The organism is Bosea sp. F3-2 (genome assembly GCF_008253865.1).
Taxonomy (GTDB): Bacteria; Pseudomonadota; Alphaproteobacteria; order Rhizobiales; family Beijerinckiaceae; genus Allobosea.
The window spans coordinates 3719465-4180837 of sequence record NZ_CP042331.1; the positions used below are offsets into that span (position 1 = coordinate 3719465).

The window sequence follows — 461373 nt, forward strand, 5'->3', positions numbered from 1 at the left end:
GACGCACTTGCGCGGACAATGCGAGAGTAGGGCGTCGTCCTACCGGTTTTCTTATATGTTCGCCCGGCTCTCGAAGGATTGCAGGCTTGCTTCCAGTGCCTTGCGGCTCTCTGGGCGCAGCGGTGCAAGCGGTGCACGCAGTTCCGGGCCGATGAGGCCGGCTCGCGCGAGCGCCGTCTTCACCGGCACCGGATTGCTCTCGATGAAGAGGTGGCCGACGAGGTCGAACAGGACCTCGTGGATGCGGCGCGCCTCGCGCGGGTCTCCGGCGTACCAGGCCCGGCACAAAGCGACGACCTCCGCGGGCAGCAGGTTCGAGGCGACGCTCGTCACGCCATCGGCGCCGAGCGCGAGGAAGGGCAAGGTCAGGCCGTCATCGCCGGAATGGATGACGAAGTCTGCGCCGAGCGCCAGCCGCAGCTCCGTGATGCGCTCGGCCTTGCCGCCGGCCTCCTTGATGCCGACGATGTTGGAATGAGCCGCCGCAAGCCGCGCGGCCGTCGCCGGCGCGATCTCGACGCCGGTGCGTCCCGGCACGCTGTAGAGCATGATCGGCAGGTTCACGGCGCTGGCGATGGCGGAGAAGTGGTCGAACAGCCCGTCCTGCGAGGGCTTATTGTAATAGGGCGTCACGAGCAGGAGGCCATCGGCGCCCGCCGCCTCGGCGCGCTCTGCCTTGCCGACGGCGAGCCGCGTCGCGTTCGAGCCGGCGCCGGCCATGACGAAGGCCCGTCCGGCCGCGGCCTTCACCGTGGTTCGGATGACCGCATCGGCCTCATCCTCGCTCAGCGTCGCCGCCTCGCCCGTCGTGCCGACCGGGACGAGCCCGGCGACGCCCGCCGCGATCTGCGCGGCGATCAGCTTCTCGAGGGCAGGCCCGTCGACCGCCCCGTCGCGGAACGGCGTGACCAGGGCTGTGAAGACGCCGGTCAGGCGCCGGCGCAGTTCGGGATCGATCATCAGATTGGCTCCTTGCATCGTCAGTCGATGACGACCTTGATTTCGCTCATTTCGCGCAGGGTCATGTGGATGCCTTCGCGGCCGAGCCCGCTCGACTTGATGCCGCCGAAAGGCACGTTCTCGGCGCGGAAGTCCGGCCCCTCGTTGACCATGACGCCGCCGACCCGGAGCCGGCGCGCGACCCGCTTCACGAGCGCATGGTCGTTGGTGAAGAGCCCGGCCTGCAGCCCGTAGGCGCCGCTATTGATCTCGGAGATCACCGCGTCGGGATCGTCGAAGCGGCGCACTGCGAGCACCGGCCCGAAGGTCTCGGAACGAACGAGTTCCGTCTGCGCCGGAACGGCGTCGAGCAAGGTGGGCGCGAACAGCGTGCCGCGGCGGCTGCCGCCGGCGACGATCCGGGCACCGTCGGCTACGGCGAGTTTCACGCGCCGCTCGACCTCGGCTGCGGCCGGCTCGTCGATGACGGTGCCCATGACGGTCGCGGCATCGGCCGGATTGCCGGTCGTGACCTCTGCGACCCGCGCCGCGATGCGCTCGATCATCGTCTTGCGAATGGCGTCGTGCAGATAGAGGCGCTTCACGGCGGCGCAGCTCTGGCCGGCGATCTCGAAGCGGTGCGCTATCGCGACTTCGGCGGCGCGGTCGAGATCCGCGTCGGGCATGACGATCAGCGGGTCATTGCCGCCGAGCTCCATCAGGCAGCGGACGAGGCCGGAGGCGTTCTTCAGCGCCAATCCCGCCGCGGGCCCGCCGGTGAAGCTGAGCAGGTCGATATCGCCGCTCGCGATCATCGCCGCGACATCGGCACCGCCATGGACGATGCCGAACAGGCCGGCGGGGAAACCGACTTCCTCGGCCAGCTCCGCCAGGCGTTGCGCAGCAAGCGGCGCCTTCGGCGACGGTTTCGCCACGACGGCGTTGCCGGCCGCGATCGCGGGGCCGAGCTTGTGGCAGAGCAGGTTGAGCGGATAGTTGAACGGCGTGATCGCGCCGAGGACCCCGGCAGGCTCGTGAGTGATCACCGCCTGCTTGTCCGGTGCGGCCGGCACGATGGCGGTGGGCAGAACCTCGCCATGCAGCACGGTGACGGCGTCGCCGCTGAGCCGTAGCGTATTGCGGGCGCGACGGACCTCGTTGCGGGCCTCGGCAATCGTCTTGCCAACCTCGGCGCAGATCGTCCGAGCGATCGCTTCGGCCTCGTCCCCGAGACGGTCGGAGAGACGATGAAGCAGCTCCTTGCGCTCGGCGGGCGTGGTGAAGCGGAAGGCGGACCAGGCCTTGCGCGCCCGGCGCAGCGCCTCGGCCACCGTGACCTCGTCGGCCTGGCGGACCTTGCCGACGAGAGATCCGTCGAACGGATTGGTGACCTCGACCATTGAGGCGGCGGCAGCCCGGGCGGGCTTGGCGAGGGACATGGTCACGGTACGATCACTCCGTTTCATCGGTGGTCAGGCGGGCGAGCGCTGCGACCGAAACCGGTCGCAAGGGCCAGCGCGGGGGAGTTGCGGCCGGCAATGGCCGGCCTCGCAGGGCGGCGATCATCGGGCCGCAGAAGCGCCCCTGGCAGGCGCCGAGGCCGAAGCGGCCCATCAGCCGGATCTCGCGGGACGAAGCGTCGTCGGCCAGCGCCGCCAGATCGGCATAGCTGCGCCCTTCGCAGCGGCAGATCAGCGTTTCGGGCGCCGGCAGGATCGGCTCGCTATGGAGAGCCCGTGCGAGAGTGGCTTGGAAGTCGCGGGCCCGCTGCAGGCCGCGCTCATCCGACGACGCGCCTGTGCCTGCAAGCCCAAGCCGGGCGAGCAGTTGCATCGCGGCGCGTCGACCGTCGAGCAACGCGGCATCGGCGCCGAGGGCCTCCCGCCCGTCTCCCGCGAGCAGGATCGGCACGGCCGCATCGGGGTCCGGCAGCGGAATTCCCGTCCGGTTCGGCTCGATACCCTCGTGGATCAGCAGATGCCGCACGCGTAGGACTCGACTCGCCTCGCCGATGCGGATGCCGACCTTGAGCCCGGCGCCATCCGGCTCGGCCTGTGTCACGAAGGCTCCGCAGCAGTAAGGCACGCGGCTCGAGACAAGCGCCGCCGCATAGGCTGCGGCCTCAGCCATCGGCGCCCATGACAGGGCGAGACGAGCCAGCGCCTCCGGGGCTCGCCACGGCCGGCCACGCTCCAGCAGGGCGACCGGCGGATTGCCGGCCTTGGCGAGCTGGGCCGACAAGGCCGGCAGCAACGGCCCGCTGCCGGCCACCAGGATCGGGCCTTCCGGAGGGCGGCCGGTTTCCTTGAGCAGCACCTGCGCGCCACCGGCCGTCATGACGCCGGGCAGCTCCCAGCCCGGGAAGGGGCGGATCGTCTCGACGGCGCCGACCGCGATGATCGCGGCCCGGGGCCGGCGCGCGAAGACGCGGCCGGCGCAACGATCGTCGAACAGGAAGCGGCCTTCGCCATCGACGCCGAGGAAGACGGTCTGCGTCCGGGTCTCGATCCGGTCGGCAGAGGCCTGGAGCCGCGCCGTCAGCTCAGTCCAGTTGCGGCGGTGCCGCGCGGGCTGCCAGACATGGCTTTCGTTGCCGGCTACCGGCTGGCGATGGATGGCGCCGCCGAGCCGGTCGCGCTGCTCGATCAGGAGGACCGGCAGACCCGCTTCCGCGATGCTCGCGGCTGCGCTCGCGCCGGCCGGGCCGCCGCCCACGACGATGACAGGGGTCTCACGCATGGTCGGTTCCGATCGCGGGCAGCGGGCCGAGCCGGAGACCTTCGCTCGCCGGCGTCAGGCAGGCTTCGACCGGTGCTGCCCCCGCGACAGCGACGACGCAGCCCTGGCAGGCGCCGATCCCGCAGAACACGCGCCCGCTCGGCGCATCGCTGGGCCGGCCGAGACCGGCAATGCCGGCCCTGAGCAGCGCTGCGGCGATCGTCTCGCCCGGCTGAAAAGCCACCGGTTCGCCGTTCCAGAAGAAATGGCGGGTCATGCGTGGGCCTCGACGCGAGCGAAGCGTTGCGGCGACAGCGCGGACAAGTCGGTTTCCGGCTTCTCACCGAGCAGCAGGCGGGCAGCACTGGCGCCCATGAACGGGCCGAGGCAGATGCCGTCACCTTCGAAGCCCGTCGCGATGACGACGCCCTCGCGATGTGGGTGCAGGCCAACGATCGGCAGGCCGTCGCGGGAAGCGGTCCTCACCCCGGCGAAGCTGCGCAGGACGCGGCGGCCGGAGAGCGGCGGGTAGAGATCAAGCGCATCACGCAGAATCGCCGCAACGGTCGCGGCATCGGTGGCGTGGTCGCTGCGATGGTCTTCGCGGCTGCCGCCGATCAGGAACTGGCCCGTCATCAGCGGGTCGACCACCAGGCCGATATGGGCGTTGTCGCGAACGATGCCGCGCTTCGCGGCGAGATAGGAAGCCGCCATCAGATGGCCGTCGATCGCAGGGCCTGCGGCGCTGGAACGGTCGGTGACGACCATCTGCCCCTTGCGCGGGATCAGGATCTCGCCGAGGCCGAGCAGCGCGGCCGAGCCGATGCCCGCGGCGACGAGCACCGCGTCGGCCGCGAGCAGCTCGTCCCGGATCGCGACCCCCGCGAGGCGCCCGGCCCGCATGACGATCTCGGACACGGGCGCATTGCGGCGGATGCCGACGCGGCTCGTCCGCAGGAGGCGCTCGGTGATCTCGTAGCCCAGCGCATGCCCGTCGTCGGGAATTTCGAGCGCTGCGCAGACACTGGCACCCAGGCCCGGAATGCGATCCAGCAACGCCGTGCGGCTGATCTCGACGACGCGCTCGCCCGCCGCCGCAAGGTCGGCGCCGTGCTGGGCGACGAGCTCGGCCTCGATCGCAGTGCGTGCGACGAGGAAGGTCGAGCGGCGGTGGAACAGGCCACGAAACAGACCGTCCCGCTCGCAGCGGGCGTAGAAGGCACGGGCGTGGCGAGCGAGATCCATCATCGGGCCGGGACGCTTGCTGGCGACCGAAACCGCCCCGTCCGAGGCGCCGGTCGCGCCTGCCGCCGGCCCGGAAGCATCGAGCAGCGTCACCCGTGCGCCCGCGGCAGCCAGGAAATGGGCGGCGGCTGCGCCCACGATCCCGGTGCCGACCACGGCGACGTGAATGGATGAAGAGGAGGCCATGCCGAAGCGGTTCGTCCCGTATAGCGATGGCGAGAACCTCGTTGGCTTCACCCGTCGGGTCGATGCAAATGATCCGCTTCGACTTGCCTCATTGTTTGCAAGTGGCGGAAGGCGAGCTGTTGTAGGAAGGGAAGACGGGCCGGCCGGCGGAAGGGACCATGCGCGAAGCCAATCTGACGCTCATCCAGACATTCTTCATCGTCGCACGCGACGGCTCCTACTCCGCCGCGGCGCGCAAGCTCGGCATGAGCTACCAATCGGCCGCCAACCATGTGCGGCGGCTTGAGCAATTGCTGGCCGAGCGGCTGGTCGTCTCCGAGCAGGGCGCCAAGACAGTGACCCTGACGCCACGCGGACGCAGCCTCTACAAGCTATTGCTGCCGGAGCTCGATACCGTGCTGACCCGGCTCGACCGCACGCTCCAGAAAGAGCGGCCGGTGCTGCGCATCGGGCTGCCGCAGGCGATCTTCTTCTATCTGATGCCGCCGATCCTGGCGCAGTTCCGCGCGCTTTTCCCGCAGGTCGAGATCATCGCCTTCGAACGCGATACCGCCCTGCCGGAGATGATCCGGGACGGCAGCCTCGACCTGTGCATCACCGAGCGCTATTTCGGCGACCCCAATGTGCCGCAGCACCTCGTCTGCACCTATCGGCCGGCGCTTGTTCTGCCGCGCGAATGGGGGCTGCCGCCGCGCGGGGAGATCAGGCAATGGGTCCAGGGGCGCCCCTTCGTGACCTATGAGCCCGGCCAGCTTCTGCGTAACCTCGCCATCGATTATCTGCAGCCGGACGACACCGAGATGGAGATGGAGATCGCGATCTCGACATCGGGCAGCTCGAGCGTGAAGCGCTGCGTCGAAGCCGGCCTCGGCTACGCGATCATTCCCGCCTGGTGCATGGACGGCACGGAAACCACGATCACCGCGATCGATTTGCCGGAGCTGCCTGAAATTCCGATTTATTTTGGCGAAGCCAGCTTCCTGGCGCGCAACCCGTACGTTGTCGCACTCCGGCAACTTTGTGTGGGTTTCACCTCCGCGATGGGGCAAAGGCCGCATCAGGCCGAGCCTCACGACGTGTTGCCATCCGTCTCACCGAATAGGCATTCCGACTCTCGGTGATCGAAGTGCCGCCTCGCGAGAGGGCTGCCTGCTCCCTTCGATACCGAATTCCGAATACGAAGGACTCGTCGGGGTTCTAAGCCGCACCGCCTATGAGCGGCTATTCCTCTTGACGCCATGAATTTGTGTCGACTGCTCAACAAACGACAGCAGAGGCACATAATCTTTTACGTCGTAATCGTTGCGCACGTCAGATTTGATATTGTCGAGCACGAGCTGTCCGGCCGTTGTGTTGACCACCAAGATCGCGTGATCCTGACCAGTCGCCGGGATTTTGACGAGCTGAAGCCGGATCTGGGAAGGATCGAAGCCAGCGGCGAGCAGCATCCACATTTTCAGAATGGCGTAGCCTTTGCAGTCGCCGGTACCGCGCTGCAGAATTTCCGACGCTGCTGCCCAGTAGTCCGGGACACCATAGGTATCCAGGTCGGTGCGATACTTCAGCCGGGCGTTGACCGCCGAATTGATCGATCGGACGGCTTCCTGCTCATCCTGCCGCTGAGCAATCGCGACGGCATCGAACAACTGACCGCGCAGCTTGGATGCGCAGACCACCCGTTCAGCGTTGCAGCTGCTGCCAAAATACGAATCCGCCCGCTCTGCCACAGCCGTCCGCCAGCGCTGCGTCAGGGGAGCACTCGAAATCGCGAGAGTAACGGAGCCCAAAACCTCGCCCCGCACAGGAGGCATGCTTCGAGGCTGCACGGCCGGGGAACTGGCGAGGCGCTTCCAGTATTCGGTTGCCGTGATCGGCGCTTCTTTCGCGTCCGCCGCAGACGGAAGAAAGACCGGTCGGAACGCAGAAACGGCGAGCTGAGAACTGGAAACGACCGCGTTCGTCGCCCGCGACATCGAAGCGGGTAGCTCAATCGCGATTTCGCCGAAACGCGATGTGGCGACGAAGAACGGAAGATTGGCCTGGAGCTGAAGATCTTGCTTCCGCTGCTCTGGCAGAATGTTGGCGAAGGCGACGGTGGACAGGAACGCTGTCGCGACAGGCGTAATCGCCAGACAGCTTCTGATCAGGTTCTTCAGCACTTTGGCCAACCGGCTCATCATTTCACCTCTGTATGAGGTCGATGATGCGCAGGCGGGTCGTTGGATCGGCTGAATTAATCAGCTAAAATCTTACGGTACTTCGATAAACTGAAATACAGATATCGACGATCAAAGCTATCCGATCGAATTCGATTAAAATTTTCGGGGAAATTATCGTTTTGTTTTCTATCCCGAGAGGGCTTCTCTGAATGACTTGCGGCCGCGATGTGGCGCGGCCGCAAATAGTCTTCGATGCGCTGTCAGTCTCTCGCCGATGGAGGCGTCAGCCGATGTCGGCCTTCAGGTGTTCTGGTGATCCGAAACTTCGGCGCTTCGGGCGCGCGTCAGCAGCTCATCGAAATTTGTTTCGTCGGCTTTCCGCTCCACGGCCACGACCGGGATATCCGGCATGCTCTGTCCGAGCAGGAGCGGTGGCCGCGCGAGGACCGCATTCCTGAGACGATGGGCGATGCTGGTCGCGGTCGGCGCAGGGGCGCCAAGCAAGAGCACGCCGAACTCCGAGGGAGAGACGCGTGCCACGACATCGTAAGGCCGAACGAAGCTCTTCAGAGTGTCGGCAACGTGCAATTCCAGAGCCTCAGCGGTATTCCCGTCATCGCGGGTCGCGAGTTCGTTGTAGCCCTCGATCTTCAACAGGATGAGGGAGAGCGCGCTGCCCTCGCGCTGGGCCCGGCTGAATTCCTGCATCGCCCTGATTTGCAGCCATCTCCGGTTTCCAAGGCCAGTAACCGGATCGACGTCCTGCAGGCGCTCGACCTCGAGGCGATATTTGCCGATCTCTTCCCGCGCCTTCCGGGCGTCATCGAGCAGGTCGCCGTCTCGGTCGCCCTCTCCGAGCATCCGGCTCGCAGTCTCGATCTGGCGCAGCAACTGACCGATGGTCCTGGCCGTACCAGCCAGAGCGACAGCCGCGGCTGCGCCCAATCCGAGCGGCACCCACGCCGGCAGCGCGGTGCCCATGCCCATAGCCAGGCCCGACGACACGACGATGGCCGCGATGCTGCCTGCGAGCGCGGAGCCCCAGGCCTTCAGACCGCCCGCTCCATGGCGTGCATAGCCTTTGGCAGGCTCTTGAGGAGAGGTCGTCATTCGTGTCCCTCGAAGCGGGTTCCGTTCACGCCCTTTAACAACAGGACACCTAGCTAATTCCCTTCAATATCCCATAAATTTATCGAACGAGAAGCTGTTTACGTTAAATTTTCATGTCATCGACCCAGTTGCTCGTCTTGCCGTCGTCTTTATGATAGTTGCGGCAAGGCAGGATGCTTGAGGCGGCTATCGCGCGGGAGCGCTACCCTGGTGACGTCGATCATTGGCCGGGAGCGGCTGCGTTCCATTTCCTGGTTTCGCGGCAAACCCGAAAAGCAGGCCTTTCGCAGGGGCGACCGACCGCCGCGGCTGGCCTCGCAGGCAATCAGGCTGATCGGCGCTTTTTTGATTGCGGGGCTCGTCTGGGCCAATTTTTCCCGCGTCGAGGAAATCACGCGCGGTTCCGGACGCGTAATCCCGTCAGCACGCACCCAGGTCGTTCAAAGCGCCGAGGCCGGGGTCGTGCGCGATATCTTCGTGCGGCAGGGCCAGCGGGTCACGCAAGGCGAACTCATCATTCGGCTGGATGACACGCCAAATGCCGCCAAGGCCGGCGAGGCAGAGGCACAGGGCCGCGCGCTGCGCGCCCAGATTGCGCGTCTGGAAATGGAGATCGCAGGTCCGGATACGCCTTTTGATTGCCCGAAGGACATCCAAGAGGTCGCGCCTGCCATCTGCCAGAATGAACAGAAGCTGCTCGCTGCGCGGCAGGAAAATGTCAAAGCGCGTATCGAAAGCTTCAGGGAGAGGCTCGAGCAACGCAAACGAGAGCTGGGAGAGGTCACCGCGCAGACCCAGCGGTTCACTGAATCACTCGTTCTTGCCGAAAAGGAGCTCTCGATCATCGCCCCAATGGCGAGCAGAAATCTCGTTTCTCAGCTCGAACTCATTCGTACGCAGCGGCAGGTGGTCGAGCTGAAAGGGCAATTGAGCACAGCCAAGGAAACGACCGCGAAGCTCGAGGCCGCGTTGCGCGAAGCGAATCTGCTGCTCACCGAGCAGATCTCCCAATTCCGGCGCGAGGCCCTGGCCGAACTGACGGCCCGCCGGGCGGAATGGTCGGTTGTTCAGGAAACGCTGCGGGGCGCCGAGGAGCGTGTCCGCCGCACCGATGTCCGCTCGCCGGTCGATGGCGTCGTGAATTCTCTCGCGGTGAATACGGTCGGCGCTTACGTGAACCCCGGAGAGCGGCTGCTCGACATCGTGCCCTCCGATGGAAAGCTGTTGATCGAGGCGAGGGTCAAGCCCTCCGACATCGCTTTCATCGCCGCTGGGCAAAAGGCGCTGATCAAAATCTCCGCCTATGATTTCTATCAGTATGGCGGCTTGAACGGCGTGGTCGAACAGGTGTCGGCCGACAGCATCTACGATTCCAACTCCAAGGAGACCTTCTACGTGGTTCTCGTCCGGGGTGACGAGACCACGTTGAAAATGGGGAAGGGAGTCCACTCGATCATCCCGGGCATGACGGCCGATGTGGACATCATTACTGGCGACAAGTCGATTCTGGCCTACCTGCTCAAGCCGATCAATCGCGCCAGGCATGAAGCGCTGACCGAGCGCTGATGGAACAGGTCGAGGACGAAGCCGACCTGCGCTCCGTCAAGGAACCGCGTCTACGGCTGTTGACGATCTCCGGGCGTCGGCGAGCATTCAAGCTCGAACCGTCGTTCTGGCGGGCGCTGGAACATATGGCGGACCAGCAGCGCGAGCGGCTGTCGACGCTGGTCGCCCGGCTCATCGCGAAAGACGGCGGCAATGCCACCGCGCGGCTGCGGGTGGCTGCGATCGAATGGTACATGCGGGAAGCGCAAGCCGGCCAGCCGAGAAATCTGAAGGGACGCTGGCAACGGATCATCGATCTGATGATCGAGCCGGCCTTCATCATCAATCAGCACAAGCAGATCCTGCTCTTCAACGGACCGATGCATACGCTCGTCGCCAGCACGGGCGTCCAGTCCCAGCTCCGGCTCGGGCTCGCGGCAGAAATTGGCCGGGTGCTCGCACTCTTCGAGGAAAACGAACAGCGGATCCTGTCGATTCCCGGTTCGCTGGATGCAGAACACCATTCGCTCAAGGCAACGGTCAGAGTAACGCTGCTGGAGCGGACGCGTGGGCAGGCTCTTCTTCTTTGCGCGTTGCGGCCAACTCCACCCGCGCCATAGGCGGGCTGCTCTTGAGCGGCTTCGCTTCTGGCTCCTATACGGCTCGACGCCTCGATCACCCGATAATGCCGTAAAGTCAGAGGATCTATTACGTCGCCTGTTAAGCATTCAGCAATTATTTGAAGTCCTGATATACGCCAATATAACGCCACTCTTGTCCGAGAACCAAAACTCGCCAAAGCATCCGATCAGACATCAGCGTGATCGGGTTACGTCATGGTTGAAGGTAGCGGCAACCTCGGCTTCGAAACGAAGATCGAAGCGGGGCAAGTTTCGGCAGAACAGGGCGCCTCGGATCGCGCCGGCCACATTCAGCTGGCCCAGGCCAAGACGGAGGCGCCGGCGTCGGCGCCTGCACCGGTAACCCCCACGCCCCCATCCGCAGGGTCCGCGACCGATGTGACGCCGCCGGCGGTTCATTTCGACGCTGCAGCGTCCAAGGTCGTTCGCCTGCCGCAAGGGACGTCGCTCGACAATATCGAGATCACCGGCAAGGACATCGTCCTGAAGCAGGCTGATGGTCGTACGATCGTCATCGACAACGGTGCCTCCAACGTCCCGACCCTGATGGTGGGGGACGTCGAAGTGCCGGCCGAGACGTTGGCTGCCGTCTTCGACCGCCAGGGGATCATCGCGGCGGCTGGTCCGGCCGGCGCTCAGGCTTCCAGTATTGGCAGCTCCGGCGGCAACTTCAGCGTGCCGAACGGCAGCGTCGGTAGCTTCTTCGGGCTCACGGATCTGCTTCCGCCGACGGATCTGCAGTTTCCGACTCTCGAACAGCGCGAGCTCGGCGCCGTCAGGGGGCAGAGCGTCGGCCCGAGCTCCCTGTCGTCGACGGCGAGCCTGGTGCTTGCGGAAGCGGCCCTGTCGAGCGGGTCCGCCAGCGCCCGGACAGACGAAATTGGGCGTGCCACCCTGTCCTTCGATACCGGTACGCTGCCGGTTACCGGCGTCCGCTTTGCGGCCGATCTGGGTTCGCTGCAGACCGAAACCAATGGCCTTCCCGGCGCGGATATCATTTGGGTTCGGCTGTCCGATACGACGGTTGTCGGGCGCGTGGGAGGCGTCGACACCGTTCTTCTCCAGATCGAACCAGCGACCGGTCAGGAGATCGGCACGATCGGCGTCGTCGTCATGACCACGCTGTTGGGGCCCGTGCCTCATGTTCCGGGCGCCGGGCTTCAGGCGGTCGATCTCGGCTCGATCGGTGTCGTCGTCGAGACGGGCGCGGGCGCCGCGCAGGGCAGCGTCCAGATCTCGGTCAGCGACGACGTGCCGACGGTGACGGCGGCGGCGGCTGCGGCGACGGTGGTGGAAGGCCAGACCCTGGCCGGGACCTGGTCGCAGGTGCCGGGCGCGGATGCGGCGGGCGCGGTGACGAAGGTCGTGGTCGGCGGGAGCGAGTACGACCTGGGCACGGCGATCACGGTCGCCGGGCTGGGCACGCTGACGGTGGCGGCGAACGGGAGCTGGAGCTTCGCGGCGCTGAACAACCTGAACAACCCGGCCGGGCTGCCGGTCGCCTTCGCGGTGAAGGTGACCGATGGCGACGGCGACGTCGCGATGAGCCCGGTGAGCTTCACGATCACGGACGGGTCGGGCCCGACGCTGAGCGGGCCTGAGGGCGGCGTGGTGGCGCTGACGGTGGCGGAGAGCGCGCTGGCGAGCGGCTCGGTGCCGGGCAACAGCAATGAGGTCGACAGCGGCACGCTGAGCTTCACCTCGGGCTCGGACGCGATCGCCGCGGTGGTGTTCGCCGACCCGAACGCGGCGGGCAATGCGATCGCGGCGGATCTCGGGCTGAACGAGGGCGTGACGCTGAGCTGGGCGCTGTCGAACGGCGACCGGACGCTGACCGGCTCGATCGGCGGGCAGGCGGCGATCGTGCTGACGCTGGGCGGCGGCCAGACGGCGGCGGCCGGCGGGGCGACGGTGAGCCCGACGGTGACGGCGACGCTGACCGAGCACTTCCCGCATCAGGACAACGCCAATGCCGGCGAGCTGACGCTGTCGGGGATCAAGGTGATCGCGACCGACACCGACGGCGACCCGGCGGTCGGCGCGGTCACGGTCAAGGTCAGCGACGACGTGCCGACGGTGACGGCTGCGGCGGCTGCGGCGACGGTGGTGGAAGGCCAGACCCTGGCCGGGACCTGGTCGCAGGTGCCGGGCGCGGATGCGGCGGGCGCGGTGACGAAGGTCGTGGTCGGCGGGAGCGAGTACGACCTGGGCACGGCGATCACGGTCGCCGGGCTGGGCACGCTGACGGTGGCGGCGAACGGGAGCTGGAGCTTCGCGGCGCTGAACAACCTGAACAATCCGGCCGGGCTGCCGGTCGCCTTCGCGGTGAAGGTGACCGATGGCGACGGCGACGTCGCGATGAGCGCGGTGAGCTTCACGATCACGGACGGGTCGGGCCCGACGCTGAGCGGGCCTGAGGGCGGCGTGGTGGCGCTGACGGTGGCGGAGAGCGCGCTGGCGAGCGGCTCGGTGCCGGGCAACAGCAATGAGGTCGACAGCGGCACGCTGAGCTTCACCTCGGGCTCGGATGCGATCGCCGCGGTGGTGTTCGCCGACCCGAACGCGGCGGGCAATGCGATCGCGGCGGATCTCGGGCTGAACGAGGGCGTGACGCTGAGCTGGGCGCTGTCGAACGGCGACCGGACGCTGACCGGCTCGATCGGCGGGCAGGCGGCGATCGTGCTGACGCTGGGCGGCGGCCAGACGGCGGCGGCCGGCGGGGCGACGGTGAGCCCGACGGTGACGGCGACGCTGACCGAGCACTTCCCGCATCAGGACAACGCCAATGCCGGCGAGCTGACGCTGTCGGGGATCAAGGTGATCGCGACCGACACCGACGGCGACCCGGCGGTCGGCGCGGTCACGGTCAAGGTCAGCGACGACGTGCCGACGGTGACGGCTGCGGCGGCTGCGGCGACGGTGGTGGAAGGCCAGACCCTGGCCGGGACCTGGTCGCAGGTGCCGGGCGCGGATGCGGCGGGCGCGGTGACGAAGGTCGTGGTCGGCGGGAGCGAGTACGACCTGGGCACGGCGATCACGGTCGCCGGGCTGGGCACGCTGACGGTGGCGGCGAACGGGAGCTGGAGCTTCGCGGCGCTGAACAACCTGAACAATCCGGCCGGGCTGCCGGTCGCCTTCGCGGTGAAGGTGACCGATGGCGACGGCGACGTCGCGATGAGCGCGGTGAGCTTCACGATCACGGACGGGTCGGGCCCGACGCTGAGCGGGCCTGAGGGCGGCGTGGTGGCGCTGACGGTGGCGGAGAGCGCGCTGGCGAGCGGCTCGGTGCCGGGCAACAGCAATGAGGTCGACAGCGGCACGCTGAGCTTCACCTCGGGCTCGGATGCGATCGCCGCGGTGGTGTTCGCCGACCCGAACGCGGCGGGCAATGCGATCGCGGCGGATCTCGGGCTGAACGAGGGCGTGACGCTGAGCTGGGCGCTGTCGAACGGCGACCGGACGCTGACCGGCTCGATCGGCGGGCAGGCGGCGATCGTGCTGACGCTGGGCGGCGGCCAGACGGCGGCGGCCGGCGGGGCGACGGTGAGCCCGACGGTGACGGCGACGCTGACCGAGCACTTCCCGCATCAGGACAACGCCAATGCCGGCGAGCTGACGCTGTCGGGGATCAAGGTGATCGCGACCGACACCGACGGCGACCCGGCGGTCGGCGCGGTCACGGTCAAGGTCAGCGACGACGTGCCGACGGTGACGGCTGCGGCGGCTGCGGCGACGGTGGTGGAAGGCCAGACCCTGGCCGGGACCTGGTCGCAGGTGCCGGGCGCGGATGCGGCGGGCGCGGTGACGAAGGTCGTGGTCGGCGGGAGCGAGTACGACCTGGGCACGGCGATCACGGTCGCCGGGCTGGGCACGCTGACGGTGGCGGCGAACGGGAGCTGGAGCTTCGCGGCGCTGAACAACCTGAACAATCCGGCCGGGCTGCCGGTCGCCTTCGCGGTGAAGGTGACCGATGGCGACGGCGACGTCGCGATGAGCGCGGTGAGCTTCACGATCACGGACGGGTCGGGCCCGACGCTGAGCGGGCCTGAGGGCGGCGTGGTGGCGCTGACGGTGGCGGAGAGCGCGCTGGCGAGCGGCTCGGTGCCGGGCAACAGCAATGAGGTCGACAGCGGCACGCTGAGCTTCACCTCGGGCTCGGATGCGATCGCCGCGGTGGTGTTCGCCGACCCGAACGCGGCGGGCAATGCGATCGCGGCGGATCTCGGGCTGAACGAGGGCGTGACGCTGAGCTGGGCGCTGTCGAACGGCGACCGGACGCTGACCGGCTCGATCGGCGGGCAGGCGGCGATCGTGCTGACGCTGGGCGGCGGCCAGACGGCGGCGGCCGGCGGGGCGACGGTGAGCCCGACGGTGACGGCGACGCTGACCGAGCACTTCCCGCATCAGGACAACGCCAATGCCGGCGAGCTGACGCTGTCGGGGATCAAGGTGATCGCGACCGACACCGACGGCGACCCGGCGGTCGGCGCGGTCACGGTCAAGGTCAGCGACGACGTGCCGACGGTGACGGCTGCGGCGGCTGCGGCGACGGTGGTGGAAGGCCAGACCCTGGCCGGGACCTGGTCGCAGGTGCCGGGCGCGGATGCGGCGGGCGCGGTGACGAAGGTCGTGGTCGGCGGGAGCGAGTACGACCTGGGCACGGCGATCACGGTCGCCGGGCTGGGCACGCTGACGGTGGCGGCGAACGGGAGCTGGAGCTTCGCGGCGCTGAACAACCTGAACAATCCGGCCGGGCTGCCGGTCGCCTTCGCGGTGAAGGTGACCGATGGCGACGGCGACGTCGCGATGAGCGCGGTGAGCTTCACGATCACGGACGGGTCGGGCCCGACGCTGAGCGGGCCTGAGGGCGGCGTGGTGGCGCTGACGGTGGCGGAGAGCGCGCTGGCGAGCGGCTCGGTGCCGGGCAACAGCAATGAGGTCGACAGCGGCACGCTGAGCTTCACCTCGGGCTCGGATGCGATCGCCGCGGTGGTGTTCGCCGACCCGAACGCGGCGGGCAATGCGATCGCGGCGGATCTCGGGCTGAACGAGGGCGTGACGCTGAGCTGGGCGCTGTCGAACGGCGACCGGACGCTGACCGGCTCGATCGGCGGGCAGGCGGCGATCGTGCTGACGCTGGGCGGCGGCCAGACGGCGGCGGCCGGCGGGGCGACGGTGAGCCCGACGGTGACGGCGACGCTGACCGAGCACTTCCCGCATCAGGACAACGCCAATGCCGGCGAGCTGACGCTGTCGGGGATCAAGGTGATCGCGACCGACACCGACGGCGACCCGGCGGTCGGCGCGGTCACGGTCAAGGTCAGCGACGACGTGCCGACGGTGACGGCTGCGGCGGCTGCGGCGACGGTGGTGGAAGGCCAGACCCTGGCCGGGACCTGGTCGCAGGTGCCGGGCGCGGATGCGGCGGGCGCGGTGACGAAGGTCGTGGTCGGCGGGAGCGAGTACGACCTGGGCACGGCGATCACGGTCGCCGGGCTGGGCACGCTGACGGTGGCGGCGAACGGGAGCTGGAGCTTCGCGGCGCTGAACAACCTGAACAATCCGGCCGGGCTGCCGGTCGCCTTCGCGGTGAAGGTGACCGATGGCGACGGCGACGTCGCGATGAGCGCGGTGAGCTTCACGATCACGGACGGGTCGGGCCCGACGCTGAGCGGGCCTGAGGGCGGCGTGGTGGCGCTGACGGTGGCGGAGAGCGCGCTGGCGAGCGGCTCGGTGCCGGGCAACAGCAATGAGGTCGACAGCGGCACGCTGAGCTTCACCTCGGGCTCGGATGCGATCGCCGCGGTGGTGTTCGCCGACCCGAACGCGGCGGGCAATGCGATCGCGGCGGATCTCGGGCTGAACGAGGGCGTGACGCTGAGCTGGGCGCTGTCGAACGGCGACCGGACGCTGACCGGCTCGATCGGCGGGCAGGCGGCGATCGTGCTGACGCTGGGCGGCGGCCAGACGGCGGCGGCCGGCGGGGCGACGGTGAGCCCGACGGTGACGGCGACGCTGACCGAGCACTTCCCGCATCAGGACAACGCCAATGCCGGCGAGCTGACGCTGTCGGGGATCAAGGTGATCGCGACCGACACCGACGGCGACCCGGCGGTCGGCGCGGTCACGGTCAAGGTCAGCGACGACGTGCCGACGGTGACGGCTGCGGCGGCTGCGGCGACGGTGGTGGAAGGCCAGACCCTGGCCGGGACCTGGTCGCAGGTGCCGGGCGCGGATGCGGCGGGCGCGGTGACGAAGGTCGTGGTCGGCGGGAGCGAGTACGACCTGGGCACGGCGATCACGGTCGCCGGGCTGGGCACGCTGACGGTGGCGGCGAACGGGAGCTGGAGCTTCGCGGCGCTGAACAACCTGAACAATCCGGCCGGGCTGCCGGTCGCCTTCGCGGTGAAGGTGACCGATGGCGACGGCGACGTCGCGATGAGCGCGGTGAGCTTCACGATCACGGACGGGTCGGGCCCGACGCTGAGCGGGCCTGAGGGCGGCGTGGTGGCGCTGACGGTGGCGGAGAGCGCGCTGGCGAGCGGCTCGGTGCCGGGCAACAGCAATGAGGTCGACAGCGGCACGCTGAGCTTCACCTCGGGCTCGGATGCGATCGCCGCGGTGGTGTTCGCCGACCCGAACGCGGCGGGCAATGCGATCGCGGCGGATCTCGGGCTGAACGAGGGCGTGACGCTGAGCTGGGCGCTGTCGAACGGCGACCGGACGCTGACCGGCTCGATCGGCGGGCAGGCGGCGATCGTGCTGACGCTGGGCGGCGGCCAGACGGCGGCGGCCGGCGGGGCGACGGTGAGCCCGACGGTGACGGCGACGCTGACCGAGCACTTCCCGCATCAGGACAACGCCAATGCCGGCGAGCTGACGCTGTCGGGGATCAAGGTGATCGCGACCGACACCGACGGCGACCCGGCGGTCGGCGCGGTCACGGTCAAGGTCAGCGACGACGTGCCGACGGTGACGGCTGCGGCGGCTGCGGCGACGGTGGTGGAAGGCCAGACCCTGGCCGGGACCTGGTCGCAGGTGCCGGGCGCGGATGCGGCGGGCGCGGTGACGAAGGTCGTGGTCGGCGGGAGCGAGTACGACCTGGGCACGGCGATCACGGTCGCCGGGCTGGGCACGCTGACGGTGGCGGCGAACGGGAGCTGGAGCTTCGCGGCGCTGAACAACCTGAACAATCCGGCCGGGCTGCCGGTCGCCTTCGCGGTGAAGGTGACCGATGGCGACGGCGACGTCGCGATGAGCCCGGTGAGCTTCACGATCACGGACGGGTCGGGCCCGACGCTGAGCGGGCCTGAGGGCGGCGTGGTGGCGCTGACGGTGGACGACCAGAACCTGGCGGGCGGCAGCACGCCCGGCGGGGCAGACTTCGACCAGGGGACGATCACCTTCGCGCCGGGCGCGGACGCGATCGCCTCGATCAAGTTCGACACGGATCTCAGTGGGCTGGCGACGGCGAATCTGAGCTGGAGCCGGGTGTCGGACACGCAGATCCTGGGCAAGGACACGGTGAGCGGCGCGACGGTTGTGACGCTCGACCTCGCGGTCTCGGGCGATGCGGCGACGGTGACGGCGACGCTTAACAGCAACTACGACGCGCATCCGGGGCTCAACCTGGACGACCTAGTCGATCTCGGCGTGGTCAAGGTGATCGCGACGGACACCGACGGCGACAAGGCCGAGGGCACAGTAAAGGTGACGGTGTCGGACGACGTTCCGTTGGCGGTGGCCGGTGCGCCTCTCACGGTGTCGGAGACGGATGGTCCGACGTCCGGCACCAATCTCCTGGCCAATGATGTGCGCGGCGCCGATGGGGCCAAGCTGACTGCCGTGGATTTCGGTCTCGGCAACGGTTTCGAGACCATCGCAGTGGGTGGGGCCACCACGATCACCAATGCGAACGGAACCTATACGTTCCAGGCGGACGGAACCTGGACCTTCGATCCGGTCGTCAATTCCAGCACGTCGAACACGACAGGCAGTTTCACCTATCGGATCACGGACGGGGACGGCGACACGTCGACCGCCACGCAGGTCGTCACCATCGCCAATGTCAACAACGTTCCGACCGGTGGAACAGTGGCGGCCACGGTGGACGACGAGGGGCTGGCGCATGGGATCGCCGGCGGCGCCGGGGACGCAGCCACTCATTCGGCGTCGTTCTCGGGCACGCTGACGGGGTCGGGCGGCGATGGCGCGCTCTCCTTCAGCTTCACCAATCTCAATGGCACCACGGCCACGATCGGCCAGGAGACGGTGACGTATGGCTGGAACAGCGCAAGCAATGTGCTGACGGCGACGATCACGATCAGCACCGATTCGACGCGCGAGAACAGCGCCCTGTTCACCGTCGCGGTGACGCCAGCGACCGGCGCCTACACGCTGACGCTGCTCGACAATGTGCTCCACGCGCCCGGCAACAATGCCGAAAATGGCGACATAACGCTGGCCCTGCATTACAGCGTCGGCGACAGCGATGGCGACACGAGTGCCGGCGATACCGGTACCGGAACGCTCAACGTTACCTTCAATGACGACTCGCCCGTCGATTTCACGGCGCAGTCGATGACCATCGAGAATGGCGCCAACGCGGTGGGCAGCGGTGCGCTGAACTTCTACGAGAGCATCGGCGCCGATGGTGGCAACGTCGTCTTCAGTGGCGGCACGGATGGTGCGACGACGCTGATGAGCGGTGGGACGGCCGTGACCTCCGGCGGCAAGGCCATCTATCTGTATGGCTACGGCACGGACACGCTGACCGGCAAGATCGACCTTGACGGCAATGGGATCAAGGAGACCACCGTCTTCAGCGTCAAGCTGTCGCCGAATGCGACCAGCGAAGCGAACGATGTCTATACGACCCAGTTCTTCCGGGCGATCGATGACGGGTCGGGAGCAAGCATCACACCTACCAATTTCGGCAAGACGTCTGCTGAGAACTTCAAGGTGATCGAAGGGACTGGCGATCTCGATGTCCTGATTTCCGGGCAGAATACCGTTACCGGCGCTCTTGCCGTCGTAAAAGGAAATAATTCCAATTCGACGATCAGCATAAGTTCCGGAAACGGCTCGATGATTGCGGATACGGACCTTCTGCGGTTTGATTTCGCTAACAATGTAACGCTTTCCGGAAGCGGAAATAATCTAGCCATCAATTCACCTATTGCTCACCACGACGTCAATGGATTCACAACCACCATTGAGAACGGTGGTGGTGCGTCAACAATCAGGGTTGTGGCGTTCAACGCAGACAACGATACCGTCTTGTGGGGGGATGCCGGGGATGCGCCGGACACCATAACGCAGATCTACAAAAACGGCGTGCTGCTGACGGGCTTAACTCCATCCGGGTCAGGCTACGCGGTGCAGGTCACGAATGGAGATCAAATTTCAGTATTCACCGCCGATGGCTATAACAGGATCGAATTTTCTAAGGATTCTGGTGCAGATTTCACCGTATCTGGCGTCGGTTATTTGAACCTGAACACGGGGCACGACGTCCCGATGTCGTTCAACGTAACTGCAACGGATGCGGATGGCGACACTTCGTTAGGCACGATTTCTGTTACCACGACACCACTGAAAGCAACGATCAATGGCGATGCCTCGGACAATCTGCTGGTTGCTGGAATTGGCGGAGAAACCTTGAATGGCCACGACGGCAACGACACGCTCATCGGCGGCGTCGGGGCCGACACCTTCGATGGCGGCGCGCACACTTCCGTCGGCGATACCGTCAGCTATCAGAATTCGTCCGCTGGCGTGACGGTCGATCTCAATCTAGTTGCGCAGAGCTCGGCCGGCGATGCCAGCGGCGACAAGCTGACCGGCATCGAGAACCTGATCGGTTCGTATTTCGGCGACACCCTGACGGGTGACGGCAACGCGAACACGCTCAGCGGTCTCGATGGCAATGACACGCTCAGCGGCGGAGGTGGAAACGACACGCTCATCGGCGGGGCCGGAAATGACACGCTCATCGGTGGAGCTGGGGACGACACGCTCATCGGCGGGGCGGGCCAGGATGCGTTGAATGGCGGCAGCGGGAACGACGTATTCGTTCTCGACAGCAGCAATCTCTCCGTCTCCGACCTGATCCAGGACTACAACTACAATGGCGGCGCCGGCGACATCGTCGACCTCAGCGCGATCCTGGAGCCTCTGGGCGTCACCGCCGCAAACGTGGATGGTTACGTCAATCTCGCGAATGGAGGGACCGCGCTTCAGATCGACAGCAACGGCGCGGCAGCTGGCGGCACCGTGACGACCGTCGCGACCTTCAGCACGCCGCAGGTGCAGGTGTCGGTCCTTTACGATGACCATCAGCCACCCGCGACGGTGACCTGATCACTTATATGGCGACAGCGGGTGAGATGTTCTAAGCGAAGCTCACCCGCGATCGCTGCGGATCGTGGGGTGACGTGAAGCTGGACGGGGAAGCCGCGAAAGGGCGACGATGGATTCTGATCCGACCCCATCGACTTTGGATGAGATCGTCCTCGCCCTAACCCCGAGCGGCGACGAAACGCCGATGCCGTCGGTGCTGGAACTGACCGTTGCCGATCTCGTCTCGGACAGCGCAACCGAGTTTGTCGATCTGGCGAATGTTCTGGGAGCCGGGGCGCAGGGCCAGGGCTTCTCCGCCGCAGGCATAGAAGTCGTTTCCATGCAGAGCGGCGAAATCATTATAACCCAGCCGGCAAACGAAGCCGGATCCGGCGATCACGTGGCCGATGCCTCTGTTCTCTATGGAATTCTGCAGCTTGCAGGCGGTGAAGCTTTGTAAATCCGATGTATCGACTTTCGCATCATCGTTGAAATCAAGGCAAGAGTTCTGCACTTATTGAGTTTAGGATGTCGGCACGCCGAGGATATGACCTGCTTTTTTGAGCGGACGGCAGATTTTCGGACCGCTTTTCAGCGGATATCATCTGGTACGCTGTCGCATTTTGGTAACGATCGATTCAAAAGCGTGTTTGTTTCTCTGAACGCTACGGAAACGGCTTGAGCGCGGCAATGCGCCCCTTTAGGCTTGTTTGATTGGAACAATTCTCGACGAGGAAGCAAATGCGGGCCTTGCCTCTGGTGTGCGCCGCGGTCTTTCCGCTCCTTCTTTCTGCCGCGGCTCACGCTGCGGATTTGGCTGGGCTCCCCCGGACACGCGGCGGTCCGGCTGTCTGCCAGGCCTGGGGGCATTCCTCCCTGGCGCAGGAGCAGAATCTCTCGGTCATTCAGGAAGAGGTGCGGGCGCGTTATGTCGACGCGCAATCCGTTTCGACGCAGATCTCGACCGAGGCGAGCCGGTCGGAGCGGATTACCTGGGCATATGCGTCCCGGACCGCCTGTGGCATCGCGCTGGGCATGCTATCCTACCGCGAGGTCGACTCGGATCGCCTGTGGAACTGCGAGTGCTATCACGCCCGCATGCGTGCGACGATGGTCAGGTAGTTCCAGGATGGCGTGTTCCGAGGTTAAGGCTTGGTTTTCCATGTCCGAATCTTCTTCTTAATTAAGCTAAAATTATCTAATTATTTCAGCACGATAGAAATGTTGCACTGCGGTTATTGTTACGGTTCGGTTATGCTTTTCCACTGAATATTGCCGAGAGGCGGGCGCGACGAAATACAGGTTCCGTCGCGGCCGTGGTTTAAAGAGCATAGATTGCTCGTCTGGGGATGGTTTGGGGGCGGCTGTGAGTTTTGGCAAGCGAAGCGCATGGTTGCGGGCAAGGCTCCTGAGCGGGGTCGTTGCCTGCACTCTGCCGGTACTGGCGACGAGCCCGTCGACGGCACTTACCTTGCGTGAGGCTATCGCGACGACGATCGATTCGAATCCGCAGATCGGTGCGGCAATCGAGAACCGCGAGGCGATCGAATTCGAGCTGCGCCAGGCCCGCGGCCTCTACATGCCGCGAATCGATGCAGAGGCGTCGGCTGGCAGCCGAGACCTGGACAGGAAGCGCAACGCCGTCGACCGGCTGAACGGCGGCGGGCGCGACGCGACCGGCTATTCTCCGGTCGAAGTCGGCGTGGTCGGAACATGGCGGCTGTTCGACGGCTTCACGACGGATGCCGAGGTCGAGCGGCAGGCGTCGCGCGTGGACGGTGCCTCGCTTCGCGTTCTGGAGCGGTCGGAGTTTCTGGCGCTCGAGGTTGCGCGCGAATATTACGACATTCTTCTGCAGGAGCGGCTGGTCGGGCTGGCTGCGGAGAATATCGGCTATCTGCAGGATACCGTGCAGCGCATCCGCGGCAATGTGAGCAGCGGCTCGCTCACCGATGCCGATCTGAAACAGGGTGAAGAGCGCGTGTTCGCGGCCCGTGCACGCGCCGTCGAGGCGAGGCAGAATCTCGACGAAGCCAAGATACGCCTGCAGCGCCTGGTCGGAAAACCCTATGTCAAGGGAGGGATGCCGCCCTCGATGGCAAGCCGGTTGCCGAAGTCGATCGAGAGCGGGCTCGTGCTCGCGGTTCGCAACAACCCCCGCATCCATATCGCCAATGCTGATATCGATGCTGCGAACGCCCTGGTGAAGAAGGCGCGGGGCAAGATGCTTCCCGAGATCTTCCTGGAAGGGCGTGCGCGCGCGGGCCGGGATATCGACGGCGTGGAAGGGCGCACCAACGATCTGCAGGCCCGCGCGGTGATGCGGATGAACCTCTACAATGGCGGCATCGACCAGGCCGCGATCCAGGAGCAGACGCGGCGCGTTGCCGAGGCTCAGTTCAATCGCGACCAGATTCTGCGCGAGGTTCGCGAAGCCGTGAAGCTCTCGTTCGAGCGGCGGCTACGGCAGAGTGAACTGTCCGGCGTGCTTGGCCAGCAGGCCAGCATCGGCGACCGGATCGTGTCGGCCTATTCCGATCAATTCCAGGTCGGGCGCCGCTCGCTTCTCGACCTTCTGGACGCGCAGAACACGCGCTACAACGCCAAGGTTCTGCACGAGACCTCGCTGATGGCCGCCCGCTTTGCCGAGTACCGAATCCTGGCATCGACCGGGCAACTGGTCGAGTCCTTCGGCCTGCGCCCGCCGAAGCAGGCGGAGGTCTATGCGCGTACGGAAGCCGGTGTCCCACCGAGGGCCGATGCCGAAACCCTGCCGCGCTATTCGCCCAATAAGGGGCGCCTGGGCGTGCCACCGCCGGCGCTGTAAAGCTTGGCCGAAAGTCAAAATACGATGCACGGCACCCCAGTGCCACATGAGGGAGAGGCGCAGGCGTCTCCCTCGTTGCGTCCCTTGGCAGGTGGCAATGACGATCCGTTGCTGCTCTGCCTCGTTCAATTGAGCACCCATTTCGAGCGCCCGACCGCCGCGACCGTTCTGACGGCCGGCTTGCCCGTCGGAGACGGAGGAGAGGGACTCACGCCGGAACATTTGATCCGGGCCGCCGAGCGCATTGGCCTGCGTGCCGACTGGGTGCGTTTCGATGTCGGCGCACCAGTCGAGACCGACTTTCCGGCCATCGTCTGGCTGCAGCAAGCCATGCCCGTTCTCGTCCTCTCGCTCGACGAGGACAAGGCGCGGATCCAGATCTATTCGCCCGGAATGCGTTCGGTGGCGACGGTTCCATTGGAGGCGCTCAGAAGTGCCGACGGCGGCGATATCCTGCGCTTCTCGCCGCAGTTGACGGCAACCGACCCGGCTGGCGAGGGCTCCCCTGATGTCGACCGCAACTGGTTGCTGGCCGCGGTACGGCCGCATTGGCGCAGCTACTTCGAGGCCTTCTTCGCCTCCGCCTTCGTGAATTTGCTGGCGCTCGTCAGCCCGCTTTTCACCATGAATGTCTATGACCGCGTCCTGCCCAACAAGGCGATTTCGACCTTGTGGGTTCTGGCCATCGGCACGGCCATAGCGATGCTGTTCGATGTGCTGCTGCGATCCGCGCGAGCGTTCCTGGTCGACCATATGGCGCGACAGCTCGATATCCGGATTTCGAGTCTCCTGATCGAAAGGATCATGAACACGACGCTGCAGGCCAACACACCGACCACCGGGGTCACCGTTCAGCGGATTTCCGAATACGAGTTCCTGCGCGAGTTCATCGGCTCGAACACCGTCATCTACTTCGTCGATTTCATCTTCGCCTTCGTCTTCCTGATCGTGATCATCGCGATCAGCCCCTATCTGGCACTGTTTCCACTGATCGCGATCGCGGCGCTCATCCTGCTCGGCTTTGTCGTGCAACGCCTGATCGCGGCGGAAATCAGCCGCGCCGACAAATCCAGCTCCCATCGGCAATCACTGATGGTCGAGATCGTTTCCGGCCTCGAGACGATCAAGGCCGTGCGCGCGGAAGGCATCTTCCTGAGGCGCTGGCGCGACATCACCACGGTTGCGACCAACACGACCCATCGGATCAAGAACTACGCCGCCTTCGCGGCGAACCTGTCCTATCTGCTCCAGAACATGGTCACGGTGGTCACCATCGTCGTGGGCGCCTATCTCTTCGATCTCGGCATGATCACGACCGGTGGCATCATCGCCTCGGCCATGCTCGGCAGCCGCGCCGTCGCTCCCCTCGGCCAGATCGCGCTGATGCTGTCGCGTGTCCGCCAGGCGGTCAGCGCCTACCACAGCCTCGATGCGATCATGAAACTGCCGGATGAGCGCAGTGAGGGCCGGATGCTGGTGTCCCGCTCGGTCGAGCACGGCGAGGTCGAGTTCCGCGGCGCGGGCTTCACCTATGCCGGGCAGGCCCGCCCGGTCCTGAGCAATTTCAGCGTCAAGATCCATCCGGGCGAACGGGTGGCCATTCTCGGCCGCATCGGCGCCGGCAAGACCACCGTCGGCCGGCTTCTGGCACGTCTCTACCAACTTGACGCCGGAGAGCTGCTGATCGACGGCGTCGACATCCGCCAGTATCATCCGCAGGAAATCCGGACCGCGATCAATGTGGTGACGCACGACACCCAAGTCTTCAATGGCAGCGTGCGGCAGAATCTTCGCTTGTCGAAGCCCGACGCCTCGGATGCGGAACTGCTCACGGTCGCCAGGCTATCGGGCTTGGCGGACTTCGTTCAATCACACCCTGCCGGCTTCGAGCGTCAGGTCGGGGAGCGCGGCCAGCAGCTGTCGAGCGGGCAGCGGCAGATTCTTGGTCTGGCCCGGGCCCTGCTATCTTCCGGGCGCATCATTTTCCTGGACGATCCGACCAGTTCGATGGACACCGCCACCGAACGGCAGTTCGTCACGAGGTTCAAGGAGGCGCTGGCGCCTGATCAGACCCTGATCGTGACAACGCATCGCAACGCGGTCCTGGCCCTGGTGTCGCGCGTTGTCGTCGTCGACGGCGGAAGGGTTGTCGCTGATGGGCCGGCGGAGAAAGTCTTGCGCCTCCTCAATGAAAAGGCTGGCGGAGTCTAGCCGATAGACGCGGCAGAGCCGGCAGGACGGATTTTCATTGAGGTCGATGCTACAAGGATCGTCTGGGGTGTGAGACAAAGAGCGATGGCCCGGCAATCTCCATGACGAAGCTTGGGTGGATATCGACCAGCCTGTGTCGCCAGGCGACTTTCGCTGCATGTCTCGGGCTGGCATTCGCTGCGGCTGCGCCGGCCGCGGCCGAGGACACGAGAGTCCATTCGAGCCAATTGCGCTGCCACATTCTCAGCATGATGGAGAAGGACCTCTCCGAGGCTTTGAAGAAATGCGGGGTTTCGACGATCTTTTTTCGCCCCGAACTGTTTCAGTCGCAGCCGGTCAATGGCCTGGTCGCCCCCGGCGGGCGCGACAGCGAGCTCTACACGCGGTTCGGCCAGGCGCGCTTCGTCCAGCGCTTCCCGCTCTACCTGAACGGCCTCTACGCCTCTCCGGAGAAGGAAGAGACCGAAAGGGACTCCGCCACCGTCAAGCAGGCCGCGCTGGGCAGCACGGTTCGCGGCGGGCTGATCGAGGATAACAGCGACGATCTCGGGCAGCCTACGGTGAAGAGCGGTTTGGTCACCTGGGCGGCGGTGCCTCCCGTGTTCGAGCCGGGCGCGCGCATCTCCCGCGTCCGCGCCGATCTCATCCTCAAGGACAGCAAGGTCGCCTTGAATCTGGTGCTGATTCCCGAAGAGGCTGGCAAGGGCCTGATGATCCTCGTCAAGCTTACCGGCGAACGCGGCGCGGAGTTCGGCGTTCCTCGCATGCGGAGAACCGGCGACCGCTCGGGCGAGCCGATGGACATGGTCAGCCGCAGGCAGGGCGACGGAGAAACCGCATTCGTTCCGGCAGCCGAGCCTCAGGCTCTTCAAAACATCGCTTCGGCCCTGCTTCGGGGGCAGTGGATCGACGTCCCGGTCAGGCTGCGAGGCGAGCCTTCTTATATTTTGACGATGGAACTGGCGCGCCCCGGAAAGGCGCTCCTCACTCGCGCCCTGAGCGATTGGGGCTTGTCCGTCGAAGGGCGATAACCACCCGAGTTACAAGATCAATCGTCAGCATCAGCATACGCTCACTTTGACACAAATCACCGCATCGACCTGACCGATAACAAAAATATCATTCCAAATTTTAATACTTAATTATAAATCTATAATACACATTACCACAATAAATCAAGTATAGTTAAACTATTAAATACATTAAATTGTTTAAAGCATTGAATATTACTTTCAAGAATCGCGCAATCTACTCGATAGAATCAACGATATCATTGACGCCGCAATATCATACTATTAAAATGAGCGATTGCTAGAGCCTGCTGATTTTACGCAGAAACACGCCGTCATCCCGGGCTTGACCCGGGATCCATCGTAGACTGCCGAGCCCTATGATGGATTCCGGATCGGCGCCGCTTCGCGGCTTGTCCGGAATGACGGGGCCGTTTCCGCTAAAAGTCAGCGTGTTCTAGCGGACAAGGCCAAGCGTCACACCAAGCTCGACCGCAAAATTGGCAACGACGACCCAGAGGTGTGAGCCTTCAAACACGCAACCAGTTGCGCATTTGCCCGTTCGGTTCCCCTCGATTGTCTCTTGTCAGAGGAGGTGCTCCATGTCGTCACCAGCCGCCGCAGCATCCGCCCGCCCACCTGGAAGGCCGAGACTATCGTGCTTTGCCGAATGAAGCCGAAGTGCCGGTCGATCGCGATATGGATTTGTAGCAAGGGATCTGCGACGGGGTCGTTCCGCCCGACAGATGCCGGATCTTGCCACCGATCATCAAGATCCAGCGCGCATCGACACCCTCCTGCACCGCCTTGTTCAGCTCGTCCTGACAGATCTCCCTGGCCGTCGCGGCGGCAGCCTTGAACGCCACCTTCGCTCTCGCAGAATGAATGCGCCCAAACAAACCGCGCAGCCCGGGAATGATCGAACTCGTCGTCACGCGTCGAGTTAACAAAAAGGGACTAAAGGGGCCATCGGTTCATAATGGAAAACCTTCGGGGAAAATCTGTCCATGCCGGGCTCGCAAATGTAAGCGGTCAAGTTGGGCGCGTTCTTATTAAAATATTATCGACAATGATTTTGGCGCGCCTGCTGGCACCAAGCGATTATGGCTTGATCGCGATGGCAACGACCTTTACTGGCTTTCTAGGTCTTTTCAGCAGCTTAGGGCTCTATCACGCCACAATCCAATGCGATTCGATCTCCCTCGACCAATCTTCGACGCTTTTCTGGATCGTTCTTCTTATTGGATTCGTTCTTTTTATTTTATGCATAGCGCTCTCACCCGCAATTGCACTCTTCTATGGCGATCCAAATCTTATCTCTGTAACGATTATTATCGGAACCGGATTCATATTTTCGGGGGCCGGCATACAACATGGAGCACTCTTGTCCCGACAGATGCGCTACGGGACGTCAGCGCTCATTGATATTAGCTCCGAGTTTATCAGTACTGCCGCGGCGATCTATCTCGCCTTGATCGGGTACGGATATTACGCTTTGGCGTTCATGATCGTCCTGCAGCCGCTCGTCGCGACGATCGGGTTGTGGTGCAGTACAAGATGGTTTCCAACGCGCCCGCGTTTCAGCACCCAGATCGCGCCGATGCTACGCTTCGGGAGAGCCATGACGCTCACCAGCGCGGTCACTTACATCGCAAACAACCTGCAGAAGGTCCTGATTGGCAAATTCTGGGGCGAGGAAGCAATTGGATTGTACGGACGCGGCAGCTATTTGATATCGTTTCCGATCGATACATTGAACAATGCCATAGGCGAAGTAGCTTTCAACGCCCTATCGAAGGTTAAACGAGATGCGGCTCGGCTCCGGCGCTCGTTTTTGCAGATCTATACGTGTGTCGTCGCACTGACTCTACCGATCACGACAGCTTGTGCGCTATTCGCCGATGATGTGATCGCAATACTCCTCGGTCCAAACTGGAGTGCGGTCGTCCCGATATTCCGGCTTCTGACTCCAGCCGTCTTGGTGTTCGCAATCAATAGCCCAATCGGATGGCTGTTGAGCGCACTTGGAATGGCCGACAGAGGCCTGAAGATCGCACTGATTTCGGCTCCCTTGTTGTTGTTGGCAGTGATGGCCGGGTTGCCTTATGGGCCGAACGGCGTCGCTTTGTCTTACTCTGCCATCATGCTGCTGAAGGCTGCGCCCGTGACAGCGTGGGCCCTTCGCGGGACAGGAATCCATTTTAGGGACGTTTTCACCGGCCTGCGCGGAGCCCTTACTGCAAGCGTCATCGCAGGGATCATATCCTATACCGTAAAGGTCGAATTATTGGCTGCGGCGCCTCCCTTTGTTCGCCTTGCTCTGGTGGTCGCACTGTTCTCGGTAACCTATGTCGTGGTGCTGTTGCGCTCGACCACGCACAAGGCCGTCATTTCTGACGTGCTGCAGACGGCAAAGAGCCTTGGAATCGACCCGAGAAAATTAGGTTTCAAGAGCGCCGCTTGAGCGGATGAAGCGCCGCTCGGCCAGCTCGAAGAAGCCGTTGTTCAGCGGCTCGGCTACTCCGGCTCAACTTTACCCTTCCTGGCCAAGTAACGGGGCAGAGTGGTCTCCGAGGCGGGGGGCATCAAGCTCTGCGGCACTCGCGCTCCAGCATCGCAAGGGGCATCGCCAACAGCACGCACATGAAGCCGCAGGGCTCGGCTGATCGGCAGACCGCTCTCGCACGCCCCCTCGCCTTGCTGCCGCACCGAGCATGGACGCGCCGCACGGGGACACGGATGGAGCAGTTGATCGGTACGGTCAGGCTCGTCGAGCGACGAAGAAGATCGGGCTGGCGAACTTCGTCTCCGACATCAAGCAACGCATCGTTTTGGGCCGCCTTGGCGACCGGAATTCCGCGGAATCGCCTTGCCCGGTCTCCCGCTCTGGAAGTTTAACCGATGACGCTCTTCTGGCCACCAGAGCAATCGAACAGCAGTCGGTGGCCTCAAGACAAGGCCGCCCACCGTAGACAGCCTGTCTCCGATACCGTGCAACCAACCATGAATTCCATCCAGCGGCCAACAACTTAACGGCACCCTCCCCTTGCCTCCTCCTCGGTTTGCTTGGGAACAGTGGCGATCCCCTGCCGTTGATTATTTAGAATTCCCGGGGGCTGGCAGCATGCGTGACGTGATATCGGGCCGCGCGCATCATGCGATCTCAAATCCGGAGATGATGAAAGCACCGTGGCCGAGCGCAGTGCCAGTTGGCTCGAAGCTGCGGCGACCAAGGATCGAGCGCCCCGGACATTGCGGGACAGGAAATGTCGGCGACGACGCTGCGGTCTCAATCGTCCCGAGCGAGATCAAAGAACGGTGCCCCAAGCATCGCTTGTCGCGCTATCCCTTGCGCCGACAGCCTCGCACCATCGGCACGGGCCTCGCCAGATATCCGCAAATACCCGGGCATATTTTTCCGGCGAGAACGGCAGCGGAATCACTGCGCAGTTTGAGAGCTTTCGAAAACGCCGTTCGGGTGAATCCATCCGATCGGCCTTCTGATCAAAATACATGATCAGACCGCATTGACTGCCGAAATCGACCGGCTTTTCGAGGGAGAGGAATTAACAGACGCCAAACAGCCGGTGATGAGAGGTTCGATATCTGCTTAATCTCGATGGGAATGGCGATGAAAGCGAACGAAGGCCCTTTGGTTAGCGTATTGACGCCGGTCTATAATGGAGCCGCCTATCTGAGGGACTGCATCGAGAGCGTTCTGTCGCAATCTTATGAGAATTTCGAGTACATCATCATAAACAATGCCAGCACGGATCGTACCCTGGAATTGGCGAACGAGTACGCCAAGAGAGACGAGCGGATACGTATATGCAGCAATGATACTTTGCTGCCGATCATCGCGAACCACAACAGGGCATTCCGGGAGATAGACCCGCGGAGCAAGTACTGCAAGGTCGTTTCCGCTGACGATTTGATCTTTCCGGAATGCCTGGCACAAATGGTGGCGCTCGCAGAGGCGAACCAACGAGTCGGCTTGGTAGGCTCCTACCAATTGTGCGGCCAGATGAATTGCAACTTCGAAGACCAGACGGTGCGGAATGTCGGGCTCGATCCTTTCAGATCTATCTTTCCGGGCACCGAAGTCTGCCGGAAGCAACTCCTTGGAGAGCTGAGTGTTTTCGGCAATCCGACATCGACGATGTACCGGTCGGATCTGGTTCGCCGGACTCAAGAATTCTATCCGAACGCTTCCACCGAAGCCGATACAAGCGCTTGCTTCAGCGCGCTGTCCGATGCCGACTATGGCTTCGTTCACCAGATCCTTTCATACGAGCGCGTTCACAACGTCCGGCAAACGACCATAGCCCAGAATCTCAATACCTATCTCCCGTCAGCGATAAGCGACTGCTTGACGTATGGTCGAAATTTCATGACCGAGGCGGAGCTCGCCGAAAGACTTCACCACCTTGTCGTTGAATATTATGAATTTCTGGGATCAAGCGCACTCAGGCCGAGCAACAACGCTTTTTGGACTTACCATAAATCTGCGCTGCAAGCGTTGGGGATTCCGCTGGACAGAAGACGAGTCGTCCTGGAAGCAGCAAAGAAATGCATGAGGACGATGAAAACGCCAACCCGATTCTTCGGAGTGGCGATGGAACGGGCGCGGCGCATTCTAAATTGAATCTGTCGAGATCTTTTCGACAAAAGCATCCATGCGCTCAAAGGCGGGCAGATATTCGGGGTAATGAGATGGGCTCGCCGAAATTCAGCGTTCTGATAGCAAATTACAACAACGCTCACCTGATTCAGCAGGCGCTGGATAGCATCAAAAGGCAAACGGTTCAGGACTTTGAAGTGATTGTCGTGGACGATGGATCGACGGATAGCAGTCGCTTCGTGATCGAGGCGGCCGCAGCATCGTTCGATGGAAAGCTTCGATATATTTACCAACCGAACGGCGGCGTAGCGAGTGCCAGGAATACCGCAATCACGGCGTCTTCCGGAGACTACATCACGTTTCTGGATCCGGATGATTATTGGCACGATGAGAGATTGCAGGCTCACGCGGAAATATTGGATGAACATGAGGCGGTCGGATTTTGCTGCAGCGACTTTGACCGTCTCCATGAAGATGGGCATGTTGAGCGACATTTCAGCAAATGGGTGGCGTTTCCGCATTTTCCATTTGAGCAGCCGATTTCGCGCGAAGATTCACTGAGGTGGCTTCTCGCTGTAAATTTCGTCGGCACCAATGGAGTGACAATCCGAAGGAGTTGCGTAGAAGCCGTTGGGTTGTTCAACGAAAACTACAAACAAGCTGAGGACTATGATTATTGGCTTCGGTGCTCTGCGAATACGGAATTTTATGTCATCCCACGAGTCCTGCATACATACAGGATTCATCAGGGCGGCCTGACAAAAAACTTTCTCGAAAATTGCGAATACAGCCAGCGAGTGATCCAAGAATACACAAGAACCTATGATGGATTCATCAAATCTCGCGGGCTGGAAGGCGCGGTTAGAACTGCGGTCTCGCGAAAGTGGTATGAAATCGGAAATTTGAATTTTGAAGGCGGACACACAAAAAGAGCGTTTTACTCGTATGTAATGGGCCTGGAATCGGAGATCTCGTTTCCGAACTTGTTGCGCTTCATCTCAGTGGCAGCGCGCAAGACAATCAGGCTCGGTACATTTGGATTTCTTTCGAGAGAGCGCCTTGGACCGGTGGGCATCTCCGCACCGACGAGGCCGCGACGATCCTGACAGTCCCGCTTTCCCATCAAGATCCATCTGAAGACCGATTTCGACGCCACCCATCGCCTTCGACCTGACCGGCGGGGAAAGGTGGAAGGTTCGGAAAACCTCGGCATCGGGCTGGTCGTCGTGATCCCGCTCTCTCGGCAGCGTTCTCCGGGCGCCCGTTTCAGCACCCTGCTAGAGCATTTTCGAGCGAAGCGGATACCGGCTTGCGTGAAGAAAATACGCCAAAACAATGACTTGGAGCATTTCCGCGATCCGGAGAAACGCGGAAATGCTCCAAGCACGATTGCGGATGGGGACGACGACGAATAAGATCCCCCGTTCCGAGAAGCTCGAGATCATCCAGTTTGTAGAGCTGTCGCATCTTGTAGAGCCGTCGCATCTGCCGGCACGCCGAACGCTCGCTTGTATTGGTCGTCGAGCTCGCCACGAAACTCGAGCACCTTTTGCGCGATTCGGGCTTTGACCTCCCTGGCATCGGCCGTCAAAAGTTCAAACGTTTGGATGAGCGTGTCTGAATCCAGCCCGTGTATGTCCAAACAATATGCCGACATGCCCATTGCGGCCATCAACGATGCGCATTTGTGATGGAATGAAATCGCAATGACCGGCTTGCCGCCGAGCAACGCCAACAGGACGTTATGAAAGCGAGTCGCCACGACAAAGTCTGATACAAGAAGTGCCGAAAATAGGCTTTCCACTGAAGTAACAGGCTCATCAATAATCGCGTTTCCACCTCGTGCTTGCGTGTCTTCGCCCAACGACTGGACAAAATGGTCCCTGGCCGATACGTCCACTGTGTCGCCTATAAGCGGCCTCACGTTGTAACCCTGCGAAATCAGCCACCTGGTGAACCGAGTCAACTTCTCCCAATAGTCCTGGTCTGTCGATGCGCTGGGATTGGGCACGCTGTAATTTCCAGCGTAGGTCATGACTCCTAGACCGATTTCCTGGGCCTTATTTTTGTCCGGCCGCGAGGCCGGGACCGGGAGGCTAAATGCGAGATCAGGGTAGACAGGATCGTGGCTAGCCTTGAACCCAATACTCGCGAGGTATTGGCGGCTCGAAATCTCTCGGTACGAGCGGAAATCGGCCAAGGACAGAGCGGCCTTCACAAAGAACCGGCCAAGTCGGCTATAGAGCGGCCCGGCGCCCACACTCAGAAACAGCAGCCGGCATCCACATAACTTCGCGATCACCGCCCATCTGAAAAGGCCGTAGGGCCCGCACCCCCCCAACCCGAAGACATCCGTGAGTAATCCCGTTCCCGGGATGATCAACATTTCCGCGCGTCTCAGCACCATAATTCCGGAAATGCATCGATGCAGTTCGGTAGGAAACCCGAGGACGACCCTGCGTACGATTCGTCCTAGCGACGTCTTAGGTGTCCAGAACTTGAATAACTCCTGGTTGACCGGAATTGCCTCAACGTCGTCAGCTTTCGTAGCGTTCTCGTGATCATCGGTTATACAAATAAAATTTGCACCAGGGTATAACCGACGAAGATTGTATAAGGCGGCCTGAAGGCTACATTCGTTTCCAAAATTAGTCGAGTTGAAATGACCGAAGAAAGCGATGGTCCCAGGCCCATTCCTGCGCATGGTCTTGCCTTCCAAATATAAACGCCGCTTGACACCAAAACCCCGCAACCGCAGAGTATCGTATCTTCATGTATTTCTCAATCTGATAACTCCTTGAGCGAATATTTGATCCGGTAGGCGTCAGCCGTTTCGAAAGGGCATGCGTTATAAGGGGGGCAGGCTATTGATCGGCAACCGCGATCCCCGGGCGCAGACAGCCATCAACGAGCGCGTGCTTTCCCCCCACCATCTGAGAGACGCTCTCGGGAAACGCACGATCGTCGGGGGAGCCATCGCGGTAGGCGCCCAGCTTGTTCGTTTCGCGCTACAGGTCGCCGGCTCGGCCATGCTTGCACGCCTGCTCGAGCCGAGCCAGTTCGGCCTTGTCGCGATGGGCAGCACCGTGACGGCGTTCATCATCGTTCTGACCGAACTCAATGTCGCGACGGCGGCGGTGCAGCAGGAGAACCTCGACCAGAACACAGCCAGCGCTTTGATGTGGATCGCCTTCGGCATGGGGTTTTTGGCGTTCCTGCTCTCGGCGGCCGCTGCGCCAGCATCACTTTGGTTTTTCGACGACCGACGCCTGCCGCTCGTGGTACTGGGCCTCAGCCTGAACGCCCCGATCTATGCGGTCGGTGCGCTGCACACCGCGCTGCTAACCCGCAATATGCGTTGGCTCGATCTTCAGATCGCCTCGCTCAGCGGCCTTGCGATCAGCCTCGTGGTTGCTGTTATCGCGGCTAAGCTGTTCGCCGCCGGCTATTGGGCGCTCGTCATTCAATCGTGGGTGACGGCGTTTACAACGACAGCGGCAGTCTGGATCCTTTGCCCGTGGCGACCAAGCATTGTGAAAGATTGGTCGGCCGCGAAATCATCACTCAAGTTCGGCTTTCACCTGACTGGCGCGATGATCCTGAACTACTTCCATCAGCAGCTTGACAATATCCTGATCGGCGCACGCTGGGGCTCGGTCGAACTCGGTTTCTATTCGCGCGCGTACAATCTACTCATGATGCCGCTCAACTTTCTGAGCGGGCCGCTAGGCTCTGCCATGATCCCGGCGTTGAGCCGGCTACATCGCGAGCCTGCAAGGTGGCGCGAAGCCTATCTCGACGCATTAGGCGTCATCACCTTCGTAGGCGCCGGGATGGCTGGCATGCTTTATGGAGGCGCGTCGCCCATCGTTGACATCGTGCTCGGCCCGCAATGGCAACCTGTGAAGCTGATCTTCAGCTGTTTGGTGCTCGGCATGCTGGCCTCTGTTCCGATGAGCGCGACCGGCTGGCTCTATATCTCGACCGGTCGAACCGACCGAATGTTCTATTGGAGCCTGATCGGTGTCCCGATCTATGTCACATCGTTCTTGATAGGGCTTCCATACGGCGCCGTGGGCGTAGCGCTGTGTTACAGCATTTCGCGTTACGTCGCGTTCTTTCCTTCGATGTTCATGGCCATCTATCAGACGAACATCACCATTTTCGATATCCTCGCTGTGATCGCCGTGCCGACGCTGACCGGAGCCGCAATCGGCTTCGCGCTCTCGCTGGTGGTCGCCGTTCTCTCGACCGCGCCGGCGCTGGCAGCTATTGCGGCGGCCGGGCTGCTTTACGCAGGGGTTTGTGCCCTCGCAGTGTCGCACCTTCCGGTGTATCGACGCCTGCGAAGCCGCGGCCTTCACACGCTCAACAGCGCCTATGCGCGCCTTTTACGACGCGGGCCGGCCGGCTGAGATCACGCAGCGACCTTGAGCAGATCTTCGAGCCAGGTCTCGCCGCGGAAATGGCGGTATTGCTCGGCGCGAAGCGTGTCGGCGAGTCGCCCGGGCGGCAGGATGACGTCGCCATATGTCAGAACCTCGTCCTTCGCGACGTCGCGAGTGAGGCGGCAACCCGCAACCAAACCTTCGGGCAGATAGCGCTTGGCGCTCATTTCCTCGACATTCACCGCTTCGCCGTAGGTCATGTACATGCCGTAGTCGTCGAGCGTCTCGCCAGCGCTGAGGTCGCGCTTGGCGACCGCGCAAACCTCGACCACCGGACCTCCGAGCGGCGGCGCCAATTCATCTCGGAACAGCACCACGCGCGCAATCGATAGCGGTGTCTCGAAATGCACGAGGTGGTAAGGCGTGAAGAATGAATAGAGCGGCCCTTCACCCATCTTGTAGAGATTGAGGTAGTGCTGCTGCTTTGGATCAGGGTGCTCCGCCAGCACGAAGACTTTGGTGAGGGGGGTACCGACGACATAGTCGACGGCGCCGCCCATCTCTCGCAACTGGTCGATGTCGTAGAGCTTGCCGATGGCCATGACATCGTCGCGGTACTCGCGCCCGCGCGACATGCCCCGTTGAAGCACCTTGAAGCCGGTCGCGTTGGCGACGATGGACTGCTCAAAGCTGATCTTGGAGCCGTCGGCGAAGCTCGTCACCATCGCCGCATTCTGTCCCCAGCGCTCCGCCCAGCCTTTTTGGGTGGTCGGGGTGCGATAGGGATCCTGCAGGCCCTTGATGTTGCCGACGAGGCGGGGCGTCAGACCCAAGCCCCGCACCCAGCGAACCAGGTTCATCTGCACGCCCGGTTCGTCGCCGTCGCAAGCAGAAAGGATGCGTCCATATCTGTGCGCGTGAATCCGCAGGATCGGCCCGATGGTGGCGTCGATCTCGGCGTTCATCAGCACCACGTCTTTACCGTGCCTGAAGGCTTCCAGCACGAGGTGCGCGCCGAACTCGACCGAGCCTGTCGTATCGACCAGCACATCGATCTCCGGAGAGCGCGCCAACAGCATGGCATCTTCCGTTGCCGCCGGCTTACCGGAGCGGATGGTCTCGTCCAACTCCGTTTGGCTGCCGGATAGCTTGATGTCCTCGAACCCGGCATAGGCAAGAACGTTCAGAGCCCGCTCCGGGCGGCGATTGGAGATCGCCGCCACGCGCATGCCCGGCACGGAATGCGCGATCTGGTTCGTGAGCCCCTGGCACATGAATCCCGCGCCGAGAATGCCGACACGGATCGGGTTGTTCTCTTCCGCGCGCTTCTTCAGGGCCGTATCGACAATCAGCATGGCGCTCTACCCCTGTTTCGTCAGCCGGCCACCGACACTGGCTTGGAGCTCATCCTGGCTTTCAGCTCCGCTTCGACCACATCGAACGGCGCAAAAGCTTGATCTTTGGGCGAGATGACCGTCACGGGCAGAGGCCATGTCAGACCCAGGCGCGGATCGTTGTACATGAGCCCGCCTTCAGCGCTCGGCGCATAGAATTCGCCGACCTGATAGCTCGTGTCCGTCTCATCTTCGAGCGCCTGATAACCATGCGCGAAGCGTTCCGGCACGTAGAGCGCGCGGCCGTTCTTCTGGCTCAGTTCAACTTCAATATGTTCCAGGAATGTGGGGCTCTCCGGGCGCAAGTCGACGATAATGTCAAGGATTGACCCGCGCGTGCATCGCACGAGCTTGGTCTCTGCCGCCGGAGGATACTGGAAATGCATGCCCCGCAACGTGCCCTTGCGGATGTTCGAGGCGAGATTGGCCTGCGCGATCGTCGGCTTGAGGCCATGAGCTTGGAATTCGTTCTGGCAGAAGGTCCGTGCGAAGAAGCCTCGTTCATCCTCCCTGCGTTCGAGATCAAGGATGAACGCGCCCACAAGCTTGGTAGCGACAAATTTCAAGGCAGCCCCCCAAGATTCAGTCAAATAACATTGGCGAGCGATCCGTGCGGATCAGACGGAAGACTATAGCAAGCTCCGAAGCTTTGGCCCATAAAAATGATCCGTCGCGACCTAAAAATTGTATGTCGATCTGGCAGCGGGACAAGCTTCCCTTAGGTAAGAAAATCTGCTAGCAAATAGGCTGCGGTTTAGCGGCATGATGATCTGGTTGAGCAGTGCGTCGTGAGGCAGAGGCATACGTGCTTGAGCGGCCAGGGTCTGCGGCTTTGAGGTGCCAGATCGTGCCGATGCGTGAACCTGGCGCCGACCTCTTTTATCTCAGCAACGAAATCCACGATGTGCCGACGCGAATGGGGCGAGCCATTGGCCAACCCGATCGCTGAGGACGAGAGGGCGTGCCGTCATGTGAAAGCGCTTGCGCGCTGATGGCATTGGGAACAGGTTAACTGGTTATGGTGGTTGGGGGCTGGCCATGCGGGTGCTGTTTACTGGAGCGGATGGGTATATCGGCGCGCTTCTTGGTCCTTATCTGATTGAGCAGGGTATCGAAGCCGTTGGACTCGATACCGGCTTTTACCGCCAGGGCTGGCTCTATCCGATGAGAGGGCCGCGTCCGGCAGTCATCACGAAAGATCTGCGCGAAGTCACGGCCGAAGATCTGGAAGGCTTCGACGCGGTCGCGCATCTGGCCGAACTGTCGAACGATCCGTTGGGGCAGCAGGATCCCCAGCTGACGCACGAGATCAATCACGGCGGATCGCTACGGTTGGCGCAACTCGCGCGCAAGGCGGGGATCAAGCGCTTCGTCTACATGTCCTCGTGCTCTGTTTATGGGATCGGCGCCCCGGATCAGATCCTCGATGAAGAGAGCCCGGTTAACCCGCAGACGGCGTACGCGGAATGCAAGGCCAAGGTCGAGCGCGATGTCTCCGCCATGGCCGGCGACGATTTCGAACCTTGCTTCCTGCGCAACGCGACTGCTTATGGCGCTTCGCCGCGCCAGCGTTTCGACATCGTGCTGAACGATCTTTGCGGGCTTGCCTGGACCACGAAGCAGATCAAGCTTCTCTCCGACGGCTCGCCCTGGCGTCCGCTCGTCCATGCGCTCGATATGTGCCAGGCCGTGCATCTATCGCTGACCGCGCCACCTGATCGCATTCGCGGCCAGATCTTCAATGTCGGTTCGAACCAGCAGAATTACCGCGTCATCGAAATCGCCCGTATCGTCGCGAACGAGTTTTCAGGCTGCGAATTGATCGTCGGCGAGCCGAGCGCAGACAATCGCTCCTATCGTGTGAATTTCGATAAGATCGGCCGCGTCTTGCCAACGTTCGAAACGCGCTGGACTGCGGAATCCGGCGCCCGCCAAATGCATGACATATTTGAGCGTATCGCCATGACTGAGGAAGACTTCCGTGCTCCCCCCTATACTCGGCTCAAAATGCTGATGAAGCATCGCCAAAGTGGCCTGCTCGACGACAAGCTGTTCTGGGCTTATCCGTAACATGGCTATTCGGCGACCGCCGGATGTCGCTGCCGTGCTTCTTCGAATCTGAAGCGCAGATCATTCGCGAGTATCCGTCGTCAGGGATTCTGGGCCAAGGGGCGATTGAGCGAACGGAGGCTCTGCCTCCGGTTTCCTGGACCGGTTTTTGCTGGAAGATTCCAATTTAGCAGCACGGGCTGCGAACGGAGTTTTCGGCGTGAAGAAGTCGAAGTTCGCGAGACGCGGATCGCCTTCATCTAGAGCCCTTTGTTTTGTCGCATTTTCTTCACGCGAACCGGTATCCACTTCGCTCGAAAATGCTCTAGCTTTCTGAAGCTATGCCGGCTTCATACCCGTGCGTTGGCGATTTCGCGAACCGAGAGGGCGCCGGCGCTGTATTCCCGCTCGATGGCTTCCCAGGCGGTGGGCTTCCGCTCACTCAACGTCTAAACTCCTGGGGATGAGTGGGGTCGCGAACGATGCTTGACGAACGAACCGAGGCAGGCCCCGAGCTCCAATCAGAGATCACCTGCCCGTCCTGCGGGCATCGTCAGCTGGAGCAGATGCCTTTGGATGCCTGCCAGTTCTTCTATGAGTGCGAAGGCTGTCACACGGTGCTTCGCCCCAAGGCGGGAGACTGCTGCGTGTTCTGCTCCTATGGGACGGTGCCATGCCCACCGGTGCAGATGGGTGGCCCGAACAGTGCCTGTGGTTGCTGCGCCGGTTGAATAGCCGGGCAGCCGGATCACCCAAGGCTGGCGCCCGGCGCCGCTTGGCCGAGGCCGGATGGTACACCCGGGACGCTGATCAGCAACGCCTTGCGCGAGCCGCCGTTACCCAGCTGGAGCACGCAGCGGGAACAAACATTCCCAAACCCAACCTGAGAGGTTTGGGGAGGAAGCCCAAAAACGATGGAGGATCAATGCGCCAGCAAGAAGAATGGCGCTCCCTAGCGAAGCCAAAGAGCCAAGTGATAACAAGCAGTTAGCGAAAAGTGGGACGAAAAATCTTCCCATGAAATCGTTACGTATTCTTTCGTCACTGTCCCACTGATTTTTGCCCCCTACCCCGCCCGCGATCCGCCGGCGGGTTCGCGCCCTTATGGGCATAACGTCCGTGGAGGACACATTTGATCATCACCGCATTTTGGCCAGCCCCACCGGGCGGGCCGACCCTTGGCCATTTCGACGTTCAGATAAGCGACGGGTTCGCGCGGCTTGTCCGTCATGTGCTCTCAACGGAAGGAAGGGATCAACAGCCAACGATACCGCGTCGTATGCGAGCGACGGAGCTACCCCGCTGATCCGTCCACAGCGACTTCACCCCCACGGGGGGCGCCTCGCGGTTGGCCACCGCCGGCCCCGTGACCGGCCGGGTAATCGAGTGCGACTGCTAACACAGGAATCCGCCTCGCGCGCGCGATTCGCGTAGCGCGCGAGAGCTATTCGCTCGCAGATGTAGCTTTGCGGCGGAATTTCACGACATTCGTGTGAGGCGCAGCATTTTCCACGCCTTTGACCGCATCCAGCACGAGTTCAATAGCCTTTCGAAGGCGCTCGTCGTCTGATTGCGTGCCCGTAAGGCAAAGGAAGGCACTCGTGAGAAGAGCACGACACTTCTTGTAGTCCGAGGCGATAATGTACTGCGTCATGTTCATAGGCTGGACCTGGCGGCGTTGTATATTCGTGACCTACGAGGCCGAGTTGAGCGGCTTCGGTTGAGATGCATCGGGGCGCTGTGTTGACTTCTTGTCTTCTGCGGCGAGCTTCTCTTGCCGGAGCTTCTTCTTGGCCTGCGCCAGGCTCGAAATGAAACGCAGATGGTTTCGCTTTGACTTCATCAATGCCCTGCGCGGTTCAAATTGGGCCAGCTTGCCCGCAGTAGTGGAGAACACCGCAAGGTCGGGGCCAATGAGGGCGGGATCAGCCTGCGAGCATGCGCGCGAGAGCCTAGTGGTCGGTGCGCATATCTCTTCGGCAGAATTTGACGATGTTCGAAGGAGCCGCAGCGATCTCCGCTTTGGATATGTTGACCAGCACTGCTTCGATAGCCTTCCGCAGGCGTTCGTCTTCCGCGGTCTGTCCAGTTAGACAGAAAAACGCGCTTAGCAGATGGACGGTAGCCTCGTCATAGTTCGAGTTGGAACGCCCTCGGCTGTACTTCGACGGCATGGTGGCCCCACGTGGTGCATTGATGTTTCAGAACGGGCCGGCACAGTCATAGCGGGCAGGAAAGCGCAAAACGCAGGCCGGGGTTCTGTCAAAAGACATGATGGCAACCCGGGGCTGGGCGGATCGCTGCGGCGCCTGTTTACGACCGCGCCCGCGGCGATCTCACGCCCAACTGAATCGGGATCTTTGATTTTTTTGATTTCCTAAGGGCTGCGGAGCGCGCTCACGGCTTGCGCAAGGCCATCGCCGCGAGGCTCGCGGAGAGCCAAGCCACGGCCCACGAACCAATGTCGGTCACAGGACACAAAACACTTGAGGAGGTCGAACGCTACACCCGTGCAGCATGCAAGCCGCGGATGGCAGATTCAGCGATGATGAAGCTTCAGGCCGGCTCAATCATTGTCCCGCCGGATTCTGAGTTGGGACAAGACGCGGAAAAAAGCCTTATAAAACAGGCTCATTTGGCGGGAATGGCGCTCCCTAGGGGACTCGAACCCCTGTTTTCGCCGTGAGAGGGCGACGTCCTAGACCGCTAGACGAAGGGAGCAGCGCCGGTCGTGGGCGTCTCTGTAGTCGGAGCATCGCGCCGCCGCAACTGCTTTTTTGTCGCCGTCCCGACAAAAATCCTTGAACCAGCCCGATGCATTTCGATCGCCCGGCAGGCAGCCCGGCCCTTCCAGGCGGATCATGCCCCGGGCGGAGACGATCGGATCACCCCGCCCGATTGCCGGCGCGATCGATGTGCTGCCCTCGCGGCAAGACGGCGTGAGCCGCGCAGGCAACGACCAAACAGATCTTGCAAGCCTCCCGACGAGGTTGAAAACTGTCGGAGTGGCCTGGGGGGAGCGTTTGGTGGGCGGAGGCGAGCAGCGACGAGACCTGCCCTTCGCCGTCTTGCAGCGCGGCCGCCTTGCTTTCCGGGCCGGTCTCCGCGGCCTCATCTCGATCGTGTACCCTCCGGTCTGCATCGCCTGCCAGGCCGCGACCGGCGAGGCGCAGGCGCTCTGCCCAGCCTGCTGGGGCGGCATCGGCTTCATCGAGCGGCCTTATTGCGAGCGGCTCGGCACGCCCTTTGCGGTCGATCTCGGTCCCGGCCTGCTCTCGCCGGCCGCGATCGCCGACCCACCGGTCTTCACGCGGGCCCGTGCCGTCTGCCGCTTCGACGGCACGGCACGCGAACTGGTGCATCGCCTGAAATATGGCGACCGCATCGAACTGTCCCTGACGCTCGGGCGCATGATGGCGCAGGCAGGTCGCGAGTTGCTCGGCGAGGCGGAGATCGTCGCGCCCATCCCGCTCCACCGCACGAGGCTCTGGAGCCGGCGCTTCAACCAGGCCGCCGCGCTCGCCGGCGTCGTCGCGCGCCAAGCGAAGCTTCCGCTGGCGCCAAACCTGCTCGCCCGCGTCAAGCGGACGCGCCAGCAGGTCGGACTCACCCGCTCGCAGCGCGCCGACAATCTGCAGGGCGCGTTCCGGGTGCCGGACGCGATGCGTCCGCAGGTCGAGGGCCGGCGCGTCCTCCTGGTCGACGACGTGCTGACGACCGGCGCGACCGCCAATGCCGCCGCCCGGGCGCTGTTGCGGGCCGGCGCCCGCGATGTCGACATCCTGACCTTCGCACGGGTCGTGACGGATGGCCGGGAAGGCACTACATGAAGGCTAAGCGTCTTATCGAGAGTTCTCAGCCCATGCCGCCGGTCACGATCTACACCACCTCCTGGTGCCCCTATTGCAAGGCCGCCAAGGCCCTGCTGACCCGGAAGGGCGTCGCCTTCTCGGAGATCGATGTCGACGGCGAGCCGGAACTGCGGCAGGCCATGACGGCACGGGCAGGCGGGCGTACTTCGGTGCCACAGATCTTCATCGGCGAGCGCCATGTCGGCGGCTCCGACGATATCCACGCCCTCGATGCCCGCGGCGAACTCGACGGGCTGCTGGCGGCCTGAAGCAACACAGGGTTCTTGCCTGCCCTGTTAGGCCCAGCCTGCAGCGCTCCTTGCGTGCCGATTTGCCTTGGTGGCACGGCGCCACCATCTAAGATGACATGATCCGCTACACACTCATCTGCGACAACGGCCACGAATTCGACAGCTGGTTCTCGTCCTCAACCGGCTTCGAGGATCAGGTGAAGCGCGGCTTGGTGAGCTGTCCGATCTGCAACAGCGCCAAGGTCGAGCGCGCGATCATGGCGCCCAATGTCGCGCGCACCGATCTCGCTCCCCGGGCGGCCGAGCCCTCACCGGACGCTTCTGCCTCCGCTGCCGCACCAGCCCCGGTCGCGCTGATGAGCGACAAGGAGAAGGCTTTCCGCGAGATGCTGAGCGCGCTGCACCAGCACGTTCACGAGAATGCCGAGCATGTCGGAGAGCGCTTCGCCGACGAGGCGCTGAAGATCCATCATGGCGAGGCGGAATCCCGCGCCATCTATGGCGAGGCAACGGCCGACGACGCCCGCATGCTGCATGAGGAAGGCGTCGACTTCCTGCCGCTGCCGCGCTTGCCTAGCACGCGGAACTGAAGTCTCCGGCCGGACCGATACGCGCCTCCTTCGGGCTACAGCGGCAATGCAGATAAAAATTCGGAACCGGGGACGCCCGGTTTTGCGTTCTATGGCAAGGCGTTAAATCAAGGGCCGGCGGAGAGAGACATCCGCCGGGGAAAGCTTTGCGCGCCTCGGCCCTTCCTTCCCGGATTAACTTTCTGTTAAGGGTTTCGGGTTTCTTTGCCGGTGATCCCGGTGCGCCCCCCGGCTGCCCATGATCCCGATACTGAGGAGGTTGCCGCATGAAGCGGGCCGCGATCGCTGCGCATGGTCTCCGTTCTGGCGGAGTTTTCCGGTACGGCGGACGCGGATCGATCCCGATTCTGATGGCTCTCCTCGCGCCGGCCCTGGGCGCCTGCAGCATGTCGCCGGTCGAGACGGCCGCGGTCTCCGCGCCGACGACGAAGGAACCGACTGCTGCGCGCAAGCGCGCCGTCGCGCTGGCCAAGGCCGATCCGCGCGAAAAGGAATGCCTCGTCCGCGCGATGTATTTCGAATCGAATCGGTCGAGCGAAGCCGGCCTGCTCGGCGTCGGCACGGTCGTGATGAACCGGGTCGAATCGGCGCGCTACCCCGAGACGATCTGCGGCGTGGTCGGGGCTCCCCGTCAGTTCGCCTCCGGCGTGCTGACGCGCCCGATGCCGGAAAAGACCCTGCCGAAGATCGAGGCTATCGCCGAGGACATCCTCAATGGCCGCCGGAACGAATCGGTCGGATCGGCCAAGCACTTCCATATGGCTGGCATGCGCTTCGGCTACGCCAACATGCACTACGTGACCGTGGCCGGCGGCAACGCCTTCTATCTCAAGGGCGAGCGCCCCGAGCGCAGGCGGATCGAGGAGCCGACGATCCAGCTCGCATCGGCGTCCACCTCCGCGCCTCTTGCGACCACCGTCTCGACCGCCTCCACCTCCTTCGCCTCGGCGCCGCTTGCCTTCGCTCCCGAGACGGCGGCACCCAAGCTCGTTACGCTCCAGACGCCAGCGGTCATGCTCGTCAAGAACGCGCCGCTGCCGCCGGGCCGGCCGCTCGATCTCGATCTGCCGAAGGCCTCCGCCCGCGCGTTCGTCACGCCTCCGAAGGCCGACAACCGCCTGGCGCTTCTGCCGGCTTCCGAGATCAGGGGCAGCCTTTCCTCGCGATAGGCGCCCGGGGCCAGCGCAGCCCTGTGCGAACTCCTACCGACGTCCGAATTGCGTCCGTCTAACGTCGTAGGCGACATCGTCGAAGCTCTGGCGTTATCTTCGCCGCAGTGCAACATTGAGATTGCTCTGCAATACGGGGAGACGCCATGACCGCGACGAAGCTTGGCGGCCTGCAGACGGGCCCGCGCGACAAGCCCTGGATCTTCCGCACCTATGCGGGCCATTCGGACGCGGCTGAGTCCAACCGGCTCTACCGGACCAATCTCGCCAAGGGCCAGACGGGCCTGTCCGTCGCCTTCGACCTGCCGACGCAGACCGGCTACGATCCGGACCATGTGCTGGCGCGCGGCGAGGTCGGCAAGGTCGGCGTGCCCGTGAGCCATCTCGGCGACATGCGGGCGCTGTTCGACCAGATCCCGCTGGCGCAGATGAACACCTCGATGACGATCAACGCGACGGCGGCCTGGCTGCTCTCGCTCTACATCGCCGTCGCCGATGAGCAGGGGGCCGACCGCAAGCTGCTGCAAGGCACGACGCAGAACGACCTCGTCAAGGAATACCTCTCGCGCGGCACCTATGTCTTCCCGCCGCGTCCCTCGATGCAGCTCACCACCGACATCGTCGTCTTCACGGCCAGCGAGCTGCCGAAGTGGAACCCGACGAATGTCTGCTCCTACCATCTGCAGGAGGCCGGGGCCTCGCCGGTGCAGGAATTGTCCTTCGCGCTGGCGACGGGCATCGCCCTGCTGGATTCGATTCGCGCCCGGCCTGAGGTCAGCGCGGAAGAATTCCCCGGCACCGTCGGGCGCATCTCCTTCTTCGTGAATGCCGGGATGCGCTTCGTCACCGAACTCTGCAAGATGCGGGCTTTCGTCGAGCTCTGGGACGAGATCACATTAGGTCGGTATGGCGTTACCGATGAGGCGATGCGGCGGTTCCGCTATGGCGTGCAGGTCAATTCGCTGGGGCTGACCGAGCCGCAGCCGGAGAACAACGTCTACCGCATCCTGATCGAGATGCTCGCCGTGACGCTGTCGAAGAAGGCGCGCGCGCGAGCGGTGCAGCTGCCGGCCTGGAACGAGGCGCTCGGCCTGCCCCGCCCCTTCGACCAGCAATGGTCGCTGCGCATGCAGCAGGTGCTGGCCTATGAGACCGACCTGCTCGAGTTCGGCGATATCTTCGACGGCTCGACCGCGATCGATGCCAAGGTCCGCGAGCTCAAGGAAGCGGCGCTGGAGGAACTCGCCAAGATCGACGACATGGGCGGCGCTCTCGCCGCCGTCGAGACCGGCTACATGAAGCAGGCACTGGTCGAGAACGGGGCGCGGCGCATCGAGGCGATCGAGCGCGGCGAGCAGGTCGTCGTCGGCGTCAACAAATTCACCAACAGCGAGCCCTCCCCGCTGTCCGCAGGCGACGGCGCCGTCGTCACCGTGCCCGATTCGGTCGAGACCGAAGCGATCGCCCGCCTCAAGGCCTGGCGCTCGGCGCGCGACGCCAGGGCGGCTGAGGCGGCGCTCGCCGAGCTCGCGGCAAGCGCCCGCGAGGGCCGCAATGTCATGCCGGCCTCGATCGCCTGCGCCAAGGCCGGCGTCACCACCGGCGAATGGGCGCAGACCCTGCGCGAGATCTTCGGCGAGTACCGCGCCCCCACCGGCGTGGACACCACGAAGCTTGGCGACGCCACCGGCCTCGCCACCGCCAAGGCAGCCGTGGAGAAGGCGACCGAGCGCCTCGGCCGTCCGCCGCGCTTCCTCGTCGGCAAGCCCGGCCTCGACGGGCATTCGAACGGCGCCGAGCAGATCGCCGTGCGCGCCCGCGATGCCGGGATGAATGTCAGCTATGGCGGCATCCGTCAGACGCCGGAGGAGATCGTGACCCAGGCCCGGGAGAGCGAAGCCGACATCATCGGGCTCTCGATCCTCTCCGGCTCGCATCTGCCGCTGGTGCGCGACGTCACAGCGCGCCTGCGCGTCGCCGGCATGAACGTCCCGGTCGTGGTCGGCGGCATCATCCCGCCCGACGACGAGAACGCCTTGCGCAACATGGGCGTGGCAGCGGTCTATACGCCGAAGGATTTCGCGCTGGACGGCATCATCGCCGATGTCGCGGGGCTGACGGCGAAGAAGGGGTAGCCGTCATCCCGTGCGCGCTGCGGCGTGTAACGCCGCTGCGCAGATGCGGGACCGCGCGAGGAGAAGGCGCCTCACTCTGCCGACGGTCCCGTGTCTGCGCAGCAGCACTGCGTGCCGCAGCGCGCACGGGATGACCCCGCCCTAAACCATCCCCACGCTCTTCAACTGCTGATAGGCCTTCAGGATCTCCTGAAGCGTGCCTTCGCGCGAGCGGTCGCCGCCATTGGCGTCCGGGTGGAAGCGCTTCACCAGCTCCTTGTAGCGCGCCTTGATCGCGGCGGAGTCGGCGGTGTCGTCGAGGCCGAGCGTATCGAGCGCCTTGCGCGCGACGACGCCGACGCGCGCTTCCGGCTGCGCCGCCTGCTGCTTGGAGCGCGCACCGAACAGGTTGAAGGCGTCGTGCATGTCGGGGCCGGCCTCGCCGTTGCGAAGACGCCCGCGCTGCGACATGCGCGCAGCCTGCGAGTTGACGCCGAGCTTCCAGGTCGGCCGGTGGCCGATCTCCTCCTGCTTCTGGTAGGCGGCGAGCGCGTCGTCGTCCATGCCGGCGAAGTAGTTGTAGGTCGCGTTGTAGGCCTTCACATGCTCCTTGCAGAACAGGAAGAACTGGCCCTCGCGGCCGCGCCCCTTCGGCGCGCGGAATTCACCGGCGCGCGCGCAGCCCGGATGGTCGCAACGCGGCGCATCGCTGTCCACGACCGCTTCCGCCTCGGAAGAGCCGATCCTGATGCTGTCGAAAAGGCGCGAGTTGATGTTCATCGTCGACGGTTTATGAGACGCAGGGCTCGGGCCGGCAAGTGCGATGCAACACACCGCCGAACCGATAGGACAATCATCGCAACGGTGGCACGATCATGACCGCAATCGCTGAAAGAATCACGCGAAAGCTGACCGAAGCCTTTGCGCCACAGGAATTGAAGGTGATCGACGAGTCGCACCAGCATCAGGGCCATGGCGGCTGGCGCGAGGGCGGCGAGACTCACTTCCGCGTCAATATCGTGTCGGAAGCTTTCGCCGGCAAGAGCCGGCTCGAGCGCCACCGCCTCGTCAATGCGGCGCTGGCGCAGGAGCTGGCCGACCGGGTCCACGCGCTGGCGATCGCGGCAAAGGCACCCGGCGAGGCCTGAGCGCGCTCACCACTTCACCGGCTTGGGCGGCGCGAGCGCGTAGATCGCGACCGAGACCAGCAGCAGCGCGGCGAAGGCCCAGTGCAGATTGGCGAAGGTCCTGGCGGCGTCGAGCCCGGCCGCGCGCTGCTCGGCGATGAACCAGCCGGAGGCCGACTGCACCGCCGCGGCGCCGGCGATGAAGAGGAAGTTCACGAAGGTCATGCCGCGCCCGATCAGGTGCTCGGGGAAGAACTGCCGCGCATGCGCCATCAGGATCGCGTAGGTGAAGCCTGCCGCCCCGATCAGCGAGAACAGCGCGACCGCCGTCAGATGCGAGTTCTGCCCGCTCAGCGCCAGCAGCACGAAGCCGAGCGCGGTCAGCAGCGTTCCCCAGGTCACGATCGCCTTGGCCCGCCCGGTGCGGCTTTCCAGCCAGCCATAGATGAAGGCGCCAACGATCATGGCGGCCGCCATCGTCGTTGCCGCATGACCGGCCGCGACGGCGTCGAAGCCATGGACCTGCGTCATGAACGGGCCAATCCACAGGCCGCGCGCCGTGGCAACGATGGCGTAGCCCGTGATGGTCAGTGGCGCGAGCAGCCAGAGCGGCTTGAGCGCCAGAATGCTGGCGAGCCCCTGGAGCAGCCCTTCGTCCGGCGCGGCGGAGGCCGGGCGCGGCGGCGGATCGCGCACGAGCATCACGGCCAGGACGGTCGCGGCCAGGAAGGCGGCGGCCATGGCGGTCATGGCCCCGCGCCAGCCGAAATGCGCCGCAACAATGGCGAGCGGCGCAGCGCCAGCGATGTTGCCGAGCGAGCCCAGCGCAATGAACAGCGAGGTCAAGAGCCCGAAGCGCACGGGCGCCGCCGTGCGGGCGAAGAGGAAGAGCGAGGACATGAAGACCGGCGAGCAGCCGATGCCGATCAACGCCATGGCGATGCCGGCCGATAGCGGGCCGCTCGCCTGCGCAAACAGGAAGGCGCCGGCCGAACCGATCGCCATCGCGACCGCCACCGTCCGGCGCGGCCCGACCCGGTCGAGCGCCCAGCCAACCGGGAACTGCGCCAGCGCGAAGGCGATGAACCAGGCGGCACCGAGCAGGCCAAAGGCAGCCGGGCCGATGCCGAGATCGGCCATCACCGGCCCGGCGATCACGCTCAGGAAGGAGCGGTAGAAGATCGAGAGGATGTAGGCCGGCAGAAGCGCGATAAAGACGGTCACGTCGAAAAATCCGCTTCTGCCCGAGGCTTACAGGATCACTTGATCCGTTCGAGCACGGAGACGTAGTTCGCGACTGCCGCCCCGCCCATGTTGAAGATGCCACCGAGGCGCGGCTCGCTGAGCTGCATGCCTTCCGGCGCTTCGCCGGTGAGCTGCATCGCCGACAGCACATGCATCGAGACGCCAGTGGCGCCGATCGGATGGCCCTTGGCCTTGAGGCCGCCGGAGACGTTGACCGGCAGCTTGCCGTCCTTCTGCGTCCAGCCTTCCTTGATGGCGCGGGCGCCGTCGCCTTCCTTGGTCAGGCCCATCGCCTCGTATTCGATCAGCTCGGCGATGGTGAAGCAGTCATGCGTCTCGACGAAGGAGAGGTCGTCGAGGGTCACCCCGGCCTGGGCCAGCGCCTTCTGCCAGGCGAGCGCCCCGCCCTCGAACTTCAGGATGTCGCGCTTCGACATCGGCAGGAAGTCCTGGACATGGGCCATGCCGCGGAAGCCGACGGCGCGGCGCATCTGCAGCGCGGTCTCCTCGTCGGCCAGCACGAGCGCGGCGGCGCCGTCCGAGACCAGCGAGCAGTCGGTGCGCTTCAGCGGCCCGGCGACAAAGGGGTTCTTCTCGCTCTCCTCGCGGCAGAAGGCGTAGCCGAGATCCTTGCGCATCTGCGCATAGGGGTTCTCGACGCCGTTCTTGTGGTTCTTGGCCGCGATCATCGCGAGCGCATCGGACTGGTCGCCGTGCCGCTGGAAATAGCCGGCGGCGATCTTGCCGAAGACGCCGGCGAAGCCGGCTGGCGTGTCGCCGTCCTCCGGCAGATAGGAGGCTTTCAGCAGGTTCTTGCCGATCTCCGGCCCCGGCGTCTTGGTCATCTGCTCGACGCCGACGACGAGCACGATCTTGGCCGCCCCCGCCTTGATCGCCCGCGCACCCTGATGGACCGCGGCCGAACCGGTGGCGCAGGCATTCTCGACACGCGTGGTCGGCTTGAAGCGCAGCGCCGGATCGGCCTGGAGGACCAGCGAAGCGGTGAAGTCCTGGGCCGAGAAGCCGGCGTTGTAATGGCCGAGCACGATCTCATCGACCTGATCGGCGGTGATGCCGGCATCGACCAGCGCATCGGTCGCGACCCGCACGATGAGACTTTCGACGGTTTCGGCATCCTGCTTGCCGAATGGCGTATGTGCCCAGCCGACGATTGCAGCGCTCATGACGGTTCTCCCTCTAATGTGCAGCTACACGTTATCTTGGCAGCCTTGCGCCGTCCGGCAAGCCGGTATCCGTGCATGATCGCCGTGCGCGGATCGGCTGGCTAGCCCTGCTTCCAGCACTAGAGCACGCGCCGATCAGATTGTAGTGCAATCTGATCGGGTCACGCGTTCTCTATCAATATGTTAGAGACGGATTCACCGATCAGGTTGATTCAACCTGATCGGATCCGGCTCTAGCCGGCCCCAGCATTCACTGCAATGCCACCGAGAGCAGCAGCCCGACCCCGCCAACGATCATCGCCATGCCAAGTATTTCGCGCCGGCTGGTGCCTTCGGCGAAGAGGCGGCGCGAGGCGATCTGCGCCAGCGGCACCTCGATCAGCGCCAGCGTGCGGACATTGGCGGCGGTGGTCAGCGAGAAGCCGATGAACCAGAACTGCGAGGCGGCGGCACCCAGAAAGCCGGCCGAGAGCGAGCGGCGCCAGTTCTTCAGGCTCTGGAACAGGGCATCGCGATTGGCGGCGAGCAGGTAGAAGGTGAGGAGCAGCGTCTGCAGGCCGAGGCCAAGCACGAGAATGGTCGAGGCACGGATCAGGAAGCTGCCTTCCGGCAGTGCCTGGATGCCACCCCGGAAGCCGATCGCCGAGAGGGCGAAGAAGGCGCCGGAGACGATGCCGAGCACGGCCGGGCGCAGGTCAGCGCGGGTCAGTTTCTCGCCAGGCTTCCAGGAGACGACGATCACGCCTGCCGTCGCGATCGCGATGGCGAGGAATTTCAGCGGCGTCAGCGCGTCGCCGAGGAGTGTCGCCCCGAACAACGCCACCTGAACCGGCTCGGTCTTGGTGTAGGCGGTCGTCACCGCGAAGGAGCGCTCGCGCATCGCCGCCAGCATCAGCGCGGTCGCCGCGATCTGTGCGAGCGCGCCCCAGAGCGTATAGCCGAGGGAAGCCATGCCGATGGCGGGCGGCAGGCGTTCGAGGCCGATGCAGGCCAGGATGAGGAAGAGCGCGGCGAAGGGCAGGCCGAAAAGGAAGCGCACCTGCGTGGCGCCGACGACGCCGATGATGTCGGTGAGGGAGCGCTGTGCCAGATTGCGGGCAGTCTGCAGCAGCGAGGCGAAAATCGTCGCCGGAATCCAGAGAAGGCCGAACGCCACGGTAAGCCTCGGGAAAGAAAAAGGGCGTAGCGTTTTGGACTGACGCCCCCTGTCTAGGCAAATCGCTCCGCAAGGGGTAGGTATGCATTTGCCGGCTGGCAAATGCGCTGGCTGTCTCGAAATTGCCGCATGCGTTGCGTTGAAAGCTGCGCGTCCCGCTTCTCCAGAACTGCACCCACCTCGACTACCGTTCCCCTGCGTCTCGTCAGTTCCCGTCAAGACAGGTTCAAAGACCCGCCGATGACCCTCTCTCGCTTTGCCGCCGCCCTCGCCCTCAGCTTCGTCGCAACGGGCCCCGCCCTCGCCGGAGCGAGTCTGGTCGTCGATGCATCGAGCGGTGCGGTGCTCTCCAGCGAGAACGCGACGCAGGCCTGGCGCCCGGCCTCCACCACCAAGATGATGACGATCTATCTCGCGCTGAAGGCGGTGCGGGACGGGCGCCTCGGGCTGGAGACCGCCATCCCGGTTTCGAAGCTCGCCGCCAGCCAGCCGCGCGTGAAGGTCTATGCCCGGCCCGGGCAGGAGATCACGCTCGACAACGCGCTGCGCATCATGATGGTGAAATCGGCCAACGACATCGCCTATGTCGTGGCCGAGGGCGTCGGCGGCGATGTCCCGACCTTCGTCGGCATGATGAACGCCGAAGCCCAGCGCCTCGGCATGCGCGACAGCAATTTCGTCAATCCCAATGGCTGGGACCATCCCGACCAGCAGAGCAGCGCGCGTGACCTCGCCGTGCTCGCCATGGCGCTGCTACACGACTTCCCGCAATATTCGGACTACTGGAACACTTCGGCCGTCCAGCTCGGCAAGCAGGTGATGCAAAACACCAATGGCCTGGTGGGCCGCTACGCCGGCATCGAAGGCATGAAGACCGGCTTCACCTGCGCCTCCGGCTTCAACGTCGTCGCGACGGCCAGCCGCGGCGGCAAGACCCTGATCGCCGTGGTGCTCGGCTCGGTTTCCGGCGTCGAGCGCACCGTCAAGGCCGCACAGCTCCTCGACGACGGCTTCAGCCGTTGGGGGGGAGGAGGCTACACTCTCGCTTCCATGTCACCCAGCGGCACGCGCGCCCCCAACATCTGCGACGACGTTCGCCATCGTGGCGGCGGCGTGGCGCTGGCCGATGATGCCGATATCTCCGGCCCGATCGCCGCTTCCGCAGCCGCCGGCGGCAATGATTCCGATGGCGGCCGGTTCGCGACCTTCACGACACAGTCGGCCGGACCGGTCGCGACACGCTCGCCGCGCGGGCGCGTCGTTCTCGGCCAGCGCGCGCAGGTCGCGCCCGTTCAGGTCTCCTTCGGTCGCACCGCCGGCTCGGCCAGCGCTCCGCTCGCCGCCAATGTCACGGCCCAGCCGGAAACGCGCGTCGCGCGCGGCACGGCCCCGACGATCGAGCCGGGCGCGCCCGTCGCCGCCGGGCTGGTTGGCGCGCCGGGCCGCCGCACGGCGTCGAACAATGGTGCGATCCCGCGCGGCACCACCGCTTTCGCCCCGGCCGATACCCCGGTCCAGCCGTCCTCCGATGCGTTCGAGGCCGGCCCGCTGCGGCTTCAGGGCGCGGTCCAGCGCGGCGCCGCGAATGCTGCGAGCCTGCGCCTGGGCGCTGCCGCCGGCATCAAGGCCGCTCCCCGCAACGCCAAGACACAACCGGCCAAGGCGCAGGCGGCCAAGACCCAGCCCGCAAAGACCCCGGCAGCCAAGCCACAGCCGGGCAAGGCGCCCGCCAGCACGAGCGCACTGCCCAAGCCCCGGCCGTCGCAGGCCGCCGTGAAGCCGCAGGCCGACAAGCCCGCGGCCAAGGCGAAGGCCAAGCCCGCCAGCGACGCCTGAGGCCTGATTGGACGCGGGGCAGGCGAACGCACGTCACGGGCTGCTGCTGGCCTTCGCCTCGGCGGCCGCCTTCGGCACCAATATCGTCAGCGCGCAGATCGCCGGGCAGGTCGGCCTCAGCGGCCCGTTGCTCGTCTTCTACCGCGTCCTGCTGATGCTGATCCTGGTCGGCGGCGCGGCGCTGGCCTGGCGCTGCTCCCTCAATCTCGCCCGCGACGAACGGCAGCCCGTCCTGCTCTTCGGCCTCGCGACCGCGCTCGTCGGCACGGCCTATCTCTCCTCGGTCAGCTTCGTGCCCGTCTCGGTCGCGGCCGTGGTGTTCTACACCTTTCCGATCCTGATCGTGCTGACCGAGCCGCTATTCACGCCAGCGCCCTTCCGGGCCGACCGGTTCACTGTCGCGCTCCTGGCCTTCCTCGGTGTCGCGCTGGTCGTCGGCCCCGACCTGCATGGGCTCGATCCGCGCGGGCTTGCCCTCGCCTTCCTCGCCAGCCTCAGCGCCACCGCGCAATTCTTCGCCGCCGCACGCTGCGCCCAGGTCGCGACGCTGCCGAAGCTGTTCTGGTCGCATATCGTCATCCTGCCGGTCACGCTGGCGATCCTCCTGATCACCGGCGGCCTGCTGCCGCCGCAGACCTTCCTGCTCGCGCCGATCGCGGTTGCCATCACCTATGGCGGCTACGTCATCGGCTTCCTCTTGCAGATCCTGGCGCTCGCGCGCATCGCGCCCGGGCCGGCCGGCCTTGCCTTCTGCGCCGAGCCGGTTTTCGCCGTGGCGATCGCGGCCATCGTGCTCGCCGAGCGGCTGGGGCCACTGCAATATGCCGGCGGCGCCCTTGTCATCGTCGCGCTGGTCATTAATGTAATAGTAGAACATTCAAGGCGGAGCGTCGTGCCCGCTTGAAGGCGGATTGCCGTGCGTCGCGAGGCGCATGGAGTGACGATCCGGCCCTTTGACGAAGCATCGGATTTTCCCGAAAGGTGGATTCCACTTTTCGGTCTGATGCCCTGAGACCGGACGACAGATCATGACCGGCGCCCACGCCAGCCCCGCCCCCATACCGCTGACGCTGCTCACCGGCTTCCTCGGCGCCGGCAAGACGACGCTGCTCAACCGGCTGCTGAAGGACCCCGCGCTGGCGGACAGCGTGGTGCTCGTGAACGAGTTCGGCGAGGTCGGGCTCGACCACCTGATGGTCGAAGGCGTCGAGGAGAACATGATCCTCCTCGAATCCGGCTGCCTGTGCTGCACGATCCGGGACGATCTCATCGTGACGCTCGAGGATCTGCTGCGCCGGCGGGACAATGGCCGGATCGGCGCCTTTTCCCGCCTCGTCATCGAGACGACCGGCCTCGCGGACCCGGCGCCCATCCTGAACGTGCTGATCAACCACCCCTATCTCGCCATGCGCTTCCGGCTCGACGGCGTCGTCACGCTCGTCGACGCGGTCAACGGCATGGCGACGCTCGACGCCCATGAGGAGGCGCGCCGGCAGGTCGTCGCCGCCGACCGGCTCGTCCTGACCAAGACAGACCTCGCAGGTCCGGCCGATGCGCTGCGCGCACGCCTCGCCGCGCTGAATCCCGGTGTCGAGATCCTTCTTCCGGATGCGGCGGCGAGCGCGCTGATCGGCGCAGGCCTCTATGATCTGGTGCGGCGCCCGGCCGCTCTGCGCCGCTGGCTGGCGGAAACAGAGATTCCCGGCCACAGCCATCACCATCACGGCCATGGTCACCAGCATCATCACGGTCATGATCATCACGGGCAGTATCCGCATGACGTGAACCGCCACGACGAGGCGATCCGCGCCTTTGCCCTGACGGCTGAGCAGCCCGTCGCCCGAAGCACCTTCGATCTGTTCTGGACCCTGCTGCGCTCGATCCATGGGCCGCGCCTGCTGCGGCTGAAGGGTCTGGTCGATGTGGCCGAGCAGCCGGGGCATCCGCTGCTCGTGCACGCCGTGCAGCAGATCCTGCATCCGCCCATCACGCTCGACGCCTGGCCTGATGCCGACCGGCGCTCACGCCTCGTCCTGATCGTCAAGGACATCGAGGAGGAGACCGTCCAGCGCCTGTGGTCGGCCTTCCTCGGCCAGCAGGCCGAGCGTGCCGAGACCGCACGCTCCTAGCAGGCTGCTGATTTCCCACGGAACCACGTCGTCATCCCGGGCTTGACCCGAGATCCATGCCAGAGCTCTTACGATGAAGGTTCCGGCATGGATCCCGGCTCTGCGCTTCGCTTCGGCCGGGATGACGCGCGCTTCCATCAAAACGGAGCATGTCCTAGTGCGCCCGCAGCGGCCCACTTCTTGAAGCGTCTCTCCCGCATGGCGAGGTACAGGCCTGTATCTCGCCATTCCGGCACAGCCTTGCGCCGGAAAGACGCATCGGGAGCGGGAGCGGATGAGCGAGATCATAGCCCTGGCGAGCCTGGGCGGCACGGCGTCGATGATGCCGACCGTGCTGCGATCGCTCCCCGGCATGGCGATCCACTGCGAAATCCGTCCGCTCGCCTCCTGTGACGGGATCGTCAGGGAATGGGCTGATCTCGCGGCGCAGGCCATCGAGCCCAATCCCTTTCTCGATCCAGGCTTCGCGCTCGCCGCGGCTCAACATCTCGTCTCGTTCCGCGACGTTGCGCTGATGCTGCTCTGGCAGGGCGAGGCCGGACGGCAATCGCGCCGATTGATCGGCCTCGTGCCATTCCGCCGACGCCAGCGCCTGCTTGCAGCCGAGGCTCTGGACGAATTCGCCGATCCCCGCCTGCTCAACGGCACGCCCCTGATCGACGACACCTTCGCAGCGCCGGCCCTGTCGGCGCTGTTCCGCGTCCGGCGCAGGGAGGCTGGGCCAACCGCCGGCTTGACCTTCCCGGCCATCGACCCAGCCGGCCCGTTCGCAACGGCATTGATATGGATCGCCGGCAAACAGGGCTTCGTGGCGGACTGGCAAGCCCTCGGCATGCCCAGCCCACGGCTCGCGGGCCAGGCCAGCCTCGCAGAAGCGCGGGCCAAGCTGGAGGCGCGGGGCAAGCTGCGTCTGGAAGAGCCCTCGACCCTCGCCGGCCGGCGCGACGCCGTCGAGATCCTGCTTGCCCTCGAAGCCTCGGGCCGGCGGGGGCAGACAGGCCGGGCAACCCTTCAGGATATCCGCGAGGCCGCCTTCCTGCGCAGCATGAGCCGCAGCCTCAGCCGGCAGAAACTGTGCCGGATCGCGCTGCTGATGCTCGATGACAGACCGATCGCGGCAGCGCTGACGCTCGGCCGTTCTCCGATGAGCTGGCTCTATCTCGCGGCCGACGACGACGGCCTGGCCCCGGCCAAGCCGCTAGCGCTGCTCCTGGCGATGATGCGCAAGGCGGCGCCCGCGCGACAGATCAGGCTGGCTGGCGGCCTGCCGATCTTCGGAGCCGAGAGCGACGGCTTCGGCACGCTTCGCCTCAGCCATCGACGGGCCGGCACCCCGGCCGATCTCGCAGCCCGCATCCGGCGGCGGATCGGCCAGTCGCTGTTCAGAGCCCGTTCCGATCAGGTTGATTCAATCTGATCGGAACGGGCTCTGGGCGGTGTGGACAGTTGCCGAGATGGATCCGCCGGAACCGCCGCCGTCATTCCGGGGCGGACCGGAGGTCCGAGCCCGGAACCCATGAACACGACGCTCCAGATAGGGCCGGACTAGTTCGAAGCGCTGCTCTTCCTGCTGGGACGGTGTTCATGGGTTCCGGGCTCAGGCCTTCGGCCTGCCCCGGAATGACGGCGGTGCCACAACAAGGCCAGCTTGGCCAAGTGTCCACGGGCTCTAAGCCTCGGCCCGCAGCACACGACGGATGATCTTGCCCGTTGTCGTCAATGGCAATTCGCCGCGAAACGCGATCTCGCGGGGGTATTCATGCGCCGAGAGTCGCGCGCGCACGAAGTTCTGAAGCTCGGAGACCATCGACGGCGAGCCGGGCTGCCCCGGCTTCAGCACGATGAAGGCCTTGACGATCTCGGTGCGCAGCGTGTCGGGCTTGCCGACCACCGCGGCAAGCGCCACCGCCGGGTGCTTCAGCAGGCAATCCTCGATCTCGCCCGGGCCGATGCGATAGCCGGAGGAGGTGATGACATCGTCGTCCCGGCCGATGAAGCGGACATAGCCGTCGGCATCCTGCACGCCCTCGTCGCCGGTGATCATCCAGTCGCCGACGAACTTCGCCGCGGTCGCCTCGGGGTTGCGCCAGTATTCGAGGAACATCACCGGGTCCGGCCGGCGCACGGCGATCTGCCCTTCCTCGCCGGCTGAGCAGACCGAGCCGTCCGGCCGAATGATCGCCACGTCATGACCGGGAACCGCCCTGCCGATCGAGCCGGGCCGGCTCACGCCGATGGCGGCGCTGGAGGCGAGCACAAGATTGCACTCGGTCTGGCCATAGGCCTCGTTGATCGTCAGCCCCAGCGCCTCGCGCCCCCAGGCCAGTGTTTCGGCGCCGAGCGCCTCGCCGGCCGCCGCGACCGTGCGCAGGTTGAGCTCGTAGCGTCCGCGCGGATTGCCGGCGCCGCGCAGCATCCGCAGCGCCGTCGGCGGCACGAAGGCGTTGCGGATGCCAAGGTCCTGGATCAGGCTGTAGGCCTCGTCCGGCTCGAAGCGCGTCACCGGCCGGGCGACCACCGCCACGCCGAAATGCAGTGCCGGCAGCAGCATGTTGAGCAGCCCGCCGGCCCAGGCCCAGTCGGCCGGTGTCCAGGCGAGATCGCCCGGCCGCGGCATGAACTCATGCGGCATCTGCACGCCCGGCAGATGGCCGGGCAGGACGCGGTGGCCATGCAGCGCGCCCTTCGGATTGCCCGTCGTGCCGGAGGTGTAGATCATCAGCGCCGGATCGTCCGGCGTGGTCTCGACCGGCGTGAAATCGGGGCTGCCTTCGGCGAGGAGATCGTCCCAGCCCTCCGCGCCGCGATCCGGCCCCTCGGTCGAAACCAGCAAGGCGAGTTCCGGCAGGGGATGCGTGATCTGGCCGAGCTTGGCGAGGCCGGCTTCGTTGGTCACCACCACCTTCGCGCCGGAATCCTCCAGCCGGTAGGCGAGCGCGTCGACGCCGAACAGCGCCGCCAGCGGCACCGCGATGGCGCCGAGCTTGTAGGCGGCGAGATGGGCGGTCAGCACCGCCCGACCCTGCGGCAGCAGGATGGCGACACGGTCGCCACGGCCGACGCCGCGCGCGCGCAGGGCGTTGGCGAGACGGTTGGAATGCTCGCGGAACCAGCCGAAGCTGACCGGCGTCACGCGCCAGTCCTGCGAAACCTCGATGATCGCCGGCCGCTCCGGCGCGCTCGCCGCCCAGCGGTCGCAGACGTCGACGGCGATGTTGTAGCGATCCGGAATGCGCCAGCGGAAAGCGTCACGCAATGCGGCGTAGTCGGTCAGGTCTGGCAATATCAAGATGGAAGTCCGGTGGGAGGCGCGGCACGATAGGCAGGCGCCCAGCCGCTGTCACCCACCCCCAGCGCGGGCTTTCCGTGCGTCATGATGCGCTCAGAACATGCGTTCGCCGGCCGGCGGCAGGAATGCGTCGGAAAATGCATCGCCCGCGCGCGCCTTGTCCCGGAAGCTCCCCGCCAGGGTGAGCTGATCCAGCACCCGCGACCAGCGCTCGGAATCGATCCCGCCCAGACCGTGCGCCCGGACATAGGGCGTCAGCACGTTCCGCTCGATGACCATGCCGAGCTTCTCCCGCTCGATCTCCAGCTGGGCGTCCTCGTTGCGGCGCACGACCAGCTGCGCACTGGCGCCGGGGTTCGCGACCGCATCACGGATCCCGCGCATGACGGCGCGCACGAGGCCACGCACCGCATCCGGCTTGCTGGCGGCGAACTTGCCCGCCACGATCACCGCGCTGCCATAGAGCACGAGGCCGTGATCGGCCATTTCCATCAGCACGATGTCTTCGGCCGGTACACCACGCCCCTTGAGGGAAACATAAGTCGACGTGCCGAAGCCAAAGGCAGCATCGAGTTCCCCGGAAGCCAGCATCGGCTCCCGCACCGGAAGCCCCACGATCTCCAGCTTGATCTTGCTGTCGTCGATCTTGTTCAGGCTCTTGAAGATCGGCCACTGTGCAAAGCTGGCATCGGTGCTCGCCGTGCCCAGCTTGCGGCCCTCCAGGCTCGCCGGCTCGGCCGTGATGCCCCGGCTCTTGCGGCCGATGAGCGCGAAGCCCGGACGGTCGTGGATGATCATCACCGCCTTCAGATCGGTGCTCGGGTTCTCGTCGCGGAAGCGGATGAGCGCGTTGACGTCACCGAAGCCAGCATCCTGCGCGCCGGTCGCCAGACGCTGCAGCATGGCACGCGAGCCGTTGCCCGGCTCTATGGTAACATCGAGCCCTTCGGCACCGAAATAGCCTTTGTCCTGCGCAGCCAGAAAGGGTGCCGTCAGCCCGTCGAAACGTCGATCCAGGGCGAAGCGGATCGCCGTGTTGCCCTGCGCACGGGCAGCGCCGCCGGCCACACAGGCCGCCGCAGCCACTACCGCCAGCTGCCCGAACCCGCGCCGGCACAGGACTGGGGGACGAGGGGACGGAACGATGGGCATGGCAGGCCTCCGGGCGCCTTGCTGGTCGCGACACGGCATCTCCGCATCGCCCACGCTTCTTGACACCATAAGATGTTGAAATGGCGTCAACGCGGCAGCATTTCCGTCACAAGGGCAGGGCGCCGTCAGTCTTGACCTCCTCCATCACCGCATAGGTCCGCGTCTCGCGCACCGCCGGCAGCGCCAGCAGCACCTCGCCGAGGAAGCGGCGATAGGCGTTCATGTCAGCGACGCGCGTCTTGACCAGATAATCGAAGCCACCCGCGACCATGTGGCATTCCAGAACCTCCGGCGCCCGCTTCACCGCCGCGGCGAAGCGCTCGAAGGCATCGGGCGTCGTCTTGTCGAGATAGACCTCGACGAAGACGAGCAGGTTCAGGCCGAGCTTCATCGGATCGAGCGTGGCGCGGTAGCCGGTGATGTAGCCGTCGCGCGTCAGCCGCTTCAAACGCTCGCCCGTGGCGGTGGGAGACAACCCGACCTTTTCGGCGAGTTCAACACCCGCGATGCGGCCATCGCCTTGCAGCAGCGAAAGGATACGGCGATCGGTTCGGTCCAGCATTATGTTTCTCTATAGAATTGCATTTTGATAGAGATTGATACGGGAAAGAACCACCAAATGCCAATTGATATGCGGCCTATGATCCATCATCCTTCAGATAATCCTGCTTGACAGATCCGGAGCCCTTCATGGTCGCCCCCGCCCCGCGTACCGCCATGCCGCCTTTCCGCGCCTCCTTCGCCGAGGATGACGGCGCCATCGCCGGCCGGCTGCTCGCCGCCGCGCGCCGCGATCCCGCGGCCAAGGCCCGGATCGACGCGCGCGCCACCGGGCTGATCGAGGCGATCCGCACCCGCAAGGTCGGCCTCGGCGGCATTGAGGAATTGCTGCGCGAGTATTCGCTCTCGACCAAGGAGGGCCTTGCGTTGATGGTGCTGGCGGAAGCGCTGCTGCGCGTGCCGGATGCCGCGACCGCCGACCGGCTGATCGAGGACAAGCTCGGCCAGGGCGATTTCGCCCATCATGAATCGAAGTCCGACGCCTTCCTGGTCTCGGCCTCGGCCTGGGCGCTCGGCATCACCGCCCGCGTCATCCAGCCCGGCGAGACGCCGACGGGCATCGTCAGCAGCCTCGCCAAGCGCTTGGGCGTGCCGACCGTGCGCACGGCGACGCGCCAGGCGATGCGCGTGATGGGCAACCATTTCGTGCTCGGCCAGACGATCGAGGAGGCGCTGAAGCGCGCCCGCTCCGGCACCGGCAAGCTCTACCGCTACTCCTTCGACATGCTTGGCGAGGGCGCACGCACGCAGGCCGATGCCGATCGCTATTTCGCCTCCTACGCCGCCGCCATTGACGCCATCGGCCGCTCAGCCGGCAATGACAGGCTGCCGAACCGGCCGGGCATTTCCGTCAAGCTCTCGGCGCTGCATCCGCGCTACGAGGCGACGAACCATGAGCGCGTGCTCTCCGAGCTCGTGCCGAAGGTGATCGCGCTCGCCCGCCAGGCCAAGGGCTACGACCTCAACTTCACCGTCGATGCCGAGGAGGCCGACCGGCTCGAGCTTTCGCTCGACGTGATCGACGCCGTCTTCGCCGATCCCTCGCTCGACGGCTGGGACGGCTTCGGCCTCGCCATCCAGGCCTATCAGAAGCGCGCCTCCGCCGTGATCGACCATATCGGCCGGCTGGCGGAGACCTATAACCGGCGCATGATGGTGCGGCTGGTCAAGGGCGCCTATTGGGACACCGAGCTCAAGCGCGCCCAGGAGCGCGGCCTCGCCGACTACCCGGTCTTCACCCGCAAGGCGATGACGGACCTGAACTACGAGGCCTGCGCCGCCCAGCTCCTGAAGCTCAGGCCCCGCATCATCCCGCAATTCGCCACGCATAACGCACTCACCGTCGCGACCGTGGCCGAGATGGCTGGAGACGCCGAGGGCTTCGAGTTCCAGCGCCTGCACGGCATGGGCGAGGCGCTCTACGAGAAGCTGCTGCGCGAGAACGAAGGCTATGCCTGCCGCACCTATGCGCCGGTCGGCGGCCATCAGGATCTGCTCGCCTATCTCGTCCGCCGCCTGCTCGAGAACGGGGCCAACTCCTCCTTCGTCAGCGCCTCGGGCGACCCCGACGTGCCGGTCTCGCAGCTCCTTACGCCGCCGGCCGACATCATCGGTAGCGCCAGCGCGGCGCGCCATCGCCGCATCCCGCTGCCGGCTGATCTCTACGGCCCGTCCCGCAAGAACTCGGCCGGCACCGAGCTCGGCCATGAGGCGAGCCTGGACGCACTGGTGAAGGAGATCGCGGCGACGAAGAGCTTCCCCGACGCGGCGCCGATCATCGACGGCAAGGCGCAGCCCGGTGCCACGCGCGACGTGCGCTCGCCCATCGACAACAAGCCGATCGGCAAGGTCACCGAAGCCGACGCCGCCACGGCCGAGCGCGCCCTGCTGGCGGCCAAGGCCGGCTTCCGCGCCTGGAGCGAGACGCCCGCCCGCATCCGCGCCGCCGCGCTACGCAAGGCCGCCGACATCATGGAGACCCGCCGCAGCCTGCTGATCGCGCTGCTGCAGAGCGAGGCCGGCAAGACCATCGACGACGCCATCTCCGAGGTGCGCGAGACCGTCGATTTCTGCCGTTATTACGCCACGCAGGCCGAGGAGCAGTTCGCGACCCCGACGGCACTGCCCGGCCCGACGGGTGAAGAGAACCGGCTGATCCTGCGCGGGCGCGGCGCCTTCGTCTGCATCGCACCCTGGAACTTCCCGCTCGCGATCTTCACCGGCCAGGTCGTCGCCGCGCTCGTCACCGGCAACAGTGTCGTCGCCAAGCCGGCACCGCAGACGCCGATCATCGCGACCGTCGCCGTGAAGATCCTGCATGAGGCCGGGGTGCCCGTCAGCGCGCTGCATCTCGTACCGGGTGGCACCGAGGCCGGCGCGGCGCTGGTCGCGCATAAGGATGTTGCCGGCGTCGCCTTCACCGGCTCGACCGCGACCGCGCGTGGCATAAACCGGGCGCTCGCCGCCAAGGACGGGCCGATCGTGCCGCTGATCGCCGAGACCGGCGGCCTCAACGCCATGATCGTCGACGCCACCGCCCTGCCCGAGCAGGTCGCGGACGATGTCGTGATGTCGGCCTTCCGCTCGGCCGGCCAGCGCTGCTCGGCGCTCAGGCTGCTCGTGGTGCAGGACGATGTCGCCGACAAGATGATCGAGATGATCGAGGGTGCCACCAAGGAGCTCAAGCTCGGCGATCCGCGTCGGCTCGACATCCATATCGGCCCGGTGATCGACGCCGCCGCCAAGCAGCGCCTCGACACCCATGTCGCCGCCATGCGCCAGCAGGGCCGCGTCGCCTGGGCCGGGCAGGCGCCCGATCTCGGCGGCACCTTCGTTGCGCCGCATGTCGTCAGGCTCGACCGCGTGACCGACCTCACCGCCGAGCATTTCGGGCCGATCCTGCATGTCGTACGCTGGAAGGCGGGCGAGCTCGACAAGGTGATCGACGAGATCGACGCCTCGGGCTACGGGCTGACGCTCGGCGTCCACTCGCGCATCGAGACGACGGTCGAGCGCGTGGCGGAACGCCTCTCGACCGGCAACATTTATGTCAATCGCAACATCATCGGCGCGGTGGTCGGCGTGCAGCCCTTCGGCGGCCACGGCCTGTCGGGCACCGGCCCGAAGGCCGGCGGCCCACACTACCTCGCCCGCTTCGCCACCGAGCAGACGGTGACGATCAACACCGCTGCCGCCGGCGGCAATGCCAGCCTGATCGCGATGGGCGAATGAAGCGAGGGGCCTCGCGGCCCCTCCCTCAAGCATTTTCGAGCGAAGTGGACACCGGTTCGCGTGAAGAAAATGCGATAAAACAAAGAGCCAGAGGATTTCTACGTTTCGAAGAAACGCGGAAATCCTCTGCTCACGCCGCGCGGTAGCGCGCGAGCCAGTGGGCGTAAGGCGCCGGCAGGGTCTTCCAGGCCGGGTTCTCGACGCCGAGCGCCTGCGCCGCGGCATAGGGCCAGTGCGGATCGGCCAGCAGCGGACGGCCCAACGTGACGAGATCGACCTTGCCCTCGCGCACCAGCGCGTCGGCCTGCTCGGGCTTGCTGATGTACCAGCTCGTCGAGGCCGGCAGGCCGGCCTCGCGGCGCACCCGTTCGGCGACCGGCGCCAGGAAGGCCGGTCCCCACGGAATCTTGGCCTCGTTGGTCGAGAAGCCGACGCTGACGTCGATGAAATCCAGCCCCTCGGCCTTGAAGCGCTTCACCAGCTCGATCGCCTCGGCGAGCGTCTCCTCGTCCTGACCGTCATACTCGATCACGCCGAGGCGTGCGGACAACGGGCGGTCCTCCGGCCAGACCTTGCGCACGGCGGCCAGCGTCTCGATCAGGAAGCGGCTACGGTTCTCGAAGCTGCCGCCATAGACGTCGTCGCGCTTGTTGGCGTGGCGCGACAGGAAGCTCTGCGCCAGATAGCCATGGGCGAAATGCAGCTTCAGCCATTCGATGCCGATGTCGCGGGCGCGCTCGGCAGCCGCAACGAAATCGGCACGGACACGCGCGATATCGGCCTGCGTCATCGCCCGCGGCACGCGCGAGAGGCCGCCGCCCTGGGCGATCGCTGACGGCGCGATCGTCTCCCAGCCACGCGGATCATTTGGCGGGATATGATCGTCGCCTTCCCAGGGACGGTTGGCGCTAGCCTTGCGCCCGGCGTGGCCGATCTGGATGCCGGTGACGGCACCGGCCCTGCGCATCTCCGCGACGATCGGCGCCAGCGCCTCGGCCTGCCCGTCATTCCACAGGCCAAGGCAGGCGGGCGTGATCCGCCCTTCCGGTGAGACGCCGGTCGCCTCGATGACGACGAGGCCGGCGCCACCGCGCGCCAGCCCGGCAAAGTGGGCGCGATGCCATTCGTTCGCGACACCGTCCTGCGCCGAGTACTGGCACATCGGCGATGCGACGATGCGGTTTCGAAGGGTAACGTTCTTCAGGCTGAAAGGGTCGAACAGGCCGGGCATGCTTGGCTCCGCAGGTGAGGTTCTGATGATTCGATAGTTCGATATTTTTCGAACTTTGGCAATATCAAAACCCTGTGATAGGCTTCGCCGATGCGACATGCCCGCCTGCCCACTTCGGATGAGATTGCACTCGAAGACGTCTTCCATGCCCTGAGCGACCCGTTCCGGCTGGAAGTTGTCCGCCGACTCGCGGTGGAGGGCGAGGCGAGCTGCCAGGCCCTCGAGGGCGATCGGCCGAAATCCAGCGTCTCGCATCACTTCCGCGTCCTGCGCGAAGCCGGCCTTATCCGTACCCGCAATGAGGGCGCGACACGAATGAACGCGCTACGCCGCGAGGATATCGAGCAGCGCTTTCCCGGCCTGCTGTCCTGCGTTCTCTCGAAACGGGACGAGTGAGATTTCTTTGCCGGCTGCCATTTGCCGAGATGAGCGGCCTGCACAACGCAGTTTACGGCCAGCACGCGGTTTCGCGGCATGAGACGGCGTCCTATGCTCTGCCGATGAGCCTCCCCTATCGCGCCAATGTCGGTATCGCCTTGTTCAACGCCGAAGGACTGGTCTTCGCCGGCCACTCGCATAGCGCCGGCCCGGAGGTCATCCTGCCCGGCTTCGACTGGCAGATGCCGCAGGGCGGCATCGACCCGGACGAGGACATCGTCGCCGCCGCCCGCCGCGAGCTCGAAGAGGAGACCGGCGTCACCAGCGCAGACTTCCTTGCCGTGACCGAGGAGTGGTGGAGCTACGATTTCCCACCCTATGACGGGCCGCCGCACAGGCTCACGGCCTTTCGCGGCCAGCGCCAGCGCTGGGTTGCCTTCCGCTTCACCGGCAACGACGACGAGATCGATATCGGCAAGCCGAACGGCGACGAGCCGCCGGAATTCAGTGAATGGTGCTGGCGCCCGTTGAACCAGATGCCGGGGCTCGTCGTTCCCTTCAAGAAAACTGTCTACGAGCGGGTCGCCGCCGCCTTTGCGGCCTTCGCCTCGCCCGCCACGGCTGAGGGAATGGACCGATGAGCATCGTCGAACTCGACCACTGCGTGATCCATGTCTCCGACTGGGAACGCTCGAACGCCTTCTATCACGACGTGATCGGCGCGGAGATCATCCCGAACAAGGACGGTTTCGTCTATCGCATCGGACGCGCGCAATTGAACTGCCATGGGCCGGGGCTCGATCCGACGCCGGTGGCCCGCCTGCCCGTTCCGCCGGGCGGCAGCGATCTCTGCTTCGTCTGGCCAGGGCCGATCGCAGAAGCGATCAGCCATCTCGAACGGCAGAAAGTTGCGATCGAACTCGGCCCGGTCCAGCGCTTTGGCCGCGGCGGCCATGGCACGAGCGTCTATTTCCGCGATCCCGACGGTTCGCTGCTGGAGTTCATCAGCTACGCATGAAAAAGGGCCGCTTACGCGGCCCCTTGCATTCTCGGCTTCCAGGTGACCCTCAGGCCGCCTTGCGCTGCTCGAAGACGTGCTTGAACTCGTGCAGTTGCACCAGCATGTCGCGCAAGCGGCGCTCCTCGACCTCGCTCGGCGCCGCGGCGAGACGGGTCTCGGCCGAGAGGATCGCCGCGTCGAGGACCTCGTTGTTGACGTCCTCGATGAAGTTCGCACGTTCGGCCAAGATCGTGACAGAGGTCTGGTTGACCTCGACGAGGCCGCCGCCGACGAAGAATTCCTTGCCGTTGTCGGCGCCGGTCTGGGCCAGCACGATGCCCGGCTTCAGCCCGGCAACGGTCGGAACGTGACCGGCGAGCACAGTCATCTCGCCCTCAACCGACGGGATGATGACGCTGATGACCTCGCCCGAGAACAGGATGCGCTCCGGCGAGACGAGTTCGAAATTGAAGGTGGCCATCGTTTCATTCTCCCCGGCTCGTCATGGCCGGGTTTGATCCGGCCATCTCGGAAACCAGCGGTTTCTGGTCATGAGATCCCCGGGACGAGCCCGGGGATGACGCGTTCGGAAGTTTACGCCGCTTCGGCGGCCAGACGCTGCGCCTTCTCGACGGCCTCCTCGATGGAGCCGACCATGTAGAAGGCCGCTTCCGGCAGGTGGTCGTATTTGCCCTCGACCAGGCCCTTGAAGCCCTTGATCGTGTCCTCGAGCGAGACGAGCTTGCCGGGCGAGCCGGTGAAGACTTCCGCGACGTGGAAGGGCTGCGACAGGAAGCGCTCGATCTTGCGGGCGCGCGCCACCGTCATCTTGTCGTCTTCCGAGAGCTCGTCCATGCCCAGGATCGCGATGATGTCCTGCAGCGCCTTGTAGCGCTGGAGCACCTGCTGGACCTGACGGGCGACGCCGTAGTGCTCCTCGCCGACGATATCGGCCGAGAGCATGCGCGAGGTCGAGTCGAGCGGGTCGACCGCCGGGTAGATGCCCTTTTCCGCGATCGAGCGCGAGAGCACGGTCGTGGCGTCCAAGTGGGCGAAGGAGGTCGCCGGCGCCGGGTCGGTCAGGTCGTCCGCGGGCACGTAGATCGCCTGCACCGAGGTGATCGAGCCCTTGGTCGTGGTGGTGATGCGCTCCTGCAGGTTGCCCATGTCGGTGGCGAGCGTCGGCTGATAGCCCACCGCCGAGGGAATGCGGCCGAGCAGCGCCGACACTTCCGAGCCCGCCTGGGTGAAGCGGAAGATGTTGTCGACGAAGAACAGCACGTCCTGGCCCTTGTCGCGGAAGTCCTCGGCGACGGTCAGGCCGGCCAGCGCAACGCGCATGCGGGCGCCCGGCGGCTCGTTCATCTGGCCGTACACAAGGGCGCACTTGGAACCGGCGGTCGAACCATTGTTCTCCTTCGGGTCCTTGTTGACGTTCGACTCGATCATCTCGTGATAGAGGTCGTTGCCCTCGCGGGTGCGCTCGCCGACACCGGCGAACACCGAGTAGCCACCGTGGGCCTTCGCAACGTTGTTGATCAGCTCCATGATCAGCACGGTCTTGCCGACGCCGGCGCCGCCGAACAGGCCGATCTTGCCGCCCTTGGCGTAGGGAGCCAGCAGGTCGACGACCTTGATGCCGGTGACGAGGATCTGCGCCTCGGTCGCCTGCTCGGCATAGGACGGAGCGGGCTGGTGGATGCCGCGAGTGGCGGTCGTCAGGATCGGGCCTGCCTCGTCGACCGGCTCGCCGATGACGTTCATGATGCGGCCGAGGCACTCGTCGCCGACCGGAACCGCGATCGGGGCGCCGGTGTCGGTGACGGACTGGCCGCGCACCAGGCCTTCAGTGGCGTCCATCGCGATGGTGCGGACCGTGTTCTCGCCCAGATGCTGGGCGACCTCGAGGACGAGGCGGTTGCCGAGGTTTTCGGTTTCGAGCGCGTTCAGGATCTCCGGCAGGGCGCCGTCGAACTGCACGTCGACAACCGCGCCGATGACCTGGGCAACACGGCCGGTGCCGGTGTTGGCGGGCTTCTCGTCGGCGGTCTTCTTGGTGGTCTTGGTAGCGGCTTTGGCCATGGCGGAACCTCGGGACTAGCGCATTCGGATGTTTCGGCAGCCGGCGGAGAGCACCGCCGGCGAGAGTCTAGGCGGTTAGAGCGCTTCCGCGCCGGAGATGATCTCGATCAGTTCCTTCGTGATCATCGCCTGACGCGAGCGGTTATAGAGCGTGGTCTGCTTCTTGATCATCTCGCCGGCATTGCGCGTGGCGGAATCCATCGCGGACATGCGCGCGCCCTGTTCGGAGGCGGCATTCTCGAGCAGCGCGCGCAGGATCTGAACCACCAGGTTGCGCGGCAGCAGCGCCTCGAGGATCTCGCTCTCGTCCGGCTCGTAGTCGTAGACGGCGTCGGTCTGCTTCGTCCCTTCCGGAATCTCGGCCGGGATGATGCGCTGCGCCGTCGGGATCTGGGCGATCACCGAGCGGAATTTCGAGAAGAACAGCGTCGCGACGTCGAACTCGCCCTCGTTGAAGCGGGCGAGCAGCTTCTGCGCGATCGCCTCGGCGTTGACGAAGCCGACCTGCTTGAACTCGCGCAGATCGATGAACTCGATGATCTCGCTGGCGAACTGCCGACGCAGGATATCGTAGCCCTTCTTGCCGACGCAGATGATCTTGATCGTCTTGCCATCGGCCTTGAGCGCATTCGCCTTGTCGCGGGCGAGGCGCGCGATCGAGGAGTTGAAGGCGCCGCACAAGCCGCGCTCGGCGGTGCAGACCAGCAGCAGATGCACCTTGTCCGAGCCCGTGCCGGCGATCAGGCGCGGCGCGCTCGATCCGGTCACGCCGGAAGCGAGGTTCGCCAGCACCGTCTCCATGCGCTCGGCATAGGGGCGCGCGGCCTCGGCGGCCGTCTGCGCGCGGCGCAGCTTGGCAGCCGCGACCATCTGCATGGCCTTGGTGATCTTCTGCGTCGCCTTCACCGAGGCGATGCGGTTACGTAGGTCCTTCAAAGAAGGCATGTGGCGCTCTCACCCCGTCATGGTCGACCTTGTGTCGACCATCCACGTCTTGAACCTCGGTCTCATCTACCACGTTCGCCGCATTCACGACGAAGACGTGGATGGTCGGGACAAGCCCGACCATGACGCCTGCGGATCAGGCGAAGGACTTCGCGAAGCCCGCGACGATGTCCTTGAGCTTGGCGGCGTTGGCGTCCGACAGATCCTTCGACGAGCCGATCTCGCCCAGGAGGCCGGCATGCTTCGAGCGGACCAGCGACAGCAGGCCGTCCTCGAAGGAACGGACCTTGTTGACCGGCAGCGCGTCGAGATAGCCGTTCACGCCGGCGTAGATCACGACGACCTGCTCTTCCATCTTCAGCGGCGAGAACTGCGGCTGCTTCAGCAGCTCGGTCAGGCGGGCGCCGCGGTTGAGCAGGCGCTGCGTGACCGCGTCGAGGTCCGAGCCGAACTGGGCGAAGGCGGCCATCTCGCGATACTGGGCGAGCTCGCCCTTGATCTTGCCGGCGACCTTCTTCGTCGCCTTGGTCTGCGCCGAGGAGCCGACGCGCGACACCGAGAGGCCGACGTTCACGGCCGGGCGGATGCCCTGGTAGAACAGGTCCGTCTCCAGGAAGATCTGGCCGTCGGTGATCGAGATCACGTTGGTCGGGATGTAGGCCGAGACGTCGTTCGCCTGCGTCTCGATCACCGGCAGCGCCGTCAGCGAGCCGAGACCGGCAGCCTCGCCCATCTTCGCCGCGCGCTCGAGCAGGCGGGAGTGGAGGTAGAACACGTCGCCGGGATAGGCTTCACGGCCCGGCGGGCGGCGCAGCAGCAGCGACATCTGGCGATAGGCGACGGCCTGCTTGGACAGGTCGTCATAGATGATGACGGCATGCATGCCATTGTCGCGGAAATACTCGCCCATGGCGCAGCCGGCGAAGGGCGCCAGGAACTGCATCGGGGCGGCGTCGGAGGCGGTCGCCGCGACGATGATCGAATATTCCAGCGCGCCGCGCTCTTCGAGCACCTTGACGAACTGGGCGACGGTCGAACGCTTCTGGCCGATGGCGACATAGACGCAGTAGAGCTTCTGGCTCTCGTCATCACCCTCGTTCAGCGCCTTCTGGTTCAGGATCGTGTCGAGCGCCACGGCGGTCTTGCCGGTCTGGCGATCACCGATGATCAGCTCGCGCTGGCCGCGGCCGATCGGGATCAGGGCGTCGATCGCCTTGAGGCCGGTCGCCATCGGCTCGTGCACCGACTTGCGCGGAATGATGCCGGGCGCCTTGACGTCGACGCGGGCGCGGGTCTTGGCCTTGATCGGGCCCTTGCCGTCGATCGGGTTGCCGAGCGCGTCGACGACTCGGCCGAGCAGCTCCTTGCCGACGGGAACGTCGACGATGGCGCCGGTGCGCTTGACGGTCTGGCCTTCCTTGATCTCGCGGTCGGAACCGAAGATCACGACGCCGACATTATCGCTCTCGAGGTTGAGCGCCATGCCGCGCACGCCGGACTCGAACTCGACCATCTCACCGGCCTGGACCTTGTCGAGGCCGTAGACGCGGGCGATGCCGTCACCGACGGAGAGAACCTGGCCGACTTCGGTGACCGAAGCTTCCGAGCCGAAATTCGAGATCTGAGCCTTCAGGATGGCGGAGATTTCAGCGGGGCGGATGTCCATCAGCCGACCTCTTTCATGGCAAGACGAATTGAATTGAGCTTGGTTTTCAGCGAGGCGTCGACCATCCGCGAGGCCATCTTGACGATGAGCCCGCCGATCAGCGTCGGATCGACCTTGATCGAGACGTCGACATCCTTGCCGGCGACGCCCTTCAGCACCGCGCGGATCTCGTCGACGCGCTTGGCCGTCGGCTCTTCGGCGACCGTCACCTCGGCGGAGACGATGCCCTTGGCCTCGGCGACCAGGCGCTTGTAGCCGGTGATCATGCCGGGCAGCGCGAAGAGACGGCGCTTGCTGGCGACCAGGCCGATGAAATTGGCGGCGATGCCGGTGATGCCGGCCTTCTCGAGCACGGCCTTGATCGCGGCGACCTGCTCCTCGGCGGTGAAGGCCGGGCTCTCGATCAGGCGGGCGAGGTCGGCGCTCTCGGCGAGCAGGCCGTTGAAGGCGTCCAGAGCGGCGGCGACGGCGTCGATCGCACCGTTCTCCTCAGCCAGCTCGAACAGAGCGGTGGCATAGCGCTGAGCTACGCCCGACACCAATGTCCCCTGCGATCCGCCTTCAGCCACGCTTCCCGTCTCTCGTTTCAAGGGACTGCACCGGCGACCTTCCGGAGAAGGTGGAGTGCATCGTCCCGACGCTGCGAGTATCATAGGCCCAAAGTCGGCAAGACGACTTCGCGACCGAAATGTGGCGGTGCACTAGCATGTGGTTCCGGGCCGCGCAATCGCTGATTGGCCCATGGAAGTGGCGATTTCGCCACGGCTTTCAGCAATTCAAAGGAATCCGGAGTGACGACGCGTTTTCATGAAAGCGCGGGTCATCCCGGACGGCGCGAAGCGGAGATCCGGGATCCATGCCTGAACCTTGATCGGAAGCGCTCCGGCATGGATCCCGGGTCAAGCCCGGGATGACGGCATGTTTCTTAGCGAAATCAGCGGTCTCTAGAGAAAGCTCTGCGGATCGACGTCGACCGCGACCCTGACCGAGCCCTTTGGCTTGGGTGCCCGTTTCAGCCAGCCACGCAGGTAATCCTGCAGGTTGATCTCGCGTGCCGTCTTGACGATCAGACGCATGCGATGGCGCCCGCGCAGCACCGCGAGTGGCGCTTCCGCCGGCCCCAGCACCATGATTCCGTCGCCGGCCTCCGCGCAGCGCGCCAGAGCGCGGGCATGGCTTTCGGCCTCGCCTTGCGTGTTCGCGGAGACGATCAGCGCCGCCAGACGGCCGAAGGGAGGCAGCCCCGCCGCCTCCCGCGAAGCCTCCTCTGCGGCATAAAACCGCTCCGGGTCGCCCGAGATCAGGGCCTTGAGCACGGGATGCTCCGGGTCATGCGTCTGAAGCAGGGCACGACCCGGTTTTTCGCCTCGCCCTGCGCGCCCCGTGACCTGCCGCAGCGCCTGGAAGGTGCGCTCGGCTGCCCGGGGATCGCCTGAAGTCAGGCCGAGATCGGCGTCGATCACCCCGACCAGCGTCATGCCGGGGAAATTATGGCCCTTGGCGACCAGTTGCGTGCCGATGACGATGTCGAACTCGCCCTCCGCCACCGCCATCAGCTCCTGCTTCAGCCGCTCGGTTCCGCCCGGAAAATCGCTGGAGAGGACGATGGAACGCGCCTGTGGAAAAAGCGTCGCGACCTCCTCGGCCAGCCGCTCGACGCCCGGCCCGCAGGCGATCAGGCTCTCCGGCTGGTGGCAGGCGGGGCATTCATGCGGCCGGCGCTCGACATGGCCGCAATGATGGCAGACCAGCGCGCGCCGGAAACGGTGGTCGACCAGCCAGGCCGTGCAGTTCGGGCATTGGAAGCGGTGGCCGCAATCGCGGCAGAGCGTCAACGGCGCATAGCCGCGCCGGTTGAGGAAGAGCAGCGACTGCTCACCAGCCTCCAGATTGGCTTCGACCGCCTTGATCAGCGCGCCCGAGAGCCAGCGCCCCCGCTCCGGCTTGTCGCGTCGCAGATCGACGAGGCCGAGCTGCGGCAATTCGCGCCCGCCGAAGCGCTCGGGCAGCTTGAGATGGGCGTAGCGGCCGCGCTCGGCATTGACGCGCGTTTCGAGCGAGGGCGTCGCGGAAGCCAGCACGACAGGTGCGTTCTCGATCCTACCCCGCACCACCGCCATGTCGCGGGCGTGGTAGGAGACGCCGTCCTCCTGCTTGTAGGCGCTCTCGTGCTCCTCATCGACGACGATGAGGCCGAGATCGCTATAGGGCAGGAACAGGGCCGAGCGGGCGCCGGCCACCACCTTGGCCTCGCCCCCCGCAATCGCCGCCTGCAGCCGCTCGCGCCGCCGCCCGCTCACGGCCGAGTGCCAAAGCCCCGGCTTGACGCCGAAACGGGCCTCGAAGCGGTCGATGAACTGCGCGGTGAGCGCGATCTCCGGCATCAGGATCAGGCTCTGGCGGCCCTGCCGGATCGCCTCGGCCACCGCCTCGAAATAGACCTCCGTCTTGCCGGAGCCGGTGACGCCTTCGAGCAGTGAGACGCCGAAGGTCCTGGCCTGCACCGCCGCAATCAGCGCCTGCGCCACCGCTCCCTGCCCTTCGGACAGCTCCGGCACGGCATGCTCGGGGTCGGGCCGCGCCGCGATGGCCTCCCGCGGCAGCGGCTCGACCACGAAGGTGCCGGCATCGACAAGGGAATCGATCACCGCCGCGCTGACCGAGGCCGCCTCGGCCAACGCCGATTTCGCGATGAGCAGTCCGCCTTCGGCCGCCGCGATGGCGCGCGCTCGCGCGGGGGTCATCCGCCCCGGCGGTGGCCCGACGAGCCTGACGCCGAGCTTCGGTCGCTCGGGCGTGTCGTCCGGCTGCCGGCGCAGTGTGAGCGCCAGCACGGAGCCCTTCGGCGCGAGCGTATACCAGGCCACCCAGTCGACGAGCTTGCGCAGCGCCGGATCGAGCGGCGGCATGTCGTATTTGCCGGTGACCTTCTTGAGATTGCCGCCGCGCCCGCTGCCGACGTCCCAGACCACGCCGACCGTCTCGCGCGGCCCGAGCGGCACCTGCACGACATCGCCGGGCTTGAGCGAGAGCCCGGCCGGCACGGCATAGCTATAGGCCTGGTCGAGCCCGAGCGGGATCAGCACGTCGACCGTGCCGCCTTCGATCATGTCCGCCGTCTCGTCCATGACCCGTGTCTAGCATCGATTCGGGGAGTGTTAAGGCAGGAGCGTCATGCTCGGCCAACGATCAGCCCGTCATGCTCGCCCTTGTGGCGAGCATCCATGTCTTGAACACCGACCTCGATCAGCCAAGGCGTGGATGGTCGGGACAAGCCCGACCATGACGGGGAACGCTCGCGCATGACCGATTTCGACAGCTTCCGGCGCGACTGGCTCTCCCACCTCTCGGCCGAGCGGCGCCTCTCGCCGAAGACGCTGGAGGCCTATGGCCGCGATCTCGGCCAATTCACCGCCTTCCTGACCGAGCATCTCGGCGGGGCTCCGGCGCTCGCCGACATCGCCGGGCTCAAGCCCGCCGATCTGCGCGCCTTCCTCGGCCAGCGCCGCCGCGACGGCGTCGGCAACCGCACGCTGATGCGCCAGCTCGCGGCACTGCGCTCCTTCGCCCGCTTCGGCGAGCGCAGCGGCAAGCTCAGCGCCGCCCCCTTCGCCGCGACACGCGGGCCGCGGCTCGGCAAATCTCTGCCACGCCCGCTCGAGCCCTCTGCCGCCAAAGCCGTCACACAGGCCGACACCCGCGCCGGCGAAGAGCGCGAGCAATGGGTTCTCGCCCGCGACGCCGCCGTGCTCGGCCTGCTCTATGGCAGCGGCCTGCGCATCTCGGAGGCCCTCTCGCTTTCCCGCGCGCAGGCGCCGCAGCAGGCCGGCGACACACTCACCGTGATCGGCAAGGGAGCCAAGACACGGATGGTGCCGGTGCTGCCCGTCGTGGTCACGGCGATCGCGGAATATCTCAAGCTCTGCCCCTGGCGGCTGCCGCCGGAAGGCCCGCTCTTCGTCGGCGCCAAGGGCGGGCCGCTCTCGCCGCGGATCATCCAGCTCGCAGTCGAGGGCCTGCGCGGCGCGCTGGGCCTGCCCTCCTCCGCCACGCCTCACAGCCTGCGCCATTCCTTCGCGACGCATCTGCTCGGCCGCGGCGGCGATCTGCGCGCCATCCAGGAGTTGCTCGGCCACGCCTCGCTCTCGACGACGCAGATCTACACCCGCATCGATTCGGCGCGGCTGATGGCGGCCTATGACGCCGCCCATCCGCGCGCCAGCCGCTAGAGGCTACCGCAGTTTCATGGAAAGCGTCGTCATTCCGGACGAGCGGCCCTCGGGTCCGATCTTCGATCGGCCCAAGAATAAACTCCGCCGCCCGATCCGGAATCTCGAAGGGCTCCGGCGCTCTACGATGGATCCCGGGTCAAGCCCGGGGTGACGGCATGGTTCCGGGCAAAATCGGAAATGGGGCGGGCCGCTGTCATCTTGCTGCCTTAGCGGAAAGCCTTAAACAGCGCCGCCAGATTGGCCCTGCGAGGTGATTCGTGTCCGGTTCCATCGAAACGCCCGAGGGCGGCAACAAGCGCATCGCCCTGCTGATCGCGCTGCTTGCGCTCGCGCTCGCCTTCTCCGAGATCGGCGGCAAGAACGCCGAGCAGGAGGCCGTCGCCAAGAATATCGAGGCTTCCAATCTCTGGGCCTTCTTCCAGGCCAAGACGATCCGCGGCACCACGCTGCGCACCGCCGCCGAGGCGATGGAGGTCGAGCTTGCCGGCGTCACCGACGAGGCCGCCCGGCAGCGCATGGGCAAGCGCGTCGAAAGCTGGAAGCAGACCGTCGCGCGCTATGATTCCGAGCCGGAGACCAATGAGGGCCGTAAGGAGCTCGCCGCCCGGGCCAAGGCGGCCGAGGCGCAGCGCGATATCGCCGCCGCCCGCGACGACAAGTTCGACATCGCCTCGGGCCTGATTCAGATCGCGATCGTGATCTCGTCGGCCGCCATCATCACCGGCGTCGGCCTGCTCGCCTTTACCGGCGGCCTGCTCGGCATCGCCGGCCTCGCGCTGATGGCGCTGGCGCAGTTCGCCCCGACCGCTCTTTTCTAGGGCGGACTACCCTCAGTAGTGGATGGCGCCGCGGATGCCGCCACCGCAGGCGATGGCATCGCCATTGATCGCGACGCTGCGCGGCGAGGCCAGAAAGGCGACGATGTCGGCGATTTCAGTCGCATCGACCAACCGCCCGATGGTGTTGTTTGAGGCCATGTCGGCCTCGACCTGCGCCTCGCTCTTGCCGCGGGCAGCGGCCCGCGCCGCGACGATGGAAGCGGTGCGCTCCGTCCGCGTCGTGCCGGGATGGACGACGGTGACGTTGATGCCCTGCGGGCCGAGCTCGTCGGCGAGGTTCTTGGTCAGCGCCGCCACCGCGACATTGCGCATCGAGCCGACGGTCGAGCCGGTCAGGCGGGTAGCCAGCCCGCTGATGTTGATGATGCGGCCCCAGCCATTGGCCGTCATGTGCGGCGCGGCTTCCCGCGCCATGCGCAGATAGCCCATCACCTTCACGTTCACATCGTCCCAGAACAGCGCGTCGGTGATCTCCGCGAGCTTCGGCGGCGGCGCCTGCCCGCCCGGCTTGGCCGCCGCGTTGACGAGAATGTCGAGCCCGCCCAGCGCCGCAACCGTGTGGGCCACCACGGCCTTGACCGACTCGTCGTACTGGGTGTCGACGACATGGCCGATCACCTTGCGCCCTGTCTCGGCGGCGAGCGCCGAAGCAGCCTCCGCCAGTTCGGCCTGATTGCGCGCGGCGATGACGACATCGACGCCTTCGAGCGCGAGCTGCCGCGCGATGGCGCGGCCGATGCCCTTGTTGCCGCCGGTCACCAGCGCGCGCTTGCCCGTGAGCTGCAGGTCCATAAACGTTTCCTCCGATTCTCGTTCACGCGGAAACACCTCGTCATCCCGGACAAGCCGCGCAGCGGCGCCGATCCGGGATCCATCGCAGGGCGCCGAGCCCGACGATGGATCCCGGGTCAAGCCCGGGATGACGAGCGGTTCATTCAAAAGCCTTCATGCGGGAAGAGCCGGCCACACGATCGACCCGCGCATCGCCTCCCAGGCACGCGCCATCCTGAGCACGCCGAGATCGTCGAAGCGCCTGCCGGTAATCTGCAGGCCGATCGGCAGACCGGCTTTCGTCAGCCCGGCATGCACGGAGATCGCCGGCTGGTCCGACATATTCGCCGACACCGTGAAGCAGATATGCTCGAAGGGCTGCGCCGGGTCATTGACGGGCGAGGCCCATTCGGCCGGGAAGCTCGGCACGGGCGAAACCGGCGAGAGGATGAAGTCATAGGGTTGGATGGCCCTGAGCGCCGCGTCGCGCATCGCCATCATCTGGCTCATGCCGCGATAGACCCGTTCGCCCGGCAGCCCCTTGCCGCTCTCCGCCCAGGCGAAGATATAGGGCAGCACCTTCGCCCGCTTCTCCTGCGGCAGCGCGCCGATATCGACCCAGGCGCGCTGGCGCCAGAAATCATCGAGCCCGTCGAGCATCTCGCGGGTCAGATAGGGCGCGACCTGCTCGACGATGGCACCCGCCGCGACGAAGGCCTTTGCAGCCGCCTCGATCGCGGCCTTCGTCTCCGGCTCCACGGGCAGGCCGATGCCGGCATCGAGCTGCAGGCCGATGCGCAGCCCCTTCGGATCGATGTCGAGCGCCAGCCAGTCGATCGCCTGCGGCGGCAGGCTCATCCCGTCGCGCGCATCGGGCTTCGACAATTCCCGCATCATCAGGGCGGCGTCCTCGACCGTGCGCGTCATCGGCCCGGCGACGCGGCCGTAATAGGTCGGGTCGATCGGCACGCGCCCGAAGCTCGGCTTCAGCCCGACGAGCCCGCACCAGCCGGCCGGCAGCCGGATCGAGCCGCCGATATCGGTGCCGACATGCAGCGGACCATAGCCCGCGGCCCCCGCCGAGCCGGCCCCGGCCGAGGAACCGCCGGGGTTCTTGCTGACGTCCCATGGATTGCGCGCCAGCCGGTGGAAGCTCGACAGCCCAGAGGAGAGCATGCCGTAATCCGGCATCGTCGTCTTGCCGAGCATGACGAGGCCGGCTTCGCGCAGCCGTGCCGCAGGAGGTGCGTCATCGGCAGCGGGAGAGAGATCGCTCGCGGCCGTGCCGAGGGGCACCGGAACGCCCTTCGTCCTGATGTTTTCCTTGATCGTGCCGGGCACGCCGTCGAGCGGCAGGGCCTGCCCGTTCAGCCAGCGCGCTTCGGAGGCCTTCGCCTGCGCCAGCGCGCCCTCCGGATCATAGGCATAGAGCGCATCGAGCTTCGGCTCCCAAGCCGCGATCCGCGCGATCACCGCCTCCGTCACCTCGACGGGCGAGAGCGTACGCTTCCCGTAGGCGGCGAGAAGCTCGGCTGCGCTCAGATCGGCAAGATCGGTCATTCCTGTATCCTCGAAAACTACCGGCTGCGGCGCAGGCGCGGATCGACGGCGTCGCGCAGGCCATCGCCCAGCAGGTTGAACCCCAGCACGGTCAGCGCGATCGCGGCACCCGGAAAGATCGCAAGCCAGGGCTGCATCGCCATGAAGGTCTGCGCCTCGTTGAGCATCCGCCCCCAGGATGGGTTCGGCGGCTGCGTTCCCAACCCGAGATATGAGAGCCCTGCCTCGGCCAGCACCGCAAGCGCGAACTGGATCGTCGCCTGCACGACCAGGATGCCGGCGATATTGGGCAGGACATGGCGCAGCGTGATCTGCCGGTTGTCGAGCCCGGCCGCCCGCGCCGCCTGGATAAAGTCCTGCGCCCAGACCTGCAGCGCCGCCCCGCGCGAAAGCCGCGCGAAATAGGGCAGATTCAGCACGCCGATGGCAATGACGGCGTTGAGCATGCCCGGCCCGGCGATGGCGGTCATCATGATCGCGGTCAGCACGGCCGGGAAGGCGTGGGTGAAATCGGCCGTGCGCATGATGACATGGTCGAGGATGCCGTCGCGCCGGACCGAGGCGGCGAGCCCCAGCGCCGTCCCCAGCACCATGCCGATGCCGACGGCGCCCAGCCCCACCGCGAGCGAATTGCGCGCCCCGACCATGATCATCGAGAAGACGTCGCGGCCGAACTGGTCGGTGCCGAACCAGTTGGTGGCCGACGGCCCCTTGAGCCGGTTCAGGATCGCCATCTGCGTCGGCGGATAGGGCGTCCAGATGTATGAGATCAGCGCGGCCGCGATGACGAGCACGGCGAGCATCGCCCCGATCACGAAGGAGGGCGCGAGCCACCAATGCCGGCGGCCTGCCGGCGCCTTGTCCCCGACCGCACTCATGACTGCCTCAAGCGCGGATCGATCAGCCCGTAGAGCAGCTCGACCGCGAAATTGATCAGGATCGCCAGCCCGGCAAACAGCATGACGAGGTCCTTGACCACGATGAGATCGTGCTGCGCGATCGCCTGGAAGACGAGCCGTCCCAGCCCCGGCAGGGCGAAGACGTTCTCGATGATGATCGCGCCGGCGATCAGCACCGAGAACTGCAGCCCCAGGATGGTGACGACGGGGATCAGCGCATTGCGCAGCGCGTGCCGGCGCATCGTCACGCCTTCACTGAGGCCTTTGGCGCGGGCGGTGCGGACGAAATCCTCCTGCAGCGTGTCGAGCACGGCGGAGCGCGTCAGGCGCGCAATGATCGCCGCCTGCGGCAACGCCAATGCCAGCGCCGGCATCAGAAGCGCCTTCAGCGCCGTACCGAAGCCGGCCTGCCAACCCGGAAAGCCACCGGCCGGCAGCCAGCCGAGCCCGACCGCAAAGACGAGCACGAGCAGCAGGCCGAACCAGAAGTTGGGGATGGCGAGCCCGGCCTGAGCGAAGGCCATCACTCCGGCATCGGCCAGCCGGCCATGGCGGGAGGCGGCGAGCATGCCGAGCGGGATGCCGATCACCATCGCCAGCCCGATCGCCATCAGCGCGAGCGGCAGCGTCACCGCCATGCGCTCGGCGATGAGCTGCGCCACCGGCACGCGATAGGTGTAGCTCAGGCCGAGATCGCCGGTAGCGAGCCCACCGAGCCAGATGAGGAAGCGCAGCACCGCCGGCTTGTCCAGGCCCATCTCGGCGTGCAGCGCGGCAAGAGCCTCCGGCGAGGCATTGAGGCCGAGCGTCACCGCCGCCGGATCGCCCGGCAGGATCTCGAGCACGATGAAGATAACCAGCGCCGCCGCGAGCAGGGTCAGGGCCAGCGCGACGAGCCGGCGCAGGATGTAGCCGATCACGGGTCCCGATTCTCCGCGCCGTCATTCCGGGCGACCGCAGGGCGACCCGGAATCCATCGTAGAGTGCATCCGCCCTTCGATGGATTCCGGATCAGCGCGGCTACGCCGCTTGTCCGGAATGACGTGGAAGTGAGGTGTATGAAACTCACCGCCAGCGCAGCTCCGCCAGCGGCGTCACCGGCAGCGGCCAGTCGGTCCACATGCCGTCGAGCGCGGCGTTCGCGACCGTGATCTTCGGCAGGATGAAGAGGAAGCCGTTGACCGCGTCGCGCGCCAGCATCTCCTGCGCCTGCTTGTAGAGGGCGTTGCGCTCCGCTTCCGGCAAGGTCACGGCGATCTTGGCCATCAGCGCCTTGAACTCGGGATTGCGGTACTGGAAGTAGTAGTCGTCACGCGCGTAGATATCGATGTCGAGCGGCTCGGTATGGGCGATGATGCTGAGGTCGTAGTCCTTGTTGCGGAAGACGCGCTCCAGCCATTGCGGGAACTCGAGCGGCTCGATCGAGGCGTTGATGCCGATCTGCGCCAGGAGCGCCGCGACGATCTCGCCCGAGCGGCGGGCATAGGACGGCGGCGGCAATTTCAGCGTGCAGGAGAAGCCGTTCGGGAAGCCCGCCTCCGCCAGCAATGCCTTGGCCTTGGCGGGGTCATAAGGGTAGGTACCGGTCAGATCGACATAGGCCGGATGCAGCGGCGAGAAATGGCTGCCGATCAGGCTGACGTCGAAGCCGTAGACGCCGAGCGCGATGGTCTTGCGGTCGAGCGCATGCGCGATGGCCTGGCGCACCTTGAGCTTGTCGAAGGGCGGCTTGGCGTTGTTGGTGGCGAGGATGGTCTCGCCCTCGGTGCGGCCGATCGTGACCTTGAGCTTGGGATCGGCCTTGAGCTGCGGCACCGCCTCGGGCGCCGAGAGATTGGTGTGCGCGTCGACATCGCCGGCCCGAAGTGCGGCGACCTGCGCCTGCGGATCGGACATGAAGCGGAAGATCGCCTTGGCCAGCGCCGGTTTCTCGCCCCAGTAGCCGTCGAAGCGGGCCAATTCGAGACGGTCGCCGCGGTTCCAGCGCACGAACTTGAACGGACCGGTGCCGACCGGATTGGTCTTGTTGTTGGCAGCGCTCGCCGGCGCGACGATCACGGCATCGCCCCAGCTCAGACCGTAGAGGAAATTCGCCGTCGGCTGCTTGAGCTTGATCACCACCGTCGCCGGATCCGGCGTCGCGATCTCGACGATCGGCGCGAAGAGCTGGCGCTGGGCGTTGGTGGAATCCGGCGCGACCGCGCGCTCGAAGGAGAACTTCACCTGCTCGGCGGTGAAGGGCGTGCCGTCATGGAAGGTCGCGCCCTGCCGCAACTTGAAGCGATAGGTGACGTTGTCGGCGGCGATCTCCCAGCTCTCGGCGAGGCAGGGCTGCAGCTTGCCGGCCCGGTCCATCTTCACCAGACCCTCGAAGATGTTCTGCAGCGTCACCTCGCGGATTGCCTGGGCGGCACCCGAGGTCGGATCGAGGGTCGGCGGCTCCAGCGTCTGGGCGATGGTGACGCTATCCTTCGCCTGCGCCAGCGCGACGACGGGAAGCTGCGCCGCCAGCGCTGCCAGCCCCGCCCCAGCCAGGAGTTCACGCCGCGTCGTCATATCCATTGCTCCGATGCCGTTGCGGCGCGAGGATGGCGCGGGAGGCGCGGCGAGCGCAAGCCTGTCCGGTCCGCTTCGGTATGTGCAGAAATCATCGTCATTGCGAGCGCAAGCGAAGCAATCCAGGAGGACTGGGCTGAACGTCTCACCCAGTCCTCCTGGATTGCTTCGTCGCTGACGCTCCTCGCAATGACGGCTTGGTTCGCGAAGCCGTCTGGCTGGCGCACTAGTATACCAGGCGATTGACCCTCATCGCAGCCGGCTCTAGAGATCACGCGACCGATGGAGATGCCCATGCTGCTGCACGACGATCGCCTCTTCCCCGCCGATCCGGTGACGCGCGGCATTGCGCGCCGGCTCTTCGCCACCATCCGCGACCTGCCGATCATCTCGCCGCACGGCCATACCGATCCGCGTTGGTATGCCGAGGACAACGCCTTTCCCGATCCGGCCACGCTCTTCGTCAAGCCGGACCACTACATCTTCCGCATGCTCTATTCGCAGGGCGTCCGGCTCGAAGAGCTCGGCATCGCGCGCAAGGACGGCGGTGAGGTCGAGACCGACCCGCGCAAGATCTGGCGGCTCTTCGCCGATCACTGGCATCTCTTCCGCGGCACGCCGACCCGGCTCTGGTTCGAGCATGCGACCTCGACCGTCTTCGGCGTCAACGAGCGCCTGACGCCCGAGAGCGCCGACCGGATTTACGACAAGATCGCCGCGAAGCTGGACGAGCCGGAGCTTCGGCCCCGCGCCCTGTTCGAACGCTTCAAGATCGAGGCGATCAGCACCACCGAGGGCGCGCTCGACGACCTGAAATGGCACGACATGATCCGCTCGTCCGGCTGGGGCGGTAAGGTCGTGACCGCCTACCGGCCCGACAGCGTCGTCGATCCGGAGTTCGAGGGTTTCGCCGCCAATCTCGAAACATTCGGCGAGCTGACGGGCGAGGATATCGGCAGCTGGGCCGGCTATCTCGCCGCCCATCGCAAGCGGCGCGCCTATTTCAAGGAGCGCGGCGCCACCTCTTCCGACCATGGCCATGCCACGGCGCGCACCGCCAACCTCTCGGATGCCGATGCGGAGAAGCTCTACGCCAAGATCCTCAAGGGCAAGGTCTCCGCGAAGGACGCCGATCTCTTCCGCGGCCAGATGCTGACCGAGATGGCGAAGATGAGCCTCGACGACGGGCTCGTCCTGCAGATCCACCCTGGCTCCTGGCGCAACCACAACGCTGCGCTCTTCGAGCATTTCGGCCGCGACATGGGCTGCGATATCCCGACCGCGACAAACTATGTCGAAGCGCTGAAGCCGCTGCTCGACGCCGTCGGCAACGAGCGGAACCTGACCGTTATCGCCTTCACCCTCGACGAAACGGTCTATTCGCGCGAGCTTGCGCCGCTCGCCGGCCATTACCCGGCGCTGAAGCTCGGGCCGGGCTGGTGGTTCCTCGACGCGCCGGAAGCGATGCTGCGCTTCCGCGAGCTGACGACCGAGACAGCCGGCTTCTACAACACCGTCGGCTTCAACGACGACACCCGCGCCTATCTCTCGATCCCCGCCCGGCACGATGTCGCCCGCCGCGTCGACTGCGCCTATCTCGCCAAGCTCGTCGCCGAGCACCGGCTGGAGGAGGACGAAGCCGCCGAGGTCGCCTACGATCTCGCCTACCGCCTCGCCAAGGAGGCCTACAAGCTGTGACCCGTCTCTCCGCTTCCAGCCTCGCCGGCCTGCCGGCCTCGGTCCGCCGCCCGGCCTATGACCGCGCGCGGCTCACGCCCGGCATCGTCCATCTCGGGCTCGGCGCCTTCGCCCGCGCCCATCTCGCCGAGTACACCGAGGACGCGCTGGAGAAGCGCTTCGGGGCCTGGGGCATCGTCGGCGCCAGCCTGCAGCGCCCCGACCAGCGCGACCGCCTGAAGCCGCAGGACGGGCTCTACACCCTGCTGAAGCGCGCGCCGGCCGGGCCGGAGCTGCGCATCATCGGCTCGGTGCTCGACGTGCTCGTCGCTCCCGAGAGTCCCTCCGCGCTCGTCGTACGGCTGGCCGCGCCCGAAACCCGCATCGTCTCGCTGACGGTGACGGAGAAGGGCTATTGCCACGACCCGGCGACAGGCCGCCTCAAGGCCGATCATCCCGATATCGTCCACGACCTCGCCAATCCCCACGCACCGCGCTCGGCCGTCGGCATCCTCGTCGCCGGCCTGAAGGCGCGCCGCGATGCGGGGCTGGGACCCTTCACCGCGCTCTGCTGCGACAACCTCCCCTCCAACGGCCATGTGCTGCGTGGCCTCGTCCGTGACTTCGCAGCGCTGCTCGATGACGGGCTCGCCGCCTGGATCGAAGCGAACGGCGCCTTCCCCGCGACCATGGTCGACCGCATCGTGCCGGCCACGACCGACGCGGATATCGCCGAGGTTGCCGGGCTGATCGGCGTCGAGGATGCCGCCCCGGTGATCGGCGAGCCCTTCCGGCAATGGGCGATCGAAGATGTCTTCGCTGCCGGCAGGCCGGATTGGCATGAAGTCGGCGCCCAGATGGTCTCCGAGGTCGCTCCCTTCGAGTTCATGAAGCTCAGGATGCTCAACGGCGCGCATTCCTCGCTCGCCTATCTCGGCTATCTCGCCGGCCACGAGACCGTCGCCGAGGCCAGCGGTGATCCGGTCCTCGCGCGCTTCCTCGAAGGTCTCTGGGCCGAGATCATACCGACCGTGCCGGCACCGCAGGGCGTCGTGCTGGCGGATTACGCCAAGGCGCTGCTCGCCCGTTTCCAGAATCCGGCGATCCGCCACCGCACCTGGCAGATTGCCATGGATGGCTCGCAGAAGCTGCCACAGCGCCTGCTCGGCACCATCCGCGAGCGTCTGAAGGCCGGCGCGCCGATCGACCATCTCGCCTTGGGCGTCGCGGCCTGGATGCGCTACGTCACCGGCACCGACGAGAAAGGCGGCGCCATCGACGTCCGCGACCCGCTGGCGGCCGAACTCAAGCGCCGCACCGAGGCGCCCGGGCGTGACGCCAAGGCGCTGGTCGAGGCGCTCGTCGGCATCGAGGCGATCTTCGGCAGCGACCTGCCGGGCGACCAGCGGTTCACGAAGCCGGTTGGCGCGCATCTCGCCGCGCTGTTCGACAAGGGCGCGAAGGCGACGGCGGCGAACCTCGGCTGACACAGCTCCGTCATTCTCGGGCGAAGCAAAGCTTCGACCCGAGAATCTCCTGCCACAAAAAGGAGCTGGTCGAGGAGATGCTCGGGTCAAGCCCGAGCATGACGGCGGATTTCCACCCTTGATCCCGCCCCCCATCCAGCGCCAGATGCGCGCGATGCTTCGCGCGCTCACCCTTGCCGTCTCGATCCTGCTGGCCGCGACCGCCGTGGCGCAGGAGCTGCCGCGCATCGCCATCCCCAATCTCTGGGACCCGCGCATCCGGCTCGACCGCCCGGAGCCCGGCCCGCCACGCGTCGTGCGCTTCCTCACCGATGACGATTATCCGCCGTTCCATTTCGCCGGGCCGGACGGGGCGCTAACCGGCTTCTCGGTCGAGCTTGCGCGTGCCGTCTGCGACAGGCTGGGCTGGACCTGCACGATCCAGCCACGCCGCTTCGACACCTTGCCCGACTCGCTCGCCGAAGGCCGCGGCGACGTGCTCGCCGCGGCGATGAACCTGACGCCGGCGCTGCGGCAGCGCTTCGCCGCGAGCCATCTCTATTTCCGCGCTCCGGCCCGTTTCGCCACGACGCGCGGCAATGCCCGCCCGACGCTCGACAGCGCCGCCCTGCAGGGCCGCCGCGTCGCCGTGGTCGCCAACTCCGCGCATCAGGCTTTTCTTGAGCGGCTGATGCCCTTCGTGCAGCGGCGCGAGAGCAGCGATCTCGGCTCGGCCATCGCCGCGCTACGCAGCGGCGAGGCCGAATATGTCTTCGCCGACGGCGTGGCGCTGTCGCTGTCGCTCGCCGGCAGCGGCGGCGAATTCGCCTTCTCCGGCGGGCCTTATCTGGAAAGCCGCTATTTCGGCGAGGGCGTCGCCTTCCTGCTGCGCAAGGACGATCCCACCCTGAAGCGCGCCATCGACTACGCGCTGCAGGGCCTGTGGGACGACGGGACCTATGCCCGCCTCTATCTGCGCTTCTTCCCGGTCAGCCCGTATTGAGCCCGGCACCTCACCGTCATTCCGGGGCATTGCGAAGCAATGAGCCCGGAATCCATAACCACGCCATTCCAGAATCGTCATGGTCGGGCTTGTCCCGACCATCCACGTTTTCCTTCACAAAATGCGGAGTTCAAGACGTGGATGCTCGCCACAAGGGCGAGCATGACGGGGAAGATCGTGTTCATGGATTCCGGGCTCGGGCCGTTGGCCCGCCCCGGAATGACGGCGTGGTTCCGCCTCAAGGCGCGTTGCTGGCCAGCGCCTGTTTCGCCACCGCGGCGAGCCAGCCCGAAGTCGCCGGCAGGATCGCGTCGTTGAAGTCGTAGCGGTCGTTGTGGAGCTCGCCGCCATCCACGGCCGGGCCGTTGCCGATCCAGACATAGGCGCCGGGCCTGTCTTGCAGGAAATAGCAGAAGTCCTCGGAGGTCGTGCTGGCGGGGATGTCGCGACGCACCTCCAGCCCGGCAGCCTTGCCCGCATTCGCCGCCATGTCCTCCTCGGCCGGCGTGTTGACCGTCGCCAGTCCACCCAGCGAGAAATCGACATCCGCCGTCATCTCGAAGGTCGCGGCGATGTTGTTGGCGATGTCGCGGATACGCTGCACGACACGCTGGCGCACCGGCACCGTGAAGACGCGGTAGGTGCCCTCGATCCAGACGCTGGTCGGGATCTGGTTCGAGGCGAGACCGCCATGGATCTGGCCGATCGTGACGACGGCGTTCTCCATCGGACTGACATTGCGCGAGACGATCGTCTGCAGCGCCACGATCAGATGGCCCATCGCGGTGATCGGGTCATGCGTCAGCTCGGGCTTGGCGGCGTGCCCGGCGGTGCCGGACAGGGTGATCTTGAACTTGCCGGGCTCGGCCATCACCGGGCCGCGATGCACGGCGACGGTGCCGGCCTCGAGCCCCGGCCAGTTGTGCAGGCCGAAGACGCGTTCCATCGGGAAGCGCTCGAACACACCGTCCTGGATCATCGCCTTGGCGCCGCCGAAACCTTCCTCGGCCGGCTGGAACAGGAACTGCACCGTGCCGCTCCAGCTCTCGTCGCTTTTCAGAAGCGCCGCCGCGCCGAGCAGCGAGACGGTGTGGCCGTCATGGCCGCAGGCATGCATGACGTTGGTCTTGCCGGATTTATACGGCAGGTCGTTGACCTCCTGTATGGGTAGCGCATCCATGTCGGCGCGCAGGCCCACCGAACGCTCCGAGGAGCCGCGCGTCAGCGTCGCGACGACGCCGTGGCCGCCGACATCGGCGGTGAAGGGAATGCCGAGCTCCTTCAGCTTCTCCTGCACGAAGGCGCTGGTCTCAGCCTCCTGCAACGACAATTCGGGATTGGCGTGGAGATGTCGTCGCCACGCTGTCAGCTTGTCGAGCAGATCGCGGTCCAAGGCGGCATCCTTTCAAGGCATGGTCAAACTGGAAAAAGACAAGGGAGAGCCTATACCGTCGGGGCAAGCCGGCAAGGCGCTTTGGACGAAGGCCCCACCCTCGCCTGCCGCATTTCAACCGCGCTCGCGCATTGACGGCGCCCTTCGCAATCTGCGAAAGCCCCTTCTTCGCATAAGCGATATCTCTTATCCGATCAGGAGAGGACACCGCCCCTCATGTCCGCTTTCGACGCAGCCCTCGTTGACGCCGCCCAGCGTTCGGCCTCCTGGCCGTTCGAGGAGGCGCGCAAGCTCGTGGCCCGCATCGAGAAATCCGGCAAGAAATCGGTGATCTTCGAAACCGGCTACGGCCCCTCGGGCCTGCCGCATATCGGCACCTTCGGCGAGGTCGCGCGCACCTCGATGGTGCGCCACGCCTTCCGCGTGCTGACCGGCAACACCATCCCGACGCGCCTCATCGCCTTCTCGGACGACATGGACGGCCTGCGCAAGGTGCCGGACAACGTGCCGAACAAGGAGCTGCTCGCCGCCAATCTCGGCAAGCCGCTGACCGAGGTGCCGGACCCCTTCGGCACGCATGACTCGTTCGGCCGCCACAACAACGCCCGGCTGCGCGCCTTCCTCGACGGCTTCGGCTTCGACTACGAGTTCAAGTCTTCGACCGACTCCTATCGCGCCGGCGAGTTCGACGCGACGCTGCTGAAGATGCTCGCCCGCTACGATGCGGTGATGAAGATCATGCTGCCGACGCTGCGCGAGGAGCGGGCCGCGACCTATTCGCCCTTCCTGCCGATCCATCCGAAGACGCGCGTCGTCATGCAGGTGCCGATCGACGAGGTCGACGTCGAGGCCGGCACCATCGCCTGGGCCGATCCGGCAACGGGCGAGCGCTTCGTCACGCCGGTCACCGGGGGCCAGGTCAAGCTGCAGTGGAAGCCGGACTGGGCGATGCGCTGGGTCGCGCTCGGCGTCGACTACGAGATGGCCGGCAAGGACCTGATCGACTCGGTCAAGGTTTCCTCGCAGATCGCCCGCGCGCTCGACGCCACGCCGCCGGAAGGCTTCAACTACGAGCTCTTCCTCGACGAGCAGGGCCAGAAGATCTCGAAGTCGAAGGGCAACGGCCTGACGATCGAGGAATGGCTGACCTACGGCCCACCGGAAAGCCTGGCGCTCTACATGTTCCAGCGCCCGCGTGAGGCCAAGAAGCTCCATTTCGACGTGATCCCGCGTGCCATCGACGAGTACCTCCAGTTCCTCAACGGCTATGAGAAGCTGGACTGGAAGAACCGTCTCGGCAACCCGGTCTGGCACATCCATTCCGGCAACCCGCCAGCGCCGGAGGTCATCGCCTCGGGCGAAGGCGACAACGCGGTCAGGACGCAGATCACCTTCGGCCTGCTGATGAACCTCGTCGCCGTCGCGAATTCCGAGGACAAAGCCGTGCTCTGGGGCTTCCTCCAGCGTTATGCACCGGCGATCTCGCCGCAGACGCATCCGCGCCTTGACGCGCTGGTTGGCTACGCGATCGCCTATTTCCGCGATTTCGTGAAGCCGGCGAAGAGCTACCGCCCGGCCGACGCGGTCGAGCGCGAGGCCTTCGCCAAGCTCGATGCCGCGATCGCCGCGCTGCCGGCCGACGCTATGCCCGAGATGGTGCAGGATGCGGCGCTCGACGTCGCCCGCGCCATCCCGCGCTACCAGAACCTCGCCGCCAAGAACGCGACGCCGGAGCGCCCGGGCGTCTCCGGCGATTGGTGGAAAGCGATCTACCAGGTCTTCTTCGGCGAAGATCAGGGCCCGCGCTTCGGCTCCTTCGCGGCGATCTACGGCCTGCCCAACACCCGCGCCCTGATCGCCAAGGCGCTGGACGGCGATCTCGTGAAGGAACACGCGGCCTTCCTCGACGCGCGCAAGGCGGGGTAGCCTGCGATGACCGGGACCGAGGCCGTCGAACGCGCAATCCGCTCGCGCCGCGCGGTTCGTGCCTTTCGGCCCGACCCGGTCGAACCCGAACTGCTGCGCCGCCTGATCGAGCTGGCGGCGCAGGCCCCTTCAGGCACCAACATGCAGCCCTGGAAGCTCAGGGTGATCGGCCCGCAAACGCGAGCGCGGCTGGAGGCTGCGCTGCTTGCGGCGCTCGAAGCCGGCGAGCGGCCGGGCGTCGAGGAATACCGCTACTATCCCGAGCGCTTCCGCGAGCCCTATCTCTCACGCCGTCGGAAAGTCGGCTGGGATCTCTATGGCCTGCTCGGCGTGGCGAAGGGCGACATCGAGGGCATGAAGCGGCAGAGCGCGGCCAATCTGCGCTTCTTCGATGCGCCGGTCGCGCTGATGCTGACGGTCGATCGCGACCTCGAGATCGGCTCCTGGCTCGATCTCGGCATGTTCATCCAGAACCTGCTGATCGCCGCGCAAGGCCACGGCCTCGATTCCTGCCCGCAGGCGATCTTCGCGCAGTTCCATCCGATCGTGCGGCGCGAGCTCGCCATCCCCGGGGACGAGGTCGTGGTCTGCGGCATCGCCATCGGCAAGGCCGACCCGGATGCGCCGGCCAACCGCCTCGTGCCCGAGCGCGAACCGGTCGAGACCTTCACCACCTGGCTGGACTGAGAGGTCGTCCTCGGCGGCGTGGACAGTTGTCGAGATGGACTTCCCCGGAACCACCGCCGTCATTCCGGGCTTGACCCGGAATCCATCATAGAGCGCAACGCCCTTCGATGGATTCCGGATCGGTGCCGCTGACGCGGCTTGTCCGGAATGACGGCGTGATTCCTTCAAAGTACGGCACGCGCTATGCGCCGGGCTTCTCACCTACCGGCTGCGTTACCGGATCCTTCCGAAATAGCCTCAGCAGCGGTTCGACCAGCCAATGCATCGCCACGATCACGATGCCGCCGACGACCAATCCGAAGACGGCCGCCAGCGCCGCACCGGCCAGCCATTCGCCGACTCCTGCGATTGCAGACGGCGAGGCGCGGCCCAGTGCGACGGCGAGATCATGGACGCCATGCCCGAGCGCGGCGAGGCCGTAGCCTTCGAGACCATGGATGATGATGCCACCGCCGACCCAGAGCATCGCCGCCGTGCCGACCGCCCCGAGCAGGCTGAGGAAGCTGGGCATGCCAAGCACGAGGCCGCGCCCGAGCGGCTGCGTCAGCCAGCGCAATGCGCGGTCGAGCCTGCCCGCCTCGCCCGGCTCCAGCCGCCTCAGCCCCAGCAGACTCGCGGCGGGGCGTGGGTTGGCGGCGAGCGCCACGCCGACATCGTCGGCCTTCACGATCAGGGCGACGACGCCGTAGACGGCGACGGTGATGCCGATGCCGACGATGGCGAGCACGGCAGCCTTCATCCAGAACGACTGGTCGGAGACCCCGGCCAGCGTGATCGCCATGATCTCGGCCGAGAGGATGAAGTCGGTCTTGATCGCACCAGCGATCTTCTGCTGTTCGAGCGCCGCAGGGTCTCCCGCCGCCTCGCCCGCCTTCGCGGCACCGGGCGTGCCATGCGGCAGCACCAGCTCAAGCACCTTCTCGGCACCCTCGAAGCAGAGATAGGCGCCGCCAGCCATCAGCAGCGGCGTGATCGCCCAGGGCGCTACCAGCGCGAGCAGGAGCGCGCCCGGCAGCAGGAAGATGAGCTTGTTGCGCAGCGAGCCGAGCGCGATGCGCCAGATGATCGGCAATTCGCGCGAGGCCGCAAAGCCCACGGCATAGCGCGGCGTCACCGCCGCATCGTCGATGACGACGCCGGCCGCCTTGGCCCCGGCCTTGCCGGCCTGCGCCACGACATCGTCGACAGACGCAGCCGCGACCTTGGCGAGGCCGGCGACGTCGTCGAGCAGCGCGAACAGACCCGAAGCCAAGCGCTTCTCCTGTTTGACGGCGACCCAACCGGTCGCTCCGTTTCGGATAAAGCCGCCCGTCATCCCGGACAAGCTGCGAAGTAGCGCAGATCCGGGATCCATCATAAGGCTCGCCGCTCTATGATGGATCCCGGCGCTCCGCTCCGCTGCGGTCGGGATGACAACGCGGGTTGTGGGTAGGCTAACTTCAGCCCTTCAGGCTCGCAAATCCCTTGCCCTCGGCGGCGAGTCGCTTCAGCAACGGCGCCGGCTCCAGCGCCTTGTCGCCAATCTCCGCCGCCTGCGCCTCCAGCCGCTTCGCGATGACGTCGAGCCCCACCGTATCGGCCCAGAACATCGGCCCGCCCCGCCAGGCCGGCCAGTTGTAACCGTTGATCCAGACGATATCGATGTCGCCCGGCCGCGCCGCGATGCCCTCTTCCAGGATGCGCGCGCCCTCGTTGACCATCGGGTCGAGCAGCCGCGCCAGGATTTCCTCCTGGGTGAAGCTGCGCCGCGTCACGCCCTGTTCGGCCGAGATGCGGGCGATCAGCGCCTCGACCTCCGGGCAGCGCTGCCCGGCGCGCGCGCCCTGCGGGTAGAGGTAATAGCCGCGGCCGGTCTTCTGGCCGAACCAGCCGGCCTCGCAGATCGCATCCGCCACCGGTGCCTTCAGGCCTCGCGCCTTGCGTGAGCGCCAGCCGATATCGTTGCCGGCGAGGTCGGCCATGGCGAAGGGGCCCATCTTGAAGCCGAAGCCGACGAGCGCGGCATCGACCTCATGCGGCAGGGCACCGGCGATCAGCAGCCGCTCGGCGGCGCGGGTGCGCTGCTCCAGCATGCGATTGCCGACGAAGCCGAAGCCGTTGCCGACCACGACAGGCACCTTGCCGAGCTTGCGTCCAAGCGCGACGGCGGTCGCGACCGCATCATCCGCCACGCCCTTCGGCCGCACCACTTCGAGCAGCTTCATGACGTTGGCCGGGCTGAAGAAATGCATGCCGAGCACGTCCTGCGGACGCTTCGTCGCCGCCGCGATGGTGGGCACGTCGAGATAGGAGGTGTTGCTGGCAAGGATGGCGCCGGGCTTCGCGATCTTGTCGAGCTCGCCGAAGATCTGCTGCTTGACGCCCATCTCCTCGAAGGCGGCCTCGACGACGATATCGGCGCCGGCCGCAGCCGCGAGGCCGACGGCCGGCCTGATCAGCGCCATGCGCCGGGCCTTCGCCTCCGGCGTCAGCGAGCCGCGCGAGACCGAGATGTCGTAGATCGCGCTGATCCGATTGATGCCGTTGTCGAGCGCCGCCTGCGCGGTCTCGATCAGCGTCACCGGGATGCCGGCATTGGCGAAGCACATGGCGATGCCACCGCCCATCGTGCCGGCGCCGATCACCGCGGCACTGGCGATCTCGCGCGGCTTCACCTCCGGGCCGATGCCCGGCACCTTCGCGACCTCTCGCTCGGCGAAGAAAACATGGCGCAGCGCCTTCGAGCGCTCATCGGCGATCAACGAGAGGAAGAGCTGGCGCTCAACGCCCAAGCCTTCCGCGAAGGGCAGGGCGAAGGCACTACGGACCGCCTCGACCAGCGCCGGCACGTTCGGCATGCCGTCGGCCTTCTTCAGCGCATCCCTGGCCTGCGCTTCGAAGGCTTCGCGGTCTGCCTCCGTCAGGCGGTCGTCATCGGCGCTCGTGACCGGACGGCGCCCTTCGGCAGCCAGCCCTTCGGCCAGCCTGATCGCCGCGGTGACGACATCGCTGGAGACAACCTCGTCGAGCAGCCCGTAGTCGAGCCCCTGCCCTGCCGAGATCGGCTCGCCGGACAGCATCATTGGGAAAGCCTTCGCCGCCCCGATCAGCCGCGGCAGGCGCTGCGTGCCGCCGGCGCCGGGGATGAGGCCGAGCTTGATCTCGGGCACGCCGAGCTTCGCGGCCGGCAGCGCGACGCGGCCATGGCAGGCGAGCGCGACCTCCAGCCCGCCGCCGAGCGCCACGCCCTGGATCGCCGCAACGACCGGCTTGACCGAGGCCTCGATGGCATCGAGCAGATCGGGCAGCAGTGGCGGCGCCGGCGGCTTGCCGAACTCGCTGATGTCGGCGCCGGCGATGAAGGCCTTGCCGGCAGAGGCGATCACGATCGCCTTGACGGCGGCATCGGCATTGGCGCGCTCGATCGCCGCCGCGAGCCCCTCACGCACCGCTGCACCGAGCGCATTGACCGGCGGATTATCGATGGTGGCAACCGCGACCCGGCCGTGAACCTCCAGTTGAACCTTCGTCATCGACGGCCTCCGCAATCCCGTTCCACGCGCCCCGACTCGCTAGCCAAGGCAGCGAAGGCGTCCATATGGTTAGGGAGAACCCGGCCGGCGCGATGTCAAGCGCAGGGCGGCGACGAAAGGCTCATCCCGGCTTGCTTGACCCTGCGCGAAGGCCCATGCCATCCCGGCAGGGCAATCAGGAGCGGACCGATGAGCGAAGTGCTGAGCGAAAACGTCGCGGCTGGCGTCGTGCAGATCACCATGAACCGGCCGGACCGCAAGAACGCGCTCGACCGGGCGAGCTATGCCGGGCTGATCGCGGCGATCGCCGCCGCCGAGACGGATGCCTCGGTCCGCGCCATCCTGTTGACGGGTGCTGGCGGCTGCTTCACCAGCGGCAACGATATCAAGGATTTCGCCATCGCCGCCGCTGCCGGCGAAGGCCCGCGCGTCGCCATCGACTTCCTCGAGGTGATCTCGACCGCCAGGAAGCCGATCGTCGCGGCCGTCGAAGGCTTCGCCGTCGGCATCGGCACGACGATGCTGCTGCATTGCGACCTCGCCTTCGCCGCCCGCTCCGCGACCTTCCGCCTGCCCTTCGTCACGCTCGGCCTCTCGCCCGAGGGCGGGTCGAGCCACCTGCTGCCGCTGGCCGCGGGCTCCAAGAAGGCGGCGGAGCTGCTCATGCTGGGCGAGGCCTTCAATGCCGAGGCGGCCGCGGCCGCCGGCCTCATCAACGCCGTGGTCGAGGACGGCACGGCGCTGGAAGCTGGCCTCGCCAAGGCCAAGGCGCTGGCGGCTCTCCCACCGGAATCGCTCGCGCTCACCAAGATGCTGTTGAAGCGCGGCTCGGCCGAAGCGGTCGCGGAAACCATCGCGACCGAAGCGCGCCACTTCGGCGAGCGCCTGCGCTCGCCGGAGGCCATGGCCGCCTTCGCGGCGTTTTTGAAGAAATAGACCCCTTCGTCATTCCGGGGCGCCGCACAGCGGCGAGCCTGGAACCCATGAACACGACACTTCCGTCATGGTCGGGCTTGTCCCGACCATCCACGTCTTCGCTGGTGGAAGTCCGTGTTCAAGACGTGGATGCTCGCCACAAGGGCGAGCATGACGACATCTGGATCAGCGTCTAGTTCATGGGTTCCGGGCTCATGCCTGCGGCATGACCCGGAATGACACCCTGTCAGGCCGCCACCGCCCGGCCTCGGCCTCTCAGCCAGTCGCGCGTCCAGGAGAACACCGGCCAGAGCAGCGCCGCGAAGGTCATCGCCGCCAGCACCGAGGAGACCGGCCGGTCGAAGAAGGGCAGCACCGAGCCGTCCGATTTGATCAGCGAGGTGACGAAGCTCTGCTCGACCATCGTGCCCATGACGATGCCGAGCACCATCGCCGCGACCGGATAGCCGTTCTTCTCCATCACGAAGCCGAACACGCCGAAGAAGGCGACGCACCAGACCGCGAACAGGTTGTTGCCCGCCGTAGCGAAGGCACCCACGGCGCAGAAGATCATGATCACCGGCATCACGGCCGAGCGCGGCGCCCCGACGATGCGGCTCGCCAGCCGGATCATGATGATGCCGAAAGGAATCATGATGATGTTGCCGAGGATGAAGATGATGTAGAGCGCGTACATGCTCTCGGCCTGCTGGGTGAACAGCGTCGGCCCGGGATTCAGCCCCTTCATGTAGAGCACGCCGATGGCGATGGCGGTGATGGTGTCGCCGGGAATGCCGAAGAGCAGCGCCGGCACCCAGCCCGAGGCGAGCGAGGCGTTGTTGGAGGCGCCGGCCTCGATCAGCCCTTCCGGATGGCCGGTGCCGAATTTCTCCGGCGTCTTCGAGAAGCGCTTGGCCATGGCGTAGCTGACCCAGGCCGCCATGTCGGCGCCGGCGCCGGGCAACACGCCGATGATGATGCCGACGATGTTCCCGCGCGTCTGCTGCTTGGGATATTCCTTGGTGAGCTGCCACTGGCCCTTGAGGATCGAGCCGAGCCTGCGGCTCTCGATCTTCGGCGGCTCGCGCTCGGTCATTGCCCGCATCACTTCAGCCAAAGCGAAGACGCCGACCAGCGCCGGAATCGGCTCGATGCCGCCGAGCAGGTCGGTGGAGCCGAAGGTGAAGCGCGCGACGCCGCCGGGGTTGTCGATGCCGATGCAGGTGATCAGCAGGCCAAGCAGCATCGCCGCGATCGCCTTGATCGGCGATGACCGCGCCACCAGCGTCGAGCACATCAGGCCGAGCATGGCGAGCCAGAAGTTCTCATAGGTCGAGAAGGACAGCGCCATCTCCGCCAAGAGCGGCGCGATCAGCATCAGCGAGAGCGTGCCGGCGATGCCGCCGAGCGCCGAGAACCAGAGACAGATGCCGAGCGCCGTTTCCGCCTGGCCCTTGCGCGTCATCGCATAGGCTTCATCGGTATAGGCGGCGGAAGCCGGCGTGCCAGGGATGCGCAGGAGGCAGCCGGGAATATCGCCGGAGAAGATCGCCATCGCCGAGGCCGTGATGATCGTCGCCACCGCCGCGATCGGCGAGAGATAGAAGGTGACGGGCACGAGCAGCGCCGTCGCCATCGTGGCGGAGAGGCCGGGCAGCGCACCGACGGTCAGCCCGTAGAAGGCCGAAGCGACGATCGCGACCATGACGTCGAACTGCAAGACGAGCCCGAAGGCCTTGATGACGGTGTCCATCGTCAGGCCTCGCTCACCAGGGGAAGGGCAGGATGCCGCCGGGCAACGGCACGCGCAGCAGCTTCAGGAAGATCAGGTTGATCGCGAAGGGCGCGATGATCGCGAGCGGCACCGCGAGCTTCGGCTTCGCGCCGAAGGCAAGGCTGGCGACGAGCACCATGATCGCCGCGGTCGGCAGGAAGCCGAGCGTCTCCGAGACCAGCGCGTAGAAGGCGAGCAGTGCCGGCGGCAACAGGGCCAGCCAGTTGCGCCAGGCCGGCAGCGGCGCGAGTTCCTCGGGCGCCGCATGGCTGACGACATCAGCCTCGGCGACTTCCTCGAAATGGCGGCCGATGCCGAAGACGATCAGCCCGCCGCAGATGACGAGCCCGGTGCCGACCACCATGGGAAAGGCGGAAGGACCGATCTGCTGGCCGGGAACCGGCGGCAGCCTGGAACCGTAGAAGTAGGCGACGGCCCCCAACGCGGCGAGAGCGGAGCCGGAAATGCGGTCGGACAGTTGCAAGGGGCAACCTCCTCGGATGATCGAAGGTGATGAGACGAAAACGCCGGGAGCTGTTTGCTCCCGGCGCTAGAAGTTCCGTGCCGTTTAGCCCTTGGCGAGCCCTGCCGCCTTCATGGCGGAGGCCATCGACTTGTCGCTCTCGGCCATGAAGGACGCGAAGCCCGGCCCGTCCGCGAACTTCATGCCGAAGCCGCGGGAGTTCATGAAGTCCTGGTATTCCTTCGACTCGAAGGCCTTCTTCAGCGAGGCCGTCAGCTTGGCCTGCAGCTCGGCTGGCAAGCCCTTCGGCGCACCGATGCCACGCCAGGCGCCGATCGAATAGTTGATGCCGAGCGTCTCGTTCAGCGTCGGCACGTCCTTGAACTGCGGGTTGCGCGCGCTCGCCATGATCGCCAGCGATTTCGCCTTGCCAGCATCGATCATCGCCCGGCCTTCAGGCACCGAGCAGGTGACGATGTCGAGGCCGCCGGCGGCGAGATCCTGCATCGCAGGTGCCGCGCCATTCGACGGCACCCAGGCGACATGATCAGGCTTCAGCCCCATGGAAACGAGCCAGCCAATCAAGGCGAGATGCCAGATGCCGCCCTGGCCGGTGCCGGAAGCCTTGAGCTTGCCGCGAGGCGCCGCCTTGATCGCATCGGCCAGCGCCTTGATGTCCTTGTAGGGGCCGGAGGCCGAGACCTGCACGCCCGGCGGGTCCTCGTTCATCAGCGCGAGCGGCACATAGCTCGACGGCGTCAGCTCGGTCAGGCCCTGATGGTGCATCATCGCGATCTCGACCGTCAGCATGCCGATATTGTAGCCGTCCGGCGCCGCCGTCGCGATTGCCGAATGGCCGACCACGCCCGAACCGCCCGTGCGGTTGACGACGTTGACCGGTTGGCCGAGATCCTTCTCCAGAAGCTGCGCGACGATGCGCGCGGTGGCGTCCGTGCCGCCGCCCGCGCCCCAGGGGCAGATCATGGTGATCGGCCGCGAGGGATAATTCGCCTGCGCGATGGCGGGCGCCGCGATCAGGCTCGCAGCGCCGGCCGCGGCCGCGCCCTTGAGCACACGACGCCTGTTGATGAAATCACTCATTCCCAATCTCCTCCGCTAAATCGATTTAGTGTCCGGGCGCTCCTCGTCCATGACGGGGCTCCCTTGGTCCGACGGGTCATCTGAGCCGATCGCGCGGCGGGTGACAACCTCCGATTTTGTCGGGTGCTACAGACCGCAGATGATGGGCAACACACTGCCCGATACCTGCTCGACCACCGCGCCGGTGCTGAGATCGGACCCGGCCGCAGCCGGTGGCAGCGAAGCCCCCGCCTTGCCGAGCATCGCCTGGATGGCGGCGGCGGCGGCGAGCGCGTAGCTGCGCTGCGGCGCGACGCCGGCGATCAGGACCTTGTCCGAGGGGTTGTCGGTGACGATCCCGACCAGACGCCCCTGCCGGTCGAAAGCGGGTGCGCCCGCCTGCCCCGGCTGCAAGGGCGCCCGCAGCGCCGGCTTGCCGCCAGCCTGCACACTCTGCCCCGGCAGCGCCACGGCAACCCTTTTGCCGGCATCGTTGCCATATGCGACCAGCACCAGCGCCTCATCGGCGCGCGGCGCCTCGGCGCGCAGGCCGATCGGCTTCGCGGCGCCCGTGCCGTCGAGATCGAGCAGGACGAGCCCGCTCGCATCGTCCTTCAGGCGCAGCTTGGCACCGCGATTGCCGGCGCGCAGGCTGCGACAGGCGTCGACGGCAGACGCAGCGCTCAGGGCCGTCCGCTCGTTGAGCGCGAGCGCGACGCCGTAGCGCTCGTTGCTGCGCGCCGCAGGCGCGAGCGGCGGCGACAGTCCGGGTTGCGGGCTGGCCGCACCGGCGACGGCCGAGGGCGCTGTGGGGACCGGCCCGGTCGGGAAGGGATCGAAGCTCGCGGCGATGGCGATGACCAGCTTGTCGACCGTCGGCGCCAGAGCCTTGTCGTAGCCGATCGAGAAGCCTCTCAGCCCCTGCGGCCCGGCCGATAGCCGGCGATAGAAGCGCCCGGTCGGCGTCTCGCCGGTGACGACAAAGAAATCCGGCCGGAGCAGCTTGTAGGTGATCTTGCGGCCGGGATTGTTCGGGTTGACGGCGGTCGCCTTCTCGAAGATCGCGGCGAGATCCTCGCCCGGCGGCGAGGCGGAGGTATCGAGCGTGACCTTCTCGTCGGCGCTCTGCCAGCGGCTGCCGCCGGCAGGCGTCGCATCGCGCCGCGGCAGGAGCTTCGTCGGGATGCCGATCTGCACGCCGGTCTTCTCGTCGGCGAGGACGCGGAAGCCGGCGGCATCACGCGCCGCCTGCGCCGCCCTGGCCAGCGCCGTCCGCTCGGCCGGCGGCAATAGCCCGTCGGCCGGCCCGCGTGCGCCCTTGAAGGCATTGATCGCCCGGAAGGTCAGAGGGCCATAGGCGCCGCTGACCGCGCCGTTGAACTGGCCGGCCCAGATCAGGTCGCTCTGGATCGCCTTGCGCTCGGCCTCGGGCAGTGCCTCGAAGCTCGCCTGCGCCGCCGCCATCTGCGGGCTCGGGCCAGCCGTGGGAGCCTGTGCCTGCGCGGCCGCCACTGGCGCCGCCAGCAGTGCCAACACCAGTGCGGCAGTACGGACTTGCCGGATTTGCGGTCGGTGGAAACGGGCGCGCAGCATAGGTCTCGTCCTCGAAGGCGGGCGAAGCGGCTGCATTGAGCGTCAGAACGCGCCGCGCCGCAACCGGGAGATGACATTCAGGCGCAGGTCATCCCGGGCGACCGAAGGGAGACCCGGGATCCATGCCGGAGCGTTTCCGATCAAGGTTCAGGCATGGATCCCGGATCTCCGCTTCGCTTCGTCCGGGATGACCCGCGTTGCAGACCGATCCGATCTCAAGGGTGGTGGCTCGCGCGCCCTGCATTTGGATGACTTGAATGCCCGCGGCGCGGTGATAGCCTGCCGGCTCCGTCCCGCATGTCATCGGCTCGTGGCTGCGCTGCGCAACGCTGACGGGACCGGCTGCCTGCCAAGAGGATCGACGATGACCCTGCTTTCCCGTCTCGCGCTCACCCTCTGCCTCGCCCTCACCGCCGTGCCCGCCTTCGCCCAGAAGGCCTATGTCCGCAACGACCTGCTCGCCGACGGGCAGCGGCTGGAGGAGCGGCTGAAGCGCGAGGTCGCCGCCGGGAATCGCTCCGCCCCTGACGCAGTCCGCGCCGGCGAGATCGCGCTCGGCCGCGGCGATGCCCGCGCCGCCCTGCCCCAGGCCAATGCGGCGATCGTCGCGGATTCCAGCAATGCCGCCGGCTGGCGCCTGATGGCGCGCGCCGCCAACGCCATCGAGCCGCGCGACTATCGCGAGCGCTGGGAGCTGCGCGAGCGGGCCATCGCCGCCGCCTATCTCGCCTATCAGCGCGCCACCACCCGGAATGACGAGGCAGCCTCGCTCGGCGTGCTCGCCCAGACCTTCGAAAAGAACGAGCTCTGGCGCCCGGCGCTGACCACCTATCGCCTCAGCCTCGACCTTGCCGCCAATGCCTCGCTGCAAAGCGCCTATGAGAGCCTGCGCGAGAAGCGCGGTTTCCGGCTGATCTCGAACAAGACCGACTCCGACGCGGCCTCACCGCGCGCCTGCTTCGAATTCTCGGAAGCCCTGGCGCGCGGCCGCGTCGATTTCGCGCCCTATGTCGCGATCTCCGGCGGCAAGGGTGATTTCGCCGTCAGCGCCGAGGACCGCCAGATCTGCGTCGACGGCCTCAAGCATGGCGAGCGCTACGCCGTCGTCATCCGCCAGGGCGTGCCGTCCGCCATCCCCGACGAGACGCTGCTGAAATCGGCCGATTACGAGATCTATGTCCGCGACCGCACGCCCTCCGTGCGCTTCACCGGCAAGAACTACGTGCTGCCGCGCATCGGCCAGCAGGGCATCCCGGTCGTCTCGGTCAACACCGGCAAGCTCGACCTCGAGGTCATGCGCATCGGCGACCGCAACCTGATCAACTCCGTCCATTCCGAGGATTTCCTCGGCCAGCTCGGCTCCTATTCCGCCAAGCAGATTTCGAGCGACAAGGGCCAGACAGTCTGGACCGGCACGATGGACGTGAAGACCGAACTCAACCAGGACGTCGTCACCGCCTTCCCGGTCGGTGAGGCCGTGGGCGCGCTCAAGCCCGGCGTCTATGTGATGTTCGCCAAGCCCGCGGGTGGCCCCGCCGCCGCCCAGCCCTCCGGCGACGACAGCGATTCCTATGACGACGGCTCGACGCGAGCGACGCAATGGTTTGTCGTCTCCGATCTCGGGCTGACCTCGTTCACCGGCGCCGACGGCGTGCATGTGCTCGCCCGCTCGCTCGCCGACGCCAAGCCCGTCGCCAATGCGGAGCTGCGCCTGATCGCCCGCAACAACGAGGTGCTGGGCACGGCCAAGACCGACGGCAACGGCTATGCCCGCTTTGATGCCGGGCTCGCCAAGGGCCAGGGCGGCAACGCGCCCGGTCTCGTCACCGCCGCGCTCGCCGAGGATTACGGCTTCCTCGACCTGAAGCAGACCGCCTTCGATCTCTCCGACCGCGGCGTGAAGGGCCGCGTCGCCCCCAGCGGGCTCGACGCCTTCCTCTACACCGAGCGCGGCGTCTACCGCTCGGGCGAGACGGTCTATCTCACCAGCTTGCTGCGCGACGCCAAGGGCGCGGCCATCACCGGTCTGCCGCTCACCATCGTCGTCAAGCGGCCTGACGGCGTCGAATATCGCCGCCGCCAGGTCGAGGATCAGGGTGCGGGCGGACGCGCCCATTCTATCCCGCTGATCTCGGGCGCCGCGACGGGCACCTGGCGCGTGCTTGCCTATTCCGACCCGAAGGGGCAGGCGATCGGCGAGACCTCCTTCCTCGTCGAGGACTATGTGCCCGAGCGGCTGGAGCTGACGCTTTCGCCCAAGACACCGCTGCTGCAGGCCGGCGAGCCGGCGGAGCTCAATGTCGCCGCCCGCTATCTCTATGGCGCGCCGGGCTCGGAGCTCGACGTCACCGGCTCGATGACGATCCGCGCCGCGGGCGCCAGCGCCATCCCCGGCTTCAAGGACTATCAGGTCGGCCTCACCGACGAGGCCTTCGAGCCGGTCCAGAGCGAGTTCGAGGAGAGCGCCACCACCGACGCCGCCGGCAAGGCGGTGATCTCCAACCCCGTGCAGCAGCCCGACACCAACCGCCCGCTCGAAGTCGAGATGACCGTGCGCGTCGGCGAGCCCGGCGGGCGCGCCATCGCCCGCTCGGTCACCCTGCCGATCGTGCCCAAGGGCGCCGCCATCGGCGTGAAGAAGCTGTTCAGGGAGGGCGATCTCGGCAACGGCCAGACCGCCAATTTCGAAGTCATCATGGCGACCGGCGACGGCAAGCGCATCAGCCGTCCCGGCGTGAAATGGGTGCTGTCCAAGGTGCGCCGCAACTACCAGTGGTTCTTCCAGGACGGCCGCTGGAACTATGAGGGCGTGAAGACCACCCGCCGCGTCGCCGATGGCGAGATCGCGGTGGTGGAAGCCGCCGGCGCGAAAATCGCCGCACCCGTCGAATGGGGCAATTACCGGCTCGACGTGACCTCCGACGGCGTTGAGGCGGCCGAGACCTCGGTCTCCTTCAGTGTCGGCTATGAGAGCGACAAGACCGCCGATACGCCGGACGTCCTCGACGTCGCGCTCGACAAGGCCAGCTATGCCGATGGCGAGAGCCTGCAGGTCCGCCTATCCCCTCGCTTCGCCGGCAAGGCGACGCTCGCCGTCGTCACCGACAAGGTGGCGGATATCCGCACCATCGACATCGCCGATGGGGGCACCACCGCCTCAATCCCGGTGAAGGCGGAATGGGGCGCCAGCGCCTATCTCGTCGTCCTCGCCCATCGCCCGATGGACGCCGCCGCCAAGCGCCTGCCCGGCCGCGCCATCGGCCTCTCCTGGTTCCAGATCGGCAAGGAACAGCGCACGCTGGCGCTTGATCTCGGCGCGCCGCAGCTGGTGCGCCCGCTCTCGACGCTCACGCTGCCGGTCAAAGTCACCGGCATGAAGCCGGGCGAGGACGCCTTCGTCACGCTAGCCGCCGTCGATGTCGGCATCCTCAACCTGACCCGCTACGAGAGCCCGGACCCGAGCCGATTCTACTTCGGCCAGCGCCAGCTCGGCCATGAATTGCGTGACCTCTACGGCTATCTGATCGACGGCATGCAGGGCACGCGCGGCGCGATCCGCACCGGCGGCGACGGCGCGCCCCAGATGGAGGGCGAAAAGCCGACGCAGGAGCCGCTCGCCCGCTATTCCGGCGTGGTCAAGGTCGGGCCGGACGGTACCGCCAAGGTCGCGTTCGAGCTGCCAGCCTTCAACGGCTCCGTGCGCGTGATGGGCGTCGCCTGGTCGGCCGGACGCACCGGCCAGGCCAGCGCCGATGTGATCGTGCGCGACCAGATCGTCGCACAGGCGACCTTGCCGCGCTTCCTCGCCATCGGCGACCAGTCGCGCTTCCATCTCCAGCTCGACAATGTCGAGGGGCCCGCCGGCGCCTACACCGTCGATCTCGACGTGAGGGGCCCGGTGCTCGTCGCCGCCGACGCCACGCGCCGCACCATGCAGCTTGGCGCCGGTGCCAAGTCTCAGATGACGATCCCGGTCACCGCCGCCGGCCTCGGCCGCGCCGAATTCGACGTGCGCGTTTCGGGACCGAACGGCATCGGCACGGTGCAGAACCTCGCCGTGCGCGTTCAGCCCTCGGCTGCGACGATCGCGCGCCGCATCGTCCGCGCCATCCCCGGCAATGGCGGGGCGATCACCGTCTCCTCCGACCTGCTCGCCGATCTCGTGCCGAATTCAGGGCAGGTCTCGGTCACCGTCTCGCCCTTCGCCTCGCTCGACGTGCCCGCTCTGCTCAAGGCGCTCGACCGCTACCCCTATGGCTGCACCGAGCAGACGGTCTCGCGCGCACTGCCGCTGCTCGCGGTCAACCAGCTCGCCTCGCTGGAGCAGCTTGCCCTCGACGACAAGGCCGATGAGCGCGTTCAGAACGCGATCGAGCGGGTGCTCGCCCGCCAGGGCGGCAACGGCTCCTTCGGGCTCTGGGGCGTCGGCGGCGAGGATCTCTGGCTCGACGCCTTCGTCACCGACTTCCTGACGCGAGCCCGCGAGAAGCAGGTCGCGGTGCCGCAGATCGCCTTCAACCTCGCGCTCGACCGCCTGCGCAACCAGGTCGTCAACACCAGCGAGATCAACAGGGAGGAGGCGGCCGGCATCGCCTATGCGCTCTATGTGCTCGCCCGCAACGGCCGGCCGGTGATGGGCGATCTGCGCTATCTCGCCGACAACAAGCTCGGCGATTTCGCGACGCCGCTCGCCCGCGCCCAGATCGGCGCGGCGCTTGCGGCGCTGGGCGATCGCGGCCGCGGCCGCGCCGCCTTCACCAGCGCGCTCGGGCTCTTGCAGCAGGCGAGCGATGACGGGCTGTCGCGGCCGGATTACGGCTCGCGCCTGCGCGACGGCGCCGGCGTGCTCGCGCTGATCGCCGAGGCGAATGGCGAGCGGGCCGACATCACCCGCGCCGTCTCGGTCCTCGACGCCACGCGCAACAGCGCCCGCTACAGCTACACCTCGACGCAGGAGCAGATGTGGATGGTGCTGGCAGCCCAGGCCATGGCCAAGGACGCCGAGGGCATGACGCTGACGGTCGATGGCGCCGCCCGCAAGGGCGCCCTCTACCGCACGCTCTCCGCCGAGGCGCTGGAGGCGAAGCCGCTGACCATCGCCAATCCAAGCGCGGCGAGCGCGCAGGCGGTCATCACCGTCGCGGGCATCCCGACCGCACCGGAGCCGGCGCTGAACCAGGGTTTTGGGCTGGAGCGCGTCATCTACACGATGAGCGGCGAGAAGGCCGATCCCGCCCGTCTGCGCCAGAACGAGCGCTATGTCGTGGCGCTGACCGTGACCGAAGGCGCGCCGCGCTACGGCCGGCTGCTGCTGGTCGATCCCGTTCCGGCCGGGCTCGAGATCGAGAACGCCAAGCTGACCGAGGGCGCCTCGGTCGCCGGGCTCGACTGGCTGAAGCAGGAGGTTTCGCCTGTGCATACCGAGTCGCGCGACGACCGCTTCGTCGCCGCCTTCGAGCGCTCGGGCTCGAAGAGCGACAAGCTCTCCTACACCGTCGCCTATATCGCGCGAGCGGTCTCGCCCGGCCGCTATGTCTCCCCCGCCGCCGTGATCGAGGACATGTACCGGCCCGACCGGTTCGGCCGGACGGGCTTCGGCGCGGTGGAGATTACGTCGACGCGGTGATGTCGTGAGTGCGCAATCGGAAAGGACGGGCGCGGCGGCCTCCCCTCCCCCTCGTGGGGAGGGGTTGGGGGTGGGGGGCGCGACGCCGTGCGAGCGATCAACGGAGAAGATGCGGGATCAACCAAGCGCCGAAACGGCAAACGACGAGCCCGCCTTTGCGCCCCCCACCCCTGCCCCTCCCCACAAGGGGGAGGGGTGGCGCAAACTCAGACACGTCGCTGCGGTGGCCGGCACAGTCGTGCTGGCGGCAACCGCCGCCCTCACCCTCTACGCGCGTGCCCTTCCCCCGCTCGACCTCTCCGCCGCCGCCGACCGCTCGACCGTCGTGCTCGACCGCGAGGGTCGGCTGCTGCGCCCCTTCCTGACCGCCGATGGCCGCTGGAAGCTGCCGGTCACCAGCGAGGACGTCGACCCGCGCTACCTCGCCATGCTCAAGGCCTTCGAGGACAAGCGCTTCGACGACCATCGCGGCATCGACCCGCTCGGGCTGCTGCGTGCCGCCGGCCAGATGCTCGCCAATGGCCGCATCGTCTCCGGCGGCTCGACGCTGACCATGCAAGTCGCTCGCCTGCTCGAACCGCGCGAGGAACGCACGCTTTCCGCCAAGCTGCGGCAGGCCGTGCGTGCCATCGAGCTGGAGCGACGCTTCGACAAGGCTGGCATCCTCGACCTCTATCTGACGCTGGCCCCCTTCGGCGGCAATCTCGAAGGCGTCCGCGCCGCGAGCTTCGCCTATTTCGGCAAGGAGCCGAAGCGGCTCTCGACGGCCGAGGCGGCGCTGCTCGTCGCCCTGCCGCAATCGCCCGAGACGCGCCGGCCTGACCGCTTCACGGATGCCGCCCGCAAGGCGCGCGCGCGTGTGCTGGAGCGGGTCGAGCAGGCCGGCCTCGCCACAAGCGACGAGGTCGCCGCCGCCCGCGCCGAGCCGATCCCGACCGCACGGCGTCCGTTCCCAAACTTAAGCCCACATGTCGCCGAACAGGCCGTGGCGGAGGCGCCGGCCCAACGCGTCCAGAAGCTCTCGCTCGACGCGCGGCTGCAAGCTCCCCTCGAAGGGCTCGCGCGCGAACGCAGCCTGGGGCTAGCGCCGCAGGTCTCGATCGCCATCCTCGCCGTCGACAATGAGACAGGCGAGGTCCGCGCCTCGGTCGGCGGCGTCGACTATTTCGCGGCCGAGCGGGCGGGTTCGCTCGACCTGACGCGGGCGCTGCGCTCGCCCGGCTCTGCCCTGAAGCCCTTCATCTACGCCCTCGCCTTCGACAATGGCATCGCCCATCCCGAGACGATGCTGGAGGATCGGCCGGCGCGCTACGGCATCTACATCCCCGAGAATTTCGACATGACCTTCCAGGGCATGGTCAGCGCCCGCAAGGCCTTGCAGCTCTCGCTCAACGTACCGGCGGTGGAGCTGCTTTCGGCGCTCGGCCCGCAGCGCTTCATCTCGCGATTGCGCGATGCCGGCGTCGCCATCGCCATGCCGAAGGAGAGCGGTGCGCCCGGCCTCGCTGTCGGGCTGGGCGGACTCGGCATCACCTTGCAGGACCTGACGCGCGCCTATGTCGGGCTGGCCCGCGGCGGCGAGCTCGTCCCGCTGCGCTTCCGGCAGCAGGTGGCGCGGGCCGGCCCGGCCCCGCGCCTCGTCGATCCGGTCGCGGCCTGGTACGTCGCCGACACCCTGCTCGGCGCACCGCCGCCGCTCAACGCGGTGCCCGGCCGGATCGCCTACAAGACCGGCACGTCCTATGGCTATCGCGACGCCTGGGCCGTCGGTTTCGACCGCAAGCATACGATCGGCGTCTGGGTCGGCCGGGCCGATAATGGCGCCGTGCCCGGCCTCGTCGGGCGCACCGTCGCGGCGCCGATCCTGTTCGACGCTTTCGCCCGGCTCGGCATCGACCCGCGCCCCTTCACGCAGCCGGCGGATGCGATCGTCGCCAGCACCGGCCATCTGCCGCCGCCGCTCAGGCATCTCAGGCAGGACGTGCCCAAGACCGTGACCGCGATGACGACGCCGACGCTGAAGCTCGCCTTCCCGCCGGACGGCGCGCGCATCGACCTCTCCGCCGCCGCCCTCGACGGCAGGGGTCAGCTCAACCTCAAGGCCGCCGGCGGCTCGCCACCCTATACCTGGCTGGTCGACGGAACGCCGGTGACCGCGCCGCAGCGCCGGCGCGAGACGCAATGGCAACCGCCGGGCAAGGGCTTCCTGCGGATTTCCGTGATCGACGGCACCGGAGCGAGCGAGAGCGTGTCCGTCAGGCTGCAGTAGCAGCCGTCAACAGACACTCCGCGCGCGCCAGAGGCGCGAGCCCAGGAATCCATGAACACCACGCAATTCCAGACAGCGCGGGGAACCCTCTCCCGGAGGGAGAGGGCAGGGTGAGGGGTAGGCCGCTAACCGAATTTGCCGTGAGGTGGTCGCTGCAGTGGCACCGTGACGCCCTGCTGGTTGAATAGCCTACACCTCACCCCTGCCCCTCTCCTTACAGGAGAGGGGTTCCCCGCGCTCTTCATGATGAGCGCACCGAAAGCCCCGTCCAGGCCTGGCCTGCGGGGTTTTCGGGCTTTAGGCGTCCGAGGGATGCGCGGAGCCTTGCGGCGTTCGCAGTCGACGGCTGCGTGCGCCGATGTCGAGTCGATGTCGAGATGTCGAACAGCGACGACGCGCGCTTTCCGCCCAGCCGATCTCGGCTGGGCGTCAAGAATTCGCGCTAAGCTTTTGAGCATGTTCTGATCGCAAAAGTGGTTTCCACTTTTGCGGAACATGCTCGCGCCGTTCGGCTCCGCGCACGGGTATCTGGGGGTTCCGCTTCGTTCTGGGTTCCGGCGAAGGAGCGGGCCTGCCTGTTGGGCCCGGACGAAGTCGGCACCTCCGCGCCTGACGGACCCGCAACGGTCCGGGACGCGAAGCCCGCAATCCCATCCCCCCACGATGCCTCGCGAAGCCCCTCGGTCGGATGGGACGCGCGCAGCATAGGCATGGGGAGCAGGGGCGGGGATAAGTTTGGGCTCGGCCGGCCGCTTCCCTTCTCCCACCCATCTCGGGCTTGCCCGAGATGGGCAATCTTAAGGTGTCAAAGTCGGCAACAGCCGACTTTGATGCGGGAGAAGGTGCCCCGCAGGGGCGGATGAGGGGTCGCACTGTCCTGAATCGTCATTGCGAGCGCAGCGAAGCAATCCAGGGGGACTGGGCAAAGCGTTCGACCTAGTCCCCCTGGATTGCTTCGTCGCTTCGCTCCTCGCAATGACGAGAAGTGTCGCGCGACCCCTCATCCGTCAGCGCTTCGCGCTGCCACCTTTTCCCGCAAGGGGAGAAGGAGAAGCGCACGGCTCACCAACTACTCCGCCGGATGCGGGTGCGCCCCATGCGCCTCTTCATGCGCGCCATGACGGGAGCCATGGATCTTGCGGGCCAGGTAGCTGTAGGCGACCGGCACCACATAGAGCGTCAGCAGCGTGCCGAAGGTCATGCCGCCGACGATGACCCAGCCGATCTGCGAACGGCTTTCCGCGCCCGCACCATGGGCGATGGCGAGCGGCACGGCGCCGAGCACCATCGCGCCGGTGGTCATCAGGATCGGGCGCAGGCGCAGCTCCGCCGCCTCGACGAGGGCATCGATCATCTCCTTGCCCTCCTCGCGCAGTTGGTTGGTGAACTCCAGGATCAGGATGCCGTGCTTGGTGATGAGGCCGACCAGCGTGATCAGGCCGATCTGGCTGTACACGTTCATCGTCCCGCCGGTGTAGTAGAGCGCGGCGAGCGCGCCGGTGAGCGAAAGCGGCACCGAGACCATGATCACGATCGGATCGACGAAGCTCTCGAACTGCGCCGCCAGCACCAGATAGATGAAGCCGAGCGCCAGCAGGAAGACGAGGAAGATGCTCGCGCCCGATTGCTTGAACTCGCGGCTCTGACCGGAATAGTCGATCTGGACCGAGGATGGCAGCACGCGGGCAGTCGCGTCCTCCAGCACCTTGAGCGCATCGCCGAGCGAATAGCCGGGCGCGGGCAGCGCCGTGATCGTGGCCGAGCGCAGCTGGTTGAAGCGGACCAGTTCCTTGGGCGCGACGGTCTCCTCGATCCTGACCAGGCTCGACAGCTGCACCACCGCGCCGCTGCGGCCCATCAGATAGATCGATTGCAACGCCTGCGGCGTGCTGCGCTCCGAACCGGCGACCTGCAGCATCACGTCATACTGCTTGCTGTTCATGTTGAAGCGCGTGACCTGGCGCCCGCCGAGCAGCGTCTCCATGGTGCGACCGATGACATCGACGCCGACGCCGAGGTCGGCCGCGCGCTGCCGATCGATCGTGACCCGGATCTGCGGTTTGTCGAGAATGAGGTTCGTCTCGACGTTCGAGAGCGCCGGAGAGTCGGCGACGTCCCGCATCAGCTGGTCGACATAGCTCTTGAGCTGCGCATAGCTCTCCGAGGAGCGCAGGACGAACTCCACCGGCTTGCTGTTGGCGTTGCCCTGGCCGAGCGAGGGCGGGTTGTTGGCGAAGAGGCGGATGCCGGGGATCTGCGCGAGCTCGCGGGTAATCTCGGCGACGAGATCCTGCTGCTTGCGCTCACGCTCCTCCCACGGCTTGAGCCGGGCAATGGCGATCGCTCGCGTCACGTCGGGGAAGCCGACGATAACGAGATAGGTCTCCACTTCCTGGATCTTGCTGAAATATTCCTCGACCCGCCGGGCGTAGCTCGCCGTGAAGGACATGGTCGCCCCTTCCGGCGCAACGCCGATCACGTTGATCGTGCCGCGATCCTCGACCGGCGCCAGCTCCGAGCGCAGATGCGTGAAGAAGTAATAGCCGCCGCCGGCGACGCCAACCGCGAGCAGGACGATGAGCGGGCGCACGGTGAGCGCCGCACGCAGCGAAGCCTTGTAGCCTCGCGACAGCCCCTCGAAGCCACGCTCCAGCACGTTGTACAGCCAGCTATGCTTGTCATGGTGGCGCAGGAGCTTGGCGCACATCATCGGCGTCAGCGTCAGCGCGACGAAACCGGAGACCAAGACCGCGCCGGCGAGCGTGAGCGCGAACTCGATGAAGAGCTTGCCGGTGCGGCCGGTCGAGAACGCCATCGGCGCATAGACCGCGACCAGCGTCAGCGTCATCGCCACCACCGCGAAGGCGATCTCGTTGATGCCACGGATCGCCGCCTTGTTCGGCTCCATGCCGTCCTCGATATGGCGGTGAACGTTCTCCAGCACCACGATGGCGTCGTCGACGACGAGGCCGATGGCGAGCACCATCGAGAGCAGCGTCAGCGTGTTGACGGTGAAGCCGAACGCATACATCAGCGCGAAGGAGCCGATCAGCGAGACGGGGATCGTCACCAGCGGAATCAGCGTCGCCCTGAGCGAGCGCAGGAAGACGAAGATGATCAGCACGACGAGGACGATCGCCTCGAGGATCGTCTGGAACACCGCCTTGATCGAACGGTCGATGAAGATCGAGCTGTCATAGGAGATCGCGATCGACATGCCGTCGGGCAGATCCTCGATGATGCCCGGCAGGGCCGCACGCACGCCGGACGAGACGTCGAGCGGGTTCGCAGTCGCCTGCTTGACGATACCGACCGTCACGGAGGGCGAGCCCTTGAACCAGGCCGCGTTGCGCTCCTCGAGCGCGCCGAGCTCGACGCGCGCCAGGTCCTTCAGCTTGATGGGGAAGCCGGCGGCATCCTTCACCACGATCTCGCGGAACTGGTCCGGCGTGACCAGACCGGTCTGCGACAGCACGGTGAACTCGCGGTCGCTGCTCTCGATCCGGCCCGATGGAATCTCGATGTTCTGGGCGCGAACCGCCGCCTCGATCTCCTGGACCGTGACGTTGTAGGCGGACAGGCGCGAGCGATCGAGCCAGATGCGCATCGCATATTGGCGCTGGCCGAGGATGCGAACCTCGGCGACGCCGGTGATGTTCTGGACGCGCTCGGCGATGAAGCGGTCGGCGAAGTCGGTCAATTCGAGCGGGCTATGCCGCGTGCTGGTCAGCGACAGGTAGAGGATCGGCTGTGAATCCGCCTCGACCTTGGCGATGATCGGCTCGTCGATCTCTTCCGGCATGCGCCCGCGCACGCGGCTGACGCGGTCGCGCACATCCGAGGCTGCGACATCGGGATCGACGTCGGGCCGGAAGCGCACCGAAATCTGGCTGCGCTCCTGGCGGCTGGCCGAGGAGATGATCTCGATACCCTCGATGCCGGCGATCGAATTCTCCAGGATCTGCGTGACCTGGGTCTCGATAATCTCGGCCGAGGCGCCGCGATAGATCGTCTGCACCGAGACGATCGGCTCGTCGATGTTCGGGTATTCGCGGACCGTGAGGCGGCCATAGCTGACGATGCCGATCAGCATCACCAGCAGGCTCAGCACCGTCGAGAGGACGGGCCTGCGGACGAAGAGTTCGAAGAGACTCATCAGAGCTGGCTCGTCTGGACGGGCTTTTCCTTGACGGAGATGGTGCTGCCGTCGCGCAGCCGCATCTGACCAGCGGTGATGATCTGCATGCCGGGCTTCAGCCCGCCGACCACCTCGACCTTGCCGGGCAGCCGCTTGCCAAGCTCGACCGCGACCCGGCGCGCCTTGCCGTTCTCGGCCACGTAGATGATCTTGCCGATACCATCAGGCACCACCGCCATCTCGGGGACGACGATAGCGTTCTCGCGCCGGTCGATCGTGATCGACAGCCGGGCGAACAGGCCGGGCTTCAGGGCAAGATCGGCGTTCGGGACGTTGGCGCGCAGGCGGATCGCGCGGCCGTTGACGTCGACGACCGGGTCGATTGCGAAGATCTGACCGGTGAAGGTCCGGTCCGGAACGGCGTCGACGCGCACCTGGACGGGTTGACCGACCTTGACGCGGCTCAGATAGATTTCGGGCACCCGGAAATCGACCTTGATCGGATCGATGCTGGTCAGCACGATCAGCGGCTTTCCGACCGAGACGTAATCGCCGACGCCGACCGAGCGCAGGCCGACGACGCCGTTGAACGGCGCGACGATGGTCGATTGCGCGAGCTTGGCCTTGGCGAGCTGCACGCGGGCCTCGCTGGACGCGAGTTTCGCCGTCGACTCTTCGACCGCGACCTGCGTGCCCGAGCCGCGCTGCACCAGCGACTTCAGCCGCTCATTGGTGTCGCGCGCCAGGCCGAGATCGGCCAGCGCCTGCTTGAGCTCGGCGTCGAGGATGGCGGTGTCGAGCTTGACCAGATCCTGCCCGGCCTTGACGCGCTCACCCTCCTTGAAGCCGAGAGCGACGACGCGGCCGGCGATCTCGGGAGCGATGACCACGGATTCATCGGCGGCGAGCGTGCCGAGCGCCTCGACCTCCTCATTGACGGTCATCAACTCGACGGCAGCGACTTCCACCGGTACGGCACGCGGCCCCGAAACGGCGCTGGCCTGGGCCTGCTGCGAGCCGGCGCGCTGGTTGCGGTAGGCGTAATAGCCGCCGCCGGCGAGAGCCGCGACCACGACGAGGAGAACAAACCGCTTCATAAGACTGGACGCTCCGATACCGCGTGACTATCTTAGACTGGACAGTCCAGTTTGATAAGAGGCCCAGTGGTCGGAAGCATGGCTGACACCCCCCTCCGTCGACACCGGGCAACCCCTCTCACCGAACCGGCAGGCGCCGAGGCAAGACCCGTGCCGAAACCCCTCCGGCGAAACGGCGCCAAGCCCCGCCTGCTCGACTCCAACCAGACCGAAACAAGCCCGGCCAAATCCCCATCGGCCGAACGTGCGCGCCCCGACAAGCACGACGCCATCACCCGCGCGGCCGCCGAGACCTTCCTCGCGGAGGGCTTCGAGCGCGCGAGCCTCGACCAGATCGCTCATCGGGCCGGTGTTTCGAAACAGACGATCTACAGCCATTTCGCCGATAAGGAAGCGCTCTTCAAGGCGATTTGCGCCCAGCTCACGGAAACGTTGACTGCGCCTTTGCAGCAAGCTTCGCCTGCCGCTGATCTGCGCAGCGCCCTGACGCGCCTGGGCGAAGACATGCTCAAGCTCATGCTGCGCCCCGCCTCCCTCGATCTGCACCGGCTGGTGGTGAGCGCCTCGCCGCGCTTTCCCGAACTCGGCCGTGGCGCCTACGAGGCAGGCGCCAAGCGAATGAGCGATGCCATCGTGACGCTGCTGATCGAACGCTCGCGTGTCGGCGACGGCGTCGCCCGTCCGGTCGGCCTCGACGAGGCCGAGCGGCTCGCCGAGCAATTCGTCGGCATGCTGCGCGGCCTGCATCAATTGCGCGGGCTTCTCGGGATCAAGCCGATGCCGGTCACCCAGCGGAAAGCCTATGTCCGCGCCTGCGTCGATGCGCTGCTGAACGCGCTCTGACCGGGCTTCCCGACAGCTCCGGCTTCGCCCCGGCCTGCTGTCACGCCGCTGTCATCCGCGGCCGCTAGCTCTCGTCGCATGGAGACGCGCTGCCCCTCGGCTTTCGCCGGACGGGGCTGCGCTCATGCCCGCATCGTGCGCGAGAACCCATCACATGCTGCGTATCGAAGGTCTGACCAAGCGCTTTGGCGACAGGAATGCTGTCGACAATGTCTCGCTGTCGATCCCGAAGGGAGAGATGGTTGGCGTGATCGGCAGGTCCGGAGCCGGCAAATCAACCCTGCTGCGCATGCTCAACCGGCTGGCGGAGCCGACCTCGGGCCGGATCGTCTGCGAGGAGCAGGAGATCACCGCGCTGAAGGGGGCGTCGCTCAGGCGCTGGCGCCGTGATACGGCGATGATCTTCCAGCAGTTCAACCTCGTCGGCCGCCTCGACGTGCTGACCAACGTGCTGCTCGGGCGCCTGAACCACCGTTCCGCCGCCCTGACCCTGGTCAAGAGCTTCTCCGAGGACGACAAGATCCGCGCCATCGCGGCACTCGAGCGTCTCGATATGGGACATCTGCTCGCACAGCGCGCCGAGACCCTGTCCGGCGGCCAGCAGCAGCGCGTCGCCATCGCCCGCGCGCTCGTCCAGGAGCCGCGCATCATCCTCGCCGACGAGCCGATCGCCTCGCTTGACCCGCGCAATACACAGGTCGTCATGGACGCGCTGTTCCGCATCAACCGCGAGGACGGCATCACCGTGATGTGCAACCTGCACGACCTCGACATCGCCGCGAAGTATTGCGACCGGCTGATCGGCATGGCGGCCGGTAAGGTCGTGTTCGACGACGTGCCGCAGGCGCTGACCCGCGAGGTCGCCGCCGAGCTCTACGGCATCGAGGCCAAGGATGCCGGCGCCGAAGCTCTGGACGCGCTCGACGCCATCGCCGCCTCCGAAGCCAAGCGCGCCCGCCAGAAGATCGCCTGACACGCGAAGGATCGCCGGTGCGGCCGGAGGCCGTCGCCGCGGGAAGACCATTACGACAGCAACCAGGAGCAAGCCCAATGCTGACCCGTCGCCATACCCTCAAGCTCGCCGCCGCCGGCCTCGCCGCCGCTGCCGCCCCGGCTTTCGCCCAGGACTGGAAGGCGAAGTATCCGGAGCTGGTCTTCGCGATCATCCCGGCCGAAAACGCTTCGGGCGTCGTCGAGCGCTACACCCCCTTCGTGAACTATCTCGCGAAGGAGCTCGGCACCAAGGTGACGCTGCGCATCGCCAATGACTACGCCGCGATCATCGAGGGCCAGCGCGCCGGTAACATCCACATCGGCATGTACGGCCCGGCGTCCTTCGCCCGCGCCCGCATGACCGGCGCCAAGGTCGACGCCTTCGCGATCGAGACCAACCTCGACGGCACCAAGGGCTATCACTCGGTCTTCTACGTGAAGAAGGACTCGCCCTATCAGAAGGTCGAGGACCTCAAGGGCAAGAATCTCGGCCTCGTCGACCCGAACTCGACCTCGGGCAACAACGTGCCGCGCTTCGTCCTCAACCAGATGAAGATCGAGCCGGAAACCTTCTTCTCGAAGGTCGTCTACACCGGCAGCCACGAGAACGCGGTCATCGCGCTGCAGCAGGGCACCGTCGACATCGCCGCCAACTGGTGGAACGACGAGCAGGAGTCGAATCTGCAGCGCATGGCCCGCAAGAACATGGTCAAGGCCGACGACTTCCGCATCATCTACAAGTCCGAGCAGATCGTGAACTCGCCGATGGCCTATCTCTCCGACATGCCGGAAGAGCTCAAGGCCAAGATCCGCGACGCGGTGCTGAACCTCGCCGCCAAGGACAAGGCCGCCTTCGACAAGATCTATGAAGGCAAGCAGGGCCCGCTCGTCGCGGTCGACAACAAGTCCTACGACCCGATCGTCGAGCTGAACAAGTTCGTCGACGAGTTGCGCAAGAAGAAGTCGTCGTAAGCAGCACGCTCGCTCTTGCCGTCATGGTCGGGCTTGTCCCGACCATCCACGTCTTCGCTGACCAAGTTCCGCGTTCAAGACGTGGATGCTCGCCACAAGGGCGAGCATGACGGGCTGCGGCGCAACCTGGCGCGATCCCCGGTAACGGACGCTCATGACCCTCGCGATCGACCGCAACGACCCGGCCATCCGGGCCCATGCCGAGGCTTATCGGCAGGCGGCCACGGCCAAGCGTCGCCAGGCCCTCATCGGCATCGCCGTCTTCATCGTCTGCGTCCTGCTCGCAGCGAGGGGCTCGGAAGTCGATCTCGCCAAGTTCGCCGAGAACATCCACCGCTTCCCGAAATACATCTACGAGACGCTGCCGACACTGCGGCTCGGCAGCCTCGGCTCCGACTTCGCGGAATGGTACTGGGGCTGGAAGGGTTGGCTGAAGCTGCTCTGGCAGACCATCCTGATCGCCTATGTCGGCACGGTGCTCGGCGCCATCGGCGCCTTCCTGTTCTGCTTCGCCGCCGCCGCCAATCTCGGCCGCGCACCCTGGCTGCGCTTCGCGGTGCGCCGCTTCCTCGAATTCTGCCGCACCGTTCCGGAGATCGTGTTTGCACTGATCTTCGTCATCGCCTTCGGCCTCGGCCCGCTGCCCGGCGTGCTCGCCATCGCCATCCACACCATGGGTGCGCTCGGCAAGCTCTTCTCCGAGGTGGTCGAGAATATCGACCTGAAGCCGGTCGACGGCATCACCGCTTCCGGCGGCAGCTGGTGGCAGATCGTGCGCTTCGCCGTGTTGCCGCAGGTGCTCTCCAATTTCGCGAGCTATGCGCTGCTGCGCTTCGAGATCAATGTCCGCGGCGCCTCGATCATGGGCTTCGTCGGCGCCGGCGGCATCGGCCAGGATCTGATCGAGGCGATCCGCAAATTCTACTTCACCGATATCAGCGCCATCCTGCTGCTGATCATCGTCACGGTGATGCTGATCGACTACGGCACCGAGCGGCTGCGCCACGCCCTCCTCAGCCTGGAGCACGGCCGATGAGCCTCGCCCTCACCACGGCCGAGCGCGCCGACATCGTCAGCCGCCACCAGGCGGCGATCCGCGGCTCGCTCAAGACGAAGCTCGCCACCATCGGCACCATCGCCGTCCTGCTCGGTCTCTTCGTCTACGGGCTGTCGACGCTCGAAACCTCGATCTGGAAGATCCTCTCCGGCCTCGGCAATCTCGGCTCCTTTGTCGTGCTGATGCTGCCGCCCAACCCCGGCTCCTGGGCCCGCGCCCTGATCTTCGTGCAGGCGCTGTTCGAGACGATCGCCATCGCCTTCCTCGGCACCGTCCTGGCGGCGACGCTCGCCCTTCCCTTCGGTTTCCTCGCCGCCCGCAACGTCGTCGCCAACCGCGTCGCGCACTTCCTCGCACGCCGCTCGCTCGACACCGTGCGCGGCGTCGACGCGCTGATCTGGGCGCTGATCTGGGTCAATGTCGTCGGTCTCGGCCCCTTTGCCGGCATGCTCGCGATCATGACCAGCGATCTCGGCGCCTTCGGCAAGCTCTACTCGGAAGCGATCGAGGCGGCCGACCGCAAGGCGGTCGAGGGCGTCGCCTCCGTCGGCGGCGGCAAGGCGCATGAGATCCGCTTCGGCCTGCTGCCGCAGGTGCTGCCGGTGATCGCGAGCCAGGTGCTCTATTATATCGAGTCGAACACCCGCTCCTCGACGATCATCGGCATCGTCGGCGCCGGCGGCATCGGCCTCTATCTCGCCGAGACCATCCGCACGCTCGAATGGCAGCAGGTCTCCTTCCTGATCCTGCTGATCCTCGCCGCGGTCTCGGCGATCGACTTCCTCTCCGGCAAGCTCCGCTTCGCCATCATCGGCAAGCGGGCGGGGTGAAGGCTTCCCTTCTCCCCTTGCGGGAGAAGGTGGCAGCGCGAAGCGCTGACGGATGAGGGGTCGCACTGCCCTCACCAGCTTCAGCTTTTCACAGGCGTCACTCGGCAGTCGTCGCGCGACCCCTCATCCGGCGCTACGCGCCACCTTCTCCCGCAAGGGGAGAAGGAAGTTCCCGGAACGGCTCGACCACCATCTCGACACGCTCGCCGGCGAAGACGCTGCTGACGAGGTGAATCGGCGTCAGGTCCGGCAGCGCGTCGACGGCTGTCGAGACCATCACCGCGGCCTCCGGCGCGATCTCCAGCAGCCCGGCCTCCCGCTCGTCCGCGAGGCGCGCCGTGAGCCGCGTCGACAGGCGGACATAGTCCTCGATGCCATAAGCTTTGAAGGCTGCGGTGATCGAGGCGCCCGCCTCATGGAAGACCCGGTCGAAATCCGGAAAGCGCTCGACCGAGAGCCAATGCGTGCCGGTGCCCATCGGCACGCCGTCGGCGAGGCTCAAGCCCTCGACGCGCCAGAGCCGCGTCCCCGTCTTCAGACCGAGCGCCGCGCAGGCTTCAACGTCGCTTTCCACCGCGATGGCCGAAAGCACCCGGCTGGAAGCGGCGATGCCGAGCTTGCCGAAATTGGCGCGCATGCTGACGCGCCGACCGATCGGGTAGGGCACGCGCGGCGCCGTGACCTGCGTGCCGCGGCCGCGCGAGACCCTGACCAGCCCCTGCTCGGCGAGATGGCGAAAGGCCTGCCGCACCGTATGGCGATGCACACCATAGCGCTCCGCCAACGCGACCGAGGCCGGCAGCGTGTCGCCGGGATGATACTCGCCGCGCGCGATCGCCTCGGCCAGCGCATCGGCGATGCGCCGCCAGGCCGTGCCGCCATCCCGTTCCGCGACTGCTGCATCCGTCATCAAAATTTCATCCGAAAAGTATAGACCTTTGTCATCAACTCCCCTAGCATAGTCTAGACATTCAGAACTGACCAGCGAGCCTTCGCCGATGAGCCAGAAGACCCCGAGACAAAGCTGGATGGCGACGCTGGCGCGCGCCTCCCGCGCCGAGATCGAAACCCTTCTCGGCGATCCACCCCACCATGAAGTGCTGAAGGCGCCCGAGACCGGAACGGTGATGGTCGAAGGCCGCGCCGGCGGCGCCGGCCGTCGCTTCAACCTGGGCGAGGCCACCGTGACGCGCTGCGTCGTGCGCCTTTCGACCGGGCGGATGGGCTTCTCCTATGCGCTCGGCCGCGACGGCCGGAAGGCGCGGCTCGCTGCCCTCCTCGACGCCCGGCTTCAGGACGAGGCCGAAGGCGGCCTGCATGAAGGCGTCGCCGCTCTGGCCGCACAGCAGGCCGCAGCCCGTGATCTCGCCTCGCGCAAGGCGGCCGCGACCAAGGTCGACTTCTTCACGATGGTGAGGGGCGAGTGATGGCTGCGCAGGATATGATCGCCCCCGGTTTCTCCGATCCGGTCTTCCAGTCGCAGGCCGCCTTCCGCGCTCTGCTCGCCGCCCTCTCCGAGCCCGGCACGCTGCAGCGCGTCGCCGCCGACATCACGCCGCCGGCAGGCCTCACCACTGCGACGGCAACCGCGCTGCTGGCGCTGGCCGATTACGAGACGCCGGTCTGGCTGCCGCAGACGCTGCGCGATGGCGCCGCCGCTGCGTGGCTGCGCTTCCACTGCGGCGTGGCGCTGGTCGACGAGCCGGCCAAGGCCGCCTTCGCCGTGCTCGACGGTGCGGCCGGCGAGCCCAAGCTCTCCGCCTTCAACCTCGGCAGCGACCAGTTCCCGGATCGCTCCACCACCGTGATCGTGCAGTGTGCTGCTCTGGATGACGGCGCAGGCTTCACCCTCTCCGGCCCCGGCATTCTCGGCTCGCGCAGCATCGCGCCGCAGGGCCTGCGCCCCGGCCTCACCGAGGAGTTGCGCGATAATAGCGCGCTCTACCCGCTCGGCGTCGATGTCGTGCTCACTCATGGTGATGGCCTGATCGGCCTGCCGCGCTCGACCCAGATCGGGGACGCTCGCTGATGCCCCACCGGGAGTCTTACTAATGTATGTCGCAGTCAAAGGCGGCGAGGTTGCCATCCTCGCCACGCATGATCTCGTCGCCGAAGCGCGCCGTGGCGACCCGGCCGTGCCGGAAATCAGCGTGGCCCAGATCCGCGAGCAGCAAGCGCTGGCCTGCGCCCGGGTGATGAATGAGGGCTCGCTCTACGACCAGGACCTCGCCGCGCTGGCGCTGAAGCAGTCGCAGGGCGACGTGATCGAGGCCGCCTTCCTGATGCGCGCCTATCGCACGACGCTGCCGCGCTTCGGCTCCTCTGTGCCGCTCGACACCGCCGCGATGGCGATACGCCGCCGCGTCTCGGCCACATACAAGGATCTGCCCGGCGGGCAGGTGCTCGGGCCCACCTATGATTATACGCACCGGCTGTTCGATTTTGGGTTGATGGAACCACAACCTACCCCCTCTCCCCTTGCGGGAGAGGGTTGGGGTGAGGGGTCGCGCGACGCTGCCAGCAAGCAAGAGACATCCGCCAACGATTCAGACCTGCGCGACCCCTCATCCGCCCCTTCGGGGCACCTTCTCCCGCAGGGGGAGAAGGAAAGAGCGCCGCTCGACGCCACCATGCCGCGCGTGCCCGACATCCTCGGTGCCGAAGGCCTGATGGAAGCGGAAGAGCCGCCGGAGGGCGATCCACCCCCCTTCGACCTGACGCGTGATCCGGTCTCATTCCCGGCCGAGCGCGACGTGCGCCTGCAGTCGATGGCGCGCGGCGACGAGGGCTTCCTGCTCGGCCTTGGCTATTCCGTGCAGCGCGGCTTCGGCGGCACGCATCCCTTCGTCGGCGAGGTCCGCGTCGGCGAGGTCGCGGTGGAGTTCGTGCCGGAGGAGCTCGGCTTCGCGGTCGATCTCGGCGACATCACCCTGACCGAATGCCAGATGGTCAACCAGTTCCAGGGCTCGAAGGAGGTCCCGCCGCAGTTCACCCGCGGCTACGGCCTCGTCTTCGGCCATAGCGAGCGCAAGGCGATGTCGATGTCGCTGGTCGACCGGGCGCTGAAGGCGCGCGATTTCGGCGAGGCGACCGACTACCCCGCCCAGCAGGACGAGTTCGTCCTCTACCACGCTGATAATGTCGAGGCGGCCGGCTTCGTCGAGCATCTCAAGCTGCCGCATTATGTCGATTTCCAGGGCGAGCTCGAACTGATCCGCCGCATCCGCCGGGAGCGCGAGGAGCGGCTGGCTCGTGAGCAGGACACCATGCCGGAGGCTGCGGAATGACCATTGCCACCCTCAGCTCTCATCCTGAGGAGGCCCGCAGGGCCGTCTCGAAGGATGCTCCAGCGCCCTCCGAAACATCCTTCGAGACGCGGACTGCGTCCGCTCCTCAGGATGAGGGCTCGCGAGATCGCAGCGGCGATACGAAGCCGGCTTACAACTACGCCTATCTCGACGAACAGACCAAGCGGATGATCCGTCGCGCTTTGCTCAAGTCCGTCGCGGTGCCCGGCTACCAGGTGCCGTTCGGCTCCCGCGAAATGCCGCTGGCGCGCGGCTGGGGCACGGGCGGCATCCAGATCACCGCCGCGATCATCGGCCCCGCCGACACGCTGAAGGTGATCGACCAGGGCGCCGACGACACCACCAACGCCGTCTCGATCCGCAAGTTCTTCGAACGCACGGCCGACGCCCGCACGAGCGAGGCGACGGAAGAGGCGACGATCATCCAGACCCGCCACCGCATCCCGGAAGCCCCGCTCAAGGCCGGGCAGGTCATGGTCTATCAGGTGCCGATGCCGGAGCCGCTGCGCCGTCTGGAGCCGCGCGAGGCCGAGACCCGCAAGATGCACGCCTGGGCCGAATATGGGCTGATGCAGGTCAAGCTCTACGAGGACATCGCCCGCTATGGCGAGATCACCAAGACCTATGACTACCCGGTCATGGTCAACCATCGCTACGTGATGGCGCCCTCGCCCATCCCGAAATTCGACAACCCGAAGATGCACATGTCGCCCGCGCTCCAGTTGTTCGGCGCCGGCCGCGAGAAGCGCATCTACGCGTTGCCACCCTACACCAGCGTGCGCAGCCTCGATTTCGAGGATCATCCCTTCCGCATCCAGAGCTGGTCGCAGCCCTGCGGGCTCTGCGGCGCGGCCGACAGCTATCTCGACGAGGTGGTGATCGACGACCGGGGCGGACGCATGTTCGTCTGCTCCGACAGCCATTATTGCGAGACGCGCCGGGCCGAAGGGCATCGCGGCACCATGCTGGGTGACGCTGCCGCGAGCGGCCTGGTCGAGGAGACGACGCCATGACGCATCGCCTCGCCGCTAACGCCTCCCGTCATGGTCGGGCTTGTCCCGACCATCCACGTCTTCGCCGGCCGAGCGTCGTGTTCAAGACGTGGATGCTCGCCACAAGGGCGAGCATGACGACAGAGCCCTCCAAGCCGGAGATGCGCCCATGACCCTTCACGTCGCACCGGCCGAACTCGACCTCGAGCCGGCTCCTCTGCTCTCCGTCGCCGGCGTCAGCCGCTTCTATGGCGAGCGCATCGGCTGCGCCGATGTCTCCTTCGATCTCTGGCCAGGCGAGGTGCTCGGCATCGTCGGCGAATCCGGCTCCGGCAAGTCGACCCTGCTGCGCTGCCTCGCCGGCATCGACAAGCCCGATGAGGGCGAGGTGCTGTTCAGGGGCGGGACTGAGCCGCTCGACATCTACTCGGTCTCCGAGCAGGAGCGCCGCCGCCTGATGCGCACGGCCTGGGGCATCGTCCACCAGAACCCGCGCGACGGTTTGCGCATGGACGTGACCGCCGGCGGCAATGTCGGCGAACGTCTGATGGATCGCGGCGACCGGCATTACGGCCAGATCCGCGAGCGCGCGCTGGACTGGCTGAGCCGAGTCGAGATCGCCGGCGCCCGCATCGACGACCGGCCGCGGCAGTTCTCCGGCGGCATGCAGCAGCGCCTGCAGATCGCCCGCGTGCTGGTCTCCGAGCCGCGCCTCGTCTTCATGGACGAGCCGACCGGCGGCCTCGACGTCTCGGTGCAGGCGCGCCTGCTCGACCTGCTGCGCGTGCTGGTGCGCGATCTCGGGCTGGCCGCGATCATCGTCACCCACGACCTCGCCGTCGCCCGGCTCCTGACCGACCGGCTGATGGTGATGAAGGACGGCCACGTCGTCGAGCAGGGCCTGACCGACCAGGTCCTCGACGATCCGCACCATGCTTACACGCAACTCCTGACCTCGGCGGTGCTGAGTGTGTGAGGGACGGCATGATCGGGCGCAGGCGCTTCCCTTCTCCCCTTGCGGGAGAAGGTGGCAGCGCGAAGCGCTGACGGATGAGGGTCGCGCGACCCTACATCGTCATTGTGAGCGTCAGCGAAGCAATCCAGGGGGACGTGGAGCGCGACGGCCCCTGGATTGCTTCGTCGCTCCGCTCCTCGCAATGACGGAAAGCGCAGCGCGACCCCTCATCCGGCGCTGCGCGCCACCTTCTCCCGCAAGGGGAGAAGGAAATATCTCGTCACACCCTCGTCACCGCGAATCGGCAAGGCACTGACACCATGACCACGATGATTCAGGTCGAGAACGTCGCCAAGACCTTCACCCTGCACAACCAGGGCGGAGCGCGTCTGCCCGTCTTCGACAACGTCAATTTCCATGTCGAGGCCGGCGAGGCGCTGGTGCTCGCCGGCGCGTCGGGCGCCGGCAAATCGAGCCTGCTGCGCATCCTCTACGGCAACTACAAGCCGAGCCAGGGCTCGATCCGCATCACCCATGCCGGCCGCCCCGTCGACATCGTCGCGGCCGTGCCGCGCACCGTGCTCGACATCCGCCGCCGCACCCTCGGCTTCGTCTCGCAGTTCCTGCGCGTCATCCCGCGCGTCTCGGCGCTCGATATCGTGCGCGATCCGCTGCTTGCCCGCGGGGCTTCGGCCGATGAGGCAAGCGAGCGCGCCAAGGCCATGCTCGCCCGCCTCAACCTGCCTGAGCGGCTGTGGAACCTCGCGCCCGCCACCTTCTCCGGTGGCGAGCAGCAGCGCGTCAACATCGCCCGCTCCTTCGTCGATCCCTCGCCTATCATGCTGATCGACGAGCCGACCGCCTCGCTCGACGCCGCCAATCGCGACGTCGTCGTCGAACTCATCTCGGAGGCGCGTACCGCCGGTTCCGCCATCGTCGGCATCTTCCACGACGAGGCGGTTCGCGAACGGGTCGCGACGCGCTATCTCGACATTACCGCTTTCCGGAAGGCCGCATGATGCAGACCGTACTCACCAACGCCAGGCTGATCCTCGAGAACGAGGTCGTCACCGGCACCATCGCCTTCGACGAGACCGGCATCGTATCTGTCGATCAGGGCGGGTCATCCCTACCTAACGCGATCGACGTGGGCGGCGACTATGTCGCGCCCGGCCTCGTCGAGATGCACACCGACAATATGGAAAAGCATTTCATGCCGCGCCCGAAGGTTTTCTGGCCGAACGGGCTGGCGGCGGCGCTCGTCCATGACGCGCAGATGGCTGCGGCCGGTGTCACCACCGTCTACGACGCCGTCTGCGCCGGCACGCCCTTCTCGGCCAAGGACTACCGCAAGGACATCTTCGCCGACGTGATGAAGGCGCTGGCCGAGGGCAAGCGCGAGAACGTCTTCCGCATCGACCACCGCATCCACATGCGCTGCGAATTGACGAGCCCCGACCTGATCAAGGACATCGAGCCCTATCAGAACGACGAGCTCGTCCAGCTGGTCTCGCTGATGGACCACACGCCGGGCCAGCGCCAGTGGCGCAACATCGAGCATCTGCGCACCTATGCGATGGGCAACGGCAAGACCGAGGCCGAGTTCGAAGAGGACGTGGTGATGCGCCAGCAGGAAGGCGCCACCAACGTCGCGAAGAACTGGTCGGCGGTCGTCGACGTCTTCCGTTCGCGCGGCATTCCGCTCGCGACCCATGACGACACCACGCCCGAGCATGTCGCCGACGGCATCGCCTCAGGCGCGGTGATCTCCGAATTCCCGACCACGATCGAGGCGGCCGAAGCCGCCAAGAAGCATGGCCTCGCAACCGTCGCGGGCGCGCCCAACGTCGTGCGCGGCGGCTCGCATTCCGGCGGCGTCTCGGTCTCCGAGCTGGCCGAGAAGGGCCTGCTCGACGGGCTCTCCTCGGACTATGTGCCGGCGAGCCTGCTGCAGGCTGTCGTCAAGCTCAACGCCAGCCACGGCGTCGCTCTGCCGGAGGCGATGGGCATGGTGACCTGGAAAGTCGCCGACATCCTCGGCCTCAAGGATCGCGGCCATCTCAAATCCGGCCTGCGTGCCGACCTTCTGCGCTTCAAGGTGCTCGGCGCCACGCCGGTCATCGGCGCTGTCTGGTCGAAAGGCGAGCGCGCATTTTGAGCAAGCCGCGCTACGCCGTCTATTACACTCCCGCTGCCGAAAGCCCCCTCTGGCGTTTCGGCAGCACGACGCTCGGCTATGATGCGCTCACCGGCGAGGATCTGACCTTCGCCGTTCCGCCCGGCTGCGATCCGGCGCGGTGGCCGGCCTTCACCGAGGAGCCGCGCCGCTACGGCTTCCACGCCACGCTGAAGGCGCCCTTCGAACTCGCCGTTGGCCGCAGCGAAGAGCAGCTGCGCTCCTTCGCCCGCAACTACGCAGCCGGCCGGGAGGGCGTGACGCTGACTGGCCTGAGCGTGACGGCGCTCGGCTCCTTCGTGGCGCTGACGCCATCCGAGCCGAGCGACGACCTGCAGCGCTTCGCCTTCACGCTGGTGCAGGCCTTCGAGCCTTTCCGCGCGCCGCTCGAGGAAGCGGATCGGGCGCGGCGCCTCAAGAGCCCGCTCACTCCCGCGCAGCACGCCTATCTCGAAGCCTATGGCTATCCTTATGTCGGTGACGCCTTCCGCTTCCACATGACGCTGACCGGTTCCCTGCCGGGCGAGCACGCGGCACCGGTGAAGCAGGCGCTGGAAACCGCCTATGCGGAGGCCCTTCCGGCCGGACCGGTCAAGCTCGACCGTTTCGCCCTGTTCAAGCAGGACGGCCGCGCCGGCCGCTTCCGCCTGATCGATTCCTATTCGCTCGGCTGAGGCATCCGTTCGACCATGTCGTCCCGCCATGCCGCTCCGCCGTCATTGCGAGGAGCGGCAGCGACGAAGCAATCCAGGGGGACTGGGCTGAACGTCTCACCCCGTCCCCCTGGATTGCTTCGCTACGCTCGCAATGACGGCTTCGATCGCCCGCTAAACCGGCTGCCGCCCGAGCCCCCTCAGCACGGCAAGCAGCTCTTCGGCGGCCTCCGCCACGCTGCGATCATTCATGATCGTAACGATCTCGGCGCGTTCCGCCGTCAGCGGCGCCTCGCGCTTGAGGCGCGCCGCGATATCCGCCTCGCTCTCCCGCCCGCGCGCCGCGAGCCGCTGCGCCAAGACCGGCACCGGGGCGGTGATGTTGAGCACCACGACGCGCTCCGCCAGCCGCTCGGCCGCCGCGATGACCGCGCGGGAAATGTTGACGATCACGACGTCGCCCTTGGCAACGCCCGAGAGCTCGGCCGCCGGGATGCCGTAGCTCAGCCCATGCGCCCGCCAGCTCAGGGCAAGCTCGCCCCTGGCCTCGGCCTGCCGGAAGGCGGCCTCGTCGCAGGAATCGTGATCCTCGGCACCGGCCAAGGCCTGGCGGGTGATCAGCCGGCGCGCGAAGCGGAAGCGCGGATCGCTGGCAAGCCCGGCCCGGCCCGCATCCATCAACGTGTCCTTCCCCGCCCCGGAAGGCCCGACCACGAGGACGAGCGCGCCCGCTGCTGAAACGAGTGCCGGAAGATCAGGAGATTGCAAGGACATGGCTGCGAAGAAGCTGGGACTCGAAGCGGTGATCGACCCGACCGCGCAGGTGAGGCAGGCGACGCTCGGGCGCTACACCGAGATCGGCGCGCGCACCGTCTTCGTCGAGTCGACGCTAGGTGACTACTCCTATGTCGTGAACGACGCGAATGTCATTTACACGACGATCGGAAAATTCTGCTCGATCGCGGCGATGACGCGGATCAATCCGGGCAACCATCCGATGCACCGGGCGAGCCAGTCGCATTTCACCTATCGCGCCGCCGCCTATTTCGACGATGCCGAGGACGATGCCGCCTTCTTCGACTGGCGCCGCGCGCATGCGGTGACGATCGGCCCCGACGTCTGGATCGGCCATGGCGCAATCGTGCTGGCCGGCCGCAATATCGGCACCGGCGCGGTGATCGCGGGCGGCGCCGTCGTCACCAAGGACGTAGCTCCCTACACCATCGTCGCCGGCAATCCGGCCCGGCCGGTCCGGCGGCGCTTTTCCGAGGATGTCGCCGAACGGCTGCAGGCCCTGGCCTGGTGGAACTGGGACCATGCTGAGCTGCGCGGCGCGCTCGACGATTTCCGTCATCTGCCGGTGGAGGCATTCCTCGACAAATACGAGACGCTGAAGCGCGGAGCCTGAGGCACTCGGCCGCAGCGGGTTGATCCAGATCAGCCCGCCTCCTCACCAGCCGTTAACCAGCCGGCGGCGAGAGAGGGGTGGGCTCGGACCATCGCGAGCTCCAGCTGGGATTCCCGTTTCATGTCCGCACCGGATCATCTCGCCAGGCGCCTGGCATTCATCGGCCTCGACAGCACAGCACAAGGCCATATCCGCAATGTTCGCGAGACTTTGGCCACGGCGATTCCGGGTGCGCTCGATGCCTTCTACGATCAGGTGCGGGCCTTTCCGGAAACCCGGAGCTTCTTCAGCAGCGAAGAGCATATCGAGGCTGCCAAGCAGCGGCAGGTCCAGCATTGGGGCGGGATCGCCAGCGGACGTTTCGACGAGAACTACGTCAACGCCGTCACCCGCGTCGGCAAGGTCCATGCCCGGATCGGGCTCGAGCCACGCTGGTACATCGGCGGCTACGCGCTGATCCTCGAGAAGATGATCGCCAGCCTCCTGGAAGCGCGCTGGCCGAAGAACGCGCTCGGCCGGCGGATGCCCGGCGCCGACGAACGCGCCGCCGAGATCGGGGCTGTCGTCAAGGCGGCACTGCTCGACATGGACTATGCCATCACCGTTTATCACGAGGCTTCGGAAGCGGCTCGCCTCAAGGCCGAGGCCGAGGCGCACGCCGCCGAGCAGGCCAAGGCGGCCGAGCGCGACCAGGCGATCGCCTGTGTCAGCAAGAGCATGGCCGCACTGGCCGAGGGCGATCTGACCCATCGCATGAGCACGGAGATCCCGGCCGAGTACGGCCAGATCCGCGAGCACTTCAACGCGGCGATGGAGCGGCTCCAGGAGATGGCCTCGACGATCAAGGCGACCTCGGTCGCGATCGCCGCCTCCTCGCAGGAAATCAACAGCGGCGCCCAGGACCTGTCGATGCGCACCGAGCAGCAGGCATCCGCACTGGAAGAGAGCGCGGCGACGACCGAGCAGCTGGCGGCTTCAGTCAAGACTTCCTCGCAGGCCTCGCGCGAATCCGTCGCGCTCGCCGACGAGGCCGCCAACGTCGCCCGGACCGGCGGCGACATCGTCAGGGATGCTGTCGACGCGATGGCCCGGATCGAGGGCGCCTCGAAGCGGATCTCCGAGATCACCGACGTGATCGACGGCATCGCCTTCCAGACCAACCTGCTCGCGCTCAATGCCGCCGTCGAGGCCGCACGCGCCGGCGAGGCCGGCCGCGGCTTCGCCGTGGTCGCTGCCGAGGTGCGGGCGCTGGCCCAGCGCTCGGCCGATGCCGCCAAGGACATCACCGGTCTGATCGCCTCCTCCGACGTGGAAGTCGCCGAAGGAGTCAAGCTGGTGCGGCAGGCCGGCGAGACGCTCGACCGGATCGTCGCCGCCTCCGCCAAGGTGTCGAGCACGGTCGAGGAAATCGCCTGCGCGGCCGGCGAGCAGGCCAACGGCATCGACGAGATGAGCCAGACCGTCAGCCATATGGACGAGATCACGCAGCAGAACGCGGCGCTCGCCGAACAGAGCGCCGCCTCCGCGCGCACGCTGCTCGATCAGATCGACCAGCTCAACCGCCTCGTCGCCGCCTTCCGGACGGAGCCACAGCCTCAAACTGGGCGGCGCAGCGCGGCCTGAGCACCGCGCCGTTTCAGCCGGCGAGGCGCCAGACGGAGCTGCGCTTGATCTCGGCGTCCTCCAGCGCGCGCGTCACCGGCACTTCGTAGGTGGCGACCGTCTCCAGCCGCCCCTTCGGCAGATAGCTGCGGCCGGGATCACCGATCAGCACCGTCGCGCCACGGGCGGACAGGGCCGAGAGCCAAGCGATGACGCGCTCGGCCATGTCGCGCTCGTAGCAGACGTCACCGGCACAGACGACCTCCCAGCCCTCGTCACGGCCAATGAGGTCGTCGGCCCTTGCCGTCACCGTGACGCCATTGGCCTCAGCATTGATGCCGATCGCAGCGACGGCGAAGGCATCGATATCGCAAGCCTCGACCCGTGCTGCGCCCGACTTTGCCGCGGCTATCGCCACCAGCCCGGAGCCGGAGGCGAAATCGAGAACATGCCGGCCCGCGACGATCTGTGGATGGTCGAGCAGATAGCGCGCCAGCGCCTGTCCCCCGGCCCAGGCAAAAGCCCAGAACGGCGGCGGCAGGCCGATCACGGCAAGCTCCTCCTCGGTCTTCTGCCAGAGCTCGGTCGCCTCCTCGGCGACATGCAGGGCGATCTCGGCCGCATGCGGCACCGGCAAAAGCCGCGTATGCGCGCGGATGAAGCCCTCGCGGTCGAGCGCCGAACCGGCCTCGCTCATGCGACCTTCTCCGTCGCAGGCGTGGCGAGAAGCCCTTGATAGAGCCCCTTCACGGCGTTCATCACGTCGCGCTCGGTATGCCCGTCAAGCAGGCGGGCACGGGCGTTCGCCCCCATCCGCTCCGCGAGACCCGGCGCACGAGCGAAGACGGTCAACGCCTTGGCCAGCGCCACGGCATCGTCGGCCGGCACGACCATGCCGTCCTGCCCGTCGCGGACGAAGCTGCGGCAGCCAGGAACATCGGTCGTCAGGATCGGCCGGCCGCAAGCGGCCGCCTCCAGGATCGTACGCGGCAGGCCCTCGCCGCCGCGCGAGGGCATGATGCAGAGGTGATGCCCCTTCCACACGCCTTCGATATCCCGCGTCGGCCCGGCCCAGTTGATACCCGGCCGCGCCGCCCATTCCTTCAATGTCGCCTCGGGGATCGCCTTCGGATTGGACGGATCAGGCGCGCCGTGGATGGTGAGTTCGACCTTCGCGCCCTCGGCGCGGGCGAGCCCGACCGCCTCGACCGCGAGATCGACGCCCTTGGACCAGAGCATGCGCGCGACGAGCGCGATCTTGAGCGGCGGCGCAGGCGGCATCGGCGACGGCATCAGGATCAGCGGATCGACCCCGGCCCCGCCGACGAGCGCGACCTTGCCGACATCCTGCGGATCCAGGCCCAGCGTGACCGGATCATCCGGATTCTCAAAGAGGAAGCGCACCTGCCGGCCGTCGATCGCCCCGCGCAGCCAGGCGATCGCGGCGAAGCGGGCCGTGGCGGCCAGCATCCCCTGCCGGGCGCCGAGAAAGCCGAGGCCGGTCAAGGCATAGACCCGCCGGTCGATGCCGGCGAGCTTGCCGGCGAGACCGGCGAGCGCGATCGGCTTCAGCGCGATGCAATGCAGGATATCGGGCTTCTCCGCCGCGATCAGCCTTCTCAACGCCCCGATCTGCCTGACCAGCGCGCGCGGATCGAGGCTGCGCCGCTCCGCCTCCAGCGCGATCAGTCGCGCACCGGTCGCCTCGATGGCGCGCCGATGGGTGCGTTCGCGCGCGATGACGGCAACGTCGAGGCCAAGCTCACGCGCCGCCCGCGCCATCGGCAGGAAATGCGAGGCGAAGAACCAGTCCTCGGTGGCGACGAAGAGGAGTTTCGGGCGTGGCATCGCGCCATCAGGCCGATGCGGCGCCCGAGGTCAAGCCCGTCGGCGATCAGGGCCGTGCCGTCGCGACCGGCAGGACGCGCGCCAGAGCTGCCGCGGGATCGATCCGCCCGGCCCCGAAGACGGGATCGCGCCCCTTGGAGCCGAGGTCGGTCGCACTCTCCCCGAGGATGCGGCGGGCGCTGTCGGGATCGAGCTCAGGCTGCTTCTCCAGCAGCAGCGCGATGAGCCCGGAGACATGGGCGGCCGCGATCGAGGTGCCCGAGGTGAAGGCGTAGCGCCCCCCCGGCTCCGCCGTCAGTACATCGACGCCCGGCGCGGCGATGGCGACGTAGCTGCCGCGATTGGCATCAATGAAGACCTTGTCGTCGGCATCGGTCGCCGTCACGGCGATGACGCTCGGGTCGGCGCCGGGATAGAGCGGTGCCGAGCGGATGCCGCCATTGCCGGCGGCTGCCACCGCGATGACGCCGCGCTCCTTCGCCCCGGCAAGCGCCTTGGACAGCAGGCGATCCTGCGGCCCGGCGAAGCTGAGATTGACCACTTTCGCCCGCTGCTGAACCACCCATTCCAGCGCCGTCAGGATCTGGAAGGACTTGCCGTTGGCCGAGGTCGCCTGCGTGCCGCCGAAGGCGCGGGCGACGATCAGCCGGGCGGCCGGCGCGATGCCCTGCAATTCGCCATGCGCGACGATCGCCGTCGCCATGGAGGTGCCGTGCGCGTGCGGGGTCGCCAGCCCGTCGACGGCATCGAGATAGGCGAGGACCGAGCCACTGATCTCGGGATGCTCCATGTCCACGCCGGAATCGATCATGCCCACGCGGATGCCGCGCCCGAGCGCGAGCTTGCGCGCCTCGCCGAGGCGCAGCTTGTCGACGACATATTGCGGCGGCAACACGCGCCGGACCGCGGCACTACCGCGCGCCGCCGTCGCCGGTTCACCGAGTCGCAGGCCTGGAGCCGGCGGCACGCTCGCATCGGAAGACGCCGTCGCCGGCGCGGTCGAAGCGTTGGTGGCGCCCGGCCCGGTCGACATGCCCTGCTGCAAATCGAAGAGGAAGTTCGGCTGGGCGCCGGCGATGCTGCTGTCGTCGCCCATCTGGGTCAGCACCGCCCGCAGGTCGCGACCGGCTTCGAGCTTGGCGCGGATGATGGTGACGCCGGCCAATTCGAAGCGCTGGCGGGCGATCAGGGTCGCGCCGTAGCGACGCAGCACGACGTCGGCTTCGGCGTTGGGCGCGAGCTCGAACAGCACCTCGTCCGGGACGAAACGGGTTTCCTCTGGGGCCGGCACGATGGCACGCTGCTGGCGCACCTGCATCCAGGACCCCGGCGGCACGCGCATGGAACGGTCGGCCCCATTGGCGGCGGGCTGCTGGGGCGCGGCCGCGGGAGTCTGGGCGAGGGCGACGGCGGGCGCCAAGGCGGTCGCCCATGCGAGCAATGCGGCACCTGCCAGGCACCGCATCAGCACCGTCCTGCTTGCGAAACCGGATTGCAGCATGGCCTGATCCTCCTGCCGCAGATTATCATGCCACGGCGCCCGCGAGAGGCGCCAGAGCATCGGATCGAAAAGTGGAATCCGCTTTTCGGAAAAATCCGATGCTTAAACAAAAGGAGCGATCACGGCGCCGGCGCGACGAAGCTGACGATCGTGCTCTCGCTCTTCATCCGCGTCGCGATCGCATCGACCTGGGCTGATGACAGCGAGGCGTCGCCGACGCGCACCTTGAAGAAGCCGTTGGCGCGCGGCCCATCGACCACCGAGGCATCGAAGCGCTTGAAGAAGGCGGCGATCTCGCCAGCCTTCGCCTCGGGCGAGAAGCTCAGCAGGACATAGCGCTCGGAAGCCCGCGAGCCCGGGGCCGAAGCCGTCTGGTAGCCAGCGCCCCCGTCACGCAGCGCAAGCCCGGTGATGGCAATGCCCTGCAACGCGATCAGGGCGATGGCGGCTGCACTGGCATAAGCAAGCCGGCGCGGCGGCTGCGCCGCCAGCAAGCCGCCGAGCCAGCCCAGAAAACCGCGGCTCATGCTGTCCGTTGCCCGCGTCAGCAGCGGCGCCTGCCGAGGGGCGGTGTCGATCTCGGCCATCAGCTTTTCGAGGGCCCGCGGCGACGGGGCGCCGAGGCTCTCGTTGAGCAGAACCGTCTCGGCCATGTCGTCGCGGATGATGTCGAGCCGGGCGGCGAGCTCGGCGTCGCCAGCGAGCGCGGCTTCGACGCGGAGCTTGTCGGCGTCCGAGATGCGGCCGGTGGCATAGAAAGGCAGCAGCTCCTCGAGCTCGCGGCGCTTCGGATCGCTTGCGATGCTGTCGGTCATCACGCCACTCCTTCGGCGGCCTGGCCGCACTTCATGGAATTCAACGCCTCAAGGCCAGCCACGGTCGATGCCGGCAGCCTTGAGCATCTCGCCCAGCTTCTTGCGGGCGTGGAAAAGCCGGGTTTTGACGGTGTTCTCGGGAATGCCGACGATCCGCGCGACCTCCTCGACGGAAGTCTCGTGGTAATAGACGAGATCGATGACCTCGCGGTGCTCGGCGGAGAGGCGTTCGAGGCAGGCGCGAATCGCGAGCCCCTTGTCCTGCTTCTGCAGCACGATCTCGGGACCGTCGGATTCATCCTCGATGCTGCTGGCGTAATCCTCGTCGAGCTCGGCATCGCGGCGCTTGCGCAGGAGCGACCACGCCTTGTTCCGGGCGATGGCGAGCAGCCAGGTCGAGACCGAGGCGCGCGCCTCGAAGCGATCCGCCTGTCGCCAGAGATCCATGAACACGTCACTGATCACATCCTCGGCAAGCGTCTCGTCGCGGACGAGCCGCAGCACGAAACGGTAGACCCGCACTTGATGCCGTGAAAACAGCACCTTCATCGCGAGCCGGTCGCCCGAGGCGATCCGCTTGACGAGATCCTCGTCCGATTCCGTATGCATTGCCCCTCGAAGGCCAGGCATCCCGGCTCGCACCCATTCGTCGCGGCGAGCGGGGAAAAGGTTCAACCCGGGCGCACATTAATCTGCACGAACGGATTTGCCGATAGGTCATCAGGAGGAAGCACGAGCTTTTTTGCCCGCAAACCAGCCTACTTTAGGCTGCCAAACCGCCGCGCAGTTAAGCGGATATGAAAAGGGGCGCCCGCGGCGCCCCAAATCGCATCGATGATTGTGCGGGAATCCTTGGCGTTCGGCCGGTTCAGCCGAACGGTAAGCGCATCAGCGGCGTTTGCCGGCCGTGCGCAGCTGCATGTACTGCACGGCTTCCAGCAGCACCTTGCGCGGGCGCTCGGCATCGCGCTTGGCCTGCTCCGCCTTGCGGGCGGCCTCGCGGGCAAGCTCTTCCTGGCGCTTCTCTTCCTCAATACGCGCACGCTCGAGCGCCTCGAGGCGCTCCTTCTCGGCCCGGATCTTCGCCTTCTCGGCTTCGCGCTCGGCGCGAGCCTGGGCGATGGCTTCCCGCTCCTCGCGTCGCTGCACCATGACCGGGTCATCGGCCTTGGGCCGTGCCTTGAAACGCTCGAGCAGCGCCTGCTTGGCTTTGGCGGAGTTGGCCTGACGGTCGGTGAAGCTGCGGTCGTTCGGGTTCTTCAAGGGTGATCTTCTCTCGGGTTGTTACGGGTTGTCTTTAGCCCGCGCGGGCGGCCATAATCCAGATCGAGCCGAATTGGTATCAAAATCAACGCGCGGCAGCCCCGCTCCCAGCGCGGAGCGGGCGGCTTTTCGGCCGCGGCTCGGCGATCAGCCCTTCGCGGCGGGCCTGCTTGAGGGCCGCCTTTCGGGCGCGGCGCACGGCGGTAGCCTTCTCGCGGATGCGGCGCTCGGAGGGTTTCTCATAGGCCGCGTGCCGTTTCACCTCACGCATGACGCCTTCGCGCTGAAGTTTCCGTTTCAGGACGCGCAAGGCCTGGTCGACGTTGTTGTCGCGAACGAGAACCTGCATCGAAGCTCCTTTCTCTGGATGATAGATCGCCGCCCGCCCATACGAACGCGAAGTGGCGATCTATCCCATGGGTGAAGCATCGGATTCGTCCGAAAAGTGGATTCCACTTTTCGGTCCGATGCTCCGGCCCGCGCCCCCGGCGAGCCGCGGGAACGGACTGTCCTGTCGTGACGAAGGAACCGCGCGTGCTTCCGAAGGCTCGCAGGAAAGCAAGGGTTCGGAGCAGGAAAGCGCGGTCGGCAGACCCTGGATATGGGTGTGAAGCGCCTGCTTTTCAACGGGATCGGCCGCGACTGCAGGCGGAGCGCGCCGGCCTCCGACAGTCCCGCCGCTTTACAATCGCCCCGTTTTCGCCAACAGGCAGGGGGCCGCTGCAACAGATCGTGTGTCCCGTGAAGACGCCTTCGCTTTCCGATTTCCGCCGTATCGTCGTCAAGGTCGGCTCCAGCCTGCTGGTCGACCGGGCTCGCGGCCGGCTGCGCCATGCCTGGCTCGCCGCCCTCGCCGAGGACCTCGCCGAGCTGCATCACCGCGGCGCCGACGTCCTTGTCGTCTCCTCCGGCGCGATCGCGCTGGGGCGCACCGTGCTCAATCTGCCTTCGGGCCCGCTGCGGCTGGAAGAGAGCCAGGCCGCCGCCGCCGTCGGCCAGATCGCGCTCGCCCGCAACTGGGCCGAGGCGCTGGCCGCTCACGGCCTCACCGCCGGGCAGATCCTGCTGACGCTGGCCGATACCGAGCAGCGCCGCCGTTATCTCAACGCGCGCGCGACGCTCGGGCGCCTGCTCGACCTGCGCGCCATCCCCGTCATCAACGAAAACGACACCGTCGCCACCACCGAGATCCGCTATGGCGACAACGACCGGCTCGCCGCCCGCGTCGCGACCATGGCCGGGGCCGATCTGCTGGTGCTGTTCTCGGATATCGACGGGCTCTATACCGCCCCGCCCGCCAAGGACCCTTCGGCGCGGCACATCCCCGTCGTCGAGAAGATCACGCCCGAGATCGACGCCATGGCGGGCGGCGCGGCGTCCGAGCTGTCACGCGGCGGCATGCGCACCAAGATCGAGGCCGGCAAGATCGCCGCCGCCGGCGGCACCCACATGCTGATCGCCGACGGACGCAGCAAGAACCCGCTGGCGAGCGTGGCCGCCGGCGGGCGCTGCACCTGGTTCCTCTCCGGCTCGACACCCGCGACCGCGCGCAAGACCTGGATCGCCGGCACGCTCGAGCCGCGCGGCACGCTGCATGTCGATGCCGGCGCGGCCCGCGCCCTGCGCGGCGGCGCGAGCCTCCTGCCGGTCGGCGTCAGCCGCATCGAGGGCGAGTTCGCGCGCGGCGATGCCGTGCTGATCCGCGACCCCGACGGGCAGCTGCTCGGGCGTGGGCTCGTCGCCTATGATGCGGGCGAGGCCGCGCTCGTGCTCGGCAAGGCCTCGCGCGATATCGAATCGGTGCTCGGTTATCCGGGACGCGCCGAGATGATCCACCGGGACGACATGGCGCTCGGGCTGGGCTAAGCTTTCTTCCGGACTGGCTTTTGCCGGTGGGTTTCTGGGCTGGGTGAAATGACGGGCGACAGCGCATTGCGCATCATCGCGACGAAAGAGACCGGCGATGTCCGGCTCGTGATGCAGGAGGTAGGCCGGCGCGCCCGCGTCGCCGCGCGCAAGGTCGCGCTTAGCCCGACCGAGCAGCGCAACGCCGCCCTCCTCGCCATGGCCGATGCGCTGCGAGCCCGGAGCGCCCGCATCCTCGCCGCCAATGCGCAGGACCTCACTGAGGGCAAGGCGGCGGGCCTCAGCGGCTCCTTCATGGATCGCCTCGCTCTCGACGAGAAGCGCCTCGCCGGCATCGCCCACGCCGTCGCCGAGGTCGCGACGCTGCCCGATCCGCTCGGCCGCGTGCTGGCGGAATGGACCCGGCCGAACGGGCTGCGCTTCGAGCGCGTCGCCACGCCGCTCGGCGTCATCGCCGTGATCTTCGAGAGCCGCCCCAACGTCACCGCCGATGCCGGCGCGCTCTGCCTGAAGAGCGGCAACGCCGCGATCCTGCGCGCGGGTTCCGATTCCTTCCGCTCCTCGACCGAGATCGCCGCCGCCATGCGCGAGGGCCTCGAAGCCGCCGGCCTGCCCGGCGACGCGATCCAGCTCGTGCCGACGCGCGACCGCGCCGCGGTCGGAGAAATCCTCGCCGGCCTCAACGGCACTGTCGACGTGGTCGTACCGCGCGGTGGAAAGAGCCTCGTCGCCCGCGTCCAGAGCGAGGCGCGCGTGCCGGTCTTCGCCCATCTCGACGGCAACTGCCATGTCTATGTCGATGGCAGGGCCGACCTCGCCATGGCGCGCGAGATCCTGCTCAACGCCAAGCTGCGCCGCACCGGCGTCTGCGGCGCAGCCGAGACGCTGCTCGTCGACGAGGCCTGCGCCGCGACCCATCTCGCCCCGCTCGTCACCGCCCTGCTCGATGCCGGCTGCGCCGTGCGTGGCGATGCGGCGGTGCAGGCCGTCGACGCGCGCGCGACGCCCGCGAGCGAAGAAGACTGGTCGACCGAATATCTCGACACGATCATCGCGGCGAAGGTCGTGCCGGGGCTCGATGCCGCCATCGAACATATCGAGCGCTACGGCTCGCATCACACCGATGCGATCGTCACCGCCGACGAGGCCGCCGCCGCCCGCTTCCTGGCGGAGGTCGATTCCGCGATCGTCGTCCACAACGCCTCGACCCAGTTCGCCGATGGCGGCGAGTTCGGCTTCGGTGCCGAGATCGGCATCGCCACCGGCCGCATGCATGCCCGCGGCCCCGTCGGCGTCGAGCAGCTCTGCTCGTTCAAGTACCGCGTCCATGGCGCGGGCCAGACGCGCCCCTAAGCCGTGCAGCACGGATGACGAACGAGCATCTGCGCCTGCCGCCCCATGCGCCGGGCCTGTGCATCGGCCTGTTCGGCGGCAGCTTCAATCCCGCCCATGACGGCCACCGGCTCGCGAGCCTCACGGCGCTCCGCCGCCTTCAGCTCGATCGCATCTGGTGGCTGGTCACCCCCGGCAATCCGCTGAAGGACAATGCGAAGCTGCCGCCGCTCGGCGAGCGCCTGCGGCAAGCGCGTGATATCGCCAACCATGCCCGCATCAATGTCACCGGCATCGAGGCGCGGCTTCGCACCCGCTACACCGCCGACACGCTGCGCGCGCTGAAGCGGCGCTGCCCGGGCGTCAACTTCGTCTGGATCATGGGCTCCGACAACCTCGCCGGCTTCCACCGCTGGGCCGAGTGGCGGACGATCGCCCGAATGATGCCGATTGCGGTGATCGACCGGCCGGGCTCGACCCACAGCGCCATGGCCTCGCCCGCCGCTAACTGGCTGTCGCGCTGGCGCGTCCCGGAAAATCAGGCCGCGATTCTGCCGCGGACCCGGCCTCCGGCCTGGGTTTTCCTGCACGGCAAACGCTCGACGTTATCCTCTACGATGCTGCGCCGTCAGGCCGGTCGCGATTGAATTCCGGGGCTTCCCAGCTTATTTTGGCTGCGTCGCGCCGAGAGCGCGTCTGCATCGAGAGGATACGTCACTGAACCCTCAAATCCTTGGTGAAGCCGAGCCAAAGCCGCTTCCCCAGGCCGCTATCGCGGACAATCCCTCTGCCGATAGCATCGCCCTCGCGCTGCGTGTCCTCGAAGACATGAAGGCCGAGGACATCACGGTGATCGACCTCGTGGGCAAGACGTCGCTGGCCGACGCGATGATCATCGCGTCCGGTAACGTCAATCGCCACGTTGCCGCCATCAGCGAGGCCCTGGTCGAAGCCATCAAGAACACCGGGAAGCCCGCGCCGCAGGTCGAAGGCATGCCCGCCTGCGACTGGGTGCTGCTCGACACGGGCGACATCATCGTCCACGTCTTCCGGCCCGAAGTGCGCCAGTTCTACAATCTCGAGAAGATGTGGGGCACGGACCGGCCGAACGAACGCCTCGCGAACTGACGACGCTCTAGAGCATTGCGCGAAAAAGTGGGTACCGGTTTTTCGCTTAAAGCAATGCTCTAACTTTTAGAATCGGTCACGTTCTTCGCATTTTGACGGTTCCGTCAAAATGCGACGTGATCTAGTACGAGGCCTGCAGATGCGGCTCGCGGTCATCGCCGTCGGCCGGCTCAAGGATGGGCCGGAACGCGAACTCTGCGAGCGCTATCGTGAACGCGGGCTCGCGCTCGGCCGCGGCATCGGGCTGAGCGGCCCCGACATCGTCGAGATCGCCGAAAGCCGGGGCCGGCGCCCCGAGGAGCGCAAGCGCGAGGAAGCGCAGGCGATCCTCGCTAAGGCACAGCCGGGCCTTTTGATCGCGCTCGACGAGCGCGGCCGCCAGCTCGGCAGCGAAGCCTTCGCCAATCGGCTCGCCGCCGCCCGCGACGCCGGAACCGGCCATGCCAGCCTGATCATCGGCGGTGCAGACGGCCTGAGCGAGGAGATACGCGACAAGGCCGACGTCACGCTCGCTTTCGGCGCACTGACGATCCCGCACCAGATCGTGCGAGCGCTGGTGCTGGAACAGCTCTATCGGGCGATGACGATCATCGCAGGACATCCGTATCATCGCGCATGAGCCTCTTCCGGTCTTTGATTCGCGCTGCCTTCGCGGGCTCGGCCTCGCCGCTCCCGTCATTGCGAGCGCAGCGAAGCAATCCAGGGGTACGTAGAGCACGACGGCCCCTGGATTGCTTCGTCGCTCCGCTCCTCGCAATGACGGTCTGCCTGCCCGCCCTGGCCCAGACGAGCACGCCCGATCCCGAGGCCCTGGCCCGTGAGGCGATGCAGAAGCTTGTCGAGAAGCAAGCCCGAGAAGCCGAGCTCAAGGCGATCGAGCAACGCCTCGCCGGAAACGCAGACGCCCGCGCCAACCTTGAAAAGGAGATTGCCGGCATCCGCGCCGATCGCGCCGCCCTCAACAAGGCCCTGCTCGACACCACCGCGAAGACGCAGGCCGGCGAGGAGCGACTCGGCGCGCTGGAGAAGCGCCTCGCACTGCTGCAATCGAGCGAGACCGCGATCCGGCGCTCCCTTGAAGGCCGGCGCGGCCTGATCGCCGAGGTGCTGGCCGCCCTACAGCGCATCGGCCGACGCCCGCCTCCGGCGGTGCTCGTGCGCCCGGAAGACATCCTCGAAGCCGTCCGCGCCTCGATGCTGCTCGGCGCCGTCGTGCCGGATTTGCGCCAGGAGATCGAGATCCTCGCCACCGATCTCGGCGAGCTGGTGCGGCTGCGCGACAACATCGCCGCCGAAAAACTCAAGATCGGCGCGGAGATGGAGCAGCTCGCCGGCGAGCGCCAGCGCTTGGCATCGCTGATCGAAGCCCGCCGCGAGCGCGAGGCCAGCGCCGCCAAGGATGTCGAAGCCCAGCGCGCACTCGGCAACGAGCTCGCCGGCCAGGCCCGCTCGATGCGCGACTTCGTCGAGAAGATCGAGAAGGAGATCTCCGTCGCCAACAGGGCGGCGGAGGCGGCGCGCCAGGCCATCGAGCAGGAAACGCGCGAGCAGCGCGAGCGCATGACGGCGCTGGCCTTCAAGGACCCGGCGCGGCTTGCTCCGAAGATCGCCTTTGCCGATGCCAAGGGCCTGCTCTCGCTGCCTGTCGCGGGATCACGATTACGTGGTTTTGGCGATCCTGACGGCGCAGGCGGCACAATCCGCGGAATTTCACTGGAAACCCGCCCCAACGCCCTAGTTTCGGCACCTTCTGACGGTTGGGTGGTTTATGCGGGACCGTTCCGTTCGTTCGGGCAACTCTTGATCCTGAACGCAGGGGGTGGATACTACATCTTGCTTGCGGGCATGCAGCGGATCGATGTCGCGCTCAATCAGTTCGTTCTGGCGGGGGAGCCGGTTGCGACGATGGGTGAAACATCGGAAGCTGCCGCGACGACAATAGGGGTGGGAACCGGGCAGCCGGTTCTCTATATCGAATTCAGGAAAGACGGCGTCTCCATCGACCCGACGTCGTGGTGGACGAAATCGCAAGGCGAAAAGGTTCGCGGATGATGCGCAAGGTTTCCCTCGTTCTCGCCGGCGCCATCATGGGCGCGGGCCTGACCGGACTGGCCACTCAGACCAGGCTGCTCTCCTCGACCAGCGCCGTCGCCGCTTCGGCCGAGGTCTATCGCAGCCTGAACCTCTTCGGTGACATCTTCGAGAAGATCCGCACCGATTATGTCGACAAGCCCGACGAGCAGAAGCTGATCGAGGCCGCCATCAACGGCATGGTCTCCTCGCTCGACCCGCACTCCTCCTATCTCGACTCCAAAGCCTTCCGCGACATGGACACCGACATGCGCGGCCAGTTCGGCGGGCTCGGCATCGAGGTGACGATGGAGGACGGCGTCCTCAAGGTCGCCAAGCCGATCAAGGACACGCCCGCCTCCAAGGCCGGCATCCTCGCCAACGACATCATCCGCCAGATCGACGGCACCGAGGTGAAGGGCCTTTCCCTCACCCAGGCGGTCGAGAAGATGCGCGGGCTGATCAACACCCAGGTCACGCTCAAGATCGAGCGCCCGGGCAAGACCGAGCCGCTGGAATTCACCCTGACCCGCTCGACCATCGTCGTGCCGGCGGTCGAGGAGCGGGTCGAGGGCGATATCGGCTATATCCGCATCGGCACCTTCTCCGAACAGACCTATGACGGCCTGCGCAAGGCGATCGACAAGCTCTCGAACGAGATCGGTCAGGACAAGCTCAAGGGCTATGTCGTCGACCTCCGCAACAATCGCGGCGGGCGCCTCGACCAGTCCGTTCTGGTCTCCGACGCCTTCCTCGAGCGCGGCAAGATCGTCTCGACCCGCGGCCGCAACGCCGAGGAGACCCAGGTCTTCAACGCCAAGTCGGGCGATCTGACCAAGGGCAAGCCGGTCGTCGTGCTGATCAACGGCTCCTCCGCCTCCGCTGCCGAGATCGTCGCCGGCGCGCTGCAGGACCACAAGCGCGCGGTCGTGATGGGCACGCGCTCCTTCGGCAAGGGCTCGGTGCAGACCGTGATCCCGCTCGGCTCGAATGGCGGCCTGCGCCTGACCACGGCGCGCTACTACACGCCGTCGGGCAACTCGATCCAGGCCAAGGGCATCACGCCGGACATCGAGGTCCAGCAGGACATCCCGCAGGAGATCAAGGACAAGCTCGTCGAGAACAAGGGCGAAGCCGCGCTGAAGGGCCATCTCAAGGCCGGCGAGGGCGAGGAGCAGTCCGGCTCCGCTTCCTATGTCCCGAACGACCCGGCGAAGGACACCCAGCTGATCGCCGCCTTCAACCAGCTGCGCGGCATCAAGAAGGACACCGCCCAGATCGTCGAGAAGCCGGCCGAGAAGCCCGCGGCCGAGCCGGCCCCTGCCCCGGCGGCGCCTGCTACTCCGGAAGCGCCGAAGAACTGAGCCTTTAGGGGAGCCTTCGGGCTCGACGCCGGGCTCCTTAGGCGACAAGACTAGCGTGCGGGCCACTGATTCGGGCCCGCGACGCAACCTTGAGGACGGCTGACCTTGGCCGGAACGCCGCTGACGGAGCTCAATCGGCCGCTCGGCCAGGATCGGCCCGCGCCTGCCGGCAAGCCGTGGGGCCGTTGGCTTGCGAGTGGTGCTGCCGGCTGCGTCGGCACCGTCATCCTCGGTCTTGTGCTCGTCGCCGCGCTACGCCGCGACCCCGATGGCGGCGAGCCGATCGCCTATGCGGCCATCGAGAAGCGTGCCGCCCCCGCTTCCTCCGTCCCGTCCAGCGCCGATACGGCTCCGTCTGCCGCGCGCGGCCCGGCGAGCGCCGCCCAGCTTGAGAACAGCGCCGGCGTGACTGTCGTGCGCGCGGGCGAGGACGCGCCGGGCGCGATCATCATCACCGTCCCGGACGAAGCGGGTGCGATCAAGCTCGCACCGGCACCCGACAATCGGCTGATGGAGCGTAGCCGCTACGGCCTGCTGCCGAAGCTCGGCCCGGATGGCGCGACTCCGGCCAAGATCTATGCCCGCCCGCTCGGCCCGGAGCCCTCGGTCAAGCCGGCCGGACGCATCGCGCTGCTCGTCGGCGGCCTCGGCATCAGCCAGACCGGCACGGCCGATGCCATCGCCAGATTGCCCGGCCCGGTCTCGCTGGCCTTCGCGCCCTACGGCACCGAGCTCGAACGCACCGTCCAGCGCGCCCGCAGCGAAGGGCATGAGGTGTTCCTGCAGCTGCCGATGGAGCCCTTCGACTATCCCGACAATGATCCCGGCCCGCATACGCTGCTGACTGGCCCGAAGGCACCGGACAATATCGACAAGCTGCACTGGTCGCTGGGGCGCTTCACCGGCTATGTCGGCATCGTCAACTTCCTCGGCGGACGCCTGACTTCCGACGAGAGCGCGCTGTCGCCGATCCTGCGCGAGCTTGCCGGCCGCGGCCTCATGGTGATCGACGACGGCTCCTCGCCGCGCAGCCTCCTCGCCAGTTCCGCCACGCGTGCGCAGATCCCCGCGCTCAAGATCGACCGGGTCATCGACGCCGTCACCCGCTCTGAGGCCATCGACAAGGAACTCGCAACGCTGGAGACGCTGGCCCGTGATCAGGGTGTCGTCGTCGCCGCCGCCAGCGCCCTGCCGGTCTCGATCGAGCGGATCAATCGCTGGGCTCAATCGTTGGAAGCCAAGAAGATCGCGCTCGTGCCGGTCAGCGCCGCCCGCGGCTTCCGCAGCCCCAAGACCACCGGAACAGTTACCACCGGATCAGTTTCCGCCGGATCGCTGCGATGACCGAGACCGCTCCCGAAGGCTACCGCCCCTGTGTGGGGCTTGCCCTGTTCAATGCCGAAGGGCGGGTCTTCCTCGGCCGGCGCGCCGACGAGACGAAGCGCGAGCATGTCGCGCCGGGCTATGCTTGGCAGATGCCGCAGGGCGGCATCGACAAGGGCGAGACGCCGCTAGAGGCTGCCCGCCGCGAGCTCATGGAGGAGACCAACGTCACCTCGGTCGAGCTGTTGGCCGAGGCGCCGGGCTGGCTCGCTTACGACCTGCCGGTCGATATCGGCAAGGAAGCCTGGAAGGGCCGCTGGCGCGGCCAGGCGCAGAAATGGTTCGCCTTCCGCTTCGTCGGCTCCGAGGCGGAGATCAACATCCTGACGCCGGCGGGCGGCCACAAGGCCGAGTTCGACGCCTGGCGCTGGGCGCGGCTCGACGAGACGCCAGACCTGATCATCCCCTTCAAACAGGGCGTCTACCGGCAGGTCGTCAAGCATTTCGCGCCCTTCGCGGGCGGCTGAGCCTGCCTGGGCCCTGTCAGCCCATCGTGTAGACGACGCGCCCGATCCAATAGACCTGATAGGTGAGATGCACGAGCGCCAGCGCGATCTGGACGGAGCGCCGCGCTGAAACGAAGGCCACGAGGCAGAGCGTGAGCCCGATCGGCACCTGCACCAGATAATCGCCGCTCAGCTGGCTCCAGCGCTCGGAGCCCTTGATCAGCGTGTCGACGACATCGAGCAGGAAGGTGACGGCCAGCAGGCCGAAGAACCAGCGCCGGCGCCTGATGAAGAAATCCTCGTAACCCGCATATTCCGAGATGTTGTCCGGAAAGAGCAGCGCCGCGAGCAGATAGAGCACGACGGCATAGGCGATCAGGAAGAGATAGATCCCGAAGCTCCAGGCGGGGATGCGCGCGAGGCCGAACTCCCACCACCAGAACAGCACCAGCTCCAGCAGGATCGAGCCGACCCAGAGCATGTGGAGCAGCGACAGGCGATAGCGGCCGGGATGCTGGATGAAGCTGGCAATGCCCGTCAGCATCCGGGTGATGCCGAGACCGATGACCATGCCCATGACGATGCGGACATGGGGGAAGAGCTCATGCGGCGAAATCGTCTCCATGAGACCTGCTTAGAGCGTGTTGGGTTTTCACGGAAGCGCGGGTCATCCCGGCCGTAGCGAAGCGGAGAGCCGGGATCCATGCCTGAACCTTGATCGGATACGCTCTGGCATGGATCCCGGGTCAAGCCCGGGATGACGTCGTGGTTCCGTGCAAACCCGGCACGCGCTAGTCGCAGATTCCGTGTGCGGAAGAGCCTCGACGCTCGAGCGCGACGAGGAAATGGCGTCCCGGAAGGGATTCGAACCCCTGACCTACGGTTTAGGAAACCGTTGCTCTATCCTGCTGAGCTACCGGGACGCATAAAAACCCGTGTAGCATAATCGCGATGCGGGTGAAGTCCCTTCTTGCAACTGTCATCATCGCGGCCCTGCCCGGCATGCCGGCCGTGGCCGTATCGCATTGCACCGCCGCACAGCAGCTGGAGACCGCGGCCGTTCGGCTCGTCGGCCTCAACGCCGCCGGCGACCCGGTCCTCAGCGATGGCCGGACGCTGCGCCTGGTCGGTCTGGCGCCGCGTCAGGACGGCGAGGAGGCTGCCCGCTTTCGTGCCGGTCTGGAGCCCTTCCGCGATCGCGCGCTCGATCTCGCCATCCTCGGCGAGCCGGACCGCTGGGGGCGTTGGCCGTCGAAGCTCTTCATCCCCGCCGATCGCCCAAGCGGCGAGCGGCAGGAGCTGGCTCTTCTTCTCCAGCGCAATGGCGCGGCCCTTCCCCTGCCCGAGCCGTTGGCGTCGCCCTGCTCGGCCGCCCCCGTTCAGGCAACGTTAAGTTCCACCCCCTCACCTTCCCGGCCAGTGGCCATCGACGGCCATGATCTCGCCGCTGTAAGGGCGCAGGAAGGACGCTACGTCATGCTGGAAGGCCGGATCGCCTCGGTCGGCGAACGCTCCCAGCGGACCTATCTGAACTTCTCTCGCCGGCCTGGGGAGGCTGCTTCGATCGTCGTCTCGCGGGCTCTGTGGCGGGAATTGAAGGGCGCCGGCTGGACCACAGGCAGCCTGGGCGGTAAACGCGTGCGCGCCTATGGCGTCCTGTCCGGACGCGACGGCCTCCTGCTGGAGGCGACATCCCGTGCGGCGCTGGAACTGATCGACTGAGGATATGCTGAAGCTCTGGCGGACATCGCTCTCGCAGCATTCGAAGCGGCTGGCGGCCATCGTGCTGCCCGGCCTGCTGCTCGTCGGCTGCCTCGGCGACCAGAGCCCGTTCGTGCCGGCGAGCACGAATTCGAGCGACGAGATCGCCCCGCGCATCAGCACCGTCCAGCGGGCTTCGGACCAGGAGCATCAGCGCCTGCTCGCGGCCTTCGGCGGCGAATACCGCGCGCCCAAGGCCCGCGCGGCGCTGGACGAGGTCGTCCAGAGGCTCGCCAAGGCCGGCGAGGGCCAGATCGGCCATTACGAGATCACCATCCTCAATTCGCCGGTGGTCAACGCCTTCGCCCTGCCCAATGGCCGGCTCTATGTCACGCGCGGCCTGCTCGTGCTGGCCAACGACACCTCCGAAATCGCTTCGGTGCTGGCGCATGAAATCGCCCATGTCACTGCCCAGCACGCCGTCGAGCGCGCCGAAAAGGAGGCGGAATCGGCGCTGGTGAGCCAGGTCGTCTCGCAGGTCCTCAAGGACCCCTCGCAGGGCGCCGCCGTCAAGGCCGGCTCGAAGCTCTCGCTCGCCCGGTTCTCGCGCCAGCAGGAGCTCACCGCCGACCAGATCAGCGTGCGCAATATCGCGCGCGCCGGTTACGATCCCTATGGCGCCGGCCGCTTCCTGGCGACGCTCGGCCGCAACACCGCCTTCCGCAACAGCAGCCAGAACCAGAGCGCCGACGACAAGCGGCTCGACATCCTCTCCAGCCACCCGCAGACGCCCGAGCGCATCGCCGCTGTGACCAATGCGGCCCGCCAGATTGCCGCCCCCGGCATCGGCGAGCGCGACACCAACCGCTGGCTCAACGCGATCGAGGGCCTGGCCTATGGCGACGACCCGCGCGACGGCGTGGTGCGCGGCCGGCGCTATCTCAACAGCACCTTGCGTATCGGCTTCACCGCGCCCGAAGGCTTCAGCCTGGAGGCCGCGCAGGACATGGTGATCGGCGTCAGCGCCAGCGGCTCCCAGGCGCTGCGCTTCGATTCGGTGACGCTGAAAAGCGGCCAGACACTGGAAGCCTATGTCGCCGCCGGCTGGATCGAGGGTGTCGTGACGACCGGCATCGAGAAGATCGAGATCGCCGGACAGCCGGCCGTGATCGCCCACGGCAAGGGCACGGACTGGATGTTCCGCCTCGCCGCCGTGCAGGTCGGCGAGCGCGTCTACCGCTTCATCCTCGCCGCGCGCGGCGCGAGCGATCCCGAGCGGGCGATGCGCGCCATCGCCGACAGCTTCCGCATCCTGAGCCCGGCCGAGGCTCAGGCTGTCCGGCCGATGGTGATCCGGCTGGTCGCTGCCGAGGCCGGCGACAGCATCGCCAGCATGGCCGAGCGCATGCCGGAGCAGGACCGCCCCGGCGAGCTCTTCCAGCTCCTGAACGGGCTTGACCGCAACGCCGCGCTGACGCCGGGCCAACGCTACAAGATCGTTGCCGAATAACGTTCCTTCACAAGGCCGAGAGCCGCCCTGCACACGGCAAATCCGCCGCTATGATCGCCGCCATAACGCAAAAGGGAGCGGATATGGCACTCGATCGCAGGATCGTCGAACTCTACGACGAATACACCCACAAGCCGCTCGACCGACGCATCTTCATGCACCGGCTGCTCGCCATCGCCGGCTCCACCGCCGCGGCGGAAGCGGCTCTCGCCTTGCTCGAGCCGAACTACGCGCGAGCACAGCAGATCGCGCCGGACGATGCCCGGATCACGACATCGCGCCTCGACACCACTGTCGATGGCGTCGCCATCAAAGGCTATCTCGCCACGCCGAAGGCCCAGGCCAAGCGGGGCGGGGTGCTCGTCATCCATGAGAACCGCGGGCTCAACCCGCATATCGAAGACATCACCCGGCGCATGGCGCTGGAAGGCTTCACCGCACTCGGCCTCGACTTCCTCACCCCAGTCGGCGGCACGCCGGGCGACGCAGACGCCGCCCGCGCGCTTTTCCCGCAACTGTCCACAGAGGCCGTCGTCAGACAGGGCCGCGCGGCCCTGAAATACCTCGCCTCCCGCCCGGACGCGAACGGCAAGGTCGGGGCCGTCGGCTTCTGCTGGGGCGGCGGCGCGGTCAACGACCTCGCCGTCTCCGCGCCGGAGCTTGCAGCAGGTGTCGTCTTCTACGGACGCTCGCCCGATCTCGCCAAGGTGCCGCTGATCAAGTCCCGCCTCCTGATCCAGCAGGCCGCACGCGATACGCGCCTCGTCCAGATGCTGCCCGATTACGAGAAGGCGCTGAAAGCCGCCGGCATCCACTACGATGCGATCGTCTATCCGGATGTCGACCACGCTTTCATGAACGACACCAGCGCCGAGCGCTACGATGCCGCAACCGCCAAGCAGGCCTGGCAGCGCACGGTCACCTTCCTCAAGGCGGGAACGGGCACGGCCTGAGCCCGCCGGGAGCCGGCAACAAAAAACCCGGCGGTCGCCCGCCGGGTTTCGCATCCTGGAAGGAAAGACGCCGCTCAGGCAGCCTCTTCCTGCAGGTCCTCGTTGTCGTTCTCGAGATCCGCATCGGCATCGGCCGCCTCGGTCTTGCTGGCGCGGCGCGGCGACTTGGCGAGCTGCCCTTCGATCTTCTTGAGCGCCTCGGTCTCGGTGACGTCGTCGACCACCGCGATCTCGCGGGTCATGCGGTCGAGGGCGGCCTCATAGAGCTGGCGCTCGGAGTAGGACTGCTCGGGCTGCGCCTCGGAGCGGTAGAGATCGCGCACCACCTCGGCGATGGCGACGAGATCGCCCGAATTGATCTTCGCTTCGTATTCCTGTGCGCGGCGCGACCACATGGTGCGCTTGATGCGGGCGCGGCCGGTGAGCGTGGTCAGCGCCTTGGCGACGGATTCGGCGTCGGCGAGCTTGCGCAGGCCGACGCTGGCGGCCTTCGCGGTGGGAACGCGCAACGTCATCTTGTCCTTGGAGAAGCTGACCACGAAGAGTTCGAGTTTGAAACCTGCGACTTCCTGTTCCTCGATCGCCGTAATCTGGCCGACGCCATGGGACGGATAGACGACGTATTCGCCCGTCTTGAAACCCTGGCGCACAACAGCTTTCTTCGCAGTGGACATGCCGTTACGACTCCTGACCGGCCCGCTCGACGCGAGCACGCGATGATCCGTCTCCGTCCGGCTGGCCGGAGACTTTCCGCCTGACGCGACCCTAGAAAGGCACCGCTTCACGCTCCCTTAGTCGACTGCTTCATTCGCCCTGGATGAGACCGACAATTAAAATCCGGCACAGAGGCCGGTCATCATGTCGTTCCGATCTTTTGGGGGCACCCCATTTCTGGGAATCTCGCAGGGGCATGCGGAACCAATTCGACTGGGGCTAGCTTGTAGCACAAAAAACACGCCGAATCAAAGGTAAACGCCGGCAAGCGTTCTCCTGCGGGGGCATGGCAAAGCTGTGGTTAACGCAGCGCGGGGAGCGCAAGAGGGTCTAAATCAGTCGCCTTCGCCTGGCTCCGCGGAGAACATCTCGAGCTTTCCAGCCACGCCATCGAACGCCTTCGCGTCCGCCGGCGGCTCCTTCTTCTGGGTGATGTTGGGCCAGCTCGAGGCGTATTTCCCATTGAGCTGCAGCCAGCTTTCGAGGCCGGGCTCGGTGTCGGGCTTGATCGCCTCGGCCGGGCATTCCGGCTCGCAGACGCCGCAGTCGATGCACTCGTCCGGGTGGATGACGAGCATGTTCTCGCCTTCATAGAAGCAGTCGACCGGGCAGACCTCGACGCAATCCATGTACTTGCACTTGATGCAGTTCTCGGTGACCACATAGGTCATGGGTCGGCCCTTCCAATGCTTCTAAACAAGCCCATAAACCCTTGCCCGGCGCAGGTTCAAGGCTGTTTTCGTGATCTTCGGCAGAACGATTTTTCATTTCGGGGGCGCCGTGGAGACGATTTCCATCTCCAGCCCGATTTCGGCGCCCACCGATCGCCGGGCGCGAATTTAGAGCCCTTGTTTATCGCATTTTCTTCACGCGAACCGGTATCCACTTCGCTCGAAAATGCTCTAGTCCTCGCCTTCCGCCTTCGCAAGCGGCGCATCGCCGCTGCCGCCGTCGAGCCGCTCATAGAGCTGCCGCGCCGTCTCGAAAGGGCCGCGCCGCTCGGCAAAGCCCAGGACCCTGACGACCATGGTGGCGTGCGGCAGAGCGAGCGTCAGCACCGCTCCGACCCGGATGCCCTGCGCCGGATTCTCGGCACGCCGCCCCTCGATTCGGACATGCCCGTCCTCCACCAAACGCACGGCGGAGGGCCGCGTCCGCGCGAAGCGCGCGAACCACAACCATTTGTCGAGGCGTTGGCGATGCTCCTGCAAGCGGTCAGCGCCTCCCGGATGCGCTTAGGGTCCGTACTCGTTGTGGACCCTAGTTCTTGCTGCCCTCGAGCTGCGCCTTGAGCGCCGCCAGCTTGGCGAAGGGCGAATCCGGATCCGGCTCGCGATTGGCCTGGCGCGGACGCGGCGCCTGCTGGAAGCGCTCATTGCCGCGCTCCTCGCGCCGCGGACCGCCGGGGCGGCCGTCGCGCTTGAAATCGGGCCGCGGGCCGCGGCCGCCTTCGGGGCGGCCCTGCCGTGGCTGCTGATCGTCGCGGCGCGGACGCTCGTCATGGCGCGGCCGCTCATCATGGCGTGGCCGCTCCTGGCGCTGGGCCTGCGCGCCCTCGCCCTCGGCACCTGCGGCAGCCGGGCGCTGCTGGCCGGGACGCTGATCCCGACGCTGACCTTCCGGGCGACCTTCGCGCTGCGGCCGTTCGCCGCGGCGCTGGTCGCCGTCCCGACGCCCGCGCTGGCCATGCTCGGGCCGGCGCCCGCCCTGATGGCGATGCGGCCGCCAGACCTCGATGAGCTCGGGCTCGGCCGGCGCGGCTTCGGCGACGGGAACCTCGGCGGCTGCCGCCTCGACAGCTTCTGCCGCCACCGGCAGGGCCACCAGCGCATCCGCCGGAACCGGTTCGCGCACCTGATCCAGTTCGGCCTCGGTCAGGATCGGCGTATCGGCCGTCTCCACGGCAGGCGCTTCGACGGCAGGAGCCTCGCCCTCCGCCAGCGCATCTTCGTTCAGCGCCGCAACCGGCTCGCTCGGCCCTTCAGCCTCCGCAGGAACCTCTGCGGTCTCGCTCGCGGCGGACGCGGTTTCGGCAGCAGCTTCATCAGCGGCGACGGGCTGAGCCGGCTCGGTCGCGGCCGGCGGCGGCGCCAGCGGCACGGTGATCGCCGGACCCGGGCGCTTCACCGAGACATAGCCGAGCGAGCGCAGGATCGAGGCGAAATCCTCGCCCGCGCAGCCAACGAGCGAGGTCATCGCGCCGGTGGCGACGAAGCCGTCCTGATCGGCGGCGCCGGCCGGCGGCGTGCCCTGCGTGACGCCGGGGCGATAGGCGATCGCCGGGCGGATCAGGTCGGCGAGGCGCTCGAGGATATCGACGCGCACGGCCCGCTCGCCACAGACCCGATAGCCCGCCGCGCGATAGAGCCCCTTCGGCACGGCCTTGTCGACCGGGAAGGAGGTCCGGCCCGACGCCGCCAGATGGGCGATGTCGTCGAGCCCGGCCGTCTCCGGCCCGCCATGCTTCAGCGCCCATAGCTGGGCGGCGAGCGCACGCGGCGCCGGCTTCAGCAGCGCCGGCATATAGATGTGGAAAGCGCCGAAGCGGATGCCGAGCTGGCGCAGCGCGGCGCGGCCCTCCTGATCGAGCGCCTTCATCTCCTCGCCGACCTTGGAGCGCTCGAGCACGCCGAGCGCCTCGGCCGCCTGATAGGCAATGCCGCGCGCGATGCCGATGACGCTCTCGGCCGCTTCGAGGATCTGGATCGCGCCGAGCAGGCGGGTGATGTGATTCTTCAGCCAGAGATTGAGGCGCGCCTCGACCTGCTCGCGCGCTGCTCCGGTGAGGTGTTCTTCCACAAGAAGGCGCAGCCGCGGCTCCAGCACCTTCTCGCCGGCGACAAGGCGCGCCACCGGCTCGCCGGTCCAGCGCACCAGCCCATCATGCGAGAGCACGAAGGCATCATCGCCCGCCAGCACGACGCGCGCCGCCCGCGACTCGATCTCGGCGCCGAGCGCCTTCGTCGCCGCCAGGTTCAGGGCCTTGACCTCAGCCCCACCGGCCTTCGGGTCCGCCGTAAAGCGGAAGCCCTGCAGCATTCCCACGTGCTGGCCCTCGACGAGCACGTCGCCCGTCGCGGTGACCTCAGCCTCCAACATCGCATTCTCCCGCAAGCGGCGCATCAGCACGCTGGTGCGCCGATCGACAAATCGGTGGGCCAGACGCTCGTGCAGAGCGTCCGACAGCTTGTCCTCTACAAGACGAGCCATCCCCTGCCAATGCTCAGGATCAGGCAACCAGTCCGGACGATTGGCGACATAGGTCCAGGTCCTGACCTGCGCGATCCTGGCGGAGAGCGTGTCAATCTCGCCATCGGTGCGGTCGAGCGAGGCGAGTTGCGTCGCATACCAGTCGGCATCGAGCCTGCCGTGGCGCATCAGCCTGAGATACAGCGTCGTCGCGAGATCGGCGTGCTGCATCGGCGAGATCTTGCGGTAGTCGGGCAAGCCGCAGACCTCCCAGAGCCGCTCGACCGCTGCGCGCCCATGCGCCAGCGCCGCGACATCGGGGTCCCTTGCCAGAATCTCCAAGGTCGTCATGTCCTCGGCGATCAGCGCTCGCGTCAGCCCGAGTTCAGATGGCTGGATATTGAGCGTGTCGATGAGGCCGGCGATCGAGCGCAGATCGAGGTCGGAATTGCGCCACTGCATCTGGCGCACCGGCTCGAAGCGATGATTCTCGATCGCCTCGACCAGTTCCGCGTCGAAGGGCGGGCAGCGCCCGCTGGTGCCGAAGGTGCCGTCGCGCAGATGCCGCCCGGCGCGGCCGGCGATCTGGCCGAATTCGGCCGGGTTGAGCTTGCGGTAGTGATGCCCGTCGAACTTCCGCTCCCCGGCAAAGGCGATGTGATTGACGTCGAGATTGAGCCCCATGCCGATCGCATCGGTGGCGACGAGGTAATCGACATCGCCGGACTGGTAGATCTCGACCTGGGCATTGCGGGTGCGCGGGCTGAGCGCACCGAGCACGACGGCCGCCCCGCCCTTCTGCCGGCGGATCAGCTCGGCGATGGCATAGACCTCCTCGACCGAGAAGGCGACGACGGCCGAGCGCGGCGGGAGCCGGGTGATCTTGCGGTCACCGGCGAAGGTCAGGTTGGAGAGGCGCGGGCGCGTGACGACATTGACGCCGGGGATGAGCTGCTCGATCAGCGGCTTCATCGTCCCGGCGCCGATCAGCATCGTCTCGGCCCGGCCGCGGCGGTTGAGCAGCCGATCGGTGAAGACATGGCCGCGGTCGAGGTCGGAAGCGAGCTGGATTTCGTCTATCGCGACGAAATCGACCGCGAGGTCGCGCGGCATCGCCTCGACGGTGCAGACCCAGAAGCGCGGCCGCTCCGGCTTGATCTTCTCCTCGCCGGTGACGAGGGCGACGGCCTTGAGGCCGACCTTGTCGACCACGCGCTGGTAGACCTCGCGCGCCAGCAATCTGAGCGGCAGGCCGATCATCCCCGTGGGGTGAGCGACCATGCGCTCGATGGCAAGGTGGGTCTTGCCGGTATTGGTGGGCCCCAGCACCGCCGTCACGCCATGAGCGCGGGCGGCAGGTGGCAGCGAACGAAACGGAAGCAAGGCGAAGGAGCCGATCATCTCGCCCGCCCATGCGGGCGGGAGCGTGGACGGGAATCAGGAACGAGTCTGGAACGAAGCGAGGCCGAATCGCGGACTCCGGCAGAATCGGGATTTGTTCCCTTTTCGGAGCTGTCCTCCCTTCGGCATGGGCCATCCCGGCATAGCGCGCCCTCCCGTGAAACCCTCGTGGCGGCGGCAGCAGGCCGCGCGGCACCTTTCCTATTTAAGCCCTTCCGCCCCGGAAACGAGAGGCAATTGACGCGAAGGCTTTCCAACCGAACAGGCGCGCGGTCATCCCGGACAAGCCGCGTCAGCGGCGCCGATCCGGGATCCATGCCTGAACCTCCATCGGAAGCGCTCCGGCATGGATCCCGGGTCAAGCCCGGGATGACCGCGCGTTTCGGCCGTTCAAATGGCAAGTCGGCCAGACCGCCTCAATGATGGGCGTGAGCGCACTGTCCGTGATCGGCCAGCGCCTCGATGATCGCGCAGTCGCAGGCGGCGACACCGCCAGAACAGGTGGTGGCGATCCGTTCCAGCTCCTTCTCCAGCGAGCGCAGCTTCGCGATCTTGTCCCGAACCTCTTCGAGATGCGAGACGGAGATCGCATGCGCCTCGTCGCAAGCGATGCCGGGCGTATCGGAGAGCCTGAGCAGCGTGCGGATATTGTCGACGGCGAAGCCGAGATCGCGCGCATGCTTGATGAAGGCGAGCCGCTCGGCATGGCGCCGGCCGTAGCGGCGCTGGTTGCCCTCGGAGCGTTCCGGCGGCGGCAGGAGCCCGACCTGCTCGTAATAACGGATCGTCTCGACCTTGACTCCGGTGCGCTCCGCCAGCGCGCCGATCGGCATCACGCGTTCGAGCCTGTCCAGTGCAGCCATGGCCTCACCTCAAAAGCTATAGTCTCTACAGCTTTAGATAGACCGCGCCGCCCACATGGCAAGAGCCTATCCGCACGGCCGCGCCGTCATTCTCGGGCGGAGCGAAGCGCAGACCCGAGAATCTCTGGCAAGCAGAGGCTCCGGAGCCTCCGCGTCACGAGATGCTCGGGTCAAGCCCGAGCGTGACGGGCTGGGATCAGGCGACGCCCATCGCCAGCAGGTCGTGGACATGCACCAGCCCGACCGGCCTCTCCTGCTCGTCCACGACGACCAGCGCGGTGATCCGCATGCGGTTGACCAGCTCCAGCGCCTCGACGGCGAGCGTATCGAGCCCGATGCGCCGTGGATTCGCCGTCATGATGTCGCGTGCCCTGAGCGAGCCGCCGCCGCCCATCGTCGCCTTGCGGCGCAGATCGCCATCGGTGACGACGCCGGCGAGCTTGCCGTCCAGATCCATCACGACGGCGCAGCCGAAGCTCTTCTCCGAGATCATCGCAATGACGTCAGGCAGCAGCGTGTCGAGGCCGACCAGCGGCAATTCGGCGCCGCGATGCATGATGCTCTCGACGGTCTTGAGCTGCGCACCGAGCTTGCCGCCGGGGTGGTAGACGAAGAAATCCTGCCGCGAGAAGCCGCGCGCTTCCAGCAGCGCCACCGCCAGCGCGTCGCCGAGCGCGATCTGCATCGTCGTCGAGGTGGTCGGCGCGAGCCCGTTCGGGCAGGCTTCCGTCGCCTTGGGCAGGATCAGCGCAACGTCGGCTTCCTTGCCGAGCGTGCTCTCGGGATTCGCCGTGAAGGCGATCAGGCCGACCCGAAACCGCCGGGTATAGCCGACGAGCGCGGCAAGCTCCGCGGTTTCGCCCGACCATGACAGCGCAATCACCACGTCCTCGGGCTGCACCATGCCGAGATCGCCATGGCTCGCCTCGGCCGGATGGACGAAATGGGCGGGCGTGCCGGTGGAGGCCAGCGTCGCAGCCAGCTTGCGCCCGACATGGCCGGACTTGCCCATCCCCGAGACGATCACACGCCCGCTCGCAGCCCGGATCAGCGCGACGGCATCGGCGAAGGGTTGGCCGAGCCCGTCGGCGAGCGCGTCATGGAGCGTGTCGAGTCCGGCACGCTCGGTGGCGACGGTGCGAAGGGCGGAGGCGCGGATATCGGCGATCATGGCCGGCGCTGTAGCACGAGGAGACGCGCGATTGCCACCGCCGAGGCTAAGCAGACATTCCTTGGCAAGCCAACGAATGGTCTGCCTGGGCCTCTTGTTTTGTCGCAGATTCTTGTCGGAAAACCGTGAGACACTTTTCCGGAAGCTGATCAGCGCGACCGCTTCGTTGACGGCTCCTTAACCCTGTTCGTTCTAACTCCGTTAACCATGCGCGCCCTCCAGGGCGCGTGAGCTGTTGCCTGGAGCCTGGCGAACCCCGTGTCCGGTCGCACGACCATCCTGCTTCTGTCCGGCACCACCCTGGCCGGGCTCGCGCTCGGCTGGACGACGGCCGCGGCGCAGCAGGCGAACGCGCTGAGGACGGGCACCCCGACCTATATCGCGCAGCAGCCGGCCCCGCCCGAGACGCCGCTCGCACCGGGCACTGCCGAGCCCGATGCCCTACGCAATCCGGCCGCCCCGGTCAGGAATCAGGGCTCGGCCGTCTCGACGCGCCAGCCCGCCCGCGCCAGCCAGCCTGTCCAGGCGCCGGCCCTGCGCGGCGTCACGCAGCGCCAGTTCCGGCCGGCCCTGCCCGCCGTGGCGACGCTGCCGCAGCCCGCACCGCCTCCGCCGCCGCCCCCCCGGCGCCGCACCGCGGCGGAAGAGGACCCCTATGCCGCGCTGGGGTTGCGTCTCGGCTCGGTGACCCTGCGGCCGGGTTTCACCAACTCGATCGGCTACGACACCAACCCGCAGCGCAGTTCCACGCCCGGCGTGAAGGGCTCGCCCTTCGCCCGCTACGAAGGCGATCTCGACATCCAGTCCGACTGGAACGTGCATCAGCTCAGCGGCCGGCTGCGCGGCGGCTATTTCCAGTATTTCAGGGACAGCCAGGCCTCGCGGCCGGACGGTGAAGGCAATCTCGACCTGCGCCTGGACGCCACGCGTGACACCCGCATCCTGCTCGAATCGCGTATGCGGCTCGATACGCAACGCCCAGGCTCGCCCGACCTGACCGCCGCCGTCGTGGGCCGGCCGCTGGTCTGGCAATATGGCGGCTCGGCCGGCGTCAGCCATGACTTCAACCGGTTGCAGTTGACCCTGCGCGGCTCGGTCGATCGCAGCGACTATCAGAACGCGCAGCTCTCCAACGGCGCGACCCTTTCGCAGCAGGACCGCAACCAGACCGATTACGGCCTGCGCCTGCGTGCCGCTTATGAGGTCACGCCGGGCTTCAGGCCCTTCATCCAGGGCGACATCGACCAGCGCAAATTCGACGACAAGATCGATTCGGGCGGCTATATGCGTTCGTCGAACGGCGTGAGCGGCCGCATCGGCTCGACCTTCGAGATCAGCCGCCAGCTCGCCGGCGAGATCTCGGGCGGCTACCAGAACCGCAGCTACGAGGACCCCCGCCTGAAGAACCTGCGCGGCTTCGTCGGTGATGCGGCGGTGCTGTGGTCGCCGACGCCGCTGACGACGGTGACGCTGCGCGGCTCGGCCACGCTCGGCGACACCACTATCGCCGGCTCCTCGGGCACGAGGGTGCGGGGGGCAATTCTGGAAATCGCCCATGCGCTGCGCCGCAACCTCACGGTCACCGGCTTCACCGGTTTCAGCCGCACCGACTATGAGGGGCAGAATCTGCGCGAGAACCAGATGAATATCGGCGCGCGGATCGAATACAAGCTGACCCGCACCTTCGCGATCCGCGCCAGCTTTACCCATGAGCGCCTGAACTCGACGTCGCCGGGCAACGATTACACCGCGAACGTCTCGATGGTCGGGCTCAGGGTGCAGTTCTGAGGAAGGGCATGAGACCCAGAACGCCCTATCCCTTCTCCCCTTGCGGGAGAAGGTGCCCCGGCAGGGGTGGATGAGGGGCCGCGCTGCCCTGAATCGTTTGCGCCCCGACGAAGCACTTCTTTGGAGAGGTCGCGCCACCCCTCATCCGTCAGCGCTCCGCGCTGCCACCTTCTCCCGCAAGGGGAGAAGGGAAGACTGCGCCTCACTCCATCCCTTCGAGCTCGATGATCATGCCCTCGATCATCCTGAGCCCGATCTGCCAGAAGCCGGGGTCCTTCGCATCGAGGCCAAAGGGCTTCAGCAGCTCGGAATAGGGCTTGCTGCCGCCGGCCGAGAGCAGCGCGAAATAGCGCTCCTGGAAGCCTTCCGCAGCGTTCTGGTAGACGCCGTAGAGCGAGTTCACCAGGCAGTCGCCGAAGGCGTAGGCGTAAACGTAGAACGGCGAATGGATGAAGTGCGGGATATAGCACCAGTACGGCTCGTAGCCCGCCGTCAGCCGGATCGCCGGGCCGAGGCTCTCCGCCTGCACGCTCATCCAGATCTCGCACAGCGCTTCCGGCGTCAGCTCGCCCTCGCGGCGGGCCTGATGGACCTTCCGCTCGAAGGAGTAGAAGGCGATCTGGCGCACGACCGTGTTGATCATGTCCTCGACCTTGGCGGCCAGCATCGCCTTGCGCTGCTTGCGGTCGGTGGTCGCGTCGAGCAGCCGGCGGAAGGTCAGCATCTCGCCGAAGACGCTCGCCGTCTCGGCCAGCGTCAGCGGCGTCGGCGCCATCAGCGCCCCGTTCGGCGCCGCCAGCACCTGATGCACGCCGTGGCCCAGCTCATGCGCCAGCGTCATCACGTCGCGCGGCTTGCCCTGGTAGTTGAGCAGCACATAGGGATGTGCTGACGGCACGGTGGGGTGCGCGAAGGCGCCGGGCGCCTTGCCGGGACGCGGCGGGGCATCGATCCAGCGCTCGTCGAAGAAGCGCTGTGCGATCGCCGCCATCTTCGGCGAGAAGGCACCATAGGCCGACAGCACGGTTTCGCGCGCCTCGGTCCAGGGAATGGTGCGCTGCTCGACCTGCGGCAGAGGCGCGTTGCGATCCCAGAAATCCAGCGCATCACGGCCGAACCATTTGGCCTTGAGGCGATAATAGCGATGCGACAGGCGCGGATAGGCTTCGCGCACCGCCGCGACCAGAGCGTCGACCACCTCGCGCTCGACCCGGTTGGCGAGATGGCGGGAATCCGCGACATCCTCGAATTTGCGCCAGCGGTCCGAGATTTCCTTGTCCTTCGCCAGCGTATTGGTGATCAGCGCGAAGGTGCGCAGCTCCTTGCGGAACACCGCGCTCAGCGCCTCCGCCGCCTTGCGGCGCACCTCGCCATCGCTGTCCTGCAGCTTGTTCAGCGTCAGTTCGAGCGTCAGCTCCTCGTCGTCGACGGTGAAGCGCAGCGAGGCGATCGTCTCGTCGAAGAGCCGGTTCCAGGCGGCGGCGCCCGTCATCGACTTCTCGTGGAACAGCGCCTCGATCTGATCGTCGAGCTGGTGCGGCTTGTCCTTGGCGAGATCGTCGATCCAGGGCTTCCAATGCGAAAGGGGAGCCGCACCCGCGACCTTGGCCATCACCTCGGGGGCGATGCGGTTGAGCTCGAGTTCGAAGAACAGCAGCTCGGTGATCGCGGCATTTACCTTGTCCTGCGTATCGCCATAGAACTTGGCGCGCTGCGGGTCGGTGGTGTCGCCGGAATAGACGAGGCCGGCATAGGCGCCGATCCGTCCGAGCAGATCGCTCAGGCCCTCATAGCGCTTGACCGCTTCCGCGAGCGTCTCGCTGCCGTCCGGCTGGGCTGCGAGATCGGCGAGCTTGCCGCGATAGTGCTCTGCGAGCGCCTGCGCCTCAGAGAGCGCCCGCCCGAGATCGCTCTTCAGCTCCGGCGAATCGACACCCGGATAGAGATGGCTCAGATCCCATTCCGGCAGTTCGCCGAGCGTCCTGGCCGGTTTGGCCACCCCCGCCTTGGCGCCGGAGCGCCGGATCATCTGCCAGATCGTCTCTTGGAAGCTCATTCGCTCGACACCTCGGCGCACTGACTTAGGCTCCCTCCATAGGCCGGGCTCCGCCCGCGGATCAACGCCGGTGCGACCGCCGGTGTGCGCCGGGGTTTAAATCCCGCTTAACCCTTCTGGCCGAGGATGCCCCAGAACGGAACAGGTGATTCCGTCGGCACAAAGCATTTCTTTGATATTGCATCATCTTTCGAGGTGTCATGACCGCCACCGTCCTCGTCGTCGACGACGATCCCGTCCAACGCCGCCTGCTCGACGCGATGCTGAAGCGCTTCGGCTACGAGGTGATCGTGGCCGAGGACGGCAAGGCAGCGGTCGCCCTCTTCGGCGGGCCGGATGGCGAACGGATCGACGCCGTCGTGCTCGACCTGCAGATGCCGGGCCTCGACGGCATGGGCGTGCTGGCCAATCTGCGCGAGCGCGGCATCGAGACCCCGATCATCGTCCAGACCGCGAACGGCTCGATCGAGACCGTCGTCGCGGCGATGCGTGCCGGCGCGGCCGATTTCGTGGTGAAGCCGGTCGGCGCCGAGCGCTTGCAGGTCTCGCTCAAGAACGCGCTGAAGCTCGGCGCGCTCGAACATGAGCTGCGCTACATCAAGCACCGCGCCTCGAACACGCTGGGTTTCCGCGACCTCGCAACCAAGAGCCCCGACATGGGGCGCGTCGTCCGCCTCGCCGAGCGCGCGGCGAAGTCCAACATCCCGGTCCTGATCGAAGGCGAATCCGGCGTCGGCAAGGAAGTTCTGGCCCGCGCCATCCAGGGCTCCAGCGACCGCCGGGGCAAGCCCTTCGTCACGGTCAATTGCGGCGCGATTCCGCATAATCTCGTCGAGTCGATCCTGTTCGGCCATGAGAAGGGCGCCTTCACCGGCGCAACCGAGCGCCATCTCGGCAAGTTCGTCGAAGCCAATGGCGGCACGCTCTTCCTCGACGAGGTCGGCGAATTGCCGCTCGACGCCCAGGTCAAACTGCTGCGCGCCATCCAGGAAGGCGAGGTCGATCCGGTCGGCGGCAAGAAATCCGTGCGCGTCGACATCAGGCTGATTTCCGCCACCAACAAGAGTCTGCTGGATCAGGTGAAGCGCGGCGAGTTCCGCGAGGACCTCTACTACCGCCTCAACGTCTTCCCGATCACGCTGCCGCCGCTGCGCCAGCGCCGCGAGGACATCGCCGATCTGGCGCGCGGCTTTCTCGCCCGCTTCGCCGCCGAAGAGGGGCGCAAGCTCAGCGGCATCACCCGGGAAGCCATCGCGCTGATCAGCAGCTACGACTGGCCGGGCAATGTACGCCAGCTCGAAAACGCGGTGTTCCGGGCCGTGGTCCTCGCCGATGGCGACGAGCTCGATATCAGCGAATTCCCCCAGATCGCCGCGCAGATGGAGGGCTACGATGTCAGCATTCCGCCGGCACCGGCCCCGATCGCCCGCGGCGAGGCGCAGGGCGAGCCGCCGCCGCGCATCATCCAGATGCCGGTGCGCGACCCCAACGCGCTCGAACTCGTCGCCGGCTCCGACATGCGCAAGCTCGACGAGCTGGAGCGCGAGATCATCACCTTCGCGCTGGCGCATTACCGCGGACACATGTCCGAGGTCTCGCGCAAGCTCGGCATCGGCCGCTCGACGCTCTATCGCAAGCTCAAGGAATACGGGCTGATCGACAGCGAGAACGGCCCCGATGAAACCGACGCGGCCTGAGCCACGTCTAATGAATGCAGTGGCCTGTTGCGCCGCCGCATCTTGTTTCAACCAACCGAGTCACGCAGGAAGAGCGCGACTTCGGCAGCTATCGGGAAAGCGACCATGCCTCCTCGCCATTGGGCGAAACTGACCTCGGCATCCGCCCTGGCCATCATGATGGGATGCCTCCCGCTCCGTGCCGAAACGCCGGTTCAGATCGACGCCACGCTCGGCGTTCCGCTGCCCGAGCAGCCGGAGCTGAAGCTGCTCGATTCGGAGCGCACCGCCTCCCCGCCAGCCCCGATCGCGCATTCCGGCGCCGCCTCCGAGCCGGAGATCGTCACCGGCACGGTTTCGGCCGGCGGCCCGCGCGATCCGGCCAAGCTCGACGCCACCGCGCCGGTGGAGGCCGAGGAGGAGCCGGTCACGCTCGACATCCCGGCGATCGAGATGCCGGCAACCGACCCCGCGCTGGTGCCGGCCTCCAAGGCCGTCGAGCCAGTGGCGCCTGCACCGCAGACCGGGCCGCTGCAAAGCGTCGAGCCGCTGGTGCCGCCGCCCGAAATCCCGAAGGTCGTCGTCACGTTGCCGCCGGGCCTCGAATTCGCCGCGGCCGTGGCCGAACACCTTCAGGATGCGGTTGCGGTGCACCGGCTATCCGAGCGCGAGCGCAACGAGATCATCGCCGCCTATCAGGCCAACGAGAACAAGCCGTTCTGGATCGACGGCAAGGGCTGGAACGAGGCGGGCAAGCGCATCGTCGCGCAGCTCGGCCGCGCCGGCGAGGATGGCCTGCGTCCGGGCGACTACCCCCTCCCCGCTTTCGAGGCGAGCGACAAGGCCAAGCTGGCCGAGGCCGATATCCGCCTCTCGGCGCTCGCCGTGCTCTATGCCCGCGATGCCCGCGGCGGCCGCATCGACCCGCGCCGGCTCTCGAAGCTGATCACGCCGACCCTCTATCTGCCCTCGGCCACCGAAGTGCTCTCCGAGCTCGCCGGCGCGGCGGATGCCGGCGCCGTGCTCGCAGCCTACAACCCGCCGCATGAGGGCTACCAGCGCCTCAAGGCCAAGCTCGCGGAGATGCGCGAGCATCTCGACGACACGCCGCTGGTGCGCATTCCCGCCGGCCCGGCGCTCAAGCTCGGCATGCGCGACGAGCGCGTCCCGCTGGTGCGCGCACGCCTCGGCCTCGGCCCGAGCGAGGAGCCGGTCTTCGACCGCTCGACCTCGCTGGCGCTGGCCGATTTCCAGAAGAAGGCCGGGCTGCCGGCCAATGGCATCCTGAGCGAGCGCACGCTCGCGGCGCTCGGCAAGCCAGCGAGCGCACGCGGCGAGGAGGACATCGTCGCCCAGATGGAGCGCTGGCGCTGGCTGCCGCCCGATCTCGGCACCGACCACATCATGGTCAATGTGCCGGAGATGCGCGTGCGCGTGATCCGCTCCGGCAAGGTGGTGCATGAAGCCCGCACGATCATCGGCAAGCCGGAATCGGCGACGCCCATCTTCTCGCACAAGATGGACCACGTCATCGTCAACCCGTCCTGGTACGTGCCGCCTTCGATCCTGAAGAAGGAGTTCCTGCCGGGGCTCGCTGCCGATCCGGACTATGCCGCCAAGCGCGGCTATGTCGTCACCCGCACCAGGGGCGGCGGCGTCTCGGTGCGCCAGCCGCCCGGCGAGCGCAATGCGCTCGGCTGGATCAAGTTCATGTTCCCGAACGAGCACGCGGTCTATCTGCACGACACGCCGAATCGCCGGCTCTTCGCCGGCGAGCGGCGGGCGCTCAGCCATGGCTGCGTGCGCGTCGAGAACCCGTTCGCGCTGGCGGATCAGGTCCTCGGCCCGGAATGGACGCATGAGCGGCTGAAGCGCCTGATCGGTTCGGGCGAGCGGCGAATCAATCTGCCGCAGCCGCTGCCGATCCATCTCGTCTACAACACGATCGTCGTCGGCGCGGACGGCCATGTCACCCGCTTCGACGATGTCTACGGCTTCCACCGCCTCGTCCGGCAGGCGCTCGAACAACGTGGCTAAAATGGGCCCGCCACAAGGCGGGCGCCTTTTTGCCATGATCCGTCTTTAGCCACCTCGTCCCAGTATTTTCTGGCGCAGCGATTGTCGGCTCGCTAACGAGCCGTTAACGCTTCTCCGCAACTGTTCGTTCACGTTCATCGTACCGCTTCGGCGGGGGCACCGAGACGGGTCAGACAGATTGGGCAGGATCACCGCCAAGCTTGCAGGATGGTTGCCGTCCGGCTCAAGGCCAGCCATGCGGCGCGTCCTGACCCTCGGCATGGCCTGCGCCGCCTCGTTCCTGGCCGTTCGCAGCACGCAGGATGCCATCGCCAACGGCGATACCCGCACGATCACCATCCGGCACATGCACACCAAGGAGGAGACGACCATCACCTTCAAGCGTGATGGCCGCTACGACTCTTCGGCGCTGGAGAAGCTGAACTGGGCCTTGCGCGACTGGCGCAGCGACGAGCCGATCCGCATGGATCCGCGCCTGTTCGACGTCGTCTGGGAGGTGCAGCGCCAGCTCGGCTCCGACCAGCCCTTCCACGTCGTCTCCGCCTATCGCTCGCCTAATACTAACGCCATGCTGCGCCGGCGCTCGCGCGCGGTCGCCAAGCACAGCCAGCACATGCTCGGCAAGGCGATGGACTTCTACCTGCCCGACGTTCCCACGGCGCGCATCCGCGAGATCGGCATGCGGCTCCAGCGCGGCGGCGTCGGCTTCTACCCCAACGCCCACACCCCCTTCGTCCATCTCGATGTCGGCTCGGTCCGCTCCTGGCCGCGCATGACCCGCGACCAGCTCGTGCGCCTCTTCCCGGACGAGAAGACCGTCCATATTCCGGCCGACGGCCAGCCCCTTGCCGGCTACGAGCTCGCCAGGGCCGAAATCCTCTCGGGCGGCGGCTCGGTCGGCGGCTATGCGGTCGCCGATGCCGACGAGGGCGCTGTCGCGGCCTCCGGCGGCAAGAGCCTGTGGGCCTCGCTCTTCGGCGGCGACGACGAGGAGGCCGATGCCCGGCCGACCCGCGGCCGCCGCAGCGCGCCACGCCAACAGCCGGCCGTCATGGCCTATGCCAGCCCCGGCTATGCCGACAGCAACGCCGGCGATGGTGGCCGCTTCGCCGTCGCCATGGCACCGGAGCCGACGACGCGGGCGCTCACGCGCGAACGCTCCGAGCGGCTCGCTCCGCAGACCGCCGCAGCGCCGCCTCCTGCGGCGGCCGCCGCAGCCCCGGCTCCGGAGCCAACCGCCCTGCCCACGCCGCCGCAGCAGCGTGCGCCTGAGAACAGGCCGCAGCTTATGGATGCGCCGCTGCCGCTGGCCCGGCCGCGCGGCCTCTCCCTGCCGGGCGACGACCCGGTCCAGATCGCGGCCCTGCCCGCGACCGGCGGCGCGCTCGCCTTCGCGCCGCAATCGGGCGCTGCGGCCGACCCGCGTCTCATCCTCGCCTCGCTGCCGCCACGGCGGCCTGACGAGATGGTCGCGGCAACCACCCTCGCCCTTGCCGCCAGCCCCGCCGGCAGCCCGACCAATGCACCGTTGCCGCCAATCCGGCCGACGGCGCTCGCCGACGCCGCCATCGCCGCTCTGCGCGGCACCGGCGTCCCGGATCAGACGCCCGCTACGGCGCCGGAGGGCCGCCTTGTTACAGCCGCGCTACCCCCTGTCCGGCCGCGCGAAGGCGGCGTCACCTTCGTTCCGGCCAGCCAGCGCTCTGTCGCTGTCACAGTTGAGCCCGAAGAACCTGAGGACATGGATCGCTCCGGCCTGAAATCGCTGTTCGCGACGGTCGCGCGCACCAGCGTATCGCCGGGCAAGCCGGTCAATGTCGCGACGGCGCGCGCCAGGACCACCGGCCCCTCGGCCACCCCGATCGCCGGCCCGAGCCCGGCCGCCGCGCTCGGCTTCAGCCATGCCGATTCCGGCGCCCCCAAGCCGGGCGCCTTCAGCGGCCCAGCCGTGCGCCCGCTGCCGACGAGCTTCGTGCAGAACTGAGCGGTCAGGCGCCCGTCATGCCCAGGCTTGACCTACGGCTATCCGGTTCGTTTTGAGTACCGTCTTGGAAAGCACGATGGATCGAAGGCTCTCCAGAGAACAACGACGGAGATGACGGGTGGGGGAACCCCTCCCCCACCCATCTCGGGCTTGCCCGAGATGGGCAGAGATGTGTGCCAAAGTCGGCAACAGCCGACTTTGGTGGGGAGGGGCAGGGGTGGGGGGCGAACGACTGGGTTCAACGCTCACCAAGCGGAACCGCCCCCATCCCCATACCCTTCCCCACATCGAAGTCGGCTGTTGCCGACTTCGGCATCAGGAAATGCCCATCTCGGGCAAGCCCGAGATGGGTGGGGAAGGGAGGAGCCCGCACCGGCACCCGCTAGCGCGATGCGAACCGGACAGCTGTGGGCTTGCCCCGAGCATCTCGTGCCATAACCCCGAAGCCTCTTTCGGCCCGAGATTCTCGGGTCTCCCTGCGGTCGCCCGAGAATGACCCCTTAGGTGGTTCGGCTACTCCCGGTCGATCGGCCAGGCCTTGAAGACATCGAGCGCCTCGCAGGCGCGCGCCTGCTCCGCCAGCGCCGGCCAGCGCTCCTCCGGCACGAATTCCGGGATCACGAAGCGGCAGAAGCCCCAGGCGATCGCCGCGGCGATGTCGCTCGGCAGCAGTTCCGGCCCCGCCGTCAGCTCACCCTCCTTCGCCGCCGTGTCGAGCAGGTCGAGCGCGGTGTGCAGCTGGCTCACGATCCGTTCCTGCCACGGCGCATAGCGCTGCGCCTCCGGCCGCTTGCGCTCGTACTCGACAGAGACCGCCTTGTCGGCCGCGACGATGCCGATGCCAGTGAGCGCAAGGTCACGCCGGCGCGCCACGCCCTCGATCGGGCGCAGCGAGCGGCCGGCGACATCCTCGAAATGCTGGATGATCAGCAGGGATTCGCTGATGACGATGCCATCGTCGGTGACGAGCGTCGGCGCCTTGATCAGCGGGTTGATCGCCCGGAAGGCGTCCATATGGCGGAACACCGAGACCGAGCGATGCTCGAACGGCACCTCCAGCAAGGTGCCGGTGATCGCCGCGCGGCGGACATAGGGGCTATCGAGCATTCCGACCAGCAGCATCGCTTCCTCCTGACGATAACCGCGCGACAGTGCCGAAACCGGCGGCGGAAGCCACGCGAATTCGCGTGATGCGCCGGATCACGCCGCTTGATGTTCGCGCTTCACGGCGGGCGTCAGCTGGGCGCTCAGCGGCTCGTCCAGCCTGATGCCGCGCTGATGCGCCTCCATCTGGCAGGGATCCCAGTAAGGCGTGCCGCCGAAGCGCTCGACAAGCAGGTCGATCAGCACCCGGACCTTGCCGGGGACATAGGCTCCCGGCGGACGGACCACATAGAGCGCCCGCGTCGGCATGGGATAGTCGAGCAGGATCGGCTCGACCGCGCCGGAGCGGATCGCGTCGGAGGCGATGAAGGTCGGCAGCACGGCGAGCCCCAGCCCCGCCACCGCCCAGGACAGCAGCGTATCGCCATTGTCGGAGTGCATGCGCCCCGGCGGCCGCACCGTGATCCAGCGCTTGCCGGTACGGAACACCCAATCCTGATCATTCGTGCCGGTATAGAGCAGGCAGTCATGGTCGTTGAGATCGGCGGGAATGGCCGGGCGCCCGCGCCGCGTGAGATAGGCCGGGCTGCCGATCACCGTTGCATGGACTGGCGCGATGCGGCGGGCGATCAGGCTGGAATCCTTCAGCGAACCGATGCGGATCGCGACGTCGAAGCGTTCGCCGATCAGGTCGACATAGCGGTCGCTTGCCTGCACGTCGATCTCGAGCCGCGGATACATCTGGGCCAGCTCGCCCAGAAGTGGCGCGACATGCTTGGTGCCGAAGGTCAGCGGCATCGAGAGCCGCAATCGCCCGGCGACCCCGCCCGCCTGCTGCGCCACGGCCTCGCGCGCCTCGTCGAGCTCGGCCAGGATGCGCTCGCTGCGCGCCTTGAACTCCAGCCCGGCTTCTGTCGCGCTCACGCCGCGCGTCGTGCGGCTGAGCAGGCGCGTACCGAGCTCTTCCTCCAGCCGGCTCACGCGACGGCTGACGATCGATTTCGCCAGGCCGAGACTCTGCGCCGCCCGGCCGAAACCACCGGCCTCGACCACGGCGATGAAGCTGCGGATGTCATCGAGTTCGGACATGAGTGTTCCTCAGGGTGCAACAGCTTGGTGCCGATTATGCGAATTCTGGTGCGATCCGTGAACCACTATCTTGCCGGGCATCGAAATCACTCCCGCCGAATAGGAAATTTCACCATGGCTACCGCTCTTGTCCTCAACAGCAGCGCTTCAGGCACCGATTCGGTCTCCAGGCAGCTGGTCCAGTCCACGGTCTCCCGGCTGCGCGCCCAGAACCCCGGCGTGCATGTCGTCGAGCGCGACCTCGACGCCAACCCCATTCCGCATCTCAACGCCGAGACGACGGCCGCCGTGCGCGCCGGCATCAACGAGACTGCGGCGCAGCGCGAAGCGCTCGCCCTCTCCAACGCGCTGGTCGAGGAGCTGAAGGCTGCCGATACCATCGTCATCGGCGCGCCGATGTATAATTTCGGCATTCCTTCGACGCTGAAGAGCTGGTTCGACTACGTGCTGCGTGCCGGCATCACCTTCAGCTACAGCGAAGCCGGCCCGGAAGGTCTGCTCAAGGGCAAGCGCGCCATCGTCGTCGAGAGCCGCGGCGGCCTCTACAGCAGCGGCCCGGCCCAGTCGCTGGACTCCCAGGAGCCGCATCTGCGCACCATGCTCGGCTTCGCCGGCATCACCGACGTGACCTTCATCCGCGCCGAGAAGCTGGGCTATGGCCCTGAGGCGCGCGAGGAGGCGATCCGCAACGCCAACGCCGAGCTGGCCCTCGTCGCCTGAAGACGGCACAAGCTGAAGAGCCCCGCATCGGACAGCCGATGCGGGGCTTTTTGCTGTCTGCATCCCGTGAATATCCCCACGCCTCCCTCGGGTCGGTCCTAAGAGACCATTTGGGAGCTCCAGCCCTCATCCTGAGGAGCGCCGTAAGGCGCGTCTCGAAGGATGCTCCAGAAGGTTCGGGAGCCTCCTGGACCACCCTTCGAGACGCCATTCCTGCCAGAATGGCTCCTCAGGATGAGGGCTCAGCGAATTTTCAAACGGTCTCTTAGTCGGCGTGGAAATCTCATCGATAAATCATGCACGATCGATGATTGACGGCCGATCCCTCCCGGGGAATGATGACCCGAAGGGACCACCGACGATCACCCCGTCAGCAGAATAGGGCACGGCCAGAACGCCCCCGCACGGACGTCGGAGAAACGCCGCAAGCTCATGCTGGAGGGAAGCCGGGAATGGCCAGGATCGTATCCGTCGAGGTGTTGCAGGCTGACCTGAAACCGAAGGTGAAGCGCACCGATGCCGTGCAGAGTTTCGAGCTGCAGGAGACGCCGATGGTCCGCATCACCGATGCGGATGGTGCGACCGGCACCGGCTACAGCTACACCATCGGCACCGGCGGCTCATCGGTCTGCAAGCTGATCGACGACCATCTCGCGCCGGTGCTGATCGGCCGCGAGGCAGAAGAGATCGAAGGAATCTGGCGGGCGCTGTTCTTCCGTGTCCACGCCACGACCGTCGGCGCCATCACCTCGATCGCGCTCGCCGCCATCGACACCGCGCTCTGGGACCTGCGCGCCCGCAGGACCGGACTGCCGCTGCATCGGCTCGCCGGCGGGGCCAAGAATGCGATCGACCTCTACTACACCGAGGGCGGCTGGCTCCACATGGCGGAGTCGGAGCTGGTCGAGGAGGCGCTCAAGGCCAAGGAGCGCGGTTTCGGCGGGACCAAGGTCAAGGTCGGCCGCCCGCATGTGGCGGAGGATGTGAAGCGCCTTTCTGCCGTGCGCGACAAGGTCGGCGGGGGTTGGGAGATCATGACCGACGCCAATCAGGGCCTCTCGCTCGACGAAGCCATTCGCCGCGCCCGCCACTACGAGAAGCTCGATGTCGCCTGGTTCGAGGAGCCGATCCATGCCGACGATGTCGGGGCGCATCGACGGCTCTCGCAATCGACGACCGTGCCGATCGCGGTCGGCGAATCGCTATATTCGCTGTCGCAGTTCAAGGATTATCTCGAGGCCGGCGCCTGTTCGATCGTGCAGGTCGATGTCTGCCGCGTCGGCGGCATCACGCCCTGGCTCAAGGTCGCGCATATGGCCGAGGCCTTCAACGTGCCGGTCTGCCCGCATTTCCTGATGGAGATCCATCTCGGGCTGTGCTGCGCGGTGCCGAACAGCCGCTGGCTCGAATACATCCCGCAGCTCGACCTCGTCACCTCCTCGCCGATCCGCATCGAGAACGGCAAGGCGTTTCCCTCTGACAAGCCCGGCCTCGGCATCGACTGGGATTGGGGGGCGCTGGAGAAGACCATCGTCCACCGCAGGAGCCACGGCGCCGCGCCGCCGAAGATGGCCTGAGGGAAACGAGTTGGCGGGAGTAGCGACGACGCGATCAGTCGCCGCGGCGGGCGGCGCGCGCCACCGCTGCGGCGACCCGCTCATGCCCTTGCGCCAGAACCGCCGTGGCCAGCCGGACATGCTCGGTCGGCCGTAGCGAGCACTTGCTGCCGGGCAGAACCGCGATGCCGTGGGCGGCGAGCGTCACCAGCGCATATTGCTCGGACTCGACCGGTATCCAGATGCAGAGCCCATCCGTCTCGGGCATCGCGATACCGTGTTCCGCCAAATGACTCAGGAAGCTCCGTCGGCGCTCCGCATAGATCCGGCGCGCGTCGGCGACGCTCTGCGTCGTCGCCGCATCCTCCAGCAGCCAGGCGGTGGCGGCCTGCAGCAGCCGGCTCGTCCAGCCGGAGGAGAAGCTGCGGTAGGATTGAATCTGCCGGATGACCTTGTCCGGCGCCGAGAGCACGGCGATCCGCAGATCCGGCCCGAGCGATTTCGAGAAGGAGCGGATGTGCACGACCCGCTCCGGTATGGTCGTGCCCAGGCTGATCGGCGGGTGGATGGAGACGTCGCCGACGCCGTCGTCCTCGATCACCAGGGTCTCGCTGCCGGCCAGTACCGCCGCCAATTCCTGCAGGCGTCGCGCGCTGACGTGCCGCCCGGTGACAGAGTGCGTGCGCGGCTGGAAGATCAAGGCGGCGGGGCGCCGCGCCAGCGAGGCTGCGAGCTGATCCGGCAGGGGCCCCTCCGCATCACAGCCGATCGGCAGAAGCTCGGCACCGAGATCCTCGATGATGTCGAGGAGCCGCATCGCCGTGGGGTCCTCGATCGCGACACAGGAACCCGGCAGCACCGTCGCATGCAGCACGGAATAAACCGCGTTGTAGCCGCCATTGGTGGCGAGGAAGGCATCCGGCGCATAGGGCCAGTGCGGCAGCACCGCCTGCCTTAGTGCCGGCAGGATCGGCGTGCGCTCATAGCTGTTGAGCTTCTCAGCGTCGGCCGCATGCGCCAGCGCCGCCCGTAGCGGTGGCAGCAGGCCGGCGTCGGGGATGGCGAGCGAAAGGTCGAGAACATCAGCGCCGAAATGGGCGACGCTGCCCATGCGGGCCGGGCGGGGCGTGGCACTGTCGCCGCTGACCCAGGCGCCACCCCGCCCGCGCCCTGAGACGATCTTCTGCCGCTTCAGCTCGCTCCAGGCTTCCGAAATCGTGCCGGGGCTGACGCCGAGCGTGAAGGCAAGGTCGCGCACGGTCGGCATCCGCGTGCCCACGGCCAGTGTACCCGAGCGGATCAGCGCGCTGACCTCCAGCGCGATCCCGCGTGCAGTGTGTTGCGTCAGGCGGCTCGCCAACCAGGTCGCGTCGGGCTCGGTGCTCATCGATTCGGAAATTAATGTTCAGGAACGTAATATAGATTGATCAGGTAAAGTGAACATTTAATCTGCCTGATATTCAAGGCTTCGAACGAGGGATGCGTTGAAACCTGTCATCCGGCTGGCCCTGCGCGACTGGGACTTCATCACGCCACTGTTGCTCGGCGACGTCGCTTCCGACCAATTCGAGCTGAAGATCGAGCGGCTCGCGGCCCTGCCGGACGATTTCGCCAGCGATGCCCGCTTCGACGCCTCGGAGATCTCGTTCAGCCGCTACACGACCGGCAAGGCGCGTGGCGAGACCGGCGTCTTCGGCATTCCGAACTTCATCATGCGTGGCTTCCGGCATCGCTGCGTCGTCACGGCAGCGGAAAGCCCGCTGAAGCGCTTCGAGGATCTGCGCGGCAAGCGCATCGGCATCGCCGGCTGGCAGGATTCCGGCAACACCTGGACGCGCGCCGCCCTGGCCGAGGCCGGAATCGGCATCGAGGATGCGTTCTGGGCCGTCAGCCGCCTCGCGGCGGACCACCCGGTCACCGATCGCGTCGGTCGCTACGCCCGGCCGGGCCGGATCGAAGCGCTGCCCGGCCAGCCGCCGCTGCTCGATCTGCTCGCCGCCGGCGAGATCGACGCCGTGCTGATGCCGTTCATGCCGAAGGGCTTCTTCGCGCCGGGCTCGCGGTTCCGCGCCCTGCTGCCGGATGTCCGCGCGGCGGAGGTCGAGTATTTCCGCAAGGTCGGCTTCGTGCCCGGCATGCACATCATCGGGCTCAAGCCGGAGCTTGTGGCGCGCGAGCCCTGGCTGCCGCAGGCGCTCAGCGATCTGCTCGACGAGAGCCAGCGCGTCTGGCTGGAGAAGCGCCGCCGCTATGCCGACACCAGCCCCTGGCTGATCGACGAGCTCGTGCGCAGCGGGCATGATCTCCCGGCCGAGTGGAATGCGAGCGGCCTCGAACCGAACCGGGCGATGATCGCGGCGTTCCTGGAGCAGCTGCGGATCCAGGAACTGGCCGAGACCGAGCTGACGCCGGAGACGCTGTTCCCGGCCGCCCGCGCCGGGGCCGCACGGGCCGCCTGAGCGCGCGGACAATTTGAGACATAACGACACAGGGGAATGTCGCCATGAAGATGATCGTGAAGCTGGCCGGTGCCGTCGCGTTTTCCGTTGCGCTCTTGCAGGGCGCGGCGCAGGCGCAGGATCAGTCGATCCAGATCCCGAAGCAGAAGGTCGACGAGGCCCTGCGCGCCAAGCTACCTGAGACGGTCCGCAGCGCCGGCAAGATGATCTCGGTCAATAACGGCTCCTTCCCGCCCTACGAGATCGTCACCGACGCCAACAAGATGATCGGCGCCAGCGCCGATCTCGCCGAGGCGCTCGGCGAGCTGCTCGGCGTCAAGATCGAGCATGCCACGGTCAACGGCCTCGCCTCGTCACTGAGCGGCATCGCCGCCGGCCGCTTCCAGTTCGCGATGGGCCCGATCGGCGACTTCAAGTCGCGCCAGGAGTCCAACGACTTCGTCGACTATGTCCGCGAATACGTGGTCTTCGCCGTGCAGAAGGGCAATCCGAAGGCCATCAACAGCCTGGAGGACAGCTGCGGCAAGAAGATCGCCGTGATGTCCGCCGGCTCGGCCGAGAAGGTCATCAAGGCGCAGGCCGAGAAATGCGCCGCCGATGGCAAGCCGGCGCTGGAAGTGATGTCCTTCACCGATCAGCCGACCTCGATCCTGTCGGTGCGCTCGCGCCGGGCCGATGCGTTCTTCTCGTCGCAGGCGCCGCTCAGCTACTTCGTCCAGCAGGCAAAGGGTGACCTCGAACTCGCCGCCGTCGGCAAGGCGAACGGCTTCCAGGATTTGTTCCAGGGCGCCGTCGTGCCGAAGGGCTCACCGCTCGGCGCGGTGCTGGTCGGCGGCATCAAGGCGCTGAAGGCCAATGGCACCTATGCCGCGATCTTCAAGAAATGGGGGATCGAGAACAACATGATCGACGAGCCCGGCATCAACCGGTCGACCAACTGAGCCCGGGCACAGAATGAACACCGCAACGCAGGCGGCGGGCGAGCGCGAATTGGCGCTGCGCGACGTCGCCAAGGCGCATCGCCCGTTCGAATGGGGACGCTGGCTGCTTTGGGCCTTCGTGCTCATCGTCGCCGCCAACTTCGCCTGGATCGTCGCCTGGAATCCGAATTTCGGCTGGCCGGTGGTGGCGCAATGGTTCACCGCGGAGTCGATCCTGCGCGGGCTTTCGGTGACGCTCGGGCTGACGGTCGTCGCCATGGTGATCGGTGTCGCCATCGGGCTGGTGCTCGCCATCGCCCGGCTGTCGGACGACCGGTTGTTCAGCGGCCTCGCCGGCCTCTACATCTGGTTCTTCCGTGGCACGCCGCTGCTGGTGCAGCTGATCTTCTGGTACAACCTTTCGACGCTGTTCCCCGAGATCTCGATCGCCATCCCCTTCGGGCCGACCCTGGCAAGCTGGCACACCAACGACCTGATCACCCCAATGACGGCGGCGATCGCGGGCTTATCGCTGAACGAGGCCGCCTATATGGCCGAGATCATCCGCGGCGGCCTGATCTCGGTCGACAAGGGGCAGGTCGAGGCGACCGACGCCTTCGGCATGACACGGGCACGGGCGCTGCGCCGGGTCATCATCCCGCAGGCGATGCGCTCGATCGTGCCGCCGACCGGCAACCAGCTCATCAGCATGATCAAGGCGACCTCGCTGGTCAGCGTCATCGCCATGGCCGATCTGCTCTATTCGGTGCAGGCGGTCTACAACCGCACCTTCGAGGTCATCCCCATGCTGATGGTGGCGGTGATCTGGTATCTCTTGATCACCTCGGTCCTGAATGTCGGCCAAGGCTTCATCGAGCGCTACTACGCGCGCGGTGAGCGGGGCGCGACGCAGGCCAAGCCCGTCATCGCGGAGGCGACGCCATGAGCCGCGACGCCATCAAGGCCGGGGCCGCGCCGCTGGTCAGCGCCCGCAACGTCCACAAATCCTTCGGCGACAACGAGGTGCTGAAGGGCATCGACCTCGATGTCGCGCCGGGAGAAGTCGTGGTGATCCTCGGGCCTTCCGGCTCGGGCAAATCGACCTTCCTGCGCTGTATCAACCATCTGGAGGCGATCGACCGCGGCTCGATCATGGTCGCTGGCGAGCAGATCGGCTACCGGCTCTCCGGCGGGCGCCTGGTCAGGCTGTCGAACCGGGCGATCGCGGGGCAGCGCCGCCAGATCGGCATGGTCTTCCAGCAGTTCAACCTCTACCCGCATATGACGGCGCTGGAGAACATCATCGAGGCGCCCGTCGGCGTGCACGGCCACAGCCGCAAGGAAGCGACCGACTACGCCATGGAACTGCTCGGACGCATCGGCCTGACCGAGAAGGCGCATGCCTATCCGCGCCAGCTCTCGGGCGGCCAGCAGCAGCGCGTCGCCATTGCGCGGGCGCTCGCCATCCGGCCGAAGCTGATGCTGTTCGACGAGCCGACCTCGGCGCTCGATCCCGAGCTCGTCGGCGAAGTGCTGGCGACGATGCGTGATCTCGCCGGACAGGGGCTGACGATGATCGTCGTCACCCATGAGATCGGCTTCGCGCGCGAAGCGGCCGACCGTGTCGTCTTCATGGACGGCGGAGTCGTGGTCGAGCAGGGGCCGCCCGGCAAGGTGCTGGCCTCTCCCCAGCATAGCCGCACGCGCTTGTTCCTGAGCCGCTTCATTCGCGAGGCGGTCTGAGGCGTGACGCCGCGAGAGCGTTGGCGCTTGCGCGCCACGCTAGAGCCTTTTTCGATCGGTCTGCACCGTCATTGCGAGCGCAGCGAAGCAATCCAGGGGGACGTAGAGCTTTGCCGCCCCTGGATTGCTTCGTCGCTGCGCTCCTCGCAATGACGGCTGCTGCCATCCAACCTAATCGAAAAACGCTCTAAAAAGGCCATTTGGAACCTCCAGCCCTCATCCTGAGGAGCGCCTTCAGGCGCGTCTCGAAGGATGCTCCAGCTGCCTCAGGAGCCTCCTGGAGCATCCTTCGAGACGCCATTCCTGACGGAATGGCTCCTCAGGATGAGGGCTGGAGTTCCCAAACAGGCGCTCAGGCGATTTGGAGCGATCAAGTATTGGCAGTATAAACGTATTGCAATAAACGGCGCGGTCGCCGGTCTGAGAGAAGGATCACCTCTGCATCTTGGAGGAGGGAGTCCGATGGCATGTAGGGCCGTGATAGCTTTGTTGATTCTGGCGGTATCGCCTCATCCAGCCACGGCGGCTGGTGATGCTGCCGCAGGCGAAAAAGTCTTCCTGAAGTGTCGGGCCTGCCACCAGATCGGCGAGACCGCGAAGAACGCTGTCGGACCGAGGCTGAATGGCCTGTTCGGGCGACCGGCGGGCTCGATCGAAGGCTACAGCTATTCGCCCGCCAACAAGAACTCCGGCATCGTGTGGGATGAGCCGACGTTCCGGGATTATATCAAGGCGCCTCAGGCCAAGATCCCAGGCACCAAGATGACATTTGTGGGCCTCAAGGCCGACCAGGAAATCGACGATGTCGTCGCCTTCCTTAAACAATTTGATGCTGACGGAAAGAAAAAGTAGCCGGTTCGTCTCCCGATATCGGCTGCACTAAAGCCGTTATGCGACGCGGATGCGATTGACAACTCCCGCACGCAGGACGACAACATGACGATGACTTTGGGCTGGAGACTTGGATGCCCCACGGCCCGGTCGGAAGTTTATGCACGCGATGGTGCGTGATCGTCCAGGCGAGCCGAGGATTCGGCGATGACGAGCAGGATGCAAAAGGCGAGGCCTTCCACCGCGCTTGGCGGAGTTCCCGTTCGGCTGCTGTCTTGCCCCACCTCCGATCCCATCGGTCTCGTTCGCTTTAAGCAGAGGGTTCGTTCGGCTTCGAGCTACAATGTGGTTCTGATGTCGAAGATGCGTTTGTTTGCCTAGCGCCGCGACGTATTGCCTGCGCCGCGGCGCTGCCTTGCTCCTGTTCATCGCCACCCCTGGCAAGGATGAAAAGGGATGGGTATCGCGATCGTCCTGGCTCTGGTCGTCATCGGCTCGGTGGTTTTCCACTTCCTGAGTCCGTGGTGGTGGACACCGATCGCCTCCAACTGGGGCTATATCGACGACACCATCATCATCACGTTCTGGATCACCGGCTTCGTCTTCACGGCGGTCGTGCTGTTCATGGCCTATTGCGTCTTCCGGTTCCGCCACCGCGAGGGCAGCCGCGCCGCCTATGAGCCGGAAAACAAGCGGCTGGAATGGTGGCTCGCAATCGGCACGGGGATCGGCGTCGCGGCCATGCTCGCACCCGGGCTCGTCGTCTGGCACCGCTTCGTCACGGTGCCGAAGGACGCGACCGTCGTCGAGGTCATCGGCCAGCAATGGCAATGGGCCTATCGGCTGCCCGGCGCGGACGGCAAGCTCGGCGCCGCCGATGTCGCCCAGATCACCCCGGAGAACCCGCTGGGTGTCGACCCGAAAGACCCGCACGGGCAGGACGACCTCGTGATTCAGGGGGACAACCTCCATCTCCAGCTCGGCAAGCCGGTGAAGATGCTGCTGCGCGCGGTCGATGTCGTGCACGATTTCTACGTGCCGGAGTTCCGCGCCAAGATGGACATGATCCCCGGCAGCGTCACCTATTACTGGTTCACGCCGACGCGGGCCGGCACCTTCGACGTGCTCTGCGCCGAGCTCTGCGGCACCGGCCACACCTTCATGCGCGGCAATGTCGTGGTCGAGCCGGAGAGCCAGTACCAGGCCTGGCTGCAGCAGCAGAAAACCTTCGCCCAACTCCAAGGGCCAACGAGGACGCAGGCGAAGAACTAGGGATGGAATAGCGGGGCGAGCCTCCGAACGGGGATTTCGTCCTGCGAAGCGTGGGAGACGACCCGATGGTCGATGTCATGCACGGCGTCCCCGAACCGCTGCCGGCGGCAGAGATCGACGATGTCGAGCTCTATCACCCGCGGAGCTGGGTCACGAAATACGTCTTCTCTCAGGACGCCAAGATCATCGCCATTCAGTATTCGACCGTGGCGCTGGCGATCGGGCTGGTCGCGCTGGTCCTGTCATGGCTGATGCGGCTGCAGCTCGGCTTCCCCGGCGCGCTCCCCTTCATCGACCCGGATCGCTACTACCAGTTCATCACCATGCACGGGATGATTATGGTGGTCTATCTGCTGACCGCCTTGTTCCTTGGCGGCTTCGGCAACTACCTCATCCCGCTGATGCTCGGCGCGCGGGACATGGTGTTCCCCTATGTGAACATGCTGAGCTTCTGGATCTATTTCCTCGCCGTACTGGTGCTCCTCATCGGCTTCTTCCTGCCGGGCGGACCGACGGGGGCGGGGTGGACCCTCTACCCGCCGCAGGCGATCCTCGCCAACACGCCCGGCCAGCAATGGGGCATCATCGTGATGCTCGTCTCGCTGATCCTCTTCATCATCGGCTTCACCATGGGCGGGCTGAACTATGTCGTGACTGTGCTGCAAGGGCGCGCCAGGGGCATGACGATGATGCGCATGCCCTTGACGATCTGGGGCATCTTCACGGCGACCGTCATGGCACTGCTCGCCTTTCCCGCGCTCTTCGTCGGCGCCGTGATGATGCTGCTCGACCGGCTGATCGGCACGAGCTTCTTCATGCCGGCCATCGTCGCGATGGGCGAGCAGCTCGCCTACAAGGGCGGCAGCCCGATCCTGTTCCAGCACCTGTTCTGGTTCTTCGGGCACCCCGAGGTCTACATCGTGGCGCTGCCGGCCTTCGGCATCGTCTCCGATCTGATCAGCACCCATGCGCGCAAGAACATCTTCGGTTACCGCATGATGGTGTGGGCGCTCATCGCGATCGGCGCGCTCAGCTTCGTCGTCTGGGCGCACCACATGTATGTCAGCGGCATGCACCCCGCCTTCGGGTTCTTCTTCGCCACCACGACGCTGATCATCGCCATCCCCACCGCGATCAAGGTCTATAACTGGGTGCTGACGCTCTGGCGGGGAGACATCCACTTCACCGTGCCGATGCTGTTCGCGCTCGGCTTCATCGTCACCTTCGTGAATGGCGGGCTCACCGGCCTGTTCCTCGGCAATGTCGTCGTCGACGTGCCGCTCTCCGACACGATGTTCGTGGTGGCGCATTTCCACATGGTGATGGGCGTCGCGCCGATCCTCGTGATCTTCGGCGCGATCTACCATTGGTATCCGAAGGTCACCGGGCGCATGCTCGACGATCGGCTCGGGAAGCTCCATTTCTGGATCACCTTCCTCGGGGCCTATCTGATCTTCTTCCCGATGCACTACATCGGATTGATGGGTGTGCCGCGCCGCTATCACGAGATCGGCGCGATGACCTTCGTTCCGCCGTCGGCGGCGACGCTGAACGAATTCATCACCGTCGTCGCGCTGATTGTCGGCGCCACCCAGCTCGTCTTCGTGTTCAATCTGATCTGGAGCCTCAGCCGAGGCCGGCCGGCCGGCGGCAATCCCTGGCGCGCGACCACGCTGGAATGGCAGACGCCGCAGACGCCGCCCGCCCATGGCAACTGGGGCAAGACCCTGCCCGTGGTCTATCGCTGGGCCTATGACTACAGCGTGCCCGGTGCGGCCGAGGATTTCCTGCCGCAGAACCAGCCGCCGGATCCGCGGACCACCTGAGGAGATGCCGCCATGGCCGTGGTCCTCAGCTTCATCGTCATCGTGGCAGCCTTCGCCGGCTGGTGGCTCTCGCGCCAACGCCTGACCGCAAAGCCCTGGCTCGAAGTCGGCGTGATCGGCGACGTCGCCGAGCCGACCTCGCCCACAACGGCGAAGCTCGGCCTCGGCACCTTCCTCGTCGTCGCCAGCTCGCTCTTCGCGCTTCTGATCAGCGCCTATTCGATGCGCATGAGCATGGCGGATTGGCGGGTGCTGCCGATGCCGGCCGTGCTCTGGTTCAGCACCGGGCTGCTGATCCTGGCGAGCATTGCCCTGCATATGGCGGTGATCGCCGCGCGTTGCGACGAAAGCGGCGCGCTGCGCTCCAGCCTTCTCGCCGCCGGCGTCTGCTCGCTCGCCTTCCTCTCCGCTCAGGCGCTGGCATGGCGCGAGCTTGCCGTCTCCGGCTATTTCACCGCGGCCAATCCCGCCAGCGCCTTCTTCTACCTGGTCACGGCCATTCACGGCGCCCATCTGCTCGGCGGGCTCGTCGCGCTTGGCCGAACCTCTGCCAGAGCGTTCGCTGCACCGAGGGACCTCGCTCCGAAGGTCCCGCGCGAGCTCACCCTCAGCGTCGAGCTCTGCGCCATCTACTGGCATTTCCTGCTGCTGGTCTGGCTGGTCCTGTTCAGCCTGCTGATGCGCTGGACGGACGACCTGATCGAGATCTGCCGGGGATTGCTGAGCTAGCACTCCCGACGAGGAGGGGCCTATGAATGAGATTGCGCCGACTGCCGTGACTGCAGACATCGCCCGCCCCGCCGGCTGGCGCGGGATCGTGGCCGATTGGTCGTCCGATCAGCAGGCCTTCAAGAATGTCTCCTGGGGGAAGGCCATGATGTGGATCTTCCTCCTCAGCGACACCTTCATCTTCGGCACCTTCCTGATTTCCTACATGACGGTCAGGGCGTCGACGGTGGTGCCCTGGCCCAATCCGAGCGAGGTCTTCGCGCTCGAGATTGGCGGCCACCACCTCCCGTTGATCCTGATCGCGATCATGACCTTCGTCCTAATCAGCAGCAGCGGCACGATGGCGATGGCGGTCAATTTCGGCTATCGGCGCGACCGCAGGAAAACGGCGCTCCTGATGCTCGCGACCGCCGTGCTCGGCGCGACCTTCGTCGGCATGCAGGCCTTCGAATGGTCGAAGCTGATCGCGGAGGGCGTCCGCCCATGGGGGAACCCCTGGGGTGCAGAGCAGTTCGGCTCCAGCTTCTTCATGATCACCGGCTTCCACGGCACGCATGTCACGATCGGCGTGATCTTCCTGATCATCATCGCTCGCAAGGTCTGGCGCGGTGATTTCGACCAGGGGCGGCGCGGCTTCTTCACGAGCCGAAAGGGGCGCTACGAGATCGTCGAGATCACCGGCCTCTACTGGCACTTCGTCGATCTCGTCTGGGTTTTCATCTTCGCGCTGTTCTATCTCTGGTGAGGTGACGACATGGCACAGCCAGCCGCTCATAACGATGCGCAACAGCACCCGATCAAGCTCTACCTCGTGGTCTGGGTCTGGCTGTTCATCCTCAGCACCTGCTCCTATCTGGTCGATTATTTCGGCCTGGTCGGCTACCTGCGCTGGTCGCTGATCCTGCTCTTCATGATGTTGAAAGCGGGCTTGATCGTCGCAGTCTTCATGCATATGGCCTGGGAGCGGCTGGCGTTGACCTATGCGATCCTCACCCCGCCGCTGGCGCTCATCGTCTTCGTCGGGATCATGGTCTTCGAGTCGCACTACACGCTCTTCAGCCGGCTGACGTTCTTCGCGGCTGGCTCATGAGGCGACAATTTCCGCATCCGGCTTGAGGAAATCTAGATTTACCCGCAATAACTTGCGCGCCCCCGTCGCCCTCGAATTGCGACCGCAATTCCTATCGGCACGCCCGCGCCACTCCGGTCAGCACGATCGCAATCCGCGCGAAGCAACGGCTTGGTAGCCTCCGAAGCACCGGTCATGAGGGTGCAGAAACCGCTGGAGAGCTTGCGCGGAGTCGCCCGCAACAATGGGACCTTCTACGGCGAGCGTGCGCGCCCTCGTTCAGTAAGTCGCTCGGGCACCCGACAGGTCGAAGATGCCGCCGGTCGAAAAGGAGCATTCGTCCGAGGCGAGCCAGAGCACCATCCGCGCGACCTCCTCCACCTCGACGAAGCGGCCCATCGGGATACGGGAGAGGATGTCGGCACGGCGCTCCGCCGAGATCTCCCGAGCCATCGCTGTCTCGGCCGCGGCCGGGGTGACGGCGGTGACGATCACGCCGTCTCGCGCCGTCTCCTTGGCCGCGCTCTTGGTCAGGGCGATGACGCCTGCCTTGGAGGCCGAATAGGCGGCGGCCAGCGCCATGCCTTCCTTCCCCTGAATCGAGGCGATGTTGACGACATGGCCACGCAGCGGATGGCCACCGATGCCGGCACGCGGGTCTTGCGTCCGCATACGGCCAATGAGCGCGCGACTGACGAGATAGGTGCCGAACAGATTGACCCGGAGCACCGCTTCGAAATTCTGCGGGTCCGTCTCCCAGATCGGCTTCACCTCGCCGAGGATGCCGGCATTATTGACGAGAATGTCGATGCGACCATGCGCGACGAGGGCGGCTGAAGCGGCGGCATCGACCATGGTGGCATCAGTGATGTCGACCTGCCTTGCTCCAACGCCGAGTTCGGCAGCCACCGCCTGCAGCCTCTTCGGATCGGCGTCCCAGAGCTCAACGGCTGCGCCGGCATTCCGCAGCGCCTCTGCGATGCCGCGGCCGAGCCCGCCCCCGCCGCCGGTGACGATGGCCGTGCGGCCGGCGAGATTGTAGCGGGCATCCATCAGCCCGCGCTCCAGGCGGTCTTGGTTCGGGTGATCTGATGGCGATAAAGGCCGAGCGAATAAGGCCCCTCACCGCCGATCGCGTCGAGCGCACCGCGCGACAATTCCTGCTTCGCCAGCGCGACGAAATCAGCCTCATCACCCCAACTTTCGAGCAGCAGCACCCAGCGCGGCACGGCATTGGCGACGCCACGCGCCTTCTGCTCGGCGGTGGCGACGCCGCTCGCCTCGGCATCGGCGACGAGGAGATGAACGCCGGCGACACCGGGCTTGTCCAGCAGACCCGGAATGAATAGGCGTGTGAGAGCGGCGCGATGAGCCTGCTCCTGCCCTTCCGGCACGTTGTAGCGCAACGTCGCGATCAGCCCTCCCTGGGCGGGGCCGACGCTGTGGCTGACTCGGCAGATCGAGCGCGCGACAGAACGGAAATGCTTCACCGCCTGTAGCGTCCAGGGCGTCGGCGCATTGACGCGCGCCGCATAGTCCTGCCCCTTCAGCGTCTCGACGCTGAGCGCCTCATAGAGGTTGAAGAACTCCAGGTCGGCCTCAATCGCGACATAGCGGCGCCCGCGCATGAAGCCGGGAATCCCGACTCGTTCCGGCATATGCTCCTCGCCGTGCCAGGCGTAGAACTCCGCGCGCCCTTCCGGCGCGATGTCGTGCCAGATCGCAACCGCCCCCTCACCCGCCAGACTCATGCACCCTCCCGGCCTCGCTCGCGAGGTGCGTTGACTCGGCCTCGCTCCGCCCTTATACGGAAACGAATTCCGAATTGGAAATCATTTCCAAAAATATTTCAAAGGGAGGACAGGTGACGATCGCAGCCGTCGAGCGCGCGTTGAAGCTGATGGAGGCGCTGGCCGGAGAGCCGGACGGCGTCGATCTCAGCCTGCTCGCCGAGCGGCTCGACCTGCCATTCAGCGCGACGCACCGCCTGCTGGCGACGCTGGCCGAACGGGGTTTCGTCACGCAGGATCCTCATTCCGGCGCCTACGGCCTGACGCTCAAGCTCTCCCAGCTCGCCTTCCGCGACCTCGACAGCCGCGGCCTGCCAGATGCGGGGCAGATCGTGCTCGACAGGCTCGCGGCGGCAACGCGAGAATATTGCAGGCTCGCGGTGGTCGAGGGCGACGATCTCGTCTGGATCGCCCGCGCGCAGGGCGCGACGGCCGGGCTGCGCTACGAGCCGCCCATGGGCGCCGGCCCCGTCCTGCATGCGACCGCAACCGGCAAGGCCTGGCTCGCCTCGCTGCCGGAGACGGAAGCGCTGCGCATCGTCTTCGCTCGCGGCTTCGAGGCCGAGAACCGCGTCGGACCGAACGCGCTCACGGATGTCGACACCCTTCGCGCCCATCTCGGCGAAACCCGCCGGCGCGGCTTCGCCGAGGCCGTGGAGGAAGGCGAGATCGGTATCGTCGCCATGGCGACGACCTTCCGCGCCGGTCTGGACCCTGCCGCGCCCGTCGCCGGAACATTGAGCGTCGCCGGCCCGCTGCCCCGCATGCTCGCGGAGCGCCGCCCGGCCATTGCGGAGGCGCTGCGGCGCGCCGCCATCGAGATGGCCGAGATCTGGCCGCTGCGCCGGCGGCAGATCCAGCCGTCGAAAGCCGCGCCGCCGACGCCAGCCGGCGAAATCCAGGAAGCAGGAGCATCGGCATGAGCGACGGTGCCACCACGCCGATTCTGCCGGCAGCCGCGACGGAACAGGGCAGGTTGCGCGACTGGGGCTCCGCCATCGCCTGGCCGCTGATGAGCTTCACCGTGCTGCTCGCGGCCTGGGAGTGGCTGGTGCCACTCGCGCACATTCCCGAATACATTCTGCCGGTGCCGAGCGCCTTCTTCGAGCGGCTCTGGACCGACCGCGCGCTCATCGCCCAGCACACGCTGGTCACCGCCAACGAGATCGTGCTCGGCTTCCTGATGGCGGCGGCGATCTCGATCCCGCTCGGCTACATCATCGTCTCGGTGAAGATCCTGGAGAAGGCGATCTATCCGGTCATCGTCTTCTTCCAGCTCGTGCCGAAGATCGCGATCGCGCCGCTCTTCGTCGTCTGGTTCGGTTTCGGCCTGTTCCCGAAGGTGCTGCTCACCTTCCTGCTCTGCTTCTTTCCGACGCTGGTCGCGAGCATGACCGGCTTCCGCGCACTCGACGAGCGCGTGCTCTATCTCACCCGCTCGATGGGGGCCTCGGCCTGGCAGACCTTCCGCTATGTGCGGGTGCCGGCCGCGCTGACCTACATCTTCTCGGGGCTGAAGGTCTCCGCTGTCTTCGCCGCGACGGGCGCCATCGTCGGCGAGTTCGTCGGCGCCAATGCGGGGCTCGGCTATCTGCTGCTGCGCGGCACGAGCTTTCTCGACATGCCTCTAATTTTCGCCTGCCTCGTCGCGCTGAGCGTCGTCGGCATCCTGTTCAGCTACATCGTCGACGGCCTCGAGGTTCTGCTGATGCCGTGGCAACGCAAAGGCTAACCGATCACTGCACAAAAAGCCGGATGAACCGGTTCAAGGGAGGATTTCAGATGAACAGACGCATGCTGATCACCGCCGCCGCGGCCCTTGCCCTCAGCGCCTCCGGCGCACTGGCGCAGGGCGCCGGCAAACCGATGAAGATCACGCTCAACTTCCTCGCCGCCGCCCCCAATGCCGGCTTCATGCTGGCCAAGCAGATGGGGCTCTACGAGAAGGCGGGGATCAACCTGACCATCGAGGAAGGCAAGGGCTCCGGCACCACCGCCCAGATGGTCGCGACCGGCCAGACCGATATCGGCTTCGCCGATGCTCCGGCCGCCATGCAACTGCGCACCAAGGGCGCGCCGGTGAAGATCATCGCGCCGGTGCTACAGACCAACGGCTTCGCCATCATCGCGCTTGAAGAATCGGGCATCGCCTCGCCGAAGGACCTCGTCGGCAAGAAGGTCGCGGTGCAGCCCGGCACGGCGCAGACCACCCTGCTCGATGCCATCCTCTCCAGCAACCAGATCGACAAGAGCAAGGTCGACATCATCAACATCGATCCCGGTGCCTTCGTCGGCGCGCTGCTTGAGAAGAAGGTCGACGCCATCCTCGGCGGCGCCGACTTCCACTCGATCCAGATCCGCGAGCGCGGCTTCAAGGTGCGCGACCTGCTCTATCGCGATGTCGGCGTGCCGACGGTGGGGCTCTCGATCATCGCCCGCGACGACCGGATCAAGGCCGACGCCGAGCTTTACAGGAAGTTCGTCGAGGCGAGCCTGCAAGGCTGGGATGCGGCCCGCAAGAATCCCGATGCGGCAGCCGACGCGGTCGTCGCGCAATTCCCGTCGGTGAAGAAGGCGCAGGTGCTGTCGCAGTTCGAGGTGGTCAACAAGCTACTCTGCGCTCCAGGGGCGACTGCCCTCGGCAAGGTTCCGGAAGCGAACTGGGCCAAGAGCTTCGAATTGCTGACGCAGTATCTCGGCCTGCCCAAGGACAAGCCGATCAGCGACTACTACACGACGGAACTGCTGCCCGCCTCGGCGCCGGCCTGCCCATAAGTCTCGGGGAGGCGGTCATCCCGGGCGACCGAAGGGAGACCCGGGATCCATGCCTGAGCGTTTCCGGCAATTGTTCCGGCATGGATCCCGGATCTCCGCTTCGCTCCGTCCGGGATGACTCCAATTTGGATGAGAACACGATGACCGCCGCAGCCGCCCACGCCGCCGCCTCGATCGAGGGGCGCGGCATCATCAAGACCTTCGGCAGCTTCACCGCCGTCGACGGGCTGACGCTGAACATCCGCAGCGGCGAGTTCGTCAGCCTGATCGGCCCGTCCGGCTGCGGCAAGAGCACCTTCATGCTGATGGCGGCGGGGCTGATCCCGATCAGCCGGGGCGAACTCCTGGTCAACGGCAAGGTCCTGACCTCCCCGCTCACCGAGATCGGCATCGTCTTCCAGGACCATCTGCTGCTCGAATTCCGCACGGCGATGGAAAACGTGCTGCTGCAGGCGGAAATCCGCGGCCTGCCGCTGGAACCGGCGCGCGAGCGGGCGCTCGACCTCTTCACCAAGCTCGGCATCTCGCATGCGGCCGACCGCTATCCCAAGCAGCTTTCGGGCGGCATGCGCCAGCGCGTTTCGATCGCCCGCGCGTTGATCCATAATCCGGCGGTGCTGATGATGGACGAGCCTTTCGGCGCGCTCGATGCCATCACCCGCACCCAGATCCGGCACGATCTTGAAATGCTCTGGATGGAGCAGGCCAAGACCGTCGTCTTCATCACCCATTCGATCGAGGAAGCGATCGGGCTTTCCGACCGCGTGCTGGTGATGTCGCCGACACCGGGCCGGATCGTCGACGAGATTTCGATTGAATTGCCTCGTCCGCGCCCGGCCCATCTCGGCGACTATCCGAGCTTCAACCACTACGCCGACCGCATTCACGATGCATTCCGGCGCTTCGGTGTAATCAAGTATTGAGGGACCGGCAGTGCCGCCGCCGAACCTAGATCGCCGCGCGTCCTATCGGACGCGATAACGGTGATCTATCTATTTGTTATCGCATCGGATTTTTCCGAAAAGTGGATTCCACTTTTCGGTTCGATGCTATAGCCCTGGAATGTTTCCGGGTAGGCGAAGAGACCAGGCGCGCCACCGGTATGCCAGAAGACGACCGTTTCGTCCGGAGAGATCGCGCCGCTTCTGACGAGCGACACAAGCCCGGCCATCGCCTTTCCGGTATAGACCGGATCGAGGAGGATCCCCTCCATCCGAGCGACCAGTTCGACGGCCTCGATCATTGCAGAAGTAGGTTGGCCGTATCCGGGCCCAACCTGAGCATCGTCGACGTCCAGACCGGCGATCACGCCTCTCTGTCGGCCCTCCAGACCAAAGATGTCATTCACCAGTCCGGACACGACCGCCTGCGCCTGCTCGGATGAGCGCGATACGCTAAAGCCGTGCACACGCCAGGGCAGCCCGGCCTGCTCCACACCGGCAAGGATGCCGGCGTGCGTGCCGCCACTTCCCGTCGGAAGGACGATGCGGTCGATGCGGCAGCCTTCATCCTTTGCTTGGGCCGCCAACTCCAAAAGCGCGTCGCGGTAGGCCAAGCTTCCGAGCGCGTTCGAACCTCCAACCGGGATGAAGTAGGGTTTCCGCCCTTGTGCCGTCAGGCCGGCCATCGTCTCCATAGCGATCATGGAACTATCCTCGCTCGCGGCGAGGAGGCGAATCTCCGCACCGAAGACTCTGTCGAGCAGCCAGTTTCCATTGGTCCGATAGACCTCGCCGCGGTTTGCCACAGAGTCGGTCAACAGCAGCAGGCAGTCGAGACCGTTCCGGGCGGCGGCCGCCGCGGTCTGGCGCGCGTGATTCGATTGAATCGCGCCCATGGTCACCAGCATGTCGGCACCGTGTTTCAGAGCATCGGCCAGCAAATATTCGAGCTTGCGGGCCTTGTTTCCGCCTCCGGCGAAACCGGTGCAGTCGTCGCGCTTGACCCAGATCGACGGAGCCTGGTCATTGCCGCCGAGCGCGTTCGCAAGGCGCGGCAACCGCTCGAAGGGCGTCGGCAGCATCGCAAGCCGGATGGTGTCGTGGCGGTTCATACGAGCAAGCTCCCGGCATCTGGACGGCATCAGCGATACCATACGGCCGGAATCGAGATTGGCGGGGTCCGCCGCCGCATGCCGGATGTGCGTCTTCGACGCAGCGGCGTGCCTTTAGCACCCCATTCCCAAAACGCGACGCTCTGCTCGTGTCTCCCTTGTGCGCCGCCTGGGCCGCGAGCGCTCGCGCACAACATGATGGCATCATCGATCAGCGATGGCGATCGAGGTGAGGTATTCATCGCGACGGTTGTGCAGGAATGGCCCCGTCTTCAAAGCCGGATCTTCCTGAGAGTCTTGCCCAACAAAGGCGGCTGGACGAGGGAGCGTGTCCCGGCACCAGCCACCCTCCCGGCGCGCCCGACACGATTCGACCGTGTGACCTTTGCCTTTTCGGGCATTTGCTCCTTCGCAAAATCCCGCATTGCCGAAGCAGCGGGGATCGGCTATCCAGCCTTCACGGTTAGCGCCCGTAGCTCAGCTGGATAGAGCGTTGCCCTCCGAAGGCAAAGGTCACACGTTCGAATCGTGTCGGGCGCGCCATTCTCGAACAAAAGAGAGAGAGAAGCCGGTGGGGTGGTTTTGAGGCCATCCGCTGCGGTTCTTGCCAGCAGAGCCTTTGAGCCGCTGATCCTGATCTCGCCATTTTTGACGGACGCCTCGCGCAGCACAAGGCGGGCAAAGGCTTGCCGGAATTCGGCCGGACCGTGATTGAGCTTGTCCCGTAGCAGAGCCCCCCGGGCGCTCGACTTTTCTCGGGCGTGATCGCGGGATCGTCCGACGCCAGATGGCGGGAGTGATCGGCGATGTCCTTGGCCAGCTCATCGCGCTGAAGTTTGAGCGCGACGAGGCGTTCGCGCAGGCCCTGTTCCTCCACCGCCATCAAGCCCTTCCGACCAGTTCGAGCAGGCGACTGATGCCTGCTTCCGCCTGCGGTGGAGTGTGTCGGCATGAATAAATATGTCACACGCGTGGCTGCTGTCGGGGCGACCGCAAATTCGCGATTGATCGCGCGTTGCCTCCAGCAGATGCTGCAAGAAGAGCGCGGACGCGAGGTTGGGGGACCGTAATGACGTTCATTAGGACGAGGCTCTGCTTTCTCAGCCTGATGATGCTGTTCGGTGGCGGTGTGGCTGGCGCCGCCGATCTGCCGCCCCCGGCTCCGCTCTCGCAGCCCGTTCCGAGCTCGGCATGGACCTTCCGGTTCACGCCCTATGGCTGGCTCACTGCGCTCAACGGAAACCAGACCGTGAAGGGTCGAACCGTGAAGGTCGATGCGAGCTTCATCGATATTGTCGATGCCACGCTCGGAGAGGGCGGAACACTGATCGCGCTGATGGGCGATCTGGAGGCGCGCAACGGCCGATTTGCGCTCTTCGCCGATGTCGTCTGGTCCAAGATCGGCGTCGATCACAGCGGCGCCAGGACGCGCAGCGCCGCGCCCGGGATCGTGGGCGCAGTCGGCGCGGCCGCCGACGTCAAGGTCTCGATGGGAATCATCGAAGCGGGGGCGGCCTATGAGGTGGCGCGCTTCGGATCGGTCAGCTTCGATGTCCTGGCGGGCGCGCGCTACTGGTATCAGCGCGCCAACCTGTCGTTCGATCTCGCCACGACGGTCGACATCGGCGATCTCAGCTTCGGGCGCAATGTGGCGATCGCCCGCTCCGGCACCGTGGACTGGCTCGACGGCTTCGCCGGGGCGCGCCTGCGGGTCGCCGTCGCGCCCGGTCAGGAACTCTTCCTGCGCGGCGACATCGGCGGTGGCGGCAGCAAATTCTCGTGGCAGGGCATCGCAGCCTATGGCTTCGACTTCGCCGAGAAGAACGGCGTCACCTATTCGGGCGTCATCGGCTACCGGGCGCTCTATGTCGACTACTCGCAAGGAGAGGGACGGCGGCGCTATGCCTTCGACATGCTCCAGCACGGACCGGTCGTCGGGCTGAGCCTGCGGTTCTAGAGTCCTCCGGATTCGACCTAGGCCGCCGGGACATCGTCTTCTACATCGACAGGGAAGATTGCGCCGGGCTCTGTGCGCCCTGGGAGCTCAGAAGCGCGCGACGCGCCGTCACCGAATAGCGGGCATGGTTGATCACGAGGCCACCGTGGAATCGGCGCCCGGGCAGCCGGCGGCCCCGACAGCCTCGTCGATCAGGCGATGAAGCGAGCGGTCAAGCGCCTCCAGCGTCTCGGCATCGGCGCCCTGGGCCTGGTCGCCATTCGGATCACACTGCGGTCAGGCCTCCACCAGCTTGTTGCGAATCGCGTAACGGATCAGGGCCGCGGTCGTATCGACATTGAGCTTGCGCATCGCTGTCGCCCGATGAGTTTCGACGGTCTTGAGGCTGACGCTGAGCACTTCGGCGATTTTCTTGTTCGTTTGGCCCTCGGCGATGAGTTGCACGACAGATTTCTCGCGTGCGGTCAGGAGGGTGTCTGATGATTTCCCTGATGACAGATAGGTGGCGAGGAGAGCTTCGGAGACTTTGCCCGTGAAGAAAGGCTTGTGAGCGGCCAGGCTCTCAACCGCCGCGATCAGAAATTTCTTGGCGTCCGACTTCAGCAGGAACCCTTTGGCGCCGGCTTCCAGCACCTCGCGCACAAGAGTGGCCGTGTCGTGCATCGTGAAGATCAGCACCTCCGCGCCGGGCACCCGGGTCCGGATCTGACGCGTAACCTCGATGCCATTCAGCACTGGCAAACTGTAGTCGAGCACGACGACATCGGGATGAGTAGCCAGTGCCTGATCAATCGCCGCCTTACCGTCCTCGGCCTCCCCAACCACTTCCCATCCGGCCTGGCCTTCCAGGATGGCTCGCACGCCGGAGCGGACGACGTCGTGGTCATCGGCGATCAGGATCCGCATCAGCAGTAGATCCCCTCATTGCAGCGCACGGGAAAGGGCTGTTACTGGCCAACGGTGAGCGTGCGCCGGTCCTCCCGCCGACACAAGCGCCTCAGCTGTCGTAGAACCCTGAAACTTCGCGCGTGAGACCCTGAAAAGCACGGCGCTCGCAGAGCGTCACGCGGCCGATCGGTTTTGGGGTATGGCATGAGCAGACATCGGGACAAACGCGATCAGCGCCGTCCCATGAGCACCCGTTTTAATCTTCAGGTCGCCGCCGAACTGCTGCAACCGCGCCCGCATGCCTGAAATGCCAACGCCCAGTCGAGGGCGCGACCCAGAACTGTCTGCGACCTTCATGCCCCGTCCGTTGTCGCGCACCCGGATGACCAGCCTGCCGGACGCCAACTTGATCCCGACGATGACCTGCGTGGCCCCAGCATGCCGGTGCACGTTGGAGAGCGCCTCCTGCACGACACGCAAAATGGACCGTTGGATTTCAGGAGAGATCGCGTTCACCGTAGGTGAGATTCCGACTGAAGCGCTCAGCCCGGTCCTCTCGGCAAACCCTTCGATGAAGTCCTGTAGCGTGAGCTTGAGGCCATCGCTTGCCAGATTGGGAGGATGAAGGAGGTATGTGAAAACCCGGAGCTCGAGGAGGGCGCGTTCGAGAAGATTCTCGACCTGGGCGAAGACCTTTCGAGCTGAAGGGCTTTGCTGGATCTCGGTCTCCAAGTGCATCAGGCCGATATTTGCGGCGACGATATGCTGCGCCGTCGAGTCGTGGAGTTCACGCGCGATACGCTGGCGTTCGTCCTCCTGCACCGCGAGCAGTTGATCCGAGAGTTGTGTGACCCGCCCCTCCGCTACACTGATGAGATTGGAGAGGAACTTCAGCGGCTGCTCGACCCTTCGGGTCGTGAATAGTGCGGCGGCACCGCCCGCAAGCAATAGGAGAGTCACCGGCAGCGCCATCTGCCAGAGCACCGCGGTCAACGGAGCGTTGACGACGGCACGCGGTACCGCGACGGCCGTTGTCCAATTGGTTGCTCCGGACCGGCGATATGCGACAATGACCGGTACACCTCTTTCATCGACACCCTCGGTCAGTCCGACCGTTGTGGTTGTCGGATCGGCATTGGCCAGGCGCGGGATCAAATCCGCCAATGCGGGCAGTTCCGCTACCGCTTGTCCCCCTCGCTCCGCGATGATGATTTTAAGGTTGCGATCGTAAAGCGCTTTCGTCCACGAGGGGTCACCCGCTTGATCGTGCAGGATCGCGTTCAGCCTCACATCGGAGAGGATGGTTGTGAGCCAGTGGCTCATCTTGCCGTCAGGTCCGTCGATCCTGAGACTGAGCGCAATGACGACGGCTCGCTTGACCACTCCGAACCGACGTCCGGAAACGGACCAACCCCGATCGCGAATCCGTGCAATCGCCTCCTGGGAGGTCGGGAAGGCCGTGTGGGCTGGAAGCGACGGATCGCCATAGGGCAGCAACGTATTGATGAGTTGCCGTTCGAGATCGTTGAGGATCAGCCAGGACCCGTCCGGAACCGGTGTCGCCTTGAGCTGCTCGTAAAAGGTCTTCATGTCGCCGGAGCGAAGTGCGGGCGATGTCGACAATCCCTTGAGCAGGTATTGAACGGCAGCAACCTCCTGATCGAAGGCGAGAGACAGTGCGGAGGCAACACTGTCGGCGCTGTAGAGGATCGCCTGTCGCTCGCTGAGCGCACGCGAGAAAAGGATAGAGACGAGAATGGCGCAAGCCGCCACGACCACGACGGCGAAGGTTACGGCGACGCTCCGCCGGAGGCGCCGGGTCAAACCCTTGGGCGCCACCTCAAGCTCGTGCGCGACGAGGTCGTCCATCGCGGTCACCTTTGGTTGAACATGAAGGGAAGACCGTTCCGGAGCAGATTAGATAAAGTAAAAATCCACGTTAAACCCTGAGCTGTTACGCTGTCGAGATACGCCATTCCGTTGCGCTCACTGATGCCGACAAGGTGATCGGGGTTCATGGCCTGCACCGTGCGCCGTGCGGCGGCGGGAGAGCCGCCTGATTGGATGCAACTTGTCGTGGCAGAGCCCCTGCGTATCGCCGTGGGTCTCCTACCGTTGCGTCAAATCAGGGTCGCGCTCCCGTTGTTTCCGGGCAAACCCCGATAGCCGTCACACCGCAGCTAGCCGAACATCCAGGCCGGAATGTCGGAGGCCGCCGCGATGGCGCAGGTCCAATTGCAGGCGACGCCAACGCTTGCTGCAAGAGACAGGGAACCTGGCTTCCCGGCGCTCATGATCTTTATTCCGGGCGGCACGTTCCGCATGGGGTCTGACGCTCACTACCCCGAAGAGGCGCCGGTCCACCGCGTCACCGTCGACGCCTTCTGGATGGACCGCACACCGGTGACAAACCGCCAGTTCAAGGAGTTCGTCCGCGCGACAGGCCACGTTACCTTCGCCGAGATCCCGCCCGATCCCAAGGACTACCCCGGCGCCCTGCCGCACATGCTCCATGCGGGCTCGCTCGTCTTCACGCCGCCCGACCATCCCGCTGACCTGCGCTTCTGGGGCGAGTGGTGGGCTTACTTGAAGGGAGCCGACTGGCGGCATCCCTACGGCCCGAAGAGCAGCATCCACGGCCTCGACAACCATCCCGTCGTTCACGTCGCCTTTTCAGATGCGCTCGCCTATGCGCGTTGGGCCGGCAAGGACCTGCCGACCGAGGCCGAATGGGAGTTCGCGGCCCGCGGCGGCCTCGACGGCGCGGAGTTCGCCTGGGGCGCCGAGTTCACGCCCGGCGGCAGGCACATGGCGAACACCTGGCAGGGCGACTTCCCGCGGCAGAACCTCGCGCAGGACGGGTTCACGCGCACCTCGCCGGTCACCGCCTTCCCGCCCAATGGCTACGGCCTTCACGACATGATCGGCAATGTCTGGGAATGGACGAATGATTTTTATGCGCCAAGACACACCGCCGATGCGCCGAAAGCCTGCTGCATCCCGGAAAACCCGCGCGGCGGGCGCGAGGACCAGAGCTACGACCCGTGCCATCCGGAACTCAGGATCCCGCGCAGGGTCCTGAAGGGCGGCTCGCATCTGTGCGCACCCAACTACTGCCGCCGCTACCGCCCGGCGGCTCGCCACCCCCAACTCGTCGACACCTCGGCAAGCCATATCGGCTTCCGATGCGTCCGGCGAGGAGGTCCAGAGAGCTGAAAGAGGAGGAGATGTCGTGCAACATGGAATTCTCGCTGAAACGAGCAACACCGGCTCCACGGACAGTCGATCCAGGCTGAAGTGCCTGCTTGCCGGCGCGCGCGACGCGTCGCGAACGGCTCTGCTGGGCGCCTCCGCGCTCATCTGTGCGGCGGCGTTGACGCCGGCCGTCGCGCAGGCCCCGGCACAAGCGCCAGCGCCGGCTCAGGCGCCTGCGCGACCGAACATCCTGTTCATCATGGGCGATGACATCGGCATCATGCAGCCGAGCATCTACCATCGCGGCCTGATGGTCGGGGAGACCCCCAATATCGACCGGATCGGGCAGGAAGGCGCGCTCTTCACGCACTACTACGCCGAGCAGAGCTGCACGGCCGGCCGCAACGCCTTCTTCACCGGCATGCACCCCTTGCGGACGGGGATGATCCCGCCCCAACTGCCGGGCAGCCCGTCCTATCTGCGGCCTGGAACCCCGGCACTGGCCAAGTTCCTGCTCGACCTCGGCTACAACACCGGCGAGTTCGGCAAGAACCATCTCGGCGACCACACCGACGCATTGCCGACCGCGCACGGTTTCCAGGAATTCTGGGGCTATCTGTATCACCTCGATGCGATGCAGGGCGTGAGCTTCCCCGACATCAACAAGAGCCCGACCCAGCAGAGTGTGGCTCCGCCATGCATCAACACGACGATCCCGGGTCTTCCCCCGGTTCCCGGCGCGGTGGATCCGCGAACCTCGGTTTGCCTGACGCCGCCACGTCCCGTGATGTTCTGCACATCCTCCAACGGCACGGCGGCCAATCAGACCTGCCGGGACGAAGGTCCGCTGACGTTGGAACGCTCGAAGACCGTGGACGAGGAAATCTCCGCCAAGGTCGTCGACTTCCTGGAGCGCAACGACCCCCGACGGACCAACAAGCCGTTCTTCGCCTGGTACAACCCGGCGCGCATGCACATCACCACCGTTCTGTCGCCGAAATACGAGGCCATGATCGGCGAGCCCGGCGGCAAGGACTGGGGCCTCAACGAAGCCGGCATGAAGCAGATGGATGACAACATCGGTGTCGTGCTGAAGAAGCTCGAGGACATGGGCCAGCTCAATAATACGATCGTGGTCTTCACCACCGATAATGGCGCTGAGACGATCACCTTCCCGGACGGCGGCACCACGCCCTTCAAGGGCGGCAAGCTGAGCACCTGGGAAGGCGGCATGCGCGCACCGCTCCTCGTCCGCTGGCCAGCCGGTGGCATCCGGCCAGGCACGATCAAGAATGACATCTTCGCAGCGCTCGATTGGCTGCCCACGCTCGTCAACCTCGCCGGCGGAGACAAGGGCGACGCGCTGAACCAGCGGATTATGGCTGGCAACTATCCCGGCATCGTCAAGACCAAGCTCGATGGCTTCGACCAGACCGAATATCTTCTCGGACGGTCGGACAAATCGGCGCGCGACACGTTCTTCTACTATTCGGGGAAGGACCCGTCGGCGGTGCGCTACAAGAACTGGAAGATCTACTTCGCGATGGTGTCGGACTCACCGGCCGGCTTCATCTCGGGCGTGCAGCCCTTCCACTGGGCCCAGGTCGTCAATATCAAGCGTGATCCCTTCGAGACCTCGATCGGGTCGCAATACAAGACGCTCATGGGCATGGGCGGTACGATCGGCTCACCTTCGACTGCCTATGTCTACGATTGGAACATGCTGCCAATCGGCCAGGCGCTGTGGATGAAGGAACTGTTGTCCTACAAGGACTTCCCGCCGATGCAGGACCCGGCGAGCTACAATCTCGATCAGGTCATGGACCAGATCAAGAACTCGAAAGGCCGGTCCGACTGACCGCTCACAAAACGACAACGCGGCTGTCCCGAATGGGGCGGCCGCTTCCCTCGCTCTTCGTGCGTACGACTGTCTGCCATTGGCACTCTTGAGGCAGTTTGGAAAATTTCGGGAAGGGCGGATGCCTGGGTCATCGCAGCCGAGCGCAGATGAGACAGAAATCCGGTCGGAGACCGTTTCGCCGGCACCCAGGCGATCGTTGGTGGCTCGGCAATCATACCCACCAGACCTGGTTTCAAAAGGGAGGCACGACAATGACCGTCATTCGATTGATATGCCTGCCGCTCCTCGCTGGCATTGCCCTGTCAGCCTGCCAGACACCGCAGGCCAGGCAGACCGAGCTCGCCCGGATTTGTGCCGATCCCGTCAATCGGCAGCCCAAAAGCGCTTACTGGGCAGAGTGCCAGTCGCTCCGTCCTTCGACGAGTCGGCAACTGCAAAAGGACTACCTACTCGGGGCCCCTACGGGTGATTGAGTTCGATGCCGAGCCGGACCGCAACAGACTGACGCGGCCCGGCTCAGCATGAGGGCCGAACGACGCAAGTGAATGCCTGCTCGCTCTGTGCCCGAGCCTGGCAGGAAAGAAGACCGGGAGGCTGCAATGCAAGCGTTCAGGTCGAGTTGGCGCGTGCAGACCGTAATCATGGGAGGACGTCGTGACGAAATATGCCGTAGCCGGATTTGCGATCGCGTTCGGGCTGGCCCTGGCAGGCTGCCAGTCCACACAACAGGTGGTGCAGCAGAAGGAAGACCTGCTATCGGCGGCCGGCTTCACACCACAGCCCGCGAACACGCCGCAGCGCATCGCGGCGATGAAGAAGCTGCCGCCCAACAAGTTCGTTCAGCAAACCAAGAACTCACAGATTGTCTACGTCTACGCCGATCCGATCGTCTGCCAATGTGTCTATTTCGGCAACCAGGCAGCCTACGCCCAGTATCGTAGCATGGTGTTCCAGCAGAGGTTGGCCGACGAGCGGCAGATGACCGCCGCGATGATGCAGACCAGCTTCGACTTCGGCCCCTGGGACGCGCCTTTCATGTATTGAGGCGGATTTCTCACGCGTTGACGGGAGACCAACATGAAGCCCACCAACTCCCGGGTCCATCTCAGCCGCCGCGTGCTGCTTGGCACGCTGGCTGCTCTGCCAACTCTCATCCCGCCCCTATGCCTTCTGTCATCGCCGGCGAACGCACAGACGGAGCAGCTTCCGTCCTGGAACGACGGTCCGACCAAGGCATCGATCACCGATTTCGTCAGGCGCGTCACGACCCAGGGCGGGCCCGACTTCGTCGCGCCCGCCGAACGCATCGCGGTGTTCGACAACGACGGGACCCTGTGGGTCGAGCAACCGATGTATGTTCAGCTTGCGTTCGTGCTCGATCGCGTCAAGGCGCTCGCCCCGCAGAACCCTGGCTGGAAGACCAAACAGCCCTTCAAGGCGGTCCTCGACGGCGACTTGAGGGCGCTGGCGGCATCGGGTGAGCAGGGCTTGATGCAGCTTGTTGGCACCACCCACGCCGGCATGACCTCGGAAGAGTTTGCGAAAGTCGCTTCGGATTGGCTTGCCACGGCGCGCCATCCACGTTTCAAGCGCCCCTATACCGAGCTGGTCTACCAGCCAATGCTGGAGTTGCTCGCCTATCTGAGGGCCAATGGCTTCAAGACCTACATCGCGTCTGGCGGTGGTGTGGAGTTCATGCGTCCGTGGACCGACAGGGTCTATGGAATCCCACCCGAGCAGGTCATCGGCTCCTCCATCAAGACGCAGTTCGAGATGCGCGATGGCAGGCCCGTCATCTTCCGTCTGCCGCAGATCAATTTCATCGATGACAAGGTCGGAAAGCCCATCGGCATCAATCAGCATATTGGCCGCCGGCCGATTGCTGCGTTCGGCAATTCAGATGGTGATCTCGAAATGCTGCAATGGACGACCATGTCCGGCGGGGTGCGCTTCGGCCTGATCGTTCACCACACCGACGCTGAACGCGAGTACGCCTACGACCGCGATTCCCACTTTGGAAAACTCGACAAGGCGCTCGACGCCGCGGCCGTGAACAAATGGACCGTGGTCGACATGAAGAAGGATTGGAAAAAGGTCTTTGCCTTCCAGGAATGAAGGCGGCGTTTCGCACACTTCGCGCGTTCTTAAGCCATCCTCGGCTTAGCCTGACCGGAGTTGGAACCATGCGAGAATTACCGCAATCGTCGCGACGCGTCATCGGCGCGCTGGCGACCGGCCTGTCTTTCTTTGCGCAGCCGCAAACTGTGTCCGACTTGGGCGATTCCGGCCGCGGCGCGGGCGCTCTGCGTAGGTCGGCTTTCAGGCGGCGAGGCAGAGTCGCAGCCCAGACGCGGCCGTGAAAACAATGAGCTTGGCTCTGGGTTGAATGACGGAACCTCAGAGCCCGAACAGCCTCTCGAAGAAGTTCTTCTGGCGCTTGGCGCGCTGTCGGGGTTGGCCCCGGCCGCTTTCGCCTGCATTGGCATAGCGCGGATCCTGTCCGGCGCCAGCCACGCCCGGCAGGCCGACTGGCTTTTGATCCTTAAGGGCGATCTTCATGAAGTTGTACCAGATGTCGGTCGGCAGGTTGCCGCCAGATGCGCCCTTGGTGGGCGTGCTGTCGTCGTTGCCGAGCCAGACGCCTGCAACCAGATTGCCGGTGAAGCCCACGAACCAAGCGTCCTTGTAGTCGTTGGTGGTGCCGGTCTTGCCAGCCATGGGCCAGCCGGGCACCCGCGCCCTTTGGGCCGTGCCGATGACGAAGATGTTGTGCATCATCTCGTTCATCATGGCATCGGTGCTTGGATCGATGATTTGGTCCAGATCGCCCGACGCCGGGCGGTTGAAGATGAGCTTGCCATCCGCAGTCTTCACCTCGGTGATCACGTAAGGCACAACCGCGAAACCCCCATTGGCGAAGGTCGCATAGGCGCCGACGAGCTCAAGTGGCGTGACTTCGGAGGTGCCGAGCGCGATCGAGGGGTCGGCCTGGAGCGGAGAGGTGATGCCGAGGCGCTGTGCCGTTTGCACGACGGCCTTAGGCCCGACCTCCATGTTGAGCTTCACCGCCACTGTATTGAGGGAGAGCGCAAGAGCCTTGCGTAAGGTGATCGGCCCTCGATAGCCGCGGTCATAATTCTCCGGCTTCCAGCCGTTGATGTTGACCGGCGAATCCGTGCGCACGGTGTCGGGGCGAAGCCCCCGTTCAAGGGCCGCCAGATACACAAAGGGCTTGAAGGACGAGCCCGGCTGGCGGCGGGCGGAGGTCGCCCGGTTGAACTGGCTCGTCTCGTAGTCGCGGCCACCCACGAGAGCTGTCACAGCCCCGTCCGGCCGCATCGCCACGAAGGCGCCCTGGCTCACATTGAACTTCTGACCCTTGGCGTTGAGCTCGTCGACGAGCACCCGCTCGGCCGCCGCCTGCATGGATGGCTCGAGGGTTGTCGAGACCACGATGTCGGTGTCGATGGTGCCGACGACGTCGTCGAGCACTTCCATCACATAGTCAGCGGCATAATTGGCGGAACCGGCTCCCTTTGGGCGCACGAGCTCGGCCGGTGTGCCAAGAGCCGCCTTTGCCATGTCGAGCGTGATGAAGCCGAGCTGCTTCATGTTCGCGATCACGAGTTCGGCGCGGGCCCGCGCGGCCTCGCGGTTGCGGTTGGGTGCCAGGCGCGACGGGGACTGGACGAGGCCAGCCAGCACGGCGGCTTCCGACAGCGACACGTTGCGGGCCGACTTGCCGTAGTAGCGCTGAGCCGCCGCCTCGACACCATAGGCACCGGCGCCGAAATAGACGCGGTTGAGATAGAGTTCGAGGATCTGGTCCTTGTTGTAGTTGCGTTCCAGCCAGAGCGACAGGATCGCTTCCTGGATCTTGCGCGAAGCCGTGCGCTCCTGGGTCAGGAACAGGTTCTTCGCGAGCTGCTGGGTCAAGGTCGAGCCGCCCTGGAGGCCGCCGTCATGGGTCAGATTGCGGTAGGCTGCGCGGATGAGGCCCATCAGGTCGATGCCCCAATGGTCGTAGAAGCGCCGGTCCTCAATGGCTACGAAAGCCTTGGGCAGGCAGGGCGGTAGCTCCTCCAGGGAGACCTTGCGGCCGCCCGTCTCGCCGCGATTGGCAATAAACGAGCCGCCGCTCGCCAGGATGGCGATGTTCGGGGGCCTTTTCGGCACCGTGAGCTGATTGATCGGAGGTAGCTGCGAGGCGTAGTAGGCGACGCCGCCGCCCAAGACGATGACGCCACACAGGCAGAGCGCGAGCCCGGCATAAACCGCCGTTCTCAGGAACGAGCCGCCGCCGGCGCGTGGGGCCTTCTTGGGCTGGCGAGACCCGTCATCGCTGGTTTGAGAGGCCGGCCCGCGCGCCGTGGCCTCGCCCTCTCGATCCTCGGACGCGGGGCGAGAATTCAGCTCCTGCGCTTCCGTCGCCAGCGCGTCGACAGCCGGCTCGCGCCGGTCACATCCATTCGCCACCTGTGGTCGGCCCCCATTCATGCTGCCGATGCAATCGGGCGCTTCTGACATGGGGTCTTGGCACAACTAAGACCCGTAGCGGACATCATTTCACCGCTAGAGATCCTACGCGTGAGGGCGCTTCATCGTCGAAAGGGTGCCGCGCACGGGTTCTGGCAGAATGAGATGAGAGCTAGCTGGCCATCGAGGGGGATCGCCCCGTGGCCGCGGCGCAGATTGGAGACCGGCACACGGGCCTGCCGAAAACTCCCGATGGCCAACCCGACCCAAACGCTCACGGAAGCTGAGGCGGTGCTGGTGCGCGAGCATGTGGCCTGACTGTAGAATAACAATCGTCACTGCGGCTTAGTGGCCGGTGGGGTCTCGGTTCATGTCCTCCAAAAGCTCGCGCATTGCATCGAACTGCGTGCCGAAGCCTTTCCAATCTCCGGACTTCAATCGCTCCACGGCCTGATTGTAGCGATCGAGCGCCTCCCGTGCTTGCCTTGCCGGGGGGCTTTTCACGGGCATCCCCTCTGTCGTGCGTGAAGCTGGCGGCGCGGCACCGGATCCTATGAACAGCGCCGACAAGGCCTCGGCGAGTGTCTCCTTCATCACCACATGCTCACCATAGGCTGCGATCACACGTTTCAGCTCCGGCAGATGGCCCTGCTCGGCTCGCAAATAGAGCGGCGATACATAAAGGATCGAGTTCTCGATCGGGATCACAAGCAAGTTCGCACCGCGGATCACCCGCGAGCCCATCTGGTTCCACAGCGTGATCTGTTGGGAGATCTCGGTACTCTGATTGATCCGCGCTTCGATCTGGAACGGCCCGTAGACAAGCTTTTCCTTGGGAAATTCGTAAACGATCAGCTTGCCGTAATCGGGCCCGTCGCAGCGCGCGGCGAGCCACGCGATCATGTTGTCGCGGCGGCTGGGCACCATCGGGAGCATCAGGAAGAACTCGGCCTGAGACTCCCCGGGCAACCGCATGATGATGTAATAGGGCGCCATCATTGCGGTGCCGCCGCCACCCGGTTGGCGGGGGAATTGCCAAAGATCTTCACGGTTATAGAAAACGTCGGCCGCCTCCATATGGTAGGTTTGATACAGCCGCGCCTGAATCAGGAACAACTCCTCCGGATAGCGAATGTGCTTCTGCAAGTCTGAAGGCATGGCCGCGAACGGCTTGAACAGGCTCGGAAAGATGCGCTGGTAGGTCGCGGCAATCGGATCGCCGGGATCCATCAGGTAGAAGTCGACGGTCCCGTTATAGGCATCGACGACAACCTTCACCGAATTGCGGATGTAGTTGAGATCGATATCTTGCGCTGGCTGCGCATAAGGGAAATAGGAGCTCGTCGTGTAGGCGTCCTGCATCCAGAACATCCGCCCATTGCTGATGACCAGATAAGGATCGTGATCGAGCCTGAGAAACGGAGCGATGGTTCGGACCCGTTCCTGGATATTGCGGCGGATCATGATCCGGCTGTCGGCAGTGATGTAGCTTGAGAGAAGCAGGTTCGGGTCGTTGAAGTAGTAGGCGAATAGCATTCTGCTTGCCATCGCTCCGATCGGAATGCCGCCGGTACCGTCATAGGCGGCATAGACGTTGTCTTTCCCCTTCGGATAATCGAACTCCGGCGTGCTTCCCTTGACGATGACGTAGCTATCGCTCCCTTCTCCGTAGTAGATGCGCGGTTCGTGGATTTCGGGACCCCCGTCTGCAACGGGAGGAATATCCCGCAAATAGAGGAGCGGCAGTCCTTCAGTGCTCTTTCGGGTGACCGGGCTCATCACCGCGCCGTTGCCGTGCGTAAACAGCACGTGGCGGTTGACCCATGTCTGGGCATTCGGCGGCAGCAGAGAGGGCCGTAATTCGCGAGCCGAAAGCATCACGCTTTGGTAGGAACCGTCGAGCCAGTAGCGATCGACGTCAAGATCATGGAATTTATAGTAGGTGCGAATTTCCTGCAGCTGCGCGTAGGTATCCGACAAGGGCAGCCAGTCCCACAGCCTGATATTGTCGATTGTCGCCTTGTTGGCCTCCAGCGTGTCGCGCGACAGCTTCTGCTCGGCGGCAAACGGCTTGGCGGCGATCTGATCGAGATTATAGGCCTGCCGGGTGAGCGCGATGTTGCGTTCGATATACGGCTTCTCCAGTTGCAACTCGCTTGGTCTGACGAAAAACCGCTGGAACAGCACAGGGGCTGCGCCGGACAGCACGAAAGAGCCGAGCACGACGAGCAGGAACGCGGCGGCAGGAAGCCGGTAAGTGCGCACCCAGAGGTTTGCCCACGCCACGAACGCCGCGACGATCGAAAACCCGATCAAGAGCCACAGGCCCGGCAGGCCCAGATGGACATCCGTGTAGCTGGCGCCGACGACCACACCGTTGTCGCCATAGAGCAGCAGATAGCGGTCGAGACCATAGGACCAGGCCTTCACCGCGAAGAGAAGACCGAGCAAGGCCGAGCCGTGCGCGATCACCGTCGGCGACATCGATCGGCGCTGCACCTCGTATTCGATGTCGCCGTGCACCCAGTAGATCGTCGCGGCGAACAGCGCGCTCAAAACCAGCGTGAGCAGCATCCAGTTCTTGATGAGGATATAGGCGGGTAGCGAGAAGAGATAGAAGCCGATGTCCTTGCCGTAGAGCGGATCGTCCACGCCATAGGGCACCTGATAGTGAAACCGCAGGAAGATCCCCCAATTGCCGACCTCTGCCGCGGCGACGAGCAGCGCGAGCAAGCCCACACCGGCCGCGATAACCCAGGACCAGCGCAGTCGATCGCGCACGAGCGCGAGCAGATCGGGCGGCGGCATACTGCCGCTCGCTTGTGCCGTGAAGCCGGCGACAGATTGTATCGGCTGGCGCCGGGCAAAGCGCACTGCGAGCCATCCGTTCAGCCAAAGAATGACGGCCGTCGCGGTCCAGACAGCCAGAAAGACGACAGCTTCAGCGCCGATTGTCGTCCAAAAGACCTGCAGATAACCGATCGAGGAAAACCACAGCCAATCGACCAGCAAGTCACTCGCAAGCCCGAGCAGGATCAGGCAAACCCCAAGGGCGACGGCCGCAATGATGAGGCTGACCACGACGTTTTGCCGTGGCGCCTTTCGTCCGGATCCGGCGATCCCGATCGTCATGCTCCCATTATAGCGGAAATGCGGGCGCCTGCCGCTTGCTTCGTGATCGGGATTGGGCGTCAAGGCGGGGCGACACAAGTGCTAGAAGCTCCGTCGCCAGGGCGCGGAACGAGTGAAGCTGTTTCGCGGACTGCGAAGACAGCGCTCAGCGGCCGTCCTTGTGAGGTAGTTCGCCTCACAGATTGAGTGGAGTTGCAAAATTTGGAGCGAGACTGGGTTCCCTGAAAGTGCGCTCCGGCAGTCGTGGGCTCACGAGCGCGCGACCTCCGGGTCGCCGCCGACCGAGACGTTCATGGAGCGCGCATAGCCATGCGGGACGAAGCGCAGGGCTAAAACCGTGACCAGCGCGGCGCAGCCGAGATGCATGAGCCAGCCTGTGGCAAAGCTGCCGCTATGGTCCCGCAGGACCGCCACGATCCAGGGGGACAAACCCGCCAGCAGGAAGCCGCCGCCCTGCATCAGCGCCGAGAGCGCCCCGGCATCCGCCGGATTCTCCAGATGATCGAGCGCGACCACCATGGACAGGGCGAAGGCGCCGCCGAGCCCGGCACCGACCAGAACACTCCAGCCTATGGGTGCCAGGTTCGGCGAGAATGCGATTCCCGCAAAGCCAACGATCTGAAGACCGAGCGCGAGGATGATCCACGGGCGCCGGTCCTGGCGTCGTGCCGCCAGAGCCGGCATGGCGAGCGCCGCAGCGGCCTGACTCGTGGCCATAGCGGCTAGGAGAGTTCCGCTCGCGGCGCTGGTCCAACCAAGGGTCTGATAATACGGCGCAAGCCATGCGACGATGGACGAGTAGCCCCCGTTGACCAAGCCGAAGCACGCCATCAGGAGCCAGGTTCGCGGCCGGCGCAGTAACAAGCCCGTCCGCAAGGCGCCCGCTCGCACCGATCGCCCGCGCGGCAAGGTGAAGGCCGAGAGCAGGGCGGCGAGGAAAGCCGGCGCGGCGATCCAGGCGAGACCGGCATGCCAGCTTCCGGTCAGATCGGCGACAAGCGGCGAGGCCTGCGCCCCCAGGGCGCCTCCGCCCATCAGCATGGCCGAGTAGAGCCCCATCATGACGGCGACCTGGCGCGGGAAATGCGCCTTGATGATGCCGGGGAAGACGGCCTGCACGATCGCAACGCCGATGCCGCAGAAGGCCGCCGTCACAATCAGCGCATAGCCGTTCTCGACGACGAGACGCAGGGCCGAGGCCAGGCAGAGGACAAGAAGCGCGGCGATGATGGCCGCCCGCGCCCCCGCGACCCGCTCGACCCAGCGGCCGGCCAGGACGCAGACTCCCATCAGCACCATGGGAACGAGAGTGAAGAGCGACATAGCCCGATAGTCGAGGCCGGTCGCCTCCTGGATACGCGACGCCAGCGGCCCGATGCCGGTGAGGAACGGCCTGAGATTCAGGCCGACCAGCACGACAACGGCGAGCAGGAGCAGGCGCGACGGAGCAGGGTGAACCTTCCTGGCGCTCATGCCGGCCTGGCCTGCCTTTGCTTCCACTCGGCACAGAGATCACTGCCGGACTGCGGATGCAGCGGCATGAGAACAGCGAATGCGCGGATCGCAAAAGATCTGGGCAATTTCGCCTCCTGCAACGTCTTGCCCTGCAACGCCCCGTTCGCCGGCGCGACATGCCCGGGCCATCGCGTTGCCGCTCGCACGATACCGGTCAAACCGCATCCAGAGCACTCCGCCCCGGACCGAGCCTGACATCCCGGCGCCCAGGCCAGATACCGGCCCGAACCTAGATAGGGACGCCCGACTCCATATGAAAATTAAATATCTGGATGCACATCAATGAATCTGTGAATGATCGGCGCTCTGCTCCGCCGTCCCGGCCGGAGGTCATCTGCGGCTCCAGCTCTCCTTGCGCCCATGCTCGACCCACGTCTTCTGCGCTCCTTCGCGGCGATCGCCGATACCGGCAGCTTCACCCAGGCCGCCGAGCGGCTGAACATGACGCAATCGACCATCAGCCAGCAGCTTGCCCGGCTGGAGGATGCGGTCGGCCTCGATCTGATCGACCGCGTCGCGCGACCGGTCCGGCCAACGGCTTCGGGCGAGCGGCTGCTGGGATATGCCCGGCGCATCCTGGCGCTGCAGCAGGAAGCGGAGGCGATGCTCGGCGACCCCGCTGGCACGGCTTCGGTCCGCATCGGCGTGCCCGAGGATATCGTTACGGGGGCGATGGCGAAGGTCTTCGCCAGCTTCGCCCGGCAACATCGGGAAATCCGGCTCGACGTCTTCGCCGGCCTCAGCCGCGAACTGACCAAGCGCTACCGCGCCGGCGAGCTCGATATCGCCGTCGTCAAGGAGGCCTCTGCCAGCGCCGATCACCGCGCCACCTTCCCCGAACCCATGGCCTGGTTCGAGAGCGTCGACCCGCCCGCGAGCTGGCCGGATCCGCTGCCGCTGGTCGCCTTTCCGCCCGGCGGGCTCTATCGCGAGGCGATGTTCGAGCGGATCGAGCGGGAGCAGCGGCGTTGGTACATCGCCTTCTCGGGGAGCAGCCTCTACAACGTGCTCGTCGCGGTTGAAGCCGGGCTCGGGCTGTCGCTGTTGCCGATGGAGGCCGCGGCCGGCCGGCGCCTGCGGCCCTACGCCCCTTTCGGCAAGGAGCCCGCGATGGTGACCTCGATCTATTCCTGGGAGAAGAGCGGGCCGGTCGCCGAGCTGGTCGAGAGCATGAGCGCGGTGCTGGCCGCGCGCTTCAGCACCGGCACATAACAATGATCGCTGCGATGCATTACATTCAGAGATCAAATAATAGAAATTGGATAATTTAATTTGCGCATGCGGCATGCCGCATCATGATCACTCCCCAACAACACCAAATAACGGGGAGAGAAAAAATGAGAAGGCGCGACGTCCTGAGGCTCGCCGCACAGTCGGCGGTGTTTGCCCAATTGGCTCCGTTCTTCACGGCACCAGCCCATGCCGCCGACAAGAGGGAGCTGCGCTATATTCCGGAAGCCGACCTGAACATCCTCGACCCGGTCTGGAGCACCTCGACCATCGTCCAGGTCTATGGCCACCTGGTGTTCGACACGCTCTACGGCTTCGACAAGGACTACAACGTCCACCCGCAGATGGCGGAGGGGCATGTCGTCTCGGACGACAAGCTGCAGTGGACGATCAAGCTGCGGGACGGCCTGCAGTTCCATGACGGCCAGCCGGTCCTGGCCAAGGACTGCGTCGCCAGCATCACCCGCTGGGGCAAGCGCGACTTCATGGGCAGCGCCCTCCTGGCCGTGATCGACACGCTGACCGCCGTCGATGACCGCACGCTGCTGTTCAAGCTCAAGAAGCCGTTCCCGCTCCTGCCGATGACCCTGGCCACCAGCGGCTCGAACATGCCCGCCATCATGCCGGAGCGCCTGGCCAACACCTCCCCGAACGAGCAGATCCGCGAGAGCATCGGCAGCGGTCCCTACCGCTTCGTCAAGGCGGAATGGATCTCCGGCTCGAAGGCCGTCTTCGAGAAGTTCGCAGGCTACAAGCCCCGCAGCGACAGCTTCCCGCCCTCCTACACTGCCGGCCCGAAGATCGGGCATTTCGACCGGATCACCTGGCAGATCATCGTCGACGCCTCGACGGCCGCCGCCGCGCTCCAGGCCGGCGAGGTCGACATCATCGAGATGGTCGGGGCCGACTTCCTGCCCGTGCTGAAGACCGATCCCAATATCCAACTCCTGCCGCGCACGACGCCCAACTTCGCGATCATGCGCTTCAACCACCTGCAGCCGCCGTTCAACAACCTGGCGATCCGGCAGGCGCTGCTGAAGGCCTTCGATCAGCGGGCGATCATGGCCGGTACCTTCGGCGAGGAGAACAAGGAGTTCTGGCAGTTCGGCGTCGGCTATTTCAGCCCCGACTCGCCAATGGCGACCAATGCCGGGCTCGAAGCCTTCACCAGCCCACGCGACCTCAAGAAAGCAGCCGAGGAAATCAAGGCAGCCGGCTACAAGGGCGAGCCCGTCGTCGTTCTCGACCCGGTCGACTACCCGTGGACGCACCCCTGCACCCTGCTCGCAGCCGACACGTTGAAGAAGGTCGGGCTGAACGTCGACATCCAGGCGATGGACTGGGGCACGCTGATGCAGCGGCGCCTGAGCCAGGAGCCTCCGGGCAAGGGCGGCTGGAACGTCTTCCTGACCGCGCTCTCGGGCATGAGCAACTTCAACCCGGTCGGCCATATCGGCCTGCGCGGCAACGGCAAGGACGCCTGGGTTGGCTGGCCCACCGCGCCGCGCCTCGAGGAACTGCGCCAGCAATGGCTCGACGCGCCGGATGTCGCCACGCAGAAGAAGATCTGCGAGGACATCCAGAGGCAGGCGCTGGTCGATGTCCCCTATATCCCGCTCGGTGCCTTCGCGACCGTGAGCGGATACAGGAGCAACCTGACCGGCATCCAGTTGCAGCGGCCGCTCTTCACCACGATGCAGGCCAAGGCCTAGGCCTTCCGATGTTGTCGCATATCGCGCGCCGGCTGCTCGCATCGCTGCCGGTCATGACCTTCGTCGGCCTGTTCGTCTTCGGCCTGCTCTATCTCGCACCGGGCGATCCCGCCGCGATCATGGCCGGCGACCAGGCGACGGCGGCCGACATCGCCCGCATCCGTGTCGCGCTCAAGCTCGACGCCCCATTCCCGATCCGCTTCGGGAGCTGGGTCTGGAGCCTGCTGCACGGTGATCTCGGCCTCTCGATCTTCACCAACCAGCCCGTCGCGGCGATGATCGTGCAGCGCCTGGAGCCGACCTATCTGCTGATGCTGATGACGCTCGTCATCTCCGTGATCCTGGCCTTGCCGATCGGCGTCGTCGCCGCCTGGAAGCACAACACCGCAAGCGACCGCATGGTGATGGTCTTCGCCGTCCTGAGCTTCTCGGTGCCGTCCTTCGTCGTGGGCTATCTGCTGGCCTTCGTCTTCGGCCTGCAGCTGCGCTGGCTGCCCGTCCAGGGCTACGTGCCGCTCGCCAACGGGGTCTGGCCGGCGATCTGCAGCCTCATCCTGCCGGCGGTCGCGCTGGGCAGCGTCTATATCGGCCTGCTCGCCCGCATCACCCGCGCGACCATGCTGGAGGTGCTGGCGCAGGACTATGTCAGGACCGCGCGAGCGAAAGGCGCCGAGGAACGCAAGATCCTGTTCAAGCATGCGCTGAAGAACTGCTCGGTGCCGATCATCACCACGATCGGCAGCGGCGTCGCCCTGCTGATCGGCGGCGCCATCGTCACCGAAACCGTCTTCGCGATTCCGGGCCTCGGCCGTCTGACGGTCGATGCGATCCTGCGGCGCGACTACCCCGTCATCCAGGGCGTCATCCTGCTGTTCAGCTTCATGTACGTGCTCGTCAACCTGCTGGTCGACATGCTCTACACCGTCTTCGATCCGAGGATCCGCTATTGACCTCCATCACGTCCGATGCCGCACCGCGCGGCCGGCAGGGCCGGGCCGGGCAGCTCGCCCGGCACCCGAGCATCGCCTGCGGCGCCTTCGTCCTCGTTCTGCTGGTCCTGGTCGCGGTCCTCGCGCCCTGGCTCGGCACCAAGGATCCGACGATGGTCTCGGCCTTCGACCGCGCCAAGCCACCCGTGGCGGCCTTCTGGTTCGGCACCGACATGCTGGGCCGCGACCTCTACTCCCGCGTGCTCTACGGCACACGGGTCTCGCTCACGGTCGGCTTTGCGGTCGCGCTCGGCTCGACCGTGCTCGGCGTCCTGATCGGTGTCTTCGCCGGGTTCCTCCCGCGCTTCGACGCCTTCGTGATGCGGGTGATGGACGGCTTGATGGCGATCCCGTCGATCCTGCTCGCCATCGCCCTGATCGCGCTCAACCGCGCCTCGATCTGGAACGTCATCCTGGCGGTCACCATCGCCGAGACGCCGCGCGTCGTGCGCCTGATCCGCAGCGTCGTGCTGTTCCTGCGCGAGGAGCTCTATGTCGAGGCCGCACGCTCCTGCGGGGCGAGCATCCCCTGGCTGGTCTTCCGGCACATTCTACCCAACACCTTCGCGCCGATCGCGGTCCAGGCCACCTATATCTGCGCGGTCGCCATCCTCGCCGAAGCCGCCTTGTCCTTCATCGGCGCCGGCGTGCCGCCGAGCACGCCCTCCTGGGGCAACATCATGGCCGAGGGCCGGGCGCTCTGGCAGATCAAGCCCTACATCATCTTCTTCCCGGCGCTGTTCCTGTCGATCACCGTGCTCGCCATCAACATGCTCGGCGACGGCCTGCGCGACGCCCTCGATCCCCGCCTGCGCAAGCGCGTGTAGTTCCCGAACGCCTCCCTGGGGAGCCAAGCCCGGTGCGCCCACTCCCCGCGGCGCAACTCGCCCCGCCGCAGCGACACCGGCGGGGCGCCTTTTTATGCCGGCGGCTTCGGCAGGCGGATCAGATGATCCTGCGTGAGCTGGAGCCGCCTTTGGAAAACCGGTCGGGCGGCACCGCCTGCGGGCCACCGATCAGGATCCGCGTCGGAACCGGGTTTCCGACGCGCGCAACGTTCACGTTTGGAAGCCGGCATTCGCCGGTCTGGAAGAAGGAGATGCCCGTGTCTGAATCCCTCTTGATCCGGAACGTCCGTCCCGCCGGCGGCGCCACCACGGACATGCTGATCCGCGACGGGCGCATCGTCGCGATCGGCACTGGCGCCACTGAGGGCGACACCGTCTTCGACGCCGGCTGCCGGCTGATGATCCCCGGCCTCGTCGAGGCCCATACCCATCTCGACAAGAGCTTCTGGGGCATGGGCTGGCAGCGGCACACGGCGGGCCCGAGCCTGATCGAGAAGATCGAGACCGAGCGGCGCAACCGCCGCGAGCTCGGCATCGACGCCAACCGCCAGTCCGGCCGGCTCGTTGCCCAGATGGTCAAGATGGGCACCACCCATATCCGCAGCCATGTCGATATCGACACCGAAACCGGCCTCGCCGGGATCGAGGGCGTCATGGCCATGCGCGAGCGGCTCAAGGACGTGATCGACGTCGAGATCGTCGCCTTCGCGCAATCGGGCCTGTTGATCCGGCCGGGCACGCTCGAACTGGTCGATCGGGCGATGGCGCTCGGCGCCGAGGTCGTCGGCGGCCTCGATCCCTGCGCGGTCGACCGCGACCCGAAGGGCCATCTCGATGCGATCTTCGGCCTGGCGCAGAAATACGGCCGCCCGATCGACATCCACCTGCATGAGCGCGGCGAGATGGGCGCCTTCTCGATGGACCTCATCCTTGAGCGTGTGCGCGCGCTCGGCATGCAGGGCAAGGTCGCGATCAGCCACGCCTTCTGCCTGGGCATGCCCGACGCCGATCATGTTCGCCGGCTGATCGAGGAGCTGGCGAAGGAGCGCATCGCGCTCGTCACGACCGCCCCGGCCGCCTCGCCGGCGCCGTCGGTCATGGCCTGTGTCAAGGCCGGCGTCGTGATCAGCGGCGGCTCCGACGGCGTGCGCGACAGCTGGAATCCCTATGGCATGGGCGACATGCTGGAGCGGGCCATGCTCGTCGGCCTGCGCAACAACTTCCGCCGCGACGAGGAAATGGAGTTGGCCCTCGACGTCTGCACCCATGCCGGCGCGAAGACGATGGGCCTTGCCGATTACGGCCTGTCCGTCGGCTGCCATGCCGACCTCGTGATCCTGCCCGGCGAGACCGTGGTCGAGGCCGTCGTGGCGCGCCCCGCCGACCGCACGGTCGTCAAGCGCGGCAAGATTGTGACCCGACACGGCGAGCTGGTCCGGTCGATCGCGTAAAGCAACTTGGCTTGGAGGTGGCACCGCAGAACCGAACTGACGCTGTGCCACTTCCACTCTACAGATGTTTCACAAGCTCAATGCAGGAGCAGGCATGACATGGCGCTCCGGCGGCCGTCGGAATGCGATGGCTCCGGGGCAGATCAGATCCGGCTCTAGAAGGAGGGCGGCGAGCAGGCGCTTACGATCTCGCAGGGAACCGGGCCGACGCAGCGAAAGCGGTGAGGGCGGGTGCTTTCGAAGTAATAGGCGTCTCCCGGCCCGAGGATGCGGCGCTCTTCGCCGACAGTGAGCTCGATCCTGCCGCTGAGCACGATGCCTCCTTCCTCGCCCTCGTGCGTCAGCAGCACGCGGCCGGTATCGGCCCCCGGCTCGTAGCGTTCCTTCAGGATCTGCAGGGCACGGCCGAACAGGTTCTCGCCGATCTGGCGGAACGAGATGCCGCCCTTGCCGATCTCCACCAATTCCTCCGCCTGATAGAACACCTGGCGCGGCTTTTCCGGTTCGAAGGAAAAGAATTCCGACAGGCTGATCGGGATGCCGTCGAGGATGCGCTTCAGCACACCGACCGACGGGTTCACCTCGTTCGCCTCGATCAGCGAGATCGACGAGTTGGTCACGCCGGCCTGCTTCGCGAGCGCGCGCTGGGACAGGCCGCGCTGCATCCGGACATATCTGAGGCGCGCTCCGACATCGATGTTCATCCAGGCCGTTCCTGCTGTTCGATATCATGAACATAATTCAATCGAGGCATTATTTTACAGTACCTTGCATGAAAATTGAAACAGACTTGTTCACCCAGAGAAAACATGCGCACTGATGGACGACAAAGGGAGGCCGTCATGACCGTCAACACCAAGCCGTCCACGCTGCAGAACACCCGATCGCTCGACGGCTTCTGGATGCCGTTCACCGCCAACCGGCAGTTTAAGAAGGCGCCACGCCTTCTCGCCAGTGCGAGCGGAATGCACTACGCCACCGAGGACGGCCGCAAGGTGCTCGACGGCACGGCCGGGCTCTGGTGCGTCAACGCCGGCCACAGCCGCCGCCAGATCAGCGAGGCGGTCTCACGGCAGATTACCGAGCTCGACTTCGCTCCCGCCTTCCAGATGGGCCACCCCATCGTCTTCGACTTTGCCGAGCGGCTCGCGGCGCTCGCACCGGGCGAGGGGGCCGATCGGCTGGACCGCGTCTTCTTCACCGGCTCCGGGTCGGAATCCGTCGACACCGCGCTCAAGATCGCGGTGGCCTATCAGCGGGCCATTGGGCAGGGGACGCGGACGCGGCTGATCGGCCGCGAGCGCGGTTACCACGGCGTCGGTTTCGGTGGCATCTCGGTGGGCGGCCTGGTGAACAACCGACGCGTCTTCCCGCAGCTGCCGGGCAGTGATCATCTTCGCCATACCCATGACCTCGCGCGCAACGCCTTCACCAAGGGGCAGCCCGAACACGGGGCCGAGCTGGCCGACGATCTGGAGAGGCTGGTCGCCCTGCACGGCGCCGAGACCATCGCAGCCGTGATCGTCGAGCCGATGGCGGGATCGACCGGCGTGCTGCTGCCGCCCAAGGGCTATCTGCAGCGGCTGCGCGAGATCGCGACGCGCCATGGCATCCTGCTGATCTTCGATGAGGTCATCACCGGCTTTGGCCGGCTGGGAGCGCCTTTCGCCGCCGACTATTTCGGCGTGGTTCCGGACATCATGACCACCGCGAAGGGGCTGACCAACGGCGCGGTGCCGATGGGCGCAGTCTTCGCCAGCCGAAAAGTGCATGATGGGCTGATGACCGGGCCGGAGGCCGCGATCGAGCTGTTCCACGGCTACACCTATTCGGGCCATCCGGTCGCCTGCGCCGCCGGTCTCGCCACGCTCGACATCTACGCAGCGGAAGGGTTGCTGACCCGGGCGGCGACGCTGGCCTCCGCCTGGCAGGAGGCCGTGCATTCGTTGCGGGATGCCCCGCACGTGATCGACATCCGCAACATGGGGCTGGTCGCCGGCATCGAGCTCGCCTCGCGCGACGGCGCGGTGGGCGCCAGGGCCTACGAGGCGTTCGTCGACTGCTTCGAGAAGGGGCTCCTGATCCGCGTCACCGGCGACATCATCGCACTCTCGCCGCCGTTGATCGTCGAGGGGGCGCAGATCGACGAGATGGTCGAAACCCTGCGCGGCGCTCTGAAGCGCCTGGCCTGAGGCGGCCGGCGCCCTGAGCAGGCCCGCGAATGAATGGTCCGCCAGATGGCCTGCGATGTCGCCGGCATGTCGATGTGGCGCACGCCGTAGGCCGCGAGGGCTTCACGCGGCAGAGGTTGGCCCATCTGCTGGGGCCCGGTGGTGAGCTGCTTTCCTCAGCCTGCAGCGCTTACGGCGCCGAGACGCCAACGGGGGTGCCATCGCGGGCGACGATCCTGCCGCCTTTGACCACGAGCCTGCGCAACGGCAGATCCGCGACGGCCTCGGCCACCGTCTCGGCATCGACCAGCACGAGATCGGCCTTGCAGCCGGGAGCCAGACCGTAATCCGGCAAGGCGAGCGCCTTCGCGCCGAGCGTGGTGCAGACCTCGAGCGCGAATTCCAGATCCTCATCGCGGGAGAAGCCGTTGCGCTGACCGATCAGCGCGGCGCGCTCCAGCATGTCGCCACGGCCATAGGGGCTCCAGGTGCCGCGCGGCCCGTCGCAGCCGCCACAGACGAGCACGCCAGCCTCATGCAGCCGCTTGATCCGCGGCGCCGGGAAGCCGGCGGGGCCCGCCGTCATCACCGCGATGCCGGCCTCGGCGAGACCGGCGACGAGCGCATCGTGCCGGGCCGGCTCGATCATGCCGAGGCAGTAGGCGTGGCTGATCAGCACGCGCCCTTGCAGGCCGAGCGCGCGGGTACGCTCGATGATCAGCTCCATGGAGAAGGCCCCGAGCTCGCCGAGCTCATGCAGGTGGATGTCGATCGGCTTGCCGAAGCGCTCGGCCATGCCGAAGATCGCGTCGAGATGCCTGACCGGATCGCGGTCGATCTCGGCCGGGTCGAGACCACCGACGATGTCGGCTCCCATCCGCAGCGCTTCCTCCATGAGCGCGACCGTGCCCTCACGGATCAGCATGCCGCTTTGCGGGAAGGCGACGATCTGGATGTCGACCACGTCGCGATAAGTCTCGCGAGTCGCCAGCACGCCGGCGATGCTGGCAGTGCCGATCTCGGTGTCGACATCGACATGGCTGCGGATCGCGGTGACGCCGAGCGCCAGCGTCTGCACCAGCTGGCGCGCCGATTGGCGGGCGGGATCGATGCCGAGGCGCTTCTTTTCGCGCCGATCCGTCTCGATGCGGTCGCTGCGACGCGGGCCATTCTCGTTGCGCCACCAGGGCATGCCGATCAGGTTCTTGTCGAGATGGGTGTGAGCCTCGACCAGGCCCGGCAGCATCAATCTGCCACCGCCATCGACCGTCTCGATGCCGTCCGGGACCGGCTGGCCGGCGGCGGCGAAGCGCCCGTCCAGAATCAGGATGTCGGCGGCGCTGCCGCCCATCGGACGCACATTCTTCAGGAGGAGGGAGGTCATTGCAGCAGGCCTTCGCTGAGGAGAGGGAACCGGTCGGCGAGGCCGGCGCGCGCGATCATGGTCGCGTAGGCACTGGACGCCTCGCGCAGCACCGAGGCGGGGTCGGCGCTGAGCACTTTCCTGTCCCGCATCAGCACCCGGCCAGCGACGACGACGCTGGCGACATCGGCGCCATTGGCGAAGCGCGTCAGCCGCTGGACCGGCTCGACAGGCGGCCATAGATGCGGTTTCGCCCAGTCGACGACGATGACGTCGGCGCGCTTGCCCGGTTCGAGCGAGCCGATCTCGTCCGCGAGACCCAGCGCCCGCGCGCCCTCGATCGTCGCCATTTCCAGCACCTGCCAGGGCGGCAGCAGCGCATCGTCACGGAAATGCGTCGCATGATAGCGGTGAGCGTGGAACATGGCGCGGAATAGGTCGAAGGGCCGGTCCGGCGCCGGCGCATCCGAACCGAGCCCGACGGTGACGCCTTCCGCCGCCAGTTCCGGCGCGGGACAGCGGCCGAACACCGACATGAGCGCGCTCGGATTATGGGCGATCGCCGCCCCCGAGGACCGCAGCGCCGCGCGATCGGCCTCGGTCAGGTCGATCGCATGGGCGAAGACCGCGTGGCGGGGGCCGAGCCCCACGGTCGCGGCGGCCGCCGCCAACGTGCCATCGCGATGACCGTCCTGCACCAGCAGCGCGCCCGTCTCCTCCGCCAGCCGATGCGCAGCGCGGCTGAGCGCAGCCGGCGCTTCCTCGCCCACGACAGTGAGGTCCGCGGCGGAAAACACCGGCAGCGAGACGGCAAGCCGCAGAGTCCCGCCGGCATCTCCCCCACGGGTCTCGATCAGCCTGCGGGCGACAGCAAGCTGCTCGCGCGGCGAGACCGGAATCTCGCGGCACTTGGAGCCGTTCCACGCAAGGTACTGCGCCGGCCCGTCGGGCCGGTTGGGGCCGACGGCCAGAACCTCGGCGACGCCGATCGAGCGCACGCCGTCGAGATGTGCCTCGGCCGCCTCCGGCGTCTCCGTGCGCATGATATCGGGGCCACCGCCCATCAGCAGCGCGGCCGTCGTCGTACCGCACATCAGCCGCTCCAGCGCCGAAAGCCGCGCCTCGGCATGCCAGAAGGCGGCGTCGGTCGCCCGGGCGTAGATTCGGCCGGCGATGTCCATCCACTCGCCCGCCGCCGACCCCAATCCCTTGGTCAGGCCGTGGCCGGCATGGGCATGGGCGTCGACGAGGCCGGGCAGGATCAGGCCACCGCGCGCATCCAGGCGGACCAGCCCCTCCCGCTCCGGCGCCGGGCCGGCCCCGACCGCGATGATGCGATCGTCCTTAATCAGGACATGGCCGTTTGCGATCATCCCCCGTCGCACCATCGGGAGCACGATTCCGTTCTCGATCGTCAACCAGCCGGGCATCGATTTCTGCCTTCTTTGTCCGCATCTAAATCGCATACAAAAAATTGCTTATCAGTATGCGATCTTACTGGCTTCGCGCCAAGGTTCTGCGCCCTGTTTTTTTGCTACGCCTATGCCGATTAAGGCGCACGCCTCGTATTTTGGCGGTGAGATGACTCATTGAACAAATTATCGTATACAATCTTGCCGAGTTTCGGTATGCATAAGACATTCACGCAAAGTGAGGGGACAATAATGAAACGCGGTCTGATGGCGCTCGCTGGCGCCCTTGCGGTCCTGATGGTGCAATCCGCCGGTGCGCAGACGCTGCGCTGGTCCGCCCCCGGGGACGTGGTCTCCTTCGACCCGAACGCCCAGCTCGACAGCTTCACGCAGAACATCCAGCTCATGGTCTACGACACGCTGGTGCGCCGTAACCGCAAGCTTGAGATCGAGCCGGGACTGGCGACATCCTGGGAGGTCGTCGAGCCGACGCGCTGGCGCTTCAAATTGCGTCCCGGCGTCAAGTTCCACGATGGCGAGCGCTTCACCGCCGACGACGTCGTCACGACGGTGATGCGCACGATCGACCCGGATTCCCGCAACAAGGGCAATCTCGCGACGGTGGTGAAGGCCGAGAAGGTCGACGACATGACCGTCGACCTCGTGCTGAGCGGGCCTTATCCGCTGCTGCTCAACGACCTCACCGGCATCTTCGTGATGAGCAAGGGCTGGCTCGAGAAGAACCATGCTCTGAAGCCGGGCAACACCTCGACCGGCGTCACCACTTTCGCCTCGACCCACGCCAACGGCACCGGCCCGTTCAAGCTCGAAAGCTACGCGCCGGATTCGAAGACCGTGATGACGGTCAATGACGGCTGGTGGGACAAGCCCGAGCACAATCTCAAGCGCATCGAGTTCCGGCCGATCAAGTCGGATGCCACCCGCGTCGCCGCGCTGCTTTCCGGCGAGATCGACATGATCTCCTCGCTGCCGCTCCAGGACGTGCCGCGGGTCACCGGGACGCAGGGCTTCAAGGTCGTCGAGGACCCGTCGCTCCGGCTGATCTTCCTCGGCTTCAACTGGCGGCCTGAACTCTTCGCCGAACCCGGCAAGAAGAACCCGCTGCTCGACGTCAAGGTGCGCCAGGCGCTTTGGCACGCCGTCGATCTCGACGCCATCCAGAAGCGGATCATGCGCGGCAAGTCGCGCAACACCGGCACGATGGTGGCGCCGCCGGTGCCGGGCTATGTGGCGGATATCGACAAGCCGCTGGCCTTCGACCTGGCGCTGTCGAAGAAGCTCCTGACCGAGGCCGGCTATCCGAACGGCTTCAAGACCGGCCTGTCCTGCACCAATGACCGCTATATCGCCGACGAGCAGCTCTGCCTCGCCATCGCCGGGATGTGGACCAAGGCCGGTCTCCAGGTCGAGGTGAAGACCGAGAGCAAGGCGACCTATTTCCCGCGTCAGGATCGCGGCGAGCTCGATGTCTGGATGCTGGGCTGGGCGACGCTGCCGCAGATGGACGGCTTCAGCGTGCTCTCGGGCATCTTCGCTTCGCGCAAGGACGGCTATGGCGGCTCCAATGCCGGGGGCATGGTCGTTCCGGCGCTGGACGATCTGGCCCGCAAGGCCGCCGTCGAGCTCGACGAAACCAAGCGCCGCGCCATGATGGGCGAAGCCTTCAGGATCGCCAAGGATCAGGCGCTCTTCATCCCGCTGCACCGGCAGCCGCTGGCCTGGGCGATGAAGACGAATGTCGACGTGCCGCAGTTCCCGGACGAGTACGTCCGCCCCTGGTTCGCCAAAGTCAACTGAGCGAGGTAGCGCCGTGATCGCCTCCATCGGCTCGCGCCTCGGACAGGCCGTCCTCGTCATGCTCGCGGTGACGGCCATCGCCTTCGTGATGTTCCGCTATGTCGGCGATCCGGTCGCGATGATGTCGCGTGAGGATGCGAGCCCGGCCGAGAAGGCGCAGTTGCGCGCCTCGCTTGGGCTCGACCGGCCGGTGCTGGTCCAGTACGGCGACTTTCTCGGCCGCACGCTCAAGGGCGATCTCGGCATCTCCTTCCGCAATCAGCGCCCGGTGGTCGATCTTCTCGCCGAGCGGCTGCCGGCGACGCTCGAGCTGGTGATCGTGGCGACGATCCTGTCACTCTCGGTCGGCATTCCTCTCGGCGTCTATTGCGCGCTCAAACCGGACGGCGCACTGGCGCGAGCGATCCAGACACTCTCGCTGGTCGGGATCTCGATGCCGACCTTCGTCACCGGAATCGGCCTGATCCTGATCTTCGCGGTGACGCTGCGCTGGCTGCCCTCCTTCGGGCGCGGCGACGTCGTGCAGATCGGCGGCTGGTCGACCGGCTTCCTGACGCGCTCCGGCCTGCTCTCGCTGCTCCTGCCTTCGGTGACGCTGGCGCTCTATCAGCTGACGCTGATCATGCGGCTGGTGCGGGCCGAGATGATCGACGTGCTCTCTTCCGACTACATCCGCTTCGCCCGGGCGCGAGGACTGCCTCCCCGCTACATCAATTTCCGCCTGGCGCTGCGCAATGCGCTGATGCCGGTGGTGACGGTGACGGGCCTGCAGATCGGCTCGCTGATCGCCTTCGCCATCGTCACCGAGACGGTGTTCCAGTGGCCGGGCATGGGCCTGCTCTTCATCCAGGCCGTCAGCTTCGCCGATGTGCCGGTGATGGCGGCCTATCTGCTCTTCGTCGGCTTTCTCTTCGTCGTCATCAACATGGTGGTCGACCTCACCTATACCTTGATCGATCCGCGCCTGAGGACGCGCCGCGCATGAGCCTCGTCGCTCCCTCCCCGCCGGCCGCTCGCTGGCGGCGGCTGCAGATGCCGATCTCTGTGATGATCGGGCTCGCCATCGTCGTGGTGATGCTCGCGGTCGCGCTGCTGGCGCCTTGGCTCGCTCCAACGGACCCGACCAATGTCGCGAGCTTCGACCTGATGAATGCGGAGCTGCCGCCGGCCTTCATGGCCGAGGGCGTTGCGCAGCACTGGCTCGGCACCGACAACCAGGGCCGCGACCTGTTCTCGGCGATCCTCTACGGCATGCGCGTCTCGATCGCGATCGGCGGCGGCGCGGTGCTGGTGGCGGCGAGCCTCGGCGTGGTGCTCGGCCTGCTCGCCGGCTATTTCGGCGGCTGGGTCGACATCCTGATCATGCGCGTCGGCGACGTCATCCTCAGCCTGCCGACCATTCTGCTCGCGCTGCTGGTCAGCGGCATCGCCCGCACGATCTTTCCGGAAGCGGGAACCGCGCAATGGGCGCCGCTGATCCTGATCGGTGCCATCGCCATTCATGAATGGGTGCAATATGCGCGCACCGTGCGCGCCGCCACCATGGTCGAGGCCTCGAAGGACTATGTCCGCGCCGCACGCGTCATCGGCCTGCCGCCGCGGCGTATCATCATGCGCCACATCCTGCCGAACGTGATGAGCCCGGTGATGGTGATCGCAACGATCAACCTCGCCGCCGCCGTGCTGACCGAGGCGACGCTATCCTTCCTCGGCGTCGGCATGCCGCCGACCTATCCCTCGCTCGGCACGCTGATCCGCATTGGCAATGAATTCGTTTTCTCGGGCATCTGGTGGATCGCGGTCTTCCCGGCCGTGACGCTGGTGGTGCTGGTGCTGGCGGTCAACATCGTCGGCGACTGGCTGCGCGACCGCTTCAACCCGAAACTGAAGGGGCGCTGATGCAGCCCGCCGCGCTCGCCATCACCGATCTCACCGTCGACTACCCGCTCGCGGACGGCTCGGTCATCACTGCCGTCAGCGGCGTGAATCTCTCGGTCGCACCTGGCGAAATCCATGCGCTGGTCGGGGAGTCCGGAGCGGGCAAGACCACGATCGGCAATGCGCTGATGGGGCTGCTGCAGGCACCCGGGCGAGTCGCGAAAGGCCGGATCGAGATCGGCGGCAAGCCGGTCGACATCCGCACCGGACGCACCGAGGGCATCGTGCAGGGCCGTGACGTCGGCGCGATCTTTCAGGACCCGATGACCTCGCTGAACCCGCTCTTCACGGTGGAGAGCCAGCTCGGTGAGACGATGCGGCATCATCTCGGCATCGGCCGCGCGGAGGCACGCAAGCGCTCGCTGGCGCTGCTGCGCGCCGTCGGCATCCCCGAGCCGGAACGGAGGCTGAAATCCTATCCGCATCAGCTTTCCGGTGGGCAGCGCCAGCGCGTGGTCATCGCCGCGGCGCTGTGCTGCGATCCCAAGCTGATCGTCGCCGACGAGCCGACCACCGCACTCGACGTTTCGGTGCAGGCGCAGATCCTCAAGCTGATCCGCGGGCTCGCCGACGAGCGTGGCGTCGGCATCCTGCTGGTCACCCATAATATGGGCGTCGTCGCGGAGGTGGCCGACCGGGTCACCATCATGCTGAAGGGCAAGGTGGTGGAGAGCGGGCCGGTGGCGCAGGTGCTCGGCGCGCCGCAGCACCCCTATGCCCGGGCTCTGATCGGGGCCGTTCCGCGCATCGACGTCAAGCTGCCGCGCCTGCCGGTGCCGGCGCAGGAGAGCGCAGGCGCCGCCGCAGCGCGAGAGCAGGTGCGCGCCCGCATGGGCGCCGGCAACGAGGCCCAGGCGGGGGCGCTGTCTGTCGACGATCTCGTCGTCGAATACGGCGCTCGCGGCTGGCTGCCCGGCACGAACTCGCGCGTGTTCAGGGCGGTGAAGGGCGTCTCCTTCAATGTGCAGCCCGGCGAGATCTTCGGTCTTGTCGGCGAATCCGGCTGCGGCAAGACGACGGTCGCCAATACCATCGCCGGCCTCGCGCGGTCGACCTCCGGCTCGGTCACGCTCGGCGGGCAGCCGATCGGCGCCAAGCGGCGCGGCGCGGCGCGCAGGGCGCTGCAGATGGTGTTCCAGGACCCCTATTCGGCGCTCAATCCACGCCTGCGCGTCACGACCGCCATCGCCGAGCCGGTCGCCTTCTACCATCTCGCCGCCACGAAGGCCGAGGCGGTGGAGGATGCGGCGCTGCTGCTCGAGGCGGTCGGTCTCGACAGGGCCGCCGGCGCGCGCTTCCCGCACGCCTTCTCGGGCGGCCAGCGCCAGCGCATCGCCATCGCGCGTGCGCTCGCGCCTCGGCCGCGCTTCCTCGTCTGCGACGAACCGACCTCTTCGCTCGACGTCTCCGTGCAGGCCCAGATCCTCAACCTGCTCAAGGATCTGCGCGATCTCGCCGGGCTGTCCATCCTGTTCATCAGCCACGATCTCGCCGTGGTCCGGCAGATGTGCGACCGCATCGCCGTCATGAAGAGCGGCGAGATCGTCGAGCAGGCACCGACCGAAGAGCTCTTCGCCGCGCCCACCCATCCCTATACGCGGGAACTGCTCTCGCTCGTCCCCTCGCTCGACAAGATCGCGCGGGATCCGGTGGCCCTCGGCTGAACCACCGTCTGAGGCCGGTATCTCGATCGGGGGGTTCGGCTGAAGGCGCTGCCGGCGAGCGTCGACTCGGCGAGAAAGGGAACGAACCCAACCTCCGAAAGTTGAGTCGCCATGAAGAAGCTGATCATCCGCAACCCTGACGAATGCGTGGCCGCGACAAAGCGCGTCCAGGCATTGAGCGGTGCCGCATCGGGAAGCGAACAGGAGCGAGAGCTGAAAGCGCTCTCCGATGCGATCAAGGTCTACGAAGATTCGATCGCGATGATGCGCGGCGTTGGGCGGAAGGCCTCTGAACAGCCAGAAGAGGGCGTCTCCGACACCACCGGGCAAGAATGATGCCCGAAGCTCTCAAAATCCTCTGCCTTGGTAACGATTGACTCGTCGCGACAGCGCGGCCGTCATTCGCGCGCGCTCGGGCGGGGCCAGCCTTGGCCATGCCTCTATCGGCCCTTCCCCCAAATCCATTCGGAACAAGCACGCTGCATCGATGGTAGCGAGGCCGGGTCGATGACTTGGGGCTCGATCCGGGCAGATGCTTTCTCGGCGCCACCGCCCGAAACATTCCGGCAGCGATAACCCTGGGGATGCGTTCCTGGGAAAATCGATACAAAAGAAGGGGGCCGGGATAGGAAGGCCGGCTCCCTTCAGGTGGCGCGGTGCTAGGCTTATACGCCGCGCACTTAAATAACGCGGATGAGGTAGCGCAAGTTCCCTTTGGTGACGCTGGCGCTCCAGACGAAATTCTGATGGCCAGGCAGCCTTCCGCCGATCCGTTCGAGAAAATTGCGCTTCGTTCGACCGCCTCCGAGTTGATCTGTCTTCGAGGCCGAAACCGCGACGGTTCGATTCAGGAAAAGGCCTGGCCCGCCAGAGCAGGACCGGGAGTTCCTTACCCCCGCAAAAGCCCTGAAAAGATCATCTTCTGCGCTGGCCGGCTCAGCGAAAGCCTGCGGGGCGAAATCGCCAAAGTTGATTTGCTTTCGCCCCGAGACAGGCGCGTACTATCGGGCTCGCTGTCTCGATGCCGACGTTTGGGAACGACCGCTGCGGCGCCTGCGGGCGCCGCTAAGGCGGGGACGAGGCAATGTATTCCGGGAAAGGTACGCTCCTTCTGCGGGACGGGCGGCGGCTCCCGCTCTCCTACCAGTTTGGCAGCGACTACGACGATACCCGGGCTGGATACCTGTTCTGCGACACTTCGGACGTCGATCCGGCCGCGCTTTGCTACAGGCTGCGCGTGATATGCGAGGACGGCACCCAGATCGTCGTGGCAGTGATGCATTCCAGCGACCGATATCTCGCGGTCACGGGGCGAGTAGCGGCACCCGAAGCAGCGTAACCATCGAAAGGGCCCGATCCCTTTCGGAGATCGGGTCACGTTTGGAAGCGCTCCATAGGGCAAAGCGCGACCCGAAGGGTACAGCGCTTGAAGACTGCTCCCCACAGGTGATTGCCAAGACGAACAAATCACCGCGCTTTCCCAGATGACCCTACAGTACCCCGATGGAAAGGCGCTCATCGGATTGCCTTACGCATGCTCGGAGTCGGCGGCGAGGCGGCGCGACCGTCGACGATTGACAATGCAAACCCATATATTTCAAACTTAAAATATTAGACCCAGGGGAACGGGCGCATGCGGGTTATCATCGTTGGTGGCGGCATCGGCGGATTGACGTTGGCGCTGATGCTTCATGCGCGCGGGATCGCGGCGACGGTCTACGAACAGGCGGGCGAGATCCGCGAGGTCGGCGTCGGCATCAACACGCTGCCTCACGCCATTCGCGAGCTCGCCGATCTCGGCCTGCTGCCGGTGCTGGACGAGGCCGGCATCCGCACGCGCGAACTCATCTACATGAATCGCTTCGGGCAGGCAGTCTGGCGCGAGCCGCGCGGCCTGCACGCCGGCGCGCCGGTGCCGCAGTTCTCGATCCACCGTGGCCGGCTGCAGCGTGTCATCCGTGACGCCGTTGCGGAGCGCTTAGGCGAGGATGCGATCCGCACCGGCCGTCGGCTGCTCGGCTTCCTGCAGGACGAAGGCGGCGTCACCGCGCATTTCAGCGATGCGCGCTTCGGCGAGGCCGGAGAGACGGTGCGCGGCGATATCCTGATCGGCGCCGACGGCATCCACTCGGCCGTCCGTGCCTTCTATTTCCCGAACCAGGGGCCGCCGCGCTGGCAGGGCGTCCAGATGTGGCGCGGTGCCTGCGACTGGCCGATCTTCCTCGACGGCGAGAGCATGATCATCGCCGGCGGCATGGCCGGCAAGCTGGTGCTCTATCCGATCGGCAAGGGCACGACGGCAAAGACGCGGCTGACCAACTGGGTCGTCAACATTCGCAACGGCGATCCGGAGCGGCCGCCGCCGAAGGAAGCCTGGTCCAAGCCGGGACGCCTCGAGGACGTGCTTCCCTTCGCGCGCCGCTTCAGCGTGCCCGGCATGGATATCCTGGGGCTGATCCGCGCAACCTCGACCTTCTGGGAATATCCGATGTGCGACCGCGATCCGCTGCCGCGCTGGACGCATGGCCGCGTCACGCTGCTCGGCGACGCGGCGCACCCGATGTATCCGGTCGGCTCCAACGGCGCCTCGCAGGCAATCCTCGATGCGCGCTGCCTCGCCGATTGGCTGGTCAAGGCCGAGCATCCACGCCAGGCACTGGCCGCCTATGAGGCGCAACGCCTGCCGGCGACGGCGGAGGTCGTGGCGATGAACCGCGTCGGGGGGCCTGAACGGGTCATTGATGCCGTGGAGGCGCTGGCACCGAACGGCTTCGACGATGTCGAGCGCGTGCTCGGCTATGCCAAGCGCGAGCAGATCGTGAGATCCTATGCCGGCAAAGCAGGCTTTTCGGCCGAGCAGCTTGCGGCGCGGAAGAATTAATACCTGCCGCGTTTTCACCAACGCGGGTCATCCCGGCCGGAGCGAAGCGCAGAGCCGGGATCCATGCCCGGACCTTTCCTGGAAGCACTCCGGCATGGATCCCGGGTCAAGCCCGGGATGACGATGCGGTTCCGCGCAAAGCCTCAAGGCTGCAATCACACGCCCTCGGGCGGGGGCGGCAGGAAGTCGACCTCGTGCTTGGCCGAGAGCGCGACGACATCGGCCGGCTTCTGCTCGGCCATGGAATGGATGCCCCAGAACAGGTCGTAGAGCCGCGCCGTCGGCGAAACCCAGAACAGGCACTTCACCGTCGCGTCGCTCTTGTTGAACAGGCCATGCGGAATGTTGCGCGGCAGGCGGATCAGGTCGCCGGCCGTGGCGAAGCTCTCCTGCCCGTCAAGGACGAGATCGAGCCGGCCTTCCAGCATGTAGATGAACTCGTCCTGCGTGGTGTGGATATGCAGTGGCACGAAGGTGCCGGGCGGAAGCGTCGCGTGCCAGGAGAAGCTCTCCTCCGTCAGCGTCTTCGGCACATAAGTCTGGCCGAGGATGCTCCAGGAGATTCCGTCGAGGCCCTCATTGGCGCGCGTCACGCCGGCGGTCAGCGGTTTCATAGGTGCGCTTCCTTTCTGTTTGCGATCGGCTGATCTTAGAACACACCGTCATCCCGGACGCAGCGAAGCGGAGATCCGGGATCCATCGTCGAGCGCCTGCGCCCTTCGATGGATCCCGGCTCGACGCGGTTTTCGCCGCTTGGCCGGGATGACGGCGCGGGTTGGATATCCAAGGAACGGAACCTCGATTGTCGTCTGCCCTCAAAAATGCAGGAAGCGATCCTTCACGGCGCTGTCGCTGCGCAGCTCCGCGCTGCTGCCGCGCCAGACCACGCGCCCCTTTTCCAACACGATATGGCGGTCGGCGATCCTGACCAACGCATCGACGTTCTTGTCAATGACGAGGATCGATTCCCCTTCCGCCTTCAGCGCCGTCAGGCAGTTCCAGATCTCCTCGCGGATCAGAGGCGCGAGCCCCTCCGTCGCCTCGTCGAGGATGATCAGCCTGGGATTGGTCATCAGCGCCCGGCCGATCGCCAGCATCTGCTGCTCGCCGCCGGAAAGCTGGTTGCCGCGGTTCTCCCGCCTTTCCCTGAGGCGCGGAAAGAAGGCGTAGATCCGCTCCAGATCCCAGCGCTTCTTGCCGGAGCGGTCCGCGGCCGTGGCGATCAGGTTCTCCTCGACCGAGAGCGTCGGGAAGATCTGCCGGCCTTCCGGCACGAGGCCGATGCCAGCCTGCGCCATGCGGAAGGGCTGGGCGCCGGTCAGGTCACGGCCGCCGAAGGTGATGCGCCCGGCCCGTGCCGGCAGCAGCCCCATGATGGCGCGGACCGTCGTGGTCTTGCCCATGCCGTTGCGGCCGAGCAGCGTCACCACCTCGCCCTCGCCGACGGACAGATCGACACCGAACAGGATCTGCGCCTCGCCATAGCCGGCATCGAGGCCCTCGACGCTGAGCATCGCTAGCCCTCCTCGCCGAGATAGGCCTGCCGCACGGCCGGATCGGCCCTGACCGCCGCCGGCTCGCCCGAGGCGATCACCCCACCATAGACCAACACCGTGACGCGATCGGCCAACGCGAAGACGGCGCTCATATCGTGCTCGACCAGCAGCATGGCGAAGCGACCCTTGAGGCTCTTCAGCAGCGCGATCAGCCGTTCACCCTCCTCGTGGCCGACGCCGGCGAGCGGCTCGTCGAGCAGGATCAGCTTCGGCTGCAGGGTCAGCGCCATCGCGATCTCGAGCGCGCGCTTCTCGCCATGGGAGAGGCTGCCGGCCGGGGCATGGGCGCGGCCGGCGAGACCGACCGCTTCCAGCGCTTCCCAGGCAGAGGCATTGAGCGCTTCGTCGCGCGCCGCGTCGCGGAACATCGAGAGCGGATGAGCGCTCCGCGCCTGCACGCCGAGCGCGACATTTTCCAGCGCCGAGAGCGAAGCGATGGTCGAGGTGATCTGGAAGGTGCGGGCGAGCCCCGCCCTCGCCCGCTTCTGCGGCGGCATATGCGTCACGTCCGTGCCGCTGAACAGGATGGCGCCGGAATCCGGCCTCAGCATCCCGGAGATCTGGTGGACGAGCGTCGTCTTGCCGGCACCGTTGGGGCCGATCAGCGCGTGGAGCTCGCCGGGCGCGATGGTGAGGTCGACCCCGTTGGTCACCTTGAGCGCGCCGAAGGATTTGGCGAGCCCTTTCAGTGCAAGCGCCGGCTCAGCCATCGCGGCTCCCCCGAAGCTTGGCCATGAGGCCGGCGATGCCGCCGCGGGTGAACAGAACGAAGAGCACGATCAGCGGGCCGAAGATCGCCTTCCAGTTCTGCGTCAGCCCGGAGAGCACATCCTCCACGGCCAGGAGGGCGATCGCGCCGACGATCGCGCCATAGAGCGAACCGACGCCGCCGAGCACGACCATGAAGATCAGTTCGCCCGAGCGCTGCCAGGACATGAAGGCCGGGCTGACGAAATCGGTCTGGTTGGCGAGCAGGAAGCCTGAAATCCCCGCCATCATGCCGCTGATCACATAGGCACCGAGCCTGACGTGATCGACATCGTAGCCGGTGACCGTCACGCGCACGGCGTTCTCGCGCGCCGCCCGCAGCACGCGGCCGAAACGCGAGGCGACGAGCCGCCGTGCCAGCCAGTAGCAGACCGCCAGCGTGCCGAGCGCGATGTAGTAGAAGCCGGTGCGGTTGGCGAAGATCTCCCGCCCCAGGAACGTGCTCTTCTCGTAGAGCGTCAGCCCGTCGTCGCCGCCATAGGCCGAGAGCGCCTGGGCGAAATAGAAGGCCATCTGGCCGAAGGCGAGCGTGATCATGATGAAGGCGACGCCGCGCGTGCGCAGCGAGACATAGCCGGTCACGGCTGCGAAGACGGCGCAGACGATCAGGATCGCCGGCAGCGCGACCAACAGTTCGGTCTGGCCTTCGGTGATCAGGATGCCGGCGCCATAGGCGCCGATTCCGATGAAGGCGGCGTGGCCAAAGGAGACGAGGCCGCCAACGCCCAGAATGAGATCGAGCGAGAGCGCCGCGATCGCGAAGATCATCGCCCGCGTCACCAATGTCAGCCAGTGCGAGGGCAGGCCGAGCGCGGTCGCGAGGGGCAGCAGCGCCAGCAGGCCGAGGATGACGAGCGGCGCGAGCCGCCGCATCGCGGGCGCGGCTGGCCGCGCAATCGGGGAAGAGGTGGTCACCGCGCTCATGAGCGCCCCTTGGCCGGCAGCAGCCCCTCGGGCCGCACGAACAGCACCGCCGCCATGACCAGATAGATCAGCATCGAGGAGAGGGCCGCCCCCGTCGCGCGCGCCGAGGCGGGCGCCATGAACAACCGGAGCAGGTCGTTCATGAAGGAGCGGCCGAGCGTATCGACGAGGCCGACGATCAGCGCGCCGACGAAGGCGCCGCGGATCGAACCGATGCCGCCGACGACGATGACGACGAAGGCCAGGATCAACACCGTATCACCCATGCCGGGCTCGACGGAGAGGATCGGCGCCGCCATCACCCCGGCAAAGCCGGCGAGCATGGTGCCGAAGGCGAAGACGACCATGAACAGCTTGCGGATATCGACGCCCAGCGCCGAGACCATCGGCGCGTTCGAGGCCCCGGCCCTGAGCAGCATGCCGGTGCGCGTCTTCTCGACGACGAACCAGAGCAGGGCACCCACGCCCAGCCCCGCTCCGATCAGCGCAAAGCGATAGGTCGGATAGAGCACGCCGCCCAGCAGCTGGACATTGCCGGAGAGGAATTCCGGCACGGGCACCGAGAGCGGCGCCGCGCCCCAGATCATCTTCACCGCCTGGTTGAGCAGCAGGATCAGTCCGAAAGTGGCCAGCACCTGGTCGAGATGGTCGCGTTCGTAGAGATGCCGAAAGACCAGGAACTCGAAGGCAAGCCCAAGCAGCAGCGCGGCCGCTAGCGCGAGCACGAGCCCCAACATGAAGGAGCCGGTCAGGCCGACGAAGGTCACGGCGAGATAGGCGCCCAGCATGTATTGGACGCCATGGGCCAGGTTGATGAAATCCATCACGCCGAAGACCAGCGTCAGACCGGCCGCGACCAGGAACAGCAGGATGCCGAACTGGAGCCCGTTCAGGAGTTGGACGATCAGGAGGCTCGTGGTCATTGTCGGTCCTAATGTCAGGGCCGGGCACGGGACGTCTCGCCCGGGCGTGACCGGGGCATCCGTCGACGACGAGATCCTCGGGTCGAAGCGCTGCTTCGCCCGAGGATGACGCTTCGCGTCACTTCAACGCGCAATCCTTGGCGTGCGGATCGGCGTAGTCGGCAAACACCTTTTCCGCGATCTCGGTCTGGAACTTGCCGTCGGGCCGCTTGGCGACCTTGACGAGGTAGAAGTCCTGGATCGGGTAGCCGTTGGTGTTGAACTTGAACTTGCCGCGCAGCGAGGTGAAGTCGGCCTTCTTGATCGCCTCGCGCAGCTTGTCCTTATCGCCGGTGCCGCCAGCCGCCTTCACGGCGGCGTCGATCAGCATCGCGGCGTCATAGGCCTGCTGCGCATAGGAGCCCGGCACGATCTTGTAGGCGGCTTCATAAGCCTGGACGAACGCCTTGGTCTGCGGGTTATCCATGTTGGGCGCCCAGGTCATGCCGCCATAGAGTCCCACCGCCGCATCCTGCTGCGCCGGCAGGGTCGATTCATCGACCGTGAAGGCGGAGAGGAACGGGATCTTGCCCTGCAGGCCGGCCTGCGACCACTGCTTGACGAAGTTGACACCGAGGCCACCGGGCAGGAAGGCGAAGACGACATCCGGCTTGGAGGAGGCGATCTTGGCGAGGTCGGCCGAGAAATCCAACGCGTTCAGCGGCGCATAGACCTCGTCGACGATCTCGCCCTTGAAGTAGCGCTTGAAGCCGGCGAGCGAATCCTTACCGGCCTGATAGTTCGGCGCGATGATGTAGGCGGTCTTGTACTTCTGATCCTGCGCGTATTTGCCGAGAACCTCGTGCACCTGGTCGTTCTGGTAGGAGGTGACGAAGAAGTTCTTGTTGCAGGCTTTGCCGGCCATGGTCGAGGGGCCGGCATTCGGGCTGATCAGGAAGGCGCCGGAATCGAGGACGGGCTTGGCGATCGCGCCGAGGATGTTCGAAAAGACCGGGCCGACGACGAAAGCCGGCTTCTCGCTTTCGACATAGGTCCGCACCCGGTCGACCGCGACGTCGGGCTTCAGCTCATCATCGATCACGGTGATCTTGACCGGCACGCCGCCGAGCTTGCCGCCGTTCTTGTCGACCGCGAGCTGGAAGCCGTCGCGGACCTGCTGGCCGAGCGCCGCCCCGGGGCCGGTCAGCACGCTGACCACACCGATCTTCATCGGCTCCTGCGCCTGCGCGGACGCGATCGAAAATGCCAGCGCCCCGCAGCCCAGCGCGAGTGCGAATTTGAGTGTCGTCATCGATGCCCTCCCGGGACGAACGAGCGAAAAGGGGGCGCGGCCAGGTTCCCTCAAACTTCTATGGTTCGCGCCGGCGCATAATGTTTCAAGCTTAAAATATCTGCAAGGCCCATGGCGTGGAAATTTCGTGCGGCCCTGCCCATCCTCTTCTCATGCCGCTGCGCCGCAGCCGCCACCGCCTCCCAAGGTGAACTCTCGCAGCTTTGCACGAGCCGCGAATATCTCGACTATCCTTCGCCTTGGGCCGGGTGTCATCGTGTCATTCGTTGAACAACCCGTCGTCGCGCTCTTCCTCCCGTGGTCGTCGGCATGGTCAAACTGAACAGCCGAGACGGACTCTCGCAGCCGCGGCAGGAGAAGCTTCGGCCCTTCCGCCGGCCGCGGTCCCGACTTGACCTCATTTTCCGTCTTCCCCTTAAATCCGGATGGGGGGCGCCGCAGGGATCACCATGCTACGCGCCATTATTCTCGCCGCCGGGCTTCTCGCTGTTTCAGCGCCCGCCCATGCCTACAGCAATGCACTGAGCCGCGGTCTCGCGGATTTCCTCAATATCTTCAGCGAGCAGCCGATTCCGCGTCAGGTGGTGCCGTGGAACGGCACGCAGGCTCCCGGCACCGTCGTGATCTCGACAAGCCAGCGGCGGCTCTACTACGTCCTCGGCAGAGGCCAGGCACTGCGCTACGGCGTCGGCGTCGGGCGACAGGGCTTCAGCTGGTCCGGCACCAAGACCGTCTCGATGAAGCGCGAATGGCCGGATTGGCGGCCGCCGGCGCAGATGCTGAAGCGCCGGCCGGATCTACCGCGCTACATGGCGGGCGGGATGGACAATCCTCTCGGCGCGCGCGCGATCTATCTTGGATCGAGTCTCTACCGCATCCACGGATCGAACGAGCCGGACACGATCGGAGCCGCGGTCTCCTCGGGCTGCATCCGCATGACGAATCGCGACGTCATGGATCTCTACGACCGCGTCCGGCCCGGCACGAAGGTGGTGGTGCTTCGATAGGGCTGCCTGGCCAAGCCGAAGCCCACTTCAGCGCGCAGCATTCTGCCGCCAGAGCCACCAGGAGTAAGCCACGCTTCCGACGACCAGCAGGGCAAGCCCGCCGAGGCTGGCGGCAACCCGCTACCGCAGAATGGTCCATGCTGTCTCAAGGCTTCCTACTGTTATCGTCCCCGCCGATGCGGATCGCCTGGGCCATGCGTGGCGAAAGGGTCAATGTGCGGCCGGGGGCTGATGTTTCCGCAGCTGCACCCGTTGAGAACATGGTTGGCAACGCGCACACCGCCTTCGTCGTCGGCTCCTGATCAGAAACACGGGCGGCTAAGCTCGCCTGGATAACAATACCGGGCTCCGCGAGCGCCGGGTTTGAAAAGGCCACAACGATGGCGCTGATTGCAACGAGCCGTTGCATGGGTGCTCTCCGCATCTGACCCCGGTTCTTCAAACCGCGCAGAACGGGGCCAGGTTCCGAGTTCAGCTTCCACGGACAGCCCCGCCGGCCAGCCACGCCTGAATTCCCACCCGCCTGCGGGCGGCAATTTCATGTCCGGAGATGTCCATGGCGGCCGTCAAGCGCACTATCGAAAGGCTCGCGTGACGACCATGATCAGCAACTTGATAATGGAGTAGCCGAACATCAACAGGATGCCGCCAATCACGACCGCAGCAGCGGTCCTGATTATTCCAGTATCCTGAGAACCAAAGAGCGAACACCACCAGGCGATGAAGTTCACGAACCAGCCGAGTTCGGAGTTGTCAGTCAAAACCTGACTCATGGTGCCCGCCAAACTGGAGCTGAACAGCTGGCACGCTAACACGCGCCCCAGATGCGCTCAATTCGAAGCAATTCTGAGCGGGCAGCCCGAACGGCCGACCGGCGCCCGAGAACATCGCCAAATTCCCGACGGTGCTCTGACCGACGCTTGCGGGGCGGGCGCCGGGGAGGATCGCAGCTCCGCACCTTTCATGTCCTTCGCGCCCGGCCGCCAAAGGGGTATTCTAGTTTCGCTCCCGGCGCTGCCGGATCTGCGAGGCCATGTCGGGCGTTATGGCGATGCATAGCCTCGCAGCCGAAGTTGGGGCCGGCTCTCAGGAGTAAACGCCATGTCCGGACATGCTCTTTTGACCGCGCAAACGGTCGAGGACTGCATCATCCACCAGGGCTGGGAGCGCTACACCCCCGAGGACCACGCCATCTGGGGCGTGCTGTTCGAGCGTCAGCAGCGGACCCTGAAAGGCCATGTCTGCCAGGAATATCTCGACGGCCTTGCAGCGCTCGGCATCGGCCCCGAAGGCGTGCCGAATTTCGCGCGCATGAACGAGCGGCTGCGGCGGCTGACCGGCTGGGAGGTGGTGGCGGTGCCCGGGCTCATCCCGTCGCGTCCCTTCTTCCAGATGCTGGCCAACCGCCAGTTTCCGGCCGGCACCTTCATCCGCAGCCGCGAGCAGCTCGACTATCTGGAGGAGCCCGACATCTTCCACGATGTCTTCGGCCACGTGCCGCTGCTGACCAATCCCGCCTATGCCGACTACATGAACGAATATGGCCGCATCGGGCTCGTCGCCGTCGAGACCAAGGGGGTGAAGTTCCTCGCCCGCCTCAACTGGTACACCATCGAATTCGGGCTGATCCGCAAGCCCGAGGGCATCCGCATCTACGGCGCCGGCATCGTCTCGTCCTTCGGCGAGGCAAAATATGTGGTGGACGACCCCTCCGCCCACCACCTGGCCTTCAATCTCGAGCGTGTGCTGCGCACCGGCTATTACATCGACGATTTCCAGGCGACCTATTTCGTCATCGACCGCTTCGAGGACCTGTTCGATCTGCTCAGGGGCACCGATTTCACCACCCGTTTCGATGAACTGCGCGCCCTGCCGGCCCATACGCCCTTCGAGATCCTGCCGCAGGACGTGGTCATCAGGAAAGGCACCGGCCATTTCTGGCGCGATTTTCCAGCAGCGAAGACGAAGCTGAAGTGAGGGCTTTCGGTCGCCGATCCGCTTGCGATAGGGCTGGCTCGACCAATCGAACTCGTCGCTGCCTACCGCTCAGCCCAGCAACTCATCAGCGCGCTCCTGCGCCGCGGCAAGTTGCTCTCCATTGCGAATCAGCAAGCGCGTCATCCCGTGAACTTCGGGTCATGCCGGCCGTCCCAGATCTTTACTGCTTTCTTGAGCGCGCTCATTTCAGCCTCTTCGTCTTCAGAGCGCTCGCCAGCACCCAAAGCCTTCAGGCGGCCGAGAGCAAGCGCGTAATCTTCCCGCGATTCGATCTCAAATTTCGACTTCGGTTCGCTTGGCCTCTCACCTTGCGGATGGCTTGCCGTCACCTTCATCGGTCGATCCTCCTTGCAGGAGAACGATCCTGGTCCATCAACGTTCCGACGTGGCTGGGCTCGCGCGTTAGCTGCGGCAATTTGTTGTTTCGGCCTGTTACAGGCCGAACCGAACCGCGCAATATGTTGGGGTAGAAGTTGGCGCAGCGCTCAAGCGCCCATCCGAAACGCCAATAGGATCAGCTATTTACGGATGAGATTTGGTGGAGCCAGGCGGAATCGAACCGCCGACCTCTTGAATGCCATTCAAGCGCTCTCCCAACTGAGCTATGGCCCCACACACGACGACCGAGTTGGGAATCGGCCGTCAAAACCAGGTCTTTCGAACCGCCTCGGCGGTTCCGTCCGGGCCGCCGTCCGGCGACGCAGCGCTCTATAGGCGGCCCGGGCTGAAGACACAAGCGCTTAATGTCGCCTTGTCGTCATCTTTTTTCGAGGCTGTGGATCAGTTGTCCTCGTCGCCCTCGATATCCCCGTCGATCAGGTCGGAGACGTCGTCGTCGCCTTCCTCATCCTCCTCGAGGAAGGTGTCGTCATCCTCGCCGCCGATGTCGTCCTCGACCTCGATGTCGTCCTCGGTGGTGACGACGGCGTCCTTCTCCGACGCTTCCGCATCGGCTTCGTCGAGCGAAACGAGTTCGACCGCGCTATCGGTAGCCTCGGTCTCGTCCTCCTCCTCGGCCGCCGGCTTGCTCGGCGCCTTGGCCTGTGGATCGAACATCGTCCGCGGATAAGCCTGCCCCGTATAGGGCGAGACGATGGGATCCTTGTTCAAATCATAGAACTTGCGCCCCGTGACCGGGCAAACGCGCTTCGTTCCGAGTTCCGGTTTCGCCACTGCGTCGGACCCTTCAACCATCATGTTCTGAAAAACAGGCGCGTCCGTTAGTCGGGGCGGACGGCCCTGTCAAATATTGATTTGAGCCATGCGGCAACTGCGCGCAAGAGGGTGACCGTTTCACCTGCCCGCCAGGCGGCGATGCCGGGGCAATCGCTTGAAAAGTTTTCTCGCCCTTGTCGAAGCGCGCAAGCCCTCCCCCCGCTTCCCCATGTCGGCTGTTGCCGACATGGGCAGATATTGCAGGAAGTCGGAAACATCCGACTTCCTGTGGGGAGGGTTGGGTGGGGCGGTGCCGCTTGGCGCTGACTTGGAAGAATGGCCGAGCCCTGCTTTGCTGCCCCCCATCCCTAGCCCTTCCCCACCGCAAGCGGGGGGAAGGGAAGGCGCACTTCCTTCAAGCGATCGCCCTGACGGCGACGCAACCGCGCATTGGCGCGCCTCGTGCGGGCATGCTAGGGCGGGCGCGCATTCCCTGTTTGCCCGAGCTCAGAGACCCCGATCCCGTGTCCCACGACCACGAACCCGTTCCCGTCACCGCCCGCGCCGAAGGTCCGCTCAAGGGCCGCGTCCGGGTGCCCGGCGACAAGTCGATCTCGCACCGGGCGATGATCTTCGGCCTGCTGGCGATCGGCGAGACCAAGGTCACCGGCCTGCTCGAGGGCGAGGACGTGATGCGCACCGCCGCCGCGGCGCGGGCGCTCGGCGCGATCGTCCATCACGATGGCCCGGGAGCGTGGCGCGTGCAGGGCGTCGGCGTCGGTGGCCTGCACGAACCGGCCGACGTGCTCGATTTCGGCAATGCCGGCACCGGCTCGCGGCTGATGATGGGCGTCTGCGGCTCGCACCCGATCACCACGACCTTCGATGGCGACGCCTCGCTGCGCAAGCGGCCGATGCGGCGCATCCTCGACCCGCTGGAGCAGATGGGCACGGTCGTCGTCTCGCAGCAGGAAGGCGGGCGCGTGCCGCTGACCCTGCGCGGGCCGAAGGAGGCGATCCCGATCGTCTACCGCCCGCCGGTCGCCTCGGCCCAGATCAAGTCTGCCGTGCTGCTCGCCGCCCTCGCCGCGCCGGGCGAGACGACCGTGATCGAGGCGGAGGCGACGCGCGACCACACCGAGAAAATGCTGGCTCATTTCGGAGCCGAAATCATCGTGACGCCGGAAGGCGAACATGGCCGGCGCATCGTGCTGAAGGGCCAGCCGGAGCTGCAGGCCGCACCGATCGTGGTGCCGGCGGACCCCTCCTCCGCCGCCTTCCCACTGGTCGCGGGCTTGATCGTGCCGGGCTCCGACATCCTGATCGAAAGCGTGATGACCAATCCGCTGCGCTCGGGCCTGCTGACGACGCTGCTCGAGATGGGCGCCGACATCACCATCGAGCGCGAAGCGAACGAGGGTGGCGAAACGGTCGCCGACCTGCGCGTGCGGGCCTCGAGCCTGAAGGGCGTGACCGTGCCGCCTGAGCGCGCACCGTCGATGATCGACGAGTACCCGGTGCTGGCGGTGGCGGCGTCCTTCGCCCACGGCACGACACGGATGCGTGGATTGCAGGAGTTGCGCGTCAAGGAATCGGATCGCCTCGCGGCGGTGGAGGCCGGGCTGAAGGCGGCCGGCGTCACCTGCGCCATCGAGGGCGACGACCTGATCGTCGAGGGCTCCGGCGGCGGGCCGGTGCGCGGCGGCGGGCCGATCGCGACCCATCTCGACCACCGCATCGCAATGAGCTTCCTGGTCATGGGTCTGGCGACGCAGCAGCCGGTCGTGGTCGATGACGGGCTGATGATCGCGACGAGCTTCCCGAGCTTCGTGTCCCTGATGAACGGCCTCGGAGGCCGGATCGGATGAGCCCCGGCAAGGGCGGCCTCGTCATCGCCGTCGACGGCCCGGCGGCCTCCGGCAAGGGCACGCTGGCGCGCCGGCTCGCGGCACATTACGGCTTGCCCTATCTCGACACCGGCCTGCTCTACCGGATGGTGGCGCGCGCCATGCTCGACACCGACCACGACATCCGCGATGCCGCGGCAGCCGAGCAGATCGTCAACAGCTTCGACGAGACCGCCTTTCCGGAAGACCGGCTGCGCGGCCGCGAGATCGGCGAGGCAGCGTCCGTTGTCGCGGCCATGCCGGCCGTGCGAGCCGGCTTGCTCGCAAGGCAGCGGCGTTTCGCGGCGCAGACCGGCGGCGCCGTGCTCGACGGGCGCGACATCGGCACGGTGATCTGCCCGGAGGCGCCTGCCAAGCTCTTCGTCACTGCGACGCCCGAGGTGCGCGCCGCCCGCCGGCACAAGGAGCTGGTCGAGCGTGGCGAGGCCGTGACCTTCGACGGCATCCTGGCCGATATCCGCCGGCGCGACGCCCGCGATTCGGGGCGAAGCGACGCCCCGCTCAAGGCGGCGGACGATGCCGTCACGCTCGACACCTCAGCGCTTACCGTCGAGGAAGCCGTCGCGGCCGCGATCGGCATCGTCGAGGGCCGCCGCGCCGCCTGACGGCCCCTTCCTCGCGCATTTGCTATCGAAACAGGCGCGGTTCGCCGGCTTTTCCGTCTTGGCGATCGCCATGACCGGGCGCACACTCCTCTCCCCGACAGGATGACGGAGGTGGCGATGCGGCACTGGCTGTACGGTCTCTCATGTCTGGCAGCGGCGTCGCTCTGGCAGCCCGCCCTGCCCCGGGCCCAGACGGCAGGCGCTCCGCCCGAGGAAGTCGACGTCGCGCTCGTGCTCGCGGTCGACGTCTCCTATTCGATGGATCTCGACGAGCTCGCCCTGCAGCGCAACGGCTATATCGAGGCTTTCCGCTCGAAACAGCTCCACGACGCCATCGCCAAGGGCGCGATCGGCAAGATCGCCGTGACCTATTTCGAATGGGCCGGCAGCACCTTCCAATACGTCGTGCGGCCGTGGAAGGTGATCGATGGGCCTGCCGCGGCCATCGCCTTTGCCGAGGAGCTGGGTGAGGCGCCGACGCGGCGCGGGCGACGCACCTCGATCTCGGGGGCGATCGATCTCGGCGTGCAAATGCTCGAACAGGCCAATGTCGCTGCGATACGACGCGTCATCGACATCTCCGGCGACGGCGCCAACAATGACGGGCGGCCGGTCACCACAGCACGCGACGAGGCCGACGCCAAGGGCATCGCCATCAACGGCCTGCCGGTGATGCTGAAGCAGGCCGGCTATTTCGACATCGACAATCTCGACGTCTACTACAAGGACTGCGTCGTCACCGGCATCGGCGCCTTCGTCATCCCGATCCGGGAGAAGAGCCAGTTCGTCGAGGCGACCAAGACCAAGCTGCTGCGCGAGATCGCCGAGGCGCCGGCCGATGCGACCATTCACAAGGCACAGGCGGGCGACACGGCCTCCTGCCTCGCCGGCGAACGGCAATGGCGCGATCGCATGGGGAATTGAGTACGCGTCCTCCCCACCGTCATTCCGGGCGCAGCGAAGCGTAGACCCGGAATCCATGCCTGAATCTTCTGCGGGAAGCGCTCCGGCATGGATCCCGGATCGGCGCCGCCGACGCGGCTTGTCCGGGATGACCGCGCCTTCTGCGGAAAGCTCACGTCCCGCGTGGCTTGGCCCGCGTCGTCGGCAGGGCAGCGGCGGGGTCGTCCGGCCAGAGATGGCGCGGATAGCGTCCCTTCATCTCCGATTTCACTGTGGCCCAGGAGCCGCGCCAGAAGCCGGGCAGATCACGCGTCACCTGGATCGGCCGATGGGCCGGGGAGAGCAGCTCCAGCACCAGCGGCACCCGCCCGCCGGCCAAGGCAGGATGCGTCGCGAGCCCGTAGAGTTCCTGCACGCGCACCGAAATGGTCGGCCCGGCTTCTGCTGCATAGTCGACTGCGAGCGACGAACCTGTCGGCGCGGTGAAATGGGTCGGCGCCTCGGCATCGAGCCGGCGCTTCAACTCCCAAGGCAGCAGGCTTGCCAGCGCGGCATCGAGATCGGAAGGCTGGATCGAAGCGAGCGAGGCGCGGCCGACGAGATGCGGCGCCAGCCAGAGTTCGGGCTCCCGCGCGAGCCCCTCGTCCGACAGGTCGGGCCAGTTTTCCTCCGGTTCCGCCTTGCGCAGGAAGGCTGCGCGCTCGCGTAGCTGGTTCTGCCCCTTGGTCCAGGGCAGGAGGCCGATGTCGAGCGACGCGATGCCCTTGGCCAGCGCCTCGGCATTCTCGGGCGTATCCGCAACGGAGAGCGGCCGCTCGGACAAAGAGAGCCCGCCATAGCGGCGCACCGCGCGAACCCGCAGGGCGCGGGCCGTTCGGTCAAAATTCGCCTCCTCCCGCTCCATGATGGCAAAGGGCGCAAGCCCATGGGAGACGAGCGCAGCGACCTCGGCTTCGGTGATCGCGGCGGCGGCCATGATGCGGGCCTGCTGGGCCGCACCGGTCATTTCCGCGACGACGATATAGGGCTCGCGCGCCAGACGCTGCGACGGTTCCAGCGCGCCACCACGACCATTGGCGAGGAGATATTGCCCGGAGCCCGGCGAGCGGGCCTTGGCGACCCGGTCCGGATAGGCGAAGGCGAGCAGAAGCCCGGCCGAAAGCGGTTCGCCGGCTTCAGCCCGATCCTTGCGAGCGCTTCGCTCGGCGGTTCGTGCCCAGCCTTCAGCAAGGCGGCGCATGTCGCCGGCCCGACCGCCGCGCTCGCGACTGAGCCGCTCCAGCCTTTCAGCCAGATCGACGGCATCGCCACCGAGACCGCGCTCGACCAGCACGGCGGCGAGCTCGGCGGCGGCGTCCGCCTGCCCGAAACGTGCGGCCGCCACGACCATGCGGGCGAGCCGTGGCGGCAAGGGCAGTGACTGCAGGGCGCGGCCATCTGGCGTGATGCGGCCATCGGCAGCGAGCGCGCCGATATTGCCCAGCAGGGCGCGGGCTTCCTTGAGGGCGGGCGCAGGTGGCGGATCAAGGAAAGCCAGCGTCGTCGGGTCGCCGACGCCCCAGGCGGCACAATCGAGCAATAGCGGGCTCAGATCGGCGGAGAGGATCTCGGGCCGGGCGAAGGCTTCGAGCGCGCCGGTCGCCGCCTCCTCCCAAAGGCGATAGCAGACACCCGGCTCGGTGCGCCCGGCGCGGCCACGGCGCTGATCGGCTGCGGCGCGGCTGACGCGGCGGGTCTCCAGCCGGGTCACACCGATATCCGGCTCGTAGACCGGCACGCGGGCGAGGCCGGAATCGATGACCACGCGCACGCCCTCGATGGTCAGCGAGGTCTCCGCGATGGCCGTCGCCAGCACGACCTTGCGCTTGCCAAGCGGTGCCGGCAGCACGGCGCGATCCTGATCACGCTGATCGAGCGCGCCGTAGAGCGGCGCGAGTTCCACCGCAGGATCGCGCAATTTCTCGCGCAGGCGCTCCTCGACGCGGCGGATCTCGCCCTGCCCCGGCAAGAAGACGAGCTGCGAACCCGGCTGCTCGTTGAGCGCCAGCTGAATCGTCTCTGTGACCTGATCCTCGATGCGCTTCAACGGATCGCGCCCGCGATAGCGCGTCTCGATCGGGAAGGCGCGCCCCTCGCTCTCGATGACCGGCGCATCGCCGAGCAGCTTCGCGACACGCGCGCCGTCGAGCGTCGCGGACATGACGAGGAGACGCAGATCCTCACGCAGGCCGCCCTGCGCGTCGAGCGCAAGCGCCAGGCCGAAATCGGCATCGAGCGAGCGTTCGTGAAACTCGTCGAAGAGCACGGCCGCGACGCCCTCCAGCGCCGGGTCGTCGAGAATCATCCGGGCGAAGACGCCCTCGGTGACGACCTCGATGCGCGTCTTCGGCCCGATCTTGGAGCCGAGGCGCACGCGCAGGCCGACCGTCTCGCCGACCCGTTCTCCCAGTGTCTGCGCCATCCGGTTCGCCGCACCGCGCGCCGCCAGGCGCCGCGGCTCGAGCAGGATGAGCTTGCCGCCCTTGGTCCATGGCTCGTCGAGCAGAGCGAGCGGCACGCGCGTGGTCTTGCCGGCGCCCGGAGGGGCGACGAGGACGGCGTTCGGCCGCGCCCGCAGGGCGGCAGCGAGATCGCCGAGAACGGCATCGATCGGGAGGGCGGTGTCGAAGGCGCGCATGCCCGGCCGATGTGGCGCAGGCTCGCCCTGTGCGCAAGCCACTCGCCAGCCCGCGCGCGTCATGATCGATCGCCAAGCGCCCTGCCGGACGCAAAATGGCGATCTATCTCTTTGCCCTCGCATCGGATTTGCCGAAAAGTGGCTTCCACTTTTCGGTCCGATGCTTTAACCGCAGGCGCATGACAGAGACCGGCCAGACTCGCATCCAGAACCGCTTCCAGGCCTGCGCCCGCGAGGGGCGGGCGGCGCTCGTGACCTTCGTCACCGCCGGCGACCCCGATTTCGCGACGGCGAGCGCCATCCTCGCGGCCCTGCCCGAAGCCGGTGCCGACGTGATCGAGCTCGGCGTGCCCTTCACCGACCCGATGGCGGACGGGGTGCCGGTCCAGCTCGCCGGGCAGCGCGCGCTCAAGGCCGGCCAGACGCTGCGCAAGACACTCGCCATGGTCGAGAGCTTCCGCAAGGCGGGTCACGACACGCCGATCGTGCTGATGGGCTACTACAATCCGATCTATGTCTATGGCGTCGAAGCCTTCCTGGCCGAGGCGCGCCGCGTCGGCGTCGATGGCCTCATCGTCGTCGATCTGCCGCCGGAAGAGGACGAAGAACTCTGCCTGCCGGCGCTGAAGGCGGGCGTCTCCTTCATCCGCCTCGCTACCCCGACGACCGACGACAAGCGCCTGCCGAAGGTGCTGCAGAACACCTCGGGCTTCGTCTACTACGTCTCGATGACCGGCGTGACCGGCGGCGCCATTGCCGATTATGGCGCGGTCGGCGATGCGGTCACCCGCATCAAGCGCCATACCGACCTGCCCGTCGCGGTCGGCTTCGGCGTGAAGACCGCGGCCGATGCCGCCACCATTGCCAAGGGCGCGGACGGCGTCGTCGTCGGCTCGGCGCTTGTGGAGCGCGTGCGGCTGTCGCTCGACAGCGAGGGCAAGGCCACGGAAAAGACGGTTTCGGCTGTCACCTCGCTGGTCAGCGAACTCGCCCAGGGCGTCCGCTCGGCGGCCAAGGCGGCCTGAGGCCGGTTTCATTCACGGTCGCGTCGCTTGCCCGCCGGCAGGCGCGACCCCATTTTCGGCGTGACGGCGCCTCGGCGCTGAAAGCCCATCAGGGATTCATCCGATGAACTGGATTTCCGAAGTCGTCCGGCCGCGCATCAAGACGCTGTTCAAGCGCGAAACCCCGGAGAACCTCTGGATCAAGTGCCCGGATTCCGGGCAGATGGTGTTCCATAAAGATGTCGAGGCCAATGGCTACGTCATTCCCGGTTCCGAGCACCATATGCGCGTCACCGCACCGGAGCGGCTGCGGCTGACCTTCGACGACGGCAAGTGGCTCGACGTCGCGCTGCCGGAGGTTTCCGTCGATCCGCTGAAGTTCCGCGACGAGAAGCGCTATGTCGACCGGCTGAAGGACGCCCGCGCCAAGACCGGCGCGCAGGACGCCTTCAAGATCGGCTATGGCCGGGTCAAGGGTCTGCCGATGACGGTCGCGGTGCAGGATTTCCACTTCATGGGCGGCTCGCTCGGCATGGCGGCGGGCGAGGCCTTCGTGAAAGGGGCCGAAACCGCGCTCGAGAAGAAGACGCCCTATGTCGTCTTCGCGGCCTCCGGCGGCGCGCGCATGCAGGAAGGCATCCTTTCGCTGATGCAGCTGCCGCGGACGACCGTCGCGGTGCGCCGGCTGCGTGCGGCCGGCCTGCCCTATTTCGTGGTACTGACCAACCCGACCACCGGCGGCGTCACCGCCTCCTACGCCATGCTGGGCGACATCCACATCGCCGAGCCCGGGGCGCTGATCGGCTTCGCCGGCCCGCGCGTGATCGAGCAAACCATCCGCGAGAAGCTGCCGGAAGGCTTCCAGCGCTCGGAATATCTCAAGGATCACGGCATGGTCGACATGGTCGTGCATCGCCGCGACATCCCGGAGACGCTGGCCCGCCTCGGCCGCCTGCTGACCAAGCAGCCGGCAGTGAAGAGCGAAGCTGCCGCTCCGGCGCGCCCGGTCACCGAGGCAGTCTGACGGTCCCAGAGCAAATTCGCGTTTCTCCGAAGCGCGGATCTGCTTAGCTTCTTATTTTCCGCATTTTCTTCACGCGAACCGGTGTCCACTTCGCTCGAAAATGCTCTAGGCCGGGGGCGCGCGCATCATGGGGTCTTCCGACACGCTGCTGGCGCGCTTCATGGCGCTGCACCCCAAGCTGATCGACCTCTCGCTCGGGCGCATCCTCACCCTGCTGGAGCGGCTGGGCGATCCGCATAAGCGCCTGCCGCCGGTGATCCATGTCGCCGGCACCAACGGCAAGGGCTCGACCATCGCCTTCATGCGGGCGATCCTCGAGGCGGCCGGGCTCTCCGTCCACGTCTACATCTCGCCGCATCTGGTCCGCTTCCATGAGCGCATCCGCTTGGGTGCGCCAGGGGGTGGGCGCTTCGTCGACGAGGACAAGCTCGTCGAGGCGCTGGAGCGTTGCGAGGCGGTCAATGCCGGCGACCCCATCACCTTCTTCGAGATGACGACCGCCGCCGGGCTCCTGCTCTTCGCCGAGAACCCCGCCGATGTGCTGCTGCTGGAGGTCGGGCTCGGCGGGCGCTTCGATGCAACCAACGTCATCGCGCACCCGGCCTGCACGGTAGTGACGCCGGTCTCGCTCGATCATTCCGAATATCTCGGCGACACCGTCACCAAGATCGCCGGCGAGAAGGCCGGCATCTTCAAGCGCGGCGCGCCGGCCGTGATCGCGCCGCAGGAGCCGGAGCCGACCGCGGTTCTGGAAGCGGCCGCCGAACGCGCCGGCGCCTCCAAGATCCTGATCGGCGCGCAGGACTTCAATGTCCATGAAGCCGGCGGGCGGCTGGTCTACGAGGATGGCGACGGGCTGCTGGACCTGCCCTTGCCGCGCCTGACCGGGCGTCACCAGCACATCAATGCCGGCACCGCGATCGCAGCGCTGCGCGCGGCCGGTTACGGCGCCTTGCCGGCGCATGTCTTCGAGGAAGGCCTGCGCAACGCCGACTGGCCGGCGCGGCTGCAGCGGCTGGCGCGCGGGCGCCTCGCCGAGATCGTGCCGGATCGCGCCGAGCTCTGGCTCGACGGCGGCCACAACCCCGATGGCGGTCGTGTGCTGGCCCAGGCGATGGCCGATCTCGCCGACCGCAACCCGGCGCCGCTGGTGATGATCGCCGGCCTGCTCTCGACCAAGGACGCAGCCGCCACGCTCGGCCATTTCAAGGGGCTGGCGCAGGCACTCTACGCCGTGCCGATCCAAAACTCGCTCGCCGCGCGCCCGGCCGGGGAAGTCGCTGAAGCGGCCCGTGGCGCTGGCCTCGCGGCTGAGGTTTCCGGCTCGGTGGAGCAGGCGCTCAGGACGATCGCGGCGCGCGACTGGCCGGTGCCGCCGCGCATTCTGATCTGCGGCTCGCTCTATCTCGCCGGCGAGGTGCTCTCGGCCAACGGCACCCCTCCGACCTGAAACCCACACCGACAACCATCATCGGAAGGCAGCAAGCGCCATGCCCGTTCCCGGACTGACCGTTCTTGTCGCTACGCTGCTGTGCGGCCTACTCGGCGGCTGCGTCAGCACCGGCGAAACAGCCTCACCGGACGAAGCCAGCGTCGAGCGCGTCGCCACGGGCAAGCCGACCTTCCTGCAGCAGACCTATATGACGATGGACACGCGCTGCCGGCCGGTGAAACGTCCGACTGGCGTGCTGACCGAACCGCCGCGGCACGGGAAGGTCCGGATGGCGACGCGCAGCGCCAAGGCCGAATACGGTCCCGGTGAATATCAGCACTGCGACGGCAAGCTCGGGCCGTCGCTCGCCTTCGAATACACCTCGCGCCCGGGCTATCGCGGTTCGGACCAGTTTGGCGTGCGCGTGCGTTACAGCGACGGCGAAATCCGCCACGCGCAGTTCAAGGTCGAGATTTACTGAGGCCCGAAATTCTGCTCCAGCACCAGAGGATAGCGTCATGAAGCGCAGCTTCGAAGCCGCGGGGCCGGCTGTTTCCGTCATCGGCCAAGGCAGCTGGTACAGCGAGCAGGGCAACCGGCGCGAGGCGATCGCCGCCTTCCGCCGCGGCCTCGATCTCGGGCTGACCCATATCGATACCGCCGAGATGTATGGCGACGGCCGCTCGGAAGCGCTGATCGGCGAAGCTATCGCCGGCCGCCGCGACGCGGTCTTCCTGGTTTCGAAGGTGCTGCCGCACAACGCCTCGCGGCAGGGCGTGCGCGCCGCCTGCGAGCGCTCGCTGCGGCAGCTGAAGACGGACAGGCTCGACTGCTACCTGCTGCACTGGCGCGGCCCGCATCCGTTGGCCGAGACCTTCGCCGCTTTCGAGGCGCTGAAGCAGGAAGGCAAGATCCTGTCCTGGGGCGTCAGCAATTTCGACGAGGATGATCTCGACGAGGCGCTAGCTGCTGCAGGCTCGGGCAGGATCGCCTGCAACCAGGTGCTCTACCATCTGCGCGAGCGTGCGATCGAGCACGCCGTGATCCCGTGGTGCGAGCGGCATGGCGTTGCCGTCACAGCCTACAGCCCCTTCGGCCATGACGATTTCCCTGCGCCCGGTAGCGCGCAGGGCAAGCTGCTCGCGGAGATCGCGGCGGCGCAGGGCGCGACGCCGCGACAGGTGGCGCTCGCCTTCCTGACCCGGCGCCCCAGTGTCTTCGCGATCCCGAAGGCGAGCAGGGTCGCCCATGTCGAGGACAATGCCGGGGCGCTGGGCCTCACTCTTTCGGAGGCCGACGTCGCCCGCATCGACACCGCCTTCCCGCGCGGCCGCAAACCGCAGGCGTTGCCAATGATTTGATCGGTGCTGGAAACCACGTTCCGCCTTCCCGCTTTACAGGCTTCGGCGCCCGCGCTTTCCTAGAGTCAAGGGCGACGGCCGCCAGAGCCTCACGAACGCCCGCTCAGCAGTAGCGTCTTCGGAGTTCGGGCGATGCGTCGCGTTCTCGGCATCTTGGCCGTCCTGTTCCTGTTTGTGCTCGGCGCCGCCCAGGCGCAGGCCGGTGTCGACGTCAGGGTCGACATCGCCGCCCAGCGCATGAAGGTCACCACCAGCGACGGCGAGGTCCACGACTGGAAGATCTCGTCCGGCCGCACAGGTTTCCGCTCGCCCAATGGCGTGTATCGGCCGACCCGTCTCGAGAGGAGCTGGTATTCGCGCAAATATGGCGGCGCGATGCCCCATGCCGTATTCTTCCGCGGCGGCTATGCGATCCACGGCACGACGGCGGTCGGGGCGCTCGGCCGCCCGGCCTCGCATGGCTGCATCCGGCTGCATCCCGCCAATGCGGCCAAGCTGTTTGCGCTGGTGAGGAAGCATGGCGCCGGCCAGACCCGGATCGCTCTGAACGGCGCCGCGACCGACAACCTCTCGCGCTTCGCCAAGGCATCGACGACATCGAAGGCGAAGTTCGCAAAGGCCCCGCCATCCAAGCAGAAGATCGCCAAGGCCAAGCATCGCAGCCAGGACAGCACGATCGCGCAGCAGCGCCAGGGCAATGGCTGGGAAGCGGCACGCGGCCAGATCCTGCTGCGACCGGCCCTGCCGGCCAGCGTCTATGGCTACCAGCCTTACTATCCGAGCGGCTACGGCTGGCGCTGAGGCCGGCGCCGAAAGCTAGAGCGCTTCCGGCACGATCCTGAGCCAGCCTTCCAGCGCCTCGCCTGGCGCCAGACGCTTCAATGGCGCAGCCGCCCGCGCCGCCGGCTCGCTCGGCGCGCCGATGGCATGGCTCTGCGGCTCCACGCAGAGGAAATCCGCTCCGGCCGGCGCCCAGACGACGGGACAGTTCAGGCTCTCGCTCGCCGTCAGCGTCACGGCGAGCCCGGTCGAAGGCGTCTCGATCCGGGCACGGCCATCCCAGCCGAGGAAGCTCCAGGCCGTCACGGCATCGGAGCGGAACCGGCGCGGGTCGGCATAGGGGCCACCCTGCGCGAAGGCTTCCTGCCCCGTGGCGCGAAAGGCTTCGCCGAAGATCAGCGCGCCTGTGGCTCGCATTGCGAGGCGCGTATCGGCAGCGCAAGGGAACCAGGGATGGTGGCCGATCCCGAAAGGTAGTGCCGTTTCCGCCTCGTTCTCGATCGAGAGGCGGATGGTCATACCGGCTTCGTCGAGGGAAATATCCTGGCGGGCGCGGTAGCGATAGGGATCCGGTCCTTCCATGCGCCGATGCTCGAGGAGGGTATGACCCCGGTCATACCGCAGAACCTCCCAGGCAGACTGCCAGCCGAAACCATGGATGGTGCCGGCCGGATCATTGGCCGGAACCTGAAAGCGGCTCTCGCCGTCATCGACCACGCTGCCGAAAGCCCGGTTGGCGAAGGGCAGCATTGCCCAAGTGCCGAAGAAATTCGGGGAGGCGGTCGAAGCCTCGCCCCCCGGTGGACGCAAGACAGCGTGCCGGCGCCGATCCGGCTCGGTCCAGATCAGGCGCGAGACGATGCCGCCGATCTCGGGAATGACCACGGCCTCCAGGCCGCCGGCTTGCAGCTCCAGCATCGCGCTTGTCCGATTCGTCCGTTATCCCGGGGCCGCAGCGTTGCCGTGATTGCAGGGCGGGCACAAGTCGGCACGCCTTGACCGAACGGGGCATGGCGGAGACAGTCACGCGCCATTGCCGGAGCCTGCCATGCCCAAACCTCTGATCGCGCTCGACTGGGGCACAACCCGCGCGCGCGCCTTCCTGATTGCGGAGTCGGGCGAGGTTCTGCAGCGGCGAACCGCCGATCAGGGCATCCAGTCCGTGCCGGCCGGCGGCTATCCTGCTGCCTTCGAAGCTCTTGCCGGCGATTTCCGGCGCGCCGCGCCCGATGCCGCCATCGTGCTCGCCGGCATGGTCGGCAGCCGCAATGGCTGGATCGAAGCGCCCTATGTCGCCTGCCCCGCCTCGCCGGCAGCGATTGCTGCCGCTGCGATCCGGGTCGAACTCGACAAGGACACCACGGCAACCATCATTCCCGGCCTGAGCTGCGACGACGGCGCCTTCGACGTCATGCGCGGCGAGGAGACGCTGATCGTCGGGCTCGGCCTCGCGGACGGCATCGCCTGCCTGCCGGGCACCCATTCGAAATGGGCAGAGACCAAAGGCGGACGGATCGCGCGCTTTGCCAGTTTCATGACGGGCGAGGTCTACGGGCTGCTGCGCAACGGTTCGATCCTGGGCCGCCTGGCGGAGGAACCTGCCGAAGCCGACGCAGCCAGTGGCGCAGCACGCGGGCGGGCAGGCGCACGGCGCCCCGGCGGCCTGCTCAACACGGCCTTCGCCGCGCGCACCGAGGTTCTCGCCGGCCGGATGCGCGGCGGCGAGGTCGGTCCGTATCTTTCCGCACTTCTGGTCGGACAGGAGATCGCGGGAGCCCAGGCCATGTTCGGGCAGCAGAATCAGATCAACCTCGTCGCCGATGGCGCTCTGGCCGAAAGCTATGGCGGCGCACTGGCTGCGGCGGGGCTTGCCGTAACGATGGTCACGCCCGAAGAGGCCTTCGTCGCTGGCATCCGGCGTCTCGCGGGCGATATCGCCGGATAATCGCCGCTGACGCTCCACCCCTGGCCGCCGCGCTGGTTGCCGAAGCAGCGCGCGGTTAAGCATGGATTAAGCCTGCGGATCATCAGCGCCCGGCGGCGCGTCATTGCAGATAATCGCGCGTAAGCTCTTCACCCTTCTTCAGCATGCCTCGCCCAAGGTGATGGCCTGGATCAGGCTGGGGAAAGGCTGTGACGTCGCGTCCGTCGATATGGGCCCTGGGCGTAGCCGGCTTCGCCATTGTCGGCTCTCTCGGCTATACGCAATGGCTCGCCCCTCGAGTCGGGGACCAGACACCATCGGCGGCGATCGCCTCCGCCGAGCCAGCCGTTCCGGGGCCCCGCTCGCCCGTGACGCTTGCTGTGGCCGCGGACTATCGCGGGCATTACATCGTCCACCCGAGCGTCGAGAACTACCGGATCAAGATGATGGTCGATACCGGCGCCAGCATCGTCGCGCTGACCGCGGCCGACGCCCGGGCGCTGGGCATCAAGTCGGATGCCAATGCGCGCAAGATGATGCTGAGCACGGCCAACGGCACGGTCACCGGCTATCGCACGGTGCTGCGGGAAATCCGCCTGGGCGACATTGTCGTGCGCAATGTCGATGCCGTCGTGCTGCCCGAACGCGCCCTGTCGATGAGCCTGCTCGGCAACTCCTTCCTCAGCAAGCTGCTGGGCTACGAGGTGCAGACGGGGCGGATGGTGCTGCGCGGCTGAAAACGGATCGGCTGCGCCCGGGAAGGGCAGCCCACCGCGTCTGCTCTGCGGCTTCCGTCAGAACTGGGGGCAACCTGTCACGTCGCTGCGCACGATCTGCTCGATACTGGCATTCCCATCGGCCTTGCCATTGCGCGGGCGCGTATAGATCGGATGGTCGCCGAGCGTGACCTTACTGAACATGCCATTGCCGATCACGGGCGTGAATTCATAGCTGGCTCGCGCCATGATCACCGAGGTGTTCGCGATGCGCACGCTATCCGGAACGCTCTCGGTATCGCCGCGGTTGGGCGCCGTCGTCCCCGCCGGATAGCTGTTGGACCAGCAAACCTTGGCGACACGGTTGGCGTCGATGACGATGCTGGCGATGACCATCTTGGCCTTGCGCGAGTCGTAGGGAAGCAGAATCGTCTCGGCAGCCTTGAAGATATTGCTGATTTCCGCCGTCGGAACCGTCTGGAGACGGGCCGTGAGATCGCTCAGAGCAGACGTCAGCTGCGTGACCTTGCGATTGATCGCGACCATCTGCGAAATATTGACTACCCCGACATAGGCGACCACCATCACGGGGAGCGCGATCGCGGCCTCGATGGCCGCCACGCCGTCCCTCTCGTCGCGGAACCGGCGCCACAGGCTGGCGAGGCTCTTGAGATTCATCGTCGATCCGAATCGCATCATGGGACGAACGGCTCCGCCCGGAAGGTCGTGCTTGCGACGAGACCGCGCCGACCGGAGTCTGCGCCGCCGATGTTGGCGAGCCCCGTCGACGCCCAGCTCGTAAGAAACAGCTTGTAGTCGAGCACGGCACGAACAACGACGATCTGGCCGGTATCGGGCTGCCGGTATGAAAAGCTGCTCGTATCAAGATTGCCGCCAGCGATAGGGTTACTGCTGGACGTTCCACTGCTAGCCGCTGAAAAGTCGCTATAGGTGCGAACGTCGACAGCCAGCTTCGTGCAGTCGAGCAACTTCATCGGCGCCCGTGCGCAGACATCGTCACGGAATGCGGCTGCGTTGATCGAAGGGGTGGCGGAGGTGTAGCGGCTGCGCGACTCGCCGGTCAGCAGCGTGCGCGACGCCTGCGCCAGCGATTCCTCGAGAACCTGATTGGTCCAGAACATCAGTCCCGTCTCGATGATCGCCCAAGTCAGCATGAAAAAGGGCAGTGCGACGAAACCGAATTCGATCGCCGTCGCGCCATTCTCCGAACGACGGAAACGCAGCATGACGGAGCACCGGCCTCGACGCTCCCGCTCGGGTGCTCCGCAAGGTTTCTCCGCTTGTATCATCAGATGAGACATTCGCTGGCCCCGTCGAGCCTGTGCTCCGACCAGCTGACATCTACGGCAAAACAATTTCCGATCTGTTAGAGGCGCTTCAATGCCACAGCCAGCGAAGCAAAGATTCTATTTACCTTGCCTGCTTCAGAGCGCTTACACGCGCGAATCCGTTATTGGGCGTGACCGGCTGCGGCTAGATCCTCGGTCTCCCGGCGTGGCCCTCACGCACGGGATGCTGCTTGCCGGATCTTTACTTGGATGCGCCGGCCCCGGTTGCCTGAGAATTCCTGCTCGTCGCCTGCGCCCCGACTTCGCCGAAGTATTTCTGGCCGTCGCCCAGCTGGGCCGAAGGCTGGCATGTGGGCGTGCAGGAATAGCTCTCGCGTTCCATGCCGCGCTGCACGGTCAGAACCGCATCCGAAGCCGCGCCGACACGCACCAGAGATTCGGCCAGAAGCGTGCCCGTTCCGTCCAGCGCGATCAGGTTGGTCACGCCGAAGCTCTTGCCAGTGACCACCATGACGCCGTTGCGCTGCACCGACACGTCGGCGATGGCCGGATTACCGACGATGACCGTTTGCGCTTTTTCAGGCAGGCGCACGACCTTGGCGTGATCGACCAGGACGAGCACGCTTTCGTTCTGGCTTTCCTGGGGCGCAGCTACCGCGGACCCGATGCCCGAACCGGCGATGGCGAGGATCATGGCAACCACCCAAGACGCAAGGGAATGGCCCCTTTCCGGCGTGTGGTGGGTCGACATGGCGGTGCCTCAAGCTCTGCGATGCCACCAGACAAGCGCAAAATGATGAACCGAATCTTAAAACCCCGGGAAGCAGCGGATTTCTACGTTGTCACCCTAGCTAACCAAGCGGAATGTTCGTCGCGCAACCCGCTCAATCGTCGGCGCATCCCAAAAAACCCAAACGTATGGCATCAGTTAAACATCTCGTTTACCGACTATTTCACAGGTAAATTCTTAGATATTTGACAAATTCTCTTCTCCAAACCGATTAAATGTCGCATTAACTACGATAAAAACACCCCGCCAAAACAATCAATTCTTGAGTCGCCTTAACCGATCAGCAAGAGGAGCGGGCTAATGTCGTTCCTGTCGCTGACCGAAGCCACCTCAGAGCGAAGGCAGCCGTCAAACCGTGGTGTAAAGGAGTTCCCACATGACCAATGTTTTCGCTCGCTTCGTCAAGGACGAGTCCGGCGCCACCGCGATCGAGTACGGCCTGATCGCCGCCCTGATCGCCGTCGTCTGCATCAGCGTCTGGACGACGATCGGCACCAAGCTGGTCGCCAAGTTCGAGGAAGTCAGCACCGGGCTGAACTGATAAAAGATCAGTGCGCCTGTTGCGCTTCAACTGACATGAATCAGTGCCCCGGCATGCCCGGGGCATTCTGCTTTTGAAGCTGCTTTCGCAATCCCCATAAGGGTTTGATCAGATTCGTCTGCTAATACCGCCTCCAGCATCGGAGTGACCGCATATGAGCTTGCCGCTGATCATCCTTCTGCTCGGCGTCTTTCCCTTCGCCATGGCTTATGCCGCGGCCAGCGATCTCGTCTCGATGACGATTTCCAACCGGCTCTGCCTCTTGCTCGTTGGTTCCTTCGCATTCTGCGCTGCTCTGCTGGGGCTGAGCCTCGCCGATATCGGCTGGCATCTCGCCGCCGGCGCGCTCGTCCTCGTCGTGTCCTTCGGTCTCTTCGCTGCGGGCTGGATCGGCGGCGGCGACGCCAAGCTCGCGGCGGCGACCGCTCTCTGGTTCGGCTTCGACCAGCTCATGCCTTACCTCGTGCTTTCCAGCTTCGGCGGCGGCTTGCTGACGCTACTGATCCTGCGCCTGCGCTCGCATCCTCTCCCTTCGCTCGCAGCGAATTGGGACTGGGCTCAGCGCCTGCATGCGCCGAAGGAGGGCGTTCCCTATGGAATAGCCCTTGCGTTCGCCGCCCTGCTCATCCTGCCGGAAACGGCGATCTGGCGCGCCGCGATCGGCGTCTGAGAGAACAGGCCGACGCAAGGTCACCGCGCCTCAAAAAATATACGTCCGATTAACCATAAGTTGACGTTTCGCGACGACGATCCGGAATGAGGGCCAGCTTCGTCTGGCTGAGGATCGGACGTCGATGAGTCCCGCACGCATCATCATTCTCGTGGTCGCGCTGGCGGCAGGTCTGGGCGCCGCGTTGCTCGTTCAGCAGCCATCGCAGGCACCGGCGCCGGCCGCCAAGGTGGAGCAGGCGCCCACCGTGCCCGTGCTCGTCGCGGCCAGCGACATTCCGGTCGGCAACACAGTGACGGCCAACGACCTGCGCTGGCTGACCTGGCCAATTGGCGGCGTGCCGGGCGGCGTCATACGCAAGGACGAAGCTCCTGAAGCCGAGAAGGAGATCATCGGCCAGGTCGCCCGCTATGCCATCCTCGGCGCCGAGCCGATCCGGCGCGAGAAACTGATCAGGACGGACGGAACGGGCTTCCTCTCGGCCGTGCTGCCGTCCGGCATGCGCGCCGTGGCAATCAGCACCGACAGCCGCGGCGCCAACACCGCCGGAGGCTTCATCCTGCCCAACGATCGCGTCGACGTGGTCTCCACGACCCGCGGTGACCCGGACGGGGGCAATCAGAGCTATGCCAGCGAAACCATCCTGCGCAACATTCGCGTCCTGGCGATCGGGCAGAATGTGCAGGAGCGCAATGGCGAGAAGGTGGTCGTCGGCGAGACCGCGACCCTGGAAGTCGACCCCGGGCAGGTCGCTATCCTGGCACAGGCTCAGAAGAGCGGAACGCTTTCGTTGGCGCTGCGCAGCCTCAAGGACGCCAACGAGCCCGCGCCGCCCTCCTCTGCCGACAGCGCGCTGACCCTCGTGCGCTACGGTGTCATCACGAAGAGCGTAAAGCCATGATCCGATGCTGCTTTCGCCTCGCGACGGCGCTCGCGCTTGTCCTCATCGCCAGCAGCGCCAGCGCGCAATCGGCCGGCCAGGACGCAGCTCCTGTGCTCAATGTCGGCACGAGCGAGCACGCGATCGCACGCAAGCTCGACCTCTCGATCGGCCGCTCGCTGATTGTCGAACTGCCGCGTGACGCCAAGGAGGTGTTCGTCGCCAATCCGAAGGTCGCCAATGCGGTGGTGAGGACGGCGCGCAAGCTCTTCGTCATCGGCATCACCGACGGCGCGACCTCGATGTTCGTGATGGATGGCGAAGGCCGCCAGATCACCGCGCTCGAGATCAATGTCGGACGCGATCTCAACGTGTTGCGCCAGACGTTGCGCACTGCGTTGCCGAACTCGCAGATCGAGATCAAGCCGGCCGGCGATTCAATCCTGCTGGTCGGAACAGTGCCAAACGCCTCCGAAGCGACGCAAGCCGTCGACATCGCCAATGCCTTCGTCGGCGTCTCCGACAAGAGCAACGCCAAGGGGGCGGTGATCAACGCGCTGACGATCCGCGACCGCGATCAGGTGATGGTCAAGGTGACGGTCTCGGAGGTCTCCCGCAAGGCGATCAAGCAGCTCGGCATCAATTCGAGCGGGGAGTGGAAGCTCGGAAAGTTTTCGATCACCCCGTCGATCGACAATCCCTTCCCGCTGCAGCCGCAACAGCTCTCGGCTACCGCAATCGGAGCCGGCATCGGCAATTCGCAGAACTTTACGCTGCGTGCCCTCGAGCGAGCTGGCCTGGCCCGGGTGCTGGCCGAACCGACGGTGACAGCGATTTCCGGCGAAAGCGCCAAGTTCACCGCCGGCGGAGAGGTGCCCATTCCGAAAGGCCAGACCTGCGGCTACGACCTTTTCAATCGCCGCACCTGCCAGTACCAGATCGAGTATCGGCCGGTCGGCGTCGCGCTCAACTTCACGCCGATCGTTCTGTCCGGGAACAAGATCAGCATACGTATCGCCACCGAGGTCACAGAGCTCGACTTCGAGAACCAGTTCCGCGTGAACGGCGACAACCAGGAGGCCCTGAACGTCCCGGCGTTCCGCGTCCGCAAATCCGACACGACTGTGGAGCTGCCCTCGGGCGGGACCCTGGCGACAGCCGGTCTCATCCAGCGGGTTTCGAAACAGTCGCTCAACGGCCTGCCCGGCCTGATGAACCTGCCGATCATCGGCGCCCTCTTCCGCTCGCGCGACTACCAGCGCGAGGAGACTGAGCTGATGATCACGGCCACGCCCTATATCGCCAAGCCGATGCAGCCGAACGAGGTTCAGCGGCCCGATGACGGCTTCGTGGAATCCCACGACGCCCAAGCCATCCTGCTCGGGCGCCTCAACAAGCTCTACGGCAGCGGCGGTGGCCCGATCCCGCAGGCCTACAAGGGTCGCGTCGGCTTCATCGCCGACTGACCGAACCGGATGGACAGCATCATGATGGATGGCCCGACCATGACGGTTCCGTTCCAAGAGAAAGCCACCGCCACGCGCCTGCTACCCCTTGCACTGGTGCTCAGCCTTCTCGCCAGCGGCTGCGCCGGCAAGGGTCCAAACGCAGATCCACCCGCCATCGCCCCCATCGATACCCGGGAGCGACATCCAATCGTCCTGCGCGAAGCGCCACGCTCGCTGGATGTCTTCGTGGGCCGCGCCGGCGGCGCGCTCGACAGCCGCCAGGCCGAAGACGTCGCGGATTTCGCCCAGGACTATCGCAGGACCGGAAAAGGAGGCCTCGTCGCGGAGGTTCCGACCGGTGCGCGCCGCGAGCGGGCGACACAAGACACGCTTAGCGGGATCCGCGCGGCACTGGCTCGCAACGGTGTGCCGGCGCACGCCCTCAGCATCCGCAGCTATCCGATCCAGGACCCCGGCCTCGCCTCGCCGATCCGGCTAAGCTTTGCTTCGCTGCAAGCCGCCGTGCCGCATCAGTGCGGCCAATGGCCTACCGATCTCGGCATTTCCGACTTCAAGTTCTGGACATCGAACGAGCCTTACTGGAATCTCGGCTGCGCCTCCCAGGCGACGCTGGCTGCGCAGGTCGCCGACCCGATCGATCTGGTCCGGGCCCGCGACGAGGGCCGTCCCGACATCGTCAAGCGGATGGTCGCGATCGGCAAGATCCGGGAGGGCAAGGATCCGTCGACGCAGTATCGCCAGCAGACGCCGCAGATCAATTCGACTGTCGGAGGCAGCAACTGATGCAACCGCCGACAAGCGAAACACCGGCGATCGAGGCGGTCAGCGACGAGATCATCGCGCCGCTGCCGCGCATCACTCTGCAGGCCTTCTGCGAGACGCCGGCCATCGCCGCGACGATGCAGGCGGCGGTTGCCGACCGGCGCATGGACAAGACCCATGCCCGCATCCAGATGGGCGGAGCGGCTGCAGCCGTCGAAGCCTTCCGGACGGCGCCGACTCCGAACGTCATCGTGCTCGAGACCGTGTCCGATGCAGCAACCCTGATCGGGCATCTCGACATGCTGTCGGAAAGCTGCGACCCCGGCACGAAGGTCGTGGTGATCGGCCATGTCAACGACGTGCAGCTCTATCGAGAGCTGCTGCGCCGCGGCGTCAGCGAATATCTGATCGCTCCGCTCGAGACGCTCGACCTGCTGCGCACCCTCTCGGAACTCTACATCGCACCGGAGGCCCGCCATCTCGGCCGTGTCATCGCAGTGGTGGGCGCCAAGGGCGGCGTCGGCGCGTCGACCGTCGCGCACAACATGTCCTGGGCGATCGCGCGGAACCTCGACGCTTCCACCGTGATCGTCGATCTCGACATCGCCTGGGGCACGGCCGGCCTCAACTTCAACCAGGATCCCCCTCAGGGGATCGCGGAAGCGGTTTTCGCCCCGGAGCGCCTCGACTCCAACCTGCTGGACAGGCTCCTATCGCGTTGCAGCGACAACCTGGCCTTGCTTGCGGCTCCTGCGGTTCTCGACCGGACAATCGACCTCAATGAGGACGCGCTGGAGCAGCTCTTGGAACTGTTGCGCGCCAGTGTTCCCTGCATCGTCCTCGATGTGCCGCATCAGTGGAGCAGCTGGGTCAAGCGGACGCTCGTCGGCGCGGACGAGATCGTGGTGGTCGCCGAGCCGGAGCTGGCCTCCCTGCGCAATGCCAAGAACATCGTCGATCTGTCGCGCGCGACCCGGCCCAATGACGCGGTCGCCCGGCTCGTGCTGAACCAGGTCGGCGTGCCCAAGCGGCCGGAGATCGGTGCCGGCGAATTCGCCAAGGCGCTCGGCATCGACGTCCTCTGCACGATCCCCTTCGACGCCCAGCTCTTCGGCACGGCCGCCAACAACGGCCAGATGATCGCCGAGGTCCAGGCCGGCAGCAAGGCGAGCGAGGCCTTTACCCAGATCGCCAGCGCGCTGACCGGCCGCGGCGAAGCCAAGCGCAGCCGGCGCAGCCTGTTCGAGCCGCTGGTCTCGAAGCTGAAACGCCGCAAGGCTTCCTGATGACGCGAGACGGGCCAGACGGACAGTCATTCAGGGGATCGGGCCGAGGAAGCAGAAGTGCGCGTGTCCCAGCGGCGCGCGCGGGAGTACATTGAGATGTTCGGGAAGCGATCCGCGGGCGCGACCGTCGCGCCGAACCTGAGCACCAGGAGCCCCGCCGCCCTTCAGCCGGCGGCGCGCAAGCCGGAGCAGATCCAGCCTGCCGCCGAGGAACGCAGGCTCGCGCCGGTTGAGGCGGCGACGCGCTCCGAAGAATACTATCAGATGAAGAGCATGATCTTCGGGGCGCTGATCGAGGCAATCGATCTGTCGCAGCTCGCGAAGCTCGACTCGGAATCGGCGCGGGAGGAAATCCGCGACATCATCAACGAGATCATCTCGCTGAAGAATGTCGTGCTCTCCATCGCCGAGCAGGAAGAACTGCTCGACGACATCTGCAACGACGTCCTCGGCTACGGACCGCTCGAACCGCTGCTGGCGCGCGACGACATCGCCGACATCATGGTCAATGGCGCGAACCGCACCTTCATCGAGACCGGCGGCAAGATTCAGCTCACCAACATCCGATTCCGCGACAATGCGCAGCTGATGAACATCTGCCAGCGCATCGTCAGCCAGGTCGGCCGGCGCGTCGACGAAAGCTCGCCGATTTGCGACGCGCGCCTCGCCGACGGATCGCGCGTCAACGTCATCGCGCCGCCGCTCGCGATCGATGGGCCCGCGCTCACCATCCGCAAGTTCAGGAAAGACAAGCTGACGCTCGACCAGCTCGTCAAGTTCGGCGCGATCTCGCCGCCCGGCGCCGAGATCCTGAAGATCATCGGCCGCGTCCGCTGCAACATCGTCATCTCCGGTGGCACCGGCTCGGGCAAGACGACGCTGCTGAACTGCCTGACCAACTATATCGACCATGACGAGCGGGTTATCACCTGCGAGGACGCCGCCGAGCTCCAGCTCCAGCAGCCGCATGTGGTGCGCCTCGAGACGCGCCCACCCAATCTCGAAGGCACCGGCGCAGTCACGATGCGCGACCTTGTCAAGAACTGCCTGCGCATGCGCCCCGAGCGGATTATCGTCGGCGAAGTGCGCGGACCCGAGGCCTTCGACCTGCTCCAGGCGATGAATACCGGCCATGACGGCTCGATGGGCACGCTCCACGCCAACTCGCCACGGGAATGTCTCAGCCGTATCGAGTCGATGATCACCATGGGCGGCTTCTCGCTGCCGTCCAAGACTCTGCGCGAGATGATCTGCTCCTCGGTCGATGTCATCATCCAGGCGCAACGCCTGCGCGACGGCTCGCGCCGCATCACCCACATCACGGAGGTGATGGGGATGGAAGGCGAGGTCATCACGACGCAAGACCTCATGCTCTACGACGTGCTCGGCGAGGACGCCGCGGGCAAGCTTATCGGCCGCCACCGCTCGACCGGCATCGGCCGCCCGCGCTTCTGGGAGCGTGCCCGCTACTTCGGCGAGGAGCAGCGCCTCGCCGCGTCGCTCGACCAGCTCGAGCAGGTGAATGAAGGCTTTGCAGCCTGAACGGAGGCCCTCGTCGGGAGCCAGGCCATGAATTCGAGCACGCTTGCGATCGCCGTATTGGCCATGCTCGCCGTTGGCGGCGTCGTCTATGCGCTGCTCTACCCTACGCTGAGCGGCGAAAAGCGGGCCGAGAAGCGGCGCAAGGAATTCGCCGGGCCGAGCACGATGCGCAGCATCGACCGGGAAGCGCAGGCCAGAGCCAAGCGCGGGCAGGTCGCGCAAAGCCTCAAGGAGATCGAGAACCGCGAAAACGCCAAGCTGACGCTCGAAGCGCGGATCGGACAAGCCGGCCTGAGCTGGACCCGTCGGAAATACTACGTGATCTGCGCCGTGACCGCCTTCGTCAGCGGCCTCGTTCTGTTGGTTTTGAGCGGCAACCTGATCATGGGGGCTGCCGGTCTCTTCATCGGGGCACTGGGCCTGCCGGCCTGGTTCCTGAAGCATTGCAAAACAAAACGTCTGAAGCGGTTCGCCATCGAGTTCCCCAACGCGCTCGACGTCATCGTCCGCGGCATCAAGGCCGGCCTGCCAGTCAACGACTGTCTGCGCATCATCGCGACGGAAGCCGTAGAGCCCGTCAAAGGCGAGTTTCGGCAGATCATCGAGGCGCAGGCGCTCGGCCTGCCGCTCTCTGAAGCCGCCGGAAAGCTCTATGAGCGGATGCCCTGTGCGGAAGCCAATTTCTTCGGCATCGTGATCGCTATCCAGCAGAAGACCGGCGGCAATCTATCCGAGACGCTGGCGAACCTCTCGCGCGTCCTGCGCGAGCGGCGCAAGATGCGCGACAAGATCCAGGCGGTCTCGATGGAGGCCAAGGCCTCTGCCGGGATCATCGCCGCCCTGCCCCCGAGCGTCGCCTTCCTCGTCTATCTGTCCACCCCGAGATACATCGAACTCCTGTGGCTCACCCAGATGGGCAAGCTCGCCCTCGTCGGCTGCGGCATCTGGATGCTGATGGGCGTCCTGATCATGCGTAAGATGATCAATTTCGAGATCTGAGGTGGAACCGTGATTTCCCAGATCGCCGACAAGCTCACCGATCCGCAATTCATGCTCGCGCTGCTGGCTGCCGTAGCGGCCGCGGCCACGGTGCTGACCGTCGCGATCCCGCTGACCGAGGGCAACGTCCTCCAGAAGCGCATGAAGAACGTCGCGACGGAGCGCGAGAAGATCCGGGCGCGGGAGCGCGAGCGGCTCAACCGCCAGAACGAGAAGGTAAGCCTGCGCCAGGAGCCGAAAGCCTACATGCGGCGCATCGTGGAGCAGTTCAAGCTCGGCGATTGGCTCGGAACGGAGAACGCCAAGAAGCAGCTCGTCATGGCAGGCTATCGTGGGCCACAGTCGGAGATCGCCTTCCTGTTCTTCCGCCTGGCCGTGCCCGTCACCGCTTTCCTGTTCACGCTGTTCTATCTTTTCATCATCAACGATTTCGGCCAGGCGCTGTTCATGAAGATCGGGATCGCGATCGGCGGCGCCTATCTTGGCATCAAGGCGCCGGAAGTCTTCCTGTCCAACCAGATCAGCAAGCGGCAGCTCTCGATGCGACTGGCTTTTCCGGACGCGCTCGACCTGCTGCTGATCTGCGTGGAGTCCGGCATGTCGATCGAGCAGGCGTTCCGCAAGGTCGCGAACGAGATCGGCAGCCAGTCCGTACCGCTGGCTGAGGAGTTCGCGCTCTGCACGGCGGAGCTCTCCTATCTGACTGACCGCAGGGTAGCCTATGAGAACCTTTCGATGCGGACCGGGCTCGAAAGCGTCAAATCGGTCTCGACGGCGCTGATCCAGGCCGAACGCTACGGCACGCCGCTCGGCACGGCGCTGCGCACCCTGGCACAGGAGAGCCGCGATCAGCGCATGAACGCCGCCGAGAAGAAGGCTGCCGCCCTGCCGCCGAAGCTGACCGTGCCGATGATCCTGTTCTTCCTGCCGGTGCTCTTCGTCATCATCATGTTTCCGGCGCTGGTGCAGGTCTTCGGTTGGAAGTGACTTAGCCCGAGCGCCGGGCTCATAATCGCGGATCGCTAATGACCGGGCGCTGCAGATAAGCAAATCAAGCAATCGCGGGCAGCTGCGCGAAGCAGCAGTCGCGCCTCAGCTTTTCCGATTTTCGGCCTGTGGCTTTGCCAGCGCGCTAATGAAAGCTTCGCAGCTGAGTCAGCCGCGACGATCCGGATCGGCCGCGCCGTCCGGAGCCTGTGCCAGCGGAGGCTTGGCGGCGGGCTGCGCCCGGCCCTTCGTGCCCTTCAGCAGGTCCCAGCTGTTCTGCTGGCTGACGCTGCGCTTGAGATAGGCGATCGTCGCAGCGGCTTCGGCCGGGCTCTGGTCACGCCGGGCCATGGCTTCGGCCTCGGCAAAACGGCCCTGAAGCCCGAGCACGAGAACCAGATTCTGGCGTACGCGGATGTCGGCCCCCTGCGAGGCAGCCGCCTCGGTGAGAACCCGCTCCGCTTCCGGCAAACGACGGGACAAGGCGAGCGACAAGCCGTAGTTGGACATGATCGTCGGCTCGCCCGGGGCTAGCTTCAGAGCGGCCTGGTAGATCTGCTGAGCCCTCTCATGCTCGCCAAGCTGATCGGCGACGGTTCCCTGCGCCGAAAGGATGCGCCAATCCGGCCGCTCCGGCGAATGGGCGCGGGAGAGCACGTCGTCCGCTTCCCGCAACCGCCCGTTATCGGCAAGCGAGCGGCCATAGGCCCCCAGCAGCTCGCGGTCGTCCTGGAAGGTCAGGACGGCGTTCTGGAGCACGGCCAGCGCCTGCGCATTCTGATCGAGAGCCCGCAGCGCCCGGGCGTAGGCAAAGGCGGCATTGCGGTCCTTCGGATTGGCCTCGTAGCGCTTCGCCCAGTTGTCGCGTTCGGCCTGCCAATCTGCCGCGGTGCGCGGCTGCGCCGCCGAGCTGCGCCCAATCGAACCCGTGACGTCGCCCAGGCCGCCGCGGCTCTGGCAACCTGCAAGGGCAAGTGCTCCGAGGCAGACAGCGATCGTCAATCCAAGGCGGTGTGCACGGAAAATCGACAGGTCGGAGGCGAGCTTCGTTCGAATCATGGGCCGGATCGCCTCGCGACAACGTCGTCTGACTGGGTTCCTCTGGTCGTTCGGTGATAAAGCGTTAACCCTAATGCATCCTTAATCCCGACACCCGCCGCTGTCTCAGAACCGATCGACCGACCCGTGAACAGTCTTCTGCTTCCCACCTCCGACGCTGCTGTCCCGATTCACGTGGTTTCTTCCGAGACCTGGCCAACCTTGCAGGCGCGGCTTTCACCTGCCCATCGCAACTTCGCCCTCGCGCAAGGCTTCGCGGCCGGCACCGGCCAGCATTGCTTCCTTCCGGATTCACAAGGGGCACTCGCGGCCGTTCTTCTGGGTGTCGAAACCGCGCAGCGGCAGCGCGATCCCTTTGCACCGGCGCGGCTGTCGACCCAGCTGCCGGCGGGCGACTATGCGCTCGAAGGCGAGATCGACGATCCGGACCTCGCTGCGCTCGGCTGGCTGCTGCAGGGTTATCGCTTCGACCGCTACCGCAAGCCGAAGCCGCCGCGCGCGCGCCTGTCGCTACCGGACGGCGTCGACGGCCAGGAGATCAGCCTGATCGCTGAATCGGCCGCGCTGGCGCGCGATCTCATCAACACGCCGGCCAATGCGCTGGGACCGGGCGAGATCGAAGCGGCGATCCGTGGGCTCGCCGCCGAATGCGGTGCGACGGTCACCAGCATCGTCGGAGACGAGCTGATCAACCGAAACTTCCCGATGATCCATGCGGTCGGTCGCGCCTCGACGCGGGCGCCGCGGCTCGTCGATCTGGTCTGGGGCGACCCGGCCCATCCCAAGGTCACGCTGATCGGCAAGGGCGTCGCCTTCGACACAGGCGGGCTCAACCTCAAGCCCGACGCCTCGATGCTCCTGATGAAGAAGGATATGGGCGGTGCGGCGGCCGCGATCGCGGCAGCGCGGATGATCATGCTCGCGAAGTTGCCGGTGCGGCTGCGGCTCCTGGTGCCGGCGGTGGAGAACGCGATTTCAGGCAATGCCTTCCGGCCCGGCGATGTGCTGGCGAGCCGCAAGGGGTTCTCGGTCGAGATCAGCAACACCGACGCCGAAGGCCGGCTGATCCTGGCCGATGCGTTGACGCTCGCCGACGAGGAGATGCCGGAGCTGCTGATCGATTTCGCCACGCTGACCGGCGCGGCGCGCACAGCGCTCGGGCCGGAACTGCCGCCGTTCTACACCCATGACGAAGGGCTCGCCGCGGAAATCGCGCGGATCGGCATGGTGGTGAACGATCCGGTCTGGCGGATGCCGCTCTGGCGACCCTATGACGGCTTCCTCGATTCCAAGATCGCCGATGTAAACCATGTCTCCAGCGGCGGCATGGCCGGCTCGGTAACGGCGGCGCTCTTCCTCAACCGCTTCGTCGAGAAGACGGAATCCTATGCGCATTTCGACATCTACGCCTGGAACCCCTCGCCCAAGCCGGGACGGCCCGAGGGCGGCGAATGCCAGGGCGCGCGGCTGATTCATGCGCTGGTGAAGCAGCTCTACCCAGCCGGTTAAGGCTGATCGGCGAAGGCGATTGCACAGCCGCCGGCACAGGATAATGATACGGACCCGTAACGATCGGGAACCGTACCTTCATGCCCTTGGAGATCAGGCCTTCGCAGGCGCTCAGACTGTGGCGGCAAGTGCATCTCGACCTGGTCCGGGACAGCGAAGCCGATCTCTCGGCGCGCCAGACGGCGATCCTGCTCACGGTCTACCTCGAACTGCCGCCGCATACCGTGCGGGGGCTGGCGAAGCAGCTCGGCGTGACCAAGCCGGTGATCACGCGCGCGCTCGATACGCTCGGCAAGCTCGGGCTCCTGACGCGCAAGCGCGACGAGGCCGACCGCCGCAACGTCGTGATCCAGCGCACCGTCGCCGGTGCGCTCGCTGTCGAGAGGCTGGCCGATCTGGTGACGGAGCACGCCAAGGAGATCGGCGGAAGCTGACGGCTCTCCCAGCACGAGCCTCGCCGCGCTAGATTGCCCCCATGACGATTCTCGACCGCCGCATCCATGCCTTTCGCCCCGATCTCGCCGCGCGCCATCTGGCCGGGCAGGTCGAGGCCGCCCGCTTCGCCGATGCGCAGCCGATGCGCGTCGTTGTTCCCTCGGCGCCACTACGGCGCGAGCCGCGCCCGGACGCATCGCTCGATACCGAAGCGCTCGCGGGCGAGCTGGTTCAAGTCTACGAGCGCGAGGAGGGCTGGGCCTGGGTCCAGCTCGCCGCGGACGGTTATGTCGGCTACCTGCCTGACGACGCGTTGCGCCCCGACCAGCCGGTGCCGACGCACCGTGTCGCGGGACTCAGGACCTTCGTCTATCCGGGCCCCTCGATCAAACTGCCGCCGCTTGCGTCGCTGTCGCTGAATGCAGGCGTTGCCGTGGTGGAGGAGAAGGGCGATTTCGCCATCCTCGCCGATGGCGGACATGTTTTCCTGAAGCATCTCGCCCCGGCCGACCGCTTCGAAGCCGATTTCGTCGCAGTCGCCGAGCGTTTCCTCGGCGTGCCCTATCTCTGGGGCGGCAAGACCAGCCTCGGCCTCGACTGCTCAGGGCTGACACAACTTGCCCTCGCCGCGGCCGGCATCGCCTCCCCGCGCGATTCCGACATGCTGGAGGCCGCCCTCGGCAGCGCCGTTCCCTTCGGCGAGAGCCTATCCGGGCTTGAGCGCGGCGATCTGATCTTCTGGAAGGGCCATGTCGGCATCCTGACCGATCCGGAAACGCTCCTGCATGCCAACGGCTACACGATGACGGTGCATCGCGAGCCCCTCAAGGAAGCGCGCGACCGCATCCGCGACAACAGCTTCGGCGCAATCACCAGCATCAAGCGGCTGGAGTAACGTCATCAACACATCGAAAACGCGCTGTCATTCCGGGCGCAGCGAGGCGGAGACCCGGAATCCATGCCGGAGCGCTCACGATTCAAGTTCAGGCATGGATCCCGGATCGGCGCTGCTTCGCAGCTTGTCCGGGATGACGGAGCGTTTGCCTGCGGCCATGTCCCGAAGGTCGCCGCAGCCTGAACCTCAAGCCAGCCCCTTCAGCCGATAGAGCGCTTCCAGCGCCTCGCGCGGAGTCATCTCGTCCGGGGCGATCCCGGCCAGCGCCTCGCGCAGGCCGTCCGGCTCGTTTTCGACCGCGACCGGCGCCGGGCGCCGCAGCGGCGCAGCGAAGAGCGGGAGATCATCGACCAGCGAGGCGACCGGCTTCTCGCGCTCGGTCTTCTCCAGCTCGCCGAGGATGGCGCGGGCACGCTCGACCACGGCCGGCGGCAGGCCGGCGAGCTTGGCGACCTGGATGCCGTAGGAGCGATCGGCCGCGCCCGGCACGACCTCGTGCAGGAAGACGACCTCGCCCTTCCATTCGGTGACGCGGACGGTGGCGTTGGCGACGCGGTCGAGCCGGTCTCCGAGCGCCGTCAGCTCGTGGTAATGCGTGGCGAACAGGCTGCGGCAGCGGTTGATCTCGTGCAGATGCTCGATCGCGGCCCAGGCGATGGAGAGGCCGTCGAAGGTCGCGGTGCCCCGCCCGATCTCGTCGAGGATCACGAGCGCGCGCGGGCCGGCCTGATTCAGGATCGCAGCAGTCTCGACCATCTCGACCATGAAGGTCGAACGGCCGCGTGCGAGATCGTCAGCGGCGCCGACGCGCGAGAACAGCCGGTCGACGATGCCGATATGGGCCCGTGCGGCGGGCACGAAAGAGCCCATCTGGGCCAGCACGGCGATCAGCGCATTCTGGCGCAGGAAGGTCGATTTACCGGCCATGTTCGGGCCGGTGATCAGGCAGATGCGGCCGCCTTTCGCGTCAGTGTCGGGCGGCGACAATTCGGTGTCGTTGGCGACGAAGGGCTTGCCATCGCGCTTCAGCGCCGCCTCGACCACCGGATGGCGGCCACGCTCGATGGTGAAGGCAACGCCATCATCGATCTGCGGGCGGCTCCAGCCCTCGCGGGTGGCGAGATCGGCGAGAGCCGCGGCGACATCGAGCTCGGCCAAGGCCAGGGCAGCGGCCTTGATCGGCTCGGCCTGAGCCAGCACCGCCTCGCTGAGCCCAGCAAAGACAGAGAGTTCGAGCTTGAGCGCCCGATCGGCCGCAGAGGCGATCTTGGCCTCGAGTTCGCCGAGTTCGACCGAGGAGAAGCGCATCGCATCGGACATGGTCTGGCGGTGCACAAAGGTCGCGCGCCAGGGCTCCTTCAGGAACTCCTCGCCCGTCGCCTGCGGCACTTCGACGAAGTAGCCGAGCATGGCGTTGTGCTTGATCCGCAGCGTGCGGCAGCCGGTCTCGGCGGCATAGCGCGCCTGCAGCTGGGCGATGACCTTGCGCGAATCGATCTGCAGCAAGCGCAGTTCGTCGAGCGCCGGATCATGCCCCTCGCGTACGAAGCGGCCATCGCGACGATTGAGCGGCAGTTCGTCGGCCAATGCGGCGTTGAGGCGGACCGGCAGATCGGGATCGCTCTCGCCCAGCGCCCGCATCGCGCGGGCCAGCTCGGCGGGCAATTCGCCGCGCCGGACGAGCAGGGCGGCGATCGCGCGGGCGGCGTCGAGCCCGGCGCCGAGCGCGGCGAGGTCGCGTGGGCCGCCGCGATCGAGCGAGAGCCGCGCCAGCGCGCGCGCAACGTCCGGCACCTTCTCCAGCGCCTGCTGCAGATCCTCGCGCAGGGCACCGTCCGCCGCCAGGAATTCAACCGCGTCGTGGCGCGCCGCGATCGAAGCCGGATCGGTCAAGGGGCCGGCGAGGCGCTCGGCCAGCAGCCGCGCTCCGCCCGGCGTCACCGTGCGGTCGATCGTGGCCAGCAGGCTGCCGGGGCGCTCGCCCCCGAGCGTGCGCGTCAATTCGAGATTGGCGCGGGTAGCCGCGTCGATCAGCATCGTCGCCGAGCCTGAATCGCGCACCGGGGCCGACAAAGGCGGGCGCGCGCCGAGCTGGGTGCGCTCGACATAGGCCAGTGCCGCGCCGGCCGCCGCGATCTCGGCGCGGCTGAAAGCACCGAAGGCATCGAGCGTGGCGACGCCGAAGAACTCCTTCAGGCGTCGCTCGGCCGAGGCCGCATCGAGTCCGTCGCGAGCCAGCGGCGTCACCGGCACCGCAATCTCGCGCCAGAACTCCTTGAGTTCCGGGTCGTCATGGATCGCGTCGGGGCAGACGATCTCGCGCGGCTCCAGACGCGAAAACTCGATGGCGAGCCGCTCCTGCGGCGTCTCCATCACCGTGAAGCGACCGGTCGAGATGTCGATCGCCGCGAGACCGTAGAGAGAGGCCGCCTCCCCCGTCTTGCGACGCGCGACCGCGACGAGGAGGCTCGCGCGGCCCGGCTCGAGCAGCCGCTCCTCGGTAATGGTTCCGGGGGTAACGAGGCGGACAACATCACGCTTCACCACCGATTTGGCGCCGCGCTTCTTCGCCTCGGCCGGATCCTCGGTCTGCTCGCAGACGGCGACGCGGTGGCCGGCGGCGATCAGGCGCTGGAGATAATCGTCGGCGCGCTCCACGGGGACGCCGCACATCGGGATGTCGTCGCCCTGATGCTTGCCGCGCTTGGTCAGCACGATGCCGAGCGTGCGCGAGGCGATCTCGGCATCCTTGAAGAAGAGTTCGTAGAAATCCCCCATCCGGTAGAACAGCAGGCAATCCGGATTCGCCGCCTTGATCTCGATATACTGCGCCATCATCGGCGTGACGCGCTCGGCGGCGGCCGGCGCGGCGGAAAGGGCGGCTTCGGAGGGGGAGCTGTGACGCATCGGCCGGCACGCTAGCAAAAACCGGCGCCAAGACCATCCGTTAGGACGGCTTTCAACAATTGAAAGCAAGGTCCGCTGGCCGAAACGGCCGAAGGTCCCGACATTGCTGCTGATCAATCTCGCCGAAAGCCTGTTCTTCCTGCTTCTGGCGGGGCTGCTCCTCACCGTCGCCATGCCCCAGATCGGGGAACGATCCTGGCTGCGGCAGGTGATCGTCGGCGTGCTGTTCGCCACCGGCGCGCTGATCAGCATGGGCAACCCCTTCGAGATGATGCCCGGCCTCGTCGTCGATTCGCGCAACAGCTTCGCCGTCCTGGCCGGCCCGATCGGCGGTCCCGGCGCCGCCGTGCTGACGGCCGTGCCGCTCGTCGTGATGCGCTACATCACGGGTGGTGTCGGCATGGTCACGGGCATTACTGGCATCGTGGCCCGCGCCGTCATCGGGGTCGCCTACGCGATCTGGCTGACCCGGCGCAGACGGCCGCTCGGCGTCGGCGATCTCGCCGCCCTCAGCCTGATCGACGCACTCTGCCTGCTCGCCTCTGTGGGCTTTATTCCAGGAGAAGCCGGGCAGCGCTTCCTGCGCGAGGCCGTGCCGATCATGATCTTCGTCGGAACGGTCGGCATTTTCCTGACCGGAATCGTCGTCATCAACGATCGCGACAGGCGCGAAACCGCCTACCGGCTGCGGACGCTGATCGACCGGGCGCCCGGAACGCTCTACCAGCGGATCGTCACGCCAGACGGGATGATGACCTACCGGTTCGCTTCCTTCGCCATCGACAAGCTGCTGGGCATCACCAAGGAGCAGGTCGAGCGCGATCCCGACGTCTGGCTCGGCAAGCTCGTCGCCGAAGACCGCATCCGTTTCGAGCAATTGCGGCGGGAGCAGCAGGAAAACGAGACGCTCTGGCGCTTCGAGGGCCGCTACCACGCTCCGGACGGCGGTGTCGTCTGGCTGCGCAGCGAATCGACCAAGCGCCGGCTCGCCGACGGAACCCTGGTCTGGGACGGCATCCTGCTCGACATCACCGCCGAGAAGACACTGGAAGCGCGCCGCGCCGAAATCGAGACGCTGCGCAAGACCGCGCTCGACGAACTCGCCGGCGATCTGGAACGCACGGTCGGCAAGGCGCTCGCCGACGTCGGGGCCTCGATGCGCGGCATGCACGCCGCCGCCAGCCAGATGGTGGAAAGCGCCAGCAAGACGACCCTGCGCGCCGAAGGCGTGACCCGGGAGGCGGAAAGCGCATCGCAGCGGGTCGGCAGCGTCGCAACCGCGGCGGAAGAGATCGAAGCCTCGATCCGGGAACTCACCCGCCAGACCAGCCATGCCGACGAGACGGTGCGCGCGGCCGCCAGCTATGTCCGCAGCACGCGAAGCGACGTCACCGGGCTGACGGAGGCGGCCGACAAGGTTCGCACCGTGCTCGATTTCATCGAGGAGATCGCGGCCCGCACCAACCTTCTGGCACTGAACGCCACGATCGAGGCTGCGCGCGCAGGCGCTGCCGGACGCGGCTTCGCCGTCGTGGCGAGCGAGGTCAAGACACTGGCGGAGCAGACCCAGAAGGCGACGCGCGACATCGCCGAAACGCTGGCCGACATCCGCGGTGCGGCCGCGACCGCCGTCGAGGCCGTGGCGCATATCGAAGGCACGATGACGACGATCGAGCAGACATCCGGCGCGATCGCCTCCGTCGTCTGCCGCCAGGCCGACATCGCCTCGACCATTGCCGCCGATGCACAGGCCGTCGCTCTCAGCGCCGACGCCGTTACCGCCAATGTCAGCGCGGTCGGCGCCGAGGTGCGCGTCACCGGCGACGCCGCCATCGGCGTGGCGGACGCCGCCCGCAAGGTCGACGAGCAGGCTGAAGCGCTCGACCGCTATGTCGGGGATTTCGTCCGCAGCGTGCGCAACCGCCTGTAGCCTCCGACGCCGCGGTCATTCCTCCGTTATCCGGCAAGAGTTCTGTGGGACTATAACGACTTGTGGTCTCGTGGCGCGCGGCCGTATGGTCGGTTCCCCCGAGGAAACGCTCAAGAAAAGACGCTTCGATGAACGACCGTCCGACGAACAAGAGAACTCGCCCGACCTTCACGGACCAGGAAGCCCTGTTGTTCCATTCGCAGGGACGGCCGGGCAAGCTGGAAATCGTTCCGACCAAGCCGATGGCGACGCAGCGGGATCTGTCGTTGGCCTATTCGCCGGGCGTGGCCGTGCCGGTCCTGGCGATCGCGGAGGATCCGTCGCGCGCCTACGACTACACCACGCGCTCGAACCTCGTCGCCGTGATCTCGAACGGCACCGCCATCCTCGGCCTCGGCAATCTCGGCGCGCTCGCCTCGAAGCCGGTGATGGAGGGCAAATCCGTCCTGTTCAAGCGCTTCGCCGACATCGACTCGATCGACCTCGAGGTCGACACCGAGGACCCGGAGAAGTTCATCGATGCCGTGCGTTATCTCGGCCCATCCTTCGGCGGCATCAATCTCGAGGATATCAAGGCACCCGAGTGCTTCATCATCGAGCAGCGCCTGCGCGAGCTGATGGACATCCCGGTTTTCCATGACGACCAGCACGGCACCGCAATCATCGCCGCCGCCGGCCTGATCAACGCGCTCGACCTGACCGAGCGCGACATCAAGTCGACCAAGCTCGTCATCAATGGCGCCGGCGCGGCCGCCATCGCCTGCATCGAGCTCTTGAAGGCGATGGGCTTCAAGCCCGACAACGTCATCCTCTGCGACACCAAGGGCGTGATCTACCAAGGCCGCACCGAGGGCATGAACCAGTGGAAGTCGGCCCATGCCGCCGTCACCGATCGGCGCACGCTGGCGCAGGCCCTGGAAGGGGCCGACGCCTTCTTCGGCCTGTCGCAAAAGGGCGCCGTGACGCCCGAGATGGTCGCCGCGATGGCGCCGAACCCGATCATCTTCGCCATGGCCAATCCCGATCCGGAGATCACACCGGAGGAGGTCCACGCCATCCGCGACGACGCGATCATGGCGACGGGCCGCTCGGACTATCCAAACCAGGTCAACAACGTCCTCGGCTTTCCCTTCATCTTCCGCGGCGCGCTCGACGTGCGCGCCACCACCATCAACATGGAGATGAAGATCGCCGCCGCAGAGTCGCTGGCGGCGCTCGCCCGCGAGGACGTGCCGGACGAAGTCGCCGCCGCCTATCAGGGCGCGCGCCCGCGCTATGGCAAGGACTACATCATCCCCGTGCCGTTCGATCCGCGCCTGATCCAGGTCGTGCCGGCGGCGGTGGCGAAGGCGGCGATGGAATCCGGCGTCGCCGGCAAGCCGATCGTCGATATGCCGGGCTACAAGGCGCAGCTCTCCGCCCGGCGCGACCCGATCGCCGGCACACTCAACCGCATCTTCGAGCGGGTGAAGCGCTATCCGAAGCGCGTCGTCTTTGCCGAGGGCGAGGAGGAGCAGGTCATCCGCGCCGCGGCATCCTTCGTCAACCAGGAGCTGGGCCAGGCCATCCTCGTCGGCCGTGAGGAGCGGATCTACGAGACCGCGACCTTCCTCGGCGTCGATCTCGAGGCCAGGGGCATCTCGATCCAGAACGCTCGGCTCTCCCACCGCAACAGCGCCTATGCGCAATATCTCTACGAGCGGCTGCAGCGGCAGGGCTATCTCTTCCGCGACTGCCAGCGCCTGATCAACCAGGACCGCAACCATTTCGCCGCGGCGATGGTGGCGCTCGGCGATGCCGACGCGATGGTGACGGGCGTGACCCGCAACTATTCGATCGCGCTGGAGGAGGTCCGCCGCGTCATCGACGAGAAGCCCGGCCACCGCGTGATCGGCGTCTCGATCGTGATCTCGCGCGACCGCACCGTACTCGTCGCCGACACCGCGATCACCGAGATGCCGACGGCTCAGGCGCTCTCCGAGATCGCGATCGAGGCGGCCGGCGTCGGCCGCAGGCTCGGCTATGAGCCGAAGGTGGCGATGCTCGCCTTCTCGACCTTCGGCCACCCGGCCGGCGAACGCTCCGAAAAGGTGCGCGAGGCGGTGGCGATCCTCGACAACCAGCGCGTCGATTTCGAGTATGACGGCGAGATGGCGGCGGATGTCGCGCTCAACCGCGAGACCATGAGCCAGTATCCGTTCTGCCGCCTGTCGGGCCCGGCGAACGTGCTGATTATGCCGGCCTTCCACTCGGCCTCGATCTCGACCAAGCTGCTGCAGGAGCTCGGCGGCGCGACCGTGATCGGTCCGCTGATCGTCGGCCTCGACAAGCCCGTGCAGATCGTGCCGCTCGGCGCCAAGGACTCCGACATCGTCAACATGGCGGCGCTCGCCGCCTTCAACATCGGCGGCTGAGGCAGGCAACTCCGGGGCGGCACGCCGCCCCGGTTCAGTTCATTCTTATCCCGTAGCTGGGGCGCCTGCTGATTTTCCACGGCTGTCCGGTTTGCATCGCGCTGGCGGGTGCCGGGGCGGGCTCCTCCCTTCCCCCTTGTGGGGAAGGGTAAGGGGATGGGGGTGGCTCTGCTTGGTGAGCGTTGAACCCAGTCGTTCGACCCCCACCCCTGCCCCTCCCCACAAGGGGGAGGGGTTCCCCGCACCTGTCATCTCCGTCGCCGTTCTATGGAAAGCCTTCGATCCATCGTGCTTTCCAAGACAGCCCTCAAAACGAACCGGACAACCGTGGGCTTAACCCGAGCATCTCCAAACCTTTTCCGTCATTCCGGGCGACCGAAGGAAGACCCGGAATCCATCGTAGGGCGTTGCGCTTTATGATGGATTCCGGATCGGCGCTGCGGAGTTTATCCTTGGGCCAATCGAAGATCGGACCCGAGGGCTCCGGCCGGGATGACACGCGCTTCCGTGTAAAATCAGCCAGGGCTCATTCGCCGCAGCGGCTTGTGCATCGCTGCCAACGCGTTATCTCTCGGGCCGAGGCGCAGCCGCGCCCTCTCCTCCCACGCGCCGCTGCAGATCCGCGGTGTCGCGCAACCCAGAGAGCGCATGTCGTTCGGCCCGCACGAGCCAGGAATGCCCCTGCGCAAGCGCAGTCGCTGGTGGTGGCTCGGCCCGCTGGCGAGCACCATCATCTTCGGTGCCTCGCTCGTCGTGCTCTGGCACATCATCAGCCAGATGGAACCGGGCCAGCTCGCCGGCGCCTTCGCCAATGCCAGCCTGCGTCAGCTCGGGCTCGCGGCCGGCTTCACGGCGCTGAGCTATCTCCTGCTGACGGGATATGATGCGCTGGCCCTGCGCCGGCTCGGGCTCTCGATTGCCTACCGCACGACGGCGCTGGCGTCCTTCACCAGTTATTCGGTTTCCTTCACGCTCGGCTTCCCGATCGTGACCGGCGGCACGGTGCGCTACTGGATCTATTCACCGAAGGGCGTGCGGGCTTCGGAGGTCGCGAGTCTGACGGTGATCGCGGGCATCACCTTCTGGCTCGGTCTCGGCGCCATTCTCTGCGCCAGCCTGGTCTATTCGGCGGATTCGGTCGCGATGCTGGCGCGGACCTCGCCGCTCGTCGTCCAGATCGCCGGTGGCCTCATCGGGCTCGGCATCATCGGCTACCTGATCTGGATCGCGACGGACGAGCGCAGCCTGCGCGTGCGGGGCTGGAACCTGCATCTGCCGGGTCTCGGCACCACGCTCGGCCAGATGGCGCTCGGCGCCTGCGAGGTCAGCGCGGCGGCAGCCGTGCTCTTCGTCCTGCTGCCCGGTGGCTACAATCTCGACTATCCGACCTTCCTGGCTGCCTATATCTTCGCCTGCCTGATCGGCATCGCCAGCCATGCGCCGGGCGGACTCGGCGTGTTCGAGGCGACGATGCTGGTCGCGCTTAACCGCCTCCCCTATGAGCACGTGCTCGGCGCGCTGCTGATCTTCCGCGTGATCTACTACGTCCTGCCCTTCATCCTGGCGCTGGCGATGCTGGCGCTGAACGAGATCATCCGCCGGATCCGCCGCCACGAGCCATAGGGCCGGCGCCTAGAGCATTTCCGCGCTTCTTCGAATCGCGGAAATGCTCTAGGTCTTTGTTTTGTCGCATTTTCTTTACGCGAACCGGTGTCCACTTCGCTCGAAAATGCTCTATTTCACCGCGATGATTATCATCATGAAAGCGAGGAGCAGCAGGAGCAGCTTGAAGCTCCAGTTGATCTTGCGCAGCTGTTCGGCGCTGCTCTCCGGCCAATCCTCGTCCGCCTCGTGATCCGCAGCGGCGTGCGGCACCGGCATGGTCTCGGCAAGCAGCTCGGGCCGGGCCTGCGGCATCCACTCGATGCTGTCGATGAAGCCGCGGGCCGGGACAACGGCCTTCCCGTCGCTTCCCGGCGCGAGATACCAGCCGAGCGGGCTCGCATCGGGCAGGTCGCGGTCTTCCTCCCGTACCCAGAGGCTCGTCGTCGCGCTGAGCGAGACCTCCTGCGCGAGCCCCCTGAGCATGTCCGCCTTGAGCGCCTCGAACACGGACGGAGCCAGAAACGCATCGGCGAAGGGCATCTCGGATCCGCCCTCCTCGCGATAGCCGAGCATCAGCAGGAGCCGCGGCTGTTCGCTCGATGCCGACAGCGGACGCAAGGTGAGGCCGATCGCTTCGGCCTCGCCATCGAAGCCGGCGCGCCGCAACGCGCCATCCGCCACATGGGCCTCGGCAAGGATGCGCTGCGCGTCCTCGAGGCGCCCGTCACGGCTCTCGAAGCCGCCGATGAGGCGAAGCTCCGCGGCCTTCAGCCGGAAGCGCCGGGCCGAGCCCTGGATATAGCGGGCCGATAGGCCCTCGATCGCCATCCGCCCGTCGCCGAGGGATACGCTGCGCAGCGCCGATGATTCGTTCATGCTCCCGTCCCGTTTCGCGGCGAGGATAGCAGTTCGAACCGGCGTCGTCAGGCGATGGCTCCTGACAGTATCACGACAGCGCCGCAGGATAGAGCAACACCGGACATCAAGGAGGCACCAGCCATGACGGACGAACTCGTGCTGTACACGAATCCCATGTCGCGCGGCCGGATCGCGCGCTGGATGATGGAAGAGGTCGGCCAACCCTACCGGGCCGAGATCCTCGGCTTCGGCGCACCGATGAAGAGCGCGCCATACAAGGCGCTCAACCCGATGGGGAAAGTGCCGACGCTGGTTCATGGCGATACCGTCGTCACCGAATGCGCCGCGATCTGCGCCTATCTCGCCGATGCCTTTCCGCAGGTCGGGCTGGCGCCGGAGCCGACCAGCCGGCTGCGCGGCCCCTACTATCGCTGGCTGTTTTTCGCTGCGGGCCCGGTCGAGGCCGCCGTCAGCAACAAGGCTTTCGGCCTTGAGGTGCCACCGGATCGGGCCCGCGCGATCGGCTATGGGACCTATGCGGACGTGATGGACGCGCTCGAACAGGCCGTCAGCCAAGGGCCGTATCTGCTCGGCGACCGCTTCAGCGCCGCCGACGTTTATGTCGGCGCGCAGATCCTATGGGGCCTGCAGTTCGGCACGATCGAGAAGCGACCGGCCTTCGAGGCCTATGGCGCCAGACTGGCGGGCAGGCCGGCCGCGAGGCGCGCCAACGAAATCGACAACGCGCTGATGGCCGAGATGCAGAAAGCCGGCTGAGGCGGGAAACGCGCCCGGCGCATGGCGCATGGCCGGCAAGGCGGGTTGCCGGCCCCTGCCGGCAGGTCTAATGCTGCCGCCCAATCATTGCCTGCCGCTGCCGTCCGCTCGCAGCCGCCGGGCCAGCTTTCGCGATCGTCATGAACGACATGTCCGCCATCGCCCGGCCGCGCCACGGCATGGGCTTCTACCCCTTCGTGGGCCTCACCGCCGCGCTGATGGCGACGAACGCGCTGGCCATCGACTCCATGCTGCCGGCCTTGCCGCAAATGGCCGAGGCGCTTGGCATTGCCGAGGCCAACCAGCGACAGTGGATCATCACGGCCTATCTGCTCGGCTTCGGCGTCTCGCAGATCTTCTACGGCACGATTTCGGACCGCTACGGACGCCGGCCGGTGCTGCTCACCGGCCTGATCGTCTACGTCATCGCCAGCATCGCCGCCGCCTTCGCCGGCTCGTTCGAGGCGATGATGGCGGCGCGCGTGCTGCAGGGTGTCGGCGCGGCGGCGACGCGCGTGCTCGTCGTCTCGATCGTCCGCGACTGCTATTCGGGGCGCGACATGGCGCGCGTCATGTCGCTCGCCATGATCGTCTTCCTGGCCGTGCCGATCCTGGCGCCGTCCATCGGCCAAGCGATCCTGTGGGTTGCGCCCTGGCGCTGGATCTTCGGCGTACTGACTGCCTTCGGCGCTGCCGTGCTGATCTGGGTGACGATCAAGCTGCCCGAGACGCAGCATCCGGAAGACCGCAAGCCGATCGAGCTCCGGAGTGTCGCCGCCGCCTTCCGCACCACGCTGACGAGCCGCATCGGCGTTGGCTACATGCTGGCGATGGCCTTCGTGCTCGGCGGGCTGTTCGGCTTCATCAATTCGGCGCAGCAGGTCTTCGTCGACGTCTTCCGCACACCGGAGCTGTTCACCACCATCTTTGCGCTGATCGCGATGTTCATGGCGGCGTCCTCGCTGTTGAACTCGCGCATCGTCGGCCGGCTCGGCATGCGCCGGGTCTCGCATGCCGCGCTCTTGGGCTACATCGCGCTGACCGGCGCGCACGCGCTCGTCGCCCTTGCGGGCCACGAGTCGCTGTGGAGCTTCGCGATCCTGCAGGGCGGAGCGATGTTCTGCTTCGGCCTGATCGGCCCGAATTTCGGCGCCTTGGCGATGGAGCCGCTCGGCCATGTCGCGGGGACGGCATCCTCGGTCCAGGGCTTCGTCACCACGGTGATCGGCGCGCTTCTGGGCTTCTATATCGGCCAGCATTTCAACGGCACGGTCATCCCGCTGACGCTGGGCTTCGCGCTCTGCGGCATCGCCGCGCTCGTCGTCGTGCTGATCGTGGAAAAGGGCCGGCTGTTCCATCCGGCGCCAGGCCGCGCCTGAGCCGGCTGAGCCTTTCGTTTCCGCCGCCCCTGGCGACGGGCATGCCTGGAATTCGCTTCGTTCCGCGCGCGGATGAAGGATATTCGCCGTGGCCCGGGAAAAGCGCCGCCTTTCGCCTTCCCGTTGTCGCGTGCCGTCCTACGCGACCTTGAGATTCACCGCGGCGCTCTTGCCGGTCTTGCGATCGGGCTCGAGATCGTAGCTGACCTTCTGGCCCTCGTTCAGGCCACGCAGCCCGGCGCGCGTCACCGCACTGACGTGTACGAAGATGTCGCCGCCGCCCTCGTCGGGCGTGATGAAGCCGTAGCCCTTGGTCTCGTTGAACCACTTCACGGTTCCCGTACTCACTTGCCGTTCCTTCCATAAGGCTTGCCGGACCCGCCCGGCACGGCACTGTAGGAGGCAAATCGCGGTGGTTGCAACGCCGCGCCGCACAAACTCTCCCGCGCATGCGAAGACCGGGCCGCAATGCCGTCTGCGCAGGCCCGATGACGACGCAATCCGCTTGCGGTCGGCGCGCAGCTCCCGCATGAACGGCGCAAGCAAGCGCTCGAGCATTGCGAAAAAAAGTGGGTACCGGTTTTTTGCCGTAGCAATGCTCTGAACTTTGAGAACCGAGGGATCTGCCCGATGAGCAACTATGTGATCGATCCGCCGGCCGTCGTGGCCGTTCCGGTCGTGGGAGGCGGTTCCTTCCCGGTGCGGCGCGTCTTCTGCGTCGGCCGCAACTACGCCGAGCACACCCGCGAAATGGGGGGAGACCCTGATCGCGAGGAGCCGTTCTTCTTCACCAAGCCGGCCGATGCGCTGCTGATCAACGGCGCCGACATGCCCTATCCGACGAAGACCAAGGATCTCCATCACGAGATGGAACTGGTCGTCGCGATCGGCACCGGCGGCAGGGACATCCCTGAATCCGAGGCGCTCGCCCATGTCTACGGCTATGCGGCCGGGCTCGACATGACCCGCCGCGACCTGCAGGCCGCCGCCAAGAAGGCCGGGCGCCCCTGGGATATGTCGAAGGGCTTCGACCTCTCCGGGCCGATCGGCGAGATCGTGCCGGCAAGCCAGGCCGGCCATCCGAGCGCCGGCAAGATCGAGCTCACCGTCAACGGCGTCGTGCGCCAGAGCTCCGACCTCGCCAAGCAGATCTGGAACGTCGAGGAGACGATCGCCTATCTCTCCGGCCTGGTCGAACTCAGGCCCGGCGACCTGATCTTCACCGGTACGCCGGAAGGCGTCGCCGCCGTCGGCAAGGGCGACGTGCTCGAAGGCGAGATCGCCGGCGTCGGCACCGTCCGCACCCGCATCGTCTGAGGCGTCATTCTCGGGCTTGAGCCCTGAGAATCTCATGACCAGCCCGCTGGTTTCCGAGATGGTCGGGTCAAGCCCGACCATGACGGGCTTCCAGCCTTCCTTCTTTACGAGACTGAGAGCAGCATCATGCGCCTGACTTCCGACGCCAGCGGCGTCTTCCCGATCGCGCCGACGCCGTTCAACCCGGACGGCAGCATCGACTGGACCTCGGCCGACCGTCTCTTCGAGTTCTATCGCGGCATCGGCTCAGACGGCGTCACCGTGCTCGGTATCATGGGCGAGGCACCCAAGCTCGAGCCCGAGGAGTCGGTCGGCCTCGTCAAGCGCGCGGTCGCAAAGATGGGCGGGAAGCCGATCATCGTCGGCGTCTCCGCGCCCGGCTTCGCGGCGATGCGATCGCTTGCCCGGCAGGTGATGGATCTCGGCGCCGGCGGCGTGATGATCGCTCCGCCCCCATCCTTGCGCACCGACGATCAGATCACCGGCTACTATGCCCAGGCGGTCGAGGCCATCGGCACCGACATCTCCTTCGTCATCCAGGACTATCCGCTGACGCTCTCGGTGGTGATGACGCCGGCGGTGATCCGCAAGATCGTCCAGGACAACCCGTCCTGCGTGATGCTGAAGCATGAGGACTGGCCGGGGCTGGAAAAGATCTCGACGCTGCGCAAGTTCCAGGCGGAAGGCTCGCTGCGGCCGATCTCGATCCTGACCGGCAATGGCGGGCTCTTCCTCGATTTCGAGATGGAGCGCGGCGCCGACGGTGCCAACACCGGCTACGCCTTCCCGGAGCTGCTGATCGACGTGGTCAAACTGCAGAAGGCGGGCCAGCGCGATGCGGCGCATGACATCTTCGACGCGCATCTGCCGCTGCTGCGCTACGAGCAGCAGCAGGGCGTCGGCCTCGCCGTGCGCAAATACACGCTGATGAAGCGCGGCATCCTCACGCACGACGCCCAGCGCAAGCCGGGCGCGAGCTTAAGCGCGGCCGCCAAGACCGAGGTCGATTACCTGCTGGCGCGGCTCGCGAAGCACGACCCGCGCGCGAAGGTCTGAAGCCGCAACCTCCCCCCTCTCCCCTTGTGGGAGAGGGCTGGGGTGAGGGGTCGCGCCGCCTTCTCCGGAAACTCGAGAGACCCCTCATCCGTCAGCGCTCCGCGCTGCCACCTTCTCCCGCAAGGGGAGAAGGGAAGGGCCGTAGCGCCCGGCTCAGTGGCCCTTGTGCTCGCCTTCGCCGCTCTTGGTGGCGTCACCCTTGGCGGCAATCGAATCCACCTTGAACTCGACATCGACGGTGCCGGCCTTCTCGAAGGTCAGCGTGCCCTTCATCATCTCGCCTTGCTGCAGCGGCTGCTTCAGCTCCATGAACATGATGTGGTAGCCGCCGGGCTTGAACTCTATCTTGGCGCCAGCCGGAACCTCCACGCCCTGCTCCAGCGGGCGCATGGTCATGACGCCGTCCTTCACCGCCATTTCGTGGATCTCGGCGCGGGCGGCGAAGGGAACGGAGATCGAGACCAGCCGATCGGGCGTGGTTCCCGTATTCTCGATGCTGAGATAGCCGCCGCCGACCTTGGCGCCGGCCGGGGTGGCGCGCGACCAGGGATGGCCGATCTTGAGCGGGCCGACCTGGAAGCCATGGGCAGCCGCGACAGTGGCCGAGAGCGCGAGCACGATTGCGGCGAGCGGATAAGAAAGCTTCATGATTGATGTCCTGAACGACGGGACCGCTGACGCAGTCTCAAGAGGGAGTGCCGCCGCCCCATGCCGAGGCGGGCAGGCCGGAATTCGATGCGAATGGACAGGCGGAGGTTTCAGCCGGCCGGCGGAGCGCGCGATTGCGCGAGACCGGTTGCGAACCTATGCGGCAGCCCCTCGGCCAGCGGCACAGGCGAAGTCAGGCGGACGGCGAGCCGCGCCGGCGCGGGCGTATCCTCGACCGGAGGGCCAGCAAGGATGGGGTTGAGCGGACAGCCCTTGCAATGGGTGAGATCGCCAAGCGGGACCGGCTGGCCGTCATCCGGGACCGGCGCGCCCGAGCAGAGCACGACGCCGTCATGGCCGCTCAGGGTCGCCAGGGCCGGAGCCGGAGCAAGCGCCAGGGCCAGCACGCAAAGCGCGTAGGCGACCGCGAGCCAGACTCCGAGGTCGGAGCGGCGAAGGCGATCGAGAAGGGCGGCGCGAGCCAGCATGGCCGCAGATGGCGCCGCTTCCCGTGCCACGTCAAGGCCCGCAATGCCGCATCCTTGCCGGAGCGCAAAGAGCGTCGCGGAGAATATTATTCTCCGGCTTTTGGTTTCTTTAAAAGAACGAACCGGTTGACAAAGAGGACGAACCCCGCCAGATTGCAGACCGTTCCCAGAGCGATCCGGGCACCGCGGAGATTTGAGCGAGCAGCTTGCGCCGCGTCACCAAACGCTAAAGCGCCACGACTGGGTCGTGGGCTCCAGAGAGAGGAGACTGACATGACCGTTGCGAAAGCAAGCCGAAGCCGACCGCGCTTCCGCCCCATCTTCTGCTGTTGTCGACGCTGAGATCGCAAGGGCCGCAAGGCCGTTTCCACTCGATCGTTTCGACGAACACGCCGCAAGATGCGGCAAAAGGCAGAGCCATGTCCCAGCTTCAATTCGTTTCCAGCCGGCCTCGTCCGGCGCTGCAAGCCTATGTCATCGAAATCGGCGAGGCTCAGATCGGCCTCGTCAGCCGCCGCCCTGACGAGCGCGACTTCACCTTCATCGCCGCCTCCTCGGCCTTCCGGTCCCTGGACGGGCAGCGTTTCGCCACGCCCGGCGCGGCAGAAAGCGCCGCGCGCCGGCTCGCCCGGCCGCGCCGCCACAACGCGCTTCGCCTGGCTTCGTGAGGCCGTGATGCAAATCCTGTCATCACTCTGGAACGCCACCACGGCCTGGTTCAACCGGGCCGTGCCGGCCGCCTTCGACCCGCTCGACGCCGCAGGTGCGGACGACCGGCGCCGCTCGATCCACGACGTGACCATGGAACAGCTCGGCATCGCCCACTGGTCCTGCCACACCCATTTCTGAGGACATGATGAACGCCCCCGTCAGCCCCGGCGCATTGAGCGCCGGCGCCTTGCCCATCGCCATTGCCGAACCTGTCATCCGCTTCGAGCAGGTCGGCAAGACCTTTGCGGCGCGCAGCGGCCAGCAGGCCGTGAGCGCGCTCGCCGGCATCGATCTCGACGTGCCGGCCGGCAGCATCCTCGGCGTGATCGGCCGCTCCGGCGCCGGCAAGTCGACGCTGATCCGCCTCGTCAACGGGCTGGAGCGCGCCACGGCTGGCCGAATCCTGATCGAAGGCAAGGAGGTCACGAAGCTGACCGAGGCCGGCTGGCGGGCGCAGCGGCGCCGCATCGGCATGATCTTCCAGCACTTCAACCTGCTGTCGTCACGCACGGTCTTCGACAATGTCGCGCTGCCGCTGGAGATCGCCGGCACGCCGCGTGCGGAGATCACCGCCAAGGTCGAGCGGCTGCTCAAGCTCGTCGGCCTTGCCGACAAGAGCGAGCGCTATCCGGCGGAGCTCTCGGGCGGGCAGAAGCAGCGCGTCGGCATCGCCCGCGCGCTTGCCACCGATCCCAAGGTTCTGCTCTGCGACGAGGCGACCTCGGCGCTCGATCCGGAGACGACGCGCTCGATCCTGGCGCTGCTGCGCCAAGTCAATCGCGAGCTCGGCATCACCATCCTGCTGATCACCCACGAGATCCCCGTCATCAAGGAAATCTGCGACCGCGTCGCGGTGATCGAGGGTGGGCGGATCGTCGAGCAGGGCGAAACCTTCTCCGTCTTCACCAACCCCCAGCACCCGACCACCGCGCGCTTCGTCGAGGCGGTGACCGGCGTCGAGGTGCCCGAGCATCTGGCCCACCGCATCCGCACGCAGGCCCGACCGGGCGACAACCTCGTGCTGCGCATCACCTTCGTCGGAGAGAACGCCACCGCCCCGGTGATCAGCCGGCTGAGCGCGGTCGTCGGCGTCGACGTCAACATTCTGGCCGGGCGGATCGACGCCATCGCCGGCCAGCCCTTCGGCAGCCTGCTCGTCTCGGTGCCCTCGCGCGCGCCGGAAAGCGAAGCCGTGCTCGGCGCCCTGAAGAGCCTTGGACTCAAGGCGGAGGTCATCGGCCATGTCTCCTGAACTCATCCGCCTGATCTGGCAGTCGACGCTCGATACCCTCGCCATGGTGGCCGTCTCGGCCGGCATCGGCACGCTGCTCGGGCTCCCGCTCGGCGTCTTCCTCGCCACCAGCAAGCGCGGCGAGCTCTTCGCGGCGCCGGCGGCCAACGCCCTGCTCGGCGTGCTGGTCAACGCGACCCGCTCGACGCCCTTCATCATCCTCGTCGTCGCGATCATCCCGTTCACGCGACTGCTCGCCGGCACCTCGATCGGCACTGCGGCCGCGATCGTGCCGCTGACTGTGGCGGCGACGCCCTTCATCGCGCGGCTGATCGAAGGTGCGGTGCGCGAGGTCGACCAGGGCCTGGTCGAGGCCGCCCGCGCCATGGGGGCGACGCCCGTCCAGATCGTGCGCAAGGTACTGGTCCCAGAGGCGCTGCCAGCCATCGTGCTCGGCCTCACCCTCGCGGTGGTCAGCCTGATCGGCTTCTCGGCCATGGTCGGCGCGGTCGGCGGCGGCGGGCTCGGCGACCTCGGCATCCGCTACGGCTACCAACGCTTCATGCCCGACGTGATGGCGACGGTCGTCGCCGTGCTCATCGTCCTCGTCCAGCTCGTGCAGAGCTTCGGCGACCGCCTGGCGCGCCGCCTCAACAAGCGCCTGCGCCACGCCTGATCAATTCATCCGCTTCACACCGAAGGAAACCACGATCATGACGATCTCTTTCACCCGCCGCGCTGCGATTGCCGCCGGCTTCTCCCTCGCTCTCGCCGCCGGCCCGGCGCTGGCCCAGCAGAATCAGGTCGTGCGCATCGGCGTTTCGCCCGGCCCGCATGCCGAAATCCTCGAAAAGGTGAAGCCGCTCATCGCCAAGAAGGGTATCGACCTCAAGATCATCGAGTTCTCCGACTATGTCGTGCCGAACCAGGCGCTCGACGCCGGCGAGCTGGAGGCGAACTCCTTCCAGAACCAGCCCTATCTCGACAATCAGGTGAAGGACCGCGGCTTCAAGATCGAGAGCGTCGGTCTGACCGTGAACTTCCCGCTCGGCATCTATTCGTCCAAGTACAAGAACTGGTCCGAGGTGCCGGACGGCTCGACCGTCGCGATCCAGAACGACCCGACGAATGGCGGCCGCTCTCTGCTACTGCTGCAGGACAAGGGCATTATCAAGCTGAAGGACGGCGTCGGCTTCAAGCCGACCGTGGCCGACATCACGGCCAACCCGAAGAAACTCAAGATCATCGAGATCGAGGCCGCCCAGACGCCACGCTCGCTCGCCGACGTCGCCGCCGCCGCGATCAACACCAACTACGCTGTCGATGCCAAGATCGACCCGGCCTCGGCGATCCTGCGCGAGGACGCCAAGGGTCCCTATGTCAACCTGATCGCGGTCCGCACCGCCGACAAGGACAAGCCCTGGGTCAAGACGCTGGTCGAAAGCTACCACACGCCCGAGATCAAGGCCTTCGTCGCCGAGCGCTTCAAGGGCGCCGTGCTCGCCGGCTGGTAACCCCGTCTCCTCCCCACCTGGCTTCTTTCATGAGCCAGGCGCCTTGCCCCGGATGCACCGCATCCGGGGCTTTTTGTTGCAGCTCCGGATCGTGCAGTCTTTTGACGAAAACACGCCGTCATTCCGGGCTTGACCCGGAATCCATCGTAAAGCTCTGAGCCCTTCGATGGATTCCGGATCGTCGCCGCTAACGCGGCTTGTCCGGAATGACGGCGTGTTTCTATGCGAGAGGGCTGATCCTAGCGCGGCAGCGGGCCGAAGGCAAAGAACTGGGTCTCGCCGGAGGAATCATCGACACCGTCATTATCGGTGACGACGAAGAGATGGCCGGCCTTGTCGACCGCCATGCCCTCGACCTTGTCGAGGCCATAGCCACCGGCCTTCATCAGATCGGGGGTCAGGTCGTGCAGCAGGGTCTTCGCGACGGTCGGGATCTCGGCTGCGCCGATGGCCACGGGCTTCAAGCCCTTCACCGAGAAGGTCTGGAGCGTCTTCACCGCCTTGGCACCGAGGCCATTGTCGCGCTCGATCACGGCAAAGCGGTCATCGCCGAGAGCAACCAGCTCCGAGAGGCCCATCCAGAAGCCCGCAGCCGGCTGGGACAGCGGGTAGTGCAGCACGCCCCATTCCTTGGTTGCCGGCTTGTAGGAGAGGATCTTGGTCTTGCCCTTCGGATCGTCCTTCCACTCGCGCTGGACGGCGATCCAGACGGTCTCCTCAGTGCCCGTGCCGGTCACAGCGACGCCCTCGAAACCGAAGCGGACAGCATGCTTCGCAAGCGCCTCCGGCAGGACGATCTCCTCCTCGACCTCGCCCTTGGCCGAGACGCGCAGGAGGATGTCTGCGAGCGGCGCGTCCTTCTTCTCGGGATTGCCCTCGGAAGCCAGCCAAAAGCCGCCGCCCTCGCGGGTCGCGATGCCTTCGAGATCATAGGAGGCGGGCTTGCCGTCCTTGGTCACGGTGAGCGCACCGGTGATGCGGGCGGGCTTCTGCGTCGCGTCGATCTGCAGGATGCGCGACGGCGCATAGGCGCTGTCGGTGATCGAGAAGAGCTTGCCGGGTGCCGTGCGGTCCGCGGCGAGGCCGGAGAGCGCGCCCCAGCCGATCGGCAGGCCGTTCTCGTTCTCGGACTGGATCGTCGGATAGGCGGCGGCCTGCTCGGCGCGGCGATAGATCGTCACGGCCGAACGCGCACCACCCTTCTCGCCGACATCGGTTTCCGAGGCGGAAACGAAGAGGTCGCGCTGCGGGATGGCGAGCAGCCCTTCCGGGCCGATGCCGGTCGGAAGCGCCTGCAGATAGCGCGGCGCCTTGCCCGGGCCCTCGTCCTTGTAGACCAGCACCAGCGAGGCGCGCTCCAGCCCGACGAAGATCAGCCGATCATTGCCGTAGGTCGCGACCTCGATGCCCTCGGGCTCGCTGCCCTTCGCACCCGAGCGCTTCTCGGGATAGTGGCCGAGGCACATGGCGAGGTGGTCGACATCCGAGCCGGAATCGAACTCGACCGTGCCATCCTTGCGGAAGATCGAGAAGCCGCGCGAGCCGCCCTTCCAGTCGCCCTCATTGGCGGTGACGAAGCGGTCGTTGTCGAGCCAGCGCACGGCGTCCGGCTCGCGCGCGACGCCCTTCAGCTCCTCGGTCGGGCTGATCTTGCCGTCGCGGGTCTTGTCGATGTTCTTCAGATCGACGCTGCCGGCCGAGAAATGGGTCACCACCTTGCCGGTCTTCGAATCGACGATGACGAGATGGTTGTTCTCCTGCACCGTCACCACGACGAGGCCGTCCTGATTGACGTCGACGAATTCGGGCTCCGGATCGGTCGGCTCGACGGCGGCGAGGCCGGTCAAATCGACGACCTGGCGGGTGGCGCAGTCGATGGCGCCGTCCTTGATGCCGATCAGGGCGAGGTTGCCGGCGGGAAGCTGCGGCAGGGCGCCCTTGTTGAGCTTCTCGTCGCGCTCGTTCTCGATGGCGATCGCGATCTTGCCCTTGTCCTTGGTCAGCGTCACCGAGTCGGGCTGGCCGCCGAGATCGCACTTTGCCACGACCTGCCTGGTCTTGAGGTCGACGGTGGCAAGATGGCCGGCCGGCTCTTTGAAGTTGTCGCCGGAGGTGACAACGGCGACGAAGGCCTTGTCGCCGAGGATGGTCACGGAGGTGGATTCGCCTTCGAGCGGCACGAAGCCGGCAGGCTTCGGGTTGGCCGGATCGGCGATGTCTATGATGCCGAGCGCCTTCTGCTCGGCATCGGTGTAGGCGAGCAGGGTGCCGTCGCCATTGGCCGCGATGATCTCGGAGACCGTCTTCTTCGCGGGATCGCGGTCGGCCGGCAGGTTTTGCGGCACGGAGAAGGTGGCGACCCGGTAGAACATTGGCTCCGCGCCGGCCGTGCCGGCGAGGAGGAGGGAGGCGAGAGCCGCGAGGACGAGAGGCTGGCGCATGGAACGGACCCGCTGACGGAAAAGGATATCCGCGGCTAGAGAGCCCATGCGACAGCTGCGTGACAATCTCAGCGCAGGCTCGCCCCATCGGCATCGAGCGCCATGTCCGCCTGCGCTGGCGAACGCCGGAAGCCGATCACTTCCAGCTCGGTGACAACGGCGACGGCCGCGGCCTGGGCGAGCACGAAGGCGATGCCGAGCCCGGTCGGCGTGAACCAGCCCATCAGCAGGATGGCGATACTGTCGACGATCCAGAGCAGGTTGACGCCGATAACGGCGTAGATGGCGAGGCGGGGCAGAACCCTGCGGCTGGCGAAGAAGCCGAGCAGCGCCGCGCAAGGCAGGAGCACGATGCCCGCGCCGCGCAGGAACGCCTCCGGCAAGCCAAACGGCGTAGCGAGCGGCCCGGCAGCCGTGGCGAGCAGCAGACCCATGCCGGCACAGGCGGCGGCATCGAGGGTAAGCGCATTGCGCAGCAGGGGCGAAGACTGGATAAGCGACATGGCATTCTCCTTCCGGATCTTGGGCGGAAAGCCCGCTTCGATGCCGGGAATGCTGCCGGGTTCGGAACCGGGCGTCGATTAAGCGGGAGGTAATTGGAACGGCCCGCCGGGATCGCTAGCTTGCCCGCCATGACCACACATCACGCCCCCTCTTTCGGCATATTGCTGCGCGACTGGCGGCAGCTACGCCGCTTCAGCCAGCTCGATCTCGCGCTCGAGGCCGAGATCTCGCAGAAGCATCTGAGCTTCATCGAAAGCGGCCGCTCGCGCCCCAGCCGCGAGATGGTTCTGCTGCTCGCCGAGCACCTCACGGTGCCGCTGCGCGAGCGCAACGCCCTGCTGCTCGCCGCCGGCCATGCGCCGATCTACCTGGAGCGCCCGCTCGAAGACCCGGCGCTGAAGGCGGCCCGGAGCGCGATCGACCTGATCCTCAGAGGTCACGAGCCCTACCCGGCGCTCGCCGTCGACCGGCACTGGACGCTTCTCGCCGCCAACGCCGCGGTGACCCGGCTGCTCGGCCTCGTCGCCGATGCGGAGCTGCTACAGCCACCCGTCAATGTGCTGCGCCTCTCGCTGCACCCGGATGGGCTCGCGCCCTTCATCGTGAATTTCAGCGAATGGCGCGCCCATCTGCTCGCCCGGCTGCGCCAGCAGGTTCGCGCGACGGCCGACGGCACGCTCGGCGCTCTGTTGAACGAGCTTTCCGACTATCCGCAGCCGGACGGGGCTGGAAAGGAACGCCATGATGCCGAGGTGGAAGCCGGCATCGTCGTGCCGATGCAGCTTCGGCTGGGCGAGACGGTCTTGTCGCTGATCTCGACGACGACGGTGTTCGGCACGCCAGTCGACATCACGCTGTCGGAGCTTGCGCTGGAGACCTTCTTCCCAGCCGACACCGCCACCGCGGAAACCCTGCACGCGCTCGCCGCAGGCGGCAGCGGGACGGCGTGATCCCCCTAGGCCATCCTGCCGCTATCAACGCAAAAGGCCGCCGAAAGGCGGCCTTTTTTAAATCTACCTCGCAGCAGCTCAGGCGGTGCCGCCAAGCCCGCCGAGGAAATCCTTGACGCGGCCGAAGAAGCCCGCGGTCTCGGGATGGTTGTTGTGCGAGCTCTCCCGCTCAAACTCCTCGAGCAGTTCGCGCTGGCGCGCCGTCAGCTTCTGCGGCGTCTCGACCACGACCTGGATGTAGAGATCGCCGACGTCGCGCGAGCGCAGCACGCTCATGCCCTTGCCTTTCAGGCGGAACTGCTTGCCGGTCTGGGTGCCTTCCGGGATCTTCACCCGCGCCTGCTCGCCCGAGAGCGTCGGCACCTCGATCTCGCCGCCGAGCGCGGCCGAGACCAGCCCGATCGGCACGCGGCAGAACAGGTCCGCGCCGTCGCGCTGGAAGATCGCGTGCGGCTTGATCGAAAGGAAGATGTAGAGATCGCCCGCAGGCCCGCCGCGCAGGCCCGCCTCGCCTTCGCCGGCAAGGCGGATGCGCGTGCCGTCCTCGACGCCGGCCGGAATGTTGACCGAGAGGGTGCGCTCGCGCGTGACGCGGCCGGCGCCCTGGCAGTTCTTGCAGGGGTCGTCGATGATCTCGCCGCGGCCGGAACAGGTCGGGCAGGTGCGCTCGACCGAGAAGAAGCCCTGATTGGCGCGGACGCGGCCATGGCCGCCGCAGGTCGGGCACTGCCGCGACTTCGAGCCGGGCTTGGCGCCGGTTCCCGAGCAGGCCTCGCAGGAGACCGAGGTCGGCACGCGGATCGAGGCGTTCTTGCCGGTGAAGGCTTCTTCCAGACCGATCTCGAGATTGTAGCGCAGATCGGCGCCGCGCTCGCGGCCATTGGCGCTGCGCGGGCCGCCCCGCCTCGCATCGCCGAAGAAGGAATCGAAGATGTCCGACATGAAGTCGGAGAAATCGGCGTTGCCGCCTGGACCGCCGCCGCCATTCTCGAAGGCCTGATGGCCGAAGCGGTCATAGGCCGCCCGCTTCTGGCCGTCGGAGAGAACCTGGTAGGCCTCGTTGATTTCCTTGAACTTGATCTCGGCTTCCTTGTCGCCGGGATTCTTGTCCGGGTGATGCTGCATCGCGAGCTTGCGGAAGGAGCCCTTGAGCTCGACGTCCGTCACGGTCCGGCTGACGCCGAGGATCTCGTAGTAGTCTCGCTTCGACATCGAAACGTCTGCCCCTTGCCTTTGACGCGTCACGGCCGGGCTCGGCGGCCCGGCCATGCGCGACAGGCGTTGTCCATCCTGCCTTCACGCCGCCCCGGAACGAGATGGCCGGGTCTTGGCCCGGCCATCCTATCGCGCTCCGCGACGAGCGCGAGTTACGCGCTCTTCTTCTTGTCGTCCGAGACGTCCTTGAAGTCGGCGTCGATGACGTCGTCCTTCTTGGCTTCCTCGGTCTTTTCGCCTTCGGCGGCACCAGCCTCGGCCTGGCTGGCGGCATACATCGCCTCTCCGAGTTTCATCGAAGCCTGCATCAGCTCGTTGGTGCGAGCCTGGATGGCTTCGGCGTCCTCGCCGGTGAGCACGGTCTTGAGCGACTCCACCGCGGTCTCGATCGCCGACTTGTCGGCCTCGGAGACCTTGTCGCCATAGTCCTTCAGCGACTTCTCGGTCGAGTGAACGAGGCTCTCGCCCTGGTTCCTGGCCTCGACCAGCTCGCGGCGCTTCTTGTCCTCGGCGGCGTTCGCCTCGGCATCCTTCACCATCTTCTGGATGTCGGCCTCGCTGAGACCGCCCGAAGCCTGGATCTTGATCTGCTGCTCCTTGTTGGTGGCCTTGTCCTTCGCCGTCACGGAAACGATGCCGTTGGCGTCGATGTCGAAGGTCACCTCGATCTGCGGCATGCCGCGCGGGGCCGGCGGAATGCCCATCAGGTCGAACTGGCCGAGCAGCTTGTTGTCGGCCGCCATCTCGCGCTCGCCCTGGAAGACCCGGATCGTCACCGCGTTCTGGTTGTCCTCGGCGGTGGAGAAGACCTGGCTCTTCTTGGTCGGGATCGTGGTGTTGCGGTCAATAAGACGCGTAAAGACACCACCCAGCGTCTCGATGCCGAGCGAGAGCGGGGTCACGTCGAGCAGCAGCACGTCCTTGACGTCGCCCTGCAGCACGCCGGCCTGGATCGCCGCGCCGATAGCGACGACCTCGTCAGGATTGACACCCTTGTGCGGCTCCTTGCCGAAGAACTGCTTCACAACCTCCTGGACCTTCGGCATGCGGGTCATGCCGCCGACGAGGACGACCTCGTCGATCTGACCCGCCGAGAGGCCGGCATCCTTGAGCGCCTTCTTGCAGGGATCGATGGTGCGCTGGATCAGATCGTCGACCAGGCTCTCGAACTTGGCGCGCGACAGCTTGATGGCGAGGTGCTTCGGACCCGACGCATCCGCCGTGATGTAGGGCAGGTTGATCTCGGTCTGGGCGGCGCTCGACAACTCGATCTTGGCCTTCTCGGCCGCTTCCTTCAGGCGCTGAAGAGCGAGCTTGTCCTTCTTCAGGTCGATGCCCTGCTCGCGCTTGAACTCGTCCGCCAGGTACTCGACCAGGCGCATGTCGAAGTCCTCGCCGCCGAGGAAGGTGTCGCCGTTGGTCGACTTCACCTCGAAGACGCCGTCGCCGATCTCGAGGATCGAGACGTCGAAGGTGCCGCCGCCGAGGTCATAGACCGCGATGGTACCCGAGGACTTCTTGTCGAGGCCGTAGGCCAGCGCAGCCGCGGTCGGCTCGTTGATGATGCGCAGCACCTCGAGGCCGGCGATACGGCCGGCATCCTTCGTCGCCTGGCGCTGGGCGTCGTTGAAATAGGCAGGAACCGTGATGACGGCCTGGGTGACGGGCTGGCCGAGATAGGCCTCCGCCGTCTCCTTCATCTTGGTGAGCGTGAAGGCCGAAATCTGCGACGGCGAATATTCCTTGCCGTCGGCGGACACCCAGGCGTCCCCGTTCGAGGCCTTGACGATCTTGTAGGGGACCAGCTTGAGGTCCTTCTGCGTCATCGGATCCTCGAAGGTCCGGCCGATGAGGCGCTTGATCGCGAAGAAGGTGCGCTCCGGATTGGTGACGGCCTGGCGCTTCGCAGGCTGGCCGACAAGGCGCTCGCCGTCATCCGTGATGGCGACGATCGAGGGCGTGGTGCGCGCGCCCTCGGAATTCTCGATGACCTTCGGCGTGGTGCCTTCCATCACTGCAACGCAGCTGTTGGTCGTGCCGAGGTCGATACCGATGACTTTACCCATGGATGGGATCCCTTTCGATTGAGCAGATCGCCGACCCGCGACGCATTCCCGCCGCCTGCCGGCCCATGGACCGGGCCGCCCCCGCTTCAGCGGCGAACGAACCGGTATTCCACGTTTGACGGTGGTTAAACCGCCCCTTGGGCGCGTATATAGTGAGGGTGTTCCCGCCCTTGCAAGACAGGCGAGCCGATTAAGAATCGGGGATTGCGGGGTTTCGGGCTCGTCCGGCGCTTTCCGGCCGACTGTGTCCTTGCGGTCCTTGCGCCGGCTCGCGCGAACCTTCATGCAGGAAGGCCGTTCCGTTTGCGCATGGACAGCCATGAGCCGATCGACGCGCCTCGCCCTTGTTCTGGCGGCAATCTCGGCCGCGATGACGGCGCTTGCGCAGGCGCAACCCCTGCAATTGCCCGGCGCGCAGCCGTTCAATGCTCCCGGCACGCAGCAGGGCGCTCCCTCGCAGCCCGGCGCACCGGCTGCGCCGCGCCAGCCGAGCATGCCCGCGATCAAGATCCCGACCGAGGAGGGGATTCTCGGCAAGGCGCTGCACCGCAACGGCCATCATGGCGAGGCGACCTTCACGAAAACCGCCGGCGGCTTCGGGATGAAGCTCAATCTCGACGGCTTCCAGCCCGTCAATCTCGTCGAAGCCTGCTCCGTTTCCTTCGGCGATGCGCCCGTCCCGGTCACGGCGCTCGGACGCCCGACCGGCGTGCCGCGCTACCGGCTGGAGGCGCCGATCTGCCCGATCGTCTTCGACGTGCTCGACGGTGCCGTCCTCGTCGTCGAGCCGACCGAACCTTGCGTCGTCGAGGCGGCCCAGTGCCGGATCGATCCGCGTGGCCTGTGGGGGCCGGACGCACGGACGATCGCCGCGCAGGCCAAGGAGATCGAGCGGGCGCGCGGCGCCGCCGAACGCGCCGTCCGCGAGGGCTACCGGACCCTGACGGCCAAATCCGACGCCGTCGAGCAGCGCTCGATCGCCCGCGAGCAGGCGGGCTTCTCGTCCGAGCGCGAGACGATCTGCCGCGATTTCCAGCGCGAGGGCCAGATGGGCTTCTGCGCCGCCCGGATCACGGAGGCGCGCGCCGCCAGCCTGCGCGTGCGGCTCGGCCTCAGCACCGAGCCGAAGCCCGCCGCGAAGCCCAAGCCGCGCCCGGCAGCGCCGAAGCCGGCGCCACTCTCGCTCACCCCGACGCAGTAGCAGGGCCAGTACCCGCGGGAACCGCGAGTCATCCCGGGCGACCGAAGGGAGACCCGGGATCCATGCCTGAACCTTGGCCGGAAGCGCTCCGGCATGACTCCCGGATCGGCGCGGCTTCGCCGCCTGTGGGATGACGGCGCGAATTGAGCGCATGTTGTCCGAGCCCGTTTTGACATGATCGAGCCCTCATCCTGAGGAGCCATTCCGCGAGGAATGGCGTCTCGAAGGATGCTCCAGGAGGCTCAGGAGACATCTGGAGCATCCTTCGAGACGCGCCTAACGGCGCTCCTCAGGATGAGGGCTGACATTCCAAACTGATTCTCAGGCCATCCGCGCGCGCAGCGCCGCCTCGTCGAGCCCGGCGAGCGCATCGATCAGATGCATCGCGAAACTGCCGGGGCCGGCAGCGCGCTCGGCCGCGATCTCGCCGGCGATGCCATAAGCAGTGAGCGCCGCAGCGGCGGCGATCGCAGGGTCCGTTTCGACTGCCAGGCAGGCGGCGATCAGCGCGCTCGAAGCGCAGCCGAGTCCGGTGACTTTCGTCATCAGCTCATGGCCATGGCTAACGGTGACAACACGCCCATCGCCTTCAATGCGGTCGACCTTGCCGGTGGTCACGCGCAGGACGCCATTCGCCCCGCTCATGACGGGAGAGAGCGCCGCCATCTCGGTGGCATTGCCGCGCACAATGACGCCGGGCAGCCGCATCACGTCCTCGGCCAGCTGCAACCGAATCGACGACAGCTCGACGAAGACCGGATCGAGCACCAGCGGGATGCCGCGGTCCCGCGCCACGGCGAGGAGCTTCGGGATGGCGCGCTCGCCCTCCGGGCTGATCGTGCCGAGATTGATCAGGATTGCGCCTGCTCCCGCTGCGACAGCAGCAACCTCCTCCGGATGGCTTGCCATCGAGGGTACGGCTCCGAAGGCGAGCAGCATGTTGGCGGTGACGTTCTGTGCCACCGTATTGGTCAGGCAATGCACGCGCGGGCGACGCTCTGCCACCCGCGCGAGGATCGACGCGACCTGGGCCGCGTCGAGACTGTCGTTCATGCTGCTCATTCGGCCGCAGGTAGATAGATGCTGCCGCCCTTGTCGAGGAATTCCTTCGACTTGGCCGCCATGCCTTCTGCTGCCATCGCTTCAAGGTTGGCGCGCTCATTGTCGCTCATCGCCTGCACCTCGGCGCGCAGGTCCTGGGTGATCTTCATCGAGCAGAATTTCGGCCCGCACATCGAGCAGAAATGCGCGACCTTGTGGGCGTCCTTCGGCAGCGTCTCGTCGTGGAATTCGCGCGCCGTGTCGGGATCGAGCGCCAGGTTGAACTGATCCTCCCAGCGGAAGTCGAAACGGGCGCGGGAAAGCGCATCGTCGCGAATCTTCGCGGCAGGATGGCCCTTGGCGAGATCGGCCGCGTGGGCAGCGATGCGGTAGGTGATGACGCCGGTCTTCACATCGTCGCGGTTCGGCAGGCCGAGATGCTCCTTCGGCGTGACGTAGCAGAGCATGGCGCAGCCATACCAGCCGATCATCGCAGCCCCAATGCCCGAGGTGATGTGGTCATAGCCCGGCGCAATATCGGTGGTCAGCGGGCCGAGCGTGTAGAACGGGGCCTCGCCGCATTCGCGCAGCTGCTTGTCCATGTTCTCCTTGATCTTGTGCATCGGCACATGGCCGGGGCCCTCGATCATCACCTGGCAGCCCTTGTCCCAGGCGACCTTGGTGAGCTCGCCCAGCGTCTCAAGCTCGGCGAACTGGGCGCGGTCATTGGCGTCGGCGATCGAGCCGGGGCGCAGTCCGTCACCCAGCGAGAAGGAAACGTCGTATTTGCGCATGATGTCGCAAATCTCGTCGAAGCGCTCGTAGAGGAAGCTTTCCTTGTGATGCGCCAGGCACCAGCGCGCCATGATCGAGCCGCCGCGCGAGACGATGCCGGTGACCCGCGATGCAGTCAGCGGGACATAAGGAAGCCTCACGCCGGCATGGATGGTGAAATAGTCGACGCCCTGCTCGGCCTGCTCGATCAGCGTATCCTTGAAGACCTCCCAGTCGAGCTTGATCGGATCGCCGCCGACCTTTTCCAGCGCCTGGTAGATGGGCACGGTGCCGATCGGCACCGGCGAGTTGCGCAGGATCCAGGAGCGGATGTTGTGGATGTTGCGGCCGGTGGAGAGGTCCATGACCGTGTCGGCGCCCCAGCGGATCGCCCAGACCAGCTTCTCGACCTCTTCGGCGGCGCCGGAAGTCACGGCCGAATTGCCGATATTGGCGTTGATCTTGACCAGGAAATTGCGGCCGATCGCCATCGGCTCGAGTTCGGGATGGTTGATGTTGGCCGGGATGATGGCGCGCCCACGCGCGATCTCGTCGCGGACGAATTCGGGCGTCACGAATTCCGGCACAGCGGCGCCGAAGCTCTCACCGTCGGCATGGCGCTCGCGGGCGCCTTCGAGCATCGCGGCGCGGCCGAGATTCTCGCGATGCGCGACATAGATCATCTCGGGCGTGATGATGCCGGCCTTCGCGAACTCGTATTGCGTCGCCATCTGGCCCGGCTTCGCCTCGAGGATCGGGCGCTGCGCCGGGCAGGCGGGCACGAGATGTTCTTCGCCGATATGGCCGTTATCGGCCGCCGTGACGGCGCGGCCGGGCACGGTCTGGAAGCCGCGGGCGTCGAGCCAGGCGCGGCGCGGCTGAACCAGGCCGGCATTGAGGTCGATCTTGGCGTCGGTTTCGGTATAGGGGCCGGAGGGATCGTAGATGCGCACCGGCGGCTCGGCATCGGTCGTCAGCACGACCTCGCGAAAGGGCACGCGCATCTCGGGATGATCGGGCGCAGCGACATAGATCTTGCGCGAGCCGATGATCGGGCCCGTCGTCACGCTTTGCGGCGCGGCCTTGACACTGTTCTTCTGGGGCTTGGTGTGGGCATTCATGAGGATCTCCTCCTTGGTTCAGGTCAGGAGATCCGGGCTTGAAAGCGGTCCAGTCGCTGTCTGCGGGCAAGATTTGAGCCTTGCGATCGCGTTCCAGTCCCTCCGCCGGTATGACCCGGATCAGGTTCGACGGGTTCGGCTTCGAAAGCCATCTCAGCCCTTGCGGGCACCCCTCGGAACAGCGGCGAGGTTAGGCGTAGCGCGGCCACTTGGCAACGGGCGATCGGAAGGGGGGAAGAAGCCTTCAGGCGGAGCGATCGACGAGGCCGCCCTGACCGGCCGGAAGGCTCGCCCTGGTCTGCTCGACGCTTTGCTGGAGCATGGTGACGAGGCTTTGCTCGGCCTGCGCATTCTGCCTGAGCATCTCGACGGACAGCGCCTGCTGCGTCGAGGCGGCCTGCATCGTGACGATACTTTTGGCAAGGGAGACGGCGTCGCTCATGCGGGCGACGCTAGTGTGCCGGCCTTGCCAAACCCTGAACGGCCTCAGGGCCTGATGATCGAGGGCACCGGGCGCGGCATCGGCGGGTCGCGACTGGGCTGCGGCGGGCCAGCCTGTGCCCTGTCGTCGCGCTGCCCACGCCCCTCGGCACGTGGCGGCGTGGCCCGCTCCCCGGCCGGCGGACGCGCGGACTCATCGGCACGTGGCGCCGTCGGCACGCCGGGGGCACGCTGTTTCACGGCAGGAGGCGCATTCTGAGCCCAGGTCGGAAACGGCGCGAACGAACCTGCAAGCACCAATCCCGCCATCGCCAGAGCGGAAATCTTCATGGCGGCATCTCCCATCAGCGATTCCTCCGGAAGAGGAACCGCTATGGGCGCGCGGGGTTCCCCGCACGCAGCGAAGAACGGGGCCGCCCATGGAGCAGCCCCGTCCGAGGGTCAGCGGTTCTGGCCGGTCAGCAGCGGCGTGATGCGCCGCAGCGTCACGCGCCGGTTCTCGTGGGAAGCCTCCTGCGTCTGAATCTTCAGATACTGCTCGCCATAGCCCTGGGTCGTCAGGTTCTCCGGCGGGATCTGGAAGTCGCGCGTCAGGATCTCGGCGACCGACTGGGCCCGGCGATCCGAAAGCGAGAGATTGTCGACATCGGGACCGACGGCGTCGGTATGCCCCTCGACGAGGAACACCTCGTTGGGCGAGCTCTGCAGGGCGCGCTTGACCGAATCCGCGATCACGGCCAGACGCCGCCCCTGATCCGGCGAAACCTGCCAGGAACCGGTGTCGAAGTTGATCGTGTCGATATCGACGCTGCGCATGCGGGCGCGCAGATCCGGCGAGTAGCGGACCTCGTCCAGCGTATAGCGACGCGGTATCGCGGCGATCGGCGGCGCCATGATCGTCTCGTAGATCAGCGCCTCGTCGGCCTGATCCGCATCGACGATATAGCGCTCGCGCGGGATCGGCAGCGGCGGCGGCGGCAGGATCACGACATCATCGGCGAAGCGCCCAGGGCGATCGCGCAGAGTATTGTCGATGATCACCACCTCCCGGTCATCGCGATCGATACGGGTGCGGCGGATCAGCCGGCCCTCCTGATCGGTGACGGTAACGATGCGCGTGCCGTCGGGTCGCTCGAACACGGTCCGCATCTCGCCGTCGCGGCGCTCGGAGCGCCCTTGCCAGCCGAGATCGCGGAAGCGCTGATCCTCATCCTGGCGGATGATGGCACGGCCGTCGTCGTCGCGGATGATGGTGCGGCCGGGCTCGCGGATGACGGTGACATCACCCTCGCGCCGCTCCTCGCGCCGCGCCCGAATGTCGTCGAAGCGCTGCGCTCCCTGAACGGCCATGATGCCACCGATCGCACCGACGCCGAGACCGATCGCGCCGGCCACACCCGGCGAGATGCCGCCGCGCCGGCCTTCGCGCTGCGGCGGCTGGCTGGGGAAGGCTCCGCCGGCCGGAGGCTGTGCCGGAGCCACGCCGGGCTGGGTCGGCGCGACACCGGGTTGCACCGGAGCTGACGTGCCGGGGGCGGCTGCCGGAGGCGCGCCCGGAGCGGGGCGTGCCGGCTGAGCGGGCGCCACTCCTGCAGGCGGCGTGCCCGGGGCTGGAGCTGGAGAGGCGGCGCCGGGTTGGGCCGGAGCCGGAGCGATCGGGGCCGTGGCCGGAGGCGTAGCGGGACGCGGCGCCTGTGTCGGAACTGCGCCAGCAGGCGGAGTTGGCGCTATAGCGCCCGGTTGAGCCGGAGCGGCCGGAGCGCCGGGAGCGGCAGCTGGAGGCGCCGCCAGGGGCTGCGGCCCGGTCGGCGCCGAGGGAGCCGTGCCGGGCTGCGGCGCTGCGCCCAGCGGCCGCTGGGACGGAGCAGCGGAAGGCGGGACGGCCGGCCCCCCGCGCGGAACCGCGGAGGGTGGCGCGCCGGCACCGGGCTGAGGCGCTGCGCCGGGAGCAGCGGAAGGCGGAGCGCCGGGCGGACGCGGCTGCCCGGCGGGAGCCGAGGGAGGCTCAGCCGGCTGCGGTGCAGCCGCCGGAGGGCGAGCCTGGGGCGGAGCAGCAGAGGGCGGCACGGCCGGGCCGCCGCGCGGCACGGCCGAAGGCGGCGCGCCGGGCTGGGCCGGAGCCGACGGCGGAGCTGCTTGCGGACGCTGGCCGGGTTGTGCGCCGGGCGCAGCGGCCGGCGGTGCAGACGGCTGCGGCGCTGCGCGCGGCGGCGTCGGCACGGTGGGCTCCGCCGGCGGACGCGGTGGTGTCGGTCGGGTCGCGGGCGGTTGCTCAGGCGCTGGGCGCAGAGCGGGAGGTGCCTCGCGGGGCATCTGCGGACGCTCGGGCTGCGGACGCGCGGCGGGCGGGGCGGCGGGCGGTTGCGGCGCAGGCATGGCCGGAGGCTGCGGCCGGGGCGCGGCCGGGCCGGGCTGCATCTGCGGCGGACGCGGAGCCTGGGGGGCGCCGGGCGCGGCGGGCCGCTCCGGGCCGCGCTGGCGTGGTCCCCGTCCCGGCTCCTCGTCGCCGGCTGCGGGTGCCTGGGCCAGCCGGTAATTGGCTTCGGCAAAGGCTTGCCCGGCCTGCGAAATGACGAGGGCCGGCAGGACGGTTCCGACCAGCAACCAGCGTTTCGTGCGCATTGCAATTCCCGTTGTTCGTTTCAACGCACGGGTATCAGGGCCGCCCAGGGCCTGAACCCGCGATGAAGCAAAAACGGCGGGAATCGGGCAGAGGTTCCGGAGCGATGGCCTCAGATGCCAGCTTCGGCCTTCACATAGGCCGCGATCTCGGCATGGGTCGCGAACCAGCAATCACCCTTCGCCTTGGCCAGCCGGATCAACTCCTCGAGGATCCAGAAGCGCGAGCGATAGGTGATGACATGCGGATGCATTGTCAGCAGGAAGAGGCCGCCCTCGGCATAGGCGCCCTCGAATTCGCGCCGGAAGATGTCGAAGACGGCTTCCGGTGGTGTATAGGGCCGCAGCGCCTGGAAGCGGTTCATGCTGAGATAGGCCGCGTCGTCGCGGATCCACTCGACCGGCAATTCGACCATGCCCGTCGCCTCGCCCTTCTCGATGATCTCGTAGGGATCATCATCGGCGAAGAGGGAGGAATCGTAGATCAGGCCCAGCTCACGCTCGACCGAAAGCGTCACCTCCGAAAAATCCCAGGACGGGGTGCGCATGCCAACCGGCCGGACGCCGGTGATTGTCTCCAGCGTATCGGCGGAGCGCAGATGCAGTTCGCGCTCGTTCTCGGGCGGCACCGCCGTGTTCACCTCGTGGATCCAGCCGTGAAGGCCGATCTCGTGGCCCTCGCCGACGATGCGGCGCTGCTCGTCGGGATAGAGCAGCGCGGTAACGGCGGGCACGAAGAAGCTCGCCGTGATGTCCTGCTGCTTCAGGAGTTCCAGGATGCGCGGCACCCCGACGCGATTGCCGTACTGGCCCCAGGACAGACGCCCGACCGACTTGCCACCGTCGCGCAATTCGTTGGTCTCGTGATCGACGTCGAAGGAGAGCGCCACGGCGCAGCGGGCGCCGTTCTTCCACTTGGCCGGCTTGAGGTTGCGGCCGGCGCGCACGCGCTCGACCTTGCCGCGCCAGACCTCTTCCGGCCATTGCCAGGGCAGAAGTTCATCGGGTTGGGTCATGACGGCTCTCCTTGCTTTGCACGTCATGCTCGGGCTCGACCCGAGCATCTCCTTCCAAAGATTCTCGGGTCTGCGCTTCGCTTCGCCCGAGAATGACGGGCTCCCTATGAAGCAACACTCGGCAGCACCGGCACGGCGGCGAGCAGGCGCTTGGTGTAGTCGTGCTGCGGATGGTCGTAGACCTCGCCGGCCGGGCCGCTCTCGACGATCTTGCCGCGATACATGATCGCGACGCGGTCGCAGAGATGGCGCACCACCGAAAGGTCGTGCGAGATGAAGATCAGTGTCAGGTCGAGTTCCTGCCGCAGCCGGATCAGCAGGTTGATGATCTGCGCCTGGATCGAGACGTCGAGCGAGGCGACCGGCTCGTCGCAGACCACGACGTCCGGCTGCATCGCGAGTGCGCGCGCAATCGCGACGCGCTGGCGCTGGCCACCCGAGAACTGGTGCGGATAGCGGCTGGCGAAATCCGGATCGAGCCCGACCGCTGCCAGCCATTGCCGGACATAGTCCTTCGCGTCGCCGCTCTTGATCAGCCCATGCGCCAGCGGCCCCTCCGCAATGCTGTCACCGACCGTCATGCGCGGATTGAGCGAAGCGAAGGGGTCCTGGAAGATCGTCTGCACACGCGTCGTGACCTTGTGCGGATGCTCGCCCTCGCTCATCACCGGCGCGCCGTCGATACGAACGAGGCCATGATCTGGCGCATAGATGCCTGCCGCCACGCGCCCGAGCGTCGACTTGCCGGAGCCGGATTCGCCGACGAGGCCGAGCGCCTCGCCGCGCTTCAGCACCAGCGTGACGTCGTCGACTGCCTGGACCGCCGCCGACGCGTTCGACAGGCCCGCCTTCTGCGCGATCTTGCGAAACAGCCCGGGCGTCTGTGCGAAGCGCTTGGCCACATGCTCGATCCGGACGTAATGCGTCTGGTCGCCAGAGATCGGCGCGGCATTCGCCTTGAGGCGCGGCGGCGGGGCGGCCTCCGCGCCGGCGCCGCCAGCCAGCAGCGCGCCGGGCTCGGAGCGCGAGGGCAACGCATCGAGCAAGCCCCGCGTATAGGGATGCTGCGGACGGGTCAGCACATCGAGCGTCGGCCCGGCCTCGACGATCTTGCCATGGCGCATGACGCAGACATGGTCGGCCAGTTCGGCGACGACGGCGAGGTCGTGGCTGATCCAGATCAGCGCCGTGCCGAGTTCGGCAACCAGCTCCTTCATCTCGGCCAGGATCTCGGCCTGCACGGAGACGTCGAGCGCAGTCGTCGGCTCGTCGCAGATGATCAGCTTCGGCCGGTGCAGCAGCGCGATGGCGATGGCGACGCGCTGGCGCATGCCGCCGGAGAACTGGTGCGGGTAGAAATCAACCTTGGCCTCGGGGTCGGGAATACGGACCTGCGCCAGCGCCGCGACGGCGCGCCGTCGGGCCTCCGCGCCCGAGACCGTCTCATGGGCTTCCAATGCCAGCCTGATCTGCGTCCCGATGGTCAGCATCGGGTTCAGCGTCATCATCGGGTCCTGGAAGACCATCGAGATCTGCTTGCCACGGATGGCGCGCAGCTCGGCCGGGGAAAGCCCCACGAGTTCGCGACCTTCCAGCTTCACGAATGAACCGCTCTCGACGCGGCCGGGCGGATCGATCAGCCCGATGATCGAGAAGCCCGTGATGCTCTTGCCTGAGCCGGATTCGCCGACAAGGCCCATCACCTCGCCGCGCTTCAGCGCAAACGAGACGCCGTCGACGGCTTTCACCACGCCAATGCGCGTATGGAAATGGGTCGCGAGATCGATGACCCGGAGAAGAGGCGCGTCGCTCATCGCTTCAGCCTCGGATTGACCTGGTCGCGGATGCGGTCACCGACGAGGTTGATGGCGACGATCAGGACGATCAGGGCGATGCCGGGGTAGATCGAGATCCAGTAGCGGCCCGAGAGCATGTACTGGAAGCCGTTCGCGATCAGCATGCCGAGCGACGGTTCCGTCACCGGCAGGCCGACGCCGAGGAAGGAGAGCGTCGCCTCCAGCGCGATGGCATTCGCAACCTGCACGGTCGCGACCACGATCAGCGGCGGCAGGCAATTCGGGAAGATGTGGCGCCAGACCACCCGCCAGCCCGGCAGCGGCGTCGACAGCACCGCCTCGACATAGTCCTTGCCGCGCTCGGCAGAGGCCGCGCCATGGGCGGTGCGGGCAAAGTAAGCGTATTGCGCGGCAGCAAGCGCGGCGATGAGCTGAAGCTTGCCCTGGCCCAGCAGCGCCGAGAGCACGAGCGCGAGCAGGATCGCCGGGAAGGCGAGCTGCAGATCGATCACCCGCATGATTAAGGCTTCCCAGCGCCCGCCGGCATAGGCAGCGCCGATACCGAGCGAAACGCCGAGCGCGAAGGCGAGCGCGCCAGCCACCAGCCCCATCTGCAGCGAGATGCGCAGGCCGTAGAGGATGGCCGAGAAGAGATCGCGGCCCTGCGCGTCCGTGCCTAACCAATGGGTGTAGCCGCCCTCGCCGACATAGCCGGGCGGACGGCGCGCGTCTGTCAGCGACAGGTTCGCGAGATCGTAGGGATCCTGCGGTGCAACGAACGGCGCCAGCAGCGCGATGCCGATCATAAGCACGACCACAGCAAGAGCGATGACCGCAGTCTTGCTCTCGCGGAACTCGGCCCAGAAGCGGGCGGCGGGTGAGGCGTCCTTCATCGCGCGCTTCCTTTCCGCAGCCGCGGATCGAGCCCGACATAGGCGAGGTCGACGAGGAAGTTGATGGTGATGAAGACGAAGGCGACGAGCATAAGGTAGGCGACCATCACCGGCCGATCGAGCGACTGAATGGAGTCGATGATCAGCTTGCCGATGCCGGGCCAGGAGAAGATCGTCTCGGTGACGACGGCAAAGGCCAGCGTCGAGCCGAATTCGAGGCCGAACACAGTGACCAGCGGGATCGCGATCAGCCTCAGCACGTGTCGGCGCAGCACGGTCCATTCCGAGAGACCGGCGGCGCGGGCGAACTTCACGGTGTCGGAGAGCATGGCCTCGCGCGTTCCGGCCCGGGCGAGGCGCGTCATCAAAGCGAGCTTGAAGAAGGCGAGGTTCAGCGCCGGCAGGAGCAGGTGGCTGAGCCCGTTCAGCGTCAGGAAGCTCCATTCAACGCCGAAGACGGAGACCGTCTCGCCGCGCCCGCCGGCCGGCAGCCATTGCAGTTCGACGGCGAAGGCCATGATCAGCACGAGGCCGATCCAGAAGGTCGGCACGGAGAAGCCGAGGATCGAGACCGTCATGATGAGTTTGGAGGCGAAGCCGTCCGGCCTGTAGCCCGCATAGATGCCGGCGGGGATACCGATCAGCGCCGCGCTGCAGACCGCTGCCAGCGTCAGCTCCAGCGTCGCCGGCAGGCGCGACAGGATGAGCTCCATCACCGGCATGCCGAAGACGAAGGAGCGGCCGAAATCACCGTGCAGAACGCGGCCGAGGAAGGTGAGGTACTGCTCCCAGAGCGGCCGGTCGAGCCCGTAATGGGCAATGGTCTGGACCCTGAGCTCCTGGCTGACATCGGGACCGATCAGCACGTCGATCGGATTGCCGATGGCGTAAACGCCGACGAAGACCAGTACCGACATGACGAGCATGACGACGAGCGCCTGCAGGAGCCGGAGGGCGACGTGGCCTAGCATGGCGCCTCCCCTCCCCCTTGTGGGGAGGGGTTGGGGGTGGGGGGCGACAAGGCAGGCGCAGCGACACCATCCGGACTGTAGGCCGATCCCAGCGCTTCTTGCCACCTCTCGCCAGGTGGCAAGCCCCCCCTCTCCAACTCTCCCCCACCAGGGGGGAGAGGGCCGGTCGCGTCGACCAGCGCAAACTGGAGAGGAATTTCCCTCCTCACGGCCAGTTCTCCACCATCGCCGCGCGCGTCTCCTCGACCCCCACCTGCCAGACCTTCATCATGTCCGCGTCCGGCCGCTGGTAGAGGCCGTGGAAATTGCCGTCGCCGAGGATCTCGCGCCGCCTCGCGGGACTCGCGGCCTGGTACTGGGCCGCACTGAAGGGCGGCTTCAGCGTATCAGGCATCGCCACGCCCGCGAGCCGGGTCCAGGGGAAGTTCTCCATCCAGGAGGCGTGCGACGCCGCCGGGTCGATCGCTTTCACCGCCGCCTGGAACTGCGGCGCCGCCCACCAATTGTGCAGCCTGATGCTCGCATCCGGATGGCGGTCGAGCCATTCGGTCGCGAAGTTCAGCGCCGGCGAATTGCCGCCGTGACCGTTGACCAGCACGATCCGCCGGAAGCCCGAGCGATAGAAGCCGTCAAAGATATCGCCCAGCAGGGCCGTATAGGTACCGAGCTTCAGCGAGATGCTGCCGGGAAAGTCGAGAAAACCCGGCGTCATGCCATAGGCCAGCACCGGGAAGACGGGGATGCCGAGCGGCTCGGCCGCCTCCTTCGCCACGCGCTCGGACAGGATCACGTCGGTCGCCAGGCTGAGATAGGCGTGCTGCTCGACGCTGCCGAGCGGCAGGACGCAACGATCGTCCCGCTTCGCCTGGGCTTCGATCTGCATCCAGTTCATCTCGGCGACCAGCACGGCGCAATCCTTGCTTTGCTTTCGCAGGCGGTAGACAGTTCGATCACCCCCTGCCGAAACCATCCTTGACTCTGGCATTCCGGAGCGTCAAGTTCCATTTGGAACTAAATTGGCAGGGAGACACTCCCATGCGGCGCTCGCCGACCTCTCTTTCGCGCGTTGACCCGGAACGCGAGGCCGCGCTTGCGGCGCTCGACCCGCTGACCGTCACGAAGCTCTGGAACAATCCCTGCTGGCTGTCCTTCCGGCTGAACTTCCTCGCGTTCCGCTTCAACGATCCGGTCTATCGCTGGATCGAGACCCGCTATGGCCTGGTGCGTCCGGAATTCGTTGCGCTCTACGCCGTCGGGCTGCGCGGGGGCGTCGCCGCGAAGAACATCGTCGCCTCGTCGGGGCTGCCGAAGAACACCCTGTCGCGCGCGGTGCAGAAACTGCTGCAGAGGCGCCTGCTCAAGCGCGAGACCGACCCTGACGACCTGCGCAGCTACGTGCTGCATCTGACGACGGCCGGCCACAAGATCTTCAACGAAACCATGCCGCTGATGGTGCAGCACCAGAACATGATGCTCTCCCATCTCAGCGAAGACGAGCAGCAACAGCTCTGCGCGCTGCTCGACAAGCTCGTCATCGCCTCGCCCACCTGGCCCAACGAACTCGAACACGAGGGGGACTAATCATGAAGCCGGCCCGGACCTTCCGCCTCGCGGCCTTCGCCACCCTGCTCGCCGTTGCCGTTTCGACCGGCGCGCTGGCCCAGACCCTGACGATCGGCGTGCGCGCCGGACCTGAATCGATCGACCCGCATTTCACCGCCACCGGCACCCATGCCGAGGCGCTGAAGCATGTCTTCGACACGCTGACCTGGTCCGGCGACAAGCTGCAGATCGAGCCGCGCCTGGCGCTGAGCTGGAAGACGCTCGAACCGACCGTCTGGGAATTCAAGCTGCGCCCCGGCGTCAAGTTCCATGACGGCTCCGACTTCACCGCCGAGGACGTGAAGTTCTCGATCGAGCGCATCCCGGTCGTCGCCGGGCCGAACCCGACGACGATCTATGTCCGGCGCGTCAGGCAAGTGAAGATCGTCGACCCGCTCACGGTCCACATCGTCACCGACGGCCCGGCGCCGAACCTGCCGAACGACTTCATCCGGCTGTTCATCGTCTCGCACAAGGCCGCCGCCGGCCTCACCAAGGACAACGCCAACGAGGCCTTCAACTCCGGCAAGGCGGCTGTTGGCACCGGCCCCTACAAATTCGTCTCCTGGACGCCGAAGGACCAGATGGTGCTGGATCGCTTCGATGGCTACTGGGGGCCGAAGGAGCCCTGGGCCAAGGTCGTGCGCAAGGAACTGCCGAACGACGCCGCCCGCGTCGCGCAGCTCAAGGCCGGGCAGGTCGACATCATCGTGCGCGCGCCGGCCTCGGATGTGCCGACGCTGAAGCGCGACGCCAAGCTCAACGTCGCCACGGTCGAGAGCGTCTATCTCTTCAACATGGAGCTCGACATGCGGGACAAGTCCCCGCAGATCAGCGCCAAGGATGGTTCGCCGCTGGCCAAGAACCCGCTGCAGGACGCCAGGGTGCGCGAGGCGATCGACCTCGCGATCGACCGGCCAGCGCTGGCGGAGATCGCGATGGAAGGCCTCGGTTCGCCGGCCAACCAGCTGGTGACGCCGACCATCGCCGGCTTCAACAAGAGCCTGCCGGCGCTCAAGCCCGACATCGCCAAGGCCAAGAAGCTGATGGAGGAGGCGGGCTTCCCGAACGGCTTCAAGATCACCTTCTCCTTCACCAATGACCGCCTGCCCGGCGACCGGCAGGTCGGCACCTCGATCGCGCAGATGCTGGCGCGCATCGGCGTCGAGGTGAACGCCAACGCCCAGCCCGGCGCCGTGTTCTTCCCGGCCCGCCTGCGCGGCGACTTCTCGATGTCGATGTCGGGCTGGGGCACGCTGACGGGCGAGGCGAATTACACCCTGTCCTCGCTGGTGCATTCGAACGACCCGGCCAAGAAGCTCGGCGCCTTCAACGTCCAGAACTACGCCAATCCCCAGGTCGACAAGCTGATCGAGGACGCAGCCGTCGAGATGGACGAGGCCAAGCGCAACCGGATTCTGGCCGATGTTTCGGCCATCGTCGCCAAGGACCGGCCGCGCCTGCCGATCACCGCCGTCGGCTCGGCCTGGGCGATGCAGAAGGACAAGGTGACGATCAGCCCGCGCGTCGACGAGGACACGCTGGCAATGGACATCAAGCCCGCGAAGAAGTAACGCGGCCGCCTTCGCGTCGTGGTCGGGCTTGCCCCGACCATCCACGCCTTCGCTTGATGGACCAATTTCGGTGTTCCAGACGTGAATGCTCGCCACAAGGGCGAGCATGACGGATGGCCCACCTCAGAAACGACGTTTGATCGGAATAAGAACATGACCCTCGCGCTTGCCATCCATGGCGGCTGCGGCACGCTGCCCAAGGCCGAGATGACCGAAGCCGAATGGGCGCAGGCACGCGCCGACCTTGCCGCCGCGCTCAGGACCGGCTGGAAGATCCTGCGCAAGGGCGGCACTGCGGTCGACGCCGTCGAAGCGGCGGTGCGGGTGATGGAGGATTCGCCGCATTTCAACGCCGGCCATGGCGCCGCCTTCAACACCGATGGCGAGCACGAGCTCGATGCCTCGATCATGGACGGATCGACACTGGCGGCCGGCGCTATCTGCGCCGCCCAGCGCATCCGCAACCCGATCACCGCCGCAAAGGCGCTGATGCTGCGCGGCGACCCGCTGCTGCTCGCCGGCCCAGCTGCCGATGCCTTCGCCGAGCATGAGGGCATCGACACCGTCGCCAACGAGCATTTCTCGACCGAGCGCCGGCGCAAGAGCCTGGCCTCGATGAAGATCCGCGAGATCGTCGGCACCGCCGCCGAGGCGAGCGAGGCGGAGAAGCACGGCACGGTCGGCGCCGTGGCCTGCGACGCGCAGGGCCACCTCGCCGCCGCGACCTCGACCGGCGGCTATACCAACAAGCCCGCTGGCCGCGTCGGCGATTCCCCGATCATCGGCGCCGGCACCTATGCCCGCGACGGGCGCTGTGCGGTCTCCGGCACCGGCAAGGGCGAGTATTTCATCCGCTACTGCGTCGGCCACGAGATCGCATCGCTGATCGCCTATAAGGGCCTTTCGCTGGAGGCGGCGACGCAGGCCGTGATGACGGAGCTCTCCGAGCACGGGATCGGCGCCGGGCTGGTGGCCGTCGGCGCTGACGGCACGGTCGTCGCGCCCTTCAACACCGACGGAATGTATCGCGGCTGGGTGACGGCCGACGGCCTGCTTCATGTCGCCACCCACGGCACTGTCGAGATGGCCGGTCAGGCGTGATGACCCGGGCTTCGTCTCCCGCAGCCCTCATCCTGAGGAGCCCGCGCAAGCGGGCGTCTCGAAGGAGGGCCCAGGAGGCACGGGAGACATCTGGACCATCCTTCGAGACGCAGCCTGCAGCTGCTCCTCAGGATGAGGGCTGCGTATCGGGAAGGATCCTGTCGTGAGCGCCGAGCCGATCCTGATCTGGGGCGCAGGAGCGATCGGCGGCACGCTCGGCGCCTATTGGGCGCGGGCGGGCGTGCCGGTCCTGCTCGTCGACATCGTCGCCGAGCATGTCGAGGCCTGCCGCACCAAGGGGCTTGCCATCACCGGCCCGGTCGAGGAATTCACGCAGGTGGTGCCTGCTGCGACGCCGGCCGAGCTCAGCGGCCGCTACAGGCGCATCGTCCTCGCCGTGAAGGCAGGCGCGACCGAAGCGGCGCTTGCGGCGCTCGAGCCGCATCTGGCCGAGAACGGCTTCGTGCTCTCCGCCCAGAACGGCCTCAACGAGCTCGCCATCGCCAGGGCCGTCGGCGAACGGCGCACCATGGGCTGCTTCGTCAATTTCGGCGCCGACTGGCTCGGGCCGGGCGAGATCCTCTACGGCAACCGCGGCGCGACGGTCGTCGGCGAGCTCGACGGAGTGCTAAGCGAACGCGCCACCGAGATGCACCGCCTGCTCGGGCTGTTCGAGCCCGATGCGATTCTGACCGACAACATCTTCGGCTATCTCTGGGGCAAGCTCGCCTATGGCGCGATGCTGTTCGCCACGGCGCTCACCGACGATTCGATGTCGGCGAATTTCGCCGATCCGGCGCGCCTGCCGGTCTGGCTCGCGCTCGGACGCGAAGTCGGCGCGGTCGCCGCCAAGCGCGGCATCACCTCGCTCGGCTTCGGGGAGTTCGACCCGATGGTCTTCGCGCCGGGCCGACCGGAGCACCGCCAAGTCGAGACCATCCGCTGGCTCGCCCATTACACCGCGCAGACGGCCAAGACCCATTCCGGCATCTGGCGCGACCTCGCCGTGCGCAAGCGCAAGACCGAGGTCGATCCGCAGATCGGCATCATCGCGACACTCGGCCGCGAGGTCGATGTGGCCACGCCGGCTCTGGAGACGCTGGTCGCGCTGATCCACGACATCGAGGAAGGCCGCCGCCCGATGGCCTTCGAAACGCTGAAAGTGCTGATCGACCGATGCAGATCCGTTTCGACGGCCGCGTAGCCCTCGTCACCGGCGCGGCCCAGGGAATCGGGCGCGCCATCGCTGGCGCGCTCGCCCAGGCCGGAGCCCATGTCCATCTCGCCGATATCGATGCGGACGGCGTGCAGGCGGCTGCACGGGAGATCGGCACAATGGGGCATGGGGTCGATCTCGGCACGCCCGAGGCCGCGCAGGCGCTGGTGCGGGACATCGTAACCACGGAAGGCCGGCTCGAACTCCTTGTCCATGCCGCCGGTGGCGTGCGCGGACAGATCGGTCGCGCGATCGAGGAGATTTCAGAGGAAGACTGGCGGGTGATCTTCGCAGCCAATGTCGATGCCGCCTTCTTCCTTGCGCAGGCGGCGGCGCCGGCGATGAAGCAGGGCGGCTATGGCCGGATCGTCACCATCTCATCCGGCGCCGGGCTGAGACCGAGCCTCACCGGCATCCAGGCCTATGCCAGCGCCAAGCATGCGCTGGTCGGTCTGACGAAGCAGCTCGCCTGGGAGTTCGGCCCGCATGGCATCACGGTGAATTCGGTGGCGCCGGGCTTCGTACGCTCGAACCCCGCGACAGAGCGGCAGTGGCAAAGCTATGGGCCGGACGGGCAGAAGCGCCTCGTCGAGAGCATTCACACGCGGCGTCTCGGCATGCCGCAGGACATCGCCAATGCCACGCTGTTCTTCCTGAGCGAACAGGCCGGCTGGATCACCGGCCAGGTACTCTCGGTGGATGGCGGGCGGTCGTAGCCGCCCATTCGCCGTCATTCCGGGCGAGCAAAGCGAAGGCCCGGAATCCATCATAGAGCGGAGCGCCTTACGATGGATTCCGGGTCGGCGCCGCTTCGCAGCTTGCCCGGAATGACGGGCGACCTGGGATCAGCCGCAGTTCGCCTGATCCGCGGGCATTTCGCAGTTGACCATCCAGTTGGTGCCAAAGCGGTCGACCAACATGCCGAAGCGCGGCGACCAGAAGGTCTCGGCGAGCGGCATGGCGATCTTGGCGTCGCCTTCGGAGAGACCGGCGAAGATGCGCTCGGCTTCCTCGGGGGTCTTCACGCCGACGCTGACAGAGACCGAACGCATCGGGCCGTCGCTGCGATCCGGCGGCGCGTCGGAGGCCATCAGCATCTGGCCGTCGACCTCAAGGCAGGCATGTAGGATCTTGTCACGCCATTCGGGTGCGACGTGCTCCTCGGCCGGCGTGCCCTTGTGGTCCATCATGGCCAGGATCTTGCCGCCCAGCACCTTCTCGTAATGGGTGAAAGCCTCGCGGCAGTTGCCCTGGAACATCAGATATGTCGACAGCTTCATCGTCTTTCCTCCTCGCTGTGTTGAAACGTTCAGGCCTTGCGGCGGTAATGAGCGGCCATGAATTCGGTCCACTGGCCATCGGCACCCAGGGCGCGCGAGGTCAGCGTACGATGATCGGGCGACAGGAAGGTGATGACGTCCTGGTACTTCGCCGTGGAGCCGTCGCCGGTCATGCTCGGCCCTTCGGTATCGAGGACCAGCGACTTACCGTCGGCGGAAAGCACCCCGTCATAGGTCCACATCATCGTCATCATCGAGGCGACGAAGCTGCCGACGAAGCAGCCCTTGGCCGGGTCGAAGCCGAGCGTCATCAGACTGGTGACCGGCTGGCCTTCGGGTGACTCGCCTTGGCCTTCTCCCAGTGTCCAGAGCCCACCGAGCGAGCGCACGGTTTCCGTGCCCTTCGATGTGGTGGGCGACTGATCCGGCCCCATCGAGCAGGTCATCTCGGCGGTCCACTCACCGATGAGCTGATGAAGCCACTCATGTTCCTTCTGCGGTTCACCCATCATGCGCGAGATCCTCTCTGATTGCCGTTCTCTGGGGTGATTGCGGGTGCGGAGGGCACTCAGGCGGGGCGCTCGGCCGCCGCCTTCATCGCTGTCAGGCCGGATTCGAAATCGCCGCCGACCATGCGGTCCATGTCCATGAAGACATGCATGATCTTGCCGATGAACGGGGTCGGGCCGGTCATGGTCCAAGTGACGACCGTGCCCGCGCCCTGCGGCGTCAGAGCGAAGATGACGTCGTTATGGGCCTCGAAAGGCTTGACGAAATCCAGCTTGAGCGCGAGCCGGACAGGCGCCGTGGCATCGACGATGCGCATGCTGCCTTCGCCGACATTCTTGTCGCCGGCCCAGGCATAGGTCGCGCCGACGCCGGTCTCGGGGCCGCCATAGGTCCGCTTCATCGCCGGATCCTTCTTCTCCCAGGGCGACCAGGCGCCCCAGGCCTTGAAATCGGCGATCAGCGCATAGACCCGCTCCGGCAGCGCGTTGATCGTGGCGGTGCGCGTGACCTGGAAGGTGTCCGGCTTGCGGGCGGCGAGGATCAGCACGATGGCGATCCCGACCACGACGATGCCGAGCAGGCTGAGAAGAACGGTCTTGAGCATGGTCATCACCTGCGAAATGGGCTGAAGGGAATATTCGAGTCTCAAACGCCCGATTCATCGGGTGGTTTCGCCTTGATCTCGCGCAGAACCTCGTCCAGCCGGCCCAGGCTCTGGTCCCAGAAACGGCTGTAGTGCTCCAGCCATTCCGAAACATCCTGCAAGGGGCCGGGGTCGAGCCGGCAGGGTCGCCACTGGGCTTCCCGCCCCCGCGTGATCAGCCCGGCGCGCTCCAGCACCTTCAGGTGCTTCGAGACCGCAGGCAGGCTCATCGCGAAGGGCTCGGCCAGTTCCTTCACAGAGGTCTCGCCTTGCGACAGCCGGGCCAGGATGGCGCGGCGCGTCGGATCGGCGAGGGCAGCGAAAGTCAGGCTGAGCGGGTCCGTCGACATCACATGAAACCGATCAGTTAATTAACTGATCGGTTTATTATTGGATTTCCGCCGGCTGTCAAGCTCCTCAAAGGCAGATTGCCGTGGGCCACCGCCGGTTGTTGTCAGGAGCAAGGACACGCGGGTAGAACCGAGGAACGAAAAGGATGCATCCGCTCATGAGCTTCGAGACCGCAGCGACACCCGAAGCCGCCATCGACCGGCTCGAGCAGCTCTATGATGAAGCCCGCTCGGCGCTGCGCAGCGACCTGCAGCGCTTCTTCGATACCGGAAAGGCCCCGACCCCGGAGGATCGGGAGCGCTACCGCTACCCCATGCTGCGCGTGACCTACGAGCCGTCGAAGCTCCCGGCGGCCACGCGGCGCGGCTATGCCAAATTCGCGGCGCCGGGCATCTATTCGACCACGGTGACGCAGCCGGCCGAATTCCGGGCCTATCTGCTCGACCAGCTCAAACCGCTTGTCGCCGAATACGGCGCGACGATCGAGACCGGCATCAGCACGCAGGAAATCCCCTATCCCTACGCGATCGAAGGCGGCGACGAGTTGGGGCGCGGGAAGATCACCGCCGCCGAGCTCGCCCGGCATTTCCCGACGCCGCTGCTGGCGCTGGTCGGTGACGAGATCGCCGACGGAACCTATGATCTGGTCGAAGGCGAGCCGCGTCCGCTCTCATTGTTCGACGCAGTCCGGGTCGATTATTCGCTGCGGCGCCTCGTCCATTACACCGGCACCGATTGGCGGGCCGTGCAGCCCTGGGTGCTGCTGACGAACTATCACCGCTATGTCGACCAGTTCGTCCGGCTTGGGCTAGCCGAGATCGAGGCCGGCACCGCCGAGGCGCTGGTCGCCCCGGGCGGCATCCGGATCGGGAGCGATGGCCTCGACGTCTCGGCGGCTGAACGCGTGATGTCCGCGCCCTGGCACCGCTTCCAGATGCCGGCCTATCATCTCATCCGCAAAACCGGCGAGGGCGTGACGCTGGTCAATATCGGCATCGGCCCCTCCAACGCGAAGAACATCACCGACCATCTCGCCGTGCTCCGGCCGAATTGCTGGCTGATGGTTGGTCATTGCGGCGGCCTGCGCCAGACCCAGATCATCGGCGACTACGTCCTCGCCCATGCCTATCTCAGGCAGGATCATATCCTCGACGAGTTGGTGCCGCCGGAAGTCCCGATCCCGGCGCTGGCCGAAGTGCAGGTGGCGCTGCAGCAGGCGGCGGCCGAAATCACCGGCGAAAAGGGCGACCGGCTGAAGCAGCGGCTGCGCACCGGCACGGTCGTGACGCAGGACGACCGCAACTGGGAGCTGCAATGGACCAAGGAGCGGCGGCGCATCAACCAGTCGCGCGCCATCGCGGTCGACATGGAATCCGGCACCATCGCGGCGCAGGGCTACCGGCTGCGCGTGCCCTACGGCACGCTGCTCTGCGTCTCCGACAAGCCGCTCCATGGCGAGATCAAGCTGCCGGGCGCCGCCAACGCCTTCTATGAGCGCGCCGTCGGCGAGCATCTGCGGATCGGGCTCGCCGCGCTGGAGAAGCTGAAGGAGGCGGGCTCCGCCATCCATTCGCGCAAGCTGCGCAGCTTCGACGAGCCGCCGTTCCGGTAGGACGCGCAAGATACCGCGCCGTCATTCCGGGGCATTGCGAAGCAATGAGCCCGGAACCCAGAACCGATGCGCTTTATTCCCAGCGCACCGGCCGTTCCGCTTTCCCAAATCCCGACATCGGTTCTGGGTTCCGGGCTCGCCGCTGCGCGGCGCCCCGGAATGACGGCGCGGTTCCAGGAAAATCAACTCAACCGAACACGCCGTAAGCCACCAGCGCCGCGATCACCCAGAGAGCGGCGGTGCCCCAGCGATTGCGCTGCGCCTCGGCGCGCCCAATCGCCTCGATGCTGCGCTCGTCAAGGACGAAGCCGTTGCGCGAGGCGTCTTCGAGCTGGCCGAGCACGCGCTCGGCGCGAACGACCGTGTCCGGGAGCGCCGCCAGCGAACCGAGCAGCGAATGCGCGCCGCGCCCGACCTCCTGCAGCCGCCCGATCGGGCCGAGATTGGAGGTGATCCAGTCGCGCACGACCGGATCGGCCGTCCCCCACATGTCGAGATGCGGATCGAGCGAGCGGGCCACGCCCTCGACCACGACCATGGTCTTCTGCAGCATGACAAGCTCGGTGCGGGTCGCCATGTCGAACATGCCGGTGATCTCGAAGAGCAGGGTCAGCACCTTGGCCATCGAAATCTGGTCGGCACGCTTGTCGTGGATCGGCTCGCCGACGGCGCGGATCGCCTGGGCGAAATCCTCGACGTCGTGATGAGCCGGGACATAACCGGCCTCGAAATGCACCTCGGCGACGCGGCGATAGTCGCGGGTGATGAAGCCGAGCAGGATCTCGGCGAGGAAGCGCCGCTCCTTCAAGCCCAGCCGGCCCATGATGCCGCCATCGACCGCGACGAGCCGGCCCTCGGCATCGACGAACAGGTTTCCGGGATGCATGTCGGCATGGAAGAAGCCATCGCGGATCGCGTGCTTCAGGAAGGACTGGATGATCTTGCGGGCGAGCTCCGGCAGATCGTGGCCGGCAGCGCGCAGGCCCTCGACATCGGAGAGCCGCACCGCCTCGATCCATTCGTCGACCAGCATCTCGCGGGCGGTGAGCTGCCAGTCCGGCTCCGGCACGCGGAAATCGGCGTCGTCCTTGGTATTCTCGGCAAATTCGGAGAGGGCAGCGGCCTCCAGCCTGAGGTCCATCTCCATCGCGACCGAGCGCGCCAGCGTCTCGACGACACCAGTAAAGCGCAGGCGGCGCGCCTCGGCCGAGCGCGCCTCGGCCTGCTCGGCGCCGAAGCGCATGGCCGCCAGATCGCGATTGAAACGGTCGTGAATGCCGGGGCGAAGGATCTTGACCGCAACCTCGCGGCCATCCTTCAGCCGGGCGCGGTGGACCTGGGCGATGGAGGCGGCGGCGACCGGCTCGCTGAACTCGACGAAGATCTCTTCCAGCTTCTCGTCATGCGCCGCCTCGACGGCCGCGCGCGCTTCCACCATCGAGAAGGCCGGCATGCGGTCCTGCAGGGCCGAAAGATCCTCCGCGATCTTCATGCCGACGACATCAGGCCGCGTCGCCAGGAACTGACCGAACTTGACGTAGGACGGGCCGAGCCGGGTCAGCGCGGCCGCGAGCCGCGTCGCCGAGGAGCCGGCGCCACGCCGCTCGATCAAGCGGCCCACGCGGATCAACCCACGCGCCAGCGGCGGCAGCACGGAGGGATCGACCAGGGCGAGCGCGCCCTCGCGCGCCAGCACGAAGCCGACGCGCGCGCCGCGAAGCAGGTGGAAGAAGGAAGAGATCATGCCGTTGTAGCCGTCATGCTCGGGCTTGACCCGAGCATCTCGTGAAATCCTGCCTGAGATGCCCGGGTCAAGCCCGGGCATGACGCCAAAGCCCGCATCACAGCTTCCAGCCGGAATGCAGCGCCACGACCCCGCCCGTCATCGGCGTGAATTTCGCCCGGCGGAAGCCGGCATCCTCGATCATGTTCGCAAAGGCTTGCGGCTTCGGGAATTTGCGGATCGATTCGACGAGGTACTGGTAGGGCTCGGCCTCGCCAGTGACCAGCCGACCCATCGGCGGGATGACCTTGAAGGAATAGGTCTCGTAGATCTTGTCGAGCAGCGGCACATCGACATGGCTGAATTCGAGGCAGAGGAAGCGCCCGCCGCGCTTCAGCACGCGATAGGCCTCGGCCAGCGCCTTGTCGATACGCGGCACGTTCCGGATGCCGAAGGCGATCGTGTAGCAGTCGAAGTGATTGCCCGGCAGGCCGAGCTCCTCGGCATTGCCCTGGACGAAGCGGATGCGGTCGTCGTCCGGGAAGCGCTTGTCGGCGCGCTCGCGCCCGACACGCAGCATGTCGGCATTGATGTCGAGCACAGTGACATCGGTCTGCGGCCCGCCCGCCTCGAGCACGGAAAAGGCGACGTCGCCCGTGCCACCGGCCACGTCGAGATGGTGGAAAGGCCGGTCCTTGGCCGGGTTGATCGCCGTCAGCAGCGCGCTCTTCCAGACGCGGTGCAAGCCCCCCGACATCAGGTCGTTCATCAGGTCGTAGCGGTTGGCGACCTTGTGGAAGACGTCGTCGACCTTGGCCTGTTTCTCGGTGAGCTTCACCGTCTCGAAGCCGAAATGGGTGGTGTCGGAGGCTGCTGTCACGATCAGGCGGACCTTGTGTTTGGCTCTCGCTGCGCGTCGGCTTCTCCGAAAACCGGATTCCACTTTTCGGGCCGACGGCGTAAGGCGATGAATAGCCAAAGGCAACGGGCTTGTCGCGGCCCGTCTCGACGCAGGCTTTACGAAGGTCTCAATCCATGCCTGAGCTACCCGAGGTCGAAACCGTCCGGCGCGGGCTGGAGCCCGCCATGCTGGGCGAGCGCTTCGCGCGTATCGAGCAGCGCCGGCCCGATCTGCGCTTTCCGCTGCCCGACCGATTCTCGGAGCGGCTGACCGGCCGGCGCATCGAGGCGCTGTCGCGCCGGGCGAAGTACCTGATCGCCGATCTCGACGATGGCGCGGCGCTGATCATGCATCTGGGCATGAGCGGCCGCTTCATCGTCGAAGCCCCCGGCACGCCGCCGACCGAGCCCGGCGCCTATTATAATGAGATCGGCCGGCACCTGATCCACGACCATGTCGTGTTCGAGATGGGGTCCGGCGCGCGCGTCACCTATAATGACGTGCGCCGCTTCGGTTTCATGGACCTCGTGCCACGCGCCGAGCTCGCTACCTCGAAGCATTTCGTAGGGATGGGCATCGAGCCGCTCGGCAACGAACTCTCCGGCGAAACGCTGGCGAAGCTGTTCGCAGGCAAGATCGCGCCGCTGAAGGCCGCGCTGCTGGATCAACGGCTCGTCGCGGGCCTCGGCAATATCTATGTCTGCGAGGCACTGTTCCGCGCCGGGCTCCATCCCGAATCCGAGGCGGGAACGATCGCGACGCCGACGGGCCGGCCGCGCGACAAGGCGCATGAGCTCGCCCGCATCATCCGCGAGGTGCTGGAGGAGGCGGTCGCGGCCGGCGGCTCGACCTTGCGCGACTTCGCCCATGCCGACGGCTCGCTCGGCTATTTCCAGCACCGGTTCCGGGTCTATGACCGCGAGGGTGAGGCTTGCGTCACGCCGGGCTGCGGCGGGCTGGTGAAGCGGCTGGTGCAGTCGGGACGCTCGACCTTCTATTGCGAGAGCTGCCAGAAGCGGGCGTGAGAGACCGGCGTCATTCTCGGGCTTGACCCGAGAATCCCAGGCCGGAAGAGACATCGGAACCTCCTCCTGCATGAGATGCTCGGGTCAAGCCCGAGCATGACGCTCCCTTGGTCCCAAGTGCAAATGCGCGGATGCGCGCAACGCGCATGGACTTGAACCTTCCCGGCCCGTTAAAGCTGCAACGACAGCATCATCGGGGAGGCCGCCATGGCTTATGAGACCATTCTTGTCGAGACGAAGGGCAAGGTCGGGCTGATCACCCTCAATCGTCCGCAGGCGCTGAACGCGCTGAACGGCCAGCTCATCGGCGAGATCAACACGGCGCTCGACGGTTTCGAGAAGGACGCCGATATCGGCTGCATCGTCATCACCGGCTCGGAGAAGGCTTTTGCCGCCGGCGCCGACATCAAGGAGATGCAGAGCCGCACCTTCCCCGGCACCTATCTCGACGACAAGTTCGAGGACTGGGATCGGATCGGCCAGCGCCGCAAGCCGATCATTGCCGCGGTCGCCGGCTTCGCTCTCGGCGGCGGCTGCGAGCTCGCCATGATGTGCGATTTCATCATCGCGGCCGACAACGCCAAATTCGGCCAGCCCGAAATCAATCTCGGCGTCATCCCGGGTGCGGGCGGCACGCAGCGCCTGACCAAGGCGGTCGGCAAGGCCAAGGCCATGGATCTCATCCTCACCGGCCGGATGATGAGTGCGCAGGAAGCGGAGCATTCCGGCCTCGTCGCCCGCATCGTGCCGCTGGCCGATCTGCAGGCGCAGGCTCTCAAGGCTGCCGAGGCGATCGCTGCCAAGTCGCTGCCCTCCGTCCTGATGGCGAAGGAATCGGTCAACCGCGCCTTCGAGGTGACGCTCAGCGAGGGCCTGCGTTTCGAGCGCCGCGTCTTCTCCTCGCTCTTCGCCACCGCCGACCAGAAGGAAGGCATGTCCGCCTTCGCCGAGAAGCGGACGCCGGACTTCAAGAATGCCTGAGTTACCACTGGCTATAGCGAGCCCTCACTGAGGAGCCATTTCGCCAGAAATGGCGTCTCGAAGGATGCTCCAGTTGGTTCTGGAGCCTCGACCAGCATCGTTCGAGACGCCGCTTACGCGGCTCCTCAGGATGAGGGCTCGCAGGAGACCCCGGCGCGTAACGCTGCCACCGATCACCGCCACGCATGGCCGGGGCGTCGATCTTTGACTTGAACCCGGCCCCGCCCTGCTGACACGATGCACCATCATCAGCAGGACGAAGATCATGAACGCCGCAGCCCGCCCCGTCGCCCCTGAGGGACTGACCCTCCCGACCTATGCCGATGTCGAGCGCGCCGCCGAGCGCCTGAAGGGTGTCGCGCATCACACGCCGGCGATGAGCTCGGCGACGGCCAATCGGCGCACCGGGGCGAGCCTCGTCTTCAAGCCCGAGAACCTGCAGCGCATGGGCGCCTTCAAGTTCCGCGGCGGCTACAACGCCATTTCCGCACTGTCGCCGGCGCAGAAGAAGGTGGGCGTGCTCACCTTCTCCTCAGGCAACCACGCCCAGGCCATCGCCTATGCCGGCAAGCTGCTCGGCGTGCCCACCACCATCATCATGCCCGAGGACGCGCCGAAGGCGAAGGTCGAGGCGACCCAGGGCTATGGCGGCGAGGTCGTCCGCTACGACCGCTACACCCAGGACCGGCTGGAGATCGGCAACCGCATCGCCACCGAACGCGGGCTGGCGCTGATCCCGCCCTATGACCATGCCGACGTCATTGCCGGCCAGGGCACGGCGACCAAGGAGCTGATCGAGGATGCCGGTCCGTTCGACGTCCTGATCGTGCCGCTCGGCGGCGGCGGGCTTCTCGCCGGCGCGGCGCTGGCTGCCAAGGCGCTCAATCCCAACTGCCGCATTTTCGGCGTCGAGCCCGAGGCCGGCAATGACGGCCAGCAGTCGCTACGCTCCGGCAAGATCGTCAAGATCGGCGTACCGAAGACCATCGCCGACGGCGCGCAGACCGCTTTCCTGGGGAATCTCACCTTCCCGATCATCCAGGCACTGGTCGAAGACATCGTCACCGTCAGCGACGGCGAGCTCATCGAGACCATGCGCTTCTTTGCCGAACGCATGAAGCTCGTGGTCGAGCCGACCGGCTGCCTCGCTGCGGCCGCGGCGCTGACCGGCAAGGTCGCGGTCGAGGGCCAGCGCGTCGGCATCATCATCAGCGGCGGCAACGTCGATCTGGCGAGCTTCGCCCGCTTCATCGCGCCCTCCGCGTGAGGATCGCGCCGCGAAAGCGATTCCGGCGTTGACGGCGGGGTCGCAAGCGACTATAGCCCCACCACTCGCGGCGGCCCGCGCAAGCTCGGCCGCCGCTCACGTTTTTCCAGCAAGGAAGCGGCTAGGCCCGCCGGCAATGATGTCCGGCGCCCGACCGCGATGAGAACGAGGACGTTTCGATGGCCAATACGACGTCGGCCAAGAAGGCTACGCGCAAGATCGCCCGCCGCACCGAGGTCAACAAGACCCGCCGCTCGCGGATGCGCACCTTCCTGCGCAAGGTCGAAGAGGCGATCGCCTCCGGCGACAAGTCTGCCGCCGCCGAGGCCCTGAAGGCCGCCCAGCCCGAGATCATGCGCGCTGCGCAGAAGGGCGTGGTTCACAAGAACACCGCCTCGCGTAAGGTTTCCCGCCTCGCTCACCGCATCGGCGCGCTGGCTTCCTGAGCCTGAAAATCCGTTTGTTTCGACAGCGAAAAGCCCGGCCTCACGGCCGGGCTTTTTCGTTGGCTTAGACGCCTCCTGTGGCGACTCAGCCACAGGCTTCAACGGAACAAAAAAACCTTGCTCGCAAGGCATTTCCGCAGGCTTTCCACGGGTTTGCGGACTTGACTCTCAGGCACGATTCAGGGCGCAAAACCGGCCCCGCCAATAGACTCCGCCGCTCACAAAAAGATCTGTATTATCATCATCTTAGTGGGCAAAGGATTTTGAGGAGCGGAATCGCGGTGACTCCGCGGCGGCCTTTTCGAAACCCGTGAAAAAAAGATTCGCGGTGCGCAGGGGAGCCGAGCGTCAAGAAAATCTTAAGTTCCCCAACCAATTGCAGGGAGCAGCCTCGCCTTGGCGGGGTCACCTCGCGGGGCGAGTCTTCGAAGCCGGCTGAAAGGGATGTTGCAGCCCGTCGAGAGCGCCTTGTAAGGTCCCTTCATCGCCCGGCGGACAGCAATGACCGCCAGGCGATTTCCAGAGATAATAAGCGTTTTGGCTCGCGACCATGGAGGTTGGAGGATGTAGCCCCTTTGTCTTTTTGTGTTGAGATAAAGGGCGGCATCGTCCTTCGACGAGCCTTCCAAGCGTAATCGACAAAGCAGGGATCGGAACCTGCGGGCGCCAGAGCGCCCGACAGGACGGGGTCCTTTTTTCAACCGGACAACAGTGCCAGGAAGGCGCCCGCCCTGCGGACGCCGCTCCGAAGGCGCGCTTATTTCAAAGAATGGGGCCATTGATGTTCGAGCGACAGGAACTCGGTGATACGGTCGAGACAGCGTCTGTGGTGGTGATCGCGGCTGACGACGCCGCTGGGATTCAGCTGGAAGAGGTTTCGGTTCAGGAGGCCTGGGAGCGCGTTCGCCGGCGCCTGCGCGCCGAGCTTGGCGAAGACGTCTTCTCGAGCTGGTTCGGCCGGCTCGAGCTTGCCGGCATCGTGGAGGGCGTGGCCTATCTCACGGTTCCGACCCGCTTCCTGAAGAGCTGGCTCGAGGCACATTATGCCGAGCGCCTGCGGGTCAACTGCATGGCGGAGCTGCCGGCGCCGGGCGGCGTGCTGCTCTCGGTTCGCACGGTCTCGCGCGAAGCGGCTGCACCGCGCGTCGAGGCTGCCCTGCGCGCCCGGCCTGCCACGACGCCCGCCCCCGTCGCGGCTGAATCCGCCAGGCCAGCTGCCACAGGCGGCGCCCAGCCTAGCGAAGCCGATCTTGTCGATGCCTGCGGCACGGCGCTCGACAAGCGCATGAGCTTCCAGAACTTCGTCGTCGGCAAGTCGAACCAGCTCGCCTTTGCGGCGGCCGAGCGCATCGCCGGCGCCCCGGCGGGCCAGAGCCCCTACAACCCGCTTTATCTCCATGCCGGGGTCGGCCTCGGCAAGACGCATCTGCTGCAGGCGATCGCGCAGGAGGCGCGCCGTCAGGGCAAGCGCGTCGCCTATTTCACCGCCGATCGCTTCATGTACGGCTTCGTCGCGGCGCTGAAGTCGCAGACCGCGCTCGCCTTCAAGGAGAAGCTGCGAGGCATCGATCTGCTCATCGTCGATGACGTGCAGTTCATCCAGGGCAAGTCGATCCAGCAGGAGTTCGGCCACACGATCAACGCGCTGCTCGACGCCGGCAAGCAGATCGTCGTCGCCGGCGATCGGCTCGCCGGCGAGCTGGAGGCGCTCGATGAGCGCATCCGCTCGCGGCTCGGCGGCGGCCTCGTCGTCGAGGTCGGCGAGCTCGACGAGGCGCTGCGCGCCAAGATCCTGGCGAGCCGCATGGAAGCACTGCAGGGCGCGCATCCGAACTTCCAGGTCAGCCCCGACGTCGTCGCCTATGTCGCCCGCGTCGTCACGACCAATGGCCGCGACCTCGACGGCGCCGCCAACCGGCTGCTCGCCCATGCGACGCTGTCGGGCCAGCTCGTGACGCTGGAGACGGCGGAGTCCGCGATACGCGATCTCGTGCGGACGCGCGAGCCGCGCCGCGTCAAGATCGAGGACATCCAGAAGCTCGTCGCGACGCGCTACAATGTCAGCCGCGCCGACATCCTCTCGGAGCGCCGCACCGCCGCAGTGGTGAAGCCACGCCAGATCGCGATGTATCTGTCGAAGGCGCTGACGCCGCGCTCGCTGCCCGAGATCGGCCGCCGCTTCGGCGGGCGCGACCACACCACGGTGCTGCACGCCGTGCGCAAGATCGAGAAGGCGATCAGCGAAGACCGTTCGCTGCATGACGAGGTCGATCTGCTGAAGCGCATGCTGCAGGAGTGAGTCCGGCGCGGATCGATCGCCACGTCCATCCGGACACGAACTGGCGATCTATCCCTTTGCCGAAGCATCGGATTCGCCCGAAAAGTGGGCTCCCCTTTTCGGCCCGATGCTTTGCCGCGCATCCGTTCCTGCCAAAGGTTGTGGTTGCCGGAGCGCGCAGGCCTTGCGCGCCCGCCCGGTGTCCTGCAATGTCGCTGGCCATTCATTCGGCCCGGGCAGCCATGCCCGGGCGGCTAGCGCCAGAAGACTAGACAATCATGAAGGTCACGGTCGAACGTTCCACGCTGCTCAAGTCGCTTGGCCACGTCCATCGCGTGGTGGAGCGCCGCAACACGATCCCGATCCTGTCGAACCTGCTGCTCAGCGCCTCCGAGAACGGCCTGCGGCTCAAGGCGACCGATCTCGACATCGAGGTGGTGGAGACGATTCCGGCTGATGCGGCCGAGCCCGGCGCCACGACCGTTCCCGCCCACACCCTCTACGACATCGTCCGCAAGCTGCCGGATGGCGCGCAGGTCTCGCTCGAGACGACCGGCGACAGCGGGCTCGTGCTGCGCTCGGGCCGTTCGCGCTTCCAGCTCCAGACGCTCCCGGAGAGCGACTTCCCCGACATCACCGCCGGCGAGATGGCGCATCGCTTCGTGCTGCCGGCCGGCGAGCTGAAACGCCTGATCGACAAGACCCAGTTCGCGATCTCGACCGAGGAGACGCGCTACTATCTCAACGGCATCTATCTCCACACCATCGATGTCGATGGCCGCCCGGTGCTGCGCGCTGTCGCGACGGACGGTCACCGGCTTGCCCGCGTCGACACCGCCGCCCCGCAGGGCTCGGTCGGCATGCCCGGCGTGATCGTGCCACGCAAGGCCGTCGCCGAAATCCAGAAGCTGCTGGAGGACGGCGAGAGCGAGGTCGCGGTCGAGCTTTCCGGCTCGAAGATCCGGGTTGCCACCGCCAATGTCGTGCTGACCTCCAAGCTGATCGACGGCACCTTCCCTGACTATCAGCGCGTCATCCCGAGCGGCAACGACAAGCTCCTCACCGTCGACAAGGGCGATTTCGCCGCTTCCGTCGATCGCGTCTCGACGATCTCGTCGGAGCGCGGCCGCGCCGTGAAGCTCTCGATGGCCGACGGGCGCATGACGCTTTCCGTCACCAATCCGGATTCCGGCTCGGCGACCGAGGAGATCGAGGTCGATTACGAGGCGAGCCCGCTCGATATCGGCTTCAACGCCCGCTACCTGATGGACATCGCGGCGCAGCTCGATGGCGACACAGCGCTGCTCAAGCTCGCCGATCCGGGCTCGCCGACCGTGATCCAGGATCGCGAAGGGGCCTCCGCGCTCTATGTGCTGATGCCGATGCGCGTCTAGAGCATTGCGCGAAAAAGTGGGTACCGGTTTTTCGCCCGAGCAATGCTCTAGCTTAAAAGAATCGATCACTTTCACCCGTGTTCGGACGATCTCGTCCGAACACGGCGTGATCTGACCGGACCGTCACGTCCGTGACGGCTGTCGCGCGCCTGATCCTGCAGGATTTCCGTTCCTACGAGGCCCTCGATCTCCCGGTCGAGGGCCAAATCGTTGCGCTGATCGGCGAGAACGGAGCCGGCAAGACCAATATCCTCGAAGCGCTCTCGCTGTTCACGCCGGGGCGCGGCCTGCGCCGTGCCGAACTCTCGGCGATGGCGCGGCAGGGCGGCGACGGCTCCTTCGCCGCCTCTGTAACCCTTGCTGATGAGGCGGGCCGGCTCGGCATCGGGCTAGGGCCCCTCGATGCGGAAGGGCGCCGCCCGCGGCTTGCCCGCATCGACGGCGCCGCCGTCGGTTCGGCCCTCGCCTTCAGCGATTATCTGCGCGTAGTTTGGCTCACGCCCGATCTCGACGGGCTGTTTCGGGGCGCCGCCGGCGACCGCCGCCGCTTCCTCGACCGGTTGGTGCTGGCGATCGACCCAAGCCATGCCACCCGCTCGAATGCGCTAGAGCGGGCGCTGCGCTCGCGCAACCGCATCCTCGAGGAGAGCCCGGGGCAGAGCCAATGGCTCGATGCCGTCGAGCGCGAGATCGCAGAGCTCGGCGTCGCGGTTGCCGCTGCCCGCGCCGAGACGGTGGCGCGGCTCTCCGCCATCATCGCCGAGACGCGCGACGACGCCTCGCCCTTCCCGGATGCCGTGATCGCGCTCGCGGGCGAGATCGACGATCTCGTCATGAGCCTGCCGGCCGTCGACGCCGAGGACGCCTATCGCGCGATGCTGCGACAGGGCCGCCATCGCGACCGCGCCGCCGGACGCACCCTCACGGGGCCGCAGGCCTCCGATCTGGAAGTCCGGCACGGACCGAAGGACATCCCAGCCGGCCAAGGCTCGACCGGCGAGCAGAAGGCGCTGCTGATCGGGCTCGTGCTCGCCCATGCCAGGCTCGTCGCGGCGATGAGCGGCATCGCGCCTCTCGTCCTGCTCGACGAGATTGCTGCGCATCTCGACCCGCGCCGGCGCTCGGCGCTTTACGAGGGCCTCACCGATCTCGGCTGCCAGGTCTGGATGACTGGCGCCGATGCCGCCTTGTTCGGCGATCTTCCAGGCGGCGCGCAGCGTTTCGCTATCACGCCTGGCCGGGCCGATCCGATCGATTGATCGATCGGACCACGTCTTGCGATGGGACCGGCCAAAGCGTTGCTGCTAGCATCGCGAAAAATCGGGAGATCCCCATGGAATTCGCCAGCCTTGCCCTGTTCGCCGGCGTCTATTTCCTCGCCGTCGCCTCGCCCGGACCGGCGATCGCGGCCCTGGTCGCACGCTCCCTCTCCACCGGCTTTCGGAGATCCCTGCCCTTCCTCGCCGGTATGGTCGCAGGTGACCTGGTCTGGTTCACGCTCTCGGCGCTGGGCCTCAGCGTGCTGATGCAGAGCTTCCACGGCATCTTCGTCGCGATCAAATATGCCGGCTGCGCCTATCTCATCTATCTCGCCTTCAAGGCCTGGACGGCTCCGGCCGAAGCGCCAAAACCTTCCGCCGCGGCGCGCGGCGAGGGCGCCCGCCTGTTCATGGGCGGTATCGCGCTGACGCTCGGCAATCCGAAGGTGATGGTGTTCTTCCTGTCGATCCTGCCGTTGGTCATCGATCTCAACACCTTGACCCCGCTCGCCTATCTGGAAGTCATGGCGCTGATCGCGCCGATCCTCGGCGGGACGATGCTGGCCTATGCCTATACAGCCGACCGAGCCCGGCGCCTCGTTGCCAGCCCGCGCGCCATGCGCTGGATCAACCGGGTGACCGGCGGCGTGATGGCAGGGGCGGCCGCCGCGATCGCGACGCGGAGCTGATCGGCTATGCTTCTAACCGCCGGCCTCCTCGATCTCGGCTTCGCCCTGTTCCACGCCGCCTTCTGGCGACTCTTCGGCTGGCCCGCCAGCCTCGAAGCCTCCGGCCGCCTGAACACGGCGATCACCCAGACACTCAACGCGATGCTGATATTCGTCTTCCTCGCCTATGGGGCGGCGCTGATCTGGCAATCCGGGCAGGCCAGCGTGCATCCGCTGCTGCCGCTGGCCGGTGCCGGCTTCTGGAGTTTGCGGCTCGTCCTGCAATTCGTCTGGTTCGACCTCCGACCCTGGCCGTCCAAGCTGATCGCAGCGGTTTTCGCGCTGGCAGCCGTGGTTCATCTGCTGGCCGCCCAAGGCTAAAACCTTCCACATCTTCACGCGCGTCATCCCGGGGTTGACCCGGGATGACGGCGTGGTTCCGGGCAACATCAGCACAGCTTTGGCAGCAGAAAGACTGGCCAAGCGCGCCCGGCTGCGGCACATCCCTTTCCATGTCGCAATCCCGCGAATCAGAAGCCCGCGCAATCCTCAAATCGGTGTTCGGCTATGATGATTTCCGCCCCGGCCAGTGGGAGGTGATCGAAGCCGCGCTCACCGGGCGCGATGTCTTCGCGGTGATGCCGACCGGCTCCGGCAAATCGATGTGCTACCAGCTTCCGGCGCTGGTCGCAGGCGGCCTCACCCTCGTCGTCTCGCCGCTGATCGCGCTGATGCGCGACCAGGTCGGCCAGCTCGTCCGCGCCGGCGTGCCGGCCGCCTCGCTCAATTCGATGAACAGCGAGGCGGAGGCGGCGCAGGCCTGGGACAGGCTCAATGCCGGCGATCTGCGCCTCCTCTTCGTCTCGCCCGAGCGGCTGGCGGGCGAGGGGCTGGTCTCGCGCCTGAAGCGCATCGGGGTGACGCGGCTCGCCATCGACGAGGCGCATTGCGTCTCGCAATGGGGCCATGACTTCCGCCCGGAGTATCGTCTGCTGGCCAAGACGCGCGAGGCGCTGGGCGGCGTGCCGGTGACGGCACTCACGGCCACCGCCGACCGGCAGACCCAGGCCGACATCGCGAGCCAGCTCTTCCCGCAACCGCCGCAGATGGTGGTGCATTCCTTCGACCGGCCGAATTTGAAGCTCGCCTTCGCACCGAAGGAGCAGCCGCGCCGGCAGATCGACGACTTCCTGCGCCGCCACCGCAACGGCTCCGGCATCGTCTATTGCTCCTCGCGCAGCAAGACCGAGAGGCTCGCCGAGGGGCTGCGGGACAAGGGCTGGAACGCGCTTGCCTATCACGCCGGGCTGGAGCAGGCGGAGCGCAACCGCAACCAGGACATCTTCCTGCAGGAGGACGGGGTGGTGGTCTGCGCCACCATCGCCTTCGGCATGGGCATCAACAAGCCGGATGTCCGCTTCGTCGTCCATGCCGACATGCCCGGTTCGATCGAGGGCTACTATCAGGAAATCGGCCGCGCCGGTCGCGACGGGCTGCCGGCCGATACGCTCACCCTCTACGGCGTCGACGACATGGCGCTGCGCCGCCGCCAGATCGACGAGAAGCCGATCGACGACGAGCGCAAACGCATCGAGCACAAGCGCCTCAAGGCGATGATCGACCTCTGCGAGAACGCGCTGTGCCGACGCAGTGCGCTGCTCGCCTATTTCGGCGAGGAGACTCCGCCCTGCCGGCACGGGCAGGCGCCGTTCCGCTGCGATCTCTGTGGCACGGAGGCGCCTGCACTGCAGGACGCGACGCTCGATGCGCGCAAGCTGCTTTCGGCCGTGATCCGCTCCGGCGAGCGCTTCGGCGCCGGTCATCTCGCCGATATCCTGACGGGGACGACGACCGAGGCAATCCGCCGCCAGAACCATGACGGGCTGAAGACCTTCGGTGTCGGTGCCGACAGGCCCAAGGCCGCCTGGATGGGGCTGACGCGCAAGCTCTTCGCCGCCGGGGCTCTGGCTGAAGCCAGCGCCGAGCATGGCGGCTTTCGGCTGACGCCGAAGGGCGAAGACATCCTGTTCGGCCGCGAGGCAGTCGCGCTCAGGGCCGATCCCTTCGCCGAGCGCCGCTCCCGCCGTGGGGAACGCGAGGCAGCACGCGCCGACGGCCTGGACGAAGGCACGGCCGCCCTGTTCGAGCATCTGCGCAAGCTCAGGCTGCAGCTCGCCCGCGAGGAGGGTGTCGCCGCCTACATCATCTTCACCGACCGGACCCTGATCGCGATGGCGCGCGAGCGCCCCCTCGGCCTTGACGAGATGCGCGCGATCGAAGGCGTCGGCGAGCGCAAGCTCACGCAGTATGGCGAAGCCTTCCTCGAAGCGATCGCGAGTTTTCCCGGCTGAGCCGGCACGGCGGTGATCAGCCGCCTCCGAATGCGGGTTGGATCGAGCCACCGGATAGGGCATCCTGTTCCGGCAGGGCGCCGGCGGACGCGTCCGACGCGAGGCCGAAAGGTCCATGGACAGCATCTACGACGCGTTCACCGACCTGGTCGAACATTCGGACGTCCTGCTTGCGGTCTATGACGAGACCGACCGTCTGCGCGTGGCCAATGACGCCTTCCGGCGGACCTTCCATCTCGCGGCCGGCGAAACCCCGACATGGATCGAGATCATGCGGCGCAACCACGCCGCCTTCAAAGGCACGGCGATCCAGGCTGCCGATCTCGAGGCCTGGCTGATCTCGACCCAGTCGCGGCGCGGCAAGACACCGTTCCGGGCCTATGAAACCGATCTCGTCGACGGGCGCTGGCTGTGGATGACGGAAACCGTGCGCCCGAATGGCTGGATGCTCTGCATCGCCAACGAGATCACCGATCTGCGCCGCGAGGAAAGGCTGCTCCGGCAGGACCGCGACCTGGCGATGCGCGCGGCCCAGACCGACGAGCTCACCAGCACGGCCAATCGCCGCTTCGTCTTCGGGCGGCTCGAAGCGCTGATCAGCGCGGCTGCGCTCGTGCCCGACAGTGCGCTCAGCGTCTGCGTGTTCGACATCGATCTGTTCAAAAGCATCAACGACCGCTTCGGGCACCAGGGCGGCGACATGGTGCTGCGCCATTTCACCAATCTCGTGCATCGCGTGATCCGGCGGACCGACTGCTTCGGCCGGATCGGCGGCGAGGAATTCATGCTGGTCATGCCGGGCTCGCCGGCAGAGAATTCCCTGGTCTTTGTCGAGCATCTGCTGGCGGAAGCACGTTCGGCGTACCCTTTGCCCGATCGGCCGGCGGTGACCTATACCTGCTCGGCCGGCATCGCCACCTACCAGCCCGGCGACACCGCCGTGAGCCTCTATGGTCGCGCCGATTGCGCGCTCTATCGCGCCAAGACCGAAGGCCGCGACAGGGCGCGGCTCAGCCTGGAAACACTGCCCCTCGCCGAGCAATCCTGACGCGACGACGGCGCCCCCTGCGTACGCGCACGCGTAGGCGCGTGAAAAAGCCATCGTCTGTCCCTATATTGTCTTCTCGAATCAGGATCACTGCGGGCGCTCGCTCGCCCGTTCAAGGACGACTTCATGACCGACGCTGCGCTCAGCGCCCAGCCCGACGATTACGGCGCTGATTCCATCAAGGTTCTCAAGGGTCTGGATGCGGTCCGCAAGCGGCCGGGCATGTATATCGGCGATACCGATGACGGCTCCGGCCTGCATCACATGGTCTATGAGGTCGTCGACAACGCGATCGACGAGGCTCTGGCAGGACATGCCGACCTCGTCACGGTGACGCTGAACGCCGAGGGATCGGTCACGGTCAGCGACAACGGCCGCGGCATTCCGACCGATATCCACAGCGAGGAAGGCATCTCGGCGGCCGAGGTCATCATGACCCAGCTCCATGCCGGCGGCAAGTTCGACCAGAACTCCTACAAGGTCTCGGGCGGCCTGCACGGCGTCGGCGTCTCCGTCGTCAACGCGCTCTCGGTCTCGCTCAAGCTGCGCATCTGGCGCGGCGGCCACGAGCATTTCATGGAGTTCCGTCATGGCGAGGCGGTGGCCCCGCTCGCCGTCGTCGGCCCGCAGGGCGACAAGCGCGGCACCGAGGTGACCTTCCTGCCGTCGCAGGAAACCTTCACCATGGTGGAGTTCGACTACAAGACGCTGGAGCACCGGCTGCGCGAGCTCGCCTTCCTGAACTCGGGCGTGCGCATCATCCTGACCGACGCCCGCCATGCCGAGGTCGTCCGCGAGGAGCTGATGTACGAGGGCGGCGTCGAAGCCTTCGTGCGCTATCTCGACCGCGCCAAGACGGCGGTGATCGAGAAGCCGATCATGCTGACCTCGGAGAAGGACGGCATCACCGTCGATGTCGCGCTGTGGTGGAACGACAGCTACCACGAGAACGTGCTCTGCTTCACCAACAACATCCCACAGCGCGACGGCGGCACCCATCTCGCCGGCTTCCGCGCCGCGCTGACGCGCCAGATCACCGGCTATGCCGAGAGCTCCGGCATCTCGAAGAAGGAGAAGGTCTCGCTCACCGGCGACGACTGCCGCGAAGGCCTGACCGCGATCGTCTCAGTCAAGGTTCCCGACCCGAAATTCTCCTCGCAGACCAAGGACAAGCTGGTCTCCTCCGAGGTTCGCCCGGTCGTCGAGAACGTCGTCAATCAGGCGCTGGCCGAATGGCTGGAAGAGCATCCCAACGAGGCCAAGACCATCGTCGGCAAGGTGGCGGAGGCCGCCGCCGCGCGCGAGGCCGCCCGCAAGGCGCGCGATCTCACCCGCCGCAAGGGCGCGCTCGACATCGCGTCACTCCCGGGCAAGCTGGCTGATTGCCAGGAGCGCGACCCGGCCAAGTCCGAGCTCTTCATCGTCGAGGGTGACTCGGCAGGCGGCTCCGCCAAGCAGGGCCGCGCCCGCGAATATCAGGCCGTGCTGCCGCTGCGCGGCAAGATCCTCAATGTCGAGCGGGCGCGCTTCGACAAGATGCTCTCCTCCGACCAGGTCGGCACGCTGATCACGGCGCTCGGCGCCGGCATCGGCCGCGAGGAGTTCAACATCGAGAAGCTGCGCTACCACAAGATCATCATCATGACGGACGCCGACGTCGACGGCGCCCATATCCGCACGCTGCTGCTGACCTTCTTCTACCGGCAGATGCCGGAAGTGATCGAGCGCGGCCATCTCTTCATCGCCCAGCCGCCGCTCTACAAGGCAGCGCGCGGCAAGAGCCATGTCTATCTCAAGGACGAGCGGGCGCTGGAGCAGTATCTGATCGACTCGACACTGGACGGGGCGACCTTCCGCACCAGCGAGGGCGTCGAGCGCGGCGGGGCCGATCTGCGCACCCTGATCGAGGAAGCCCGCAGCGTCCGCAACGCGCTGTCGCAGCTGCATTCGCGCTACGACCGGCGCGTCGTCGAGCAGATGGCGATCGCCGGCGTGCTGCATCCGGTGAGCGAGGAGAACGAGGCGCAGGCCAACGAGGCCGCAGCCTATGTCGCACGCCGACTGGACGCGATCTCGGACGAGCTGGAGCGCGGCTGGGAGGGCAAGGTCAGCGAAGGCGGCTTCGTCTTCTCGCGCATGGTGCGCGGCGTGAAGCAGGCGGCGACGATTGATGCCGGGCTGCTCGCCAGCGCGGAAGCCCGCAAGCTCGACGCCGCCGCGGTCTCGCTGCAGGAGGCCTACGCCAAGCCGGGCACGCTGAGCCGCAAGGGCGATTCGTTCCCGATCAACGGCCCCACCGACCTGTTTGAGGCGGTCTCGACGATCGGCAAGAAGGGCGTCGCGCTGCAGCGCTACAAAGGTCTCGGCGAGATGAACCCCGACCAACTCTGGGAGACGACGCTCGACCGCGACGTCCGGACACTGCTGCGGGTCAAGAACGACCAGAACGACGAGGCTGACGATCTCTTCGTCAAGCTGATGGGCGACGTCGTCGAGCCACGGCGCGAATTCATCCAGACGAACGCACTCAACGCGACAGTCGATATCTGAAACTCTGGCTAGCTATGCTTCGATATTCCTGATCGGCGGCGTAGCGGCGACGTTGGGGCTGTGGATGGTTACGTCAGAACGCGACGTTTCGCCCTCCGCGCAATTGTAGGCTGAGACATTGCCCATAGTGCGGGGTCGTCCAGCTCCGCACCCCCATCAAGTGCCGCGTAAGGCAGATCCCAAGCCCCCGTTCCGGCTCTCATGTCCGCTTTCGGGCGGCGAAGCAATGTCCGGAAGTGATGCTGTGGACGGCTCTCCAGCCCCGCGGGAGCATAAGCTCTCGCAGAGATGGAGGAGAGCATGGATCAGGCAATCACGATCGGGTTGGACATCGCGAAGTCGGTCTTTCAGGTTCACGGTGTCGACCGGAGCGGCACAGTCGTGGTCCGGCGGCAGGTTCGGCGAGCGCAACTCCTTCCGTTCTTCGCCAAGCTGCCGGCTTGATCGGGATCGAGGCGTGTGCCACGGCGCATCATTGGGCGCGCGAGCTGATCAAGCTCGGCCACCAGGTCCGGCTGATGCCGCCGAGCTAGGTGAAGCCGTATGTCAAGCGGCAGAAGAATGATGCGGCCGATGCGGAAGCGATCTGCGAAGCCGTGACCCGCCCGACCATGCGCTTCGTCGAGGTGAAGAGCGTCGATCAGCAGGGCATCCTGGTGCTGCATCGTGTTCGGCTCATGCTCATGCGCCAGCGCGTCCAGCTGTCGAACGCGATCCGAGGCCACATGGCGGAGTTTGGGCTGGCGGCGCCGATCGGGAGGGAAGGTCTGGGGGCTCTCATCAGGCTCATCGCCGACAAAGACGAGCGTGTGCCCGCCGAGGCGCAGATGTGTCTTGGAAGGCTGGCTGCTCAACTCGCGCTGATCAACGATCAGATCTTGGAAACGGATCGCCGGATCAGAACGAACGCCCGCGCGACCGAGATCGGCCGCAGGCTGATGGGTGTGCCGGGCGTCGGTCCTCTCCTGGCGAGCGCTCTCGTAGCCACCATACCGGATCCCAAAGCGTTTCGGTCAGGCCGAAACTGGGCGGCATGGATCGGCCTCGTGCCTCGGCAGAACTCAAGCGGCGGGAAGGAGCGCCTGGGCGGCATCACCAAACAGGGCGACCGTTACCTGCGCCAGTTGCTGGTTGTCGGGGCTCTGGCTGTCGTGCGCTACGCGCAGCGGAACGGAACGCGGCGGCCATGGCTGGTCCAACTGTTGGCCCGGCGAACGACAAAGATCGCGACCGTCGCCTTGGCCAACAAAACGGCCCGGATGGTCTGGGCGATCATGACCACCGGTGAGGCCTATCGCGAGCCGGTCTCGCGGGCCGCATAGAGATCAGGCGAACCGCACCGACGAGCTTGGGAAGGGCGAAACGAACGTAACGCAGCCAGCCGGTCGAACCGAAGAACGGGAAAACCCACACGCGCCACAGCGCCTTCAAGCGCGCGGTTTTGGTCGGGACCCGTCCTCGCGGAAGGCATTATGGCCAGCGGCTTTATGTGCCGCACCAACAGATCCCATGATTGCGGCGCAGGCGGATACGCTGCGTCATCCAAAAGAGAGGGATCCCCGGCCATGTCGCAGTCATCCAACACTCTCGGCCCTGTTCATTACGATGGAACGCTCGTGCTCGCGATCGAGCTGAGTAGCAAGAGTTGGGTTCTGGCGGCGCAGATCCCCGGTCTTCCGCAGACGCGGGCGAAGCGCACCATCGATCCGGACAAGCTCGCCCTTCAATCCGCGATCGACGGCTACCGCGCTCGTGCGGCTGCTGCCGGCCACTCGGTCGACCGGGTCATTGCGACCTATGAAGCCGGGTGGTCCGGGTTCTGGCTGGCAAGATGGCTCATCGCGATGGGCGTAGAGGTCCATGTCATCCAGCCTTCGAGCGTGCCCGTGGATCGGCGTATGCGCCGCGCGAAGTCCGACGGCATCGATGCCGAATTGCTCCTGCGCACGCTGCTCGCATGGCTCCGCGGCGAACCCCGCGTCTGTTCGATGGTGCCGATCCCTGATGAAGTCGACGAGGATGCCCGGCGCTGCGTCCGGGAACGGACCGAGCTGGTCTCCGAGCGTGTTGGCCTTGTCAACCGGATCGGTGCTGTTCTGGCGACGCTCGGAGCCGGCGACTACAATCCCCTTCTCCAAAATCGCCGCCGCCGGCTGGCTGAGCTGCGGACCGGGCTTGGCAAGCCGCTCCCGCCAAACGCGCTGGCCAAAATCGAACGATTGCTCACCAGGTTGGAACTTGTGATCGCGCAAATGGCGGAGTTGGAGCGCGACCGCGATGCCGTTGCCGAGGCCGTTGCGCCAGACGAAGGCGGCAAGATGATCCAGCAACTTTGCAGCCTGCGCGGCATCGGTGTGCAAAGCGCGACCGTGCTGGTCCGCGAGGCCTTTGTGCGCCGCTTTGCCAACGGGAAGGCGCTTGGCTCATACGCCGGTCTTGCTGCGACTCCGTACAGCAGCGGCGGGATCGAGCGCGAGCAAGGGATCGGAAAAGCTGGCAATCGACGGCTCAGAACCGTGATGGTCGAGCTCGCCTGGCTCTGGCAGCGCTATCAGCCTGGTACAGCGCAAGTGGCCTGGTTCCGCGATCGCGTCGGCTCAACCGGCCGGCGTGTCCGCAAAGTGATGGTGGTCGCCCTCGCGCGCAAACTCCTGATCGCCCTGTGGAGGTTTGTCATTGACGGTATCGTGCCCGAGGGCGCGATCATGAAGCCCTCGGCGTAGACCATCTCCGAGATCGGGCTGCACTGCTACGGCATTGCGGCCCGGTGATCCGAGGGAACGTCGCCGTTGTTCGGCGTGGCGCCTGGCGCCGTCTTCACAGAGTGGTGCCGTTCCTTTGGAGCTCTCCCGTCCCGTATGCGGGACAGTGGTCGGGATCGCCATCCCGCCGGATGTGAGGTTTGCAGGCAGGTCCTGCCGCGAGAGAGCTCACCTCGGTTCATGATCGGAAAAAACCGTTGACCGGAGAATCATCATGTGAGGTCGAACACATGGCCGCACCGACCAGCCCTGCAGAACGCTCGAAAGCCCTTGCCAACGGAGAGCCGTCCACACATGGCGCACCGCCGTGCCAGGCCGAACCCTGCGCGGAACGACGGCTCTTCGACTAGCTGCCTTCGATTCCTCGCTTTTTGCGCAGCGTCGGAAACAGTGAGACTCCCTTTACGGCGAGCAGCATCGCGAACGTCAGAATCAATGATGATGAAGCCCCCCTTCGTTATCGGCCTAGTGAGCGCGATAGCCGACCATCGCGCTCCAGGCTGCGTTCTGCGTGCGGACGAGTTCCCAGTCGACTTGGCTTTGGCCTGCCGAGGGAATTTACGTCCCCATTGAAGCCGCCAACGTCACCCCGCAGGACCATGTCGGTTTGAAGCGTGAACCGGTGATGCAGGCGCAGGCCGGCCAGGAGGCATCAGTAGCAAGGCGGGAGTGGATAGTAGCCGCAGCGCGGGGCGTAGTAGTATGGGTAGGCTGCCGCTGCCGCTCCGGCGGCAACCGCTCCGGCAGCCATTGCACCACGGTAATAGGCGCCTCGCCAGGCAGTCCTGCGTGCGACGCCGGCAAAAGACAAGGGCGTAAAGGGACGGCCGATAATGTCGATGAAGACCGATGCCGGACCGTCAGCACCCGTCAGACTGCCCTCGAGCACATCGACATCGAAGGTCAGGTTTCCGCCTTCCAGTTTCGGCGACTTCAAGACGACTACGGCGTCTAGGACCGTCGAGCCATCTTTCTTGAAGCCGGAAACCGTAGCGTTCGGCGGGTCTTTTGCGAAATTGTCGCTGCCGTTGCCCCAGTCCTCGACGATTCTGGCGGTCAGGTCGTGTCCCGCCGCCCTCACCGGGCGGTCAGCGAAGACGATGGCGTTCGGAGAGATGCCGACCAGCACCAGCTTGCCGTCCTTCAGACTGGCACCCTGGGAGTTGAGGACAAACAGCGACGGAACGACTTCAGGCTTCGCTTGTCCGATGGACTTTTCAAGCGGCACGTGCGGTTGAACCGCAGGGGTAGTTTGGGCCGAAAGCATTCCCGGCACGTTGAGCAGTGTTGCGGCAACAATCGCAATACGGGTTGCGCGAATTGTCATTAAATTCCCCTCCTCGCGGTTTGCCCTCAGCAATCGAGCAGCAGAGACATCGTTCCTTCGTCGCTCCGCTCGCGTGCCGGCAGCATGCGACAAACACGACCCTCTGGTCGCAGCCAAACGGAACTCGGCCCTGACGCCCGACTTTCGAAGAACGGCTTGGTGAGCTCGCTGCCGTATTTGTCGCCAACCGGTGGGAAATTCTTGCCATTTCACGCCAAAGCATGACCTGATTCAGGTCGACGAAACTCACCGCGGGAATACCCGATCGAACACGGCACTGAAAATCTCATCGAGGAACTTAAGGCGGGCGGGTTATAGCGGCGGAGACCTTCAACTCCGGGGCGCCGCTCCGACCGGGGCCGCCGTCTACTGGCTGTGCGACCCCGAAGCCATCGACCATGACGAGGCGCATAGAGCTGCCGTGAAACGGCACATCGATTTGATGGATCGCCTAACCTAGTGTGGCAATGCCTAGCGGCTGCCCGGTATTCCCTCTCTACGGCTTCCCAGTCCGTTGGCTTTGTCGAACCTGCCGCCATATCCTCGGCTGAGTGAGTGGGGCGCGCCGCCTCCGTGCCTTTTGGGGGTCAGCCTGTGACAGCTCTTAATGACTTGAAGAAATATCCGCCGAACACCCGTCTTGCCGTGTTGACGACTGGCGGGGTGATAATCTCAGGCGAAGTCGACCACCTTGACGCAGCCAGCGTGGTGCTTGTGAACTCGACAGTGGGGAGCGCGGCCGGAGGGGTGGCTGTGGCTGGCCGCACGATTACCGTCTACCTTGAGGACGTCAGCGCGCATTGGGATGTGAACAGCTGAACTAGCCACACCATCTTCCCCGCGGCATCGCCATCACCCGCGCCGCCATCCCTTCGTGGGGGTGCAGGATCCAGAGCCGGCCGCGCCAATCACGAAGTGACGCCACCGGCTTCCAGCGACGCCCGGCCGGGCGGAAGATGCTCCGGAACAGTGCGGGGCCGGGCATGGTTGTTTCTCTGGGGTTAGTTGACGACGAGGCAAGCAATGCCTGACGAACGAACCGAAATTGCCATCGAAGCGGCAGCAAAGGCCTTCCACGAAATGAACCGCGAAAAGCGGCAGTTTCTCTGGGAGCAAGCCAGCGAGGAATGGCGTGGCGATGTCCGCGCCTTTGTCAGGCCGTTGGTTGAGGCGGCTCTGACTGCTTCTGATGCCTATATCGATGCTCAAGCGGCGGTGCTGCCAACACCGAGAGAATGATCCTGTAGCGGCTTGTGGCACATCAGGCTCCGGCTCGCGTAGTAGCATCTCGCAAGGATCGCGGCTCAGATGTTCAAAATGTTCTTCGAGATGTCGATGCTCGCGTTCGAAGCGCAGCAAGCGATTTGGCTGCGCACAATCAGACTTTCCAAGGGCGGCCAAGCGGCCAGTCGCGGGGCAAAGTTGATGGTGACAGAGAAGGTTTCCGCCGCTCAACGGGCGGCCGGCAGGCTCGCAACCGGAACGGCCCCCCACCGGGGTCATTCGCGGATACAGGACGAAGGTGCGCTCGAATGTGCGGCGCTTGTCCAAGCGCTAGAAGCGACAAAAAGCTATCGACGAGGCCGGGCTTGATACCGACTAGGCGATGCTCCGAAGGCGGCTGGGACAGCCGAAGGAACGGGGGCTGGCTCAACTGGGGGCGACCGTTGCTTGGGGAAGTGTCTCGCAGCGGGTTGAAAACAGGCGTTCCCCGATAAAATCCACGAAGACCCGGACTTTCGGCGAGAGGTTGCGGTTGGAGGGCCAGATCAGGCTGAAATTGCCGGGAGCATCGATCCGGGCGTCGAGCAAGGTGCGCAGTTCCCCCTTCGCCAGCGCATCGCGCGCCAGGAAATCCGGCATGCAGCCGATGCCAAGGCCGGCGACGGTGGCGCCGCGCAGCGCCTCCATATTGTTGCAGGTCAACACCGTGCGGACGCGCAGCTCCGGTTCGCCAGCCAGCAGCGTGAGCGGCCATGCTTGAGTCTTGCCGCTGTTGGGATAGCGGAAGCGGACGCCGAGATGCCCGTCGAGATCGCGTGGGCACTCGGGCTTGCCATGGCGCTCCAGATAGGACGGTGCGGCGCAGAGCAGCATCTGGAATGGCCGCAAGGTCCGCGCCATCAGGCGCGAATCCGGGAGGTCTCCGCTGCGGATCGCGACATCGACGCCCTCATCGATCAGATCGACGAGGCGGTCGTTGAAATCGAGATCGACCTCGATCTCGGGATAGCGCGCCATGAATTCCGGCAAGACCGGCAACAGCAGGTGATAACTCACGATCGGCGCGCTGACGCGCAGACGCCCGCGCGGCACGTCCAAGGTGCGAGCGAGCATGGCGCGAGCGTCGTCGAGATCGTCGAGGATGCGCCGGCAGCGCTCGTGGAAAGCGCGACCCTCCTCGGTCAGCCGCAGGCTGCGGGTGGAGCGCTGGAACAGGCGGATGCCAAGCTGCTGTTCGAGCTTGGTCACGGCCTTGCCGACCGCGGACGCAGAAAGCCCGAGCACGCGCCCGGCCGCGACGAAGCTGCCGAGATCCGCGGTTCGTACAAAGGCCGTAAGGCCGGTCAGCGAATCCACCCTAGCCCTTTCGGCACATGATCATTCGAGCGTTTCATTCCGATAAGATCGGAATGAAGGGTTCATTGGCAGTTATTCCATCAAGATTATCCTGTTTCGACAGGAAGGCGAGTGCCGATCGGAGGCGCAGCGCCGCCGTCGAACAGGACAATCCAATCCATGACGCAAGCCATCACCCGACCGAGCGCGACTGGACAGGCGCTGGTGCTGCTCTCCGTCTGCCTCGCCGCTGCCGCGATGCCACTGACCTTCACCGGGCCGGCGGTGGCGCTTCCCGCCATCGGCAGAGCATTGGGCGGCAGCCCGGTCGCGCTCAACTGGGTCACCAACGCCTTCATGCTGAGCTTCGGATCGAGCCTGATGGCGGCAGGCGGGCTGGCGGATGCCTATGGCCGCAAGCGCGTCTTCCTCGTCGGCGTCGGCGCATTCGCCATGCTCTCCATGGCACTGGCCGTTGCACCCGACATCCTCTGGTTCGATCTCGGGCGGGCGGCCCAGGGCATCGCAGCGGCAGCCGCCTTTTCCGGCGGCATGGCTGCGTTGGCGCAGGAATTCGATGGGCGCGCGCGCATCCGTGCCTTCAGCATCGTCGGCACGAGCTTTGGCGTCGGCCTTGCCTTCGGACCGATCGCGTCGGGGGTGATGATCGACGCCTTCGGCTGGCGCAGCATCTTCGGGCTCGTGGTCGTTCTGGCGGTGCTCGCCCTGGCGCTCGGCGCGCGCTTCCTGCGGGAAACGCGCGACCCGGGCGCAGCCAGCCTCGACTGGCCGGGCGCGCTCAGCTTCACGCTGGCCCTGGCGCTCTTCACTTATGGCGTCCTACTGGCACCGGAGCGCGGCTGGTCCGAGCCGATCGTGATGAGCCTGCTGGCGGGCTCCGTCGGGTGCTTCATCGCCTTCAACGTGATCGAGCGGCGCGTCGCTCGGCCGATGCTGGACCTCTCCTTGTTCCGCTACCCCCGGTTCGTCGGGGTGCAATTGCTGGCAGCAGCACCGGCTTATGCCTTCGTCGTGCTGCTGATCCTGTTGCCGGTGCGTTTCGTTGGCATCGAGGGCTTGAGCGAGATCGCTGCCGGCCGGCTGATGATCGCGCTCTCGGCACCACTGCTGGTTCTGCCGATCGCGGCCGGTCTGATGACGCGCTGGTTTGCGCCAGCGGCGATCTGCGGCGTCGGCCTGTTGATCTCCGCCGCTGGCCTGTTCTGGCTGAGCCGCCTCCCGCTCGGAGGCACGACGATGGGCGTCGCCATGCCGATGGCGCTGATCGGCATTGGCATCAGCCTGCCCTGGGGGCTGATGGACGGGCTTGCCGTCAGTGTCGTGCCCAAGGAGCGCGCCGGCATGGCGACCGGTATCTTCAGCACTACGCGTGTAGCCGGCGAAGGTGTAGCGCTCGCTGTGGTCAGCGCCGTGCTGTCCGCCCTGACGGCGGGCCATCTCGCGGCTGGCGCGCCGGCGGCAAATGCAGGCCCCGCCGCCCAACGGCTCGTCACCGGCGACATCGCGAGCGCCGCGACCACCTTGCCCCAGATGAGCCATACGGCGCTCGTCCAGAGCTATGGCGACGCCTTCGCCGCATTGCTCCTGATGCTCTGCGCCATCACAATCGTCACCGCTATCGTCGTCTTCGCTTTCCTCGGGCGTGGAACCGAGCAAGAGGCCGAGCCGGCGATGGAGGCAGAAGAGCGCCTCTGCACATTGGAGACCTGAGCCCGGCTCGCTCAATGCGGGCACGGCGCGGGCGGCGTCTGACCGGCAAAGGCGGGAGGCGTCCTGAAGCCGATCGGGACGATGGAATGGCCGAAAGGGGTTAGACGCCGACTAGCATGGCCATTGTCCGCTTGCGGGCCATCACTCAATGTCTGCCACTGGTGCGAGATGGAACGGTCATTCGCACGCGGCCTGCAATAGCGAAAGCCCTCTTGGCAGAGCGGCTTGCCGCGGGACCAATCCAGAGGGCTAGAAGCGTTTCGTCGCCAGTACGTCGAAGGTCTTGCCGATCGTCGCGACGGCCTTATCGTAATCGGCCAGCGACAGGCAGGCGATCAGGGCGTCGATGACGGCGAGCTGGGCGATGCGGCTCGTCATCGCCTCGGTGCGGAACTGGGTCTCCCGCGCCACGGTGTTCAAGACGATATCGGCATAGGCGAGCAGCGGCGATTTGCCGAAATTGGTAATGCAGATTGTGGTTGCACCCGCCTCCCGCGCCAGCCTGGTCGCAGTGACGGTTTCGTGGGTCGAGCCCGAATGCGAGATCGTGATCGCTACGATGTCCGGACCGGTCAGCGAGGCGCTGATCGCCTGGACGTGCGAATCGACTACAACCTTGGATTCGACGCCGATGCGCAGGCAGCCGGTAATTGGCGTCCTCGGCGATCGGAGCGGCGCTGCCGATGCCGTAGAGCTCGACGCGGCGCGCCTTGCGGATCGCGGCGACCGCGTTCTCCATCGCGCCCTTGTCGAGCACCTTCATCGTGTCGTGCAGCGCCTGCAGATCGCTGCGGAAGATCTTCTCGATCACCGTCCCGGTGTCGTCGGCGCGCGCCAGATCCTCGTGGATGAACTGCACCGGCTGCACCAGATCGCGCGCCAGCGCGATCTTGACCTGCTGGAAGCCGCGCGCACCGAGCAGGCGGCAGAGCGAGATCACGCTGCCTTCGCTCGCTTCCGCCCGTTCGGCCACCTCCGTCACCGACATGTGCACGACCTCGGCCGCATGGGCGAGGAAGATGTCGGCAATGCGCGCAGCCGTCGGCGGCAGCGTCGGGCGCAGCGCCGTTAGCCGCTCGATCACGCCATCGAAGCCGTCATGTGACCCGGTGCGCGGCCGGTCGGGGCTCTCGGGCATCGCGTCGGCATCCGGCTTGGGTTGAGACGAGGTCATGCTGGCAAGGCGATCACGCCTTTCTGCCGTGGGCAAGCCGTCTCGCCATGCGCTTGCGGGAACACCCCGTCGGCGATCTCGACATAGCGCAGGCCGAAGCGACGGGCGCCCTCGCCATCGGTCCGGGGATTGTCGCCGAGCATCGCGACAGCCCGCTTGGGCAGGTCGAGCAAGGCGAGCCCAGTAGCAAACAGGGTCGGCTCCGGCTTGCCGATGAGGCGATAGCTCACCGGACCGGTGCAGGCGAGCAGCGCGGCCAGGAGCGCGCCGGTCTCCGGCACGACCGCGCCGCCCGGGCCAGGATGGACGAGATCCGGGTTGGCGACGACGAGCTCGGCTCCCGCCCGTATGGCATTGGCGGCGAGCGCCAGCCGCGCATGGCTGAAGCGCCGGTCGCGGCCGAGAAAGACGATATCGGGCCGCACACGGACCGGCACGAGGCCACGCTCGCGGGCATGGCGCGCCAGGCTGGCGCTCGCCAGCATGAGCACGCGCGCCCCTCGCTGACACGCGGCGATGTCGTCGAGCGCGAGCGAGGCCGATGATCCCGACCACCAGGAGCGCAATCTGGCTGCCGATCCGCGCAGGCAGGCGAAACAGCCGGGTCATTGCCGCTCGACGGGGGGAGTGAAGAGATAACCGCCCGAACGGATCGTCTTGATCAATTCCGGCTCGCGTGGTTCGCGTTCGATCTTCTGGCGAAGACGGCTGATCAGGATATCGATACTGCGCTCGAAGGGAGCGGCGGTTCGCCCCTGCGTCAGATCGAGCAGGGCATCACGGGAGAGCACGCGCCCGGGCCGCTCGCAGAAGACCCGCAGCAGATCGAACTCGGCCCCGGTCACGGCGACCCGGGCCTTGTCCGGATTGGTCAGCTCGCGGTTGTTTGCGTTCAGGGTCCAGCCCAGAAAGGCGAAGATGCCGGGCAGTTCGTTCGGATCGGCCTGCCCACCGCCCTGCCGCCGTATGACGGCCCGAATGCGCGCCAGCAATTCGCGTGGATTGAAGGGTTTGCCGAGATAGTCGTCGGCTCCCATCTCGAGGCCGATGATCCTGTCCACATCCTCGCTGCGTGCGGTGAGCATAATGATCGCCACCTGTGTCGTCAGGCGGAGCCGCCGGCAGATCGACAGGCCGTCTTCACCCGGCAGGTTGAGGTCGAGCACGATCAGATCGAACCGGCCGTCCCGCAACATCCGGTCCATCTCGCGTCCGTCGCGCGCCGTCGAGCTGCGATAGATAGCGCGCTACCAGCGCGCTGATTTCGCGGTCGTCCTCGACGATCAGAACATGCGCCGATGCGCTCACTTTATCATCCGTTGCTTCAAGCGATGCGAGCATATCGGACCCGTGGTTTCCGTACAGCCGTCATCGTGGACCCGGCCGATAGGCGACTCCGTCGCATTCGATGACGCTGTCGGGCGCGATGCGGGCTTCGCCGATACCCTGCTCTCGCCCGGTCACGGGATCGCGATAGATCATGCGCCGACAGGCGGAGGCGCTATCGACGAAGCCTGCATCGAAGAGGCGCAGCAGGAGCATGGCGGCCCACAGGGTCCCGATCACCAGGATACCGGCCCACTGGGAGCGCGTCACGATGGAAACGGGCCGCGTTGGCGAGCAGGCATCTGGCATCGGCGCTCCGGTGGTGCTTGCGACCGCCGGATAGACCGCATTTGTTTCCGCCATGCCGAATGGATGTTGCCGGAGTGTTTCGGTTGGTATCCAAGCCGCAATTTGGGAGCGTGCGCCTGCTTCTAGCCTGGATCGGCGGAAGCGTCGCTAAAGCGATCTGCGGACGTCCTATTTCGGGTAACTTTCCGATGTCCGGAGGTGATGCTGTGGACGACTCTCCGCCCCTGCGGGAGCGTGAGCCCCTGCAAAGCAGGAGGAGAGCTTCATGGTCGAGGTTGTCACAGTCGGTCTGGATATCGCCAAGTCGGTCTTTCAGGTTCACGGCGTGGATGCCGGCGGGGGAGTCGTGATCCGTCGCCAGCTCCGGCGGGCGCAGGTCTTGCCCTTCTTCGCCAAGCAGCCGGCGAGCCTGATCGGCATCGAAGCCTGCGCTACGCGCACTATTGGGCCCGCGAGCTCGGCGCGCTGGGCCACCAAGTGAAGCTCATACCGCCGAGCTATATGAAGCCATATGTGAAGCGGCAAAAGAACGATGCCGCACATGGCAGAGTTCGGCCTGGTGGCGCCGATCGGGCACGAGGGGCTGCAAAAGCTGATCGGGCTGGTGGAAGAGAGGGATCCACGCGTGCCGGATGAGGCAAGGGTCTGCCTGGAGTTTCTGGTCGCCCAACTGCGGCTGGTGAACCTCCAGATCCTGGAAACCGATCGACGGATCAGGACCAGCGCACGGTCCACCGAGGTCGGCCGCAGGCTGATGAGCATCCCCGGCGTCGGGCCGCTGCTGGCTAGCGCCCTGGTCGCGACGGTGGCTGATCCGAAAGCCTTCAAATCCGGCCGTAACCTGGCGGCCTGGATCGGGCTCGTGCCGAAGCAGAACTCCAGCGGCGGGAAGGAGCGCCTGGGCGGCATCACCAAACAGGGCGACCGTTACCTGCGGCAGCTCCTGGTCGTCGGCGCCTTGGCCGTGGTTCGCTACGTCGAGCGGCACGGGACCCGCCGGCCGTGGCTCGTTCAGTTACAGACGAAGCGACCGACGAAGGTGGCGACGGTGGCTTTGGCCAACAAGATCGCCCGGATCGCCTGGGCCATCATGACCAGCGGCGAGAGCTACCGCGAGCCGGAGCCGGCTGCCGCGTAAATCAGGCGAACCGCACCGACGAGCTTGGGAAGGGCACCGACGGACTAACGCATCCCGCCGGTCGATACCGAAGGACAGGAAAGCCCTCTTGCGCCACAGCGCCTTCAAGCGCGCGGTTTTGGTCGGGACCCGTCCTCGCGGAAGGCATTATGGCCAGCGGCTTTATGTGCCGCACCAACAGATCCCATGATTGCGGCGCAGGCGGATACGCTGCGTCATCCAAAAGAGAGGGATCCCCGGCCATGTCGCAGTCATCCAACACTCTCGGCCCTGTTCATTACGATGGAACGCTCGTGCTCGCGATCGAGCTGAGTAGCAAGAGTTGGGTTCTGGCGGCGCAGATCCCCGGTCTTCCGCAGACGCGGGCGAAGCGCACCATCGATCCGGACAAGCTCGCCCTTCAATCCGCGATCGACGGCTACCGCGCTCGTGCGGCTGCTGCCGGCCACTCGGTCGACCGGGTCATTGCGACCTATGAAGCCGGGTGGTCCGGGTTCTGGCTGGCAAGATGGCTCATCGCGATGGGCGTAGAGGTCCATGTCATCCAGCCTTCGAGCGTGCCCGTGGATCGGCGTATGCGCCGCGCGAAGTCCGACGGCATCGATGCCGAATTGCTCCTGCGCACGCTGCTCGCATGGCTCCGCGGCGAACCCCGCGTCTGTTCGATGGTGCCGATCCCTGATGAAGTCGACGAGGATGCCCGGCGCTGCGTCCGGGAACGGACCGAGCTGGTCTCCGAGCGTGTTGGCCTTGTCAACCGGATCGGTGCTGTTCTGGCGACGCTCGGAGCCGGCGACTACAATCCCCTTCTCCAAAATCGCCGCCGCCGGCTGGCTGAGCTGCGGACCGGGCTTGGCAAGCCGCTCCCGCCAAACGCGCTGGCCAAAATCGAACGATTGCTCACCAGGTTGGAACTTGTGATCGCGCAAATGGCGGAGTTGGAGCGCGACCGCGATGCCGTTGCCGAGGCCGTTGCGCCAGACGAAGGCGGCAAGATGATCCAGCAACTTTGCAGCCTGCGCGGCATCGGTGTGCAAAGCGCGACCGTGCTGGTCCGCGAGGCCTTTGTGCGCCGCTTTGCCAACGGGAAGGCGCTTGGCTCATACGCCGGTCTTGCTGCGACTCCGTACAGCAGCGGCGGGATCGAGCGCGAGCAAGGGATCGGAAAAGCTGGCAATCGACGGCTCAGAACCGTGATGGTCGAGCTCGCCTGGCTCTGGCAGCGCTATCAGCCTGGTACAGCGCAAGTGGCCTGGTTCCGCGATCGCGTCGGCTCAACCGGCCGGCGTGTCCGCAAAGTGATGGTGGTCGCCCTCGCGCGCAAACTCCTGATCGCCCTGTGGAGGTTTGTCATTGACGGTATCGTGCCCGAGGGCGCGATCATGAAGCCCTCGGCGTAGACCATCTCCGAGATCGGGCTGCACTGCTACGGCATTGCGGCCCGGTGATCCGAGGGAACGTCGCCGTTGTTCGGCGTGGCGCCTGGCGCCGTCTTCACAGAGTGGTGCCGTTCCTTTGGAGCTCTCCTGTCCCGTATGCGGGACAGTGGTCGGGATCGCCATCCCGCCGGATGTGAGGTTTGCAGGCAGGTCCTGCCGCGAGAGAGCTCACCTCGGTTCATGATCGGAAAAAACCGTTGACCGGAGAATCATCATGTGAGGTCGAACACATGGCCGCACCGACCAGCGCTGCTGCAGTCCAACAAAACCCTTGCCAACGGAGAGCCGTCCACACATGGCGCATCGCCGTGCCAGGCCGAACCCTGCGCGGAACGACGGCTCTTCGACTAGCTGCCTTCGATTCCTCGCTTTTTGCGCAGCGTCGGAAACAGTGAGACTCCCTTTACGGCGAGCAGCATCGCGAACGTCAGAATCATGATGATGAAGGCGGCCGCCGCAATCGCAGGACTGATATTCTCACGCAGCGAAGAGAACATCTGGCGGGCGAGCGTGGTCTGATTGGGGCCCGCGACGAACAGCGTGATCACGACCTCGTCGAGCGAGGTGGCAAAGGCGAAGACCGCGCCGGTGAGGATGCCCGGCATGGCCAGGGGCAGGGTCACGCTCCGGAAAACCTTGACCGGGGAGGCGCCGAGGCTGGCCGCCGCACGCTCCAGCGCCGGATCGATGCTGGCGAGCGAGCCTGCGACGTTGACCAGTACGAAGGGCACGCACAGTACGGCATGTGCGATGATCACGCCGAGATAGCTCGAGGCCAGGCCCATGCGCGCGTAGAGGATCTGCATGCCGACGCCGAGCACGACCGCCGGCACCACCATCGGCAGTAGGAAAACCGAGCGCAGCAGGCCGGAGAACGGCACCAGCTCGCGCCGGAGGCCCATCGCCGCCAGCGTCCCGATCACCGTTGCGACCACCGTCGCGCCGGGGCCGATGATCAGCGAATTGACGATCGCCCGCGTCCAGGCCTGGCTCTCCGCCAGCACGCCGAACCAGCGCATCGAGGGGCCGCTGATCGGGTAGACGAGGAAGACGCTGTCGGTGAAGGCGAGCGGCAGGATCGCGACGAGCGGCAGCAGCAGGAAGCCGACGACGAGCGTCCCGAAGGCGAGCCGCAACGCGCTGAACGCCGCGCCGCCCGGACGAACCGAAACGCCGCTCATGTCTGCACCAGCGGCGTGCGCGAGAGCCGGCTGTAGACGATGTAGAGCACCGTCGTCGGCACCAGCAGGAACAAGCCGAGCGCTCCCGCCATGCCCCAGTTCGCGGTTCCCGTCGCGTAGAAGGCGATCACCGAGCTGATCATCTGATCGCCCGCGCCGCCCATCAGGGCGGGCGTGATGTAGTAGCCCAACGCCACCATGAAGACGAGCAGCGAGCCGGACAGGAGGCCGGGCATGGCGAGCGGTAGCAGGACATGTCGGAAAGCCTGCAGCGGGGCGGCACCGAGCGCCGCCGCGGCCGGCATCAGGTTGCGCGGGATCGCGATCAGGCTGGCGTAGATCGGCAGCACCATCAGCGGCAGCAGCACATGCGTCATGGCGATCAGCACGCCGGTGCGGTTGTAGATCAGCGAGAGCGGCGTATCGATCAGACCGATCGCACGCAGCGTCTGGTTGATCAGCCCGTTGTCCTGCAGCAGGATCAGCCAGGCCGCGGTCCGCACCAGCAGCGAGGTCCAGAGCGGCAGCAGCACCGCGACGAGCAGCGCATTGCGCTTCCAGCCCGTCACGCTCGCGGCCAGCATGGCGAAGGGCAGGCCCATCGCCGCACAGAGCAGCGTGACCTGCGCCGCGATGACGAAGGTGCGCAGCATGATCGCCCGATTGACAGCGAAATCGGGCTCGACGGGTTCGATCCGCGCATCGTCGTTGCGCTTGAGGTCGACGGCCGCCAGCAGATTGGCGTCAGTATAAGCCGGCATGCCGCGCTTCAGGGCCAACCAATAGGCCTGGTCGTTCCATCGCGGATCGATGGCGGCGAGATCGATCGGATCGGTCTCGCCGGCCTCCCGCACGGCCCGCGCCGTCCGCGGCAGCAGCGTGCGGAAGCCGGCCTGCTGGCTGTTGAGCGTGCGCACGGCATCGCCGAAGCGCTCCTGCGGCGTATCGGCTCGCAAATCCCGGATGAGGGCGGCCTGCAAGGGGGCCGGGGGCGTCCCGTTGCCGTCCCAGCTCGCGATCGCGGTTGCCGTTTGCGGAAAGGCGAGGCGCACCGTGCCGCCCTGCACCGAGGTCGAGATCATCATCCAGAGCGGCCAGAGGAAGAACAGGCCGAGGAAGACCACCAGCGGCATAATGAGAAGCAGGGCCTTGAGGCGCGCGCTCATGGGGCCACCAGCGAACAATCGCCCGGTGCGAAGCTGGCGAAGGCCTTGCTGCCGATCGGCGGCGCTGCGTCGCGGCGGCCGGCGCGGGCGACGAGACGGCTTTCGGCGCAGGCGAGATGCAGGCGGATATGGTCGCCGTGATAGACGTGGTCTTCGATCGTCACGGGCAAGGCGTTCTCGGCGCCGGGATCCTGGACGAGATGCAGCATTTCGGGGCGCACCGAGACCATGACGTCCTGGGCCGTTTCGAAGGCCGCCGCCCGCTCGCAGGTCACGCTCCCCCCGGATGCGAGCGCGACTGTCGCGGCTTCGCCCCGGCGTTGCGAGACCCGCCCCGCGAGCAGGTTCGTCTCTCCGATGAACTCGGCGACGAAGCGCGTCTGCGGCCTGTCATAGAGGCCGGACGGCGTATCGAACTGCTCGATCTTGCCGCGGTTGAGCACCGCGACGCGGTCCGACATGGTCAGCGCTTCGCCTTGGTCATGCGTGACGAAGATCACGGTCAGCCCGAGGTCGCGGTGCAACGCGCGGATCTCGAGCTGCATATGCTCGCGCAGTTGCTTGTCGAGCGCGCTGAGCGGCTCGTCCATCAGCACGACCTTGGGTTCGTAGACCAGGGCGCGCGACAGCGCGATGCGCTGCTGCTGGCCGCCGGAGAGCTGCGAGGGCTTGCGGTCGGCGAGATGGCCGAGGCGCACCAGATCGAGGGCGCGTTTCACCCGCGCGTCGCGCTCGGCTCTGGCGACGCCGCGCATCTTGAGCGGAAAGCCGACATTCTCCGCGATCGTCATATGCGGGAACAGCGCGTAGTTCTGGAAGACCACACCCATCTCGCGCTTGTGCGGCGGCAGGTGCTCGACGCGCCGCCCGTCGACATGGATACTGCCGCCGGATGGCGTCTCGAAGCCCGCCAGCATCATCAGGAGCGTCGTCTTGCCGGAGCCGGAAGGGCCGAGGAGGCTGACGAACTCGCCCCGCGCGACGTGGAAGTCGAGTGAATCGACCACCGTAACTGCGCCGAAAACCTTGCTGATGGCCTCGAAATGGATGAACGGATCCGGATCTTGCAAAGGATCAACTTCCCGTAACGGATAAGGCGAAGCCGTTGCGGCCGCGGCGGGGTACCTCTCGGGAGGACGATGCCACGCCGGGCAGGCGGCTGGAGCCGCCCCGGGTGCGCACGCGCTTGCCCGGAACCTGCTCTGCGAAGAGCGCGCGACGAGCCGATGGCGCTTGCCCCTCGGCCCGCACGGACGGCGCTCGTCGGTCTACTTGCCGACCCAGGCGTTGAAGCGCTTGGTCAGGTCTTCGATGTTGTCGTTCCAGTAGTCGACGTCGATGGCGATCGCGTTTTCGAGATTCTGCGGCGCAGTCGGGAGATCGACGGCGAGGTCGGCCGGGACGGCGGCCGCGGCAGCCTTGTTGGGCAGGCCGTAGGCGATGTCCTGCGGTAGCTTAGACTGGTGCTCCGGCAGGCTGGCGAAGGCGATGAAATCCATCGCCTGGTCCTTGTTCGGGCTGCCCTTCAGAATCACCCAGCTGTCGACCGCGTAGATGCTGCCCGGCCAGACGGTCTTGAACTTGGTGCCCTCGGTCTTGTTGATGCCGCTGATGCGGCCGTTATACGCCGAGGTCATCACGACCTGCCCGGACTTCAGCAGCTGCAGCGGCTGCGCACCCGACTCCCACCAGACGATATCGGACTTGATCTCGTCGAGCTTCTTGAAGGCGCGATCGACGCCGCCCTTCTCGCGCAGCACCTTGTAGACATCCTTCGGCGCCACCCCGTCGGCGATCAGCGCGAATTCGAGCGCATATTTCGGCCCGCGGCGCAGCGCGCGCTTGCCCGGGAACTTCTTGGTGTCCCAGAAATCGGCCCAGGAGGTCGGCGCCGTCTTGAGCTTGTCGGAATCGTAGGACAGCAGCGTCGACCAGACGATGGCGCCGACGCCGCAATCGCTCACGGCGCTCGGCAGGAACTTGTCCTTGCCGCCGAGCTTGTTCCAGTCGAGCTTCTCGTAGAGGCCGTCGGCGCAGCCGATGGCGAGCTCGTCGGCCTCGACCTGCACCGCGTCCCAGTTCGGCGTGCCGGCCTTGACCTTGGCCTGGATGACGCCGACGCCGCCGTCCCAGGATTCGTCCAGGACCGGCTTGCCGGACTTTTCGGCGAAGGGCTTGAAGTAGATCTTGCGCTGCGCATCCTGGTAGTTGCCGCCCCAGGACACGACGGTGAGATCGCGTGCTGCTGCCGCGCCGAGGCCGGCTAAGGCGATCCCTGCTGCGAGAGCCGTGCTGCCGAGTATGGACTTCAGAAACGTCATGGATCTTCTCCCTGCTTCTGCTGCAGCGATCCGTTCCGCCCCTCGCGGACAGGATCGTTGTTGCCCCATAGGAACTCCCTTTTTCGCGGTGCGATAGAGGGTTTTCCGAAAATCTCTCGCGCTCAGGCTCCGATCTCGCCGAGCAATTGAGCCGGCGCCAGCCGCAGCGCCGCCGCCCGCCTGTGTCCTTCCAGCCCTTCGCTCGCGCTCTGGCGCATCGCCGGCGGGGCGACAGCTGCGACGCCGCGCTCGTCGAGCCATTGATGCGTGCAGGTCTTGAGATAGGAGCCGACCCAGAGACCGCCGGTATAGCGCCCGGCCGCCATGGTCGGCAGCGTGTGGTTGGTGCCGCAGCATTTGTCGGAATAGACCACGCTCGCGGCGACCCCGATGAAGATCGAGCCGTAGTTGCGCAGCTTCGCGGCCGTCGCCTGGGCGTCGCGCGTATGGACCTCCAGATGCTCCGCCGCGATATGGTCCGAATAGGCCAGCATGGTCGCCTCGTCGGCGCAGACGGCGATCTCGCCATAGTCGCGCCAGGCCGCGGCGGCGACCGGGGCGGTCGACAGGTTGCCGAGCTGGCGCTCGATCTCGGCGAGGACCTTCTCCGCCAGATCGCGGTCCGTGGTGATCAGCCCGACACGGGTGCGCACATCGTGCTCCGCCTGCGCCAGCAGGTCGACAGCGATGGTCACCGCATCGCCGGTTTCGTCCGCCACGACGAAGATCTCGCTCGGCCCGGCCAACTGGTCAATGCCGACCTGTCCGAAGACCTGCCGCTTGGCCTCGTTCACATAGGCGTTGCCGGGGCCAACGATCTTGTCGACGGCGGGAATGCTCTCCGTGCCGAAGGCCATGGCGGCGATGGCCTGCGCGCCGCCGACGCGGAAGATCCGATCGGCACCGGACAGATGACAGCCCGCGATCATCGCCGGATGCGCCCCCGGCGGCAGGCAGGTGATGACCTCGTCGCAACCGGCGACCTTGGCCGGCACGATCGTCATGATCGGCGCCGACAGCAACGGATAGCGTCCGCCAGGCACATAGGCGCCGACGCGGGCGATCGGGATGATGCGGTGGCCGAGATGCAGCCCCGGCAGCGCCTCGATCTCGAGCGGCAGCAGGGTCTTGCGCTGCGCCTCTGCGAAGGCCCGCACACGCTGGATGGCGAATTCGGTATCGGCGCGGGTCTGCCTGTCGAGTCCGTCGAGAGCGGCGATGCGCTCCCCGGGCGTGACCTCGAAGGCCTCGATGTCGAGCTTGTCGAACTCGCGGGAATAGCGCCGCAGGGCCGCGTCGCCCTCTTGCCGTACGGCCTCCAGAACGGCCTTCACCGTGGCCTCGACCGGGGTGTTGTCGCTCCAGGCGCTGCGCTTGGGCGATTTGATGCGCGCGATCCGGGCTTCGAGGGCAGGGTCGAGTTTGGACATGCGGCGCGTTCCGGTGAGCAGAAGAGACCGCCAAGCTTCCCCGCCGCCGAACCGCAGTGCAAGAAGGTGCGGCGGCTTGTTGAAGATATTCACCAACTGCGCTCAGATGGGCAGCCCGCGCGAAGGAGGCCTGCATGAAGATCGGTGACCGTTTGAGGGAGCTGCGGCAGCGCCGAAAGCTCAGCGTCCGCGCCGTCGCCTTGCGCTCGGGCGTGTCCCATTCCTCGATTTCACTGGTCGAGCGGGATCTGATCAGCCCTTCGCTGGACACGCTGCACGCGATCCTCGATGCGCTCGGCACAACGCTTTCGGGCTTCTTTCTGGATTTTCACGCGGTCTCGCCGCCAAATCCGTTCTGCCGAGCGGCGGAGATGGTCGAAATCGGCCGTGCGGACGCCATTTCCTACCGCGTCATCGGCACCGGGTTTCCGAGCCGCTCGATGCTGATGCTGCACGAGACCTATGCTCCCGGGGCGGATACGGGCGAGGCCTTCTTTCATTCGGCCCAGGAAGGCGGCCTCGTCATCCGCGGCGCGGTCGAAGTGACGGTGGCGGGCCGGACAGCCACTCTGCAGCCCGGCGATGGTTATTATTTCGACAGCCGCGAGCCGCACCGTTTCCGCAATGTCGCCGACGAGCCCAGCGAGATCGTGAGCGCCATCACGCCGCCGACATACTAGAAGATCATATCATCTCGGCGACACAAATGCCGTCTTCCACGCCACCGGCAAGCGGGTGCGAACCTTGCCGATCCGGATCGAGGATATCCTCGCCGGCTGAAGCATGCGCCGGGAGCGGCGGTCAGGCCGAGACCGTCCGCTCTCCGCGCACAAAATCGACGAAGGCCCGTAAGGTCGACGGCATCTGCCGTCGGCTCGGGTAGTAGAGATGGAAGCCCGGATAATACGGGCACCAGTCATCGAGGACCCTGACCAGCCGACCCTCCGCGAGATGTTGCTCGACCTGCATCTCGAAGAGATAAGCGACGCCCATGCCGGCGAGCGCCGCCTGCAGGATGTGTCCCTGGTCGCCGAGGATGAGCGACCCTTGGACCGCCACCTGGAACTCGATCCCCCCGCGCTCGAACTCCCAGTCGTAAAGACGCCCACTGGCGAAGCGCAGCTGCAGGCAGGGAAGCGTCCGCAGCTCCTCCGGCGCCGAGGGCGTGAAATGCCGGGCAAGGAATTCCGGCGCAGCGACGACGGCCGAACGCTGCCGCGGGCCGATCGGCACGGCGATCATGTCCTGCGCGATCACCTCCCCGAAGCGGACACCGGCGTCGAAGCCCTCCGAAACCATGTCGACCAGCGCATTGTCTGCAATGATCTCCAGCGTCACCTGCGGATGCTGCTGCATGAAGCGCAGCGCCAGAGGCAGCAGCACCATCTGCGTCGCCAGATGGGCAGCGTTGAGACGCAGGCTGCCGACCGGCTGGTCGCGGTAGATATTGAGATCGTCGAGCGCGTCGCTGATGTCGCGGAACGCTGGCTCGATCCGATCATGGAGACGCTGTCCGGCCTCGGTCAGCGCGACGCTGCGGGTCGTGCGGTTCAACAGGCGGATCTGCAACCGCTCTTCCAGTGCTCGCAGGCCATGGCTGATTGCCGAGGGCGTGCAGCCGAGCTCGTCGGCGGCGCGGCGGAAACTGCGATGCCGCGCCACCGCCAGGAACATGGAAAGGGAAGCCGGATCGCTTTTCATTGCTGAAAATAACTCATCAAGCCAATGATAATTGAATGGATACACTCAGCAGAAGCAGCTGACTACCCTTCAATCATCGGCAGTGAAGCCGAAGGATCGAAAGGAAAAAGCCATGTCTGTCTGGTTCATCACCGGCGCTTCCCGCGGCTTCGGCGCACAGGTTGCGAAGCTCGCCCTTGCGAAGGGCGATGCGGTTGTCGCCACCGCCCGCGATCCGAAGAGCGCCATCGCCTCGCTCGGCGAGCATCCCAATCTGCTCGCCGTCGCGCTCGACGTCACCGACGAGGCGCAGGCGCATGCGGCCGTCAAGGAAGCGATCCATCGCTTCGGCCGGATCGATATCCTGCTCAACAATGCCGGCTTCGGGCTGCTCGGCGCCGTGGAAGAAGCTACCGCCACCGAGGTCGAGGCGCTCTACCGGACCAACGTCTTCGGCGTGCTCAATATCTGCCGAGCGGTCCTGCCGCACATGCGGCGCGCCCGTAGCGGCCACATCCTGAACATCTCCTCGATCGGTGGCTATCGCAGCGCGGCGGGCTTCGGCGTCTATTGCTCGACCAAGTTCGCGGTCGAGGGTCTCACCGAAGCGCTGGCCGACGAGCTCGCCCCGCTAGGGATCAAGGCCACGGTTATCGAGCCCGGCTATTTCCGCACGGATTTCCTCGATGCCCGTTCGCTCAGCACCAGCGGCGCTCGGATCGACGACTATGCTGAGACGGCGGGTGCCGTCCGTGAGCATGCGGCGAAACTGAGCCATCGCCAGCCCGGCGACCCGGCCAAGCTCGCCGCCGCGATCGTCGCCCTGGGCGGCAACCCCGACGCCCCGCTGCGGATGCCTTTTGGCAGCGACACGGTCGCGGCGATCGAAGCCAAGAACGCCTTCGTCGCCAAGGAACTCGCCGCCTGGCGCGAGGTATCCGTTAGCACCGACTTCACGGACAGCAGCGCGGCGGTCTGAAGCCACCGACCTACCCCCGGCGGGCGTACCGCCCGCCACCGCCCGATAGCATCGAGGACCGGACCATGTTGAACGCTCTCGCCGCGCTTCCCTCTCCAATCGCTCTGCTTGATCTGGTCCGGCGCGGAACCAGCTTCGTACGCTGCCAGGACGAGGTCCGTTACACGGTCGCGCCGAGCTCCTTCGGCCCCGTCCTGTTCGCGATCTCGCGCGGCAGGGTCGTCAGCCTTGAGCTCGGGCGGGACGCGAAGGAGCTGGTGCGGCGGTTCAAGGCCACGTTCCCGAGATCGCGCGAGGCCAAGGGCGATCCCGTCTTCTGGGACTCCGGTGTCGAGGTCCTCGATGCAATCGAGCATATCGACCTGCCGAACAGTCTTGATCAGGCCGAGATCGGCCAGCGGTTCGCGGCGGCGGTGCGTGGGATGCTGCGTGCGGTGGATGGCAACCAGCCCGCTATGCCGGCTCCAGGCTCCACTGACCGAGAGGCGAGACGGAGCGATTGCCCGCCTCATGGGAGGATGGTTGGACATCCATTCTCTGCTCTTGCGCCGATGTCTTCTATCCGGCAGCCCGCCGACTTCCGCCATTGGTGCACTGCGGCATCGATGTGAGAAGTAGTGCCGTCCGCTCCCGGTTTCGACCTCCCGTTTGCCGACGGCCATTCGCCCGGGTCAAAAGCGGAAGAGCAAGCAAACAATCTCACTGGACGGTTGGGGGCAAAGACCTACAAGGCCGGCGGCAGCGTCAATATCGGCGCGGTCTTCATGGAAGGCTGGGAGAGCGGCTCGCAAGCTGAGACCACCGCCCTCATGGCCGGCGGCGCCGGCGTCAACGCCGCCGGCATCGGCAGCTTCACCAAAACCGGCACCATCGCCGGCCCCCGCGTCGCCATCAACGCCAGCGTCATCGTCAACGGCATCACCGACCCGACGGTCACCACGTGTAACCGTAAATGCCGGCTCGGAACGCAAGGTCCGAACCGGCGTCTGCTGATCTCACGGAATCTTGGGAACGAGATCGTTGCCGAAGCTGTCCGTCTGGCGCGCGAAGCTGTTCCTGCCGGCCTGGATATAGGCAGGCCCACCGGTGCGCGACGGGGTCGGGCCAGGATCGAGATAACTGCGCTGCGGCGGCACCGACGTCACGCTGATCTGCGGCTCAGACGGCGAAGCAGCCTCCTGGGTCGTGCAGGCGCCCAGCACGGCGGCCGGGATCATGAGGGCAAGCAAGGTGGCGAAGCGGGTTCTGCTGGTGTCGATCATTGGGATCTTCGGCCTCAGCCGTCCTTGTGTTGCCCGTGGTTGAAGTTCAGCTGTAGAGGGATCAGCGCTCGCGGACAACGCAGCGAAAGCCGACATGGCTGGTAGACGTATCGATCGGCTCGGCGTGACGCGCCGCCGGCCGATAGCGCCGGCAATAATTCGGCGCGCACAGATGGGAGCCGCCCTTCAGCACCCTCCGGGGGATGCGAATGGTTGGCTGACGTGGGTCGTAGCTTTCGGCTTCCGGACCGCCGCGGGGGTTCTGCGGCACGCAGCAGGCCTTCGGGGCATCGGCTTGATGTCGCACCGACCAGAAATCGGCGGTCCATTCCCAGACATTGCCGATCATGTCGTAGAGGCCGTAGCCGTTCGGCGGGAAGGCCTTGACCGGCGAGGTGCGGGCCCAGCCGTCCTCCTTGGTATTCTCGAAGGGAAAGTTACCCTGCCAGGTATTGGCCATATGCCGGCCATCCGGCATGAGCTCGTCGCCCCAGGCGAATTCAGAGTCCTCCCGGCCACCCCAGGCAGCGAACTCCCATTCCGCCTCGGTCGGCAGCGACTTGCCGGCCCAGGCCGCATAGGCCTCGGCGTCGCGATAGGCGACGTGGACGACGGGATGATCGTCCAGGCCCTTGATCGAGGAGCCGGAGCCGTAAGGCTTGCGCCAGGTCGCGCCGAACTTGAATGCCCACCATTGCGACCAGTCGCGCAGGTCGACGGGATGCGAAGGCGGGTCGAACATCAGTGACCCCGCCCGCAGCATATGCGGGAGCGCGCCGGGATAATCCTTCGGGTCCGGTGCGATCTCGGCAAAGGTGACATGGCCAGTCGCTTCGACGAAGGCGCGGAATTGCCGGTTCGTCACCAGCGTCGCGTCGATCCAGAACGAATCGACGCTGGCGCGATGGCTGGGGGCTTCCTCCGGATAGTGCTCGTCCGATCCCATGCGGAAGGTGCCACCTGGAAGATGCACCATTCCGTCCGTCCCGGCGCGAGCCTCGACCTCCGCGGCATCAGCCATGGTCCCGGTCTCCCTTGCCGTTCTTGTGCTCGCCATCGTCGAGAAGCTGCTTGCGCGCCTTCGCCATCGCCTTGCGCAGATCATCGTCGACGGGCGGAAAGCGCGGGTCGAGCCTCTCGAGGCATTCGACGATCGTCGCCGCCACGACGAGCCGCGTGAACCATTTGTTGTCGGCCGGCACAATATGCCAGGGTGCGGACTTTGTCGCGGTGGCGGCGATCGCAGCCTGATAGGCTCGCTGGTAATCGTCCCAATGCTCCCGCTCGACGATGTCGTTCAAATCGAACTTCCAGTTCTTGTCGGGCTCGTCGATGCGCGCGAGCAACCGACGTTTCTGCTCCTCCCGGGAGAGGTTCAGGAAGAATTTCAGCACCACGGTGCCGTTACGCCCGAGATGTTTCTCGAAGTCGCGAATGCTCTCGAAGCGCTTCGTCCAGAGCTCTTCGCCGGCGGGCTCGGGCGGCAGGTTCTGCTTGTGCCGCAGTTCCTCATGGACGCGCACGACCAGCACCTCCTCGTAATAGGAGCGGTTGAAGATGCCGATTTCGCCGCGCTCCGGCAGCTTGCAGCTCGTCCGCCATAGGAAGTCGTGGCGAAGCTCCGTCAGGCTCGGAGCCTTGAAGGAATGCACGATGCAGCCCTGCGGGTTCACACCGGACATGACGTGCTTGATCGTGCTGTCCTTGCCCGCCGTGTCGATCGCTTGCAGGACGATCAGGATCGACCAGCGCCGCTCGGCGTAGAGGCGCTCCTGGAGATCGTGCAGGCGCTTGACGCCGAGCTGAAGCAGCTCTTTCGCCTCGTCCTTCTCGATGTCGAGCCCGCAGGTCTCGGCCGGATCGAAATGCTTCAGCCGGAAGCCGTCTCCATCCATCACCCTGAAACGCTCGATGATGTCAGCCGTATGCATCGGGCAGGGCCTTCCGCTTGCAAATCCATGACCCACGGGCAGCGTAGCCGCATTTCGCTCGCTTCCACTGCGCCGTTCACGATGATGGACATTTGCCTGGCCGAAGGCAAAGCGGGGGAACAGTCGCCGTCCTGGATCAGATAGGCGCACCAACCCGTCTACGTCCGATGATCTGCCAGAGGCCAACGCCCCGCTGCGCTTTTCAAGCGGCCGGCAAGGGGTTACTGGGCTTTCGCGGTGGGAGCGCTCGCGTTCTGCACCATTTTCGCCGACAGCCAATATTCTCCAGAGCATGGCCCAGACAACCCCAGCCACCCAGGCATTGAAGCAGTTCGGCATCTCCTTCGAGCTGCGCAGCTACGCCTATGATCCGAATGCCGAGCGCGTGGGGCTGCAGGCGGCGGAAGCACTGGGCGAGCCGGCGCAGCGCGTGCTCAAGACGCTGATCGCGCAGGTCGACGGCAAGCCCGTCTGCATCGTGCTCGCCTCCGATCGCGAGGCCAGCATGAAGAAGGTCGCGGCCGCCTTCGGCGGCAAGTCGGCAGCGATGATGCCGGTGCCCGACGCCGAGCGGCTGACCGGCTACAAAGTCGGCGGTGTCAGCCCCTTCGGGCAGAAGCGCAAGCTGCCCACGATCGTCGACGAAGCCGCCTCGGGCGAGGCGCTGGTCTACGTCAATGGCGGCCAGCGCGGTCTCCAGATCGCGCTCGCGCCCGCTGATCTCCTCAGTGCAGCCGGTGCCCGCAGCGCCTCGATCTCAGCCTGATCGCGGCCCTGCACCGCCTTTCGCAATCGTACCCGATAGCTTAGTGGCGCAGGGCGTCGCTTCCCAAGGTTTCCAAACGCATGATTCGCCTCGAAAACATCAGCAAGCAGAACGGAAAGCAGATCGTCTTCATCGAGGCGTCGGCCTCGCTCCTGAAGGGCGAAAAGGTCGGGCTCGTCGGTCCCAACGGCGCCGGCAAGACCACGCTCTTCCGTATGGTCACCGGCGAAGAGGCGCCCGACGAGGGCCAGGTCGCGATCGATCGCGGCGTCACCATCGGCTATTTCAGCCAGGATGTCGGCGAGATGGCCGGCCGCAGCGCCGTGGCCGAGGTGATGGACGGCGCTGGCCCGGTCAGCACGGTCGCGGCCGAGCTGCACGAGCTCGAAGCCGCCATGGTCGATCCCGACCGGGCCGATGAGATGGAGGCGATCATCGCCCGCTATGGCGAGGTCCAGGCGCGCTTCGAGGAGCTCGACGGCTATGCGCTGGATGGGCGGGCGCGCGAGGTTCTGGCGGGGCTCGGCTTCAGCGAGGAGATGATGGAGGGCGATGTCGGCGCGCTCTCCGGCGGCTGGAAGATGCGCGTCGCGCTCGCCCGCATCCTGCTGATGCGCCCGGACGCCATGCTGCTCGACGAGCCGTCGAACCATCTCGACCTCGAAAGCCTGATCTGGCTGGAATCCTTCCTCAAGGGCTATGACGGTGCCCTGCTGATGACCTCGCATGACCGCGAATTCATGAACCGCATCGTCGGCAAGATCATCGAGATCGATGGCGGCGCCCTGACCACCTATTCCGGCGACTACGAATTCTACCAGCAGCAGCGCGCGCTGGCCGAGAAGCAGATGCAGGCGCAGTTCGAGCGCCAGCAGGCGATGCTCGCCAAGGAAATCGCCTTCATCGAGCGCTTCAAGGCGCGTGCCTCGCACGCCGCGCAGGTGCAGAGCCGCGTCAAGAAGCTGGACAAGATCGAGCGTGTCGAGCCGCCGCGGCGGCGCCAGACCGTCGCCTTCGCGTTCCAGCCGGCGCCACGCTCCGGCGACGACGTCGCCAGCCTCAAGAACGTCCACAAGGCCTATGGCAGCCGCAGCATCTATGAGGGGCTCGACTTCCATATCCGCCGCAAGGAGCGCTGGTGCGTGCTCGGCGTGAACGGCGCCGGCAAGTCGACGCTGCTCAAGCTCGTCACCGGCACGACCGAACCTGATGCCGGCACGGTCACCGTGGGCGGCAGCGTCAAGATGGGCTATTTCGCCCAGCACGCCATGGAGGTGCTCGACGGCGAGCGCAGCGTCTTCGAGGCGCTGGAAGATCGCTTTCCGCAGGCGGGGCAGGGCTCGCTGCGCACGCTGGCGGGCTGTTTCGGCTTCTCCGGCGACGATGTCGAGAAGCGCTGTCGCTTCCTGTCGGGCGGCGAGAAGGCCCGTCTGGTGATGGCGATGATGCTCTATGATCCGCCGAACTTCCTCGTGCTGGACGAGCCGACCAACCACCTGGACATCGCGACCAAGGAGATGCTGATCACCGCGCTCTCGCAATATGAGGGCACGATGCTCTTCGTCTCGCACGATCGGCATTTCCTCGCCGCGCTGTCGAACCGGCTGCTGGAGCTGACCCCGGAGGGCGTCCACGCCTATGGCGGCGGTTACACGGAATACGTCGCCCGCACGGGCCAGGAAGCGCCGGGTCTGCGGAGCTAGGCGCAGCGGAAACAGTCGTCATTCCGGGCGAAGCGAAGCGCAGACCCGGAATCCATCGTAGAGTGCTGTGCTCTTCGATGGATTCCGGATCGGCGCCGCTATCGCGGCTTGTCCGGAATGACGACTAGGTTCCTGCGCAGGACATTCTACCGCGCGAAGACCGACCAGCCGGTCGCCTCGGCCAGGCGTTCCAGCGCCAGCGTGCCGAGCAGCGAATTGCCGTTGGCGTTGAGGCCGGGCGACCAGACCGCGATCGCGGCCTTGCCCGGTGCGATGGCGAGGATGCCGCCGCCGACGCCCGACTTGCCGGGCAGGCCGACATGGAAGGCGAAATCGCCCGAAGCATCGTAGTGGCCGCAGGTCAGCATCAGCGCGTTGATGCGCCGCGCCCGCTGGGCCGAGACAACACGGGGGCCGCCCGGCTCGTAGAGCCCGCCATGCATCAGGAAGCGCCCGGCCATGGCGAGCTGGCGGCAACTCATGGCGATGGCGCATTGGTGGAAATAGACGCCGAGCGTCAGCTCCGGCGCATGGGTGATGTTGCCGAACGCTTTCATGTAATTGGCGAGCGCGATGTTGCGGAAGCCGGTCGCCTGCTCGGCCCGCGCCACCACATCGTCGATGACGATCGTGTCGTCATCGGCGAGATAACGCACGAAGCGCAGCAATTCGCCGATCGCGACACGGGGCTCATGGCCAGCAAGATTGACGTCGGCGACGACGAGCGCGCCCGCATTGATGAAGGGGTTGCGCGGCACGCCCTGCTCGCGCTCTAGCTGGACGATCGAGTTGAAGGGCGTGCCGGACGGCTCGCGCCCGACCCTGCGCCAGAGCGTGTCGCCGACCTTGCCGAGCGCCTGGGTCAGAGCGAAGACCTTGGAGACGCTCTGGATCGAGAAGGGCTCTTCGCTGTCGCCGGCGGCGTGGACCTGCCCGTCCGCGGTCACGACGCAGAGCCCGAACTGGCGCGGATCGATGCGGGCGAGCGGCGGGATATAGGTCGCGACCTCGCCGCGCTCGCTGGCGTCGCGCATCTCGTCGGCAATGTCGCGGACGAGCCGCCCGATATCGGTCACGCCTGAAGTCCCGGCTGCTACGCGCGTCAGGCAAGCCCGAGCCGGGCCGGCGGGTCAAGCCCCGCCGCGCAAGCAAAGGCTTATTGCAGGCGAAGGCTCCCGCCGGACGAGGCACCCTCGACCACCGGACGCTGGGAGGCGATGATGCACAATGACTTGCCGCGCGATTTCGCCTGGTACAGCGCGGCGTCGGCCGCAGTCATCAGGCTGGTCATGTCGCGCCCATGCTCGGGAGCGAGCGCGATGCCGACCGAAGCACCGATATGGAGCTTGTGCCCGCTGTCGAGTTCATAGGGCTCGGAGATTTCCCGCACGATCCGCTCGCCGAAGCGCTGGAGCTGAACCTGCTCGGTTTGCTCGGAGAGGACGACGAATTCGTCGCCGCCGATGCGCGCTGCGATGTCGGAGGCACGGACGAGACCCCGCAGCCGCTCGGCCACCAGCTGGAGCAAAGCATCTCCGGCCATGTGGCCGTAGCTGTCATTGACGGCCTTGAAGCCGTCGAGGTCGAGATAGACCAAGGCGAGCCCCTTGGGAGCCTCCGCACCGTCGAACCTCGCGGCAAAGGCCTTCGCCAGCCCCGCCCGGTTCGACAGCCCCGTCAGAATGTCGTGCCGTGCATGGAAGGCATTCTCACGTTCCGCCCGCATGGTCGAGATCAGCATGGCGTTCAGCTTGTAGGCGGCCACCGTCATGCTGAAGAGATAGAACGGGATCTGCATGAAGGTGATCAACATCATCGGCTCGGACAGGAACGGCGCCGCAAGCACGCAGGGGCCGAGCGTGAGGGCGATCATCACGCCGGCCATGCGCGGTGCGGCGAAGTTCCGAAAGCAGATGCCGCCCACCATCGCAGCGGCCGACAGGCAGGCGAGCGCCGCCGCGACCCAGTCGCCGCTCATCAGGCTCAGAAAGGTGCCGGCTCCGATACCGGCCGCCCAGGCGACGCCGAGCAGGAGATAGATGTCCGTCGGTGTCGATTGGCCGCGCGCCGCGCGTTTGCGCGCCACAAGCAGGACGCACAGGCGCACCAGACAGCAGACGATCTCGAAGGCGCACCAGAGCGTGAAGGGCAGGGTCGGGATGCGCCAGGCGATCAGGAAGGACACCGCCAGGGAATTGATGACGCCACCGGCAAAGATCGGCAGCGTTCCGTAGAGGCTTGCCACCAGCGCGACCCGAATATCGGGGGGGACATCCGGGCCAGCATCCGCAAGCCAGCGCGTCACGCGCCAGCGCGGCAAGCTGAAACGGAGGACTGGGGCACTCATCGGCTGATCCGGCTCCTCTGGCGAGCAGGCCAGCGGAGCACCCGGTCGCCAAGGCTGCCTAGCAACGAGGTGTTACGATTCAGTGAGGAAAGCCGCGCGAATCAAGCGCTGCACGCAACGCAGGGCTGCCAAAAGCTCGGATCGTCACCGAATCTGGCGGTAAACCCAGACCCGTGCCGGTGGAATGTTGCGCAGCACCCAGTCCGAAACGAAGGCCTTGAGGCCGGAACCTTTGCGCGGGATCGGCGAGATCACCGAATAGGTGAACTGGATGAAGGGCGCGCCCTCGACCAGCAGCGGAAACGCCTCACGCGCCAATGCCGTGCGGGTGGCCGGTGGCCGGGTGAACAGCGGCAGGCTCGAGACGAGCGCGATCGCCTTCTCGTGCAGATGGCCGGCGAGAGTCTTGGACAGGGCGTAGGCGTCGCCCTGCACCACTGTCGCGTGTGGAAAGCGCTGGCGCAGCAGCTCGCAGAACTCCGGGCTGTATTCGACGAGGATCAGGCGGCTCTCGTCGATGCCGCGCTCGATCAGCGCCTCGGTGACCGGTCCGGTACCGGGGCCGATCTCGATGACCGGACCGGGCTGCTCAGGATCGACAAAGGAAGCCATCCGCCGCGCGAGCGCCGGGCTCGACGGGGTCACCGAGCCGGTGCGGAGCGGATCGTCGATCCAGGATTTGATGAAGCGGGCCTCGTCGCCGAGCTTCGTCCTGGCTTCGCTGACGCGACTCCTGAGCTTCTCGGCGGTGATGCGAACTTCGCTTTCGACCTTGTAGCGGACCGCAGCCACCTTGAGCCTGGCTTCCGCGACGCTGTCGACAAGGTCAGCGGCCGTCACCCGCACCTCGCCCTCGATCCGCGACGCCACGCGGGATTGCCCGAGGCGAGCGGCGAGCGACGTTGCGCGCGGACGATGACGGACCGTCGAAGACATGGCACCCCTTGATCGCCGCAGAGACGACGCGTCTGACGCAGCCGAACGTTACCTGTGCGGCATATGGGGTCAAGAGCGGTCGCCCGCCAAGTTCTTTTCCGCGAATCCGGCAAAAAGCTGTCAGATCAACGGTCTCGGCAGCGAAACCTGCTCATAGATCGAGGCCATATGTGCGGTCAGGCGGGGGTTGAGTAGCGTCAGCCGCCCGCCCGAGAGCGAGAACAGCCCGGCCTTGCGCAGACGCGACCAGGTCTTGCTGGTGTGGACCAGAGACAGGCCCAGCGCATCGGCGAGCTGCTGCTGCGAGAGCGGAAAGGCGAAGCTGCCGCTGCTGACGAGACCCAGCGTCTCGGCGCGATGGTAGAGCGAGATTACCAGCGCGGCGATGCGCTCCCCGGCATTGCGCTGGCCGACCGAGGTCAGATTGTCGTCGATCAGGGATTCCTCGCGCGAGCCGAGCCAGGCCAGCTCATAGGCCAGCGTCGGCATCTTTACGAACAGGTCCCAGATCCGCTTGCGCGGGAAAACGCAGAGCTCGACGTCGGTGAGCGCCTCGATGCCGTGCTCGGCGGCGCTGAGAAGGGAGGCCTGCAGGCCGACGAGATCCCCCGGCAACAGGAAGTTGAGAATCTGGCGGCGTCCGTCCGGCAGGGATTTGTAGCGGAAGGCCCAGCCCGAATAGAGCGTGTAGAGTTCCGCATCCTCCTGTCCGGGATGGATGATGTCTGCACCCGCTGGAAAGGTGCGATGGTCGACCTTCATGGCCTGGATGAAACGGATCTCGTCGTCGGTCTTGTCCTTGAAGGCGGGCTTCAGCCGCAACGGGCAGGCGAGACAGGGCGTTCCCAATCGTCCCTGCTTACTGATAATGTTCATGAGCCGATCGATCCCCCGAAACCGATGTGGAAGGCATCGGCAATCGATCAACTCACAAGAGCCGTGGCGCGTTCCCCATCGAGCCCAAGGGAACCATCAAGCATTCCGCTGCGTTTTCTTGCCGAAATCCGACCTTCCAGGTCGGAAGCGTTGGGAGATGGATATGCTGAAAGCCAGCCTTGCCCCCGCTGTTCGAGCCTTTTGCTTCTTCGGCTTGATGGGCGCAGCCATCACGGGCCTGACTGTTGGTGCGCAGTTGCAAGGTGCGACCGACCAGAGCTCGACGAGCGTTGCGCAAGCCAGGGGTGAGCGCGACCAGGGAGCGGATCTGCGCTTTGCCGCGGTGGATCACGCTGACCGAGCTCAGAGCACGGCGAAACGGGCGATCGCCTCGCCGTCGCAGCAGGCCCTGGCGGGCGGGCCGATCACGCATGTCGTCCGCTGAGTCTCGTGGCGGAACCTGATACGATTTCTCGCGTTGCACGTGCGGCGCATCCTCGCGCCGCACTTCAAAGCCGCCTCCGGCGGTTTATTTTTTGGTCTTGCGGACAGAAACCATGCTACTGCGCATCCGGCACGCAACGACCTATCGCTACACTCAGCCCGTCGTCTTCGGCCCGCACCGGCTGATGCTGCGGCCACGCGACAGCTTCGACCTGCGCGTCGTCGACACCGCTCTCTCGATCTCGCCCACGGCCAGCCTGAACTGGATGCATGACGCCTACGGCAATCCTGTCGCCATCGCGAATTTCGAGGCCGAAGCGGATACGCTCGATATCGTAAGCATCCTGATGCTCCAGCGCTTCGGGTCCGCCGTTCCGCGCGCCGAGATCAAGCCCGGCACGGCGCTGACGGGCGTGGTCTACAGCGAGAACGAGCGAGCGGTGCTCCAGCCGTTCCTCGCGCTCGCCAGCGCCGACCCCGACAGGAAGCTCGATCGCTGGCTCGCTGATTTCAGGGCGCGGATCGGCCAGGGCTCCGGCCATCTCCTGCGCGATCTCGCTCATGCGCTCCATGGCGCGCTGGCCTACGCCGTGCGTTTCGACGAAGGCACGCAGCATCCCGTCGACACGCTGGAGAGCGGCAGCGGCTCCTGCCGCGACTATGCCTGGCTGTTCATTGAGCTCGCGCGGCGCATGGGTTTCGCTGCCCGCTTCGTCACGGGCTATATCCATGACAGAAGCCCGGAAGACACCTTGCTAACCAGCGCCGTCGGCTTGACCCATGCTTGGGCGGACGTCTTCATTCCCGGCGATGGCTGGGTCGAGTTCGACCCGACCAATGATCTCGTCGCCGATCGCCAACTCCTGCGAGTCGCGGTTGCCCGTGTGCCGGAGGACGCCTCGGCCGTCGCCGGAAGTTTCACCGGGCCGGCGGGCTCCTTCCTGGGACTGAGCGTCGGCGTATCGATCGAGCCGGTGCGAGAGCTCTAGAAGCCTGCTGACTTTCGATGGAAATGCGCCGTCATTCCGGGCTTGCCCCGGAATCCATCGTAGAGCACCGAGCCTGATGATGGATTCCGGATCGGCGCCGCTGTCGGCTTGTCCGGAATGAGGGGGGACCGTTTCCGTGAAACCCAGCATGCTCTATAGCATCGGACCGAAAAGTGGATTCCACTTTTCGGAAGAATCCGATGCGATAACAAATAGATAAATCACCGTTGTCGCGTCTGATAGGACGCGCGGCGATTCAGGCCGCAAATGTCAGGACGCGTGCCTGACACGCCAGCGGCCGAGCGCGCCGCCCTGGGGTTCAGCCGTCTGTACCGCCTCGATCTGGGCGAGGAGGCCGGCAAAGACGCGCGGCGGCGCGCCGTGGCTGATCTCGCGATCGGCGTCGAGCCCGACCTCGATCGTGGCATCGTCGACATCGACGACGCTGACGGTAATCCGCACGCCGGGCGTGCCACGCAGCGCGCGCGAGGCGACATCCGCCACAAGAAATCCAAGCGGAATGATGCGGTCCACCGAGAGCGTCGCTGCGGTGTCGATGCTGCTCGTGACCCACTGCTCCCGGCTGCGGATCAGATTCGAGATCATCGTGACGACGTCGTCGAGGAAGAGATCGACGCGGACCGGCTGCATCTCGCCATCGGCCAGCGTGAAGCGGTAGGCGGCCGAAAGGACATGGACGCGACATTCGGCATCGGCGAGCGCCAGCCGGGCCTCGCTGCGGTAATCGCGCTTGCTCAGGCCGATATAGCTCTGGACGACCTGCAGGCTGTTCTTCACGCGATGATGCAGCTCACGCACGAGGAAGCGATTGTCGTCCAGTGCGGTTTGCAGGCGGCGCTGGCGCACCTCCTGCTCATCGACCATGGCGTTGAAGGCTTCCGCCACGCTGCGGATATCGCTCGGCATATCGTCGGCGATCGCCGCCCTCGTCCGCCCGGACGAGGCCCTCGCACGGGCCGCCGCCTCGATGCCGCGCAGCCAGCGGGCGCAGTGCTTGTCGATCGCGCGGAGATAGACGAGGCAAAGCAGGGCAAGCGTGAGCAGCGGTGCCAGGAGGAGAACGAGGAACTGCATGCGCGCGGCCTGGGCCGGCCCACCGTCGAAACTGGCGATGACGTAGAGGTCCGGCTCAGCAACCATGCGGGCGGCGTAGAGACGATCCTGGCCGTCGCGGCTGCGCGCAGTCCAGCGCTCGCGACCGGCCGGAACGCGATCCTGCTGCGGCAGCCACGACAAATCGGCATTGTCACCCCGGCTGGCGACAACGCCGCTGCCCCGGCCGATCAGCGCGACATCCATGTCCCGGCGGCCATCGCCGAGGTCGAAGACGTTTTCTAGCAGCTCCGGGCCGGTCAGAAGGAGGGCCTCCTGCAGCCGCCCGTTCGAAGCCTGCGCATCGGCCATCAGGATCGCGAGGTAGCGTTGGCCTGCGAGCGTGATCTGGTCATAGCGGATTCTCCCGAGATCGGCCCCGTTCCAATTCGCCACGGAAGGCAGCCCCGCCAGCTGCCGGGCGACATCGCTCAACGTCTCCTTCGAAAGATTGGCATCGAGAGAACCCGCGCAGATGCGTCCATCGGCACTGCGCAGGAAGAAGGCGCGGAAGCCGCTCACGCGCTGCATCGCCTCCAGGCCCGCTTCTTTGCAAGCCGCCGGATCGACGCGCGGATCGTTCGCCATCGTTCCGAAGGCGAGCAGCGCGCGCGCTGCTCCGCGGTACCAAACGCGGGTGCGCACGGCAAAATCATCGACCGCGCGCTCCTGCGCGGCCTCGATCGTCACCGTTGCAGCGCGATAGGTGGCATAGGCAGCGAAGGCTGCGGCGCATCCCACCGGCACGGCAATAGCGATCAGCAGGGCCAGGAGACGCCCTCTAACGGTGCTGAATCGCGCCAGCCGCATCAGGAACCGACGGGTTCGGAACCGACCCTTTGCATCGCGGCCGCACTGGTGCGGTCCGGCCCGAGATCGTCGACGCTACCAATGGAGAGCAGCTCGGCGAGCTTCGTCCGCGCGCGGTTGACCCGGCTCTTGATGGTGCCGATCGCCACACCGCAAATGCCGGCCGCCTCCTCGTAGGACAAACCTGTCGCGCCCACCATGATCAGGACTTCGCGCTGTTCCTCCGGAAGCTTGGCCAGCGCCTTGCGGAAATCGGCGAGGTCGAGGTGGCTCTCCTGATTGCCATAGGTCGCCATGCGCTCGGCATAGATGCCCTCGCTGTCCTGCACCTCGCGCCCACGCTTGCGATAGAGCGAGTAGTAGGTGTTGCGCAGGATGGTGAACAGCCAGGCGCGGAGGCTGGTACCGGCCTCGAACTTATCGGAATTGCTCCAGGCCTTGAGAAGCGTGTCCTGGACGAGGTCATCCGCCAGCTGCATCGAGCCCGACAACGACGCCGCGAAGGCACGCAAATTCGGGATTTCGCGGATCAGGCCATCCTTGAACTCGGTGGCAGCGCGGGAAGCCTGAGTGGAATCATTTGCACTCATCGGACGACGCTCCGGCTGCCCGCTGTTCCGTAGCCTCCAGCTGCGCCAGCAGCACAAGGAATTTGTCCGGGACAGGCGCGTTCACGATGTCGTCGTAGTGAGCTTTGAGCGAGCGACCGATGGATTCCTGCACCTTCGGATCCAGGACCAGCTCAAAGTCGTCATTGTCGCCCCCGTCGGGTTCGGACATCGCTGTATCCAAGTTGCTCATCTCAGCCCTCGCGCCACAACCGGGCCTGCTTTTCCAGCAAGTCCCGCACTTCGTTTCTCTGCCGGCGAAACCAGAGCCCCGTGGCGGTGGCGACACCAATGCGCCCTAATAACAGGCTCGTTTCCAAAAGGTTCCACATCCGGCAAAAAATAAATTTCTTGTCAGAGGCTCATCCTAAGCCATTATTTCAGCACGATAAAAGGGACGCGTTCATGTCTATCGCCAAAGAAATTGCGCCTCATCTTCCTTACCTGCGCCGGTTCGCGCGCGCCCTCAGCGGCACCCAGGCCAGCGGCGACGCCTATGTCGTCGCGATGCTGGAAGCACTCATCGCGGATCCTTCCGACTTCCCCCACGGCATCGACCCGCGCGTCGGCCTCTATCAATCCTTCCTGAAGCTGTGGTCCTCGGCCAGCGTCGATACCAGCGAGCCCGTCGTCGAGCTCACCCGGGCTCCGGCCGAACGCAATCTCGAAGCGCTGACGCCGCGGCCGCGACAGGCCTTCCTGCTGCGAACCGTCGAGGGCTTCTCGATCGAGGAGGTCGCGACGATCATGGGTGTCAACACGGCCGATGCGGCCGCGCTGGTCCAGACCGCCGGCCAGGAGATCGCCGAGCAGGTCGCGACCGACGTGCTGATCATCGAGGACGAACCGATCATCGCGCTCGACATCGAGACGATGGTCGAGGAACTCGGCCACACCGTCACCGGCGTAGCCCGCACCCAGCGCGAAGCGATCGCCCTCGTCGGCAAGAAGCGCCCGGGTCTGGTGCTGGCCGATATCCAGCTGGCCGATGGCAGCTCCGGCCTCGATGCCGTCAACGAAATCCTGACATCGATCGACGTGCCCGTGATCTTCATCACGGCCTATCCGGAACGGCTGCTCACCGGTGACCGGCCAGAGCCCGCCTTCCTGATCACCAAGCCGTTCCAACCGGAGGCCGTGAAGGCCGCCATCAGCCAGGCGCTGTTCTTCGACCGGCGAGCAGGTCGCAAGGCTGCCTGAGCCCGGCCTTCGGACGCTGCCGCGAAGCCCGCGGTCTCCGCGGGCTTTTTTGTCGCGCTCTCTGGAACCGGCATCGCCGCCGCACGTTCGCACCCTAATGTCGGTTTGGTTTCCGGTGCGGGAGGGCGTGGCCCATGGCGATGACCTGCTTGTCAGCAGCAATCGCGGCGACTTCGATTGCCACAGCGCTGTTCTCGGGAGCCGTCACTCCGGGTGCCCTCAGCGGAGAGATCCTGTCCCTGGCGCTGGCTGCACTGACGAGTCTGGCCGTTGCCGGCGCTGCCGCGCTCGACAGCTGAATTCGATCCAGCGTCCGAGCCTCGCCGCGGCAACAATCCTTGTCCTGATCGCCGCCTGCTTCATACCCGCATCGCCCCGGGCAGAGACTGCTGCGCCTCGTTCCCAGCCGCGCGCGCAGAGATTGCCGCCACCGCGACCGGCGGCGCTTCTGCCGCGCCCGGCCGCTCAGCCGGAAGAAGCCAAGCCCTCGCCGCCCCTGCCTCCACCGGCAAGCGGGCAGGCGCAGTCTTGCCTGTCCAGGATGGCCTCCATTCCGGGGAACCGGGTGGAACCGGCCGATTCGGAGGTTTCCAAAGCTGATCCTGCTTGCCACGTGGACGACCCGGTTCGCCTGCACACCCTCGCGATCCGGGGCAGCACATCGGGACAGACGGTCACCTTCGAGCCGGCGCCGCTGGTCAGCTGTGCGATGGCATCGGCCGTCGCCGATTGGCTCGACACGAGCGTTCAGCCTTTGGCGCGCGGGTATTTCACTCTCAGCCTGGCCGGGATGCAGGTCGGTGGCGGGCAGGAATGCCGGCGGCGTAATCGAGACTCGTCCGGCCCGATCAGCGAGCATGCCACCGGGCAGGCATTGGATATCTTCGCCTTCAAACTCGCGGAAGGCGGCAAGTCGGAGACGATCCTCGTCGAAAAGCCCTCGGGCCTTGTCCAGAACCGCTTCCTAGACGCGGTGCGCCAATCGGCTTGCGGAGCCTTCATGACGGCGCTCGGGCCCGGCTCTGACGCCGCTCACGCCAACCACCTGCACGTCGACATCCAGGCGCGGCGTTCGCGCTCATCGCGCTTCTGCCAGTGATGGAAGGAAAACTATTCGGGGGCGTCGAAGCGCAGCAGGAAAGATTGGCGTTCTGGGGGTTCATCGAGCCCGCCGTCATCGACGAGCCTCGGGGCAGCGCGGCGCGCCGCCATCACGGCAAGGGCCTCATCGCAATCGAGCCCTGTAGCCAGCAAATCCTCAAGCTCCCAGAACGGCGGAAGGACCGTTTCCGGGGCCGGGTCGTGGATTGTTGGGATTTCTCCCCGCAGGCGACTCACGGACATCGACATTCCCATGCCAAGATAACGAGTCAACGCAACAAGCTTCCTTTGGTTCCCTTACGGCGGAACTGTGGGTTTCTTGGGGCGTTTCGACCGGTCCCCCGCCAGGAGCATATGCGATGATTACTGGGCATTCCCGATCCAGCCTTGCCCTAACCGCCTTCGCCGGCCTGGCATGTCTGACCGCCCCTGCATTGGCCCAGCCGAGCGGCCCCCCGACCGGGCGGCTATCCTGCACGCTCAGCGGCCCGCCCGCCGCCATCGTGACCACGCAGAAGCCGATGGAGTGCCGTTTCCGCCCCCGCCGTGGGCCGCTGCAGCAATACACCGGTGTCGTCCACGGCTTCAGCCTCGACCTCGCATCGATCCGCAGCGCGGCGATGGCCTGGCGTGTCTTCGGCCCCTATGCGCGCGCGCCGCTGGGAGCCCTCGCGGGCCAGTACAAGGCGTCGGGGACAGGCGCCGGAACAGGCGGCCATATGCTGACCGGTGGGGAGAAAGACGAAGTGACGCTGCAGCCGCTGCCGTTCCAGGGCCATCGCGGCATCAACGTCGCGACCGGCGTGACCGCCCTGGAACTGACGCTCGTCCCTCCCGGGAGGCGGCGCTGACAGGCGCGCTCCATCGATTGTCGAGAGGTCCATTAACCAACCTGATCAAACCGAAGGGCGGGTGTCATCGTTTTCGGCAAAGACTTACTTTTTACTAACCTTGACTTGGCAAAATCGACTCAAAGTCGACGCTTCTTCCCCCATATGGGGTTAGAAGCAGGAACATCGCCAATCCAATGACGTTGTCGGGACATCGTGGGATTGCAGTGAGTGAGAAGCCGGTCGATGGCTGATATTCGCGTTCTGATCGTCGAAGATGACCCGTTCATCGCCATGGACATCGAAAGCGCCGTGGCGGAGCAGCTCGGCGACGAGGCCGAACTGATCGTGGTCGATTCTGTTGCGGAAGCGCGCCGCGCCACGGCACGCAAGCTCTCCTGCGCGCTGCTCGACATCGACGTCGTCGGCGGGAAGACCTTCGATGTCGCGAGTGCGCTTCAGAAGACGGGAACACCCTTCGCTTTCGTTTCGGGATCGGGTCCAAACGAGGTTCCCGCACCGCTGCGCAGCGCCCGTTTCCTGCGCAAGCCATTCTCGATCCGCGAAGTGGCCACTTTCGTCATGAGCGCGATCGGTGCCCGCGACGGCGCCGTGCAGGGTTAGCGGCGGAGCTCTCGACCGCCGCTAACGCTCGAAGCCTCAAGCAGAGGCCTGTGAACTCTCCCGCTTCGGGAACGTCAGCGTCACACGTGTCCCGGGACGTTCTGTGCCCGGATGCAGCGGTTCGGTCGTCATGGTGGCCCGCATGCTGCGAAGCAGGCTCGCGATCACCGTCTGCCCTAATCCCTTGTTCTCGACTTCGGCGGGCAGGCCAACCCCATCATCCTCGATCGTCATGGTGAGGGCCGGCGCGTCGTCTGCGTCCTCGCGCGCGAGCCGGATGGTGACTCGCCCGGACATGCCGTCCGGGAAAGCATGCTTGATCGCGTTGGTGACGAGTTCGTTGACGATGACGACGAAGGAGACGGCGTCCCGCCCCGGCAGGCGGATCGAATCCATATCCAGATCGATGGTGATCGGGCGCCCCTCCGCCGCCTTGCCGATCTCGGCGAGCAGATCCTCCATATAGGGGCGCGCATCGATCTCGTCCGTCTCGATGTCGAGGCGCAGCCGCCTTTGGCCAGCCGCGATCGCCTGGATGCGCGACTGAGCCTGGGCCAGCGCAGCCTTCACGGCCGGCTCCCGCGTCTGGCGGCTCTGGACGTTGAGCAGCGCCGAGACCATGGCGAGGTTGTTGCCAACGCGATGATTGACGTCGCGCAGCAGCGCCTCGATCCGCAGGTGTTCGCTCTCGAGCTGCCTGGTCCGCTCGCCGACGATCCTTTCGAGTTCGGCGTTGCTGATCGCCAGCGCCACGCTGCGGCGCTGACGCCGGCGCAATTGCTGCCAGGCGGCGAAGGCGAGCCCCGCCAGCGCGATGACGATACCGGTGCTGCCCCAGAGCCGGCGACGCTCCTCCTGGCGATAGAGAGTCAGAAGACGGATGTTCTCCGTCTGCTGGATCTCCCGCACCGTGTCGCGCAGGCGATCCATCGCATCGCCGCTACCGGAATCACGCAAGAGGGCCAGAGCCTGATCGCGGCGCCCTGCCCGCTCGAGCGCGATCGTGCGGTCGAGCTCGTCGAATTTGAGGCGCATGTCGTCGCGCAGCCTGGCCATCTGCGCCTTCTGGACCGGATCGGCATCGACGAGGGCGGTGAGGATATCGAGCTCGGGCCCGGCCGCTGCCCGCCCTTCCGTAAAGGGTTCGAGATAGCTCGCCTGGCCCGTGAGGAGATAGCCGCGCTGCCCGGTCTCGGCATCGCGGAGCCGGCCGAGGAAGCGCTCCGCCCGCTCGCGGATCTCGATGGCGTGCGAGACGAGGTCAGAGGTGCGTCGCGCCTGCTGATTGATCCAGGCAGCCACGATGATCGCGACCGCGACCACGCCGATCGCGATGATCGTCGTCGTGGCGGAGCGAAGCCGTGTGCCGAAGGCCGGAAGGGCCGGAAGCGGAAATCGGCTGCGAGGTCTCACTTGGGTAGGCATGCCAGCCTTGTTAAAGGACGCACGCCGACATCCCTATGTAAAATGACATGGCCCGTCCACCGCGACGGCCGCCGAGCAGAGGCGCGAGGATCACGCCTCGTCCTTGTCCTTGTCGCCGCCGGCAACGATCTGGCGGCCGAGAATGGCGCCGAGCACAACGACACCGCCAGCGACCACCATGCGCCAGCTCAACCGCGGACCGATCAGCTTCGCGGCCAGCGGCGCAGCAGCGAGCGCCGCCGCGGCAATGGGGCGTGGCGGCCGTCGCCTGTTCTTGACGAAAAGCCCGATGCAGAAGGCCAGTAGAGCCGCCGCGAACAGACCGCCCGCGATCCACAGACTCGCAGCGATCGCGCCGTAGCGAAGCGCCAGCAGCGTGTGCAGGGCGTTCAGTGCGTAGCCGGCCGCGCAGAGCAGCAGCAAAGCGGCGAGACCGAACAGACCGTAGACGGTGACGTTGCGCCTCACCGCCCCGGAAACCTCCGAAGCAATGAAGGATCCGAGCCCCCCAAGCATGGTCAGCGCGCCGAAAGATAGCCGACGAACAGCCCCACCGCGGCCGCCAGCCCGAGGGCACGCAGCGGCCGCTCGCGGATTTCATCCTCGATCAGCCTTTGCAGCTCCGTCGCCTGCTCCTTGGCGACATCGACCATCTTGTCGGTATCGACGCCGACGGCGCGCAGGCGATCCGTCACGGTCGCGGCGATCTCCTCGGCGCTGCGGGCCAGAGTGTCCTCCAGAGCGCTCGCCTGACGCTTGGCGCGTGCACCAGCCTGACGCGCCTCCGCCGAAACCTCCTCGGCGCCGGCTTCGACTTCGGCTTTCGCCCGCCTGGCTGCGGCGGCGGCCTGACGTTTCGCGGATGTCGTGGTTGCCATGTCGATCGGTTCCTGTGGTGGGAGCGGAATGGTGCCGGGGCGACAGCGGCGCCGCAAGTGGCTCTGCGCAGGTGCCTCGCACCTGTCGCAACGTGCCGGCCGCGGATTCTGTTCCGCAGCGCGCTCGGCTCGTTGTTTTATCGCATTTTCTTCACGCGAACCGGTGTCCACTTCGCTCGAAAATGCTCTAGATCGCCGTGCGTCCTTTCGGACGCGAAGTGGCGATCCAGCTCTTTGTTTGAGCATCGGACTTCTCCGAAAAGTGGATTCCACTTTTCGGTCCGATGCTCTAGGCGGGCTGGGCTTCGCGCGCCTCCGCGGCTTCAGCCTCGGCCTTCTCGCGCCGGTAGCGGGCGAATTCCTCCTGCGCCACCATGGCGACGATGACCATCGGCGTCGAGAGCACGGCGCCGATCGGCCCCCAGAGCCAGAGCCAGAAGATGAAGGCAATGAAGACCAGGAACGGCGAGATCGTCAGCCGGTTGCCGACGAAGACGGGAGTGACCGCGTTACCCTCGACGAGATGCAACACGTAATAGGCCGCAGCCGGCCAGAGCGCGGTGAGGACCGACGGCGCATCGAGCAGCGCGCCCGCCAACAGCAGGACGGCGACGATGACCGGCCCGATGAAGGCGAGATAATTGAGCAGGAAGGCGAGCGCGCCCCAGAAAACCGGGAACGGCAGCCCGGCGAGCCAGGCGATGGTCATGGTCAGCAGGCCCATGCCGAGATTGATCACCGTCACCAGGGCGAAGTAGCGCGCCACCCGCGCCTCGATCTCCTCGAAGAAGGAGCCGGCGGAACGACGCGCGCCCCGGCCGAGGCAGAGCCGGAGTATGCGGGCCTTGAGATGGCGCCGCGTCGCCAGCCAGAAATAGACGGTGGCGACGAAGATCAGCATGCCGCCCGCCGCCGTCGAGGACGACAGGGCGAGGTCGAAGAGCGGATTCCCCTGCGAGACGCTGAGCTCGGCGCCCTTGCCGGTGAGCGAGGCGATGCTGCGCCTGAATTCGTCCATGAAGGCGAAGACGCCGGCGAGCTTGGTCTGGAGCGCCGCCATCATGGCGGGGACCTGATCGCTCCAGCCAGCGACGGGAACCGCCAGGATCGTGACCGCACCGAACATCAGGCCGATGATGAGCAGGACGACAAGCCCCGCGGCCGCATGCTGCGGCACGCCGTAGCGGGCGAGCCAATCGACCAGAGGGCCGAGGACCAGGCCGAAGATGACACCCGCCATCACCGGCATGGCGATGACCTTGGTCAGCGCCAGCGATGCCGTGACGAGGATGACGAAGATGCCGACGATCGCATAGCGGAGGATGAGATCATGCTCGTAGGGCGTGACCTCCTGTGTCTCCTCCACCGGTTCCGGTTCCGCCATGTAGCGCGGAAACGGCCGCCAGGCCGATGAGCTGAGCATGTTCCTGCTTCCAACCGCGCCCCCTGGCACGACGGAGCGTCAACGCGGGAGGGATCGGCCGGGTTCCGGCAGGTTCAGTGCGCCTCGTCCCAGTTGTCGGCGGCGCGGGCCTCGACCGCCAGCGGCACGCGGAGCTGCACCGCCGGATGCGGGGCATCGACCATCACCTTCTCGATGATGGGCAGCGTCTTGGCGACCTCCTCCTCCGGCACCTCGAAGACGAGCTCGTCATGCACCTGCAGCAGCATGCGCGCATTGAGCCGGTTGGCGGTGAGCGCCGCATCCATGCGGATCATCGCCCGGCGGATGATGTCGGCGGCCGAGCCCTGGATCGGCGCGTTGATCGCCTGCCGCTCGACGAAGGCGCGCTCGGACGGGTTCTTCGAGGCGACCGCCGGGAAGTGGCAGACGCGGCCGAAGATCGTCGTGACCTGACCATGGGCGCGGACATGCGTCTTGGTCTGATCCATGTAGTCACGGATGCCAGGGAAGCGCTCGAAATACTTGCGGATATAGGCGCTCGCCTCCTCGCGGCCGATGCCGAGCTGGTTGGCGAGGCCGAAGGCCGAGATGCCGTAGATGATGCCGAAATTGATCGCCTTGGCGCGGCGGCGGACCTCGCTCGGCATGCCCTGAACCGGCACGCCGAACATCTCGGAGGCCGTCATCGCGTGGATGTCGATGCCATCGGCAAAAGCCTGCCGCAGTTGCGGGATCTCGGCGATATGGGCGAGCAGGCGCAGTTCGATCTGGCTGTAGTCGGCCGAGACCAGCTTGAAGCCTTTCTCCGGCACGAAGGCCGTCCTGATCTTGCGCCCGGCCTCGGTGCGGATCGGGATGTTCTGCAGATTGGGCTCGGAGGAGGAGAGCCGGCCCGTCGTGGTCGCGGCCAGCGCATAGGAGGTGTGGACCCGGTTGGTCTGCGGGTTCACATAGCCCGGCAGCGAGTCCGTATAGGTCGATTTGAGCTTGGCGAGCTGGCGCCAGTCCAAGATCTTGGAGGGCAGCGCGTGGCCCTGCTCGGCCAGGTCCTCGAGCACGCCGGCACCCGTCGCCCATTGCCCGGTCGCGGTCTTCTTGGCGCCCTCCAGCCCCATCTTGCCGAACAGGATGTCGCCAAGCTGCTTCGGGCTGCCGATGGTGAACTTTTCGCCGGCGAGCTCGTAGATCTCGTCCTCCAGCCGCGCCAGCCCCTGCGCGAAATCGCCGGAGAGGCGGGACAGGATCTGCCGGTCGATGGCGATGCCGCGCGCCTCCATGGCGGCGAGCACGGCGACCATCGGCCGTTCCAGTACCTCGTAGACGGCGGTCTTCTTTTCAGCTGCGAGCCGCGGCTTCAGCGCAAGCCAGAGACGAAACGTGACGTCGGCATCCTCGGCGGCGTAATCGGTCGCCCTGTCGAGCGGGACCTTGTCGAAGGTGACCTGCGATTTGCCGGTGCCGGCGACCTGAGAATACGGAATCGTCTCATGGCCGAGATGGAGTTCCGAGAGCTTGTCCATGCCGTGGCTGTTGCTGCCGGCATCGAGCGCATAGGAGATCAGCATCGTGTCCTCGATCGGGGACACGGCGACGCCATGGCGCTCCAGCACCAGCAGGTCGTATTTCAGGTTCTGGCCGATCTTGAGCACGCCCTTGTCGGCCAGCAGGGGCTTCAGCGCCGCGACGGCCTGCGCCAATGGGATCTGCTCCGGGAGCAGCCCTTCGTCGAAAAGGCCGCCATCGCCGGCGCGATGCTGCAACGGGATATAGCAGGCGCGGCCGGGCGCGACGGCGAGCGAGATGCCGACGAGATCGGCCTGCATCGCATCGAGCGAGTTCGTCTCGATGTCGAGCGCGACATGGCCGGCCTCATAAGCCCAGCCGATCCAGCGTTCGAGATCGGCGAGCGTGCGCAGGCATTCGTATTTGGAGCGATCGATCTTGGCCACGATCGCCTCGTTCTTGCGGGTGGCGGCGAGATCGGCCGGCTTCATCCAGCCGGCCTCGCCGCCTGTCGCCTCGGGCAGGGTGGCGGTCGGAGAAGGCGCGGCCGGCGTCGTGGCTGAGACTGCATCTTCGATGACATCGGCGCCGGCATAGAGTGCCTTGAGCTCGGCCGCGCGGGAACCGCCGGGAGCCAGCGCCGGATCAGCATCGACGGCGCCGACATCGGCCTCATAGGCCTCGGCGACGCGCTTGGTGATGGTGGTGAACTCCATCGCCTTGAGGAAGGCGATGAGCTTCGCCGGGTCCGGCTGCTCCAGCGTCAAGGTCTCAAGCGGCGTCTCGACCTCAACGTCGTCGACGAGGCTGACGAGCTTGTGCGAGATGCGGACCTTCTCGACCACCTCGGGGTTGGTCAGCGTCTCCCGGCGCTTCGGCTGCTTGATCTCGCCGGCGCGGGCCAGCAGGGTTTCAAGATCGCCATATTCGCCGATGAGCTGGGCCGCCGTCTTGATACCGATGCCGGGTGCGCCCGGCACGTTGTCGGTGGCATCGCCGGCAAGCGCCTGCACATCCGTGACCTTGTCCGGGGTGACACCGAAATACTCGACCACCTCCGGCTCGCCGATGCGGCGCTCGGCGCGGAAGCCGGCGCCCTTCTTCTGGTCGCCAGAGGCTGGGTCGTACATCGCGACGCCCGGCCGCACGAGCTGCATCAGGTCTTTATCCGCCGAAACGATCAGCACCTCGGCGCCTGCCTCGCGCGCCTGCTTGGCATAGGTCGCGATCAGGTCGTCGGCCTCGTAGACATCCTGCTCGACCGGGATGAGGCCGAAGGCGCGCACGGCCTCGCGCATCAGCGGGAACTGGGGAATGAGATCGGCCGGCGGGTCGGAGCGATTGCCCTTATAGGCCGGGTAGATCGCCTTGCGGAACGAGTTCTCCGACTTGTCGAAGACAATGGCGAGATGGGTCGGCTTCACGCCGAGCACGCCCTCGCGCACGAACTGGAACAGCTTCGTCGCGAAGAGCCGGACCGCGCCGGAAGGCAAACCATCCGAGCGCGACAGGTATTTCCGGTCCTGATTGATCGACTGGAAATAGGCTCGGAAGATGAAGTTCGAGCCGTCGACCAAGAAGAGGTGGTCGCCGGGCTTCAGGGCGGGGGCGGTCGCAGCTGTATCGCTCATGGCGCGGACCATAAGCGGGCGCGCGCGGCCGGTCCATCGCATCGAGCCTGCGATTCGCAGCAAGCTGGCCAAAACACGTCAGGAGCGAAACGGGACGCCAAGCCGCTTTAGGAGACCTATCTGTTTGGAAACTCCAGCCCTCATCCTGAGGAGCACCGTCAGGCGCGTCTCGAAGGATGGTCCAGCTATCTCCTGAGCCTCCTGGAGCATCCTTCGAGACGCCGTTCCTGCCGGAATGGCTCCCCAGGATGAGGGCTCAGTGAATTTGCAAACGCTCTCTAAGCGGCCAGCACCATCCGGCGGGCCATCACGCCGCCCTGCTTGCGAAGGAAGCTGCGCAGTCGCTCCGGATAATCCGGCACCACGGCGTCGCGGACGGAGGGGCGGGCGGCCAGGGCTTTGCGCCAGGCGCGGACTTTCGGCGTGGCGTCGAACACGCCGAGATCGGCGATCGCGTCGAAGACGTCGAAGTAGCGGAAGACCGGCGCGAAGGCTGCATCGACCAGGCAGAACGCCGCGCCGGCGAAGAAGGGACCGTCCCCCAGCTCGGCCTCGACGCGGGCGAATTTGGCGCCGAGCAAGGCGAGCCTGTCGGCAAAAACCGTTTCGTCCGGGGTCGTCTCGACGATCCAGATGTCGGCGAGGATGGACGAGGCGAATTCGATCCAGGCGCGATGCCGCGCCTTCGCCAGCGCATCCGCCGGGTGCAGCCGCGGCTGATACGCCTCGTCGAGATATTCCGCGATCACCGCGCTCTCGAAGAGGACTTCCCCATCCACCTTCAGCACCGGCACCTTGCCGAGCGGCGAGAGTTTCAGAAACCAGTCGGGCTTGTTGGCGAGGTCGATATCGATCCGTTCATAGGCAATCTCCTTTTCGCGCAGGACGATCGCCGCGCGCTGGACATAGGGGCAGAGGGCGAAGGAGATCAGGGTGAGCTGTGCGGGCATGGTCGCCTCCAGGGCAGGTATCGGTTAATCGATGCAATTGCATCCATATTGCCATGGGCGTGCCGCGCGTCAAGATTGATGCAATTGCATCGATTTGCTAAGAAGCGGCGATGCCGAAGCAGGAAACCCCGAGCGACGCGATCATCAGCGCCTGGATTGGCCTGCACCGGGCTCAGCGCGTGGCATTGGCCGTGGTCGAGCGCCGCCTGAAGCAGGCCGGCCTGCCGCCGCTCGCTTGGTACGATGTGCTGTGGGAGCTGGAACGCGCCGGCAAGGCGGGGCTACGGCCCTTTGCGCTGGAGAACGCGTTGCTGCTTGAACAGCACAATCTCTCCAGGCTGCTCGACCGGCTGGAGGCGCGCGGGCTGGTCGAAAGGCGGCGCTGCGAGAGCGATGGCCGCGGCCAGCTCGTTGTCGCGACACCGGCGGGCCAGGCACTGCGCCGAGAGATCTGGCCCGTCTATCGCGTTGCGATCCAGGAAGCGGTCGGCGCGCAGCTTAGCGATGCCGACGCCGGGAGGCTGGCCGAGCTTCTGGCGCCGCTCGGCCGGCAGGGTTCCGCCACTACTTCGTAATTGCGTCGATCTCGGCGAGATCCTCGGCGCTCAGCGCCCAGTCGGCCGCCTTGACGTTGGCCGCGACCTGTTCCGGCCTGGTCGCGCCGGCGATGACGCTGGAGACGACCGGCTGGGCGGCGAGCCAGGAGAAGGCGAGCTCGACGAGGCTATGGCCGCGCGCCTCGGCAAAAGCGGTCAGCCCCTCGATCCTGCGCCAGTTGTCCTCACTGAAGATCTGGCCGGCGCGTTCCGGCAGCTTGGTCAGGCGCGCGCCTTCCGGCATCGCCGCGCCGCGCTTGTATTTGCCGGTAAGCGCGCCGTTGGCGAGCGGGAAATAGGGCAGGAGCCCCATGCCGTAATGGGCGATGGCCGGGATCAGGTCCTTCTCGGCGCCGCGCTTCAGCAGGCTGTACTCGTCCTGCGCCGAGGCGAAACCGGGAATGCCGAGGTCGCGCGCCGTCCATTGCGCATCGGCGACCTGCCAGGCGACGACGTTGGAGCAGCCGACATAGCGCACCTTGCCCTGGCGGACGAGGTCGTCGAGGGCGCGCAGCGTCTCCTCGATCGGGGTCAGCGGGTCGGGCCGGTGAAGCTGATAGAGATCGAGCCAGTCGGTCTTCAGGCGCCGCAGCGAATCCTCGACCGCACTCATGATGTAGCGGCGCGAGCCGCCCTTCTTCACACCCTCGGCATCCATCTCCATGCCGAATTTGCTCGCCAGCACGATCTGCTTGCGCCGCGCGCCCAGCACCTCGCCAAGCGCGGTCTCGGAGCCACCGCGCTCGCCATAGATGTCGGCGGTGTCGAACAGCGTGATGCCGTGCTCGATCGCGGCATCGACAACCTTCCGGGTCGCATCGAGATCGATGCGGCCGCCGAAATTGTTGCAGCCGAGCCCGACGAGCGAGACGCGCAGGCCCGAGCGGCCGAGATTGCGGAATTGCATGGCAGTGATCCTCCTCCGGAAGCCGCACACAGGATCAGAGCCGGAACAGGCCGACAAGCGCGGCCGCCATCAACCGCGCACTGCATCGGGCGCAGGGCGGAGCCATCGGCCGCGACAACCGTATTTGACCCAGCGCAAGGCGCGGGCACAATGATCCGGCCAGCCTATGTCCCATTGCGAACCATTGGAGATCTCGATGGCTCCGTCGATCAAGAGCATCTTCACCGCCTATACCGAGGAAGGCCAGGGCGAGCTCGAATCCGCGCTCGGCTATGCCCTGTCGCTCGCGCAGCAAGCGGGTGCGCATCTGACAATCCAGGCCGCGGCGATGCGCTACGCAATCCCGGCTTCGCTGATCGGAGACTTCGGCGTCGCCTTCGTCCACGCCGAGAACCGACGCATCGGCGTTCTGGCCGAGCGTTTCGCCGAACTCGCGCGGACCAGCGCCGACCTGGCCGGCGTGACCAGCACGATCGAGACGCCGCAGTTGGTCTATGCCGATCTCAGCGACCGGCTCGTCAGCCTCGCCCGCGTCCACGACCTCAGCGTGCTCGATCTGGAGAAGGATGCCGCCGAGCGCGACCGCGGCCTGATCGAAGCCGCGCTGTTCGATAGCGGCCGGCCGGTGATCATCGTGCCGCCGGGTTCCGAGACCTTCGCTGCCCGGCGCATCCTGATCGCCTGGGACGGCAGCGCGGGCGCGGCCCGCACGGTGGCGGAAGTCCGGCCGTTCCTGAAAGGCGCCGAGGTCGAGATTCTCTCCGTTACCGGCGAGAAGGATCTGTCGCGCTTTGTCGCCGGGGCGGAACTGGCGCCGCATCTGGCGCGACACGGCGCTTCCGTAACCGTTCGAAACGTCGCGCTGAGCGGAAAGAACGACGTAGCCGAGACGATCCGGCAGGCCGCAACGGATTTCCGCGCCGATCTGATCGTCTGCGGCGCCTACAAGCACTCGCGGCTGCGCGAATGGCTGCTCGGCGGCGTCACGCAGTCGCTGCTGAAATCCACCCCGCTGCCGCTCTTGATGAGCCGCTGAGGCACAATGCCGGCAGCTGCGCCGGATAAGGCGCTAGCTGCCGGCGATCCGGCTCAGGCCACTTCGGCCTTCTGCTTCTGCGAGCGCTTGCGGTCGTTCGGGTCGAGGATCGCCTTGCGCAGGCGGATCGACTTCGGCGTGACTTCGACGAGCTCGTCGTCGTCGATCCAGGCCAGCGACCGCTCCAGCGTCATGCGGATAGGCGGGGTGAGGCGAACCGCCTCATCCTTCGATGTCGTGCGGATGTTGGTGAGCTTCTTGCCCTTGAGGACGTTGACCTCGAGATCGTTCTCGCGGGTGTGCTCGCCAACGATCATGCCCTGATAGACCTTCCAGCCCGGCTCGATCATCATCGGGCCACGATCCTCGAGGTTCCACAGCGCGTAGGCTACGGCCTCACCGGTCTCCATCGCGATCAGCACGCCATTGCGGCGGCCCGCGATCTCGCCCTTGTAGGGCAGATAGGCGTGGAACAGCCGGTTCATGATCGCCGTGCCGCGGGTGTCTGTCAGCAGCTCGCCCTGATAGCCGATCAGGCCGCGGGTCGGAGCGTGGAAGACGAGGCGCAGGCGGTTGCCGCCCGACGGCCGCATCTCCAGCATGTCCGCCTTGCGCTCGGCCATCTTCTGCACAACGACGCCGGAATGCTCCTCGTCGACGTCGATGACGACCTCTTCGATCGGCTCCAGCAGCTGGCCGCCCTCGTCGCGCTTCAGCACGACGCGCGGACGGGAGACGCCAAGCTCGAAGCCCTCGCGGCGCATGGTCTCGATCAGGATGGCGAGCTGGAGTTCGCCGCGGCCGGAGACGATGTAGCTGTCCTTGTCGGAGGCTTCCTCGATCTTCAGCGCGACATTGCCCTCGGCCTCCTTGAACAGGCGGTCGCGGATGACGCGGGTCGTGACCTTGTCGCCCTCGGTGCCGGCGAGCGGCGAGTCGTTGACCGAGAAGGTCATCGAGACGGTCGGCGGATCAATCGGCTGGGCCTTGATCGGGTCGGTGATAGCCGGGTCGCAGAAGGTATCGGCAACGGTGCCCTTCACCAGGCCGGCGATCGAGACGATGTCACCCGCGACCGCTTCCTCGATCGGCTGGCGCTCGATGCCGCGGAAGGCGAGGATCTTCGAGATGCGGCCGGTCTCGACGGTGGAGCCGTCGCCCGAGAGCACCTTGATGGTCTGGTTCGGCTTGGCCGAGCCCGAGGTGACACGGCCGGTGATGATGCGGCCGAGATAGGGATTGGCCTCGAGCAGCGTGCCGATCATGCGGAACGGGCCGTCCTCGACTGTCGGCGCCGGGACGTGCTTGAGGATGAGATCGTACATCGGCGCCAGGCCCTGATCCTGCGGACCTTCCGGGGAATCGGCCATCCAGCCCTGCTTGCCCGAGCCGTAGAGGATCGGGAAGTCGAGCTGCTCGTCGGTGGCGTCGAGCGCGGCGAAGAGGTCGAAGACCTCGTTGATGACTTCGGTGGTGCGCGCGTCGGGCTTGTCGACCTTGTTGATCGCGACGATCGGCTTGAGGCCGAGCTTCAGTGCCTTCGAGACCACGAACTTGGTCTGCGGCATCGGGCCTTCGGCCGCGTCGACCAGCACGATGGCGGAATCGACCATGTTCAGGATGCGCTCGACCTCGCCGCCGAAATCGGCGTGGCCGGGGGTGTCGACGATGTTGATGCGCGTGTCCTTCCAGACGACCGAGGTCGCCTTGGCCAGGATGGTGATGCCGCGCTCCTTCTCAAGGTCGTTGGAGTCCATCACGCGCTCGGCGACGCGCTGGTTCTCGCGGAAGGCGCCGGACTGCTGCAGCAGCTTGTCGACAAGGGTCGTCTTGCCGTGGTCGACGTGCGCGATGATGGCGATGTTGCGCATGGACATGCGTAAGGGCCTTGCTTTCAAGGCCACGAGCCGGTCAGGTTCGAAGCCCTGCCGGCGCAGCCTGTTTCACGTGAATCTGGAATTCGTTGCGCTGCACATAAACGCTGGAGGGCGTTTGGGCAACCGTTGAGGCTGCCGAAAGGTGAGCGCGTTCAGTCTTCCGCCAGCGCCCGCTGCCGCTCGGCGACGGCCCGTCCGACCTGATCGATGGCAAGCCGGTAGGCGGCGAGCGCAGCAGTGTCGAGGTCGCCCTTGGCATAGTCGGCGAGCACGCGCGTCAGGATCAGGTCCGCCTCCCGCCCGAGCCGCGCCAGCTCCTCCTCATCCTCGCAGGTACGGATCGCCGCGAGCAGCTCCAGCAGTTCGTCGAGGCCGGACATGGCGCGCCGGCGCCGGTTGGCGCTCTCGCGGCTGAGCAGCGCAGCCCCGCCCGTGCCGACCGCAGAGAGAGCCATCGCGCCGATATAGAACCAGTCGCCATAGCGATCGAAGAAGGTCTCCTGCTCGCCGTCGATATAGGCTGCGGCGCCGGAATGGACGGGCAGCGGCGCATCCTTGTCCGTGGAGGGGGTTTCCAGCGCCTGCACCGCCGGCACCTCACCCGCGAGCGTCAATCTCAGGCCAAGGATCTCCTTGGTCAGATCGCCGACCAGATTATCGTCGAGGCTCTGAGCCGCGACGAGGCGCGAGGTGATCGAGATCGTCTGCAGGCTTTCCGCCGGCCGGGGCGGGTCGCCGCCGAGCGCGCCGCGCACGATCTCGCCGGACTCGATGGCGCGATAATGCGCCGCCAGCGCATCCGCCTCGCGCACCGGGATCAGCGCGGGGTCCTCGCCCCATGCTTCGCGCAGCCGGCGCAAGCCTTCATTGTTGGTGTGCGATCCGACGGCATTGATCGAGAAGAAGGCCTCGACGCGCTTTTCCTTCGACGCCTGCACCATCTCGTCGGGAGTCAGGCTGACGATCTCGACCTCTTCGGGGCGCACCTCGTACTGCGCCAGGACACGTTTCAGAAGGGCAAGGTTGCCAGCCGGGTTCCGAATGACACCGACCTTGCGGCCGCGCAGATCGGCGATGCGCCCGATGGCACTCTCCTTCGTCGTGATGAAGAAGGGAAAGGTCCGCCGGGTGATCAGCACCGTGTCGGCGGTCGAGGGCATGGCAATGTCCGATCGCAGCATGGCGAGATCGGCCTGCCCGGCATCGATCTTCCTGGCGCTGTCCTCGGAGCCTTCCGTCAGAACGAGGCGCAGGCGGATCGAGGCCTTGTCGCGATTGAGCCCCTGCACGAAGGCGGCGGCCATTCGGGCATCTTCCGACCCGAGCGGCCCAACCGCAAGACGCAGGGTGTGCGGCTGGCTGACATAGTAGGACCCCGCCGCGACGAGGCCGGAAACAGCGAGCAGAATCGCCAGACCCGCCAGACTGCGCCTGCCCATGCCAAGCCGGACCAATCCTTCCCCCCTTCTTCGCCCCGTCCAGCATGACTTCCTTCGCCATCATGTCGCAAGTACGGCATGCGCCGACGAACGGACCATGCTAAAGGCGCGACCATGTCGAACGGTGCGCCATTCGTGATCAAGATCTGCGGCCTCTCCACACCAGAGACCCTTCGCACCGCGCTCGACGGCGGCGCGGACATGGTCGGCTTCGTCTTCCATCCGAAAAGCCCGCGCTTCATCACGCCGCAGCGTGCCGCCGAGCTCGCCACTATCGCGCGCGGCAAGGCCGAGATCGCCGCGCTGATCGTCGATTGGGATGAGAGGCAGGCGGCCGAGCTTGTCGAGGCCCTGAAGCCGGATTGGCTGCAGCTGCATGGCCACGAGACGCCCGAGCAGACCGCCGCCCTGCGACGCGCCGCCGGGCGGCCCGTCATGAAGGCGCTTGGCATCGCCGCGGCGGATGATCTGAAAGCCATCACAGCCTATCGCGATGTGGCCGACCGCATCCTGCTCGACGCCAAGCCGCCGAAAGATGCAGCCTATCCCGGCGGGCACGGACGCCCCTTCGACTGGACGCTGCTCGCCGGCCTCGACCCTGCGCAGCCCTTCATGCTAGGGGGCGGGCTCGATCCGGCGAATGTCACGGAGGCGATCCGCATCGCCCGGCCGGCGGGCGTCGATGTCTCCTCGGGCGTCGAAAGCGCGCCGGGGGTCAAGGATCCGGCCCGGATCGCGGAATTCATCGCGGCGGCCCGCATGGCCGCAGCGGCAGTGCAGGAAGGTTCAACGGCATGAACGCCCCCTCCAACCCGAACAGCTACCGTAACGGCCCGGACGAGAACGGCCGCTTCGGCCTGTTCGGCGGCCGCTTCGTCGCCGAGACGCTGATGCCGCTCATCCTCGAGCTGGAGCAGGCCTACAACGCCGCCAAGGCCGACCCCGCCTATCACGCTGAGATGACTGACGGGCTGAAGCACTATGTCGGCCGCCCCTCGCCGCTCTACTTCGCTGAGCGGCTGACCGAGCATTTTCGGAGCAAGTCGACGGCCTCCGGCCTATTGGGCGCCAAGATCTATCTGAAGCGCGAGGAGCTGAACCACACCGGCTCCCACAAGGTGAACAACGTGCTCGGCCAGATCCTGCTGGCGCGGCGGATGGGCAAGAAGCGCATCATCGCCGAGACCGGCGCCGGCCAGCACGGCGTCGCCACCGCGACGCTCTGCGCCCGCTACGGCCTGGAATGCATCGTCTATATGGGCGCGGTCGACGTCGCCCGGCAGGCGCCCAATGTCTTCCGCATGCAGATGCTCGGCGCCAGGGTCGTGCCGGTCGAATCCGGCACCAAGACGCTCAAGGACGCGATGAACGAGGCGCTGCGCGACTGGGTGACCAATGTCGCGACGACCTTCTACTGCATCGGCACGGTCGCCGGCCCCCATCCCTATCCGGCGATGGTCCGCGACTTCCAGTCGATCATCGGCAAGGAAACGCGCGAGCAGATGCAGGAGGCCGAAGGCCGCCTGCCGGATTCGCTGATCGCCTGCATCGGCGGCGGCTCCAACGCGATGGGGCTGTTCCACCCCTTCCTCGACGATGCTTCCGTCGAGATCTACGGCGTCGAGGCCGCCGGCCACGGCATCCCGAGCGGTCTGCATGCGGCTTCGCTGACCGGCGGGCGCCCTGGTGTGCTGCACGGCAACCGCACCTTCCTGCTGATGGACGATGATGGGCAGATCAAGGACGCCCACTCGATCTCGGCTGGGCTCGACTATCCCGGCATCGGGCCGGAACATTCCTGGCTGCATGATGTCGGCCGGGTGAAGTACCTCTCGGCCACCGACGAAGAGGCGCTCGAGGCGTTCCAGCTCATTTCGCGGCTGGAAGGCATCATCCCGGCGCTCGAAAGCGCCCATGCCCTCGCCCGCGTCGCCGAGCTCGCGCCGCAGAAGCCGAAGGATCATCTGATGGTGGTCAATCTTTCCGGCCGCGGCGACAAGGATATCCCGCAGGTCGCGGAAATCCTGGCGGGGCGCTGACGTCGCCCCCGGGCCTCGCCCAAAGTTTTTACGGGAGGCCTCTCGACTCTCGTCGCCTCAACAGCAACCATGAGTTGTCCCGATGCATCCGCATCGGGCGTTGATGCGTGGGGCGAGACCGGGGCCAGTGGGGGGCAGCGGTAGCGACAGCCGTTCGAGCAATCTCGGGCCTGCTGCAGCCGGCCTGCCGGTTGAACTCGCCTTTCTGACGCGGCATGGCATCGCTCCCTCGGACCTCATGCGCGCCGCCGAGCGCGCCATGCGCAGCCGCACCGATCCCGCGCGCGAGGCCATGACGCTCGGCCTGATCGACGAGGTCGGCTTCTACCGCGCATTGGCGGCCGAGATGGGCCTACCCTTTCAATCCACTCCCCCATCGGTGCCGCCGGGTGGCGAATATGGCGCGATCCTGCGCCAGGGCTTTGCGCCCATACGGGAAGAAACCTCGCTCCGCTTCGTAATCGCCCCGGAAGGGCCGGCACTGCGCCGGATGATCGAGGCCGGCCCGCGACAGCGCGAGGATATCGCAGTGACGACACCGCGCCGCTTCGCCGAGACGCTGCGCAGCTCCAACGCCACCGAGCTGGCCCGCCATGCCGCCGGCCTCGACGAGGCCGGGCTCGCCCGCGACAGTGCCCGCTCTGGCGCCAGCCGCGGCCAGGTGATCACGGCCGGCACCGGCCTCTCTACGGCGGCAATCGGCAGCGTCCTTGCGCCGCTCGAAACCTTCTTCGCGCTCGCCCTGCTGCTCGGGCCGATTTTTCTCGGCCTCATCCTGTTGCGCCTCGCGACCACGATCGAACGTGCAACGCCCGATCTCTGGCAAAGCCATCGTTGGCGTATCGACGATGCGCGCCTGCCGGTCTACACCGTCGCCGTGCCGATGTACCGCGAAGAGGCGGTTCTGCAGCAATTGACCGAGGCGCTCTGCGCCCTCGACTATCCGCCCGCCAAGCTCGACATCCGCTTGCTGATCGAAGCGGACGATACCGGCATGTGGGCGTCGCTGGCAAAGATGGCGCTGCCGCCCCAGTTCACGGTGACGATCGTGCCGCCCGGCGTCCCGCGCACGAAGCCGCGAGCGCTCAATCTCGCGCTGCTCGAGGCCCGTGGCTCGCTCTTCACCATCTTCGACGCCGAGGACATTCCCGACCGACAGCAGCTGCGCATGGCGGCGGCGCGCTTTCTCAGCGGGCCTCCGGACCTTGCCTGCCTGCAGGCGCGGCTGCTGATCGATCATGCCGAGGAAGGCACGCTCCCCGGACTCTTCGCCCTCGAGTATGCCGGGCTCTTCGAGGTCCTCAATCCCGGCCTGCTGCTGTTCCAGCTGCCGATCATGCTCGGCGGCACCTCGAACCATTTCCGGACGGAGGTGCTGCGCGCCATCGGCGGGTGGGATGCCTGGAACGTGACCGAGGATGCCGATCTCGGGCTGCGCCTGGTGCGCGCCGGCTATCGCATCGGCGATCTGCCATCGAATACGCGCGAGGAAGCACCTCTCACCATCCCGGCCTGGCTCAAGCAGCGCTCGCGCTGGATCAAGGGCTATATCCAGACGCTGGTGACGCATTCGCGGGAGCCGGTCAGGCTCCTGCGTGAGGCTGGCGTCAGCGCCACCTTCGCCTTCCTGTCGCTGGCCTTCGGCACGGTCGCCACGGCGCTGGGCTATCCGGTCTTCGCCGTCGCCGCGCTGCTCGCCTATTGGGACGGATCGCTGTTCGCGCCGCAGGGCACGCTCGCGACCCTGACCTCGACGATCGCGCTCGGCGTCTGGCTCCTGGGGAGCATCGCGCTCTTCGCGCCACCGGCCGTCGGCGCGCTCCGCTGCGGCTCGCCCGGCCTGCTCCTGCTGCTGCCGCTGCTACCGCTTTACTACGCGATGGTTTCGGTCGCGGCCTGGATGGCGCTCTACGACTACTTCAACCGCCGCTTCGTCTGGAACAAGACCGAGCACGGGCTGGCGCGCCGGCGCGCGCCCGCGGAACCCGCTACGAATGCCGCAGCCATTCCGCTGCGGCCTGCGCCGGAGGCTGCTCGATATTGAAGGCGCCGATGAAGCTGCCGTCCTTGCCCATCAGATAGACCAAAGCGGTGTGATCCATCGTGTAGTCGCCGTCCTTCAGCGGTACCTTCTTGGCGTAGGCGCGGTAGGCCTTGATCACGGCGTCGATCGCCGGCCGGTCGCCACTCAACCCGACGATGCGGGAATCGAAGGAACCGAGATAGCTCTTCATGGTCTCCGGCGTGTCGCGCTCGGGGTCGACGGTGATGAACAGCGCCTTGAGCTGTTTGGCCTTGTCGCCGTCACCAGCGGCGCGCAGCGCTTCGGAGATCTCGAAGAGCTTGGTCGGGCAGACGTCCGGGCAATGGGTGAAGCCGAAGAAGACCAGGAAGGGCGCGCCGCGCAGATCCTTGTCCGAGAGCGGCTTGCCCTCCTGCGTCGTCAAAGTGAAGGGGCCGCCGACGCTCGCCGTGCCGCTGCCCCCACCTTGGCGACCAGGCGAGAAGGTCAGGATCGCGGCCGCGGCCAGCGCGAGCGCGCCGGCGAGGAAGACGACGAGAGGGAGGACGATACGGCGATTCACGGAGAGTTTCCCGACGGAGCGGCGCGCTAGCCGCAATGTTTTGGACAATGGTCAGGCATCGGCTGGTTCCGAAAACCGGTTCCCACTTTTCGGGCCGATGCCTAGAAGCAAGCGACGATGGCAGCGATGAGTCCGTCGGTGAAGAGCCGGTCTCCTTCGCGCCACCACAGCAACAGGCCGGCCAGCAGCAGGCCGAAGAAGCCGCCGCCAAGCAACAGAAGCCCGTTGCGGCTCGAAGAGCTCGCCTCGGCTTGCGCTGTTGGATCCACCTGCACCATTCCGCCACCCTATCGCCAGCCAGCGCCGCCCGGAAGCGGGCGGCGTGACGCAGGGGCTCACAATGCGGCGATGCCTCCGCTGGAGCCTAACGGCTTTCCTGAGAACCGCAGCGTCATCCCGGCCTTGAGCCGGGATCCATCGGAGGGCTCCGGAGCTCTACAATGGATCCCGGATCTGCGCTGCTTCGCAGCTGGTCCGGGATGACGCCGTGTTTCCGTCAGAAGTCGGCGCGCTCCAAAGGCGCAGCGCCGAAATCTGTCGTTTGTGCCGCTCTACTTCACCGGGAAGGTCAGCGGCGAATAGTCCGTCACCGGCCGCTTGGCCCAATCATACTGCGGTGCCGCGGCTTCCGTCCGCTTCTGGGCCTCGTGCAGGCGCTGCGCCGCGGCGGGGTAGTCCATCGTCAGCACGGTGCCGTCGCGCACGACGAGCTTGCCGTCGACATAGACGCGGTCGACCGCACGCTCGGCCGCAGCATAGACGAGGCTGCGCACGGGGTCGCGGCGCGGCTGCATCATCGGATGGGCGAGGTCGACCATGACGAGGTCGGCCTTGCAGCCGACCTCCAGCCGCCCGATGTCGTCGCGGCCGAGCGCGGCGGCGCCGGCCGTGGTGGCGGCCTCGAACAGGTCGGTGGTGGTGAGCGTGCGCGGGCTCTCCGCCATCAGCCGGGCGACGTAGCCGGCATGGCGCATCTCCTCGAGCATGTTGTGCGGATAGGTGTCGGTGCCCAGCCCGATCCTGATGCCGGCCCGGCGATAGCGGCCGAAATCGTCGAGCGCGATGCCGCGACGCATGAACACCGTCGGGCAATGGGCAACGGTCGTGCCGGTCTCGGCGAGCAGATCGAGATCGCGTCGGCTGTGCCAAGCGACACGCGGATAATCGTCGAGGAAGATGGCGTGGCCGATGATGCTGGTCGCGCCGAGCACACCGAGCTTCTCCAGCCACTGGATCGGCGAGACGCCGTGGCGGCGGGTGATCTCGTGGAACTCGACCGTCGACTGGGCCGCGTGGATCTGCCAGCGCAGACCGCGGCGGCCAGCCTCGGCATGGCTCTCCTTGATCAGCCCCTCGCTGCAGGTGTCGATCTGGGCCGGGCAGACCATGCCGAACAAACGGCCGGACGGATGTTTCTGCGCCTTCTCGATGACATTGAGCGCCGTGGCCATGGCCTCGGCGCCAGCCTTCTCGTCCCACTCATATTCGACGATATAGCCGTTCTTGGTGTACCAGCGGGCCGAGCGGAACATCGGTGAGAGGCAGACGCGCAGGCCGCTATCGGCGGCGAGATCGAGCCAACCGGGATGGGCGACCGAGAGATCGGCGACAGTGGTGACGCCGGAGAGCAGGAGCTCGGAATAGGCGACCTGCACACAAGCGGGCACCGCCTCGGCGTCCGGCCGCAGGATCGGCATGAATTCGTAGAGCGAGGAGTTGTAGAGCGCCGGCGAGCCGAGCTCGTCGAGGAAGCCCTTGTTCAGCGGCTCGCTCGACGGGTGCGAATGGATGTTGACGAGGCCGGGCATCACCATGCGGCCGCGGCCATCGACGGTCTCATCCGCCTGCCCCTCATAACGGGCGCCGACGAAGCGCAGCGTGCCATCCTCGAAGGCGACATCGGCACCGTGCAGATAGACATGCCGAGAGGCTTCCGCGTCCCAGGCGACAACGATATCGGCGTTCTTGATGACCGTGATCGTCATGACGTTTCCTCCCTAGCAGTCAGACATAGAAAAAGCGCCGCGCGGCTCGGGCCACGCGGCGCTGACTGAGCTCAGCGCTTCAGCTTGATGTCGAGCCCCTTGTAGAGGCCGGCACCGTAGATGCCGTGGGCACGCGCGCCCTCGACACGGTCGCCCGCCACCACCCAGAGCGGCTGCGAGGCCAGCGGCACCCAGACATTCGCTTCCGTCAGCTGGTTCTGGACCGCGCCGATCGCCTGCTTGCGCTTGTCGGCATCGACGGCGGTCGCCGCCGATTTGAGCAGCTCGTCCGTCTTCGGGTCCTTCCAGTTCATCCGGTTCGGCGTCGGCACCTGCCGACTGGCGAAGTAGAGGTTCAGCGCCTCGGTGGCCGTCACATAGGGGTAGGACATGTAGAAGGCGTCGAACTCCTGCGTCGCGAGCTTGCCCCAGGCGACAGTCGCGTCCCAGAGCTGGATCTTGAGGTCGATGCCGACCTTGCGCAGGTCAGCCTGCATCGCCTCGGAGATGCGCGGATTCACGTCGTTGCGAATGCCGTAGACGGTGAAGGTCGCCTTCTGGCCGTCCTTCTCGCGGATGCCGTCGGCGCCCGGTTTCCAGCCGGCCTCTTCCAGCAGCTTGATGGCGCCGGCAGGGTTGTGCTTCGGCATCTTGCCGGCCGAGTCCTTGTCGTAGTCGAGCACGGCCGGGTTGAGCAGCGAAGGCAGCGCGGTGCCCTTGCCGAAGAAGATCGCCTTGGCGATGGCCTGCTTGTCGGTGGCCATGTTGACTGCTTCGCGGATCGCCGCATCCTTCGAGACGGGCTTGTCGACCTTGAAGCCCATGAAGATGTCGTAAATGTAGTTTTCCTGGCGCTGCACCGTCATGCCCGGGATGCGCTGCATCGTGTCGAGCGCGATATAGGGCATGTAGTAGGTCACGTCGGCCTGCTTGGCCTGGATCGCGGCCATCAGTGTGTTCGACTCGGGGATGACCTTCCAGACGATCTCGTCGATCTGCGGCTTCGGATCCTTGTAGATCGGCGAGCCCCAGCTGTAGTGCGGGTTCTTCTTGAGGACGAGTTCCTGGCGCGGCGTCCATTTCGACCAGCAATAGGGGCCGGTGCCGTTGAAGCCCTGCACGCCGAAATTCTGGCCGAGCTTCTCGACCGTGTTCTTATCGACGACCGAGGCGAAGGACAGCGCCATCTGGAACAGCAGGTCGCTGTAGGGCTCCTTGAGCTCGTAGATCAGCGTGGAATCGCCGGCGGCGCGGATGTCCTTGACCGGGCCGGCACGGAACGAGACCGGCGATTTGTTGGCCGGGTCGGTCCAGCGCTTCAGCGAATAGACGACATCGTCGATCGTCATCGGCCGGCCGTCGCAGAACTTGACGTCGTTGCGCAGCTTGAAGGTGTAGGTCATGCCGTCCGGCGAGACGGTCCAGCTCTCGGCGAGGCCGGGCTTGATCGTCTTCATGTCGAAATCGACCGTCACCAGCGTATCCGCCAGCATGTAGAGCACCTCAGCGGCGGCCGTGGCGGTGGTGCGGATCGGGTCGTAATTGTCGGCGTCGATCACGCGCAGGATCGAGAGCGGCGCCTTCTGCTGCGCGACGGCCGGCACCGCGGCGAAGGTTGCGGCAGCAGCGCCCGCCAGAAGCAGGGTGGAGAGTTTGGTCATCGAGCTGGTCCCCTTTTGACGTTTATTGGCTGGTATCGGCTGCTACTTCCGCAGCTTGGGATCGAGTGCGTCGCGCAGCGCATCGCCGAGGACGTTGAAGGCGAGCACCACCGCGAAGATCACGAGGCTCGGCAAAACCGAGACATGCGGCGCGAAGAACAGGAAGTTGCGGCCGTCGGCGGCCATGGCGCCGAGCTCGGCGGTCGGCGGCTGGGCGCCGAGGCCGAGGAAGGAGAGCGCCGCGCCGAGCAGGATAACCTGGCCGAAGCGCAAGGTGATGAAGACGAACATCGCCGAGAGGCAGTTCGGCAGGACGTAGCGCAGGATGATGCGCAGATCGGTCAGGCCGAGCGAGCGGGCCGCCTCGATATAGCCCTGCTGCAGCACCACCAGCGCCGAACCGCGCACGACGCGCGCCATCAGCGGCACGGTCGCGATCGAGAGCGCGATGATGACCGCCGTCAGCCCGGGACCGAAGATCGCCGCGATGGCAAGGCCGAACAGGATGGCCGGGAAGGAAAGCAGCACATCCATGAACCGCATCAGAATGCCCGAGAGCTTCGGGTAATAGGCCGCCGCGAAGCCGATAATGCCACCGATCAGGCAACCGAAGATGACCGAGGCGCTGCCCATCAGCAGCGTCGTCCGGAGGCCGAAGAGCAGGCGGGTGATCATGTCGCGACCTTGGCCGTCGGTACCGAGCAGCCCAGCCTCGCCCGGTGCCTTCAGAGTGTTGGCGAGATCGTTGCCGTAGGGGTCGGTCGGAGCGAGCCAGGGCGCGAACACCGCCCCGAGGACGGCGAGAACGACCAGGGCGAGCGCAATGCAGGCGCCGACATCGGACAGGAGCATCCTGAGCACCGTCTTCCGGCGGACGGGGGCGGCAGCGGCCACGCTCACGGCGGCTTCCACCGCGGCGGTGCCGGGCTGGAACGGATTGGCGGCGGTACTCATCAGGCGCCCCTCACGCGTGGGTCGAGCACGGCGTAGAGGACGTCCACCGCGAGATTGACCAGGATGAAGCCGAGCGACAGCACGATGATCGTGCCCTGCGCCATCGGTAGGTCGCTCGACAGGATGGCGCCGACGGCGAGCCGGCCAATGCCCGGCCAGCTGAACACGGTCTCGGTCACCACCGCGCCGCCGAGCAGGAAGCCGATCTGCAGGCCGATCAGCGTGACGACCGGCACGAGGGCGTTGCGCAGCGTGTGCCTGATCACCACGACGCCCTCAGCCAGCCCCTTGGCGCGGGCCGTGCGGACATGGTCCGCGCCGAGCTCGTCGAGCACCGAGGTCCGGGTCATGCGGGCGACCGGACCGACGAAGACGCCACCCAGCGTGAGCGCCGGCAGGATGACGCCCTGAATGCCCTCCCAGGTCCAAAGCGGACCGGTGCGGCCGGTAAAGGGCAGGATCGGGTATTTGAAGCCGAAGAGCCAGATCAGCCCGAGGCCGAGGAAGAAGACCGGCAGCGAAACGCCGGCGACCGAGACCGCCATGATCGCGCGGTCAATGAGCGAGCCGCGAAAATAGGCGCCGAGCGTGCCGAGCAGCATGCCGAGCGGGATCGCCCAGATCAGCGAGGCGAGCATCAGCTCCAACGTCGGGCCGATGGTGTTGCCGAGCTCCTGCACGACCGGGACGTTGTTGATGATCGAGACGCCGAGATCGCCCTGCGCCAAGCGCCCGATATAGATCCCGAACTGCTTCCACAGCGGCTGGTCCAGCCCCAGCTCCTGGCGGATGGCCTGGACGACGTCCTGGGTCGCGGTCGGGCCGGCGCGGACCTGCGCCGGATCGGTCGGCACCACCTGCATCAGCAGGAAGCCGATCAGCAGCACGCCGAGCAGGACCGGCAGGACCAGCAGCAGCCTTTGCAGCGTATGTCGCAACATGAAGAGGTTCCCGGCCTATTGCGCAGCGGCCGCGAGCTGGCCGTGCCGGTCGAAGACGATTTCGCCGCCGAGCAGGGTCAGGTCGCAGCGCACCTCGTTCTCGACCGCCTCGACCGGAACCGCGAAGATGTCGTGCGAGAGCACGGCGATATCGGCGAGCTGGCCCGGCACGAGACGGCCGAGCTTGTCCTCGGCGAACTGGGTGTAGGCGCCGAGCAGCGTATAGGCGTGGACCGCCTCTTCCATGCTCAATCGCTCGGCGCCGCCGATTACGGTGTGGCGCTTGGTCTGGCGGGTGACCATGGTGAAGAGGTTCTTGAACGGATCGGTGGCACAGACCGGCGCATCCGAGCTCGCCGCGGCATGGAGCCCCGCGTCGAGCCATTTGCGCATCGGGTAGGACGCGTCGGCGCGGTCCTGGCCGAGATTGATCACGTAGAGATCGCCGAATTCGTAGATGAAGGCCGGCTGCGGCACCGGGTCGATCCCGGCAGCCGCCATGCGCGCGAGCTGACCGTCGGTCAGGAAGCCGCAATGCTCGATGCGGTGACGGCGCCCGCGGATCGGGCGCTCGGCGCTGTCGGCCTTCTCGATGCCGGAAAGCACCTGCTCGATCGCAGCATCGCCGATGGCGTGGATGGCGAGCTGGTAGCCGAGCTTGTGATAATGCGCGAGATAGCCATGCATCTCGGCGTCGGAATAGATGAAGATGCCGCGGTTATCGGGGTCTCCGACCAGATAGGGCTCGCTCATCGCCGCCGTCAGGCCGCCGGCGCTGCCGTCTCCGAACACCTTCATCGCGCCATAGCGCAGCAGGCCGGTCTCGCGGCCGAAGCGATAGCCGGCGGCATGCGCCTCGTCGCCGATGCCGTCGGCATTGCCGTAGATGCAGACCCAGGTCCGGACCGGCAGCGTGCCGGCGCGCGCCACCTCCTCATAGGCCTCGATCTCAGCCATCCCGGCGAGCATGCCGACGCCGGCATCCATCACGCTGGTGAAGCCCTGCGACAGCATGTAGTGCCCGGCTTTCTCGATCGCCGCCTTCAGCTCGACGACGCTCGGCTGCGGCATCGCCTCGACGATCAGCCGCATGGCGCTCTCCGCCAACAGGCCGGTCAGCTTGTTGTCGCGCCGCTCGATCAGGCCGCCGGCCGGACTCGGCGTGTTGTGGCCGATGCCGGCCGCGGCCATGGCCCGGCTGTTGACGACGCCGACATGGCCACAGGTGCGCTTGATATAGACGGGATTGTCCGGCGCGACGCGATCCAGCTCCTCGGCCGTCGGATGACGTCCTTCAGCGAGCTCATTGTGGTCATAACCACGGCCGATCACCCACTCGCCGGGCTTCTTGCCCCTGGCGGCGGCGGCAACGCGGCGCAGAATCTCGTCGATGCTGTTGACGCCCTCCTCCGGGCGCAGATTGACTTCGCTCATGGCGAGGCCTAGCGGCAGCAGATGCATATGCGCATCGTTGAGACCGGGAATGGCGACACGGCCAACGAGATCGACGACCTTCGTGCCCGGCCCCTGCAGCGCGGCGATCTCCGCCGCCGGCCCGGCCGCCAGCACTTTGCCGCCAGCGATCGCCAGGGCCTCCGCGAAGCCTTCCGCCAAGCCGCAGAAGATACGGCCATTCAACAAAACGGTTTCGGCTTGCGTCATCGCCCCTGCTTACCCTGTTTTCTCTGTTGAATTCTCGCCGCAGGCATTGGCAAAAGGATAGTATTCGGCAAGCATCGACCGTCGCGCGAAAGCGAGACATCGCTTCCACGCAGCCCTATCGGACAGGATTGGGATTTTAGTCTGGACGGTACGTTCTGATCGCGAAAACTATTCCACTCCGCCGGTTCCCCATGACACTATTTTCTTATTGGCTTTCTGGCAGCATTGCTCAGAATATTGAGCATGGCAAGGGCCGTCGAGCAGGCGCGCCCTGCATGACGCGCAGAAAAGACAAGGCGCGCGAAATTGGGAGGCAGGGCAGAGATGAGCTTTGATGTCGGCGGAAGGCTGAAGGAAATCCGGCTTGCGGCCGGGCTTTCCCAGCGCGAGCTCGCCGCCCGCTCAGGCGTGACGCATAGCCTGATCTCGCTGATCGAGCAGAACCGGAACAGCCCGTCGGTCGCCTCGCTGCGCAAGATCCTCGACGGCATCCCGATGAGCATGGTGAATTTTTTTGACGAGGCGCGAACCCCGAAGGACAAGGTCTTCTTCGAGGCGCCGGACCTGCTCGACCTCACCTCGCGTCTGCACCAGGTCAATGGCGGCGAAAGCCGGGGGCAGATGTCCTTCCGCCAGGTCGGGGATGCGCAGGCGCACAACCTGCAGATCCTGCACGAATCCTACGAGCCCGGCGCCGATACCGGAATCGCCATGCTGAAGCACGATTCGCATGAAGGCGGGGTGGTGCTGTCGGGCGAGCTCGAGGTCACCGTCGGCGACCAGATCAAGGTGCTGGCACCGGGCGACGCCTATCTCTTCGACAGCCGCGTTCCGCATCGCTTCCGTAACATCGGCACGGAGCGCTGCATCGTCGTCAGCGCCTGCACGCCGCCCTATCTCTAGGCGGCGATTTCGCCCCGCGGCGCTTCAGCCTTCGCGGACGGCGACGACGAACAGGCGTGGGAAGCGCAGCAGCACCTTGCCGTCGTTCTCGACCGGATAGGCCGGCGCGATGCGCTCGAGATAGCGCGCGATAAACGTCGCCTGCTCCTCGGCCGTCAGCCGGTCGAGATAGGGCTTGAGCCCCGTGCTCTTGAACCATTCGGCGATGGCCTCGACGCCGGCAAGGGCGTGGACGTAGGTCGTCTGCCAAATGTCGACCCGGCAGCCGGCAGCCATCAGCCAGCGGCGATAATCACCGAAAGAACCGATCGCGGACCGCTTCGCCTTGGCGGTGGCAAGCCGCTCCGCCCAGGGACCTTCCGCGGCGACCTCGCGCATCGCGACATGCGAGGGCTCGGAGAGATTGTTCGGCATCTGCACGGCGAAGCAGCCGCCCGGCTTGAGCGAGCGCGCCAGCCGCGGAAACAGGCCTTCATGGTCGGGCAGCCATTGCAGCACGGCGTTGGCGAAGATCAGGTCGTAACCGGCGGCATCGGACCAATTCGCGACATCCCCCAGGACGAAGGAGAGATCCGGCAGGCGCTTGCCTGCCTTTTCCAGCATGTCCGGCGAGGAATCGAGCCCCTCGGTCACGGCATTTGGAAACCGCTGCGCGACCAGTTCGGTGCTGTTGCCGGGGCCGCAGCCGAGATCGATGCAGCGCTTGGGATCAGCGAGCGGGACGCGGGCGAGGAGGTCGATCGACGGGCGTGTGCGCTCGTCCTCGAAGCGCAGATACTGCGCGGCATCCCAGTCGGGCTTGGCGGTCATGCCGAGGGCTTCCGGGCGAGCAGGGCGAAACGGGTCGAGGAAGCCAGCCGGATCGCATCGTGCAGCGGGGCGGCTCGCTGCTGCTCGCGAACGACCTGGATATAGTCGGCCGGGACGATGTCGACGAAGCCCGCCGTTTTCAGCATGTCTTCGAGGTGCTGCCGGCTGAGGCCGTCCTTGAAGTAGAAACGCTTGGTGATCGAGGCATGGGTGTCCGCGTCGATCTGATGGACAGGCGCGCCGCGCCTGTCGCGCAGCCAGTTGCCGAAGCGATTGACCAAAGCCTGCCAGCGGCTGCGATTGACCCAGTCGCCGTCGATGACGAGCAGGCGGCCGCCGGGGCGCAGCACGCGGAACCATTCACTGAGAGCCGCTTCCGGATCGGTCAGTGTCCAGACGAGATGGCGGGTGATCGCCGCGTCGTAGCTTGCATCATCGTCGAGCAGATGCTCGGCATCGCCGAGCCGGAAGCGCGCCGCCTTGCCGTGCTTGGCGCGGGCGCGCTCCAGCATCGCCTCGGAGAAATCGAGCGCTGTGACGCGGTGGTTCAGCGAGAGCAGCGCGCGGGTGATTTCGCCCGTCCCGCAGGCGAGGTCGAGCACGTCGAGCGGTGCCGGGCCGAAGGAATCGCGGATCAGGCGCTGGAACGCCTGCAGCTCCCGGTCGGACTTGATCGCGTGGCCGAAGGAGAGATCGAAGCTCTCGGCCCGCGCCGACCAGTAGGCTCGGATCTCTTCCTTGAGGGTGAAATTGTCGTGCGAGGCGGGCGCGGACATGACTCAATGGACCTGGATATAGGGCTCGACCAGAAGCGTGCCGCGGGCCGAATGCTCCAGATGCACACCCACGGCATATGTCTCGGAAACCGCCGGATGCGCAAGCACCTCGACCGGTGCGCCGGCCTGGGCGATGCGCCCGCCATTCATGACCAGAACACGGTCGGCAAAGCGTGCGGCGAGCGACAGGTCGTGGATGGCCACGACAGTGACGATGCCGCGCCTGCGGGTCGCCTCGCGAATCGTCGCCATGACGTCGAGCTGACGGCGGACGTCGAGCGCGCTCGTCGGCTCATCGAGCAGCAGCACGTCGGGCTCACGCACCAGCGCCTGGCCGATCGCTGCAAGCTGGCGTTGGCCCCCGGAGAGCGTGGCGATGTCGCGCGAGGCGAAGGCAGCGAGGCCCAGCTCCGCGATCACCCCCTCGACGGCGCGCATATCCTCGGAGGAGGCCGCGAGCGCAAAGCCCCGATGCAAGCTCTTGCGGGCGAGCAGAATGATGTCGAAGACCGAGAGCGCGACGCGCGCCTCGGTGTTCTGTGCCAGATAGAAGACCTTGCGCGCTCGTTCCCGCGCCGGGAGCATCGCCAGGTCGCGATCATCGAGCTTCACCATGCCGGCCTGCGGGGCAAGCAGGCCGGCCGCGCAGCGGAATAGAGTCGACTTGCCCGAGCCGTTCGGACCGACGAGGGCCGTCAGCTCGCCGCGCGGCAACTCGCCAGTGCCGAGCCCTTGCAGCACGGGCATCGAGCCATAGCGGAAATCGAGATCGCGGATGAGCAACGCCACGGCTCAGGCTCCCCTGTTGCGGATCGACATGACCAAGCTGAAGAAGAAGGGCACGCCGATCAGCGCCGTGATGATGCCGATCGGATAGATCACGCCGGGCGTGATCGCCTTCGAGACGCTGGAGGCGAGCGAGAGCAGCACCGCGCTCGCGATCGTCGCGACCGGCAGGAAGAAACGCTGGTCCTCGCCGACCAGGAGCCGCGCGATATGCGGCCCGACGAGGCCGATGAAGCCGATGCCGCCGACGAAGGAGACCGACACCGCTGCCAGCAGCGAGGTCGCAATCAGGATCTCCAGCCGCAGGCGGTCGACGCGGACGCCGAGGCTCTCAGCCCGCTCGTCGCCGAGCCGAAGCGCCGTCAGCGCCCAGCCACGCATCAGGAAGAAGGGCAGTGCGAGCGCGATCAGCACCGCGGCAACGCCGACCTTGCCCCAAGTGGCACGGGCGAGGCTGCCCAGCGTCCAGAATACGATCTGGGTGAGCTGGACCTCGTTCGAGCGATACTGCAGCAGCGCCGTCAGGGCGTTGCAGGTGAAGAGCAGCGCGATGCCGACGAGGATCATCGTCTCGGCACTGACGCCGCGCAGCTTGGTCATGAAGAACAGCACGAGCGAGGCAGTAAGCGCGAAGACGAAGGCGTTCGCCGTCACGATGAAGGGCCCGGCGCCAGGCACGACGCTCCAGCCGAAGACGATCGCCACCGAAGCGCCAACCGTCGCCGCGGCCGAGACGCCAAGCGTGAACGGATCGGCAAGCGGATTGGCGAGGATGGTCTGCATGCCGGCGCCGCTCAGGCCGAGCATGGCGCCGACGGCGAGCGCCATCAGCGCGATCGGCAGGCGCAGGTCCCAAACGATGACGGACAGGCGCGGGGAAGCCGCCTGCGGCTCGACGAGCGTGCGCAGCACGTCGCCGAGCGGCAGATTGCCCGGCCCGATGGAGACATCGAGCGCCACCGCGAAGAGCAACGCCAGCACGCCGAGCAGAACGAGCTTCAGGCGCTTCGCATTGCGCTTGCGATAGTCGGCGGTCGCGATCGCCGTCACGGGCAGAACAGCCGTCATCGCCTCAGGCCGCAATCACTGGAGCTTCGCCCAGAACACACCGGAATAGGAGATCGGCAGGAACTTCTCGTGGAATTCCTTGAAGACGGCCTCAGGCTCGACGTCCTTGAACAGGTCCGGATAAAGCTCCTTGGCCATGGCAAGCTCGGCCACGAAGTAATAGGGCGCGTCGTAGAACTGATGGTAGAAGGCCATCACCTTCTTGGCCTGGACCGCCTTGATCTGCTGGAAGCCGGGCCGCTGCATCAGCGCCGACATTTCCTTCTGCACCTTCTCGGGCGTCGCATCATAGCCGAGGCTGACGGCGCTGCTGCCGGGGTTGCTGCCGTACCAGTTGGCGCCGGTCAGGAAATAGGCATCCGGGTTGTCGGAGAGGACCTTCTCCGGCGCGGCCTCGGCCTGGAAGGCGGAGAAATACTGGCTACCCCAGTTGCGTCCACCGGCCTCCTCGATGAAGCGGCCGAAATTGAAGGGGCCGAAGGTGGCGCAGCAGGGCAGGAGGCCAGCCGCGCGCTCGACGAAGACCATCGGCTTCTTCTTGTCGGGAATCGAGCCGACACGCGCATAAATGCGGCGGGTCTGGCGCAGATAATAATCGGCGAAGGCGGCTGCCTCCTTCTCCCGGCCGAGGACGCGGCCGAGGAGCTGCACGCTCGGCAGGACGTTCTGGGTCGGATCCTGGCGGAAATCGACGAAGATCGTGGCGATGCCGGCCTTTTCGAGCTTGCCGAGCAGACCCGTCTCCTGCGCCTTGAAGTAGTTGGAGAGGTCGAGGATGTAGACCTCGGTGCCGAGCGAGGCGATCTTCTCCATGCTGACATCGGCGGCATAGGGATTGCCCATATCGGCGACGTCCTTGGCCTTCGGGAACTTCGCCAGATATTTCTGCCAGGCACCCGGATCGTTGGCGATCAGGTCGTTGCCCCAGCCGACCACGCGCTTGAACGGGTCGTCGCGGTCCAGCATCGCGAGCGTGTAGAGCTGGCGGCCCTCGCTCAGCACGATCTTCGCGGGATCGCGCGTGACGTTGACGACGCGCCCGGCGAGATCGGTGACCTCGATTGTCTCGGCGCGGGCAGGGGCAGCGGAGAAGACAGCCAGAGCCAATGCGGCAGCAGGAAAAAGGCGCGTCAGCCGGGACAGAGCGAACATGATGGCCGTCCATATCGAGAAAATCGTCTCGCGCTAACACAGTATTCCGCCCAGAGACAAAGAAAATCTGTAATTTTTAATTATTCTAAAGAAATGAATACTGTAATCTTCTTGGAAACAGGCAATGTACGATCACGAAATATGAGATTCGAAAAGCATCCCGCGCTTAACGGGAACTGGAGCTCCACCGCTGCCGCACAGAGACGCGGCAGGCCTTTGCCGCACGGCACGATTTGTGCTCGAAATCACGGCGACGACGATCGGCCCGCTTGGGCCGGCGACAGCGGAAAGGATGGGGTCCGTGGCCTACCGCCATGTCATCGGCTCGCGGAGCTATGTCTTCGAAGATTTGCGCGACCTCATGGCCAAGGCCACGCCGTTGCGCTCGGGCGATCAGCTCGCCGGGCTGGCAGCAGCCTCGGCCGAAGAGGCCGTCGCGGCTCGGATGACGCTGGCCGATTTGCCGCTCACGACCTTCCTCCACGAAGCGCTGATCCCCTACGAGGTCGACGAGGTCACCCGCCTGATCCTCGATACGCATGACGCGGCAGCCTTTGCTCCTGTCGCAAGCCTGACAGTCGGCGGCTTCCGCGACTGGCTGCTGTCGGATGATGCGTCGAGCGAGGCGCTGGCCCGGCTTGCCGGAGGCATCACACCTGAAATGGCAGCTGCCGTCTCGAAGATCATGCGCCTGCAGGATCTGATCGCCGTGGCGCGGAAATGCCGGGTGGTGACGCGCTTCCGCAACACGATCGGCCTGCCCGGCACCATGGCGGTGCGCCTGCAGCCGAACCACCCGGCCGACGATCCGCGCGGCATCGCCGCCTCGATCATCGACGGGCTGTCCTATGGCTGCGGCGATGCCGTGATCGGCATCAACCCGGTCTCCGACAATCTCGGCGTACTTTCAGACCTGCTCAAGCTGCTCGACGAGGTCATCCAGCGCTATGCCATCCCGACGCAAGGCTGCGTGCTGACCCATGTCACCTCCTCGATCGAACTGATCGGGCGCGGCGCGCCGGTCGATCTCGTCTTCCAGTCCGTCGCCGGCACCGAAGCGGCCAATCGCTCCTTCGGCATCGATCTTTCCGTGCTGCGCGAGGCTTACGAGGCCGGGCTTTCGCTGAAGCGCGGCACGCTCGGGCAGAACCTGATGTATTTCGAGACGGGTCAGGGCTCGGCGCTCTCGGCGGAGGCCCATCACGGCGTCGACCAGCAGACGCTGGAGGCACGCGCCTATGCGGTCTGCCGCGCCTTCGATCCCCTGCTGGTCAATACGGTCGTCGGGTTCATCGGGCCGGAATATCTCTATGACGGCAAGCAGATCACCCGCGCCGGGCTGGAAGACCATTTCTGCGGCAAGCTGATGGGCCTGCCGCTGGGCTGCGACGTCTGCTACACCAACCATGCGGAAGCCGATCAGGACGACATGGACGCCCTGCTGACGCTGCTCGCAGCGGCCGGGGTCACCTATGTCATGGGCGTGCCGGGCGCCGACGACGTGATGCTGAACTATCAGTCGACTTCATTCCACGACCAGCTCTACATCCGCGATCTGCTCGGCCTGAAGCGCGCGCCCGAATTCGAGCGCTGGCTGCAGGAGCAGGGCCTGACGGGCACCGATGGCCGGCTCCTGGCTCAGGCCGGCGCGCCACGCCTTGTGACGTCTCTGGCGGAGATGGTGGCATGAGCGCGCCCGACCCGTGGCGGAAGCTCTCGGCGCTGACGCCGGCGCGCATCGGCATCGGACGCGCTGGTTCGGGCCTCGGCACGCACGAAACCCTGCGCTTCGCCCTCGCCCATGCGCAGGCCCGCGACGCCGTCCACGCCGAACTCAACGCGGCCGCGCTCACAGTCGAGCTCGCATCTCTCGGACTCACCTCCCTTCAGGTCGCGAGCCGGGCAGCCGGGCGCGCCTCCTATCTGCTGCGACCCGATCTTGGCCGCAGCCTCGCTTCGGAAAGCCACGCCGCGATCGCGTCTAGCGGAGTCGCCGGTTGCGACATCGCGCTCGTCATTGCCGACGGCTTGTCGGCGCGGGCCGTGCAGGCCCATGCCGCCCGCTTCGTCGCGGCCTTCCTGCCGATCGCGGAGCGCCGCGGCTGGTCGCTGTCGCCGGCCGTCATCGCCTCGCAAGGCCGCGTGGCAATCGGCGACGAGATCGGCCTGCTCGTAGGCGCAAGGCTGACGCTGCTGCTGATCGGCGAACGACCCGGCCTGTCCTGCCCGGACAGCCTGGGGCTCTATGTCACCTACGCGCCGCGTCCGGGCCGCAACGACGGCGAACGCAACTGCGTCTCGAACATCCATGGCGCAGGTCTGGCGCCCGCCGAAGCCGCAGCGCGCGCTGCCTGGCTGGTCGAGGCTGCATTCTCGCGCGGGCTCTCCGGCGTCGCGCTGAAGGACGAGAGCGCCGCCGGGACGAGCCCGCGCCTCGCCGCCGACGCACCCTGAACCCTGCCGTCATGGCCGGGCTTGACCCGGCCATCTCGCGACCAGCGCGCTCTGGTCCAGAGATTCTCGGGTCTACGCTTCGCTTCGCCCGAGAATGACGTCTGCCCCCGCCATGGCTTCAAGCGCCCGCTGCGCGAAGCGCTGCGCCAGAGGCGCAAACTCCGCAGCATTGGCAGCGGCAGCTGTTCCGCTCCTGACACGGTCGGCAATGCCGACGAAGATCACGGCGAAACGGAACAGCGCGAAAACGAGATGGAAGCGCATGAGCGGAGCGGTCGGCACCGCATGCTCATAGTAATGCGCGAGGAATTCGCGCTCGGTCGGAATGCCAAGTGTCGCATGGTCGAGCCCGAGGATGCCGCCATATTCGTCCGGCGCCGTATGCCAGGGCATGGCGCAATAGCCGAGATCGGCGAGCGGGTGGCCGAGCGTCGACAATTCCCAGTCGAGGATGCCGATCACCTCGGGCTTCGTCGGATGGAACAGCAGGTTGCCGAGCCGGAAATCGCCATGCGCGATCGCGACCTGCCCGTCATCGGGCGGCAGATGCGCCGGCAACCAGTTGGCCACCGCGTCCAGCTCCGGGATAGGTTCTCCCGGAGATTCGCGCAGCTGCTTGGTCCAGCGCGCGATCTGGCGCTCGAAGTAATTGCCGGGCCGGCCGAAATCGCCGAGACCAACCTCGTCGGGCTTGACGGCGTGGAGCTTCGCCAAGGCCTCGGCCATGCCGAGATAGAGACCGCGCCGTTCTGCCGGCACGAGACCAGGCAAGGCGCAATCATGGAAGATCCGGCCGTCGAGCCGCTCCATCAGATAGAAGGGCGTGCCGAGTGGCTCGGGCTCGGCATGGAAAAGCACCGCGCGCGGGACCGGCACATCGGTCGATGCCAGGGCTTCGAGAACACGGTATTCCCGGTCGATAGCGTGGGCGCCACGCAGGATCGGGCCCGACGGCTGCTTGCGCAGCACCAGACGTTGCCCGCCGTGATCGACGAAATAGGTCGGGTTGGATTGCCCGCCGCCGATTCGCTCGATGGAGAGCAAGCCCGGGCCGAAGCGCTCGTCCAGGAAGACCGCCAAAGCGGCGGGGTCGAAATCGGTCTTGCCGCCTGAAGCCTCGCCGCCCTGTCCGGTCATCGCGATGCCTCAGCCCTGTGCTTGTCCGGCGACGGGCCAGCGCCAGAAATCCCGGCCTTCCTCAGTGAGGAAGCGGTTCAGCACCATCTTGTGAACCTCGTCGGCGCCATCGACCAGCCGCGCCTGGCGGGCGTAGCGGTAGATCCACTCCAGCACTGTGTCCTTGGAGTAACCGCGTGCGCCGTTGATCTGGATCGCGACATCGGCGGCATCGTGCAGGACATTCGCGACCTGGACCTTGGCCATCGAGACCTCCTTGCGGGCGAAGCCGCCACGATCGAGCTCCCAGGCCGCCTTCATCACCAGCATGCGGCCGATTTCGATGCGCATGGCGAGATCTCCGAGCTTGAGCTGGATGCTCTCGCGATCGGCGAGGCGCTGGCCGAAGCCGTAACGCTCGGCGGCATAGGCCTGCGCGATCTCGATGCAGCGCTTGGATAGGCCAAGCCAACGCATGCAATGGGTCAGGCGGGCCGGGCCGAGGCGAACCTGCGTCACCTTCATGCCCCTGCCCTCGCCGCCGAGCACATCCTCGGTCGGGATTTCCAGCCCATCGAACTCCAGTTCGCAATGGCCCCCATGCTCTTCCGGCCCCATGATCTCGATGCGTCGGAGGATGCGCCATCCCGGCTGATCGGCATGGAAGAGGAAGGCGGTGAGGCCGTTGCGCGCATCGTCCGAGGTGCGGGCGATCAGGATGAAGTGCTTCGCCTCCTCCGCGCCGGTGATGAACCATTTGCGGCCGCTGACGACATAGCGGTCGCCGCGCCGCTCGGCCTTGGTCAGGATCATCGAAGGGTCGGATCCGCCGCCCGGATGCGGCTCGGTCATGGCGAAGGCGGAGCGGACCTCGCCCTCGACGATGGGTTTCAGCCAGCGTTCCTTCTGGTCGGGCGTGCCCAGCGCCTCCAGCACCATCATGTTGCCGTCATCCGGCGCAGCCGAATTGAAGGCGACGGGGCCGAAGATCGAGCGGTTCATCTCCTCGTAAGCGACCGCCATGCCCATCTTGCCGAGTCCGGCCCCGCCGGTCTCGGGCTTGAGCTGCAGGCACCAGAGCCCGGCGGCACGGGCCTTGGCGCGCAAGGTCTCCAGCAGAGGCAGCGCGATATTGCCATGGGCGTCATAGGACGTCTGGTCCGCTTCGAGCGGCATGATCTCGCGCTCGACGAAGGCAGCGATGCGGGCGCGATAGTCTTCGATGCGGGGGGAAATCTCGAAATCCATGGCCGTTCTCACAGGGACGAAACGAGATGGCCGCCATCGACCTCGATGGTCGCGCCGGTGATGTAGCTGCCAGCGGCCGAGGCGAGCAGCAGCAATGCGCCGTCGAGTTCCTCCGGCCGGCCGAGCCGGCGCTGCGGGATGCGCTTGACGAGTTGCTGCCCGGCTTCGGTGGCGAAGAAATCGCGGTTGATGTCGGTCTCGATATAGCCTGGGCACAGCGCATTCACCCGGAGACCGTCGCGCGCCCATTCCAGCGCCAGGGCCTTGGTGAGCTGGATCACGCCCGCCTTGGAGGCCGCATAGGCGCTGACGCCGCCCGCGACACGATGGCCGAGGATCGAGGCGATATTGACGATGGCGCCGCCCTTGCCACTCTCGCGCATGCCGCGCGCGACCGCCTGAGCGACGAGGAAGACGCCCTTCAGATTGGTGTCGAGCACCGCGTCCCATTCGGCTTCGGAAAGGTCCGCGGCTCGGCCGGCGCCGCTGATGCCGGCGTTGTTGATCAGGATGTCGAAGGGCCGGTCGCCGAGCGCATTCGCGATGGAGGCGGAATCGGCGACGTCCAGGGCAAGGCTATGAGCGGTGCCGCCCGCTGCGGCGATCACTTTCCCGGCGGCCTCCAGCGCGGATTGCCTGCGCGCCGCCAGCGTGACCGCGACGCCATGACGCGCGAGCACTGTCGCGAAGTGCAATCCCAGCCCGCCTGACGCCCCCGTCACCAGGGCGCTCTTCCCAGAAAGATCCTCGAACATCAGGCATCCCGCTTCGAACGCGGGCAACTGTCGGCCGGTTGCCGGCTGTGATCAAGCGCGTGCCATGCAAAAAGCCCGGCGCCACGCGCCGGGCTTTGCTTGATGTCCGAACAGCCGCCGGTGGGGTCAGTGCCACCGCTGACGGTCGTACCATGCATCAATGTCGCTACGGACCTGATCCTTGGCGATGCCGTAACGCTCCTGGATCTTGCCTTCGAGCTGGTCGCGCTTGCCAGCGATGACGTCGAGATCGTCATCGGTCAGCTTGCCCCACTGCTCCTTCACCTTGCCCTTGAGCTGCTTCCAATTTCCTTCGACCCGATTCCAATCCATCGGATGCTCCTTTCTCGTGAGTGGATGGCTTATCAACGTCTCAGGAGTGGAATGGTTCGGCAGCCGCCGGATCCTTCGGACGCAGTTGCATCATTTTTACCCGGATGATATTTGATACGCCGTTCTGATGACAGTGGCGACGAGCGATGCGCAGCGAAGATAGAAAGGCGGCAACGGCCGCCTACAAGGAACGAAAATCGGTGGCGGGCATCTATGCCTTCCGCTGCGAGGCGAGCGGGCAGATCTGGGTCGGCCGCGCGCCCGATCTGGCGACGATCGAGAACCGCCTGCGCTTCACGCTGCGCCATGGCAGCCACCGGCAGCGCAGCCTGCAGACAGCGTGGAACGCGCAGGGGTCCGACGCCTTCCGGTTCGAGGCGCTCGAAAGGCTGGAGGACGAGGATATCGCCTATGTGCTCGATCGGGTGCTGAAGGAGCGCCTCGCCCACTGGCAGGCAAAGCTCAACGCCGAGGCGCTCTAGAATGCAGGCGGCGCGCTGGAGCGCCGCCGCTCAGTCGTCCATCTTGAGGGCGGCGATGAAGGCTTCCTGCGGGATTTCGACCTTGCCGAACTGCCGCATCTTCTTCTTGCCTTCCTTCTGCTTCTCCAGAAGCTTGCGCTTGCGGGTGGCATCACCGCCATAGCACTTGGCCGTCACGTCCTTACGCAGCGCGCGGATGGTCTCGCGGGCGATGATCTTGCCGCCGATCGCGGCCTGCACCGGGATCTGGAACATATGCGGCGGGATCAGCTCCTTGAGCTTCTCGCACATGGCGCGCCCGCGTGCTTCTGCGCGGGTACGATGGACGAGCATCGAGAGCGCGTCGACCGGCTCGGCATTGACCAGGATCGACATGCGCACGAGGTCACCCTCGCGATAATCGGTGATCTGGTAATCGAAGGAGGCATAGCCCTTCGAGATCGACTTGAGGCGGTCATAGAAGTCGAAGACCACCTCGTTGAGCGGCAGATCGTAGACGACCTTGGCGCGCGAGCCGACATAGCCGAGGTCGATCTGCAAGCCGCGGCGGTCCTGGCAGAGCTTCAGCACCGAGCCAAGATATTCGTCCGGCGTGAAGATGGTGGCGCGGATCCAGGGCTCCTCGATCGCCTCGATCTTCATCACATCCGGCATGTCGGCCGGATTGTGCAGCTCGATCGCGCTGCCGTCGCGCAGGCGCAGGCGGTAGACGACCGACGGTGCCGTCGAGATCAGGTTGAGGTTGAACTCGCGCTCCAGCCGCTCCTGGATGATCTCGAGATGCAGCAGGCCGAGGAAGCCGCAGCGGAAGCCGAAGCCGAGCGCCGCCGAGGTCTCCATCTCGTAGGAGAAGCTGGCGTCGTTCAGGCGCAGCTTCGCCATCGCGCCACGCAGCAGCTCGAAATCGGCGGCGTCGACCGGGAAGATGCCGCAGAACACCACCGGCTGCACCGGCTTGAAGCCCGGCAGCGGCTCGGCGATCGGCTTCTTCTCATCGGTGATGGTGTCGCCGACGGCGGTATCGGCGACCTCCTTGATTGAGGCGGTGAAGAAGCCGACCTCGCCGGGGCCGAGTTCCTTCACTTCCTGCATCTTGGGCTTGAACACGCCGACGCGGTCCACGCCATAGGAGGCGTTGGCGCGCATCATGCGGATGGTCATGTTCTTCTTGAGCACGCCGTCGATGATGCGCACGAGCACGACGACGCCGAGATAGGCATCGTACCAGCTATCGACCAGCATCGCCTTGAGCGGAGCCTCCGGGTCGCCCTTCGGCGGCGGCAGCTTGGTGACGATCGCCTCCAGCACGCCCTCGATGTTGAGGCCGGTCTTGGCCGAGATCGGCACGGCATCCGAGGCGTCGAGGCCGATCACATCCTCGATCTGCTCCTTGATCCGCTCGGGATCGGCGGCGGGCAGGTCGATCTTGTTGAGGACGGTAACGATCTCGTGGTTGGCGTCGAGTGCCTGGTAGACGTTGGCGAGCGTCTGCGCCTCGACACCCTGCGAGGCGTCGACGACCAGCAGCGAGCCCTCGCAGGCCGCGAGCGAGCGCGAGACCTCATAGGCGAAGTCGACATGGCCGGGGGTGTCCATCAGGTTCAGGATGTAGGTCTTCCCATCCTTCGCCTGGTAATCCAGCCGCACCGTCTGCGCCTTGATGGTGATGCCGCGTTCCTTCTCGATATCCATCGAGTCGAGGATCTGGTCGCTCATGTCGCGGGCCGCGACGGTGCCGGTCTGCTGGATCAGACGGTCGGCCAGCGTCGACTTGCCGTGGTCGATATGCGCGACGATCGAGAAGTTGCGGATATTGTCGATGGTGCGGGTGCTCATGCGCGCGCCATAGCAGTGAAGCCGCCTGCCGCCAAGCGCCGGCCCGCAAATGCGCCTGCGCCGGGCAGGCTTGCCATTCTAATATAAGAGAATTATTCTCTGATTCATGGAATTCGAGAACGACATCGAGATCGACCGGTTGCTAGGGCAGCGACTGAAGGCCGCCCGCCAACGCCATCGCCTGACGCTCGACGGGCTCGCTAAGCGCAGTGGCGTCAGCCGTGCCATGATCTCCCGGGTTGAGCGCGGCGAATCGAGCCCGACGGCCGCGCTGCTGGTCCGGCTCGGCTCCGGCCTCGGCCTCTCGCTCTCGGCACTGCTGGAAGAAGATGCAGGAACCGGGCCTCTGGCGCGCCGCGACGCCCAGCCGGTCTGGCGCGATCCGGCGAGCGGCTATCTGCGCCGCAACGTCTCGCCGCGCCGCACGGGCTCGGGCTTCGAGATCGTCGAGGTCGAACTACCCGCCGGTGCCGAAGTCCGGCTCGACAATGCGAGCGGCGCGCCGGCACTCGACCAGCAGGTCTGGGTGCTGCAGGGCCGCCTCGACCTATCGGTCGACGGCCTCCTTCACGAGCTCGCCGAGGGCGACTGCCTGCAGATGCATCTGCGCGGCGCCATCATCTACCGCAATCCAGGCACCACGCCCGTTCGCTACGCCGTCATCCTCGCCGCCAAGAGTGGCGCCTTCCCGGGACATATCGCATGAACGCGACCACCCTCACCGTTGCTGTCGAGGCGCTTGATGCCGAGGCCGCCACAGCTGCCATCCCGGCGCTGGCGGAAATCCTGCGCGATTGCGTCGCCAACGGCGCCTCTGTCGGCTTCATGAACTGGAACACGCTGGCCGACTATGAGCGCTTCTGGCGCGATGTCGCGGCGAGCGTTGCGGATGGGCAGGTCATCCTGCTCGCAGCGCGGACCGCAGACGGCCTCGTCGGCACGGCGCAGCTCCATCTGATCGGCAAACCGAACCAGCCGCACCGGGCCGAGATCGCCAAGGTGCTCGTACATTCGCGCGCGCGCCGGCAGGGTATCGGCGAGGCGCTGATGCGCGCGGCCGAGGCGATCGCGCGGGAGAAGGGCCGCGACCTCCTGGTGCTCGACACCGACGAGCACGGCGCGGCAAGGCGGCTCTACAATCGGCTGGGCTGGACCGAGGTCGGCACCATCCCGCGCTATGCGCTGATGCCGGACGGCGCCGATTGCGGCTCGACCTTCTTCTACAAGGAACTACGCTGAGGGAGCACTCCTACCGTCAGCTCTTGCGTGCCCTGCGCAGCATGACGGTCGGGCCGGCCTGCTTGCCCGTGCTGCAGGAGACCTCGGCGATGTCAGCGAACTGACCGGCTTTGAATGTGCAGTCCCGCGGGTGACCGAACATGCGCTTGCCGCTGCAGTGAACGACGAAGCTGTTGACCTTGGCGCTTGCGGTGGCGCCGATCTTGGAACCGCTGCCCGTCAACATGCATTCGACATAGCCCCCCGGATCATTTCCCTCAGCATCACTTCCTGGCCGACGACATCGATGACCAGGCCGAGATGACCTTCGCGCTCGGCGAGGAGAACCCAGTCACCCTTGAGATCCGAAAGGGCGGGCGCCGCGGCGAGAGGCCCGATCAGGGCGGAAACAGCTCCGCATACCGCGATGCCGCGGCACGCCATGCGAATCCATCTGCCTCGCATCATCCCCTCCAGTGCTCGACCGGCGCGAAGACGGCGCGCGACGGTGAATTCCTCTCGAAACCTTCGCGACGGTCGGCGACGCGCTCCTCCGCAATTCCCGCGATACTGCGAAACAGAAACAACCCAGCCCCGACGGCCGCCGCCGGAACGAGGCCAGCGGACCCGAGATACGGCAGGGCGCCGACAGCGAACTCACCGAGGGATTTCACTGCGTCGCCAGCCCCGGACGCCGGCGTGAAGATGGTTTTGAAGATGCCTTCGACCGCCTGACCGACGCCGGGGATCGCTCCCAGACCGCCGAGGATACCGGCGGCGCCGACGCCAATGGCGGCTTTGCGATTATTGTCGGCAGCCACAATTGCAGGCACGCCATCATCATACAGGTCTCCCGGTGTCGCCCGTGCTCGCGCCCGCGCGATCGGCATCGGCAACCCACCGGCGAGAGCGAGTAACGTCGCATCGTCGGGCAGCCCCGTCGCCGGCAGGCCGTTTTGCATCTGAAAGGCGAAGAGGGCCCCGGAGGTGATTGGACCGAAGAGGCCATCGACCTTGCCCACAGAATAGCCCAGACGAGCCAGCTGCTCCTGCACGCGTTCCATCTCGGTCCGTCCGCGCGTGACCGAGGGCGAGGGAGTCGTTGCAACGGTTCCGGGCATGCGCAGCCGCGCGGCCCAGGCTCCGTAGGCCGTTTCCAGGCGTGTGTCGTAACGGTTCGCAGCGTAGCCCTTGCCGTTATAGCGATACGCAAAACCCGCCCAATCGCGGCTCCGCAAGGCCTGCATCATCGCCGGATTCACCGCGATGAAGCGCAGCATCGCCTCGATCTGCGCAGTCGCGCCCGTCGCCATGTTCGCGATCATGTCGGTGGCCGAGGCGTAGCCCAGCGCGACCGCATTGAAGCCCATGATCTGACCGAGCCCCCAAGAGGCGGAACGGTTGGCGAGTTCCTCATGGATCGCCCGGGCACGCTGCAGCAGGCCGAGACGGCCTGCACGCCCCTGATCGGCATATTGCGAGGAGCGCTGCCAGCTCGGGATGGCGAGGCCCTCCGCTTCCGCCCGCACCAGAAGGGACGGCGCGGCCTCGCGCAGCAGCCGATGGAAGACATGCTTCTCGAACAGGAAGACGGGCGTGATGCCGTCAGCCTCGAAAGCGCGACCGTTGCTCTCGACCTCGACGACGGCGAGGGCCGCGGCCGGCTCCAGCCCCTGTCCCTGGGCCAGTCGCGTGATCTCGTTGACGATGTCCTGCGTGAAATCGACCATAGGCTCCCCCCTTCGATCAGAAACGCAGATTCGCGCCCGTCCGATGTTCGTCGACACGCTGGGCGGTGGTCGCCTGGGCGTTGCGCCAGAGCATGACGGCAAGCACGATCAAGATAATCCAGACTCCGCCTTTCGACCCCAGAAGGACCGGCAGGAGTGTCGGCAGGGAGCTTCCCGCCTCGTCGGCAACGGCTGCGGGCATGACCCAATCCGTCACGGAGGGCGATTGCACAACCTGCGTTGAAGCTGCTTCAGCCTTGGTGGCCAACTGACCCGTCTTCTCGAAGAGGCCTGTTCGCGCATCGGTCAGCCCCAACACGCCAAACAAGGCAGTCGCGAGCGCCAACCAGCGACCGCGGTCGGTCAGCGCGATCGTCTCCGAACCCTCTCGCTTCAGATCCCGCGCCGTCTCGTTGCGCCGCTCCGGCCAGAGCGGCATCGGTTCGCCCTTCCGAAGCTGGAACCAGGTCCGCGCGTCGACGATGCCGGTAGGCGGAATGCCATTGGCCTGCTGGAACGAGAAGACAGCAGTCATCGTCCGCAGCCCGTAGTCGCCATCTTCCTTCCCGACTGGATAGCCCTGCTCCTTCAGGAGCCCCTGAATGGCCTCGATCTGATCGACGGAATCGGGATTTGCGCCAGGGCGCAGCGGCAAGAATTCAAGGAGCGCCTGCCCACCATCAATCGCGCCGAGCACTCCGCGCTGCTCGTCCTCCAGGGCCTCCGTCGTAACCTGATCGTCTGGCACACCGAGCTGCAGGATATTCGGCAATAGGCCGCTGGTCGCGACCGGAGCGCGCTCGGTTGGCCAGCGATAACCAAGCAGCCTGGACTTCGGATAGCTGGAGACCTTGACGCTGTCCCCCTGGTTGCCGCCAAGCAGGAGCAGTTGGTCATCATCCTCGCGCAGAAAGAAGCCAACATGGCCATAAGAGCTGTTTGCCCCGTTGCGAGAAAGAACGACGATGCAACCTTCGCACGGCTCATCGAGCTTCGTACCGAGTTTGAGATAGCTCCGCGCCATCAGCGAGCGGCTCGAGGCGTAGCCGGAAAGCACGAGGCAGGCGCCGACGAAAGCCGCGCACCACGCCTCTTCGTCGCTGCGAACCTGGCCATGTCCCGACAGACGGAACATCTCCAATATCCGCGGCTCAGCCGCTGTGCCCTTGTATTCGGTGATACCTCGAAGGGTATTCGCGATCAGCCACCATGGGGACGACATGGGCACCTCATGCAACTTATGGTTGCACGATCAATGCATATGCGCCTCTTCAACGCAATGCCGTAGCGGCAACTGCGTTAATGCGAGAGGTTCATGAGAACGCCGGCCAGTGCCCGGCGCCTCGGTCTCGCAACCGTGAAGGGGGCTTCCGTCAGCCTTCGGCCTGAGCCGCGCCGCGGATATAGGGCTCGACCGGGCCCTTGAGCGTGATCGTCATCGGGCGGCCGAAGCGGTCCTTGGCGTTGCCGGCCGCGACCTTCACCCAGCCCTCGGAGACGCAGTACTCCTCGACATTGGTCTTCTCGACGCCCTTGAAGCGGATGCCGATGTCGCGCGCCAGCACCTCGGCGTCGTAATAGGGGCTGTCCGGGTTGACGGAGAGGCGGTCGGGAAGCTGCTCTGACATGGGCCTTGGCTCTTACGGGTTCGGGGCGCTTTCGCGCGGAGATAGCCTCATCCGCGGCGGAAGCCAAATTCTTCAAGATGGAAACACGCGGTCATTCCGGGCTTGACCCGGAATCCATCGTAGAGCGCAGGAGCGCTACGATGGATTCCGGATCGGCGCGGCGGAGCTTGTCCTTGGGCCAACCGAAGGTCGGACCCGAGGGCCGCTTGTCCGGAATGACGGCGTATGTCCTCAAAGAGATGTTGCGCGTCAGCGCTCGCCGTCGAGCAGGCGGCCGACGACCTTGGCGGTGTAGTCGACCATCGGGACGATCCGAGCATAGTTCAGCCGCGTCGGGCCGATGATGCCGACAACGCCGACGATGCGCTGCTCGGCATCGCGGAAGGGCGCCGCCACCATCGAGGAGCCGGACATCGAGAACAGCTTGTTCTCCGAGCCGATGAAGATGCGCACGCCGTCACCCTGCTCGGCGCGGGTCAGGAGGTCGATGACGTCGGTCTGCGTCTCCAGATCGCCGAAGAGCAGGCGGATGCGCTCGAGATCCTCCTGCGCCTTGAGGTCTTCCAGCAGGTTGGCCTGGCCGCGGACAATCAAGTGGCGGTCGCTGCTCGGGCCCGACGAGGTGGCGATGCCGTTCTCGACCAGCCTCGCGGTCAGCGCGTCGAGCTCGCGCTCCATCTGCGTGCGCTGCGTCGCGATCTCGCCGCGCAGCTCAGCGAGCGTCTTGCCGATGATGCGGGCGTTGAGAAAGTTCGCCGCCTCGCTCAGCGCCGAAGCCGGCAGGCCGGGTGGCAGCGCCAGCAGGCGATTCTCAACCGTGCCGTCCTCCGCCACCAGCACGACGAGCGCGCGGGCGGGATCGAGCCGGACGAACTCGATGTGCTTCAGCCGCGGGTCGGCCTTGGTGGTGACGACAACACCAGCACCGCGCGACAGGCCGGAGAGCAGGGCCGAGGCTTCGGTCAAGGTCTGGTCAAGGCTGCGATTCGTCGCGGCAGCCCTGATCTGCGCCTCGATGCGCGTACGCTCGTCCGAGGTGAGGTTGCCGACTTCCATCATCGCATCGACGAAGAAGCGCAGCCCTCGCTCCGTCGGAAGGCGGCCTGCAGAGGTATGCGGTGCATAGATCAGCCCCGCCAGCTCGAGATCGGTCATGACGTTGCGCACCGTCGCCGGCGAGAGCGACATCGGCAGCAGGCGGGCGATGTTGCGCGAGCCGACCGGCTCGCCGGTCGTCAGATAGCCGTCGACGATCTGGCGGAAGATCTCGCGCGAGCGCTGGTCGGTCTCGACCAGGGTGCTCACCGTTTCCGGGCGGGGTGTGTGGGCGCTCATGAGCCTTTGCGGACGAACCGTTCCTCCATCCTATTGTCGTCGTGCCGTGCGCATGGATCAAGGGGCGGAATGGGCCTCAGCCTTGCCGTATAGGGCGGGAGAGCCTACAAGCCGCCACTTCTCCGCAAGACAGGATCATTTCATGCGACCCTCCAAACGCGCCGCCGACGAGATGCGCAAGGTCACGCTCGAACGCGGCGTGGTGCGCTATGCCGAGGGCTCCTGCATGGTGACGTTCGGCGAGACCAAGGTTCTCTGCGCCGCCACCGTCGAGGAAAAGGGGCCGCCGTGGCTGCGCGGCACCGGCAAGGGCTGGGTTACCGCCGAATATTCGATGCTGCCGCGCGCCACGCATGAGCGCACGCGCCGCGAGGTCACCTCCGGCAAGCCGTCGGGCCGCACGCAGGAGATCCAGCGGCTGGTCGGCCGCTCGCTGCGGGCCGTGGTCGACCTGACCGCGATCGGCGAACGCCAGATCGTCGTGGACTGCGACGTGCTGCAGGCCGATGGCGGCACCCGTACGGCCTCGATCACCGGCGCCTGGGTCGCGCTGCACGATGCGCTGAAGTGGATGGAAGGCCGCGGGCTGCTCAAGGGCACCAACCCGCTGAAGGACCATGTCGCCGCCGTTTCCTGCGGCATCGTCGCGGGCCAGCCGGTGATCGACCTCGATTATGTCGAGGATTCCGGTGCGCAGACCGACGCGAATTTCGTCATCACCGGCGCAGGCGGCCTGGTCGAGGTGCAGGGCACGGCGGAAGGGGCGCCCTTCTCGGAGGAGGAGCTGCTCGCGCTGCTCAAGCTCGCCAAGGGCGGCGTGTCCAAGCTCGTCACGCTGCAGAAGGCTGCGGTGGCGTAGGCTCCCGCGTCATTCCGGGGCTTCGCGGCAGCGAAGAGCCCGGAACCCATGAACACTGGCCTTGCCGATGATCCGTGACGCTTCTTGAATAAGATCGCGATGATGCAGCCTGACGACAAAAACCTGTGTTCATGGGTTCCGGGCTCGCTCCTGCGGAGCGCCCCGGAATGACGGGGTCGCATCGCCTCCTCACCGGCAGGGTCGTGATCGCGACCCACAACCAGGGCAAACTGCGCGAGATGCGTCAGCTGCTGGCACCCTACGGCATCGAGCTCGTCTCGGCCGGGGAGCTCGGCCTGCCCGAGCCGGCCGAGGACGGCACCATGTTCTCGGAGAATGCGGCGATCAAGGCGGTCGCGGCGACCAAGGCGAGCGGCCTGCCGGCGCTCTCCGACGATTCGGGCGTTTGCATCGACGCGCTCGACGGGGCGCCCGGCCTGTTCTCGGCCAACTGGGCCGGTCCAGGCAAGGATTTCGCCCCGGCGATCGCGCGCGTGCAGATGGAGCTGGCGAAGCGCGGCGCCGCCACGCCCGACAAGCGCAAGGCGCATTTCGTCTCGGCGCTGGTGATCGCCTGGCCGGACGGCCACCAGGAGCTGTTCGAGGGGCGCGTCTTCGGCACGGTCACGCATGAGGTTCGCGGCGCGGGCGGCTTCGGCTACGACCCGATCTTCCTGCCCGATGGCCACGAGAAGACCTTCGGCGAGATGACGACCGACGAGAAGCACGGCATCCCGGCCGATGGCTCGCCCGGCCTGTCCCACCGCGCGCGTGCCTTCCACGCGCTTGCCGCCGCCTGCCTGAGGAAGCCGGCGTGAGCGCCCCGGCCGCCCTGTCCGAGCGGCCGCGCACCTCGCATCCCACCGCGGATGCGGGCTTCGCGGTCTATGTGCATTGGCCGTTCTGCCTGGCCAAATGCCCCTATTGCGACTTCAACAGCCATGTCCGGCTGCAGCCGCCGGACCAGGCCCGCTATATCGCAGCCTTCCGCCGCGAGATCGCGCATCGGGCGGCGCTGGTGCCGGGCCGCACGGTGTCATCGATCTTCTTCGGCGGCGGCACGCCCTCGCTGATGGAGGGCCGCACGGTCGGCGCGATCCTCGACGCGATCGGGGAGCACTGGGCGGTCGATCCCAATTGCGAGGTGACGCTAGAGGCGAACCCAACCAGCGTCGAGGCCGGGCGCTTCCGCGACTTCAGGGCGGCGGGCGTCAACCGCGTCTCGCTCGGCGTGCAGGCGCTGAATGACGCGGACCTCAAGGCGCTCGGCCGGATGCATTCGGCCGAGGAGGCGCTGGCGGCGGTCGCGATCGCGCGGCAATATTTCGAGCGCTACTCCTTCGACCTGATCTATGCCCGTTCGCCGGCGCAGACGCCGACGCTCTGGCGCGCCGAGCTGGAGCTGGCGATCAGTCATGCGGCCGAGCATCTTTCGCTCTACCAGCTCACCATCGAGCCGGGCACTGCCTTCGAGCGGCTGTTCCGGGCTGGCAAGCTCGCCATTCCCGACCATGACGCTGGCGCGGCGCTCTATGAGACGACGCAAGAGATCACGGCCAAGCACGGACTGCCGGTCTACGAGATCTCGAACCACGCCAGGCCGGGCGCGGAGTGCCGCCACAACCTCGTCTACTGGCACTATGGCGAATATGCCGGCGTCGGCCCCGGCGCCCATGGAAGGCTGGTGACGGCGCAGGGCCGCATGGCGCATTCGACCGAGAAGCGGCCCGAAATCTGGCTGGAGCGCGTAGAGGCGGAAGGCCATGCGCTCGTCGAGGACGAGCGCCTGAGCGAGGAATCGCAGGGCGACGAATATCTGCTGATGGGCTTACGCCTCGTCGAGGGCATCGACCCGGCCGTGTTCAAGGCACTGGCGGGCCGCGAGCTCAACGCCAAGCGCGTCGCCAGCCTGATCGACGAGAAGCTCCTGATGCACCGGCAGGGCGGCCGGCTCGCGGCGACACCGGACGGCGCGCTGCTGCTCGACGCACTGGTAGCCGACCTGGCGGCTTGAGCGGAATCACGGACGGCGTGAACGCTGTCGTCATGCTCGCCCCTGTGGCGAGCATCCACGTCTTGAACACAGCACGTCGTGAAGGAAGACGTGGATGGTCGGGACAAGCCCGACCATGACGGACAGCGGACGAAAAGTCGCTCAGCCCTTCCCCAACCGCACGCCCGTCTTCGGATCGAAGACATGGACCTTGTCGGGATCGACCGTGATCCAGAGCCGGCCTTCCTGCGCGGCGACATCGCCCGTCGCCGCCTGCATCACGAAGGGCTGGCCAGCGAGCTTGCCGTGGAAGAGCTGGGTTGCGCCGAGCTCCTCGATGAACTCGACGTCGAAGGGCAGCGAGCCCGCTTGGCCTTCCGAGGCGATCTCGATGTCCTCGGGACGCAGGCCGATTTCGACCGGCGTCTGCGCCGCCAGATCCTCGCGCAGGTCGCGCGCCTCGAGGATGGCGTCGCCGAGCGCGACGATGCCGTGGCCGTCGACGGTGCCCGGCAGGATGTTCATCGGCGGCGAGCCGATGAAGGTTGCGACGAACTTGCTGGCCGGCTTGCGATAGACCTCGGCCGGCACGCCGATCTGCTCGACCTGGCCGGCATTCATCACCACGAGCTTGTCGGAGAGCGTCATCGCCTCGACCTGGTCGTGGGTGACGTAGATCGAGGTGACGCCGAGCGCGCGCTGCAGCTTCTTGATCTCGACGCGCATCTGGACGCGCAGCTTGGCATCGAGGTTCGAGAGCGGCTCGTCGAAGAGGAAGACCTGCGGCTTGCGCACGATGGCGCGGCCCATGGCGACGCGCTGGCGCTGGCCGCCGGAGAGCTGGCGCGGCCGGCGCTCCAGGAAGGGTTCGATCGCCAGGATGCGCGCCGCCTCCTTCACCCGCTTGTCGATCTCGTCCTTCGGCGTGCCGCGATTGCGCAGGCCATAGGCCATGTTGTCGTAGATGTTCATATGCGGGTAGAGCGCATAGTTCTGGAACACCATGGCGATGTCGCGGTCGGCCGGCTCGATCTGGTTGACGACGCGGCTGCCGATCGCGACCTCGCCTGAGGAGATCGTCTCCAGCCCCGCGACCATGCGCAGCAGCGTGGACTTGCCGCAGCCGGAGGGGCCGACCAGCACGCAGAAGCCGCCGTCGGGAATGTCGAAGGAGACGCCCTTCACGGCCTCGACGCCGCCGGCATAGACCTTCTTGACGCTGTTGAGAGTGACCTGGGCCATTCGCGGATTACTTCTCGGTTTCGACCAGGCCCTTCACGAAGAGCCTCTGCATGGCGATGACGACGAAGACGGGCGGCAGCATCGCCAGCATGGCCGTGGCCATGGCGAGCTGCCATTCGGTCAGAGCGTCGGCGGTGACGATCATCTTCTTGATGGCGATGACGATGGTCTGCATCGAGTCCTTGGTCGTCACCAGGAGCGGCCAGAGATACTGGTTCCAGCCATAGATGAACTGGATCACGAACAGCGCCGCGATCGTGGTGATCGAGAGCGGCAGCAGCGTGTCCTTGAAGAATTTGAACGGCCCGGCGCCATCGATCTTCGAAGCCTCCAGCAGTTCGTCCGGGACCGTCATGAAGAACTGACGGAAAAGCAGCGTGCCCGTCGCCGAGGCGATGAGCGGGATGGAGAGACCCTGATAGGTGTCGAGCATGTTGAGATCGGAGACGATCTTGAAGGTCGGAAAGATACGGACCTCGACCGGCAGCATCAGCGTGATGAAGATGATCCAGAACGCCGCCATGCGGAACGGGAAGCGATAATAGACCACCGCATAGGCCGAGAGCACGGAGATGAAGATCTTACCCAGCGCGATCGCCATCGCCATGACGAAGGAGTTGAGCATCATCCCGATCACCGGCTCGCGCGTCGTGCTCGAAGTCCCGACGAAGAGGATGCGGTTGTAGTTCTCGAAGAAATACGGCCCCGGATAGAGCGGCATCTGGCCGTTGATCACGGTCGAGGCATCCCAGGTCGAGGCGACGAAGGTCAGCCAGACCGGGAAGGCGACGATCAGCACGCCGATCGTCAGGATGACATAGGCGATCGCGTCGCCAAGGCGGCGGTCCTCGACCATCAGATCCCCTTCCCCATCTCGCGCAGCAGCCCGGCCAGCGCTTCGGCGCAAGCGTCGAGGCAGGCCTGGCCTTTCTGCGTCGTGGCCCGGCGTGCATCGCCGACCACGCCGGTCTCGGTCATATCCCGGAAGGAACGATGCCGCGACACGGTCGCACGTCCGGGCAAGCCGCCGCGGGCGCCAAAGGCCTCTCCAAGACGCGCGTCGCGAACCGAGCCCGGCGCCAGCACCATCATCATCGAAGTCTCGACCTCGCAGGCATGCTGCACGCCCTGCTGGTCCTCCAACAGCGGCCCGAGCGCGTCCTGAGCCAGCAGGAAATAGGTGGTCGCCTCGACATGCAGCCGCGTCTCGCGGGCGAAATCGGGCAGGAAGGCGGTCAGCGCGGCGATGTTGCCGCCATGGCCGTTGACGATCAGCACGCGGTGGAAGCCGTGGCGCTCGATGCTCTTCAAGAAGGCGAGCAGCACCGCGCGATAGGTCGGGATATCGAAGGTGAAGGTGCCGCCGAAGGCCATGTGATGTTCGGCCATGCCGCACCACAAAGTCGGCGCGACCACCACCTCGACGTCGGCCGCGCGCTCTGCTGCCGCCTTGCAGACACCGCTGCACAGGATGGTGTCGACGCCAACGGGCAGATGCGGCCCGTGCTGCTCGATCGAGGCGACGGGGAGGACGATGATGGTGTCCTTCGCCGCCTTGGCGCGCAGCTCCTCGGCGGTCAGGTCCTGCCAGAGCACGGAGGCCATCAGTAGCTCACCTTGCGTTCGATGAAGCGGAACTGGATCGCGGTCATGGCGATGACCATGATCAGCAACACCACGGACTGCGCCGCCGAGCCACCGAGATTGGAGCCGCCCTTGCCGTCGGAGAAGACCTTGTAGACCAGCGTTTCCGTCGCGCCCGAGGGGCCGCCGCCGGTCACCGTGTCAATGATGCCGAAGGTGTCGAAGAAGACGTAGACCATGTTGACGACGAGCAGGAAGAAGGTCGTCGGCGAGAGCAGCGGGAAAACGATGGTCCAGAAGCGGCGCATCGGCCGCGCGCCGTCGATCACCGCCGCCTCGATCACGCTCTTCGGGATCGACTGCAGGCCGGCGAGGAAGAACAGGAAGTTGTAGCTGATCTGCTTCCAGGTCGCCGCGAGGATGACGAGCAGCATGGCGTGGTTGCCGTTGAGCCGCGGATTCCATGGAATGCCGAGCGATTGCAGCCCGCGTGCGAGCATGCCGAGCGAGGGATCGAACATGAAGATCCAGAGCACGCCGGCGATGGCGGGCGCCACCGCATAGGGCCAGATCAGCAGCGTCTTGTAGACCTCGGCGCCGCGGATCTGCCGGTCGGCCATCACCGCGAAGAGCAGCGCGATCGACAACGAGAACACGCAGACGAAGGTCGAGAAGATGACGGTGTTGATGAAGGCCTTGAGATAACCGGGATCGGCGAAGAGCGTCTGGTAGTTCTCGAACCAGACGAACTCCGTCGAGGTGCCGAAGGCGTCTTCCAGCAGGAAGCTCTGCCAGACCGCCTGGCTCGCCGGCCAGTAGAAGAACACGACGGTGATCGCGAGCTGCGGCAGCAGCAGCAGGAAGGGGATGGTCAGCCCCTGGAAGTACGCGTTCTTCTGCATCGGCTTCCTTGAACGAGACAGCCATCCCGGACGCATTTGTCCGGGATGGCCCTAGGGATGCAAGAGCGATCGATCAGCGCTGGGCGGTGCGCTCGAACTGGCGCAGCATCTGGTTGCCGCGCTCGGCCGCCGCGTCCAGCGCCGCCTGCGGCGACTTCTGGCCGTTCAGCGCCGCCTCCAGCTCCTCCGACCAGATGTCGCGGATCTGGACGAGGCTGCCGTAGCGCAGGCCCTTCGAGTTGTCGGTCGGGGTCTTGTTGGTCAGCTCCAGGATCGGGGTCTCGAGATAGGGCTTGTCCTTGTAGAAGCCGGAAGCCTTGACCTTCTCGTAAGCCGCCTTGGTGATCGGCAGATAGCCCGACTCGGTGTGCAGCTTCACCTGACGGTCGACATCCGAGAGGAAGGTGAAGAACTTGGCGACACCCTTGTACTCGTCAGCCTTCTTGCCACCCATCACCCACAGCGAGGCGCCGCCAATGATCGAGTTCTGCGGCGCACCCTGCACGTCCGGATAATACGGCATCGGCGCGTTGCCCCAGTCGAACTTGGCATTCGCCTTGACGTTGCCGAAGAAGCCCGAGGAGGTCAGGAAGATCGGGCACTCGCCCGAGGTGAAGCGGCCCTCGCCGTTATTGGTGCGGCCGGAATAATCGTAGGTCTTGTCCTTCTGCAGCTCGACCAGATTGGTCCAGTGCTTGAGGAAGGCCGGGCTCTTGTTGAAGTTCAGCACGGCGTCGAAGCCAGCCATGCCGTTGACCTTGGTCGAGAGCGCCACGTTATGCCAGGCGCCGAACTGCTCGATATTGGCCCAGGTCGCCCAGGCATTCGAGACGCCGCACTTGTCATAGCCGGCAGCCTTCAGCTTCTTGGCGGCCTCGAAGGTCTCGGGCCAGGTCTTCGGCGGCTTCGCCGGATCGAGGCCCGCCTTCTTGAAGGCGTCCTTGTTGTACCACATCACCATCGAGGAGGAGTTGAACGGCATCGAGAGCATGTCGCCCTTAGCCGTCGAATAATAGCCGGTGATCGCGGGGAGATAGGCGTTCGGGTCGAACTTCTCGCCGGCTTCCTTCATCACCTCGTGGACCGGCTTGATCGCGCCCTTGGCCGACATCATCGTGCCGGTGCCGACCTCGAAGACCTGCAGGATATGCGGCGCCTGGCCGGCGCGGAAAGCGGCGATGCCGGCGTTCAGCGTGTCGGGATAGGAGCCCTTGTAGACGGGAACGACCTTGTAGTCCTTCTGCGAGGCGTTGAAGTCCTCGGCGAGCTTGACGACCACGTCGTTGTTGGCGCCGGTCAGGGCGTGCCACCACTGGATTTCGGTCTGCGCGAGAGCGGGGGCGGTGCCGGCGAGCGCGAAGGCCGCGACCGACATCAGGATGCGCGATTTGATGGTCATGGACTGTCTCCCTTCCGCGGGCGGACCCCGCCGCGGTTCTTGTCGTTGGTGCGCAAGCTAGCATGAAGCGCGGGCGACAGTTCAATGACAAAACGATGACAGTTTTTGCAAGCCACATATGGCCGCTGCCGGCTTGCGCATTCACGCATAAACGGCTGATCTGCGCATCCTGACTCGCCTTCGTTTCCGGACCGGATCATGCCAAACCTCGCCCTCGCCGTTTCGACGACCCTGCCGCAGGACGCCGGCGCCGCCGCTCTGGCCGGCCGCGTCTGGCGCCCTGATCTCGGCGGCCCGGCGGTGGTCATGCTGCGCGACGGCCAGGTCATCGACATTACCGCCGCTTTCCCGACCAGCCGCGACCTCTGCGAGAGCGCCGATCCGGCGGCCGCACTGCGCGCGGCGAAGGGCGAGGCTCTCGGCCCGCTTGCCGAGATTCTGGCCAACACGCCCGTGGACGGCCGCGATCCGAAGCGCCCCTGGCTGCTGTCGCCGCTAGACCTTCAGGCGGTGAAGGCGGCCGGCGTCACCTTCGCGGTCTCGATGCTGGAGCGCGTCATCGAGGAGAAGGCGCGCGGCAACCCGGCCGCCGCTGCCACGATCCGGAGCGAAATCGGAAAACTGATCGGCGACGACCTCTCCAAGCTGAAACCCGGCTCGCCCGAGGCGATGCATCTCAAGGAGGTGCTGATCAGGCAGGGCGCCTGGAGCCAGTATCTCGAGGTCGGCATCGGGCCGGACGCGGAGATCTTCACCAAGGCGCCGCCGATGTCGACGGTCGGCACAGGCGCCGATGCCGGCCTGCATCCGGCCTCGAGCTGGAACAACCCGGAACCCGAGATCGTCCTGATCGTCGCCTCCGACGGACGCATCGTCGGCGCTACGCTGGGCAACGACGTCAACCTGCGCGATGTCGAGGGCCGCTCGGCCCTGCTGCTCGGCAAGGCCAAGGACAACAATGCGGCCGCCGCGGTCGGCCCCTTCATCCGCTTCTTCGATGCCGGTTTCACGCTCGATCATATCCGCAAGACGACCGTGACTTTGACGGTCGAGGGCGAGGACGGCTTCACGCTGGAGGGCTCGTCCTCGATCGCCAAAATCAGCCGCGACCCGGCTGATCTCGCCGCCCAGATGATCAGCCCGCATCATCAGTATCCGGACGGAGCAGCGCTCTACCTCGGCACCATGTTCGCGCCGATCAAGGATCGCGATGCGCCGGGCGGCGGCTTCACTCACAAATACGGGGACATCGTCACCATCGCAGCGCCCGAGCTCGGCAGCCTCGTCAACCGGATGAAGCGCACCGACGCCTGCGAACCCTGGACCTTCGGCGCCTCGCATCTGATGCGCCACCTTGCCAAGCGTGGGCTGCTTTAGAGCCTGCTTCCTTTTCGGCGGAACCGCGCCGTCATTCCGGGGCAGGCCGAAGGCCTGAGCCCGGAACCCATGAACACCGTCTCAGCAGGAAGAGCAGTCCTCCGAACCGGTCCGGCCCTATCTGGAGCGTCGTGTTCATGGGTTCCGGGCTCTTCGCTGACGCGAAGCCCCGGAATGACGGCGCGGTTCCGGTAAGGCGCCGCAGACTCTGCGGGAGGCTCAGCCAGCGGCCGCCTGGCCAGCCTCCCAGCCGAGGATGGCGCGCTTGCGCGTCAGGCCCCAGTGATAGCCGGTGAGTGCGCCAGACTTGCCGATGACGCGGTGGCAAGGCACCACGAAGGAGATCGGGTTCTTGCCCACCGCCATGCCGACCGCGCGCGCCGCTGTTGGGCGGCCGATATGGTTGGCAACGTCGCCATAGGTCGTGGCGCAGCCGACCGGGATCCTGAGCAGCGTCTCCCAGACCCTGACTTCGAAATCGGTGCCGATCAGCACGACACGCAAGGGCGTCTCGGGAGTCCAGGCCTTGGGCTCGAAGATGCGGCCAGCATAGGGCGCCGTCAGAGCCGGATCGTAATGATAGTCGGCATGGGGCCAGCGCCGCATCATGTCGGCCAGTGCTTCGGCACGCCCGCCCACGACCTTGCCGCCGTCGACGCTGTTCGAAACCCAGCCGAGCCCGGCAAGGCCACGATCAGTGACCACGATGAGCGCCTCGCCGAAGGGAGAGACATGGAAGCCGTAGGAGAGCTTCAGCCCCTCTCCGCCGAGCTTCCACTCGCCGGGCGACATCGCCTCATGCGTCACGAAGAGATCGTGCAGCCGGCCGGGGCCGGAAAGCCCGACCTCGAGCGCGGTGTCGAGGATGCTGGCGGAGGAGGCGAGCAGCCCCTTGGCATGGTCGAGCGTGATCGCCTGCAGGAAGGCTTTCGGCGTGAGGCCGCACCAGCGCCGGAAGAGATGATGGACATCGGTCGGAGTCGCGCCGGCCGCATCCGCGATCGCCTCGATCGTCGGCTGCTCGCGCCAGTTATGGGTGATGAAGGCCAGGATGCGGCGGACGGTGTCGTAGTCCGAGCCCGGCGCCACGGCGGGGAAATCGGCCTCGCTCGGCATGGCTTCGGCAGCGCGCGCCAGCACCGCATTGGAAAAGCGCGTCGGTGTCATCGCCGTTTTCATCGGAGCATGAGCGTTCATGAGTATCACCTCGCATCTGTCGTCATGATGCGAATCTAGGGCGCCAACCATGCCGTTCCCACCCGAAAGCTGACAAGGGCAGGCTTGCCACTGCTATAGCTTCCTGCGGCTGACCGTCTCAGAGTGCGCCGGAATCGGGGCCGCGCCGTGCGCGCGCCAGGGCCGTTCCCAGCGCATCGGCGAAGCCGGCACGCTCCTGCGGCGAGAGCGCGGTCGCGACCGCGACGCTCTGCCCGCGCGAGACCAGCGTGAGGCCGAGCAGGCCATAATCCTCGTCGGTCTGGCGTTCGAGCCGGGTCCAGGCCGGATTGAAACGCCAGATGGCCTCGCGGCCGCGATGCGAGACCTTGCGCAGGAAGATCTCCAGCGGCGTCACCACGATGCGCTCGAAAGCGCGGGCGTGGCGGAAGTTGACGTGGAAGGCGATGAAGAGCGCGAGCACGTCGAGGCCGAAGAAGCCGGCGACCGGCCACGCGCCGAGCACCACGAAGGGGATCGAGGAGATCACGCTCGCCAGAGACACCAGCGTCATCACGATGCGGAAGCCGTTCTGGCCGAGCGAGCGATGCGGCGTGATCGTCGCGTCGAAGACCGGCCGCGTCATCGCGTCCGGGCTGTCGCTGACTGTGCTCTTGCCGGGGTCCATAGCCGCATTATAACGCCGTCATGGATCAGCAGAACAGGCCCGCGCGCGCCCGCGCCCCCGCCAAGCGCATCACTTCGACGGGATCTCGGGCGCGCGCGCGCAAGCCGGCCGAGATCCGCGAGATATTCGAGCGTTTCCGCGCCGCCAATCCAGAGCCCAAGGGCGAGCTGGAATCGGTGAACGCCTTCACCCTGCTGATTGCCGTCGTGCTCTCGGCACAGGCGACCGATGCCGGGGTCAACAAGGCGACGCGCAAGCTCTTCGCCATCGCCGACACGCCGGAGAAGATGCTGGCGCTCGGCGAGGACACGGTGCGTGAGCACATCAAGACGATCGGCCTCTACCGCAACAAGGCGAAGAACGTCATCGCCCTCTGCGAGAAACTGATCGCTGCGTTCGGTGGGCAGGTGCCGACGACGCGCGAAGCCTTGGAAAGCCTGCCGGGCGTCGGCCGCAAGACGGCGAATGTCGTGCTCAACATCGCCTTCGGCGAGATCACCCACGCCGTCGACACCCATGTCTTCCGCGTCTCCAACCGGCTCCGGATCGCGCCGGGGAAGAACGTGCTGCAGGTCGAGCTCGGGCTGGAGAAGGCGATCCCGGAGGAGTTCGGCCGGCATGCCCATCACTGGCTGATCCTGCACGGACGCTACACCTGCAAGGCGCTCAGGCCCGAATGCGGGCGCTGCATCCAGAACGACCTCTGCGACTCTCCCGACAAGCGCGTTGCCTGAACGTTCCGCCTTGATCCTTGGTCTGCTTGACAGCCTCCAGCGGCTGGGCTGAGCTTCGTGCGCCGGACGCCTTGGAGGCTCGGAGAAGCCTGAGAGTCTGCGGCAGAGGAAGCTCAGGAGGTCAGTGTGATGAAGCGTTTCGTCCTCGCGGCGAGCATCGCCGTTGCCGCCATTTCCATTCATGCTGGCGCCTTCGCCCAGTCGAAAGGCCCGGTCATCGGGGTGAGCTGGTCTAACTTCCAGGAAGAACGCTGGAAGACCGACGAGGCTGCGATGAAAGCGGCGATCGAGAAGGCCGGCGGCACCTATCTCTCGGCGGATGCGCAGTCATCGCCGGCCAAGCAGCTCACCGACGTCGAAAGCCTGATCGCGCGCGGCGCCAAGGCGATCATCGTGCTGGCGCAGGACGCGCAGGCCATTCGCCCGGCCGTCGAGAAGGCGGTGAACGAGGGCATCGGCGTGGTCGGCTATGACCGCCTGATCGAGATTCCGCAGGCCTTCTACCTGACCTTCGACAATGTCGAGGTCGGCCGAATGATGGCGCGCGAGATCCAGAAGGCGAAGCCGGAGGGCAACTACGTCTTCATCAAGGGCTCGAGCTCCGATCCCAATGCCAATTTCCTCTACCAGGGCTCGATCGAGGTGCTGAAACCGGCCATCGACGGCGGCAAGATCAAGAATGTCGGTGAAGCCTTCACCGATGGCTGGCTGCCAGCCAACGCCCAGCGCAACATGGAACAGATCCTGACGCGCAACCAGAACAAGGTCGATGCCGTGATCGCCGCCAATGACGGCACGGCGGGCGGCGCCATCGCGGCATTGGCTGCGCAGGGCCTCTCCGGCTCCGTGCCGGTCTCCGGTCAGGACGCCGACCGCGCAGCATTGAACCGCGTCGCACTGGGCACGCAGACCGTGACGATCTGGAAGGATGCGCGCGAGCTCGGGCGCAACGCCGCCGAGATCGCGGTCAAGCTCGCCGGCGGCGCCAAGCTCTCCGAAATTCCGGGTTCGGCAGCCTGGGACCAGGGCCCGACCAAGCAGAAGATGACGGCGCTCTTCCTCAAGCCCGTGCCGGTGACGAAGGACAATCTCAACGCCGTGATCGAAGCCGGCTGGGCGCCGAAATCGGCGGTCTGCCAGGGCGTCGCGGCGGGCAAGGTCAAGGCCTGTGACTAGAGCAGGCTGCGAAAAAGTGGGAACCGGTTTTTCGCAAGAAGCCTGCTCCAGATTTTTTGTGAGAGACGGATTCAGATCTCAGATGGGGTCGCGATGCGATCCCTTCTGAGATCATCCGGCTCTGAAGCCGCGCCAGCGCCGGCCAACCCGGTGCAGGATGAGCGCAGCCTTGCCGATCGTCTGCGCGAGATCGAGTTCGATCCGCGCATGATCGGCATGGTCGCCGCGCTGGCCGTCATCTGGCTCGGCTTCAACTGGCTGTCCGATGGCGCCTTCCTGACGCCGCGCAACCTGTGGAACCTCTGGGTCCAGACCGCCTCGATCGCGATCATGGCCTGCGGCATGGTGCTGGTCATCGTCACCCGCAACATCGACCTCTCGGTCGGCTCGATGCTCGGCTTCGTCGGCATGGTGGTCGGGCTGGTGCAGGTCCGGCTCCTGCCCGAGATCTGGGGCTTCGAACATCCGCTGACCTGGCTGGTCAGCCTGCTCGTCGCGATGTGTCTCGGCGGGCTCGTCGGCTTGCTGCAGGGCGCGCTGATCGCCTATCTCGCCATCCCTTCCTTCATCGTCACGCTCGGCGGGCTGCTGGTCTGGCGCGGCGCTGCCTGGTGGGTGACGCAGGGACAGACGATCGCGCCGATGGATTCGCGCTTCCGCCCGCTCGGCGGCGGCGTCGAGGGAGCGATCGGCACGAGCGCTTCCTGGGCGATCGGCATCGCGCTCTGCGCGGCGATCTGCGTCGGTGCGGCGCTGATCCGGCGCCGGCGCAAGCGCTTCGGCTTCGTGCTGCGCCCGCTCTGGGCCGAGATCGCGATCGCCGGGCTCGGCTGCGCCGCGGTGCTGGCGATGGTGATGGTGGCAAACGCCTATGCGCTGCCGGCCGGCATCGCGCGGCGGATCACCGAGGCGAAGGGCGGAACCTGGCCCGCAGGCGGCCTCATCATCGGCCATGGGCTCGCCGTGCCGGTGCTGATCGCGCTCGGCGTCGGCGTCGTCATCACCTTCCTCGCCAACCGCCTGCGCTTCGGCCGCTATGTCTTCGCGATCGGCGGCAATCCTGAAGCCGCGCAGCTCTCCGGCGTGAACACGCGCAAGGTGCTGATGCTGGTCTTCGGGCTGATGGGCATGCTTGTCGGCATCTCGGCCTGCATCTCGACGGCGCGCCTCAACGCCGCGACCAACGCCGCCGGCACGCTGGACGAGCTCTATGTCATCGCCGCCGCGGTGATCGGCGGCACCTCACTTGCCGGCGGCGTCGGCACCGTCGCGGGTGCGATGCTCGGCGCGCTGGTGATGCAGTCGCTGCAGTCCGGCATGGTGCTGATCGGCGTCGACGCACCGCTGCAAAACATTGTCGTCGGCATCGTCCTCGTCCTCGCTGTCTGGCTCGACGGGGTCTACCGCAAGCGGCTGAGCTGAGGAGGAAGCGATGAGCATCGCGGAACCGGCTGTTCTCGCCGACACCCATCCCGGCCAGGGCACTCCGTTGATCGAGATGCGCGACATCTCGATCGCCTTCGGCGGCATCAAGGCGGTCGATGGCGCAAGCGTCGACCTGATGCCGGGCGAGGTTGTCGGCCTCCTCGGCCATAACGGCGCCGGCAAGTCGACGCTGATCAAGATCCTGTCGGGCGCCTATCGGGCCGATGCCGGCACTATCCATGTGAATGGCGAGGAAGCCGCGATCACGAGCCCGCGCGACGCCAAGCGCCATGGCATCGAGACGATCTACCAGACGCTCGCGCTCGCCGATAACGTCGACGCCGCCGCCAACATCTTCCTCGGCCGCGAACTGCTGACCGGCTGGGGCACGCTCGACGATGCGACGATGGAGTCGGAGACCCGCAAGGTGATGGGCCGGCTCAATCCGCATTTCCGCCGCTTCAAGGAGCCGGTGAAGGCGCTCTCGGGCGGCCAGCGCCAGTCGGTCGCCATCGCCCGCGCCATTTACTTCAACGCCCGCGTGCTGATCATGGACGAGCCTACTGCCGCGCTGGGCCCAGCCGAGACGAAGCAGGTGGCGGAACTCATCCTCCAGTTGAAGAAGCAGGGCATCGGCATCTTCCTGATCAGCCACGACCTGCACGATGTCTTCGACCTCGCGGACCGCGTCACGGTGATGAAGAATGGCAAGGTCGTCGGCACGGCGCGCACCGCCGACGTTACCCAGGACGAGGTGCTGGGCATGATCATCTCAGGCAAATGCCCGCCGGCCGCAGTGGCAGGCCCCGGCGCGCTACGCAACTAGATCGCGCCGGGACCTTTTCTGAAGCGGCGGGGAGCGCGAAGCTCCTCAGGCCGTCGCGTGGGGCTCGTGCCGATAATCCCAGACCGCCCAGGCCGAGATCGCCGCAGTCAGCAGGCCGACGACCATGTGAGGCCAGAAAGCGCGGAGGTTACCGGTGAAGCCGAGCATCCAGGGCGAGGCCACCAGCCAGAGTCCGAGCGCGAGATTCAGCCATTCCTCCCATTCGGCGAAGGCCGAAAGCGCGGCGACGGCAATCACAGCGAGAGCCACGCCGACGATCCAGGCATTGCGCGTCGGCAGGAAGTCACCGACGAAGCCCATGTACCATGGTGAGAAGAACAGCAGCACGGCCAGGATCAGATTACACCAGTCCTGTGGTCGCCTGGCGTTCGTATTCGCGGTCCACATGATCACCTCCATTGGTGACGATCATCCAACCACTACGCCTCACGCACGAGGCGCTTGGTGATTTTTATTATACGCTTAGGTTAGCAATAGTTCAAGAACAGACTGAGAACGACCGACGGCCGGTCCACTGTCCGTCGGCTAGAGCCGGATCCGATCAGGTTGAAACAACCTGATCGGTGAATCCGTCTCTAAACTTAAGTGAGAGAACGCGTTCTCCGACCTGACTGCGTTGCAGTCAGATCGGCGCGTGCTCTAGAACAGCGTCAGCCGCACCGCCACGCTCCACCGAGCCGGCGATGCGGGCGATCTCACTTCGCGTCGAGCAATTCCTTCACCGAGAGCAGGACGAGCTCGTTGTCATCAGCCTTCTTCGGATCGCGCGAGGAGGAGAACGGCAGGTTGTTGTCATTGCCGACGACGATGATGCCGCCCGCGCGGTCGACGACGTCGACGTTCTCGATGGTGAAGAAGGGGAAGGGCAGGACACCGTCGATGGCGCCCTGCTTTGCCTTCTTGTCCGGATCGGCGATCTTCATCAGGTCGATATAGCCGACCTTGCGCACCGGCTTGCCGGTATTGGCCTCGGTCATTTCGATCTTCACGATGCGCTTGAACTTGGCGAGCTCGTGGAAGCAGTCCGGGCCCTTCTGGCCGGCGGCACAGGCCCTGTCGGCGGTGCCTTCGCCGTTATCCCTCTCAATGATGAGCGCTGTCGTGCCGTCGATCATGTTGAAGTCGCCGATGGCGTTGCCCTTCTGCTCGAGCGGGTAAAACCAGGAGCGGCCGGTCCACTTCTCGTTGGCGACATCGAACTCGAGGATGCGCAGCACCTCCTTGCCGTTGACTTCCTCGAAGCCATTGGCCTCGGCATTCCAGAGCGGACCCTCGAGCAGCGGGTAGAGGAAGCGGCCATCCGGCGACTGGGCCATGCCCTCGAAACCCTTGGAACGGCGGACATTGAAGGCGACGGACTGGTTCGGCGCGCCCGGAGTGGTGACGGCGTAGTGGTCGGGCGAGCGGGCCGTCTTGCCGTCGACCTGCGTCTCGAACACCGCCTCGACCTTGCCGTTGGCATCGACCCGGATGAGATAGGGGCCGAACTCCTCACCGATCCAGTACTTGCCACCGATCGGCTGGATCGATTCCGGGTCGAAATCGGCGCCGGTCAGATAGCGCTTCTCCGTGCCCTCATGGACGATGCGGAACGGCACCTTCTTGTCGGGATCGTGCAGGAAGGTGGTCGAGAGACGCTCGATCGCACCCTTGTCGAAGTCGGCCTTGAGGCGGTGGAAGAACAGCATCGCGTCGGGCGAGTTCACCTTGGAGCCGAAGCCATTGTCGGTCAGGACCAAGAACTCGCCGTTGCCGAGCGAGCGGATGCCGGAGAAACCCTGGACCGGCTGGCCGGCGAAGGGGGTGGAAAGGCCGGTCGGCCGGCCGCCCGAGGTTCCCATCACCGAGCCGACGGCTTCGACGCGCTTGCCCGGCGTGACGAACTTGCCCGAGACCTTCAGATCCGCCGGCGCATCGGCCGGGGCCGGAATGATGGTGTTGGCCGGCAGCAGCGCATGGCCGAGGAGCTTGGCCGGAAACTCCTTCGGCGCGTCCTGCGCGCCGGCAAGGATGGTCGATGACAGAAGCAGGGCTGCGGCAAGGGCGAGGCGCATGGGGCACTCCGGCGCGAGAAAGGAACGCAGCCGAATTGGCTCTTGAGCATTTCACCGCCACGACAGGGCCGTAACGGTTGGGTGACGGAGCACGGAAGAGGGGTCCACCGACCTTCTTCTGTCGACGCCTCTGGGTTCTGGCCTCATCCGGTCAGCTCGGCGACAAGCTCTGCATAGTCGTCGAAAACCAGATCCGGCCCCCGCGCCCGCAATGAGACGCCCGTATTGTAGCCGAAGGTGACGACGCCGGAAGCGACACCGGCCCGTCGCGCCGCTTCGATGTCGCGGACTTCATCGCCGATGGCGATGGCGCGTCGTCTGTCGATGTCGAGGCGCTTGAGAACAGCCCTGAATTTCGCGCTCTTCCCCCACAGGGACGCCTCGCAATCGAAGTGGCTGACATGAGCGGCGGCCGGCCCGAGCGCGCGGCGAATGGTGTCTTCGCCATTGGAGCTGACGATGGCGAGCGTGATGTTGCGCGCCGTCAAGGCGGCGAGCATCGCTTCGACGCCGGGAAAGAGAGCGACGGCGTCGCGGCTATCGGCGCTGAGCCGGCGCATATGCAGCGCGATGGCCGGCATCTTCCACATCGGAACCCTGAGCCGGGCGATGATCTCGCGCGGTCCCAGAGCGCGCAGCTCGTCGATTTCGTTCGGCGCGACCTCCCGAAAGCCAAATCGTCGCGCAGTTTGATTGAGCACCGAGCAAAACCACGGAAAGCTGTCGGCCAGCGTTCCATCGAAATCGAATATTGCAAGCGAGTAGGGGGGCATCGGGCACCGTCGCGGGTTGCACGGTCAATGCCTGCGCCCCGCGTGAGCGTCAATCCGGAGGGTCACAGGGGCGACCCTGTCGCCCCTGTGACCCTGCGCTTCCCCTTCAATATCCTCTGGCCGGATCGACCACGTGCTGCAGAGGCTCGCCCGCTTCCAACCGCCTGATCTGCGCCGTGATCAGGGAAGCGATCGCTTCCGGCTCCGACATCGCCGCGTTATGCGGCGTGATCGTCACGCCCGGATGGTTCCAGAGCGGCGAGGCGAGCGGCAGCGGCTCGGTCTCGAAGACATCGAGCGTCGCGCCCTTCAGCATCCCCGTGTCGAGCGCCGCCAGGATATCCTCTTCCACCTGCAAACCGCCGCGCCCGGCATTGATGACGAACGGACCGCCGAGGCGGCCATCCTGGGCCAGTGCGGCAATCAGCCCGGCGTTGATGATGCCGCGCGTCTCCGGCGTGAGCGGGACGAGGCAGACGAGGATATCCGTCCGCGCGAGGAAGCCCTTCATGCCCTCCTCGCCCGAGAAGGTGCGCAGCCCCTCGATGCTCTTCGGCGAGCGGCTCCAGCCGGCAACGTCGAAGCCGATGACCTTGAGCTTGGCGGCCGCATCCAGCCCGAGCTCGCCCAGCCCCATGATGCCGACACGAACCGACCGGGCCGCCGGCTGGTTACGATCGTCCTCCCAGAGCTTCTCGCGCTGCTGACGCATGTAGCGGTGCTGCTGGCGCAGATGCATCAGGCAGTGCAGCACGACGTATTCGCTCATCCGCGTGGTCAGATCGGGATCGACGACGCGGGCGATTGGCACGAGGGGCAGCTTGTCGTCGGCGAAGAGGAAGTCCACGCCGGCACCAAGCGAGAAGATCGCGGCGAGATTGGGCAGGCCGGTCAGGCTGCCGGCCGGATGCTTCCAGCTTGCGACATAGTGGACCGCGCGGCGGTCGAAAGGCTCGCCGAGAACCACGATCGGCATCTCCGGCAGCATCGCCTGAAACCGGGCGCGCCAATCCTCGACATGCCAGCCCGTCATGGCCAAAAGCAAACTCATGTCGACGCCCTCTCCGTCATCCGTTCCGCGACCAGCCGGCCGCGTGCCGCAGCCTCCCCGATCCGATAAGCCTTGCGCAAGCGCGCACTTGCCGCGGCGAAGCCCGCCTCGTCGCGGGCATGGATGATCCCGAGCGGGCGCTCCGGACCAACCTCTTCACCAATGCCAGCCAGTTCGACGATGCCGACGGCGTGGTCGATCGGATCCTGCGGGCGGACGCGGCCGCCACCGAGCGCGACGATCGCAAGCCCGACCCCGCGCGTGTCGATGGCCGCGACCGCACCAGCGATCTCGGCAAAGACGGGTTTCACGATCGGCGCGGCGGCAAGATGATTTGCCGGCATTTCCAGCAGATCAGCCGGGCCTCCAAGCGCCGCCACCATCCGGGCGAAGCGCTCGGCCGCAGCGCCCGAGGCAAAGGCATCCTCGATCTTCGTGCGCGCCGCATCGAGATCGGCGGCAAGCCTGCCGAGCAGCAGCATCTCGGCGCCCAGTGCGACCGTGACCTCATGGAAGCGCTCCTCGCGGCGGCGCCCTGTGAGGTGATCGAGCGCATAGGCGACCTCAAGCGCATTGCCGGCGACCGAGGCAAGCGGCTCGTCCATGTCGGTCAGGAGCGCGTGTGTCGGCAGGCCGGAATCATTGGCGACAGCGACAAGAGCCTGCGCCAGCGCCTGCGCCTTGGCATAGTCCGGCAGGAAGGCGCCGGAACCGAACTTCACGTCCATGGCGAGCCCGTGAAGTCCGGCGGCGAGCTTCTTCGACAGGATCGAGGAGACCAGCAGCGGGATGGTTTCCACCGTCGCCGTCACGTCGCGGATGGCATAGAGCCGCTTATCGGCCGGAGCGAGATCGGCGGTCTGGCCGATGATGGCGCAGCCGGCCTCGCGCACGACCTTGCGGAACAGGCTGACACCCGGCTGGGTGACGTAGCCCGGCACGGCATCCAGCTTGTCGAGCGTGCCGCCGGTATGGCCGAGGCCGCGACCGGAAATCATCGGGACGTAACCGCCGCAGGCCGCGACCGCGGCTGCCAGCGGGAGGCTCACCGTATCGCCGACGCCGCCAGTCGAGTGCTTGTCGAGGGCGGGGCCGGGCAGATCGTCCCAATGCAGCACGGTGCCGGAATCACGCATGGCGAGGGTCAGCGCGACGCGCTCCTTCTCGTTCATGCCGTTGAAATAGACCGCCATGGCGAAGGCCCCGGCCTGGCCTTCGGTCACCGAACCGTCCGTCAGCCCATCGACGAACTGGCAGATGTCGGCATCGGGCAACTCGGCACCGTCGCGCTTGGCAGCGATGATCTCCTGGGTCAGGCGCATTCAGTAGCTCCCGGGCAGCGGCGTTCCGGGCGCGGCGCCGTCGATCTCTTCGACGAGGGCGGCATAGAGGCCGCTCGCGCCGAAGCGGAAAGTCGCAGGCGTCGCCCAGTCCGGCCCCATCATCGCATCGGCGAGGGCAAGGTAGCTCTTCGCATCGGCCAGGCTGCGGATACCGCCGGAAGGCTTGAGTCCGATCGGGCGCGCCGCCATGCCGATCACGCCGAGCATGGCGCGTGCCGCCGGGATGCTGGCCGAGCGCGCGGTCTTGCCCGTCGAAGTCTTGATGAAATCGGCGCCGGCCGCAATGGCGAGCTCGGAAGCGACCCTGACCTTGTCGAGATCGGGGTATTCGCCGGTTTCGAGGATGACCTTCAGCAGCTTGTCACCGCAGCGCATCTTGACGTTGCGGACCATGGCGCCTGCTGCGGTGAGCTGCCCGGCCAGCACGGCGCGCCAGGGCAGGACGAGGTCGATCTCGTCGGCGCCGGCCTCGAGCGCCTCCTCGGTCTCGCGAACCGCCGGCGCGATCGGGGTGTCGCCATCCGGGAAATTCACCACCGTTGCGATGCGCACCGGGCTGTCGCCGAGCGCCTCGCGCGCCACCGCCACGAAACGCGGCCAGAGGCAGACGGCGGCAACCGGCACCGGGCCAGAGAGGGCGCGCCGGCACAAGTCGCGTGCGCCATCGGCGGTCGCGTCATCGGCGAGATCGGTCAGATCGAGCAGCGCGAGCGCGCGCCTGGCAATATCCGCATCCGACATGGCTCAGAGCTCCGAAAGGAAGGCGCGCAGCAGGCGCCGGAGCGCACCGGCCGCCACGGCCGCGACATCGCGCGTCTCGCCATGGTGCGGCGCGCCGCCATGCAGGCCGGCGCCCATATTGGTGACGATCGACAACCCGGCGACGCGAATGTCATGACGCCGCGCCAGGATGACCTCCGGCACCGTCGACATGCCGACGAGATCGGCGCCGAGCGTCTTCGCCATGCGGATCTCGGCCGGCGTCTCGAAGCTCGGGCCGGAAAACCACATGTAGACGCCCTCGCCGAGCGGCACCGCCACCTTCTGCGCCGCCCGCTTCAGCCGGCCGCGCAGATGCGGGTCATAGGCATCGACCATCGGAACGAAACGACCATCGCCCTTGTCGCCGACCAGCGGATTGGGTCCGTTGAGATTGATGTGGTCGGTGATGAGGGCGAGGCTGCCCGGCCGCATGCCGGGGGACAGCGATCCCGCCGCATTGGTCAGGATCAGGGGCGGCGAGCCGAAGGCCGTGAGAACACCGAGCGGAACGCGCATGACAGCCGGATCGCCGCCTTCGTAGTAGTGCGCACGGCCCTGGTAGATCAGAATCTTGCGGCCGTGCAGCGTGCCGTAGCAGAGCTGGCGGGCGTGACCGGAAACCTCGCCGCGCGGAAAGCCGGGCAGCTCGGCATAGGGGATGCGCACCGCATCCTGCACATCCTCGGCGATGGAGCCGAGGCCGGTGCCGAGCACAAGCGCGCAATCGATCGTGTCGATGCCATGCTCGGCCAATACGGATGCCGCCTCGTCGAAGACCGGATCGGCCGCCATCAGTCCCTCCCCCGGCCACCGCAGCAGCCGTCGCAAATCACCGCGGCAAATTGGCCGGTCCGAAGGAGGCTGGCAACAGCTCCGCCAGGGTGAAACGTGCGCGGATGCCTTCGGGTCCGGCGACCGCCACCTGCGTTTCGGGCGCGGCGAATTCGCGGATGCGCTGGCGGCAGGCGCCACAGGGCGTGACGAGTTCGGGACCTTCGCCGAAGACGAGGATCGCGCGGATCGCCTGCCCACCTCCGGCGATCATCGCGGCGATCGCACCGGCCTCGGCGCAAGTGCCGACCGGGTAGGCCGCATTCTCGACATTGCAGCCAGTATAAACGGCGCCGTCATTGGAGAGCAGCGCCGCGCCGACCCTGAAACGCGAATAGGGTGCATAGGCGCGCGGCTGGATTGCTGCTGCCGCGGCGAAGAGAGCGTCGAAATCGGGCAGGGCCGGCAAATCAGCGTTCCTTGACATAGGGCAGGCCGGAGGCCTTGGGCGGCGTCGCCCTGCCGATGAACCCGGCGAGCAGGACGATGGTCATCAGATAGGGCAAAGCCTGGATCGCTTCCACCGGCACGAGGCCGATCCCTGGCAGTGTCACACCTTGTAGCCGGATCGCGACCGCATCGAGCAGGCCGAAGAGCAGACAGGCGCCGAGCGCCGGCCAGGGGCGCCAATTGGCGAAGATCACGGCCGCAAGGGCAATGAAGCCGCGCCCGGCCGTCATATGCGGGAGGAAGCCGGCCGATTGCGCGGCGGCGAGATAGGTGCCGCCGATGCCGCAGAGCACGCCGCAGATCGCGACCGCGCCATAGCGCAGCCCGGCGACGGAGATGCCGGCGGTATCGACCGCCGCCGGGTTCTCGCCGACGGCGCGGATGCGTAGGCCAAAGCGCGTCCGCCCCAGCACGAAGGCCGTAACGAGCACGCAGAGGAAGGCAAGATAGGCCGGCACGGCATGGCCGGAGACGACCTCGTCATAGAGCATGCCGAGAATCGGGACGTGCTCGCGCGCCCAGGGAGCGAAGGGCAAGGTGAGCTCGCCGAAGCGTGCCGCGCCCTCCAGCGAGGGCGTGCGCCCGCCCTGCCCGTACCAGGCATTGCCGAGAATGACCGTGAGCCCCGCCGCCAGCATGTTGACGGCGACGCCGGAGACGATCTGGTTGCCGCGCCAGGTGATGGCGGCAAAACCGTGGATCAGCGCCAGTGCCAATGCCGCGAGGATGCCGGCACCCAAACCCGCCCAGGCCGAACCAGTGACGAAGGCCGCGACCGCCGAGGCGAAGGCCGCGATCAGCATCTTGCCTTCGAGGCCGATATCGACGACGCCGGCCCGTTCCGACCAGAGGCCGGCCATCGCCGCGCAGATCAGCGGGATCGACAGCCGGATGGTCGAATCGAGGATGACGGCGAGGGTCTGGAGCCAGTCCATCGTCATCCACCCGCCCTTGTCATTCCGGGGCTTCGCGCAGCGAAGAACCCGGAACCCACGACTGGGTAGGTGCTGCCGAAGCCGCAACTACCGGTTTCACCCGGTCGTGGGTTCCGGGTTCGGTCCTCCGGACCGCCCCAGAAAGACGGGATGGCTCGCGTCGTCATGGTTTCCGCCCCATCCCGAGCACGCCCGCAACCAGCCGGCGGAAGAGCCCGTCGAGCGCTCCGGCGAAAAGGATGAGGACGCCGCCGATCACGACCACCATGTCGCGGGTGATGGTCGGCTTGTCGAAGGAAAGCTCCGCCCCGCCCTGATAGAGCACGCCGAACAGCAAGGCCGCGAGCGCGACGCCCACGGGATGACCGCGCCCCATCAGGGCGACGGCGATGCCGACGAAGCCGTAGCCGGCGGTGAAATCGAGAACGAGCCGGTGCTGCACGCCAAGCGCCTCATTGACCGCGAGGCCGCCAGCGAGCGCGCCGGAGATCGCCATTGCGATCATGGTGACGGCAGCCGGCGAAATACCGGCATAGGCGGCGGCGCGCGGATTGGCGCCGACCGTGCGGATCGCATAGCCGAGCCGCGAACGATAGATCAGCAGCCAGACGGCGACGAGCGCCATCAGGGCCAGCAGGAAGGCACTGTTGAGCGGGGTCGAAGGCAGTTCGAGACCCAGCGGAGCCAGAAGCTGATGCATCGGCGTCAGCACGGCCTGCGCCGGGAAATCGGGCGTCTCCGGCTGCATCGAGCCCGGCTTTCCGATGGCCTCACGCAGCAGATAGACGATCAGCGTCGCCGCGACGAAGTTCAGCATGATCGTGGTGATGACGACATGGCTGCCACGCTTCGCCTGGAGCCAGCCGGGGATGAAGGCCCAGAGCGCACCACCCGCGGCTGCCGCCAGGACCGCGAGCGGGACAGCGAGGATGCCCGGCGCCCAGGATAGGCCGAGGCAGGCCACGGCCATCGCGATGCCGGCCACCGTCGCCTGCCCCTCGCCGCCGATATTGAACAGCCCGGCATGGAAGGCGACGGCCACGGCAAGCCCGGTGAAGATGAAATTCGTCGCATAGTACAGCGTGAAGCCGATACCCTCAGCGCTGCCCAGCGCCCCGCGCAGCAGCAGCGCCGTCGCTTCCAGCGGGTTCTCGCCGATGCCGAGAACGACGAGGCCTGCGACGAGCAGCGCGGCCGCAACCGAGACGAGCGGCACCAGCGCAGTATCGGCCCAGCGCGGCAGTTCGACCGGTGCAGCGCTCATGAAGGGCGACCAGGATCGGGACGAGGGCGCGGGAGCCCCTCCCCCTTGTGGGGAGGGGTTGGGGTGGGGGTCGACGGGCCGGGTTCGCGGTTGCGAGACAGACACTCCGGCCGCCGCTCGCCAAGCGAAACCACCCCCATCCCTCTCCCTTCCCCACAAGGGGGAAGGGAAGCGGCCTTGCCTGCTTTTGCACAGCCCTGCATCACGCAGCCTCACCCGTCACGCCGGCCATCAGCAGGCCGAGATCGCGCTCGTCCGCCGTCTCCGCCGCGCGCTCGCCGGTGATCCGGCCGCCGCACATGGCGATGATCCGGTCCGAAAGAGCCATCACCTCCTCGAGCTCGACCGAGACGAGCAGGATCGCGACGCCCTGATCGCGCAGTTCGATCAGCCGGCGATGGATGAATTCGATCGCGCCGATATCGACGCCGCGCGTCGGCTGACCGACGAGCAGCACCTTCGGGCGCCGCTCGATTTCCCGGGCGAGCACGATCTTCTGCTGGTTGCCACCAGAGAATTTCGCCGTCTTCAGCGCCGGATCGGGTGGGCGCACGTCATAAGCCGCGAAGACCTCGCGCGCACGGGCCTCGATCCGGGCGGGCGAGAGCAGTGGACCGGGACCAAAAGTGGGGTCGTTCTGGTAGCCGAGGATGGCATTCTCGGCCGCCGAGAAGGCGGTGACCAGGCCGCTGCGGTGGCGATCCTCCGGGATATGCATCAGCCCCAGCTCGCGCAGCCGCGCCGGATGACGATCGGCGCTCGACAGGATCTCGCCGTCGAGGCGGATGACGCCGCGCGTCGGCTGGATCAACCCGGCCAGCACCTCAAGAAGTTCGCTCTGGCCGTTGCCGGCGACGCCGGCGATGCCGACGATCTCGCCGGCATGGAGGGTCAAGCCGACATCCCGGAGCGTTTCGGCCCCGCGCGCATCGCGACAGGACAGGCCGACCGCCTCCAGAACCGGCGCGCCGCGTTCGCGCGGCGGTTTCTCGACGCGCAGCAGCACGCGACGGCCGACCATCGCCTCGGCGAGCGCCGGTGGCGAGGTCTCGGCGGTGGCGACATGGGCGACCATCTCGCCACGGCGCATTACCGAGACCCTGTCGGTGACATCCATGATCTCGCGCAGCTTGTGGGTGATCAGGATCACTGTCTTGCCCTGCGCCTTCAGCGCCCGGAGCAGGGCGAAGAGCTGATCGGCCTCGGCGGGCGTCAGCACCGCGGTCGGCTCGTCGAGGATCAGGATGTCGGCGCCGCGATAGAGGGCCTTCAGGATCTCGACCCGCTGCTGCAAGCCGACCGAGAGCTCCCCGACGATGGCATCGGGATCGATGGCAAGGCCATAATCCTGCGAGAGCTTGGCCAGCGCGGCCCGCGCCTTCGAGAGGCCGCCCTTGAGGAAGGCGCCGCCTTCGGCACCGAGCACGACGTTCTCAGCCACGCTCAGCGTCTCGACCAGCATGAAGTGCTGGTGGACCATGCCGATCCCGGCCGCGATCGCATCGGCCGAAGAGCGGATGCGGCGCGGCGTGCCGGCGATCCTGATCTCGCCGGCATCGGCCTCGTAGAAGCCGTAGAGAATCGACATCAGCGTCGATTTGCCGGCACCGTTCTCGCCGACGATGCCGTGGATCGATCCCGCGGCAACCGTCAGCGAGACGTCCTTGTTGGCCGCGACGGCACCGAAGCGCTTGGAGATGCCGACGAGTTCGATGGCCGCCGGCGAGGGCGCGCCTTTGGCAGATGCTGCAGCACTCAAGGGAGCGTCCCGCTCCTCACATCGTGCACTTCTGGTCGGACATGTAGTCGTGCACCTTGACGGTGCCGGCGATGATGTCGGCCTTGGCCTTGTCGGCCGCCGCCTTCATCTCGGGCGTGATCAGCGCCTTGTTGGCGTCATCCAGCGCCCAGTCGATGCCGTCCTCCTTGAGACCGAGCACGGAAATGCCCGGCTTCCAGGAGCCGTCCTGCGCGGCTTTGAAGGATTTGTAGGCGGCAACGTCGACGCGTTTGAGCATCGAGGTCAGCACCTTGCCGGGATGCAGCGCATTCTGGTTCGAATCGACGCCGATGCCGAGCTTGCCGGCATCCGCCACCGCCCTGAGCACACCGATGCCGGTGCCACCGGCGGCGTGGTAGACCACATCGGCGCCGCGATCGATCTGCGACTTGGCGAGCTCGCCGCCCTTGACCGGGTCGTTCCAGGCTGAAGGCGTCGAGCCGGTCATGTTCTGGAAGATCTCGGCATCGGCCTTGCCCGCCTTGACGCCCTGGACATAGCCGCAGGCGAATTTACGGATCAGCGGAATATCCATGCCGCCGACGAAGCCGACCTTGCCGGTCTTCGAGGCCATCGCGGCGAGCAGGCCGACCAGATAGGAGCCCTCATGCTCCTTGAAGACCACCGACTGCACGTTCGGCAATTCGACCACCATGTCGATGATGGTGAATTTCAGGTTCGGGAACTCGGCCGCGACCTTCTGCAGCGCGGTCGCCTGCGAGAAGCCCACGGCGATGATCGGTGAATGGCCGTCACGAGCGAAGCGGCGCAGGGCCTGCTCGATCTGGGCATCGTTGGTCGGCTCGAAATCGCGGAAGTCGACGCCGGTCTCCTTCTTGAACCTGTCGGCGCCGATGAAGACGCCTTCGTTGAAGGATTTGTCGAACTTGCCGCCCTTGTCATAGACCACGGCCGGCTTGATCGGCTGTTGCGCCAGCGCCGCCACTGCCGAAAGCGCAACGCCGGCCAGTGCCGCCGCAAAAGAACCCAGACGCATGAACCGATCCCCTGTTAAAGCCGGGCGCCGTTGTCCGGCCCTCGATGTCGACACGATGGCATGGCTCGGCGGCGCGGCCAAGCCGGCCAAACGTCATGTCCGGCGCTGCCTGAAGCGACCATGCCGATTGCCGAAGAACGGCCATCGTCTTACGCTGCTGCCATGATGATGGGCGACGACGAGATCGAGCGCTATGCGCGCCATATCGTGCTGCCGGAGATCGGCGGCCCAGGGCAGCAGAAGCTGAAGAATGCGCGCGTCCTCGTCATCGGCGCCGGCGGGCTCGGCGCACCGCTGATCCAGTATCTCGCCGCAGCCGGCGTCGGGAAGATCGGCATCGTCGATGACGACATTGTCTCGCTCTCGAACCTGCAGCGCCAGACCATCTTCGCGACCGAGGATGTCGGCGCCCACAAGGCCGTCGCCGCCGCGCGCTTCGTGCGCAATCTCAACCCGCATGTCGTGGTCGAGGAGCATGTCACCCGCATCGACCCGCACAATGCCCGGGCATTGATCGCCTTCTACGACGTGGTGGCCGAGGGCTCCGACAATTTCGCGACGCGCTATGCCGTCTCCGACGCCTGCTTCCACGAGCACAGGCCGGTGGTGATGGGGGCGCTGGGGCGCTTCGACGGTTCGCTGACCACGATCCGTGCCCATGAAACCGGCCCGGACGGACGGCCAAACCCGACCTGGCGCTGCCTCTTCCCCGAGGCTCCGCCGCCCGGTTCGATCCCGACCTGTGCGGAAGCCGGCGTGCTCGGCGCGCTGCCCGGCGTCGTCGGCTCACTGATGGCGCTGGAGGTGATCCGCGCCATCACCGGCTTCGGCGAACCGCTGGTCGGCAAGCTCCTGCTGCTCGACGCGTTGACGATGCGCTTCGAGACGCTGCGCTATGGCTGGGACGAGACAAACCCGCTGAGCGGCGGCGGCAGCGTCGCAGCCTGAGCCCCCTCAGAACAACCGCACCGTCATCCCGGACAAGCCGCAAAGCGGCGCCGATCCGGGATCCATGCCTGAGCTCATGCCGGAAATACTCTGACATGGATCCCGGGTCTTCGCTTCGCTGCTCCCGGGATGACAACGTCACAGGTCCATAGAACTCGTCAGCGCTTCGACTCGATCACATCCCAGAGCTGCGCCGCCAGGTCGGGGCCGCCGAGCTTCTTGATGGCGCGCACGCCGGTCGGCGCCGTGACGTTGATCTCGGTGAGCTTGCCGTGGATGACGTCTATGCCGACGAGCAAAAGACCGCGTTCGCGCAGCGCCGGGCCGATCGCCTCGCAGATCTCGAGCTCCTTCTTCGACAGGTCGGTCGGCCGCGCCGCGCCGCCGCGCACCATGTTGGCGCGCAGGTCACCCACCGCCGGCACGCGGTTGACCGCGCCCGCCGCCTTGCCGTCGATCAGGATGATGCGCTTGTCGCCCTCCGTGATCTCCTTGATGAAGCCCTGCACGACCCAGGGCTCACGGAAGAGGTTGCTGAACAGATCGAAAAGCGAGCCGAAATTCGGATCGGTCCTGCTGGTCTTGAAGACGGTCGCGCCGCCATGGCCGTAGAGCGGCTTCATGACGATCTCGCCGTGCTCGTCGCGGAAGGCCTCGATCTCGGCCTTGTCGCGGGTGATCAGCGTCGGCGGCATCAGCTCCGGGAAATGGGTGACGAAGATCTTCTCCGGCGCGTTGCGGACTTCGGCCGGGTTGTTGACCACCAGCGTCTTCGGATGGATGCGCTCCAGCATATGGGTGGTCGTGACATAGGCCATGTCGAAGGGCGGGTCCTGCCGGAGCAGGATGACATCGAGCGTCGAAAGATCGATCTTCTCCTCGGCTCCCACCGTGAAATGGTCGCCCTCGACGTCCCGCACCGTGACCGGACGGATCGGCGCGGTGACCTTGCCGTCGCGCAGCGAGAGCTTGTCGGGGGTGTAGGTGTAGAGTCTGTGGCCGCGCGCCTGCGCTTCCAGCATCAGGGCGAAGCCGGTGTCCCCGGCGATCCGGATGCGCTCGATCGGGTCCATCTGGATGGCGACGGAGAGAGTCATGGCAGGCCTTCCTGTTGCGGCCGGTTCTTATCGGGCCGCGGGCGGGGTTCCTGCAAGTGGGTCGCCTTGCGTCACAGGACAAGCGCAAAGGCAGCCGGCACATGACGCGGCCGACGCCACGGAGCCAGAAACACCGCATCGGCCCGCAGATGATGATCGTTCGCCCAGGGATTGCGCGAAAGCCAGTGCCGGATGCGCCGCTCGACGAGGCGGCGCTTTTCCGGCGTCACCGCGGTCAGCGCATCCTCCAATCGGCCACGCGCCTTGACCTCAACGAAGGCGACGGTGCGGCCGCGCTTCATGACGAGGTCGATCTCGCCGCCCTTGCCGCCGAAGCGCCGTTCGAGCAGCCGGTAGCCCTTGGCGGTCAGCCAGAGGATGGCGAGCCATTCGGCACGGCGGCCGGCGAGGCCGGAGCGCCTCGCCTTGCGGCTGCGCCTGTCGGGCCCCGCCGCCGTTCCGCTCACGGATCGTCGCGTGTGAGTTCAAGGGCGCGCGCATAGATCTTGCGGCGCGGCTGGCCGGTCTCGGCCGCGACCTGCGCGACGGCCTCCTTCAGCGAGACCTTCGCCAGCGCGGCGCGCAGCCGCTCGTCGATCACATCGCCGGCCGGCAGCAGCTCGACAGCGCCGGGCGGGCCGATGATGACGACGATCTCGCCACGCGGCTCTTCCTCGCTCTCGTAATGCGCGGCGAGTTCCGGCAGCGCGCCGCGCCGCACCGTCTCGTGAAACTTGGTGAGCTCGCGCGCCACTGCGCCGGGCCGCGCGCCCAGTACCGCTGCCGCATCGGCCAGCATCTCGGCGAGACGGCGCGGCGATTCGAAGAAGACCAGCGTTCCGGGGATCACGGCAAGCTCGGTCAGCCGCGTACGCCGCGCCGCCGATTTCGGCGGCAGGAAGCCCTCGAAGAAGAAGCGGTCCGTGGGCAGACCCGCCAGCACCAGCGCCGCCAGCACCGCGGATGGGCCGGGAATACCGGTGACCGGCAGGCCTTCCGCCACCAGCTCGGCCACGAGCTTGTAGCCGGGATCGGAAACCAGCGGCGTGCCGGCATCCGAGATCAAAGCGAGCTTGCCGCCCTCGCGCAGTTTCGCCAGCACCTTCGGCCGCATCTGCGCGGCATTGTGCTCATGATAGGGCAGGAGCGGCGTCGCGATGCCGTAATGCGCCAGCAGCGTCTTCGAAGTGCGGGTATCCTCGGCGAGGATTACGTCGGCGGCGGCGAGCGTCGCCAGCGCCCGGAACGAGATATCGCGCAGGTTGCCGATCGGGGTCGCAACGATGTGAAGCCCCGGCGCCAGCGGCTCGGCCTCGGCCCTGAGGCCGAAGGCGGTGTAGCTCGGGGAGCGGGGGGCGGCATCGTTCGACATCGCGCCACGCTGCCACAGCGGCAGCCGCCACGCCATGGCGCAGCGTCGCGCCGCATGTGCAACTCATAGTTAACAACTTGAAAATAGGATTCCGCACTGGCACGAGTCCGGCGGTGACCATTTTTTCCGCTGGAACTCATCGCCGGGCGAGCACCTGCCTGCCCGGTCACGACTGGAGATCGCCCGTGTTGCATCATCGGTACGTCGCACCGGTCCTGCGGTTCAAAGCGCGGGCTCTCGCGGTCCTTCTGCCGCTGGCGCTGGCCGCCTGCAGCGGCGGCACCTCCGGCCTGCCGGGCTTCGATTCGGGCTCGCCCGCGCCGGGCGCGGCACCAACCGGGCAGACTATCGGCAACGGCAAGGTCAAGGTCGGCCTCGTGCTGCCGCTGACGGCAGAGGGGCAGGGCGCAGTCGTCGGCAATTCGCTGAAGAACGCCGCCGAGATGGCGCTGGCCGAGTTCCCGAACGCGGACCTCACGCTCCTGGTGAAGGACGACCGCGGCACGCCGGAAGGCGCCCGCGCGGCAACGCAGGAAGCGCTGTCGGAAGGGGCGGAGCTGATCATCGGCCCGCTCTTCGCACCCTCAGTGCAGGCAGCGGCGCAAGTCGCGCGTGGCGCCAATCGCCCGATCATCGCCTTCTCGAGCGACACCAGCGTCGCCTCGCGCGGTGTCTATCTGCTCTCCTTCCCGCCCGAGAACGACGTCAACCGCGTCATCGCCTATGCCAGCCAGCAGGGCCGGAAATCCTTCGCCGCCCTCCTCCCCGATACCGCCTATGGCAAGGTCGTCGAGGCCGCCTTCCAGCAGGCCGTCGCCAGCCGCGGCGTCCGCGTCGCCGCAATCGAGCACTTCGGCTCAGATCCCGCCGCGATGCGCAGCGCGATCCAGCGGCTGATGCCCTCGCTCCAGCAGGCGGACGCGCTGTTCGTGCCCGCCGCCGCCGACACCATGCCGACGCTCGGCCAGCTGCTGCAGGAAGCCGGCTACAATCCGGCGAAGGTGAAGCCGCTCGGCACCGGCGTCTGGAACGATGCCGGCGTGGCGCGTGTGCCGGCGATCCAGGGCGGCTGGTTCGCCTCGCCCGACACCGCCGGCTTCAACGCCTTCGCCGGGCGCTATCAGCAGCGCTTCAACAGCGCGCCGACCCGCACCGCGACGCTCGCCTACGACGCTGTCTCTCTGTCGGCGGCACTCGCCCGCACGCAGGGATCGCAGCGCTTCTCGGAAGCCGTGCTGACCAATGCCTCGGGCTTTGCCGGCGCCGACGGCGTCTTCCGCTTCCGTCCGGACGGACAGGTGGAGCGCGGGCTTGCCGTGCTCGAACTGCGCAACGGCCAGATCGTCACGATCAACGCCGCACCGCGCGATCTCGGCCCGCGCTCGCAGTAGGCCGTCTGGCCGCGATCAGGGACGGTTCGCCGCGGTCTTCACGCCGCGCCCGGCGGCCCGTTCGGCCGCCGCGATCAAGGTGTCCGCCGTCAGGAGCTGCGGCAGGATCTCCGCCTGCCCGTCCTTGCTGCCCGGATAAAACAGGTAGAGCGGCACGCCGGCGCGGCCCTGCTCGGCTAGCGCCTTGGCGATGCGCGCATCGCGATTGGTCCAGTCCGCCTTGAGATAGGTCACGCCAAGGCTCGCGAAGGCGTCCTTCACCTCCTGCCGGGACAGCGCGACCCGCTCGTTCGCGATGCAGGTGATGCACCAGGCCGCCGTGAAGTTGACGAAGACCGGCTTTCCTTCAGCCTGCAGCGCCGCGACGCGCTCGGGCGACCAGGCCTCGATGTCGCCAGCACGCGCTTCGGTCGTCGCGCCGGGAACGGCGTTCTGGACCGTGAACCAGCCCGCGCCGAGCACGACCAGCACCGCCAGCACCGAGCCGAAGACGCGACGCGGCAGAGACCCGCGCGTGACCCCGACGAGCCAGACGACGAAGCCGGCCGCCAGCACGGCGACGAGCGCCGCCAGCACGCCCTGCGGGCCGCTCTGCACCGAGGCGACCCAGATCAGCCAGACCGCGGTCGCGAACATCGGAAAGGCGAAGGCCTGCTTCAGAACCAGCATCCAGCGGCCGGGCTTCGGCAGCAGGCGCAGCAGGCCGGGCGCGAAGGAGAGCGCCACGACCGGCAGCGCAAAGCCGAGCGCCAGCGCCACGAAGACGGAGAAAGCGACCGCCGGCGGCTGCGTCACCGCATAACCCATCGCCGCCCCCATGAAGGGCGCCGTGCAGGGCGTCGCCACGATCACGGCCAGCACGCCGGTCATGAAGGCACCGAAGCGGCCGCCCCGGCTGGCGAGACCGTCGCCAAGGCCGGTCACCGAAGTACCGATCTCGAAGGCGCCGAGCAGATTCAGGCCGATCAGCACCATCACCACCGCCAGCGCGATGACGAGGGGCGGGGACTGGAGCTGGAAGCCCCAGCCGACGCTGTTGCCCAATGCTCCCAGCGCGACCACCGCACCGGCCAGCACCGTGAAGGCGATGAGCACGCCGCAGAGGAAGAGCAAACCTTGTTCGCGCACCGCGCTGCGATGGGCATGGGCGAGCTGGGCAAAGCCGAGCGCCTTGATGAAGAGCACCGGCAGCACGCAGGGCATCAGGTTGAGGATCAGCCCGCCGGCGAAGGCCAGCGCCAGTGCCGCCCAGATCGTCAGATCGGCGCCCTCGACCGGAACCGGAATCCGCACCACGGCGGGCCGAGCCTCCGACGGGGCTGTTCCGGCCGCGGTCAGCAGCGCCGGATCGGCATCGGCGGCGAGCGTCACGGCCTTGGCCTCGCCGTTCTCGCTGAAGGTCAGGACGCCGGAAACCTCGGGCTCCTGCAGCTTGAAGGCGCCGGAGCGCACCAGCGTCAGCGCCGGTTTCTCGCCGGCAGAGAGCGACTGGTCTGCCGCATGCTCGATCAGCGTATCCAGAACAGGAAAGAAGCGCAGATCGCTCGCGCCGGACGGCAGCCCCGGCAGCTCCAGCGCGAGCTTGTCACCCGCGCTGCGGAGCCTGCCCCGGAACGGCGCTGGCTTCGGCAGGACCGCCAGCGCTGCATCGATGCGCGCCTGGGCCGCTTCGTCGACCCCGCCCGCGGCCGCGATCGGCAGGTCGAGCGTGAACGAACCTTCCTCGGGAATGCAGATCTTCTCGCAGACCAGCCAGGTGGCATCGGCCTTCAGCGTGAAAGTCTCACCGGCTTTGGCGTCGGCCGGCACGGCGATCTCGACCGGCAGCAACACCGTGCCCTCGAAACCGAAATTGACGAGCGGCTCGACCCGGATCGCCTTCGGCGCCGGCCATTGGATGTCTCCGGCCGTCGCGCCGGCGGGCAGGTCCCACTGGATCCGCGTCGGCTCGCCGGAATCGCCGGGGTTCAGCCAATAGGTATGCCAGTGCGGGGCGAGCTTCTGGACCAGCGCGACCTTGAAGCGCTCGCCCGGCGTCACCGTGTCGCGGCTCGACAGCAGCGTCGCGGTGACGCGCGGCGACGTCACCGGAGCGGACTCGCTCGCCAGCGTCAGGCCGGGCGCCAGCAACCCCAGCGCCAGCACGGCCTTGCCCAGGAAACACCCACCGAAAATGCGCCGCATGATCTCGTCACTGCCCTCGGATACCCGGACCCCATGCCTCAATCCGGCCTCGCATACCAATGACAAGGCGGTGAGGCTGGCTCTGCCGCATTCTCCGTCATCCGTTTGCGGCAGGCAGCGCGCCATGATGTCGCCGCGGCGCGCGCCTTAGCTCCGCCCTCCGAATCGTGGACCATGAAGACCATGACCAGCCACCCCGCTCTCGCTCCCACCCATGTGGCCGTCATCACCGGCGGCGCCTCCGGCATAGGCTTCGCCGCCGCCCGCGCCTTCGCGGATCGCGGTATGAGGATCGTGATCGCGGACAGGGACGCCGAGGCGCTGAAGGCAGCCGGGCAGGTTCTGGCGACGCTGATCGGTGACGAGAATGTGCTTGCGGTCGGAACCGACGTCTCGCGCCGGGACGAGATCGCCCATCTGCATGAGGCGGTCATCGCCCGCTTCGGCAAGGTCCATGTCCTGATGAACAATGCCGGTACACAGCCGGGCAGCGCGATCTTCGGGCCGCAGGACAACTGGGAGCGCACGCTCGCCGTCAACCTCGGCGGCATCGTCGCCGGCACGCAGCTCTTCGGGCCCGAGATGATCGCCCATGGCGAGCCGGCGCTGATCATCAACACCGGCTCGAAGCAAGGCATCACCACCCCACCGGGCGATCCAGCCTACAATGTCTCCAAGGCCGGAGTGAAGGTCTTCACCGAGGCGCTGCAGCACGAGCTGCGCAATACCGAGGGCTGCAAGGTCAGCGCCCATCTGCTGATTCCCGGCTTCGTCTTCACCCCGCTGACGGCGCGCGGACGCGTCGAGAAGCCGGACGGCGCCTGGACGCCGGAGCAGACCGTGGATTTCATGCTGGAGCGGCTCGCGGCTGGGGACTTCTACATCCTCTGCCCCGACGGCGAGACGAGCCGCGCCCTCGACGAAAAGCGCATGGCCTGGGCGATGGGCGACATCATCGAGAATCGCCCGCCGCTCTCCCGCTGGCACAAGGAGTACGGCGAGGCGTTCAAGGCTTCCCTCGACAAGGACTGAGGGCGCCTTCGCTCAGATCGCGGCACCATCCATGACGATGTCGGCGCCGAGCCCCTGGCGGACGGCCCGCACGATTTCGGCCTCGGCTGCGGCACCGCGCCGGCGGGGGCGGGCCGCGTCGATGCGGTGCTCGGCGATGATCTGCCCGGGAGCGCCCGAGAGAATCACGACCCGGTCGGCGAGATAGGCGGCTTCGTCGATGTCGTGGGTGACGAAGAGCACGGTTTTGCCGGTGCGCTGCCAGACGCGAATCAACTCATCCTGCAGGGTTTCGCGGGTGAGGGCATCGAGAGCCGAGAAGGGCTCGTCCATCAGCAGAATCTCCGGCTCGACCGCAAGCGCACGCGCCAACGAGACGCGCTGGCGCTGCCCGCCCGAAAGCTGATGCGGCCAGCGTTGCGCCAGCGAGCCCAGGCCGACGAGATCGAGCATCTCGCCGGCCTTCGCCAGGCGCTCGGAGCGCGAGGCCCGGCCTTCCAGGCCGAAGCCGACATTGGACACGACCTTGCGCCAGGGCAGCAGCCGCGAATCCTGAAAGACGAGGGCGACCGGTCGGCGTGTCGCATCCTTGGCATTGATCACGACCTCGCCGCCACTCGGCTTCGCGAGCCCCGCGATGACGCGCAGCAGCGTCGACTTGCCGACACCGGAAGGGCCGACGATGGCGAGGAACTCGCCGCGGCCGACATTGAGATCGAGCTTGTGCAGCACCTCGGTCTCTTCGCCGTCGCGGGTGAAGGTCAGCGACAGGCCCTTGATCTCGATCACGCTTTCCAACGCAGCACCCATGTCTGGAAGGCGACGAAGCCGGTGTCGAGCAGGCCGTAGAGCGCCGCCATGGTCAGCATGTAGACGACGACGATATCGGTCGCGAGGAGGCTCGACGCCTGCATCATGCGCTGGCCGACGCCGGCGACGCCGAAGATCTCGGCCGCGACCACCGCCATCCAGGCCTGTCCCAGCGCCGTGCGGAAACCGACGAGGATTCCCGGCATCGCCGCCGGCAGCAGGATCTTGAACAGGCGAGCCCAAGGCGAGCGGAAGCCGAAGGCATCGGCGACCTCGACGAGATCGCGATCGACGCCGCGGATCGCACCCTGGGCGGCGAAGAAGACGATCCAGAACACGCCGATGGCGATGATGAAGACGGCCGCGCCCGGCGTCACGCCGAACCAGATGATGGCGAAGGGCACCCAGGCGAGGCCGGGGATCGGCCTCAACACACGCACGACCCAGGCGGTCGCCTCCTCGGCGATGCGCGACATGCCGACCAGCACGCCGAGCGCCGTGCCCAGGCCGGCGCCGACGAAGAGTCCGACGAAGTAGTGCCAGAGCGAACCTAGTATGGCCGTAAGCCAGGCGCCGGAGGTGACCTCGCGCATAAAGGCCTTCGGCAGCGCGCTCGGCGGCGGCAGGAAGGCCGGATTCACCAGCCCGAACCAAGGCATCGCCTCCCATAGCAGGAGGAAGGCGACGAGGCCCAGAAAAGCAAGGGCCGAAGCCCGAAGCCGCGCCACGATGTTCAGCCGTTCGCCTTGATCGCGCGCTCGTAATACTGCGTCTCGAACAGGCCGTCGAAGGGCAGTTCCTTCTCCAGCGAGCCGAGCTTGACCTGGTAGGCCTGCATGGCGCGCGACGGCTCGATGATCTTGCGCGGATCGATCTCGAACCGGCTCGCTGGCGAGACCAGCGCCTTCTGGATCAGCTCGGGATCGACGATGCCCTTGCCGAGCGCCGCGCCGACATGGGGTGCGGCCTTGGTCGGCGCGGACTTGATCAGGGCTGCGGCCTTGACGAGGCCGGATACGATGCTCTGCACGGCCTCGGGGTTCTTGCTGGCGAAGGCGCCGGAGACGGCGACGACCGTGCCGGGCTGGCCTGGGAAGACCTCCTCGCCGCCAGCGACGAGCTTGATCTGCGGATTGCGCGTCTGGATGATCGTCAGCGCCGGCTCGCGCACCGTGCCGCCATCGACCGCGCCGGCGAGGATCGCCTGCTGGGTGGCGTCGATGCCCATCGGCACGATCTCGATATCGGCCTTGTCGGCCTTGGCGACCTCCCAGAGCCAGTATTGCAGCACGGTGTTGGGCACCGAGCCTGCCGGCTGGGTGGCGAGGCGCGCAGGCTTGCCATTCGCAGTGCGGAAGGCCTTGAAGGCCGCCGCCGGAGTGACGCCGGCCGCGAAGAACTTTGCCAGCGAGGGCGCGGCGACGACGACGTTCTCGCCGACCGCGGTCGAGGCGACGACGCGGATGTCGACGCCGCGCGAGCGGGCAACCGCGAGCGGGGCGACGCCGGCGACATAGACGTCGATCGTGCCCGAGGCGAGCGCCTGGATCATGTTGGGGCCGGATTCGAAGACGGTGACGGCGGTCTCGATGCCACCCTGCTTCAGCCAGCCCTCGCCCGATGCGACGAAGAACGGCGCCGTGCCGACGATCGGGATATAGCCGACGCGGGCCGTCACGCTCTGCTGCGCACGGGCAACGCCGGCGAATGATGCAGCTGCCGCCAGGCTCGAACCGGCAATGAGAAACTGGCGGCGATCCATCGTTCAAATCCTTATTGCAGACAGGGTCGATTGACCCCCATTGACAGATTGAGAAAAGGATTTTCTATCTGAATGCAATAGATCGACCTCAAAAAGATAATTCGTCTTTATTTGGACGATTGAAGAGTTTAAATTTCTTCCAAGAGCGAGTTTGAGAGAATGGACGCCATCGACCGGAAAATTCTCACTGTCCTGCAGGCCGACGCGAATATTTCCATCGCCGAACTGGCCGATCGCGTCGGGCTCTCGCAGACGCCGTGCTGGAAGCGCATCCAGAAACTCGAACAGGCCGGAGTGATCCTGAAGCGCGTCGCGCTGGTGGCACCGGAGAAGATCGGGCTGGGGCTCACCGTCTTCGTCCAGATCGAGACCGCGGACCATTCCGGCCCCTGGCTGGAGAAATTCGCGCAGATGGTCGCGGCGATGCCGGAGGTGATGGAGTTCTATCGGATGGCTGGTGATGTCGACTACATGCTGCGCGTCGTCGTCGCCGACATGGCCGCCTATGACGGCTTCTACAAGAAGCTGATCGAGACGATCCCGCTCAAGAACGTGACCTCGCGCTTCGCCATGGAGCGGATCAAGGCGACGACGGCCTACAAGGTACCGGATCTGCCACGCGACTGACCGCAGAACGGATCGATCACTGGCCGATTGAACGCGCGGCGCGGTGTTCTTCCCTTCTCCCCCTGCGGGAGAAGGTGGCCCGAAAGGCCGGATGAGGGGTCGCGCGACCTTTGCCGTCATTGCGAGGAGCGAAGCGACGAAGCAATCCAGGGGCGGCAGAGCTCTACGCCCCCCTGGATTGCTTCGCTGCGCTCGCAATGACGGGAGACGTTGGCGCGACCCCTCACCCCGACCCTCTCCCGCATCGAAGCCGGCTGTTGCCGGCTTCGACACTGGGAATCGCCCATCTCGGGCAAGCCCGAGATGGGTGGGAGAGGGGGCAAGTCGCGCATGTCCCGCTTGCCGCCACCAACTGCAAAGCCTTCGACGGGCCGAGCTTCCCAGCGCCGCGCACCAAATGCTAGGAAGCGGACCGTTCGACATTCGCGCTGCCCGAGGAGCCGCCTTGTCCGCTTCCCGCTCCGTTCTCCTGATCATCGGCGGCGGCATCGCTGCCTACAAGGTGCTCGAAGTCATCCGCCGGTTGAAGGATCGCGGCATCGCCTCGCGCTGTATCCTGACCAAGGCGGGCGAGCAGTTCGTCACGCCGCTCACCGTCTCCTCGCTCGCCGGCGAACGCTGCTTCACCGATCTGTTCTCGCTGACGGACGAGGCCGATATCGGCCATATCCAGCTCTCGCGCTCGACCGATCTCCTCGTCGTCGCGCCGGCGACCGCCGATCTCATCGCCAAGATGGCGAACGGCCTCGCCGACGACCTCGCCTCGACCGCCCTGCTCGCCACCGACAAGCGCATCCTGATCGCGCCGGCGATGAATCCGCGGATGTGGCAGCACCCGGCGACGCGCCGGAACATGGCACAGCTCGAGAAGGACGGTGTCCTCGTCGTCGGCCCGAATGTCGGGGCGATGGCCGAGCGCGGCGAGAGCGGGCCGGGCCGCATGGCCGAACCGCCCGAGCTTCTCGCCGCGATCGAGGCCGCACTCGCCGGTGAAAAGCCCGCGGCCACCCGCGCCATCGGCTTTCTCGGCCGGCTGCCGGGCGGGGAGCACACCAAGTCCGGCCCGCTCGCCGGCCGGCATGTGCTGATCACCTCGGGACCGACGCATGAGGCCATCGACCCCGTGCGCTACATCGCCAACCGCTCCTCCGGGAAGCAGGGTCACGCCATCGCGGCCGCTGCGGCTGCGGCGGGCGCGCGAGTCACGCTGGTCAGCGGCCCGGTGAACCTGCCCGATCCCGACGGTGTCGAGACGGTCCATGTCGAATCCGCCCGCGAGATGCTGGCCGCCGTCGAAACCGCCCTGCCGGCCGATATCGCGATCTTCGCTGCCGCGGTCGCCGACTGGCGCGTCGCCGATACTGCTCCCGAGAAGATGAAGAAGGACGGCAAGGCTCTGCCGCCGCTGGCCCTGGTCGAGAACCCCGACATCCTTGCCACCGTCGCGCATCGCAGGAGCGGGCGCCCGCCATTGGTCGTCGGCTTTGCCGCCGAGACGCAGAACGTCGTCGACTACGCCAAAACCAAGCTCGCGAAGAAGGGTTGCGACCTGATCGTCGCCAATGACGTCGGCGGCACCGGCGTGATGGGCGGCGACGCCAATACGGTCCATCTCGTCACGGCCGCAAATGTCGAGACCTGGCCGACGCTGCCGAAGGACGAGGTCGCGAGCCGGCTGATCGCCCATATCGCAGCGCTTCTTCCGGCCGGCCGGGCGGGCTGACGGCGATGGTGACGGTCGCGCTGCAACGCCTGCCGCATGGCGCCGATCTGCCCCTGCCGGCCTATGAGACGGCCGGCGCTGCCGGCCTCGATCTGCGCGCCGCCATCGGCGAACCGCTCCTGCTCGCACCCGGCGAGAGGACGCTGGTCCCGACCGGGCTGGCGATGCAGCTGCCCGATGGTTTCGAGGGGCAGGTGCGCCCGCGCTCCGGGCTCGCGGTCAAGCATGGCGTCACCGTGCTGAATGCGCCCGGCACCGTGGACAGCGACTATCGCGGCGAGGTCAAGGTGCCGCTGATCAATCTCGGGCAGGAGCCCTTCGCCATCGCGCGCGGCGACCGGATCGCCCAGCTGGTGATCGCCCCGGTGACGCATGCCGTGCTGACCGAGGTCGCCTTTCTCGATCAGACAGAGCGCGGCGCGGGCGGCTTCGGCTCCACCGGCATCGGCGGCGGCAAGAACGGGGAGAAGCGGCCATGATGCTGCTCTCGCGCCGCAGCCTGCTCGCCATCGCCGCCGTGGTCGATATCGCGCTGCATGCCCGGCCCTCGCCTGTCGCCGCCAAGCTCCTGGCCGCGCGGCATGCCCTGCCGCCGCGCCATCTGGAGACGTTGCTGCAGACGCTGGTGCGCGTCGGCATCCTGAAGGGCGTGCGCGGCCCGCGCGGCGGCTACGAGCTCGCGCGGGAGCGGCGCAAGATCACGGCTGGCGACATCGCCCGGGCCGCCATGCAGGAAACGGGCGAGGAAGGTCTCGGTCCGCTGCCGCAATCGCGGCTGGTCGATGAGGTCGTTGGGCCGGAGGTCGAGGCGGCGTCAGCGGCCTTTCTGGCAAAGCTCGACAACGTCACCGTGGAAGAGCTCTGCCGGCGGGCGCAGGCGAAGGCCGTCTTCGGCAGAGGCGAGGCTGGAGCCGATTTCACAATTTGATATTGTAATTTACTTCTTTTAATCGACACGATCTGTGAATTGACCTAGCTTCGCCGCCAACAGTCCCTCCAGGAGGATTTATCCATGGCCGAAGCGACGAAAGCCCCCGGACGCGGGCGCATCTACAACTCGATCACCGACACGATCGGCGACACGCCGCTCGTCAAGCTGAACCGCCTGCCGGCCGAGCGCGGCGTCAAGGCGACGCTTCTCGCCAAGCTCGAATTCTTCAACCCGATCTCCAGCGTGAAGGACCGCATCGGCGTCAGCATGATCGATGCGCTGGAGGCCTCCGGCGCGCTGAAGCCCGGCGGCACGCTGATCGAACCGACCTCCGGCAACACCGGCATCGCGCTCGCCTTCGTCGCTGCGGCGCGCGGCTATCGCCTGATCCTGGTCATGCCCGAGACGATGTCGCTGGAGCGGCGCAAGATGCTCGCCCTGCTCGGTGCCGAGCTGGTGCTCACGCCCGGCCCCGGCGGCATGCGCGGCGCCGTCGCCAAGGCCGAGGAACTCAAGAACGAGATTCCAGGCGCGATCATTCCGCAGCAGTTCGAGAACCCGCACAACCCGGAGATCCATCGCAAGACGACGGCCGAGGAGATCTGGAACGACACCAACGGCCAGGTCGACATCATCATTTCGGGCGTCGGCACCGGCGGCACCATCACCGGCGTCGGCCAGGTGCTGAAGGCCCGCAAAGCGAGCGTGAAGATGATCGCCGTCGAGCCCGAGGATTCCCCGGTCCTCTCCGGCGGCCAGCCCGGCCCGCACAAGATCCAGGGCATCGGCGCCGGCTTCGTGCCGGGCGTGCTCGATCGCAGCGTGATCGACGAGGTCGTCACCGTCGGCAACCAGACCGCCTTCGAGACGGCGCGCGCTCTGGCCAGGAGCGAGGGCATCCCGGCCGGCATCTCGTCGGGCGCGGCTGTCGCAGCGGCCCTCGAAGTCGGCGCGCGACCGGAGAATGCCGGCAAGACCATCGTGGTGATCATTCCCTCCTTCGCCGAGCGCTACATCTCCAGCGCCCTGTTCGAGGGGCTGTGAACCCGGCAGCCATCCAGATCGTCCGGCTGGCAGAAAGCCTGCCGGACGATTTCGAGGCGCTGCGCCACGAGGCAAGCGCGGAAAGCTACCGCTTCGTCGAGGGTCTGCGCGAGGAATGGCTGGCCGGCCGCTATGTCGACGGTGACGACCGCTTTGCCGTCTTCGCAGCTTTCCAGGAAGGCGAGCTCGCCGGTATCGGCGCCCTGACGCCCGATCCCTACGACCCGGAGCCCGATCTCCTGCGGGTTAGGCACGTCTATGTCCGGCCACTGCGTCGCGGCGCCGGCATTGGTCGCGTCCTTGCTGCCGCGCTGATTCAGCAAGGACTGGCGCTGGCACCGCGCCTTTCGCTGCGTGCAGCCGATCCACGCGCGACTGCGTTCTGGGAAGCGAATGGCTTCAAACCCGATACGGGCGGAACACGCCGCTCACACCTGCTGACGCGCTGAGCCTTCTCAGCGCACCATAACCAGTCTGTTGCCCCAGGGATCGGCGATGCCAGGCGCGCCGTCGGCCTCGCTGCCGCCGCCTGCAAGAATCCGCTCGCGCATCGTGATGAAATCGGCCTCGTTGCGCGCCACGATCTCGAAGCGATCGAGACCGGCCTCGCCCGGTTGACGAGGCCCGGCGCCGCGGCTGCCCCAGATATTGCCGGCGATATGATGGTGGTAGCCACCGCTGGCGAGGAAGCTGGCGCCCGGATAATGAACCATCAGATCGAAGCCGAGCAGGTCGCGATAGAAGGTCTCGGCCGCCACCGTATCGCCGACGCGCAGATGGATATGGCCCATGCCGGTGCCTTCGGGCATGCCGGCATAAGCTCCGCTCTCGGCCTCGCTCAGGAGCCTGTCGAGATCGAGCCGCTCGGTCGCCATGGCGATGCCGCCATCGGGCCGGCGCGGCCATTCGGCACGCGTGCGGTCGCGATAGATCTCGATGCCGTTGCCCTCGGGGTCGGAGAGATAGAGCGCCTCGCTGACGAGGTGATCGGAGGCGCCTTCGAGCGGGATGCGCGTCTCGGCGGCGTGCTTCAGCCAGTTCGCGAGATCGCGCCGCGAGGGCAGCAGGATGGCGAGATGGAAGAGGCCGGACGTCGAACTCGGCTGAGCCGCGCCGGACTGAAGCCGGACGAGCACCTGCCCGTCGATGCCGAGCTCGGCGCTGTCGCGGTCTTCGCGGATCAGCCGCAGGCCGATGGCGTCGCGGTAATAGGCGACGAGCTTGGCGAGATCGCGCACGCGCAGGGTGACGGCCCCGATATGGTAGGGCGCGTCATGGGCTTCCAGCCTGGCGACAGGCGCGGTGTTCTCTGCGGTCGCGGACATGGCGTGATCCTTTCACGGCAGCCGCATTGGCTGCCGCCATCAAAGATGGCGCTTCCCGCCCCGCTTGTCGCCACCCCCGCCGGCAAGAGCGGGATTGCAGCACTGCAATGAAGCCCCGCCTTAATCGGCTTTCGCCGGGCCAACCCTGTCGGCCATGGTCGCGCCGCGCTGGCCGAGAGGCTTCGGCTTGCCGGTCGTCGTGTCGTGCGTCGTCTGATGTTCCAGCTCGGCGTTGAGCTCCGCCCCGGCGAGCACGATGGTTGCCGAAAGCCAGAGCCAGGTCATGAACACTACGACGGTGGCAAGCGAACCATAAGCGGCCGTGTAGTTGCCGAGCGTGCTGACATACCAGGAAAAGGCATAGGAGGCCGCGCCCCAGAGCAAAGCGGCGGCGATGGCACCGGGCATGACCCAGATGAAGCGCATGCGCTCGCGGCTCGGGCCGATCCAGTAGAGAACCGCGATCGAGAGCGTCGCCAGCACGAAGAAGGCGGGCCAGCGCACCAGCCGGATCAGCCGCTCCAACCCGGAATGGAAGGGAAACAGCGCGGTCACCACCGGCAGGCTCGCGATGGCGACCAGCGCCGCAACGAGCAGCACGACGCCGCTCACCGTGGTCAAAAGCGAGATCGCGTTGAGCTTAAGGAAGCTGCGCTTCTCCTGCTCGCGGTAGATGATGTTGAGCGCGTCGAAGAGCGCCTTCACCGCCGCGTTGGCCGACCAGGCGGCGACCAGAAAGCTGATGTAGAAGGTCAGGGACAGGCCGAAACCAGATTGGGCCGAGAGCCGGATCGCCTGCTCGTGGATCAGTTCGCGCGCCGCCTGCGGAAACATCGTGGTCACCGTGTCGAGCTGCTCGGCGATGGTCGCCGGATCGGTGAAGTAGCGGTAGATCGTGACTAGCAGCGAAAGCGCCGGCACCAGCGAGAGCAAGGTGAAGAAGGCGACCGCGCCGGCGAGCGAGCTCAAGCGATTGTCGGCGACATTGCCGACGAAGCGCAGCAACACGTCCTTCCAGCCGAGCCAGGTCATCTGCAGCGGCGTCCTGGCCAGCCGCCCGCGCGCGGCTGCCTCCTGCCGGCGCCGGTCGCGATGGCCGGACAGAGCCCCCGACAGATAGCCCAGCGCAACCCCCAGCCCAGCGGCGCCTGTGATCCGTTTGAGAAATGCCATGTCTGGGTGAGCTCTCCGCGGCCGTTACGACTGCAGCTTGCGAGCAACCGCGCCGCGCCGCAATCGTTCCCATAGAGCTCGCTCACGATGGGCGCTTAGATCGCCGCGCGTCCGATCGGACGCGATAACGGTGATCTATGCTTTTGTTATCGCATCGGATTGTTCCGAAAAGTGGATTCCACTTTTCGGTCCGGTGCTTTAGCCGATTGTTAACCTTAATGCTTCGTTATGACCGGGCGCGCTCGACCCTCCGGGCGCATCACGATGTCTCGGAAAGCCCGATGTCGAAGCTCAGATATGCCCTGGCGGGATGCGTGGCGCTCATGTCCGGCGCGGCCGGCGCGGCCGATCTGCGCGGCGTCGCCCTGCCTCCCGCCCCGGAGCTGCCGGCGCTCTATTCCTGGACCGGCGTCTATGCCGGTATCCAAGGTGGCTATTCCTGGGGCAGCAACCGGGTGCGGATCGGCGCGCCAACCGACCCCTTCGCGCCGATGAGCTTCCGCATCGACGACGATTCCGCCTTCGGCGGCGCCCATGCCGGCTTCAACTATCAGTTGGGCAGCATCGTGCTCGGCATCGAGGGCGATGTCGAAGCCGTCAACAGCCGCAGCCGCTTCGCCGGCGCCGGTCTCAGCGGCCGTGTCTCGCAGGATTGGCAGGGCGCGGCGCGCGTCCGCATCGGCTATGCCTTCGACCGGCTGATGATCTATGCCGCCGGCGGCGCCTCCTTCACGGAATATGAGCGGCGCGTCTTCGATGCCGCCGGCTTCGGCGAGCGGCTGACCAGCGCACGGACCGGCTGGAATGTCGGCGCCGGCGTCAACTTCGCCTTCACCGACAACCTGATCCTCGGCGCCGAATACCGCTACACCGATTTCGGGCGGAACCGCTTCGCGAGCTCCGGCGCCTTTCCGGGCCTGACCGGCGATCAGGAATTCACGGCGCACAGCGCCCGCGCCAGCATCGCCTACAAGTTCTGAATTCTTCCGGCGTCATTCCGGACAAGCCGCGACAGCGGCGCCGATCCGGAATCCATCGAAGGGTGTTGCGCTCTACGATGGATTCCGGGGCAAGCCCGGAATGACGGCGTGGAAGCCTCAGAAGCCCGTGCGCTGGCGGATCGCGGCGGCGAGCGTGCCGTCGTCGAGATAATCGAGCTCGCCGCCGACCGGCACGCCATGAGCGAGCTTCGTTACCTTGACCGGCAGATGCGCCAGGAGATCGGTGATGAAATGCGCCGTGGTCTGGCCGTCGACCGTGGCGCTGAGCGCGAGGATGATCTCCTTCACCGCCGGCTCGGAAGCACGCGCCACCAGCGCATCGAGCGAGAGATGCTCAGGCCTGATGCCGTCGAGCGCCGAGAGAACGCCGCCGAGCACGTGATAACGCCCCGCCACGGCGCCGGAACGCTCCAGCGCCCAGAGATCGGAGATATCGGCGACAACGACAATCAGGCTGTCGTCGCGGCGCGGATCGGTGCAGAGGCCGCATGGGTCGCTGGTGTCGACATTGCCACAGCGCGAGCAGACGACGATGCGCTCGCGCGCCACCGCCATCGCCTCGGAAAGCGGGCCGAGCAGCTGCTCGCGCTTCTTGACCAGATGCAGCGCCGCACGCCGGGCCGAGCGCGGCCCGAGCCCCGGCAGCTTGGCCAGGAGCTGGATCAGCCTTTCGATCTCGGGACCGGCGATGGCGCGGGACATGGTGACTCGTCGATGGAAGCGTCATGGTCGGGCTTGACCCGACCATCTCATGACGGGAGCCCTTTCGGCACGAGATGCCCGGGTCAAGCCCGGGCATGACGGCTTATCTCAGAACAGCTTCATGCCGGGCGGGATCGGCAGGCCCTTGGTGATTTCGGCCATGCGCTCCTGCATGACGCGCTCGCCACGGGTCCGGGCATCGTTCGCGGCGGCGACGATCAGGTCTTCGAGGATCTCGCGCTCGTCCGGCACCATCAGGCTGGGGTCGATTTTGACGCCCTTGAGCGCGCCCTTGGCCGTCATCGTCACCGTGACCATGCCGCCGCCCGCCGTGCCCTCGACCTCGATGGCGTCGAGCTCGGCCTGCATATCGGCCATCTTCTGCTGCATCGCCTGAGCCTGCTTCATCAAGCCCATCATGTCGCGCATGGGAAATCCTCCTCGAAAAAATCAGAAATCGATGCCGTCGAAATCCGGCTCGGCATCGTCGAACAAAGGCTCGGCGTCGGGCAGATACTCGTCCTCGGTCGGCACTGCTGCGGCATTCTCGGCCGCGGCGATGGCACGCGGATCACGGACATCGACGATGCGCGCGCCGGGAAAGCGCTCCAGCACGGCCTTGACCGAGGGATGAGCCGCTGCATCGCTCTCGCGCCGGTCCTTGGCGGCCGCCGCCTGCTCACGCAGCGTGGCGCCGCCCTCCTCGTTGACGACGGCGACCATCCAGGTCTGGTTCGTCCATTCCTTGAGGCGGCGCGAGAGATCCTGCGCCAGGGTGCGCGAGGCGCCCTCGGCGAGCGAGAATTCGATGCGGCCGGGCTCGAAGCGCACCGGGCGGACATCGCGCTCCAGGGCGATCTTCAGCGTGATGTCACGGTTCTGCGAAGCCAGCGCCACGACATCCTCGATCGAGGCGACGATCGCAGCCGGCGCCGCAGCCGCGCGCGCGACCGGCACCGGGGCCGGATTGGCGCTGGCGAGGATCGGCCGGGCGGCAAGCGCGGTGTTGCCGCCGCCGGACGGTGGGCGCGGCGCGCCGCCGCCATTGCCGTTTGCGGCCGGGACCGAACCCATGCCGTCGCGCAGCAGCTTCAGCACTTCGTCCGGCGTCGGCAGGTCGGCGGCATGGGCAAGGCGGACCAGGACCATCTCGGCGGCCATCACCGGCCGATCGGCCTGCTTCACCTCGCCGATGCCCTTGAGCAGCATCTGCCAGGTGCGGGCGAGCACGCGGATCGAGAGGCGCTGGGCGAAATCGCCGCCGCGCACGCGCTCGGCCTGGGCGAGGCTGTTGTCCTTCACCGCCTCGGGCACGAGCTTGAGGCGGGTCACGAGGTGGGTGAACTCGGCGAGGTCGTTGAGCACCACGACCGGGTCGGCGCCGGCATCGTATTGCGCGC

General features: G+C 66.3%; 406 protein-coding genes, 4 tRNA genes, 4 pseudogenes and 1 riboswitch (1 of these 415 running past the window's edge). Of the genes and pseudogenes, 211 read left to right on the plus strand and 203 right to left on the minus strand.

The features are described from left to right. Window positions 1-51: 51 nt before the first annotated feature. From dapA to FQV39_RS17195, 5 genes are read right to left on the minus strand one after another with little or no spacing between them, the layout of a single operon-like run. Window positions 52-960, minus strand: coding sequence for a 4-hydroxy-tetrahydrodipicolinate synthase (gene dapA / locus FQV39_RS17175; RefSeq protein ID WP_149131396.1), 909 nt, complete (start codon window positions 958-960; stop codon window positions 52-54). A gap of 20 nt (window positions 961-980) precedes the next feature. Next, window positions 981-2378, minus strand: coding sequence for an aldehyde dehydrogenase family protein (locus FQV39_RS17180; RefSeq protein WP_149133895.1), 1398 nt, complete (start codon window positions 2376-2378; stop codon window positions 981-983). A gap of 13 nt (window positions 2379-2391) precedes the next feature. Further along, window positions 2392-3678 (minus strand): FAD-dependent oxidoreductase, encoded by a 1287-nt coding sequence (locus tag FQV39_RS17185; RefSeq protein WP_149131397.1) that lies wholly within the window; start codon window positions 3676-3678, stop codon window positions 2392-2394. Next, on the minus strand, window positions 3671-3934 hold the full coding sequence (locus tag FQV39_RS17190) for a 2Fe-2S iron-sulfur cluster-binding protein (protein ID WP_149131398.1): 264 nt from the start codon (window positions 3932-3934) through the stop codon (window positions 3671-3673). The genes FQV39_RS17185 and FQV39_RS17190 overlap by 8 nt, the downstream gene beginning before the upstream one ends. Further along, on the minus strand, window positions 3931-5088 hold the full coding sequence (locus FQV39_RS17195) for an NAD(P)/FAD-dependent oxidoreductase (protein ID WP_149131399.1): 1158 nt from the start codon (window positions 5086-5088) through the stop codon (window positions 3931-3933). Before FQV39_RS17195 ends, FQV39_RS17190 begins: the two co-directional genes overlap by 4 nt. Window positions 5089-5246: 158 nt before the next feature. Here FQV39_RS17195 and FQV39_RS17200 point away from each other — a divergent pair, with 158 nt between their 5' ends. Continuing rightward, entirely contained in the window at window positions 5247-6209 is a 963-nt protein-coding gene (locus tag FQV39_RS17200; RefSeq protein ID WP_149131400.1) for a LysR family transcriptional regulator, read from the plus strand. Window positions 6210-6299: 90 nt separating this feature from the next. Here FQV39_RS17200 and FQV39_RS17205 read toward each other — a convergent pair whose 3' ends face one another. Together FQV39_RS17205 and FQV39_RS17210 are read right to left on the minus strand one after the other, a co-directional pair. Then, window positions 6300-7247, minus strand: a complete 948-nt coding sequence (locus FQV39_RS17205) for a transglutaminase-like cysteine peptidase (RefSeq protein WP_248313425.1) — start codon at window positions 7245-7247, stop codon at window positions 6300-6302. Window positions 7248-7547: 300 nt separating this feature from the next. After that, window positions 7548-8357, minus strand: a complete 810-nt coding sequence (locus FQV39_RS17210) for a GGDEF domain-containing protein (protein ID WP_149131402.1) — start codon at window positions 8355-8357, stop codon at window positions 7548-7550. 210 nt (window positions 8358-8567) lie between these two features. Between FQV39_RS17210 and FQV39_RS17215 the strand changes: the two genes are divergently transcribed. From FQV39_RS17215 to FQV39_RS17250, 8 genes are all read left to right on the plus strand, one after another. Then, window positions 8568-9923 (plus strand): HlyD family type I secretion periplasmic adaptor subunit, encoded by a 1356-nt coding sequence (locus FQV39_RS17215; protein WP_248313048.1) that lies wholly within the window; start codon window positions 8568-8570, stop codon window positions 9921-9923. Beyond that, the gene (locus FQV39_RS17220; protein ID WP_149131403.1) at window positions 9923-10522 is read left to right on the plus strand and encodes a ribbon-helix-helix domain-containing protein; all 600 of its coding nucleotides are present in this window, start codon (window positions 9923-9925) and stop codon (window positions 10520-10522) included. The genes FQV39_RS17215 and FQV39_RS17220 overlap by 1 nt, the downstream gene beginning before the upstream one ends. Window positions 10523-10738: 216 nt before the next feature. Further along, the gene (locus FQV39_RS17225; RefSeq protein ID WP_149131404.1) at window positions 10739-20905 is read left to right on the plus strand and encodes a beta strand repeat-containing protein; all 10167 of its coding nucleotides are present in this window, start codon (window positions 10739-10741) and stop codon (window positions 20903-20905) included. Between the two features lie 109 nt (window positions 20906-21014). Then, complete coding sequence (locus FQV39_RS17230) at window positions 21015-21344, plus strand: hypothetical protein (RefSeq protein ID WP_149131405.1); 330 nt, start codon at window positions 21015-21017, stop codon at window positions 21342-21344. 353 nt (window positions 21345-21697) lie between these two features. Next, window positions 21698-22006, plus strand: a complete 309-nt coding sequence (locus FQV39_RS17235) for a hypothetical protein (protein ID WP_149131406.1) — start codon at window positions 21698-21700, stop codon at window positions 22004-22006. Window positions 22007-22355: 349 nt separating this feature from the next. Further along, on the plus strand, window positions 22356-23711 hold the full coding sequence (locus FQV39_RS17240) for a TolC family protein (protein ID WP_248313049.1): 1356 nt from the start codon (window positions 22356-22358) through the stop codon (window positions 23709-23711). A gap of 75 nt (window positions 23712-23786) precedes the next feature. Continuing rightward, window positions 23787-25922 carry a type I secretion system permease/ATPase gene (locus FQV39_RS17245; RefSeq protein ID WP_187639961.1) on the plus strand — a complete coding sequence of 712 codons (2136 nt, stop codon included), beginning with the start codon at window positions 23787-23789 and terminating at the stop codon, window positions 25920-25922. 251 nt (window positions 25923-26173) lie between these two features. Next, on the plus strand, window positions 26174-26953 hold the full coding sequence (locus FQV39_RS17250) for a hypothetical protein (protein WP_149131409.1): 780 nt from the start codon (window positions 26174-26176) through the stop codon (window positions 26951-26953). Window positions 26954-27585: 632 nt separating this feature from the next. On the opposite strand, the gene FQV39_RS17255 is transcribed toward FQV39_RS17250, so the two are convergent. Further along, window positions 27586-27798, minus strand: a complete 213-nt coding sequence (locus tag FQV39_RS17255) for a hypothetical protein (protein ID WP_149131410.1) — start codon at window positions 27796-27798, stop codon at window positions 27586-27588. Window positions 27799-27911: 113 nt separating this feature from the next. Between FQV39_RS17255 and FQV39_RS17260 the strand changes: the two genes are divergently transcribed. From FQV39_RS17260 to FQV39_RS33200, 4 genes are all read left to right on the plus strand, one after another. After that, on the plus strand, window positions 27912-29396 hold the full coding sequence (locus tag FQV39_RS17260) for a lipopolysaccharide biosynthesis protein (protein ID WP_149131411.1): 1485 nt from the start codon (window positions 27912-27914) through the stop codon (window positions 29394-29396). Window positions 29397-30563: 1167 nt separating this feature from the next. Further along, on the plus strand, window positions 30564-31577 hold the full coding sequence (locus FQV39_RS17265; RefSeq protein WP_187639963.1) for a glycosyltransferase family 2 protein: 1014 nt from the start codon (window positions 30564-30566) through the stop codon (window positions 31575-31577). Continuing rightward, window positions 31502-32659, plus strand: a complete 1158-nt coding sequence (locus tag FQV39_RS17270; protein WP_149131413.1) for a glycosyltransferase family 2 protein — start codon at window positions 31502-31504, stop codon at window positions 32657-32659. Before FQV39_RS17265 ends, FQV39_RS17270 begins: the two co-directional genes overlap by 76 nt. Before the next feature lie 81 nt (window positions 32660-32740). Further along, window positions 32741-32968, plus strand: a complete 228-nt coding sequence (locus FQV39_RS33200; protein WP_187639964.1) for a hypothetical protein — start codon at window positions 32741-32743, stop codon at window positions 32966-32968. A gap of 26 nt (window positions 32969-32994) precedes the next feature. Here FQV39_RS33200 and FQV39_RS17275 read toward each other — a convergent pair whose 3' ends face one another. Continuing rightward, complete coding sequence (locus FQV39_RS17275; protein ID WP_248313426.1) at window positions 32995-34257, minus strand: polysaccharide pyruvyl transferase family protein; 1263 nt, start codon at window positions 34255-34257, stop codon at window positions 32995-32997. 163 nt (window positions 34258-34420) lie between these two features. Here FQV39_RS17275 and FQV39_RS17280 point away from each other — a divergent pair, with 163 nt between their 5' ends. Next, window positions 34421-35968: a lipopolysaccharide biosynthesis protein gene (locus tag FQV39_RS17280; protein ID WP_187639965.1), complete on the plus strand. Its 1548-nt coding sequence runs from the start codon at window positions 34421-34423 to the stop codon at window positions 35966-35968. Window positions 35969-35970: 2 nt separating this feature from the next. Here FQV39_RS17280 and FQV39_RS17285 read toward each other — a convergent pair whose 3' ends face one another. Then, on the minus strand, window positions 35971-37296 hold the full coding sequence (locus FQV39_RS17285) for an NAD(P)H-dependent oxidoreductase (protein ID WP_149131416.1): 1326 nt from the start codon (window positions 37294-37296) through the stop codon (window positions 35971-35973). Between the two features lie 20 nt (window positions 37297-37316). Further along, window positions 37317-37901, minus strand: coding sequence for a dTDP-4-dehydrorhamnose 3,5-epimerase (gene rfbC / locus FQV39_RS17290; RefSeq protein ID WP_149131417.1), 585 nt, complete (start codon window positions 37899-37901; stop codon window positions 37317-37319). 472 nt (window positions 37902-38373) lie between these two features. Here rfbC and FQV39_RS17295 point away from each other — a divergent pair, with 472 nt between their 5' ends. After that, on the plus strand, window positions 38374-39405 hold the full coding sequence (locus FQV39_RS17295; RefSeq protein WP_210251112.1) for an NAD-dependent epimerase/dehydratase family protein: 1032 nt from the start codon (window positions 38374-38376) through the stop codon (window positions 39403-39405). Window positions 39406-39866: 461 nt separating this feature from the next. Beyond that, a complete protein-coding gene (locus tag FQV39_RS33775) occupies window positions 39867-40115 on the plus strand; it encodes a GDCCVxC domain-containing (seleno)protein (RefSeq protein ID WP_149131418.1) in 249 nt (82 codons plus the stop codon). A gap of 962 nt (window positions 40116-41077) precedes the next feature. Here FQV39_RS33775 and FQV39_RS17305 read toward each other — a convergent pair. Further along, window positions 41078-41281 carry a hypothetical protein gene (locus FQV39_RS17305; protein WP_149131419.1) on the minus strand — a complete coding sequence of 68 codons (204 nt, stop codon included), beginning with the start codon at window positions 41279-41281 and terminating at the stop codon, window positions 41078-41080. A gap of 748 nt (window positions 41282-42029) precedes the next feature. Then, a tRNA-Glu gene (locus FQV39_RS17315) sits at window positions 42030-42105 on the minus strand. Between the two features lie 347 nt (window positions 42106-42452). On the opposite strand from FQV39_RS17315, the gene FQV39_RS17320 reads away from it, so the two are divergent. The 5 genes from FQV39_RS17320 to FQV39_RS17340 all read left to right on the plus strand — a co-directional run bounded on the left by FQV39_RS17320 (window position 42453) and on the right by FQV39_RS17340 (window position 47380). Continuing rightward, window positions 42453-43214, plus strand: coding sequence for a ComF family protein (locus FQV39_RS17320; protein WP_248313427.1), 762 nt, complete (start codon window positions 42453-42455; stop codon window positions 43212-43214). Between the two features lie 32 nt (window positions 43215-43246). Further along, window positions 43247-43504, plus strand: a complete 258-nt coding sequence (gene grxC, locus FQV39_RS17325) for a glutaredoxin 3 (RefSeq protein ID WP_149133899.1) — start codon at window positions 43247-43249, stop codon at window positions 43502-43504. Between the two features lie 98 nt (window positions 43505-43602). Further along, entirely contained in the window at window positions 43603-44076 is a 474-nt protein-coding gene (locus tag FQV39_RS17330; RefSeq protein WP_149131421.1) for a DUF1178 family protein, read from the plus strand. Window positions 44077-44426: 350 nt separating this feature from the next. Then, window positions 44427-45245, plus strand: a complete 819-nt coding sequence (locus FQV39_RS33205) for a cell wall hydrolase (protein ID WP_187639966.1) — start codon at window positions 44427-44429, stop codon at window positions 45243-45245. 146 nt (window positions 45246-45391) lie between these two features. After that, window positions 45392-47380, plus strand: coding sequence for a protein meaA (locus tag FQV39_RS17340; RefSeq protein ID WP_149131422.1), 1989 nt, complete (start codon window positions 45392-45394; stop codon window positions 47378-47380). 141 nt (window positions 47381-47521) lie between these two features. Here the strand turns inward: FQV39_RS17340 and FQV39_RS17345 are convergent, their stop codons facing one another. Beyond that, window positions 47522-48139 carry a J domain-containing protein gene (locus FQV39_RS17345; protein ID WP_149131423.1) on the minus strand — a complete coding sequence of 206 codons (618 nt, stop codon included), beginning with the start codon at window positions 48137-48139 and terminating at the stop codon, window positions 47522-47524. Window positions 48140-48234: 95 nt separating this feature from the next. Between FQV39_RS17345 and FQV39_RS17350 the strand changes: the two genes are divergently transcribed. Further along, complete coding sequence (locus FQV39_RS17350) at window positions 48235-48507, plus strand: BolA family protein (protein ID WP_149131424.1); 273 nt, start codon at window positions 48235-48237, stop codon at window positions 48505-48507. Window positions 48508-48513: 6 nt separating this feature from the next. On the opposite strand, the gene FQV39_RS17355 is transcribed toward FQV39_RS17350, so the two are convergent. From FQV39_RS17355 to FQV39_RS17365, 3 genes are all read right to left on the minus strand, one after another. Then, window positions 48514-49710 (minus strand): MFS transporter, encoded by a 1197-nt coding sequence (locus tag FQV39_RS17355; protein WP_149131425.1) that lies wholly within the window; start codon window positions 49708-49710, stop codon window positions 48514-48516. Window positions 49711-49745: 35 nt separating this feature from the next. Beyond that, window positions 49746-50915 (minus strand): acetyl-CoA acetyltransferase, encoded by a 1170-nt coding sequence (locus FQV39_RS17360; RefSeq protein WP_149131426.1) that lies wholly within the window; start codon window positions 50913-50915, stop codon window positions 49746-49748. Window positions 50916-51165: 250 nt separating this feature from the next. Continuing rightward, complete coding sequence (locus tag FQV39_RS17365) at window positions 51166-52071, minus strand: DMT family transporter (RefSeq protein ID WP_149131427.1); 906 nt, start codon at window positions 52069-52071, stop codon at window positions 51166-51168. A gap of 240 nt (window positions 52072-52311) precedes the next feature. Between FQV39_RS17365 and FQV39_RS17370 the strand changes: the two genes are divergently transcribed. From FQV39_RS17370 to FQV39_RS17385, 4 genes are all read left to right on the plus strand, one after another. After that, window positions 52312-53907, plus strand: coding sequence for a D-alanyl-D-alanine carboxypeptidase family protein (locus tag FQV39_RS17370; RefSeq protein WP_187639967.1), 1596 nt, complete (start codon window positions 52312-52314; stop codon window positions 53905-53907). A gap of 7 nt (window positions 53908-53914) precedes the next feature. Next, a complete protein-coding gene (locus FQV39_RS17375) occupies window positions 53915-54811 on the plus strand; it encodes a DMT family transporter (protein ID WP_149131429.1) in 897 nt (298 codons plus the stop codon). Window positions 54812-54935: 124 nt separating this feature from the next. After that, the gene (locus FQV39_RS17380; RefSeq protein ID WP_149131430.1) at window positions 54936-56036 is read left to right on the plus strand and encodes a CobW family GTP-binding protein; all 1101 of its coding nucleotides are present in this window, start codon (window positions 54936-54938) and stop codon (window positions 56034-56036) included. Between the two features lie 274 nt (window positions 56037-56310). Next, on the plus strand, window positions 56311-57453 hold the full coding sequence (locus tag FQV39_RS17385) for a GNAT family N-acetyltransferase (protein WP_149131431.1): 1143 nt from the start codon (window positions 56311-56313) through the stop codon (window positions 57451-57453). Window positions 57454-57705: 252 nt separating this feature from the next. Here FQV39_RS17385 and FQV39_RS17390 read toward each other — a convergent pair whose 3' ends face one another. The 3 genes from FQV39_RS17390 to FQV39_RS17400 all read right to left on the minus strand — a co-directional run bounded on the left by FQV39_RS17390 (window position 57706) and on the right by FQV39_RS17400 (window position 61042). After that, window positions 57706-59322, minus strand: coding sequence for an AMP-binding protein (locus FQV39_RS17390; protein ID WP_149133900.1), 1617 nt, complete (start codon window positions 59320-59322; stop codon window positions 57706-57708). A gap of 96 nt (window positions 59323-59418) precedes the next feature. Next, a complete protein-coding gene (locus FQV39_RS17395; RefSeq protein WP_149131432.1) occupies window positions 59419-60477 on the minus strand; it encodes an ABC transporter substrate-binding protein in 1059 nt (352 codons plus the stop codon). Between the two features lie 106 nt (window positions 60478-60583). Next, a complete protein-coding gene (locus tag FQV39_RS17400; protein WP_149131433.1) occupies window positions 60584-61042 on the minus strand; it encodes an Lrp/AsnC ligand binding domain-containing protein in 459 nt (152 codons plus the stop codon). A 125-nt stretch (window positions 61043-61167) separates the two neighbouring features. Between FQV39_RS17400 and putA the strand changes: the two genes are divergently transcribed. After that, a complete protein-coding gene (gene putA, locus FQV39_RS17405; RefSeq protein ID WP_149131434.1) occupies window positions 61168-64269 on the plus strand; it encodes a bifunctional proline dehydrogenase/L-glutamate gamma-semialdehyde dehydrogenase PutA in 3102 nt (1033 codons plus the stop codon). A 130-nt stretch (window positions 64270-64399) separates the two neighbouring features. Here the strand turns inward: putA and FQV39_RS17410 are convergent, their stop codons facing one another. After that, the gene (locus FQV39_RS17410) at window positions 64400-65500 is read right to left on the minus strand and encodes an NADH:flavin oxidoreductase/NADH oxidase (RefSeq protein ID WP_149131435.1); all 1101 of its coding nucleotides are present in this window, start codon (window positions 65498-65500) and stop codon (window positions 64400-64402) included. 90 nt (window positions 65501-65590) lie between these two features. Here FQV39_RS17410 and FQV39_RS17415 point away from each other — a divergent pair, with 90 nt between their 5' ends. The 3 genes from FQV39_RS17415 to FQV39_RS17425 all read left to right on the plus strand — a co-directional run bounded on the left by FQV39_RS17415 (window position 65591) and on the right by FQV39_RS17425 (window position 66896). Further along, window positions 65591-65896, plus strand: coding sequence for an ArsR/SmtB family transcription factor (locus FQV39_RS17415; protein WP_149131436.1), 306 nt, complete (start codon window positions 65591-65593; stop codon window positions 65894-65896). 104 nt (window positions 65897-66000) lie between these two features. After that, window positions 66001-66519: an RNA pyrophosphohydrolase gene (locus FQV39_RS17420; RefSeq protein WP_149133901.1), complete on the plus strand. Its 519-nt coding sequence runs from the start codon at window positions 66001-66003 to the stop codon at window positions 66517-66519. Continuing rightward, on the plus strand, window positions 66516-66896 hold the full coding sequence (locus tag FQV39_RS17425) for a VOC family protein (protein WP_149131437.1): 381 nt from the start codon (window positions 66516-66518) through the stop codon (window positions 66894-66896). The genes FQV39_RS17420 and FQV39_RS17425 overlap by 4 nt, the downstream gene beginning before the upstream one ends. Before the next feature lie 49 nt (window positions 66897-66945). On the opposite strand, the gene FQV39_RS17430 is transcribed toward FQV39_RS17425, so the two are convergent. From FQV39_RS17430 to FQV39_RS17455, 6 genes are all read right to left on the minus strand, one after another. Beyond that, the gene (locus FQV39_RS17430) at window positions 66946-67359 is read right to left on the minus strand and encodes a F0F1 ATP synthase subunit epsilon (protein ID WP_149131438.1); all 414 of its coding nucleotides are present in this window, start codon (window positions 67357-67359) and stop codon (window positions 66946-66948) included. Window positions 67360-67472: 113 nt separating this feature from the next. Then, on the minus strand, window positions 67473-68960 hold the full coding sequence (gene atpD / locus FQV39_RS17435; protein ID WP_149131439.1) for a F0F1 ATP synthase subunit beta: 1488 nt from the start codon (window positions 68958-68960) through the stop codon (window positions 67473-67475). 75 nt (window positions 68961-69035) lie between these two features. Further along, window positions 69036-69905 carry a F0F1 ATP synthase subunit gamma gene (locus FQV39_RS17440; protein WP_149131440.1) on the minus strand — a complete coding sequence of 290 codons (870 nt, stop codon included), beginning with the start codon at window positions 69903-69905 and terminating at the stop codon, window positions 69036-69038. Window positions 69906-70041: 136 nt separating this feature from the next. Further along, window positions 70042-71571, minus strand: coding sequence for a F0F1 ATP synthase subunit alpha (atpA, locus tag FQV39_RS17445; RefSeq protein ID WP_149131441.1), 1530 nt, complete (start codon window positions 71569-71571; stop codon window positions 70042-70044). Then, a complete protein-coding gene (locus tag FQV39_RS17450; protein ID WP_149131442.1) occupies window positions 71571-72140 on the minus strand; it encodes a F0F1 ATP synthase subunit delta in 570 nt (189 codons plus the stop codon). Before FQV39_RS17450 ends, atpA begins: the two co-directional genes overlap by 1 nt. A 375-nt stretch (window positions 72141-72515) precedes the next feature. Next, window positions 72516-74699 carry a primosomal protein N' gene (locus FQV39_RS17455; protein ID WP_248313050.1) on the minus strand — a complete coding sequence of 728 codons (2184 nt, stop codon included), beginning with the start codon at window positions 74697-74699 and terminating at the stop codon, window positions 72516-72518. 174 nt (window positions 74700-74873) lie between these two features. Between FQV39_RS17455 and FQV39_RS17460 the strand changes: the two genes are divergently transcribed. Beyond that, a complete protein-coding gene (locus tag FQV39_RS17460) occupies window positions 74874-75800 on the plus strand; it encodes a tyrosine recombinase XerC (protein WP_149131443.1) in 927 nt (308 codons plus the stop codon). Window positions 75801-76060: 260 nt separating this feature from the next. Beyond that, a complete protein-coding gene (locus tag FQV39_RS17465; RefSeq protein ID WP_149131444.1) occupies window positions 76061-76621 on the plus strand; it encodes a DUF4337 domain-containing protein in 561 nt (186 codons plus the stop codon). Between the two features lie 12 nt (window positions 76622-76633). Here FQV39_RS17465 and FQV39_RS17470 read toward each other — a convergent pair whose 3' ends face one another. The 5 genes from FQV39_RS17470 to FQV39_RS17490 form a co-directional block, all read right to left on the minus strand. Further along, window positions 76634-77434, minus strand: a complete 801-nt coding sequence (locus FQV39_RS17470) for an SDR family NAD(P)-dependent oxidoreductase (protein ID WP_149131445.1) — start codon at window positions 77432-77434, stop codon at window positions 76634-76636. A 153-nt stretch (window positions 77435-77587) separates the two neighbouring features. Next, entirely contained in the window at window positions 77588-78973 is a 1386-nt protein-coding gene (locus FQV39_RS17475; protein WP_149131446.1) for an amidase, read from the minus strand. Between the two features lie 17 nt (window positions 78974-78990). Then, complete coding sequence (locus FQV39_RS17480; RefSeq protein WP_149131447.1) at window positions 78991-79851, minus strand: ABC transporter permease; 861 nt, start codon at window positions 79849-79851, stop codon at window positions 78991-78993. Continuing rightward, window positions 79848-80792 (minus strand): ABC transporter permease, encoded by a 945-nt coding sequence (locus tag FQV39_RS17485; RefSeq protein WP_149131448.1) that lies wholly within the window; start codon window positions 80790-80792, stop codon window positions 79848-79850. Before FQV39_RS17485 ends, FQV39_RS17480 begins: the two co-directional genes overlap by 4 nt. A gap of 145 nt (window positions 80793-80937) precedes the next feature. Further along, window positions 80938-82428, minus strand: coding sequence for an ABC transporter substrate-binding protein (locus FQV39_RS17490; protein WP_149131449.1), 1491 nt, complete (start codon window positions 82426-82428; stop codon window positions 80938-80940). A 288-nt stretch (window positions 82429-82716) separates the two neighbouring features. On the opposite strand from FQV39_RS17490, the gene uxaC reads away from it, so the two are divergent. The 3 genes from uxaC to FQV39_RS17505 all read left to right on the plus strand — a co-directional run bounded on the left by uxaC (window position 82717) and on the right by FQV39_RS17505 (window position 86574). Then, window positions 82717-84126, plus strand: a complete 1410-nt coding sequence (gene uxaC, locus FQV39_RS17495) for a glucuronate isomerase (RefSeq protein ID WP_149133903.1) — start codon at window positions 82717-82719, stop codon at window positions 84124-84126. Further along, entirely contained in the window at window positions 84123-85592 is a 1470-nt protein-coding gene (locus FQV39_RS17500; protein ID WP_149131450.1) for a mannitol dehydrogenase family protein, read from the plus strand. Before uxaC ends, FQV39_RS17500 begins: the two co-directional genes overlap by 4 nt. Before the next feature lie 118 nt (window positions 85593-85710). Further along, window positions 85711-86574, plus strand: coding sequence for a transporter substrate-binding domain-containing protein (locus FQV39_RS17505; protein ID WP_248313051.1), 864 nt, complete (start codon window positions 85711-85713; stop codon window positions 86572-86574). Window positions 86575-86812: 238 nt separating this feature from the next. Here FQV39_RS17505 and FQV39_RS17510 read toward each other — a convergent pair whose 3' ends face one another. Further along, window positions 86813-87967: an amidohydrolase gene (locus FQV39_RS17510; protein WP_149131451.1), complete on the minus strand. Its 1155-nt coding sequence runs from the start codon at window positions 87965-87967 to the stop codon at window positions 86813-86815. Window positions 87968-88183: 216 nt separating this feature from the next. Here FQV39_RS17510 and FQV39_RS17515 point away from each other — a divergent pair, with 216 nt between their 5' ends. Together FQV39_RS17515 and FQV39_RS17520 are read left to right on the plus strand one after the other, a co-directional pair. Further along, window positions 88184-89893 carry a lysine--tRNA ligase gene (locus FQV39_RS17515; RefSeq protein WP_149131452.1) on the plus strand — a complete coding sequence of 570 codons (1710 nt, stop codon included), beginning with the start codon at window positions 88184-88186 and terminating at the stop codon, window positions 89891-89893. Between the two features lie 6 nt (window positions 89894-89899). Beyond that, window positions 89900-90580 carry a nitroreductase gene (locus FQV39_RS17520; protein WP_149131453.1) on the plus strand — a complete coding sequence of 227 codons (681 nt, stop codon included), beginning with the start codon at window positions 89900-89902 and terminating at the stop codon, window positions 90578-90580. 181 nt (window positions 90581-90761) lie between these two features. Here the strand turns inward: FQV39_RS17520 and FQV39_RS17525 are convergent, their stop codons facing one another. Then, the gene (locus tag FQV39_RS17525; protein WP_149131454.1) at window positions 90762-91832 is read right to left on the minus strand and encodes a DUF808 domain-containing protein; all 1071 of its coding nucleotides are present in this window, start codon (window positions 91830-91832) and stop codon (window positions 90762-90764) included. Window positions 91833-92019: 187 nt separating this feature from the next. Continuing rightward, window positions 92020-94092 carry a 3-hydroxyacyl-CoA dehydrogenase NAD-binding domain-containing protein gene (locus tag FQV39_RS17530; RefSeq protein WP_149131455.1) on the minus strand — a complete coding sequence of 691 codons (2073 nt, stop codon included), beginning with the start codon at window positions 94090-94092 and terminating at the stop codon, window positions 92020-92022. 189 nt (window positions 94093-94281) lie between these two features. On the opposite strand from FQV39_RS17530, the gene FQV39_RS17535 reads away from it, so the two are divergent. Then, window positions 94282-95028: an enoyl-CoA hydratase-related protein gene (locus FQV39_RS17535; RefSeq protein WP_149131456.1), complete on the plus strand. Its 747-nt coding sequence runs from the start codon at window positions 94282-94284 to the stop codon at window positions 95026-95028. A 226-nt stretch (window positions 95029-95254) separates the two neighbouring features. Here the strand turns inward: FQV39_RS17535 and FQV39_RS17540 are convergent, their stop codons facing one another. The 4 genes from FQV39_RS17540 to FQV39_RS17555 form a co-directional block, all read right to left on the minus strand. Continuing rightward, the gene (locus FQV39_RS17540; protein WP_472840650.1) at window positions 95255-96712 is read right to left on the minus strand and encodes a tripartite tricarboxylate transporter permease; all 1458 of its coding nucleotides are present in this window, start codon (window positions 96710-96712) and stop codon (window positions 95255-95257) included. A 61-nt stretch (window positions 96713-96773) separates the two neighbouring features. Further along, window positions 96774-97265 carry a tripartite tricarboxylate transporter TctB family protein gene (locus FQV39_RS17545; RefSeq protein WP_149131458.1) on the minus strand — a complete coding sequence of 164 codons (492 nt, stop codon included), beginning with the start codon at window positions 97263-97265 and terminating at the stop codon, window positions 96774-96776. Between the two features lie 84 nt (window positions 97266-97349). Continuing rightward, the gene (locus FQV39_RS17550) at window positions 97350-98345 is read right to left on the minus strand and encodes a tripartite tricarboxylate transporter substrate binding protein (protein ID WP_149131459.1); all 996 of its coding nucleotides are present in this window, start codon (window positions 98343-98345) and stop codon (window positions 97350-97352) included. A 126-nt stretch (window positions 98346-98471) separates the two neighbouring features. Further along, on the minus strand, window positions 98472-99917 hold the full coding sequence (locus tag FQV39_RS17555) for a serine protease family protein (RefSeq protein WP_149131460.1): 1446 nt from the start codon (window positions 99915-99917) through the stop codon (window positions 98472-98474). Window positions 99918-100281: 364 nt separating this feature from the next. On the opposite strand from FQV39_RS17555, the gene FQV39_RS17560 reads away from it, so the two are divergent. Together FQV39_RS17560 and pbpC are read left to right on the plus strand one after the other, a co-directional pair. Beyond that, entirely contained in the window at window positions 100282-105543 is a 5262-nt protein-coding gene (locus FQV39_RS17560; RefSeq protein WP_149131461.1) for an alpha-2-macroglobulin family protein, read from the plus strand. A 109-nt stretch (window positions 105544-105652) separates the two neighbouring features. Next, on the plus strand, window positions 105653-107812 hold the full coding sequence (gene pbpC, locus FQV39_RS17565; RefSeq protein WP_149131462.1) for a penicillin-binding protein 1C: 2160 nt from the start codon (window positions 105653-105655) through the stop codon (window positions 107810-107812). Window positions 107813-108881: 1069 nt separating this feature from the next. Here pbpC and FQV39_RS17570 read toward each other — a convergent pair. Together FQV39_RS17570 and FQV39_RS17575 are read right to left on the minus strand one after the other, a co-directional pair. Further along, entirely contained in the window at window positions 108882-111968 is a 3087-nt protein-coding gene (locus tag FQV39_RS17570; RefSeq protein WP_149131463.1) for an efflux RND transporter permease subunit, read from the minus strand. Continuing rightward, window positions 111968-113047 carry an efflux RND transporter periplasmic adaptor subunit gene (locus FQV39_RS17575; RefSeq protein WP_149131464.1) on the minus strand — a complete coding sequence of 360 codons (1080 nt, stop codon included), beginning with the start codon at window positions 113045-113047 and terminating at the stop codon, window positions 111968-111970. Before FQV39_RS17575 ends, FQV39_RS17570 begins: the two co-directional genes overlap by 1 nt. A 150-nt stretch (window positions 113048-113197) precedes the next feature. Here FQV39_RS17575 and FQV39_RS17580 point away from each other — a divergent pair, with 150 nt between their 5' ends. From FQV39_RS17580 to phnE (FQV39_RS17600), 5 genes are all read left to right on the plus strand, one after another. Further along, window positions 113198-113890 carry a TetR/AcrR family transcriptional regulator gene (locus tag FQV39_RS17580; RefSeq protein WP_187639969.1) on the plus strand — a complete coding sequence of 231 codons (693 nt, stop codon included), beginning with the start codon at window positions 113198-113200 and terminating at the stop codon, window positions 113888-113890. A 154-nt stretch (window positions 113891-114044) separates the two neighbouring features. Further along, window positions 114045-114863 (plus strand): phosphonate ABC transporter ATP-binding protein, encoded by an 819-nt coding sequence (phnC, locus tag FQV39_RS17585; protein ID WP_149131466.1) that lies wholly within the window; start codon window positions 114045-114047, stop codon window positions 114861-114863. A 77-nt stretch (window positions 114864-114940) separates the two neighbouring features. Continuing rightward, entirely contained in the window at window positions 114941-115855 is a 915-nt protein-coding gene (gene phnD / locus FQV39_RS17590) for a phosphonate ABC transporter substrate-binding protein (protein ID WP_149131467.1), read from the plus strand. Between the two features lie 154 nt (window positions 115856-116009). Continuing rightward, entirely contained in the window at window positions 116010-116891 is an 882-nt protein-coding gene (gene phnE / locus FQV39_RS17595; RefSeq protein WP_149131468.1) for a phosphonate ABC transporter, permease protein PhnE, read from the plus strand. Beyond that, the gene (gene phnE, locus FQV39_RS17600; RefSeq protein ID WP_149131469.1) at window positions 116888-117742 is read left to right on the plus strand and encodes a phosphonate ABC transporter, permease protein PhnE; all 855 of its coding nucleotides are present in this window, start codon (window positions 116888-116890) and stop codon (window positions 117740-117742) included. The genes phnE (FQV39_RS17595) and phnE (FQV39_RS17600) overlap by 4 nt, the downstream gene beginning before the upstream one ends. A gap of 133 nt (window positions 117743-117875) precedes the next feature. Here the strand turns inward: phnE (FQV39_RS17600) and phnF are convergent, their stop codons facing one another. Then, entirely contained in the window at window positions 117876-118652 is a 777-nt protein-coding gene (gene phnF / locus FQV39_RS17605) for a phosphonate metabolism transcriptional regulator PhnF (protein WP_149131470.1), read from the minus strand. Window positions 118653-118740: 88 nt separating this feature from the next. On the opposite strand from phnF, the gene phnG reads away from it, so the two are divergent. The 8 genes from phnG (at window position 118741) to FQV39_RS17645 (ending at window position 125847) form a co-directional block, all read left to right on the plus strand. Next, window positions 118741-119169 carry a phosphonate C-P lyase system protein PhnG gene (gene phnG, locus FQV39_RS17610; protein WP_149131471.1) on the plus strand — a complete coding sequence of 143 codons (429 nt, stop codon included), beginning with the start codon at window positions 118741-118743 and terminating at the stop codon, window positions 119167-119169. Beyond that, complete coding sequence (gene phnH / locus FQV39_RS17615; protein ID WP_149131472.1) at window positions 119169-119771, plus strand: phosphonate C-P lyase system protein PhnH; 603 nt, start codon at window positions 119169-119171, stop codon at window positions 119769-119771. Before phnG ends, phnH begins: the two co-directional genes overlap by 1 nt. Window positions 119772-119793: 22 nt before the next feature. Then, on the plus strand, window positions 119794-121029 hold the full coding sequence (locus FQV39_RS17620; protein WP_149131473.1) for a carbon-phosphorus lyase complex subunit: 1236 nt from the start codon (window positions 119794-119796) through the stop codon (window positions 121027-121029). After that, window positions 121026-122063: an alpha-D-ribose 1-methylphosphonate 5-phosphate C-P-lyase PhnJ gene (locus tag FQV39_RS17625; protein ID WP_149131474.1), complete on the plus strand. Its 1038-nt coding sequence runs from the start codon at window positions 121026-121028 to the stop codon at window positions 122061-122063. The genes FQV39_RS17620 and FQV39_RS17625 overlap by 4 nt, the downstream gene beginning before the upstream one ends. 148 nt (window positions 122064-122211) lie before the next feature. After that, window positions 122212-123018, plus strand: a complete 807-nt coding sequence (phnK, locus tag FQV39_RS17630) for a phosphonate C-P lyase system protein PhnK (RefSeq protein ID WP_149131475.1) — start codon at window positions 122212-122214, stop codon at window positions 123016-123018. 299 nt (window positions 123019-123317) lie between these two features. Beyond that, window positions 123318-124016 (plus strand): phosphonate C-P lyase system protein PhnL, encoded by a 699-nt coding sequence (gene phnL / locus FQV39_RS17635; RefSeq protein ID WP_149131476.1) that lies wholly within the window; start codon window positions 123318-123320, stop codon window positions 124014-124016. After that, the gene (locus tag FQV39_RS17640; protein WP_248313053.1) at window positions 124013-125155 is read left to right on the plus strand and encodes an alpha-D-ribose 1-methylphosphonate 5-triphosphate diphosphatase; all 1143 of its coding nucleotides are present in this window, start codon (window positions 124013-124015) and stop codon (window positions 125153-125155) included. The genes phnL and FQV39_RS17640 overlap by 4 nt, the downstream gene beginning before the upstream one ends. Next, the gene (locus tag FQV39_RS17645; RefSeq protein WP_248313054.1) at window positions 125152-125847 is read left to right on the plus strand and encodes a DUF1045 domain-containing protein; all 696 of its coding nucleotides are present in this window, start codon (window positions 125152-125154) and stop codon (window positions 125845-125847) included. The genes FQV39_RS17640 and FQV39_RS17645 overlap by 4 nt, the downstream gene beginning before the upstream one ends. A gap of 153 nt (window positions 125848-126000) precedes the next feature. On the opposite strand, the gene phnN is transcribed toward FQV39_RS17645, so the two are convergent. Next, the gene (gene phnN / locus FQV39_RS17650) at window positions 126001-126600 is read right to left on the minus strand and encodes a phosphonate metabolism protein/1,5-bisphosphokinase (PRPP-forming) PhnN (RefSeq protein ID WP_149131478.1); all 600 of its coding nucleotides are present in this window, start codon (window positions 126598-126600) and stop codon (window positions 126001-126003) included. Here phnN and FQV39_RS17655 point away from each other — a divergent pair. Together FQV39_RS17655 and FQV39_RS17660 are read left to right on the plus strand one after the other, a co-directional pair. After that, window positions 126599-127234 (plus strand): LbetaH domain-containing protein, encoded by a 636-nt coding sequence (locus tag FQV39_RS17655; protein ID WP_149131479.1) that lies wholly within the window; start codon window positions 126599-126601, stop codon window positions 127232-127234. The two genes, phnN and FQV39_RS17655, sit on opposite strands and share 2 nt — an antisense overlap. A gap of 120 nt (window positions 127235-127354) precedes the next feature. After that, complete coding sequence (locus tag FQV39_RS17660) at window positions 127355-128857, plus strand: globin-coupled sensor protein (protein WP_149131480.1); 1503 nt, start codon at window positions 127355-127357, stop codon at window positions 128855-128857. 13 nt (window positions 128858-128870) lie between these two features. Here FQV39_RS17660 and FQV39_RS17665 read toward each other — a convergent pair whose 3' ends face one another. The 7 genes from FQV39_RS17665 to rpsU form a co-directional block, all read right to left on the minus strand. Further along, entirely contained in the window at window positions 128871-129533 is a 663-nt protein-coding gene (locus FQV39_RS17665) for a class I SAM-dependent methyltransferase (RefSeq protein ID WP_149131481.1), read from the minus strand. Then, window positions 129530-130684, minus strand: a complete 1155-nt coding sequence (locus FQV39_RS17670; protein WP_149131482.1) for a glycosyltransferase family 4 protein — start codon at window positions 130682-130684, stop codon at window positions 129530-129532. The genes FQV39_RS17665 and FQV39_RS17670 overlap by 4 nt, the downstream gene beginning before the upstream one ends. Window positions 130685-130730: 46 nt before the next feature. Beyond that, entirely contained in the window at window positions 130731-132185 is a 1455-nt protein-coding gene (locus tag FQV39_RS17675) for a S8 family serine peptidase (RefSeq protein WP_187639970.1), read from the minus strand. A 119-nt stretch (window positions 132186-132304) separates the two neighbouring features. Continuing rightward, window positions 132305-133000: an anti-sigma factor family protein gene (locus FQV39_RS17680; protein WP_149131484.1), complete on the minus strand. Its 696-nt coding sequence runs from the start codon at window positions 132998-133000 to the stop codon at window positions 132305-132307. A 48-nt stretch (window positions 133001-133048) separates the two neighbouring features. Then, complete coding sequence (locus FQV39_RS17685) at window positions 133049-133609, minus strand: sigma-70 family RNA polymerase sigma factor (protein ID WP_149131485.1); 561 nt, start codon at window positions 133607-133609, stop codon at window positions 133049-133051. A gap of 279 nt (window positions 133610-133888) precedes the next feature. Then, on the minus strand, window positions 133889-134263 hold the full coding sequence (locus FQV39_RS17690) for a DUF6481 family protein (protein WP_187639971.1): 375 nt from the start codon (window positions 134261-134263) through the stop codon (window positions 133889-133891). 85 nt (window positions 134264-134348) lie between these two features. Continuing rightward, window positions 134349-134612 (minus strand): 30S ribosomal protein S21, encoded by a 264-nt coding sequence (gene rpsU, locus FQV39_RS17695; protein WP_149131486.1) that lies wholly within the window; start codon window positions 134610-134612, stop codon window positions 134349-134351. Window positions 134613-134995: 383 nt separating this feature from the next. Between rpsU and proB the strand changes: the two genes are divergently transcribed. The 9 genes from proB to FQV39_RS17740 all read left to right on the plus strand — a co-directional run bounded on the left by proB (window position 134996) and on the right by FQV39_RS17740 (window position 143873). After that, on the plus strand, window positions 134996-136129 hold the full coding sequence (proB, locus tag FQV39_RS17700) for a glutamate 5-kinase (protein WP_472840597.1): 1134 nt from the start codon (window positions 134996-134998) through the stop codon (window positions 136127-136129). Between the two features lie 48 nt (window positions 136130-136177). Next, window positions 136178-137482: a glutamate-5-semialdehyde dehydrogenase gene (locus tag FQV39_RS17705; RefSeq protein ID WP_187639972.1), complete on the plus strand. Its 1305-nt coding sequence runs from the start codon at window positions 136178-136180 to the stop codon at window positions 137480-137482. A gap of 14 nt (window positions 137483-137496) precedes the next feature. Continuing rightward, the gene (locus tag FQV39_RS17710; RefSeq protein ID WP_149131488.1) at window positions 137497-138108 is read left to right on the plus strand and encodes a nicotinate-nucleotide adenylyltransferase; all 612 of its coding nucleotides are present in this window, start codon (window positions 137497-137499) and stop codon (window positions 138106-138108) included. A gap of 163 nt (window positions 138109-138271) precedes the next feature. Beyond that, complete coding sequence (gene rsfS / locus FQV39_RS17715) at window positions 138272-138589, plus strand: ribosome silencing factor (protein ID WP_472840651.1); 318 nt, start codon at window positions 138272-138274, stop codon at window positions 138587-138589. A gap of 139 nt (window positions 138590-138728) precedes the next feature. After that, window positions 138729-139208 (plus strand): 23S rRNA (pseudouridine(1915)-N(3))-methyltransferase RlmH, encoded by a 480-nt coding sequence (rlmH, locus tag FQV39_RS17720; protein WP_149131490.1) that lies wholly within the window; start codon window positions 138729-138731, stop codon window positions 139206-139208. A 137-nt stretch (window positions 139209-139345) separates the two neighbouring features. Next, window positions 139346-140641 carry a murein hydrolase activator EnvC family protein gene (locus FQV39_RS17725; RefSeq protein ID WP_248313057.1) on the plus strand — a complete coding sequence of 432 codons (1296 nt, stop codon included), beginning with the start codon at window positions 139346-139348 and terminating at the stop codon, window positions 140639-140641. After that, complete coding sequence (locus FQV39_RS17730) at window positions 140641-142023, plus strand: S41 family peptidase (RefSeq protein ID WP_149133907.1); 1383 nt, start codon at window positions 140641-140643, stop codon at window positions 142021-142023. Before FQV39_RS17725 ends, FQV39_RS17730 begins: the two co-directional genes overlap by 1 nt. Window positions 142024-142128: 105 nt before the next feature. After that, on the plus strand, window positions 142129-143367 hold the full coding sequence (locus tag FQV39_RS17735) for a divergent polysaccharide deacetylase family protein (protein ID WP_248313058.1): 1239 nt from the start codon (window positions 142129-142131) through the stop codon (window positions 143365-143367). Beyond that, on the plus strand, window positions 143364-143873 hold the full coding sequence (locus tag FQV39_RS17740; protein ID WP_149131492.1) for an RNA pyrophosphohydrolase: 510 nt from the start codon (window positions 143364-143366) through the stop codon (window positions 143871-143873). The genes FQV39_RS17735 and FQV39_RS17740 overlap by 4 nt, the downstream gene beginning before the upstream one ends. A 16-nt stretch (window positions 143874-143889) precedes the next feature. On the opposite strand, the gene FQV39_RS17745 is transcribed toward FQV39_RS17740, so the two are convergent. Together FQV39_RS17745 and FQV39_RS17750 are read right to left on the minus strand one after the other, a co-directional pair. After that, entirely contained in the window at window positions 143890-144477 is a 588-nt protein-coding gene (locus FQV39_RS17745) for a hypothetical protein (RefSeq protein ID WP_149131493.1), read from the minus strand. A 221-nt stretch (window positions 144478-144698) separates the two neighbouring features. After that, window positions 144699-144775: transfer RNA gene (locus tag FQV39_RS17750), tRNA-Arg, on the minus strand. Between the two features lie 28 nt (window positions 144776-144803). Between FQV39_RS17750 and FQV39_RS17755 the strand changes: the two genes are divergently transcribed. From FQV39_RS17755 to FQV39_RS17765, 3 genes are all read left to right on the plus strand, one after another. Further along, entirely contained in the window at window positions 144804-145574 is a 771-nt protein-coding gene (locus FQV39_RS17755; RefSeq protein WP_149131494.1) for a hypothetical protein, read from the plus strand. Window positions 145575-145578: 4 nt separating this feature from the next. Then, complete coding sequence (locus FQV39_RS17760; RefSeq protein ID WP_149131495.1) at window positions 145579-147063, plus strand: M48 family metalloprotease; 1485 nt, start codon at window positions 145579-145581, stop codon at window positions 147061-147063. An 83-nt stretch (window positions 147064-147146) separates the two neighbouring features. Continuing rightward, on the plus strand, window positions 147147-148016 hold the full coding sequence (locus FQV39_RS17765; RefSeq protein WP_149131496.1) for a dienelactone hydrolase family protein: 870 nt from the start codon (window positions 147147-147149) through the stop codon (window positions 148014-148016). Window positions 148017-148090: 74 nt separating this feature from the next. Here FQV39_RS17765 and FQV39_RS17770 read toward each other — a convergent pair whose 3' ends face one another. From FQV39_RS17770 to FQV39_RS17795, 6 genes are all read right to left on the minus strand, one after another. Next, window positions 148091-148690: a CarD family transcriptional regulator gene (locus FQV39_RS17770; RefSeq protein WP_149131497.1), complete on the minus strand. Its 600-nt coding sequence runs from the start codon at window positions 148688-148690 to the stop codon at window positions 148091-148093. Window positions 148691-149065: 375 nt separating this feature from the next. Further along, window positions 149066-149401 (minus strand): ferredoxin FdxA, encoded by a 336-nt coding sequence (fdxA, locus tag FQV39_RS17775; RefSeq protein ID WP_149131498.1) that lies wholly within the window; start codon window positions 149399-149401, stop codon window positions 149066-149068. Between the two features lie 231 nt (window positions 149402-149632). Next, the gene (locus tag FQV39_RS17780) at window positions 149633-149941 is read right to left on the minus strand and encodes an RNA-binding S4 domain-containing protein (protein ID WP_149131499.1); all 309 of its coding nucleotides are present in this window, start codon (window positions 149939-149941) and stop codon (window positions 149633-149635) included. A gap of 49 nt (window positions 149942-149990) precedes the next feature. After that, window positions 149991-153320: a helicase-related protein gene (locus tag FQV39_RS17785; protein ID WP_149131500.1), complete on the minus strand. Its 3330-nt coding sequence runs from the start codon at window positions 153318-153320 to the stop codon at window positions 149991-149993. A 416-nt stretch (window positions 153321-153736) separates the two neighbouring features. Then, window positions 153737-154156: a MerR family transcriptional regulator gene (locus FQV39_RS17790; RefSeq protein ID WP_149133909.1), complete on the minus strand. Its 420-nt coding sequence runs from the start codon at window positions 154154-154156 to the stop codon at window positions 153737-153739. A gap of 223 nt (window positions 154157-154379) precedes the next feature. After that, complete coding sequence (locus tag FQV39_RS17795) at window positions 154380-155354, minus strand: KpsF/GutQ family sugar-phosphate isomerase (protein WP_149131501.1); 975 nt, start codon at window positions 155352-155354, stop codon at window positions 154380-154382. A 258-nt stretch (window positions 155355-155612) separates the two neighbouring features. Here FQV39_RS17795 and FQV39_RS17800 point away from each other — a divergent pair, with 258 nt between their 5' ends. Next, on the plus strand, window positions 155613-157142 hold the full coding sequence (locus FQV39_RS17800) for an outer membrane beta-barrel protein (RefSeq protein WP_187639973.1): 1530 nt from the start codon (window positions 155613-155615) through the stop codon (window positions 157140-157142). Between the two features lie 202 nt (window positions 157143-157344). Here the strand turns inward: FQV39_RS17800 and FQV39_RS17805 are convergent, their stop codons facing one another. Further along, window positions 157345-159171, minus strand: a complete 1827-nt coding sequence (locus FQV39_RS17805; RefSeq protein ID WP_248313429.1) for a M3 family oligoendopeptidase — start codon at window positions 159169-159171, stop codon at window positions 157345-157347. Window positions 159172-159398: 227 nt separating this feature from the next. On the opposite strand from FQV39_RS17805, the gene FQV39_RS17810 reads away from it, so the two are divergent. From FQV39_RS17810 to FQV39_RS33525, 3 genes are all read left to right on the plus strand, one after another. After that, the gene (locus FQV39_RS17810) at window positions 159399-160895 is read left to right on the plus strand and encodes a sigma-54-dependent transcriptional regulator (protein ID WP_149131504.1); all 1497 of its coding nucleotides are present in this window, start codon (window positions 159399-159401) and stop codon (window positions 160893-160895) included. Window positions 160896-161000: 105 nt separating this feature from the next. Further along, window positions 161001-162911 carry a L,D-transpeptidase family protein gene (locus tag FQV39_RS17815; RefSeq protein WP_149131505.1) on the plus strand — a complete coding sequence of 637 codons (1911 nt, stop codon included), beginning with the start codon at window positions 161001-161003 and terminating at the stop codon, window positions 162909-162911. A 235-nt stretch (window positions 162912-163146) separates the two neighbouring features. Beyond that, a complete protein-coding gene (locus FQV39_RS33525) occupies window positions 163147-164895 on the plus strand; it encodes a peptidoglycan L,D-endopeptidase MepK (protein WP_210251114.1) in 1749 nt (582 codons plus the stop codon). Between the two features lie 513 nt (window positions 164896-165408). Here FQV39_RS33525 and FQV39_RS17825 read toward each other — a convergent pair. Together FQV39_RS17825 and FQV39_RS17830 are read right to left on the minus strand one after the other, a co-directional pair. Then, window positions 165409-166017 (minus strand): glutathione S-transferase family protein, encoded by a 609-nt coding sequence (locus FQV39_RS17825; RefSeq protein ID WP_149131506.1) that lies wholly within the window; start codon window positions 166015-166017, stop codon window positions 165409-165411. A 78-nt stretch (window positions 166018-166095) separates the two neighbouring features. Further along, on the minus strand, window positions 166096-167088 hold the full coding sequence (locus FQV39_RS17830) for a LysR family transcriptional regulator (RefSeq protein WP_149131507.1): 993 nt from the start codon (window positions 167086-167088) through the stop codon (window positions 166096-166098). A gap of 114 nt (window positions 167089-167202) precedes the next feature. Between FQV39_RS17830 and FQV39_RS17835 the strand changes: the two genes are divergently transcribed. Both FQV39_RS17835 and FQV39_RS17840 read left to right on the plus strand, forming a co-directional pair. Beyond that, the gene (locus FQV39_RS17835; RefSeq protein ID WP_149131508.1) at window positions 167203-167808 is read left to right on the plus strand and encodes an FMN-dependent NADH-azoreductase; all 606 of its coding nucleotides are present in this window, start codon (window positions 167203-167205) and stop codon (window positions 167806-167808) included. 452 nt (window positions 167809-168260) lie between these two features. After that, window positions 168261-169385 (plus strand): mandelate racemase/muconate lactonizing enzyme family protein, encoded by a 1125-nt coding sequence (locus tag FQV39_RS17840; RefSeq protein ID WP_149131509.1) that lies wholly within the window; start codon window positions 168261-168263, stop codon window positions 169383-169385. A gap of 34 nt (window positions 169386-169419) precedes the next feature. Here FQV39_RS17840 and FQV39_RS17845 read toward each other — a convergent pair whose 3' ends face one another. Further along, window positions 169420-170751, minus strand: coding sequence for an aminotransferase-like domain-containing protein (locus tag FQV39_RS17845; RefSeq protein ID WP_149131510.1), 1332 nt, complete (start codon window positions 170749-170751; stop codon window positions 169420-169422). 97 nt (window positions 170752-170848) lie between these two features. Between FQV39_RS17845 and FQV39_RS17850 the strand changes: the two genes are divergently transcribed. The 10 genes from FQV39_RS17850 (at window position 170849) to FQV39_RS17895 (ending at window position 180234) form a co-directional block, all read left to right on the plus strand. Beyond that, the gene (locus FQV39_RS17850; protein WP_149131511.1) at window positions 170849-171823 is read left to right on the plus strand and encodes a substrate-binding domain-containing protein; all 975 of its coding nucleotides are present in this window, start codon (window positions 170849-170851) and stop codon (window positions 171821-171823) included. A 50-nt stretch (window positions 171824-171873) separates the two neighbouring features. Then, window positions 171874-172764, plus strand: a complete 891-nt coding sequence (locus FQV39_RS17855; protein WP_149133910.1) for an ABC transporter substrate-binding protein — start codon at window positions 171874-171876, stop codon at window positions 172762-172764. Between the two features lie 13 nt (window positions 172765-172777). Continuing rightward, window positions 172778-173689 carry an amino acid ABC transporter permease gene (locus tag FQV39_RS17860; RefSeq protein WP_149131512.1) on the plus strand — a complete coding sequence of 304 codons (912 nt, stop codon included), beginning with the start codon at window positions 172778-172780 and terminating at the stop codon, window positions 173687-173689. Further along, window positions 173686-174486, plus strand: a complete 801-nt coding sequence (locus FQV39_RS17865) for an amino acid ABC transporter ATP-binding protein (protein ID WP_149131513.1) — start codon at window positions 173686-173688, stop codon at window positions 174484-174486. Before FQV39_RS17860 ends, FQV39_RS17865 begins: the two co-directional genes overlap by 4 nt. A gap of 462 nt (window positions 174487-174948) precedes the next feature. After that, window positions 174949-175338 carry a c-type cytochrome gene (locus FQV39_RS17870; protein ID WP_149131514.1) on the plus strand — a complete coding sequence of 130 codons (390 nt, stop codon included), beginning with the start codon at window positions 174949-174951 and terminating at the stop codon, window positions 175336-175338. Window positions 175339-175773: 435 nt separating this feature from the next. Then, window positions 175774-176589, plus strand: a complete 816-nt coding sequence (locus tag FQV39_RS17875) for a cytochrome c oxidase subunit II (RefSeq protein ID WP_149131515.1) — start codon at window positions 175774-175776, stop codon at window positions 176587-176589. Window positions 176590-176654: 65 nt separating this feature from the next. Continuing rightward, window positions 176655-178415, plus strand: a complete 1761-nt coding sequence (locus FQV39_RS17880) for a cbb3-type cytochrome c oxidase subunit I (RefSeq protein WP_149131516.1) — start codon at window positions 176655-176657, stop codon at window positions 178413-178415. Between the two features lie 12 nt (window positions 178416-178427). Next, the gene (locus FQV39_RS17885; RefSeq protein WP_149131517.1) at window positions 178428-179144 is read left to right on the plus strand and encodes a cytochrome c oxidase subunit 3; all 717 of its coding nucleotides are present in this window, start codon (window positions 178428-178430) and stop codon (window positions 179142-179144) included. Between the two features lie 22 nt (window positions 179145-179166). Further along, window positions 179167-179889, plus strand: a complete 723-nt coding sequence (locus FQV39_RS17890) for a heme-copper oxidase subunit III family protein (RefSeq protein WP_149131518.1) — start codon at window positions 179167-179169, stop codon at window positions 179887-179889. Between the two features lie 9 nt (window positions 179890-179898). Next, window positions 179899-180234 carry a cytochrome C oxidase subunit IV family protein gene (locus FQV39_RS17895; protein ID WP_149131519.1) on the plus strand — a complete coding sequence of 112 codons (336 nt, stop codon included), beginning with the start codon at window positions 179899-179901 and terminating at the stop codon, window positions 180232-180234. A 258-nt stretch (window positions 180235-180492) separates the two neighbouring features. On the opposite strand, the gene FQV39_RS17900 is transcribed toward FQV39_RS17895, so the two are convergent. Together FQV39_RS17900 and FQV39_RS17905 are read right to left on the minus strand one after the other, a co-directional pair. Then, a complete protein-coding gene (locus tag FQV39_RS17900; RefSeq protein WP_149131520.1) occupies window positions 180493-181266 on the minus strand; it encodes an SDR family NAD(P)-dependent oxidoreductase in 774 nt (257 codons plus the stop codon). After that, a complete protein-coding gene (locus tag FQV39_RS17905) occupies window positions 181266-181964 on the minus strand; it encodes a hypothetical protein (protein WP_149131521.1) in 699 nt (232 codons plus the stop codon). Before FQV39_RS17905 ends, FQV39_RS17900 begins: the two co-directional genes overlap by 1 nt. A gap of 113 nt (window positions 181965-182077) precedes the next feature. Here FQV39_RS17905 and FQV39_RS17910 point away from each other — a divergent pair, with 113 nt between their 5' ends. From FQV39_RS17910 to FQV39_RS17925, 4 genes are all read left to right on the plus strand, one after another. Next, complete coding sequence (locus tag FQV39_RS17910; RefSeq protein WP_149131522.1) at window positions 182078-182926, plus strand: IclR family transcriptional regulator; 849 nt, start codon at window positions 182078-182080, stop codon at window positions 182924-182926. Beyond that, window positions 182923-183735, plus strand: coding sequence for an ABC transporter permease (locus tag FQV39_RS17915; protein ID WP_149131523.1), 813 nt, complete (start codon window positions 182923-182925; stop codon window positions 183733-183735). The genes FQV39_RS17910 and FQV39_RS17915 overlap by 4 nt, the downstream gene beginning before the upstream one ends. Window positions 183736-183785: 50 nt before the next feature. Then, window positions 183786-184778 carry an ABC transporter substrate-binding protein gene (locus tag FQV39_RS17920; protein WP_187639974.1) on the plus strand — a complete coding sequence of 331 codons (993 nt, stop codon included), beginning with the start codon at window positions 183786-183788 and terminating at the stop codon, window positions 184776-184778. Between the two features lie 140 nt (window positions 184779-184918). Continuing rightward, complete coding sequence (locus FQV39_RS17925) at window positions 184919-185701, plus strand: ABC transporter ATP-binding protein (protein ID WP_149131525.1); 783 nt, start codon at window positions 184919-184921, stop codon at window positions 185699-185701. A gap of 65 nt (window positions 185702-185766) precedes the next feature. On the opposite strand, the gene FQV39_RS17930 is transcribed toward FQV39_RS17925, so the two are convergent. Beyond that, entirely contained in the window at window positions 185767-186831 is a 1065-nt protein-coding gene (locus tag FQV39_RS17930) for a D-cysteine desulfhydrase family protein (RefSeq protein ID WP_149131526.1), read from the minus strand. Window positions 186832-187297: 466 nt separating this feature from the next. Here FQV39_RS17930 and FQV39_RS17935 point away from each other — a divergent pair. Next, a tRNA-Arg gene (locus FQV39_RS17935) sits at window positions 187298-187374 on the plus strand. A gap of 526 nt (window positions 187375-187900) precedes the next feature. After that, window positions 187901-188788 carry a hypothetical protein gene (locus tag FQV39_RS17940; protein WP_149131527.1) on the plus strand — a complete coding sequence of 296 codons (888 nt, stop codon included), beginning with the start codon at window positions 187901-187903 and terminating at the stop codon, window positions 188786-188788. Between the two features lie 276 nt (window positions 188789-189064). On the opposite strand, the gene FQV39_RS17945 is transcribed toward FQV39_RS17940, so the two are convergent. Both FQV39_RS17945 and FQV39_RS17950 read right to left on the minus strand, forming a co-directional pair. Next, entirely contained in the window at window positions 189065-189697 is a 633-nt protein-coding gene (locus FQV39_RS17945) for a response regulator (protein ID WP_210251244.1), read from the minus strand. A 153-nt stretch (window positions 189698-189850) separates the two neighbouring features. After that, window positions 189851-191545, minus strand: coding sequence for a histidine kinase (locus FQV39_RS17950; RefSeq protein ID WP_149131529.1), 1695 nt, complete (start codon window positions 191543-191545; stop codon window positions 189851-189853). Window positions 191546-191968: 423 nt separating this feature from the next. Between FQV39_RS17950 and FQV39_RS17955 the strand changes: the two genes are divergently transcribed. The 4 genes from FQV39_RS17955 (at window position 191969) to FQV39_RS17970 (ending at window position 196847) form a co-directional block, all read left to right on the plus strand. Then, window positions 191969-192892 (plus strand): formylglycine-generating enzyme family protein, encoded by a 924-nt coding sequence (locus FQV39_RS17955; protein WP_149133911.1) that lies wholly within the window; start codon window positions 191969-191971, stop codon window positions 192890-192892. A 157-nt stretch (window positions 192893-193049) separates the two neighbouring features. After that, the gene (locus FQV39_RS17960) at window positions 193050-194729 is read left to right on the plus strand and encodes an arylsulfatase (protein WP_282570341.1); all 1680 of its coding nucleotides are present in this window, start codon (window positions 193050-193052) and stop codon (window positions 194727-194729) included. Window positions 194730-195386: 657 nt separating this feature from the next. Further along, on the plus strand, window positions 195387-195776 hold the full coding sequence (locus FQV39_RS17965; RefSeq protein ID WP_248313059.1) for a hypothetical protein: 390 nt from the start codon (window positions 195387-195389) through the stop codon (window positions 195774-195776). 33 nt (window positions 195777-195809) lie between these two features. Continuing rightward, complete coding sequence (locus FQV39_RS17970; protein WP_149131530.1) at window positions 195810-196847, plus strand: HAD family hydrolase; 1038 nt, start codon at window positions 195810-195812, stop codon at window positions 196845-196847. A 282-nt stretch (window positions 196848-197129) separates the two neighbouring features. Here the strand turns inward: FQV39_RS17970 and FQV39_RS17975 are convergent, their stop codons facing one another. The 3 genes from FQV39_RS17975 to FQV39_RS17985 form a co-directional block, all read right to left on the minus strand. Next, window positions 197130-199229, minus strand: coding sequence for a transglycosylase domain-containing protein (locus FQV39_RS17975; RefSeq protein ID WP_149131531.1), 2100 nt, complete (start codon window positions 199227-199229; stop codon window positions 197130-197132). Window positions 199230-199553: 324 nt separating this feature from the next. Further along, window positions 199554-202340, minus strand: a complete 2787-nt coding sequence (locus FQV39_RS17980) for a UPF0182 family membrane protein (protein ID WP_149131532.1) — start codon at window positions 202338-202340, stop codon at window positions 199554-199556. Window positions 202341-202589: 249 nt separating this feature from the next. After that, entirely contained in the window at window positions 202590-203813 is a 1224-nt protein-coding gene (locus FQV39_RS17985; RefSeq protein ID WP_149131533.1) for a cyanate transporter, read from the minus strand. A gap of 402 nt (window positions 203814-204215) precedes the next feature. On the opposite strand from FQV39_RS17985, the gene FQV39_RS17990 reads away from it, so the two are divergent. From FQV39_RS17990 to FQV39_RS18010, 5 genes are all read left to right on the plus strand, one after another. Next, window positions 204216-205067 carry a LysR family transcriptional regulator gene (locus tag FQV39_RS17990; protein ID WP_149131534.1) on the plus strand — a complete coding sequence of 284 codons (852 nt, stop codon included), beginning with the start codon at window positions 204216-204218 and terminating at the stop codon, window positions 205065-205067. Between the two features lie 125 nt (window positions 205068-205192). Beyond that, entirely contained in the window at window positions 205193-206797 is a 1605-nt protein-coding gene (locus tag FQV39_RS17995) for an ABC transporter substrate-binding protein (protein WP_149131535.1), read from the plus strand. 8 nt (window positions 206798-206805) lie between these two features. Further along, the gene (locus FQV39_RS18000; protein WP_149131536.1) at window positions 206806-207747 is read left to right on the plus strand and encodes an ABC transporter permease; all 942 of its coding nucleotides are present in this window, start codon (window positions 206806-206808) and stop codon (window positions 207745-207747) included. Beyond that, window positions 207744-208613 (plus strand): ABC transporter permease, encoded by an 870-nt coding sequence (locus FQV39_RS18005; protein ID WP_187639975.1) that lies wholly within the window; start codon window positions 207744-207746, stop codon window positions 208611-208613. The genes FQV39_RS18000 and FQV39_RS18005 overlap by 4 nt, the downstream gene beginning before the upstream one ends. A gap of 272 nt (window positions 208614-208885) precedes the next feature. After that, a complete protein-coding gene (locus FQV39_RS18010) occupies window positions 208886-210085 on the plus strand; it encodes an amidohydrolase family protein (protein ID WP_149131537.1) in 1200 nt (399 codons plus the stop codon). A gap of 155 nt (window positions 210086-210240) precedes the next feature. Here the strand turns inward: FQV39_RS18010 and FQV39_RS18015 are convergent, their stop codons facing one another. After that, on the minus strand, window positions 210241-210789 hold the full coding sequence (locus tag FQV39_RS18015; protein ID WP_149131538.1) for a cupin domain-containing protein: 549 nt from the start codon (window positions 210787-210789) through the stop codon (window positions 210241-210243). Window positions 210790-210927: 138 nt separating this feature from the next. Here FQV39_RS18015 and aptA point away from each other — a divergent pair, with 138 nt between their 5' ends. Beyond that, on the plus strand, window positions 210928-212277 hold the full coding sequence (gene aptA / locus FQV39_RS18020; RefSeq protein WP_149131539.1) for an omega-aminotransferase AptA: 1350 nt from the start codon (window positions 210928-210930) through the stop codon (window positions 212275-212277). Window positions 212278-212446: 169 nt separating this feature from the next. Here aptA and FQV39_RS18025 read toward each other — a convergent pair whose 3' ends face one another. Together FQV39_RS18025 and FQV39_RS18030 are read right to left on the minus strand one after the other, a co-directional pair. After that, window positions 212447-213640, minus strand: coding sequence for an amidohydrolase family protein (locus FQV39_RS18025; RefSeq protein WP_149131540.1), 1194 nt, complete (start codon window positions 213638-213640; stop codon window positions 212447-212449). Continuing rightward, a complete protein-coding gene (locus FQV39_RS18030) occupies window positions 213637-215049 on the minus strand; it encodes an amidohydrolase family protein (RefSeq protein WP_149131541.1) in 1413 nt (470 codons plus the stop codon). Before FQV39_RS18030 ends, FQV39_RS18025 begins: the two co-directional genes overlap by 4 nt. Before the next feature lie 234 nt (window positions 215050-215283). Between FQV39_RS18030 and FQV39_RS18035 the strand changes: the two genes are divergently transcribed. The 7 genes from FQV39_RS18035 to FQV39_RS18065 all read left to right on the plus strand — a co-directional run bounded on the left by FQV39_RS18035 (window position 215284) and on the right by FQV39_RS18065 (window position 223332). Further along, window positions 215284-216849, plus strand: a complete 1566-nt coding sequence (locus FQV39_RS18035) for an ABC transporter substrate-binding protein (protein WP_149131542.1) — start codon at window positions 215284-215286, stop codon at window positions 216847-216849. A gap of 13 nt (window positions 216850-216862) precedes the next feature. Further along, window positions 216863-217834, plus strand: a complete 972-nt coding sequence (locus FQV39_RS18040) for an ABC transporter permease (RefSeq protein ID WP_187639976.1) — start codon at window positions 216863-216865, stop codon at window positions 217832-217834. Next, a complete protein-coding gene (locus tag FQV39_RS18045; protein ID WP_149131544.1) occupies window positions 217831-218748 on the plus strand; it encodes an ABC transporter permease in 918 nt (305 codons plus the stop codon). Before FQV39_RS18040 ends, FQV39_RS18045 begins: the two co-directional genes overlap by 4 nt. Beyond that, complete coding sequence (locus FQV39_RS18050) at window positions 218748-220451, plus strand: dipeptide ABC transporter ATP-binding protein (RefSeq protein ID WP_149131545.1); 1704 nt, start codon at window positions 218748-218750, stop codon at window positions 220449-220451. Before FQV39_RS18045 ends, FQV39_RS18050 begins: the two co-directional genes overlap by 1 nt. Window positions 220452-220562: 111 nt before the next feature. After that, entirely contained in the window at window positions 220563-220787 is a 225-nt protein-coding gene (locus FQV39_RS18055) for a hypothetical protein (RefSeq protein WP_149131546.1), read from the plus strand. A 748-nt stretch (window positions 220788-221535) separates the two neighbouring features. Beyond that, entirely contained in the window at window positions 221536-221790 is a 255-nt protein-coding gene (locus FQV39_RS18060; RefSeq protein WP_149131547.1) for a hypothetical protein, read from the plus strand. 294 nt (window positions 221791-222084) lie between these two features. Then, window positions 222085-223332 (plus strand): flavin-dependent oxidoreductase, encoded by a 1248-nt coding sequence (locus FQV39_RS18065; protein ID WP_149131548.1) that lies wholly within the window; start codon window positions 222085-222087, stop codon window positions 223330-223332. A 155-nt stretch (window positions 223333-223487) separates the two neighbouring features. Here FQV39_RS18065 and FQV39_RS18070 read toward each other — a convergent pair whose 3' ends face one another. From FQV39_RS18070 to FQV39_RS18095, 6 genes are all read right to left on the minus strand, one after another. Next, window positions 223488-223946, minus strand: coding sequence for a cupin domain-containing protein (locus tag FQV39_RS18070; protein ID WP_149131549.1), 459 nt, complete (start codon window positions 223944-223946; stop codon window positions 223488-223490). Window positions 223947-224147: 201 nt separating this feature from the next. Next, window positions 224148-224846 carry an ABC transporter ATP-binding protein gene (locus tag FQV39_RS18075; RefSeq protein WP_149131550.1) on the minus strand — a complete coding sequence of 233 codons (699 nt, stop codon included), beginning with the start codon at window positions 224844-224846 and terminating at the stop codon, window positions 224148-224150. Between the two features lie 2 nt (window positions 224847-224848). Further along, window positions 224849-225598 carry an ABC transporter ATP-binding protein gene (locus FQV39_RS18080; RefSeq protein WP_149131551.1) on the minus strand — a complete coding sequence of 250 codons (750 nt, stop codon included), beginning with the start codon at window positions 225596-225598 and terminating at the stop codon, window positions 224849-224851. Then, window positions 225591-226580: a branched-chain amino acid ABC transporter permease gene (locus FQV39_RS18085; protein WP_149131552.1), complete on the minus strand. Its 990-nt coding sequence runs from the start codon at window positions 226578-226580 to the stop codon at window positions 225591-225593. The genes FQV39_RS18080 and FQV39_RS18085 overlap by 8 nt, the downstream gene beginning before the upstream one ends. Beyond that, complete coding sequence (locus tag FQV39_RS18090; protein WP_149131553.1) at window positions 226577-227503, minus strand: branched-chain amino acid ABC transporter permease; 927 nt, start codon at window positions 227501-227503, stop codon at window positions 226577-226579. Before FQV39_RS18090 ends, FQV39_RS18085 begins: the two co-directional genes overlap by 4 nt. A 118-nt stretch (window positions 227504-227621) precedes the next feature. Then, window positions 227622-228794: an ABC transporter substrate-binding protein gene (locus FQV39_RS18095; RefSeq protein ID WP_149131554.1), complete on the minus strand. Its 1173-nt coding sequence runs from the start codon at window positions 228792-228794 to the stop codon at window positions 227622-227624. A 449-nt stretch (window positions 228795-229243) separates the two neighbouring features. On the opposite strand from FQV39_RS18095, the gene FQV39_RS18100 reads away from it, so the two are divergent. Further along, a complete protein-coding gene (locus tag FQV39_RS18100; protein ID WP_149131555.1) occupies window positions 229244-229801 on the plus strand; it encodes a L,D-transpeptidase in 558 nt (185 codons plus the stop codon). Window positions 229802-229946: 145 nt separating this feature from the next. On the opposite strand, the gene FQV39_RS18105 is transcribed toward FQV39_RS18100, so the two are convergent. Beyond that, window positions 229947-230210 (minus strand): hypothetical protein, encoded by a 264-nt coding sequence (locus tag FQV39_RS18105; RefSeq protein ID WP_149131556.1) that lies wholly within the window; start codon window positions 230208-230210, stop codon window positions 229947-229949. Window positions 230211-230376: 166 nt separating this feature from the next. Beyond that, the gene (locus tag FQV39_RS18110) at window positions 230377-230574 is read right to left on the minus strand and encodes a hypothetical protein (RefSeq protein ID WP_149131557.1); all 198 of its coding nucleotides are present in this window, start codon (window positions 230572-230574) and stop codon (window positions 230377-230379) included. A 328-nt stretch (window positions 230575-230902) separates the two neighbouring features. Here FQV39_RS18110 and phhA point away from each other — a divergent pair, with 328 nt between their 5' ends. Further along, a complete protein-coding gene (gene phhA / locus FQV39_RS18115) occupies window positions 230903-231778 on the plus strand; it encodes a phenylalanine 4-monooxygenase (RefSeq protein ID WP_149131558.1) in 876 nt (291 codons plus the stop codon). Between the two features lie 140 nt (window positions 231779-231918). Here the strand turns inward: phhA and FQV39_RS18120 are convergent, their stop codons facing one another. From FQV39_RS18120 to FQV39_RS18130, 3 genes are all read right to left on the minus strand, one after another. Beyond that, the gene (locus FQV39_RS18120) at window positions 231919-232134 is read right to left on the minus strand and encodes a hypothetical protein (protein WP_149131559.1); all 216 of its coding nucleotides are present in this window, start codon (window positions 232132-232134) and stop codon (window positions 231919-231921) included. A 201-nt stretch (window positions 232135-232335) separates the two neighbouring features. Next, window positions 232336-232411, minus strand: a tRNA-Ala gene (locus FQV39_RS18125). Window positions 232412-232579: 168 nt separating this feature from the next. Then, window positions 232580-232972: a TIGR02300 family protein gene (locus tag FQV39_RS18130; protein ID WP_149131560.1), complete on the minus strand. Its 393-nt coding sequence runs from the start codon at window positions 232970-232972 to the stop codon at window positions 232580-232582. Window positions 232973-233478: 506 nt separating this feature from the next. On the opposite strand from FQV39_RS18130, the gene aroA reads away from it, so the two are divergent. The 3 genes from aroA (at window position 233479) to FQV39_RS18145 (ending at window position 236390) form a co-directional block, all read left to right on the plus strand. Further along, window positions 233479-234822: a 3-phosphoshikimate 1-carboxyvinyltransferase gene (gene aroA, locus FQV39_RS18135; RefSeq protein WP_149131561.1), complete on the plus strand. Its 1344-nt coding sequence runs from the start codon at window positions 233479-233481 to the stop codon at window positions 234820-234822. Then, a complete protein-coding gene (gene cmk, locus FQV39_RS18140) occupies window positions 234819-235466 on the plus strand; it encodes a (d)CMP kinase (protein ID WP_149131562.1) in 648 nt (215 codons plus the stop codon). Before aroA ends, cmk begins: the two co-directional genes overlap by 4 nt. A 117-nt stretch (window positions 235467-235583) precedes the next feature. After that, window positions 235584-236390 carry a DUF1194 domain-containing protein gene (locus tag FQV39_RS18145; protein WP_149131563.1) on the plus strand — a complete coding sequence of 269 codons (807 nt, stop codon included), beginning with the start codon at window positions 235584-235586 and terminating at the stop codon, window positions 236388-236390. Window positions 236391-236541: 151 nt separating this feature from the next. On the opposite strand, the gene hrpB is transcribed toward FQV39_RS18145, so the two are convergent. Next, a complete protein-coding gene (gene hrpB / locus FQV39_RS18150) occupies window positions 236542-239046 on the minus strand; it encodes an ATP-dependent helicase HrpB (RefSeq protein WP_149133914.1) in 2505 nt (834 codons plus the stop codon). Between the two features lie 179 nt (window positions 239047-239225). On the opposite strand from hrpB, the gene trpA reads away from it, so the two are divergent. The 6 genes from trpA to FQV39_RS18180 all read left to right on the plus strand — a co-directional run bounded on the left by trpA (window position 239226) and on the right by FQV39_RS18180 (window position 244668). After that, on the plus strand, window positions 239226-240071 hold the full coding sequence (trpA, locus tag FQV39_RS18155; RefSeq protein WP_149131564.1) for a tryptophan synthase subunit alpha: 846 nt from the start codon (window positions 239226-239228) through the stop codon (window positions 240069-240071). 103 nt (window positions 240072-240174) lie between these two features. Beyond that, window positions 240175-241074 carry an acetyl-CoA carboxylase, carboxyltransferase subunit beta gene (accD, locus tag FQV39_RS18160; protein WP_149131565.1) on the plus strand — a complete coding sequence of 300 codons (900 nt, stop codon included), beginning with the start codon at window positions 240175-240177 and terminating at the stop codon, window positions 241072-241074. Between the two features lie 127 nt (window positions 241075-241201). After that, window positions 241202-242524, plus strand: coding sequence for a bifunctional folylpolyglutamate synthase/dihydrofolate synthase (locus tag FQV39_RS18165; RefSeq protein WP_149131566.1), 1323 nt, complete (start codon window positions 241202-241204; stop codon window positions 242522-242524). 40 nt (window positions 242525-242564) lie between these two features. Next, entirely contained in the window at window positions 242565-242987 is a 423-nt protein-coding gene (locus FQV39_RS18170) for a hypothetical protein (RefSeq protein WP_149131567.1), read from the plus strand. A 37-nt stretch (window positions 242988-243024) separates the two neighbouring features. Next, the gene (locus FQV39_RS18175; protein ID WP_149131568.1) at window positions 243025-243867 is read left to right on the plus strand and encodes an aldo/keto reductase; all 843 of its coding nucleotides are present in this window, start codon (window positions 243025-243027) and stop codon (window positions 243865-243867) included. 132 nt (window positions 243868-243999) lie between these two features. Continuing rightward, window positions 244000-244668 (plus strand): L,D-transpeptidase, encoded by a 669-nt coding sequence (locus tag FQV39_RS18180; RefSeq protein WP_149131569.1) that lies wholly within the window; start codon window positions 244000-244002, stop codon window positions 244666-244668. A 15-nt stretch (window positions 244669-244683) separates the two neighbouring features. Here the strand turns inward: FQV39_RS18180 and FQV39_RS18185 are convergent, their stop codons facing one another. Beyond that, on the minus strand, window positions 244684-245565 hold the full coding sequence (locus FQV39_RS18185; RefSeq protein ID WP_149131570.1) for an aldose epimerase family protein: 882 nt from the start codon (window positions 245563-245565) through the stop codon (window positions 244684-244686). Between the two features lie 130 nt (window positions 245566-245695). Here FQV39_RS18185 and FQV39_RS18190 point away from each other — a divergent pair, with 130 nt between their 5' ends. Both FQV39_RS18190 and FQV39_RS18195 read left to right on the plus strand, forming a co-directional pair. Continuing rightward, on the plus strand, window positions 245696-246592 hold the full coding sequence (locus tag FQV39_RS18190; protein ID WP_149131571.1) for a 2-dehydro-3-deoxygalactonokinase: 897 nt from the start codon (window positions 245696-245698) through the stop codon (window positions 246590-246592). A gap of 188 nt (window positions 246593-246780) precedes the next feature. Next, window positions 246781-247308 carry a retropepsin-like aspartic protease family protein gene (locus FQV39_RS18195; RefSeq protein ID WP_149131572.1) on the plus strand — a complete coding sequence of 176 codons (528 nt, stop codon included), beginning with the start codon at window positions 246781-246783 and terminating at the stop codon, window positions 247306-247308. A 57-nt stretch (window positions 247309-247365) separates the two neighbouring features. Here the strand turns inward: FQV39_RS18195 and FQV39_RS18200 are convergent, their stop codons facing one another. From FQV39_RS18200 to FQV39_RS18210, 3 genes are all read right to left on the minus strand, one after another. Continuing rightward, entirely contained in the window at window positions 247366-247986 is a 621-nt protein-coding gene (locus FQV39_RS18200; protein WP_149131573.1) for a TadE/TadG family type IV pilus assembly protein, read from the minus strand. Beyond that, window positions 247983-248534: a TadE/TadG family type IV pilus assembly protein gene (locus FQV39_RS18205; RefSeq protein ID WP_187639977.1), complete on the minus strand. Its 552-nt coding sequence runs from the start codon at window positions 248532-248534 to the stop codon at window positions 247983-247985. Before FQV39_RS18205 ends, FQV39_RS18200 begins: the two co-directional genes overlap by 4 nt. A 304-nt stretch (window positions 248535-248838) precedes the next feature. After that, window positions 248839-249291 (minus strand): pilus assembly protein N-terminal domain-containing protein, encoded by a 453-nt coding sequence (locus tag FQV39_RS18210; RefSeq protein ID WP_149131575.1) that lies wholly within the window; start codon window positions 249289-249291, stop codon window positions 248839-248841. Between the two features lie 472 nt (window positions 249292-249763). Here FQV39_RS18210 and FQV39_RS18215 point away from each other — a divergent pair, with 472 nt between their 5' ends. From FQV39_RS18215 to FQV39_RS18255, 9 genes are all read left to right on the plus strand, one after another. Further along, window positions 249764-249928, plus strand: coding sequence for a Flp family type IVb pilin (locus FQV39_RS18215; RefSeq protein ID WP_149131576.1), 165 nt, complete (start codon window positions 249764-249766; stop codon window positions 249926-249928). A 154-nt stretch (window positions 249929-250082) separates the two neighbouring features. Next, window positions 250083-250598: an A24 family peptidase gene (locus FQV39_RS18220; RefSeq protein ID WP_149131577.1), complete on the plus strand. Its 516-nt coding sequence runs from the start codon at window positions 250083-250085 to the stop codon at window positions 250596-250598. A 124-nt stretch (window positions 250599-250722) separates the two neighbouring features. Next, complete coding sequence (gene cpaB / locus FQV39_RS18225) at window positions 250723-251499, plus strand: Flp pilus assembly protein CpaB (protein ID WP_149131578.1); 777 nt, start codon at window positions 250723-250725, stop codon at window positions 251497-251499. Beyond that, a complete protein-coding gene (locus tag FQV39_RS18230) occupies window positions 251496-252944 on the plus strand; it encodes a type II and III secretion system protein family protein (RefSeq protein ID WP_149131579.1) in 1449 nt (482 codons plus the stop codon). The genes cpaB and FQV39_RS18230 overlap by 4 nt, the downstream gene beginning before the upstream one ends. A gap of 39 nt (window positions 252945-252983) precedes the next feature. Then, the gene (locus tag FQV39_RS18235) at window positions 252984-253730 is read left to right on the plus strand and encodes a CpaD family pilus assembly protein (protein ID WP_187639978.1); all 747 of its coding nucleotides are present in this window, start codon (window positions 252984-252986) and stop codon (window positions 253728-253730) included. After that, entirely contained in the window at window positions 253730-254995 is a 1266-nt protein-coding gene (locus tag FQV39_RS18240) for a CpaE/TadZ family protein (RefSeq protein WP_149131581.1), read from the plus strand. The genes FQV39_RS18235 and FQV39_RS18240 overlap by 1 nt, the downstream gene beginning before the upstream one ends. Before the next feature lie 96 nt (window positions 254996-255091). Then, window positions 255092-256537 carry a CpaF family protein gene (locus tag FQV39_RS18245; protein WP_149131582.1) on the plus strand — a complete coding sequence of 482 codons (1446 nt, stop codon included), beginning with the start codon at window positions 255092-255094 and terminating at the stop codon, window positions 256535-256537. Between the two features lie 27 nt (window positions 256538-256564). After that, entirely contained in the window at window positions 256565-257536 is a 972-nt protein-coding gene (locus tag FQV39_RS18250) for a type II secretion system F family protein (protein ID WP_149131583.1), read from the plus strand. 9 nt (window positions 257537-257545) lie between these two features. Continuing rightward, the gene (locus FQV39_RS18255; RefSeq protein ID WP_149131584.1) at window positions 257546-258523 is read left to right on the plus strand and encodes a type II secretion system F family protein; all 978 of its coding nucleotides are present in this window, start codon (window positions 257546-257548) and stop codon (window positions 258521-258523) included. A 168-nt stretch (window positions 258524-258691) separates the two neighbouring features. Here the strand turns inward: FQV39_RS18255 and FQV39_RS18260 are convergent, their stop codons facing one another. Then, window positions 258692-259582 carry a tetratricopeptide repeat protein gene (locus FQV39_RS18260; protein ID WP_187639979.1) on the minus strand — a complete coding sequence of 297 codons (891 nt, stop codon included), beginning with the start codon at window positions 259580-259582 and terminating at the stop codon, window positions 258692-258694. A gap of 126 nt (window positions 259583-259708) precedes the next feature. On the opposite strand from FQV39_RS18260, the gene FQV39_RS18265 reads away from it, so the two are divergent. The 3 genes from FQV39_RS18265 (at window position 259709) to FQV39_RS18275 (ending at window position 262421) form a co-directional block, all read left to right on the plus strand. Further along, window positions 259709-261091, plus strand: coding sequence for a leucyl aminopeptidase family protein (locus FQV39_RS18265; protein WP_210251115.1), 1383 nt, complete (start codon window positions 259709-259711; stop codon window positions 261089-261091). Between the two features lie 80 nt (window positions 261092-261171). Then, a complete protein-coding gene (locus FQV39_RS18270; RefSeq protein WP_149131585.1) occupies window positions 261172-261525 on the plus strand; it encodes a MarR family winged helix-turn-helix transcriptional regulator in 354 nt (117 codons plus the stop codon). A 41-nt stretch (window positions 261526-261566) separates the two neighbouring features. Further along, entirely contained in the window at window positions 261567-262421 is an 855-nt protein-coding gene (locus tag FQV39_RS18275; RefSeq protein ID WP_149131586.1) for a C40 family peptidase, read from the plus strand. Window positions 262422-262607: 186 nt separating this feature from the next. Here the strand turns inward: FQV39_RS18275 and mutS are convergent, their stop codons facing one another. After that, window positions 262608-265328 carry a DNA mismatch repair protein MutS gene (mutS, locus tag FQV39_RS18280; RefSeq protein WP_149131587.1) on the minus strand — a complete coding sequence of 907 codons (2721 nt, stop codon included), beginning with the start codon at window positions 265326-265328 and terminating at the stop codon, window positions 262608-262610. 103 nt (window positions 265329-265431) lie between these two features. On the opposite strand from mutS, the gene FQV39_RS18285 reads away from it, so the two are divergent. The 3 genes from FQV39_RS18285 to FQV39_RS18295 all read left to right on the plus strand — a co-directional run bounded on the left by FQV39_RS18285 (window position 265432) and on the right by FQV39_RS18295 (window position 271295). Continuing rightward, on the plus strand, window positions 265432-267258 hold the full coding sequence (locus tag FQV39_RS18285; RefSeq protein WP_149131588.1) for a methyl-accepting chemotaxis protein: 1827 nt from the start codon (window positions 265432-265434) through the stop codon (window positions 267256-267258). 128 nt (window positions 267259-267386) lie between these two features. Beyond that, entirely contained in the window at window positions 267387-269672 is a 2286-nt protein-coding gene (locus FQV39_RS18290) for an NADP-dependent malic enzyme (RefSeq protein ID WP_149131589.1), read from the plus strand. 675 nt (window positions 269673-270347) lie between these two features. Beyond that, window positions 270348-271295, plus strand: a complete 948-nt coding sequence (locus FQV39_RS18295; RefSeq protein WP_248313061.1) for a lysylphosphatidylglycerol synthase domain-containing protein — start codon at window positions 270348-270350, stop codon at window positions 271293-271295. Window positions 271296-271406: 111 nt separating this feature from the next. On the opposite strand, the gene FQV39_RS18300 is transcribed toward FQV39_RS18295, so the two are convergent. Further along, window positions 271407-272153 (minus strand): hypothetical protein, encoded by a 747-nt coding sequence (locus tag FQV39_RS18300; RefSeq protein WP_149131591.1) that lies wholly within the window; start codon window positions 272151-272153, stop codon window positions 271407-271409. A gap of 123 nt (window positions 272154-272276) precedes the next feature. On the opposite strand from FQV39_RS18300, the gene FQV39_RS18305 reads away from it, so the two are divergent. Continuing rightward, entirely contained in the window at window positions 272277-272912 is a 636-nt protein-coding gene (locus FQV39_RS18305; protein WP_149131592.1) for a glutathione S-transferase family protein, read from the plus strand. A gap of 140 nt (window positions 272913-273052) precedes the next feature. Next, complete coding sequence (locus tag FQV39_RS18310) at window positions 273053-274291, plus strand: multidrug effflux MFS transporter (RefSeq protein ID WP_349238555.1); 1239 nt, start codon at window positions 273053-273055, stop codon at window positions 274289-274291. 138 nt (window positions 274292-274429) lie between these two features. On the opposite strand, the gene FQV39_RS18315 is transcribed toward FQV39_RS18310, so the two are convergent. After that, a complete protein-coding gene (locus tag FQV39_RS18315) occupies window positions 274430-274639 on the minus strand; it encodes a cold-shock protein (protein ID WP_149131593.1) in 210 nt (69 codons plus the stop codon). Between the two features lie 282 nt (window positions 274640-274921). Between FQV39_RS18315 and FQV39_RS18320 the strand changes: the two genes are divergently transcribed. Both FQV39_RS18320 and FQV39_RS18325 read left to right on the plus strand, forming a co-directional pair. Next, window positions 274922-275608, plus strand: coding sequence for a fumarylacetoacetate hydrolase family protein (locus FQV39_RS18320; protein WP_149131594.1), 687 nt, complete (start codon window positions 274922-274924; stop codon window positions 275606-275608). 126 nt (window positions 275609-275734) lie between these two features. Next, window positions 275735-276664, plus strand: a complete 930-nt coding sequence (locus tag FQV39_RS18325; RefSeq protein WP_149131595.1) for a dihydrodipicolinate synthase family protein — start codon at window positions 275735-275737, stop codon at window positions 276662-276664. A gap of 153 nt (window positions 276665-276817) precedes the next feature. Here FQV39_RS18325 and FQV39_RS18330 read toward each other — a convergent pair whose 3' ends face one another. Together FQV39_RS18330 and FQV39_RS18335 are read right to left on the minus strand one after the other, a co-directional pair. Then, window positions 276818-277312 (minus strand): copper chaperone PCu(A)C, encoded by a 495-nt coding sequence (locus tag FQV39_RS18330; RefSeq protein ID WP_149131596.1) that lies wholly within the window; start codon window positions 277310-277312, stop codon window positions 276818-276820. A 110-nt stretch (window positions 277313-277422) separates the two neighbouring features. Further along, window positions 277423-277800: a hypothetical protein gene (locus FQV39_RS18335; RefSeq protein WP_149131597.1), complete on the minus strand. Its 378-nt coding sequence runs from the start codon at window positions 277798-277800 to the stop codon at window positions 277423-277425. Between the two features lie 419 nt (window positions 277801-278219). On the opposite strand from FQV39_RS18335, the gene FQV39_RS18340 reads away from it, so the two are divergent. From FQV39_RS18340 to FQV39_RS18355, 5 genes are read left to right on the plus strand one after another with little or no spacing between them, the layout of a single operon-like run. After that, window positions 278220-278468, plus strand: a complete 249-nt coding sequence (locus FQV39_RS18340; protein WP_149131598.1) for a hypothetical protein — start codon at window positions 278220-278222, stop codon at window positions 278466-278468. A gap of 7 nt (window positions 278469-278475) precedes the next feature. Further along, window positions 278476-278649 carry a hypothetical protein gene (locus tag FQV39_RS33210; RefSeq protein ID WP_187639980.1) on the plus strand — a complete coding sequence of 58 codons (174 nt, stop codon included), beginning with the start codon at window positions 278476-278478 and terminating at the stop codon, window positions 278647-278649. Between the two features lie 7 nt (window positions 278650-278656). Next, the gene (locus FQV39_RS18345) at window positions 278657-279763 is read left to right on the plus strand and encodes a methionine ABC transporter ATP-binding protein (protein WP_149133917.1); all 1107 of its coding nucleotides are present in this window, start codon (window positions 278657-278659) and stop codon (window positions 279761-279763) included. Next, on the plus strand, window positions 279753-280418 hold the full coding sequence (locus FQV39_RS18350; protein ID WP_149131599.1) for a methionine ABC transporter permease: 666 nt from the start codon (window positions 279753-279755) through the stop codon (window positions 280416-280418). Before FQV39_RS18345 ends, FQV39_RS18350 begins: the two co-directional genes overlap by 11 nt. Before the next feature lie 37 nt (window positions 280419-280455). Further along, window positions 280456-281256 (plus strand): MetQ/NlpA family ABC transporter substrate-binding protein, encoded by an 801-nt coding sequence (locus FQV39_RS18355; RefSeq protein ID WP_149131600.1) that lies wholly within the window; start codon window positions 280456-280458, stop codon window positions 281254-281256. 239 nt (window positions 281257-281495) lie between these two features. On the opposite strand, the gene FQV39_RS18360 is transcribed toward FQV39_RS18355, so the two are convergent. After that, window positions 281496-283697 (minus strand): esterase-like activity of phytase family protein, encoded by a 2202-nt coding sequence (locus FQV39_RS18360; protein WP_149131601.1) that lies wholly within the window; start codon window positions 283695-283697, stop codon window positions 281496-281498. A 68-nt stretch (window positions 283698-283765) separates the two neighbouring features. Continuing rightward, window positions 283766-284200, minus strand: a complete 435-nt coding sequence (locus tag FQV39_RS18365) for a hypothetical protein (RefSeq protein WP_149131602.1) — start codon at window positions 284198-284200, stop codon at window positions 283766-283768. Between the two features lie 129 nt (window positions 284201-284329). Between FQV39_RS18365 and FQV39_RS18370 the strand changes: the two genes are divergently transcribed. Then, window positions 284330-285151, plus strand: coding sequence for a helix-turn-helix domain-containing protein (locus tag FQV39_RS18370; protein ID WP_149133918.1), 822 nt, complete (start codon window positions 284330-284332; stop codon window positions 285149-285151). 78 nt (window positions 285152-285229) lie between these two features. Here the strand turns inward: FQV39_RS18370 and dnaJ are convergent, their stop codons facing one another. Then, window positions 285230-286363 carry a molecular chaperone DnaJ gene (gene dnaJ, locus FQV39_RS18375; RefSeq protein WP_149131603.1) on the minus strand — a complete coding sequence of 378 codons (1134 nt, stop codon included), beginning with the start codon at window positions 286361-286363 and terminating at the stop codon, window positions 285230-285232. A 155-nt stretch (window positions 286364-286518) separates the two neighbouring features. Continuing rightward, entirely contained in the window at window positions 286519-288432 is a 1914-nt protein-coding gene (dnaK, locus tag FQV39_RS18380) for a molecular chaperone DnaK (RefSeq protein ID WP_149131604.1), read from the minus strand. A 319-nt stretch (window positions 288433-288751) separates the two neighbouring features. Here dnaK and FQV39_RS18385 point away from each other — a divergent pair, with 319 nt between their 5' ends. Beyond that, window positions 288752-289633 (plus strand): hypothetical protein, encoded by an 882-nt coding sequence (locus FQV39_RS18385; RefSeq protein ID WP_149131605.1) that lies wholly within the window; start codon window positions 288752-288754, stop codon window positions 289631-289633. A 321-nt stretch (window positions 289634-289954) separates the two neighbouring features. Here FQV39_RS18385 and FQV39_RS18390 read toward each other — a convergent pair whose 3' ends face one another. The 10 genes from FQV39_RS18390 to FQV39_RS18435 all read right to left on the minus strand — a co-directional run bounded on the left by FQV39_RS18390 (window position 289955) and on the right by FQV39_RS18435 (window position 301212). Next, window positions 289955-290686: a hydroxyethylthiazole kinase gene (locus tag FQV39_RS18390; RefSeq protein ID WP_149131606.1), complete on the minus strand. Its 732-nt coding sequence runs from the start codon at window positions 290684-290686 to the stop codon at window positions 289955-289957. A gap of 5 nt (window positions 290687-290691) precedes the next feature. Then, the gene (gene thiC, locus FQV39_RS18395) at window positions 290692-292569 is read right to left on the minus strand and encodes a phosphomethylpyrimidine synthase ThiC (RefSeq protein WP_149131607.1); all 1878 of its coding nucleotides are present in this window, start codon (window positions 292567-292569) and stop codon (window positions 290692-290694) included. 79 nt (window positions 292570-292648) lie between these two features. Beyond that, a riboswitch (TPP riboswitch) is annotated at window positions 292649-292753 on the minus strand. A 60-nt stretch (window positions 292754-292813) separates the two neighbouring features. After that, entirely contained in the window at window positions 292814-293011 is a 198-nt protein-coding gene (locus FQV39_RS18400) for a hypothetical protein (RefSeq protein ID WP_149131608.1), read from the minus strand. Window positions 293012-293055: 44 nt separating this feature from the next. Then, entirely contained in the window at window positions 293056-293340 is a 285-nt protein-coding gene (locus tag FQV39_RS18405; protein ID WP_149131609.1) for a hypothetical protein, read from the minus strand. A gap of 111 nt (window positions 293341-293451) precedes the next feature. After that, window positions 293452-294525, minus strand: coding sequence for an OmpA family protein (locus FQV39_RS34225; RefSeq protein WP_349238556.1), 1074 nt, complete (start codon window positions 294523-294525; stop codon window positions 293452-293454). 1217 nt (window positions 294526-295742) lie between these two features. Beyond that, the gene (locus FQV39_RS18415) at window positions 295743-296645 is read right to left on the minus strand and encodes a polysaccharide deacetylase family protein (protein ID WP_149131611.1); all 903 of its coding nucleotides are present in this window, start codon (window positions 296643-296645) and stop codon (window positions 295743-295745) included. A 104-nt stretch (window positions 296646-296749) separates the two neighbouring features. After that, window positions 296750-298459 (minus strand): dipeptide ABC transporter ATP-binding protein, encoded by a 1710-nt coding sequence (locus FQV39_RS18420; protein ID WP_149131612.1) that lies wholly within the window; start codon window positions 298457-298459, stop codon window positions 296750-296752. Then, window positions 298456-299334, minus strand: a complete 879-nt coding sequence (locus FQV39_RS18425) for an ABC transporter permease (protein ID WP_149131613.1) — start codon at window positions 299332-299334, stop codon at window positions 298456-298458. The genes FQV39_RS18420 and FQV39_RS18425 overlap by 4 nt, the downstream gene beginning before the upstream one ends. After that, window positions 299331-300305, minus strand: a complete 975-nt coding sequence (locus FQV39_RS18430) for an ABC transporter permease (protein WP_149131614.1) — start codon at window positions 300303-300305, stop codon at window positions 299331-299333. Before FQV39_RS18430 ends, FQV39_RS18425 begins: the two co-directional genes overlap by 4 nt. A 205-nt stretch (window positions 300306-300510) precedes the next feature. Further along, a complete protein-coding gene (locus tag FQV39_RS18435; RefSeq protein WP_149131615.1) occupies window positions 300511-301212 on the minus strand; it encodes a creatininase family protein in 702 nt (233 codons plus the stop codon). Window positions 301213-301340: 128 nt separating this feature from the next. Between FQV39_RS18435 and FQV39_RS18440 the strand changes: the two genes are divergently transcribed. From FQV39_RS18440 to FQV39_RS18460, 5 genes are all read left to right on the plus strand, one after another. Continuing rightward, on the plus strand, window positions 301341-301886 hold the full coding sequence (locus FQV39_RS18440; RefSeq protein ID WP_149131616.1) for a MarR family winged helix-turn-helix transcriptional regulator: 546 nt from the start codon (window positions 301341-301343) through the stop codon (window positions 301884-301886). Window positions 301887-301888: 2 nt separating this feature from the next. Beyond that, window positions 301889-303481: an ABC transporter substrate-binding protein gene (locus tag FQV39_RS18445; protein WP_149131617.1), complete on the plus strand. Its 1593-nt coding sequence runs from the start codon at window positions 301889-301891 to the stop codon at window positions 303479-303481. A gap of 153 nt (window positions 303482-303634) precedes the next feature. Then, on the plus strand, window positions 303635-304582 hold the full coding sequence (locus FQV39_RS18450) for an isoaspartyl peptidase/L-asparaginase family protein (RefSeq protein ID WP_149131618.1): 948 nt from the start codon (window positions 303635-303637) through the stop codon (window positions 304580-304582). Between the two features lie 163 nt (window positions 304583-304745). Then, entirely contained in the window at window positions 304746-305786 is a 1041-nt protein-coding gene (locus FQV39_RS18455; RefSeq protein ID WP_149131619.1) for a ketopantoate reductase family protein, read from the plus strand. Next, window positions 305759-306514: an SDR family NAD(P)-dependent oxidoreductase gene (locus FQV39_RS18460; RefSeq protein ID WP_149131620.1), complete on the plus strand. Its 756-nt coding sequence runs from the start codon at window positions 305759-305761 to the stop codon at window positions 306512-306514. The genes FQV39_RS18455 and FQV39_RS18460 overlap by 28 nt, the downstream gene beginning before the upstream one ends. A gap of 129 nt (window positions 306515-306643) precedes the next feature. Here FQV39_RS18460 and FQV39_RS18465 read toward each other — a convergent pair whose 3' ends face one another. From FQV39_RS18465 to FQV39_RS18480, 4 genes are read right to left on the minus strand one after another with little or no spacing between them, the layout of a single operon-like run. Continuing rightward, entirely contained in the window at window positions 306644-307078 is a 435-nt protein-coding gene (locus tag FQV39_RS18465; RefSeq protein ID WP_149131621.1) for a VOC family protein, read from the minus strand. 29 nt (window positions 307079-307107) lie between these two features. After that, window positions 307108-307590 carry a DUF1579 domain-containing protein gene (locus tag FQV39_RS18470; protein ID WP_149131622.1) on the minus strand — a complete coding sequence of 161 codons (483 nt, stop codon included), beginning with the start codon at window positions 307588-307590 and terminating at the stop codon, window positions 307108-307110. Between the two features lie 56 nt (window positions 307591-307646). Further along, window positions 307647-308192 (minus strand): SRPBCC family protein, encoded by a 546-nt coding sequence (locus FQV39_RS18475; protein WP_149131623.1) that lies wholly within the window; start codon window positions 308190-308192, stop codon window positions 307647-307649. Between the two features lie 41 nt (window positions 308193-308233). Continuing rightward, a complete protein-coding gene (locus FQV39_RS18480) occupies window positions 308234-308581 on the minus strand; it encodes an ArsR/SmtB family transcription factor (protein WP_149131624.1) in 348 nt (115 codons plus the stop codon). Window positions 308582-308739: 158 nt separating this feature from the next. On the opposite strand from FQV39_RS18480, the gene FQV39_RS18485 reads away from it, so the two are divergent. Further along, the gene (locus FQV39_RS18485) at window positions 308740-310194 is read left to right on the plus strand and encodes an AMP nucleosidase (RefSeq protein WP_149131625.1); all 1455 of its coding nucleotides are present in this window, start codon (window positions 308740-308742) and stop codon (window positions 310192-310194) included. Window positions 310195-310381: 187 nt separating this feature from the next. Here the strand turns inward: FQV39_RS18485 and ubiB are convergent, their stop codons facing one another. Both ubiB and ubiE read right to left on the minus strand, forming a co-directional pair. Then, on the minus strand, window positions 310382-311938 hold the full coding sequence (gene ubiB / locus FQV39_RS18490) for a 2-polyprenylphenol 6-hydroxylase (RefSeq protein ID WP_149133919.1): 1557 nt from the start codon (window positions 311936-311938) through the stop codon (window positions 310382-310384). 97 nt (window positions 311939-312035) lie between these two features. Beyond that, on the minus strand, window positions 312036-312797 hold the full coding sequence (ubiE, locus tag FQV39_RS18495; protein ID WP_149131626.1) for a bifunctional demethylmenaquinone methyltransferase/2-methoxy-6-polyprenyl-1,4-benzoquinol methylase UbiE: 762 nt from the start codon (window positions 312795-312797) through the stop codon (window positions 312036-312038). A 155-nt stretch (window positions 312798-312952) separates the two neighbouring features. Between ubiE and mutM the strand changes: the two genes are divergently transcribed. The 14 genes and pseudogenes from mutM to FQV39_RS18565 all read left to right on the plus strand — a co-directional run bounded on the left by mutM (window position 312953) and on the right by FQV39_RS18565 (window position 330808). Next, entirely contained in the window at window positions 312953-313843 is an 891-nt protein-coding gene (mutM, locus tag FQV39_RS18500; RefSeq protein ID WP_149131627.1) for a bifunctional DNA-formamidopyrimidine glycosylase/DNA-(apurinic or apyrimidinic site) lyase, read from the plus strand. A gap of 207 nt (window positions 313844-314050) precedes the next feature. After that, window positions 314051-314824, plus strand: a complete 774-nt coding sequence (locus FQV39_RS18505; protein ID WP_149131628.1) for an enoyl-CoA hydratase — start codon at window positions 314051-314053, stop codon at window positions 314822-314824. A 265-nt stretch (window positions 314825-315089) separates the two neighbouring features. Then, window positions 315090-316091 carry a threo-3-hydroxy-L-aspartate ammonia-lyase gene (locus tag FQV39_RS18510; protein WP_187639981.1) on the plus strand — a complete coding sequence of 334 codons (1002 nt, stop codon included), beginning with the start codon at window positions 315090-315092 and terminating at the stop codon, window positions 316089-316091. 179 nt (window positions 316092-316270) lie between these two features. Further along, a complete protein-coding gene (gene rpsT / locus FQV39_RS18515) occupies window positions 316271-316537 on the plus strand; it encodes a 30S ribosomal protein S20 (protein WP_149131629.1) in 267 nt (88 codons plus the stop codon). Window positions 316538-317318: 781 nt separating this feature from the next. Further along, on the plus strand, window positions 317319-318836 hold the full coding sequence (gene dnaA / locus FQV39_RS18520) for a chromosomal replication initiator protein DnaA (RefSeq protein ID WP_149131630.1): 1518 nt from the start codon (window positions 317319-317321) through the stop codon (window positions 318834-318836). Between the two features lie 257 nt (window positions 318837-319093). Beyond that, entirely contained in the window at window positions 319094-320209 is a 1116-nt protein-coding gene (dnaN, locus tag FQV39_RS18525; protein ID WP_149131631.1) for a DNA polymerase III subunit beta, read from the plus strand. A 131-nt stretch (window positions 320210-320340) separates the two neighbouring features. After that, window positions 320341-321468, plus strand: coding sequence for a DNA replication/repair protein RecF (gene recF, locus FQV39_RS18530; RefSeq protein ID WP_149131632.1), 1128 nt, complete (start codon window positions 320341-320343; stop codon window positions 321466-321468). A 74-nt stretch (window positions 321469-321542) separates the two neighbouring features. Further along, a complete protein-coding gene (locus FQV39_RS18535) occupies window positions 321543-322157 on the plus strand; it encodes a LysE family translocator (RefSeq protein WP_149131633.1) in 615 nt (204 codons plus the stop codon). A 6-nt stretch (window positions 322158-322163) separates the two neighbouring features. Beyond that, entirely contained in the window at window positions 322164-322517 is a 354-nt protein-coding gene (locus FQV39_RS18540; protein WP_149131634.1) for a hypothetical protein, read from the plus strand. A gap of 131 nt (window positions 322518-322648) precedes the next feature. Beyond that, window positions 322649-324487, plus strand: coding sequence for a DNA helicase RecQ (recQ, locus tag FQV39_RS18545; RefSeq protein ID WP_149131635.1), 1839 nt, complete (start codon window positions 322649-322651; stop codon window positions 324485-324487). Window positions 324488-324602: 115 nt separating this feature from the next. After that, window positions 324603-325535: a sensor domain-containing diguanylate cyclase gene (locus FQV39_RS18550; RefSeq protein ID WP_149131636.1), complete on the plus strand. Its 933-nt coding sequence runs from the start codon at window positions 324603-324605 to the stop codon at window positions 325533-325535. A gap of 126 nt (window positions 325536-325661) precedes the next feature. Then, window positions 325662-328085, plus strand: coding sequence for a DNA topoisomerase (ATP-hydrolyzing) subunit B (gene gyrB, locus FQV39_RS18555; protein ID WP_149131637.1), 2424 nt, complete (start codon window positions 325662-325664; stop codon window positions 328083-328085). Window positions 328086-328385: 300 nt separating this feature from the next. Next, window positions 328386-329407: pseudogene (locus FQV39_RS18560) on the plus strand (IS110 family RNA-guided transposase). Window positions 329408-329650: 243 nt separating this feature from the next. After that, window positions 329651-330808, plus strand: coding sequence for an IS110 family RNA-guided transposase (locus tag FQV39_RS18565; protein ID WP_149130259.1), 1158 nt, complete (start codon window positions 329651-329653; stop codon window positions 330806-330808). A gap of 691 nt (window positions 330809-331499) precedes the next feature. Here the strand turns inward: FQV39_RS18565 and FQV39_RS18570 are convergent. Then, window positions 331500-332174: a hypothetical protein gene (locus FQV39_RS18570; protein WP_248313062.1), complete on the minus strand. Its 675-nt coding sequence runs from the start codon at window positions 332172-332174 to the stop codon at window positions 331500-331502. A gap of 1023 nt (window positions 332175-333197) precedes the next feature. On the opposite strand from FQV39_RS18570, the gene FQV39_RS18575 reads away from it, so the two are divergent. Together FQV39_RS18575 and FQV39_RS18580 are read left to right on the plus strand one after the other, a co-directional pair. Next, the gene (locus tag FQV39_RS18575; RefSeq protein ID WP_149131638.1) at window positions 333198-333413 is read left to right on the plus strand and encodes a hypothetical protein; all 216 of its coding nucleotides are present in this window, start codon (window positions 333198-333200) and stop codon (window positions 333411-333413) included. A gap of 69 nt (window positions 333414-333482) precedes the next feature. Further along, window positions 333483-333767 (plus strand): hypothetical protein, encoded by a 285-nt coding sequence (locus tag FQV39_RS18580; protein ID WP_248313063.1) that lies wholly within the window; start codon window positions 333483-333485, stop codon window positions 333765-333767. Window positions 333768-333824: 57 nt separating this feature from the next. On the opposite strand, the gene FQV39_RS18585 is transcribed toward FQV39_RS18580, so the two are convergent. Then, on the minus strand, window positions 333825-334754 hold the full coding sequence (locus tag FQV39_RS18585; RefSeq protein ID WP_149131639.1) for a LysR family transcriptional regulator: 930 nt from the start codon (window positions 334752-334754) through the stop codon (window positions 333825-333827). A gap of 159 nt (window positions 334755-334913) precedes the next feature. On the opposite strand from FQV39_RS18585, the gene FQV39_RS18590 reads away from it, so the two are divergent. Further along, window positions 334914-336464, plus strand: coding sequence for an MFS transporter (locus FQV39_RS18590; protein ID WP_149131640.1), 1551 nt, complete (start codon window positions 334914-334916; stop codon window positions 336462-336464). Window positions 336465-336713: 249 nt separating this feature from the next. Here the strand turns inward: FQV39_RS18590 and FQV39_RS33780 are convergent, their stop codons facing one another. The 5 genes and pseudogenes from FQV39_RS33780 to FQV39_RS18610 form a co-directional block, all read right to left on the minus strand. Beyond that, complete coding sequence (locus tag FQV39_RS33780; protein ID WP_349238593.1) at window positions 336714-337115, minus strand: MurR/RpiR family transcriptional regulator; 402 nt, start codon at window positions 337113-337115, stop codon at window positions 336714-336716. 274 nt (window positions 337116-337389) lie between these two features. Then, window positions 337390-337638 (minus strand): annotated as a pseudogene (locus FQV39_RS33785) (hypothetical protein); the annotation flags it as partial. Then, window positions 337635-338123 carry an HAD hydrolase-like protein gene (locus FQV39_RS18600; protein ID WP_248313435.1) on the minus strand — a complete coding sequence of 163 codons (489 nt, stop codon included), beginning with the start codon at window positions 338121-338123 and terminating at the stop codon, window positions 337635-337637. The pseudogene FQV39_RS33785 and the gene FQV39_RS18600, both read right to left, overlap by 4 nt. A gap of 120 nt (window positions 338124-338243) precedes the next feature. Further along, window positions 338244-338979 (minus strand): annotated as a pseudogene (locus FQV39_RS18605) (response regulator). Window positions 338980-339006: 27 nt separating this feature from the next. Further along, a complete protein-coding gene (locus FQV39_RS18610) occupies window positions 339007-339234 on the minus strand; it encodes a hypothetical protein (RefSeq protein WP_149131642.1) in 228 nt (75 codons plus the stop codon). Window positions 339235-339538: 304 nt separating this feature from the next. Here FQV39_RS18610 and FQV39_RS18615 point away from each other — a divergent pair. After that, window positions 339539-340411 (plus strand): annotated as a pseudogene (locus FQV39_RS18615) (IS110 family RNA-guided transposase). Between the two features lie 242 nt (window positions 340412-340653). Next, on the plus strand, window positions 340654-341811 hold the full coding sequence (locus FQV39_RS18620; protein ID WP_149130259.1) for an IS110 family RNA-guided transposase: 1158 nt from the start codon (window positions 340654-340656) through the stop codon (window positions 341809-341811). A 386-nt stretch (window positions 341812-342197) separates the two neighbouring features. Here FQV39_RS18620 and FQV39_RS18625 read toward each other — a convergent pair whose 3' ends face one another. The 5 genes from FQV39_RS18625 to hisD form a co-directional block, all read right to left on the minus strand. Next, window positions 342198-343031 carry an ABC transporter permease gene (locus FQV39_RS18625; protein ID WP_149131643.1) on the minus strand — a complete coding sequence of 278 codons (834 nt, stop codon included), beginning with the start codon at window positions 343029-343031 and terminating at the stop codon, window positions 342198-342200. Next, a complete protein-coding gene (locus FQV39_RS18630) occupies window positions 343028-344197 on the minus strand; it encodes an ABC transporter permease (protein WP_149131644.1) in 1170 nt (389 codons plus the stop codon). The genes FQV39_RS18625 and FQV39_RS18630 overlap by 4 nt, the downstream gene beginning before the upstream one ends. Then, the gene (locus FQV39_RS18635; protein ID WP_149131645.1) at window positions 344194-345267 is read right to left on the minus strand and encodes an ABC transporter ATP-binding protein; all 1074 of its coding nucleotides are present in this window, start codon (window positions 345265-345267) and stop codon (window positions 344194-344196) included. The genes FQV39_RS18630 and FQV39_RS18635 overlap by 4 nt, the downstream gene beginning before the upstream one ends. 198 nt (window positions 345268-345465) lie before the next feature. Beyond that, entirely contained in the window at window positions 345466-346509 is a 1044-nt protein-coding gene (locus tag FQV39_RS18640; RefSeq protein WP_472840652.1) for an ABC transporter substrate-binding protein, read from the minus strand. 131 nt (window positions 346510-346640) lie between these two features. Continuing rightward, window positions 346641-347948, minus strand: a complete 1308-nt coding sequence (gene hisD / locus FQV39_RS18645) for a histidinol dehydrogenase (RefSeq protein WP_149131647.1) — start codon at window positions 347946-347948, stop codon at window positions 346641-346643. A 134-nt stretch (window positions 347949-348082) separates the two neighbouring features. Here hisD and FQV39_RS18650 point away from each other — a divergent pair, with 134 nt between their 5' ends. After that, complete coding sequence (locus FQV39_RS18650) at window positions 348083-348628, plus strand: cupin domain-containing protein (protein ID WP_149131648.1); 546 nt, start codon at window positions 348083-348085, stop codon at window positions 348626-348628. Window positions 348629-348749: 121 nt separating this feature from the next. Here FQV39_RS18650 and FQV39_RS18655 read toward each other — a convergent pair whose 3' ends face one another. After that, window positions 348750-349649: a LysR family transcriptional regulator gene (locus FQV39_RS18655; protein ID WP_149131649.1), complete on the minus strand. Its 900-nt coding sequence runs from the start codon at window positions 349647-349649 to the stop codon at window positions 348750-348752. A gap of 112 nt (window positions 349650-349761) precedes the next feature. Between FQV39_RS18655 and FQV39_RS18660 the strand changes: the two genes are divergently transcribed. Beyond that, window positions 349762-350607 (plus strand): oxidoreductase, encoded by an 846-nt coding sequence (locus FQV39_RS18660; RefSeq protein ID WP_149131650.1) that lies wholly within the window; start codon window positions 349762-349764, stop codon window positions 350605-350607. Between the two features lie 65 nt (window positions 350608-350672). Continuing rightward, window positions 350673-351218: a hypothetical protein gene (locus tag FQV39_RS18665; protein ID WP_149131651.1), complete on the plus strand. Its 546-nt coding sequence runs from the start codon at window positions 350673-350675 to the stop codon at window positions 351216-351218. Window positions 351219-351331: 113 nt separating this feature from the next. Here the strand turns inward: FQV39_RS18665 and FQV39_RS33215 are convergent, their stop codons facing one another. The 4 genes from FQV39_RS33215 to FQV39_RS18685 all read right to left on the minus strand — a co-directional run bounded on the left by FQV39_RS33215 (window position 351332) and on the right by FQV39_RS18685 (window position 353800). After that, the gene (locus tag FQV39_RS33215) at window positions 351332-351544 is read right to left on the minus strand and encodes a hypothetical protein (protein ID WP_187639982.1); all 213 of its coding nucleotides are present in this window, start codon (window positions 351542-351544) and stop codon (window positions 351332-351334) included. 58 nt (window positions 351545-351602) lie between these two features. Further along, window positions 351603-351869 (minus strand): hypothetical protein, encoded by a 267-nt coding sequence (locus FQV39_RS18675; RefSeq protein ID WP_149131652.1) that lies wholly within the window; start codon window positions 351867-351869, stop codon window positions 351603-351605. A gap of 61 nt (window positions 351870-351930) precedes the next feature. After that, the gene (locus FQV39_RS18680; protein WP_149131653.1) at window positions 351931-352890 is read right to left on the minus strand and encodes a formylglycine-generating enzyme family protein; all 960 of its coding nucleotides are present in this window, start codon (window positions 352888-352890) and stop codon (window positions 351931-351933) included. Further along, window positions 352883-353800, minus strand: a complete 918-nt coding sequence (locus FQV39_RS18685) for a polyphosphate kinase 2 family protein (RefSeq protein WP_149131654.1) — start codon at window positions 353798-353800, stop codon at window positions 352883-352885. The genes FQV39_RS18680 and FQV39_RS18685 overlap by 8 nt, the downstream gene beginning before the upstream one ends. Before the next feature lie 292 nt (window positions 353801-354092). Between FQV39_RS18685 and ybaK the strand changes: the two genes are divergently transcribed. Next, window positions 354093-354566: a Cys-tRNA(Pro) deacylase gene (gene ybaK / locus FQV39_RS18690; protein WP_149131655.1), complete on the plus strand. Its 474-nt coding sequence runs from the start codon at window positions 354093-354095 to the stop codon at window positions 354564-354566. An 80-nt stretch (window positions 354567-354646) separates the two neighbouring features. Further along, window positions 354647-356269 (plus strand): ABC-F family ATP-binding cassette domain-containing protein, encoded by a 1623-nt coding sequence (locus FQV39_RS18695; protein WP_149131656.1) that lies wholly within the window; start codon window positions 354647-354649, stop codon window positions 356267-356269. A gap of 146 nt (window positions 356270-356415) precedes the next feature. Here the strand turns inward: FQV39_RS18695 and FQV39_RS18700 are convergent, their stop codons facing one another. The 4 genes from FQV39_RS18700 to FQV39_RS18715 all read right to left on the minus strand — a co-directional run bounded on the left by FQV39_RS18700 (window position 356416) and on the right by FQV39_RS18715 (window position 360428). Further along, the gene (locus FQV39_RS18700) at window positions 356416-357345 is read right to left on the minus strand and encodes a glutaminase (protein WP_149131657.1); all 930 of its coding nucleotides are present in this window, start codon (window positions 357343-357345) and stop codon (window positions 356416-356418) included. An 80-nt stretch (window positions 357346-357425) separates the two neighbouring features. Further along, window positions 357426-358616, minus strand: coding sequence for a GGDEF domain-containing protein (locus tag FQV39_RS18705; RefSeq protein ID WP_149131658.1), 1191 nt, complete (start codon window positions 358614-358616; stop codon window positions 357426-357428). A 144-nt stretch (window positions 358617-358760) separates the two neighbouring features. Then, window positions 358761-359369, minus strand: a complete 609-nt coding sequence (locus FQV39_RS18710) for a class I SAM-dependent methyltransferase (protein WP_472840653.1) — start codon at window positions 359367-359369, stop codon at window positions 358761-358763. A gap of 303 nt (window positions 359370-359672) precedes the next feature. Beyond that, a complete protein-coding gene (locus FQV39_RS18715) occupies window positions 359673-360428 on the minus strand; it encodes a Crp/Fnr family transcriptional regulator (protein WP_149131660.1) in 756 nt (251 codons plus the stop codon). 163 nt (window positions 360429-360591) lie between these two features. Here FQV39_RS18715 and FQV39_RS18720 point away from each other — a divergent pair, with 163 nt between their 5' ends. Together FQV39_RS18720 and FQV39_RS18725 are read left to right on the plus strand one after the other, a co-directional pair. Next, window positions 360592-360873: a hypothetical protein gene (locus FQV39_RS18720; RefSeq protein WP_149131661.1), complete on the plus strand. Its 282-nt coding sequence runs from the start codon at window positions 360592-360594 to the stop codon at window positions 360871-360873. A gap of 112 nt (window positions 360874-360985) precedes the next feature. After that, the gene (locus FQV39_RS18725) at window positions 360986-361861 is read left to right on the plus strand and encodes a transglutaminase family protein (protein WP_149131662.1); all 876 of its coding nucleotides are present in this window, start codon (window positions 360986-360988) and stop codon (window positions 361859-361861) included. Window positions 361862-362131: 270 nt separating this feature from the next. Here FQV39_RS18725 and FQV39_RS18730 read toward each other — a convergent pair whose 3' ends face one another. From FQV39_RS18730 to FQV39_RS18740, 3 genes are read right to left on the minus strand one after another with little or no spacing between them, the layout of a single operon-like run. Continuing rightward, window positions 362132-363784, minus strand: a complete 1653-nt coding sequence (locus tag FQV39_RS18730) for a sensor histidine kinase (protein WP_149131663.1) — start codon at window positions 363782-363784, stop codon at window positions 362132-362134. Continuing rightward, on the minus strand, window positions 363784-364374 hold the full coding sequence (locus tag FQV39_RS18735; RefSeq protein ID WP_149131664.1) for a sigma-70 family RNA polymerase sigma factor: 591 nt from the start codon (window positions 364372-364374) through the stop codon (window positions 363784-363786). The genes FQV39_RS18730 and FQV39_RS18735 overlap by 1 nt, the downstream gene beginning before the upstream one ends. Then, on the minus strand, window positions 364361-364564 hold the full coding sequence (locus FQV39_RS18740; RefSeq protein WP_149131665.1) for a NepR family anti-sigma factor: 204 nt from the start codon (window positions 364562-364564) through the stop codon (window positions 364361-364363). The genes FQV39_RS18735 and FQV39_RS18740 overlap by 14 nt, the downstream gene beginning before the upstream one ends. A 233-nt stretch (window positions 364565-364797) precedes the next feature. Here FQV39_RS18740 and FQV39_RS18745 point away from each other — a divergent pair, with 233 nt between their 5' ends. The 3 genes from FQV39_RS18745 to FQV39_RS33225 all read left to right on the plus strand — a co-directional run bounded on the left by FQV39_RS18745 (window position 364798) and on the right by FQV39_RS33225 (window position 366691). Continuing rightward, window positions 364798-365592 carry a response regulator gene (locus tag FQV39_RS18745; protein ID WP_149131666.1) on the plus strand — a complete coding sequence of 265 codons (795 nt, stop codon included), beginning with the start codon at window positions 364798-364800 and terminating at the stop codon, window positions 365590-365592. 134 nt (window positions 365593-365726) lie between these two features. Beyond that, window positions 365727-365891: a hypothetical protein gene (locus tag FQV39_RS33220; RefSeq protein ID WP_187639983.1), complete on the plus strand. Its 165-nt coding sequence runs from the start codon at window positions 365727-365729 to the stop codon at window positions 365889-365891. Between the two features lie 242 nt (window positions 365892-366133). Then, window positions 366134-366691: an extensin-like domain-containing protein gene (locus FQV39_RS33225; protein ID WP_282570087.1), complete on the plus strand. Its 558-nt coding sequence runs from the start codon at window positions 366134-366136 to the stop codon at window positions 366689-366691. Window positions 366692-366702: 11 nt separating this feature from the next. On the opposite strand, the gene FQV39_RS18755 is transcribed toward FQV39_RS33225, so the two are convergent. Next, a complete protein-coding gene (locus FQV39_RS18755) occupies window positions 366703-366966 on the minus strand; it encodes a hypothetical protein (protein WP_149131668.1) in 264 nt (87 codons plus the stop codon). Between the two features lie 86 nt (window positions 366967-367052). Between FQV39_RS18755 and FQV39_RS18760 the strand changes: the two genes are divergently transcribed. Together FQV39_RS18760 and FQV39_RS18765 are read left to right on the plus strand one after the other, a co-directional pair. Then, window positions 367053-367544, plus strand: a complete 492-nt coding sequence (locus FQV39_RS18760; protein WP_149131669.1) for a DUF992 domain-containing protein — start codon at window positions 367053-367055, stop codon at window positions 367542-367544. A 225-nt stretch (window positions 367545-367769) separates the two neighbouring features. Beyond that, entirely contained in the window at window positions 367770-368147 is a 378-nt protein-coding gene (locus tag FQV39_RS18765; protein ID WP_149131670.1) for a response regulator, read from the plus strand. 36 nt (window positions 368148-368183) lie between these two features. Here the strand turns inward: FQV39_RS18765 and FQV39_RS18770 are convergent, their stop codons facing one another. From FQV39_RS18770 to FQV39_RS18795, 6 genes are all read right to left on the minus strand, one after another. Then, complete coding sequence (locus FQV39_RS18770) at window positions 368184-369572, minus strand: sensor histidine kinase (protein ID WP_149131671.1); 1389 nt, start codon at window positions 369570-369572, stop codon at window positions 368184-368186. Between the two features lie 90 nt (window positions 369573-369662). Then, on the minus strand, window positions 369663-370040 hold the full coding sequence (locus FQV39_RS18775) for a hypothetical protein (RefSeq protein ID WP_149131672.1): 378 nt from the start codon (window positions 370038-370040) through the stop codon (window positions 369663-369665). Between the two features lie 50 nt (window positions 370041-370090). After that, entirely contained in the window at window positions 370091-370450 is a 360-nt protein-coding gene (locus FQV39_RS18780) for a DUF883 C-terminal domain-containing protein (RefSeq protein ID WP_149131673.1), read from the minus strand. Between the two features lie 289 nt (window positions 370451-370739). Then, complete coding sequence (locus FQV39_RS18785; protein ID WP_149131674.1) at window positions 370740-371873, minus strand: AI-2E family transporter; 1134 nt, start codon at window positions 371871-371873, stop codon at window positions 370740-370742. Window positions 371874-371947: 74 nt separating this feature from the next. Further along, window positions 371948-374989, minus strand: a complete 3042-nt coding sequence (gene polA / locus FQV39_RS18790) for a DNA polymerase I (RefSeq protein WP_149131675.1) — start codon at window positions 374987-374989, stop codon at window positions 371948-371950. A gap of 278 nt (window positions 374990-375267) precedes the next feature. Further along, entirely contained in the window at window positions 375268-375939 is a 672-nt protein-coding gene (locus tag FQV39_RS18795) for a glutathione S-transferase family protein (protein WP_149131676.1), read from the minus strand. 110 nt (window positions 375940-376049) lie between these two features. Here FQV39_RS18795 and FQV39_RS18800 point away from each other — a divergent pair, with 110 nt between their 5' ends. Continuing rightward, window positions 376050-376514, plus strand: a complete 465-nt coding sequence (locus tag FQV39_RS18800; RefSeq protein WP_149131677.1) for a MarR family winged helix-turn-helix transcriptional regulator — start codon at window positions 376050-376052, stop codon at window positions 376512-376514. On the opposite strand, the gene FQV39_RS18805 is transcribed toward FQV39_RS18800, so the two are convergent. Continuing rightward, the gene (locus FQV39_RS18805; RefSeq protein WP_149131678.1) at window positions 376504-377442 is read right to left on the minus strand and encodes an aldo/keto reductase; all 939 of its coding nucleotides are present in this window, start codon (window positions 377440-377442) and stop codon (window positions 376504-376506) included. The genes FQV39_RS18800 and FQV39_RS18805 overlap by 11 nt on opposite strands. 196 nt (window positions 377443-377638) lie before the next feature. Here FQV39_RS18805 and FQV39_RS18810 point away from each other — a divergent pair, with 196 nt between their 5' ends. Further along, complete coding sequence (locus tag FQV39_RS18810; protein WP_149131679.1) at window positions 377639-378478, plus strand: universal stress protein; 840 nt, start codon at window positions 377639-377641, stop codon at window positions 378476-378478. A gap of 53 nt (window positions 378479-378531) precedes the next feature. On the opposite strand, the gene typA is transcribed toward FQV39_RS18810, so the two are convergent. Together typA and FQV39_RS18820 are read right to left on the minus strand one after the other, a co-directional pair. After that, a complete protein-coding gene (gene typA / locus FQV39_RS18815; protein ID WP_149131680.1) occupies window positions 378532-380355 on the minus strand; it encodes a translational GTPase TypA in 1824 nt (607 codons plus the stop codon). A gap of 152 nt (window positions 380356-380507) precedes the next feature. Continuing rightward, the gene (locus FQV39_RS18820; RefSeq protein ID WP_149131681.1) at window positions 380508-381794 is read right to left on the minus strand and encodes a TAXI family TRAP transporter solute-binding subunit; all 1287 of its coding nucleotides are present in this window, start codon (window positions 381792-381794) and stop codon (window positions 380508-380510) included. A gap of 114 nt (window positions 381795-381908) precedes the next feature. Here FQV39_RS18820 and FQV39_RS18825 point away from each other — a divergent pair, with 114 nt between their 5' ends. From FQV39_RS18825 to FQV39_RS18835, 3 genes are all read left to right on the plus strand, one after another. Then, window positions 381909-382592 carry a phosphoribosylanthranilate isomerase gene (locus tag FQV39_RS18825; RefSeq protein WP_149131682.1) on the plus strand — a complete coding sequence of 228 codons (684 nt, stop codon included), beginning with the start codon at window positions 381909-381911 and terminating at the stop codon, window positions 382590-382592. Beyond that, window positions 382589-383833 (plus strand): tryptophan synthase subunit beta, encoded by a 1245-nt coding sequence (gene trpB, locus FQV39_RS18830; protein ID WP_149131683.1) that lies wholly within the window; start codon window positions 382589-382591, stop codon window positions 383831-383833. The genes FQV39_RS18825 and trpB overlap by 4 nt, the downstream gene beginning before the upstream one ends. A 127-nt stretch (window positions 383834-383960) precedes the next feature. Further along, window positions 383961-385877 carry a glycosyltransferase family 2 protein gene (locus FQV39_RS18835; RefSeq protein WP_149131684.1) on the plus strand — a complete coding sequence of 639 codons (1917 nt, stop codon included), beginning with the start codon at window positions 383961-383963 and terminating at the stop codon, window positions 385875-385877. On the opposite strand, the gene FQV39_RS18840 is transcribed toward FQV39_RS18835, so the two are convergent. From FQV39_RS18840 to FQV39_RS18865, 7 genes are all read right to left on the minus strand, one after another. Continuing rightward, window positions 385822-386418, minus strand: a complete 597-nt coding sequence (locus FQV39_RS18840) for an SCO family protein (protein ID WP_149131685.1) — start codon at window positions 386416-386418, stop codon at window positions 385822-385824. The two genes, FQV39_RS18835 and FQV39_RS18840, sit on opposite strands and share 56 nt — an antisense overlap. A 101-nt stretch (window positions 386419-386519) precedes the next feature. Then, the gene (locus FQV39_RS33230; protein WP_187639985.1) at window positions 386520-386687 is read right to left on the minus strand and encodes a hypothetical protein; all 168 of its coding nucleotides are present in this window, start codon (window positions 386685-386687) and stop codon (window positions 386520-386522) included. Window positions 386688-386969: 282 nt separating this feature from the next. Beyond that, window positions 386970-388403 (minus strand): amidohydrolase family protein, encoded by a 1434-nt coding sequence (locus FQV39_RS18845; RefSeq protein WP_149131686.1) that lies wholly within the window; start codon window positions 388401-388403, stop codon window positions 386970-386972. A 71-nt stretch (window positions 388404-388474) separates the two neighbouring features. After that, window positions 388475-390064, minus strand: coding sequence for an ABC transporter substrate-binding protein (locus FQV39_RS18850; RefSeq protein WP_149131687.1), 1590 nt, complete (start codon window positions 390062-390064; stop codon window positions 388475-388477). A gap of 42 nt (window positions 390065-390106) precedes the next feature. Continuing rightward, window positions 390107-391018 (minus strand): ABC transporter permease, encoded by a 912-nt coding sequence (locus FQV39_RS18855; protein ID WP_149131688.1) that lies wholly within the window; start codon window positions 391016-391018, stop codon window positions 390107-390109. Then, complete coding sequence (locus tag FQV39_RS18860) at window positions 391018-391959, minus strand: ABC transporter permease (RefSeq protein ID WP_149131689.1); 942 nt, start codon at window positions 391957-391959, stop codon at window positions 391018-391020. Before FQV39_RS18860 ends, FQV39_RS18855 begins: the two co-directional genes overlap by 1 nt. A gap of 15 nt (window positions 391960-391974) precedes the next feature. Beyond that, entirely contained in the window at window positions 391975-393621 is a 1647-nt protein-coding gene (locus FQV39_RS18865; RefSeq protein ID WP_149131690.1) for an amidohydrolase, read from the minus strand. A 324-nt stretch (window positions 393622-393945) separates the two neighbouring features. Here FQV39_RS18865 and FQV39_RS18870 point away from each other — a divergent pair, with 324 nt between their 5' ends. Next, window positions 393946-394524, plus strand: coding sequence for a cupin domain-containing protein (locus tag FQV39_RS18870; RefSeq protein WP_149131691.1), 579 nt, complete (start codon window positions 393946-393948; stop codon window positions 394522-394524). A gap of 24 nt (window positions 394525-394548) precedes the next feature. Here the strand turns inward: FQV39_RS18870 and tam are convergent, their stop codons facing one another. The 5 genes from tam to FQV39_RS18895 are packed head-to-tail and all read right to left on the minus strand — an operon-like array spanning window position 394549 to window position 399116. Further along, window positions 394549-395334, minus strand: a complete 786-nt coding sequence (tam, locus tag FQV39_RS18875) for a trans-aconitate 2-methyltransferase (protein ID WP_149131692.1) — start codon at window positions 395332-395334, stop codon at window positions 394549-394551. Next, window positions 395331-396110 carry a class I SAM-dependent methyltransferase gene (locus tag FQV39_RS18880; RefSeq protein WP_149131693.1) on the minus strand — a complete coding sequence of 260 codons (780 nt, stop codon included), beginning with the start codon at window positions 396108-396110 and terminating at the stop codon, window positions 395331-395333. Before FQV39_RS18880 ends, tam begins: the two co-directional genes overlap by 4 nt. Window positions 396111-396113: 3 nt before the next feature. Continuing rightward, window positions 396114-396899, minus strand: coding sequence for an ABC transporter ATP-binding protein (locus FQV39_RS18885; protein ID WP_210251117.1), 786 nt, complete (start codon window positions 396897-396899; stop codon window positions 396114-396116). A 3-nt stretch (window positions 396900-396902) separates the two neighbouring features. Beyond that, complete coding sequence (locus FQV39_RS18890) at window positions 396903-397964, minus strand: FecCD family ABC transporter permease (RefSeq protein WP_149131694.1); 1062 nt, start codon at window positions 397962-397964, stop codon at window positions 396903-396905. A 15-nt stretch (window positions 397965-397979) separates the two neighbouring features. Then, window positions 397980-399116: an ABC transporter substrate-binding protein gene (locus FQV39_RS18895; protein ID WP_149131695.1), complete on the minus strand. Its 1137-nt coding sequence runs from the start codon at window positions 399114-399116 to the stop codon at window positions 397980-397982. A 301-nt stretch (window positions 399117-399417) separates the two neighbouring features. On the opposite strand from FQV39_RS18895, the gene FQV39_RS18900 reads away from it, so the two are divergent. Next, window positions 399418-400806 carry an ethanolamine ammonia-lyase subunit EutB gene (locus FQV39_RS18900; RefSeq protein WP_187639986.1) on the plus strand — a complete coding sequence of 463 codons (1389 nt, stop codon included), beginning with the start codon at window positions 399418-399420 and terminating at the stop codon, window positions 400804-400806. Continuing rightward, window positions 400803-401570: an ethanolamine ammonia-lyase subunit EutC gene (gene eutC, locus FQV39_RS18905; RefSeq protein ID WP_149131697.1), complete on the plus strand. Its 768-nt coding sequence runs from the start codon at window positions 400803-400805 to the stop codon at window positions 401568-401570. Before FQV39_RS18900 ends, eutC begins: the two co-directional genes overlap by 4 nt. 72 nt (window positions 401571-401642) lie before the next feature. Here the strand turns inward: eutC and FQV39_RS18910 are convergent, their stop codons facing one another. The 4 genes from FQV39_RS18910 to FQV39_RS18925 form a co-directional block, all read right to left on the minus strand. Further along, window positions 401643-402707, minus strand: coding sequence for a phosphotransferase family protein (locus tag FQV39_RS18910; protein WP_149131698.1), 1065 nt, complete (start codon window positions 402705-402707; stop codon window positions 401643-401645). A gap of 9 nt (window positions 402708-402716) precedes the next feature. Beyond that, a complete protein-coding gene (locus tag FQV39_RS18915; protein WP_149131699.1) occupies window positions 402717-403934 on the minus strand; it encodes an acyl-CoA dehydrogenase family protein in 1218 nt (405 codons plus the stop codon). Between the two features lie 8 nt (window positions 403935-403942). Continuing rightward, window positions 403943-404689, minus strand: a complete 747-nt coding sequence (locus FQV39_RS18920) for an SDR family NAD(P)-dependent oxidoreductase (protein ID WP_149131700.1) — start codon at window positions 404687-404689, stop codon at window positions 403943-403945. A 126-nt stretch (window positions 404690-404815) separates the two neighbouring features. Then, window positions 404816-405022: a CsbD family protein gene (locus FQV39_RS18925; protein WP_149131701.1), complete on the minus strand. Its 207-nt coding sequence runs from the start codon at window positions 405020-405022 to the stop codon at window positions 404816-404818. 146 nt (window positions 405023-405168) lie between these two features. On the opposite strand from FQV39_RS18925, the gene FQV39_RS18930 reads away from it, so the two are divergent. Beyond that, window positions 405169-405504, plus strand: a complete 336-nt coding sequence (locus tag FQV39_RS18930; RefSeq protein ID WP_149131702.1) for a GIY-YIG nuclease family protein — start codon at window positions 405169-405171, stop codon at window positions 405502-405504. Window positions 405505-405534: 30 nt separating this feature from the next. Here FQV39_RS18930 and lepA read toward each other — a convergent pair whose 3' ends face one another. After that, window positions 405535-407340: a translation elongation factor 4 gene (gene lepA / locus FQV39_RS18935; RefSeq protein WP_149131703.1), complete on the minus strand. Its 1806-nt coding sequence runs from the start codon at window positions 407338-407340 to the stop codon at window positions 405535-405537. A gap of 106 nt (window positions 407341-407446) precedes the next feature. On the opposite strand from lepA, the gene FQV39_RS18940 reads away from it, so the two are divergent. Both FQV39_RS18940 and FQV39_RS18945 read left to right on the plus strand, forming a co-directional pair. Further along, window positions 407447-408046, plus strand: a complete 600-nt coding sequence (locus FQV39_RS18940; protein WP_149131704.1) for a helix-turn-helix domain-containing protein — start codon at window positions 407447-407449, stop codon at window positions 408044-408046. Then, entirely contained in the window at window positions 408043-408579 is a 537-nt protein-coding gene (locus tag FQV39_RS18945; protein ID WP_149131705.1) for a GNAT family N-acetyltransferase, read from the plus strand. The genes FQV39_RS18940 and FQV39_RS18945 overlap by 4 nt, the downstream gene beginning before the upstream one ends. 16 nt (window positions 408580-408595) lie before the next feature. On the opposite strand, the gene FQV39_RS18950 is transcribed toward FQV39_RS18945, so the two are convergent. From FQV39_RS18950 to hrcA, 6 genes are all read right to left on the minus strand, one after another. After that, a complete protein-coding gene (locus FQV39_RS18950; RefSeq protein ID WP_149131706.1) occupies window positions 408596-408805 on the minus strand; it encodes a hypothetical protein in 210 nt (69 codons plus the stop codon). Continuing rightward, window positions 408799-409002 (minus strand): hypothetical protein, encoded by a 204-nt coding sequence (locus FQV39_RS18955; protein WP_149131707.1) that lies wholly within the window; start codon window positions 409000-409002, stop codon window positions 408799-408801. The genes FQV39_RS18950 and FQV39_RS18955 overlap by 7 nt, the downstream gene beginning before the upstream one ends. 20 nt (window positions 409003-409022) lie before the next feature. Beyond that, on the minus strand, window positions 409023-410288 hold the full coding sequence (locus FQV39_RS18960) for an N-acetylmuramidase domain-containing protein (protein WP_149131708.1): 1266 nt from the start codon (window positions 410286-410288) through the stop codon (window positions 409023-409025). Window positions 410289-410304: 16 nt separating this feature from the next. Beyond that, window positions 410305-411516 carry a TIGR02594 family protein gene (locus FQV39_RS18965; protein ID WP_248313436.1) on the minus strand — a complete coding sequence of 404 codons (1212 nt, stop codon included), beginning with the start codon at window positions 411514-411516 and terminating at the stop codon, window positions 410305-410307. A gap of 145 nt (window positions 411517-411661) precedes the next feature. Continuing rightward, window positions 411662-411916 (minus strand): DUF3297 family protein, encoded by a 255-nt coding sequence (locus tag FQV39_RS18970; RefSeq protein WP_149131710.1) that lies wholly within the window; start codon window positions 411914-411916, stop codon window positions 411662-411664. A 249-nt stretch (window positions 411917-412165) separates the two neighbouring features. Further along, a complete protein-coding gene (gene hrcA, locus FQV39_RS18975) occupies window positions 412166-413251 on the minus strand; it encodes a heat-inducible transcriptional repressor HrcA (protein WP_149131711.1) in 1086 nt (361 codons plus the stop codon). A gap of 142 nt (window positions 413252-413393) precedes the next feature. Here hrcA and rph point away from each other — a divergent pair, with 142 nt between their 5' ends. The 3 genes from rph (at window position 413394) to hemW (ending at window position 416124) form a co-directional block, all read left to right on the plus strand. Next, a complete protein-coding gene (rph, locus tag FQV39_RS18980; protein WP_149131712.1) occupies window positions 413394-414110 on the plus strand; it encodes a ribonuclease PH in 717 nt (238 codons plus the stop codon). Between the two features lie 167 nt (window positions 414111-414277). After that, a complete protein-coding gene (gene rdgB, locus FQV39_RS18985; RefSeq protein ID WP_149131713.1) occupies window positions 414278-414928 on the plus strand; it encodes an RdgB/HAM1 family non-canonical purine NTP pyrophosphatase in 651 nt (216 codons plus the stop codon). Next, a complete protein-coding gene (hemW, locus tag FQV39_RS18990) occupies window positions 414925-416124 on the plus strand; it encodes a radical SAM family heme chaperone HemW (RefSeq protein WP_248313064.1) in 1200 nt (399 codons plus the stop codon). The genes rdgB and hemW overlap by 4 nt, the downstream gene beginning before the upstream one ends. A 141-nt stretch (window positions 416125-416265) precedes the next feature. On the opposite strand, the gene FQV39_RS18995 is transcribed toward hemW, so the two are convergent. The 5 genes from FQV39_RS18995 to ugpB form a co-directional block, all read right to left on the minus strand. Then, window positions 416266-417345 carry a sn-glycerol-3-phosphate import ATP-binding protein UgpC gene (locus tag FQV39_RS18995; protein WP_149131714.1) on the minus strand — a complete coding sequence of 360 codons (1080 nt, stop codon included), beginning with the start codon at window positions 417343-417345 and terminating at the stop codon, window positions 416266-416268. Window positions 417346-417352: 7 nt separating this feature from the next. Then, window positions 417353-418201 (minus strand): sn-glycerol-3-phosphate ABC transporter permease UgpE, encoded by an 849-nt coding sequence (ugpE, locus tag FQV39_RS19000; protein ID WP_149131715.1) that lies wholly within the window; start codon window positions 418199-418201, stop codon window positions 417353-417355. Continuing rightward, entirely contained in the window at window positions 418201-418950 is a 750-nt protein-coding gene (locus tag FQV39_RS19005; RefSeq protein WP_149131716.1) for a creatininase family protein, read from the minus strand. Before FQV39_RS19005 ends, ugpE begins: the two co-directional genes overlap by 1 nt. Beyond that, window positions 418950-419831 (minus strand): sn-glycerol-3-phosphate ABC transporter permease UgpA, encoded by an 882-nt coding sequence (gene ugpA, locus FQV39_RS19010; RefSeq protein ID WP_149131717.1) that lies wholly within the window; start codon window positions 419829-419831, stop codon window positions 418950-418952. The genes FQV39_RS19005 and ugpA overlap by 1 nt, the downstream gene beginning before the upstream one ends. Window positions 419832-419904: 73 nt before the next feature. Next, window positions 419905-421230 carry a sn-glycerol-3-phosphate ABC transporter substrate-binding protein UgpB gene (ugpB, locus tag FQV39_RS19015; protein WP_149131718.1) on the minus strand — a complete coding sequence of 442 codons (1326 nt, stop codon included), beginning with the start codon at window positions 421228-421230 and terminating at the stop codon, window positions 419905-419907. 198 nt (window positions 421231-421428) lie between these two features. On the opposite strand from ugpB, the gene FQV39_RS19020 reads away from it, so the two are divergent. Then, window positions 421429-422607, plus strand: a complete 1179-nt coding sequence (locus FQV39_RS19020; protein ID WP_149131719.1) for a fumarylacetoacetate hydrolase family protein — start codon at window positions 421429-421431, stop codon at window positions 422605-422607. Window positions 422608-422826: 219 nt separating this feature from the next. Here the strand turns inward: FQV39_RS19020 and FQV39_RS19025 are convergent, their stop codons facing one another. Both FQV39_RS19025 and FQV39_RS19030 read right to left on the minus strand, forming a co-directional pair. Further along, window positions 422827-423723 (minus strand): methylated-DNA--[protein]-cysteine S-methyltransferase, encoded by an 897-nt coding sequence (locus tag FQV39_RS19025; protein WP_149133924.1) that lies wholly within the window; start codon window positions 423721-423723, stop codon window positions 422827-422829. 199 nt (window positions 423724-423922) lie between these two features. Continuing rightward, complete coding sequence (locus FQV39_RS19030; protein ID WP_149131720.1) at window positions 423923-424450, minus strand: DUF2244 domain-containing protein; 528 nt, start codon at window positions 424448-424450, stop codon at window positions 423923-423925. Window positions 424451-424470: 20 nt separating this feature from the next. Between FQV39_RS19030 and nth the strand changes: the two genes are divergently transcribed. The 4 genes from nth to FQV39_RS19050 all read left to right on the plus strand — a co-directional run bounded on the left by nth (window position 424471) and on the right by FQV39_RS19050 (window position 428611). After that, window positions 424471-425184 (plus strand): endonuclease III, encoded by a 714-nt coding sequence (gene nth / locus FQV39_RS19035; RefSeq protein WP_149131721.1) that lies wholly within the window; start codon window positions 424471-424473, stop codon window positions 425182-425184. A 129-nt stretch (window positions 425185-425313) separates the two neighbouring features. After that, window positions 425314-426360, plus strand: a complete 1047-nt coding sequence (xylF, locus tag FQV39_RS19040) for a D-xylose ABC transporter substrate-binding protein (protein WP_149131722.1) — start codon at window positions 425314-425316, stop codon at window positions 426358-426360. Window positions 426361-426453: 93 nt separating this feature from the next. Further along, window positions 426454-427782, plus strand: coding sequence for a sugar ABC transporter permease (locus tag FQV39_RS19045; protein WP_149131723.1), 1329 nt, complete (start codon window positions 426454-426456; stop codon window positions 427780-427782). A 10-nt stretch (window positions 427783-427792) separates the two neighbouring features. Beyond that, window positions 427793-428611, plus strand: coding sequence for an ATP-binding cassette domain-containing protein (locus FQV39_RS19050; protein ID WP_149131724.1), 819 nt, complete (start codon window positions 427793-427795; stop codon window positions 428609-428611). 45 nt (window positions 428612-428656) lie between these two features. Here the strand turns inward: FQV39_RS19050 and FQV39_RS19055 are convergent, their stop codons facing one another. From FQV39_RS19055 to FQV39_RS19110, 12 genes are all read right to left on the minus strand, one after another. Then, the gene (locus FQV39_RS19055; protein WP_149131725.1) at window positions 428657-429019 is read right to left on the minus strand and encodes an SPW repeat protein; all 363 of its coding nucleotides are present in this window, start codon (window positions 429017-429019) and stop codon (window positions 428657-428659) included. A gap of 308 nt (window positions 429020-429327) precedes the next feature. Continuing rightward, entirely contained in the window at window positions 429328-430686 is a 1359-nt protein-coding gene (locus FQV39_RS19060) for an esterase-like activity of phytase family protein (RefSeq protein ID WP_149131726.1), read from the minus strand. Between the two features lie 143 nt (window positions 430687-430829). Then, window positions 430830-431459, minus strand: coding sequence for an HAD hydrolase-like protein (locus FQV39_RS19065; RefSeq protein WP_149131727.1), 630 nt, complete (start codon window positions 431457-431459; stop codon window positions 430830-430832). A 106-nt stretch (window positions 431460-431565) separates the two neighbouring features. Beyond that, a complete protein-coding gene (locus FQV39_RS19070; protein WP_149131728.1) occupies window positions 431566-432510 on the minus strand; it encodes a 2-hydroxyacid dehydrogenase in 945 nt (314 codons plus the stop codon). Further along, window positions 432507-433832 carry a thymidine phosphorylase gene (gene deoA / locus FQV39_RS19075; protein WP_149131729.1) on the minus strand — a complete coding sequence of 442 codons (1326 nt, stop codon included), beginning with the start codon at window positions 433830-433832 and terminating at the stop codon, window positions 432507-432509. Before deoA ends, FQV39_RS19070 begins: the two co-directional genes overlap by 4 nt. Next, window positions 433833-434594, minus strand: coding sequence for a deoxyribose-phosphate aldolase (gene deoC, locus FQV39_RS19080; RefSeq protein ID WP_149131730.1), 762 nt, complete (start codon window positions 434592-434594; stop codon window positions 433833-433835). A gap of 3 nt (window positions 434595-434597) precedes the next feature. After that, on the minus strand, window positions 434598-435407 hold the full coding sequence (locus tag FQV39_RS19085) for a purine-nucleoside phosphorylase (protein WP_149131731.1): 810 nt from the start codon (window positions 435405-435407) through the stop codon (window positions 434598-434600). Between the two features lie 37 nt (window positions 435408-435444). Further along, window positions 435445-435855, minus strand: a complete 411-nt coding sequence (locus tag FQV39_RS19090; RefSeq protein WP_472840598.1) for a cytidine deaminase — start codon at window positions 435853-435855, stop codon at window positions 435445-435447. Between the two features lies 1 nt (window position 435856). Continuing rightward, on the minus strand, window positions 435857-436831 hold the full coding sequence (locus FQV39_RS19095; RefSeq protein ID WP_149133926.1) for an ABC transporter permease: 975 nt from the start codon (window positions 436829-436831) through the stop codon (window positions 435857-435859). 163 nt (window positions 436832-436994) lie between these two features. Beyond that, the gene (locus FQV39_RS19100) at window positions 436995-438095 is read right to left on the minus strand and encodes an ABC transporter permease (RefSeq protein ID WP_149131732.1); all 1101 of its coding nucleotides are present in this window, start codon (window positions 438093-438095) and stop codon (window positions 436995-436997) included. Between the two features lie 202 nt (window positions 438096-438297). Continuing rightward, window positions 438298-439854, minus strand: coding sequence for an ABC transporter ATP-binding protein (locus tag FQV39_RS19105; protein ID WP_149131733.1), 1557 nt, complete (start codon window positions 439852-439854; stop codon window positions 438298-438300). A 16-nt stretch (window positions 439855-439870) separates the two neighbouring features. Next, window positions 439871-440872 carry a BMP family lipoprotein gene (locus FQV39_RS19110; protein WP_149131734.1) on the minus strand — a complete coding sequence of 334 codons (1002 nt, stop codon included), beginning with the start codon at window positions 440870-440872 and terminating at the stop codon, window positions 439871-439873. Window positions 440873-441034: 162 nt separating this feature from the next. Here FQV39_RS19110 and FQV39_RS19115 point away from each other — a divergent pair, with 162 nt between their 5' ends. Further along, window positions 441035-441820: a HesA/MoeB/ThiF family protein gene (locus FQV39_RS19115; RefSeq protein WP_149133927.1), complete on the plus strand. Its 786-nt coding sequence runs from the start codon at window positions 441035-441037 to the stop codon at window positions 441818-441820. A gap of 158 nt (window positions 441821-441978) precedes the next feature. On the opposite strand, the gene gshB is transcribed toward FQV39_RS19115, so the two are convergent. The 3 genes from gshB to rsmI all read right to left on the minus strand — a co-directional run bounded on the left by gshB (window position 441979) and on the right by rsmI (window position 444325). Beyond that, window positions 441979-442917 (minus strand): glutathione synthase, encoded by a 939-nt coding sequence (gene gshB / locus FQV39_RS19120; RefSeq protein WP_149131735.1) that lies wholly within the window; start codon window positions 442915-442917, stop codon window positions 441979-441981. Window positions 442918-442988: 71 nt separating this feature from the next. Beyond that, a complete protein-coding gene (locus FQV39_RS19125; RefSeq protein WP_149131736.1) occupies window positions 442989-443384 on the minus strand; it encodes a YraN family protein in 396 nt (131 codons plus the stop codon). Next, window positions 443381-444325 carry a 16S rRNA (cytidine(1402)-2'-O)-methyltransferase gene (gene rsmI / locus FQV39_RS19130; protein ID WP_472840599.1) on the minus strand — a complete coding sequence of 315 codons (945 nt, stop codon included), beginning with the start codon at window positions 444323-444325 and terminating at the stop codon, window positions 443381-443383. The genes FQV39_RS19125 and rsmI overlap by 4 nt, the downstream gene beginning before the upstream one ends. A 149-nt stretch (window positions 444326-444474) precedes the next feature. Between rsmI and FQV39_RS19135 the strand changes: the two genes are divergently transcribed. Further along, complete coding sequence (locus tag FQV39_RS19135) at window positions 444475-445680, plus strand: penicillin-binding protein activator (protein WP_248313065.1); 1206 nt, start codon at window positions 444475-444477, stop codon at window positions 445678-445680. 15 nt (window positions 445681-445695) lie between these two features. Here the strand turns inward: FQV39_RS19135 and FQV39_RS19140 are convergent, their stop codons facing one another. Beyond that, window positions 445696-447864: a protein-disulfide reductase DsbD family protein gene (locus tag FQV39_RS19140; RefSeq protein ID WP_149131737.1), complete on the minus strand. Its 2169-nt coding sequence runs from the start codon at window positions 447862-447864 to the stop codon at window positions 445696-445698. Between the two features lie 183 nt (window positions 447865-448047). Between FQV39_RS19140 and FQV39_RS19145 the strand changes: the two genes are divergently transcribed. Continuing rightward, entirely contained in the window at window positions 448048-448896 is an 849-nt protein-coding gene (locus FQV39_RS19145) for an SDR family NAD(P)-dependent oxidoreductase (RefSeq protein ID WP_149133930.1), read from the plus strand. A gap of 12 nt (window positions 448897-448908) precedes the next feature. Here FQV39_RS19145 and FQV39_RS19150 read toward each other — a convergent pair whose 3' ends face one another. From FQV39_RS19150 to FQV39_RS19160, 3 genes are all read right to left on the minus strand, one after another. Continuing rightward, window positions 448909-449685, minus strand: coding sequence for an ABC transporter ATP-binding protein (locus FQV39_RS19150; protein ID WP_149131738.1), 777 nt, complete (start codon window positions 449683-449685; stop codon window positions 448909-448911). Next, window positions 449661-450344, minus strand: a complete 684-nt coding sequence (locus FQV39_RS19155; protein ID WP_472840654.1) for an ABC transporter permease — start codon at window positions 450342-450344, stop codon at window positions 449661-449663. Before FQV39_RS19155 ends, FQV39_RS19150 begins: the two co-directional genes overlap by 25 nt. Window positions 450345-450418: 74 nt before the next feature. Next, on the minus strand, window positions 450419-451363 hold the full coding sequence (locus tag FQV39_RS19160) for an ABC transporter substrate-binding protein (RefSeq protein ID WP_472840655.1): 945 nt from the start codon (window positions 451361-451363) through the stop codon (window positions 450419-450421). 243 nt (window positions 451364-451606) lie between these two features. Here FQV39_RS19160 and FQV39_RS19165 point away from each other — a divergent pair, with 243 nt between their 5' ends. The 6 genes from FQV39_RS19165 (at window position 451607) to FQV39_RS19190 (ending at window position 456221) form a co-directional block, all read left to right on the plus strand. After that, window positions 451607-452074 (plus strand): Lrp/AsnC family transcriptional regulator, encoded by a 468-nt coding sequence (locus tag FQV39_RS19165; protein ID WP_149131741.1) that lies wholly within the window; start codon window positions 451607-451609, stop codon window positions 452072-452074. Window positions 452075-452471: 397 nt separating this feature from the next. Then, window positions 452472-453797 (plus strand): phosphopantothenoylcysteine decarboxylase domain-containing protein, encoded by a 1326-nt coding sequence (locus tag FQV39_RS19170; protein WP_187639988.1) that lies wholly within the window; start codon window positions 452472-452474, stop codon window positions 453795-453797. Between the two features lie 5 nt (window positions 453798-453802). After that, window positions 453803-454276 (plus strand): dUTP diphosphatase, encoded by a 474-nt coding sequence (dut, locus tag FQV39_RS19175; protein WP_149131743.1) that lies wholly within the window; start codon window positions 453803-453805, stop codon window positions 454274-454276. After that, window positions 454273-454725 carry an RrF2 family transcriptional regulator gene (locus FQV39_RS19180; RefSeq protein WP_149131744.1) on the plus strand — a complete coding sequence of 151 codons (453 nt, stop codon included), beginning with the start codon at window positions 454273-454275 and terminating at the stop codon, window positions 454723-454725. The genes dut and FQV39_RS19180 overlap by 4 nt, the downstream gene beginning before the upstream one ends. Before the next feature lie 84 nt (window positions 454726-454809). Beyond that, a complete protein-coding gene (gene cysK / locus FQV39_RS19185; RefSeq protein ID WP_149131745.1) occupies window positions 454810-455772 on the plus strand; it encodes a cysteine synthase A in 963 nt (320 codons plus the stop codon). Then, window positions 455769-456221: a GNAT family N-acetyltransferase gene (locus tag FQV39_RS19190; RefSeq protein ID WP_149131746.1), complete on the plus strand. Its 453-nt coding sequence runs from the start codon at window positions 455769-455771 to the stop codon at window positions 456219-456221. Before cysK ends, FQV39_RS19190 begins: the two co-directional genes overlap by 4 nt. A 6-nt stretch (window positions 456222-456227) precedes the next feature. Here FQV39_RS19190 and FQV39_RS19195 read toward each other — a convergent pair whose 3' ends face one another. Both FQV39_RS19195 and FQV39_RS19200 read right to left on the minus strand, forming a co-directional pair. Beyond that, window positions 456228-457097 (minus strand): VOC family protein, encoded by an 870-nt coding sequence (locus FQV39_RS19195; protein ID WP_149131747.1) that lies wholly within the window; start codon window positions 457095-457097, stop codon window positions 456228-456230. Window positions 457098-457217: 120 nt separating this feature from the next. Then, a complete protein-coding gene (locus FQV39_RS19200) occupies window positions 457218-458270 on the minus strand; it encodes a YihY/virulence factor BrkB family protein (RefSeq protein WP_149131748.1) in 1053 nt (350 codons plus the stop codon). Window positions 458271-458551: 281 nt separating this feature from the next. On the opposite strand from FQV39_RS19200, the gene FQV39_RS19205 reads away from it, so the two are divergent. Further along, window positions 458552-459250 (plus strand): outer membrane protein, encoded by a 699-nt coding sequence (locus tag FQV39_RS19205; protein WP_187639989.1) that lies wholly within the window; start codon window positions 458552-458554, stop codon window positions 459248-459250. 117 nt (window positions 459251-459367) lie between these two features. Here the strand turns inward: FQV39_RS19205 and recR are convergent, their stop codons facing one another. The 3 genes from recR to FQV39_RS19220 all read right to left on the minus strand — a co-directional run. Beyond that, a complete protein-coding gene (gene recR / locus FQV39_RS19210; protein ID WP_149131750.1) occupies window positions 459368-459973 on the minus strand; it encodes a recombination mediator RecR in 606 nt (201 codons plus the stop codon). 108 nt (window positions 459974-460081) lie between these two features. Further along, window positions 460082-460402 carry a YbaB/EbfC family nucleoid-associated protein gene (locus FQV39_RS19215; RefSeq protein WP_149131751.1) on the minus strand — a complete coding sequence of 107 codons (321 nt, stop codon included), beginning with the start codon at window positions 460400-460402 and terminating at the stop codon, window positions 460082-460084. A 21-nt stretch (window positions 460403-460423) separates the two neighbouring features. Then, a protein-coding gene (locus FQV39_RS19220) for a DNA polymerase III subunit gamma/tau (RefSeq protein WP_149131752.1) crosses the window boundary here: on the minus strand, window positions 460424-461373 show its 3' portion. Its footprint extends 916 nt past the window's final position; 950 of the gene's 1866 nt are visible here — the last part of the coding sequence; its start codon lies off the right edge, out of view; the stop codon is at window positions 460424-460426.

Coding starts and splice junctions, on each gene's coding strand:
- dapA (WP_149131396.1), bottom strand. CDS start 960: ATGATCGATCCCGAACTGCGCCGGCGCCTGACCGGCGTCTTCACAGCC.
- FQV39_RS17180 (WP_149133895.1), bottom strand. CDS start 2,378: ATGTCCCTCGCCAAGCCCGCCCGGGCTGCCGCCGCCTCAATGGTCGAG.
- FQV39_RS17185 (WP_149131397.1), bottom strand. CDS start 3,678: ATGCGTGAGACCCCTGTCATCGTCGTGGGCGGCGGCCCGGCCGGCGCG.
- FQV39_RS17190 (WP_149131398.1), bottom strand. CDS start 3,934: ATGACCCGCCATTTCTTCTGGAACGGCGAACCGGTGGCTTTTCAGCCG.
- FQV39_RS17195 (WP_149131399.1), bottom strand. CDS start 5,088: ATGGCCTCCTCTTCATCCATTCACGTCGCCGTGGTCGGCACCGGGATC.
- FQV39_RS17200 (WP_149131400.1), top strand. CDS start 5,247: ATGCGCGAAGCCAATCTGACGCTCATCCAGACATTCTTCATCGTCGCA.
- FQV39_RS17210 (WP_149131402.1), bottom strand. CDS start 8,357: ATGACGACCTCTCCTCAAGAGCCTGCCAAAGGCTATGCACGCCATGGA.
- FQV39_RS17220 (WP_149131403.1), top strand. CDS start 9,923: ATGGAACAGGTCGAGGACGAAGCCGACCTGCGCTCCGTCAAGGAACCG.
- FQV39_RS17225 (WP_149131404.1), top strand. CDS start 10,739: ATGGTTGAAGGTAGCGGCAACCTCGGCTTCGAAACGAAGATCGAAGCG.
- FQV39_RS17230 (WP_149131405.1), top strand. CDS start 21,015: ATGGATTCTGATCCGACCCCATCGACTTTGGATGAGATCGTCCTCGCC.
- FQV39_RS17250 (WP_149131409.1), top strand. CDS start 26,174: ATGGAGAAGGACCTCTCCGAGGCTTTGAAGAAATGCGGGGTTTCGACG.
- FQV39_RS17260 (WP_149131411.1), top strand. CDS start 27,912: ATGGAAAACCTTCGGGGAAAATCTGTCCATGCCGGGCTCGCAAATGTA.
- FQV39_RS17265 (WP_187639963.1), top strand. CDS start 30,564: ATGAAAGCGAACGAAGGCCCTTTGGTTAGCGTATTGACGCCGGTCTAT.
- FQV39_RS17270 (WP_149131413.1), top strand. CDS start 31,502: ATGCATGAGGACGATGAAAACGCCAACCCGATTCTTCGGAGTGGCGAT.
- FQV39_RS17275 (WP_248313426.1), bottom strand. CDS start 34,257: ATGCGCAGGAATGGGCCTGGGACCATCGCTTTCTTCGGTCATTTCAAC.
- FQV39_RS17285 (WP_149131416.1), bottom strand. CDS start 37,296: ATGCTGATTGTCGATACGGCCCTGAAGAAGCGCGCGGAAGAGAACAAC.
- FQV39_RS17295 (WP_210251112.1), top strand. CDS start 38,374: ATGCGGGTGCTGTTTACTGGAGCGGATGGGTATATCGGCGCGCTTCTT.
- FQV39_RS33775 (WP_149131418.1), top strand. CDS start 39,867: ATGCTTGACGAACGAACCGAGGCAGGCCCCGAGCTCCAATCAGAGATC.
- grxC (WP_149133899.1), top strand. CDS start 43,247: ATGCCGCCGGTCACGATCTACACCACCTCCTGGTGCCCCTATTGCAAG.
- FQV39_RS17330 (WP_149131421.1), top strand. CDS start 43,603: ATGATCCGCTACACACTCATCTGCGACAACGGCCACGAATTCGACAGC.
- FQV39_RS33205 (WP_187639966.1), top strand. CDS start 44,427: ATGGCTCTCCTCGCGCCGGCCCTGGGCGCCTGCAGCATGTCGCCGGTC.
- FQV39_RS17340 (WP_149131422.1), top strand. CDS start 45,392: ATGACCGCGACGAAGCTTGGCGGCCTGCAGACGGGCCCGCGCGACAAG.
- FQV39_RS17345 (WP_149131423.1), bottom strand. CDS start 48,139: ATGAACATCAACTCGCGCCTTTTCGACAGCATCAGGATCGGCTCTTCC.
- FQV39_RS17350 (WP_149131424.1), top strand. CDS start 48,235: ATGACCGCAATCGCTGAAAGAATCACGCGAAAGCTGACCGAAGCCTTT.
- FQV39_RS17360 (WP_149131426.1), bottom strand. CDS start 50,915: ATGAGCGCTGCAATCGTCGGCTGGGCACATACGCCATTCGGCAAGCAG.
- FQV39_RS17370 (WP_187639967.1), top strand. CDS start 52,312: ATGACCCTCTCTCGCTTTGCCGCCGCCCTCGCCCTCAGCTTCGTCGCA.
- FQV39_RS17380 (WP_149131430.1), top strand. CDS start 54,936: ATGACCGGCGCCCACGCCAGCCCCGCCCCCATACCGCTGACGCTGCTC.
- FQV39_RS17385 (WP_149131431.1), top strand. CDS start 56,311: ATGAGCGAGATCATAGCCCTGGCGAGCCTGGGCGGCACGGCGTCGATG.
- FQV39_RS17395 (WP_149131432.1), bottom strand. CDS start 60,477: ATGCCCATCGTTCCGTCCCCTCGTCCCCCAGTCCTGTGCCGGCGCGGG.
- putA (WP_149131434.1), top strand. CDS start 61,168: ATGGTCGCCCCCGCCCCGCGTACCGCCATGCCGCCTTTCCGCGCCTCC.
- FQV39_RS17410 (WP_149131435.1), bottom strand. CDS start 65,500: ATGCCCGGCCTGTTCGACCCTTTCAGCCTGAAGAACGTTACCCTTCGA.
- FQV39_RS17415 (WP_149131436.1), top strand. CDS start 65,591: ATGCGACATGCCCGCCTGCCCACTTCGGATGAGATTGCACTCGAAGAC.
- FQV39_RS17420 (WP_149133901.1), top strand. CDS start 66,001: ATGAGCCTCCCCTATCGCGCCAATGTCGGTATCGCCTTGTTCAACGCC.
- FQV39_RS17425 (WP_149131437.1), top strand. CDS start 66,516: ATGAGCATCGTCGAACTCGACCACTGCGTGATCCATGTCTCCGACTGG.
- FQV39_RS17430 (WP_149131438.1), bottom strand. CDS start 67,359: ATGGCCACCTTCAATTTCGAACTCGTCTCGCCGGAGCGCATCCTGTTC.
- atpD (WP_149131439.1), bottom strand. CDS start 68,960: ATGGCCAAAGCCGCTACCAAGACCACCAAGAAGACCGCCGACGAGAAG.
- FQV39_RS17440 (WP_149131440.1), bottom strand. CDS start 69,905: ATGCCTTCTTTGAAGGACCTACGTAACCGCATCGCCTCGGTGAAGGCG.
- atpA (WP_149131441.1), bottom strand. CDS start 71,571: ATGGACATCCGCCCCGCTGAAATCTCCGCCATCCTGAAGGCTCAGATC.
- FQV39_RS17455 (WP_248313050.1), bottom strand. CDS start 74,699: ATGGACGAGACGGCGGACATGATCGAAGGCGGCACGGTCGACGTGCTG.
- FQV39_RS17460 (WP_149131443.1), top strand. CDS start 74,874: ATGACCGATTTCGACAGCTTCCGGCGCGACTGGCTCTCCCACCTCTCG.
- FQV39_RS17470 (WP_149131445.1), bottom strand. CDS start 77,434: ATGGACCTGCAGCTCACGGGCAAGCGCGCGCTGGTGACCGGCGGCAAC.
- FQV39_RS17475 (WP_149131446.1), bottom strand. CDS start 78,973: ATGACCGATCTTGCCGATCTGAGCGCAGCCGAGCTTCTCGCCGCCTAC.
- FQV39_RS17480 (WP_149131447.1), bottom strand. CDS start 79,851: ATGAGTGCGGTCGGGGACAAGGCGCCGGCAGGCCGCCGGCATTGGTGG.
- FQV39_RS17490 (WP_149131449.1), bottom strand. CDS start 82,428: ATGACGACGCGGCGTGAACTCCTGGCTGGGGCGGGGCTGGCAGCGCTG.
- uxaC (WP_149133903.1), top strand. CDS start 82,717: ATGCCCATGCTGCTGCACGACGATCGCCTCTTCCCCGCCGATCCGGTG.
- FQV39_RS17515 (WP_149131452.1), top strand. CDS start 88,184: ATGTCCGCTTTCGACGCAGCCCTCGTTGACGCCGCCCAGCGTTCGGCC.
- FQV39_RS17520 (WP_149131453.1), top strand. CDS start 89,900: ATGACCGGGACCGAGGCCGTCGAACGCGCAATCCGCTCGCGCCGCGCG.
- FQV39_RS17530 (WP_149131455.1), bottom strand. CDS start 94,092: ATGACGAAGGTTCAACTGGAGGTTCACGGCCGGGTCGCGGTTGCCACC.
- FQV39_RS17535 (WP_149131456.1), top strand. CDS start 94,282: ATGAGCGAAGTGCTGAGCGAAAACGTCGCGGCTGGCGTCGTGCAGATC.
- FQV39_RS17540 (WP_472840650.1), bottom strand. CDS start 96,712: ATGGTCGCGATCGTCGCTTCGGCCTTCTACGGGCTGACCGTCGGTGCG.
- FQV39_RS17550 (WP_149131459.1), bottom strand. CDS start 98,345: ATGAGTGATTTCATCAACAGGCGTCGTGTGCTCAAGGGCGCGGCCGCG.
- FQV39_RS17555 (WP_149131460.1), bottom strand. CDS start 99,917: ATGCTGCGCGCCCGTTTCCACCGACCGCAAATCCGGCAAGTCCGTACT.
- FQV39_RS17560 (WP_149131461.1), top strand. CDS start 100,282: ATGACCCTGCTTTCCCGTCTCGCGCTCACCCTCTGCCTCGCCCTCACC.
- pbpC (WP_149131462.1), top strand. CDS start 105,653: ATGCGGGATCAACCAAGCGCCGAAACGGCAAACGACGAGCCCGCCTTT.
- FQV39_RS17570 (WP_149131463.1), bottom strand. CDS start 111,968: ATGAGTCTCTTCGAACTCTTCGTCCGCAGGCCCGTCCTCTCGACGGTG.
- FQV39_RS17575 (WP_149131464.1), bottom strand. CDS start 113,047: ATGAAGCGGTTTGTTCTCCTCGTCGTGGTCGCGGCTCTCGCCGGCGGC.
- phnC (WP_149131466.1), top strand. CDS start 114,045: ATGCTGCGTATCGAAGGTCTGACCAAGCGCTTTGGCGACAGGAATGCT.
- phnD (WP_149131467.1), top strand. CDS start 114,941: ATGCTGACCCGTCGCCATACCCTCAAGCTCGCCGCCGCCGGCCTCGCC.
- phnE (WP_149131468.1), top strand. CDS start 116,010: ATGACCCTCGCGATCGACCGCAACGACCCGGCCATCCGGGCCCATGCC.
- phnE (WP_149131469.1), top strand. CDS start 116,888: ATGAGCCTCGCCCTCACCACGGCCGAGCGCGCCGACATCGTCAGCCGC.
- phnF (WP_149131470.1), bottom strand. CDS start 118,652: ATGACGGATGCAGCAGTCGCGGAACGGGATGGCGGCACGGCCTGGCGG.
- phnG (WP_149131471.1), top strand. CDS start 118,741: ATGAGCCAGAAGACCCCGAGACAAAGCTGGATGGCGACGCTGGCGCGC.
- phnH (WP_149131472.1), top strand. CDS start 119,169: ATGGCTGCGCAGGATATGATCGCCCCCGGTTTCTCCGATCCGGTCTTC.
- FQV39_RS17620 (WP_149131473.1), top strand. CDS start 119,794: ATGTATGTCGCAGTCAAAGGCGGCGAGGTTGCCATCCTCGCCACGCAT.
- FQV39_RS17625 (WP_149131474.1), top strand. CDS start 121,026: ATGACCATTGCCACCCTCAGCTCTCATCCTGAGGAGGCCCGCAGGGCC.
- phnK (WP_149131475.1), top strand. CDS start 122,212: ATGACCCTTCACGTCGCACCGGCCGAACTCGACCTCGAGCCGGCTCCT.
- phnL (WP_149131476.1), top strand. CDS start 123,318: ATGACCACGATGATTCAGGTCGAGAACGTCGCCAAGACCTTCACCCTG.
- FQV39_RS17640 (WP_248313053.1), top strand. CDS start 124,013: ATGATGCAGACCGTACTCACCAACGCCAGGCTGATCCTCGAGAACGAG.
- FQV39_RS17655 (WP_149131479.1), top strand. CDS start 126,599: ATGGCTGCGAAGAAGCTGGGACTCGAAGCGGTGATCGACCCGACCGCG.
- phnN (WP_149131478.1), bottom strand. CDS start 126,600: ATGTCCTTGCAATCTCCTGATCTTCCGGCACTCGTTTCAGCAGCGGGC.
- FQV39_RS17660 (WP_149131480.1), top strand. CDS start 127,355: ATGTCCGCACCGGATCATCTCGCCAGGCGCCTGGCATTCATCGGCCTC.
- FQV39_RS17665 (WP_149131481.1), bottom strand. CDS start 129,533: ATGAGCGAGGCCGGTTCGGCGCTCGACCGCGAGGGCTTCATCCGCGCG.
- FQV39_RS17670 (WP_149131482.1), bottom strand. CDS start 130,684: ATGCCACGCCCGAAACTCCTCTTCGTCGCCACCGAGGACTGGTTCTTC.
- FQV39_RS17675 (WP_187639970.1), bottom strand. CDS start 132,185: ATGCTGCAATCCGGTTTCGCAAGCAGGACGGTGCTGATGCGGTGCCTG.
- FQV39_RS17680 (WP_149131484.1), bottom strand. CDS start 133,000: ATGACCGACAGCATCGCAAGCGATCCGAAGCGCCGCGAGCTCGAGGAG.
- FQV39_RS17685 (WP_149131485.1), bottom strand. CDS start 133,609: ATGCATACGGAATCGGACGAGGATCTCGTCAAGCGGATCGCCTCGGGC.
- rpsU (WP_149131486.1), bottom strand. CDS start 134,612: ATGCAGGTTCTCGTTCGCGACAACAACGTCGACCAGGCCTTGCGCGTC.
- FQV39_RS17705 (WP_187639972.1), top strand. CDS start 136,178: ATGACGGGCGACAGCGCATTGCGCATCATCGCGACGAAAGAGACCGGC.
- FQV39_RS17710 (WP_149131488.1), top strand. CDS start 137,497: ATGACGAACGAGCATCTGCGCCTGCCGCCCCATGCGCCGGGCCTGTGC.
- rlmH (WP_149131490.1), top strand. CDS start 138,729: ATGCGGCTCGCGGTCATCGCCGTCGGCCGGCTCAAGGATGGGCCGGAA.
- FQV39_RS17725 (WP_248313057.1), top strand. CDS start 139,346: ATGACGGTCTGCCTGCCCGCCCTGGCCCAGACGAGCACGCCCGATCCC.
- FQV39_RS17730 (WP_149133907.1), top strand. CDS start 140,641: ATGCGCAAGGTTTCCCTCGTTCTCGCCGGCGCCATCATGGGCGCGGGC.
- FQV39_RS17740 (WP_149131492.1), top strand. CDS start 143,364: ATGACCGAGACCGCTCCCGAAGGCTACCGCCCCTGTGTGGGGCTTGCC.
- FQV39_RS17745 (WP_149131493.1), bottom strand. CDS start 144,477: ATGGAGACGATTTCGCCGCATGAGCTCTTCCCCCATGTCCGCATCGTC.
- FQV39_RS17755 (WP_149131494.1), top strand. CDS start 144,804: ATGCGGGTGAAGTCCCTTCTTGCAACTGTCATCATCGCGGCCCTGCCC.
- FQV39_RS17760 (WP_149131495.1), top strand. CDS start 145,579: ATGCTGAAGCTCTGGCGGACATCGCTCTCGCAGCATTCGAAGCGGCTG.
- FQV39_RS17765 (WP_149131496.1), top strand. CDS start 147,147: ATGGCACTCGATCGCAGGATCGTCGAACTCTACGACGAATACACCCAC.
- FQV39_RS17770 (WP_149131497.1), bottom strand. CDS start 148,690: ATGTCCACTGCGAAGAAAGCTGTTGTGCGCCAGGGTTTCAAGACGGGC.
- fdxA (WP_149131498.1), bottom strand. CDS start 149,401: ATGACCTATGTGGTCACCGAGAACTGCATCAAGTGCAAGTACATGGAT.
- FQV39_RS17785 (WP_149131500.1), bottom strand. CDS start 153,320: ATGATCGGCTCCTTCGCCTTGCTTCCGTTTCGTTCGCTGCCACCTGCC.
- FQV39_RS17795 (WP_149131501.1), bottom strand. CDS start 155,354: ATGATCGCCGATATCCGCGCCTCCGCCCTTCGCACCGTCGCCACCGAG.
- FQV39_RS17805 (WP_248313429.1), bottom strand. CDS start 159,171: ATGATCCGGCGCTCCGGCGCCAAGGCGGGGGTGGCCAAACCGGCCAGG.
- FQV39_RS17810 (WP_149131504.1), top strand. CDS start 159,399: ATGACCGCCACCGTCCTCGTCGTCGACGACGATCCCGTCCAACGCCGC.
- FQV39_RS17815 (WP_149131505.1), top strand. CDS start 161,001: ATGCCTCCTCGCCATTGGGCGAAACTGACCTCGGCATCCGCCCTGGCC.
- FQV39_RS33525 (WP_210251114.1), top strand. CDS start 163,147: ATGCGGCGCGTCCTGACCCTCGGCATGGCCTGCGCCGCCTCGTTCCTG.
- FQV39_RS17825 (WP_149131506.1), bottom strand. CDS start 166,017: ATGCTGCTGGTCGGAATGCTCGATAGCCCCTATGTCCGCCGCGCGGCG.
- FQV39_RS17830 (WP_149131507.1), bottom strand. CDS start 167,088: ATGTCCGAACTCGATGACATCCGCAGCTTCATCGCCGTGGTCGAGGCC.
- FQV39_RS17835 (WP_149131508.1), top strand. CDS start 167,203: ATGGCTACCGCTCTTGTCCTCAACAGCAGCGCTTCAGGCACCGATTCG.
- FQV39_RS17840 (WP_149131509.1), top strand. CDS start 168,261: ATGGCCAGGATCGTATCCGTCGAGGTGTTGCAGGCTGACCTGAAACCG.
- FQV39_RS17845 (WP_149131510.1), bottom strand. CDS start 170,751: ATGAGCACCGAGCCCGACGCGACCTGGTTGGCGAGCCGCCTGACGCAA.
- FQV39_RS17855 (WP_149133910.1), top strand. CDS start 171,874: ATGATCGTGAAGCTGGCCGGTGCCGTCGCGTTTTCCGTTGCGCTCTTG.
- FQV39_RS17860 (WP_149131512.1), top strand. CDS start 172,778: ATGAACACCGCAACGCAGGCGGCGGGCGAGCGCGAATTGGCGCTGCGC.
- FQV39_RS17865 (WP_149131513.1), top strand. CDS start 173,686: ATGAGCCGCGACGCCATCAAGGCCGGGGCCGCGCCGCTGGTCAGCGCC.
- FQV39_RS17870 (WP_149131514.1), top strand. CDS start 174,949: ATGGCATGTAGGGCCGTGATAGCTTTGTTGATTCTGGCGGTATCGCCT.
- FQV39_RS17875 (WP_149131515.1), top strand. CDS start 175,774: ATGGGTATCGCGATCGTCCTGGCTCTGGTCGTCATCGGCTCGGTGGTT.
- FQV39_RS17880 (WP_149131516.1), top strand. CDS start 176,655: ATGGTCGATGTCATGCACGGCGTCCCCGAACCGCTGCCGGCGGCAGAG.
- FQV39_RS17885 (WP_149131517.1), top strand. CDS start 178,428: ATGGCCGTGGTCCTCAGCTTCATCGTCATCGTGGCAGCCTTCGCCGGC.
- FQV39_RS17890 (WP_149131518.1), top strand. CDS start 179,167: ATGAATGAGATTGCGCCGACTGCCGTGACTGCAGACATCGCCCGCCCC.
- FQV39_RS17895 (WP_149131519.1), top strand. CDS start 179,899: ATGGCACAGCCAGCCGCTCATAACGATGCGCAACAGCACCCGATCAAG.
- FQV39_RS17900 (WP_149131520.1), bottom strand. CDS start 181,266: ATGGATGCCCGCTACAATCTCGCCGGCCGCACGGCCATCGTCACCGGC.
- FQV39_RS17905 (WP_149131521.1), bottom strand. CDS start 181,964: ATGAGTCTGGCGGGTGAGGGGGCGGTTGCGATCTGGCACGACATCGCG.
- FQV39_RS17915 (WP_149131523.1), top strand. CDS start 182,923: ATGAGCGACGGTGCCACCACGCCGATTCTGCCGGCAGCCGCGACGGAA.
- FQV39_RS17920 (WP_187639974.1), top strand. CDS start 183,786: ATGAACAGACGCATGCTGATCACCGCCGCCGCGGCCCTTGCCCTCAGC.
- FQV39_RS17925 (WP_149131525.1), top strand. CDS start 184,919: ATGACCGCCGCAGCCGCCCACGCCGCCGCCTCGATCGAGGGGCGCGGC.
- FQV39_RS17930 (WP_149131526.1), bottom strand. CDS start 186,831: ATGAACCGCCACGACACCATCCGGCTTGCGATGCTGCCGACGCCCTTC.
- FQV39_RS17940 (WP_149131527.1), top strand. CDS start 187,901: ATGACGTTCATTAGGACGAGGCTCTGCTTTCTCAGCCTGATGATGCTG.
- FQV39_RS17950 (WP_149131529.1), bottom strand. CDS start 191,545: ATGGACGACCTCGTCGCGCACGAGCTTGAGGTGGCGCCCAAGGGTTTG.
- FQV39_RS17955 (WP_149133911.1), top strand. CDS start 191,969: ATGATCTTTATTCCGGGCGGCACGTTCCGCATGGGGTCTGACGCTCAC.
- FQV39_RS17970 (WP_149131530.1), top strand. CDS start 195,810: ATGAAGCCCACCAACTCCCGGGTCCATCTCAGCCGCCGCGTGCTGCTT.
- FQV39_RS17975 (WP_149131531.1), bottom strand. CDS start 199,229: ATGAATGGGGGCCGACCACAGGTGGCGAATGGATGTGACCGGCGCGAG.
- FQV39_RS17980 (WP_149131532.1), bottom strand. CDS start 202,340: ATGACGATCGGGATCGCCGGATCCGGACGAAAGGCGCCACGGCAAAAC.
- FQV39_RS17985 (WP_149131533.1), bottom strand. CDS start 203,813: ATGAGCGCCAGGAAGGTTCACCCTGCTCCGTCGCGCCTGCTCCTGCTC.
- FQV39_RS17990 (WP_149131534.1), top strand. CDS start 204,216: ATGCTCGACCCACGTCTTCTGCGCTCCTTCGCGGCGATCGCCGATACC.
- FQV39_RS17995 (WP_149131535.1), top strand. CDS start 205,193: ATGAGAAGGCGCGACGTCCTGAGGCTCGCCGCACAGTCGGCGGTGTTT.
- FQV39_RS18000 (WP_149131536.1), top strand. CDS start 206,806: ATGTTGTCGCATATCGCGCGCCGGCTGCTCGCATCGCTGCCGGTCATG.
- FQV39_RS18010 (WP_149131537.1), top strand. CDS start 208,886: ATGCCCGTGTCTGAATCCCTCTTGATCCGGAACGTCCGTCCCGCCGGC.
- FQV39_RS18015 (WP_149131538.1), bottom strand. CDS start 210,789: ATGAACATCGATGTCGGAGCGCGCCTCAGATATGTCCGGATGCAGCGC.
- aptA (WP_149131539.1), top strand. CDS start 210,928: ATGACCGTCAACACCAAGCCGTCCACGCTGCAGAACACCCGATCGCTC.
- FQV39_RS18025 (WP_149131540.1), bottom strand. CDS start 213,640: ATGACCTCCCTCCTCCTGAAGAATGTGCGTCCGATGGGCGGCAGCGCC.
- FQV39_RS18030 (WP_149131541.1), bottom strand. CDS start 215,049: ATGCCCGGCTGGTTGACGATCGAGAACGGAATCGTGCTCCCGATGGTG.
- FQV39_RS18035 (WP_149131542.1), top strand. CDS start 215,284: ATGAAACGCGGTCTGATGGCGCTCGCTGGCGCCCTTGCGGTCCTGATG.
- FQV39_RS18045 (WP_149131544.1), top strand. CDS start 217,831: ATGAGCCTCGTCGCTCCCTCCCCGCCGGCCGCTCGCTGGCGGCGGCTG.
- FQV39_RS18050 (WP_149131545.1), top strand. CDS start 218,748: ATGCAGCCCGCCGCGCTCGCCATCACCGATCTCACCGTCGACTACCCG.
- FQV39_RS18055 (WP_149131546.1), top strand. CDS start 220,563: ATGAAGAAGCTGATCATCCGCAACCCTGACGAATGCGTGGCCGCGACA.
- FQV39_RS18060 (WP_149131547.1), top strand. CDS start 221,536: ATGTATTCCGGGAAAGGTACGCTCCTTCTGCGGGACGGGCGGCGGCTC.
- FQV39_RS18065 (WP_149131548.1), top strand. CDS start 222,085: ATGCGGGTTATCATCGTTGGTGGCGGCATCGGCGGATTGACGTTGGCG.
- FQV39_RS18070 (WP_149131549.1), bottom strand. CDS start 223,946: ATGAAACCGCTGACCGCCGGCGTGACGCGCGCCAATGAGGGCCTCGAC.
- FQV39_RS18075 (WP_149131550.1), bottom strand. CDS start 224,846: ATGCTCAGCGTCGAGGGCCTCGATGCCGGCTATGGCGAGGCGCAGATC.
- FQV39_RS18080 (WP_149131551.1), bottom strand. CDS start 225,598: ATGGCTGAGCCGGCGCTTGCACTGAAAGGGCTCGCCAAATCCTTCGGC.
- FQV39_RS18085 (WP_149131552.1), bottom strand. CDS start 226,580: ATGAGCGCGGTGACCACCTCTTCCCCGATTGCGCGGCCAGCCGCGCCC.
- FQV39_RS18090 (WP_149131553.1), bottom strand. CDS start 227,503: ATGACCACGAGCCTCCTGATCGTCCAACTCCTGAACGGGCTCCAGTTC.
- FQV39_RS18095 (WP_149131554.1), bottom strand. CDS start 228,794: ATGACGACACTCAAATTCGCACTCGCGCTGGGCTGCGGGGCGCTGGCA.
- FQV39_RS18100 (WP_149131555.1), top strand. CDS start 229,244: ATGCTACGCGCCATTATTCTCGCCGCCGGGCTTCTCGCTGTTTCAGCG.
- FQV39_RS18105 (WP_149131556.1), bottom strand. CDS start 230,210: ATGCAACGGCTCGTTGCAATCAGCGCCATCGTTGTGGCCTTTTCAAAC.
- FQV39_RS18110 (WP_149131557.1), bottom strand. CDS start 230,574: ATGAGTCAGGTTTTGACTGACAACTCCGAACTCGGCTGGTTCGTGAAC.
- phhA (WP_149131558.1), top strand. CDS start 230,903: ATGTCCGGACATGCTCTTTTGACCGCGCAAACGGTCGAGGACTGCATC.
- FQV39_RS18120 (WP_149131559.1), bottom strand. CDS start 232,134: ATGAAGGTGACGGCAAGCCATCCGCAAGGTGAGAGGCCAAGCGAACCG.
- cmk (WP_149131562.1), top strand. CDS start 234,819: ATGAGCCCCGGCAAGGGCGGCCTCGTCATCGCCGTCGACGGCCCGGCG.
- FQV39_RS18145 (WP_149131563.1), top strand. CDS start 235,584: ATGCGGCACTGGCTGTACGGTCTCTCATGTCTGGCAGCGGCGTCGCTC.
- hrpB (WP_149133914.1), bottom strand. CDS start 239,046: ATGCGCGCCTTCGACACCGCCCTCCCGATCGATGCCGTTCTCGGCGAT.
- trpA (WP_149131564.1), top strand. CDS start 239,226: ATGACAGAGACCGGCCAGACTCGCATCCAGAACCGCTTCCAGGCCTGC.
- accD (WP_149131565.1), top strand. CDS start 240,175: ATGAACTGGATTTCCGAAGTCGTCCGGCCGCGCATCAAGACGCTGTTC.
- FQV39_RS18165 (WP_149131566.1), top strand. CDS start 241,202: ATGGGGTCTTCCGACACGCTGCTGGCGCGCTTCATGGCGCTGCACCCC.
- FQV39_RS18170 (WP_149131567.1), top strand. CDS start 242,565: ATGCCCGTTCCCGGACTGACCGTTCTTGTCGCTACGCTGCTGTGCGGC.
- FQV39_RS18175 (WP_149131568.1), top strand. CDS start 243,025: ATGAAGCGCAGCTTCGAAGCCGCGGGGCCGGCTGTTTCCGTCATCGGC.
- FQV39_RS18180 (WP_149131569.1), top strand. CDS start 244,000: ATGCGTCGCGTTCTCGGCATCTTGGCCGTCCTGTTCCTGTTTGTGCTC.
- FQV39_RS18185 (WP_149131570.1), bottom strand. CDS start 245,565: ATGCTGGAGCTGCAAGCCGGCGGCCTGGAGGCCGTGGTCATTCCCGAG.
- FQV39_RS18190 (WP_149131571.1), top strand. CDS start 245,696: ATGCCCAAACCTCTGATCGCGCTCGACTGGGGCACAACCCGCGCGCGC.
- FQV39_RS18200 (WP_149131573.1), bottom strand. CDS start 247,986: ATGATGCGATTCGGATCGACGATGAATCTCAAGAGCCTCGCCAGCCTG.
- FQV39_RS18205 (WP_187639977.1), bottom strand. CDS start 248,534: ATGCTGCGTTTCCGTCGTTCGGAGAATGGCGCGACGGCGATCGAATTC.
- FQV39_RS18210 (WP_149131575.1), bottom strand. CDS start 249,291: ATGATCCTCGCCATCGCCGGTTCGGGCATCGGGTCCGCGGTAGCTGCG.
- FQV39_RS18215 (WP_149131576.1), top strand. CDS start 249,764: ATGACCAATGTTTTCGCTCGCTTCGTCAAGGACGAGTCCGGCGCCACC.
- FQV39_RS18220 (WP_149131577.1), top strand. CDS start 250,083: ATGAGCTTGCCGCTGATCATCCTTCTGCTCGGCGTCTTTCCCTTCGCC.
- cpaB (WP_149131578.1), top strand. CDS start 250,723: ATGAGTCCCGCACGCATCATCATTCTCGTGGTCGCGCTGGCGGCAGGT.
- FQV39_RS18230 (WP_149131579.1), top strand. CDS start 251,496: ATGATCCGATGCTGCTTTCGCCTCGCGACGGCGCTCGCGCTTGTCCTC.
- FQV39_RS18235 (WP_187639978.1), top strand. CDS start 252,984: ATGACGGTTCCGTTCCAAGAGAAAGCCACCGCCACGCGCCTGCTACCC.
- FQV39_RS18240 (WP_149131581.1), top strand. CDS start 253,730: ATGCAACCGCCGACAAGCGAAACACCGGCGATCGAGGCGGTCAGCGAC.
- FQV39_RS18245 (WP_149131582.1), top strand. CDS start 255,092: ATGTTCGGGAAGCGATCCGCGGGCGCGACCGTCGCGCCGAACCTGAGC.
- FQV39_RS18250 (WP_149131583.1), top strand. CDS start 256,565: ATGAATTCGAGCACGCTTGCGATCGCCGTATTGGCCATGCTCGCCGTT.
- FQV39_RS18260 (WP_187639979.1), bottom strand. CDS start 259,582: ATGATTCGAACGAAGCTCGCCTCCGACCTGTCGATTTTCCGTGCACAC.
- FQV39_RS18270 (WP_149131585.1), top strand. CDS start 261,172: ATGCCCTTGGAGATCAGGCCTTCGCAGGCGCTCAGACTGTGGCGGCAA.
- FQV39_RS18275 (WP_149131586.1), top strand. CDS start 261,567: ATGACGATTCTCGACCGCCGCATCCATGCCTTTCGCCCCGATCTCGCC.
- mutS (WP_149131587.1), bottom strand. CDS start 265,328: ATGCGTCACAGCTCCCCCTCCGAAGCCGCCCTTTCCGCCGCGCCGGCC.
- FQV39_RS18290 (WP_149131589.1), top strand. CDS start 267,387: ATGAACGACCGTCCGACGAACAAGAGAACTCGCCCGACCTTCACGGAC.
- FQV39_RS18295 (WP_248313061.1), top strand. CDS start 270,348: ATGCCCCTGCGCAAGCGCAGTCGCTGGTGGTGGCTCGGCCCGCTGGCG.
- FQV39_RS18300 (WP_149131591.1), bottom strand. CDS start 272,153: ATGAACGAATCATCGGCGCTGCGCAGCGTATCCCTCGGCGACGGGCGG.
- FQV39_RS18305 (WP_149131592.1), top strand. CDS start 272,277: ATGACGGACGAACTCGTGCTGTACACGAATCCCATGTCGCGCGGCCGG.
- FQV39_RS18310 (WP_349238555.1), top strand. CDS start 273,053: ATGAACGACATGTCCGCCATCGCCCGGCCGCGCCACGGCATGGGCTTC.
- FQV39_RS18320 (WP_149131594.1), top strand. CDS start 274,922: ATGAGCAACTATGTGATCGATCCGCCGGCCGTCGTGGCCGTTCCGGTC.
- FQV39_RS18325 (WP_149131595.1), top strand. CDS start 275,735: ATGCGCCTGACTTCCGACGCCAGCGGCGTCTTCCCGATCGCGCCGACG.
- FQV39_RS18330 (WP_149131596.1), bottom strand. CDS start 277,312: ATGAAGCTTTCTTATCCGCTCGCCGCAATCGTGCTCGCGCTCTCGGCC.
- FQV39_RS18335 (WP_149131597.1), bottom strand. CDS start 277,800: ATGCTGGCTCGCGCCGCCCTTCTCGATCGCCTTCGCCGCTCCGACCTC.
- FQV39_RS18340 (WP_149131598.1), top strand. CDS start 278,220: ATGTCCCAGCTTCAATTCGTTTCCAGCCGGCCTCGTCCGGCGCTGCAA.
- FQV39_RS33210 (WP_187639980.1), top strand. CDS start 278,476: ATGCAAATCCTGTCATCACTCTGGAACGCCACCACGGCCTGGTTCAAC.
- FQV39_RS18345 (WP_149133917.1), top strand. CDS start 278,657: ATGAACGCCCCCGTCAGCCCCGGCGCATTGAGCGCCGGCGCCTTGCCC.
- FQV39_RS18350 (WP_149131599.1), top strand. CDS start 279,753: ATGTCTCCTGAACTCATCCGCCTGATCTGGCAGTCGACGCTCGATACC.
- FQV39_RS18355 (WP_149131600.1), top strand. CDS start 280,456: ATGACGATCTCTTTCACCCGCCGCGCTGCGATTGCCGCCGGCTTCTCC.
- FQV39_RS18360 (WP_149131601.1), bottom strand. CDS start 283,697: ATGCGCCAGCCTCTCGTCCTCGCGGCTCTCGCCTCCCTCCTCCTCGCC.
- FQV39_RS18365 (WP_149131602.1), bottom strand. CDS start 284,200: ATGTCGCTTATCCAGTCTTCGCCCCTGCTGCGCAATGCGCTTACCCTC.
- FQV39_RS18370 (WP_149133918.1), top strand. CDS start 284,330: ATGACCACACATCACGCCCCCTCTTTCGGCATATTGCTGCGCGACTGG.
- dnaJ (WP_149131603.1), bottom strand. CDS start 286,363: ATGTCGAAGCGAGACTACTACGAGATCCTCGGCGTCAGCCGGACCGTG.
- dnaK (WP_149131604.1), bottom strand. CDS start 288,432: ATGGGTAAAGTCATCGGTATCGACCTCGGCACGACCAACAGCTGCGTT.
- FQV39_RS18385 (WP_149131605.1), top strand. CDS start 288,752: ATGAGCCGATCGACGCGCCTCGCCCTTGTTCTGGCGGCAATCTCGGCC.
- FQV39_RS18390 (WP_149131606.1), bottom strand. CDS start 290,686: ATGAACGACAGTCTCGACGCGGCCCAGGTCGCGTCGATCCTCGCGCGG.
- thiC (WP_149131607.1), bottom strand. CDS start 292,569: ATGAATGCCCACACCAAGCCCCAGAAGAACAGTGTCAAGGCCGCGCCG.
- FQV39_RS18400 (WP_149131608.1), bottom strand. CDS start 293,011: ATGAGCGACGCCGTCTCCCTTGCCAAAAGTATCGTCACGATGCAGGCC.
- FQV39_RS18405 (WP_149131609.1), bottom strand. CDS start 293,340: ATGAAGATTTCCGCTCTGGCGATGGCGGGATTGGTGCTTGCAGGTTCG.
- FQV39_RS18415 (WP_149131611.1), bottom strand. CDS start 296,645: ATGACCCAACCCGATGAACTTCTGCCCTGGCAATGGCCGGAAGAGGTC.
- FQV39_RS18420 (WP_149131612.1), bottom strand. CDS start 298,459: ATGAGCGACGCGCCTCTTCTCCGGGTCATCGATCTCGCGACCCATTTC.
- FQV39_RS18425 (WP_149131613.1), bottom strand. CDS start 299,334: ATGAAGGACGCCTCACCCGCCGCCCGCTTCTGGGCCGAGTTCCGCGAG.
- FQV39_RS18430 (WP_149131614.1), bottom strand. CDS start 300,305: ATGCTAGGCCACGTCGCCCTCCGGCTCCTGCAGGCGCTCGTCGTCATG.
- FQV39_RS18440 (WP_149131616.1), top strand. CDS start 301,341: ATGCGGCGCTCGCCGACCTCTCTTTCGCGCGTTGACCCGGAACGCGAG.
- FQV39_RS18445 (WP_149131617.1), top strand. CDS start 301,889: ATGAAGCCGGCCCGGACCTTCCGCCTCGCGGCCTTCGCCACCCTGCTC.
- FQV39_RS18450 (WP_149131618.1), top strand. CDS start 303,635: ATGACCCTCGCGCTTGCCATCCATGGCGGCTGCGGCACGCTGCCCAAG.
- FQV39_RS18460 (WP_149131620.1), top strand. CDS start 305,759: ATGCAGATCCGTTTCGACGGCCGCGTAGCCCTCGTCACCGGCGCGGCC.
- FQV39_RS18465 (WP_149131621.1), bottom strand. CDS start 307,078: ATGAAGCTGTCGACATATCTGATGTTCCAGGGCAACTGCCGCGAGGCT.
- FQV39_RS18470 (WP_149131622.1), bottom strand. CDS start 307,590: ATGATGGGTGAACCGCAGAAGGAACATGAGTGGCTTCATCAGCTCATC.
- FQV39_RS18475 (WP_149131623.1), bottom strand. CDS start 308,192: ATGCTCAAGACCGTTCTTCTCAGCCTGCTCGGCATCGTCGTGGTCGGG.
- FQV39_RS18480 (WP_149131624.1), bottom strand. CDS start 308,581: ATGTCGACGGACCCGCTCAGCCTGACTTTCGCTGCCCTCGCCGATCCG.
- FQV39_RS18485 (WP_149131625.1), top strand. CDS start 308,740: ATGAGCTTCGAGACCGCAGCGACACCCGAAGCCGCCATCGACCGGCTC.
- ubiB (WP_149133919.1), bottom strand. CDS start 311,938: ATGATCTCTTCCTTCTTCCACCTGCTTCGCGGCGCGCGCGTCGGCTTC.
- mutM (WP_149131627.1), top strand. CDS start 312,953: ATGCCTGAGCTACCCGAGGTCGAAACCGTCCGGCGCGGGCTGGAGCCC.
- FQV39_RS18505 (WP_149131628.1), top strand. CDS start 314,051: ATGGCTTATGAGACCATTCTTGTCGAGACGAAGGGCAAGGTCGGGCTG.
- FQV39_RS18510 (WP_187639981.1), top strand. CDS start 315,090: ATGAACGCCGCAGCCCGCCCCGTCGCCCCTGAGGGACTGACCCTCCCG.
- rpsT (WP_149131629.1), top strand. CDS start 316,271: ATGGCCAATACGACGTCGGCCAAGAAGGCTACGCGCAAGATCGCCCGC.
- dnaA (WP_149131630.1), top strand. CDS start 317,319: ATGTTCGAGCGACAGGAACTCGGTGATACGGTCGAGACAGCGTCTGTG.
- dnaN (WP_149131631.1), top strand. CDS start 319,094: ATGAAGGTCACGGTCGAACGTTCCACGCTGCTCAAGTCGCTTGGCCAC.
- FQV39_RS18535 (WP_149131633.1), top strand. CDS start 321,543: ATGGAATTCGCCAGCCTTGCCCTGTTCGCCGGCGTCTATTTCCTCGCC.
- FQV39_RS18540 (WP_149131634.1), top strand. CDS start 322,164: ATGCTTCTAACCGCCGGCCTCCTCGATCTCGGCTTCGCCCTGTTCCAC.
- recQ (WP_149131635.1), top strand. CDS start 322,649: ATGTCGCAATCCCGCGAATCAGAAGCCCGCGCAATCCTCAAATCGGTG.
- FQV39_RS18550 (WP_149131636.1), top strand. CDS start 324,603: ATGGACAGCATCTACGACGCGTTCACCGACCTGGTCGAACATTCGGAC.
- gyrB (WP_149131637.1), top strand. CDS start 325,662: ATGACCGACGCTGCGCTCAGCGCCCAGCCCGACGATTACGGCGCTGAT.
- FQV39_RS18565 (WP_149130259.1), top strand. CDS start 329,651: ATGTCGCAGTCATCCAACACTCTCGGCCCTGTTCATTACGATGGAACG.
- FQV39_RS18570 (WP_248313062.1), bottom strand. CDS start 332,174: ATGACAATTCGCGCAACCCGTATTGCGATTGTTGCCGCAACACTGCTC.
- FQV39_RS18575 (WP_149131638.1), top strand. CDS start 333,198: ATGCCTGACGAACGAACCGAAATTGCCATCGAAGCGGCAGCAAAGGCC.
- FQV39_RS18580 (WP_248313063.1), top strand. CDS start 333,483: ATGTTCAAAATGTTCTTCGAGATGTCGATGCTCGCGTTCGAAGCGCAG.
- FQV39_RS18590 (WP_149131640.1), top strand. CDS start 334,914: ATGACGCAAGCCATCACCCGACCGAGCGCGACTGGACAGGCGCTGGTG.
- FQV39_RS18600 (WP_248313435.1), bottom strand. CDS start 338,123: ATGCTGGCGAGCGCCAGCCTGGCGCGCCATGCCCGCGAGCGTGGCCTC.
- FQV39_RS18620 (WP_149130259.1), top strand. CDS start 340,654: ATGTCGCAGTCATCCAACACTCTCGGCCCTGTTCATTACGATGGAACG.
- FQV39_RS18625 (WP_149131643.1), bottom strand. CDS start 343,031: ATGAGCGGCGTTTCGGTTCGTCCGGGCGGCGCGGCGTTCAGCGCGTTG.
- FQV39_RS18630 (WP_149131644.1), bottom strand. CDS start 344,197: ATGAGCGCGCGCCTCAAGGCCCTGCTTCTCATTATGCCGCTGGTGGTC.
- hisD (WP_149131647.1), bottom strand. CDS start 347,948: ATGTCCAAACTCGACCCTGCCCTCGAAGCCCGGATCGCGCGCATCAAA.
- FQV39_RS18650 (WP_149131648.1), top strand. CDS start 348,083: ATGAAGATCGGTGACCGTTTGAGGGAGCTGCGGCAGCGCCGAAAGCTC.
- FQV39_RS18655 (WP_149131649.1), bottom strand. CDS start 349,649: ATGAAAAGCGATCCGGCTTCCCTTTCCATGTTCCTGGCGGTGGCGCGG.
- FQV39_RS18660 (WP_149131650.1), top strand. CDS start 349,762: ATGTCTGTCTGGTTCATCACCGGCGCTTCCCGCGGCTTCGGCGCACAG.
- FQV39_RS18665 (WP_149131651.1), top strand. CDS start 350,673: ATGTTGAACGCTCTCGCCGCGCTTCCCTCTCCAATCGCTCTGCTTGAT.
- FQV39_RS18675 (WP_149131652.1), bottom strand. CDS start 351,869: ATGATCGACACCAGCAGAACCCGCTTCGCCACCTTGCTTGCCCTCATG.
- FQV39_RS18680 (WP_149131653.1), bottom strand. CDS start 352,890: ATGGCTGATGCCGCGGAGGTCGAGGCTCGCGCCGGGACGGACGGAATG.
- FQV39_RS18685 (WP_149131654.1), bottom strand. CDS start 353,800: ATGCATACGGCTGACATCATCGAGCGTTTCAGGGTGATGGATGGAGAC.
- ybaK (WP_149131655.1), top strand. CDS start 354,093: ATGGCCCAGACAACCCCAGCCACCCAGGCATTGAAGCAGTTCGGCATC.
- FQV39_RS18695 (WP_149131656.1), top strand. CDS start 354,647: ATGATTCGCCTCGAAAACATCAGCAAGCAGAACGGAAAGCAGATCGTC.
- FQV39_RS18705 (WP_149131658.1), bottom strand. CDS start 358,616: ATGAGTGCCCCAGTCCTCCGTTTCAGCTTGCCGCGCTGGCGCGTGACG.
- FQV39_RS18715 (WP_149131660.1), bottom strand. CDS start 360,428: ATGAACATTATCAGTAAGCAGGGACGATTGGGAACGCCCTGTCTCGCC.
- FQV39_RS18720 (WP_149131661.1), top strand. CDS start 360,592: ATGCTGAAAGCCAGCCTTGCCCCCGCTGTTCGAGCCTTTTGCTTCTTC.
- FQV39_RS18725 (WP_149131662.1), top strand. CDS start 360,986: ATGCTACTGCGCATCCGGCACGCAACGACCTATCGCTACACTCAGCCC.
- FQV39_RS18730 (WP_149131663.1), bottom strand. CDS start 363,784: ATGCGGCTGGCGCGATTCAGCACCGTTAGAGGGCGTCTCCTGGCCCTG.
- FQV39_RS18735 (WP_149131664.1), bottom strand. CDS start 364,374: ATGAGTGCAAATGATTCCACTCAGGCTTCCCGCGCTGCCACCGAGTTC.
- FQV39_RS18740 (WP_149131665.1), bottom strand. CDS start 364,564: ATGTCCGAACCCGACGGGGGCGACAATGACGACTTTGAGCTGGTCCTG.
- FQV39_RS18745 (WP_149131666.1), top strand. CDS start 364,798: ATGTCTATCGCCAAAGAAATTGCGCCTCATCTTCCTTACCTGCGCCGG.
- FQV39_RS33220 (WP_187639983.1), top strand. CDS start 365,727: ATGGCGATGACCTGCTTGTCAGCAGCAATCGCGGCGACTTCGATTGCC.
- FQV39_RS33225 (WP_282570087.1), top strand. CDS start 366,134: ATGGCCTCCATTCCGGGGAACCGGGTGGAACCGGCCGATTCGGAGGTT.
- FQV39_RS18760 (WP_149131669.1), top strand. CDS start 367,053: ATGATTACTGGGCATTCCCGATCCAGCCTTGCCCTAACCGCCTTCGCC.
- FQV39_RS18765 (WP_149131670.1), top strand. CDS start 367,770: ATGGCTGATATTCGCGTTCTGATCGTCGAAGATGACCCGTTCATCGCC.
- FQV39_RS18770 (WP_149131671.1), bottom strand. CDS start 369,572: ATGCCTACCCAAGTGAGACCTCGCAGCCGATTTCCGCTTCCGGCCCTT.
- FQV39_RS18780 (WP_149131673.1), bottom strand. CDS start 370,450: ATGGCAACCACGACATCCGCGAAACGTCAGGCCGCCGCCGCAGCCAGG.
- FQV39_RS18785 (WP_149131674.1), bottom strand. CDS start 371,873: ATGCTCAGCTCATCGGCCTGGCGGCCGTTTCCGCGCTACATGGCGGAA.
- polA (WP_149131675.1), bottom strand. CDS start 374,989: ATGAGCGATACAGCTGCGACCGCCCCCGCCCTGAAGCCCGGCGACCAC.
- FQV39_RS18795 (WP_149131676.1), bottom strand. CDS start 375,939: ATGCCCGCACAGCTCACCCTGATCTCCTTCGCCCTCTGCCCCTATGTC.
- FQV39_RS18800 (WP_149131677.1), top strand. CDS start 376,050: ATGCCGAAGCAGGAAACCCCGAGCGACGCGATCATCAGCGCCTGGATT.
- FQV39_RS18805 (WP_149131678.1), bottom strand. CDS start 377,442: ATGCAATTCCGCAATCTCGGCCGCTCGGGCCTGCGCGTCTCGCTCGTC.
- FQV39_RS18810 (WP_149131679.1), top strand. CDS start 377,639: ATGGCTCCGTCGATCAAGAGCATCTTCACCGCCTATACCGAGGAAGGC.
- typA (WP_149131680.1), bottom strand. CDS start 380,355: ATGTCCATGCGCAACATCGCCATCATCGCGCACGTCGACCACGGCAAG.
- FQV39_RS18820 (WP_149131681.1), bottom strand. CDS start 381,794: ATGGGCAGGCGCAGTCTGGCGGGTCTGGCGATTCTGCTCGCTGTTTCC.
- FQV39_RS18825 (WP_149131682.1), top strand. CDS start 381,909: ATGTCGAACGGTGCGCCATTCGTGATCAAGATCTGCGGCCTCTCCACA.
- trpB (WP_149131683.1), top strand. CDS start 382,589: ATGAACGCCCCCTCCAACCCGAACAGCTACCGTAACGGCCCGGACGAG.
- FQV39_RS18845 (WP_149131686.1), bottom strand. CDS start 388,403: ATGACGATCACGGTCATCAAGAACGCCGATATCGTTGTCGCCTGGGAC.
- FQV39_RS18850 (WP_149131687.1), bottom strand. CDS start 390,064: ATGACCAAACTCTCCACCCTGCTTCTGGCGGGCGCTGCTGCCGCAACC.
- FQV39_RS18855 (WP_149131688.1), bottom strand. CDS start 391,018: ATGAGTACCGCCGCCAATCCGTTCCAGCCCGGCACCGCCGCGGTGGAA.
- FQV39_RS18860 (WP_149131689.1), bottom strand. CDS start 391,959: ATGTTGCGACATACGCTGCAAAGGCTGCTGCTGGTCCTGCCGGTCCTG.
- FQV39_RS18865 (WP_149131690.1), bottom strand. CDS start 393,621: ATGACGCAAGCCGAAACCGTTTTGTTGAATGGCCGTATCTTCTGCGGC.
- FQV39_RS18870 (WP_149131691.1), top strand. CDS start 393,946: ATGAGCTTTGATGTCGGCGGAAGGCTGAAGGAAATCCGGCTTGCGGCC.
- tam (WP_149131692.1), bottom strand. CDS start 395,334: ATGACCGCCAAGCCCGACTGGGATGCCGCGCAGTATCTGCGCTTCGAG.
- FQV39_RS18880 (WP_149131693.1), bottom strand. CDS start 396,110: ATGTCCGCGCCCGCCTCGCACGACAATTTCACCCTCAAGGAAGAGATC.
- FQV39_RS18890 (WP_149131694.1), bottom strand. CDS start 397,964: ATGACGGCTGTTCTGCCCGTGACGGCGATCGCGACCGCCGACTATCGC.
- FQV39_RS18895 (WP_149131695.1), bottom strand. CDS start 399,116: ATGTTCGCTCTGTCCCGGCTGACGCGCCTTTTTCCTGCTGCCGCATTG.
- eutC (WP_149131697.1), top strand. CDS start 400,803: ATGAGCGCGCCCGACCCGTGGCGGAAGCTCTCGGCGCTGACGCCGGCG.
- FQV39_RS18910 (WP_149131698.1), bottom strand. CDS start 402,707: ATGACCGGACAGGGCGGCGAGGCTTCAGGCGGCAAGACCGATTTCGAC.
- FQV39_RS18915 (WP_149131699.1), bottom strand. CDS start 403,934: ATGGATTTCGAGATTTCCCCCCGCATCGAAGACTATCGCGCCCGCATC.
- FQV39_RS18920 (WP_149131700.1), bottom strand. CDS start 404,689: ATGTTCGAGGATCTTTCTGGGAAGAGCGCCCTGGTGACGGGGGCGTCA.
- FQV39_RS18925 (WP_149131701.1), bottom strand. CDS start 405,022: ATGGATTGGAATCGGGTCGAAGGAAATTGGAAGCAGCTCAAGGGCAAG.
- FQV39_RS18930 (WP_149131702.1), top strand. CDS start 405,169: ATGCGCAGCGAAGATAGAAAGGCGGCAACGGCCGCCTACAAGGAACGA.
- lepA (WP_149131703.1), bottom strand. CDS start 407,340: ATGAGCACCCGCACCATCGACAATATCCGCAACTTCTCGATCGTCGCG.
- FQV39_RS18940 (WP_149131704.1), top strand. CDS start 407,447: ATGGAATTCGAGAACGACATCGAGATCGACCGGTTGCTAGGGCAGCGA.
- FQV39_RS18945 (WP_149131705.1), top strand. CDS start 408,043: ATGAACGCGACCACCCTCACCGTTGCTGTCGAGGCGCTTGATGCCGAG.
- FQV39_RS18950 (WP_149131706.1), bottom strand. CDS start 408,805: ATGTTGACGGGCAGCGGTTCCAAGATCGGCGCCACCGCAAGCGCCAAG.
- FQV39_RS18955 (WP_149131707.1), bottom strand. CDS start 409,002: ATGGCGTGCCGCGGCATCGCGGTATGCGGAGCTGTTTCCGCCCTGATC.
- FQV39_RS18960 (WP_149131708.1), bottom strand. CDS start 410,288: ATGGTCGATTTCACGCAGGACATCGTCAACGAGATCACGCGACTGGCC.
- FQV39_RS18970 (WP_149131710.1), bottom strand. CDS start 411,916: ATGTCAGAGCAGCTTCCCGACCGCCTCTCCGTCAACCCGGACAGCCCC.
- hrcA (WP_149131711.1), bottom strand. CDS start 413,251: ATGAGCGCCCACACACCCCGCCCGGAAACGGTGAGCACCCTGGTCGAG.
- rph (WP_149131712.1), top strand. CDS start 413,394: ATGCGACCCTCCAAACGCGCCGCCGACGAGATGCGCAAGGTCACGCTC.
- rdgB (WP_149131713.1), top strand. CDS start 414,278: ATGACGGGGTCGCATCGCCTCCTCACCGGCAGGGTCGTGATCGCGACC.
- FQV39_RS18995 (WP_149131714.1), bottom strand. CDS start 417,345: ATGGCCCAGGTCACTCTCAACAGCGTCAAGAAGGTCTATGCCGGCGGC.
- ugpE (WP_149131715.1), bottom strand. CDS start 418,201: ATGGTCGAGGACCGCCGCCTTGGCGACGCGATCGCCTATGTCATCCTG.
- FQV39_RS19005 (WP_149131716.1), bottom strand. CDS start 418,950: ATGGCCTCCGTGCTCTGGCAGGACCTGACCGCCGAGGAGCTGCGCGCC.
- ugpA (WP_149131717.1), bottom strand. CDS start 419,831: ATGCAGAAGAACGCGTACTTCCAGGGGCTGACCATCCCCTTCCTGCTG.
- ugpB (WP_149131718.1), bottom strand. CDS start 421,230: ATGACCATCAAATCGCGCATCCTGATGTCGGTCGCGGCCTTCGCGCTC.
- FQV39_RS19020 (WP_149131719.1), top strand. CDS start 421,429: ATGCCAAACCTCGCCCTCGCCGTTTCGACGACCCTGCCGCAGGACGCC.
- FQV39_RS19025 (WP_149133924.1), bottom strand. CDS start 423,723: ATGCCGAGCGAGGCCGATTTCCCCGCCGTGGCGCCGGGCTCGGACTAC.
- FQV39_RS19030 (WP_149131720.1), bottom strand. CDS start 424,450: ATGGACCCCGGCAAGAGCACAGTCAGCGACAGCCCGGACGCGATGACG.
- nth (WP_149131721.1), top strand. CDS start 424,471: ATGGATCAGCAGAACAGGCCCGCGCGCGCCCGCGCCCCCGCCAAGCGC.
- xylF (WP_149131722.1), top strand. CDS start 425,314: ATGAAGCGTTTCGTCCTCGCGGCGAGCATCGCCGTTGCCGCCATTTCC.
- FQV39_RS19045 (WP_149131723.1), top strand. CDS start 426,454: ATGCGATCCCTTCTGAGATCATCCGGCTCTGAAGCCGCGCCAGCGCCG.
- FQV39_RS19050 (WP_149131724.1), top strand. CDS start 427,793: ATGAGCATCGCGGAACCGGCTGTTCTCGCCGACACCCATCCCGGCCAG.
- FQV39_RS19055 (WP_149131725.1), bottom strand. CDS start 429,019: ATGTGGACCGCGAATACGAACGCCAGGCGACCACAGGACTGGTGTAAT.
- FQV39_RS19060 (WP_149131726.1), bottom strand. CDS start 430,686: ATGCGCCTCGCCCTTGCCGCAGCCCTGCTTCTGTCATCGACCATCCTT.
- FQV39_RS19065 (WP_149131727.1), bottom strand. CDS start 431,459: ATGCCCCCCTACTCGCTTGCAATATTCGATTTCGATGGAACGCTGGCC.
- FQV39_RS19070 (WP_149131728.1), bottom strand. CDS start 432,510: ATGAGTTTGCTTTTGGCCATGACGGGCTGGCATGTCGAGGATTGGCGC.
- deoA (WP_149131729.1), bottom strand. CDS start 433,832: ATGCGCCTGACCCAGGAGATCATCGCTGCCAAGCGCGACGGTGCCGAG.
- deoC (WP_149131730.1), bottom strand. CDS start 434,594: ATGTCGGATGCGGATATTGCCAGGCGCGCGCTCGCGCTGCTCGATCTG.
- FQV39_RS19085 (WP_149131731.1), bottom strand. CDS start 435,407: ATGGCGGCCGATCCGGTCTTCGACGAGGCGGCATCCGTATTGGCCGAG.
- FQV39_RS19095 (WP_149133926.1), bottom strand. CDS start 436,831: ATGGACTGGCTCCAGACCCTCGCCGTCATCCTCGATTCGACCATCCGG.
- FQV39_RS19100 (WP_149131732.1), bottom strand. CDS start 438,095: ATGAGCGCTGCACCGGTCGAACTGCCGCGCTGGGCCGATACTGCGCTG.
- FQV39_RS19110 (WP_149131734.1), bottom strand. CDS start 440,872: ATGCGTCTGGGTTCTTTTGCGGCGGCACTGGCCGGCGTTGCGCTTTCG.
- FQV39_RS19115 (WP_149133927.1), top strand. CDS start 441,035: ATGATGATGGGCGACGACGAGATCGAGCGCTATGCGCGCCATATCGTG.
- gshB (WP_149131735.1), bottom strand. CDS start 442,917: ATGACTCTCTCCGTCGCCATCCAGATGGACCCGATCGAGCGCATCCGG.
- rsmI (WP_472840599.1), bottom strand. CDS start 444,325: ATGGCGTGGCGGCTGCCGCTGTGGCAGCGTGGCGCGATGTCGAACGAT.
- FQV39_RS19140 (WP_149131737.1), bottom strand. CDS start 447,864: ATGCGGCGCATTTTCGGTGGGTGTTTCCTGGGCAAGGCCGTGCTGGCG.
- FQV39_RS19145 (WP_149133930.1), top strand. CDS start 448,048: ATGACCAGCCACCCCGCTCTCGCTCCCACCCATGTGGCCGTCATCACC.
- FQV39_RS19150 (WP_149131738.1), bottom strand. CDS start 449,685: ATGGGTGCTGCGTTGGAAAGCGTGATCGAGATCAAGGGCCTGTCGCTG.
- FQV39_RS19155 (WP_472840654.1), bottom strand. CDS start 450,344: ATGCCTTGGTTCGGGCTGGTGAATCCGGCCTTCCTGCCGCCGCCGAGC.
- FQV39_RS19165 (WP_149131741.1), top strand. CDS start 451,607: ATGGACGCCATCGACCGGAAAATTCTCACTGTCCTGCAGGCCGACGCG.
- FQV39_RS19170 (WP_187639988.1), top strand. CDS start 452,472: ATGCTAGGAAGCGGACCGTTCGACATTCGCGCTGCCCGAGGAGCCGCC.
- dut (WP_149131743.1), top strand. CDS start 453,803: ATGGTGACGGTCGCGCTGCAACGCCTGCCGCATGGCGCCGATCTGCCC.
- FQV39_RS19180 (WP_149131744.1), top strand. CDS start 454,273: ATGATGCTGCTCTCGCGCCGCAGCCTGCTCGCCATCGCCGCCGTGGTC.
- cysK (WP_149131745.1), top strand. CDS start 454,810: ATGGCCGAAGCGACGAAAGCCCCCGGACGCGGGCGCATCTACAACTCG.
- FQV39_RS19195 (WP_149131747.1), bottom strand. CDS start 457,097: ATGTCCGCGACCGCAGAGAACACCGCGCCTGTCGCCAGGCTGGAAGCC.
- FQV39_RS19200 (WP_149131748.1), bottom strand. CDS start 458,270: ATGGCATTTCTCAAACGGATCACAGGCGCCGCTGGGCTGGGGGTTGCG.
- FQV39_RS19205 (WP_187639989.1), top strand. CDS start 458,552: ATGTCGAAGCTCAGATATGCCCTGGCGGGATGCGTGGCGCTCATGTCC.
- recR (WP_149131750.1), bottom strand. CDS start 459,973: ATGTCCCGCGCCATCGCCGGTCCCGAGATCGAAAGGCTGATCCAGCTC.
- FQV39_RS19215 (WP_149131751.1), bottom strand. CDS start 460,402: ATGCGCGACATGATGGGCTTGATGAAGCAGGCTCAGGCGATGCAGCAG.